At 39.7% G+C, this 443,984-nt stretch carries 413 protein-coding genes, 4 tRNA genes and 6 pseudogenes (1 of these 423 only partly in view); 167 read left to right on the top strand and 256 right to left on the bottom strand.

Translation table 11 applies throughout. The features are described from left to right. Positions 1-81 precede the first annotated feature (81 nt). The 3 genes from CH362_RS07615 to CH362_RS07605 form a co-directional block, all read right to left on the bottom strand. On the bottom strand, positions 82-1,995 hold the full coding sequence (locus CH362_RS07615; RefSeq protein ID WP_100709779.1) for an AMP-dependent synthetase/ligase: 1,914 nt from the start codon (positions 1,993-1,995) through the stop codon (positions 82-84). Between the two features lie 80 nt (positions 1,996-2,075). Beyond that, positions 2,076-3,188, bottom strand: a complete 1,113-nt coding sequence (locus tag CH362_RS07610) for a helix-turn-helix domain-containing protein (protein ID WP_100709744.1) — start codon at positions 3,186-3,188, stop codon at positions 2,076-2,078. A 41-nt stretch (positions 3,189-3,229) separates the two neighbouring features. Further along, on the bottom strand, positions 3,230-4,864 hold the full coding sequence (locus CH362_RS07605) for a glycerol-3-phosphate dehydrogenase/oxidase (RefSeq protein WP_100709743.1): 1,635 nt from the start codon (positions 4,862-4,864) through the stop codon (positions 3,230-3,232). Between the two features lie 157 nt (positions 4,865-5,021). On the opposite strand from CH362_RS07605, the gene CH362_RS07600 reads away from it, so the two are divergent. Then, positions 5,022-7,031, top strand: coding sequence for a SpoIIE family protein phosphatase (locus CH362_RS07600; RefSeq protein ID WP_100709742.1), 2,010 nt, complete (start codon positions 5,022-5,024; stop codon positions 7,029-7,031). 135 nt (positions 7,032-7,166) lie between these two features. Continuing rightward, entirely contained in the window at positions 7,167-8,861 is a 1,695-nt protein-coding gene (locus CH362_RS07595) for an FAD-binding oxidoreductase (protein WP_100709741.1), read from the top strand. Positions 8,862-8,923: 62 nt separating this feature from the next. On the opposite strand, the gene CH362_RS07590 is transcribed toward CH362_RS07595, so the two are convergent. The 3 genes from CH362_RS07590 to CH362_RS07580 are packed head-to-tail and all read right to left on the bottom strand — an operon-like array spanning position 8,924 to position 12,549. Continuing rightward, entirely contained in the window at positions 8,924-9,688 is a 765-nt protein-coding gene (locus CH362_RS07590; RefSeq protein ID WP_100709740.1) for an enoyl-CoA hydratase/isomerase family protein, read from the bottom strand. A 17-nt stretch (positions 9,689-9,705) separates the two neighbouring features. Next, positions 9,706-10,515, bottom strand: coding sequence for a hypothetical protein (locus CH362_RS07585; RefSeq protein WP_100709739.1), 810 nt, complete (start codon positions 10,513-10,515; stop codon positions 9,706-9,708). An 18-nt stretch (positions 10,516-10,533) separates the two neighbouring features. Further along, on the bottom strand, positions 10,534-12,549 hold the full coding sequence (locus CH362_RS07580; RefSeq protein ID WP_100709738.1) for a tetratricopeptide repeat protein: 2,016 nt from the start codon (positions 12,547-12,549) through the stop codon (positions 10,534-10,536). A gap of 214 nt (positions 12,550-12,763) precedes the next feature. On the opposite strand from CH362_RS07580, the gene CH362_RS07575 reads away from it, so the two are divergent. After that, complete coding sequence (locus CH362_RS07575) at positions 12,764-14,113, top strand: hypothetical protein (RefSeq protein WP_244280504.1); 1,350 nt, start codon at positions 12,764-12,766, stop codon at positions 14,111-14,113. Beyond that, a complete protein-coding gene (locus tag CH362_RS07570; protein WP_100709736.1) occupies positions 14,100-15,212 on the top strand; it encodes a cysteine desulfurase family protein in 1,113 nt (370 codons plus the stop codon). The genes CH362_RS07575 and CH362_RS07570 overlap by 14 nt, the downstream gene beginning before the upstream one ends. On the opposite strand, the gene CH362_RS07565 is transcribed toward CH362_RS07570, so the two are convergent. Further along, the gene (locus CH362_RS07565) at positions 15,205-16,347 is read right to left on the bottom strand and encodes a deoxyguanosinetriphosphate triphosphohydrolase (RefSeq protein WP_100709735.1); all 1,143 of its coding nucleotides are present in this window, start codon (positions 16,345-16,347) and stop codon (positions 15,205-15,207) included. The two genes, CH362_RS07570 and CH362_RS07565, sit on opposite strands and share 8 nt — an antisense overlap. 120 nt (positions 16,348-16,467) lie before the next feature. On the opposite strand from CH362_RS07565, the gene CH362_RS07560 reads away from it, so the two are divergent. The 3 genes from CH362_RS07560 to CH362_RS07550 are packed head-to-tail and all read left to right on the top strand — an operon-like array spanning position 16,468 to position 18,212. Next, on the top strand, positions 16,468-17,097 hold the full coding sequence (locus CH362_RS07560) for a DedA family protein (RefSeq protein WP_100709734.1): 630 nt from the start codon (positions 16,468-16,470) through the stop codon (positions 17,095-17,097). Between the two features lie 47 nt (positions 17,098-17,144). Next, entirely contained in the window at positions 17,145-17,696 is a 552-nt protein-coding gene (locus CH362_RS07555) for an HNH endonuclease (protein ID WP_100709733.1), read from the top strand. After that, the gene (locus CH362_RS07550) at positions 17,697-18,212 is read left to right on the top strand and encodes an LIC11661 family lipoprotein (RefSeq protein WP_100709732.1); all 516 of its coding nucleotides are present in this window, start codon (positions 17,697-17,699) and stop codon (positions 18,210-18,212) included. It abuts the gene before it with no gap. On the opposite strand, the gene CH362_RS07545 is transcribed toward CH362_RS07550, so the two are convergent. The 3 genes from CH362_RS07545 to fliS are packed head-to-tail and all read right to left on the bottom strand — an operon-like array spanning position 18,209 to position 19,564. Further along, positions 18,209-18,691, bottom strand: a complete 483-nt coding sequence (locus tag CH362_RS07545; protein WP_100709731.1) for a molecular chaperone DnaJ — start codon at positions 18,689-18,691, stop codon at positions 18,209-18,211. The two genes, CH362_RS07550 and CH362_RS07545, sit on opposite strands and share 4 nt — an antisense overlap. Beyond that, entirely contained in the window at positions 18,670-19,104 is a 435-nt protein-coding gene (locus CH362_RS07540; protein WP_100709730.1) for a hypothetical protein, read from the bottom strand. The genes CH362_RS07545 and CH362_RS07540 overlap by 22 nt, the downstream gene beginning before the upstream one ends. A 7-nt stretch (positions 19,105-19,111) precedes the next feature. Further along, a complete protein-coding gene (fliS, locus tag CH362_RS07535) occupies positions 19,112-19,564 on the bottom strand; it encodes a flagellar export chaperone FliS (RefSeq protein ID WP_100709729.1) in 453 nt (150 codons plus the stop codon). 86 nt (positions 19,565-19,650) lie between these two features. Here fliS and purN point away from each other — a divergent pair, with 86 nt between their 5' ends. The 5 genes from purN (at position 19,651) to fsa (ending at position 23,915) form a co-directional block, all read left to right on the top strand. Next, positions 19,651-20,277, top strand: coding sequence for a phosphoribosylglycinamide formyltransferase (gene purN, locus CH362_RS07530; RefSeq protein WP_100709728.1), 627 nt, complete (start codon positions 19,651-19,653; stop codon positions 20,275-20,277). A 1-nt stretch (position 20,278) separates the two neighbouring features. Next, positions 20,279-21,820, top strand: coding sequence for a bifunctional phosphoribosylaminoimidazolecarboxamide formyltransferase/IMP cyclohydrolase (gene purH / locus CH362_RS07525; protein WP_100709727.1), 1,542 nt, complete (start codon positions 20,279-20,281; stop codon positions 21,818-21,820). A gap of 1 nt (position 21,821) precedes the next feature. Next, positions 21,822-22,454 carry a hypothetical protein gene (locus tag CH362_RS07520; RefSeq protein ID WP_100709726.1) on the top strand — a complete coding sequence of 211 codons (633 nt, stop codon included), beginning with the start codon at positions 21,822-21,824 and terminating at the stop codon, positions 22,452-22,454. Positions 22,455-22,489: 35 nt separating this feature from the next. Beyond that, complete coding sequence (locus tag CH362_RS07515) at positions 22,490-23,200, top strand: hypothetical protein (RefSeq protein WP_100709725.1); 711 nt, start codon at positions 22,490-22,492, stop codon at positions 23,198-23,200. Positions 23,201-23,270: 70 nt separating this feature from the next. Beyond that, the gene (fsa, locus tag CH362_RS07510) at positions 23,271-23,915 is read left to right on the top strand and encodes a fructose-6-phosphate aldolase (protein ID WP_100707267.1); all 645 of its coding nucleotides are present in this window, start codon (positions 23,271-23,273) and stop codon (positions 23,913-23,915) included. A 17-nt stretch (positions 23,916-23,932) separates the two neighbouring features. Here fsa and CH362_RS07505 read toward each other — a convergent pair whose 3' ends face one another. Genes CH362_RS07505 through CH362_RS07495 form a run of 3 tightly spaced genes read right to left on the bottom strand, consistent with a single transcriptional unit; the run spans position 23,933 to position 27,137 of the window. Beyond that, the gene (locus tag CH362_RS07505; RefSeq protein WP_100709724.1) at positions 23,933-24,967 is read right to left on the bottom strand and encodes a DUF1574 domain-containing protein; all 1,035 of its coding nucleotides are present in this window, start codon (positions 24,965-24,967) and stop codon (positions 23,933-23,935) included. An 8-nt stretch (positions 24,968-24,975) separates the two neighbouring features. Continuing rightward, on the bottom strand, positions 24,976-26,385 hold the full coding sequence (locus CH362_RS07500) for an MBOAT family O-acyltransferase (RefSeq protein ID WP_100709723.1): 1,410 nt from the start codon (positions 26,383-26,385) through the stop codon (positions 24,976-24,978). Further along, on the bottom strand, positions 26,382-27,137 hold the full coding sequence (locus tag CH362_RS07495) for a pseudouridine synthase (RefSeq protein ID WP_100709778.1): 756 nt from the start codon (positions 27,135-27,137) through the stop codon (positions 26,382-26,384). The genes CH362_RS07500 and CH362_RS07495 overlap by 4 nt, the downstream gene beginning before the upstream one ends. A gap of 104 nt (positions 27,138-27,241) precedes the next feature. Between CH362_RS07495 and lipA the strand changes: the two genes are divergently transcribed. Beyond that, a complete protein-coding gene (gene lipA / locus CH362_RS07490) occupies positions 27,242-28,147 on the top strand; it encodes a lipoyl synthase (protein WP_100709722.1) in 906 nt (301 codons plus the stop codon). After that, entirely contained in the window at positions 28,132-28,470 is a 339-nt protein-coding gene (locus CH362_RS07485; protein ID WP_100709721.1) for a hypothetical protein, read from the top strand. The genes lipA and CH362_RS07485 overlap by 16 nt, the downstream gene beginning before the upstream one ends. Positions 28,471-28,529: 59 nt before the next feature. Here the strand turns inward: CH362_RS07485 and CH362_RS07480 are convergent, their stop codons facing one another. After that, entirely contained in the window at positions 28,530-29,711 is a 1,182-nt protein-coding gene (locus CH362_RS07480) for a lipoprotein LipL45 (protein WP_100709720.1), read from the bottom strand. Positions 29,712-29,810: 99 nt separating this feature from the next. Further along, positions 29,811-31,007, bottom strand: a complete 1,197-nt coding sequence (locus tag CH362_RS07475; protein ID WP_208859549.1) for a PQQ-dependent sugar dehydrogenase — start codon at positions 31,005-31,007, stop codon at positions 29,811-29,813. A 98-nt stretch (positions 31,008-31,105) separates the two neighbouring features. Between CH362_RS07475 and CH362_RS07470 the strand changes: the two genes are divergently transcribed. Next, positions 31,106-32,437, top strand: coding sequence for a radical SAM protein (locus CH362_RS07470; protein ID WP_100709718.1), 1,332 nt, complete (start codon positions 31,106-31,108; stop codon positions 32,435-32,437). Here the strand turns inward: CH362_RS07470 and CH362_RS07465 are convergent. From CH362_RS07465 to CH362_RS07455, 3 genes are read right to left on the bottom strand one after another with little or no spacing between them, the layout of a single operon-like run. Further along, on the bottom strand, positions 32,434-33,120 hold the full coding sequence (locus CH362_RS07465) for a TIGR00266 family protein (protein WP_100709717.1): 687 nt from the start codon (positions 33,118-33,120) through the stop codon (positions 32,434-32,436). The two genes, CH362_RS07470 and CH362_RS07465, sit on opposite strands and share 4 nt — an antisense overlap. A gap of 3 nt (positions 33,121-33,123) precedes the next feature. Then, a complete protein-coding gene (locus CH362_RS07460; protein ID WP_100709716.1) occupies positions 33,124-33,795 on the bottom strand; it encodes a TIGR00266 family protein in 672 nt (223 codons plus the stop codon). 18 nt (positions 33,796-33,813) lie between these two features. After that, the gene (locus CH362_RS07455; protein WP_100709715.1) at positions 33,814-34,479 is read right to left on the bottom strand and encodes a TIGR00266 family protein; all 666 of its coding nucleotides are present in this window, start codon (positions 34,477-34,479) and stop codon (positions 33,814-33,816) included. An 89-nt stretch (positions 34,480-34,568) separates the two neighbouring features. Here CH362_RS07455 and CH362_RS07450 point away from each other — a divergent pair, with 89 nt between their 5' ends. From CH362_RS07450 to ptsP, 3 genes are all read left to right on the top strand, one after another. Next, the gene (locus CH362_RS07450; protein ID WP_208859557.1) at positions 34,569-35,234 is read left to right on the top strand and encodes an SDR family oxidoreductase; all 666 of its coding nucleotides are present in this window, start codon (positions 34,569-34,571) and stop codon (positions 35,232-35,234) included. Between the two features lie 262 nt (positions 35,235-35,496). Next, entirely contained in the window at positions 35,497-36,402 is a 906-nt protein-coding gene (lpxC, locus tag CH362_RS07445; RefSeq protein ID WP_100709713.1) for a UDP-3-O-acyl-N-acetylglucosamine deacetylase, read from the top strand. Positions 36,403-36,506: 104 nt separating this feature from the next. Continuing rightward, positions 36,507-38,249 (top strand): phosphoenolpyruvate--protein phosphotransferase, encoded by a 1,743-nt coding sequence (gene ptsP, locus CH362_RS07440; protein ID WP_100709712.1) that lies wholly within the window; start codon positions 36,507-36,509, stop codon positions 38,247-38,249. Here ptsP and CH362_RS07435 read toward each other — a convergent pair. The 3 genes from CH362_RS07435 to CH362_RS07425 form a co-directional block, all read right to left on the bottom strand. After that, positions 38,230-38,907, bottom strand: coding sequence for an LIC11631 family protein (locus CH362_RS07435; protein ID WP_100709711.1), 678 nt, complete (start codon positions 38,905-38,907; stop codon positions 38,230-38,232). The two genes, ptsP and CH362_RS07435, sit on opposite strands and share 20 nt — an antisense overlap. A gap of 114 nt (positions 38,908-39,021) precedes the next feature. After that, positions 39,022-41,064, bottom strand: a complete 2,043-nt coding sequence (locus CH362_RS07430; protein ID WP_100709710.1) for an AMP-dependent synthetase/ligase — start codon at positions 41,062-41,064, stop codon at positions 39,022-39,024. Positions 41,065-41,231: 167 nt separating this feature from the next. Continuing rightward, entirely contained in the window at positions 41,232-41,738 is a 507-nt protein-coding gene (locus tag CH362_RS07425; RefSeq protein WP_100709709.1) for a TlpA family protein disulfide reductase, read from the bottom strand. A gap of 103 nt (positions 41,739-41,841) precedes the next feature. On the opposite strand from CH362_RS07425, the gene CH362_RS07420 reads away from it, so the two are divergent. After that, positions 41,842-42,261, top strand: a complete 420-nt coding sequence (locus CH362_RS07420) for a hypothetical protein (protein WP_100709708.1) — start codon at positions 41,842-41,844, stop codon at positions 42,259-42,261. On the opposite strand, the gene CH362_RS07415 is transcribed toward CH362_RS07420, so the two are convergent. From CH362_RS07415 to CH362_RS07375, 9 genes are all read right to left on the bottom strand, one after another. Continuing rightward, complete coding sequence (locus CH362_RS07415; protein ID WP_100709707.1) at positions 42,238-43,374, bottom strand: glycosyltransferase family 4 protein; 1,137 nt, start codon at positions 43,372-43,374, stop codon at positions 42,238-42,240. The two genes, CH362_RS07420 and CH362_RS07415, sit on opposite strands and share 24 nt — an antisense overlap. A 28-nt stretch (positions 43,375-43,402) precedes the next feature. Beyond that, entirely contained in the window at positions 43,403-44,254 is an 852-nt protein-coding gene (locus CH362_RS07410; RefSeq protein WP_100709706.1) for a 3'(2'),5'-bisphosphate nucleotidase CysQ, read from the bottom strand. 9 nt (positions 44,255-44,263) lie between these two features. Then, complete coding sequence (locus tag CH362_RS07405; protein ID WP_100709705.1) at positions 44,264-44,704, bottom strand: LIC11625 family surface-exposed protein; 441 nt, start codon at positions 44,702-44,704, stop codon at positions 44,264-44,266. 58 nt (positions 44,705-44,762) lie between these two features. Next, positions 44,763-46,964 carry an ATP-dependent helicase gene (locus tag CH362_RS07400; RefSeq protein ID WP_100709704.1) on the bottom strand — a complete coding sequence of 734 codons (2,202 nt, stop codon included), beginning with the start codon at positions 46,962-46,964 and terminating at the stop codon, positions 44,763-44,765. 12 nt (positions 46,965-46,976) lie between these two features. Then, entirely contained in the window at positions 46,977-49,874 is a 2,898-nt protein-coding gene (locus tag CH362_RS07395) for a BamA/OMP85 family outer membrane protein (RefSeq protein WP_100709703.1), read from the bottom strand. Positions 49,875-49,962: 88 nt separating this feature from the next. Beyond that, entirely contained in the window at positions 49,963-50,430 is a 468-nt protein-coding gene (locus CH362_RS07390; RefSeq protein WP_100709702.1) for an ExbD/TolR family protein, read from the bottom strand. Position 50,431: 1 nt separating this feature from the next. Next, positions 50,432-51,037 carry a MotA/TolQ/ExbB proton channel family protein gene (locus CH362_RS07385; protein WP_100709701.1) on the bottom strand — a complete coding sequence of 202 codons (606 nt, stop codon included), beginning with the start codon at positions 51,035-51,037 and terminating at the stop codon, positions 50,432-50,434. Positions 51,038-51,168: 131 nt separating this feature from the next. Then, positions 51,169-52,875: a DNA repair protein RecN gene (gene recN / locus CH362_RS07380; RefSeq protein ID WP_100709700.1), complete on the bottom strand. Its 1,707-nt coding sequence runs from the start codon at positions 52,873-52,875 to the stop codon at positions 51,169-51,171. 114 nt (positions 52,876-52,989) lie between these two features. Further along, positions 52,990-53,973, bottom strand: coding sequence for a GDSL-type esterase/lipase family protein (locus CH362_RS07375; RefSeq protein ID WP_208859548.1), 984 nt, complete (start codon positions 53,971-53,973; stop codon positions 52,990-52,992). A 401-nt stretch (positions 53,974-54,374) separates the two neighbouring features. On the opposite strand from CH362_RS07375, the gene CH362_RS07365 reads away from it, so the two are divergent. The 3 genes from CH362_RS07365 (at position 54,375) to CH362_RS07355 (ending at position 56,590) form a co-directional block, all read left to right on the top strand. Continuing rightward, on the top strand, positions 54,375-55,079 hold the full coding sequence (locus tag CH362_RS07365; protein WP_100709698.1) for a histidine kinase: 705 nt from the start codon (positions 54,375-54,377) through the stop codon (positions 55,077-55,079). After that, a complete protein-coding gene (locus tag CH362_RS07360; RefSeq protein WP_100709697.1) occupies positions 55,063-55,833 on the top strand; it encodes an SDR family NAD(P)-dependent oxidoreductase in 771 nt (256 codons plus the stop codon). The genes CH362_RS07365 and CH362_RS07360 overlap by 17 nt, the downstream gene beginning before the upstream one ends. A gap of 454 nt (positions 55,834-56,287) precedes the next feature. Beyond that, on the top strand, positions 56,288-56,590 hold the full coding sequence (locus CH362_RS07355) for an ArsR/SmtB family transcription factor (RefSeq protein WP_020771579.1): 303 nt from the start codon (positions 56,288-56,290) through the stop codon (positions 56,588-56,590). A 36-nt stretch (positions 56,591-56,626) separates the two neighbouring features. On the opposite strand, the gene rfaD is transcribed toward CH362_RS07355, so the two are convergent. From rfaD to CH362_RS07335, 4 genes are all read right to left on the bottom strand, one after another. Continuing rightward, positions 56,627-57,592, bottom strand: coding sequence for an ADP-glyceromanno-heptose 6-epimerase (gene rfaD, locus CH362_RS07350; protein ID WP_165780238.1), 966 nt, complete (start codon positions 57,590-57,592; stop codon positions 56,627-56,629). 12 nt (positions 57,593-57,604) lie between these two features. Then, positions 57,605-59,362: a UbiD family decarboxylase gene (locus CH362_RS07345; RefSeq protein WP_100709696.1), complete on the bottom strand. Its 1,758-nt coding sequence runs from the start codon at positions 59,360-59,362 to the stop codon at positions 57,605-57,607. A 20-nt stretch (positions 59,363-59,382) separates the two neighbouring features. Next, positions 59,383-60,513, bottom strand: coding sequence for an A/G-specific adenine glycosylase (locus tag CH362_RS07340; protein WP_100709695.1), 1,131 nt, complete (start codon positions 60,511-60,513; stop codon positions 59,383-59,385). 296 nt (positions 60,514-60,809) lie between these two features. After that, a complete protein-coding gene (locus tag CH362_RS07335; RefSeq protein ID WP_100709694.1) occupies positions 60,810-61,562 on the bottom strand; it encodes an SDR family NAD(P)-dependent oxidoreductase in 753 nt (250 codons plus the stop codon). A 157-nt stretch (positions 61,563-61,719) separates the two neighbouring features. On the opposite strand from CH362_RS07335, the pseudogene CH362_RS07330 reads away from it, so the two are divergent. After that, positions 61,720-62,610: pseudogene (locus tag CH362_RS07330) on the top strand (AraC family transcriptional regulator). A 49-nt stretch (positions 62,611-62,659) separates the two neighbouring features. Beyond that, positions 62,660-63,355 carry a Pr6Pr family membrane protein gene (locus tag CH362_RS07325; RefSeq protein WP_100709693.1) on the top strand — a complete coding sequence of 232 codons (696 nt, stop codon included), beginning with the start codon at positions 62,660-62,662 and terminating at the stop codon, positions 63,353-63,355. On the opposite strand, the gene queG is transcribed toward CH362_RS07325, so the two are convergent. Beyond that, positions 63,320-64,258, bottom strand: a complete 939-nt coding sequence (gene queG / locus CH362_RS07320; protein WP_100709692.1) for a tRNA epoxyqueuosine(34) reductase QueG — start codon at positions 64,256-64,258, stop codon at positions 63,320-63,322. The genes CH362_RS07325 and queG overlap by 36 nt on opposite strands. Before the next feature lie 16 nt (positions 64,259-64,274). Here queG and CH362_RS07315 point away from each other — a divergent pair, with 16 nt between their 5' ends. Continuing rightward, positions 64,275-64,637, top strand: coding sequence for an LIC_11502 family protein (locus CH362_RS07315; RefSeq protein ID WP_100709691.1), 363 nt, complete (start codon positions 64,275-64,277; stop codon positions 64,635-64,637). Between the two features lies 1 nt (position 64,638). Here the strand turns inward: CH362_RS07315 and CH362_RS07310 are convergent, their stop codons facing one another. From CH362_RS07310 to CH362_RS19530, 6 genes and pseudogenes are all read right to left on the bottom strand, one after another. Continuing rightward, on the bottom strand, positions 64,639-65,562 hold the full coding sequence (locus tag CH362_RS07310) for a DUF350 domain-containing protein (protein WP_100709690.1): 924 nt from the start codon (positions 65,560-65,562) through the stop codon (positions 64,639-64,641). 13 nt (positions 65,563-65,575) lie between these two features. Beyond that, on the bottom strand, positions 65,576-66,331 hold the full coding sequence (map, locus tag CH362_RS07305) for a type I methionyl aminopeptidase (protein ID WP_100709689.1): 756 nt from the start codon (positions 66,329-66,331) through the stop codon (positions 65,576-65,578). A 7-nt stretch (positions 66,332-66,338) separates the two neighbouring features. Then, positions 66,339-66,572, bottom strand: coding sequence for a hypothetical protein (locus tag CH362_RS07300; protein WP_010515511.1), 234 nt, complete (start codon positions 66,570-66,572; stop codon positions 66,339-66,341). A gap of 237 nt (positions 66,573-66,809) precedes the next feature. Next, positions 66,810-67,835: pseudogene (locus tag CH362_RS19535) on the bottom strand (SpiroCoCo family coiled-coil protein); the annotation flags it as partial. 224 nt (positions 67,836-68,059) lie between these two features. Next, positions 68,060-70,391, bottom strand: a pseudogene (locus CH362_RS07295) (SpiroCoCo family coiled-coil protein); the annotation flags it as partial. A gap of 95 nt (positions 70,392-70,486) precedes the next feature. Then, on the bottom strand, positions 70,487-70,630 hold the full coding sequence (locus tag CH362_RS19530; protein ID WP_425269024.1) for a DUF723 domain-containing protein: 144 nt from the start codon (positions 70,628-70,630) through the stop codon (positions 70,487-70,489). On the opposite strand from CH362_RS19530, the gene CH362_RS07290 reads away from it, so the two are divergent. The 7 genes from CH362_RS07290 (at position 70,589) to lmtA (ending at position 76,855) form a co-directional block, all read left to right on the top strand. Further along, entirely contained in the window at positions 70,589-71,239 is a 651-nt protein-coding gene (locus tag CH362_RS07290; protein WP_425269023.1) for a class I SAM-dependent DNA methyltransferase, read from the top strand. The two genes, CH362_RS19530 and CH362_RS07290, sit on opposite strands and share 42 nt — an antisense overlap. Before the next feature lie 96 nt (positions 71,240-71,335). Next, entirely contained in the window at positions 71,336-71,638 is a 303-nt protein-coding gene (locus tag CH362_RS07285; protein WP_100707228.1) for an STAS domain-containing protein, read from the top strand. 51 nt (positions 71,639-71,689) lie between these two features. Then, the gene (locus tag CH362_RS07280) at positions 71,690-72,601 is read left to right on the top strand and encodes an ABC transporter ATP-binding protein (protein WP_100709687.1); all 912 of its coding nucleotides are present in this window, start codon (positions 71,690-71,692) and stop codon (positions 72,599-72,601) included. A 3-nt stretch (positions 72,602-72,604) separates the two neighbouring features. Further along, the gene (locus CH362_RS07275) at positions 72,605-73,351 is read left to right on the top strand and encodes an ABC transporter permease subunit (RefSeq protein WP_100709686.1); all 747 of its coding nucleotides are present in this window, start codon (positions 72,605-72,607) and stop codon (positions 73,349-73,351) included. Then, on the top strand, positions 73,348-75,015 hold the full coding sequence (locus CH362_RS07270) for a GldG family protein (RefSeq protein ID WP_100709685.1): 1,668 nt from the start codon (positions 73,348-73,350) through the stop codon (positions 75,013-75,015). The genes CH362_RS07275 and CH362_RS07270 overlap by 4 nt, the downstream gene beginning before the upstream one ends. After that, the gene (locus CH362_RS07265) at positions 75,012-76,016 is read left to right on the top strand and encodes a DUF4340 domain-containing protein (protein ID WP_100709684.1); all 1,005 of its coding nucleotides are present in this window, start codon (positions 75,012-75,014) and stop codon (positions 76,014-76,016) included. The genes CH362_RS07270 and CH362_RS07265 overlap by 4 nt, the downstream gene beginning before the upstream one ends. Before the next feature lie 80 nt (positions 76,017-76,096). After that, positions 76,097-76,855 (top strand): lipid A Kdo2 1-phosphate O-methyltransferase, encoded by a 759-nt coding sequence (gene lmtA, locus CH362_RS07260; protein ID WP_100709683.1) that lies wholly within the window; start codon positions 76,097-76,099, stop codon positions 76,853-76,855. A 21-nt stretch (positions 76,856-76,876) separates the two neighbouring features. Here the strand turns inward: lmtA and CH362_RS07255 are convergent, their stop codons facing one another. Then, complete coding sequence (locus tag CH362_RS07255) at positions 76,877-77,593, bottom strand: LIC_11490 family protein (protein ID WP_100709682.1); 717 nt, start codon at positions 77,591-77,593, stop codon at positions 76,877-76,879. Positions 77,594-77,697: 104 nt separating this feature from the next. On the opposite strand from CH362_RS07255, the gene CH362_RS07250 reads away from it, so the two are divergent. Both CH362_RS07250 and CH362_RS07245 read left to right on the top strand, forming a co-directional pair. Then, the gene (locus CH362_RS07250) at positions 77,698-78,915 is read left to right on the top strand and encodes a hypothetical protein (RefSeq protein ID WP_100709681.1); all 1,218 of its coding nucleotides are present in this window, start codon (positions 77,698-77,700) and stop codon (positions 78,913-78,915) included. Further along, positions 78,915-79,379 (top strand): chemotaxis protein CheX, encoded by a 465-nt coding sequence (locus CH362_RS07245; protein WP_086446434.1) that lies wholly within the window; start codon positions 78,915-78,917, stop codon positions 79,377-79,379. The genes CH362_RS07250 and CH362_RS07245 overlap by 1 nt, the downstream gene beginning before the upstream one ends. On the opposite strand, the gene CH362_RS07240 is transcribed toward CH362_RS07245, so the two are convergent. After that, positions 79,376-80,359, bottom strand: coding sequence for a tetratricopeptide repeat protein (locus tag CH362_RS07240; protein WP_100709680.1), 984 nt, complete (start codon positions 80,357-80,359; stop codon positions 79,376-79,378). The genes CH362_RS07245 and CH362_RS07240 overlap by 4 nt on opposite strands. A gap of 1 nt (position 80,360) precedes the next feature. Continuing rightward, positions 80,361-80,966: an LIC_11485 family protein gene (locus CH362_RS07235; protein WP_100709679.1), complete on the bottom strand. Its 606-nt coding sequence runs from the start codon at positions 80,964-80,966 to the stop codon at positions 80,361-80,363. Between the two features lie 147 nt (positions 80,967-81,113). On the opposite strand from CH362_RS07235, the gene CH362_RS07230 reads away from it, so the two are divergent. Continuing rightward, positions 81,114-82,832, top strand: a complete 1,719-nt coding sequence (locus CH362_RS07230) for a DUF342 domain-containing protein (protein WP_100709678.1) — start codon at positions 81,114-81,116, stop codon at positions 82,830-82,832. Here CH362_RS07230 and CH362_RS07225 read toward each other — a convergent pair. From CH362_RS07225 to xerD, 3 genes are read right to left on the bottom strand one after another with little or no spacing between them, the layout of a single operon-like run. Beyond that, positions 82,829-83,233 (bottom strand): LA_2478/LA_2722/LA_4182 family protein, encoded by a 405-nt coding sequence (locus tag CH362_RS07225; protein WP_100709677.1) that lies wholly within the window; start codon positions 83,231-83,233, stop codon positions 82,829-82,831. The two genes, CH362_RS07230 and CH362_RS07225, sit on opposite strands and share 4 nt — an antisense overlap. A gap of 60 nt (positions 83,234-83,293) precedes the next feature. Next, the gene (locus tag CH362_RS07220; protein ID WP_100709676.1) at positions 83,294-83,719 is read right to left on the bottom strand and encodes an ATP-binding protein; all 426 of its coding nucleotides are present in this window, start codon (positions 83,717-83,719) and stop codon (positions 83,294-83,296) included. A gap of 17 nt (positions 83,720-83,736) precedes the next feature. Further along, positions 83,737-84,633, bottom strand: a complete 897-nt coding sequence (gene xerD, locus CH362_RS07215) for a site-specific tyrosine recombinase XerD (RefSeq protein ID WP_100709774.1) — start codon at positions 84,631-84,633, stop codon at positions 83,737-83,739. Between the two features lie 173 nt (positions 84,634-84,806). Here xerD and CH362_RS07210 point away from each other — a divergent pair, with 173 nt between their 5' ends. Both CH362_RS07210 and CH362_RS07205 read left to right on the top strand, forming a co-directional pair. After that, positions 84,807-85,355 (top strand): tetratricopeptide repeat protein, encoded by a 549-nt coding sequence (locus CH362_RS07210; RefSeq protein WP_100709675.1) that lies wholly within the window; start codon positions 84,807-84,809, stop codon positions 85,353-85,355. Then, a complete protein-coding gene (locus tag CH362_RS07205) occupies positions 85,352-86,395 on the top strand; it encodes an LA_2486 family SGNH/GDSL-type esterase (RefSeq protein WP_100709674.1) in 1,044 nt (347 codons plus the stop codon). The genes CH362_RS07210 and CH362_RS07205 overlap by 4 nt, the downstream gene beginning before the upstream one ends. Positions 86,396-86,400: 5 nt before the next feature. On the opposite strand, the gene CH362_RS07200 is transcribed toward CH362_RS07205, so the two are convergent. Both CH362_RS07200 and CH362_RS07195 read right to left on the bottom strand, forming a co-directional pair. Then, positions 86,401-87,831 (bottom strand): MBOAT family O-acyltransferase, encoded by a 1,431-nt coding sequence (locus CH362_RS07200; protein WP_100709673.1) that lies wholly within the window; start codon positions 87,829-87,831, stop codon positions 86,401-86,403. Continuing rightward, positions 87,821-89,131, bottom strand: coding sequence for an LA_2490 family SGNH/GDSL-type esterase (locus tag CH362_RS07195; protein ID WP_100709672.1), 1,311 nt, complete (start codon positions 89,129-89,131; stop codon positions 87,821-87,823). Before CH362_RS07195 ends, CH362_RS07200 begins: the two co-directional genes overlap by 11 nt. Before the next feature lie 170 nt (positions 89,132-89,301). Between CH362_RS07195 and trxB the strand changes: the two genes are divergently transcribed. Continuing rightward, a complete protein-coding gene (gene trxB / locus CH362_RS07190; RefSeq protein ID WP_100709671.1) occupies positions 89,302-90,249 on the top strand; it encodes a thioredoxin-disulfide reductase in 948 nt (315 codons plus the stop codon). A 25-nt stretch (positions 90,250-90,274) separates the two neighbouring features. Here trxB and CH362_RS07185 read toward each other — a convergent pair whose 3' ends face one another. Together CH362_RS07185 and CH362_RS07180 are read right to left on the bottom strand one after the other, a co-directional pair. Further along, a complete protein-coding gene (locus CH362_RS07185; protein ID WP_100709670.1) occupies positions 90,275-90,997 on the bottom strand; it encodes a hypothetical protein in 723 nt (240 codons plus the stop codon). A 30-nt stretch (positions 90,998-91,027) separates the two neighbouring features. Further along, positions 91,028-91,906: an early set domain-containing protein gene (locus CH362_RS07180; RefSeq protein WP_100709669.1), complete on the bottom strand. Its 879-nt coding sequence runs from the start codon at positions 91,904-91,906 to the stop codon at positions 91,028-91,030. A 122-nt stretch (positions 91,907-92,028) separates the two neighbouring features. Between CH362_RS07180 and CH362_RS07175 the strand changes: the two genes are divergently transcribed. Continuing rightward, positions 92,029-95,763: a tetratricopeptide repeat protein gene (locus tag CH362_RS07175; protein WP_100709668.1), complete on the top strand. Its 3,735-nt coding sequence runs from the start codon at positions 92,029-92,031 to the stop codon at positions 95,761-95,763. 12 nt (positions 95,764-95,775) lie between these two features. On the opposite strand, the gene CH362_RS07170 is transcribed toward CH362_RS07175, so the two are convergent. The 3 genes from CH362_RS07170 to thiS form a co-directional block, all read right to left on the bottom strand. Further along, complete coding sequence (locus CH362_RS07170; protein WP_100709773.1) at positions 95,776-96,606, bottom strand: WecB/TagA/CpsF family glycosyltransferase; 831 nt, start codon at positions 96,604-96,606, stop codon at positions 95,776-95,778. A gap of 98 nt (positions 96,607-96,704) precedes the next feature. Continuing rightward, a complete protein-coding gene (locus CH362_RS07165) occupies positions 96,705-97,373 on the bottom strand; it encodes a thiamine phosphate synthase (protein WP_100709667.1) in 669 nt (222 codons plus the stop codon). A gap of 7 nt (positions 97,374-97,380) precedes the next feature. Beyond that, a complete protein-coding gene (thiS, locus tag CH362_RS07160; RefSeq protein ID WP_100709666.1) occupies positions 97,381-97,581 on the bottom strand; it encodes a sulfur carrier protein ThiS in 201 nt (66 codons plus the stop codon). Positions 97,582-97,683: 102 nt separating this feature from the next. Here thiS and CH362_RS07155 point away from each other — a divergent pair, with 102 nt between their 5' ends. Beyond that, positions 97,684-98,022: a hypothetical protein gene (locus tag CH362_RS07155; RefSeq protein WP_100709665.1), complete on the top strand. Its 339-nt coding sequence runs from the start codon at positions 97,684-97,686 to the stop codon at positions 98,020-98,022. On the opposite strand, the gene CH362_RS07150 is transcribed toward CH362_RS07155, so the two are convergent. The 3 genes from CH362_RS07150 to guaB all read right to left on the bottom strand — a co-directional run bounded on the left by CH362_RS07150 (position 98,023) and on the right by guaB (position 101,078). Continuing rightward, complete coding sequence (locus tag CH362_RS07150; RefSeq protein ID WP_100709664.1) at positions 98,023-98,721, bottom strand: 16S rRNA (uracil(1498)-N(3))-methyltransferase; 699 nt, start codon at positions 98,719-98,721, stop codon at positions 98,023-98,025. After that, positions 98,721-99,464 carry an outer membrane lipoprotein-sorting protein gene (locus tag CH362_RS07145; RefSeq protein WP_100709663.1) on the bottom strand — a complete coding sequence of 248 codons (744 nt, stop codon included), beginning with the start codon at positions 99,462-99,464 and terminating at the stop codon, positions 98,721-98,723. Before CH362_RS07145 ends, CH362_RS07150 begins: the two co-directional genes overlap by 1 nt. Before the next feature lie 87 nt (positions 99,465-99,551). Continuing rightward, positions 99,552-101,078, bottom strand: coding sequence for an IMP dehydrogenase (gene guaB, locus CH362_RS07140; protein ID WP_100709662.1), 1,527 nt, complete (start codon positions 101,076-101,078; stop codon positions 99,552-99,554). Between the two features lie 88 nt (positions 101,079-101,166). Between guaB and CH362_RS07135 the strand changes: the two genes are divergently transcribed. Both CH362_RS07135 and CH362_RS07130 read left to right on the top strand, forming a co-directional pair. Further along, positions 101,167-102,327, top strand: coding sequence for a DUF1577 domain-containing protein (locus CH362_RS07135; protein WP_100709661.1), 1,161 nt, complete (start codon positions 101,167-101,169; stop codon positions 102,325-102,327). A 123-nt stretch (positions 102,328-102,450) separates the two neighbouring features. Beyond that, positions 102,451-103,311, top strand: coding sequence for a fatty acid desaturase (locus tag CH362_RS07130; protein ID WP_100709660.1), 861 nt, complete (start codon positions 102,451-102,453; stop codon positions 103,309-103,311). On the opposite strand, the gene CH362_RS07125 is transcribed toward CH362_RS07130, so the two are convergent. Beyond that, positions 103,308-104,591: an EAL domain-containing protein gene (locus tag CH362_RS07125; RefSeq protein ID WP_208859547.1), complete on the bottom strand. Its 1,284-nt coding sequence runs from the start codon at positions 104,589-104,591 to the stop codon at positions 103,308-103,310. The two genes, CH362_RS07130 and CH362_RS07125, sit on opposite strands and share 4 nt — an antisense overlap. A 95-nt stretch (positions 104,592-104,686) precedes the next feature. After that, positions 104,687-106,333 (bottom strand): hypothetical protein, encoded by a 1,647-nt coding sequence (locus tag CH362_RS07120; RefSeq protein WP_244280501.1) that lies wholly within the window; start codon positions 106,331-106,333, stop codon positions 104,687-104,689. Positions 106,334-106,454: 121 nt separating this feature from the next. Between CH362_RS07120 and CH362_RS07115 the strand changes: the two genes are divergently transcribed. Beyond that, positions 106,455-107,996 carry an LA_3751/LA_3752 family putative glycosyltransferase gene (locus CH362_RS07115; RefSeq protein ID WP_100709657.1) on the top strand — a complete coding sequence of 514 codons (1,542 nt, stop codon included), beginning with the start codon at positions 106,455-106,457 and terminating at the stop codon, positions 107,994-107,996. A 76-nt stretch (positions 107,997-108,072) separates the two neighbouring features. On the opposite strand, the gene CH362_RS07110 is transcribed toward CH362_RS07115, so the two are convergent. The 3 genes from CH362_RS07110 to CH362_RS07100 all read right to left on the bottom strand — a co-directional run bounded on the left by CH362_RS07110 (position 108,073) and on the right by CH362_RS07100 (position 111,182). Then, entirely contained in the window at positions 108,073-109,566 is a 1,494-nt protein-coding gene (locus tag CH362_RS07110; RefSeq protein ID WP_100709656.1) for an FAD-binding oxidoreductase, read from the bottom strand. Between the two features lie 17 nt (positions 109,567-109,583). Beyond that, positions 109,584-110,309 carry an SDR family NAD(P)-dependent oxidoreductase gene (locus CH362_RS07105; protein ID WP_100709655.1) on the bottom strand — a complete coding sequence of 242 codons (726 nt, stop codon included), beginning with the start codon at positions 110,307-110,309 and terminating at the stop codon, positions 109,584-109,586. A gap of 75 nt (positions 110,310-110,384) precedes the next feature. Next, complete coding sequence (locus CH362_RS07100; protein WP_100709654.1) at positions 110,385-111,182, bottom strand: arginyltransferase; 798 nt, start codon at positions 111,180-111,182, stop codon at positions 110,385-110,387. A 56-nt stretch (positions 111,183-111,238) separates the two neighbouring features. On the opposite strand from CH362_RS07100, the gene CH362_RS07095 reads away from it, so the two are divergent. The 5 genes from CH362_RS07095 (at position 111,239) to CH362_RS07075 (ending at position 115,492) form a co-directional block, all read left to right on the top strand. After that, complete coding sequence (locus CH362_RS07095; RefSeq protein ID WP_100709653.1) at positions 111,239-111,550, top strand: hypothetical protein; 312 nt, start codon at positions 111,239-111,241, stop codon at positions 111,548-111,550. A gap of 5 nt (positions 111,551-111,555) precedes the next feature. Continuing rightward, positions 111,556-111,951, top strand: a complete 396-nt coding sequence (locus CH362_RS07090) for a ribonuclease HI family protein (protein WP_100709652.1) — start codon at positions 111,556-111,558, stop codon at positions 111,949-111,951. Between the two features lie 43 nt (positions 111,952-111,994). Continuing rightward, positions 111,995-112,336 carry a hypothetical protein gene (locus tag CH362_RS07085; RefSeq protein ID WP_100709651.1) on the top strand — a complete coding sequence of 114 codons (342 nt, stop codon included), beginning with the start codon at positions 111,995-111,997 and terminating at the stop codon, positions 112,334-112,336. Continuing rightward, entirely contained in the window at positions 112,333-113,628 is a 1,296-nt protein-coding gene (locus CH362_RS07080; protein WP_100709650.1) for a CCA tRNA nucleotidyltransferase, read from the top strand. Before CH362_RS07085 ends, CH362_RS07080 begins: the two co-directional genes overlap by 4 nt. A gap of 277 nt (positions 113,629-113,905) precedes the next feature. Next, positions 113,906-115,492 carry an outer membrane beta-barrel protein gene (locus CH362_RS07075; protein WP_208859556.1) on the top strand — a complete coding sequence of 529 codons (1,587 nt, stop codon included), beginning with the start codon at positions 113,906-113,908 and terminating at the stop codon, positions 115,490-115,492. Positions 115,493-115,599: 107 nt separating this feature from the next. Here the strand turns inward: CH362_RS07075 and CH362_RS19245 are convergent, their stop codons facing one another. From CH362_RS19245 to CH362_RS07025, 10 genes are all read right to left on the bottom strand, one after another. Beyond that, the gene (locus CH362_RS19245) at positions 115,600-115,743 is read right to left on the bottom strand and encodes a hypothetical protein (protein WP_165780237.1); all 144 of its coding nucleotides are present in this window, start codon (positions 115,741-115,743) and stop codon (positions 115,600-115,602) included. Between the two features lie 207 nt (positions 115,744-115,950). Next, positions 115,951-116,352 carry a hypothetical protein gene (locus CH362_RS07070; protein ID WP_100709648.1) on the bottom strand — a complete coding sequence of 134 codons (402 nt, stop codon included), beginning with the start codon at positions 116,350-116,352 and terminating at the stop codon, positions 115,951-115,953. Positions 116,353-116,389: 37 nt separating this feature from the next. Then, a complete protein-coding gene (locus CH362_RS07065; RefSeq protein WP_100709647.1) occupies positions 116,390-119,683 on the bottom strand; it encodes an efflux RND transporter permease subunit in 3,294 nt (1,097 codons plus the stop codon). After that, a complete protein-coding gene (locus CH362_RS07060; protein ID WP_100709646.1) occupies positions 119,683-120,417 on the bottom strand; it encodes a hypothetical protein in 735 nt (244 codons plus the stop codon). The genes CH362_RS07065 and CH362_RS07060 overlap by 1 nt, the downstream gene beginning before the upstream one ends. 5 nt (positions 120,418-120,422) lie before the next feature. After that, positions 120,423-121,418 (bottom strand): efflux RND transporter periplasmic adaptor subunit, encoded by a 996-nt coding sequence (locus CH362_RS07055; protein ID WP_100709645.1) that lies wholly within the window; start codon positions 121,416-121,418, stop codon positions 120,423-120,425. Next, positions 121,415-122,830, bottom strand: coding sequence for a TolC family protein (locus CH362_RS07050; protein WP_100709644.1), 1,416 nt, complete (start codon positions 122,828-122,830; stop codon positions 121,415-121,417). The genes CH362_RS07055 and CH362_RS07050 overlap by 4 nt, the downstream gene beginning before the upstream one ends. Positions 122,831-123,407: 577 nt before the next feature. Next, positions 123,408-123,896 (bottom strand): hypothetical protein, encoded by a 489-nt coding sequence (locus CH362_RS07040; RefSeq protein WP_100709642.1) that lies wholly within the window; start codon positions 123,894-123,896, stop codon positions 123,408-123,410. Then, positions 123,893-126,613, bottom strand: coding sequence for a preprotein translocase subunit SecA (gene secA / locus CH362_RS07035; RefSeq protein WP_100709641.1), 2,721 nt, complete (start codon positions 126,611-126,613; stop codon positions 123,893-123,895). Before secA ends, CH362_RS07040 begins: the two co-directional genes overlap by 4 nt. 69 nt (positions 126,614-126,682) lie before the next feature. After that, positions 126,683-127,378, bottom strand: a complete 696-nt coding sequence (locus tag CH362_RS07030; RefSeq protein WP_100709640.1) for a type 1 glutamine amidotransferase — start codon at positions 127,376-127,378, stop codon at positions 126,683-126,685. Continuing rightward, the gene (locus CH362_RS07025; RefSeq protein WP_100709639.1) at positions 127,375-128,004 is read right to left on the bottom strand and encodes a TlpA family protein disulfide reductase; all 630 of its coding nucleotides are present in this window, start codon (positions 128,002-128,004) and stop codon (positions 127,375-127,377) included. Before CH362_RS07025 ends, CH362_RS07030 begins: the two co-directional genes overlap by 4 nt. Positions 128,005-128,135: 131 nt before the next feature. On the opposite strand from CH362_RS07025, the gene CH362_RS19240 reads away from it, so the two are divergent. From CH362_RS19240 to CH362_RS06995, 7 genes are all read left to right on the top strand, one after another. After that, on the top strand, positions 128,136-128,639 hold the full coding sequence (locus CH362_RS19240) for a DNA primase (protein WP_165780233.1): 504 nt from the start codon (positions 128,136-128,138) through the stop codon (positions 128,637-128,639). 42 nt (positions 128,640-128,681) lie between these two features. After that, positions 128,682-130,013, top strand: a complete 1,332-nt coding sequence (locus tag CH362_RS07020; RefSeq protein WP_100709772.1) for a 6-hydroxymethylpterin diphosphokinase MptE-like protein — start codon at positions 128,682-128,684, stop codon at positions 130,011-130,013. Positions 130,014-130,122: 109 nt separating this feature from the next. Beyond that, the gene (locus CH362_RS07015; protein WP_100709638.1) at positions 130,123-130,614 is read left to right on the top strand and encodes a response regulator; all 492 of its coding nucleotides are present in this window, start codon (positions 130,123-130,125) and stop codon (positions 130,612-130,614) included. After that, a complete protein-coding gene (locus CH362_RS07010; RefSeq protein WP_425269022.1) occupies positions 130,547-131,932 on the top strand; it encodes a HEAT repeat domain-containing protein in 1,386 nt (461 codons plus the stop codon). The genes CH362_RS07015 and CH362_RS07010 overlap by 68 nt, the downstream gene beginning before the upstream one ends. After that, positions 131,932-132,423: an LIC_11959 family protein gene (locus tag CH362_RS07005; protein WP_100709637.1), complete on the top strand. Its 492-nt coding sequence runs from the start codon at positions 131,932-131,934 to the stop codon at positions 132,421-132,423. Before CH362_RS07010 ends, CH362_RS07005 begins: the two co-directional genes overlap by 1 nt. Next, positions 132,420-132,920 (top strand): hypothetical protein, encoded by a 501-nt coding sequence (locus tag CH362_RS07000; RefSeq protein WP_100709636.1) that lies wholly within the window; start codon positions 132,420-132,422, stop codon positions 132,918-132,920. Before CH362_RS07005 ends, CH362_RS07000 begins: the two co-directional genes overlap by 4 nt. 44 nt (positions 132,921-132,964) lie before the next feature. Next, positions 132,965-133,038: transfer RNA gene (locus tag CH362_RS06995), tRNA-Ile, on the top strand. A 220-nt stretch (positions 133,039-133,258) separates the two neighbouring features. Here the strand turns inward: CH362_RS06995 and vapC are convergent. The 3 genes from vapC to CH362_RS06980 form a co-directional block, all read right to left on the bottom strand. Next, entirely contained in the window at positions 133,259-133,657 is a 399-nt protein-coding gene (gene vapC, locus CH362_RS06990; RefSeq protein ID WP_100709635.1) for a type II toxin-antitoxin system tRNA(fMet)-specific endonuclease VapC, read from the bottom strand. Further along, positions 133,657-133,887, bottom strand: a complete 231-nt coding sequence (vapB, locus tag CH362_RS06985) for a type II toxin-antitoxin system antitoxin VapB (protein WP_100709634.1) — start codon at positions 133,885-133,887, stop codon at positions 133,657-133,659. Before vapB ends, vapC begins: the two co-directional genes overlap by 1 nt. 193 nt (positions 133,888-134,080) lie before the next feature. Further along, positions 134,081-134,410 (bottom strand): hypothetical protein, encoded by a 330-nt coding sequence (locus tag CH362_RS06980; RefSeq protein ID WP_100709633.1) that lies wholly within the window; start codon positions 134,408-134,410, stop codon positions 134,081-134,083. Positions 134,411-134,668: 258 nt separating this feature from the next. Between CH362_RS06980 and CH362_RS06975 the strand changes: the two genes are divergently transcribed. From CH362_RS06975 to CH362_RS06955, 5 genes are all read left to right on the top strand, one after another. After that, the gene (locus CH362_RS06975) at positions 134,669-136,552 is read left to right on the top strand and encodes a PAS domain S-box protein (RefSeq protein WP_100709632.1); all 1,884 of its coding nucleotides are present in this window, start codon (positions 134,669-134,671) and stop codon (positions 136,550-136,552) included. A gap of 89 nt (positions 136,553-136,641) precedes the next feature. Further along, the gene (locus CH362_RS06970; protein ID WP_100709631.1) at positions 136,642-138,519 is read left to right on the top strand and encodes an alpha/beta fold hydrolase; all 1,878 of its coding nucleotides are present in this window, start codon (positions 136,642-136,644) and stop codon (positions 138,517-138,519) included. 60 nt (positions 138,520-138,579) lie between these two features. After that, positions 138,580-139,155: a bifunctional nuclease domain-containing protein gene (locus CH362_RS06965; RefSeq protein WP_008592198.1), complete on the top strand. Its 576-nt coding sequence runs from the start codon at positions 138,580-138,582 to the stop codon at positions 139,153-139,155. Positions 139,156-139,252: 97 nt separating this feature from the next. Beyond that, entirely contained in the window at positions 139,253-139,606 is a 354-nt protein-coding gene (locus CH362_RS06960) for a phasin-related domain-containing protein (RefSeq protein ID WP_100709630.1), read from the top strand. Between the two features lie 97 nt (positions 139,607-139,703). Next, on the top strand, positions 139,704-141,020 hold the full coding sequence (locus tag CH362_RS06955; RefSeq protein WP_100709629.1) for an MFS transporter: 1,317 nt from the start codon (positions 139,704-139,706) through the stop codon (positions 141,018-141,020). On the opposite strand, the gene CH362_RS06950 is transcribed toward CH362_RS06955, so the two are convergent. The 7 genes from CH362_RS06950 to CH362_RS19235 all read right to left on the bottom strand — a co-directional run bounded on the left by CH362_RS06950 (position 141,017) and on the right by CH362_RS19235 (position 147,746). Then, positions 141,017-141,625: a hypothetical protein gene (locus CH362_RS06950; RefSeq protein WP_100709628.1), complete on the bottom strand. Its 609-nt coding sequence runs from the start codon at positions 141,623-141,625 to the stop codon at positions 141,017-141,019. The genes CH362_RS06955 and CH362_RS06950 overlap by 4 nt on opposite strands. A gap of 187 nt (positions 141,626-141,812) precedes the next feature. Then, positions 141,813-143,033, bottom strand: coding sequence for an Lsa36 family surface (lipo)protein (locus CH362_RS06945; protein ID WP_100709627.1), 1,221 nt, complete (start codon positions 143,031-143,033; stop codon positions 141,813-141,815). Between the two features lie 34 nt (positions 143,034-143,067). Further along, positions 143,068-144,198, bottom strand: coding sequence for an acyl-CoA dehydrogenase family protein (locus CH362_RS06940; RefSeq protein ID WP_100709626.1), 1,131 nt, complete (start codon positions 144,196-144,198; stop codon positions 143,068-143,070). Positions 144,199-144,212: 14 nt separating this feature from the next. Further along, on the bottom strand, positions 144,213-146,363 hold the full coding sequence (locus CH362_RS06935) for a cAMP/cGMP-dependent 3',5'-cyclic-AMP/GMP phosphodiesterase (protein ID WP_100709625.1): 2,151 nt from the start codon (positions 146,361-146,363) through the stop codon (positions 144,213-144,215). A gap of 32 nt (positions 146,364-146,395) precedes the next feature. Further along, complete coding sequence (gene trxA, locus CH362_RS06930; RefSeq protein ID WP_086446488.1) at positions 146,396-146,710, bottom strand: thioredoxin; 315 nt, start codon at positions 146,708-146,710, stop codon at positions 146,396-146,398. A 53-nt stretch (positions 146,711-146,763) separates the two neighbouring features. Then, a complete protein-coding gene (locus tag CH362_RS06925; RefSeq protein ID WP_100709624.1) occupies positions 146,764-147,573 on the bottom strand; it encodes a hypothetical protein in 810 nt (269 codons plus the stop codon). Between the two features lie 5 nt (positions 147,574-147,578). Continuing rightward, the gene (locus CH362_RS19235) at positions 147,579-147,746 is read right to left on the bottom strand and encodes a hypothetical protein (protein WP_165780236.1); all 168 of its coding nucleotides are present in this window, start codon (positions 147,744-147,746) and stop codon (positions 147,579-147,581) included. A 117-nt stretch (positions 147,747-147,863) separates the two neighbouring features. On the opposite strand from CH362_RS19235, the gene CH362_RS06920 reads away from it, so the two are divergent. The 4 genes from CH362_RS06920 to CH362_RS06905 all read left to right on the top strand — a co-directional run bounded on the left by CH362_RS06920 (position 147,864) and on the right by CH362_RS06905 (position 151,292). Further along, positions 147,864-148,112 (top strand): Sec-independent protein translocase subunit TatA/TatB, encoded by a 249-nt coding sequence (locus tag CH362_RS06920; protein WP_100709623.1) that lies wholly within the window; start codon positions 147,864-147,866, stop codon positions 148,110-148,112. Between the two features lie 58 nt (positions 148,113-148,170). Further along, the gene (gene tatC / locus CH362_RS06915) at positions 148,171-148,968 is read left to right on the top strand and encodes a twin-arginine translocase subunit TatC (protein WP_100709622.1); all 798 of its coding nucleotides are present in this window, start codon (positions 148,171-148,173) and stop codon (positions 148,966-148,968) included. A 1-nt stretch (position 148,969) separates the two neighbouring features. Beyond that, positions 148,970-150,070 (top strand): Arg-Lys translocation region protein phosphatase RktP, encoded by a 1,101-nt coding sequence (gene rktP, locus CH362_RS06910; RefSeq protein WP_100709621.1) that lies wholly within the window; start codon positions 148,970-148,972, stop codon positions 150,068-150,070. A 175-nt stretch (positions 150,071-150,245) separates the two neighbouring features. Further along, positions 150,246-151,292, top strand: coding sequence for an NAD(P)-dependent alcohol dehydrogenase (locus CH362_RS06905; RefSeq protein ID WP_100709620.1), 1,047 nt, complete (start codon positions 150,246-150,248; stop codon positions 151,290-151,292). 98 nt (positions 151,293-151,390) lie between these two features. Here the strand turns inward: CH362_RS06905 and clpX are convergent, their stop codons facing one another. The 8 genes from clpX to CH362_RS06865 all read right to left on the bottom strand — a co-directional run bounded on the left by clpX (position 151,391) and on the right by CH362_RS06865 (position 157,044). Further along, entirely contained in the window at positions 151,391-152,662 is a 1,272-nt protein-coding gene (clpX, locus tag CH362_RS06900; RefSeq protein ID WP_100709619.1) for an ATP-dependent Clp protease ATP-binding subunit ClpX, read from the bottom strand. A gap of 12 nt (positions 152,663-152,674) precedes the next feature. Continuing rightward, entirely contained in the window at positions 152,675-153,268 is a 594-nt protein-coding gene (clpP, locus tag CH362_RS06895; protein WP_100709618.1) for an ATP-dependent Clp endopeptidase proteolytic subunit ClpP, read from the bottom strand. Beyond that, complete coding sequence (tig, locus tag CH362_RS06890; protein ID WP_100709617.1) at positions 153,259-154,647, bottom strand: trigger factor; 1,389 nt, start codon at positions 154,645-154,647, stop codon at positions 153,259-153,261. The genes clpP and tig overlap by 10 nt, the downstream gene beginning before the upstream one ends. Positions 154,648-154,684: 37 nt before the next feature. Then, positions 154,685-154,756, bottom strand: a tRNA-Gly gene (locus CH362_RS06885). Positions 154,757-154,818: 62 nt separating this feature from the next. Then, a complete protein-coding gene (locus CH362_RS06880; RefSeq protein ID WP_100709616.1) occupies positions 154,819-155,430 on the bottom strand; it encodes a molybdenum cofactor guanylyltransferase in 612 nt (203 codons plus the stop codon). Then, a complete protein-coding gene (locus tag CH362_RS06875; protein ID WP_100709615.1) occupies positions 155,417-155,854 on the bottom strand; it encodes a molybdenum cofactor biosynthesis protein MoaE in 438 nt (145 codons plus the stop codon). Before CH362_RS06875 ends, CH362_RS06880 begins: the two co-directional genes overlap by 14 nt. A gap of 1 nt (position 155,855) precedes the next feature. Further along, positions 155,856-156,098, bottom strand: a complete 243-nt coding sequence (locus tag CH362_RS06870; protein WP_100709614.1) for a MoaD/ThiS family protein — start codon at positions 156,096-156,098, stop codon at positions 155,856-155,858. Between the two features lies 1 nt (position 156,099). Next, the gene (locus CH362_RS06865; RefSeq protein WP_100709613.1) at positions 156,100-157,044 is read right to left on the bottom strand and encodes a radical SAM protein; all 945 of its coding nucleotides are present in this window, start codon (positions 157,042-157,044) and stop codon (positions 156,100-156,102) included. A 79-nt stretch (positions 157,045-157,123) separates the two neighbouring features. On the opposite strand from CH362_RS06865, the gene CH362_RS06860 reads away from it, so the two are divergent. Further along, positions 157,124-158,182 carry a HesA/MoeB/ThiF family protein gene (locus tag CH362_RS06860; RefSeq protein ID WP_100709612.1) on the top strand — a complete coding sequence of 353 codons (1,059 nt, stop codon included), beginning with the start codon at positions 157,124-157,126 and terminating at the stop codon, positions 158,180-158,182. Here CH362_RS06860 and CH362_RS06855 read toward each other — a convergent pair. Then, a complete protein-coding gene (locus tag CH362_RS06855; protein WP_100709611.1) occupies positions 158,179-158,769 on the bottom strand; it encodes a DJ-1/PfpI family protein in 591 nt (196 codons plus the stop codon). The genes CH362_RS06860 and CH362_RS06855 overlap by 4 nt on opposite strands. A 102-nt stretch (positions 158,770-158,871) precedes the next feature. Here CH362_RS06855 and CH362_RS06850 point away from each other — a divergent pair, with 102 nt between their 5' ends. Genes CH362_RS06850 through CH362_RS06835 form a run of 4 tightly spaced genes read left to right on the top strand, consistent with a single transcriptional unit; the run spans position 158,872 to position 160,621 of the window. Then, a complete protein-coding gene (locus CH362_RS06850; RefSeq protein WP_100709610.1) occupies positions 158,872-159,252 on the top strand; it encodes an ArsR/SmtB family transcription factor in 381 nt (126 codons plus the stop codon). A gap of 1 nt (position 159,253) precedes the next feature. After that, entirely contained in the window at positions 159,254-159,766 is a 513-nt protein-coding gene (locus CH362_RS06845) for an SRPBCC family protein (protein ID WP_100709609.1), read from the top strand. A 2-nt stretch (positions 159,767-159,768) separates the two neighbouring features. Beyond that, complete coding sequence (locus tag CH362_RS06840; RefSeq protein WP_100709608.1) at positions 159,769-160,164, top strand: hypothetical protein; 396 nt, start codon at positions 159,769-159,771, stop codon at positions 160,162-160,164. Positions 160,165-160,168: 4 nt separating this feature from the next. Further along, entirely contained in the window at positions 160,169-160,621 is a 453-nt protein-coding gene (locus CH362_RS06835; protein ID WP_100709607.1) for a VOC family protein, read from the top strand. Between the two features lie 41 nt (positions 160,622-160,662). Here the strand turns inward: CH362_RS06835 and CH362_RS06830 are convergent, their stop codons facing one another. Both CH362_RS06830 and CH362_RS06825 read right to left on the bottom strand, forming a co-directional pair. Further along, positions 160,663-162,777, bottom strand: a complete 2,115-nt coding sequence (locus tag CH362_RS06830) for a molybdopterin-dependent oxidoreductase (RefSeq protein ID WP_425269028.1) — start codon at positions 162,775-162,777, stop codon at positions 160,663-160,665. 139 nt (positions 162,778-162,916) lie between these two features. Further along, entirely contained in the window at positions 162,917-163,597 is a 681-nt protein-coding gene (locus tag CH362_RS06825) for an arylesterase (RefSeq protein ID WP_100709770.1), read from the bottom strand. 107 nt (positions 163,598-163,704) lie between these two features. On the opposite strand from CH362_RS06825, the gene CH362_RS06820 reads away from it, so the two are divergent. Together CH362_RS06820 and hemW are read left to right on the top strand one after the other, a co-directional pair. Next, positions 163,705-165,489 (top strand): glycoside hydrolase family 3 protein, encoded by a 1,785-nt coding sequence (locus tag CH362_RS06820; RefSeq protein WP_100709605.1) that lies wholly within the window; start codon positions 163,705-163,707, stop codon positions 165,487-165,489. Position 165,490: 1 nt separating this feature from the next. Beyond that, positions 165,491-166,675, top strand: a complete 1,185-nt coding sequence (gene hemW / locus CH362_RS06815; protein ID WP_100709604.1) for a radical SAM family heme chaperone HemW — start codon at positions 165,491-165,493, stop codon at positions 166,673-166,675. On the opposite strand, the gene CH362_RS06810 is transcribed toward hemW, so the two are convergent. The 4 genes from CH362_RS06810 to ilvB all read right to left on the bottom strand — a co-directional run bounded on the left by CH362_RS06810 (position 166,662) and on the right by ilvB (position 173,347). Further along, on the bottom strand, positions 166,662-168,737 hold the full coding sequence (locus CH362_RS06810; RefSeq protein ID WP_100709603.1) for a methyl-accepting chemotaxis protein: 2,076 nt from the start codon (positions 168,735-168,737) through the stop codon (positions 166,662-166,664). The two genes, hemW and CH362_RS06810, sit on opposite strands and share 14 nt — an antisense overlap. A 122-nt stretch (positions 168,738-168,859) precedes the next feature. Beyond that, positions 168,860-170,935 carry a methyl-accepting chemotaxis protein gene (locus tag CH362_RS06805; RefSeq protein WP_100709602.1) on the bottom strand — a complete coding sequence of 692 codons (2,076 nt, stop codon included), beginning with the start codon at positions 170,933-170,935 and terminating at the stop codon, positions 168,860-168,862. Positions 170,936-171,161: 226 nt separating this feature from the next. Continuing rightward, complete coding sequence (gene ilvN / locus CH362_RS06800) at positions 171,162-171,641, bottom strand: acetolactate synthase small subunit (protein WP_100709601.1); 480 nt, start codon at positions 171,639-171,641, stop codon at positions 171,162-171,164. Then, on the bottom strand, positions 171,638-173,347 hold the full coding sequence (gene ilvB / locus CH362_RS06795; protein ID WP_208859545.1) for a biosynthetic-type acetolactate synthase large subunit: 1,710 nt from the start codon (positions 173,345-173,347) through the stop codon (positions 171,638-171,640). The genes ilvN and ilvB overlap by 4 nt, the downstream gene beginning before the upstream one ends. A 249-nt stretch (positions 173,348-173,596) precedes the next feature. Between ilvB and CH362_RS06790 the strand changes: the two genes are divergently transcribed. Further along, positions 173,597-174,715 carry a tetratricopeptide repeat protein gene (locus CH362_RS06790; RefSeq protein WP_100709599.1) on the top strand — a complete coding sequence of 373 codons (1,119 nt, stop codon included), beginning with the start codon at positions 173,597-173,599 and terminating at the stop codon, positions 174,713-174,715. Between the two features lies 1 nt (position 174,716). Here the strand turns inward: CH362_RS06790 and CH362_RS06785 are convergent, their stop codons facing one another. Beyond that, on the bottom strand, positions 174,717-175,676 hold the full coding sequence (locus CH362_RS06785) for a metallophosphoesterase (protein ID WP_100709598.1): 960 nt from the start codon (positions 175,674-175,676) through the stop codon (positions 174,717-174,719). A gap of 97 nt (positions 175,677-175,773) precedes the next feature. Between CH362_RS06785 and CH362_RS06780 the strand changes: the two genes are divergently transcribed. Further along, positions 175,774-178,320 (top strand): methyl-accepting chemotaxis protein, encoded by a 2,547-nt coding sequence (locus tag CH362_RS06780; RefSeq protein WP_100709597.1) that lies wholly within the window; start codon positions 175,774-175,776, stop codon positions 178,318-178,320. A gap of 83 nt (positions 178,321-178,403) precedes the next feature. Continuing rightward, entirely contained in the window at positions 178,404-178,676 is a 273-nt protein-coding gene (locus CH362_RS06775) for a hypothetical protein (protein WP_010515454.1), read from the top strand. A 144-nt stretch (positions 178,677-178,820) separates the two neighbouring features. Here CH362_RS06775 and CH362_RS06770 read toward each other — a convergent pair whose 3' ends face one another. Beyond that, positions 178,821-180,824 (bottom strand): phenylalanine--tRNA ligase subunit alpha, encoded by a 2,004-nt coding sequence (locus CH362_RS06770; RefSeq protein WP_100709596.1) that lies wholly within the window; start codon positions 180,822-180,824, stop codon positions 178,821-178,823. A 194-nt stretch (positions 180,825-181,018) separates the two neighbouring features. On the opposite strand from CH362_RS06770, the gene CH362_RS06765 reads away from it, so the two are divergent. The 6 genes from CH362_RS06765 (at position 181,019) to CH362_RS06740 (ending at position 188,868) form a co-directional block, all read left to right on the top strand. Next, positions 181,019-182,320 (top strand): ABC1 kinase family protein, encoded by a 1,302-nt coding sequence (locus CH362_RS06765; protein WP_100709595.1) that lies wholly within the window; start codon positions 181,019-181,021, stop codon positions 182,318-182,320. Beyond that, on the top strand, positions 182,317-182,550 hold the full coding sequence (locus CH362_RS06760) for a FeoA family protein (protein WP_100709594.1): 234 nt from the start codon (positions 182,317-182,319) through the stop codon (positions 182,548-182,550). Before CH362_RS06765 ends, CH362_RS06760 begins: the two co-directional genes overlap by 4 nt. A gap of 3 nt (positions 182,551-182,553) precedes the next feature. Then, the gene (feoB, locus tag CH362_RS06755; RefSeq protein ID WP_100709593.1) at positions 182,554-184,695 is read left to right on the top strand and encodes a ferrous iron transport protein B; all 2,142 of its coding nucleotides are present in this window, start codon (positions 182,554-182,556) and stop codon (positions 184,693-184,695) included. Positions 184,696-184,697: 2 nt separating this feature from the next. Then, positions 184,698-186,653, top strand: a complete 1,956-nt coding sequence (locus CH362_RS06750) for an LTA synthase family protein (RefSeq protein WP_100709592.1) — start codon at positions 184,698-184,700, stop codon at positions 186,651-186,653. A 93-nt stretch (positions 186,654-186,746) separates the two neighbouring features. Beyond that, positions 186,747-187,760: an N-acetylneuraminate synthase family protein gene (locus CH362_RS06745; protein ID WP_100709591.1), complete on the top strand. Its 1,014-nt coding sequence runs from the start codon at positions 186,747-186,749 to the stop codon at positions 187,758-187,760. Between the two features lies 1 nt (position 187,761). Next, positions 187,762-188,868: a M23 family metallopeptidase gene (locus CH362_RS06740; RefSeq protein WP_100709590.1), complete on the top strand. Its 1,107-nt coding sequence runs from the start codon at positions 187,762-187,764 to the stop codon at positions 188,866-188,868. On the opposite strand, the gene CH362_RS06735 is transcribed toward CH362_RS06740, so the two are convergent. Together CH362_RS06735 and CH362_RS06730 are read right to left on the bottom strand one after the other, a co-directional pair. Beyond that, positions 188,865-189,746 carry a DUF4349 domain-containing protein gene (locus CH362_RS06735; RefSeq protein WP_100709589.1) on the bottom strand — a complete coding sequence of 294 codons (882 nt, stop codon included), beginning with the start codon at positions 189,744-189,746 and terminating at the stop codon, positions 188,865-188,867. The two genes, CH362_RS06740 and CH362_RS06735, sit on opposite strands and share 4 nt — an antisense overlap. Positions 189,747-189,773: 27 nt before the next feature. Then, entirely contained in the window at positions 189,774-190,514 is a 741-nt protein-coding gene (locus tag CH362_RS06730; RefSeq protein WP_100709588.1) for a TrmH family RNA methyltransferase, read from the bottom strand. 243 nt (positions 190,515-190,757) lie between these two features. On the opposite strand from CH362_RS06730, the gene fliF reads away from it, so the two are divergent. The 7 genes from fliF to CH362_RS06695 all read left to right on the top strand — a co-directional run bounded on the left by fliF (position 190,758) and on the right by CH362_RS06695 (position 197,690). After that, the gene (fliF, locus tag CH362_RS06725; protein WP_100709587.1) at positions 190,758-192,458 is read left to right on the top strand and encodes a flagellar basal-body MS-ring/collar protein FliF; all 1,701 of its coding nucleotides are present in this window, start codon (positions 190,758-190,760) and stop codon (positions 192,456-192,458) included. Next, the gene (locus tag CH362_RS06720) at positions 192,458-193,426 is read left to right on the top strand and encodes a FliG C-terminal domain-containing protein (protein WP_100709586.1); all 969 of its coding nucleotides are present in this window, start codon (positions 192,458-192,460) and stop codon (positions 193,424-193,426) included. Before fliF ends, CH362_RS06720 begins: the two co-directional genes overlap by 1 nt. A 1-nt stretch (position 193,427) precedes the next feature. Continuing rightward, positions 193,428-194,351, top strand: a complete 924-nt coding sequence (gene fliH, locus CH362_RS06715; protein WP_008592071.1) for a flagellar assembly protein FliH — start codon at positions 193,428-193,430, stop codon at positions 194,349-194,351. 199 nt (positions 194,352-194,550) lie between these two features. Further along, a complete protein-coding gene (locus CH362_RS06710) occupies positions 194,551-195,915 on the top strand; it encodes a FliI/YscN family ATPase (protein WP_100709585.1) in 1,365 nt (454 codons plus the stop codon). A 3-nt stretch (positions 195,916-195,918) separates the two neighbouring features. Continuing rightward, complete coding sequence (gene fliJ, locus CH362_RS06705; protein WP_100709584.1) at positions 195,919-196,491, top strand: flagellar export protein FliJ; 573 nt, start codon at positions 195,919-195,921, stop codon at positions 196,489-196,491. A 157-nt stretch (positions 196,492-196,648) separates the two neighbouring features. Then, positions 196,649-197,290 carry a periplasmic-type flagellar collar protein FlbB gene (locus CH362_RS06700; RefSeq protein ID WP_100709583.1) on the top strand — a complete coding sequence of 214 codons (642 nt, stop codon included), beginning with the start codon at positions 196,649-196,651 and terminating at the stop codon, positions 197,288-197,290. Positions 197,291-197,294: 4 nt separating this feature from the next. Beyond that, positions 197,295-197,690 (top strand): TOBE domain-containing protein, encoded by a 396-nt coding sequence (locus CH362_RS06695; RefSeq protein WP_100709582.1) that lies wholly within the window; start codon positions 197,295-197,297, stop codon positions 197,688-197,690. On the opposite strand, the gene CH362_RS06690 is transcribed toward CH362_RS06695, so the two are convergent. The 18 genes from CH362_RS06690 to CH362_RS06605 form a co-directional block, all read right to left on the bottom strand. Beyond that, complete coding sequence (locus tag CH362_RS06690) at positions 197,687-198,721, bottom strand: DUF3089 domain-containing protein (protein WP_100709581.1); 1,035 nt, start codon at positions 198,719-198,721, stop codon at positions 197,687-197,689. The two genes, CH362_RS06695 and CH362_RS06690, sit on opposite strands and share 4 nt — an antisense overlap. 70 nt (positions 198,722-198,791) lie before the next feature. Beyond that, positions 198,792-199,325, bottom strand: a complete 534-nt coding sequence (gmk, locus tag CH362_RS06685) for a guanylate kinase (protein WP_100709580.1) — start codon at positions 199,323-199,325, stop codon at positions 198,792-198,794. Positions 199,326-199,339: 14 nt separating this feature from the next. Beyond that, a complete protein-coding gene (locus CH362_RS06680; protein ID WP_100709579.1) occupies positions 199,340-199,621 on the bottom strand; it encodes a DUF370 domain-containing protein in 282 nt (93 codons plus the stop codon). Next, the gene (locus CH362_RS06675; protein WP_100709578.1) at positions 199,621-200,829 is read right to left on the bottom strand and encodes a hypothetical protein; all 1,209 of its coding nucleotides are present in this window, start codon (positions 200,827-200,829) and stop codon (positions 199,621-199,623) included. The genes CH362_RS06680 and CH362_RS06675 overlap by 1 nt, the downstream gene beginning before the upstream one ends. A 63-nt stretch (positions 200,830-200,892) precedes the next feature. After that, positions 200,893-201,258 (bottom strand): hypothetical protein, encoded by a 366-nt coding sequence (locus CH362_RS06670; RefSeq protein WP_100709577.1) that lies wholly within the window; start codon positions 201,256-201,258, stop codon positions 200,893-200,895. Between the two features lie 5 nt (positions 201,259-201,263). Next, positions 201,264-203,246, bottom strand: coding sequence for a FapA family protein (locus CH362_RS06665; protein WP_100709576.1), 1,983 nt, complete (start codon positions 203,244-203,246; stop codon positions 201,264-201,266). Positions 203,247-203,264: 18 nt separating this feature from the next. Continuing rightward, positions 203,265-204,065: an RNA polymerase sigma factor WhiG gene (gene whiG / locus CH362_RS06660; protein ID WP_100709575.1), complete on the bottom strand. Its 801-nt coding sequence runs from the start codon at positions 204,063-204,065 to the stop codon at positions 203,265-203,267. 187 nt (positions 204,066-204,252) lie between these two features. Continuing rightward, positions 204,253-204,738: a hypothetical protein gene (locus CH362_RS06655; RefSeq protein WP_100709574.1), complete on the bottom strand. Its 486-nt coding sequence runs from the start codon at positions 204,736-204,738 to the stop codon at positions 204,253-204,255. Next, the gene (locus CH362_RS06650) at positions 204,735-205,640 is read right to left on the bottom strand and encodes a MinD/ParA family protein (RefSeq protein ID WP_020770813.1); all 906 of its coding nucleotides are present in this window, start codon (positions 205,638-205,640) and stop codon (positions 204,735-204,737) included. The genes CH362_RS06655 and CH362_RS06650 overlap by 4 nt, the downstream gene beginning before the upstream one ends. A gap of 41 nt (positions 205,641-205,681) precedes the next feature. Continuing rightward, entirely contained in the window at positions 205,682-206,959 is a 1,278-nt protein-coding gene (gene flhF, locus CH362_RS06645) for a flagellar biosynthesis GTPase FlhF (RefSeq protein WP_100709573.1), read from the bottom strand. Positions 206,960-206,998: 39 nt separating this feature from the next. Continuing rightward, a complete protein-coding gene (locus tag CH362_RS06640; RefSeq protein ID WP_100709572.1) occupies positions 206,999-209,116 on the bottom strand; it encodes a flagellar biosynthesis protein FlhA in 2,118 nt (705 codons plus the stop codon). Positions 209,117-209,131: 15 nt separating this feature from the next. Further along, entirely contained in the window at positions 209,132-210,334 is a 1,203-nt protein-coding gene (locus tag CH362_RS06635; protein WP_244280498.1) for an EscU/YscU/HrcU family type III secretion system export apparatus switch protein, read from the bottom strand. Beyond that, positions 210,334-211,113: a flagellar biosynthetic protein FliR gene (gene fliR, locus CH362_RS06630; RefSeq protein ID WP_100709570.1), complete on the bottom strand. Its 780-nt coding sequence runs from the start codon at positions 211,111-211,113 to the stop codon at positions 210,334-210,336. The genes CH362_RS06635 and fliR overlap by 1 nt, the downstream gene beginning before the upstream one ends. A gap of 9 nt (positions 211,114-211,122) precedes the next feature. Next, positions 211,123-211,386: a flagellar biosynthesis protein FliQ gene (gene fliQ, locus CH362_RS06625; RefSeq protein ID WP_100707118.1), complete on the bottom strand. Its 264-nt coding sequence runs from the start codon at positions 211,384-211,386 to the stop codon at positions 211,123-211,125. Then, a complete protein-coding gene (gene fliP / locus CH362_RS06620; protein WP_208859544.1) occupies positions 211,383-212,177 on the bottom strand; it encodes a flagellar type III secretion system pore protein FliP in 795 nt (264 codons plus the stop codon). Before fliP ends, fliQ begins: the two co-directional genes overlap by 4 nt. A 56-nt stretch (positions 212,178-212,233) precedes the next feature. Beyond that, positions 212,234-213,022, bottom strand: coding sequence for a flagellar biosynthetic protein FliO (gene fliO / locus CH362_RS06615; RefSeq protein ID WP_100709569.1), 789 nt, complete (start codon positions 213,020-213,022; stop codon positions 212,234-212,236). Next, the gene (gene fliN, locus CH362_RS06610) at positions 213,019-214,092 is read right to left on the bottom strand and encodes a flagellar motor switch protein FliN (RefSeq protein WP_100709568.1); all 1,074 of its coding nucleotides are present in this window, start codon (positions 214,090-214,092) and stop codon (positions 213,019-213,021) included. The genes fliO and fliN overlap by 4 nt, the downstream gene beginning before the upstream one ends. 161 nt (positions 214,093-214,253) lie before the next feature. Continuing rightward, positions 214,254-214,454, bottom strand: a complete 201-nt coding sequence (locus tag CH362_RS06605; RefSeq protein ID WP_100709567.1) for a DUF2283 domain-containing protein — start codon at positions 214,452-214,454, stop codon at positions 214,254-214,256. Positions 214,455-214,844: 390 nt separating this feature from the next. On the opposite strand from CH362_RS06605, the gene CH362_RS06600 reads away from it, so the two are divergent. The 7 genes and pseudogenes from CH362_RS06600 to ilvA all read left to right on the top strand — a co-directional run bounded on the left by CH362_RS06600 (position 214,845) and on the right by ilvA (position 220,059). After that, complete coding sequence (locus tag CH362_RS06600; RefSeq protein WP_100709566.1) at positions 214,845-215,204, top strand: ArsR/SmtB family transcription factor; 360 nt, start codon at positions 214,845-214,847, stop codon at positions 215,202-215,204. Between the two features lie 62 nt (positions 215,205-215,266). Further along, positions 215,267-216,835 (top strand): MFS transporter, encoded by a 1,569-nt coding sequence (locus tag CH362_RS06595; RefSeq protein WP_100709565.1) that lies wholly within the window; start codon positions 215,267-215,269, stop codon positions 216,833-216,835. 30 nt (positions 216,836-216,865) lie between these two features. Next, on the top strand, positions 216,866-217,321 hold the full coding sequence (locus CH362_RS06590) for an SRPBCC family protein (RefSeq protein ID WP_100709564.1): 456 nt from the start codon (positions 216,866-216,868) through the stop codon (positions 217,319-217,321). Positions 217,322-217,388: 67 nt separating this feature from the next. Further along, positions 217,389-217,859, top strand: coding sequence for an SRPBCC family protein (locus CH362_RS06585; RefSeq protein WP_100709563.1), 471 nt, complete (start codon positions 217,389-217,391; stop codon positions 217,857-217,859). A gap of 21 nt (positions 217,860-217,880) precedes the next feature. Then, positions 217,881-218,009: pseudogene (locus CH362_RS19525) on the top strand (SRPBCC domain-containing protein); the annotation flags it as partial. A 235-nt stretch (positions 218,010-218,244) separates the two neighbouring features. Then, positions 218,245-218,463, top strand: a complete 219-nt coding sequence (locus CH362_RS06575) for a hypothetical protein (RefSeq protein ID WP_100709562.1) — start codon at positions 218,245-218,247, stop codon at positions 218,461-218,463. 78 nt (positions 218,464-218,541) lie between these two features. Further along, positions 218,542-220,059 (top strand): threonine ammonia-lyase, biosynthetic, encoded by a 1,518-nt coding sequence (gene ilvA, locus CH362_RS06570; protein ID WP_100709768.1) that lies wholly within the window; start codon positions 218,542-218,544, stop codon positions 220,057-220,059. A gap of 34 nt (positions 220,060-220,093) precedes the next feature. Here ilvA and CH362_RS06565 read toward each other — a convergent pair whose 3' ends face one another. The 3 genes from CH362_RS06565 to asd all read right to left on the bottom strand — a co-directional run bounded on the left by CH362_RS06565 (position 220,094) and on the right by asd (position 223,240). Beyond that, a complete protein-coding gene (locus CH362_RS06565; protein WP_244280497.1) occupies positions 220,094-220,600 on the bottom strand; it encodes a hypothetical protein in 507 nt (168 codons plus the stop codon). Positions 220,601-220,686: 86 nt separating this feature from the next. Next, positions 220,687-221,016, bottom strand: a complete 330-nt coding sequence (locus CH362_RS06560) for a DUF971 domain-containing protein (RefSeq protein ID WP_100709561.1) — start codon at positions 221,014-221,016, stop codon at positions 220,687-220,689. Between the two features lies 1 nt (position 221,017). Next, a complete protein-coding gene (asd, locus tag CH362_RS06555; protein WP_100709560.1) occupies positions 221,018-223,240 on the bottom strand; it encodes an archaetidylserine decarboxylase in 2,223 nt (740 codons plus the stop codon). A gap of 189 nt (positions 223,241-223,429) precedes the next feature. Between asd and CH362_RS06550 the strand changes: the two genes are divergently transcribed. After that, complete coding sequence (locus CH362_RS06550) at positions 223,430-224,239, top strand: LIC_11366 family protein (RefSeq protein ID WP_100709766.1); 810 nt, start codon at positions 223,430-223,432, stop codon at positions 224,237-224,239. An 11-nt stretch (positions 224,240-224,250) separates the two neighbouring features. Here CH362_RS06550 and CH362_RS06545 read toward each other — a convergent pair whose 3' ends face one another. The 5 genes from CH362_RS06545 to CH362_RS06525 all read right to left on the bottom strand — a co-directional run bounded on the left by CH362_RS06545 (position 224,251) and on the right by CH362_RS06525 (position 230,575). Further along, positions 224,251-224,889 carry an START domain-containing protein gene (locus CH362_RS06545; protein WP_100709559.1) on the bottom strand — a complete coding sequence of 213 codons (639 nt, stop codon included), beginning with the start codon at positions 224,887-224,889 and terminating at the stop codon, positions 224,251-224,253. 106 nt (positions 224,890-224,995) lie between these two features. Continuing rightward, positions 224,996-227,167: a 7TM diverse intracellular signaling domain-containing protein gene (locus CH362_RS06540; RefSeq protein WP_100709558.1), complete on the bottom strand. Its 2,172-nt coding sequence runs from the start codon at positions 227,165-227,167 to the stop codon at positions 224,996-224,998. Between the two features lie 88 nt (positions 227,168-227,255). Further along, positions 227,256-228,437 carry an acyl-CoA dehydrogenase family protein gene (locus CH362_RS06535; protein WP_100709557.1) on the bottom strand — a complete coding sequence of 394 codons (1,182 nt, stop codon included), beginning with the start codon at positions 228,435-228,437 and terminating at the stop codon, positions 227,256-227,258. A 153-nt stretch (positions 228,438-228,590) separates the two neighbouring features. After that, positions 228,591-229,775, bottom strand: coding sequence for a sterol desaturase family protein (locus CH362_RS06530; RefSeq protein WP_100709556.1), 1,185 nt, complete (start codon positions 229,773-229,775; stop codon positions 228,591-228,593). Between the two features lie 17 nt (positions 229,776-229,792). Then, positions 229,793-230,575: an SDR family NAD(P)-dependent oxidoreductase gene (locus CH362_RS06525; RefSeq protein WP_100709555.1), complete on the bottom strand. Its 783-nt coding sequence runs from the start codon at positions 230,573-230,575 to the stop codon at positions 229,793-229,795. Between the two features lie 176 nt (positions 230,576-230,751). Between CH362_RS06525 and CH362_RS06520 the strand changes: the two genes are divergently transcribed. Then, complete coding sequence (locus tag CH362_RS06520; protein WP_100709554.1) at positions 230,752-231,405, top strand: glutathione S-transferase family protein; 654 nt, start codon at positions 230,752-230,754, stop codon at positions 231,403-231,405. Positions 231,406-231,525: 120 nt separating this feature from the next. Then, complete coding sequence (locus tag CH362_RS06515; RefSeq protein WP_100709553.1) at positions 231,526-231,762, top strand: hypothetical protein; 237 nt, start codon at positions 231,526-231,528, stop codon at positions 231,760-231,762. 5 nt (positions 231,763-231,767) lie between these two features. On the opposite strand, the gene CH362_RS06510 is transcribed toward CH362_RS06515, so the two are convergent. Continuing rightward, the gene (locus tag CH362_RS06510; RefSeq protein WP_208859543.1) at positions 231,768-233,732 is read right to left on the bottom strand and encodes a M3 family metallopeptidase; all 1,965 of its coding nucleotides are present in this window, start codon (positions 233,730-233,732) and stop codon (positions 231,768-231,770) included. A gap of 96 nt (positions 233,733-233,828) precedes the next feature. On the opposite strand from CH362_RS06510, the gene lsa23 reads away from it, so the two are divergent. Further along, the gene (gene lsa23, locus CH362_RS06505) at positions 233,829-234,428 is read left to right on the top strand and encodes a surface adhesion protein Lsa23 (protein WP_100709551.1); all 600 of its coding nucleotides are present in this window, start codon (positions 233,829-233,831) and stop codon (positions 234,426-234,428) included. Positions 234,429-234,502: 74 nt separating this feature from the next. Next, a complete protein-coding gene (locus CH362_RS06500) occupies positions 234,503-235,678 on the top strand; it encodes a MaoC family dehydratase (RefSeq protein WP_100709765.1) in 1,176 nt (391 codons plus the stop codon). Between the two features lie 50 nt (positions 235,679-235,728). On the opposite strand, the gene CH362_RS06495 is transcribed toward CH362_RS06500, so the two are convergent. The 3 genes from CH362_RS06495 to metK are packed head-to-tail and all read right to left on the bottom strand — an operon-like array spanning position 235,729 to position 238,205. Continuing rightward, positions 235,729-236,043, bottom strand: coding sequence for an ATP-dependent Clp protease adaptor ClpS (locus CH362_RS06495; protein ID WP_100709550.1), 315 nt, complete (start codon positions 236,041-236,043; stop codon positions 235,729-235,731). 42 nt (positions 236,044-236,085) lie between these two features. Further along, positions 236,086-237,045, bottom strand: a complete 960-nt coding sequence (locus CH362_RS06490) for a transketolase family protein (protein ID WP_100709549.1) — start codon at positions 237,043-237,045, stop codon at positions 236,086-236,088. Then, a complete protein-coding gene (gene metK / locus CH362_RS06485) occupies positions 237,045-238,205 on the bottom strand; it encodes a methionine adenosyltransferase (protein WP_100709548.1) in 1,161 nt (386 codons plus the stop codon). Before metK ends, CH362_RS06490 begins: the two co-directional genes overlap by 1 nt. Before the next feature lie 195 nt (positions 238,206-238,400). Here metK and CH362_RS06480 point away from each other — a divergent pair, with 195 nt between their 5' ends. From CH362_RS06480 to CH362_RS06470, 3 genes are all read left to right on the top strand, one after another. Further along, positions 238,401-238,799, top strand: a complete 399-nt coding sequence (locus tag CH362_RS06480) for a ParB N-terminal domain-containing protein (protein WP_086446566.1) — start codon at positions 238,401-238,403, stop codon at positions 238,797-238,799. Between the two features lie 232 nt (positions 238,800-239,031). Then, positions 239,032-239,838, top strand: coding sequence for a major surface lipoprotein LipL32 (gene lipL32, locus CH362_RS06475; RefSeq protein WP_100709547.1), 807 nt, complete (start codon positions 239,032-239,034; stop codon positions 239,836-239,838). Positions 239,839-240,033: 195 nt separating this feature from the next. Next, a complete protein-coding gene (locus CH362_RS06470; RefSeq protein ID WP_100709546.1) occupies positions 240,034-241,788 on the top strand; it encodes an acyl-CoA dehydrogenase family protein in 1,755 nt (584 codons plus the stop codon). Here CH362_RS06470 and CH362_RS06465 read toward each other — a convergent pair. Then, a complete protein-coding gene (locus tag CH362_RS06465) occupies positions 241,780-242,541 on the bottom strand; it encodes an SDR family NAD(P)-dependent oxidoreductase (RefSeq protein WP_100709545.1) in 762 nt (253 codons plus the stop codon). The two genes, CH362_RS06470 and CH362_RS06465, sit on opposite strands and share 9 nt — an antisense overlap. 286 nt (positions 242,542-242,827) lie before the next feature. On the opposite strand from CH362_RS06465, the gene CH362_RS06460 reads away from it, so the two are divergent. Continuing rightward, positions 242,828-245,116, top strand: a complete 2,289-nt coding sequence (locus CH362_RS06460; protein ID WP_165780235.1) for a PP2C family protein-serine/threonine phosphatase — start codon at positions 242,828-242,830, stop codon at positions 245,114-245,116. Between the two features lie 6 nt (positions 245,117-245,122). Here the strand turns inward: CH362_RS06460 and CH362_RS06455 are convergent, their stop codons facing one another. Beyond that, a complete protein-coding gene (locus CH362_RS06455) occupies positions 245,123-245,812 on the bottom strand; it encodes an oxidoreductase (RefSeq protein WP_100709543.1) in 690 nt (229 codons plus the stop codon). 167 nt (positions 245,813-245,979) lie between these two features. On the opposite strand from CH362_RS06455, the gene CH362_RS06450 reads away from it, so the two are divergent. Beyond that, a complete protein-coding gene (locus tag CH362_RS06450) occupies positions 245,980-247,323 on the top strand; it encodes an adenylate/guanylate cyclase domain-containing protein (RefSeq protein ID WP_244280496.1) in 1,344 nt (447 codons plus the stop codon). A 5-nt stretch (positions 247,324-247,328) separates the two neighbouring features. On the opposite strand, the gene amt is transcribed toward CH362_RS06450, so the two are convergent. The 3 genes from amt to CH362_RS06435 all read right to left on the bottom strand — a co-directional run bounded on the left by amt (position 247,329) and on the right by CH362_RS06435 (position 251,751). Beyond that, on the bottom strand, positions 247,329-249,602 hold the full coding sequence (amt, locus tag CH362_RS06445) for an ammonium transporter (protein WP_100709542.1): 2,274 nt from the start codon (positions 249,600-249,602) through the stop codon (positions 247,329-247,331). Positions 249,603-249,824: 222 nt separating this feature from the next. After that, positions 249,825-250,160, bottom strand: a complete 336-nt coding sequence (locus tag CH362_RS06440; protein WP_086446572.1) for an Mpo1-like protein — start codon at positions 250,158-250,160, stop codon at positions 249,825-249,827. 79 nt (positions 250,161-250,239) lie between these two features. Beyond that, the gene (locus tag CH362_RS06435; protein ID WP_100709541.1) at positions 250,240-251,751 is read right to left on the bottom strand and encodes a cryptochrome/DNA photolyase family protein; all 1,512 of its coding nucleotides are present in this window, start codon (positions 251,749-251,751) and stop codon (positions 250,240-250,242) included. 182 nt (positions 251,752-251,933) lie between these two features. Between CH362_RS06435 and groES the strand changes: the two genes are divergently transcribed. Both groES and groL read left to right on the top strand, forming a co-directional pair. After that, positions 251,934-252,221 (top strand): co-chaperone GroES, encoded by a 288-nt coding sequence (gene groES / locus CH362_RS06430; protein ID WP_100707090.1) that lies wholly within the window; start codon positions 251,934-251,936, stop codon positions 252,219-252,221. 18 nt (positions 252,222-252,239) lie between these two features. Next, on the top strand, positions 252,240-253,880 hold the full coding sequence (groL, locus tag CH362_RS06425) for a chaperonin GroEL (RefSeq protein WP_008592473.1): 1,641 nt from the start codon (positions 252,240-252,242) through the stop codon (positions 253,878-253,880). 58 nt (positions 253,881-253,938) lie between these two features. Here the strand turns inward: groL and CH362_RS06420 are convergent, their stop codons facing one another. The 5 genes from CH362_RS06420 to lipB all read right to left on the bottom strand — a co-directional run bounded on the left by CH362_RS06420 (position 253,939) and on the right by lipB (position 263,051). Continuing rightward, positions 253,939-258,903: an LA_1737 family protein gene (locus CH362_RS06420; RefSeq protein WP_244280495.1), complete on the bottom strand. Its 4,965-nt coding sequence runs from the start codon at positions 258,901-258,903 to the stop codon at positions 253,939-253,941. Between the two features lie 77 nt (positions 258,904-258,980). Beyond that, positions 258,981-260,570, bottom strand: a complete 1,590-nt coding sequence (gene murJ, locus CH362_RS06415) for a murein biosynthesis integral membrane protein MurJ (protein WP_100709540.1) — start codon at positions 260,568-260,570, stop codon at positions 258,981-258,983. Positions 260,571-260,607: 37 nt separating this feature from the next. Further along, entirely contained in the window at positions 260,608-261,309 is a 702-nt protein-coding gene (locus CH362_RS06410) for an STAS domain-containing protein (RefSeq protein WP_100709539.1), read from the bottom strand. Positions 261,310-261,315: 6 nt separating this feature from the next. After that, positions 261,316-262,296, bottom strand: coding sequence for an LIC_12071 family protein (locus tag CH362_RS06405; protein WP_100709538.1), 981 nt, complete (start codon positions 262,294-262,296; stop codon positions 261,316-261,318). A gap of 65 nt (positions 262,297-262,361) precedes the next feature. Continuing rightward, on the bottom strand, positions 262,362-263,051 hold the full coding sequence (gene lipB, locus CH362_RS06400) for a lipoyl(octanoyl) transferase LipB (protein WP_100709537.1): 690 nt from the start codon (positions 263,049-263,051) through the stop codon (positions 262,362-262,364). Here lipB and CH362_RS06395 point away from each other — a divergent pair. The 3 genes from CH362_RS06395 (at position 263,029) to CH362_RS06385 (ending at position 264,960) form a co-directional block, all read left to right on the top strand. Then, on the top strand, positions 263,029-263,562 hold the full coding sequence (locus CH362_RS06395; protein WP_100709536.1) for a type II toxin-antitoxin system antitoxin SocA domain-containing protein: 534 nt from the start codon (positions 263,029-263,031) through the stop codon (positions 263,560-263,562). The two genes, lipB and CH362_RS06395, sit on opposite strands and share 23 nt — an antisense overlap. A gap of 6 nt (positions 263,563-263,568) precedes the next feature. After that, a complete protein-coding gene (panD, locus tag CH362_RS06390) occupies positions 263,569-263,925 on the top strand; it encodes an aspartate 1-decarboxylase (RefSeq protein WP_008592788.1) in 357 nt (118 codons plus the stop codon). 186 nt (positions 263,926-264,111) lie between these two features. Beyond that, positions 264,112-264,960, top strand: coding sequence for a hypothetical protein (locus tag CH362_RS06385; protein WP_100709535.1), 849 nt, complete (start codon positions 264,112-264,114; stop codon positions 264,958-264,960). 68 nt (positions 264,961-265,028) lie between these two features. Here the strand turns inward: CH362_RS06385 and CH362_RS06380 are convergent, their stop codons facing one another. Further along, the gene (locus CH362_RS06380) at positions 265,029-265,271 is read right to left on the bottom strand and encodes a hypothetical protein (RefSeq protein ID WP_100709534.1); all 243 of its coding nucleotides are present in this window, start codon (positions 265,269-265,271) and stop codon (positions 265,029-265,031) included. An 80-nt stretch (positions 265,272-265,351) separates the two neighbouring features. Further along, entirely contained in the window at positions 265,352-265,639 is a 288-nt protein-coding gene (locus CH362_RS06375; RefSeq protein ID WP_100709533.1) for a hypothetical protein, read from the bottom strand. A gap of 114 nt (positions 265,640-265,753) precedes the next feature. Between CH362_RS06375 and CH362_RS06370 the strand changes: the two genes are divergently transcribed. Both CH362_RS06370 and CH362_RS06365 read left to right on the top strand, forming a co-directional pair. Then, a complete protein-coding gene (locus CH362_RS06370) occupies positions 265,754-267,235 on the top strand; it encodes an HDOD domain-containing protein (protein WP_100709532.1) in 1,482 nt (493 codons plus the stop codon). Next, positions 267,222-268,022: an ABC transporter ATP-binding protein gene (locus CH362_RS06365; RefSeq protein ID WP_100709531.1), complete on the top strand. Its 801-nt coding sequence runs from the start codon at positions 267,222-267,224 to the stop codon at positions 268,020-268,022. Before CH362_RS06370 ends, CH362_RS06365 begins: the two co-directional genes overlap by 14 nt. Here CH362_RS06365 and topA read toward each other — a convergent pair whose 3' ends face one another. From topA to CH362_RS06335, 6 genes are all read right to left on the bottom strand, one after another. After that, complete coding sequence (topA, locus tag CH362_RS06360) at positions 268,023-269,867, bottom strand: type I DNA topoisomerase (RefSeq protein WP_100709530.1); 1,845 nt, start codon at positions 269,865-269,867, stop codon at positions 268,023-268,025. A gap of 38 nt (positions 269,868-269,905) precedes the next feature. Further along, positions 269,906-270,754, bottom strand: coding sequence for an oxygenase MpaB family protein (locus CH362_RS06355; protein ID WP_100709529.1), 849 nt, complete (start codon positions 270,752-270,754; stop codon positions 269,906-269,908). A gap of 211 nt (positions 270,755-270,965) precedes the next feature. Continuing rightward, positions 270,966-271,895, bottom strand: coding sequence for a cysteine synthase A (gene cysK / locus CH362_RS06350; protein ID WP_100709528.1), 930 nt, complete (start codon positions 271,893-271,895; stop codon positions 270,966-270,968). Positions 271,896-272,018: 123 nt separating this feature from the next. Next, the gene (locus tag CH362_RS06345) at positions 272,019-273,089 is read right to left on the bottom strand and encodes a hypothetical protein (RefSeq protein WP_100709527.1); all 1,071 of its coding nucleotides are present in this window, start codon (positions 273,087-273,089) and stop codon (positions 272,019-272,021) included. A 51-nt stretch (positions 273,090-273,140) separates the two neighbouring features. Continuing rightward, on the bottom strand, positions 273,141-273,698 hold the full coding sequence (locus tag CH362_RS06340) for a gamma carbonic anhydrase family protein (protein ID WP_100709526.1): 558 nt from the start codon (positions 273,696-273,698) through the stop codon (positions 273,141-273,143). A 101-nt stretch (positions 273,699-273,799) separates the two neighbouring features. Then, positions 273,800-275,386 (bottom strand): LA_3751/LA_3752 family putative glycosyltransferase, encoded by a 1,587-nt coding sequence (locus tag CH362_RS06335; RefSeq protein WP_100709525.1) that lies wholly within the window; start codon positions 275,384-275,386, stop codon positions 273,800-273,802. A 59-nt stretch (positions 275,387-275,445) separates the two neighbouring features. Between CH362_RS06335 and lepB the strand changes: the two genes are divergently transcribed. The 8 genes from lepB to CH362_RS06295 all read left to right on the top strand — a co-directional run bounded on the left by lepB (position 275,446) and on the right by CH362_RS06295 (position 282,522). After that, positions 275,446-276,003: a signal peptidase I gene (gene lepB, locus CH362_RS06330; RefSeq protein ID WP_100709524.1), complete on the top strand. Its 558-nt coding sequence runs from the start codon at positions 275,446-275,448 to the stop codon at positions 276,001-276,003. 197 nt (positions 276,004-276,200) lie between these two features. Further along, on the top strand, positions 276,201-277,208 hold the full coding sequence (gene gap, locus CH362_RS06325; protein ID WP_100709523.1) for a type I glyceraldehyde-3-phosphate dehydrogenase: 1,008 nt from the start codon (positions 276,201-276,203) through the stop codon (positions 277,206-277,208). Positions 277,209-277,211: 3 nt separating this feature from the next. Next, positions 277,212-278,402 carry a phosphoglycerate kinase gene (locus CH362_RS19370; protein ID WP_100709522.1) on the top strand — a complete coding sequence of 397 codons (1,191 nt, stop codon included), beginning with the start codon at positions 277,212-277,214 and terminating at the stop codon, positions 278,400-278,402. Between the two features lie 21 nt (positions 278,403-278,423). Further along, the gene (gene tpiA / locus CH362_RS19365; protein WP_100709521.1) at positions 278,424-279,176 is read left to right on the top strand and encodes a triose-phosphate isomerase; all 753 of its coding nucleotides are present in this window, start codon (positions 278,424-278,426) and stop codon (positions 279,174-279,176) included. A gap of 135 nt (positions 279,177-279,311) precedes the next feature. Further along, positions 279,312-279,692 carry a preprotein translocase subunit SecG gene (secG, locus tag CH362_RS06310; RefSeq protein ID WP_100709520.1) on the top strand — a complete coding sequence of 127 codons (381 nt, stop codon included), beginning with the start codon at positions 279,312-279,314 and terminating at the stop codon, positions 279,690-279,692. A gap of 70 nt (positions 279,693-279,762) precedes the next feature. Next, the gene (lenA, locus tag CH362_RS06305; RefSeq protein WP_100709762.1) at positions 279,763-280,392 is read left to right on the top strand and encodes an endostatin-like outer membrane lipoprotein LenA; all 630 of its coding nucleotides are present in this window, start codon (positions 279,763-279,765) and stop codon (positions 280,390-280,392) included. A 5-nt stretch (positions 280,393-280,397) separates the two neighbouring features. Continuing rightward, positions 280,398-281,522: an LIC_12097 family sensor histidine kinase gene (locus CH362_RS06300; protein ID WP_100709519.1), complete on the top strand. Its 1,125-nt coding sequence runs from the start codon at positions 280,398-280,400 to the stop codon at positions 281,520-281,522. A 1-nt stretch (position 281,523) separates the two neighbouring features. After that, entirely contained in the window at positions 281,524-282,522 is a 999-nt protein-coding gene (locus CH362_RS06295) for a response regulator transcription factor (protein ID WP_100709518.1), read from the top strand. A gap of 43 nt (positions 282,523-282,565) precedes the next feature. Here the strand turns inward: CH362_RS06295 and CH362_RS06290 are convergent, their stop codons facing one another. The 14 genes from CH362_RS06290 to rpsF form a co-directional block, all read right to left on the bottom strand. Beyond that, on the bottom strand, positions 282,566-283,654 hold the full coding sequence (locus CH362_RS06290; RefSeq protein ID WP_100709517.1) for a TolB-like translocation protein: 1,089 nt from the start codon (positions 283,652-283,654) through the stop codon (positions 282,566-282,568). Continuing rightward, positions 283,651-284,907, bottom strand: a complete 1,257-nt coding sequence (locus CH362_RS06285) for a nicotinamide-nucleotide amidohydrolase family protein (protein ID WP_100709516.1) — start codon at positions 284,905-284,907, stop codon at positions 283,651-283,653. Before CH362_RS06285 ends, CH362_RS06290 begins: the two co-directional genes overlap by 4 nt. Further along, positions 284,904-286,670 (bottom strand): arginine--tRNA ligase, encoded by a 1,767-nt coding sequence (gene argS / locus CH362_RS06280; RefSeq protein ID WP_100709515.1) that lies wholly within the window; start codon positions 286,668-286,670, stop codon positions 284,904-284,906. The genes CH362_RS06285 and argS overlap by 4 nt, the downstream gene beginning before the upstream one ends. 20 nt (positions 286,671-286,690) lie before the next feature. Continuing rightward, positions 286,691-286,948 carry a hypothetical protein gene (locus CH362_RS06275; RefSeq protein WP_100709514.1) on the bottom strand — a complete coding sequence of 86 codons (258 nt, stop codon included), beginning with the start codon at positions 286,946-286,948 and terminating at the stop codon, positions 286,691-286,693. Beyond that, complete coding sequence (gene recO, locus CH362_RS06270; protein ID WP_100709513.1) at positions 286,941-287,714, bottom strand: DNA repair protein RecO; 774 nt, start codon at positions 287,712-287,714, stop codon at positions 286,941-286,943. Before recO ends, CH362_RS06275 begins: the two co-directional genes overlap by 8 nt. After that, positions 287,687-288,106: an rRNA maturation RNase YbeY gene (ybeY, locus tag CH362_RS06265; protein WP_425269027.1), complete on the bottom strand. Its 420-nt coding sequence runs from the start codon at positions 288,104-288,106 to the stop codon at positions 287,687-287,689. The genes recO and ybeY overlap by 28 nt, the downstream gene beginning before the upstream one ends. A 64-nt stretch (positions 288,107-288,170) precedes the next feature. Further along, positions 288,171-290,579 (bottom strand): HD family phosphohydrolase, encoded by a 2,409-nt coding sequence (locus CH362_RS06260; RefSeq protein WP_100709511.1) that lies wholly within the window; start codon positions 290,577-290,579, stop codon positions 288,171-288,173. Further along, positions 290,579-291,547 (bottom strand): PhoH family protein, encoded by a 969-nt coding sequence (locus CH362_RS06255; RefSeq protein ID WP_100709510.1) that lies wholly within the window; start codon positions 291,545-291,547, stop codon positions 290,579-290,581. The genes CH362_RS06260 and CH362_RS06255 overlap by 1 nt, the downstream gene beginning before the upstream one ends. Positions 291,548-291,551: 4 nt before the next feature. Next, positions 291,552-293,357, bottom strand: coding sequence for an aspartate--tRNA ligase (gene aspS, locus CH362_RS06250; protein WP_100709509.1), 1,806 nt, complete (start codon positions 293,355-293,357; stop codon positions 291,552-291,554). Positions 293,358-293,417: 60 nt separating this feature from the next. Beyond that, positions 293,418-294,740, bottom strand: a complete 1,323-nt coding sequence (gene dnaB / locus CH362_RS06245) for a replicative DNA helicase (protein WP_100709508.1) — start codon at positions 294,738-294,740, stop codon at positions 293,418-293,420. Positions 294,741-294,752: 12 nt separating this feature from the next. Continuing rightward, entirely contained in the window at positions 294,753-295,217 is a 465-nt protein-coding gene (gene rplI / locus CH362_RS06240) for a 50S ribosomal protein L9 (RefSeq protein ID WP_100709507.1), read from the bottom strand. Positions 295,218-295,227: 10 nt separating this feature from the next. Continuing rightward, positions 295,228-295,542 carry a 30S ribosomal protein S18 gene (gene rpsR, locus CH362_RS06235; protein ID WP_100709506.1) on the bottom strand — a complete coding sequence of 105 codons (315 nt, stop codon included), beginning with the start codon at positions 295,540-295,542 and terminating at the stop codon, positions 295,228-295,230. A 14-nt stretch (positions 295,543-295,556) separates the two neighbouring features. Continuing rightward, positions 295,557-295,997: a single-stranded DNA-binding protein gene (locus CH362_RS06230; protein WP_100709505.1), complete on the bottom strand. Its 441-nt coding sequence runs from the start codon at positions 295,995-295,997 to the stop codon at positions 295,557-295,559. Beyond that, positions 295,990-296,265 (bottom strand): 30S ribosomal protein S6, encoded by a 276-nt coding sequence (rpsF, locus tag CH362_RS06225; protein WP_100709504.1) that lies wholly within the window; start codon positions 296,263-296,265, stop codon positions 295,990-295,992. The genes CH362_RS06230 and rpsF overlap by 8 nt, the downstream gene beginning before the upstream one ends. Before the next feature lie 318 nt (positions 296,266-296,583). Between rpsF and CH362_RS06220 the strand changes: the two genes are divergently transcribed. Together CH362_RS06220 and CH362_RS06215 are read left to right on the top strand one after the other, a co-directional pair. Then, positions 296,584-296,862 (top strand): FitA-like ribbon-helix-helix domain-containing protein, encoded by a 279-nt coding sequence (locus CH362_RS06220; RefSeq protein WP_100709503.1) that lies wholly within the window; start codon positions 296,584-296,586, stop codon positions 296,860-296,862. Next, the gene (locus tag CH362_RS06215; RefSeq protein ID WP_100709502.1) at positions 296,846-297,250 is read left to right on the top strand and encodes a type II toxin-antitoxin system VapC family toxin; all 405 of its coding nucleotides are present in this window, start codon (positions 296,846-296,848) and stop codon (positions 297,248-297,250) included. The genes CH362_RS06220 and CH362_RS06215 overlap by 17 nt, the downstream gene beginning before the upstream one ends. On the opposite strand, the gene CH362_RS06210 is transcribed toward CH362_RS06215, so the two are convergent. From CH362_RS06210 to purU, 4 genes are all read right to left on the bottom strand, one after another. Further along, on the bottom strand, positions 297,247-298,455 hold the full coding sequence (locus CH362_RS06210) for a CapA family protein (protein ID WP_100709501.1): 1,209 nt from the start codon (positions 298,453-298,455) through the stop codon (positions 297,247-297,249). The two genes, CH362_RS06215 and CH362_RS06210, sit on opposite strands and share 4 nt — an antisense overlap. Positions 298,456-298,572: 117 nt before the next feature. Further along, the gene (locus tag CH362_RS06205; protein WP_100709500.1) at positions 298,573-300,033 is read right to left on the bottom strand and encodes an SBBP repeat-containing protein; all 1,461 of its coding nucleotides are present in this window, start codon (positions 300,031-300,033) and stop codon (positions 298,573-298,575) included. Positions 300,034-300,157: 124 nt separating this feature from the next. Beyond that, entirely contained in the window at positions 300,158-301,564 is a 1,407-nt protein-coding gene (locus CH362_RS06200; RefSeq protein ID WP_100709499.1) for an SLC13 family permease, read from the bottom strand. Between the two features lie 38 nt (positions 301,565-301,602). Beyond that, a complete protein-coding gene (purU, locus tag CH362_RS06195) occupies positions 301,603-302,466 on the bottom strand; it encodes a formyltetrahydrofolate deformylase (RefSeq protein WP_100709498.1) in 864 nt (287 codons plus the stop codon). Between the two features lie 263 nt (positions 302,467-302,729). On the opposite strand from purU, the gene CH362_RS06190 reads away from it, so the two are divergent. From CH362_RS06190 to CH362_RS06180, 3 genes are all read left to right on the top strand, one after another. Then, entirely contained in the window at positions 302,730-303,137 is a 408-nt protein-coding gene (locus tag CH362_RS06190; protein WP_100709497.1) for an Hsp20/alpha crystallin family protein, read from the top strand. Between the two features lie 11 nt (positions 303,138-303,148). Next, a complete protein-coding gene (locus CH362_RS06185; RefSeq protein ID WP_100709496.1) occupies positions 303,149-303,544 on the top strand; it encodes an Hsp20/alpha crystallin family protein in 396 nt (131 codons plus the stop codon). Positions 303,545-303,630: 86 nt separating this feature from the next. Next, a complete protein-coding gene (locus CH362_RS06180) occupies positions 303,631-303,972 on the top strand; it encodes a DMT family protein (RefSeq protein WP_100709495.1) in 342 nt (113 codons plus the stop codon). Between the two features lie 44 nt (positions 303,973-304,016). Here CH362_RS06180 and CH362_RS06175 read toward each other — a convergent pair whose 3' ends face one another. The 12 genes from CH362_RS06175 to CH362_RS06120 form a co-directional block, all read right to left on the bottom strand. Next, positions 304,017-304,625, bottom strand: coding sequence for an SCO family protein (locus tag CH362_RS06175; protein WP_100709494.1), 609 nt, complete (start codon positions 304,623-304,625; stop codon positions 304,017-304,019). Then, entirely contained in the window at positions 304,622-305,656 is a 1,035-nt protein-coding gene (locus CH362_RS06170; protein WP_100709493.1) for a multicopper oxidase domain-containing protein, read from the bottom strand. The genes CH362_RS06175 and CH362_RS06170 overlap by 4 nt, the downstream gene beginning before the upstream one ends. A 16-nt stretch (positions 305,657-305,672) precedes the next feature. Next, positions 305,673-305,987, bottom strand: a complete 315-nt coding sequence (locus CH362_RS06165) for a PLDc N-terminal domain-containing protein (protein ID WP_100709492.1) — start codon at positions 305,985-305,987, stop codon at positions 305,673-305,675. A 51-nt stretch (positions 305,988-306,038) separates the two neighbouring features. Further along, positions 306,039-308,045 (bottom strand): right-handed parallel beta-helix repeat-containing protein, encoded by a 2,007-nt coding sequence (locus tag CH362_RS06160; RefSeq protein ID WP_100709761.1) that lies wholly within the window; start codon positions 308,043-308,045, stop codon positions 306,039-306,041. Between the two features lie 187 nt (positions 308,046-308,232). After that, positions 308,233-309,681, bottom strand: a complete 1,449-nt coding sequence (nhaC, locus tag CH362_RS06155) for a Na+/H+ antiporter NhaC (RefSeq protein WP_100709491.1) — start codon at positions 309,679-309,681, stop codon at positions 308,233-308,235. Beyond that, positions 309,678-310,610, bottom strand: a complete 933-nt coding sequence (locus CH362_RS06150) for a pseudouridine synthase (RefSeq protein ID WP_100709760.1) — start codon at positions 310,608-310,610, stop codon at positions 309,678-309,680. The genes nhaC and CH362_RS06150 overlap by 4 nt, the downstream gene beginning before the upstream one ends. A gap of 31 nt (positions 310,611-310,641) precedes the next feature. Continuing rightward, a complete protein-coding gene (locus tag CH362_RS06145) occupies positions 310,642-311,853 on the bottom strand; it encodes a PilZ domain-containing protein (RefSeq protein ID WP_100709490.1) in 1,212 nt (403 codons plus the stop codon). A 206-nt stretch (positions 311,854-312,059) separates the two neighbouring features. Further along, positions 312,060-314,345 carry an alpha-hydroxy-acid oxidizing protein gene (locus CH362_RS06140; RefSeq protein WP_341865076.1) on the bottom strand — a complete coding sequence of 762 codons (2,286 nt, stop codon included), beginning with the start codon at positions 314,343-314,345 and terminating at the stop codon, positions 312,060-312,062. After that, positions 314,321-315,475: a tRNA 2-thiouridine(34) synthase MnmA gene (mnmA, locus tag CH362_RS06135; RefSeq protein WP_100709488.1), complete on the bottom strand. Its 1,155-nt coding sequence runs from the start codon at positions 315,473-315,475 to the stop codon at positions 314,321-314,323. The genes CH362_RS06140 and mnmA overlap by 25 nt, the downstream gene beginning before the upstream one ends. Next, a complete protein-coding gene (locus CH362_RS06130) occupies positions 315,468-316,487 on the bottom strand; it encodes a retropepsin-like aspartic protease (protein ID WP_100709487.1) in 1,020 nt (339 codons plus the stop codon). Before CH362_RS06130 ends, mnmA begins: the two co-directional genes overlap by 8 nt. Positions 316,488-316,595: 108 nt before the next feature. Then, positions 316,596-316,826, bottom strand: a complete 231-nt coding sequence (locus CH362_RS06125) for a hypothetical protein (protein ID WP_100707036.1) — start codon at positions 316,824-316,826, stop codon at positions 316,596-316,598. A 65-nt stretch (positions 316,827-316,891) separates the two neighbouring features. Continuing rightward, positions 316,892-317,956 (bottom strand): sensor domain-containing diguanylate cyclase, encoded by a 1,065-nt coding sequence (locus tag CH362_RS06120; RefSeq protein WP_100709759.1) that lies wholly within the window; start codon positions 317,954-317,956, stop codon positions 316,892-316,894. Between the two features lie 198 nt (positions 317,957-318,154). Here CH362_RS06120 and CH362_RS06115 point away from each other — a divergent pair. Further along, positions 318,155-318,227, top strand: a tRNA-Met gene (locus tag CH362_RS06115). A 118-nt stretch (positions 318,228-318,345) separates the two neighbouring features. Here the strand turns inward: CH362_RS06115 and proC are convergent. The 3 genes from proC to CH362_RS06100 are packed head-to-tail and all read right to left on the bottom strand — an operon-like array spanning position 318,346 to position 320,473. After that, a complete protein-coding gene (gene proC, locus CH362_RS06110; protein ID WP_100709486.1) occupies positions 318,346-319,125 on the bottom strand; it encodes a pyrroline-5-carboxylate reductase in 780 nt (259 codons plus the stop codon). Beyond that, the gene (locus CH362_RS06105; protein WP_100709485.1) at positions 319,122-319,787 is read right to left on the bottom strand and encodes a YggS family pyridoxal phosphate-dependent enzyme; all 666 of its coding nucleotides are present in this window, start codon (positions 319,785-319,787) and stop codon (positions 319,122-319,124) included. The genes proC and CH362_RS06105 overlap by 4 nt, the downstream gene beginning before the upstream one ends. 2 nt (positions 319,788-319,789) lie before the next feature. Then, positions 319,790-320,473, bottom strand: coding sequence for a hypothetical protein (locus CH362_RS06100; protein ID WP_244280494.1), 684 nt, complete (start codon positions 320,471-320,473; stop codon positions 319,790-319,792). 99 nt (positions 320,474-320,572) lie between these two features. Here CH362_RS06100 and CH362_RS06095 point away from each other — a divergent pair, with 99 nt between their 5' ends. Next, entirely contained in the window at positions 320,573-321,313 is a 741-nt protein-coding gene (locus CH362_RS06095) for a flagellar filament outer layer protein FlaA (RefSeq protein WP_100709483.1), read from the top strand. Here CH362_RS06095 and CH362_RS06090 read toward each other — a convergent pair. Continuing rightward, the gene (locus tag CH362_RS06090) at positions 321,285-321,902 is read right to left on the bottom strand and encodes an HAD family hydrolase (RefSeq protein ID WP_100709482.1); all 618 of its coding nucleotides are present in this window, start codon (positions 321,900-321,902) and stop codon (positions 321,285-321,287) included. The genes CH362_RS06095 and CH362_RS06090 overlap by 29 nt on opposite strands. Before the next feature lie 6 nt (positions 321,903-321,908). On the opposite strand from CH362_RS06090, the gene CH362_RS06085 reads away from it, so the two are divergent. Next, a complete protein-coding gene (locus CH362_RS06085) occupies positions 321,909-323,168 on the top strand; it encodes a 3-deoxy-D-manno-octulosonic acid transferase (protein ID WP_100709481.1) in 1,260 nt (419 codons plus the stop codon). A 7-nt stretch (positions 323,169-323,175) separates the two neighbouring features. Further along, positions 323,176-325,065 (top strand): NAD(+) synthase, encoded by a 1,890-nt coding sequence (gene nadE / locus CH362_RS06080; protein WP_100709480.1) that lies wholly within the window; start codon positions 323,176-323,178, stop codon positions 325,063-325,065. Positions 325,066-325,091: 26 nt separating this feature from the next. Here the strand turns inward: nadE and CH362_RS06075 are convergent, their stop codons facing one another. Continuing rightward, a complete protein-coding gene (locus CH362_RS06075; protein ID WP_100709479.1) occupies positions 325,092-325,727 on the bottom strand; it encodes a TetR/AcrR family transcriptional regulator in 636 nt (211 codons plus the stop codon). A gap of 75 nt (positions 325,728-325,802) precedes the next feature. Here CH362_RS06075 and CH362_RS06070 point away from each other — a divergent pair, with 75 nt between their 5' ends. Beyond that, positions 325,803-326,681 carry an alpha/beta hydrolase gene (locus CH362_RS06070; RefSeq protein WP_100709478.1) on the top strand — a complete coding sequence of 293 codons (879 nt, stop codon included), beginning with the start codon at positions 325,803-325,805 and terminating at the stop codon, positions 326,679-326,681. Between the two features lie 135 nt (positions 326,682-326,816). Here CH362_RS06070 and CH362_RS06065 read toward each other — a convergent pair whose 3' ends face one another. Further along, positions 326,817-327,536: an LIC_20245 family lipoprotein gene (locus tag CH362_RS06065; protein WP_425269020.1), complete on the bottom strand. Its 720-nt coding sequence runs from the start codon at positions 327,534-327,536 to the stop codon at positions 326,817-326,819. A gap of 77 nt (positions 327,537-327,613) precedes the next feature. On the opposite strand from CH362_RS06065, the gene CH362_RS06060 reads away from it, so the two are divergent. The 6 genes from CH362_RS06060 (at position 327,614) to recJ (ending at position 332,974) form a co-directional block, all read left to right on the top strand. Then, positions 327,614-328,321 carry an LIC11073 family putative lipoprotein gene (locus CH362_RS06060; RefSeq protein ID WP_425269026.1) on the top strand — a complete coding sequence of 236 codons (708 nt, stop codon included), beginning with the start codon at positions 327,614-327,616 and terminating at the stop codon, positions 328,319-328,321. Beyond that, positions 328,318-329,064: a 16S rRNA (cytidine(1402)-2'-O)-methyltransferase gene (rsmI, locus tag CH362_RS06055; protein ID WP_100709477.1), complete on the top strand. Its 747-nt coding sequence runs from the start codon at positions 328,318-328,320 to the stop codon at positions 329,062-329,064. Before CH362_RS06060 ends, rsmI begins: the two co-directional genes overlap by 4 nt. A gap of 15 nt (positions 329,065-329,079) precedes the next feature. Then, positions 329,080-329,403: a flagellar biosynthesis anti-sigma factor FlgM gene (locus CH362_RS06050; protein WP_100709476.1), complete on the top strand. Its 324-nt coding sequence runs from the start codon at positions 329,080-329,082 to the stop codon at positions 329,401-329,403. Between the two features lie 82 nt (positions 329,404-329,485). Further along, on the top strand, positions 329,486-330,655 hold the full coding sequence (locus CH362_RS06045) for an iron-containing alcohol dehydrogenase (RefSeq protein ID WP_100709475.1): 1,170 nt from the start codon (positions 329,486-329,488) through the stop codon (positions 330,653-330,655). A gap of 73 nt (positions 330,656-330,728) precedes the next feature. Next, complete coding sequence (locus CH362_RS06040) at positions 330,729-331,049, top strand: bactofilin family protein (RefSeq protein WP_010515397.1); 321 nt, start codon at positions 330,729-330,731, stop codon at positions 331,047-331,049. Between the two features lie 2 nt (positions 331,050-331,051). Continuing rightward, positions 331,052-332,974 (top strand): single-stranded-DNA-specific exonuclease RecJ, encoded by a 1,923-nt coding sequence (recJ, locus tag CH362_RS06035; protein WP_100709474.1) that lies wholly within the window; start codon positions 331,052-331,054, stop codon positions 332,972-332,974. Positions 332,975-332,980: 6 nt separating this feature from the next. Here recJ and pcnB read toward each other — a convergent pair whose 3' ends face one another. Continuing rightward, the gene (pcnB, locus tag CH362_RS06030) at positions 332,981-334,456 is read right to left on the bottom strand and encodes a polynucleotide adenylyltransferase PcnB (RefSeq protein ID WP_100709473.1); all 1,476 of its coding nucleotides are present in this window, start codon (positions 334,454-334,456) and stop codon (positions 332,981-332,983) included. Positions 334,457-334,515: 59 nt separating this feature from the next. Between pcnB and CH362_RS06025 the strand changes: the two genes are divergently transcribed. Both CH362_RS06025 and CH362_RS06020 read left to right on the top strand, forming a co-directional pair. Continuing rightward, a complete protein-coding gene (locus tag CH362_RS06025) occupies positions 334,516-335,532 on the top strand; it encodes a M23 family metallopeptidase (protein WP_100709472.1) in 1,017 nt (338 codons plus the stop codon). 71 nt (positions 335,533-335,603) lie between these two features. Further along, on the top strand, positions 335,604-336,566 hold the full coding sequence (locus tag CH362_RS06020) for a prolipoprotein diacylglyceryl transferase (RefSeq protein WP_100709471.1): 963 nt from the start codon (positions 335,604-335,606) through the stop codon (positions 336,564-336,566). Between the two features lie 72 nt (positions 336,567-336,638). On the opposite strand, the gene CH362_RS06015 is transcribed toward CH362_RS06020, so the two are convergent. Beyond that, positions 336,639-338,045 carry a cytochrome c biogenesis protein CcdA gene (locus CH362_RS06015; RefSeq protein ID WP_100709470.1) on the bottom strand — a complete coding sequence of 469 codons (1,407 nt, stop codon included), beginning with the start codon at positions 338,043-338,045 and terminating at the stop codon, positions 336,639-336,641. Between the two features lie 232 nt (positions 338,046-338,277). Continuing rightward, on the bottom strand, positions 338,278-340,134 hold the full coding sequence (locus CH362_RS06010; protein ID WP_244280492.1) for an alginate export family protein: 1,857 nt from the start codon (positions 340,132-340,134) through the stop codon (positions 338,278-338,280). A 309-nt stretch (positions 340,135-340,443) separates the two neighbouring features. Between CH362_RS06010 and CH362_RS06000 the strand changes: the two genes are divergently transcribed. Beyond that, positions 340,444-341,202 carry a hypothetical protein gene (locus CH362_RS06000; RefSeq protein ID WP_100709467.1) on the top strand — a complete coding sequence of 253 codons (759 nt, stop codon included), beginning with the start codon at positions 340,444-340,446 and terminating at the stop codon, positions 341,200-341,202. 51 nt (positions 341,203-341,253) lie between these two features. Here CH362_RS06000 and glnA read toward each other — a convergent pair whose 3' ends face one another. After that, positions 341,254-342,675 carry a type I glutamate--ammonia ligase gene (glnA, locus tag CH362_RS05995; RefSeq protein ID WP_100709466.1) on the bottom strand — a complete coding sequence of 474 codons (1,422 nt, stop codon included), beginning with the start codon at positions 342,673-342,675 and terminating at the stop codon, positions 341,254-341,256. 319 nt (positions 342,676-342,994) lie between these two features. Between glnA and CH362_RS05990 the strand changes: the two genes are divergently transcribed. The 3 genes from CH362_RS05990 to CH362_RS05980 all read left to right on the top strand — a co-directional run bounded on the left by CH362_RS05990 (position 342,995) and on the right by CH362_RS05980 (position 344,750). Further along, on the top strand, positions 342,995-344,242 hold the full coding sequence (locus tag CH362_RS05990) for a hypothetical protein (RefSeq protein WP_100709757.1): 1,248 nt from the start codon (positions 342,995-342,997) through the stop codon (positions 344,240-344,242). A 123-nt stretch (positions 344,243-344,365) separates the two neighbouring features. Beyond that, positions 344,366-344,439, top strand: a tRNA-Met gene (locus tag CH362_RS05985). A 23-nt stretch (positions 344,440-344,462) separates the two neighbouring features. Then, positions 344,463-344,750 (top strand): Cys-rich protein, encoded by a 288-nt coding sequence (locus tag CH362_RS05980; RefSeq protein WP_100709465.1) that lies wholly within the window; start codon positions 344,463-344,465, stop codon positions 344,748-344,750. A gap of 3 nt (positions 344,751-344,753) precedes the next feature. On the opposite strand, the gene thiH is transcribed toward CH362_RS05980, so the two are convergent. The 3 genes from thiH to CH362_RS05965 are packed head-to-tail and all read right to left on the bottom strand — an operon-like array spanning position 344,754 to position 349,476. Continuing rightward, entirely contained in the window at positions 344,754-345,890 is a 1,137-nt protein-coding gene (gene thiH, locus CH362_RS05975) for a 2-iminoacetate synthase ThiH (RefSeq protein ID WP_100709464.1), read from the bottom strand. Beyond that, positions 345,871-346,683, bottom strand: a complete 813-nt coding sequence (locus CH362_RS05970; RefSeq protein WP_100709463.1) for a thiazole synthase — start codon at positions 346,681-346,683, stop codon at positions 345,871-345,873. The genes thiH and CH362_RS05970 overlap by 20 nt, the downstream gene beginning before the upstream one ends. 9 nt (positions 346,684-346,692) lie before the next feature. Further along, entirely contained in the window at positions 346,693-349,476 is a 2,784-nt protein-coding gene (locus CH362_RS05965; protein ID WP_100709462.1) for a chromosome segregation SMC family protein, read from the bottom strand. Positions 349,477-349,553: 77 nt separating this feature from the next. On the opposite strand from CH362_RS05965, the gene CH362_RS05960 reads away from it, so the two are divergent. Next, a complete protein-coding gene (locus CH362_RS05960; protein WP_100709461.1) occupies positions 349,554-351,377 on the top strand; it encodes a motility associated factor glycosyltransferase family protein in 1,824 nt (607 codons plus the stop codon). Positions 351,378-351,408: 31 nt separating this feature from the next. Here the strand turns inward: CH362_RS05960 and CH362_RS05955 are convergent, their stop codons facing one another. Then, positions 351,409-351,981, bottom strand: coding sequence for a TetR/AcrR family transcriptional regulator (locus CH362_RS05955; protein ID WP_100709460.1), 573 nt, complete (start codon positions 351,979-351,981; stop codon positions 351,409-351,411). 101 nt (positions 351,982-352,082) lie between these two features. Here CH362_RS05955 and CH362_RS05950 point away from each other — a divergent pair, with 101 nt between their 5' ends. From CH362_RS05950 to CH362_RS05915, 8 genes are all read left to right on the top strand, one after another. Then, positions 352,083-352,517, top strand: coding sequence for a tautomerase family protein (locus CH362_RS05950; protein WP_208859542.1), 435 nt, complete (start codon positions 352,083-352,085; stop codon positions 352,515-352,517). 45 nt (positions 352,518-352,562) lie between these two features. Continuing rightward, a complete protein-coding gene (locus tag CH362_RS05945; RefSeq protein WP_100709458.1) occupies positions 352,563-353,615 on the top strand; it encodes a serine/threonine protein kinase in 1,053 nt (350 codons plus the stop codon). Positions 353,616-353,723: 108 nt separating this feature from the next. After that, on the top strand, positions 353,724-354,404 hold the full coding sequence (locus CH362_RS05940) for a biliverdin-producing heme oxygenase (protein ID WP_100709457.1): 681 nt from the start codon (positions 353,724-353,726) through the stop codon (positions 354,402-354,404). Positions 354,405-354,407: 3 nt separating this feature from the next. Beyond that, complete coding sequence (locus CH362_RS05935) at positions 354,408-355,658, top strand: MFS transporter (RefSeq protein WP_100709456.1); 1,251 nt, start codon at positions 354,408-354,410, stop codon at positions 355,656-355,658. Between the two features lie 28 nt (positions 355,659-355,686). Then, positions 355,687-356,292 carry a TetR/AcrR family transcriptional regulator gene (locus tag CH362_RS05930; RefSeq protein ID WP_100709455.1) on the top strand — a complete coding sequence of 202 codons (606 nt, stop codon included), beginning with the start codon at positions 355,687-355,689 and terminating at the stop codon, positions 356,290-356,292. A 3-nt stretch (positions 356,293-356,295) separates the two neighbouring features. Continuing rightward, a complete protein-coding gene (locus tag CH362_RS05925) occupies positions 356,296-356,712 on the top strand; it encodes an acyl-CoA thioesterase (RefSeq protein ID WP_100709454.1) in 417 nt (138 codons plus the stop codon). A 105-nt stretch (positions 356,713-356,817) separates the two neighbouring features. Then, positions 356,818-358,029 carry an EAL domain-containing protein gene (locus CH362_RS05920; protein ID WP_100709453.1) on the top strand — a complete coding sequence of 404 codons (1,212 nt, stop codon included), beginning with the start codon at positions 356,818-356,820 and terminating at the stop codon, positions 358,027-358,029. Between the two features lie 12 nt (positions 358,030-358,041). Further along, entirely contained in the window at positions 358,042-358,263 is a 222-nt protein-coding gene (locus tag CH362_RS05915; protein ID WP_100709452.1) for a hypothetical protein, read from the top strand. On the opposite strand, the gene CH362_RS05910 is transcribed toward CH362_RS05915, so the two are convergent. From CH362_RS05910 to CH362_RS05880, 7 genes are all read right to left on the bottom strand, one after another. Then, on the bottom strand, positions 358,260-359,192 hold the full coding sequence (locus tag CH362_RS05910; protein WP_100709756.1) for a DMT family transporter: 933 nt from the start codon (positions 359,190-359,192) through the stop codon (positions 358,260-358,262). The two genes, CH362_RS05915 and CH362_RS05910, sit on opposite strands and share 4 nt — an antisense overlap. Before the next feature lie 111 nt (positions 359,193-359,303). Further along, a complete protein-coding gene (locus CH362_RS05905) occupies positions 359,304-359,516 on the bottom strand; it encodes a hypothetical protein (protein WP_100707304.1) in 213 nt (70 codons plus the stop codon). A gap of 136 nt (positions 359,517-359,652) precedes the next feature. Beyond that, the gene (locus tag CH362_RS05900; protein WP_100709451.1) at positions 359,653-360,345 is read right to left on the bottom strand and encodes a hypothetical protein; all 693 of its coding nucleotides are present in this window, start codon (positions 360,343-360,345) and stop codon (positions 359,653-359,655) included. A 77-nt stretch (positions 360,346-360,422) separates the two neighbouring features. Further along, entirely contained in the window at positions 360,423-361,055 is a 633-nt protein-coding gene (plsY, locus tag CH362_RS05895) for a glycerol-3-phosphate 1-O-acyltransferase PlsY (protein ID WP_208859541.1), read from the bottom strand. After that, a complete protein-coding gene (gene der / locus CH362_RS05890) occupies positions 361,052-362,428 on the bottom strand; it encodes a ribosome biogenesis GTPase Der (protein ID WP_100709450.1) in 1,377 nt (458 codons plus the stop codon). Before der ends, plsY begins: the two co-directional genes overlap by 4 nt. Further along, positions 362,429-362,911 (bottom strand): SsrA-binding protein, encoded by a 483-nt coding sequence (gene smpB, locus CH362_RS05885; RefSeq protein ID WP_100709449.1) that lies wholly within the window; start codon positions 362,909-362,911, stop codon positions 362,429-362,431. Between the two features lie 34 nt (positions 362,912-362,945). Then, a complete protein-coding gene (locus tag CH362_RS05880) occupies positions 362,946-365,975 on the bottom strand; it encodes an AAA family ATPase (RefSeq protein ID WP_100709448.1) in 3,030 nt (1,009 codons plus the stop codon). A gap of 254 nt (positions 365,976-366,229) precedes the next feature. Here CH362_RS05880 and CH362_RS05875 point away from each other — a divergent pair, with 254 nt between their 5' ends. Genes CH362_RS05875 through pdxH form a run of 3 tightly spaced genes read left to right on the top strand, consistent with a single transcriptional unit; the run spans position 366,230 to position 368,847 of the window. After that, positions 366,230-367,345, top strand: a complete 1,116-nt coding sequence (locus tag CH362_RS05875) for a pyridoxal phosphate-dependent aminotransferase (protein WP_100709447.1) — start codon at positions 366,230-366,232, stop codon at positions 367,343-367,345. Positions 367,346-367,354: 9 nt separating this feature from the next. Next, positions 367,355-368,200 (top strand): prepilin peptidase, encoded by an 846-nt coding sequence (locus tag CH362_RS05870; RefSeq protein ID WP_100709446.1) that lies wholly within the window; start codon positions 367,355-367,357, stop codon positions 368,198-368,200. 5 nt (positions 368,201-368,205) lie between these two features. Beyond that, positions 368,206-368,847 carry a pyridoxamine 5'-phosphate oxidase gene (pdxH, locus tag CH362_RS05865; protein WP_100709445.1) on the top strand — a complete coding sequence of 214 codons (642 nt, stop codon included), beginning with the start codon at positions 368,206-368,208 and terminating at the stop codon, positions 368,845-368,847. Here pdxH and CH362_RS05860 read toward each other — a convergent pair. From CH362_RS05860 to rimP, 23 genes and pseudogenes are all read right to left on the bottom strand, one after another. Continuing rightward, positions 368,844-370,049, bottom strand: a complete 1,206-nt coding sequence (locus tag CH362_RS05860) for a bifunctional 3,4-dihydroxy-2-butanone-4-phosphate synthase/GTP cyclohydrolase II (RefSeq protein ID WP_100709444.1) — start codon at positions 370,047-370,049, stop codon at positions 368,844-368,846. The genes pdxH and CH362_RS05860 overlap by 4 nt on opposite strands. A 119-nt stretch (positions 370,050-370,168) precedes the next feature. Then, complete coding sequence (locus tag CH362_RS05855) at positions 370,169-370,774, bottom strand: riboflavin synthase (protein WP_100709443.1); 606 nt, start codon at positions 370,772-370,774, stop codon at positions 370,169-370,171. After that, positions 370,759-372,060, bottom strand: coding sequence for a bifunctional diaminohydroxyphosphoribosylaminopyrimidine deaminase/5-amino-6-(5-phosphoribosylamino)uracil reductase RibD (locus CH362_RS05850; protein ID WP_100709442.1), 1,302 nt, complete (start codon positions 372,058-372,060; stop codon positions 370,759-370,761). The genes CH362_RS05855 and CH362_RS05850 overlap by 16 nt, the downstream gene beginning before the upstream one ends. Next, positions 372,057-372,995, bottom strand: a complete 939-nt coding sequence (secF, locus tag CH362_RS05845) for a protein translocase subunit SecF (RefSeq protein WP_100709441.1) — start codon at positions 372,993-372,995, stop codon at positions 372,057-372,059. The genes CH362_RS05850 and secF overlap by 4 nt, the downstream gene beginning before the upstream one ends. After that, entirely contained in the window at positions 372,988-374,928 is a 1,941-nt protein-coding gene (gene secD / locus CH362_RS05840; protein WP_100709440.1) for a protein translocase subunit SecD, read from the bottom strand. The genes secF and secD overlap by 8 nt, the downstream gene beginning before the upstream one ends. 10 nt (positions 374,929-374,938) lie before the next feature. Continuing rightward, positions 374,939-375,649 (bottom strand): SRP-less Sec system protein, encoded by a 711-nt coding sequence (locus CH362_RS05835; protein WP_100709439.1) that lies wholly within the window; start codon positions 375,647-375,649, stop codon positions 374,939-374,941. A gap of 40 nt (positions 375,650-375,689) precedes the next feature. Continuing rightward, positions 375,690-376,028 (bottom strand): preprotein translocase subunit YajC, encoded by a 339-nt coding sequence (yajC, locus tag CH362_RS05830; RefSeq protein ID WP_100709438.1) that lies wholly within the window; start codon positions 376,026-376,028, stop codon positions 375,690-375,692. 54 nt (positions 376,029-376,082) lie between these two features. Further along, a complete protein-coding gene (gene trpD / locus CH362_RS05825) occupies positions 376,083-377,093 on the bottom strand; it encodes an anthranilate phosphoribosyltransferase (RefSeq protein WP_100709437.1) in 1,011 nt (336 codons plus the stop codon). After that, entirely contained in the window at positions 377,083-377,817 is a 735-nt protein-coding gene (gene pgsA, locus CH362_RS05820; protein WP_100709754.1) for a CDP-diacylglycerol--glycerol-3-phosphate 3-phosphatidyltransferase, read from the bottom strand. The genes trpD and pgsA overlap by 11 nt, the downstream gene beginning before the upstream one ends. Further along, complete coding sequence (rimO, locus tag CH362_RS05815) at positions 377,814-379,139, bottom strand: 30S ribosomal protein S12 methylthiotransferase RimO (protein ID WP_100709436.1); 1,326 nt, start codon at positions 379,137-379,139, stop codon at positions 377,814-377,816. The genes pgsA and rimO overlap by 4 nt, the downstream gene beginning before the upstream one ends. A gap of 8 nt (positions 379,140-379,147) precedes the next feature. Further along, complete coding sequence (locus tag CH362_RS05810; RefSeq protein ID WP_100709435.1) at positions 379,148-380,275, bottom strand: helix-turn-helix domain-containing protein; 1,128 nt, start codon at positions 380,273-380,275, stop codon at positions 379,148-379,150. 25 nt (positions 380,276-380,300) lie between these two features. Further along, positions 380,301-381,032 (bottom strand): LolA family protein, encoded by a 732-nt coding sequence (locus CH362_RS05805; protein WP_100709434.1) that lies wholly within the window; start codon positions 381,030-381,032, stop codon positions 380,301-380,303. A gap of 102 nt (positions 381,033-381,134) precedes the next feature. Next, positions 381,135-382,589: pseudogene (locus CH362_RS19570) on the bottom strand (DNA translocase FtsK); the annotation flags it as partial. A 945-nt stretch (positions 382,590-383,534) separates the two neighbouring features. Continuing rightward, positions 383,535-383,990: pseudogene (locus CH362_RS19565) on the bottom strand (DNA translocase FtsK 4TM domain-containing protein); the annotation flags it as partial. Positions 383,991-384,049: 59 nt separating this feature from the next. Further along, positions 384,050-384,484, bottom strand: a complete 435-nt coding sequence (gene dut / locus CH362_RS05795) for a dUTP diphosphatase (RefSeq protein ID WP_100709432.1) — start codon at positions 384,482-384,484, stop codon at positions 384,050-384,052. 1 nt (position 384,485) lies between these two features. Beyond that, a complete protein-coding gene (locus CH362_RS05790) occupies positions 384,486-385,778 on the bottom strand; it encodes a M16 family metallopeptidase (RefSeq protein ID WP_100709753.1) in 1,293 nt (430 codons plus the stop codon). A 40-nt stretch (positions 385,779-385,818) separates the two neighbouring features. Beyond that, the gene (gene pnp, locus CH362_RS05785) at positions 385,819-387,906 is read right to left on the bottom strand and encodes a polyribonucleotide nucleotidyltransferase (protein WP_100709431.1); all 2,088 of its coding nucleotides are present in this window, start codon (positions 387,904-387,906) and stop codon (positions 385,819-385,821) included. Between the two features lie 12 nt (positions 387,907-387,918). After that, positions 387,919-388,185 carry a 30S ribosomal protein S15 gene (gene rpsO / locus CH362_RS05780; RefSeq protein ID WP_100709430.1) on the bottom strand — a complete coding sequence of 89 codons (267 nt, stop codon included), beginning with the start codon at positions 388,183-388,185 and terminating at the stop codon, positions 387,919-387,921. 51 nt (positions 388,186-388,236) lie between these two features. Continuing rightward, complete coding sequence (gene truB, locus CH362_RS05775) at positions 388,237-389,163, bottom strand: tRNA pseudouridine(55) synthase TruB (protein ID WP_100709429.1); 927 nt, start codon at positions 389,161-389,163, stop codon at positions 388,237-388,239. After that, the gene (gene rbfA / locus CH362_RS05770; protein WP_100709428.1) at positions 389,120-389,473 is read right to left on the bottom strand and encodes a 30S ribosome-binding factor RbfA; all 354 of its coding nucleotides are present in this window, start codon (positions 389,471-389,473) and stop codon (positions 389,120-389,122) included. Before rbfA ends, truB begins: the two co-directional genes overlap by 44 nt. A 7-nt stretch (positions 389,474-389,480) precedes the next feature. Beyond that, positions 389,481-392,162, bottom strand: coding sequence for a translation initiation factor IF-2 (gene infB, locus CH362_RS05765; RefSeq protein WP_100709427.1), 2,682 nt, complete (start codon positions 392,160-392,162; stop codon positions 389,481-389,483). 69 nt (positions 392,163-392,231) lie between these two features. Next, positions 392,232-393,602 (bottom strand): transcription termination factor NusA, encoded by a 1,371-nt coding sequence (nusA, locus tag CH362_RS05760; protein ID WP_100709426.1) that lies wholly within the window; start codon positions 393,600-393,602, stop codon positions 392,232-392,234. A gap of 2 nt (positions 393,603-393,604) precedes the next feature. After that, the gene (gene rimP / locus CH362_RS05755) at positions 393,605-394,030 is read right to left on the bottom strand and encodes a ribosome maturation factor RimP (protein ID WP_244280507.1); all 426 of its coding nucleotides are present in this window, start codon (positions 394,028-394,030) and stop codon (positions 393,605-393,607) included. Positions 394,031-394,345: 315 nt separating this feature from the next. Here rimP and CH362_RS05750 point away from each other — a divergent pair, with 315 nt between their 5' ends. Then, on the top strand, positions 394,346-395,473 hold the full coding sequence (locus CH362_RS05750; RefSeq protein WP_100709424.1) for an LIC_12708 family protein: 1,128 nt from the start codon (positions 394,346-394,348) through the stop codon (positions 395,471-395,473). 1 nt (position 395,474) lies between these two features. Beyond that, on the top strand, positions 395,475-396,941 hold the full coding sequence (locus tag CH362_RS05745) for a bifunctional ADP-dependent NAD(P)H-hydrate dehydratase/NAD(P)H-hydrate epimerase (protein ID WP_100709423.1): 1,467 nt from the start codon (positions 395,475-395,477) through the stop codon (positions 396,939-396,941). A gap of 25 nt (positions 396,942-396,966) precedes the next feature. Here the strand turns inward: CH362_RS05745 and CH362_RS05740 are convergent, their stop codons facing one another. After that, complete coding sequence (locus CH362_RS05740; protein WP_100709422.1) at positions 396,967-397,596, bottom strand: CDGSH iron-sulfur domain-containing protein; 630 nt, start codon at positions 397,594-397,596, stop codon at positions 396,967-396,969. A 390-nt stretch (positions 397,597-397,986) separates the two neighbouring features. Here CH362_RS05740 and CH362_RS05735 point away from each other — a divergent pair, with 390 nt between their 5' ends. Both CH362_RS05735 and CH362_RS05730 read left to right on the top strand, forming a co-directional pair. Further along, positions 397,987-398,580, top strand: coding sequence for a hypothetical protein (locus CH362_RS05735; RefSeq protein WP_100709421.1), 594 nt, complete (start codon positions 397,987-397,989; stop codon positions 398,578-398,580). A gap of 6 nt (positions 398,581-398,586) precedes the next feature. Then, positions 398,587-398,823 carry a hypothetical protein gene (locus CH362_RS05730; RefSeq protein WP_100709420.1) on the top strand — a complete coding sequence of 79 codons (237 nt, stop codon included), beginning with the start codon at positions 398,587-398,589 and terminating at the stop codon, positions 398,821-398,823. 152 nt (positions 398,824-398,975) lie between these two features. Here the strand turns inward: CH362_RS05730 and CH362_RS05725 are convergent, their stop codons facing one another. Further along, positions 398,976-400,112: a DUF1343 domain-containing protein gene (locus CH362_RS05725; protein ID WP_100709419.1), complete on the bottom strand. Its 1,137-nt coding sequence runs from the start codon at positions 400,110-400,112 to the stop codon at positions 398,976-398,978. 174 nt (positions 400,113-400,286) lie between these two features. On the opposite strand from CH362_RS05725, the gene CH362_RS05720 reads away from it, so the two are divergent. Next, the gene (locus tag CH362_RS05720; protein ID WP_100709418.1) at positions 400,287-402,821 is read left to right on the top strand and encodes a Crp/Fnr family transcriptional regulator; all 2,535 of its coding nucleotides are present in this window, start codon (positions 400,287-400,289) and stop codon (positions 402,819-402,821) included. Positions 402,822-402,885: 64 nt separating this feature from the next. Here CH362_RS05720 and CH362_RS05715 read toward each other — a convergent pair whose 3' ends face one another. Both CH362_RS05715 and CH362_RS05710 read right to left on the bottom strand, forming a co-directional pair. Beyond that, the gene (locus CH362_RS05715) at positions 402,886-403,764 is read right to left on the bottom strand and encodes an SDR family oxidoreductase (RefSeq protein WP_100709417.1); all 879 of its coding nucleotides are present in this window, start codon (positions 403,762-403,764) and stop codon (positions 402,886-402,888) included. 87 nt (positions 403,765-403,851) lie between these two features. After that, a complete protein-coding gene (locus tag CH362_RS05710) occupies positions 403,852-404,538 on the bottom strand; it encodes a hypothetical protein (RefSeq protein ID WP_008592254.1) in 687 nt (228 codons plus the stop codon). A 276-nt stretch (positions 404,539-404,814) separates the two neighbouring features. On the opposite strand from CH362_RS05710, the gene CH362_RS05705 reads away from it, so the two are divergent. Continuing rightward, on the top strand, positions 404,815-405,183 hold the full coding sequence (locus tag CH362_RS05705; RefSeq protein ID WP_244280490.1) for a hypothetical protein: 369 nt from the start codon (positions 404,815-404,817) through the stop codon (positions 405,181-405,183). Continuing rightward, positions 405,183-405,677 (top strand): hypothetical protein, encoded by a 495-nt coding sequence (locus CH362_RS05700; protein WP_100709415.1) that lies wholly within the window; start codon positions 405,183-405,185, stop codon positions 405,675-405,677. The genes CH362_RS05705 and CH362_RS05700 overlap by 1 nt, the downstream gene beginning before the upstream one ends. 1 nt (position 405,678) lies before the next feature. Here CH362_RS05700 and CH362_RS05695 read toward each other — a convergent pair whose 3' ends face one another. The 27 genes from CH362_RS05695 to CH362_RS05565 all read right to left on the bottom strand — a co-directional run bounded on the left by CH362_RS05695 (position 405,679) and on the right by CH362_RS05565 (position 434,662). Then, on the bottom strand, positions 405,679-406,740 hold the full coding sequence (locus CH362_RS05695) for an alcohol dehydrogenase (RefSeq protein WP_100709414.1): 1,062 nt from the start codon (positions 406,738-406,740) through the stop codon (positions 405,679-405,681). A 3-nt stretch (positions 406,741-406,743) separates the two neighbouring features. Next, the gene (locus tag CH362_RS05690) at positions 406,744-407,685 is read right to left on the bottom strand and encodes an alpha/beta hydrolase (RefSeq protein ID WP_100709413.1); all 942 of its coding nucleotides are present in this window, start codon (positions 407,683-407,685) and stop codon (positions 406,744-406,746) included. Between the two features lie 95 nt (positions 407,686-407,780). Next, positions 407,781-408,401, bottom strand: coding sequence for a GNAT family N-acetyltransferase (locus tag CH362_RS05685; protein ID WP_100709412.1), 621 nt, complete (start codon positions 408,399-408,401; stop codon positions 407,781-407,783). A gap of 1 nt (position 408,402) precedes the next feature. After that, positions 408,403-408,873 carry a tetratricopeptide repeat protein gene (locus tag CH362_RS05680; protein WP_100709411.1) on the bottom strand — a complete coding sequence of 157 codons (471 nt, stop codon included), beginning with the start codon at positions 408,871-408,873 and terminating at the stop codon, positions 408,403-408,405. 47 nt (positions 408,874-408,920) lie between these two features. Then, a complete protein-coding gene (dxs, locus tag CH362_RS05675) occupies positions 408,921-410,834 on the bottom strand; it encodes a 1-deoxy-D-xylulose-5-phosphate synthase (protein ID WP_100709410.1) in 1,914 nt (637 codons plus the stop codon). 18 nt (positions 410,835-410,852) lie between these two features. Further along, positions 410,853-413,183, bottom strand: a complete 2,331-nt coding sequence (locus tag CH362_RS05670; RefSeq protein ID WP_100709409.1) for an adenylate/guanylate cyclase domain-containing protein — start codon at positions 413,181-413,183, stop codon at positions 410,853-410,855. Positions 413,184-413,278: 95 nt separating this feature from the next. Further along, the gene (trpA, locus tag CH362_RS05665; RefSeq protein WP_100709408.1) at positions 413,279-414,085 is read right to left on the bottom strand and encodes a tryptophan synthase subunit alpha; all 807 of its coding nucleotides are present in this window, start codon (positions 414,083-414,085) and stop codon (positions 413,279-413,281) included. Beyond that, positions 414,082-415,296, bottom strand: a complete 1,215-nt coding sequence (gene trpB / locus CH362_RS05660) for a tryptophan synthase subunit beta (RefSeq protein ID WP_100709407.1) — start codon at positions 415,294-415,296, stop codon at positions 414,082-414,084. Before trpB ends, trpA begins: the two co-directional genes overlap by 4 nt. A 17-nt stretch (positions 415,297-415,313) precedes the next feature. Beyond that, on the bottom strand, positions 415,314-417,050 hold the full coding sequence (locus CH362_RS05655) for a proline--tRNA ligase (RefSeq protein ID WP_100709406.1): 1,737 nt from the start codon (positions 417,048-417,050) through the stop codon (positions 415,314-415,316). Positions 417,051-417,059: 9 nt separating this feature from the next. Then, complete coding sequence (locus CH362_RS05650) at positions 417,060-418,751, bottom strand: site-2 protease family protein (RefSeq protein ID WP_100709405.1); 1,692 nt, start codon at positions 418,749-418,751, stop codon at positions 417,060-417,062. Further along, a complete protein-coding gene (dxr, locus tag CH362_RS05645; protein ID WP_100709404.1) occupies positions 418,745-419,914 on the bottom strand; it encodes a 1-deoxy-D-xylulose-5-phosphate reductoisomerase in 1,170 nt (389 codons plus the stop codon). Before dxr ends, CH362_RS05650 begins: the two co-directional genes overlap by 7 nt. A gap of 8 nt (positions 419,915-419,922) precedes the next feature. Beyond that, positions 419,923-420,837: a phosphatidate cytidylyltransferase gene (locus CH362_RS05640; RefSeq protein ID WP_100709403.1), complete on the bottom strand. Its 915-nt coding sequence runs from the start codon at positions 420,835-420,837 to the stop codon at positions 419,923-419,925. Then, positions 420,830-421,555: an isoprenyl transferase gene (locus CH362_RS05635; protein WP_100709402.1), complete on the bottom strand. Its 726-nt coding sequence runs from the start codon at positions 421,553-421,555 to the stop codon at positions 420,830-420,832. The genes CH362_RS05640 and CH362_RS05635 overlap by 8 nt, the downstream gene beginning before the upstream one ends. A gap of 2 nt (positions 421,556-421,557) precedes the next feature. Further along, positions 421,558-422,112, bottom strand: coding sequence for a ribosome recycling factor (frr, locus tag CH362_RS05630; protein ID WP_100707850.1), 555 nt, complete (start codon positions 422,110-422,112; stop codon positions 421,558-421,560). Continuing rightward, a complete protein-coding gene (pyrH, locus tag CH362_RS05625; RefSeq protein WP_008592152.1) occupies positions 422,102-422,854 on the bottom strand; it encodes a UMP kinase in 753 nt (250 codons plus the stop codon). The genes frr and pyrH overlap by 11 nt, the downstream gene beginning before the upstream one ends. Before the next feature lie 3 nt (positions 422,855-422,857). Further along, positions 422,858-423,457 (bottom strand): translation elongation factor Ts, encoded by a 600-nt coding sequence (tsf, locus tag CH362_RS05620; protein ID WP_100709401.1) that lies wholly within the window; start codon positions 423,455-423,457, stop codon positions 422,858-422,860. 11 nt (positions 423,458-423,468) lie between these two features. Then, the gene (rpsB, locus tag CH362_RS05615) at positions 423,469-424,353 is read right to left on the bottom strand and encodes a 30S ribosomal protein S2 (protein ID WP_100709400.1); all 885 of its coding nucleotides are present in this window, start codon (positions 424,351-424,353) and stop codon (positions 423,469-423,471) included. 7 nt (positions 424,354-424,360) lie between these two features. After that, positions 424,361-424,621, bottom strand: a complete 261-nt coding sequence (locus CH362_RS05610; RefSeq protein WP_199775842.1) for a hypothetical protein — start codon at positions 424,619-424,621, stop codon at positions 424,361-424,363. Between the two features lie 22 nt (positions 424,622-424,643). Further along, on the bottom strand, positions 424,644-425,027 hold the full coding sequence (locus tag CH362_RS05605; RefSeq protein ID WP_100709399.1) for a bactofilin family protein: 384 nt from the start codon (positions 425,025-425,027) through the stop codon (positions 424,644-424,646). Positions 425,028-425,036: 9 nt separating this feature from the next. Beyond that, complete coding sequence (locus tag CH362_RS05600; protein ID WP_008592471.1) at positions 425,037-425,258, bottom strand: tetratricopeptide repeat protein; 222 nt, start codon at positions 425,256-425,258, stop codon at positions 425,037-425,039. Positions 425,259-425,263: 5 nt separating this feature from the next. Continuing rightward, on the bottom strand, positions 425,264-425,644 hold the full coding sequence (acpS, locus tag CH362_RS05595) for a holo-ACP synthase (RefSeq protein ID WP_086446726.1): 381 nt from the start codon (positions 425,642-425,644) through the stop codon (positions 425,264-425,266). After that, entirely contained in the window at positions 425,641-426,705 is a 1,065-nt protein-coding gene (locus tag CH362_RS05590) for a YbbR-like domain-containing protein (protein WP_100709398.1), read from the bottom strand. Before CH362_RS05590 ends, acpS begins: the two co-directional genes overlap by 4 nt. Continuing rightward, positions 426,698-427,537, bottom strand: a complete 840-nt coding sequence (gene cdaA / locus CH362_RS05585) for a diadenylate cyclase CdaA (RefSeq protein ID WP_100709397.1) — start codon at positions 427,535-427,537, stop codon at positions 426,698-426,700. The genes CH362_RS05590 and cdaA overlap by 8 nt, the downstream gene beginning before the upstream one ends. A 10-nt stretch (positions 427,538-427,547) precedes the next feature. Then, positions 427,548-428,354, bottom strand: a complete 807-nt coding sequence (gene dapB, locus CH362_RS05580) for a 4-hydroxy-tetrahydrodipicolinate reductase (protein WP_100709396.1) — start codon at positions 428,352-428,354, stop codon at positions 427,548-427,550. 10 nt (positions 428,355-428,364) lie between these two features. Then, positions 428,365-429,249 (bottom strand): 4-hydroxy-tetrahydrodipicolinate synthase, encoded by an 885-nt coding sequence (gene dapA, locus CH362_RS05575; RefSeq protein ID WP_100709395.1) that lies wholly within the window; start codon positions 429,247-429,249, stop codon positions 428,365-428,367. Positions 429,250-429,289: 40 nt separating this feature from the next. Further along, entirely contained in the window at positions 429,290-430,471 is a 1,182-nt protein-coding gene (locus CH362_RS05570) for an MFS transporter (RefSeq protein ID WP_100709394.1), read from the bottom strand. Between the two features lie 243 nt (positions 430,472-430,714). After that, complete coding sequence (locus tag CH362_RS05565) at positions 430,715-434,662, bottom strand: fibronectin type III domain-containing protein (RefSeq protein ID WP_125169710.1); 3,948 nt, start codon at positions 434,660-434,662, stop codon at positions 430,715-430,717. Between the two features lie 331 nt (positions 434,663-434,993). Between CH362_RS05565 and CH362_RS05560 the strand changes: the two genes are divergently transcribed. The 4 genes from CH362_RS05560 to CH362_RS05545 all read left to right on the top strand — a co-directional run bounded on the left by CH362_RS05560 (position 434,994) and on the right by CH362_RS05545 (position 439,325). After that, positions 434,994-435,341 (top strand): hypothetical protein, encoded by a 348-nt coding sequence (locus CH362_RS05560; RefSeq protein ID WP_125169709.1) that lies wholly within the window; start codon positions 434,994-434,996, stop codon positions 435,339-435,341. 328 nt (positions 435,342-435,669) lie between these two features. Continuing rightward, positions 435,670-436,944, top strand: coding sequence for a hypothetical protein (locus CH362_RS05555; protein ID WP_100709391.1), 1,275 nt, complete (start codon positions 435,670-435,672; stop codon positions 436,942-436,944). A gap of 78 nt (positions 436,945-437,022) precedes the next feature. Next, positions 437,023-437,706: a hypothetical protein gene (locus tag CH362_RS05550; protein ID WP_100709390.1), complete on the top strand. Its 684-nt coding sequence runs from the start codon at positions 437,023-437,025 to the stop codon at positions 437,704-437,706. Further along, entirely contained in the window at positions 437,703-439,325 is a 1,623-nt protein-coding gene (locus CH362_RS05545; RefSeq protein ID WP_100709389.1) for a HEAT repeat domain-containing protein, read from the top strand. The genes CH362_RS05550 and CH362_RS05545 overlap by 4 nt, the downstream gene beginning before the upstream one ends. 92 nt (positions 439,326-439,417) lie before the next feature. Here the strand turns inward: CH362_RS05545 and CH362_RS05540 are convergent, their stop codons facing one another. Then, entirely contained in the window at positions 439,418-439,810 is a 393-nt protein-coding gene (locus tag CH362_RS05540) for a DUF1304 domain-containing protein (RefSeq protein ID WP_100709752.1), read from the bottom strand. A 260-nt stretch (positions 439,811-440,070) separates the two neighbouring features. Here CH362_RS05540 and CH362_RS05535 point away from each other — a divergent pair, with 260 nt between their 5' ends. The 3 genes from CH362_RS05535 (at position 440,071) to CH362_RS05525 (ending at position 443,318) form a co-directional block, all read left to right on the top strand. Then, positions 440,071-441,339, top strand: coding sequence for an ATP-binding response regulator (locus CH362_RS05535; protein WP_100709388.1), 1,269 nt, complete (start codon positions 440,071-440,073; stop codon positions 441,337-441,339). Further along, a complete protein-coding gene (locus CH362_RS05530; RefSeq protein ID WP_100709751.1) occupies positions 441,339-442,391 on the top strand; it encodes an AraC family transcriptional regulator in 1,053 nt (350 codons plus the stop codon). The genes CH362_RS05535 and CH362_RS05530 overlap by 1 nt, the downstream gene beginning before the upstream one ends. Before the next feature lie 105 nt (positions 442,392-442,496). Further along, positions 442,497-443,318, top strand: coding sequence for a sterol desaturase family protein (locus CH362_RS05525; RefSeq protein ID WP_100709750.1), 822 nt, complete (start codon positions 442,497-442,499; stop codon positions 443,316-443,318). A gap of 62 nt (positions 443,319-443,380) precedes the next feature. On the opposite strand, the gene CH362_RS05520 is transcribed toward CH362_RS05525, so the two are convergent. Continuing rightward, positions 443,381-443,984, bottom strand: the 3' end of a protein-coding gene (locus CH362_RS05520) for a circularly permuted ATPgrasp domain protein (RefSeq protein ID WP_100709387.1). It continues 617 nt past the right edge of the window; 604 of the gene's 1,221 nt are visible here — the last part of the coding sequence; its start codon lies off the right edge, out of view; its stop codon occupies positions 443,381-443,383.

Below are 443,984 nucleotides of genomic sequence, written 5' to 3'. Positions count from 1 at the left end.
CGTCCCTATATCATATAATTCTAATTTCCACAATCAATTTTTCAGAGAAAGACTTTTGTTGGAATTCCAACATTCAGTAGCCTATCTCAGAACTTCTTCTTTTTTGCCTGAATAAATATCTCTGATCAGTCCTGAATATTTATCAGTCACTACATGGCGTTTCACTGAAAGTTTCGCAGTAAGTTCATCTCCAGTTTCGAATGGTTTAGGTAATAATCGAAAGTCCACTACCCTTTCAAACGATTTAAATCCATTCGTTGAAGAGATTGCATTTTTGATCACTGCTTGGATCTTGACTGCACATTTTGCTTCTTCTTCCGCTGAACTGAAACCTAATCCCGGTTTGTAATTCGGAAAGAATTCTGGATTTGGAACAATCAAAGCAGAAAGATATTTTTGATCCTGACCAATCACCATACATTGTAGTATGAATTCAGACTGGCTTAAAATATTTTCTATTGGGACGGGTTCCACATTCTCCCCACCCAATAGAACGATTGTTTCTTTTGTTCTACCTACAATTTTCAAACAATCATTATAAGTCATCATTCCCAGGTCTCCAGTGTTGAACCAATCCCCCTGCATCACTTTACGAGTATTCTCCTCGTCATGATAATATCCTGACATGACCTGGTCACCTTTTACGTGGATCTCTCCCTTAATAGCATATCCTTTAGGTCCACCTTCTTCAGTAGTCCAAAGAATTTTAGAAGTATTAGGATCTACAACTCTGAGAGAAGTTTCCTTATACAAAGGACCTACAGTTCCCATCACTGCTTGATCCAAAATACGAACAGAAATTACAGGAGAAGTTTCAGTAAGACCATATCCTTCTAAAACTTGGATGCCTATCGCGTTAAAAAATTTATCTACGTGGATAGGAAGAGTTCCTCCACCTGAAACAGTTCCTTTCAATTTTCCACCGGTAGCCTGGCGGATCTTTTTAAGAACGATCAGATCCAGTAGTGTCGCAGGAAGAATATTCAAAATATATTGTAGAACTTTGACTATTCCGACAAAAGAAGAAACTATTGCACTTCTTCCACTAAGATCCAATTCCCTAAAGCCAATCCAGCGTTTTGCAGATTGAATATTGGAAGCGAAAAATAGTGCCGCATGAAACAGACTTTGTTTTAGACTAGAAGACTTAGCTACAGTAGCATAAATTCCTTGGTAAACACTTTCCCAAAGTCTAGGTGCAGAAGCCATGAAAGTTGGTTTAACTTTTTTAAGATCTTCCTTCAGTGTTCTCACAGAAGAATAATATGTTCCAGCTCCAAAATGGATACATACCATTTCAAACATTCTTTCAAAACTATGCCATACGGGAAGAATAGAAAGTATTCTTTCTCCCGCATCCAGTTTGATAGGAATACGATTGATCTGAGACATTATATTTTTATGAGTTAAAGGAACTCCTTTAGGACGACCGGTTGTTCCAGCTGTATAGATGAGTGTAAAAAGATCCTCCTCCTGGATTTGGGATATCCTCTTCTCCATCTCACGGTTGCCTTTATCTCTTAATTCTTTCCCTCTTTGTATCAAATCCCAAAATCTGAGTTCTTTTTCAGTTCCCTTTGCATTCTTATCTATTAGGATAATTGTATGTACATTCTGAATAGCACTTTGGTTTTGGTAGAGTTTTTTTAATACTGAATCATTCTCTGCAAATACGATCGTTGCACCGCTATGAGGAAGAATATGATTCAAATCTGAATCGGTAACATCTGTCCCTCTCGGAACATCAGCACCACCCGCCATCACAATGGCATAATCAGTAATAATCCATTCCAAACGGTTATCTGCAAGAACGGCAGCATGCCCCTTATACGGAAATTCTAATTCTATAAGTGCAGTCCCGAGCTGTAATCCTAACTCATACAATTCAGAATAGTTTACAGAATCAAATTCTCCTGAGGAATTTTTAGTTAGAAACGCAGGTCTTTCCCCATATTTATTTTTGGACGATTGATATAAATCGGCAAGAGTTTTCATGCCACCTCCTAGGATGGAGGAAAGTATAGGGCTCATTAGGATGTTTGTCGTCCTGGCGTATAACTCAGGACGTGCGAATTTTAAAATTTTAACGAAGCCTTGTATAAGACCGCGGTTTTTCTGAATTCGCTAGGTGTAGAATCTGCAAATTTTTTAAATGCTTCATTAAATGCAGATTTTGAATTGAATCCAACTGATTCTGAGATTGCTAAAATAGAACGATCCGTATCTTCTAAGAGCAGAACTTTGGCTTCTTCTACCCTCCATGAATTGATATAATCTGAAAATTTCATAGATAGACGTTGGTTTAAAAATTCTGAAAGTTGATGATTGGTCAGTCCCAATTCTTCTGCGAGTTGAGAAAGAGTAAGATCCTCGTCTGCATAAACTTTCTCTCTTCTCATCAATGCTTCTAATCGATCTTTGATCTTGGATTCATCCATTCCTTTCAGTCTGGATTTCTTATAACGCACTTCTCTTAAACTTTTTCCTACAAAGCCAAGCCAATTTGGTTCTCTTTGAGAAAGTAAAAATCCGATTACCAACAAAACTGGAAGACTGAAGATACTTTCTTTTACGAATTCAATTCTTCTTAAAATTGAACCAGTGAGTCCCCAGAAGATCACAAAACAGACTAAACAAATGAAGATAAGAAACATTCTTCTGGCTCTTTCTTCATTTTCATCTTGTTCTGAACGGAATAAGTAACTTCTGTACATCCAAAGCAAAGGTAGAAAATAAGAAAGGATCGAAATTTTAGGAGTGATCTGCAAAAACACTAGTATACTTGAATATGGTCTTCCTTGCGAGATCTCTTGTAATGTGCGGATCCTAAATTCTTCTCCGCCTAACCAAAATGGTAAGAGTAAAATTACAGAAAGCAGAATTGGTAAAAAGTGCAGAAGGGTCTCTTTTTTAGAAAGTTCCAGTCCAAGCAAAGTTATCTGAAAATGGATATACAGAATAGGAGCGATTCCCAATGCAAAAGGAATATGGATCGCATACAAGATTGGATAGGTTTTGACAAGTCCTGAAAGGAATGTTGCAGCTCCTACAAGCCAGAAAGAAGAACAAAACATGATCAGGGAGGCTCTGGTCCTTTCTCCCAAAGATGCGGGAGAAAGTAAGATCCCTAAAGACCAGATCCAGCCGAAAGCGATTCCAAAAACTAAGTAAGCAGTTTCTAAATCCATGGTACTTAGTTAGAGATACCAGATTGAAACTAGATTAAAAGTCAAAAATGGTAACGAGAGAGTATCTCCGAACTTTCTGCCTTTTTACGAGAAGGGTTCCAGCCCAGGGTTTTTCCTAATTCTTCTACAATTCTATGCAGAGATTCAGAAGAAGGAGCACCAGGCACCCCTACTCCGGATCTACGGAAGAAGAAGTCTGTTCCTTTTTCAATTTTTTCTTCGGAAGCAATATAACGGATCTCTGCAGTATTAAACTCTTCTCCATTATTTAAGGTGATAGATTCGTCGTTTGCTTTCTGGTATTTTAGGACTTCATAAGCTAAACTTCCGTATCGAGCACCTAAGGTTTCCAGATATTCTCCGGAAAGTTTTGGATATTTTTTAGTAAGCCCTTTGACTAAAGAAGAATGGTCCGAAAATTCTCCGGAAGAAAGTGGTATCTGATCCGTTTCACAAGGCAAAAATTTTCCTGGCAGATACTCGCAGAGTTTGTCTGTGATCTTCTCCGCTAAATGTCTACTGGTTGTATATTTTCCACCAAGTGCAGTATAAAATCCAGGAAGTCCTTTTTCTTTATGATCTAAAATTTCAGTTTTGCGAGAAGCATTGTAAGTGTCAGATTTTTCACCTGGATCTTCTACAAGAGGTCTCATTCCTCCATAATAAAAATCCACATCTGATTCAGTCAGATCAGAATATCCAAATGCATAATTAATTTCCTCTAATAGACCTTGGATGTCTGACTTAGTGACCTTAAATTTATCAGGAGAATCAGAGAATACTGTATCAGTTGTTCCTACGATTGTTTTACCTCTCCAAGGAAGCACAAACATATGAGTCTTATCCCTTTTCTTTAAAACAATTGCCTTAGAAACAGTCAATGCTCTAGTTACAATATGAATTCCTTTGGATCGGACGAGCACCTTGTCCATTCCAACTCCAGCCAAAGATTCTACAAAATCCGCCCAAGGACCTGCAGCATTCACTACAGTTCTCGCAAAGATTGGATAAGTTTTGCCACTTCTTTTATCTTTTAAGATTGCTTGGTAAACTTCTCCTTGTTGAGAAATAGCAACTAGTTCAGTATAATTGAGAGCTGTTCCTCCTTTTTTTTCGGCGGAGAAGATGAACTCACATGTATGTCTTTCAGGGTTCGTGTTTTGGTAATCGTAATATAAAAATCCACCTTTGAGTCCGTTCCTTGGTAGACTAGGTGCTTCCATTACTACTTCTTCTGGTGATAAAAATCTATATTTAGGGATCCAGGAATCAGAACTGATATTTTTATTTCTATCGTATGAAAAATAATCATACATTCCAAGACCGATATTGGTGATCCACTTTTCAGAATTAGAATATACTGGAATAATAAAGCCTAATGTTTTGAGTGCATGAGGACTGATCTTTGCAAGAATCCTTCTTTCTCTTAAAGATTCTCTCACCAACCCAAACTCTGCATTTTTTAAATATCTTAAACCACCGTGAATTAATTTGGAGGTAGCCTGAGTGGTTCCGGAAGCAAAATCATTTTTCTCAACCAAAATAGCCTTTAACCCGCGTAAGGTGGCATCCCACAAAGTAGTGGCACCAGTAATCCCTCCACCTATCACTAAGGTATCGAAAACCTGGGAAGAAATCGGAAAAGAAGAAGTTTTAGCGTCTTTCGTTTTGGCCATAGATTCACAGCTTGGATTTGAGAACTCGGTCGGTCAAGACATTAGAAATTACACAAGTTCTTTACTCCAAATCAGTAGATGATAATTTTTGTTTAGACCCGGTTCTTATTTCCCACTTATTTTAGGGACTTGAACCGAACGGAGTTCGATTCAATAAATGTCATACACTTCCTCCCGGGCAGGTAGTTTTCAAAACAAATGGAATTCAATTCTAGGTTTTTTTAAAAAGGACCCGGATAGAGATGTATATGAAAAAGAATATATCGAAGATCTAAAAAGACAAACTCGTAGCATCCAATATCCGGGTGCAGTGCTCGCTATATTTGTATGGTTGGGTTTCGCTTTCGGAACGGACCAAAAATTACATCCTGAATTTCCTGAACTCTTTTATTTCCGGATCGGATTCTCCTTAGTAGGCATTCTTAGTTTAATTTTTCTTCTATTGGACACTTTGTTCAAGATACCTACTCGCAGATACAGTTTAGAAATGGCGTATGCTTTCATCGCCTATCTACTACTTTGCACCTCCTTTTTTACTGGTAGAATTGCAGATGATCCAAATTACGTATCTGGCCTTCAGATCGCACTTATCACAATCGTATTCGTCCCTCTTCCTAAGAAGTCATATTATGTTTTCCTAATTCTGTCTGCGATTGCTTTTATCGTTTCCGCTTTGATCTATTCGCCAAACTTAAGTACTCCTCAGGCAGCATACTCTATGCAGAATTTGGGGATTGCATTCCTTCTCACCCTAGTATTCTCAGTAATTTTGGAAAGATATAGATTTGTCAGTTTTGTAAGTAGATTTAAGATCCAGGAAAGTAATAGAGAAATTTCCGAAAAAATGCAACAGATCCAGGCTTTGAAAGAAAAGCAGGATGGAGATTATTTCTTAACGGCACTTCTTCTTTCTCCGCTTATCAAATTGGATAATTCCGAAAATTCCGCTGTAAAAGTGGAATTCCTACTGGATCAGTACAAAAAATTCTCCTTCAAAGATAAAGACTACGAACTTGGCGGGGATTTTTTAAGCGCTTATATAATAAAGATCCAAGATAGAGACTATACCGCGTTTATCAACGGAGACGCGATGGGAAAATCCATCCAAGGTGCAGGTGGTGCCTTGGTTTTAGGTTCCGTATTCAATTCAATTATTAGCCGAACTAGACTTTCTCCTGAGATCCAATCCAAATCTCCAGAACGTTGGCTTAAAGAAGCATTCATAGATCTACAAAACGTATTCGAGACATTCGACGGATTTATGTTGATCTCTGCAGTTTTAGGAATTGTAGAACATTCTACAGGAGCAATGTATTATATTAATGCAGAACATCCTTGGCCTGTCCTATATAGAGATGGCAAAGCAATGTTTCTAGGAGCAGAATCCAATATTCGTAAATTAGGGATTTCTGAAATGTTCGGCACCAAGATCCAGGTCCAAACATTCCGTATGCTTCCAGGAGATACAATTTTCTGCGGATCAGACGGAAGGGATGATTTAGTATTAGAAGAGGACTTTTCTGGCAAAAGGGTCATGAACGAGGATGAAACAATCTTCCTTGCCTCTGTGGAAGAAAGTGGCGGCGAATTAAAAACGATCCGCAGATCCCTAATCAGTAGAGGAAAACTTTCAGACGATTTGAGTATATTATCTATTTCTTATAATCCTTCCAGAAATCCTTACATGGAAGACAAAAAATCCATTACGGAAGCTGAGTCTGCTTTCCAAAAAGGAAACACAAAAGACGCTATACGTATCCTGGAAGAAGGTTTAAAAAAGTCAGGCACAGTAGGAGAACGTTACTTTCCTCAAATAGCCAAACTTCTATCCAAATGGTACGATAAAATATCCGAATTCAAAAAAGCAGCGGAATGGGCGGAGAAATCCCTGGCCTGGGATCCTTCTGAAACAGAGATCCTATTCTATTCTTCTATCCTTTGGAAGAAGGCTTATACTCTAAAAAAAGACTCTGAATACTTAAAATCTGCAGCGGAACTCGGAGAGAAGTTAAGAGTACGTTCTCCGAATCATCTGAAAAATTTGATCAACCTGTCGGATATTTATAGGTTACTTGGCAATTCTTTTCGAGCCAAGAAGTTATTGGATGAGGCATCCGTTCTTTCTCCGGATGATCCAAAGATAGCGGAATTAAAAAAACGTCTATAGGTCTTTATCCGAATATCGCATGTAGGACTTCCTACGCTGATATTTGATTTTGTATCAAAAGTCCTTTTTACCTTGCCCTCTGGAAAGATTCGTATTTATTGGAAACGTTTCTAATTAATCGGAGATAAGACTAAAATGTTCTACCACGAGCTCAATTCCAAAATCGACTATTCCAGATCCAATCTTAGATGGAATGCCTGGGGTGCAAATGATCAGGATTTCGGTAGAAAGGCACAAATGCCTGAGATACTCAAACTTCTCCAAAGAGAATTTAAACTAGATTCAATTCGTGAAACTCCCGCGGTTTCCTTGGATAATATCAAACTACCTAATACAAAACTAAGCCCTAATGATATTAAAAACCTAAGTGCTATCGTAGGCAAAAATAATTTCAAAAACGATAGATACGAAAGAGTTTTCCATTCTGCAGGTAGAAGTTACTACGACGTTCTAAGACTTCACTTTAATAATTTGAAGGCATTTGTAGATGGAGTTGTTTATCCCAAAAAAGATGCAGAGATCATTAAAATTTTAGAATATTGTTCTAAAAACAAGATCACAGTCATTCCTTTCGGAGGAGGGTCATCCGTAGTAGGTGGAGTCGAAGTGATCAAGGGCAAAGGACAAAAAGCAGTTCTTTCTTTAGATATGACAGAAATGACTGAACTTGTATCTTTCGATCCGATTAGCATGACTGCAACCTTTCAAGCTGGGATCTATGGACCTAAATTAGAATATGGACTCAACTTAAAAGGATACACCTTAGGACATTTCCCTCAGTCATTCGAATATTCCACCTTGGGCGGATGGGTCGCTGCAAGAAGTGCGGGACAACAATCTAATCGATACGGTAAGATAGAAGAAATATTAAGTTCAGTAAAACTGATCAGTCCGAACGGAACTGTAGAAACTTTAAGAGCGCCTGCTGCTTCTATCGGACCGGATTGGAATCAGATCATCGCAGGTAGCGAAGGTCTTTTAGGAATTATTTCAGAAGTTACTATCAAGATCCATAAAATCCCTGAGACTAGAAAATATTTCGGACTAGTATTTCCGGATCTACTTTCTTCTATCAATTTTATCCGTAAAGCAAACCAAGAAGAGATCAAAACTTCTATGCTTAGACTTTCAGATGCAAACGAGACAAGACTCTACGAGTATCTGGGAGAATTAGGAAAGAAGAATACACCAATTCGCAAATTCAAAAGATTCCTGCAGAATTCATATCTTAAGTCCGTAGGCATCGGAGAGAATAAATGTGTTGTATTAGTTGGACTAGACGGATCTAGACAAGAGGTAGATCGTTCTTTCGAAGGTCTCAAAAGACTTTGGAAAAAAAGCGGAGCGATCTTCGCTGGAGAAAAATTAGGACAGAATTGGATCCACAGTAGATATAATATGCCTTTCTTGCGGAACCATGTAATGCAGTACGGAATGGGAGTTGATACAATGGAAACTTCCAGTACTTACGATAAATTAGAAGATCTTCATAAAGCTGGAATTGAATCCTTACAAAATTCTATCCCTGGTTCAATAGCTATGTGTCATTTATCTCATAGTTATCACGAGGGAGCTTGTTTGTATTACACGATCTTATTCCCGATGGACGCTAAAAAACCGGAAGAACAATGGTTTAAAATGAAAAGATCCGTTTCGGATACATTCACTTCTTTCAAAGCTCCGATCAGCCACCACCATGGAGTTGGTTTCGATCATAAAAAATGGTATGAATCTAGTTTAGGTAAACCTGGAGTAGAAGCTTTAAACGGACTTAAGAAAGTATTGGATCAAAAAGAAATTTTGAATCCAGGAAAATTATTCCATTCTTAATAAATCGCTACGAAGGCGTGGTAACGCAACGTAAGCCTGGGGTTGAATCCCAGGCTTTTTGTTCAGGTAAAGACTGGACGTCTTCTTTCTTGAATGGACTTCATTCCTTCTTGTCCATTGGAAGAAGCAATTGCTTGTGCAAGAAGATCCACATCTCTTTTTTCTAAAGTATCCGCAAGCAAACGTTGAGAATCTCTAAGAGCGATTTTTACTCCTACCACAGATTCCATTGCCATGTCTTGGAATTGAGAGCACCATTTTCTGGCTTTAGTGATAACTTCTTCTGGAGTAGCAGATTCTTCTACGAGTCCGACTTGGACAGCCTCATCTGCTTTTAGGCCTCTTCCACTATAGAGAAGATCTCTCGCTGTTTTCATTCCTACTAGATCTTTCAGAACTGTTCCCGCAGTGGATGGGAAATTGATACCGATTAACGATTCAGGAAAACCTAATCTTCCTTTTTTCTCTACGAGAATTCTGTAATCAGAGAATATAGCGATGACTGCTCCCACTCCCATAGAGTGACCATTCATCGCACAAACCACAGGTTTAGGAGAAAATAAAACTCTTCCGCAAGCACCGAGTGCTTCTCTCAGAACCTCTTTAATTTCTTCCAGGTTTTTACCTACGAAGATATCAGGATCGAATCCATTTGAAAAAAACTTATCATTTCTTCCGGATAGTAGGATAGACTTTACCGATCTGTCGTTTTCTGCTTGTTCGAGCACTTCTCTAAATTTGCGGAAAAACTCTCTTCCTAAAGAATTGGTCTCGTTTGTTTTGATATAAAGTTCTAAAATATGACCGTTTTTTTCTACGTCCAACATATTTACTTTCCTTAATATTAGAATCCAAACACTATTTGATTCAATCTATCAGTGCGGGATACTTTTTTCATTTTAATCTCGATACGATTCTGGTCAGCGCCATCCGTTCTGGAAACAATTCGTGTGATCGTTGTTTTAGGAGGAAATTCTACTTCTCCTTGAACACTTGTAACTGCCTTTACATTCTTACCGCTCGAGTCCCATTCCACTGAACGGATCCCGTTTTCTGCGGTGTAGTAAGTCCATTCTTCTCCTGGTTTTCTGACGAGAACAATTCCATCGTTCGGCTGAACGAGCGTCCATTGTGGTTTGAACAATTCAGCGTTTCTATTAGAGAGAAGATAATAGATGACCGGAAAAGGAACTACTGTTTGTTTCCCAGTGCTCGGATCGGATAACACGATATCGTCCATAGTTTGTTCATGGATCTTATCCACGGAAACAGTTTTGATCCGGATAGTTTGGCCATCGCTAAACACTTTAGAAACACTGATCCCAAAGAGTTTATCCATAAGCTCAATCTGCATTTTACCAGTTGGCTTATCATAAAAGATCTTTCCGGCTAAAGAGAATACATCCTTTTTAGGGAAAAAATTCTGGATACGAATATCGAATTCGCCTGAATAAGAAGTATTCGATTCTTCTAATTTACGAAGACCATCTAGATATTTGGAACCTTCCTTTGATTTGGCGCTCCAAAATTTGATCTTTCCTTTTTGGCGGAAATTGATCTCTTCAATATCTGTTGTTACACAGGATTGGAAGAATAGAATAAAACAAAATAATGATCCGAATACAGAAATTCGAGTGAAATGATTTGTTCTCAAAACAAGCCCTCCCGGTCATTAAGATTTATTTGAGACCGGATTTGTTCTTAACCTCTCCAATTTTTCCCGAATTCGAACTTTGTCTTCCTTCTTTTGAAAAAGAGTTTCCGATTTTTCCCAGAATCTTCTGGCATCTGCAAATTCTCTTCTTTCATGATGAACATCACCTAAATGTTCACAGATTGTAGGATCAAATTCGTTTTTATCCTGTAAAATTTGGAAAGCAAGATTCAAATGTAATAGAGCCTCATCTACTCTACCCTTTTTATAATAGATCCAACCCAAACTATCTTGGTAGGCTTCATTATCGGGAGCGAGTTCAACTGCTTTTCGGATCAGATCAAGAGCTTCATCCAAACGAACTCCCTTTTCAGAATAATGATAGCCTAAATAATTATACGCAATCGGATTTTCAGGATCTAGTTCCATGGACTTACGAAGATCCGCTTCCATCTCAGGAAGCCTTCCTAATTTTTCTAAAGTCGAAGCTCTGTAAAAATGATACACAGAAGATTTCGGTTCCAATCGAATTGCTTGTTCGAATGCTCCCCTACTTGCTTCCAGTTTTTCAGATTGGAATAGTACAATTCCTAAAAGATAATATGCGTAATGATTATTCGGATCATTTTTAAGAATATTTTGGATGATCTCTTCGGATTCTTGGACCTTTCCTGGAGGATTTCCACGAAGTAAGAATGCCAAATGTAATTCATACTTTTTAGAATCTTCTTTAGGAGAAGTGTATTGGATTGCCTTTCGAACTGAAATGATAGATCTAAATACAGAACCAGATTGTTCGTATACTCCAGCTAAAAAGTCGTATTGTTCAGCAAGAATTCTTGGATCCAGTTTTTCTTCTTCCGTTAACTTTATAGATTCAAGAAGTAATGTTTCTGCAAGTGTAGTCAATTGGGACTGGAGTGCAATGGATGCAACTTCTACCAATTCTCGAATATATTCTTTTTTATCAATATTTGGATCTCTTTTCTGGATCTCTAAAACGCCTAGACGAATAGAAAGCCTTTTAGGGAATCTTTCTTTTAAAGGAAAAAGAATACGTCTTGCTTCCGAATATTTAGAATTTAGAACAGAATAAAGTCCGAACAGAACCCCATCCTTATTCAATTTTCCTTTTTTCTTCAGATCTTCAAAATAGCCGGCTGCCATAGATCTACTTTCTATAAAGTACATCTCTCCGAGCATCAATTCCACTGAAGAATTTCCCTGGATCTCTTGTAGTATTCTTTGCAGTTGTTTTTTGGCTTGGGAAAACTTGCCTAGCTGATCCAAAATTTTTGCGAGAAGAAATCGGATTTCCCAGTTTTCAGGTCTCATCTCTAGATAACCTGAAATATAAAAAAGTGCCTTTGTATTTTGGCCTAAAGCGAAGTATGTTTTTCCCAAAGATAAATATACAAATTCAGGATATTTCGGATTAGAATCTTTTTGTTTGATTAGATCTCTAAGAGAACTCAAATACAAGACTGATTTTGCATCATTCTTCAGAGCAAGCTCCGCAGAACTTAATAAATAATAAAAATCAGGATCTTCTGAAAACTTACTCAAATGAGATTCTAAATAAGTCGCAGCCTTTTCATATTCTCCGCTGTTTAAAAGAATGGTTCCTTTTAAAATATAGGTCTCTCTAAAATTCGGATCAGACTTTTCTGCCAAGTCCAGTTCGGAAATTGCATCTTTCCATTGGCCTAAATAATAATGCGCCAATGCCTTGTTCCAACGAAATACTGCAGAAACAGGAACTCCTACAGATTCAGAACATCGAATATAATCCTGGAAGTTTCGAACTGCTTCAATAATCTCTTCTGTTCGTTCTCTTCCTTCAGAATTTCTGGCCTTATTTAAACTCTCTAAACCTAGAGAATAATAATAGGCCGGCCAAACAGACTTGGCTCTCCCGGAAGAATCAATGTCCCTACATACAAAAACGGAGTCAGTATTTTGGGGAGAAGCAAATATGGTACCTACATCCAGAACGGATACCAGAAGGATCGGAATAATGCTTGCGTGTTTCATAATCCCCGGACTTGTATAGGGTTTGGAATCGAAAAAAGCGAAATCTTCACTCTCTCTACTCTCAAGCGAGGGACTCTATTCGTCTAACGAATTTTCCGGAACTTAAGGAAAGAAATTGTTCAGCATTCTAAAAGAAAAGAAAAAGTTATTCTTAACACTTTTGTTGATTTGGACCCTGGCAGCGATCTATATCTATCCCAGGAGATTCCAGATTTTGCGTTCCTTCGCACTTTGGTTGGAACCTCCCGTTTTAAATCCCTCCCTCTCCGCAAAATTGCAGTCCAAGGGAGACGATCTATTATCCGAAAAAGTAGAATACAGACAGGTTGAACATTACCTCAGAACAGACCAATTATCCAGAGCATGTGTCCGCGCTTATAGAATAGGGAAAGAAGGTACAGGAGATATTTTCAGGGTCCCGAGTTGGATGGAAGCAAAACACCAAGGCTGGACAATAGAAAGACTTTCTAATCCGAGTGAGACCAAATTTTCCACGGGAGAAAAACCTGTGGATCCATTCGAATACTGGAAAGAATTCTACCAGATCCCTCTAGAAGCTTTAGATTATTATAAAAGAGCCTTAAACTATAATCCATTTGATGGATATAATTCTCCACCGACTCAGGGCTCCTTGGGAAAAGACAAACCTGAAATCGCAGGTAAAAGTTTATTGGAGAAGATCAGAATTTCTTCTTTCGCTTCTTGCCGTCCAGAAGAAGCAATACTTGCACATTTCCAAGCAATCCAAAGGATAGAAGAATTAGTATTCGAAAAATTGAAAGAAGCAAAACCTCCATCCATTCCTTGGTGGAAGCGTATTTTAAATTTTTTCAGTTTCAGTTGTAATAAGGAAGAAGAAGAAAATGTAACTGAAGATCTTCCGAAAGAGATCCGTATCTGGAAAAAGATCACAGAATCCCAATCTTCTCCCATTGTATTCTCAGAAGATTACCCAGATACAACCACATTAACTTCGAATAAGTATAAGACACTTCTTTTAAAAACATTGGAGTTGCTCAGACTTAGAACGGATGAATCTCATCCTTCTCTTTCACCTGAAGAATCTGTTTCCTTATTCACAAGAGTATTGTATTTTTCCTGTTCTAAAAGAGTAATCCCTGCAGAAGCAAAATATTGGGGAGCAAGTGCAATTGCTGCGATCCCTTGCGAGGCTTCTGATACAGAAGGAGCTAAAGTATTTTATTCTAATCTGAACAGAAATGCCCAGCTATTCTATAAATTGGGAGATAGAGATTCCAATTATAGAAAAAAGGCAAAAGATATGTTTGAAGCGGTTTATCAATCTTCCGCAACAGATTTAGGCGTCAGATTCCAAGCAAAACTAATGAGAGTCAGATGTTTATTGCATGAATCTAATTTTGACCAAGCCCTAAAAGAATTGGATGCTTTGGATACTGAAGTCTATACAGTAGATCCGAATTATCGCAATGATAAGTCCGGTTACGAGGACTTAATCGAAGATAAAAAGAAACTATTGCAGTATACGCTTCGTCGAAAAGGAAGATACGAAGAAGCAGACGATATTTTCGATGAAAAAAATTAAATACTTCGATTATAATGCGACCCATCCTCCTATTCCAGGTTTATTAACAAAGATCTTAGAAGAATACGAGGAAGATTTTTTCAATCCTTCCGGACCCACTCGATTTTCTTTGGCGAGACAAGGTAAGATTGAAGAAGCTAGAAAAGTTTTAGCAAAACTCACAGGAAAAGATCCGAAAGGATTTGTATTCGTATCTTCTGGAACAGAAGCAGATTATTCACTCATACATTTCGCAAAACAATTTGTTAAAACGATAGCGTATCTTTCTCCTTTCGAACATGCTGCTATGTATTCTTCTTTTAGAAGTTTAGGAATTCCTTATAAAGTTTTGAATACTGATAAATCAGGACTTGTTTCAGTTTCAGAATTAGAAACTAATCTGAAAAATGAACCTGGTCCTGTGTTTGTATTACACGCAGGTAATGAAACAGGTGTAATCCAACCAATTCAAGAATTAGCAGAAGTTTCCGCAAAATACGGAATGCCATTCTATTCGGATCTAATACAATCATTCTCCAAAATTCCTGTACCATTTTCTGTTTTAAATGGATTCACATTCTCCGGCCATAAAATTGGAGGAGGTTTAGGTTCTTCCGTTTTATGGTTCGATCCAAAACATCTACCAGAAGGTGGAGTGTTCCAAGGAGGAAATCAAGAGAATGGACATAGAGCAGGTACAGAGAATTCTCCTTCTATCCTAGCATTGGCAGAAGCGGCTAAAATCCAATTTGCTGAAATGGAAACTAAAAACAAAAGACTGGAATATTATAGAAACAAAATAGAATCCAAACTCAAAAGTTTAGGTGCAGAAATAGTGGCGGAGAATTCTCCAAGACTTTTTTCCACAACGTTTGCATTACTCCCTTTGGACGATTTGGACTTCTTTATGATGGGATTGGAAGAAAAAGGATTTGCGGTTTCCACTGGATCTTCTTGCAAATCCAGATCCAGAGAAGCAGCTCCTTCCTTGTTAGCAATGGGATATTCAAATGAAGAAGCTCTGAGAGCGATCCGAATCTCCACCGGCCTATACACAACGGAAGAAGAAGTAAATTCTCTTTTGGTCGCTTTCGAAGAAACAATCCTTTCTATTAAATAGTGGATGCCATTTCTTCTGCGTATCTGTCTGTCATACCGGCTACGTAGTCGCATACACATCTTTCTAAACCTTCTTTTTCTATCCTTCTTTTGTAAGTTTCAGGAATAGAATCAGGCTGTTTTCTAAAATGAAAAAATAATGTTTCTATAATATCTCTTCCTCTATCACTCGTGACTACAACGGAAGGATGTCTGTATAAAGTTTTATATAGAAAAGATTTTAATTCTCTAACCTTCTCCCCATAAGATGGCTCATAGGTTGCGATCCTTTTTCCTTCTTGGTAAACGATATTCAAATCGTTTCTATCTGAAATTTTCCAGTCGAAGATTCTGGATTCAATCGTTCTAATCATATTAGAGACCATACTATTTGTCAGTTCTCTAATGATTGTACGAACAAGGACCTTTCCGTCCAATTTCGGGAACTTACCTTTTACAATTTCAGAAGTTTCGGACCAAAGAGAAAGAGAGTTCAGATCTTCTGCCTTCAGATAACCCATCTCCAAACCATCATCTATATCATGGCTCGTGTATGCGATCTCGTCTGCTACATCCGCACATTGTGCTTCTAAACTTGGGCCTTCATCCTTTCTTTCCTTTCCTAAATTGGAGCCACCATATTCTGCTCCATGTTTCATCATTCCTTTTAAGGTTTCTTTAGAAAGATTTAATCCTGGAAATTCCGGATAACGTGTTTCGAGTATTGTAACAATTCGAACAGATTGTTTATTGTGTTCGAATCCACCAAATTCTCCCATCAGATCAGAAAGCATGTCTTGCCCAGCATGTCCAAAAGGTGTATGTCCCAGGTCATGAGCAAGAGCGATCGTTTCTGCGAGTAAAGAGTTGAGTCCTAAAGCAGAAGCAATTGTTCTAGAAATTCCTGCGACTTCCAGAGTATGAGTGAGACGATTGCGATAATTTTCGCCTACTGAATACACGAATACTTGGGTCTTATATTGTAATCTTTTGAAAGCACTAGAGTGAACTACCCTATCTCTGTCTCTTTGAAATGGGATACGGTACGGGTGTTCTTCTTCTTTATATTCTCTTCCACCCGTTTCGTCTTGTAAAACTGCGTAGCCGGCTAATAGAGAATTTTCGGCTTGGATGATTTGGTTTCTGTTTTTTTGCACCTGAAACCAATTTGGAACCTAAAAAGATCGAAAGCAAGCCAAACAAATCTAGTTTTTCGATTCCAATTTGCCTCGGATAAGTTTCACTGGTGCAATTCTACTCAGTAGATAGAAACATTCATGGATCTAGTTAATATTCCGGATTTAGTCAATTTTTTTTCCCGCTTTGGAAATGAGTTCTCATACTTAGCAATTTTCTCCACGCTTATACTATGCGGTTTTGGCCTTCCAATCCCAGAGGATATTTCCCTGGTTTCCGGAGGAGTTTTAGCAGGTTTAGGATACGCAAATGAACATGTAATGTTCGGTGTCGGAATGGCTGGAGTTTTAGTAGGAGACGGTTCCGTATTTTTACTCGGAAGAGTTTTTGGAGAGAAAGTATTACAAATTCCTTTCATAGCCAAGTTTTTAACCCCAGAAAGATTTTCTAAAGTACAGGAGAAGTTTTCCCAATACGGAAACTGGGTTGTATTCATGGCGAGGTTTATGCCAGGTCTTAGAATGCCAATTTATCTAACGGCTGGGACTTCTGATCGGATCTCTTTTTTTAGATTTTTGTTTTTGGATATGTTTGCTGCTGGCATTTCTGTTCCGATCTGGGTTTATCTAGGCCATTATGGTGCAAAAAATTTGGACCAGCTCAGTCACTTAGTCCACCAAGGGCAAATTACAGTCTTTGCATTATTAGGAATTCTTGTATTAGGCCTAGTTCTATATTTCGCGATCAAAAAGAAACGTTCCGGGAAATAATACTTTTACTCGACATAATTTTATGAATCTATACAGTTTGGTTAGATATGGATGTTCTAACCCAACCTGTGTTGGTGCTGAACGCAACCTATGTCCCGGTTGCGATCCGAACGGTCAAAGACGCCGTTATCCTTCTCGTTCTCCGAAAAGCTGAACTCATTAAAGACGAAAAAGGCCTATTTATCAGGTCTGAAAAACTTAAATTCACAACTCCTAGAATTATCCTACTCACAGACTATTATAAAGTTCCGAAACGTAAGCATAAACTCTCTAGAGAAAATATATTTCTAAGAGATGACCATGAATGTGTGTATTGCAAACGCAAACTTCCTTCTTCCAGACTTACCCTGGATCATGTGATCCCTAAAAGTCGCTGGGAAGAGATCCCTCGGGAAAAAAAACCGAAGGATTATCATACCTGGGAAAATTTAGTCACTGCCTGCAGGGACTGTAATACCAGAAAAGGAAACAAACTTCTGCAAGAACTCAAGTGGGAGATTCCTGAAAATCGGTCGACAAACAAGAGACGTTTTCCACAATTTTCAGTATCCACCCAATTGGTCGAAAAATTCGGCTGGGCGGATTATATACGCACCTAAATGAATCTTTTTTTATCCAGAAGAATATACACATTCTTCTCAATCTTATTACTGATCTTTTCCTTATTCTCTTGTTATAACTACTCCACGAATCGGATCGTAACTACTCCACCTACTTTAGTAGGGATCACTTTGATCGGCACCGGGGTATACGAACTTAGGCTTAGAGCTGGAAACCCAGAAGCATTTTTCAGTGGTTATACTTTATATACCGGAAGTACTGCAGACGCGTCTAGGAACCCTGCTGATTTTTCTTCGGGAAAAGCATGCCAACTTCCTTTGAACATACTTCCAAATCAGCCAAAAGAATATTCTATAGAAGTAAATCCAACTGCGGGCCCTCTTGCAGTTCCAGGTGCTGGAGAAAATACAAATAGAGTCTGCAAAATTGTAGCTACCTTGAATTCAGGGGATTACGTAACTCTTAGATCTTCTGTGATATCTCTGGATTTGAATAGTGGAACAAAAGATATTTATGTGTTCTCAATGCCTTCGAATACATTACAAGTTCCTTAATCTTTAAACCAGACGCTTATTTTTTTAAGAGTAGTTTCAGTATCTTCTTTCCAGATACTTTTTGGAAATTTTTCCAAAAACTCTTCGAGTTCGTTTTTGGCAGTTTCCAATTCTTGTCTTAAACGTAGAAGAGCTGGATTGTCTTCTTTCTTTAAGTATACTGGATTTCCGTCGGTGAACTGAAAATATTTTTCGATAGCCTGGGCTGCTTTCTGCTTAGCTAGTTTATAAAACAGAAATCCTTCTGGATCTTCTTTAGAATTTTCTAAAATTGTAAAAGAATCGTTTTGGAGAGAAGAAAGTAGAACATCCCTTAATTGGACCAATTCCTTAAATAGAAGGTCCGATTCATATTCTCCAGAATCTGGATGATACTTACGGGAGAGTTCCCGGAATCTGCTCCGGACTAGATTTGCGTCGAATTTTTTAGGGAGTCCGTAAAAGTCCAGGGCACGGCTCAGCAGGTCCCCGTCTTCCAACCTAACTTCCTATGAGCTAAGAATTTTTTGAGTTGGATCTTGGACTGAACCATATTCAACTCTTTGCGATATTCCTGCAGAATGATCTCCATCTTTTCCCCTACTTGGGAATTCAAATCCCTGGACTCCTCCAATTTTTGGAAGATTGTATCGGAGAGTCGAATAATTTCTAAGGTTTGAGGAGAAGATTCTTCTAATTGTTCGATCTTGCGGTCTAGTCGTTTCATCTTTTCGACTAGGTCTGAATTTTGGAGTTCCAGTTTGGCAGTGCCTTCTCCGTCTCCAAAACCAAGAATTTGTAATTGGCGTTTTTGGAGGTCGATCAGTTTATCTAAAAAGGAAATTTTCTCCTCATAGAGTGAAGAAAGTTTTTCTTCTTTAGAGTTTAGATTTTTAATAACCCTACCCGCCATCTTAATTTTAACCTTGGAGAGAGAGCCCGGTTCTTGGAGAACCAGCAGAAGGCATTGGGACTACGGAAGAAGATTTTTCCTTTTTCTCAATTTCTTCCCAAGCAAGTTTTAGATCTTCCAAATATTTGATAATTTCAGAAAGGATCTCACTGTCCTTCTTCATGTTAGCTTCTAATAAGCGCTTTTTAATATAAACATAAATACCAAGAAGGTTGTTTGCGACCTCTCCCCCGTTCTCCATATTTAGAGCGAGCATCAGTTCAGTCACAATCTCTTGGGCTTTTAAGATATTATTGTTCACCACGTCGTACTTGCGGGGTGTATTATTCTCGATGGCAACGTTCAGGAAGCGAATAGCCCCTTCATATAACATCACGATAAGCCGGCCCTGGCTCACAGTAGAAATTTCATTGGATTTATACTGTTCGACGGACGCCGTCGATTTTCTAGCAAGTGACATGTGTCTCTCCTGAAATACTTTTCGACAAAATTCCGGACCGCCTTAACGTGGACTGGTAATTCTTAGCGTATCGGATGCGAAAATTCTTGGCAAGCCTGATTCCCAAACCCCGAAAAAAGCTTGTCTTTTTGGCCTCCGGGCGGGGGAGCAACCTAGAAGCTGTCCTTCAGGTAATCCAAAAGGGAAAAATCCCCGGAAATCCGGCTTTTTTAGTCACAGACAACCCCGAAGCCCCGTCTATCCAGATCGCAGCCCGATTTAATGTCCCAGCCAAGGTTTTAGACTTCAAATCTTATTCCAAAAAAGAAGAATATCACCTGGATCTTCTCCGCACCCTAGAGGAAATTTCTCCGGACCTGATCATAGCCTGCGGTTATATGAGGATTTTAAAACCAGAAATCATACGAACCTTCAGAAATAGGATCATCAATATACATCCTTCTCTTCTCCCTTCATTTACAGGTTTACATGCTCAGAAACAGGCATTTGATTATGGGGTGAAATTCTCGGGTTGCACCGCTCATTTTGTAGACGAAGGTGTGGATTCTGGCCCTATCATTTTGCAGGGAGTTGTTAAAATCGAGGAAGGAATGACCGAAAGAGAATTGACTCTTGCCATTCTCAAAGAGGAACATAAAATCCTGCCCCTCGCGGTTAAACATTTCTGCGAAGATCGGCTTCTCATTAAAGACAGGAAGGTCTCAATCCTCTAGCATGATCAAAATCACTCGTGCCCTTATTTCAGTTAGCGACAAAACAGGACTTATCGGATTCGCTAAGTACCTGGAATCCAAAGGAGTGGAAATCATTTCCACTGGCGGAACTCTCAAAACACTTACCGAAAACGGAATCAAAGCAATCGCAATAGACGATTATACCGGGTTTCCAGAAATTTTGGACGGAAGAGTAAAAACTCTCCACCCTAAGGTTCACGGAGGACTTTTAGGTGTGATATCCAAACCGGAACACAGACAGAAGATGGAGGAATTAAAAATTCCAAAGATCGATCTGGTAGTTGTAAACTTATATCCATTCGTGCAGACTGTTTCCAAACCTGGTGTTCATCTGGACGAAGCAATAGAAAATATTGATATTGGCGGACCTTCTATGATCCGTTCCGCTAGTAAGAACTACAGACATACAGTAGTAGTTACAGATCCGAACGATTATAAAACTGTAGAAGAATCCATGAAGGTAAATGATGGTTCCGTGGACGCGGACACTTCTTTCCTTCTAATGAGAAAAGCGTTCTCTCATACTGCAATGTATGATACTGCAATCTCTTCTTGGTTTAATAAGCTTGCTGGGGAAAAGTTCCCAGACATTCTAAATCTTTCCTTCACCAAAAAACAAAAGCTTAGATACGGAGAAAACCCTCATCAGGGAGCCGCATTCTACGAACCTTTGTTTACAAAGAGCGAATTTTCTCCTCTACAAGGAAAAGAATTATCTTTTAATAATATGTTGGATTTTGATGCGGCATTCCATATCTCCGCACTTCTTCCTGATAACACTGTATGTATCATCAAACATTTGAATCCTTGTGGGATCGCTTATGCAGATGATACTTTAGAAGCATTCCGTTTGGCAAAAAGAACGGATCCTATTTCTGCATTCGGCGGGATCATTGGGATCAAGGGGACTGTCACTGGAGAATTAGCAGTTCTAATTGGTGAAACATTTGTAGAAGGTGTAATCGCTCAAAAATTCGAGCCTGCTGCTCTAGAATATTTCTCTAAAAAACCAAATGTTCGTCTGATTGAGATCGCAGATTTCCAAGAAGCATTGGATGAAATGGATTTGAGACCGATTCATCACGGAATTCTTCTACAAGACAGAGACTACGCAACCATCACTGAAAAAGATCTAAAGATCGTTTCTAAAAAACAACCTACTGAAGAAGATATCAGAGGTTTGATGTTTGCTTGGTCTACTGTAAAATTTATCAAATCAAACGCGATTGTTTATACAGAAGAGAACGCAACTTTAGGAATTGGAGCAGGACAAATGTCCAGAGTGGATTCAGTTCAATTAGGTGCGACTAAAGCTTTAAACGTTGGACTTTCAGTTGTAGGTTCTTATGTAGCGAGTGATGCATTCTTCCCTTTTAGAGATGGAATAGATGCAATCGCAAAAGTAGGAGCAAAAGCAATCATCCAACCCGGAGGTTCTATTCGGGACGAAGAAGTGATCAAGGCAGCTGATGAGCATGGATTGATCATGGTGTTCACCGGCATGAGGCATTTTAGGCATTAAGATGGAATTCTTTCTCTACCTGATCTATTTAGTTATTACGTTAGTAGTCGTTTCTTTAGGAGACTATTATTTCCGACTCCTGCATTTGAGTGGAAAGGATACTTTCGAAAAACAGGAACTGACTGATTGGGCGAGAATTATTCCTTCTAAGATCGTTTCCATTTTTGAATCTGCGGGAAGTTTACAATTTGGACTTCTCGCATTCGGACTTTCTGCGTTTTTTGCGTATGTCTGGACTCTGACTGGAGGACTGATCGGTTCTCCTCATTATACGGATTCTTTTGGGAATTATTTCTTTTTATCCTTTTTGATGCCAGTGCTTATGCTCGCATTCTACTCTTTTATCTCTTCTGAAGTTTTAAGAGCGGCCAGGATCTCTCGTAATAGTGGATCCTTTTTAGCGAGACTTCTCAATCAGGAGATTCCACTACTTTCCGGGATCTTCATCTCTGTGATCGCTTCAAATCTAGCGGTATACGGCCTCTACCATGAGATTTCCTTTTTATTCGTATTTCCGAATGTTCTGATCCTAACGGTCCTTCTTATCTTAAGATGGAACGGAAAGGTGAAATTTGGGGGAATTCGTGTGGACAGAGAGGAAGAAGATGGAGAGGATTTGGGGGAAGATTCCTAATTCTTGTTCGGTTTTCTGCCGATAGTTTAAGAAGTATGAAAGGGCAATCCATCTTCCTGTTCTTATTCTCCCTACTCCTTCCTTGGAGTTCTGTATTTTCTCAATTTCCGGGCGATAATTCCAGAAATAACGGTTCTAAACCCACCTTAGACGGATTTGCTGAAGTCTCTTGGGAAGCATCTTATGGGCAAGTCAGAGACAAGTTTTTATCCTTAGCAGCTAATCCTCAGAGTGATGAAAAAATAGAAGTAGTTCATGAAGATAAGGAGAAGTCCCTACTTGTAAGAAGAAATGGGATCTTCTACCTATACCGTTTTTATTCCACTCCTAAATTGGTGCTTGATTCTCGTCCTAAAGATAAGAATCAACCTCGCCCTGAAAAAGAAACTTCTCCAGATGAAGACGAACATTTGGAGCCAGGTAAATTATTTTCTGTTGGAGTTTCCTTCCGTTATCTTCCAGGTAAAGAGGTTCAGTCCAAGCTTGAGAATAAATACGGAAAACCCAAAAAAGAGACATTCGATGATAAGAAAATCGGTGGGGCTGTAATTTGGGAATTAACCGACGAAAGACAGGCACCTCCTGCTGGTGGATTCATTGTCCAGTGGAAGGAAGCTTATAAAAAACAACCTTTTACTAGAAGAGTGGACTATTTCAGCTCCAAGGTAAAGGCCCAGATCGAGAAAGAATACAAAGAGTTCTTCTCTGCTGAAGAAATCAAAACTTTAAGAGATCTGATCCCGTAAGAAATCCTTGACCGAAGGCCCCTAAGGCCGCCACTATCCAGAGAGATTCAAAATCTTTCGGAGCATTTACGTGGAATTATATTTAGATACAGCCAATGTGGACGAGATCAAAGAGATCGCGTCCTACGGTCTTTTGGACGGAGTTACTACAAACCCATCACTGATCGCTAAATCAGGTCGTAGCTTTAAAGAAGTGATCAAAGAGATCTGTGCAATCGTGCCTGGTCCAGTAAGTGCAGAAGTGCTCGCAACCAAACATGAGGACATGTTAAAAGAAGCGGACGAACTAGTAAAGATCGCTCCGAACGTAGTCATCAAAGTTCCTTTAATCCCAGAAGGATTAAAAACTGTAGTAAAGCTGACTGAGAAAGGAATTCCTACAAACGTAACTCTTTGTTTTTCTGCTCCTCAGGCGCTTCTTGCTGCAAAAGCGGGAGCAACTTACATTTCCCCTTTTATCGGCCGTGTAGATGATACTTCTTGGGATGGAATGGAACTTATTTCTGAGATCAGAGAGATCTATGATAACTATGGTTATGAAACTAAGATCTTAGCTGCGTCTATCAGAGGACCGATCCACTTGAAAGAGTCCGCACTTCGTGGAGCTGATTGTGCTACTATGCCAATTTCTGCTTACCAGCAACTATTCAAACATCCGCTGACTGATATCGGTTTGGAAAAATTCTTAGAAGACGCTAAAAAACTTAAGTGGTAATTTGCTCGTGATTTTTCTCAGGGAAGTTTTTTCTTCCCTGTAAAATCATTCATTAAAATTTCAGATTGTTCTAATATACAAAGTACACTTTGGTGAGAACCATCATAATATAAATCACAGGAACTTAGAGTGTTCATATCCGCAGCCGTTGCGCCGTATTTAAAGGCAAGTTCCCTGACTCGCGGCCACCAGGATTTTTCTAATCCTAGTTCATAATACCCTTCTCTATATCCTGGATAGACTTTAGGCCATATCAAATAAGCTTTGATTCCTTCCTTCTCAGCGAGTTTTAAGAATTCTTCTACAAAGAAAAATTCAGTTTCTCCCATTGTGAATCCGGAAAGATAAATACTTTTAAGTCGTAGCGCGTCTTTTTCTAATTTTTTAGGATTATTGCTAGCACTTGCATATGCAAGTTGTTCCCCATTCCCCAGTTCCAAGATCAGATTTTCATGATTTTGATCTGCTCTATATAGTTTAAGTCTTCCACCAGTTAGCCTGGACCAAAAAAGTTTAAAACCTGGTTTGATCTTACGTATGCTAAAAAATTTTTCCTTCCAGATTTCTAATTTATCTAAGAAGGAAAAATTCTCCCAATAGGTATTCTTAAACTCTTCATCGGCACCTAATCTTAAAAAAGGTTCGTAGAATAAACCCTTAGAATCATCAAAACCTTCCGGACTAATCACATAAAAGACTGCCTTAGGTTTAATTCCTGCTTCAATAATTTTACGAAACCAGTAGAAACCATAGGCAGGAACAGCTTGCGGTCCAGAAAAATTATACACTGCCCAATCGTTTGCAAAAGACCCAGGAAGTGTTTTGATAGAATATGGATAAGCTCGAGAGTCTCCGAATGCCAAAAGTAAATTTTTGTCTTTGAGAGATCCATCTTTTTGGAGTTTCTCGAATAGATGTCTTCTTTGTGTATAATAGACAGGATTTCCTTCTTGGTAAAAAGAAGTTTGGAAGAAGTCCAAAAGGAAAATTTTATCCGCAAAGAATAAAACGATCAGAAAGATTAAAGGAAGATAGATATATTTCTTTTTCATGATATTTCTCAGAATTGTCCGTAAAAGAAATCAGCGTTTCCGCTAGGTAAAGCAAGTAAGACCAAGATCCATACGACAGGAAGAAGTGCCGCTTTCCATTTGAATCTAATATTAAATTTATCAGGCCATTCTTCTGCAGAATGGAATAGGATTGCGACTAAAAGTGCAAAAATACAAGGTTCCATATTTGGGAAAGAAACTCCATTAGACCAAACGAATATTCTTTGCACCGCGGCCAGAGCAGAACCAAAATCAGGTGTGAAGAATAATATCCAGGAGATACTGTAAATATTCAGAACGAATAAGTAAGTGATTGTTCTTTTTACATAAGGGATCTCAGGAAGGATCTTAACCTTCCAATCTGTTAATACTCTTTCTATCGAAAGGTATAAACCTGTTAGAACTCCCCAAAGAAGATAATTCAAATTGGCTCCATGCCAAAGTCCACCTAGTCCGAATGCTACTAGATAGTTAAAACAAGTGCGTATTGTTCCACTTCTGGAACCACCGAGTGGGATGTATAAATAATCACGGATCCAAAAGGAGAAGGTTAAATGCCATCTTCTCCAGAAATCTCCAAACCCATTAAAGAAGAATGGAGCTCTAAAGTTTTGGGGAAGAGTGAACCCTAAAAGTTTTCCCATTCCTCTGGCAATATCAGTTAATCCTGAAAAATCTAAGTAAAGATAGATCGCAAAGAAATACACTGTGCTTAAAAGTGCTGCTCCAGAAAAAGCAGATGTCTCTGCAAATACCTGGAAGATTGATCCAGACATCAAAACAGAAACGACTGATTTTTTAAAAAGACCTATGACCACGAGCCATAGTCCGTCCACCATATCTTCTTTTTCCATTTTAGGTGAATCAAATTGGGTTGCTACATCGTTAAATCTTAATATAGGTCCTGCGATCATTACAGGAAATAGGAAAATATAAGAAGCTAATTTAAAAAATCCGATCTCTTCTGTAATTGTTCCTTTCTTCTTATCCACTAATAGGGAAATGAATTGGAATGTATAATAACTGATAGTTAATGGAAGAACTACTTCGAATCCGGCCCAGTCCAATGACTTAGAAAGTATTCCATCTAAGCTGACCTTGTTTTGGAAATCCGGAATTCCTAAAAATATTCCAACTATATCCGCGAAAAAATAGAAATATTTAAAAAAAGCTAAATTAAGAACATTAAATCCAATCGAAACTGGTAAGAACCATTTTTTTGCTAAGAAAAATCGAATGAATGCCCAGTTGATTGCCACCACAAGTATAAGGTGGAATAAAAACTTCCAAGAGGAGAATGCATAAAATAACGCAGAGCTTAAGATTAAAAAATGTTTCTTTAAAGCATCTGGAAGATTCCAATACACCAGAAATACTAGGCAGAAAAAAAATAAAAATTCTAAACTGGTAAAATTCATGGTCTCCAAACTTTAGGATCCAGTAAGACAAACTTACCTTCTCCGATTTTCAATTTTTCCAAGGAAAGTTTTCCGATACGAATTCTTTGTAGATCGATCACTCTTCCGCCGAGTATAGAGAACATCCTACGGATCTGGCGTTTTCTTCCTTGTTTTAAGATAATTCTGAATTTGGAAGATTCTTCTCCTTTTACTAAGGATGTAACCTTCTCCGCTTTTAAAAATTCTCCCTCGTCTATAAATCCCTTAGTAAATCTGTCCTTTACTTCTTTGGCATCCAATTCTTCTTCTAAGATTACTTCATATTCTTTTTCAGAACCTTCAGATGGATGGGTGATCTCTTGGACTAAGTTTCCTTGGTCGGATAAAAGAAGAAGGCCTCTGGAATCCAGGTCCAATCTTCCTGCGATAAAAAGTTTTCCATACTTTTTAGGGAGTAACTCAAAAATCGTATTAGAATGAAAACGGTCACTATGGGAACAAAGAAACCCTTTAGGTTTGTTTAATGCTAGAAACACCGATTCTGTAGGAGGAACTAATTTTTTATTTCCAACCTGGACTATATCTGAATCGACTTTGATCCTAGTGCTTAGATTTTTTTCGACGGCTCCGTTAACTTTCACTTTGCCGGAAAGGATCAATTCTTCTACCTTTCTGCGAGATCCTAGGCCGCAGTCTGCCAAGAATCGGTTGATCCGGATCTCTTTGGAGGAGTCCTCCCCCGATTTTTCATTTGCGATTTTTTCGCTCAAACTTGCCTCAGCCTTGGAAAGGTCCTCTCCAGATTCGGACACCCACCTATTTTCGGCTACCCAAAACACTTGACTCTTTTTGGACTCAGACAGAGGCTTTAAGGGTGAATCCTCTCAAAAAGAAGCCAAGATCCAATGCATACCAGCCCGCTCCCGAAAAACCGGATTGGTTGAAGGTAAGGCTTCCTTTTCGCGAAAAGGAAAATTCGGTCGATTTTGTCCGTAGTTCTGTTGAGGGAGGAAAACTCAATACAGTCTGTGAAAGTGCTTCTTGTCCGAACCTGAATCATTGTTGGTCCAGAAAAACTGCAACATATATGCTCGCAGGAGATATTTGCACAAGACGTTGCTCTTATTGTGATGTTGCATTTGGAAAACCACTCGCATTAGATCCAGAAGAACCGTTAAGAGTGGCAGAATCTGCAAAGGCATTAGGCCTTAAACATGTGGTAATCACATCCGTTAACAGAGATGATCTATCAGATGGAGGAGCGGCTCATTACAAAAAAACTGTAGAGTTAATCCGCGAAAGATTACCCGAATGCAAAATTGAAATTTTAGTACCAGACTTCAAAATGAGAGAAGAAAACTTAGAGATCGTTTATTCTTCCAAGCCAGACATATTCAATCATAACCTAGAAACAGTTGAGAGATTATTCCAGACTGTAGCTCCAGCTAAAAAATACGAAAGATCCTTAGATGTTCTGGAGCATGCATCAAAGAGAGGACTTTTAACTAAAAGTGGGCTCATCCTAGGACTTGGAGAAACATTAGAAGAAATTCACCAAACTCTAAAAGATCTCAGATCCGTTGGAGTGCAGATGATTACACTAGGACAATATCTACAACCAACACCTACCCATCTTCCTGTGAGCGAGTATATTCGTCCGGAAGTATTCAAAGATCTGAAAGAATTCGGAAAAGCCTTAGGATTCAGAACTGTATTCTCAGGACCTTTGGTCAGAAGTTCTTATCACGCGGACGAGCAAGTGCCGTGGTTCGAAAATTAAAAAGAGTCAAAGATAAACTGCCGGATATTCCGGATACTGGAGAGATGAAAAAAATCATCTTCCATTCTATTCTTTCTTATCTTTCCAAACAGAATGGTCATGTTTCCAAAATGGAGATCAAAGATATTCTATTTGATTCAATTAGTTTGATTCCCGGTTTCAGAGTAGAATGGGGAGAAATCCAAAAATTCGGTAAGAGTAAGCTGCTCGTGAATTATAAAGATAAACTTCTAGTCTTAGATTTAGAAGAAATTTCAAACATGATCCTAAAACTATGGGACCATTATCTAGATACTCATCCACACCATAAACCCCATAAATAGAAAAACCCGAGCCGCCTTTAGGGCAACCCGGGATTTTTCCACCTGTTTAAGCCTGTGGATTAGTTTTCGGATTTAGTTTGGAAGTCGTAGATAACTTCTTTTACATCATCCTGGTTGATCTTCTTAATACCGTCTTCGGTATGGACGATCATTGTACTACCTTGCTGGTCTACAATCGCTCCGATGATGGTAGTTTTGCCATCAGCCAATACGATTTTTTCCAGTTTCTCGTAGTAGTTTACAAGATCCTTATTGGTTTTCAGGTTTTTAGGAGCAGAAACAAGTACGTTCTTGAATCTTTTCAACTCGTCTGCCTGACGTTTAGCTAATTCTTCTTCGATTTTCTTTCTCTCAGATTCGTTAGCAGCGTTTGTAGCTTCATCGATTTTTCCAGACTTAGGATCGACATTTAGTTTTACCAATTTGTCAGCAGTGTCTTTGTCCAGAGTAACGATAGTTCTGATCTCTTCTTCTTCGGTTTTAGAAACTCCAGAGCCAGTTAGTTTAGTAACCGCTTTAGGAATGTCTTTTTCCAAAGTAGCGTCTAACTTAGTAAGTTCTTTCTCACCGAATTTTTTATCAGGAGCTTTTACTATAGAAGACTCATCTTTTTCTAAGATAACTTCAGCTTTGTCTAAAGAAGCTTTGATCTTTTGTAATTCTGCATTCGCAGAAATTTCTTCAGCAGTTGCACCTTCCAGAGCGCGAACTCTTGGAGATACTGCAACGGATCCTTCTAATACTTTTACAACAGATCTGTCGTTTTTAGTACGATCCACAACGAAAGAAGTTCCTCTAACTCCCGCGATTGCGGTTGGAGTTACTACAGAGAACTGATCGTCTTTGCTTGCTTTATTTACTTTAGCGAAAACTTTTCCAGAAACTAAAGACAATCTAGTGTCAGTGTTTCCTTGGGTATTCAAAGCGAGAGCGGAGAATTCCAAGCTTGATTTTTCAGCTAAACGAACAGCTGAACCGTCAGAAAATTGGATATCAACTTTTGCTTTTGCCTTGGTTTCAACCTTGTCTCCTTCTTTGAGAACGGTTCCAAGACTAGCTTTGTCTTCAGTTAAATCAGCGTGTTGGATTTTTGCTTCCCCTACGCTAAAGACTACGATTGCCGATGGTTGGCTCTGTTTTGCGTTCGCGGAATCCGCGTTCTCCGCAGGCTTTTTACAAGCTCCGGATGTCAACAGACCGACCACTAGGACGGCTGATGCAACGGAAATGACTTTATTCATACCCCTATCCTTCTTTGATCGAGATTAATCTGGACCACGGTGGAGGCAGTCCGATCTATATTGGGTTAACATCTATGGATCTGAGATTTTCAATTTATTTCAATTTTTTTTTCCTATTTGGAAGATATTTCCTGAACTAAAATCACCAAAATACAGCTCACCTGTGGAATCTTGGCCAAATGTGCTAATTAGGAAGTGGGTATCCCCTAATACAGTTAGTTTCCTTTTACTTTCCGTTTCTGTGGAGAAACCGAGTAGCTTTCCAGAGGTAAAGTCAGCGAAAATATACCATCCATAGTATTTGGAAAGATTTTTCCCTCTGTACACATATCCACCGGTAATGGAACGACCTAAATTATGATCATATTCTAGGATTGGATCGGTTAATCCTGGTTTTTCGCAAGTATCCTTGGGCAAAAAGCAGTGAAATCCTTCCTTTATATTCCATCCGTAGTTTTTACCTTTTAGAACCAGATCTACTTCTTCCCAATCATCCTGTCCTACATCTGCAAGATATAGATCCCCTGTTTTGGTATCGAAAGAAAACTTCCAAGGATTTCTGAAGCCATAGGCCCAAATTTCAGGTAAAAAACCAGGTGAGTTTTTGTAAGGATTATCTTCCGGGATCTTATAAGGAGGAGCATTTGCATCCAGGTTAGGTGTTATTCGGATGAGAGTTCCTAGATAGGTAGAAGTATTTTGTCCATGTTTGTATGGATCTCCACCTGCACCCCCATCTCCAAAACCGATATATAATTTTCCGTCTGGACCAAAACTTAACTGGCCTGCGTTATGATTGGAATAAGGCTGGTCCACTCTAAGTAAGATCCTCTTACGATCCTGCCAGCGAATAACCTTAGAATCATCCCATCGAAATTCTAAAATGAATGTTTGGTCCTTGCCTGCCTCTTTAGAAACTGCATTGATATAGAAGAGCTTATTTTCCGAAAACTTAGGATGAAATGCGAGGCCAAGTAAACCTTCTTCTGATCTGGTCTCTACACTTCCTGTAAAATCTGCGATAAGTTTGGATTCTTTATTTGTAAAATTCCAAAGAAGGATTTTCCCCTTCTTCTCTAAGACAACCATCTCACCAGGTAGGCTTGGATGAAATTGTATATCGGTGATTTCTTTAAATCCGGAAGCCACTTGGGTCCAACCGAAAACATATTCGGTGCCGCTTTCTTTTGTGGGTTTTTGTTTTTTGGTTTTGGCAAGAAGAAGCCCATCTCCGTTAAAAAGGAAGAGTCCCAGAAACAGAGAGAATACTAAGAAACTATTGCGAAATCGTCTCATTCTGGCAGAAAAAAATACAGTTTGAAATCCCTCAGTCAAGGATGAAAAAGCCAAAAACTAGATGCCAAAACTCCCATGTAAACCAGTCTGGAGTTAAGATGAGCACGAGTACCCTTCGCCCCGAATCTTCCATAGCCTTGTTGGAGGAAATGGAAAAAAAATATAAACAGATCCCATTCGAAGCAATTCTGAAACAGGATATTCTGAGGCAAGGGATCCATTTTCTTCCTGAATCTTTTCAGATAGAGGGAGACTATAAGACCAAGGATTATTTCATCTTCTCCTTCGACCATATTCCACTTGCGGATATGAAAGAAGGAACTGACTCCAAGGCGCCGGAAGAGATCAAGATCACTGGCGGTTATTTCAATTTATTGCCTACTATTGTTTCCACTCGTAATAATCCGGAATCACCGTACAAAGTAAAACGTATCCCTCCTGGAGAAAAAGACGAAGGAAGACCTGGTCTTTATCTTAATGAAACATTTCTAGGAAAATTAGAATATCCACCTAAGCCTGCTTGGTACAGACACAAAACCAAATCTGGAAAAATTCCTGGAGAGATCGCACCTGTTATTGAATGGGGGTATCTAATCTACCTAACTGTATTCCGCAACTGCCAGTATTTTGGCAAAGACGAAGAATGCGCGTACTGCGATATCAATCATAACTATAGACAACAAAAGAATGCAGGCAGACCTTATACAGGCGTTAAAGATATAGAAGATATTTTAGAAGTTCTGTCTTGGATAGATGCAGAAGACGAGATCGCGAAAGTTTATACGATCACTGGCGGTTCCGTAATCACTTCTCTCAAGAAAAAAAATGAAATCGATTTTTATTTAGAATACGCGCAAGCCATCGAGCAAAAGTTCCCTGGAAGATGGATGGGCAAGATTGTTTCCCAAGCATGGGAGAATGATGACTGCAAAAAATTCAAAGATGCAGGAATCCAAGTTTACCACCCAAACTACGAAGTCTGGGAACCTGAACTATTCCGGAAAATTTGTCCTGGAAAAGAAGCTTATATCGGTAGAGATACTTGGATCAGAAGGATCGTTGATTCTGCGGAAATTTTTGGGCCTTCTTATGTGATCCCAAACTTTGTAGGTGGCGTAGAACTTTCACAACCTTGGGGATTTTCTACAGTTGCAGAAGCAATTAAATCTACTGGAGAAGGTTTAGACTTCTTCATGTCAAAAGGGATCATGCCTAGATTTACTGCTTGGTGTCCGGAACCTTATACAACTTTAGGAACACAGGCCGGTCCTCCGTTGGAATACTTCTGTGAATTACTCACAGTCTGGAAGTCTACATTCGAAAAATATAATCTTCCAGTACCTCCGGGTTATGGAGAACCAGGACCAGGAAAGGCGGTATTCTCAGTTTCCGCCTTTATGGATGTGATTGGCTACCCAGGAAGGGCTTAATCCCCTCCGCTCGTGGAACGTTGCACTCTTCTCCAAGAATTTGCCCAGGAAGCAAAAGAGTTTTGGTTTCTAGTTTGAAGGTATAGCCTACCTTTACCTGAAAACTTTGCAACAAGTCCTTCACCAGATAAGAAAAGTGATTTTAGTCCACCTACTTTATCTATATGATAATCCAAACTAGGTTCAAAGCCCACAATATGACCTGTGTCTACGATGTACATTCCGTCTACATCTACTGTATGGATTGCTCCAAAACTCGAAAAGAAAAGGTCCCCTGTTCCTGAAACTTTTAGAAAGAATAAACCTTCTCCCGCAAAAAATCCTTTGAAACCTCCCCATTTGCTATCTATCGCAAGCTCTGTTCCACCAGCAACATAGGCTCCTCTACTTAAGATCAATTCTTCGTTTTTGAGAGCTCTATGTTCCAAATCTCCTTGGGTGGCGGATGTTAAAAATAACTCACCATTTCCACTTTCCACCGTGAATGTATTTTGAAAGAAGGACTCACCGCTAAACAAAGCTCTTTTTGCAGAGGCAAAGATCCCACCTTGCGCCTTGGTCTCCATTTTGACCTGAGGAGACATGGCAACCATTGCACCGGATTCTGCACGAATGGATTCTCCGGATATCAGATTCAATTTTAAGATGGGAAAATCAGGTTTTGCTAATATTTCAAATTTCATATATTATTCCTTTCTAGGTGGTAATTCGGATCTGAACCAAGCGCCGAGTGTAGGCACATTTCTGGATTGGAGCCAGAGTCTTCCTCTTCCTTTAAATTTGGCGACGAAACCTTCGCCACCAAGAAAGAAGGATTTCCAACCTCCGAACTTCGTAATCTCATATTGTAGTCCTTCTTCGAATGCAACTATATGGCCCGTATCTACTATAAATTCGCCTTCTACATCTAGGACTTCGATCCCACCGTAACTGGAGATAAGCACTGGGCCATTTCCGGAAAGTTTTAAGAAGAACAAAGACTCTCCACTGAAAAAACCTTTTAATCCTTGGAACTTTGTATCTATATCGATCTCAGGTTTTGAAGCGAGGAAAGAACTGGATTGGATAAAAATTGTTCCATTCAATTCCAGTTTTTCTATATCACCGGGAAGTGTTGGAGCAAGTAAAACTTCTCCTGGTTGTGATGCGGAGAATGTGTTCATCCAAAAAGATTCTCCCCCTAAAAAAGCAGCCTTCAAGGATTTGAGTAAGCCTCCTTGTTGTGCCTTACTTGTTTGCATTTGGATATGAGAGCTCATACTCATAAGAGCCCCCGCTTCCGCCTTAATAGATTCTCCGGAACTTAAGTTTACTTTTGCTACGGAATAAGATGGTTTGTATAAAACTTGGATATTCATTTTGATTCCTGATATTTGTTAAACTGGAAGAAGTTTGGTAAGCCAGCTGATAAATCCGGATGGCACTCTGGATTGAATCCAAAGAGTTCCGTTTCCTGAAAAATTTGCGACTAAACCTTCGCCACCGAGTAGAGTGGATTTCCAATTTCCTCCAGCCTTCCCTACTTTGAATTGTAGAGAATTTTCGAAGGCGACTATATGACCTGTGTCTACAGTATAATTTCCTTCTACTTTAATTGGAACGATAGCTCCATAAGAACTTAAGAATACTTTTCCTGTTCCAGAAATTTCTAATAAGAACAGACCTTCTCCACCGAATAAAGAACGAAGACCACCAAATTTAGAAACTACTTGGATACCAGGATCGGAAGCAAGATAAGATCCAGATTGTACAAAAATACTTTTTCCATTCAAATCCAGATCAATGATATCTCCGGGAAGATCTGGAGCGAGTCCAATCTCTCCACCTACATCAGGAGCAGTGTAAGTATTGAAGAAGAATGATTCTCCTCCAAAAATTTTTCTGGAAAGGGCAGAAAGAAAGCCACTTCCCATTTTAGTTTCTACACCCATTTTGGAACTCATGTACACCATGGCTCCGGCTTCCGATTTAATCGATTGACCAGGGCCTAATCTAAGTTTCAATAAGGAGAAGGAAGGTTTATGAGAGATCTGGAATTGCATACGCGGGAAAGTTTGGAAAGTATTTTCCAAGGCGTCAACTGATTCCCATCTTTAAGTATTTCTTTCTAGACTTCTTCTTTTTTAATTTAATCCGAATGAAACATATTTTAATAACAGGAGCCAATCGAGGAATCGGTCTAGAGCTCGCAAATTTATATTCCGAAAAAGGTTACACAGTTTATGCAGCTTGTAGAAAAAGTTCAGAACCTTTGCGCAGGCTGGGTGTAAAAATTTTTGAAGGCCTGGACCTGACACAAAGCCAAAGTTTCGAAACTCTTTCCGGTTTTTTGACCGGAGTCAAGCTAGACATACTCATCAATAACGCGGGGATCTTGATCCCAGATAATTTAGAAAGTGTGGACTTTACAGAACTCGAAACCCAGATCCTGGTAAATGCAATTGGCCCGATTCGACTGAGTCGTCTACTTCTTCCTAAACTTGGCCCAAACTCAAAATTGATATTTATCACTAGCAGAATGGGATCTATCGCAGACAATACTTCCGGAGCCTATTACGGATATAGAATGTCCAAAGCCGCCTTAAATGCTGGTGCAGTTAGTCTTGCTCGAGACCTTGCACCTAAGAAGATCTCTGTAGGTATTTTCCACCCTGGAATGGTAGCCACCGAAATGACAGGAAGACAAGGAATTCCACCTAGAGAAGCAGCCGAGGGACTAGCCCATTTAGTGGAAAAACTCGGTCCGGAAAGGTCCGGAAGATTCTTTCATCAAAACGGGGAAGAGTTACCATGGTAAATGGATTCTGTCTCCCTAAAACAACACTGTTGTAAAAAAGAGACAAAAGTACAGAAATTTCTTTCAAATTATGTCTAGTTGTCTCTGTACCGGGCTATAATGCCCGTCTAAAATCATCTTTTTGCACTGCACCTGGCATGGATATTGCTTCTATAGTCCTAAAGGGTTAATTTTTGTTGGATCTTGCAAACGTCCAATATTAGTAAGAGCCCAGTGCAAAGCGAATGGATTCCGGAACCGAAAGTTTCCGGGGCAGGAAATGATGAATTTCACAGAACATAGAAAAACTCTTAAAGAAACAGTTAGAATTAAGGGGATCGGATTACATTCCGGCAAGGAAGTAAACCTGATCGGACACCCTGCTCCTGTTGGAACAGGTGTAGTCTTTGAATACAGAAAGGGAGAAGACAAGGCCTCCATTCCTGTAGAATTAAGCAACGTGGTAGATACGAGTAACGCTACCACACTTGGAGATGGACTTCATAGAGTCCAAACCGTAGAGCACCTAATGGCGGCGGTATTCTCCTTAGGAATTACGGACATGATCTTAGAAATCGACTCCGTAGAAGTTCCGATCATGGATGGATCTTCTCTTCCTTTCCTAGAAGCATTCGAAAGCACAGGTTATACTGAATTCGAAGAAAGAATAGAACCTATTTATGTAAAAAACCCAATGTGGGTGGTAGATGGGGACAAATACCTTGTGATCCTTCCAAGCGAAACCTGGAAAGTGACCTACACAATCGACTTCCCTCATCCCCTCTTAAAAGGCCAGAATATCACAATCGATCTGGACCGAGACATCCTCAAAAACGAAATCTTACCAGCAAGAACCTTCGGGTTCCTAAAAGACGTAGAAGCTCTCCAAGCGAGAGGGCTTGCTATGGGAGGTTCCTTAGATAACGCAATCGTTCTTACCCAGGACGGATACTTGAACGAATCTCTTAGATATGAAAACGAATGTGTCCGGCACAAAATTTTAGACCTGGTTGGTGATCTTTCCATCGCAGGAAGACCAATCATCGGACATTATTTGGCTTCCAAGGCGGGCCATGCACTGGACGTTTCCATGGCTAAGTTAGTCATGAGTTCAGTAACTGGAAACGAATTGGGCAAATACAAAAGTCGCCGTATCCCACTTTTCAACAGAAAAGCGGCGATGGTCTAAATTCTTACAAAATTCCCGCCTAGAATTCGGGCGGGATCTCAGAGTTTATAAAAGACTTGTCGATTCACTAAACTACTGTATTTCTACCAGCGGATATTCATTCTATGAATGGCGGCGGGAAAAGAAGTACATATATGGGGATAGTTGCTTTTCCCGGCAGATTTTACGGTCGTTGCGTAAAAGTCGGGACAAAGAGAAGACATCTAGCTCACGGCGCCTATATTCATGAGAGCCAAAAACCAGAAGAGCTCAAAAAACTTTCTACTGCACTTGATTCTTCCAAAATTGAATTAAAATCAATTATCGCGAGCCTCAAAACAAGAGAACAAGATAGAGAACTAAAAGAAATTTTAGAAACCCAGGTCACAATTACAGAAGATCCTGGGCTCCAAGATTCATTTAGAAATCGGATCAAAGAATATAATGAAAACGCATTTTTAGCAGTTCAAAATACGATTAATGAACTTACAGATAAATTCACTCGTATGGACAATCCATTCTTTCGAGAAAGATCGGATCATTTTCAGGATATATCCAATCGAATCTTAGAAAACCTACTAGATAAAAAAGAAGAAGTTTCCTTCTTAGCAGATCAATCGGAGGACGTGATCCTAGTCGCAAGACAATTGACTCCTTCTCAGATGATCTTAATGGACAAGAGCAGAATTCGAGGAATTGCTACTGATCTAGGCGGAAAAACAGGCCATATGGCAATCCTTGCCAGAAACTATGGGATCCCTACCATAGTTGGCTTAAAAGAATTTTATAGAAATATTAACGATTTTGAATATGTTTTCCTAGATGCAGACACAGGCCAGATCGTAAGAAACCCAACAATAGAAGAAGTGAAATATTATGGTGCTTCTTCCCCTTTAAGTTTCGAGACAAAGGTAATAAAACCTAAAAAAGCAGTCACAAAAGACGGGGTCAAGATCCGGTTAAAATGTAATTTGGAATCTGATACTGACTGCGATCTTGCTAAAAAAGCAGATGTGGATGGTGTGGGACTTTTCCGCTCTGAGTCATTATTCTTAAAATACCAGGACAAAAACGTTTCCGGAGAAGAACAATTTTTAGCCTATAAACGTATCGCAGAAGGAATGGATCCAAATCCTGTATATATCCGGACCTTCGATATAGGCGCTGATAAATTTTCGACAGGAGAATTTGAGGAGAATCCTTTTCTAGGAAACAGAGGAATTCGATACAGTCTTCAAAATCCAGATTGGTTCAAAGAACAATTGATCGCAATACTTAGAGCTTCTGCTTATGGAAATTTGAGTATCATGCTTCCTATGGTGACCAACCTTGGAGAGATAAAAAAAACAAAAGAAATATTAGAAGAATGTAAAAGAGAACTTACCGCCAAAAAGGAAAAGTTCAATAAAAAGATCAAACTGGGAGTAATGGTAGAAACTCCTTCTGCGGTTTCTTCCATGGATGTTCTTGCGAGAGAAGTAGATTTTTTCTCAGTTGGGACAAATGATCTATTGCAATATTTAATGGCGGTGGATCGAAATAACGTAAACGTATCTTCCTTATATAATCCATTTCACATTTCTTTTTTAAGAGCTTTGGTCCAAATTGTTGAAACTGCTTGGAAATACGAAAGACCATTAAGTATCTGCGGCGAGCTTGCTTCCGATACTAATTTTACAATTTTACTTTTAGGGATGGGATTCAGAGAACTTTCTATCTCAATTCCATTCATAGGACCTATCCGTAAAATTTTGGGATCAGTCAGTTTGAAACAGGCAAATTTTCTTCTGAAGAAAATATTAGAACTTTCTGAAAATGAAGATTACGAAGCGATCGAAGCGTTTTTATTTAGCAAACACTTGGAGTAACTGAATATTCCAAACTCAAAAATAAAAACGGATCTTGGTCTATTTTCTTCTCTTGTAGGAATAGAGGTCCCAAAGATTCTTTTGGTTTCAGAAAGTTAAGATAAGATTGTTTTTCAGTTCTTAGGAAAAAATTCCCGGATGACTTCTTCTCAGAATGAAAATGGGAAATTTTTTTGATCACTGAAGGAAGATTTCGATCTTCTGAATGGATGTTTGAAAATAATATCAGATAAGTTTTGTCTTTCCAAATTCCCTGAAAGACAAAACCTTCTTGGGAAAAAAATTCTCTAAAAGGAATTTCTTCGGAAACATCTTCCAATCTGGAATATTGAAAAACTTCTTCTCTGCCGTGTATCTTCGGTAAAAATGAATCAATTTTAAGCCCGGGTGCTTCTTCCCAGCCCGAACTTAAACAAATCCCTTTTTTAAAACTTGGGTTAAGATTTTTGATTTCTATTTCTGATTGGAACTTCTTCCAACTAAACTCGGCTCTTGCGAATATGAACCCTAAATTTAAGGCAGAAAATTCTCTCACTCTTGAAAAATCCCAGACTTCTCTTTCTCTTAACGTGGAAAAGTAAAGATTGTCCAAAGCATATAGGTCCGAATGACCATAAGGTTCGAAAATACTGGGTTTGGAGAGGATCGTTTTCGCCATACAGTATAAATATCGGCGGCTAACAAAATTCTCCCCAGGGTAAAAAAAAGCCCCAGTTTGACAACTGAGGCTTCTTCTATCCTTTTTGAGGGCTTAAATCCCTTGTTAAAAGAATTATTTATCTATTGAGTAGACTTTTTTAATCTTATCCGCGTATTTTTCAGTGATTACGTGGCGTTTCATCTTCAACATATTGTTTAACTCATCTCCTACCTCGAAAGGTTTGGAAACGATAAAGAATGGATTCACTTGTTCGAAAGATTTAAATCCGTTCTTAGAGTTGTTAAGAGCTTTGATCTCTTTTTTGAATAGATCCACAACTTTCGCGTTTTCATTCAACCCATCTCTGTTGGAAATATCCACTCCGTTCTCTTTTGCCCATTCTTCTAATTTTTCGAAGTCAGGAACGATGATCGCGCCCAGGTTTTTCTGATCTTGGCCGATGATCATACATTGGCTAATATAAACAGATTCTTGGAGTTTGTTTTCGATAGGAACCGGCTCAACGTTTTCTCCACCTAATAGAACCACGGTGTCTTTCGCTCTTCCGGTAAGTGTTAGGGTATGTTTGAAGTTGATCATCCCCATATCACCTGTGTTCATCCATCCGTCTACAAGAGCCTTAGAAGTAGCTTCTTCATTTTTGAAGTAACCTTTCATAACTTGAGGACCGTTTACGAATACAACACCTTTGCGACCTAGTTTACCTTTGATCACTTTTCCGTTTGCATCGATCTCAGTTAGAACTTCGTTATTATCATTTCTTATCTGAAGATGAGTTTTAGGGACGATAGAACCAACAGAACCGATAATCAGTTTTTGGAAAGTTCTTACAGAAAGTACAGGAGAAGTTTCAGTCATACCGTAACCTTCCAATACATTGATCCCAATATTATTGAAGAACTCATCTACGTGACGAGGAAGAGCTCCTCCTCCGGAGATAGAAGCTTTCAATCTTCCACCAGTTGCAGTTCTGATCTTGGAAAGAACAATCTTATCCAGAGTTGCGCTATTCAAGAATACTCCGAGTCCTGCAAGAATGTACAGAGGCAGACTCAAGAAAGAGAATTCAGTAGGAGCGAGAAGATAAGCAGCAATCGAAGAAGCTACTGTCAAAGTGAAAGGTCCTGTTAATACCAACTGGACCAACATTAAGATCCCGTAAAATAAGGAAACGATCGGATTTCTTCCAGTGTAATCCACTTCTTTGCCTGTAAGAAAACGAACTGCAGCATTTTTCTTATCAGAGAAGAAATAAGCCAGTTTGAACAATCCGCGGCGGAGCGCAGGAGTTTGGCTTGGATCATTAATTCTTGTATAAATACCGTTATAGATATTTTCCCAAAGACGAGGAGCAGAACCCATAAAAGTAGGTTTTACGGTCGCTAAGTCTTGGCGAAGATCTCTTACGTTTGTGTAATAGGTAGCAGCACCGATGCTGATACAAACATATTCCACAACTCGCTCAAATACGTGCCATACAGGAAGAATGGAAAGTAGTTTTGCTTCCGCATTGATCTTTAACATAGGAGTTACGTTCAATACTTGGTGCATCATATTAGAATGTCTTAATTGAACACCTTTAGGAAGACCAGTAGTTCCGGAAGTATAGATCAAAGTGAAAAGATCTTCAGGTTTGATCGCAGAAATTCTATCTTCTACCTTGCGAGAACCAGAAGCTCTAAGACCTTTTCCTTTTTCGATCAGGTCGTACATTTTCAGAACGCCTGGAGCCTCGGATTCTTTATCCATTACGATAATGGTTTTAACTTTTCCGAGCTGAGATTTGTTTCTGTTGAATTTCTCCAACATTTTATCGTTTTCTATAAATACTACTTCGGACTCGGAATGACTAACGATGTATACGATCTCTGAGTCAGTGATATCTGTTCCTCTTGGAACGTCAGCTGCACCAGTCATGATGATACCGTAATCTGCGATGATCCATTCTACACGGTTATCAGCGAGTAACGCGACATGATCTCTAGATTGGATACCTAGTTCGATCAAAGCCTCAGCAAGATTTAAACCTGCTTCGTATAACTCTGAATAGTTGATCGGCAAATAATTCTTTTGCGCGTCTTTGTATAAGAAAGCAGGTTTATTTTTAAATTTTTCTGCAGACTCACGAAATAATTGGGCGAGATTCTCAGCCATGAATGGAAATTCTCCTGAAATGAAATGGAATGATGGGTGATGTCCGGCAGCACCTACCTGGAATCTGATTCCAGATTCAAACTAAATGCTTAAAGATAAATCCTTTTTTTAAAAACCAGTCCGAGTTTGGTTTTTTATTACACGATCGTTATGGATAAAGCTCAATTCTAAGGGGATTCGAGCCAGTTTTTTAGTCTTCCGGTCAATATTGGTAGATCTTTCTCTGAAATTCCGTATTGGGAATGAAGTTTCTTTCCGGATTTGCTAAATACGAATAATGCAGGCTGCCCTTCAATCTTGAGTGGGGTCACAAGTTCCCATTTCGGGTCCAAAAGGCTTGGGTATAACATTCCGAATTCGGAAGCGGCTTTTCTAATTTCTTCCAAACTTAGATCATCTTCTGTATTCACACCTAACACAACCGCAGGAGAATCTTTCAATTTTCCTCTCAGTTTTTCGATCACAGGCACTGCTTTTTTACAAGGTTCACACCAGCTTGCCCAGAAATCCAAGACCACTAACTTACCTTTGTCTTCTGAAAATTTGTGAGAATTCCCATCCCAATCCTGAAGTGTAACCTGGTAGAGCAAGGGTTGCTCGTCAGATTTGCAGTCGTTTAAGAATAAAATGGAAAAAAGAAGAATGTAAACAGGCCAGGCTTTTCTAAAAACCATACTTCCAGATTACAAATTAGAAGCAAAGCTACAAGTCATTTTACTTCCAATTCCACCTTGCTTTAAAGAGTGTAGATCAAAAACTTGTACAAGGTTTTAAGCCTTGGAAGAAACCAGGATCTATAATTACTATTTCCAATTTTCAGAATTCCAATCTTATTTGGAAGGAAGAAGATTCCAAGGAGAAGGTATCCATTTTGATTCTGGATCCCCACAAGGTTCTACAAAGCCTCCAATCCTTTCCGCATTTTTAGATCCAAAAAAAGGATTTATACTAAAATTAAGATCCAGCAAAACTATAGAAAGGGTTTGTACTGACTGGACCGATACATCCTGGGAAAGAAAAGAAGATCTATTTGTTTGGAATCTAAGTCCGACTGAACAAATTTATTTCCAAGCTCTGGATAGAAATCGCATCCATATCCATTGGAAATCTTCCACTGATATTATTTTTTCAGGAACGATAGATATAAAGGCAAAATCCTTTCTCCAAAAGATTTTAGGATTTTTTAGAAGAAACTAGATCTCTGAAAATTTTTTTCACGAGTGCCCCAGACTTCTTTCTATCGAATCTTTCCAAATTAGCCTTTGGAAATTTAAACTTCTTCTTTTGGAAATTCAAGATTGCAGTCTTCCAATCCCCTACCGATTCGGGAGAAATATATACACAGGATTTTTTACCTATTTCCCTAAATACTTCTAGATCGGAAACGATACAAGGAATAGAATATGCAAGAGCCTCTAAAAGTGGGATACCAAATCCTTCATAAATGGAAGGAAAAACAAAAAGGCTTGCTTGAGAGTATAAATATTTTAGCTCTTCTTCATTTACAAAATCAAACCAGTAAAGTTCACCATTTGCAGAAGATTCTTTAAATTTTTCTAAAAACTCAGGTGATTCCCAGCCTTCTTTTCCCGCATGCACCCAAACTAGATCAGACTTTTCTTTTTTGGCTTCCTTATAAGCTTTCAAAAGTGTTCCGAAATTTTTGCGAGGTTCCAAGGTAGAAACCGTTAAGAAAAATTTTTTAGGTAAATTGGAAATCCGTTTTGTAGGAGGAGTTTTGATCTTTTGGATTTCTTTTGGATCGTAACCAGGATATATTATATCTATCTTATCTTTAGGAAAAGAAGAATACTTTAAGATTTCAGAAGATGTAAATTCTGAGTTTGCTAGAATAAAATCAGCTCTTTGGATACTTCTTCTTAGATAAAAAAGCTGCTGGAATCTTGCGATAGGCCTCATTGTTTCCGGAAAACGGTAAGCCACAAAATCGTGATACGTCAGAACTCCAGGAATACTTTTGGATAAGAATAAAGGAAATACCTGTTGAGTTCCCCAAAACAAATCAATCTCGTATTTTCTAAGTTGAAAAGGAAGGTAGAATGCAAAGTAAATACCTCCTTTTTTAGAGAACAGACCTTGTCCGATTACAGGTTTTATATTCGGATTTTTGAATAGATCCGTATAACCTTCATGGATTGGCCTATGTGAAAAAAGATAAAATTCAAAATCAGGATCTTTTTCAAAACCTTTGAGGACAGATTCAATCAGTCTGCCAACTCCTGAAACTGGTGTGGATAAAGGCCTTGCATCCAGGGCTATTTTGTATTTTTTTTTGTTTAGATTGGACAAGTTAAGAATGGCCTTTTCTAAAATTGATTTACCAACGATCTCTAACGGAACCTTGGAGGGAAGTTTTAAACTTTTCCCAAAACTGTGTTACTAGTTCCGAATCTCCAGCAAGTAATCCTATACCTAATTTAGAAGTTAAGAATGGATAATCTTTACCAGAACGAATTTCAAGATCTTTACCTAAAGACGCTCGGAGTATTGCTATCCCACCTGCTACATCCCAATCATTTTTCGGTCTTAGAGAAAGTGTTAATGGATATTTTCCAACTGCAACGAGTGCAAGTTTATATGCAATGGAACCTTTGGGCTCTAATACAAAATCATTTACGTAATCTAATTTTTTGAAAAGTCCAGCTTTTGTTTCAGATATAGAGACTAAAATTTTAGGAAGTTCAGAGGAGTCCACTTTTGGAAGATAGAATGTATTCTCCCAATCGATCTTATTTTCAATATAAGGAGACTTTAAGATTGTATAATATGCACCTTTACCTTCTCTTCCCCAAAAAAACTCCCCAGTTGCGGGATTCATTACGATCCCAAAAACAGGTCTTCCTTCTTCTAAGAGGCCAAGGCTAATTGCAAACTCTGGATTTCTAGCTACAAATTCCCTGGTCCCATCAATAGGGTCTAAGATCCAAACTCTTTCTCCTTGTAGAGCAGAATGAGAGAAGTCTGAATCTTCCTCAGAGTAAACTTTGTCTTTTAGGATTTTGCGAATGCCACCTGCAATGATCTCGTTTGCTTGCAGGTCTGCTTCGGTGAGAGGATCACCTTTGGATTTTTCCATCACATGGAAATTTGTTCCATAGATGGAAAAGATCCGATCTGCGGCTTCCAGAACAAGTTTAGAAACTAATTCCGCTTCTTCCGGAAATCGCATGAAAAGGGATTATTTTCCGGTAGTTGGCTGAGCCGGTTGTTTATCTTCCTTATGAGGTTCTTCTTCCAAACTATCAGGACGAATATAGAACACTTCATTAATAGGAGTTTGAAGATAAATTTCAGGATCCATTAGATAACTGTAAAATACGATATAAGTTTTGTATTTTACATATACTCCAAAAGTTCCCTTTTGAGGTTCATAAGAAATAGAATCCGCTTTTAGATCCTTGGTGTATTCCTTATAATCCAAGTATTTACGATGAAGGCTGTATTTTAAAGCGGAGAGAAGATTTTTTTCCAGTAACGCTTTTTTAGCGGATTCTGAAACTTTTCTATTCTTATTAAATTCTTCTACTTTATTAAATTCTTCTACTAAACCGCTGACTTTTCCAGCAAACAATGGGGTCCCGAGGCAGATAGCCAAGGATAGTATTACGATCCGTTTCATTGTTTCTCCTATTCCTGTGAATAATATCGGTATTTTAGGGGGCGAACTTTCCCCCTTGTTATAATTTCTCTAAGGGGGTATAGGCAAGGAAAAAGTTCTTCTCCAGCCCCCCGAACTTGATTTTTACCTTCCGGTTTTTACCTGTCCCCTGGACAGAAATCACCTGTCCAAGGCCAAATTGGGCATGTTTGACCCTATCGCCTTCCCGGATATCTGACTCTTCTCCTAAAGGTTTGGAGGAATCTTCTCTTTCCCGAGGGGTTTCCGGGATTTTATAAGCTCCAGAAGAAGCAGACGGCGGTCCTACCGGTCGACGAACTCCTTTTTGGGCAAGAATACCTTCTTCTCCAAAACATTCTGTCGGAATTTCTGGAAGGAATCTGGAAGGGATCCTATCTTCTACTTTTCCGAATTTACGAGAGGTTCTGGAATAACTCAGGTATAATTTCACTCTGGCTCGGGTCAATGCTACGTAAAAAAGTCTTCTTTCTTCTTCCTCACCATTTGGTTCCTCAAGGCTCATGGAATGGGGGAAGGTCCCCTCTTCCAAACCTGTCAGAAATACCGTAGGGAATTCCAGTCCTTTTGCATTGTGAACAGTCATAAGATGAACATAGTCCGTAAGCTGAGCGGTATCCTCCTCAGATGTAAGAAGGCTGATCTGGTTCAAATATTCTTCTAGATTAGGAGTTTCTTCTCTGGATTCATATTCTTCGATTGAGTTCACAAATTCTCGGACGTTCTCAACTTTAGAGATCGCTTCTTCATCATGGACGTCTCTTTCCATATAATCGATCCAACCGGATCTTCCTACGATCTCGAGTGCGATCTTAGAAGGTAACTCACCCTTTTCTTTTCGATCGATCAGATCATCGAATAAATGATATAGTTCTTTAGCTTTTCCTAAACTTGCTTTTTTTAAAGGTAGATCGGAATGGCCAATAGCCTCCAGAAAAGAAATTCCTTGGTCCAAGGAGAATTTACGTATCTTTTCTATACTAGCCTCACCTATTCCGCGAGGAGGTGTATTCACAATTCTTAATAAAGAATTGGAATCCATAGGATTTGCGACAACGTTCAAATAAGCGATCATATCCTTGATCTCAGCCCTATCAAAAAATCTGAAACCGCCGAAAATTTTATATGGGATACCGGAAGATCTAAGTCCTTCTTCAAAATATCTGGATTGGGCATTTGTTCTGTAGAAGATCGCAAAATCCTTATATTCGGCGCCTCTCGCGGAACCTGCCCTGATTTTTTTTACTATATCGTAAGATTCTTCCGTTTCATTTTCGAATTGAGAAACACCGATAGGTTCTCCCAATTCATTATTTGTGAATAATTCTTTCTCTTTTCTTCCGCTATTATTTGCGATTACCTTAGATGCAGCGCGGATAATCCTGGAAGTGGAACGGTAATTTTCTTCCAGTTTTACGACATATGCATTTGGAAAATCACTTTCGAAATTTAGAATATTCGTGATATCTGCCCCTCTCCATGAATAGATAGATTGGTCATCATCACCAACCACACAAAGATTCCCTCTTTCTCCGGAAAGAAGACGCACCAATGTATATTGTGCCTTGTTTGTATCCTGATACTCATCTACCATGATATAATTCCATCTATCTTGGTAAGATTTTAGGACTCCAGGATTCTCTCTAAATAATTCTACAGTTTTTTGGATCAGGTCACCGAAATCTAATGCCTGGTTTTTTTTCTTACGTTTTTCATATTCTTCATAGATGTTTGAGATCATCTGAGATCTATGGGAAAAATTTTCTTTCCTGATATAAAAATCTGAATCGGAAAGTCCGTCCTTCCAAGAAGAGAAGATCCCAGTCAAAGAAGAAGGTTTATACTGCTTAGGATCTTCATGCAAATCCTTGATCACCTGTTTAATTAAGGATTCCTGTAATACAGAATCATAAACTGTAAATCCTGAAGGCATTCCAAGATAGGATGTTTCTTTTCTTAATATATATAAACAAAGAGAGTGAAATGTTTTGATCTGCACATTCCAAGGAATAGAAGGTACAAGTTTACCGACTCTTTCCAACATTTCTGCAGCGGCCTTATTGGTAAAAGTGAGTGCGCATATTGAATCAGTTCGTTTGTTCAGGATCAGGTTTGCGATCCTATGAGTGATTACTCTGGTTTTTCCGGAACCCGCACCCGCTAATATTAAAACAGGGCCTTCCAATCTTTCGACTGCGGCTTTTTGTGGATCATTCAAGCCTTGTACTAGATCAACTGACAAAGCAAAAACTCCTTAGAATCTGTAATCGCCGATACCAAATACGAATTGGAATGCGTTGTCCGATTCATATCTTTCGAAAGGTGCCCAGAAATTTCCTGTAGGTTTTAACTTTTGAGCAAAGTAGATACGTAAAGGAAGAACAGGGATCTGAACCCTCAAACCCACACCCCATGAATATCTCATTCTATCCATTGCGACGTTGTCGGCTGATAAGATCAATCTTCCAGGGTTATTCAATTCATCGTAGGTTACGTCTGCTTTACGTCCATTCTGTAAATTGAAATTGTTTTGGATGTACCAGCCGATTGGGTTTGCGGCAATTTGATCGGCCTTATTCTTATCATAAGATTCGAAATAATCTTTTTTCGTTCCTGTAGCGCGGTTTACCTGCTCGTAAAGTGCTCCTCCGTCCAAGAAGACCACAAGCCAGAGTAAGCTTGGCTCTATCGGAATCCGAATCTCAGTATCGAAAAGAATACGATGTTGCGCACCGTCTCTCCATTCTACTGGATACTTTTGGTCGTTATAATACCAACCTCTTAAGGATTCGTAACCACCTATGATGAGCAAATCCTGAGGACGAATATAAGGATCCTGAACAGGGTCTTGGTTACGAGATCCTCCCATAGGAGCTCTTTGGAAAATAAAAGTATCAGAAGTCCTGAATTCTTGAACGACTCTCCATCTACGAAGAGCGTTGTTACGGATCAAACCACCAAATGTAAAGTCAAACCAAGTATGATAATATTCTGCTAAGATCCTATATTGGTCGAAGTGAGAAGATCCCCCCAAATACTGTCCAACGTTATCTACCTGGAAGAGTAGATCATAACCACGAGTAGGAGCAAAGACGTTGTCTCGGATATCATACGCGAGGCCGTTTGTGACCTGAGAACGGAATTGCCATCCTCTTCTTACGTTAGCCAGAACCGCGTCTGATACGAGTGCAGTCGGGTTGGAATAAGAATAAAACGCAGGAGTATATCTATGGAAGTGAGTCCAGTTGGTCCCAAGCCTGTGAGCCACTCCCATGGTGACCCCCAAACCGTTATTATCATAAGTAGCATTCTCAACAGTTGGAGAGGTTGTACTATCTGAAATAGAGATCGTTGAAGTAGAACCTAAGAATATGGTTCTTGAAAAATAGAACATGGAAAGCGAAAGAGACCAAGGAGTATCATACATCCAAGGTTCTGTCCAAGAGATCTGGAAGGATCTACGATACGGTCCAAACTCCAAACGTCCCGAAACTTTTTGTCCTGTTCCGTTCAGGTTGTTTTCACCTATCTCGGTAAAGATCGTAAATCCAGTAATTGTTCCATAACCACCACCCATGGAAACCGTTCCAGTCGGTTGTTCTAATACTTCGATGACTAGGTTCATCTTGGTGTCATCCGAACCAGGTCTCATATTAAAGTTTACTTCTTTGAAGTAACCTAGGTTGAAGATCCTTTCCCTGGAGCGGTTTACTAAAGTAGAATCGAATAAGTCTCCCGATTTAAAGAGTAACTCTCGGCGAATTACCTTATCCTGGGTTTTCTTATTTCCCTTAATGATTACGTTTTCGATCTGAGCCAGGTTATTCTCGCGGATAGTAAAGTCCACATGAACGAATTTACGCCCTCTCAGCTCAGGACTATCTCTATAAATTTCCCTTAATTTACGGATATTTAATTGTTTATATTCCTCTTCGCAGGATTTCTTTTCTACCTCGGTTTTTCTGGAGGCGCAATTTTCATAATATTCTAAACTTTCGGAATCCAAAGAAACGATCTTTCTTCTTGGAATTACCTGAGCAAAAATATGCCCCTTAGAACCGTAAAGTTCGTTTACTGTAGCTCTATCTCTAGAGAAAACGGTCTCGTCGAAAATTTCTCCCGCGTCTTTAGAACTATAATCCAAAGATTTTTCGACTTCTGGGACAGTGAATAGAGGTTTTAATTTATCCTTAGGAGTCTCAGGAGGGTTATTTTCCTTATTTAAGAATATAGGTCTTCCGTCTCCATCTGTCGTCATATCATGAGCAACTGTGTATCCGTTAAAATAATACACCTGCCCTTCATAAAGTTTGATATTGACTATGATTACCCTTCTGTTTTTCTTTTCGGGATTATCCCAATGGATTTCCCAGTTGGTACCTTCTCGGATCAACTCTGAATCTAAGTATCCTTTACTTCTTAAATAAGCTTGGATGACTTCCTTATCTTTCTCGAAGGAACTTTCTTTGAAGTTACCACCTTCGAACAAACCTTCTTCTTTTAACTCCATGAGCCCTAGGATCTCTGAAGTTTCGATGGTTTCGTTTCCGTAAATATTGATCTTAGCGACTGGGATCTCTTCTCCCTCGTCAATGATGAAGCGGACCTTTACTAAGTTTGTTTTTGGGTCAGGCTTTCCAAGCTCCACTTTTACATAGGCAAGGAAGAATCCTTCATCTTTATATTTTTGTAATATAACATCTCTGGATTTGGTGACCTTTTGGGGAGTGATCACCTCGTTATCTTTGAGCGGCATTTTATCTCGGAGATCCGCAGGAAAAACTTCGTCTGCTCCGACAAATTCAACTTCCTTAACTCTAGGTCTTTCTCTCAGATCAAAAATGACCCGGACACCACCTTCCACTTCTTCTGCTTTGATATCTATAAAGTAGAAGAACCCGGAAGCGAATAATGCTTTTAAGTCACGGTCTATGATCCCTTTGGTGAGAAGTTTACCTGTTCTCAATTCCAAAAGGCCACTGATATCCGAGTCGGATGTGTTTTTATTTCCGTTAAATTTTATTTCTCTAACGATCTTTCCGAAATAATCGCTTTTTTTGGAGAAAAGTTGAGAGATCTCGCCGGAGTAAAAAAAGAATCCGCTTACAAAAATAACGGCGAAGGATTTATATATAGATACTTTTCGTTTCAAGAGTCTTTTGAAATCGCCTTAAGGCTTTATTTAAAATCGAGACGGTTTTTCCCTTCTCGAAATAAGTCTTTAGATCCACCTGAGCGGATCACTGACCTCCCGGTTGACGAACCATCGCAAGATTAAATCTTGTTACTCCGGCTTCGTTCACTTTATCGATCACCTTTACGATGGTTTGGTAATTCGCTCCACCATCGCCTCTGATAATCACCCGATTTTTACTCTGTTCTTTTTTGTCTTTGTCGTCGCCCTGGTTTTGGCCATTGAATAATTTTATCTTTTCAGTCAGCTTTTCCAAAGGTACAGGTTCAGTGTCTTTATCTAGGAAAATTTTTCCGTCCTTATTGACAGTGATTACCAATTCATCCTTTTTCTTTTCCTGAGCAGTGCTGGAAGATCTAGGAAGTTCTATTTTTACGACAGTGGATTTTTCCAAGGTCGCGTTCATCAAAAAATAAATTACGATGAAGCAGATAACGTCGATCATAGGAGCAAGCTCAATCTGGCCTGCCCTAAAACTTCCGCTTTCTCCCCGATTCCACTTTTTAAATTTCATTTTATTTTAAAAACCTAAGAGCCTGCTCAGAAAGACTTTCCATTTCGGAAATCGCGTCTTCTTTTTTCTTTTGGAAGAAGTTATGGAAAATATAAGCAGGGATCGCAACCGCGAGTCCCATAGCTGTAGTGATCAATGCCTCACTGATACCTACTTCCGCTCCTCTTGTTCCTGAACCTTCTGCAAAAGAGCGAATGATCCCAAGAACAGTTCCCAATACTCCTAAAAGTGGAGAAATGGTTGCAATTGTAGCTAACGGAGAAAGGAATTTTTCCATCCTTTGGATCTGGTTTAATCCTTGGGTTATAATCTCATCATCTACGGAAGATGCATTTCTCTTAAACTGGGTTATACCTGCTTGTAAAACCTGGGAGACTGGTCCTTGGCTCAAGCTTCTCATTAGGTCGGAAGCAGAGTCATAGTTTTTCTCTCTAAGTAGATCTTTTACCCTTCTCCAATCATCAGGAGTAATCGCTTTCCAACGAGAGAAGAAAATCAACCTTTCTATGATTATTGTAAATCCAACTATAGAAACTAGAAGGATCAGAATAGGTACAGTTTCCGGCGGAATAATGGAAACCAAAGAATCTGTTTTGGCAAGAATCATATCGGCTTGAGGTTCTCCAAGGAGTAGGGTTTACAACTCGGCTGTCCCTGCCAAACGATTTTTAAAAGGAAGTTTTCCTTTTTACCGAAAGCAGATTCTGCCCCGGTAAAAAGCGAAATTGAGAAGACGAATTATACCGCCTTCTTTTTGAGCAATTCCTTTGCGTGATGGAGAGCGCCTTTGGAGATATTTTGACCCGCAATCATTCTCGCAAGTTCCATAGTTCTCTCCTCCATTCCTAAGAATTCAGTTTCGGAGACAGTTCTTCCCTCTTTGAGTCGTTTACTTACGAGAAGATGATGATCTGCAGCTGCAGCAATCTGCTGTAAATGTGTGACCAATATGATTTGGTGAGTTTTAGAAAGGGTTCTGAGTTTTTTTGCTACGTCAGAAGCGATCTCTCCACCCAGACCAGAGTCAATCTCATCAAAAACTAAAACTTTTCCGTCAAAATTGGAACCAAGCACACTTTTGATGGCCAACATTACTCTGGAAATCTCTCCTCCAGAAGCAATTTTGCGCAGAGGTCTTGGCTTTTCTCCAGGGTTCGGACTGAAATAGAATTCCGCCTGGTCCAATCCGAATTCGTTTACCACATATGATTTTCCTTGGGCTTCCACTTCTCCTTCAGGACTTGTTTCCCAACGAAGTACTACCTGTAGTCCGGCGCCCTTCATTCCAAGAACTTCTAGTTCTGATTTGAGTTTGGATTCGAATTTGTTTAATACTTCTCGTCTAGATTTAGAAAGTTGCAAACATGCTTGGGTTAGCTTATCTGCTGCCCTTTTCTTTTCTTTTTCTAGAGAAGTTTTAGAATCTAAGTTCTGTTCTAAGGCAGAAAGTTCATCTTCCGCCTTTTTCTTTGTTTCTAAAATTTCAGAAATTGAATTTCCGTATTTTTTCTTAAGCTTTTGGATCAGGTCTAGTCTGGACTGCACATGAGATAACCTTTCGGGAGAGAAGAATACCTCTTCCTTTTGGTCCTGGGCAGTAGTATTAATCTCGCGGATCGTTACATATGCTTCCTTAAGCGCGGAATCCATTTCGTTTAATGATTCGTTCAAAACTTTAATCTTATCAGAAGCGGCAAGTACCTTGGGGAAAATACCTAAAACAGAAGATTCACTTTCATGCAAGTAACCGGTGATTATATCCAGGTTCTCTGCGAGTTTTTCTCCATGAACGAGTAGGTTCTCTTCTTTACTGAGTTCCTCCTCTTCTCCCAATTTAAAATTAGCAGTATGGATCTCTTCTATCTGGTACTGAAGTATCTCTTTTTTACGGTTTCTGTCTGCATGAGATAATTCTAATTCCTCTAACCTTTTTTTGAGACTTTTATAGGTTAAAAATCCTTCTTTCACTTCTCCTCGAAGTGTATGCAAACCTGCAAAACCATCCAAGATATCCAATTGTTGAGCTTTATCCAAAAGTAGAATTTGATCATTTTGGTTATGAACTTCGGATAGGATCTCTCCTAAACCACGAAGTACCTGAGCGGAAGAAAGTGAATGATTGATCTGGATTTTTGTTTTTCCGTCCCGGGTGAATTCTTTTCGAATCACGATCGCAGAACCGCTTAGAGGAAAGCCATGTTCCCGCATCCAGGTTATGGCGCCTGGATTTTGGGAAATATCGAACTCAGCTTCTAGACAATACTTGTCCGAGCCTGTTCGGATATCCATAGTACTGCTCTTTCCCCCGAGTAAGGAAGAAAGAGCATCTAGTAAGAGAGATTTTCCAGAACCGGTCTCTCCCGTAATCGCAGTTAAGCCCCCTCTTAAGTCGATTTGGGCTGATTCAATTAATGCAAAATCTCGAATACTAATTGTCTGAAGCATGGTTTTTCCTCTTAGCTACAGAATACTATTCGTATGATTATATACTTTTGTAAACTATTTTTTTGTATAGTATTTTATTTTTTTCGCCAAAATGGAAGAGAAGAAAAAGTCATCTCAATTAGATCGCGGCTTTCCTTGAAACAATTTCTGAAACTGTTCTTTTGGAAGAGTCATCTGTTTCGCTTCACTTTTTGATGGGGTCATTTTTTGGACCGCACTTAAATCTGTGATCCCAGAACAAGGTGCTTGAGGGTTAGGTTGTTGTCCTTTAATGGCTTGGATCCATGTGCAAGCTATCTTCATATAACCTAGTCCACTCGGATGGACTCCATCCCCGGAATAATCGGGTCCTTGTTGTAAAACTTGGGACATATCTACAAGCGCCATTCTTGCCCTGTTCGCAGGCGGCACATTAATCCAGTTATTTGAAATGTAATTATTATACTTAAAGATAACTTTATTTACCGTATTATAATCGAATGAATTATATGGAGCCTGAGGCGCCGAAACCTGGATTATTTTGGCAACGAACACGTAAGCCTTTGGATTATTTGCAAGCAACTGATTGAGTAACTGAAAGAGACTCGCTCCTGCCGAAGACGCCACTTGATCGATCTGAGCATCCGTTGGATTCTGGATCTTTAAGATCTGCCACATATCATTCGTACCCGAATGGACTAACGTGATATCCGAAAAGCTAGGTAAACCTGCAATCGGCATCAATTTTTCATTTGTCCAACCCGGATATCCATCATGCGTCTGCGTATTGGAGATCCATTGGCTTGTATTTGATCCTCCCGCTTGGTATCCTTCTGTTGTGAATATGATACCATCTCCTTCAAAAGAAAATAAAGCCATCCATCCCCGATAACCTCCTCCAATTGCAATTGGCGGAGAGCAAATATATTGTCCGATAGCCGGAACTGGGCAAAATGGGAAACCAGCAGCAAATTGAACCCCATATGTAATGGAATCGCCGAATGGCCGTATACGTACCGGATTTACCAATTTATACGGAGCAGGCTGCGCAGTAAGTTCCAAACCGTTAAGGATGAGAAAGAGTGGAAGCAACCGAAGAATTAATTTTGCAAGTTTCATTGTTTTGTTTCCTTTTCGTTTTATTTTAGAAAATCGACAATCTCAAATCTATAATTTTAATTATAAATAATATTCTAATTTTTAAAAATTATAGAGGATAATCTCTTTATAATAACATGATAAAAATTTGATCACATTGAGTAGGGTTGGATCAGTTAGTAAACTTTAAATTTCCTATTACTACCCGCGAAAGATCGAGCCGTAGTCAAAAAATCGCGCATGTGATTTTTTGACTGGAGGTGAGAGCTTGGTCCGAGTCGGCTTTAGTCCGGATCGGACGCGGCCAAACCTTGGAGTTTGTATCCTTTTTGAGATCTGGGATCCTCTGATTTTTGATTGCATGAATCGTCCTAGGGGAAACACTGGGTATCGATTTTACTCCCGCAGAGGACTGAACGAGCATGGCAAAAAGTTTCAAAGATTTAGACGCCCAGCTCTCAGACTACATCCTCAACCGCTCCCGCATCTCCGTTCAATCTTCCAGAATGAATTCCAAATTAGAAAAATACGTTCTGCGTATTCTAACAGAAGTTCTGGAAAAATTGGGCCAAACAAGATACATCGAGATGTTGTATACGATCACCAAAGAAATGGCGATCAACGGGGTAAAGGCCAACCAAAAGAGGGTTTTCTTCGAAGACCTAGGTTTGGATATCCGAAATCTGGATCATTATGACCAGGGTCTGGCCCAATTCAAACAGAACTTCTCCGAAAAAATGGCCGACGAATACGGGAAGCGTTGTCTTGCCAGAGGCGTTTTTGTCAAAATTTCGGTAACTTATGCTCCGGAAGGTTTGGTAGTCGAAGTAGTTAATAATACTCCTGTGATCGAGATCGAAGAATCTCGTATGAGGGAGAAAATGAAAAAGGCGATGGAATATAATGATATCGCCGAGTTCTATATGGATAATATGGACAATACAGAGGGAGCAGGTCTAGGGATCGCTCTTATCATGATCCTTCTCAAAAGTGAGAATATTGATCCAAAACTTTTCAGGATCCAAACAAACGCCGGAGAAACTATCGCTAGGGTAGAAATCCCTTTCACCGACGATTACGTAACCATTAGAAGTAAGGAAATCAACCAAGTTGGAAATCACAAATAAGACTGCCGTAGTCACCGGTTCTGCCGGAGGCTTAGGCAAAGAGATGGCCCTTCATTTTGCGAAATTGGGAGCCAATATCGTTCTGTCGGATATCTCCGAAGAGAAACTTGCAGGAGCCAAAAAAGAGATCGAAGCGCTTGGCGCTAAGGTAATTGCAGTTCCAACAGACGTTTCTAAGGAAAAAGACGCTGAGGAACTCATGGAAAAAGCGGTTTCTGCTTTCGGTTCTGTGGACATCGCAGTTTTGAATGCCGGAATATTAAGAGACGGTCTCTTAATCAAGGCTGATAAACAAACTGGTAAAGTAGCATCCAAGATGTCTTTGGCAGAATGGCAGGCAGTAATCGATGTGAACTTGACAGGAGTATTCTTAACAGGTAGGGAAGCTGCGGTTCAAATGGTAAATAACGGTACCAAAGGGGTAATCATCCCTATCGCTTCCGTTTCTATGCATGGTAACCCAGGCCAAACTAATTATTCCGCAGCAAAAGCGGGTGTCGCAGCAATGACCAAGTTATGGGCGAAGGAACTCAGTCGTTACGGTATCAGAGTCGCAGGTATCGCTCCTGGATTCATCGCTACTGAAATGGTAATGAAAGACATGAATCCGGAAGCTCTCAAAAAATGGGAAGCTCTGATCCCGATCGGTAGATTAGGCAGACCGGATGAAATTGCAAGCACAGCGGTATTCATCGCTCAAAACGATCTGGTAGACGGAGTCGTTTTGGAAATTTCCGGAGGGGTCAAAATTTGACCCCTTTGTTTCTTTTATTCCCTTCTTCAGTCCATTAGTTTTCCTTAATTCTTCCACACTTTTGCCTTTAATAATTTCGTTTCGCCTATCTTGATTAGGCTAAAAGTTTGTTCACTCTTCTAAACGTTTTCTTGAATTAGAATTCTGGCAAATTCGAACTTTATAATAGTACATATTTAGTTTATTGTTAAATTAGAATATTGAGTTTTTGGGATCTTCTAAACGTAAGAGGGTTCTAATATTCGAAGGATTGAAAGTTATAATATTCAAATTATCTAAGCTTTGAGGTTATTATATCTACAATTGGTAATAAATTATTTTCCATTTTATTTACATAATTATATCATAATTTACATGATTTCTAATTTTACAAAAAATAGAGATACTTTTCGGAAATCCTTGTAAATTTCAAAGGTTATGTTAGAGTGGATTCAAATACAACAGAAGGCAGATTATGGCAGCCCAAAAGTTAGACATTAAAAAAACTCATCTGGATTCTACTATCCGCGGACTTAAAGCAGTAGCTCATCCTGATAGATTAAAAATCCTTCTCCATCTTTCTAAAAAAGAGCACAGCGTAGGAGAACTTGTAGACGCACTTGGTATCAGCCAATCAGCTGCTTCCCAACACCTTAGCAAAATGAAAGAAGCAGGATACTTAGGAAGCAAGAAAGTTTCTAACCAAGTATTCTACTCTATCAAAGACGCAAAATTCAAAGCATTCGCAAAATCTTTACTTCAGATCTTTTCTAGGTAATCAATAGCTGTGGGGGGTTCTAAAGGGACCCCTTTATTAATCTTCTTTTCTTAACAGATCCACGTAATCCGCAATCGCGGTCTTCAAATCAGTAAATCCTTCTTTGTAACCACTCGAGATCAGTTTTTGGGTCTCTGCCTTTGTATAATATTGGTATTTTGCCTTTAGGCTTTCAGGCATTTCCATATATTCTATATTTTCCGGCTTTCCTAAAGCTGTAAATAATGCAGAAGCGAGTGAATTCCAGGTTTCTGCTTGCCCTCTTCCCACATTATATAAACCGAATTTACGATTTTCTAAAAGGAATAGGCTGATCTTGGCAGCGTCTTTTACGTACAAGAAGTCCCTTTTTTGTTCCCCATCCTTATAATCTGGACGATAGGACTTGAATAATTTCAGTTTTCCTTCGGAAGAGATCTGTTCGTATCCTTTTAATACTACTGATCTCATGTCTCCCTTATGAGCCTCTCCAAATCCGAATATATTGAAGTATTTTACTCCTGTGATCTTATCTAAGAAACCTTTTCTTAAGGCGTATAGATCAAACATATGTTTAGAATATCCATACATATTCAAAGGTTTGAGTGGATGGATCGGAGCCTTATCATCGTATCCGAATTGCCCCTCTCCGTATGTGGCTGCAGAAGAAGCATATAAGAAATGTATTTTTCTGCGAAGAGACTCTTCTGCTAGGATCTTAGTATATTCATAATTATTTCGGATCAGATAAGAAGCGTCAGTCTCAGTTGTGGAAGAACAAGCTCCCAAATGAAAGATATGAGAATAATCTTTTAGAATATCTGTGGTTTGTATTTTTTCCAGGAATTCTTCTTTTTCTAAATAATCAGAATATTCCAAACCTCTTAGGTTTTTCCATTTAGAAGAAGTACCCAAATGGTCTACCACAAGGATATCTGAAATCCCTTGCTCGTTTAAAAGTCTAACTATATTACTTCCTATCAGTCCGGCTCCGCCGGTAACGATTACTCGTTTCATTCCCATTCTTCCATTTACCTAAATTGAATCCAAAAGTCTACCAAATCTATTCTCCACTTGTTTGGAGATTTTAGGATCTTCTTCCAGAACAGATGGATACCAAGTTTTTAATCTTGCATCCACTAAGATTGGACCTTGGAAAGAAATATGATTACGAATCACTTTCGAATCTCCGTAGATATCTGCGGCGGGCTCAAATCGAGTGAATACATTCCAAATAAAGTCATGATCTGATTTTGTTGCTTCTTCTGAATTATCTACTAAGAATACGAATAAAAATCCTTGGGTAATTGCTTCTTTACGAAGTGTTTCTAAAACTCCGTCTCCTTTTTTATATTTTGGTCCGGAAACTACCAAAACTCCAGGGCAATATACTTTCGGATTTTTGAATTTAGAATTTTTAATATTAGAAGTGATCTTAGGTTTTAGTTTTTGAGTTTTAGGCCCAACTCCTAGTAGAACAGCTTTACTGCCTTCATTTACTTTTGGTCCTGTATAATCCAAAGTGTCTTGAGAAATATTAGAGAATATATGTAAGTCGGTTTCTGGTTGGAATCTTTCCAGAGCTGCAAGGAAAGTAGTTTTAAAATCCATCAAAGGAACATCTTGGTCAGTCACGATCAGAAATTTAGTAAGAGATAATTGTCCTTCTCCCAAAATTCTAAGAGCACCCATGAATGCTTCTTTTTTGTATCTTTCTTTTACTATTGCTGCTGCTAAAGAATGCACTCCGGATTCTTCATATGCCCAAATCCCTTTTACCTGAGGCATTACGATCGTGAACATGGGGGATAGTAGATGTTGTAAATATTCCGCAATCCAATGATCTTCTTGTGGAGGACGTCCTACAACCGTTGCAGGCCAGATTGCATCCTTACGAGCGTAAATTTTATCTATTTCGAATACTGGATAATCATGTTTTAAAGCATAATATCCGTAATGATCTCCGAATGGACCTTCTGGTCTTCTGATCTTAGGTGGAATTTTTCCTATTAATGCAAAATCAGCGTCTGCAACGATCGGAAGCGAACTGATCTTTTTGTTTTTTACTACTTTTAATCTTTCACCTAATAAAAGTGAGGCGAGAAGGAATTCACTTATCTCTTCCGGCAACGGTGCCACTGCAGAAATTGTGAGAGCGGGTGGACCTCCTACATAGATATGTGCAGGCAGTGCATTACCTTCTGCTTCCGCCTCAGAATAATGAAATCCTCCACCTCTATGGATCTGTATATGCATCCCTGTGAGTTTAGGCTCGTGGAATTGGATCCGATACATTCCCAAATTTCCTTTTCCGGTTTTGGGACTTTCTGTATATACCAAAGGTAATGTGATAAATCTTGCTGCATCCTTGGGCCAAGATTTTAAAGCAGGCAACTCTTCAATACTCTGCAACTCCGAATCAAGAATTGGAGCCCTACTTACTTTCTTTAGCCCTACTTTCAAAGCAGTCCAGGCGAGAGATCTTGCTTCCCATACTTTTTTAGGAGTAGGAGGCATTAGATGTTTTGCAGTATATGCGATTTTCTGAATAAACTTTTCCGGATCTTCTCCGAACGCGACCTTGATCCGGGCTTCAGATCCGTATAGATTCGTCGCTACGGAAAATTTGGATCCTTTTACATTCGAAAATAGAAGTGCTGGTCCTCTTTTGGCAACTACCCTTCTCTGGATCTCTGCAATCTCCAAAATAGGATCCACTTCTTCTCTGATCTCCAAAAGTTCTCCTTTTTTAGAAAGTTCTTTTACAAATTCTGAAGTGGATCGAATGCTCATAGTATTCCTTTTATATGTGTTTAATTTTCTAAACCAGGCAGAACAGCTCCGTCTTTTGCCAGGGTTTGTTTGATCTTTTTTGCTATGGAAGAAGGAAACTCGGTCTCCAAGTTTTTCCAATTACAATATTTGATCTCTATAGAAGGGCGAATCTTGCGAAAATTTTCCAGGATCTTCTTTTCTGATTTTGGATCCAATTCAGTTTCAGAAACAAAACCTTGGATCTTATGATGTGTGATTGTATGTTTAAATTTGATCCCAAGGTCAGTTGGTTTTAAACCCCAATCTAAAACAGGATCTGCCTCATAAGGATTTTTGCCTTCGAAGGAAAAAGGCAAAGAATAGATTGTTTTAAAAAATCTTCTCTCAGGATAACGAATAAGGAGTATTCCTTGTTTTGTTTTTAGAATATAAAAACGGATATTTAAAAGGATTTCTTTCTTTTTCTTTTCTATCTCCGGAATACTTTCTTGGACACCATTTTGGTAAGCCAAACAATCATTCTGAAGAGGACATTCTTTACATAAGGGTTTTGGAATACAGATGCGAGCGCCTAATTCCATTACTGCTTCGTTATGGTCTCCAGAAAATTCAAGATTCAAAAATGAATCTGCTATCCTTTGTAACGTTGGATCTGCTTTGGGTCCAGATTCTTTGAATAACACCAAACGAGAGAGGACTCTTTTTGCGTTCCCATCTAAAACAGCAAAAGGTAAATTATAAGAAATTGAAAGAATTGCACGAGCTGTATAAGGACCTACACCAGGAAGAGAAAGAGCATCTTCCAAAGTTTTTGGAAATTTTCCACCAAACTCGTTCACTAATTTTTGAACTCCAGCCAAAAGATTTTTAGCTCTGGAATAGTAACCAAGTCCTTGCCAATAGCGAAATACTTCCTCTTCTTCCGCGATTGCAAGATCTTCCGGTTTTGGAAATCTACGCATAAACTTTTCGTAAAGAGGAAGCATTGCTGCTACTCTCGTTTGTTGCAGCATAATCTCACTCACCCAAGTTGAATAAGGAGTTCTATTTTTTCGAAATGCCAGATCTCTTTTTTCTTGAACGAACCAATTTCTAAGTTTTAAATTCGTTTTAGGATCGAATTCGTAGGTCAGAAGATCGGTTTCCTTTTGTTTCAGACCCGCGCGCATGTATCTGACTATCCAAGCCTTTTACTCCAGGGAGAAAAGGAGTTTTCGAAGTGAATTTGTTGGAATTCCTACAAAATTGAGCGAGGTCTCCCCACCCTTTACTGGGTGGGGGCTGGGCGGTGGTACCCATTGCAAAACTTCGGTCCAATCTCTTCACGCTGTCTTATCTTTACGCTCGGTTGACCTCCGTATGTCGGTCACCGACTTATCACAAAAAACTCAAACCAGCAAGCACATTCTGCCCAGCAACCATGTAGGAGCTCCTACAACGTGATCTTAAAAATCTACTTGTCACTTTAGAGCAAATATCCTCCGGAAACCTCTAAGTCTTGAGCAGTCACCCAGGAGAATTCATCCGATAACAGATTTACAATTACCTTCGCGATATCATCTGGACTTCCAATTCTTCCCAATGCAGTCTGATCCGCTAACGGTTGGATATATTCCGGATATTTATCAAATGCGCCTCCTCCAAGGTTCGTATGGGTTGGGCCAGGAGAAACTGAATTCACTCTGATCTTTCTAGGAGAAAGTTCTTTTGCCAGATACTTGGTCCAAGAAGTTAATGCGGCTTTAGAAGCGCCGTATGCTGAGTATCCTACAAAAGATCCGTGACTGGAAGAACTGGATGTATTTACTATTCTTCCATTATCTTCTATAAATCTAACGAGTTGTTGTGTTAAGAAAAATGGTCCTTTAAAATTCGTATTCAGTATTTGATCGAAATATTCTTCCGTAATCTCTGTGAAAGGCATACCTCCCCCGACACCTCCGTTATTTACCAAGTAATCAAAAGTTTTTCTTTTCCAAATCTCTTCCAGGTTCTTTTTTACAAGCTCAGTGAAACTTTCGAAAGAAGACTTTTGGCTTAGATCCAATTTAAGGCTAACAGCCTTGGATCCATTCTTCCCTATTTCCTTTACAACTTCTTCTGCACCTTCCTTATCCGAATGATAAGTAACGATCACACCAATCCCTCTTTTTCCTAATTCGATCGCGGTGTTTTTACCGATCCCGTTACTTGCTCCTGTGACGATTGCAATTTTCATAACGTCCTCCAATACATTATATAGTAGAAGATTTTATAAATATCGTAAAGATCCGATCATGCCGATTGATTGCCTAATTATACCTCACCATTATTAAATTTAAATATTCTCAGAATTTAGCTTTAGAAAATATGGTTCTGTTGTATTCTTATATAAAATGAAGGAAATCTTAAAAGAGATTGCTGAACTTACAATTCAGGCTACCACAAAACCAACCAAGACGGAACTTCCAAAAGTATTACTCATAAAGGGAGAAGTATCCGAATACCAACTTGCGGCTGTCTATGAGCCCATGATCGGATTAGTTGTGCAAGGTGGTAAGACAATCTCTATAGGAGAGCAAACAATCGAATTAAAAGCGCCTTCTTACTTCATTATTTAAGCAGATATACCTGCCACAGGAAAAGTGCAACAAGGTAAGAACGGACCTTACATTTCGTTAGGTCTTGAATTGGACCAAGACTCCATTCTAAATTTATTAAATGATCTTCCAAAAGATCCTTCCGAAGAAAATGCGGACAACGAGTTCGTTGCATGTGAAGCTTCCATTGAGTTTTTAGAAGCTTGGGTCAGAATGCTTCGTCTTTTAAAAACTCCTGAACATATTCCGGCACTTGCGCCTATATACGAAAGAGAAATCTTATATAGAACTCTTATTGGTCCTCAAGGATGGCGTTTAAGAAAATTCTGCCAGTCCCAAGGAAAAGGCCCGAGCATATATCCTGCGATTAGATGGATCCGAGAAAATTATACAACATCCATGGAAATCAAACGTTTGGCGGCAAAGTCAAGATTAGGCGTTACCACATTTCATAGACAATTCAAACAGATCACTGGACTAAGCCCCATCCAATTCCAAAAACAACTTAGATTACTTGAAGCGAGAAAACTTTTAGTCCATAGTGCTTATTCCGCATCACGCGCCGCATTTGAAGTGGGATACGAAAGTGTAACTCAATTCAATCGAGAATATTCCAGATTTTTCGGCGATTCTCCGATTCGAGACGCTTCTAACGTAAGAGAAAAAATTGCATTGACGAGATACTGAAACTCATAAAAATCCAGCGATCTGTTTTTCTGAACTGAGATATAATCAAATGCAAACTTCTAAACTCAATTTCACTCTGGCCCGCTTAGTATTCGCTTCCACTGCTCTTATTTGTTTTGTAGGAGTTCTATTAGAACTTTGGTATGCCTATCATCATCAATCCTCTCTTCCGCCAAACGCAGGTTTTACTCGTACATTCGGCCCAGGATTTGATAGTTTACTAAATCAATTTTCATTTTTTACAACTCAGTCCAACTTAATCTTAGGGCTTACTACACTCCTTCTAACATTAAATTTAGAGCGCACTTCTTCTAATTTTCATATTTGGCGTTTGATTGGAATAATAGATATTACGATCACTGGGATCGTTTTTAACTTCGTACTTCAAACCGTTCCAAAGAACGATATTATTGCGGACACTGCAAGTCACTTAGAACATGATATCGCTCCCATAATTGCGGTGGTCGGTTGGATCATATTTGGACCTGCAAAAACTGTAACTCTTCGCAGAGTATTATTAGCTGCTATTCTTCCGATAGCTTATGCAATATTCACTTTGGCAAGAGGTGCCATTATGGAATGGTATCCTTATAATATTATGGATGTTCCCCGTTTAGGTTATTCAGGAGTTATGATAAATATTGTAGGGATTTTCGTTTTGTTTTTATTGATCGCAGGATTTTTAGCGTTAATAGATAAACTTCTGTCTTCAAGATTTGGAAGAATCTCTTTCCCAAACACTTAAATTTCTTTTCATCTGTTTGTAAGAGATCCTACTCACTGCAGAGTCCTGAAAATACATTTTGAATTCTTTCTCATCCAGATCCGAGAGATTTTCTTTTTTGAATAGATCTCGGATCTTAAATTCACCTATCTCTGTTTTCCATCCCTTCTTACGTGCTTTGACTCCATTCCAAGGACAGATTTCTTGGCAAATATCACAGCCGTATATCCAGCCATGTAATGAGTCCACATTCTCAGATCTATCTTCTATCGTTTTATAAGAGATACATTTTCGGGCATCAATTTTGTAAGGCTCCAATGCACCGGTTGGACAGGAATCTATACAAGCCCTGCAAGTTCCACATCTGTCTTTTGCTTGGATGGAAACAAAACTGAGAGGAAGGTCCGTAAAAATTAAACTAATAAAGAAAAAGGATCCGTATTCTTCATGGATTAGATTTGTATTTTTTCCGATCCAACCGAGGCCTGCTTCTCTTGCTAAAATTTTTTCAGGTACAGGAAGAGAGTCCACTCCCTGTCTGAATTTTTGATTCGGAAACTTCTTCTTTAAAAATTCTAATAAGCCAGAAGCTTTTTTACGAAGAACAGAATGATAATCTTCTCCCATCGCATATCTGGAAAAACGATACGGTAGATCCAAGTTTTCATATTCAGGATCATTATATAATGCACCCAACGCAATTACAGATTCAGGTTTGAACCCAAGTCCTTCTAACTCGAGTCGGAGATTCATGTTTTTTGGATACCAATCCATATTTCCATGACGACCTTCTCCAACCCAATGAAGAATATTCTCCTTATCTCCAGACGGAACAGATGCCGGGCCCACTCCGAATAATTGGAACCCATTCATCTCTGCGATATCTTTTAGTTCATCCAGAAGTTCTTTACTTTCGAGAAGCATATCTTATTCTTTCTTTATGCAGGAAGGAGAAGAAACATCCTTATATTCTTTATCCGGAGGAATTCCACTCCAGGAACTTTTAGTCGCAGCAAAAGAAGCCGGCTTAGATCTCCCAAAAGAAAGAGCAAGACCGCTCGGTAGGATTTTACTCGCAGGACTTTTAGGAGCGCTACGAGGATTTGAAGAGAGAGGACTTTCTCCCTTCTTACCTACTCATAAATACATTTTTGCTGAGATCGTTTCAGATCTTACTGATGCTTATTCTATCCTATCCCAAGAATCGGATGAAAAAATGATTTTACAAGCAGCTTGTGATTTCGGGATCAAAAAAGTATATCATCTTGAATGGAAATTATACTCTTCTAAAGATTTATTCTAATTCAAACTGCAAAAAATATAATAGCAGAGAAGGACACAAGCACCACTGCTTCCAAAAGTCCTGCCCCGAAATTCTGATCCCTTTCTATTTCTTCCTTTAATGTGGAACCAGGAAGCACGACCCAATCCGCAAAAAAATGTAAAATAGGAATGATTATAAATGCAAGTCCAAGATCTAAGAGTAATAAGATCCCTGTTTGGTATAAGGATTCAAATTCTCTAAACAATGCTCTGGTAAGTAAAATTCCGATTGCAAGTAATGCTCCTGCAAATGCTGTTCCTGCAGCAAGGTTCTGTTTTTCCTCTAACTCTAATCTTAGTTTATAAGGTATCCAAAGTTTATAATAAACTGAGAATAAGATCATCCCTATCTGTCCAATAGAGAAGAAGATCACAGAGATAATAGATCCTACGATTGTTTTTTCAACAAGTGGAGAAACTGCAATTCCTAATCCTTGAGGAAAGACCTTCTCTCCTATATCCCCATTCAATGCAGCTGCAATAAAAAAGGAACTCGCGATTGTTCCTCCGAATAAAACGGAAGCAACCGCTAGATTTCTTTTTTCATAGATCTCTTCGATTGCGTCTATTCCACCCAAAATCAATCCATCGTTTATCTTTTGGGAGAGAAGAAGAAGTACAACTCCTAAGATAGAAAATGAAGATACTTGGAAAAGATCTCCAACCAAGTCTCCTTTTTCTCCAGGGTGAGAAACTATGGTGATAAATAATATTATGACCCCGATATAATAACCAGATAAGCTCAATGCGAGCGCGCTATTATCGGATTTTACTAATTCCTCGTCTAACTTACGAGGTTCCGTCCAGTCCTTGAGTTTTTTGCCGATGTAAAAGACTAAGAAGCCTAAAACGAAAAAGGCGAGATCCTTACCTAGTAAAGAAATATATTTCCAAACGAAATCCATGCACGACAGATTACTATGCTTGGGTTAAAATTTCATAGCCTTTTTCAGTGACTAGAATGGTATGTTCGAACTGAGCGGACCATTTTCCGTCCCTTGTGGTCACAGTCCAACCATCCTTTTTAGAAAAAATCACTTCCCAGGTTCCTAAATTCACCATTGGTTCTATAGTGAATGTCATTCCAGGTTCTAATTTGGCGAGTTTACGGCCGGAACGGTAATGAGGGATTTGAGGTTCTTCATGGAAACCTCTTCCTATTCCGTGGCCCATTAGATCTTTAACGATCCCGTATCCTTTAGGAGTTAGATAGTCATCGATCGCATTTGCAATATCGCTAACACGATTTCCAGGTTTTACCTGCTCTATCCCAATCCACATGGCACGTTCTGCATCTTTTACGAGACGTTCTACTTCCGGAGAAGTTTTACCACCTACGATAAAAGTACGAGAACTATCTCCATGATATCCATCTACGATAGGAGTAACGTCTACGTTGACTATATCTCCTTCTTTCAGAACATCGATTGCCTTTGGTATGCCGTGGCAAACGACTTCATTGATAGAAGTACATACTGATTTCGGAAAACCCTTGTAACCTAATGGAGCCGACTTGCCTCCATTTTTCTTAGTGAACTCTTCGCAGAGATCATTGATCGCAAGAGTACTTATACCTGGTTGAATAAACCCGGATATATAGTCAAGAAGCGCGGCGGCTAATTTGCCCGCCGCCCTCATTTTCTCGATTTCAGTCTTGTTCTTGATGTAGATCAAGAATGGATTAGAAGTCGGTTGGTCTTACCGTAGTGCGTTTGTTCGCCTCGGTACGTTTTAAAGCATCGTCGATCAGTCCGTATAACTTTTCATTCAAGCCATCGACCGCGTCTCCGGAAGTCATAAAGCCTTTAGATTTGATATAAGCTTTTACCTTGCTTGCGACGATGAGGGTATCCTTTTCAGCGCTTTGAGCCATGGAATTCTTCCTCTTAACAGTAGTTTTCTTTTTTTGTACCATACGAACGAGCTTTGGGAGCATCTCCTTATTCCATCCCGAGACTTTGCCGGAACGTGTCAAATTTACTGTGATACGTTTCCAGATGCCTCGAAAAAAGGAATCATTTTCGGAATGCTACCCTACAATTTCAGTTTTTTGTTAAAAACGAAAGGTTCTCCCTATGAAATTTTTTGCATGTCGTATAATACAAGTGGGAACGAGACATATTGGGGGAAAACATTCGGGTCAAGAAAAAAATCATCCCTTTTTCACCGTCTCGTTTTGAATGATAGTTTGGACCAAAGAAGTTTCGAGCCCTAATTTTTCAGCGATGGTCTCTGGTTGCCAATGAAAATTATGAAATAAATTCAACACTGTTGCTTTCTTTCTAGTTACTAAGGGGTCTTGACCTTGGGTCTTACCGGATTTTCCCCCTCCGGTCTTAGACATATTGGTTTGGACCACATCCATGAATGTAGAAAGTTTTTCGAAGGTGTCTTCTGCTTCGGAAAGTAGACCTTCTAGGTCATCCTTAACAGATAATGCACCTTCTTTCATATCATCTAATCTTTGTTGAAGAGTGCTGATCTGTTTATGGCGCTCTCCTAACTCTGACATTAGGTCTTCTATCTTATCAAACTTAGCTTCTACAGAAAGTATCTCTTCTTTTCTGCCAGCAAGACCTTCTAGTCTGTCGTCAGTTTTTCTAAGAGTTTCTGCGACTTCTCTTTCTCTTGCTTCGATTACGGAGATTTCTTTTTCCATCTCGCGTATCTTCTGAGCTAATTTGAATGAATTCTCTTTATGGGTTTGGCTATCTTGATCTAATGATTTGATCTCTTCTCTAACGGATACAACTCTACCCAAACGATCTTCCAGATCCAAGAAACGGGACTCCATTTCGAATGCCCTCTCGCCTGCCTCTACAAGTTTGCGATGAGTATCGTTCCACTGAGAAGATTCTTCCATGATCCTTTCGAATTCTTCTTTTAAAACTTCTGCTTTTTCTTCTATAGAAAGAATTTCTGAACTTCTTTCTTCCGCCTGAGAGATACGTGTCTCCAGTTCTTCTTGTACTTTTTTGATCCGAACTAAATTCTGATCCAGATCTTCATACGTTTTTTCAGTATGGTTTGCATCTTCCAGAGCTTCTCTCATCTCGGAGACAAATTCTTCGGAACGTTCTATAATTTCTTTTACATCCAAAAAGAGTGCAGAACGTTTTTCTGCATCCTGTATCCTTTCAGATATATCATCCACGGAAGAACGCAATTTTTCTGCTTCTTCTTCTAATTCGGAGAATAGAGAACGTTTTGCATCTTGGATCTCTGATAGATCTTTGCGAAGATCGATTTGAAGTACACGATATTCTTTTTGTGCCTTCTGGAATTCTTCTCTTCCTGTTTTTAGGAATTCTTCTGAAGATTCTTCAGTTTCTTTCAGTAGGTATTTTACCTGATTCTGGAATTCCTTCATCTGGCTTTCGCTTTCTTTGATCCCTGAATCTAAAGCTTCTTCCAGATGTCGTTTTACGTCCGCTAAATGTTTTGCGATTCTTTCTTCCAATTGACTTAATTGAATTTGGCCTTTGTCCAAGAGCGCAGACAATTGTCTGTTGATCTTGGAATCGATAGTATCGTTCAGACGATCTATTTTTTCTTCCTGTCTTTCGAAGAAGTCTTGGCCGGATTCTTTCAGTTTATCTAGAACAACTCTTGCCTGCTCTCCAGCTTTTTCGAGTTGGGATTCGGTAGAAGTACGGATCTTCTCCGCTTGCATTTCTAAAAGTTTTTCATTCTTGCGCAGAAGATTTTCAAATCTTTCTCCAGCAGCAGAATATTCCACTTTTACGTTCTCTACATTAGTAATCGCTTCGGCTTTCAGGTCTTTGAAACGAGAAACAAGATCCTCTCTGACCTCTTCTCCCTCTTTCTGGAAGTTAGCCTTATATTTAGATACAAATTCTTCGATCTTATCTTTTTGTTCTGCGTATGATTTGGAAAATTCTTCCAAATATTCTGCGCCTTTAAAATGGATCTGTCCCAGTCTTTCTTCTAATCCACGGATTGCATCCATGGTATGGTTTTTCTGGGATTGTACATCTTCTTCCCAAGAACGAGAGAAATGTTCGAATCTTCTGTCCATTTTACGGAACTCGTCTTCGATAGAAAGACCGATCTCGCTTACCTTAGATTCTGCTTCTGCAAGAATATCCCCTGCGGTTCCTTCTAAGGCTTCTCGGATATCTTTTACATAAGAATCCATTTCTTTCATCCGAGTAGAAACCTGGACGTCGAAAATTTTTACATTTTCTCTAATAGAATCCCATTCAGAACGGAAACGATCCGAATGAGAAGCATGTAATGCCCCTACTTCTTCTTCTAAAGAAACTTTCAGATCTTTAACTGAAACCTCTATCTCTTTCATTCGAGTAGAAATTTGAGAAGAATAATCCTTAACATTTTCTTTAATAGTTTCCCAGTCTGCACGGAATTTTTCTGCCTGAGAAGATTGAAGAACTTTTAGTTCTTCTTCCAAAGACTCTCTGATTTGGTCTAGTTTAAGTTTAGATTTTCTTTCTTCTTCTGAACGAGAAGATTCTAAAGCGGAATGGAATTCTTTCAGTCCGGAAAGAATTTCCTTTCTCAAATCTTCTGCTTCTATTCTTAAACTGCTGGAAATACGATTGAATTCGTCTTCGAAGGAATCTATCTGACGCATCAGATCCGCTTTGCGGGAATCTGCTTGTTTGAGTAATTTGTTCTCTGCTTCCAGATATTTTTCTTGGAAGATATTGATGGAGTCGTTGATCCCTTCTGCTTGGCGTCTAGTCTCGTTTAAGATCTCGTCTCGTCTAGTTAAGGTTTCGAGGCTCATTCCTTCTATTTCTTTACGAATTGCCTCGATCTCTATACGAACTCCGTTTAAGAATGCTTCTTTAGAATGAACTACTTGTTCTAATACTTGATCGTATTTTTGGCGAATGACTGATTCATTGTGGGAGAAGGTCTCTTCTAACTTACGATCCGCAAGTTCTGCCTTCTCATCCACTCTAGTTTCTAATCGATCAATTTTTTCGGATACAGATAAGAATGCAGTCTGCATACGATCTGTTCTCGCATCTATATCTTCTTCTTTTACTTTTACTGATTCAAGAAGAGACTGAACTTCTTCGCGAGCATTATCTACTTTGCCTACGGTTTCATGATATAATGACTTTGTTTGGGCTTCTAATCTTTGGCGGAAAGCTTCTCCCAATTCTTCTAAACCGGATTCAATCCTGTCCGCCTTAACTTCTAATAATCCTTCTAACTCTACAATTTTAGAAGCGAGTGATTGTAGAATATCATCAGAACGGAAATTAAGTTTTTCTTGGAATGCTTCGAGCAGAACTTCTGCCTCGGAACGAAGTTCTTGGATATGATTTCCGATCCCATGCACTTCTTTTTTGCCGATCTCCAATCTTTGTAATCCGTCTTGGATGGATTGAGATTCTTGGCGAATATCAGAAGAAAGATGAACTACTTCTTTTAAATCTAATGTAACTGCGTTTAAAAAATCTCTATTGGAACGAATTGTATCCAGCAATTGTCTGGATTCATCGTTAAGGCCTCTTACCTCTTCCGCAAGTTTTCTAGTTTGTTTTAAACTGATCTCCAGTTCTATTCCAGAATCTTTTACGGATTGGATTTTTTCCAGGGCAATCTCTTGTAATTCTTCCTGGAGTTTGCCAGTATATCTTTTGATTTGGCTGAGCTTATAATTCGACTTGTCCATCCTGCGAAGGAGGATAGTAATGCCTACACTGGCTAAAAAGGGTAAAAGAAGTTCTAGGCCCATACTTAGAGTTTCAAAGAAATTCTCGGAAGGAAATCTCCTCCTTGAGAATTATGTCTCATCAAATGGATAGGAATACTCGTAAGCAGGGGAATAAATCAAGAATTATTTCTCCAATCCCCAAAAAAAGGCCTTATACGGCGTTTGCGAGCATTTACGACGGGGTCATGAAACGGGCACCTTATCGTGACTGGGCGAAGATGATTTTGGAATCTTACCAGATTGGAACCCAAAAAATCCATCCAAAAATCGCATTAGATTTAGGTTGTGGAACCTGCAAAATTTGGAAATTTCTACCTTCTTCCACAGAACTTTGGGGAATCGATAATTCTCCTGAAATGCTCCAAATCGCCGATTCTCAGCAAATTAGAGGGGTCCGTAAATTAGGAGACCTTCTATCCTTTCCTAAATTGAACCAGTCTTTTGATCTAATTTTTTCAGTACATGACACTTTAAATTATTTCCAAAAAGAAGAAGAACTATCTCGGGTATTTGCCCAAGTTTCAGCGGCCTTGGAGAAGAATGGGGTCTTCTTTTTCGATGTAAGCACCTCTGAAAATTTTCGAAAAAATTTTCAGGATAAGGTCCTAAAAGAGACTCATGGGAAGACAAAGCTCGTTTGGAAGAATGAATTTGATCCGGAAACTTCTGTTTTAAAGACTAGTTTGGAATTTTCTGGACCTGGAATTTCAGAGTTGGAGGAGCATTATCATAGGGCTTATCCACTCGAAACTTGGTCGAAGATACTACAAAATTCAGGCCTCGAAATTCTAGGAATTGGGTCTGATTATGAGGCCTGGGAAATTTTTCCCAAGGCGAATTATTGGAATTTTGTGTGCCGAAAAATTTGAGCCGTTTGTTTGGATAATAGGACTGGAGGTTCCTACCCTATTTTATTGTTGGGATGCTCTAGTTTTAGGAGTCTATCCTATTAAACAAAGGGTGCCATGGCCAAATTAACGATACAAAATAAACACGGAATCGTTCGCTTCGAAAATCAACTCCTGGATGGATATGAAAAGGTATTTGATGAGATTTCGGAACAGGCATCCAGGGCACATATCCAAAACTTAACCTTGGATATGACCCCAACCAAAAAAATCACTTCTAGCGGTGTTGCAAAACTACTCACTCTTAGAAACCTTTTGGATCATTTCGGAGTGAAATTAGAGGTGGTGAATCTTCAACCTACTCTAATGGATGTGCTCCGTAAGTTCAAAGTGGATACAATGCTTCGCATCAAAGCGTAACTCTCGGGAAAAGAAGTTGCATAGACCCTAAGCCTCGAAAGAATAACTTTCGTGGCCTCTCTCCAGGTATCCGATCTTTCTAAATCCTATTTCGGGAAGATCGCAATTTCTAATCTAAATTTTACCATTCCAAAAAATAGGATCACAGGTTTACTTGGACCAAACGGTGCCGGTAAAACTACTGCACTCAGAATTCTTACAGGTTTCGTACAACCGGATAAAGGTTCCGTATCACTCGACGGAATCTCTTTGGAAAAAGATCCACAAACTATAAAACAAAGACTAGGTTATCTTCCAGAATCTTCCTCAATTTATCCAGATATGACTGTCGGGGAATATTTGGATTTTATAGGAAATGCGAGAGGAATGGAGACTTCTTTCTTTAAAAAAAGAAAAAAAGAAGTATTAGAAATTTGTGATCTAAGATCTCAAACTTTTTCTTTGGCAGGGATTTTGTCCAAAGGTACAAGACAAAGATTGGCGTTGGCAGGAGCATTACTCCATGATCCTGATTGGATCGTTTTAGATGAGCCTAGTTCAGGATTAGATCCTATCCAAATTTCTCATTTTAGAGATGTACTTCGAAATTTAGGAAAAGATAAAATAATATTATTGTCCACTCATATCCTATCAGAAGTAGAAGAAACCTGTGACCATGCCTTAGTTTTACATAAAGGAAACCTAGTTGCAGATCTTCCCGTTTCAGAATTTAAAAGATCTGATTCAGTTTTTCTAATAGCCAAAATAGATAAAGAGACCTTGGAAAAAAGTTTAGAAGGTAAGAATGTGCAGATCCTATCTGCGGAAAAAGAAAGAGAATATACAAAATTTAGATTAGAATCCTCTTCTCTTAAACCTGAGGAAATTTTCGAGATCATCCGGAAAGAATCCTTTCCAATTTTAGAATATAAGATTTCCCAAAAGTCTTTAGAATCAGTCTTTCAGGACCTGGTTTCCGGTTAAGACATGAAACTTCTCTCTTTATCTCCTGGGCTTATCGCTGTTTTTAAAAAAGAATGGGCTAGTTATTTTAATACGCCAATTGGATATGTTTTCTCTATCCTTTATTTATTCTTATCTTCCTTTTTATTTTTTTATGGTCTAGGACAAGGTTCTTTCTGGGACAGAAAAGTTGCAGGTATGGAAGAATACTTCGTTTGGACTCCCCTTCTATTCGTTGTATTTGTTCCAGCGATCACAATGAGGCTCTGGTCAGAAGAGAAAAGGTCGGGAAGTTTAGAGATCTTATTCACTTTGCCAATTTCCAAATGGGAAATCGCCTGTGCAAAATTTTTAGCTGCTTGGGCATTTTTAGGATTCACTGTTTGTTTAAGCGCTTCTATCCCATTTTTTATCTGGGCTTTTGGTGATTTGGATTTAGGGATCGTATTTGCAGGATACCTAGGTTGTCTCTTACTCGGTGGAGCTTATATCAGCATCGGGATCTTTCTTTCTTCCTTTGGAAGAGACCAAATCAGTTCTTATATTCTAACAGTTCTTGTTTGCCTTTTCTTCTTTTTATTAGGGACTCAACCGGTTCTGAAATTTTTCGGAGGCGGACCTTCCGCATTCGCATATTTATTCGCTCTATCTTCTCATTTTGAATCATTTCGTTTAGGAATATTAGATCTTTCAGATACACTTTACTTTTTTAGTTTTATCGCTATAAATCTTGCGGGGAACGTTTTCTTTCTTAGGAGAAATTATCCATGAGAGAGTTATTTCATCCGCTTTTAGAAATTTCTAAATCTCCTTGGTTTGGATTCGCGAACGGAATATTGTTATTTGTTCTGCTGAATGGGATCTTCTCCTCAATTCCTTGCAAAGCCGATCTTTCTAGATCAGGAAGATTCCAGATCACCACGAGCACCGTAAAAGTATTAAAAGAATTAGATGATCCACTTTATATAGATGCATTTTATTCTTCAGAGATCCCAGGAGAATATAAAGCAAGAGCAGAACTTAGCAAAGAACTCTTAAAAGAGATCTCTAAGATCGGAAAGGAAAATGTTTCTTTGAGATTTTATGATCCTTCTGCTTCGGAAGAAGATGCCAGAAAAGCGATGGAAGTCGGATTAGAACCTCAGATCTTACAGCAAACTTCCAGAGATTCTGCATCCGTTAAACAAGCGTTTATGGGAATCGTCCTAACATTGGGTCACAAAACAGAAGTTTTATCTTTTGCATTTTTTACAGAAGATTTGGAATACCAGATCTTAAATTCGATTCGAAAGATGCAGAGACAGGACAAGGATTCAGGTATTGTTCTTTTAAAATCTCCAGGCAATATATCCTTCCAAGAACAAGGGTCTCCAAAAGATAGGATAGAAATTTTCGCGAGAAGAGTTCTTCGAGGAGAATATGGTCCGATCCTCGAATTGGATCTGGAAACAGAAGATCTTCCGCCTGAAACTGAAGTATTACTTTGGATTGGAGGCGGAACTCTTTCTAAAAATACAGAACATAAATTAGATAAATTCATTCTAGAAGGAGGAAGTTTTATCCTTCTATCCAAAACAATGGAGTTCAAAACAAACTCTGAAAGAGGAAGTTTCGGTCTTCTTTCAGGAGATTTAGGAGCAGGACTCGCCCAGAAAAATCCAGACTCGGAAGAAATGGTTCGTTTTTTAGAACATTATGGAATTCGAATTAACTACGATATCGTTTTAGAGCCGGATCATTCTTTGCCAATGGGCTCTGTGATTGAAATAGAACCTGGAGTTTTAGGAAAATATCCTTATCCACCTTGGATTGTTCCGGATCAAAAATCGAAAAGTTTGGATCCTAATAGCGCATTTACTAAAAACCAAGAAAGTCTTCTCATTCCTTGGTCCTCAAGTTTAAATATTCTTCCTGAGAAACAAAAAGATGTACAATATACTATATTAGCAAAAAGCGGAACAGATGCTGAGTCCAGAACAGAACCGATCTCTTTGGGAGAAAAACAAATTCTTTCTACTCCCATCCAAGCAAATGGTGGACCTTTTCTTTTAGGAGTTTATGCAGAAGGTAAATTTACTTCTTATTTCTCCGATTCCAAGCAAAGTCATCAATCTTCCGCAACTTCTGCAAATAAATCTACAAAAACAGGACGAATTTTAGTATTTGGTTCTCCATATTTAGTTTCTGATCTTTTAGCATTCCCAGAATTTTCAGAAATTCTAAAAAACTCGAATATTCCATTTTTATTAAATGCAATCGATATACTGAAAGGGGAAACAGATCTTTTAGAAGTTCGATCCAAACAATCAGCAGTTCTAAAACTAAAACCCTTGCCGTTCTTCTTAGAAACTGCTATCAGTTTATTTCATTTGTTTTTGGTTCCTGGATTATTAGCTCTGTATGCTTTCCGCAGATTAAAAAGAAGGAACGGATGATTGATCTTTCTAAATATTTCCGCCTTCTCCGTATCTATTACAAAGAATATCCGCAAGGATTTTTATTTTTTGGAAATATACTTTTAGCCATTCTACTTTTGGTCGCAAAAGATCCTTGGGACTGGTTCAAAAAGACTTACCAAAACTCGGATCCATTTTACAAAATCAAATCGGAAGAAATCCAAACAATTACCAGCGGACGCAAAGGACAGGAAAGTATCCTAAACAGAAACTTGGACGGATGGACAGTCCAGTTACCTTCTGAGCTAGTCCTTCCAGGAGATTCCGCAAGAATTGAAGAATTGATCCAAACATGTTTAGATCTACGCAAATTCACTCTACTCTCAGAATCCAATTCAGTTTCTAAGGAAGAATTCGGATTAGGTGGAGATGAACCAGTTATAGAATTAAAAGATGTTTCTGGAAATTCTCTAGGAAAAATTCTAATAGGAGCACCGGTCAGAAAAGGTTCCGGGACTTATATACTGGACGATAAAAACCAAATCTGGTTAGTTAAAGAAAATCTAAAATCAGTTACAGGAGGAGGAAAACTCGACTTTTTCCTAAGTAGATCCTTAGTTCCTCCCTTCCCTAAGAGAGAAATAGTTTCAGAGATCAAGATCTCAGGATTTTCCTCCATAAATTTTAGTTTAAGTAAACAAGGAGAGAATTGGATCTTAGAAACTTCAGGCGGACAGATTGTCGCCTATAGTGAAGAAGTGGAAAATTATTTGGAAGAAATTAAAAAACTTAGTGCAGACGAAGTTCTTTTAGAGAAGTCGGAAGAACTTACTCCAGTTCCCAAAGATAGAAATTTTAAAATAGAGATCATTACGAGTACGGATCGTTATTTAGTTTCTCCCATTGGAATGACCAAGTTAGGAAGTTATGTTTTCCAGAGAGAGGGCTTAAGTTACAGATTGGTCCTGGATCCCTGGAATCTGGAAAGGATCCTACAAAAGGATCTTGCAGACTTTTCTACTAGGTTCCTTTCTCCTTAAACAGCTTAAGAATCAATGGTTGACACTCCGGGGGGATAAAAGTTTCCTTCCTTAAATACTATAACCTATAAGGAATTCGTATGGCATTAATTGAAGAATTGGATCAGCAGGGGAATTTTCTATTTCGCTGGAGATCTTATATACCAGGATTTATTCTTCTTCTTTGTCTATACTCCTTAAGCAGATTTGAATTTTTAGAAGATTCTTACGAGATCAACTTATACTACGCAGCCGCTTGTTTTGCAGTTAGCTTACTCGGTTTAGCAGTTCGTTGTTTTGTGATCGGTTACGCTCCTGCCCGCACTTCCGGCAGAAATACCAAAGAACAAGTAGCTGATGTGGTCAACCAAGAAGGAATTTATTCTCTTGTTCGCCATCCTCTTTATCTCGGAAATTTCCTAATGTATTTAGGACCTGTTCTTTATTTCAGAGATGTTCCTTTACTTATAGTATTTTCCTTATTTTTCGGATTCTATTACGAAAGAATAATGTTCGCAGAAGAAAAATTCTTAAGAGATAAATTCGGCCAAGACTATCTGAATTGGGCAGACAAAATCCCTGCATTCATTCCTAAATTTTCAGGTTATGTAAAACCTAAACTCAGTTTCTCTTTCAGAAATATTCTTAAAAGAGAATATCCGAGCTTATTCGGGATCTTAGTTATCTTCGTAGTATTTGATTATGCAGCAAGTTTTAAGGTCGGATTCGGAGATTGGATGGAACCTTGGACAGTAATCACCGAGCCTCAGATCTGGGCATTTGGCATAGGCGCTGCGTTCTATACAATCGTTAGAGTAATAGTAAAAACCACCAAGTGGTTAGTGGTAGAAGGCAGATAATTTCCTGCCTTCTTCTTATCTTCAAACGCTCGCAGTATATTCCAGATAAGATTTGAACTTCTCCCCGTCCTTGGTCAAAAAGATCGGGGTCGGGTATTCTCTTTTTAGAGGAAGTAACGCGAAACCTTCATCATAAAAAACGATCTTCTCTACTTCATTCAGTTTATAACTAAATTCTGAATTTCTTGCCTGAAAAGTAAATCCACCTGGGATCTCTCTAATACTTCCTTTCCCCATTCTTCTAAAACCTTTTAAAGTTTCAGGACGGATCTTCTCTTGAAGAGCTTCGTAAGGTAATCTTCCAGAAAGATCTAGGAATAATACTCCTTCCATAGACCATTCTTCTTCTTTAGGGATCCTAGGTTGGACTCGTTCAGGCTCTGTTACCATTTCCAAAATTTCTCCCCTTTTTGTTTCATCCCAAATTTCAGTTCCGAATTCTTCCTCTGAAACCTCAGGCTCAGCCCTTTGAGATTCCATTTTTTGTCTTTCGGAAAGAGGACGGATCTTTCTATCTTCTGCAAATGCCAGATCCATTTGGGAATAAGTTTCTGAACGTCCCTGTTTTTTCAGAGAAGCTAACGTATCATGAGAAATTTTTTTCTCTCTTGCTTGCGAAAGATTTCCTTTTGAGAATGAACCAGCACTAAACTCTTTTTTAGAATTTGGCTGGAAGGAAACATAAATAAAGCAGAGGATTCCTACTAAAATGAGTGCTAAGGCAATATAGAGCATCATTATATGTATCTATCCAATTCCGCCGTTTCTGAAGCATTTTTCGGGCGGTTTTTCTCCTTTACAGATTCCAGGCGCGGGCCAGTCTTCCTTGTGAACGTAGTTTTATGACAAATCCAGACGGAATTTCAGTTAAAGATATTTTATTCAAAGTCGGATCAGCAGTTTTTTTGGGAATTCTTGTCCTGATGCTGATCATCATGCTTTTAAAGCCAGATGTGGAACAAGTAGGCATCGACATGCTAGCCGGAAAGGCAAGCATCACCATGGGAAGCATTGACGACCAAAGCGTCCCAATCGATTCATTCAACGCAGCTAAAAGATTTTGTATCCAGATGTACCAAGGACAGGGTTCCGAGGCTCTTTGGGCGGACTGTGCATTCCAATCTCTAAAAGGCCAATATATCTTCCGCAAAATCGGGAATTCAGTAGGTTTTACAATCACTGAAGAATCTGAAAGACAGGCTCTATGGGAAGAAGCTAAAAGAGTTTCTAAAAATTCTCTCCAGGGAGCAGGATATTCCGAGGAAGACCTGAAAAAACCGGAAGAAATTTATCGTCAGTTCCTCCAGCAGGCACCTCTTCGCTTTAGGATTGATTATAAAGTGTCCCAGGCTCTTTTCCAAAACTTCCTACCAACTGAGATCCGACGCACGGATGGAGAGCTAAATATACTCTCTGAAGCTTCTGGAGCAAGAGTGGATCTGGATGCGGTTTTATATACGGAAGAAGACCTAGTCAAAGCATCCGAAAGAAATCTGGAGCCTACAGACGCTCAATTAAAAGAACTGTATGACAAAGAATCTTTAGATCCAAATACATTAAAAGGTAAAGACGGCAAGCCTGTACCGTTTGAGGAAAGAAAAACAGTCCTCAGAAGTAAGTTCTTATTAGAAGCACGTAAAAACTCTTTAGAGTCTTTAAAAGCAAAACTAGTCGCTCTTCAAAACGAGCCGGACGGTTTGCAAAAGATCGCAACACTTTTAGGAAGACAAACTGTTTCCCTTAAAGGTAAATCTCTCTCCGACCTGAAAAAGATCAGTGTTGGTAAAGATGTATTCTCCTTAAGTTCCGACAAAAAATTCTTACAAGATTTGAGCCTTCCAGGTTTGACTCAAAAGAAAAATATCGGACCATATAGAGAAGGAGAAAAATACGCGATTGTTTCTTTCTCAGGAGTCAAATTAGGAACTCCTGATCCGTCATTCTTGAGAACCAGGGACAACGGATCCTTACTCACTGCAATACTTATGGAAATTCCACAGTCCCTAGAGGAAAGTATCAAAGTCGAACGAGCATCCGTTAGATCCGTTTCGGAGGAATAATGCAAATCCGCGCCGAGTTAGTAAACCCATTCCTGGAAGCTGCTACAATTGTCTTTCGGGATATATTACAGACCGACCTGATCCGTGGAAAGATCGGTATCAAAGACACTCCTGAAACGACTCTGGAGCTTGCGATTATTATCGGAGTCCTGGGAACGTTCAACGGAGAAGTTATCTACGGTTTGAACTACGACGCGGCTTATAAAATTTCCAAAAAGCTGATGCCTGGTATGAGCGACGACGATATCAAAAATGAATATAAAGATATCTTAGGTGAGATCGCAAACATGACCACAGGTAATGCGATGAATATTTTCGCAACTGCAGGTCAGTCGATAGAGATCACTGCTCCGAATATCGTGGATGCAAAAAACGAAACAATCAAGATCCCTAAAAAACAAGCTCTTGGGATCAGTCTATTTTCCAAATTCGGAAAATTAGAAGTAAACGTAGCCTTAACTTAAAGATCGCTTTTCGCGAAAGATTCCATTTCCGTTCTCAAGGGGGAATACACTCCTTGGGATTCGGAATGAGACTTATCCAAATATTTTTTCAAGAATCTTTTCGCCCATTCACCTTCTCCTGCCTTATAGCTGGATTTAAAAAGTAAATAAGCACCTAATTCTTTTTCCTCTCTTTGTCTTTTGAATTCTCTAGAACTTGTATCTTCTGCGTTCGGAAAAGTTTTACCGAAACGATTCCAAAAATCCATAAGATAACTGCGAGCATCGGAATATCTTCCCATTCGGAAAAGCATATCACCTAATTGTAATAATGCTCTCGATCTATATTCTCCCTCACCTTCTGTTGCAGTTCTAAGAAGAATGGACTCTGCTTCCGAATTTTTGCCCTGAGCCCTAAGAGATCTTGCAGTTTCCAAAGAAGTTTTCCATCTGGAATCATCTTCTGCTGCCGGAGCTTCCGCATTTGAATCAGGAGCCTTTGCATTTTCTAATTTAGATAATTCTAATTTTGCTTGTGAACTTGCAGTTCCTTCCGTTGATGCAGCCTTACCAAATTCTTCTTTAGCTGCATCTTTTTGTCCATTTCTAAGACGTAAAAGTCCTCTTTCGTAAGCTGCTCTACTTGGATCCGCAGCCGCTTCCTTCTTCTTGCCGCCTTTTTTATCTTTTCTTTCCGCAAGATTTGGAAGTTTTGTTTTTTTCTCTTTTACAGGTTCAGAAACAGTTTGTTTTGTTTCTGAGATCTTTTGCTCTTCTCCAGTAGTCCCGATTACATTTTCTTGAGTTATATCCGATCCAACTTGTTCCGGTTTTTGTTCCGCTACTACAGAACTAGCATCAATAGGAGGAAGAGGCTCATCAGGAGAAGTTCCTCTGGAGGAAATGTCACTCTCGCCTGGCTCCGGGATAGGCAGAGGAAAATCTGCAGCAATCTGGTTCGCGAAAAGTAGAATACTTAAAGAAACTAGAATATATTTCATATCATTCTCCCCTAGGCCTTTGTTCTTTTCTAGGAGGGCGGCTCAACCTGGATTCTTCCTTTTCTGCGGGAATATCTCTGTTAGGTTGTTTTGTGCTTGGTTCCAGTCTAGGAGAATCTGAGCTTTTATCGCTCGGAGCTAAATCTTCGCGAGCAGGTCTTTCATTTTCAGTAGGAAAGAAAACCCGTGAATCCCCATCTTTCATTTTAGAATTGCGGATTGTGTCTGATTCTTCCAACTCAGGTTTTGGGGAAGAAGGGTCCATCTTCGGTTTTTCCAAAGAATATCTTTCGATATCCAAGGAAGAACTTCCGGATTCTGAGTAAGAAGGGTCGCTCCATCTAACATCCTTTCTTTTCCGGTTATATTCTCTTTCTATATCTTCTAAAAATAAAGCCTTACGATCCAGTTCTTTGGCCTGATCTTCTTCTCCCGCCAATGCTAAACCTTTTTGGAAACTGAACCAGCCGAGAACCATCGCTACCAGGACCGCCAAACTGAGTGCTGCGGTTCCGATCGCCTTTACCACTTTTGGAGGGAGATTTCCCAGAACCTGGTCGATCGAGACCCTGATATTAGTTAGGATGGAGAATGGATTGAATGCCATAGGTTTACCCTAGGATCATCGGCCGTTTTCCAGGTTTTTCAAGGACATAATTTTTGAAAAAAGGAAGCAAAATCTATAAAGTCTTTTTACAGGTTTTCGATTGTAAAAAATAGGATGGGACTTACTCTCCAACAACGGCCCCCCAGAATGAGCGATTCGATCCGCAATTTTACAGAATCACTATTAAAAGATCTAGAAGAGAACGAGAACGGATTTTTCAAGGTGGAAAATCTGGACGGACTCGCATATCTCACCATCTTCCCCGCAGGAAAAAAAGGAAAAGAAGTAGAATATCGCGAAATTCTAAAACGACTAGATGTATTTAAAATTTCAGGAATTGCTGAAGATGAAATTAAACGTATTTTAAAGACCAAAGACTCAGAACCACATCTGATCGGAAAATGGCCAGGCAAACCGGAAGCATCTAGCCTGGACCTGAAAATTTCAGAAGATAAAATGACAGTCTATGGAATTCTTCACCCACCTAAATTCGGCGGAAAATTATTAACTAGGGACGAAGTCCTATCTCAACTCCAAACCAATGGGATCGTTTTTGGAATTATAGAAGAATCAGTACTCAAACTTTCTCAAGCAGAAGATTACGGAAAAAGAACCCTAGTCGCTCAAGGAGAATCTCCTATTCCTGGAAAAGATGGAGATATTCGGATCTTATTCCAACACCCTGGCACACCTACTTTAGAAGAAGACGAATTCGGGAGAGTAGACTTCAAAAATATTCAGATCATCCAAAGTGTGAAGAAGAACCAAAAATTGGCTGAAAAAGTTTCACCATCTCCAGGTAAACCAGGCAAAAACGTAAAAGGAGAAGTACTCCCATTCGAAGAAGGTAAATTAGCAGAATGGAAATTAGGTCCTAATGTTAAAATTTCAGAAGATGGGAATTTAGTACAGTCGCTTATAGACGGTCGACCTTTAGTAGATCGTTTCGGAGTCATTCGTGTGGACGAAGTTTGTTTACTGGAGAATGTAGACTTCTCCACCGGAAACATAAACTTTCCTGGCACAATCATTGTAGAAGAATCAATTGCAGATGGTTTTACTCTCGAAACAGACGGCTCCATCATAGTTAAAAAATCAGTAGGTAAAGTTTTCCTAAAAGCAAAAGGAGATATCGTTCTTTCCGGAGGATTTATGGGAAGAAACGGTGGAATGATTGAATCAGGTTCCGATATCTATGCAAAATTTATAGAACAAGGAAAGATGATCGCTAAAAATTCGATCTTCATCGAAGAAGCGGCGATGCACTCAGAACTGATTGCTGGAGAATCCGTGGTAGTCAGAGGTGGAAGAGGAGAAATCATCGGAGGCCAATGTGTCGCAGGTAAAATGATTACCTGCACTAAACTAGGTGCAATCGTAGAGACTCGAACTGTGCTTAGTTGTGGAATGCCACCTGAACTTCTTTCTGAATTAGAAGGCCTAAAATCAGAGATCCGTAAAAATCAGGATATATTAAAAAAAGTTGATACAAGTATCCAAAAACTAAGCGACGATTCCCAAAGAAGAAGTTTGAGCCCTGAAGAAAAAGACAGTTTACCTAAACTTCAAGCAATTCGTCAAAAGTACAGTTCTATCCTGGAAAACCTATTTGCTCAGGAACAATCAGCAATCCTATCTTTCGATCCTGATAAAAATTCATTTATAGAAGTAGAAAGAGAAATTTTCCCAGGTGTAGAAGCAAACCTTGGTAGAAATAAAAAGTTCAGCGTAAAACTAAAAGAAATCCCAGGTCCTTCTTTCTTATACTTAGGAGGAGATGGACAGATCGCTCATTCTAAGGTAAAACCTAAACGACTCGGACTTTTACAGGAAGAATCTTCAGAATCTGAATCTTCCGCAGATTAATTTCCGTCCGGAAACAAATCCCTGCAAGATGGGATCCCGCCCGCCTGCTCCATTTCAGAACAAGGAGTTTTAAGAAGATCGTCCATACAAAGTTTCACTTTTCCAATCTGCTGATCTGTTACTTTTTCATAGTCATCAGGGAGAATGGACTGGTTACTTTGTTCTGTCATACATTGGTCTAGGGACGAAAATCCAGACTTAGCCGCACTCTGCTCTCCGGAAGGAAGTGTTTCAAGATACTGAGCAGAACATTCTAAATTCTTTTTACATAACTCTTTAATATAGTTTTGGCTTAAGCTCTTCACTTCTTCTTTGGACAAGGATGGTCCCTTTCTGCAAGAAAGAATAAAGATCGAAAATACTAGTATGGAAATTAATTTCATTTGGGTTATCGAAAGCATATGCTTGGATTATACAGAATAGACGAACAATTCCATTATTCTGCAAGCCGTTCTTTTTAATTATTTCATTTTTGTGAGAATCAGGCGATTCCCTTTTCCGGATTGGTCTATATAAAAATGATCCGTCAGTTTTCTGACCAGGTAGAGCCCGATCCCTTCTTCCCTATAATCTCCTGGATCATACCCTCTGATCTCGGAAATATTTTTCTGAACTCCAAAATCCCTGATCCGGACTTCCATACGATTTTCGAGTATGGTGACTTCTATAAAAATGGGATAATTCGTTTTTCCAAGATACGCGTGTTTGATCACATTCAAAAGGCATTCCCCCACTGCCAATTTCAGATCGGCAGCATCGTAGAGGGAAAATCCAGATTCTCTTGCTAGATTATAAACGAAGTTCCGCGCTACAGTCACGTAACGCGGATGGGAAGGAACTTGTATTCGAAATTGATTCGAATAGTCGGTTTTTTTAATCTCGGCCAAAATTAGGTCCGGTGAAATTATCCTCTAGGATGGAATTTCTTATGAACTTCCTTTAGAGTTTTATTCGCCATATGAGTGTAGATTTGGGTAGTCGAAATATCGATATGTCCCAAAAGTTCCTGAACCGATTTTAGATCTGCGTGATTTTCTAACAAATGGGTCGCGAAAGAGTGTCTCAAAGTATGAGGAGTTACTTTTTTCTTGATGTTTGTTCTTTTGATATAATGGTTCAGAAGTCTCCAAACAGATTTTCTATTGATGAAAGATCCTTTTTTGGAAACAAAAAGATAATCACAATTTCTGTTTTTCAGAATATAAGGTCTGCTTTGTTTTAAGTAACGATTCAGAATGTCCAAAGACTTTTCACCGAATGGAACTAGTCTTTGTCTTCCACCCTTACCTTCTACAGTAAGAGTCATTCCAGACATATCCATATCAGTCAATCTTAGGTTACATGCTTCCGAAATTCTTAATCCGGAAGAATATAAAAGTTCAAAAATACATTTGTCTCTGAGTTCGTAGAGGTTATCTTCTTTGATCACAGTGAATAATTCTTCGATCTCTTCCTGAGTCAGATAATCAGGGATGGATCTCATCACTTCCGGAGTTTCAATCTTCTCCGTTGGATTTGAATCCAGCTTCTTTTCGTCTTTTAGAAATTTATAAAATTGGCGGATGGCAACCACTTCGCGAGCGATCGTCTTTGCAGAAATTTTACGATTCCTTTCTTCGTTCAAGAAACGAACTATGTCGTTCGCCTGGACTTCAAGGAAGTCGAGATGTTCTTTTTCGAGGAAATTCTTAAACTTGTTTAGATCGTATCCATACGAGTAAATGGAATTGTCGCTCAGACCCTTCTCAACCGAGAGGTATTCTTGAAAATTTTGCAGTAGATTCTTATGAGAAGATGTCACTTTCTTAGTCCCGCTTCCGATTATTACAGTACTAAATCCTTCGGACAAATTCTCCCTCGAGATTGAAACTTTTTTAGGATTGCGACACGAGGCGGCCCGTAAATTGTACAAATTCGACGGGCTGACATAACAAAAAACTGCCCTTTTTCTTATCCCCTAAGGGAAAAAAAACTATGGAAATGAGACAGAAGTTCCGATACGCCATAATTTTGCTTATGTCCCAATTTGCTTTGAATTGCGATTCCTCGGGAGAGTTAGCAAGTAGAGCTAGAGAAAAAGAAGCACAAGGCAACACCGCAGAGGCATTATATTATTACGATTTAGCTCTTAGAGAAAATCCTGAAAATTTTACAGCGAATAAAAATTTAGGAATTCTTTTAGCAGAAAGCGGAGAAGCACCAGGATCCGCAGCGCTCTATCTAGAAAAAGCTCGATCAAAAGATCCTAAAAATCCTGAGATACTACTATATCTTTTGGAAATTTATCTATTAGCTGGGTCCAGAGATGAGACCGAAACCGTTTTGAGAGGATTTTCTGAGAGTTGGGACAAGGACAGGGAGAGTCTCGCCAAATTTTTAAGCTCTTGTATCCTAGATTCTAAGAAGAATGTTTCAGAAAGAAAACGTTTTCAGGAGAATCGGATCCCTGAATCAAATCCGGCTTCCAAAAGATTGTTTGAACTCTGTGGAAAAAAAATCTACGAGGAAACTTTAGGTAAATGAGAGAAATTACCTACGCCCGAAAGATCCGTTTTCAGTTTTTATTATATTCTGTTTTTCTATTTTTTCTTTTAGAAGCCGTATTCAGACTTCCCTATTTTCCTTCCGTTCAATTCAGATTGGCTGATAAAAAACTTCACTGCCTCCAAACTTCCTTAGATCTATATTCGATTCCTTGGATGAGGCTTTGTTCGAATCAAAGTTTGGATTTATATCATCCTGAAAAAAATATTCGATATCATGTTTCTACTGATTTTAAAGGAGAAAGGTTTACCTCTGCAACTTCTGGAAACAATAATCGCAGTTTGAGTTCCGGACCTCCTGAAATTTGGATTTTAGGAGATTCTGTTGCTTTAGGATATTTGGTGAATGATCAGGAAAGCCTTCCCTGGGCTTTAGATTCAATTTTCCAAGAAAAGAAAAATCAGAAAATAATTAGAAATTTAGGAGTGGATGCACTTGGAAGTTTCGGGATACAAGAAAGGTTAGAAGGAATTTTAGAATATTCTCCTCCTCCTATCGTTGCGTATTGGATATATCATATCTCTGATTTTACTGATTCCTATAGAGAACTAGAATTACAAAATTCTGGGAGAAAGAGAATATTCGTCCGAGTTTCCTATTTCCTTTCCAAATACAGTGCTGTATTTAACGCATTGAAAATTATTTATGAAAAGTATAAGCCAGAATCTGCGGACAATTTAGTAATTCCTTCCAGCGGTTCCGTTTTAGGTGCAGATCATCCTCATAGAAAAGCAGCTCTTTCTTTATTTACATTTGTAAAAGAGAAGAAGATTCCTTTGGTTCTGGTTTTTCTTCCCGAACCGAACGAAAAGTATGAACCAGTAGTAGATTCAGCTTTAGTGAAGGAAGTCCGACAGATCGCAATCGATTCTAAAATTCCAGTGTTGGATCTCCAACAACCTATTTATGATTTTTGGAAGGAAGGAAATCAGGAAATTTTTCTTCCTAAAGACGGACATCCGAATCCAACCTTATATCGTTTTATCGCAGAAGAGATAGCGAAATCTATGCGGCAGTGATGCGCTTAAAATTGGAAATACAAGAAAGGCGCGCTAACAGTCACACTATATAAGATAAAACAGATAGAGATCAGAATAGCCGAGATCCCATAAACCCAGACTCGATTCTCGAAAAGTTTTTTGGCCCAAGGAGTTTCCTTTTCCATCAGGTAATCGCCGAGCATTAATATAAATGCTGTAGAAAGTACGGATAACGGTACTGGCAAGAAGTCGCCTTCAACTCCTGAGAACATTCTGCTTACCATTGCCCAACCCACTTGGACACTATTGCCAATACCTTCGACTGGCCTTGCTCGGAAGAAATACATGGAAATTCCGAATATAGTGAATGGATAAGCTACTTTGATAGTGCCTGGGATCTTATCCCAATAATTTTTAATCCGTTCAAAAGAGAATGCGAATCTTTCGATCACCATTAAACTTGCGTGAACAAATCCCCAGACTACGAAATTCCAATCTGCTCCATGCCAGATCCCGCTCACGAATGTTGTAAGGAATAAGTTGATATAAGTTCTGGAGATCCCTTTTTTATTTCCACCTAAGAAGATGTACACATATTCTTTCAACCAAGAGCTGAATGAAATATGCCAACGTCTCCAGAATTCGGAAACTGTTTGAGAAAGAAATGGTTGTCTGAAGTTGATCGGGATATGGAAGCCCATAATCCTTCCGGTTCCGATGGCTACATCTGAATATCCGGAAAAGTCACAATACATTTGGATGATGTATAAGGAACCTGTGACTGCTAAAGAAAACCAACCGTAATGAAGAGGATCTGCAAATACTGGATCGATAACTGCTGCAATTGGATCAGCTACAAATGTTTTTTTGAAAAGTCCCCAGGCCAGTTGTCTGATCCCTGGTAATAAATTTTCTTTTTTGAATGTATATGTGTCCAGGAATTGGTGGAGCATATCCTGGGCACGAATGATCGGACCCGCTACCAATTGTGGGAAGAAACTTAAGAATAATCCAAACTGAAATAAACTCTCAGCTCTTTTTACTTTTTTATGATATACGTCTACTGCATATGCAATCGCCTGCAGAGTAAAAAACGAAATCCCCATCGGCAATAATATCCCGGATGGATAAGCGTAATATGGTTCACATGGAACAAGTCCGAGGATCGTATTCCAAACAGTAAAAGAGAAATCCAAATATTTAAAGAAGTAAAGTAGAGATAAGTTTCCCCAAATGGCTATATTCAGGAAAAATAATTTTCCAAATCTGGATTCAGATTTATCCATCCAAAGCGTACAGAAATACGTGATCGCAATCGAATAGATGAGTAATAAGATGAATGGAACTCTAAAAACTGCGTAAAAATATAAGCTAGTTACGAGTAGCCAAAGTTTTTGAAATCTGGAAGGCACCAGAAAATAAACTAAGATAACTATGGGTGCGAAAAATAAATAATGAAGGGAATTAAAGAGCAAGATCAGTCTCCTTCAATTTGGCCTTGAGAGATTCCGCCGCCCAAATATTTCCTCTTTTAGTAAAATGCCCGTCTTCTGGGATATAATGATCTAATATTCCGAATTTTTTACCATTCTGGTCAAAACCACACATCGACCCAGTTTCCTTTTTAAAACGTAAAACTTTCACTCCTCGCTTTTCAAAAAATGCAGAAGCACGAGTTGCATAATTTTCTAAAGGATGGTATTTTCCATTATTATAACAATAGATCTCTTCTATTTGGATAGGTAGAATAACCGGAACCAGTTTAAATCCTCTTTCCTTGGCAAGATCTATCATCTTTTGATAATATTCTTGAGTGAGGTCAGGTAAAACCGGAAGAGTTTCGAAAGAAGGAGCCGAATCCACACAAGAAACATGAGCCGGCACTGATTCAGGGCACATCGCTCCAAATACTGCTGAAGTTGGAGTTATATCTGAATCACAATTTGGCTTTTTAACTGGTCTAAAAAAGGAAGACTCAAAATAAGAAACTAAATTCCCAGAAGCTTGTTTAGGTTCAGGAGGAATTTGGTCTCCATCCAATAAGCGACATCTATAGAATCCAGCTGAATCCAATTCTTTACAAACGGATAATTTAGTAACCGCAAATGTAACTTGGATCTGCTCGTAAGCAAGTTTGAGTGCTTGGAGTGTATAAGAAATTCTTGTTAAAATAAATTGTAATTTAAAATTTCTGGCGTAGTTCGGATCTTTTTCTCTGATTGCGTCTGTTTGGTCATCAGGTAAGATCCCTTTTTTTGCAAGCGTTTCCGGCATATCGAAATCGTTCGGAGAAATGAAAAATAATACTTCTTTTACATTATCCAATTTTGCCGAGATATCTTTGAGTCTGTAATAAGAACCTCTGGATCCGTAGGCGTCCACTCCTAGATTTAAGGCCTGTCTCGCTTCTCCCTTTAATTCGATCCCATCTAAGAGTTGGCAGAATGTATCAGAATCGCCTACTCCAAATCCCATTACCAAACTATCCCCTAAACATAGAAGTTTTGGTTTTCCTGGGATTGGTTCTTCTTTTCCTCTAAGGCCTAGTGAGTTGATGCTAAATTGGCCTTCCCATTTGCCTGCGAAATGGCTTACATATTTGGATTCGCCTGGCTCTAAGGCTACGTAATAATCCGGATGAAAACTATGGATGAGTTTGAGATCTCTATAATATTGGAGAGAAGGACTGCGTAATAGAACCAAGCCGGCTTCGGTTCCGAGGAAGATTAGTATCAAAAAAACTAGGCCGAAAAACGATTTTTTGGCGAAATCCATGAATACTGGATAGCATTTGGATTCCTACCCGGATGACAAGACAATTCATCTAGGAAAGGGACTGTTGGAATTCCGACTCTTTCTTCTGGAAAAAAAAGATCTACTTTACAATTCCCCAGTCTAAAAATAAAATCATTTTAGAATCATTCTAAATCATTAGAGGAAATGAGATGCCCCATAAAGTAGTCATCATTGGATCCGGTCCTGCGGGTCATACGGCAGCAATTTATGCAGCCAGAGCGAATTTGAACCCTGTTATGTACGAAGGATTTATGGCAGGGGGAATTGCCGCAGGTGGACAGCTCACCACCACCACCGAGGTGGAAAATTTCCCAGGCTTTCCGGAAGGAATTGATGGGACTCAACTTACGAATTTGTTCCGTGCTCAATCTGAAAAATACGGCACTAAAATTATTACACAAACAATCACCAAAGTAGACTTCTCCAAAAGACCTTTCCGAATTTGGTCAGACGATGAATTGATTGAAGCAGAAACTGTAATCATCGCAACAGGCGCCACTGCAAAAAGAATGTTCATCCCTGGTGAAGATTCTTATTGGCAAAAAGGAATTTCTGCATGTGCAGTTTGTGACGGTGCACTTCCAATTTACAGAAACAAAGAATTAGCTGTTGTAGGTGGAGGAGATTCCGCAGTAGAAGAAGCGGCTCACTTAACTAAGTTTGCATCTAAAGTATATTTGATCCACAGAAGAGATTCATTAAGAGCTTCTAAGATCATGCAAAAAAGAGCGACTACTCATCCTAAGATAGAAATTATCTGGAATACTGCAGTAGAAGGTGCACAAGGAAATGGAAACCAACTCACTTCCCTTTCCGTCAAAGAGCTTACCACTGGAAAAACCAAAGACCTTGCTGTGGGCGGTTTGTTCTACGCGATCGGTCATAAGCCTAATACTGAAATTTTCGAAGGTCAATTGGATCTGGATGAAACAGGTTATATCAAAACTGTTCCAGGCACAACTCGCACAAGTGTAGAAGGCGTGTTTGCTGCAGGAGATGTTCAAGACAAAACATATCGCCAAGCGATCACTGCTGCTGGTTCCGGATGTATGGCTGCTTTGGAAGCAGAAAGATGGCTAGAAGCTCAGGAAGGGTAAAACCGAAGAGCCGCCCAAAGTTTATCTATGGGCGCTCGATCATCTGACCTCTTTTTTGAAGAGTATCATAAATATATAATGTAGGAAGATTCGGCTTCTTTTTATTGGGACCCGACTCTTCTTCCCTTTTTACGATCATTACTAGTTTGTTTTCTGGGGTATCCGGTAGGATTTTTTCTAAATAGAATTTTTTGGGAAGAATTGGCAGAAGTTCATCAGAGTTCGGATCGTATACAAAAACCTTTTTGGAATCTTTTTGGTTTAGATAACCGTCTTTATTGGTGTCCTCGGGCATTCCAACGATCACAAATTTTTTTCCAGTTTTCAAACCAGGAAAAACATCCTCAGAAATTTCCTGTGTTTCCGAATCTGAACTCAGCTTTTCAGGTTCAGCTCCGTAAAAATAATCCCAGATATATACACTCTTATTGAATACCTTACGGTTTCTTCCTGTTTGAAGATCTACGAATACGAGGTTTTGGGCATGATTTATAGTTTTACGAGGACCAAAGTTTTCTCTGTCCCGATTCAGCCCGAGTGGATAGTATAAAAATTTTCCCCAAACTACAGATGAATGTTCGACCAGATCATCGTCCGGTTCCACATATACAGTCTGGATGCTGTTAGACGGATGTTTTGCAAGCTCAATCCCTCGATCGTATACAAACCAACTTTTTAGAAGGGTAAATACGATCAGGATAATGATTATCCCGATCACAAAATATACGGAGAGACGAAACTTTTCCATAGAACGGATCTAAAGAATCCGTTTTATGCCTTAGGGGTCAATCTTCTTTCTTTCCAAAACTCCGGTTCTGGTAGGAACTAATAATGCAGAAGAGATCTCTCCTGTGTCTTCTCTTAACACTGTAAGAGGATTATAAGTATCCACAACGATCTTTCCATCGACTAAGAAGTTGTATTGGTATTCGCCTGGCTTTAACTTCTTCACAACCCTGAAGGTTCCATTCCTTTCCTTGATCAAAAAATCGGACTCTGGATCCCAATGGTTAAAATCTCCGATCAAACTCACTGATTCTGCCTGGGGTTGATAAATTCTGAATTCTACAGTTCTAAATTCTTTTTCTTCGTAAGGAGAATCTTCTAAGACCCTGGTACTTGTTTGTTTATTAGGTCCACCTTCTCTGAATGCGATCCTGGAAACTAAGGAACCTTCTCCATCTTCTACAGTGTCTGAGTTTTCAGGATCATGTGTAAATATGCCGTCAACCTTGAACTTGTATTCATAAGCAGGTTTAGCTTCATAGAGTTGGTCTCCGTGGATATCCACTACTCCGTAAAAGATTCCCTTATCATTCTTCTGTAAGGAAACACATTGCCAGTGACTGAATTCTCCACAAACGCTTACCTCGTCGTTTGCAAGACCTTCGTAACTGAATAAAACTCCGCGGTTTAATAATTTTCCGGTCTTTAAAGCAGAGAAAGTATCCACAAATCTGATGAATCTAGGCGGGACAGCCTTTCTCAAATTTTCCAATTGCCAGAAATAATAAATTTTTTCTTCGGGAAGGGCTTCTTCTCCTTCCTCATAATCCACTGATCGAAAGGCTCCGATCCAATCTTCCGCGTCCTCCGCAGCAAGCGCGAAGGTCAATATTAAGGTAAGTAAGGCAACTGCCTTGGCTTTATGCACCATAAACCGATTGTCGTAGGTTTTCCCGGAAATCCTAAGCGTATTTCCGGGGGCAGTTATAGATCCGACATAAGGAAAAAATCTTTGCTCTTTCCGAGACCAGCCGATACTATTGGAAGGACTTTATGGCTGATTATTCAGAACAGGAACTGGATCAGATCCGCTCCATCTTGGAACCGTTGAACAAGAATCCGGAATCCTCCGAAGATTTGAATCCTATGCTTTCCTCGTTTCGAGAGAAAATGGGATACGGTGTTCCTATATCTATTGGGGACGATGATGAGGATCAACCGGAAGAAGGATCCGAAGAAAGTTTTGATCTAGGCGACGACGAAGCTCCTACACCTATCCAAAAACCAAAGCCATTATCTTTCTCTGAAGACGATGATATCGATCTTGATGAATTATTAACTGAGCCCTCTCAAGGGGGCGAGCCGAGCGCTGATGCGGGAGAAGATCCTTTTGGAGGATTTGACGAAGCTCCTACAGCAACCGACGATTTCGGTGATTTTGCAACTCCAGAGGCAGAATCTGATCCATTTGCGGATTCAGGACTCGATGATTTCGGGGCTCCTTCCGAACCAGAAGAACCTTCCGCAGGTTTAGACGATTTCGGAGCTCCTACAAGCGAAGAAGATCCATTTGGTGGATTTGATTCTACACCTGACCTAGATACTCCTTTTGAATCTTCGCCTACAGAAGATTTCGGTTCCACCCCTAGTGCTGATCCATTCGCAGACTCTGATCTTGGAATGGATGATTTCGGAGCTGGAACTTCCGATTCTTCGGAAGATCCGTTTGCAGGTATGGGCGGAGATGAGCCTGGAGACTCAGGTCTCGAAGACTTTGGTGCTCCTGCTTCTTCAGCCTCCGATGATCCATTTGCAGCATTTGATGCTTCCGGAATGGAAGATACTCCTGGAGACGAGTTCGGTTTAGAAGAAGGAGACCCATTTGGCGCCTCCCCTACATCCGGTGATTCTGATTTCGGAGACTTAGGTGGTTTCGATTCGGAACCAGCTGACTCTGGAGATTTTGATGGAAATGATTTTGCCGAAGCTCCTACAGATTCAGACCCATTTGCAGACTTCGCACCAGTTTCTGGCGGAGACCATGACCCATTCTCAGATCTTTCCGGCGCAACTTCTATTCCTGAATCTGATCCATTTGCTGATTTTGCGGCAGAACCTGCTTCCCAAATGGAAATGGAATCTGTACCAGAATCTTCTGATTTTACAAGCTTTTCCCCTGATCTAGATTCAGACTCAGGAGACGAGGATCTTGGATCCGCTGCATTCGAAGAAGATTTACGTTCTTTAGGTGGAGAAGATAAGGATGAGATAGATAAGTCCCTAACAGACGAAGAACTTGCAATCATCCAAAGAGAAATACTTCGTTATCCTCCACTTCTACGAAGAACTGTTATTGAGTCGATTGTCCAAGATCGCCTTTCTAAAAAGGCGCAAAGAGATCTATTAGAACTTATTAAAATAGAAAGTAGCCCTGAGGATATTGCTGCATTCTTATCATCCGCATTAGGAGTCACAGTTGCTCTTACGGATAGAAGTGGCGCTTATTCTGCAGACGGTGTACCTATTATTTCTTCTGATCCTATCTATACAAGAGAAGGTGTATTAGAAAGAAGGAAGAAGATCCGTAGGACATTCTTCGTCGCTGCTGCTGCACTTTTGATCGGATTTGGAAGTTATTTCACTTACAAACATATCATTCTTCCTAGACAAGCTGCTCAAAATTACGAAGCTGGCCTCGAACAGATCCGTGAAATGGGGTCCAAAAGATTCGCAGGGACTTTAGGCGAAGAAGACAGAAAAAAATACCTAATCAGTATAGAAGATTCTTATGATAAAGGATTCGATATTGATCCTTATAATCTGAAATACATGAACCTGTACGGAGTAGAATACAGCCGAGCAGGAGAATACGAATATTCCTTCCAAAAATTATTCGGAAAAATTGAACCGGATCTCGGAATAGGAACATTAGATTCTTGGAATAAAAGAGAACAATCTCCAATGGTTCGATTGGCCCAAGGAGAATCTTGGAATGACAAAAAACTGAAAGCCAGCGCGGTTATAAACAAAGGGATAGAAGGGATCAAATTCCTTTTAGACCAAGAAAAAACCCCAAGAAAGGTGCTGATCGCTGGTGCATTCCTCGCAATGAGACTGAAAGATAAGGCTCATGATAATAATACCTACAGAAATCTTGGCTGGTTCCATTCTCAGATCATGCCTGATTTTGCAGAACCAACCGAAGGTAAAAAAGGAAGATATAAAAACGACGCGTTAGCTGTTGATTATTATTCCAAGGTATTCACTGACGGAGAAAGTCCTTATGATGAGGATTCTACTGCAGGTATCGCTAAAATATATTATAATAGAAGAGAATTTGGAAAAGCAGCGTCCTTTTACAATCGAATTGTAGAAGCGAATCCTAAAAGTATCCCTGGCCAAGCAGGGCTCGTTTCCACTTATCTGGAAATGTGGAAAGAAAGTGGGGATCCTCAATTCGTTTTAAATCATCACCGTCTACTTAGGAACAATCTAGACATGGAGTCAGAACTCCCCTTCTATACTCTTGCAAAGTTAGCGTCTTTCTATGCAGCTATCGATCCGGAAGAGCTTAGGATTAAATATAATATCAATCCAGTAGACCAAGTTTCCGGAATAGAAATAGAAGAAAGTGCGATCCGTCTTTTGGATACTATCTACAGAAAGTCCATGGAAGACGAAAGAACCGGAGTTGAGATAGAAGGAAAAGATTACGCAGAAGGTTATTATCAACGTGGACAATATTTTCTTTCTCAAAAAGAAAATAGCCAAGCAAGAAGGTTCTTCGAAAAGGCAGCTACTTTAGATCCGAAACATTGGCTGGCAGTTCTCGAACTCGCAGAACATTCTATCCGCGTAGGAAATTTTGAAGAAGCAAAAGATCTTTTAAAAGAAGCAGAATCTCGTTATGAAAATAGTGTTCGTTGGTTTGGCTCGAAAAACGAAGACGAAACATTATTCGAAGGAAATCCTGCTCGTATCCATTTCGATTTAGGAAAGATCAGATATTTATTATCCGCAGGACTTTCTGATAAGGATTCTCTGAAAGAATTTCCTGGAAGAAAAATTTATCCATTCCGATCCCGTTCTGAATCTGATGGAAAAAGTCTTTCTGTCTTAAAAGAAGAAGAAGAAAAAAGAAATCGTAGAAACGAACTTAGAAACTCACTCCAAGAATTTGCAAAAGTGGACTCTGAAGAACCTAAGTTCGATCTAATTCGCAAATGGAGAAGAGAACTTCCCGCGTCCATGCTGAGAGAAATGAAATTTTTCAAAGGCTGGGTCGAATATATGGATTCTGATTTCGACAAGTCTTTAGCGGATTGGACAGGATTCGAAGATAAGGACGAATATTATAATCCTACTCTCCTAATGGCAAAAGGAAATGCATTTTTCTATACTGGTCAGACAAAAACAGCTCTTGGATATTTCCTAAGAGTAAAAGATGATATGGAAGAAAAACTTCCTCAAATGAGTTCTCCTAAAACTGAAGATCCATATCACCAAGAAGTGTATCAAACTCTGACTGCCGCTTATAATAATATTGGCGCTTGTTACGAAACTCTTTCTAAAAAAGCAAACGCACAAGAATCAGAAAATTATACTGCTCAGGCTTTACAGAATTATTGGAAGGCAATCGAAACCGCACGTAAGATCAACGAGGCGAGCGAAATCTCACTTGCGAATAAAGATCTTTTATTCAAAAAAGAAGCTCTCAAAAGAGAGCCTCTTTTAGAAGACTGGGTTTCGCCAACTTTAGATTCAATTAAGGATCTAGTTCGTAAGTAAAGCCGCAGAGATCTACTTTTTCTTTTTTACGAAAAGAGATTTGATAGCTACCACTATAAAGAATCCGAACATTCTACTCAGGCGAATTAGTCTCCAAGGACGGACCATAATTCTCCAAAGCCAAGTTAAACCTTTCAATTTGAAAACATTCGGAGCCTTTTTTACTTTTCCGGAAAGAATGTCCATTGCAGGACCGACCCCAATCACAACTGCGTGACCAAAAAATGCTGTATTATTTTCGACCCAGATCTCTTGGTCTGGAAAATCCATTGCAAGAAATATAATATTCGGACTGGTCTTGCGTATAGATTCTTTAACAAGCAACTCACGTTGGGTATTTAAGTAACCAGCATGACGTCCTACAATACGAACTCCAGGAAAATGTCTGGAAAGATTGAAATAAACCTTCTCGACGATCTCTTCCTTTCCACCTAAAAGAAAAATAGAATAATTTCTAAGCTCACAAAGACGGACCAAGTCCATCATGAGTGCGATTGTTGGAATTCTCTCTTTTAATTCTCCACCTAATTTTTTAGCGGCCCATTGAAGACCTGCACCTTCTGCCAAAATTAAGCTAGCTTTTTGCGCGATCCGATGTAATTTCTTTCCTTTACGGACAGCCATTGTCTTGATCGGATCCAAAAGAAGAACATGATGAAATTTATCCTTCTCTTCCATGAGATGATAAATTTTTGCCACTGCCTCATCAAGGCTGGCATTATCAAAAGGTACACCTAAGATGGGAGCCTTTTCTAAATGATCCACATCCAGGGTCTGATAATCTAGTAAGTAGTCGCGATCATCCTTGGCAGATAGATGGCGTATTTCCCCTGGCTGTTTCATAGGGATCATCTTATTGGACATAATTTGTGAGTCAATTGAAACTTGGGATTCTTAGCCGCCAAAAACAAGGAAGAGGCGGCTTACAAGTCTCAGGTCCTTTACGGATTTTTTATCTCCTTAAGGATACGAATGCAATCGTAAAAGGAATCTCTTTCAGAAGCGGAAGCGATCATTGCATAGGATAATGGGCCTAACTCTGATAACTCGCTGATCTGTTTAGGACCAATCCCCCCGATCGGAGTGACAGGTATTTTAGCAATTTGTAAGGCTTCTTTCAGGCCTTCAAGTCCTACGGGAACATCCTCAGTATCCTTGGAGCTTGTTGCATACACAGGTCCAAGCCCAGTATAGTCCCAGACCCCAGGTTCTAAATTGGCAATATCTTCAGAATTATGACAGGAAGTGCCTAGGTATAATCCACTCGAGCGGACCTTCTTCTTATCTTCGAAGGAAAGAGAAGTATAATCTTCTTTTCCGATATGAAGTCCAAAACATCTCCATTCTAAGGCTTCTTTCCAAAAATCATTCAGTATGATCGGAAAATCAGGAAATGCATCTATAAGACTTTTATAAACCTTCTTTAATGTTTCGGGAGTCTCTTTTTTAGCACGGATCTGATAGAATGGGATCCATTCTCTTTGGTAATTCCAAAGTTCCACTATACGGACCGGGTCCTTGGAAAATTTGGAACAATATTCTAGATCTAGGATTGGATAAATGCCTGGCGCTCTCCAGATACTATGTCTGGGTCTAAGTGGAAATTCCAAAAACGATTCAACCCCCTCCAACAAATTTCAGGATCTCTATTTTATCCCCTTCCTCTAAAGAAGAATTCTTCCAAAGGTCTCTTTTTAAGATCTCTCCATTCTTCTGGATCGCTACCGTTTCCGGTTTTAGTTTTAAGGATTCTAATAGGGAAAATAAATCCGGAGAAGAAAGGTCCCGCAGAGAGAATTCTTTACCGTTTACAATCATTCCATGCACCTCGGTCTAGATACTTCATTCCGGTGGATTCTCCGCTAACGTCGAATGTTTTTTAGTTTACCGTTCTGTCCCGGCCGAAAACGATTTACTTATATGACCCGATTTCTCCCTTTTTTACTAGCAATCGCACTCTTAGGTATTTTAGCATGTAATACCGGAGAGAGAGATATCAAGGGAAATGCTTTGGCGACTTTCTATGCAAACTGCACCGGCGGATCTTATCCGGCCTGTAAGAATGCTTGCGAAAATAAATACGGCACCTCTGTTACTACAACTAATTTGGCCGGTTTGAACTCCTGCCTTACTTCTTGTAATACAAGCTGCAATATTTCTACATTTTGCTTCCAGTTATCCCAAAGTTGCAAAAGTGATTGTGATAATTATTTGAACACCTGTGTTCTGGTTTTAGGCGCGAGCGGATTCGGCCAATAATCAGCGCAAGTTTCCTAACCTAAATAAAGAGGCCGCAAAAATTCCAGCGGTCTCGATTCTCAAAATAGATTCTCCCACATTCACAGATAAAACCCCAGACTGAGAGATCAGTTCTAATTCTTCTTTTCTAAATCCACCTTCTGGTCCTATCAAAACTGTTTTGTTTTGTATGTTTTCAGGATTGATCTGTATTTCAGATCTTGGATCAAAAAGTAGGAGATCCTCCCTAGTAGACTTTGACTCTTCTAAAAATTTAGAAAGAGAAAGCGGCCCTTTTATCTCAGGCAAAAAATCTTGGCCGGATTGAGAAGAAGCTTCTGCAGCAACCTTTAGAAGTCTCTCAGGATTTAAATCCTTTCTATCCGATTGAGAAAATACTAAAAATATAAATTCAGTGATCCCAAGCTCTGTTCCCTTTTGGATAAGCCATTCCAATCTATTTCCCTTTGGAATTGCAGTTGCGATCTTTGCTTTGGTTTTAGGTTTTTCTTTTCTTTCAGTACTGACTAGGCTTCCAAGTTTAGAAGAAGAAGGTACATTATATGCAAAACTTGCACCTGCACCGTCCTTGATGATAACGGTTTTCTCTTCCGAAAAAACTCTAAATGCTTTTAGATGAGAGATCTCTTCTCCTTCTAATATTAGTTGAGGAGAAGAAGAAAATCCAGGTCGAAAAAAAACAATTTCTTCCGAGGACATTACAGTCTGTTTAGATTATCCAATTCGAATAAAGAAGGATCCGGTTTTACATCTCGGTCCACTTCAGTATATTCCAATACGCTGATCGCACCAGTATTCAGATCCAACATTTCCAATCTACTAACTATATCTTCTTTGGTAACCTTCTGTTTTGCTTTTACCTTAACAGGACCGTACTTTATGTTCATTGTTTTATAAAGTACCCCGTCCTTATCATGAAAATCCAAACGAGTTGGTCTTAATGTATCCGGTTCCAATAGTAAGATGAGTTTGGAATAAAAATAAGGAACGATTGGTCTTAGTGCCACTCGTTTCATCTTCTTTCCGGCAATATCCAAATCACTTTGTACGATAGGATTATAATTTGCTTGGTAAGAAGTTCCTGCCAGATCCACGAAACTGAATCCAGTATTCAAATGGTTCTCGTATTTTTCTTCGTCGTTCTTTTTAAAAATTTTTCTAGAAAGAGCATTGAAGGCGAAGATCAATTCTCCGTCTTCTTTGAATAAGATCTTATATTCTAAACCACGGCCTTTGCTTTCGAATAGAGAGAGTGAATCTTCTCCCTTTCTGAAAATGCTCATGTCCCAGGTCCAGGAATCTCCTGTCTTTTTGATCAAGATCAGATTTGCTTTTACTAAGCCGTCCGCCTTCAAGAGTGCCTGGTCTAATCTTGCGACTAGTTCCTGAGCGACTCTTGCTTTATCCGGCGGAGCCTGAGCGTGGGAAACATCCCCCGTCATCAAAATCGGGAATATCAGGATTATCGAAATAAGATGAAACTTTTTCAAAACCTTTCCTTCCCGGCAAATCTAAGGGATCTAATTTAATTACTCTGCTCTTAAACTAGGTGCACTATAAGAGTAAAGACTATGAACAGAACCTTGGGCTTGAGCGGATTCACTCCTTCTTTCGAATCTAAGTTTTCCTTCTCGGAGCCCTTTATGTAAATCTTGGACGGAACGGAATCCCATATCCTGAAAAGAAAGTCGTAATCCTAGGCTTAAATATGGAATAAAATTCAGAATTGAACCTCTATCCACTACGGAACCGCTCACACCTTGGGCTACTTTTACTTTTTGGCCCTCGTTGAAATAACGTTTGTCTCCGCCGGCTTTCATTGCCTCAATGCTGGCCATTCCCCGGTATTTCTTGAGACGTATTCCATTTTCGTAAAAATACTCTCCAGGTGCCTCAGATGTTCCAGCGAACATAAATCCCATCATACATGCAGATGCTCCGATTGCCAAAGCATTTGCGATATCTCCAATATTAGAAATTCCACCATCTGCAATAACAGGAACGTCATATTTTGCTGCATGGGCAGCAGTTTGGTAAACCGCAGTTGCCTGAGCTCTTCCCACAGCCATGGTATCTTGGGTGATACAAATGGAACCAGGTCCCATTCCGATCCTAAGTCCGTCTGCTCCAGCGCCGATCAGATTTTCTGCCTGACCGCGAGTGACCACGTTACCACCGATCACTTCAAGGTTTTTAAAATTAGATTTAATGAATTGGAGCATCTCTATCTGATAGATCGAGTTTCCTTGGGCGGAATCGATGATGATCACATCTACTCCGGCCTCATACAATGCAGCGACCCTGTCCTTGGATTCAGGTAAGGTAGAAACTGCAGCTCCACATCTGAGTCTTTTGTTCTCATCCTTGGAAGAATCAGGAAATTCCTTATTCTTTTTCAGATCAGAACGACTAACTAAAGAGACAAGTTTTCCGTCCTTGTCAATGATCGGAAGTTTTCCGATCTTCTCTTTTTTGATAATATCGTTTGCTTCTTTTAAAGTGATCCCTGATTTTCCGGTAATCACTTCTGTAGTCATAACTTTTTCCACAGGAATGGAGCGATCTCTTTCAAAATCGATATCTCTATTGGTTACAATCCCGACCAATTTAGAATTTCTGGTTCCATCTGCAGTGATTGGAATTCCCGTGAATCCTAAAGTTTCTTTGATCCTGTCCAGATCGTGGATTGTATTTTTTGGTCCGAGAACAACTGGATCAGAAATGAAACCGTTTTCAAAACGTTTCACTTTGCTGACTTCAGCAACCTGCTCTTCTACAGTATTATTATAATGGATAATTCCAATCCCTCCCATAAGGGCCTGTGCGATAGCCATTGAGGACTCAGTCACAGTGTCCATTGGGGAACTTACGAATGGTCTTTTGAGTTTGATCTTTTTAGTTAATCTAGTCTCTAGTTCTACATCGGAAGGATTGAAATCGATAAAACCGGGCAGGACTAAAAAGTCCCGATAGGTAAGCCCGATTTGCATGCTGAAAAGTTCTTCGCCGGATAGGCCGTCTAAAAATTGGGAGTCTCGGTAAGATTGGTTTGACATTAGTGTACCTTACCTATTACATCAAAACGAAGCCAAAGGCTGGAATCAAGATAATTTTCCGCCGGAATCCGATCGACCTAGGAATTTAATGGAAAAGGTTCAAAGGAAACAAAGAGACAAAGAGTTCATCACAGATCCTGGTAAAAAACTCCATATCATTGGAAAATTTCTACTCAAAACAGATCTACTCGTAAGGGATACGGAAACTCACGAATCCGTTCAACTCCTCTCCGTCAATAAGGACGCCACAAAAATTTTAGTACAAGGTCGGATGGCCGAACAATTTAAGCTGAATGCTCATATTGTTTTGTACAAATTACTCGCGAGATACGTCGAACTAGAATGCGAGGTACTCGAAGAAAAACCGAATAATCAATTCATCATGCAGGTGGAACATGTGTCCATCGCAAGCAGAGAAAGAAAATTTACTAGGATCAAACCACCGGATGGCAGTGTTTGGATCACTAACCTGCGTACGAGCAAAACGACAATTGATGCGAATTTATTCAATATCCCTACTTCCGTAAAAGTAAATTTTGCAGATACAGAAAGAACTCTCAAGCCTAAGTTTGATATAGTCAAAATAGACGTTTTCAATTCTATCGGAGATAAATTCGATCTAGTCAAAAAGACTGGAAAAATATTATATATTCCGAATACACAAAAACCGGATTCTTTTAAATCTTCAGACCCGAACGGATTTATTGATTACGAACATGAACTAGGCGACGAAGACGATGTTCGTAAGAAGATTATTGAATACGCAAACCAAAAGATCAGATCAGAACTGATCGTTCCGGTTATTTATATCAACCATGACGAGCAAGCAATCCCCATCGGATATATTCATGCCCAGAATAGGACTAGGGAAATAGATATATCCGAAGTAATGGAAATTAAAACCCTTACTTTTGATATGGTGGATCGGATCAGAGAATCGAATACGATCCTAGTAAAGGAAAGATTCTCAGTCATAGATCTTTCCACAGGTGGCTTAAGAGTGAAGATCAATCATCCTGATCTAAATAATGAGCTTCCTAGAAGAAAAGGATTCACATTCGATATATTTTTTAAAATGCAATCTCCGATCACTGCGTATGGAGTAGTACGTTCCATTGCAAGAGATACGGATGGGAACTTATATGTAGGACTTTCTTTGGAAGGAAATTCTGCAAGACCTGGGGAGAAAAAACGTTTTACAGATAACGTAAATCGTATGCTTTCTGACTCGGGTGTAAAAGTTGGCTAAAAAGGAAAAAAATTTCCAAAAGACGATATGAATTTGGCTTCATCGTCTTTCAAAAAGGTATATTATATAGAGTGAAGCGGGTAACGCCTAAATTCTCTTAGAGCCCCGCTTTATGGAGGCTCTATGATATATTCTCCAGAAATCAAAACTTTAGATCCTTGCGAAGGCAAGATTGTCTGGGCACCAACCAAATCACTTCTGTTCATCTTTTCCGTTTCCATTTTTCTAATCTTCGGATATTCAACATATTCAAGTTCGAATGCGTTGATTTCATTTTCATTAACCATTCTTACACTTAGTTTTGGCCATTCTGTAGGAATTCATCGAGGCTTAATCCATGATTCGTTCTCTTCTTCAATAGGATTAAAAAGATTTTTAACATACCTAGGAGTTTTAACAGGTTTAGGGGGCCCATTATCCTTAAGATATCTGCATGATTTACGGGATTGGGCCCAAAGGAGTAAGGCTTGTCACCCATTCTTCTGCCATTATGATAATGTATTTAAAGATTTTTTAATACAGATGAATTGCACCATTCGGCTACAACAACACCAAACATTTCATTACGAAAACAAATACGGACAAGATAAAATCATTCAATTTTTGGAAAAAACCTGGCTATTACAACAAATTCCTCTGATCGCAATTTTTGCTTATGTAGGAGGTTTTGGCCTAGTAGTTTGGGGAATATTTGCAAGAACTTCTACATGTATATTGGGGCATTGGTTAGTAGGACATTATGCTCATAAAAAAGGTGAAATGATCAGAGTCGTGCCGGACGCATGCACCCAGGGTTATAATGTTCCATTCATTTCACTTTTGACAATGGGAGAATCTTTGCATAATAACCATCATGCATTTCCTGAATCTAGTAAGTTTTCTCTTCAAAAGGGAGAATTAGATCCAGGTTGGTGGTGTATTCAATTTTTAAGTTTATTTGGTTGGATTAAAACAGTGAATGTTGCAGAACTAGAAAGGATTTAAGGAAAGTCCCACATTCTTACATCTACGAATAGAACATTTCCTTCTTCCATACTTTTGGAATAAGTAACTAAGAGCAGATTGCTCTCCAGATCGTAATATGGATTACTCGCGATCCAACCGCCGGAAGAATCTTTTGCATTTTTATAAAATTGTTCTAAAAAATAAGGTCTCCAACTCCAATTCCTTCCTACAAAAGAATCATCCTCTAACATTCCTGAATCAGAGATCCCAGAATAATTGGGAGAAAGTTGTCTTCCTTCATGATTTGTTACATACATCCTAAAAACTGACTTTTCAAGTAGATAAGAATTTCTTAATTTAATGGTAACAACACTATCGGAAGTATTCACTTCGATACCGGAAGATTCTAAACGATCTTCCAATTCCTTCTCTTTCTTAATACGCCGAAGTAATTGGTATTTTTTATAATTAAAGAATAGTTCATGAAGTTGGGAGAATCGAATACTCAAGCCATTGATATCCATTAACTCAGGACCTGGTTCCGCAAAATAGAAACCTTGTAAAAACCTTGCTCCATATGTAAGAGCATTGTATAATTCGGTTTCAGTTTCTATACCTTCGAATAAAAGAGAACATCCTAAACTTTCAGCAAGTCTAGACAACGTGAATAAGATCTCTTGGAAATTTCGAGAAGCAACCGAACTGCGGATCAATCCCAGGTCCACTTTGATAATATCTGGATGTAATGCACCGATCCGATCCAGGTTAGAAGATTTAGATCCAAGATCATCTATCGCTACCAAAAATCCTGATCTTTTATATAAATTGATCAATGGTTTTAGCTGATCTATCTCCCCGGAAAAATGTTCTTCTACAATTTCGATCACGATCCTTTTAGGATCCAAACCGGAACTTTTTGCGATTTGTAAAGTATAAGGTTCTTCATCCGTTTTGGAAGAAAGATAATCCTGCATGAAAGAAGGGGATATATTCAGAAAAAGTTTTGCTTTAGTATCTAAGCCTGGAGTATTACTAATTCTCTCCATCGCTTTTTTACGGACGGTTCTATCTATTTCTAATTTAAGATTTTTGAATTCTTCTCTTTCGGAAACGGAAAAAGAATGAGGAATATCGGCTAAGAAGAATGGACCAAGACTATGGACAGTCCCTTCTTTATCTATAAAACGAGCAAGGGCTTCGTAACCGAAGATAGAATCTTTTTCGACAGACAGAATGGGCTGGAAATACGGAACAATCTCACCTTCGGAAAACCATTCCCGCCATTTGGATGCGTTCCAAGAAGTTCTTCCTTCACTCATTCTTAACAATAAAATGGGAACCCTGCATGAAGGATCAAGAATTTAAAATCAAAAGTTCCGATCAAAATATAAAAGAAGAATGAAGACTACTTAAACTAGTAACCGACTCCCAGTCCACAACGGAAACCTTCTGGAATTCCTACCCATGGAGTTCTTGGGTCAGAATTTTGTATTAAATTTCTATTCCCGCCTAAGTTTTCTCGGAGAATTTCCATAAATCTCTCTTTTGTGAAAAGATCTTCTGATTCGGTTAACAATTTCAATCGATCATAGTATACTTTTAGATGCGGATCTTGGATCTGATTTTGTCCTGAAGTAACAGATTCTAAGTATCCTAAAGGAATATTACGCGTAAAATGCCCAATTCTCCAGTTAGAAACTGATTTCAATTTACTTAATAAAGGGTCCGTTAAAGCGTTTGAGTCAATAATCTTACGATCTTCTCCCGCAAAATAGCCATAAAAGCCTACGTTGATCGTAGCACATGCCTTGCCAGGTTCCCTCGGTTCTTTTCTATGCTTCCTACCTACATCTGCCCAGCCATGAGTCGGAAAATCTTGGGATTGGACGGAGCGAATCAAGTTGGTGCTTCTAAAATAAGCACCTTTTTCATCTTGGATCTCTCCATCATTTCTAAGTCTAGTATAGTCTTTTGTAATATACAAATAAGAGTTTTGGTTTAACAAGAATAAGGCGACGAAGAATAGAACGCTCACTCTAGGAAGATAAGTACTAGAATATTCCGAAAACAAAAATATGCAGGCTACAAAAGGAAGAGCAAAAAACCTTCCTGCCATAAAATCCCCGCCTATGGAGCATATATATAGAATATAGAGCCCTACCCCAGCTGACAGAGCCGCTTCCAAAATTCTCTTTTTCCAGAGAAAATAAGGTAAAAGTAAAATTACAGAACTGATCGTTAGTGAAGTAAAAATATCCCAACGAAAACTATTCTCCAAATAGTCCAAACCATACGGCCATAGATGTGAAACAGTAAGACCAGTATTCAATTTTGCATACGCAGTATTCGGAAACAGATATCCGTAATATACTAATGAAAACACCGACCAGAAAAGAATAGCGAGAATTCCTAAAACGGATGCGCTAACAAACTTACCCCAGGAAAGTTTCTCTTTTAAAGGTTTATATAAATATAGAAGGAAAGGAAGTCCTAAAAGAACAGTATCTTGCCTGTTCAGATAAGATAAAGAAAGGTAAAAAAAGAAAAGAAAAATGTCTCGAAAATCTGCCTTTATCTTTAGATCGAATGCCTTCTCTAAAAATAAAACGATCAAAAGAAATGAAAGAGGATTTTCTAAACCGGAACTAGAGAAATCTACAAATGCTCTGGAAGTCAGTAATACTAAGAATATCCAAGAACCTAGAAATAATCCCCCTTCTCTTTTTGCAAAACGAGAAATGAGCAAATAAACTGTCGCTCCTACACAGATCCAAGAAAGAATTAAAGAAGAATAATATACAGGGATTTTCAAAAAGGAAAGAAAGATAAGACCAAATAGCCAAAGTGGATGAGTATAAGCCTGGACTCTTTCATACGTATTCCATCTAAGACCGAAACCATTTAGAAAATTATCCACAGTCCTAAAACTAATATAAGCATCTTCCGTTACCCAGGAATTCAAGACCACCACATAGATAAACAGAATACAAGAGATCGGAAAAAGGAATTTAGGAAGAGGTTTTTGAAAGAAGGAGCGGATCTTTTCTAAGACAGAATTCACAAGCTCCAAAGAAACATTCGGAACCTAAGTGTCATTCAGAATTCAGACTGCAAAGAACGGTCTAAAACTTTCTTTAGGGATTTCTTCTTGACCTTGGATTTTCCCGGGACTTCTTAGCAGAATGTTCAATCGTCTTCTCTCCCGAGTATCTTCCTTTACAGGTAAACCTTTAGGCTTTCTGATCTTTGGAGCAGTGTTTTTATCCTTATTTCTGTCATGGCAGTACCAAACAGGGATTCGGGTAGGAGACGGAGCGATCAAACAACAACAACTTGCGGACCTTCTGCAAAATGGTTTGCCTGATTTTTCCTGCAGATACTCCGGAAAAGAAATAGATCCTGAATTTAGATTTTTACCTTTAGATCTTAAAAAAGGGTCGACAATGACCCATGTTTATAAAGGAAAATGTTATTACGTTTTTCCTTTTTATTACACTGCAATCCAGTATCCATTCGCTCTCTTGATGGGAAGATTCGGAAGTTTCCTCTTATCCTTAGTTTTTGGAATTTTAACTCTAAGAGCATTATTTCAAATTTCAGAATTGTTCCAGTTAAAGGAAAAATCTAAATTTTTCTTTTTAATCTTATTACTCTTGGGATCTGCATTTAGTTTATTCTCTACAGATCTTTCAGAAACAGTTATATCAATCTATGGAGTCACCCAAGGAATTTATTTTTTACTCAAAGAAGACCAATCTTCTAAATCAGTTGATTTAGTATTTGCAGGGGGCTTTTTCGGATTTGCTGCGTTCTTCCGACAAGAAACAATTTTATTAGCAGCGAGTCTTTCCTTAGTTTATGCTTTTAGAATATTCAGAAACCCAAAAACGGCACTATTCCCATTTACATTCGGGACATTTTTGATCATCCAAGCGGTGATCAATTATTCGGTTGTAGGACATCCGCTGGGCTCTAGAGGTTATCTGCAAGAATCATCTACTTATAACTTATTAGCACAGATCTACTATCTAGGCCAATTGGTGTTTTTAGGAAATGGTTCCTTGGGATTATTTGGCGCCTATCCAGCTTTGGCATTTATTGTTTTATGGAGACCAAAATCAGATCCTTTAACTCGGATTTTATATGGATTGGGGATCTTCATACTTCTCTCTGGATTTTTGACTTCTACTAATTTTTGGCAGGGAGTATTATTCGGACCTAGGTTTTTAATCACCATTCTCCCCTTTTTGCTTTTATTCTTATTTTCTATCCTGGAAAAAAATTGGGAAACGCTTAGTAAACCATTTCAGATAACGGCCATACTTCTTCTTTCTTACTCTATTGTAGGTGGAGTGGTATTCGACAGATTATATTATAAATTCACCAAGTCGATCGTGACCGAACAAAAAGAACTTAGCGATCACACTTCCAAAACAGTGATATACAGAAAAGGTTCCGTCTTTTTGCCTTCTAATTCTTTTAGAGAGGAAAGAGAAGTATACGAAATCGATTCTGCTGAATCTTTCGATTCTCTTTTAGAAAAATTGTATGGGATCGGAAAAACCCAAGTCACAATTGTTGGTTTTAAAGATTCTTATCCTAAAGAAGTTTTAGTTCCTAAATCTGAACATTTTGAATTCAAGAATAGAACATTTCACCAAAGTCCGTCAATCAATATGGAAACTTTAGAATTTAGCAAAGTTCACGCGAAGCCGCAAAGATAAAAAGAGATTTGTTCAACTTCTCCAGAAACCTTCTATACTTAGCGACTTGGCGTGAGAAAAAATCAAAAAGAGTTGTTTATTTTCCCCAGACTCTTCTGAACAAATCAGACTCTAAAAGATTTTTAGGATCTAGTTTTTTCTTCATAGTTCTGAACTTCTCAAGATTTTGCTTAGGCATAGATCTTCTGTAAACTTCAGGACGAAGAGTGCTATCTTTTGCAAAATAGAATCTTCCTCCATTCTTCACAACGATCTCATCCATTTCTTTGGCGAGTTCCCAAAGTTTAGTCTTATTTCCTTTGGTTAGAGGGAAATCCATAGCCATAGAATAACCATCTACAGCATGAGTGAGTAAAAATTTATCTGGTCTGTGTTTCTTGAATACACCCAACCAGTTCACGATCCCTCTTTTTTGACAAAGACTTAAGATTTCTTCGAAACCTTTGACTGCGTTCTCTTTCGGAATAAAACTTTGGTACTGGATCATTGCACCAGGCTTGTACATAAATTTCCAATTCGGAACATAGTCCAAAAGAAAAGCATATTCAGCATGTCCTTGTTCGTAAGGTTTATTATTATTTAAAAACCCTGAGATCCATTTCCCGAAGTTCACAAATCTCATTCCAAGTTTATTGCTGAATGGATACATGAATAGCCACATCCAAGACTTAGGAATAATCCCTAAGAATGTGCTTGGCAAAATCTGATTTTCTAATTTGCAATTTTCAGGAAAGCCAGGATCTTCTCCTGCTTTAAGATGAACTGCTTTATGGATCTGGCCACGGCCTAAACCTTTTCCAGAACCAAATCCATCCACCCAACCTACTAAATAATCGGACTGCTTGTATTCTCTTTCGAAATAATCATACATCTCTTGGAGGTTTGCAGTATTGACCGGCCAAACCTTCATCTTACCTGAGTAGATTTTTTTGAGTTTGATCGTTACTGTTAGAAATGCTCCGAGCATTCCAAAACCTGAAATTGCAGAATAAAATAGATCCGAATTCTTTTTAGGAGAACAAGTAGACTCTTTCCCATCAGGACTTAAGAAAGTAAATTCTTGGATATGATCTCCAATCGGCCCAACAGCAAAGTTATTCTTTCCATGAATATTCATAGAAAGTGCGCCACCTAGAGTAGGAAACATTGTACCACTAACAACAGGAGGCCAAAATCCTCTTTCAATCCCAAATTCCCAAAGTTGTTTGATGGTAACGCCGGATTCTGCTACCAAGATGCCAGTTTTAGGATCAAAGGATAAGATCTTATTAAAGTTACGAATATCTACTACGATACCTTGTTCGTTTGTGGCAGCGTCACCGTAACTACAACCACCACCTCTAAATGCAACTTTAGTATTCGTATCTCTTGCATAAGAGAATAGATCCTTAAAGTCTTGGATAGATGTCGGTAAAAAAACCTTACTATTGGAGAAATGGTTCATTCCCCAGGCTTCTACCTTTTGAGCAGAACTTAAACGGGACTCGAACTCTTTAAGATCGAAACCCGCTTTTTTAGTTTTGGAAGATGTCGTTTTTTTAACGGTCTTTTTTTTAGAAGCGGTTGCCATTTTGGATCACCTTTTCCTTAAACGGAAAGTTTTCTGAAAATAAAAGAAGGAATAAGTCGAATGATCAAAGAAACTAAGGCCCAACGCGCCGGCACATAGAAGTTCTCTTTTCCTGCATTCACTTTTGCTAATATAACTTGCGCAGCTTCCTTAGCAGTGATCAACCACATAAGTCCAGATAGACCTTCTGTCATTGGAGTTTCGATCATGCCAGGTTTTACAGTCACTACTTGGATCCCTTTTACTGCTAAACGATTGCGTAAAGCTTCTAAGTAAGTGGACATTCCAGCTTTAGATGCGTTGTAAACTGGGTTTCCTCTGCGGCCTCTATCACCTGCGATAGAAGAGATACCTATAATTTTACCAGCCTTCTTTTCTTGGAAATAAGTAGCTGCCGAGTTTAACCAAGCAACACAACCTAAAAGGTTTACTTCTAACATTTCCAAGTCTTTCTCTACAGAAAATTCTTCTGCGCCAACTCTATGCATCACACCGGATGCGTAATAAATTTCGTCCAAGCCGCCTAATGTTTTAACAGCCTTTGCAAATTCTCCTGGGACCTTGGAGTATTCTGTAACGTCATGTTTAACGAATAAGTTTTTTACTTTGGAAGAAGGAAGTTTTTTCAGTTCCTTCTCTCTTCTTGCAAAAGCCGCAACTTGATGTCCCTCTTCGATCAATTGAGATGCAATTTCTTTTCCGATACCGCTAGAAGCGCCTACTACGATGATCTTTTTAGCCATACCAACCTTTCTGAGACGCAAGGCCAGACTGACAAGCCTGATTTGGGGTGTTTTGGAGAGAAGAATGACCCGAGTTCAAGACGTAATACGTTTGTCTCCATCAGGACCATTCTCTAAAATATAATCAGAAAGAAAAGATTCACTCTTCTTCCAAATACCTTTAGCACGGTCCAAAATTTCTGCCGGCTTCCAGTTCTTTTTATAATCCATCTTAGGATGTCCCGGAAGAAATAGACCTAATTGAAATTCTTTAAATCCGTTCTCCTTAGCCCAAAGAATAGAAGAAAGAATCAAAAAATTTCCCAAACTTCTTTTAGATTCTTCTGGATCAAAAACAGAATACACAGCAGACACAGTTTCAAGTCCCAGATCCAATAAGATCCAACCTAAAAGTGCATCGTTTTTATAAAGAAGAAGTTCCCCAGAATTTTCAGAACCCTCATACATCTGGAACTTCATAGTCTCCAAAATTTCAGATTCAGATTCACCGTAAGATCCTTCGTGACGGGACTTTTGGTACTTCACATATAAATTCTTTTTATCATCATCAATAACCGGCGGAGATATTTTTACGATCAGGTCCTGATTCTTTTTGATCAGTCTTCTATGATTTGAACTAGGAAAAAATTCAGGCAATAGAACTCGATAACTGAGACAATGAGAACATACAGAACAATTGGTCCTATAAAATAAATTGCCAGACCTTCTAAACCCAAAACGAAAAAGATCATCTAAAATTTCAGGCGGAAGTTTTTCCTTAGAAAAGAAACCTTTCACCTTTGAATTTCTTTTCGGATAATAGGCGCATTCTGACTCGGGAGTTTCTGGAAGAGAATTCAGAAATGCAAAATAGTCCAGGCCCATCTTTGCCATGATATATATCTATTTTTACATTGCCAAACCAAAGCCTTCGAAGGATAGGACTATTGATGGTATTTGGTTTAATGATGGATCATCCGGCACGTTGGAACGCTTATAAATTGGCTTTCGGATTAACGATCCTCAGCTATCTGTTTTATTTTCTATCCCTTCCTTTTGTTCTGTTTGCCTTATTAGCAGCCGGACTTCTGTGCTTGATCGGAGGGTTATTCTTCCCTCATACATTCGATCATTTGTATCGAAGCTTACAATTTTTAGTTTTAGGGATAGTCTCCTTTTTCCTTTCCTTACTGATCCTCGTGGGATATTTAATTTTTTGGAGACCTTTCCAATTCATTTTTGGATCTAAAAACCAAGATTAAACCCGGTGAAAAAGTTCAAAATATACTGCGACGGTGCTTCTAAAGGAAATCCGGGACCTTCTTCCATTGGGGTTGCCGTTTATGAAGAAGAAGTCGAGGTGCATTCTATCTCGCGTAGGATCTCCAACGGAACCAATAATGTCGCGGAATGGGCGGCCCTGGAAGCAGGGATAGAATATTGCCTCTCCCAAGACGCTAGCGAAGTTACAGCCTACTTGGATTCAGAACTGGTAGTGAAACAATTCAAGGGAGAATACAAGGTCAAATCCCCTCACCTGCAAGTTGCAAAAGAAAAGGTCAAGGCCCTGACTTCTAAACTGAAACTTTTCTCAATTCACCATGTTCCAAGGGAAAAAAATAAGCGCGCCGATAAGCTCGCAAACCTGGCCTTCGAATCTTAAAAAAAGGTTTTCCTATTAAGAATCCTCTCGAAAAATTCCATGTATGGGCTGTAAGAAGATACTAATTCTTTTCCTACTCTTATTCCAAACCTGCAAAGCCAACATCTTAGATAAAATGAAAGAACTACAAAAAGAAGGAAAGGTTTTGGAACTTGCGATCCTATGTAACGAACATCAGGACCAAGAATACAAAGAGATCTGCAATACCGCCTGGGATGAAACAGGAAGAAGGATTGACCAAATCCTTTCCCAACAAGCAGACCTTCCCTTTTTAAGAGTCTCAGTAGATGAAAAAACCAAAAAGCAAGTAGAGGAAATTTTTTCCAAAAACCCTGCACTTAAAGACCGTTATCTACCAATTTGGAAAAAGATCGTCCAGGAATGATGAATCCGGATCCAAATAAACTTATCTCGCAAATCCCTTCTCCTTTTTTAGAGGATCTATTAGAGATTAGTAATACTATACGAAATCATGAAGGAGAAGCTTATCTTGTCGGCGGAAGCGTCCGAGATTTAATCTTAAATAAAATCCCTCATGAATACGATCTTGCAGTTTCCATATCTCCGGAAAAAATGCAGAAGATTTTCAAAAGAACTGTTCCGACTGGGATCAAGCACGGAACCATCACAGTATTATTCCAAGATAGATCCTATGAATTGACCACATTCAGAAAAGACGAAGATTATATAGATGGAAGAAGGCCCGAAACTGTACAATTCGGAGTAAGCCTAAGCGAAGATCTGAAAAGACGGGATTTCACAATGAACGCCTTGGCTTTGGACCTTCTGAAAAAAACGTTAGTAGACGAACATTCTGGATTAGAAGACATTCAAAATTCTTTAATTAGGACAATCGGAAACCCAGTCTCCAGATTTACGGAAGATGGACTCAGGCCAGTCAGAGCAATTCGATTTGTTTCCACACTCGGATTTACAATCCATCCGGAAACTGCAGAAGCAATCGAAACCTGCAGACAAGTCACTGCAAAAGTTTCCCCAGAAAGAATACACGACGAATTTTTAAAAGTGCTCAAAGGTAAAAACCCGATCGGTGGATTGGATCTATTAAAAAAATATAAAATTCTGGAATTATTCAGCAAAACCAAATTATATTCCGGAGACTGGGAAAAAAATAAAAACGGATTTTCCAAACTTATAGAATCATCCGAAAGATCGAAGATAGCTTACTTCCTAGCGTCCTGCTTTTCAGAACAAAACTGTCTTTCTGACTCTACTGTATTTTTTAAAGAACTCAGATTCTCAAATCAAAGGACAAAAGATTCTCAGTTTCTTGTAAAAACTTTGTATTCTCTCATCCAACATAGAGAAGAATTAAAAACTTCTCCGGGGCTTCGCACTCATTTGCTCCATCCGGTCGCACAATATGCTGGTAAAATGGAATATTGGGATTGTTGCTTAGAACTTTCCCATCTTTGGTCCGCCTTCCTAAACGAAGAGGCATTTTGGCTTGTAAGCGCAGAGCAAGAATGGAAGAAAAATCCCCCACTTCTACTCTCTGATCTGACCATAGATGGAAACCTGATCCGAGAGAAGTTCCCAGAACTCCCAGCTCCCAAACTAGGAGAAGTATTGAGGTCTTCTCTACATGCTGTGCTCCAAGATCCAAATCTAAATTCAGAAGACCTTCTGCTCGATCTAATCCGCAAATCTAACTAACTCGAAGGATTTAGTTTAGGGTTACGACTTGTCGAAGTGCCTACAAATCCTATCAAAACCATAACATCTTCCAAATTGCCCAGTCTTTGAGCATTCTAAGTTATGCTTATTTTTTAAGCACTCTGTTAGTATATAGAAATTAGCCCGAAAAGTTTATAAAATATGAGCACCGAATAATCGATTTAGAATCGTTTTTAAGGCTGATTTAGTCTCTTTGCCTATTTTTAACATGTTGGCACGCTAGTTGCATACTTATCGGCATAGGAGATTTAGGAGAATGATGAGAAAAAAAACAGCCAGCCTCATTGCTACCTTTACTCTGGTGACCGCCTCTTCGATTTTTGCCCAGCCGAAGAAGGAAACACCGGACCCGAAGGCAGCAGGTGCAGTGAAAGCTGCTCCAGCCCCAGAACCTGAAGATACGAAATGGTATGATAAGGTAGATTTTTCTGGATTTGTGGATGTGTACTACATGTACAATAACAACCCACTCCAAGGAAGCGCCGTAGATAGTACCAGAGCGTTCGAGACCAGCAACAAAAACTTTGGTGTTAACGCAGCAGCTCTTGCTGTTCAAAAAACTGCAGAAAAATCCAGCCCTTGGGGATTCCGTGTGGATTTCCAAAACGGACAAAACAACGCGTATCAGGAAGCCCCTTACGTTCAGTACAATGGAATTTACAACTATAATATGCTAAAACAAGCATACATCAGTATGTATTTCCCGGTATTGAAAGGGATGACCTTAGACGTTGGTAAAATGGCAACGCATATTGGTTATGAAGTATTGGAATCGATGAACAACCCTAACTACTCGATAGGGGCCATCTTCCAAAACACAATCCCCTTCATTCACACCGGTGCTCGCTTAACTACTCAATTTACAGACAAATGGGCAGGAACCTTTTATCTGTATAACAGTGGTGGTGGTACTGGTTATAGAACTGGAGTTCCAGACGGAAGCACTACGAATAACTACTTCTACGAAGCAGCTACTCAACATAAAGCGATTGGAACACAGTTAAAAGGAACCTTGATCGAAGACAAACTTTCCATTACTTGGAACACTTTGTATTCTCAAGATGGTGCAACTGGAAGAATCGATCCAACCAAACAATTATTGGCTGATCAATTAGCGGCGCAAACTGGAGATCCAGCTGTATCCGCTCTAACCGCTCCTTCAGCAAAGTATAACAAAGATTATTGGTTCATGAACCATGCAATCTTGTCTATCACTCCTACCGATAGGATCCAAGTCGACTTAGACTATACTTGGAGTGAAAAAGCAGGTGGTGCAGCAGCGGCTAACCTTGCGCAACAACAGTACAACCCAACAGGTGCAGCTACAGTTGAAACTATCCTAGGTGGAACCGTATCTACCGAAAGTACCAAAAGTTCTTATAAGGCTTATGGTATCTTCAGTAAGTTCAAGATCGGTGAGACTTGGGGAGTTAACGTCCGTGTTGAGTATATCGACGATAGCCACAACAATGGTCGTTTGACTACCTTCAACCCGTTTGCAGGATCTCAAGCAGCTAACTCTTGGTATGCTGGAAAATACGCTCAAGATAAAGCGATCGCAGAGCAAATCCTTGCAGTAACTCCTTCATTAGCTGGTTTAACTGCTGATCAACTTCTTGCGGCTTTAGACCCGAAAAACTACAAAGATTACGGTGGATCTTCTAACTACGGACAGTACAAAACATTTACTGTTACTCCAGTTTGGAACTACACTGAAAACCTACTCATCAAATTGGATATGAGAAGAGACTGGGCAACCGGTTATCAATTCGTAACCCAAAGTGGTGAGAAAAGTAAAGACCAATATGGTATAACCTTAGGGGTCGTTGCTAAGTTCGATTAATTCGAATTAAGTAGATTTCTACGAAAAAGAGCGTCCGTTCGGGCGCTCTTTTTTTATCTCCATAGAAACTGGATAGATATTAAATAAGGAAAGAAGAAGGTTAACTCTCAGAAATCCAGATCAGATTGCCCCGACATGGCAACCAACTGTCTTCTAAAAGAATGAGGAAGTGCATTCCAACAGGATCTGAATGTCTTTTTCCAAAAGCCGGTTTCTGCTTTTTTAAGTTTTGCTTTTAATTGCTCGCTCATCGTTCAGACCCTCTTAAGATTTTTAGAACGAAAAAAACGTAAAAAGATTTCGAGTTAACAGTCGTTTCTCGGATCGGAATTTCAAAAATCTACCCAAGAAATTGTAAGATCCTTAGATAGATTTTTAAGATTTATACGTCGGATAGTGGATCGGTTTCGACACCGGCGACCTTCTGATTCTTCTTCCGGCTTAGTGAGAGAAAGCTATTAAGCTACTAAAACCCCATAAACAATAATCGAGATCCCGACCAGATTCGCAGTCACTCCGATTCCACCTAGGATCTTTCCAAGGGGAGGATTTTCCTTAAATTCGTCTTTGATACCTTGGAGCCAATCCACAGTATCTTTTAATGCGATAAATCCGGAAGAAACTGCAAAAGAAATTGCTCCAACAAGAGCTGCTGTTTCAGAAAGAGGTGCAAGCTGAAACGCAAATACCAAACCAAGGATCATAGCACCTTGCATCAATGGTCCGATATGAGCAGCTTGCAAATATCTGGAAGGGAATTCAGCCTTCATTCTCGCGAACGCATACGCAAATCCTGTCAAACTTCCGTATGCTAAATTTAAGACCCCAGTTAGGATCAAAATTTTTTCGGGTAGATTCATAGTCATCACCTGTCTTTATTTAAAACAAGTGCATAAACTAACGTTTCTTTTTAGCGACTACTTTTTTCTTTACCTTTTTACTTCCGTTTCTATGTGCTGGAAGAGCGCCTTCTATATCGTCTTCATCGTATAAGGAAACATATGCTTCCGGATGAAGTTCGAATGTCTCAGGTTCGACTGGATGTTTTCTATCTCCCACCAAAACCAAATAAAGCGAAGGTAATACTGTTAACACCAGGAATAAAGCGGAGAATAGACCGCCTACGATCACCGTAGCCAAAGGTCTTTGGACATCGGAGCCTACTCCAGATGCCAAAGTAGCCGGGATGAGTCCGAGCAATGCAAGTAACATTGTCATTAACATTGGTCGCAACTGTATCACTGCGGCTTGTGTAACCGCTTCCTTCGTGGTCAATGTTGGCTCGTCTCTTAAAAGGTGATTTGTCCTGGAAACGAAAAGAACTCCCGACATGGTAGCAATCCCGAAAAGAGAGATAAACCCTACCCCACTTGATACGTTAAAATAATATCCTCTGAATAGAAGCGCATACATTCCTCCTACCAAGGAAAGAGGGAGACAAGCCAACGCAACGTAAACGTATTTTAGATTTCTATAAAGTAAGAATAATACGCCGAAAATGATCGCAATAGTTACCGGAATAACGATCGCTAACTTCTTACCGACTCGGGCCAGGTTCTCATACTGTCCTCCGTAACGTACTTCGTATCCTTCCGGAAGTTTAATCTTCTGTTGGACTTTTTTACGAAGTTCATTTACGAATCCTCCTTGGTCGCGGCCCCTTACATTTGTTCGGACAGTAATCGTTCTTCTACCTTCCTGACGAAAGATCATAGTAGGTCCGTCTTCCAATGTGATTTTTGCTAATTGAGAAAGTGGAACTCTTTCTCCTTTAGGTGAAATAATAGGCATTGCCTCTATCGCCCTCTTGGAAGCCCTGTAATCCTTGGAGAATCGGACTACTATCCCGAATCGAGCAGGTGTTTTTGGAGGAATATCGGAAGGCCCTTCATACAATGTGCTGATCCTTTGCATTCCGATAGCAGCTTCTACCATCTGCTGTATATCACTTACATTGATGCCATAACGAGCCGCGGCTTCCCTGTCGATCCGGACAGTCAACTGAGGGCTGTCAGCTTCCTGCTCTATACCGAACTCACTTGCTCCTGGCATATCCTTTACAATATCCAAGATCTCTTCTGCAAGCTTACGCATCACTTTTAAGTCTTGTCCGGATACGAATACTGCAAGGTCAGCGATGGTCCCCATGATCGCTTCCGACAAGTTGTCCATAATAGGCTGAGAGAAACTGATCCTCGCTCCAGGAAGAGTAGCCTCTAAATCGTTTTTCATTCTTAGAAGAAGTTCTTGTTTGGTAATCCTTTCTTTCCAGTCGTCGTAATCTTTTAAACTTACAAGCACTTCCAGTCGGTTGGGAGGAAGAGGATCAGTTCCGTCGTCGTTTCTTCCTAACTGAGAAAGTACAACACTTACCTGTTCGTTTTTATAGATCGTTTCCCGGATCTTAGGCATAAATTTACGTGCTTCTGGAAGAGAGATCCCTACAGGGAAAAATATCCTTAGGTTAAAACCACCTTCGTCCATCTCTGGTAGGAACTCGGTTCCAAGTTTGTATCCACCTATTCCTAAAAATATGATCACTAATGTGAAACAATAAAGCACGACCCTCTTAGATCTTTCGACCAGATAAACTATTAGCTTTTTGTAACGCACTTCTATCCATTCATACACTGGGTTGTGCCATGCAATAGGTCCAGGTTTCTCCGATTCGAAATAATTTCGGAACATAAAAGTCATTAAGACCGGAACAACGGTCATAGAGAAAATTAAAGCTCCGAAGATCGCGAAGGAGATAGTGAAAGCCATCGGTTTAAACAAACGACCTTCGATACGTTCGAAGGAGAAGATCGGCAAATAAGCAAGTATGATGATCAAAATGGAAAATAAAATTTCGGTCCCAACCTCAGAGCCAGACTCTGCGGTCAGTTTAATGATTCCCTTACTTTTATCACCAGGAGTAGCATCTCTGTATCTTCTCATGATATTTTCTACCATGATCACAGCACCATCCACTACGATCCCGAAGTCGATAGCTCCTAAAGACAATAAACTTGCAGGAATCCCGGTTACGTTCATGAGAAGGAACGCGAATAATAAAGCAAAAGGAATAGTTGCCACTACCACAAGAGAAGCCTTTGCACTTCCGATGAAGAAGATCAAAACCAAACTTACAACCATCACTCCTTCCAGAAGTGTCCTTCCGATAGTGCGTAATGTATAATTTACAAGGTCACTTCTATCATAAGTGGTCCTAAGTTGTACTCCATCGGGAAGATAATTTTCATTTATCTCTTTTACTTTGGCACGGATACGATCTCCCATTTCATTGGGATCACCCCACCTTCGCATTGCCACAAGACCCTGGACTGAGGAATCTATATCCATTATCTGATTGTCTATGCGCACCGTATAACCTAAGACCCCACTCGGAATAGGGTGAGAAATTTCCACAGTAGCCAGGTCACGAACGAATACAGGGACACCATTCACTGTCTTTACTACGATGTTTTCTATATGTTGGGCTTCTCTGATTGCACCCAAAGAACGGATTGGAAATCCCTGCTCACCTTGTAAAAGTAGGTTTCCACCCGTATTCAAATTATTAACCTGAACTGCTTGGATTACATCGTTTATCGTAAGTTTAAAACGTATTAATTTATCGGGAGAAGTTACTATATGGAATTGTTTTGGCAAACCACCGAATGTGACCACATCTGCAATTCCAGGAATAGAAAGCATTTTTGGCATTACGATCCAGTCTTGGATCGTTCTTAATTCCATTTGAGTGTGATTACCACCGGACTCAACCACATATCTGAAAATTTCTCCTACTGGAGAACTCATTGGTCCTAAAGCTGGTTGAACTTCTTCCGGAATATCAGCATCTGCGACCCTTTCCATAAGTCGCATCCTTGCAAAATAATCGTCTGTCCCATCCTCGAAAACGAATTGGAATACCACAAGACCATTGATGGTTCTGGAACGACGAACTGCAACTTTAGGGATCGCATTCAATACCCTCTCAATTGGAAGAGTTACTCTTTCTTCTACTTCAACGGCTGCTTTTCCCGGAAATTTAGCGATCAAACGGACTTGTGTGTCTGCGATATCCGAATAGGCTTCTTTTCGAATGTCTGTCCAGGCCCAAACTCCTAAAACCGCTACAAAGACAGAAGCGATAATAGTAGGAACTCTAAACTTAAGTACGGATTCTATGAGTTTATCTATCATCAGTATGACCTCGTGTCAAAGAAGTAACCTAATTGGATAAGAAGCTGAGGATTTTTATAATCTCCACTTCCTATTCCTCCACCAACTTGCAGAAAGAAATTTCCAAGAAGGAAATCATAGGTAAGTCCTATATATCTTTGGTTTAAAGTTACCTTCTGTTTATCCCTACTCTCATATTCCAAAAAAGTAGCAAGATTCGGATTCTGTTCAGCTATATAAGAACGAATGATTAGATCTTCAAAGGTAGGATTCCTATGTTGGTAACCTGGAAAATCGCTGCCTGTAGGATAAGAAGTTTGTCCACCTCGTCCTAACTCAGGAGCAAAAGGATCCACTTGGAATTGTCCTATGACTACAGAAACGCTATGTGCAATTACAGAAGTTTTCCAAAAACTAAATCCTAGATCTGCCTGCCATCCCCACCAATGCGGGCCCCAATGACCGCCGGATCCTCGTATTACGATATCCTTATAATAGTATCCCAAATTAAAGTTGATACTTCCAGGAGAACCTATACTCGCTCCGTACACGAAGAAGTTCGTAGATTTAGGAAGAGCCTTCTGGGTAAGCTCGTCTTTCTCTTCCTCTCCGAATTTGGTCTTACGATCAGCATCCGGAGTCCACTCGGGCGAAATGTCCTCGCTCTTATAATCTTTTTTCTTTTCCTCCGAATAAACGGATGAAACAAAAGAAAATAAGAATATTATAATAATAAAACTTAGTATTCTTTTCATATTGATTAAAATCCGAAACTAAGTCCTTTTAATAGAATGGCCCCTTCTACAACCACCTTGTCGCCTTTGGTCAAACCTTCCAGAACGTTAACTCTTTCTCTGGTAGAGATCCCAAGTACAACTTCTCTTCTGAAAAATTCATGAGCAGTTTCTTCTACGAATACGTAATTTTTACCTTCTACAGTAACCACTGAATTGAAAGGAATGACCACGGAGTCACTTCCTGTTTCTTCAGGGAATTTTACCGTAGCAAACATTCCTGGTTTTAATCTATAACCTTCGTTTTTGATCGCGATCCTTACCTTTACGGTTCTTGTATAAGGATCTACGTTATCTCCCAATGCTTCTGCCGTTCCGGTCCATTCTTGGTTCGGGAAGGAGTTAAAGACTACCCTCACTCTTTTTCCTTTTTGCAAATTGGAAAGTTGAGATTCAGGAACATCAGAAATGATCCAAGCAGTTTGGCCTGGAGCTTTTTTGATCATTGCAGGATTTAAACCCACAGCTCTCAGTTTTCCTTCGAACTCAGCGAATTCAGCTTCATCGTTGTTTACTTCAGTCTCTGCTTCGATCAGATCCTTTTCAGTGGCGACCCTATGTTTGAACATGTCCTTGATACGATCCAAATTCTTACGTGATCTATTCAGACTGTTCTTTGCATGAACATAACCAACATATAGATCGTTCAACTCTGCTGATTCGAATAATACGATCTGTTCTGAATCCGAAACGGAAGGAGAAGTAGTAGCAATCAACCTTGCAGGAGCTTCTACGTTTACGAATTCTCCAGGTTTTCCTATTTCCGCACTTTTAACGATCTCTAAGCCGGGACTATTTTCCTTAAATTCGATCCTTTCTCCGTGATCATGGACGATCGCCTTTTGAGGTCGAGGTGGGGTCTTCTTCCCACCCTTGTTCAGAGTAAAAGAAACGATGGAAACGGAAACTGCCGCCACCAGAACGATTAATAAAATTCTAAGTTTGTTAGATGATGGAATCATTTCGAGCCCCCTTCCTGAGTACCGGAATCTCCGTTGGATTTATAACTTGGGACGATCAGCCCCGTTCCGACCGAGTAATTTACTCCTTCGATCGCTTCCATTCTGTCAGTTTGGAGGCGTAACATTTCCACGATGCTGGATCTGTATGTTTCGAAGAAATCTGCAAATTCTAAAATGGATATATAACGTTTTTCGTAACTAAGGATCATATCCTCCGCGAGGTTCGCGTAATCCGAAGTATAAGTGTTTCTGAATTTTTTATAGAGATCGTCTTTTGCTTTTGCAGTAGCCAAAGCAACGCTTACATCGTTTTCCACTTCCAAGATCAAGTTTTTCAATTCTTGTTTTCTGACTTGGATGGATTTTTCGGCAGCCTTGATATTACCTTGGTTCCTATCAAAGATCGGAATATTCAACTGAGCAGTAATCCCCCAATAGTTCTGGAAGGCCGTTCCCCCTCTGTTGTACATTGGGCCGAAGGCAAGATCTGGGATCGCGTTTGCATGTTGCAATTCCAGGTTTGCTTCTTCGTATCTTAATGCTTGTACTGCCTTTTTCAGGTCAGGTCTGTATTCCCGAGCCTTAGCAAGCATATTATCTAATTTTAAACCTTCGATGGTTGCTTTTTCTACAAAGTCCAGATCCAAAACTGGAACGATTGCGACTGATTGGCTTTTATAAGCATCTTCGTTAAGTAAAACTCTTAGATCCGCTTCTCTTTCGAGGACTTTGATCCTAAGATCTTCTCTTTCTTTTCTTAAGAAGAATAGAAGTGCCTTTAAACGTAAAACTTCAGACTGAAGAACTGCTCTTCTTTTATATGCGAGTTCTGCGGAGTTTACTGTTTTATCCAGAGCGATCAAACTTTTATCATAGAAAGCAATCGCATCTCTATAATAATGAATAAAGTAGAAGGTCCTACGAAGTTTAGTAATGAGCGCTCTTGCAAGATCATAAAATTCCTGCTCGCTCATCTTAGCACTTAACTCGGCGACTCTGATCCGTTTGTCTATCTTACCACCAAGTAAGAATACCTGTTGGATCTGAACCACAGTTTGTCCCGATCTGGTAAAATCGAAATAACGTTGTGTAGGCTCTGCGAAAATACTCTGATCCACGAAAATATTCGGGTTCGCATAGAGACCCGCTTGTTCTATGCCAGCTTTTCTCGCGTCTATATTAAACTTGGAAGCAAGTAATAGAAGGTTATTCTTCCAAAGTAATTCTTCTGCCTTAGCAAGTTCCAAACGAACTTGTGTCCGATCCTGATCTCCCGAAGCAGCTGCAATTCTTGCTTCAGAATACAAAGGATCTACTCCAACAGGAGCAGCACCCGGATTCGTATCCGGCTGCGATACGGTCTGATTAGTGGCCCAGGCCAAAATTAGAAACGTCAGTATCTTTTTATTCATAGTTGTACGAAGTTATCCCTGAAGATAGCTTTTTGCTTATGCAAGACTCCCCTATGGAACGATGCCAATATACCTATGGCGCGAAAATCGTTCCGAAGTAATATAAAACCGATTATGCCAGGCTAGGTGGGGGAAGATTTGTTAGGGAAAAGTGTAGAAGTCGGTCCGATCTATATTGGCCGCTTACAAATACGATCTTAGAATCGAATGTGGATGGGGTCCAAGGATAGCAAGATGACTCTTCGGCGATAAAATCGACAAGTCTGCTGTCTCTTTCTCTCGCTTGAGTATAAACTAATCCTTCGGAATCCTTTAGATCCGATTCAAGGGCGGTGGAAATGTTTTTCTTTGTTTGGGATAAAGAAATAGCACGGCTCTCGAGGTCCTTATCTACCCATTCCAAAGTAGATGAGAAGACTACCAGAGCTATCTGTAATAAAATCAGCAGAATGTAAGGTATGCGCCGCACTATTATGCCAAAAGAATATAGGTGTATATTCCGTCAATCCTTACTATATATTACGAAAAAACGGCTAGCTTTCCAATACGTTTTTTGTTGAATTAATTAGAAGATTAACTAACGATTAGGGCTAGGTTGAGTGTAACCCACATGGACTACTGCACCTCGCTGAAAGCGTATCAAAATCTCTCTATCAGGTCTTGAACCTTCTGCAAATTTAGATACTGGTCTATAATATAACCATTCTTCCATTCCCGGGGCCCAATTGTTCACGGTCCTTTTTTCGTCAGGCTCCCCAAGTTTATTTTTTACGAATAACTTATTTTGATAGAGTAGAGATTGGATTAATTGTGCACGAATGAAAACATGAGTAGATGCTTCGAGTTCAGTTTGATTCGCATTCTGTCCCAATAAATTCACGTCCGCATCGGGAATGGATTTGAGAACGAACTCTTTACATTTTGCGTCGTCTGCAAATGTTCCCATACATTCGGAATACAATTGGGAAGGACTTTTGCCCTCTCTCACACCTGCATTATCTCCGGAAAGATAAGTGCATTGAGAGAAAGCTAAAATACAAAAGGGAATTAGGAATTTAAGATTCATTTTCTTTTTCTCCGGCTGGTCTTCCGTTCAGAAGAACCGCCACCACCAGAAGTCACTGGCATTGCTTCTGCAGCAGGATTTTTAGGTTTAGCCCCCTGCAATTCTTGGAAGCCTCCAGTCAGTTCCTGACCTACCTTTTTATACTCTTTTTTCTCTTCAGGCAACTGTGTTTTTTCAGTAACTTCTACACGAACTAAGAAGCTAACGATCTCATATTTCATGTTCTCGATTGCTTGGTCGAATAATCTAAAACCTTGGAGTTTATATTCTACGAGTGGATTCTTTTCTCCGTAACCTACAGTCCAGATACCTTCTCTCAGATGGTCCATGGAATATAGATGTTCTTTCCAACGATGGTCCAAAATATCTAAGAAAATATTTCTTTCTAAAAGTTTCCAAACATCAGCGCCGATTCGATCTGCTTTTTCTTGGTAGAAAGTCTGAGCTGCATTATTCAAAGAATCAAAAATAGCTAATTGAGGGTTTTTGGATTTTTTGATTTCGTCTTGGTCTACTTTCCAAGGAAGTCCTAGGCCTTCGAACCATTCTTTTAAAACATCCCATTCCCAACCGTTAGGATTTCCACCTTCACAGGTAGTAACTACTTGGGCTTCGATCATTTCTTCTAAGAAACTCTTTGCCTGTCCGGTAACATCTCCACCTTCCAGGACTTCGTTTCTCATCTTATAGATAACGATCCTTTGGCGGTTCATTACATCATCGTATTCCAAAAGATGTTTACGAATATCGAAGTTATGACCTTCTACCCTTTTTTGGGCCCTAGCAATTGCGTTAGACACCATTGGGTGTTCGATCTCTTGTCCTTCAGGCATCTTGAGTCTTTCCATGATACCTGCGATCCTATCGGATCCGAAAATCCTCATTAGATCGTCTTGTAAAGAAAGATAGAATCTACTGGAACCTGGATCTCCTTGACGACCGGAACGGCCTCTAAGCTGATTATCGATCCTTCTCGCCTCGTGTCTTTCTGTTCCTAAAATATGAAGACCACCTGCTTCCAGAACCTCATCGTGGTTCTTTCTCCAGATCTTTGCGCTAGTTAAGATATCGTTTGCTTTAGATTTTTTTGTTTGAGAATCTAATCTTTGAGAAATAGATTCTGCTCTTTCGAAATCTGCACGAACTACTGCTTCTTTAAATTCGCTGATCACTGGATCGGATTCTTTCCAAGACTCCAGACTTTCTTTAAATAACTGAGCTCCACCTAAAACGATGTCGGTTCCCCTTCCCGCCATATTGGTAGCGATTGTAACCGCTGCAGGTTTTCCTGCGTTTGCGATGATCTCTGCTTCTTTTTCGTGGAACTTAGCGTTCAGAACGTTATGTGCAATTCCAGCCTGAGCTAAAAGTCTAGCGAGAACCTCTGATTTCTCGATAGAGATCGTACCTACGAGCACAGGTTGTTTTTTATCTCTACAATCCTTGATCTCATTTAAGATAGCAGTGAACTTTTCTTTTTCAGTTCTATAAACTCTATCTGCTGCATCTTTTCTTTGGACAGGAACGTTCGGAGGAATTACGATCACATCCAGATTATAGATCTTATGGAATTCTTCTGCTTCTGTGTCTGCAGTTCCAGTCATACCGGAAAGTTTTTCGTATAATCTAAAATAGTTTTGGAAAGTGATACTTGCGAGAGTTTGGGATTCTCTTGCGATTGGAACTCCTTCCTTTGCTTCCAGAGCTTGGTGAAGTCCGTCTGAATATCTCCTACCAGACATCAAACGACCAGTGAACTCATCTACAATGATCACTTCTCCGTTTTGGACCACATAGTCCACGTCTCTTTGGAATATTTTATGAGCTTTTAATGCTTGGTGAACGTGATGAACTAAATCTACGTTTTGAGGAGCGTATAAGTTCTCAATCCCTAAGATCTCTTCTACATGAGCCACACCCTTTTCGGTCATTAGAGTGTTTTTGGCCTTTTCGTCCTTCTCGTAATCCTCACCTTCGATGAGTTTAGGAATGATCTTGTCTATACGAGTATATTTATCTGTGGATTCGTCAGAAGGACCAGAGATGATGAGCGGAGTTCTTGCTTCGTCGATCAAGATAGAGTCCACCTCATCCACGATCGCAAAATAATGTGCTCTTTGTACTTTATGATCGATATGAGAAACCATATTATCTCTCAGATAATCGAAACCATATTCGTTATTGGTTCCGTATGTGATATCAGCAGAGTATGCCTTCTTGCGATCATCATGCTCCATATCGTGCTGGATGATCCCAACGGATAAATCCAGGAAATCATAGATCGGAGTCATCCACAAAGCGTCCCTTCTTGCCAGATAATCGTTCACTGTAACAACATGAACCCCTTTACCGGCGAGAGCATTCAGATAAATTGCGAGTGTAGAAGTTAGAGTTTTACCTTCTCCGGTTTTCATCTCGGAGATATTTCCCCAATGAAGAGAGATCCCGCCCATCATCTGCACATCGAAATGACGCATCCCTAATTTTCTTAAGGCAGCCTCTCTTACGGTAGCAAATGCTTCCGGAAGAATATCATCCAATGTTTCTCCCTTAGCGAGTCTTTCTTTGAACTTTCTAGTCTGAGAAGAAAGTTCAGGATCGCTTAGAGAGCGCATGGACTCTTCCAAAGAATTGATTTGGACTACAATCGGAGTGAGTCTTTTAAGATCTCTTTCGTATTTACTTCCGAATAGAACCCTGAGTATTTTCTGAATCATGTATGCACCATCAACCGTTTCAATTCAATAGATAATAGTCCCTGAAGCGGGACCATTGGATAAGAAATATTATAAATCCAAAATTCCTTCGAAGAGCGCTCTACCCGCCCTTTCCATCTGAGACCTAAGATCTTCCGTTTCGGGTCCGGGAATCCATCCTGCTTTTTTGATAAACTCAGAATGTATATTCTTCCAAACATTTAACATATTCTCTGTTACTTCCAGATGACATTGGATACCGAATACTCGATTCTCATATCCAAACATTTGGTTAGAATAAAAACTTCCTTGTAACAGATGATCTGCACCCTTAGGGATCTCGAATACATCCTCATGTAGATGGAATGCAGGAAAAGTGGTCATCCCGCTCAATTTAGAAAATGCAGGATTAGAAGGATTCACAACTTTTACATCGGAGAATCCTACTTCTGGTCCCTTCTCCCCTTCGTACACCTTAGCACCTAAAGCAGTAGCTAAGATCTGAGAACCCAAACAGATCCCGATCACCTTTTTATCTTTCATAGATACTAAGTGAGAAGCAAGTTCCAGCCAAGGTTTAAAAAATTTATGCTGATTAGGATCATGAACGGTTTGAGGTCCGCCTAAAAATACAACCAGATCAAACATTTGATGAGCCGCAGGAACAATATGCACTCGTTCGTCATACGCGTTATGATAGGTAATCCTATAATTCCTAGCTTGCAAAGAATCTAATAGAGTTCCAGGACCTTCGCAGTCTTTGAACCGAACAATGAGACATCTCATGATTGGCCGGCCATTCTTTTGAAGAAGATCACTTTCATATTTTTTGGGATTTTATTCGGATCAGATTCTTCGCTGATCGGCCCAATAAAATTATAATATAAGATCAAAGGTTTTGTTTTGAATAGAAGTGTTTCCGGAGTTCCAGTTACTAGTCCTTCGATACGATCCACTTTGAAAGGTGGTTTCATGATCAGGACTGGAAGTTGTATTCCAAATTTTTTAACTTCTTCTTTCATTAGAACCGCAGCTTCTTTCATTTTTTGTTCTGTTGAAAGAGCTTCCGGATTATCAAAAAATATATCCGGGTCCACGATCATGTATAACTTGATATGTGGAGTTTTTTTCAGTTCTGTATTCAGATAATTTAAAACTGGAATTTCCTTAACACAAGGAAGGCAATTCGGTCCATACACGTTAAGAGCAATTCGATCAGCAGCAATATCGCTGATCCGAATAGTCTCTCCTTCCAAACTGATGCCTTCAAAATCTTTGACACCTAGATTAGATTGTTCTGACGGAGCACAAACTGTAAGAAGGCTCGTTATTAGTAAAAGGATTAGGCGGAAGAAAATCCCCTTGGAAAAGGGAACACTAAGCCTGGAATCGGAGTTGGCCTGAGAATCCATGGGCGTTTACCAAAATCGAAGATTCTCCCCAGAATTCAAGGAATAAACGAAAGATATAAGGGATTGACAGACAAGAGAAATTGAGAATGATGGTAGTTTCAAAGGCCTCTATCCCCTCTCAGGAATACAAAATGACCCAGAACCAGAATTCAGAATTCGATATTGTAACTTTGATTGAACTGGCCAAAAAAAACAAGTACGAAAGAGCCGTAGCCGGCTTCCAAATCCTGGATAGAATCGACAGACTCGAATTACCTAAAAAAATCAAAGGACGCAAACTTGCCGTCCAAGCGATGTTTGCACTCGCAAACGAAGAAGTTCAGTATAAATACGTAACTAAAGAAGAAAGAGCGATAACAGAAGCAGAAGCTCAAGGAAACGGAGCTACTTACTCCCAATTCAACGGACTATTCGAAGCTCCTCAAGCACCAATCGCAGAAGAAGATATGGAAGAAGATTTCATTCCAGAAGAAGCTGCGAAACCTCTTATGGATATGGAAGATGGTGAAGAGGGAGAATCCTACGACGAAGAGGAAGATGATTCCGATGACGACGAGGATGAAGACGAAGAAGATGATGATGATTCTGACGACGATGAGGATGAAGACGACAAGGAAAAAGAAGACGAGGATTAATCCATCTTCCAGCTTGTCCGGCAATCTGACGGTTCTCTGAATTTGAAGGAGGAAAATTCCTCCTTCCATCTACATTCCACACAAAATCCAATCAAAGAGGGAGAGAGAATCTCCCTTTCTATTCCTCACTCACTCCAAAAAGACGAATTCCTAGTAATCATTGGGATTGGCTGTGGGTATCATGCGATTTCTTATCTGAAATCTGTCGAAGATACTACAAAAATACTTCTACTCGAACCATTCTCTGAACTAGAAACCCTAGTTGGCACCGAACTTAAGGAAAAATTAGGCGGAGTTCCAGTATATTACGGTTGGGAGAAGTTTGAATTATTAGATAGATCAGAATGGATGCCTTCTTCAACGAAGAACCTGCGAATTTTCATTCATCCAAATTATTCCAGACGTTATCCTGATCTGAGCGAAAGGATGTTCTCCTTCTTCCAGAAAAAAGAATCTGTCTCTCAAAACAAACTCGCGAAGCAGGAATACGGAAGACTCTGGGTCAGAAACTTCTTCAAACATCTGAAAAAATCTTCAGAAAGTCCAGACTCGTATCGCATTTTAGGGAAAACTCTTTCACCAAAGACTGGGAAGATAGGATGTTTTGTAGGAGCTTCGCCAAATTTAGAATCTGAGATCGATTGGATCCGGCAAAATAAAGAAAAATTGTTCTTACTTAGCTCAGACACAGCACTTGGATATTTATTAGAAAACGATATCCAACCTCATGCAGTGCTCTCTATAGATAGCGGGCTTGGAACATTCTACCATTTTCCGGAGCATATTCCCGAGAATATCCCAATCTTCACTTGGTTCGGTGGAGCGAGCAGGATCTTCGACCTCAAAAATCCAAAAATTATCTATCTTTCTACTCATCCGTTGGACCAGATACTGGGAGCAAAATTTTATCCTAAGGCCCCAATACTAGAAAATCCTAGCCTCAATGTAGCAGGCCTTGCAGTTTCAATACTACAATCCTTAGGAGCAGAATCCGTTCTATTGAAAGGATTCGGTTTCGAAAGAGAAAGAGGAAAAACACACTGCAGGTCCACAGGTTACGAAAGATACGACAGGTTTTTCATCGATCGCAAGAGAAGTTTATATAATTCGAGATATACACCTGAATCTCGATGGAGAACAAGAACGAGTGTCCTAGAAATATTACAAAAATGGAGTCCTATTCAGATTCTTTCTGAAATCGACTCCAAGACGCAGGCATTCTCCGGCTGGGAAAATTCTCTGGAGAGTTATCCTTCTTCTTTTCCTGGTTCCGGACAGAACTGGAGAAAACTCTGTTCTGGAATTTCGGAACTTCCGAGTGAGATCCAGATCCTTCTTCCCAGAGAAACTAGACTTTTAGATCCAAGAACCTGATTTTGCGTCGAAGATACTACAAGAAGAAGATTCTACTACTTGACATTCCGAGAGAATTCTCCAAAACTCTCTAGTTCCGGGAAACCGGCCAGCCTTTCGGTCAGGGATTATGAATAAAGGTTATATTATTTGTGTCGATGATGAAGTGTCGGTACTGGAGACTCTCCAGGAACAGCTTCATAATGAGTTCGGAAAGACTCACGAGATCGAAACCGCAAGAAGCGCTGAAGAGGCAATTGCCTTATTGGATGAGATCCAAGCTTCCGGTTATGTGATCGAAGTTATCATTACGGATCAAGTGATGCCCGGTATGAAAGGCGCCGATTTTCTGGAATCGGTCCATAAACGGTCTCCTGATTCGATCAAAATTCTGCTCACCGGTCAGGCCGGTTTGGATTCCGCCATCCACGCGATAAATTTCGGGGGATTGAGCAGATACGTGGAAAAACCATGGAACATAGAGGATCTAACAAAAGACATCCGATCTTTGATAGAAAAGTTCCGGCAGAACCTGGAGAATCAACATTTAGTCAATGAGCTTAACAGAAGAATTAAGGACCTCGAAGAAGAAAACCGCAAGCTGCAGCAGACAGGCGAATAACCAGCTGAAGCATTCCGGTAAAATTTCCCTAGGAAACATTTACTCGTTCTCCCTAGTACTCTGTTTGTTGTCTTTCGGCTCCTTGGCTGCAAAAGAAGCTCCACCTAGGCCTAAATATACAGAAGAACAGATCCGCAAAAAGAAAGAAGTTCTCTATAAGGTTTTAAAATACGGAACCACAAAAGAAAGAGCAAGTGCTCTTAGAGAACTAGAGGATTTTCCAAAAGAAGACGCAGGAGAATTGTATGACCAAGTCGGAGTGATCCTTTCCAAGGATCCTGATTGGTCCATGAAGATCTATGCTCTTAGAATTTCTGGAATTCTAAAACTCACACAATTCGAAGATAAGATCATCGCGTTATTAAAACATGACCAACAAGATGTTCAGAAAGAAGCAGTCTATGTAGTCAAAAAGCTTAAATTCGATTCTGGAATTCCAGTTTTAACCGAATTACTCAAAAGCCAGGATTTCACTAAAAATTCCAATTTCCTGATCGCTCTCATCGAAACTTTGGGAGAATTTCCTCAGGCAAACGAACCTTTCTCTGTATTAGAAGCACGATTCCAGGAAAAGTTTAACGATCCGGAAGTAAGAGCACAGATCGCTCTTTATTTCGGAAAAGTAAAAAAGTCTTCGATAGAGAATGTTCTGATCGCAACTGTAAAAGACGAAAAAGAACCGATCACACTCCGCGCTTATTCAGTAAACGCACTCGGAAAGATCAAATCAGAAGCTGCAATCACTCCACTTAGAGAACTTTTGGAAAAGATCCGCGCCTTAAAATCCAAGAACGATATCCAAGATTACCAAGCACTCAAGATACATACGATCACTGCCCTCGTTTCCTTAGGAGATAAGGAAATTATAGAAGAATTATATTCATTCGCAAGAGACGACGATGCGATGGTCCGACTTCGCGCTATCAAACATTTAGCGGAAACAGAAGATCCTGCAGTTATCGAAATTTTGGAATATAAAGCGCAAAGAGATCCTAGCGAAAAAGTAAAACGTGCCGCCCAAAACGCGTTAGATACCCTTCGTAAAAAGCTAGATCCAAGTTTTGTTCCTGCAAGCTCAGAAACTAAACCTGCAAAAGATACAAGCACTAGAAAAGCTGGCAGCGGATCTAACTCTTCTTCTTCCAGAAGATCCAGACCGAGCGGCGGAGGTGGAGAAGGTTCCAATCCAGTTCCATTAAGTGGAGAAGGTAGCGGATCTTCTTCTGGAGGCAGCGGTGGCGGATCCGGTTCTGGCGGTGGTTCTTCCGGAGGAGGAAAACCGAGCGGCGGAGAATCTGAGGATCTGGAAAACGATTAATGAAACAATTCCTTCTCCTATCCGCGATCCTTTGTTTGATACCTACATCGGATGGGAGAAGATTGGATGCGGAACCCGCAGGAAACACTTATCGTGGGACAATCACCCTAAAAGAGCCTAGAGCCCTCGATATCAAAGAATCCTTAACGGATTCTTCTCCCAATTATCCAGAAACAATTAAACTATATTACCAAGGGCTCAAGGAGAACTACGTAGTATTCTATGATTGGAACGGACATACATTATATTATAAATATAGAGATAATAAATTCGATAGAAGATTAAGAAAATATGTTTCTAAGCTGGCTCCCGGTGCACCTTACGAGGTTACAGGAGAATACCAGGGAATATTCATATTCGAAAACAAAACCATTCGAAAATTCAAAAAAAAGGGAGAAGATACACTCGCCGACAAAAAAGAAAAACAATCTATCCCAGTATTCCAACTAATCAAATACAGAGAATTGATCTTAGAGGAAATCATCTTTTGATCAAACTTCCCTTCTCTAGAATTTTTCCGTTCTTATTCATACTTGTAAGCATATCCATAGATTCTGTTCCTTTGGATCCGGACCAAAAAGTCTATCAACCTGGAGAAACATTTGTAGAAGATTTCATCCGAATTGATTTCCCTGAAAAAGCCCTAGTCCGCACTGAATCCAGAAAACGTTGGAGAGCAGTTCCACTCAAAGACAAGCCCTGGCTTGCAATCTGGCGAAAACTCGACCGAGTCGGAGAAGAAACCCTTGGAACCAAAGTATTAGAAGCGGTGTTTCCAGGCGCCACACCTGAAAAATTTAGTATTTCGAGGACGGAGATCCTACGCTGGTCCAAAGAAGACAATTCTGGCGGAAATCCGCTCCAGCTCTATTTTTTCCTACTCCGCAAAGACGATAAGGCATACACATTCTATATCGCTTTTTACAAAGAACGCCAAGATCTAAAAGAGTGGTTTTCGAATCCGAACCGTTACTTAAACCCACAGTAAAATCGACTTGCTAGGAGGCGCGGTCCTCAAAAAATGGAGCCTCCGGGCCTATAGCTCAGTTGGTTAGAGCAGCAGACTCATAATCTGCGGGTCGAAGGTTCAAGTCCTTCTGGGCCCAAATTCCTTTCTTTTTCCCAATCATACTTCTAAATCAGGCCCAGAAGGACTTGAAGCTTTTGCACGAAAGCATTTGCAGCGCCCCATAGGAAGCGTCGCAAATGCGCCGCGAGCCAGGATGGCGAAGCGAGTGCAAAAGACGCCGTGGAGCCAAGTCGAGCAGGATGCGAGACTGCGTAACGGCAAGTCCTTACCTTGATAGACACTCGAAGAGATTATCTCTACACCGACCAATCTTCTACTTTAAGATCCTTCACTCTATTAAACTCTTTTGTATTATTCGTAACGAATATAAGATTACGAGATAGAGATTGAGCAGCTAACAGTATATCGATGGATCCGATCAAATTTCCCGTCTTTTTTAGATCTGCTCTAATGATCCCGAATGCCCGTGCATCAGATTGTTCAAAAGGAAGGATCTCAAATATTGACAGAAATTCTATTAACGAAACTCTATTTTTTTCTTTATACTCGCTATTCTCTATACCAAATTCTAATTCTGCCAATGTTAAAGAGGATATGAATAAACCCTTATTCATATTTTTCTTAAGTTTATCTAGTATCTTTTGATTTTTCTTTTTTATAATAAAAATGCAAATATTAGTATCGAGAAGATACATTAAAAACTTTCTCTTTCAGATTCCGAAAGTTTCTCCCTTCCTTCGTTCAAAAAATCATCACTAAAACCGTTCAGACCATCAAGGAATACGTTCCACGCTTTATTCTTCGGCACAAGGATTACTGCTTCCCCGACCTTTTGAATAAAAACATCATTCCCCTTGAATTGAAATTCCTTAGGTAATCTTACTGCTTGGCTTCTTCCATTTATGAATAATTTTGCAGTTTGCATTTATATACCTGTAATCAAGGTATATACCATGATATATTACAAGTCAATTCATAATTCACCTGCGGAAAGGATACACAGGGCGTAGTCCGGGCAAAGCCCGGATGAGCGCGAATGCGCGAACCCGAAGTAGCCTGGTCCGAGCTTTGCTCGGATCCGCCCCGCATATTCCATGTAGGATCTCCAACATCCCTACCTACCCACCCACTCCGTGATCCAAATTCGATCTCAAAAACCAATCTACTCCAAAATATAAAAATATACTTCCTGAATAGAACAGAAGGAAGAAGACCCATTTCCATTTGGAGCCGTAGCCTAACCCAAAGTAGATGAACATAAACACATTCAAAATATGTTGAATACCAACGATCAAATAAAGCCACAGAAATGCGTGGTCCAGATTCGTAAGATGTCCGTCTGGAAAACCGATCAAAGATCTTTCATAGAAGAAATACACTGCGAGAAATATTGAGATACATCCAAGATAGATCGCAGTTGGTAAAATTCGTTTTTGGAATGCGTTCATATTCTCTCCGAAATTTGAGATGTAGGCTCTTCGACAAACAGATTCGTAACAAGACATAAACTCTTTAATGCGACAGAATAATGTAAAGAAATCTTAATATTATGTCTTTTGCATTAGATTTTCCGCAGTCCGAAGATATTAGAAGCCAGTCTAAATTTTTCAGTTTTGCTTGCTCTCTTATTTGGGATAACGTAAATTGTGTCATAATAACAAAATTGGTCAAAACTTTGACACAATTTACGTTAGGAGAAACTCGGGATGATCCAGACTGTAGAAAAAATTTTTAGAGAATACTTCCCCATCCCGGAAGAAAGAAAGAAAACCATTCTCCTTGTAGAAGACGAGGCAATCATTGCACTCTCAGAAACCCAAAGATTAAAAAAGAATGGGTTCAGGGTCATCTCCGCTTACACTGCAAATGAAGCTGTCCAGATAGCGACTAACGACTACACCATCGATCTAGTTCTCATGGATATTGATCTAGGAAAGGAAGAAGATGGAACAGATGCAGCGGTTCGTATTCTAAAAACAAGGGACATCCCTATCGTATTTCTCTCTAGTCATATTGAACCCGAGATCGTTGAAAAAACGGAGAAGATCACTTCATACGGTTATGTGGTGAAAGATTCAGGAGAAACTGTTCTAATTGCTTCTATCAAAATGGCTTTCAAGCTGTATGAATCTCATCTTCGTTTAAAAAGAAGTGAAGAGTCCTTAAAAGAAAACCAAGAACTTCTAAAAGCTACATTAAGATCGATTGGTGACGGAGTTATCTCCACGGATGAATTAGGTAATATTACTGAAATGAATTATGTTGCAGAAACTTTGACTGGCTGGTCTAGAACAGAAGCTATCGGTGAACCTATTGAAAGAGTTTTCAAAATTATAAACGCTAAAACCAAAAGAAGAATGAGAAATTCCTTAGATCTACTTACTCCTAAGGAAAAGAATATGGGTTTGGAAAACCAGGTATTACTCATTTCTAAATCCGGTTTAGAACATAGGGTAGCAGAAAATTCCGCTCCTATACGCTCCGAAAAAGGGTATACGATCGGTTCTGTTTTGGTCTTTAGAGATATCTCTAAAGAATATAGTTTGATAGAGAATATTAAAGAAAGTGAATCTAGGTTTAAAACGGTTGCGAATGCGGCTCCAGTAATGATCTGGGTCTCCGGACTGGATAAAAAATGCAATTGGTTTAACCAAACCTGGCTGAATTTTACCGGAAGAACTATGGAGCAAGAGTTTGGAGATGGTTGGGCTGAAGGCGTTCATCCGAACGATTTGGAAGAATGTTTCCAAACCTATTCCAGCCATTTCGACGACAGAGAAGCTTTCAGTATGACCTATCGTTTAAAAAACAAAAACGGTGACTGGAGATGGATCCAAGACAATGGCCTACCGATCACTAACGAATCGGGGGTTTTCACCGGTTTTATTGGTTCCTGCGTCGATATCACAGAAGCAAAAGAAGCTCTGGAAACCCTGGCAAAAGATCTCCATGAAAGAGATTATCTATATAAGGAACTCCAACATAGGGTCAAAAACAGTATGAGTATGATCAGTTCTATCGTGGAGATAGAGGCGGCCAGATCTTCTGATTCTAAGTTAGAAAATACTTTGGAAAATTTAGTAAATCGGATTCATTCCGTTGGGAATTTATATGAGATGTTATATACTTCCAATAATTCTCATTCTGTGAGATTAGATCGTTATATTCAAAAGATCACCGAAAACTTACTGAACGCATTTCAGGAAAAAACAAATGAGATTTCTTTACAACTTGATCTAAAGGATCTGGAGATAGATGTAAAAAGTGCAATCCCTCTCGGACTTATCTTGAATGAGCTTGTAACTAATATTTTCAAATATGCATTTCCGAAAAAGCAGGAAGGTAAAATTTCCATCCGACTTTTTAAAGAAGATTCTTGGGTAACCCTAGTAGTTTCAGACAACGGAGTTCCTTTTCCGAAAGGATTCCGTACTGATTATTCTCCGGGATTAGGACTTCAACTTGTGAATATGTTAGTCGATCAGTTGAAAGGAAAGATCCAATGGAAAGTAAATGGAGAAAAAGAAGTTTCGATCCGTTTCTGCAATAAGGAAGAACATTCAGATCAATTTACATTCATAAAATCTTAGAAATTTCTTCCCGATTTTTCTAAATTTCGGGCCAAAATTAGCCAGAATTCCAGATTGCCAGAGTAAAGGGCGAAATGGAAACTTAAACTATGGACCAGACCCTAGCCCGAAAGGTCAACCCCAAGCCCCGCAGGAAAGGGGGCGCTTATACAGTCGGATCGGAAGATATTTATATCTTTCCACTTTCAGAAAGTACCAATATATTTCTCCAAAAAGTTTGGACTGCATTCGTAAACAAGATGGTCTCGATGACCCTTCCGAATGGAAAACCCGTATTCCAATACGCAATTTTCGAAGCGATCCAAGATAAAAATCTGAAGATAGTAGCTTCTGCCACTCATTTCAGAATGAAACAGGTGACTGATAGGATCGGTATCCAAAGTATCGATGACTTCATCCGTAATACTATTCCAATCTCAATCCAGGATCCAGGAAATCTTTCTGCCAAATATTTGAGAGAAGCAATCCTCTCTGTAGAAAAGAAAGCAAGACCAGAAGTTTATTTCCATAGCTTGGATGATGAGAGGGTCCATCCAAATTTAAAACAACTTCTTACCAAAACAATGAACTATGCAGCAGGCATTCCTTTGTTTGTAAAAGGTTTTCCGATCGGTATGTTATGGGGGATCCGCAGGGACAATATGAGTCCCGAACAGGAAGAAGAAGTCCGTCAGCAATTATACAGTCTCTATGACGTAGTGGATTTTGTGATCTCTAAGGAGATGGGCCTGAAAGGGGATCCTTACTACGCACGTAAGAATATCGAAAAATCGGATCTTCATTCCAGAGCAAAACATCTATTCTATACTAGAGGTTTCGGCCAAGACGAGCCTGTTACTACAATCGTATTCGATTCTCATACCTACCAAAGATCCTATCGACTGGACGCAAGTTTTCTTATTCCATCTGGGGACGGATACTCTGTTAGTTTGAAACGTTTCGAACCTAAGGAAAGGAATGATACAGGTAAGAACCTTCTTCTTATCCCTGGCTTTTTTTGCAGAAGGTCCGTAATGGACAAAGTTGCTAGAGAGTTATCGCTCCGCCATGGTTATAGAGTTTTTTCCATGGATATGCGAGGAAGATCCAGACGGACGCTACCACTTTTTGGTATTCGAGAAGGCTGGACTGTGGATGATTTTATCCAAGAAGATTTTCCAGCAGTTCTGAATTGGATCAAAGAGAATTTTCCAAATGAACAACTTGTAGTAGTCGGACATAGTATGGGAGGAATGATCCCTCGCTTCTATTGTTCCGCTTACGAAGAAATCGTAAAAAGAAAAAAAGATTCTCCCGTTCCACTTACTCGTCCGGATGATTTGATCTCTGGGATTGTTTCTATCACATCTCCAAACTTTGTACGATTACAAGCTCAGATTCCAGGTTTGGACATTCTGAAAATGGGACTAAAACTGGTTCCTTCTAAAACGATTTCAGATTTTCTCTTTGATCTAACTTCTTTTTCTTTGCAAACTACTCTTCCCACTGTGGACCTGAATAAATTTTTTAAATTTCTTTTGGGATTACATTCTTCTTTGAGAGCAGTTTCTTTTGATCTGCATGCAAAAGTTGTAAATCTAAGAGACTTCGTTGGTTATAAACAGATCTCTCCGCCCGAATGGTATTTTTTGATCGAAGATATTTTCTGCGAAGAATCCACAAAAGTAGTTCTTCAGTTCCTAAGATCTCAATTGAGCCAAGACAGATCTTTTCTTTCTTACGACGGAACTTTGGATTATACTGCGCTTCAAAAAAATCTTCAGATACCACTTTTTTCGGTCTTGGGATCCGTTGACAAAGTTGTTCCGAGTGAGACAATCGAGAATGATCTTGCTGCACTTCCTCACAAAAAAAATAAGATTCTTTCGTACGAACAGGGTCACTTAGGTATCGTTTTCCACATGCCGGTGGTGAAAGAAATGTGCTCAGAAATTGACTCCTGGATAAAAGGATTGGACTCGACTTGATCCCCAGGTTTAGAACGCTTGACATTTCGGGAAACGAAAGATAGGTTCAAATATTAGGAAATGGATCTTTTGGAAGCGACCATATATAATATCTCTCTCACGAATGTGGGCTTTGCCGTATTTTTAAAGGCAAAAGACGATTCCGATCAGAGAGTTGTTCCGATTTTTATTGGTCCTTTAGAAACACATTCCATCACTTCGGTTTTAGAAGGTACAAAACCTCCAAGACCAATGACACACGATCTGATGACAATTCTACTCACCACTCTGGGAGTTCAGATCGTAAAAATCGCAATCGAAGAAATCATAGATAATACTTTCTACGCAAAGATCACTCTACGTAAAGACGAGGAACTGATCGTTCTAGACGCAAGACCGAGTGACTCAATTGCACTTGCTCTTCGCGCTAACGCTCCCATCTATCTAGCAAAAAAAGTCATCGAAGAAGCTGGGATCGTAATGAAAGACGATGAGATCCCTGGCGAGACCATCGGAAAAGAAAAAATTTCTCAGCTTCCTAAGTCCCAGTTGGAGATCCTACAGGATTCTTTAGACAATGCTCTAAAAGCTGAGGATTATGAGACTGCAGCAAAGATCAGGGACCAGATCCGTAAACTTCTGGAAAACCCCTCCTAATTTCTTTTCAAATCAGTAAAAAATCGGATTTTTCCCTCGAACATACTGGACCTAAGTCCTTTCCTTCTGTATCCTTGGTCCCCTCGGAGCAACAATCATGGAAAAATCTCTAATGGACATCCTAAACGCCGGAATCGCATTATTTCAATCCGGAGAAGATAAACTAAAACAAAGCCTTTCCGATCTAGATCATGCCTACCAGGATCTGAAAAGTAAGGGAGCACAGAACCAATCGGAACAAGCAAATAGACTTAGGGATCTGATCCAGAAAACTGTAGGAGACGCTCAGGATAAACTTCTGAACGCAAACGAAAGTTCTAAAGCTGTGATAAGCCAACTCAAAGAGAATTTCGAAAAAATTTCCCTACAAATTGACGAGGCCCTTCCAGAAGAATTTAAAACAAAAGCTAAGTCAGCTTTAGAAGAGCTGAAAAAGCTTACTAAAAAGTAAAATTCGGAAAACTTGATAAAAGTTATACCCTAGAAAAATTCGGGACAAACAAACAGGGTCCCGGATACTAGGCCTCATCTTATTCAGGCCACCAATGATGAGGAAACAATCCTTCATATTAATACTTACAGTCTTCATTGACATGATGGGATTTTCCCTCATCTTCCCTATCTTTCCGGAAACTTTAAATCATTTCCTAGCTCAAGCAGGAGATCCAGTCCTGGATCTTTTGGCTGGTTGGACTTCCCGCATTTTGGATGGGAGAACAAGCGACTGGAAACTTTTCGTAGCACTTTTCGGTGGGATCGTAGCCAGTTTATATTCTATCCTTCAATTTTTGTTCTCACCTATCTGGGGAAAACTTTCAGACAGTACTGGCCGTAGACCTGTTTTAGTTTTTACGTGCACAGGTAGTTTTTTAGGATATTTGGTCTGGTTATGCTCAGGAAGTTTTTCCTTATTCGTTCTTTCTAGACTCATCACAGGTCTTATGGGCGGGAATGTATCTGTGGCAACAGCTGCGATGGCTGATTCCACTTCTGAGCAGGATCGTACCAAAGGAATGGGAATGATTGGAGCCGGTATTGGTCTTGGATTTATTGCAGGCCCTTCTATCGGTGGAATTTTAGCTCATACGGATCCTTCTTACATTCTTCCTTTTTTACCTTTGGAGAAGATGACAATCTTCCCTTCTGTAGCGCTGATGGCGACTGCAGCATCTTTCGTAAATTTACTCCTAATACTTTTTAGATTCAGAGAAACACTTCCCCATAATTTACGTAAAAAATCTTCCGGAAGAATTCACCCTGCATTAGGAGTTTTTGATCTTGGCTCCAAAGAGATCATGTATTTAGGTTTTCTAAATTTATATTTCTTGCTGTTCTTCTCTGGATTCGAATTCTCTCTTAACTTTTACTTGGATCAATTTTTAGGATATAAACCGGTAAGTATAGGTTACACTTTTGTTTATATAGGACTTATCATCGTATTCGTACAAGGTGGGATTATTCGTAGGATCAGCGGAAAAGTTCCTGAAAAGAAAGTAGGACTTCTCGCATCCGTATTTTTAATATTAGGATTTTCTTTCTTATATTTTTCGAGCGCATCGGTCATCGCATCAGAACAATCCACATTTCTGTTATTCGTGGCTTTGACATTTTTAGCAATGGGAAGTGCATTCTTAAATCCTACTGTATCTTCTATCGTATCCTTATTCTCTTCTCCAAGCGAGCAGGGAAAAAATCTGGGGATATTAAGAAGTTTAGGATCTTTCGGAAGAGGGATTTCTCCGATTATATTCAGCGTAGTATATTCCCAAAAAGGACCTCAGACTTCCTTTTTGTTATCAGGGATCTTAAGTTTACTTTTCTTAGGGTTATTCCTGTTTGTAAAACAGCCGGTCCCTAAGAATTAAAGAACTGCGTTTAACGCTTCTTTGAGTCTATGGAAATGTAGTTTTTCGTCCAGCTTGGATCCACTTTCTAATCTAAGTAAGAATGTATCTCTTACCTGGCCAGAATCGGTCACTGCTTTAAAGGAAAGAATGTCCACCCCGAACAAGAATAAGATCTGAGAAATCTCGAATAAGATACCTGGTCTATCTTCCATTCTAAGATCCATTACTGTAGAATCGCTGATCTCAGAGTTGAATAAGAAAATTTCAGGAGAAATTTCCACCTTGGCTCTTAAACTTTCCATCTTTTCAGGATGATTCGCCAAATAATTCATTACGGACATTCCGCCGTAAAACAGCTCATGAAGATCTGCATGGATCGCATTCAAGTGCTCATCCGTCATCGGCGCGCCATCTATACGTTTCACTATAAAGATGTCTTGGATATACCCATCCATGGAAGTTTCGGCGATTGCCTCTTCTATATTCCAGCCATGAACATAAAGAACTGCCGTAACCCTATAAATGATCCCTATCTCGTTTTTGGAAATATTGACCTTTAGGGCATAAGCCTCGCCCCTTGGGATACAAGAAAGATGTAGAGGTTTTCCTGGAGTAGTGATCATCGGATACCTTTGACGCTAAATGCTGAATTCCTGAACATTAAATCCAATGAATTTCAGACTTTTGCATTCTACTAACAATATTGCAAAAGGCGTGCCTTTTTTGTATAAGCTTATAATAAAAATAAAAGAAATATAAAGCCCGGTTCCCCGGGCTTACTCGCTACGTTCGTGAAATCGCTGTAAGCGGTTATAAAGCGAACTTAATGCCTAGGTTCGCAGAATAGATCTTATCGTCGGTAGCCATAGCTTCTGCCAATACCTTGAACATTAATATGTTCAATTCGAAACCACCCACGATATAGTTCATTTGTGTTCTAACGTCTGCAGATCCGCCGGTCCTTAAGGAGAGTGTTCCACCTGCGTTACCATTCATCTGTTGGATAACCTGAGGAGGAAGACCTGAAGCATTAGGATCTAAAGCCAAATACAAAGGTCCACTTACTCCCAAATTCAATTTGGTATATCCTGTATTATTCGAGATACCCGCACCTGCAAATAAGGTTAAAATATAGAAGAGCCTAACCCCAGTTCTAATATCGATTGGAACAGATTGCACCTTAGATTGATAAGCGAAGTTAACATCTGCATCCCATCTACCTGTAGCAGGACCGAATGCAACTTTGACTGCATCTGTTCCGCTCGGATGGTAATTCATATTGATCTCTTCCCATTTTCTGTGAAAGCCGATCCCTAAACTAATTCCAGTAAATCCGAAGAAGTCTAGTTTAGTATATCTTTCCCTAGCGATTTGGAATCGGACAGTCATTCCGAAACTATTCACATTCCCTGACATGGACAAGTCTTTAGAAGTTGAATCACTCAGAGATTTAATATCCCCGTTAGCAATATTACCTTGGAAGCCATGAGCGTAGATATTAATCCTATGTAGGAAGGACCTATTAGAATCCTTATTCTTATCATCTTTATCCGGTTGGTCCGCAGGTCCTTGGCCAAGTAACCATCCTAGGTTTACACCGACCATTGCTCCTGGGTTAATCGAAGCTCCTACATTCGGGAACTTGGGAATAGAAATATCGCCATATTGGATATTGATATCGTCCTTTTTGACTCCTGCAACTCCAAGGCCCGCTCCTATTTGGAAACGATTGATAGTTCCAGGCCCCATCATAGAAGAGTTGATGTTTGCAAGAACGGAAGCATCTGCCATAGACTTGGTCAGTTCATTCAGATATTCTTTACGGATGGTTTCTTCCAAACCATTGAACTGAGCCGCTGTGGAGGCAGGAATTAAATTACACACATTGTTTCCAGAAGCAGGAGGAAGACAGGACACCTGAGCCTCTGCAGAAGAAACTGGGATGAAATATAGGGAAGAAGCTAAAATAAGGAAGGCGGCATATCGAACACACCGCCTAACTATACTCTCTAAAGGAGCCATTCGATCCATTTTACCCTTGGACGATAGCTATTACGAGATTATTTCAGAGTCCTAAACTTCCACCAATAATTTCTTTCATGATTTCGGTGGTTCCCGCGTAGATCGTCTGGATCCTTGCATCCAAATACGCTCTTGCGATCGGGTATTCCATCATGTAACCGTATCCTCCGAAGAATTGGAGGCAAAGGTCAGTATGACGTTTTTGCATCTCTGTGGAATAATACTTAGCCATAGATGCCTCTACAGTTAATTTTTTTCCAGCAAGGTGCTCCGAAACCACTTTGTCGACGAAGGTACGGCACATTTCCAGTTCCGTAGCCATCTCCGCCATTTGAAATTTGATGTGTTGAAAACTTCCGATTTTTTTCCCGAAAGCCATCCTCTCTTTAATATATTTTAGAGTCATTCTCTGGACAAGTGCTGTGGCTTCGACCGCTGCAATCGCCAATACGAGACGCTCTTGTGCGAGTTTCATCATCAAATAACGGAAACCTTGTCCGTCTTTTCCGATTACATTCGTTTTAGGAACTACTACGTCGTTGAAGTATAATTCCGAGGTATCCTGAGCTTTAAGCCCGATCTTCTCGAGATTACGGCCTCTTTCGAAACCTTTCATCCCCTCTTCTATCATAACAAGTGAAATCGTGCCGTTTTCATGTTTCACGGCAGTAATTACTAAATTTGCAAGCTGTCCGTTGGAAATAAATGTTTTTTGACCGTTGACCACATAATGATCACCCTTATCCACGGCACTAGTTCTGATGTTTTTGAGATCAGAACCTGCTCCAGGTTCTGTCATAGCGACCGCTAAAATGCTATCCCCGCTGCAACAACCAGGCAACCACCTTTTCTTTTGCTCGTCGTTTGCATAAGCGCTGATATAAGGAGCGATCACATCGTTGTGAAGGGATACAAAAAATCCGCTGTTTCCGGATCTGGAAGATTCTTCTATTACAACAACGTTATATAGAAAGTCCGCGCCTGATCCACCATATTCTTCCGGAACATCTGGGCAAAGCAATCCGCTTGCTCCTGCCTTTTTCCATAGTTCTTTCGGAACCATTCCGACTTTTTCCCATTCATGATGATGAGGAGCGACTTCAGTTTCGAAAAACTTGCGCGCCATATCACGAAAAGCTTCATGCTCTTCGGTAAATTGTAGGACTCTTTCCATTTATATCTCCCGTGTCAGTAGACGGTATTCATTCTCATGTAAACGCCGGGATTCCGTTTAATGTACTGGATGAGCTCGTTCTGAGAAATAGAGAACAATTCCGTTTCTGATTCTGCTTGGAACGTGTAATTAGATGCCAGCTTTTTGGATATAGAATAAATCTCTCCAACGAAATCCCCATCAGTCAACTCGGCTAATTTTTTACCGTGTTGATATACGCTTACTTTTCCATGACGAATAATATATGCCTCGTGGTAAAACGCTTTTTCCGCGATAAGCACTGAACCTTTGTTCACCTTAGAAAGTCTCATGATCATTTCTAATTGAGTGACCTGATGGCTTGTAAGTCCTTTGAAGTGGCGTGAATCTAACAGTGTTTTCCAAGAGTTACTATCACGAATGCTGTTCAGTCGAATCAAGTTTTGTCTTAAATCTGTATTTCTAATAAACTGTAAGAACTTATTCTTCTCTATTGTAAGAGCTACTACATCTGTTTCTGCAAAAACGTCAGCGGCTCTAGGAAGATCTAGAACGAGAGATGCTTCTCCGAAATATTCATACTGCCCATATCGTTTAATCGGTGCTATATCGGCATCTCCGAGAAGTCCTTCAAATTTTACGTTTCCGGATGCGATGATATAAAATTTATCTCCCGGAGTTCCTTTCTTTATGATCTGATCACCACGTTTGTATTTTTCTTCGCGGACAATCAGTAGGAATTCCTTCGCCTTCTCTATCGGGAAACCGCTGAAAATATCAATTTGGCTTAAAATGTCTAGAAGGTTATAAGCCTCCATATGTTTAGGAGGAGTGATCTCTGGATAAACAGTGTTCTCTATTCCAAAAAGAGCCAGTTTCAGTTTGGTGCCAGGAGGCATATCCGTTCTTGCAATATGATATACTGTGATCTTTTCCTGGATCTCAGGAGGTAAACTTGCTAAATAGCTTACTCTTGTATGAAGAGGAGGAATTCCCGCTTCATGATAAATAATCCTTCTGTCCCAAGGGAATTCTTTTAAGAATTTCCAGCGAGATTCAGGAAGAACTCCCTTCTCATACATCTTATCGTGCACTTCTGGCTCGTTCAAATGATCAGAAGTATATACAAAAGATTGGTCTTGGAAGAAGAACTCGAATCCTACAGAAGGAATAGAATGTAATGCATAATGAAAATTGAACTCTCCCCCATTGATCATCGCAGGTCTTCCTATGATGATCTGTTGGAAATTGAAAAGTTCTAGCAATTCTTTACGAGGAATTTTAGTAAGAGCAGAATATTTACGGATAAAACTTTCCATCACAGTTGCGGTTGCGTGTATCGTGATTTTAGTTTCTTCCATAATTTTTTGGAAGGTTCCGGCGTCATGATCCGCATGACAATGAGTAAGAATAACATGGTTGATCAGTTTAGGATTTACGTTAGACATCCTAAGCCACTCTGTTGAGTTCACAGGTGGATCCACCATAATACCTTGGTGATTCAACCAAATAATAAAACCAGAAGTGTTATCCGCAGGATCGAATCCATGAGAAGGTCCTAGACAAGTGATGCCAAGTAAAGGAGCTTGGAAAGGTTCCTCTAATCTATGACCGATCTCATACTTAATATTAAATCCAACTTCGCCCGGAATCTCAGTCTCTTTAGTTCCATCTGTAATCCTAAAATCACCAGAAGGAAGTTTACGAACTAAAACCTTTCCAAGATTGACCATATTATCTCTATCGAATACTTGGAAGTCGACTACATCGTCGAGTCCCTTATATCCTCTGAAATAAGCCATCTCAGCTTTCATATCAGGAAAGCCGAAAGATTCTGCACCGTCTAAATACTCGGATTCTAAATTGATCTCTTCAGGACCCATTAAGGATTCTTTAAGTACGGTGATGAGCTGATCTTTTTGTTCAGCAGTACAAATGATAGTGGTCTTTTTTTGTCTTAAGAAGAAGTTAAAGTAAATTGGGAATTCAAGCTCTGCGGTACTGATTCCCTTTTCGACGTGGAAAAATTTGTTAGGAAGTATGAATACCAGGGGCGTCTTTTTTTCGGCCATCGTATCTTTGATGGTCTCTGGTGGAGAGCCGATCTGAAAGAAGCCCTCGCTTGTTTCTACTAAATAGCCGCCTCTAGGAAGCTCTATGTATCCCCTGGTTTGTTCTTTTAGCATGGAAAATTCCGCCGCAGTTGAGATCGAATTTTTTATTTATGTCTTTCGATGAAACTTTTGATTTGCGCCTTAGGAAGGGCTCCTATGATCTTATCCACCAATTGTCCGTCTTTGAAAAGCAAAAGGGTCGGTAGGGATTGGATATTTAATTTTTGCGCCGTATCCTGGTTGTCGTCTACGTTTAATTTTTTAATTTTTAAGATATCATTCATTTCAGACGAAAGCTCTTCCAGAACCGGGGAAACCATTCTACAAGGACCACACCATTCCGCCCAGCAATCTACTAGAACCATACCCTTGTTGATCTCGGAACTGAAAGTTGAATCGTTTATTTCGGTCAATGCCATGTGCTAGATTTTCTCCTGTTTTTTTCCCACTCTTTATAACAAATTGGACGGGTCTATTTCTTCTTTTTCTTCTTTTCCTTCTCAGCTTCTATCGACTCTACCTTTTCTTTTAAGGATTCTATCAGGGTTTTTGTCTTTCCGAGGTCCTCCGTTTCGCCCGTGGTTTGCAGGATTTTACGGTTTACCTCCAAAAGGGATATGGATTTTTTCAGATCCCCGGCATCTTGGGTGGACAAATCGAATTTAGCCCGGTATTCCTGGGCGGCAAAGTTACAAAGTTCCAGAATTAAATTATAGTGTTCCTGTCTAGGATAGTAAAACGGATTTTCCAAGTCTCTTTCCTTCTCAAAAGCCCGGAAGTCAAAAAGATTCTTACTGAGAATGGCGATTTTGAAATGTATCTCCGGAAAGCTCCATTTCCATTTGGAGTTAGAACCGAATGCCTCAATTGTATTGGTGGTGGATGTCCTGAGTCCCTTTACGTAATTCAGTCTTTGGAGAGGATTAAATTCTATGATCTTAGCGAGAAGGTCCTTATTTTCTGCTAGACCAGACTCGAAGTCGGTTCCGACTACTTTCTCCATAAATGAGATTGCGCTATAAATTTCTTTCCTCCCTTGATTGAGGTAGGTATCCGATTTCAGATCAAGGATAGCAACGGAGATCTCGTTGATTAGAAGACAGGTATTTATGTTTTTAATAGAATTTAAGGAAAGAGCTACATTAAAATAGCCTTCCATTTTAGGATCTTTTCTGGACTGGGCTTTGAGAAGATTTGCTTCCTTCTTCAAATCTTCCAAAAATGCGCGAAAATCCGCCAGTTTCTCCTGGAATTCCTGCTTCTGTTCCTTAGTAAGAGCCATTCTAATTACACCTGCACATTTATCAGACTTCCTACAGAAAGAGCATACATATAATCAGAATTCGGAGCATTCTCTGCTTTTTTCCGATCTTCTTCTTTTTCTTCCTCTCCGCCCGGTTCTCGAACTGGAAGAGGAACGGAGATTGAATCTAAGGAGCTGGATTCTATTCTCATAAACTCGCCCGTTTTGCCTTTCTATCTGAACCGAAGTCCCAATAGAATTATCGGCTTGTTCCTACTAACTATTTGACATATATTACAGAGGCAAAATCCTAACTAAGGAGATAGTATATGTACGCACCACTCGCATTTTTAAATTTAGGCCCTTGGGAAATCTTTTTCATACTAGGTTTAGCTCTCCTGCTTTTCGGGGGCAAGCGACTTCCCTCTTTAGCAAAGGATTTAGGAGACGGAATCCGCCAATTCCGCAAATCTCTTTCCGGAGATGCAGAATCTGAATCCGCTAAAATCCAGGAACCAGAAACAAAACAACCAGCAGCTCCTGCTTCTTCCCCTAAAAAATCTAAAAAATCCGCTTAATAAATTATAAGGGCCTTCGGGCCCTTTTATAACCGGGAAGGAATTACAACCTTTCGATATGCCTTCTAAAAAAAAGAACCTCTCCAGTAATCCTCAACCTATTATCTCGGCTCCAGAGGAAAGTCTTCCTCATGACAGGGAAAAGTTTATGACCCTCGGGGAACATTTAGAAGAACTACGTTCTGTACTAATTCGTTCTATTCTAGTGTTTACAGTTTTCTTTGTGGTAGCTCTGTATTTCGGAGAAGAACTGCATAAATTAGTTATCAAACCGTACAAGAACATTTTGGGAGAATCTGCAACATTCTACCAAATCAAACTCATGGCTCCTTTTATGGTTTATCTGAGAACAGGATTTATGGTATCTATTTTGATTACCTTTCCTTTCGCGTTAGCTTTTTTATGGGGATTTGTTTCTCCCGCATTAGAACCAAGAACCGCAAGACTTGGAAAAGCTCTTATCGCATTTTCTACTGTTCTGTTCTGGTTAGGAGTTTGGTTATGCTGGGCCCAAGCATTCGAAAGTTTTCTAAAAATATTTTTAGTAACTGTTCGACCTTTAGATATTGAAACCAGGCTTCCTATAGATGAATACTATGATGTATTCTTCAATATGCATTTGATCTTTGGATTATCTTTCCAACTCCCAGTGATCATGGTATTATTAGCTGCCGTTGGAATATTAAAACTTTCTTTTTTACTCAAACATTGGAGAGAAGCATTCATAGGGATCGCATTTGCTGCAGCGGTATTATCTCCCGGACCCGATGTGATTTCCATGTTAATGTTATTTGTTCCATTATTGGTCTTATTTGGGATCTCACTCGTATTAATTGCAATTATAGAGAGGAAATGATTTGTTTCCGAATCTTCAGTCCAAGCATAAATTAGCATTCGCTTCTTTTACTGCTTCTTTCGTATTATTTTTATCTTATCTACTTTTAGATGATTTTCTATTTGGTGAAGAGATCAGAAAAGAATTAAGGGCATTTGTTTGGATCCGGTTAGGCGTTGGACTTCTCTTTTCAGTAATACTTGGAATACTGACCTACTTTCTTTTAAATTTAAGTTTTAAATCCCTCAAATCTATTTCTCAGCTATTACAAAACTGGTCCCAGGACGTATACGAAGATTCTGGAGAAGCGGAAAGAACAGACGAGCTGGGAGAACTTGCCAGACATTTCCGAATCGCTCTATATCAGAAAAAGACAAAAGAAGAAACTGTTTCCCAAGAATCCTTAAACAAAAAGGAAAGAGAACTTTCGGACAAGATCCAAAAGTTTTTTCATAAGATCAGACTTCATAAGATCAAAAACTTAGATATCACTGTATTTCCTCGCACTTCCGACAGTGGAGAAGCCGATTACGCAAATATCATTCCGACTGCAGATGGTTGTTTTGGAGTATTAGCAGGGTTTCCGAACCACGGAGCAATTGAATCTTCTCTCAAGGCAAGGATAGAAGGTATGATCTCTCTCGCTCAGGAAACCACTGGCTTAAGGGGAGAAGATTTACTCTATAAAATAGATAGGGCTCTCAGATCAACACCAATCTCTTATCTGAACCTCACATTATTTTATTTAGAAACTAGAAATGGAGAAGCTGGGATCTTACAGTTCCAAAAACTTCCTGCGATCGTTCACAAAAGTGGAAAAACGAATATATTACCGATCTCTAAACAAGTATTCTACGATTTTAGAAGCAACACAAGAGAAGTAAAAAAGATACAAGTCAGACCTGGAGAATATTTGATTTTCTTAAGCGATAGACTGACTGAACTCACTAGTTCTGCAGGTGTTGCTCCACTTCTGATCCAACTCCAAAACTGGAGCGCCGGAAGAGATTATAAAAACTCAAGAGAACTTACACTTGATTTTGGAAGATTTTTAGAAATGGAATCCGGCAAAAAAGGCCTTTCTAAGGCGGCAATCCTGACAGTCGGCAGGGTTAGAGATTAATTCTTTTGCGCGGGTAATGGTCGACCGCGGGCTAGTATTAATTTTTCAGAATAGAAGAAAATAAAAAACAAAGTTTGCCCTTTCATGTCTAACTAGGGAAATTTTCAGACTGAAAATTTTCGAATTTCTCACCACTTGAAATTCATCCAATATTCCAAAACAAACGAGGAAGAAAATGATCCAAGCAAAAGGTTATGCCGCCGCTATTGCAAAGGCTCCTTTAGCACCTTTTCAATTCGATAGAAGAGATGCAAAGGAAGAAGATGTAGTCATCGATATTCAATACTGTGGTATCTGTCATTCGGACATTCACCAAGCAAGAGATGAATGGGGAGGATCCATCTTTCCTATGGTCCCAGGTCACGAAATCACGGGTGTGGTTTCTAAGGTAGGGTCTAAGGTTACAAAGTTTAAAGTAGGAGATAAGGTAGGAGTCGGATGTTTTGTAGACTCTTGCAGAGAATGTGAACATTGCAAAGCAGGTTTAGAACAATTCTGCGAAACAGGAATGAGTGCCACCTATAACGGACGAGAGCAGGACAGAAAAACCCCAACTTATGGTGGATATTCCAATAAGATCGTAGTAGATCAAAATTATGTATTAAGAATTCCTGATAATCTTCCTTTGGATGCAGCAGCTCCTCTACTTTGTGCTGGAATCACCCTATATTCTCCACTTGCTCATTGGAAAGCTGGTCCTGGCAAAAAAGTAGCGATTATTGGCCTGGGCGGACTTGGTCATATGGGAGTAAAGATCGCACACGCGCTCGGTGCGGAAGTTACAGTACTCAGCCAATCCAATAAAAAAGAAGCCGATGCGAAACGTTTAGGCGCAGATCATTTCTACGCTACTTCTGAAAAGAGCACATTCAGTAAGTTAAGAGGAAGTTTTGACCTGATCATCAACACTGTATCTATGCCTTTGGATTGGAATGCTTATCTTAGCTTACTAAGAGTAGATGGTTCTATGGTAGTGGTCGGTGTTCCAGAAGAGCAAGTGCCTATCGGAGCATTTTCCTTGATTGGCGGTCGCAAAAGCCTTGCAGGTTCTCTAATCGGTGGGATCGCCGAAACACAAGAGATGTTGGATTTCTGCGGAAAGCATAATATTACCAGTGATATAGAACTGATCCCCATTCAAAAAGTAAACGATGCATATGAAAGGGTCGTTAAAAGTGATGTACGTTACAGATTTGTGATAGATATCGCGACTCTGAATTAAGAGATAATTTCGCACGGAGTTCACGGAGAACACAGAGGTCTAATAAATCACGAATCCTCTCTGTGGCCTCGGTGTTCTCTGTGCGAACCCTAATTGTATTAAGCGATTTTAGGTTCTTTTTTCAGAATTAGTTTTGGAGGTTTGGTTCCGCTTACTGCATCTTCCGTAATGATTACTTCCTCTACGTCTTTGCGAGAAGGAATCTCATACATCAGATCCAACATTAGATTTTCTACGATGGCACGTAGTCCTCTGGCACCAGAAGCCCTCTCGATAGCAAGCTGAGCGATCTTGTCGATAGCAGGTTCCTCGAAGGAAAGTTTTACATTTTCCATTTCTAGGATCTTAGTGTATTGGCGTAAGATTGCGTTTTTAGGCTCTTTGAAAATACGTTTGAGCATTTCTACACTCAAATCTTGCAGAGTCGCGATCACAGGCATACGGCCAATAAATTCAGGGATAAGTCCAAACTTCATTAAATCTTCAGGGATCACTCGAGCTAAAATTTCACCTTTGCTCTCATCCCTTAAAATTTTGCCGTCTTTCTCATCGCTACCGAATCCGATTGTTTTTACACCGGTTCTGGTTTTGATGATATTGTCTAGGTCAACGAATGCTCCACCTAGAATGAATAGAATATTTTTAGTATCTACTTGCAGATATTCTTGGTGAGGATGTTTTCTTCCACCCTGAGGAGGAACGTTTGCAACAGTTCCTTCTATAATTTTTAAAAGTGCTTGTTGAACGCCTTCTCCGCTCACGTCTCTTGTGATAGATGCGCTATCAGACTTACGAGCGATCTTATCTACTTCGTCTATGTAGATGATGCCGATCTCCGCTTTTTTGATATCATTATCAGCGTTTTGGATCAGCTTGAGGATGATGTTCTCAACATCTTCTCCAACATAGCCAGCCTCAGTAAGTGCAGTAGCATCTACGATCGCAAATGGGACCTTGATGATCTTTGCAAGAGTTTGAGCGAGCAAAGTTTTCCCGGAACCAGTAGGTCCGATCAGAAGAATATTCGATTTTTCTAATTCGATATCTGCTTTTTTGTCTTTGAGATAAATTCGTTTGTAGTGATTATAAACCGCAACGGACAAAGCTTTTTTAGCATGATCTTGTCCGATTACGTATTGGTCTAGGATCGCTTTGATAGCGGCAGGATTAGGGACTTCTCCCAAAAGTTCTGTGCGCTCTTTTTCCTGCTCAGGCTCTTCTGCAATGATCTCATTACAAAGAGAGATACATTCGTCGCAAATATAAACACCTGGACCGGCAACCAGTCGTTTTACGGAGTCTTGTTCCTTTCCGCAGAACGAACAAAATAATTTTTGTTTATTATTGGTTCCGGTTGGTTTTTTTGCCACGGGATCCCCCTATCAGTTCTTTTGACGCTCTATAGAAATTACAGAATCAATGATCCCGTATTTTTGGGCTTCTTCTGGAGTCATGTAAAGGTCCCTTTCGGTATCCTTTTGCACTTCTTCCACAGACTTGCCCGTATGTTTAGCGTACAGACTGTTTAACACCTGCTTTAATTTCAGAACTTCCTTAGCTTGGATAGCGATATCGGAAGCCTGACCGGTAGCTCCTCCGGTTGGTTGGTGCATCATAATTCTGGAATGAGGAAGAGCAGATCTTTTGCCCTTTGCCCCGCCTGCCAGAAGAAGTGCCGCCATAGAAGAAGCCTGACCAATACAAAGTGTACGAACGTCGGCCTTAATATACTGCATAGTATCGTAAATGGCAAGCCCGGAAGATACATATCCGCCTGGGGAATTCAGATATAAATAGATGTCCCTGTCCGGATTTTCCGCGTCCAGGAACAGTAGTTGTGCGATGATTACGTTCGCGTAATCGTCAGAAATTGCGTCACCTAGAAAGATAATTCTATCCTTTAAGAGGCGGGAAAATACGTCATACCGCATTTCCCCGCGACCGGTTTGCTCTATAACTGTAGGAATTATTGCCATACTTCTCCAGTTTCCTTATTAGAAAGGAATTCCTTTAGCTGACGGATACTCATCTTCTCGTTGTATTTCTTTTCTACAAGCTGGAAGAGGGTATCGTCTATCTTTTTTGCTAAAAAATTGTCCCGGTAAGTTTCCAGAAGTTTACCTTTTTCCAATTCTTTTTTAAAATCGGCGTCAGGCATACCATATCTTGAGGCAAGGGTCGAGATTTCGCGGTCGAAATCCTCGTCCGTCAAAACAATATTTTCCGCAGAAGCAAGCTTCTGTCTGGAGAAATATCCTTTGAGTCGGTTTTCCGCGATGGTTTTGAAGGAATCCCTTACTTCTTCTAAAGGTTTTCCTACCATTTCCGCGTATTTTTCGATACTTGGGATCTGTTCTTTAGGAATTCTGGCCTGGCCTCTTCCTAAAACATCCTGCATCATATTTTGATACACATGTTCTGATTCTTCAGTAAGATAGGACTCAGGGAATATAAACTTAGAATCTGCAACCAGTTCCTTGTAAATATCCTCCATCTTCTTATTTTTTACAGCATCAGTATAATTCTTTTGTAGATCAGTTTTGATCTTATCTTTCAAAACTTGAAGAGAAGTAGAACCATCATACTCGCTTGCAAGATCATCGTCCAATTCAGGAAGAACTTCCTTATAGATCGCCTTTAAGGTCATGGCGAATTCCATTTTTTTACCCGCCAGATCTTCTCTTGGATAATCACTAGGATAAGTATAGGTGAAGTTTTTGGTTTCTCCCGTTTTGATACCGTAGAGATTGTCATCAAAACCAGGAAGATTATTAGCTTCTCCTAATTTATAATCACTTGAACCATTTTTAGCGTTTTTAGGTTCCTGTCCGTCTTCCTTCACCTCGAATTCCATATCCACGATATCGCCTTTCTCGGCTCCTTCGCTTGGCTCTCTCAGAAGTTTTCTGGCAAGTTGTTTACGAACGAACTGAAGTTCTTCAGTGATATCTTCGTCGGTAACTTGTACTTCAGGAAGTTTGATCTTGATCTTTTTGTATTTCCCTAAGGAAACTTCTGGATCAGTATCATAGACCGCAGTTGCCACTAAACTTTTTTCAGGAACATAGTCCTCTACAGTAAATTTAGGGAAACGTACAATCTTGTGTTCCAGCTTCCCGGAAAGGTCACTGACAGTTTCTAATAATAGAAGATTGATTGCGTCGTTTGCTACCGAGTCTCCCAAATGGCGTTTTACCATTTCGATCGGTGCTTTTCCAGGGCGGAAGCCCGGGATCTTGAGATCCTTTTGTTTTTCTTTATAAGTCTTTTCGAACGCCTTTTCTAGATCGTTCTTATCAAAGGTTAACTTAAGGTCTACGGATGCGTTTTGATTTTTCTTAGTCTTGAATTCCATGGTCTCAGAAGACAGAAGGCGGAGGACGACTTCTGTAAGCGGGAAACGGGATTCGAACCCGCGACCCCCTCCTTGGCAAGGAGGTGCTCTACCACTGAGCTATTCCCGCATGGTTGGTAGAACCATTTTTTCTCTCGGGGACCCCATGTAAATCGGTTTTTGATCAGAAACTTAGGACTTTGTGAGATTTAGGTCCTCGGGAGAATTCAGGTTGATAAAGGAAGATTTTTCCATTTCCGGAATATCCAAAAGATTAGGATTTCCACTTTCGATTAGAGTTTTAGGCGAAACTGAATTTAAGCTTCCTTTTTCGAATTCTTGGAATAAATACCGCAGATACTCAGAAGAGTAAAGACCGCATAACGGTTCGATGCCTTCTTTTGTTTTATAGAAAACGCCAGAACCGATTATCTCATTTTTGGAATATAGCCTAGCCAAGGTTTTGATCCTCATATACGGGATATCCACTGCTAAAACCAAAAAGTTTTTAATATTAAGATCGTTTTGAAAAAGAAGAAATGAACTGAAAATTCCTTGGAGAGGACCTGCTAAATTTGGAATTGAGTCTGATACCAGAAATTCATTCGGCACATGTTTGGAATATTCTTCTCTTTGTTCTTCTCTGATAGAAACTCTTACATTCTTGCATAAGAATTTTAGTTTTTTATAAGATTCTATAAGAAAAAATTTTTGGCTTTTTAAAGATAAGAAGGATTTATCCCTTCCCATTCTGGAACTTTTTCCACCGGCAAGTACAATACCTACCGAATCAATGGCTCTCATGGACGCAGCCCTTAGACCACTGAGAAGAACCATCAAAATAAAATTCCTTTTTCCAGATCGGGACCTCGTGTTTGACTCGGTCTATGATATAACGATTGGATTCGTAAGCTTCTGCCCTATGTATGGATCCTGTTTCCACGATCACCGCTATCTCGGAAATTTCTAATTTTCCAACTCTATGTATACAGTTTGCATGAAGAAGGTCCCATTTTTTGCAAGCATCTGCAAGAATTGCGCGGATCATTTCATCTGCCATTGGAGCATATGCTTCGTATTCCAGATGTGTGACCTTCTTACCTTCGTTTAGATTTCGAACGATTCCAGAAAAAACTACAAAGCCGCCCATTTCAGGAATATCTGGCAACTCGGAAGATACAAAAAGTGGAGAAGAAGAAATATGTGAAGAAGTTTCTAATACTGACATATCAACCGCCGCTAGAAGGAGGAAGTACTGCTACTACAGAACCTTCCCTTAAAACAAAATCGTCACTTACGATTACTTGGTTCACTGCAAATCTACTAACTTTTAAAATAGATTCTGAGCTTGGACTTTTATGAGTAAGCATTTCGCGAAGATGGATAATAGAATCTCCCTCTGAGACTTCTATTTTTTTTAGATCCGGAAAATGATCTTTAATAGCAGCGAAAAACAAAAGTTGAATATCCATCTTATCCGCCTATATATTTCATAGAAAGTTCACTTCCGGTAAACTCGTTTTTTTTGGTTTTCATTGCGAGGTCTAAGGAATTCTGTAATTCTGATTCATCTTCCGAAACCGGGAAAGATCGGAAATCACTTAAACAGCCATAAATTTTTCCGAGATGATCCATCCTAAGACGATTACAACCATCGCAGAAAGGTTCCGTATGATTTGCAATGATCCCGAATCTATAATTTTCTGCAGTGCGATAATATTTTGCAGTGGATTCAATGGGAGTGACCTCAGATTCAAAATCAAATTCCTGGCTCAACTCTTCTTTCATTTTTGCAGCGGAGAAAAATAACTCTGAATGTTTTTCTCTCAGGGGTCCCATCTTCATTAATTCTAAATAGCGGATCGGAAGATTTCTTTCACCAGCCCAACGAAGAATAGGTCGGATCTGCTCTTCATTATAACCTTTTAATACAGTACAATTTAGTTTAACTTCGAGTCCTTCTTGGATGGCTTCTTCTATCCTATTTAATAAACGAATTACTGGAAGATTTTTTCCAGAGATCAAAGAAAAGGATTCTTGGGAAAGTGAATCCAAAGAGAAGTTCATTCTATCCAGACCAGCGAGTTTTAGATCTCGGATAAGACCATCTCTAAAAAATCCATTTGAGGTAAGTGCGATGTTCGGGACCTTCTCCTCTTTAGCAACCTGAACGAGCCGAGGAAGATCTTTATGAAGAGTTGGTTCCCCACCTGTTAAATGAACTTCTTTGATAAAAATCTTACGAGAAAGAAGATATATATTTTTGCGAAGAAGTTCCGCGCTTAAGAAAGAACCATTTGTTCCTTCTCCATTTAGCGCAGTACCAGGGGCACAGTAAACACAGCCGAATCCGCAAGAGGAGGTAACACTCACTCTAAGCACTTCGAATTTTCGACCGTACGCATCCACGATGTCCAAGCTTATCATACCCGAACACTTATGAAAGCCAATTAAAAAGTCTTGTCGGGCACAAGAAAATATAAGATGCTTTCCTAAGATGAGTCCGGAACAGAAAAAGTATTTTTCCAGACAAACTAAACTACCGTTTTTAGGAGAATCGGGTCAAAATGGACTTCTCCAAAAATCAGCATTGGTGATCGGTCTCGGAGGTTTAGGCTCCCCTGCTTCTTTACATTTAGCAACTGCAGGAGTAGGAAGGATTGGCCTTTGGGATTTTGATACTGTTGAATTAAGTAACATTCATAGACAAACTGCTTTCACCCTTTCTGATATCGGTAGAAAAAAGACAGATAGTACCAAAGAATATATACAAGCCAGAGTTCCAGGAATTCAATTAGAAACATTCACCGAAATTTTCTCCGAAAGAATAGATCCAAGTATATTCAAAAATTGGGATATAGTTTTGGATTGTACAGACCAGATCCAAGCTAAATACACGATCAACCGATTCTGTATCCAAAATTTTAGGCCACTTGTTACCGCTTCCGTTTTTAGGACAAGCGCACAAATTGCGATCTTCTCCCCTCATGGAAAGCCTTGTTATAAATGTTTGTATCCAAATTTAGAAGGTTCCGAACTTCTCTCCTGCGAAGATGGAGGAGTTTTAGGAGTACAAACTGCAATTGCAGGCTTATACCAAGCATCATTTGCGATCCAATACCTTCTCTTTCCTGAAAAATCCCCTACCCACTCTACATTCCAATTAGAATGGGAATCTCCTCTTCTTTATGAAACTTTTCTGGAAGCAGACCCAAATTGTACTGAATGCGGTTCAGGTAAAATAGAAGAAATTTTTAAAGATGAGATTGATCTAAAAGATTGGAAAGAATGGAAGAAAGATCCAAAATACATTCTATTAGATGTAAGAGAATCGGAAGAAAGAAAAGAAACTCCAATTGGTAATTCCATATTTTCCCCCCTTTCTGAACTTTCTATCGATACGGCGCTCAGTCTTTCGAAAGAAAAAATCTATATTACGATTTGTGAATCTGGTATCCGCTCCAAAAAAGCTGCAAAAATTTTAAAAGAAGCGGGACTCACTGCATATTCTCTGCAAGGCGGAAGAAAAATTTTGGCATTACAAGAAATTCTTTAAGAGTAAGAATCGAATTCCATTCTTCTCGCAGTAAACTCAGCGATCTTTCTACCTACTAACTTTTCTACCAGATGTAAGGACATTAAAATCCCTCTGGAAACTCCGCCGGAAGTTAGAATATGTCCATGATCTATAAATTTTTCATGAACGACACTTTTGATCTTAGGATAATTTTTGCGTAAAGTTTCTTGGTCCATCCAATGAGTGGTGACTTCCATATCATCTAGGATTCCTGCCTCTGCAAGTAAGAACGCACCAGTGCAGATAGAAGCTAAAATTTTTACCTTAGGTTCCATTTCTTTGATCCAATTAAGAAGTTTCTTATTATGGATCTCGATCTCTTCTGCTCCGTATCCTCCAGGGATAATTAAAATATCCGGAACGCCTGCCTCTTCCAAAGTAAGATGGGGAAAAACCGGAAATCTATTTCTTGCGTGTAGGAGCTCCTTCTTCTCCGCAACGATTGAAACTTTGAATAATTTCTCCTTATTTTCATTTTCAGTGATTGAAAATACTTCGTAAGGACCAGAAAGATCCAAAACTTCTACTTCGTTAAATGCTAAGATATGAACTGAGATCTGCTCCATAATTCCTCTTTGTCACATTCTTAACTACAAACAGCTTAGGAAATAATTTCTTAAAAAAGTGCTTGCTTATTTCAAATATATAACCATATGGTTATATAAAATATGAATCATGCACTTAATCAGTCTGCTCGATTGGATGCAACATTTGCAGCCCTCTCAGACCCCACCAGAAGGGCAATCCTGGCACGTTTAGCGAATGGAGAGGTTTCCGTAATGGATTTGGCAAAACCATTTTCCATGAGCCAACCAGCAATTTCTAAACATTTAAAGGTTTTGGAAAGAGCAGGTTTAATTTCAGGCATCAAGGATGCTCAGAAAAGATTACGCAAATTAGAAGCCAAACCATTGGAAGAAGCTACTGAATGGCTGGAAAATTATAAAAAATTCTGGGAAGGAAGATTCAATCAATTGGATTCACTTATTGAAGAATTAAAACTTTCTAAACAACCTTCCCCCAAACGTAAGAATAAAAAAGGAGAATAGAATGAGCAGCTTTGTTGGAACCTTAAAGGTAGAAGCTAAAGGAGACAGGGAAATCGTAATGACCCGTGAGTTTAATGCGGGGAAGGATTTGGTATTCGACTGTTTTACAAAACCTGAATTAATCAAACGTTGGTTATATGGCCCTGATGGATGGAGCCTAGATGTTTGCACTGTAGATTTGAAAGTCGGCGGAAAATATAGATATGTTTGGAAATATCTAAAAGACGGATCTACAATGGGAGCAGGAGGAACTTATAAAGAAATTTCAGGACCAGACAAATTAGTTCAGACTGAATCTTTTGACGAAGCTTGGTATCCTGGAGAAGCTTTACTCACGACTACATTTGCAGAAGTTTCTGGAAAAACATTTATTACGATCAATATTCTGTACGAAACCAAAGAAGGAAGAGATACGGTGGTCAAATCTCCAATGGAAGGTGGAGCTTCTCAAAGTTATAATCGTCTGGAAACTTTACTGAATACTCTTGCTGAAACAGCAAAAGGGAAAAATTAATCATGAATACAAAAACAAAATCGATTTTAAAAAGTATTGGAGCCGTATTTACCGGTATCTTGATCAATGTTATACCTGCTTTAGCTATAGACGCAGTATTACATATTACTAATTGTTATCCACCAATGGGAGAAAGAATGTCTGATAGTTTATTCATTCTCGCAATCTCCTACCGATTAGCTCTTGCGATCTTAGGAGGATTTTTCACTGCAAAACTTTCTCCACATAGTCCGATTGGACACGTGATCACATTAGGTGTAATCGGCACGATCGCAAGCACTTTGGGCCATATTCAAATGGGAGACCAAGGTCCAGCTTGGTATTCGATTGGACTGATCGTAATTTCCATCCCTCTTTCTTGGCTGGGTGGAATCATCTTACTAAAACGTAAAGGGTAGTAATATGCAAAAGGCAATTCCATTCTTAATGTTCGATCAGGGTTTAGAAGAAGCTCTTCAATTCTATTCTAGTATATTCAAAAATATGAAAATAGAAAATCTTACAAAATTAGGTGGGGGAATGGCTTCCGCCAAATTTGAGATAGAAGGTCAAAAGTTTTTGGCCTTCACAGGAGGACCTCATTTCAAATTTACTGAGGCGTTCTCTATTTATATCAGTGCAGAAACCCAGGCAGAGATAGATGATCTGTATGAAAAACTTTCTGCGGGTGGGAGCAAACAACCTTGTGGTTGGGTAAAAGATAAGTTTGGCCTATCCTGGCAGATCATTCCCCCTATCCTGGAAAAATATCTATATGATAAAAACCAAGAGAAGGCACAGAGAGTAACTCAGGCAATGTTACAAATGTATAAGATAGAAATATCTAAACTGCAAGAAGCTTACGACAAAAACTAATTTTAAATCCGCCTAGATTCCCGGGCGGATTTACTCAAAATTTAAGCGGATTTTTTACTTAAGAAAACCGGAATACCGCTAAATGCTGCATTTCCGGAAAGTTCATCCAAAACTTGATCATCAGTAAGATCGTTAATACTGGAACCAGCAAACTTGGAGGCGACTTGGAGAGAAACTCCTTCTTTTGCATGACCAAATCCGTGAGGAATACTCACCACTCCCCTCATTATCTCATCTGTAATTTCAGCAGGTAATCCGATCTTACCTACTCTGGATTCTACAAAAACTTCTTCTTCTTCTTTGATACCAAGAGCGATTGCATCTTCTGGATGGATCATGAGTGTACATCTATCTTTTCCAGTCATAAGTTTTGGAAGATTATGCATCCATGAATTATTATTTCTCAAATGTCTTCTTCCTATCAATAAGAAGGAACCATTCCCCTGTTTATCTGATAGAAGTTTCTGTCCGTATTTTGCCAATCGATCTAGATCTGAAACTACTTCCTTTGGCACGAGTGTGATCATCTTATCTTCCGTCCAAAGTCTATCCGGAAAGCAAGGTTTCAACGCTCCAAGATCTACTCCATGCGGACTGTTTTTTAGAAGTTCTAAACTCATCCCAAAGGAAGATCCTGATTTTTCTCCATAAGGTCCCGATTTCAAAGCATGATCGATAATGGCAGAAGGAGTGATCTTAGTTTTAATCAAATCTTTAGGAAGAGGTTTTTCAGATTTCAAAAGTTCTATTCTTTTGGTTAGGTCCGAAAAAATTTCCCAATCGTGCAACATTCCTGCTTCAGGTTCAAATGCAGGCTGGTTATATCTGACAGTATTTCTTACAGCAAAAACATTAAACACTAAATCATAATGATCATGTTCCAAAGCAGAACTTGGAGGAAGAATATAATGTGCATGTTTCGTAGTCTCATTCAGATAAAAGTCCACGCTTACCATAAATTCCAAACTAGAAACCGCTTTCTCCAATTGAGAACCGTTTGGAGTCGATAATAAAGGATTTCCTGCAGAAGTAACAAGCGCCTTAACCTGACCTTGCCCTGGAGTTAAAATTTCTTCTGCAAGTGCAGCGACCGGTAATTCTTCATTAAATTCCGGTAAGTCCCTAACTCTTGATCCATACGTATGAAAACTTCCAGGAGAACTTTTCATCACTCCTTTTGGATCGATCATGTCTACTGCAGGAAGTGTGAACATTGCACCTCCTACTGAATCCATATTTCCAGTAATACAATTGATAGAATTGATAAGCCATTGGCAAAGCGCACCGAATGCTTGGGTAGAAACTCCTACACGACCATAACATACTGCACCATTCGCTTTAGAAAATTCCAATGCAATTCTCTCAACGATTTCAGTAGAGATGCCAGTCAGTTTTTCTGTTTCATTTGCAGGATACTGAGCAGCAATAGATTTCAATTTTAGTAATTCTTCTTCTTTAATTAAAGAATTCTTCTTTGTTAAGTTTTTCTTAAATAATACATCTATAATAGAGAGCAAGAAGAATGCATCCGTTCCCGGCAGAATGAAATGATGCTCATCAGCATGAACTGCAGTCTCAGTCTTTCTTGGATCGATTACTACGTATTTTCCTCCCCTTTCCTGGATCTCTTTTAATCTCTTTTTCACATCCGGAACAGTCATTAAACTTCCGTTAGATGCAAATGGGTTTCCGCCTAGGATCAAAAAGAAATTCGTTCTATCTATATCAGGAATTGGGACAAGTAGTTGGTGACCGAACATCCAATAAGAAAGTAATTGATGAGGAAGTTGGTCTACAGAAGTTGCAGAATAATTATTTTTAGTTCTTAATCTTCCTATAAATCTTTGGCCGAATAACATGGAACCGTAATTATGAACACTTGGGTTTCCACTATAAACTGCGATTGAATCGTTTCCGTATTTATTTTGTATCTCTACAAGTTTTGTAGCGATATCGCTGAGAGCGGTGACCCAGTCTACCTTCTCCCAACCATTCTCGGTGCGTTTTAAAGGAAATTTAAGTCTATCCGGATCTTCGTATAAATTTTTAAGTTCAGGACCTTTGGCACATAGATGGCCTCTACTAAACTTATCGTCCTTATCCCCTCTTACTGCGACGACGACTTCGTCCTCAATCTCTAGTCTGAGTCCGCACATAGCTTCGCATAAAGTACATGATCTATAATGTTGGCGTACCATTTCCTGCCCCTGTCCCAGGAAGGAGTTATCTCCTATCTGAAATTAGAAAGCAAGCATTTACGATATTAGAAGCAGTTTATATAATTGGATGATCGAACTATTTCAATAGTTTGTTCAAGTAAGGGACCAGATGTTTGGAGAGTATCTTATGGCCTTCTGCAGTAGGATGGATCCCATCGTCTTGGTTTAACCTTCTGTCTCCAGCAACTCCTTCCAGCAAGAATGGCATAAACTCTGTCTTTTCTTTCTTAGCAACCCGAGGAAAGAGAGCCGCGAATTCTTTTGCGTATTGGGGACCCATATTCGGGAGTGTTCTCATCCCAATTAATAGAATTTTAATAGAAGGATATTTAACCCGTGCCTCTCGGATGATCCTTGTTAGATTTTCCTCTGTCATCTTTGTAGGAAGTCCTCTCAAAGAATCGTTTGCCCCAAGTTCCAAAACAAATACATCATATTTTGTATTTAAAACCCAATCTAGTCTTGCAAGCCCGCCAGAAGTAGTATCTCCGCTCACACCTGCGTTTACATATCCTAGATCCGGATATTTTTTTTGGAGTTCTAAAAAGGCTAAATGAGCAAAAGATTCTTCAGGTCCATTCAATCCGTAACCAGCAGTTAAACTGTCTCCGAAGAATAAGATCTTTTTGCCGTTTGTTTTTGTTTCCATCTTAGGAGAGCCCTTTGGTTCTTGTTCGGATCCTTCTTTATTACAAGAGGCAATAAAAGAAAAGAGTACTATAATACTAAAAAATCCATAATACGCTAAACGGCTCATTTTTTCTCCTATCTTCAATCCGACCCCACTCATCCAAGCAAGGTCCCAAAAACTGGGCGCTTCAAGTTCTGCTTTACGAATACGCAACCGATTGGGATCTAGTAAGTATGTTCAAACGGTTTTTAGTCGCAGGCATTACCGCCGCTTTCTTACTCTTCTTATACTTTTGGTTGGGCCAATTCAGAAGTGAACTCCAAGCCCAGGAAATCCAAGAAGGAATGCTTCGTCAAGCTGAGGAGATTACTTCTAAACTCAGTCCGGAAGAATTAGTAGGACAGGTAATCCATGTTGCAATCCCTGGAACTGTTTTAGATCCGATCGCTAAAAAAGAAATTGAGACGATCAAACCAGGTGGAGTCATCTTATTCGGAAGAAACCTAGGCTCCAAATCAGAGATCAAATCTTTGAACCAAAACCTGCAAACAAGTGCATTAGAAAATACTGGATTACCATTACTCATCTCTGTAGACCAGGAAGGTGGAAGAGTGATCCGAGTCAAAGATGGAGTAACTCAATTTCCTGGAGCAATGGCACTCGGCCAAACCAAGGATAAGGACATGGCTAAAAAAGTTGGCTTTGTCACTTCTTACCAACTGAGAAAACTTGGACTGAACTTTTTATTCGCTCCTGATATGGATATAAACAATAATCCATTCAATCCGGTTATCAATACAAGATCTCTAGGAAGTAATCTAGAAACTGTATTAAACGCAGGAGTTTCCTATGAAGAAGGAGCAAGACTTGGCGGTTCCATTCCCGTAATCAAACATTTTCCGGGACATGGAGACACCAATGTAGATAGCCATTTAGGTCTTCCCAAAATAGAAAAAACATTGGAAGAGCTAAAAAGTTTCGAGCTCATTCCATTCCAAACTGCAATCCAAAATGGTGCCGATGCGATCATGAGTGCTCATATTGTGTATCCAAAGATTGATCCGAATTTTCCAGCTACACTCTCTTCTAGAATTTTAGGAGATCTACTTCGTAAAGAATTCCAATACCAAGGATTGATCATTACTGATGCAATGGAAATGGACGCAATAGACGAACACTACCAAAAAGAAGATCCGGGAGTTTTAGCTTTAATTGCAGGTGCTGATATTATTCTTATGACTAGCTGGGGTCCGACCACTCAATCTATGAGAGACCAGATCTTAAATGCTTACAAAAAAGGAACTTTAGTCAGAGAAGGAAAAGATCTTTTAAAAGAAGCAGTCAAAAGACAAATTTATTATAAACTAAAATACGGGATCATTACCGAGTTTGCAGAAGGTCCTAAAAACGGCAGAGCAAATTCTATTTTTCCCAAAGAGCTTCCTGAAGTATTAAAAAATCATTTTGCAGAACAGGATCAGAATAGAGAAAATTTATTCTCTCAATATTACCAAGACACTCTTAATAGAGATGTAAGCAGAAAGGCAATTGTTTCTTTTCCTAAAACTTTCCTTCCTGAAAGCGCAAACATTGAGAACACAGTGTTTTATTTAAAAGGAGAAGAATTTCTCTCCGAACTAAGATCTCGTTCCATTTCTAATTCCGATTTAGCAAGTCTGCGCAAAAAATTAGAAAAGAAAGAAGCAAAACGCGCAGTCCTAAATTCATTCACTCAAACTGAATTGGATTTAGCGGCGTCTCTTGCTCAAAAATTTCCGGAAGCAGAAATTGTATGCCTGCATTACGGAACTCCATTCTTGGATTTACCGGATTCTCCAAATCTCAAAATCTTATTTTCTTTCTCCCCGACTCCTGAATCCAAAAAAGCATTATTGTATTCTGTGTTGGACAGAAAAAATGAAGTTCCTCTTGTAGATCTGATCTTAAAACCGAATCCTAAAAAATCTTCTGCGTCTACAGAAACGGAAGAAAATTCGGTAGGCAAGAATACAAAATAAATTGGAAACAAGACTCCCGGTCATACAAAAAACAAACAGACCGGGAATCTATGTACATTATCCATTTTGTGTTCACAAATGTAGCTATTGTGATTTTTATTCGGAAGGTATTGGACTAGAACCTTCTCCCTTGGAAGAAAATCTATTTTCCAAATATAAAGAAGAAGTTTTACTAAGGCTCAAAAATTTCCCAAATTATCGCGACCTTGTTTTTGATAGTTTGTTTTTCGGAGGAGGGACTCCTTCCAAAGCCTCCTACTCACGATACGCGGATTTTATAAAATTTTTAAAGGAGAATCTAAATCTTTCTCCGGATTCGGAGATCACATTAGAATGTAATCCTGAAGATGTAACCCCAGAATATCTGCAAGGATTGTATGATGCGGGGATCAATAGAATTCATGTTGGGATTCAATCCTTTCTACCCAAAAATCTAAAATTTTTAGACAGATATTTTGATCCAGAAACTTATACGAGGACCTTGGAAGCATTACAAACTTCTAAAATAAAAAACTATGGAGCGGATCTAATGTTCGGGGTTCCAGGACAAACGGAAAAAGAATTTTATGAAGATGCAAATTCTGTTTTAGCCTCCGGAGTTTCTCATATTAGCATTTATGCACTCACTGTAGAAAAAGGAACAGAATATAGTAGAAAAGTTTCTGCGGGAACTGCCCCACCACCTTCCGAAGAAGTTCAGGAGAAAATTTTAGAAGATCTACCTGGGTTTTTAAGATCCAAGGGTTTTATACAGTATGAAGTTTCCAATTATTCTAAACCTGGACTTTACTCTCGTCATAATATGAAATATTGGACCTACGAATATTATTTGGGGATAGGTCCTGGAGCCCATGGATTTTTACCATCAGGAAGATATTCTAATCCTAGAAATACTTCTGCTTATATTGGCGGTACAGGAAAAAATCCTTACTCCTACGAAACCTCAGATCCATTTGAAGAGATCTTAATTTCTCTTTTTAGAGTATTTCTTCCTATAGATCTAAAAGATTTTTGGAATTATTTCCCAGATAAAAAGGACAACATACTCTCTAAATTGAAACAAAAAGTTTCCGAAGGAAAATGTACCTTGGATGGCACAATCTTCCAATGGGATCCCCGTTCGGTTTTATTTTTGGATTCAGAAATTTTAGATCTGGCTGATCAGGAAGAAATCAATCCACTTTAAACTTTTCGATCAATTTAGAAAGTTGTTCCGCTAACATTTGGGTTTCACCGGAGAATGTAGTAAGATCATCCGCTCCACCGGCAATCTCCTGAGTTCCTTCCGAAATACTGATAATTGTTTTAGTGATCTCATTCGTAGCGTTTTTCTGTTCGATAACTGCTTCTTCTATCTGCATACTGAAAGAAGTCAAAGTATTGGAACTAGTTTGGATACGACTTGTATTTGATTCTTGGTCTTTCACAGAAGCCAAAACCTTATTCGCAGAAATCTCAAACTCATTCACACTTTGTTTCAATTTTTTTAATATTTGAGAAGCTTCTTCCACTTTAGAGTTACCATTCATCACAGCATCATTTGTGGATTCTACAAGTTCACCTATCTCTTGTACTGAACTAGATGTTTGAGAAGCAAGTTTTCCGATCTCTTCTGCAACTACTGCGAAACCTTTTCCCGCTTCTCCGGCTCTAGCCGCTTCAATAGCAGCATTTAATGCGAGAAGATTTGTTTTTTCAGAAATTTCAGTGATGATAGATAAGATTTCTGTAATTCGAGAAGCACTTTCTCCTATTTCACCCATCGCATTTGTGGAAGCAAACATTGCGTTTTCACCCGTCACTGCTTGCCTTTTGGATTCTACAGCAAGATTAACGAGACCCTGCATCTCTTGATTAATGCTTATGATCTGCTCTTTTAAACGCATTGAGTTGCCATCAATCTCTTTGGTATTATCCACAGCTTTTTCCATGGACTTACCCACGTTTTGAGCAGAAGCAGCCAATTCCTCCACAGCCGCGGAAGATTCTTCTGCTGCAGAAGCTTGGGTCTGGGCAATATCCGCGAAGTTTCTGGAAGAAATAGCCATTTCTTCCGATTTAGAACTCAATTTTTCAGAAGAAGATCGCATCTCCTTGACCACGTTTAGAAGATTTTCTCTCATCTGGTCCATGGAGACAAATAAAGTACCTATCTCATCTTTTACAGGATAATCATTCTTAACTGTCAGATTTCCTTTAGCGATCTCATCCGAGAAACCAATCGCTTTCAAAAGACCGGAACTTACGAGTCGATCAAATATTAAATTTAAAGAAAGTAGCACTACAATCAAGATCAAAAAAGAAGATAGAGCTGCTTTTAGAATAATCTCTCCAATACTTTTATAATATACTGAATTTGGAATACTTACCATCAGGGTCCAAAATTTAGGATCTTTACCTATATGGAATGGAAAATAATAAGCAGTGTTTCCGCCTGACTCGTATACGAATCTTTTTCCTTCTTTTACATTTTCTAAATATTGTTTTAATTCATTCTCATCTGTGATCTTTTTGCCTAATAATTCAGGATTTTCCCCATTGATCGCATACAAACCTGCAGGAGAGATAAGAGCAATATGTCCAGTGTTCCTAAAAGGTTTTTTATTCCCTATTCTCTCTTGTAGATTTTTTAAGTCTATGTCCATACCTGCCGCACCATAAAAATGGCCAGGCACACTGATAGGAACTACAAGAGAGATCATTAAAATACTTTTACCACTCACTGTATAATGGTAAGGACCAACGACTGTAGGTTTATCGGTCTTCTTAGTTACTTGATAAAAGTCCCCAGTCCCATCCGTATTATTATAATCTCTTAAAGCTTCTAGATCTATAACGTCCTTGGCACGAGCACGATTCAAATATGGAATAAAACGACCAGATCCGTCATGCCCAGGTCTATTTTTATATAAAACATCCTTACCGTCGTACGCATTCGGTTCATAACAAAGCCACATACCGAAATAGTCTTGGTTACGTTTCATAATTTCCTGCAAGGTTTGGATCACCTGCTCTCTCTGAGGAGAAGCGTAGATCAAAGGAAAACGAAAACCACGGATCAAACCCATGAGAGTATTCAACTCTTCCATAATTTCGTAGGTCCATCTTTCCGCTGTGACATCGGAACTTTGTTCCACTTCTTCCCTCAGGTTCTGGTAAGAAGAATAAGAATTATATGCCGCAAGCAGGGAAAATGCGATAAATAGAACGATGGAAATATATAAAGAAATTCGGAGCCGAATACTCATAAGTGCTCCATTTTGTAATTGGAAAGAAATTTTGGAACGCTTTTTTACAAATTAAAACAGCTCATTCAGAAAGCCGCGATTCAAAATTGCGACTTTCTCACAGTGAGACATATCTAGCAAGATTAGCTAACTTTGAATTTTCCAATCAGATTGGACAATTGCTCAGACTGGCCATGCATATCTCCGGAGAATGAAGTGAGATCATCCGCACCACTCGCAATCTCCTGTGTCCCTTCAGAGATATTTACGATGGTTTTAGTGATCTCTTCTGTAGCTCTCCTTTGTTCAGACACTGCTTCTTCTATTTGTAAGCTGAAGGTCATCAAAGAATTCGCACTTTCTGCGATCTCTTTTGTATTGGATTCCTGGGTTTTAACAGAACTCAAAACTGCTTTTGCGGATTTATCGAATTCATCCACCCTTTCTTTGATCCTTTGTAGTATCTGAGACGCTTCTCCCATTTTTTTGTTTCCGTCTAAAACTGCGGTATTGGTAGAATTTACGAGTCCACCAATCTCCTGGACAGAGCTGGAAGTTTGGGAGGCTAGTTTTCCGATCTCTTCTGCGACTACCGCAAATCCTTTTCCTGCTTCTCCCGCTCTTGCTGCTTCAATCGCTGCATTTAATGCGAGAAGGTTCGTTTTTTCAGAAATTTCGGTGATCAAAGAAAGTATCTCGTTAATCCGAGATGCACTATCACCGATCGCGCCCATCGCTCGGTTAGAAGTGCTCATAGCAGATTCTCCAGTCACAGCCTCGTCTTTGGAAGAAGCGGCCAAGCTTACAAGACTTTGCATCTCAGCATTGATACTTGCAATCTGCTCTTTTAATAAAATTACGTTACCGTCAATCTCTCTCATACTGGAGACTGCCCTTTGCATTGACTTACCAACGTTTTGGGCAGAAGCAGCCAATTCCTCTACTGCCGCAGAACATTCTTCTGCAGCAGAAGCTTGAGTTTGTGCAACGTCTGAGAAATTCCGAGAAGAAACAGCCATCTTCTCAGCTGTTCCCGCTAACTTGTTGGTAGAAGATCCAATCTCTTTTACAACTCCGAATAGATGTTCTCTCATCGTATTCATCGCAGCTAATAATGCACCTATCTCGTCCTGACGATGATAGTCCGAAGAAGCGAGTAAATTTCCCTTTGCAATTTCTTCTGAAAATCCAATCGCCTTTAATAATCCGGCAGAGATCAATTTTTGGAATATAAAATGAAGAACTACAACTATCATGCTCACTATGAGTAAGGAAGAGATAGCATTCTGTAGAAGTACGGTAAGCAGTTCTTTTACAAAAATTGAATTCGGAATGCTAATTTGCATTACCCACTGTTTCTGTCCTTTACCAATCTTGAATGGAAAGAAATGATGAGTATTGCCATCAGACTCATACGTAAAACGTTCATGTTCTTCCGATTTTGACTGGACCAGTTTTAATTCTTCTGCGTCAGGAATAACTTTACCTACCAAACTAGGATCACCACCATTCGCAGCATAAATTCCTTTAGGAGAAATAAGAGCAAGATATCCTAAACCACGAAACGGTTTTATACTTCCCATGGTCTCTTGTAATTGAGCAGTAGTGATGTCCATTCCAAGTACTCCCCAAAATTTTCCTGCATTACTTACAGGAACACAAAGAGAGATCATCTGTACTTGTTTTCCACCTGCACTATAAGAATAAGGATCCGTTACGAAAGGCTCCATTGTCTTTTTAGGGATCTGATAAAAATCACCACTTCCATCCGTGGCTTCATAATTTGTGGAAGGTTCTATAACTGCGTCTGTTACTGATTTTACTGAATGAACATAAGTGACAAATCTTCCGGTTGAATCGTGGCCTTTCTTATTTTTGTACTGAGCATCCTGACCATCAAATGCATTCGGCTCATAGACCACCCACATTCCAAACCATTTCGGATTTCGATGTAGGATCTCCAATAACGTATTGGTCACTTCTTCTCTTTTAGGATTGGAGAAGATGAGAAGCATACGGAAACCTCTGGTCATTCCCATAGCAGAATCCAGATAATCCTTCACTTCAAAAGTGTATCGTTCTGCACTTAACGCAGAACCTGACTCGATCTCAGTATGCAAACTGCGATAAGAGATCACCGAATTGATCGCAGTTAGCACTGCAAAACCTAAAAATAAAACTAAGGAAAGATATAATGAAATTCGGGCCCTGATACTCATAGGAGGGAATTAGAATAGGGAAACCGCAAATATGGAACAAAAAAAATTCTTCTCGATACGAAATTGTAAAAAAGAAAAACAATCCGAAGACTGGACTGTTTTATTTCGAATAATCGTTCGCTTTTACTTGGAAATTAATTTCCAAAGTCAATTTTATCTGTAACCTAATTGTAATAATTTTGTAACAATAGATCCAGTCATGAAAATTCGCTATTTCTATGTAGGATCAGGTAGATCTGTATTTTAAAGCGATCTGGCCAGTACGGGCGATCTCTTGGATTCCATACTTCTGCATCATTTCCATAAAATGTTCCACCTGTCTGGTATTTCCGGAAAATTCTATGGTCATTGTGGTCTTGGTCAGGTCCGCAATCTTTGCTTGGAAAACTTCGCAGATAGATATGATCTCAGTACGATTTGAATCTTCTACCTTAACCACAACTAGCACTAGCTCTCTGCTGATACAGTCATGATACGCAAGATCTTCTACATCGATCACATCAGGTAATTTCAGAAGTTGGCGTTTTACTTGCTCTACTACGGAATCATCTCCCTTTACAACGATTACCATATTCGAAATTTCAGAATCCTGGGTAACACCTACCGCGATGGAATCTATATTATAACTTCTTCTAGTAAATAGACCGGACACATGGCTCATTACACCCGGATGATTGTTTACTAAAATTTTCAGTATATGTTTCATTTTTTACCGGCCCGAACTGTGTCGGAAAATTCGATCATGTCTTTTTGGGATTTGCCCGCAGGGATCATAGGGAATACTTTTTCTTCTGCAGGGATCATAACTTCTAGGATCCTTGCATCATCATCTTCTAAGAAAAACTCCAGAGCCTTATCGATCTCAGATTTATTAGCAATTCTTAATCCTTTTATGGAATAAGCCTCTCCTAATTTTACAAAATCCGGATTATAATTCCATTCAGACTCAGAGAATCTTTCTTCATAGAATAGTTCCTGCCATTGGCGGACCATTCCCAAGAAGTTATTATTAAAGATCAGGATCTTAACCCCTTTCTTATACATCGCGATGGTCGCCAATTCCTGGATATTCATCTGGATGGAGCCGTCGCCTGAAACGCAGATCACTGTTTTATTAGGATTTCCGAATTTAGCTCCTATGGCTGCAGGAAGACCATAACCCATGGTGCCAAGTCCTCCGGAAGTAAGCCAGCGGTTCGCTTCTTCAAAAAGATAGTACTGAGCGGCCCACATCTGGTGTTGCCCCACGTCTGTGGAAACAATTGCCTTTCCCTTACTTTTTTCGTACAATTTCTGTAGGAACCCTTGCGGTTTGATGGTATCTGTAGAATCATCAAATTCTAATGGATGGTTTTTCTTTAATGTATCTAAGAATCCAACCCATTCTGGGCGATCTACCTTATTCACTTTTGGGATAAGAGCCTTTAGGACTTCTTTCAGGTCTCCGTGCAGAAGATAATCTACAGAAACCCTTTTATTAAATTCTGCAGTGTCTATATCGATATGAGCACGTACAGCATTCTCCGCAAATTCACCTGGCTTAGCAACTCGGTCATCAAACCTAGCTCCTAAGTTTAGAATATAATCACATTCTAATACAGCCTTGTTTGCATAAGCAGTTCCGTGCATCCCGAGCATTCCAACTGAAAGTTGGTGAGTACCAGGAAAAGCTCCGATCCCCATAAGAGTTGTGGTAACCGGGATATTTCCCTTCTCCGCCAACTCCCTGATCTCCTTAGAAGCATTTGCATTGATCGCTCCTCCTCCCACATAAAGAAGAGGGCGTTTTGCTTTATTCAATGCTGCCGCGAAAGAATCCAGATCTCCACCGATCGGAGGTTTTTGATAATGTCTAGAATCTATTTTAAGTTTATCTACTTTACGAATAGATGTTAGCTCAGTTTGAACATCCTTAGGAAAATCCAAAAGAACAGGACCAGGTCTTCCGCCTAAAGCGACTAAGGTCGCCTCTTGGAAATGTCTAGCGATATCATCTGCAGACTTGATGAGTGCATTGTACTTTGTGATCGGGATAGTGATCCCATAAATATCAGCTTCTTGGAAAGCATCTGTTCCAATTGCATTGGTTGCCACCTGTCCTGTGATTGCAAGAATAGGAACCGAGTCTAATTTTGCATCCGTAAGTCCTGTCACAAGGTTCGTTGCACCAGGACCAGAAGTAGCGATACATACTCCAAGCTTACCAGTAGAACGAGCGTACCCTTCTGCCATATGGATCGCACCTTGTTCATGGCGGACTAGGATATGTTTTATTTTAGTACTTTTATATAATTCGTCGTAAAATGGCAGAATTGCTCCGCCAGGATATCCGAAGACGATATCCACTCCGTATTCTTCCAGGAGTTCGACCATCAAGCGGGCACCGGAGATTTTTGCTTCGGTTTTCGGCATCTTTCCCTCGTCTGAATCCATTCCATGTGAAGTAAGGACCCTGTCAAGAAGGAAGAATGGACTATAACTTTCGTATTATTTTATGCACTGCAAACCCGGATTTCTCTCTTTTTTTCTAATTTCAAATTTTCTTTACGGATTTAGTACCAAGGAAAACCTTTACTCATCCGTCAAAGTAATATTAAATAAAAAATTGAATGAAGAATCTCCCTGATCTTCTTTCTAAATTTAAAAAGGAACTTCGGTCCTATGAACGAGCCTATTGAAAAACCCCAAGCAGGAAAGGAAGAAGAAGATTCACATTTTGCTCAAATCAAAAGTTTAGCGAAAGAAGCCTACCGTTTTCTGGATAGCAGACAATGGGACAAGGCCGAATCTAAATTGAAGGAACTTCTGGCTAAAGAACCGAGTAATACTTACGGTTTAGTCGGAATGGGAGACCTTCATTTTAAACGAAAGGAATTCAGACAGGCTCTGGATTTTTATACCAGATGTATCAAAGAAGATTCATCCAATAAGTTCTCCCTAATGGGACTTATGAACTGCTATCGAGAAATGAACCTACTCAATCGGGTCATCGAAGTAGCAGAAGAATACAGACATATTACCATCACCGACGCATCCATCTTAAGTAGAGTTGCGGACGCTCATAGAAAACTCAAAAACTTCAAAGAATCCGAAGTATATTATATGCAGGCATTACAAATCAATCCTAAAGATCAGTATGTGATCGTAGGTTTGGGCCATTTATTCTTTGCCTGCCAAAGATACAAAGACGCGATCAGCTGGTGGGAAAAACTTTTAGTTATCCAACCGGATAATATCAAGATCCTAACTGAGATCGGTAATAGCTATCGTAAGATCAAAGACTTTGATGAAGCGATCCGTTATTATCGTAGAGCAGCGGACTTGGATCCAAGGAACTTCTTCGCGTTATACGGTTTGGCAGAATCTTATCGTGGTAAAAAAGATTTCCGCAAAGCAAATGAGTTCTGGGAAAGAATTTTGGAATTCGATCCTGACAACAAACTTATCATTAATAGATATGCAGATAGTTTAAGAGGTATGGGAGAATTTGATAAAGCATTAGAATGTTTTAATAGAATTCTTTCAGAAGGTGAGGATTATTTTGCACTTCTTGGAAAAGCTTCTTCTTTGAAGATGAAGGGTGCAAGAGACAAGGCAGAGGAAATTTATGTGGATCTTCACAAAAAGTTCCCTATGGACCCTCGCCCTGTGGTAGAACTTTCGGAACTCTATTCCGATATGGGAAAAAGAGACGAGGCTCTCAAGTTATTAAACGACTTCCACAGAAAGCAACCTTTAAACGAAGAAGTAAAACAAAAGCTAGATTCTTTCTCAGAATAATTCAGTCTTTTAGCTCTACCCGATTTTTCTCCCTCTCTATAAATTCAGGGAGGGAGAAAATTTCCTCCACTCCATTCTTCAAATATTTCGCTTCCGCATCCCAAACCCCATTCTTTCTAGTCAACTCCACATGATGATGCCATATATTTCCTTCCTTATCTGAGAAGATACGAGGGACCCTGGCTGGATTTAAATAAAGTATACCTTCTTCCTTTCTTTTCCAGATCCTAGTCTTTACTCTTAATTTTCGAGAAGAATGGTGCATATGCCCTGCAATCACTACCTTTGGTTTTTTACCTTGCTTCGATATCGTTCTGATAAAATTACCTAGGTCCTTATCTCCAAAGTCCCCTTCTTCCTTTTTGAAATCGCAACCCCAAATATCATAAGCTTTGTCTCCAAGACCAGAAGGACCATTATGTGCAAGAATGATCAGATCTTGTTTTTGAAAGTCAATGCCCTGGATCAATTCATGAAGCTTTTTCTCTGATTCTTCATAAGAAGAAATTCCAAACAAAGATTTAATAAATAACTGAAAATTAAATCTGCCTCCCATAGAAAGAGGTCTAGATCCTAAAATTGAAATCCCCTGCCCGGCCTCTGAAAGATTGTACTGACAGATGTGAGTATCCCCAAGATCCTTAAGTAACTTTTTGTATCTAAGTAGATGGAATATATGACTTAAGTAACCTATGTTAGGTGAGGCGTTCGTGATCTCCATTAGTAATTGAGGGATAGAAGTAGTATCATGATTTCCTAAAATGATATACTTTGGTTTCCGAACTTTAGAGATCAACTGAGCGATCTTATTTGCGCTTCCAGGTCGAACATTTCCAAGATCTCCAGTGAATATCACAGAATCATAATTACTTTTGGAGAAGTATTCTGTATCGACCCAAGTCCAGAATCCGTGTATATCGCCTACTACAGCGATCCGCTTTTCAGAAGAATCAAATATCAATTTTGTATTCCTAAATTTTAGGTTTCGTTCTCTTGGCTTTTTAAAAGAAACTTTTTTAGATCATACTAGGTCGAAAAAAAATCAACCAGGATCACGCATGAAAAACATAAACAAAGAAATTTCCGTATTCTCCGCAAGGTTTCTGTTCCTAACAGAAGGTTTAGGTTATCTGATCGGAACCCCATTCGCGATCGTATTTCTCATCCATTTTATGGACTTGGATCTGACAGGAGTGGATTCTCTTTGGTTTGTCATGGGAGTGATCTTTGTTCTAGGGCTTATCACCAGTTCACTTTCTTCTTTTTATAAATTAAAACCATTACGAAAATATTCCAAACAATTTGCAGAAGGTGCAGTGACTAGAGAAACAGTCATGGGCGCTCAAAAGGCTGTGTTCCGTCTTCCCGTTATACATGCGCTAGACATTTTAGTCAGGATCTGGATAGGAGGAGGGATCTTTGTAGTTTCACTCGGGATCTTTTTGCCGATCAGCAAAACGGATTATTCCATCCTACTAGGTTTAATCGTATTCGGAGGACTCGCGAGTGCGGTGTATTTTTATCTGATCACAGACTGGTTAAAAGACAATTTAACTAGAACGGATCTATTCGGCTCTATTTCCTTAGAATCTTTGGTTAAACTCAATCTAACCAGAACCTTGGCATTGATCTTCTTTTCTATCGTTCTCGTTCTGGCGATCGGAGTTTCTTTAGTAGTTTACAAACTCAATTATGAATCTCTAAAAAATGCATATACCAACCAAATGTTGAATGTGGCCCAAACCTTGGACCTTCTCACCCAAGGTATTTATGAGGACACGGAAGAAGAAGCAGAACTTATTATTCGAAACAAAACCCTAGGAATCTTAGTCTCTCAGAAAAGATGGAAAGAAGCTGAGAATTTCCTGGCTAATTTTTTAGGATCCAGCCAAAGGTTCGAAGGGATAGCAGTCTGGAAAGAAGCTGGAGATTGGTTCTCTCATTCTGTAGGAACTGGAAGTTTAGCAAGTAGTGCAATAGTCCCCTTAACTTCTGCATTTCAACTCCCAGGTGCAGATGAAATACGAAATACAAATAAGGAGAAGGCATTCTTTTTCAGCGAACCTTCTAATTCTACCCAAAATGGTTCTCCTGTAATTTTGTATATTAGAGAATTTGAATTAAATGATGGTTCCAAGGCATTTCTGGTGTTCTCTGTTCGGATAGGAGATCTTACTAATAATATCGTTCAATCTATCAAAATTGGAAAAACAGGTTATCCAGGGCTTCTGACTCCTAAGATGACCTTCTTAAATCATATCAGCGAAAATATGAGATTAAAAAAAATGGAAGATCTTCCTTTCGCTAAATCATTCGCAAATGCGCAAGATGGAGTTCCGATCAAGTATGTGATGGACGGAGCTTATAAATCCATGATAGTCCACACAAATAAAAAATATGGGTTTAGATCCTTTGTAGCAATCGTAAATGAAGAAGTTTCTAAAGAAGCAATCTCCACTATCTTTTATATGTTAGGCATTTCATTTAGTGGATTATTCGTGATTGGGTTTATCATTTATTTCATTCTATCCAAAAGTCTAAAACCTTTAAGAGATAGCCAAAATTTGATCGAAAAAATGTCAGAAGGAGATCTGACACATAAACTCACTGTTCTTTCCAGAGATGAGATCGGAGAAATGGCAATCAGCATTAACGAGTTCAGTCGTAAGGTAAAAGCCGTACTATATAAAATTTTCGACGCTTCTCATAGTCTTGCAAATTCTTCGGAAGAAATGTCAGCCACCTTAAAGACTATCTCTGATAATGCACAAAACCAAGCGGCAGCCTCCGAGGAAATTTCAGCTTCTATCGAGGAGATCTCTGCAGGAATGGATGCGATCTCTTATAGAACAAAAGAACAAGTTAGTCTTTTGAATTCTTTGGATTCCGAGATGGTAGAATTTTCTTCTTCTATCCAAGCCACTTCTGAAAATTTGGAAAACACTCTTTCTCATGTAAAAGAGATCACTGACGAGGCGAGAAGAGGCGGAAAATCTTTGGAGCTAACTGACCAAAGTATCCGTAAAATTTCCCAAAGTTCCGACCAGATCACAGGTGTGATCGAAATTATCACAACAATCTCTGAGCAAATCCATCTTCTCGCGTTAAATGCCGCTATCGAAGCTGCAAGAGCTGGAGCCGCAGGCAAAGGATTCGCAGTAGTCGCAGACGAAATCTCAAAACTCGCGGACAAAACTTCTGCCAGCATGAAGGAAATAGAAAATATCATCCAAGCAAACGAAACTGAAATTGGGATCGGAGTCAATAATATCCAGGACACGGTAAGTGTGATTGGTGGGATTATCCAGCGAATAGAAACAATCTATGTCCGGATGAACGAGGTATCTTCCGTGATGGGAGAACAACTGGTCCGAAATAAGGTGGTAAACAAAAAAGGCCAGGAAGTGAAGGAAAGATCAGAAGGTATCCAAACTGCGATCCAAGAGCAAAAACTGGCTATCGAAGAAATTTCGAAAACAATTTCGAGTATCAACGACCTGACCCAATCGAACGCGTCTTCTACAGAAGAATTGAGTTCTGGTTCTGTGGGTCTCGCCCATTTATCCGAGGATCTGAAAAACCAAGCGGAGTATTTTCATTTTTGAAAATGCTCCTCCGGAATTTCATAGATAAAGAAGATTCCGAAACTTAGTTGCATTTTAGAGAATTTATTCTAATTTGCGCTTATATGGAATGGGAAAAGATCTTAAGGGACTCTGTAAGGGATGGTTCAATCAAGGAATTGTATCTCAGGAGAGTTCCCACCCTGAAAACCTGCGATGACTGGAATAAGGTAAAAGAAATAGGTCTGATCGATCATAAAACCAAATACGCCCATTATAAGGGTGGATTGGTTAAATTTGGGGAAGGTCTTTTTTTCGTGAGCGAAGAAAGGCTCCAAGCCCTGGCTCCATTCCGCAAATGGGAATTCAAAACCAAAATCAAAGTCACTCCGGACTGAAATAAAACCCCTTTAAATATCTCTTTCACGCCAAGGCACAAAGGAAAGAAGGTCGGGGCCGAAAATCTCGAGACCAAATAAGTATTCTCAATAATAATCAAAAAGGAATCTTTTATTCTTCGCGGCTTCGCGTGAGAAAAAGAATTATCTAGTAAGGTTGATGATCAGGTTCAGTTTTTCTGCAACTGTGATCACGTCTTGGACTCGTGTTTTATCCACAAGCACTGCGGTTGGTCCAATCTCGTCCAGAACGATCTTCTTCCCTTTGATCTGACCAAGTAGAAGTTCCATCACGTTCTGGTCTTTAGTGCGAACCAGTACACAATCCTCTGCAACTTCTACCACAGGCAGGTTTCCGCCCCAATCCTCTAATAAGAATAGAAGGTTTTGGGCAAGTTCCGCTCTGCTAGAAGCTTTCAAGAAGTCTACGAACTCATTCGTTTTGTATCCTAAAAGTATTCCCAATTGGTATGCTTCTTTGGTTAGAACGAAGGTATAAACTCTGTCGTAGTCTTTGAGTTCTGTGAACGCTTTTAAAAGATGAATTCCATAAATAGAAACTTTTTCCGGGAACGCGATCACCGAGAAGTCCGGGTTGATCGTGATTCCACCCTTCTCCGTAACTCCTGCAAGCTCTCCAGTTTGGAAGAAATATTCTCCCAGTTTGGAAAGAGTTAGGAAACGGTTCGGATATTCTACTTCTAATAATCCAAATAAATGCAGATAGAAGATCGCACTCATGATCTCTTTACGAAGATCTGCCAGATCAGTCTGGAAATTTTTAGTCCGGAAACCAGGGCTGAAGATCAGATGTTCCCTGATAATATTAGAGAAAATAACAGAAAGATGGATACGTTTGGACTTGATGATCAAGTTCACACATTTGTCCAAGATCATCTTATCATAAAAAGGCATTTCCGTAGGTTGGAACACTTCCGGAGGATTGACTCTTTTCATTCTAGCCTCGTTCACCTCATGGATGACGAGTTTCATGATCTCGAAAATATCCTTACTTAAGAAACCGTCTAGGTCCCCTCTCAGAATAATATTTTCCCCTTTGATATCTGCCAGATTCAGAAGTTTCAAGATAGGAAGTATAAGTTCCATCTGATAGATCTGGCTTTTTTCAGGGAAAATGCTGATGTCCGGATTTAATAATTCTTGTTCTGTTCTTTTATGATCCGCCTGTTTTACCTTGCCGGATTTTGCCAGAACCAAGCCCTTTCTGCTAATATAAGAAAGAAGCTTTTTGGTATTTAAGAAGAAGTCCAACTCGTTAGTAGCGAGTTTTTCCTGTCTTTGGCGTGTTCCTTTTTTAACGGAAGGAAGGATCGGATTATTTTGGATATATTTTAAAAGTTCTTCTGGAAGAGCAAAAATTCTTACGAACTTCTCCTCTACGAAACAAACATCAGCGATCATTCCCTTTTCAACTAATGCAGGAATGATTGTCTCGTATTTGCCTCTGCTCATTACGATAAAACTTCTGATATCGTCTGCGTCAGCAGCACCGCCGCTCAGATAGATCCTAACTACAGTATCTCTTTCCAATTCGGATAAAGAAACGATAGCTGCCTCATACGCCTCATCAGAGGTTGCGTGAGTGATAAACTTGCGGATACTGTCGATCTTTGCAGGAGCCTTGACTGCTTTTTTCCATTCATTGGAAATATCAGTCAGTTTCTTGCGATCTAGAAGTTTTTCGACGGAGACCTTGTATTTGTCCCCTTTCAGGTTTTGGTCTAAAGATACAAGTTCTGCCAGCTCGTCATAAGCATGATACTTATCCAGGTTATTGGTAAGTCTTTCTCTGTTTTTTCTTTGGTATACGAGTTGGTATTTGCGGAGAAGGTTAAGTTCCATCTCCACGTTGATTGGAGGAATGTTTACTTTACGAGAGATCTCTCCCAGAGTCAGAACATTCTTATTTTTTAAGATAGAAGTATAGATATTAACTTGGAGAACAGTGAGCTTTTCCAGCACACCTTTGAGATAGAACTCGTCCAGAAAACTATCGAAAAGAAACTTAACGTTCTTATTCTTTTCTTTGAACGGAAGCTTTGGAATGTTCCAGAGAGATGCGGTCTTCTTTAGGTCGTTCAGTTCGAGTTTTTCTAATTCTTGCAATAATACTGATTCGCCACTCATACTACTGACCGAAATTCTCGTTCGAAAGCCATACTCTAATTCTCGCCGCTCCCGTAAACCAAAATACAGTTTTCTCGACGGAACATGCTCAGGTAGACCCAAGTACCTTTCTTCAGGTTCCTTTATCCTGATTAGGTTCTTTCCTCCCTGATTTGGATTGTGTTCCTTTCAAGTTCTCTTAATCTGGAGCTGAAATGCCAGGATTCTTAGACCAACTTCTGCAAGGGGTAAACAGCGCTAGTCGTATAGTGACCAGTAGTTATGTTTTTTCCACCAAAACCATCCTACTTTTAAAGGATTTGGCTACAGGGGGAAGTGGATCCCGTAATATTCCAGTTCGATTGAGAGAAGCGTTTGAAGAATTAGGCGCAACGTATATTAAATTAGGCCAGTTTATCGCTTCTGCCCCTTCTCTCTTCCCAGAAGAGATCGTAACAGAGATGCAAAAATGTTTGGATTCCGTACGACCTCTTCCTTTCTCCGATATCCAAAAAGTATTAAAAAAAGAACTGGGTAGAGATTACCAAAAATTATTCCAGAGTATAGATCAAGTCCCAATGGCATCAGCTTCTATTGCACAAGTCCATTCTGCAGTGACTAAAGATGGCCTTGATGTTGTAATAAAAGTGCAAAGACCTGATATAGAAGGCGCGTTAGGAGCCGATCTCAATCTTCTATTCTTAGCCTCCAAGTTGTTCGAAATATTTGTGCCTGGTTTGAATAAATCAGGACTATCGGAAATGGTAGGAATGTTCCAATCTTCCATCTTGGAAGAAATAGATTTTATAAAAGAAGCAAACAATTGTGAAGAATTCGAAAGATATCTTCTATCTTCCGGAGAAACAAGAGCAAGAGTCCCTAAAATTTACAGAAAACTCAGCACCAAAAAGGTTCTGGTCATGGAAAAATTCTACGGAGCTCCTATTACCGACGAAGTTTCTCTTCGAAAATTCAGCAAGGATCCTTCTAAAACACTTTCAGATGCACTTGAGATCTGGTTTTCTACACTTTCTAAATCAGGATTTTTTCATGCAGACGTACATGCAGGAAATCTAATGATCCTGAGAGATGGAACAGTAGGTTTTATTGATTTCGGGATCGTTGGAAAAATTTCCTCCAAAGTCTGGGAAGGTCTAATGATCTTTTTAGAAGGTCTTGCATTGAATAGAACAGATAGGATCGCAAATGGCCTGGTCCGAATGGATGGAACTGCCTCCGGTATAGACGAGAAAAAATTAGCCAAGGATCTCGAGACAGTCTTTGACCAAATGAGTAAGATGGTCCTGGACATACAAATGGGAGAGTTAGACGCTTTTGATGAGAAGAAGATGAATACAATCCTTTTCGAGTTCAGAGACATTTCAGATCGAAATGGATTAAAGATCCCAAAAGAATTTGGACTTCTTATTAAACAAATCTTATACTTTGACAGATATATCAAATCTTTCGCACCTGAATTAGATCTGATCCGGGACAGGGAAAAATTTATAAAATGAAATCCAAACTTTTCGAATTAGAAGAGGGAGAATCCGGAAAAATTACCGGAATTAAAAACGAATCTGGAAAAACGGGACTAGTCCGAAACCTTTTAGATATGGGTTTTCTTCCAGGAACAAAAATCACTGTGGTCCGAAAATTCCAGGACCAAGATAAAATGATCGTAAAATTGGGCCTTGTCCAATTGGCCATTCGAAAATTGGAAGCGGACCTTTTGGAATTGAACTAGTTTATGAAATTATTAAATACTAAAATAGAAACTCCCGATCACAAAACAGAGAAATTCCGAGTATTACTCACTGGAAATCCAAACTGCGGCAAATCCACATTATTCAATAGACTTACGGGCCTAAGACAAAAAACAGGAAACTATCATGGTGTCACTGTAGAAAAAGCAGAAGGGACCATTCATACAGAAGATAGAACCGTCCATATAGTAGATCTTCCAGGCGCTTATAGCCTAGGCGGAGAATCAGAAGATAAACAAGTAACGACCCGCATCTTGCTCTCTAAAGAAACAGAAGACAAATTAATTTTTGTATTAGATGCAGTTGCAATTGAAAGAGGACTTCAATTTCTATTACAGGTATCTTCTCTCAAGATCCCAATGATAGTTGCAGTCACGATGAATGATACCTTGGAAAAGAAGGGAGTTCATTTGGATCTCAAAGCCTTATCCAAGGCATTCGGAATTTCTTTTTATTTTGTAAATCCAAGATCAGGCGAAGGTGTAGAAGTTTTAGAAAAAGTTTTGACCGACCCTTCTTCTTATAAAACGCCTGATCCAAATTTTTCTTGGGACAAAAAAAGAACCGCACTTATTGAATCTGTACTTTCTAAACTTTCAGTAGACGATCAGGATTCTGTTCGATTCGTCTTAGAAAATAGTTTTAAAGAATTTAGCGGAGAAAGTTTACAAACAGGACTTCCTTCTTCCAACTTTTTTCCTGAAAAAACTCGCAATTTTATCCGTTCGGAATGGGAAAAATATAAATTAGAATTTTCTTATGGAGAAGAGCTAGTCCAAAGGTCTATCTGGATCAAAAAACTTTTATCTAAAGCAGTCTCCGGTTCAGAAATTACCGAAAAAGGCATTTTAGGATTTGCGGATAAGATACTTCTGCATCCTATTTGGGGACTTACGATCTTTTTAGGGATCATGGCTTTAGTATTCCAATTTTTATTCACCTGGTCAGAAGTTCCAATGGATTGGATAGAAGGAAGGATCGGTGACCTTGCGGATTGGACAGGAAATTATTTGCCCGAAGGACCGGTGCGTTCTCTAATTCAAGAAGGCATGATAGGTGGAGTTGGTGCAGTTTTAGTATTCATTCCTCAGATCAGTTTGCTTTTTTTATTCATTGGGATCATGGAAGAAAGCGGTTATATCGCAAGAGCTTCCTTTCTTATGGACAGATTTATGGGAAGATTCGGGCTTTCCGGAAAATCATTCATCCCATTACTTTCCAGTGCTGCATGCGCCGTCCCAGCAATCATGGGAACAAGAACCATCGAAAATAAATCGGATAGGCTCACCACAATCTTAGTATCCCCTCTTATCACCTGCTCCGCAAGATATCCAGTCTATATTTTAGTAATTGGAACGGTTTTCTCCGCAGAACCAGTTTTTGGAATCTTCTCCCCTAAAGTTCTAGCGTTATTCGGTCTTTTCTTATTAGGAATGTTCGCATCCATGGGAGCTGCTTTCTTATTTAAAAAAACTTTTTTCAGATCCGAACCTGCTTACTTTTTGATGGAACTTCCGAGATACCAATGGCCTTCTCTCAAAAGTTTATTTTTTACAGTTTATAAAAAAATCAAAGCATTCATTGAAAACGCAGGAAAGGTAATCTTATTCATCTCTATCATACTTTGGTTCTTAGCAAATTATCCGAGGATAGAAGGTTCTAAAACCGAAAACTTAAGTGCCCCCCAAGCAAAGTCCTTACAAATCTCTGAATCCTATGCGGGAAGAATGGGAAAAATGATGGAGCCAGTTTTAGAACCAATCGGTTTTGGTTGGAAGATGGGGCTCGGGATCATCACTTCATTCGCAGCGAGAGAAGTAATGGTATCTACATTATCAATCGTATACGGAGTTCAGGGAGAAGATTCGGAAGATGAAAATTTAAGGTCTGCACTCAGGAAAGATAAGGATCCTGATACTGGAAAACCTGTTTGGACAATTGCAAGCGCTCTAAGTTTACTCGTATTCTTCGCATTCGCATGCCAATGTATGTCCACTCTTGCGGTCGTAAAAAAAGAGACAAACTCTCTATTCTGGCCGGTTTTTATGTTCACTTACATGACAGTTCTTGCATATACTTCTTCTTTCTTAGTTTTCCATTTTTCTAAATTTTTAGGCTGGAATTGATAATGATTAAAAGGCTACCTCCAAACCTTAGGATAATTTTATTTTACTCTTTTTGTTTTTTGATCCTTTTAACCATATTTAGATTTGCACTTCTATTTATCTATTTTTCCAAATTAGGACATTCCTCATTGGGCGAAGTGATCCTATCCTTTCTGATCGGAATACGTTTCGACCTATGCGTGATCTCCATAGTGATAGGATTATCTTGGATCTTATCTTCTTTTCACTATCCAAACCGTTGGGTTACATACAGATACATTTGGGGGATCCTACCCATTCCATTATTCTTATGGATGACGGGGCATTTAATAGGAGACACAATTTATTTCGGAGAAGCAGACAAACATTTAGGTTACGAAGGTTTTGTCTTTTTAGGAAAAGATCTGTTAATACTGATCGAAGCAGCGGTCAAAAATGACACTTTAAAAGTTGTCCTCGGACTGATCGGAATATTCACAGGACTCCCTGCCCTAATTTATCTTTTTATAAAGTATAATGGATACCAATATTCTTCTGAAAACAAGACTAAAGAATTGGTACAAATACCAATTGCTATTATTTTATTACTACTTCTGTTCCGAGGTGGGGTCCAACCAAGGCCATTAAGATCCACAGAAGCAATTCATTCAGAAAATCCTTTCTTAAACCAACTTCCTTTGAATGGTGTATTCACCACAATTATGGATCTAAAATCAAAATCCATTCTTCCTGAATTACAAATGTCAAAAGAAGAATCAATTCGGATCGTACAAAAAGAAATCGATTATCCAGGTGCAAAATTTATAGATCCAGAATATCCACTTTTAAGAGAAACCTTAGAAACCAGAAAAGAAACTCCTCCAAATATAGTTCTTATTCTTCTGGAAAGTTGGACCGGAAAATTCCTGAAACCAAATGGAGACGGGATCGTAGGTGGAAAAGAACTCGCTCCTAATTTTAATTCTCTCGTAAAAGAAGGCAGATATTTTTCCAGATTTTTTGCAACAGGTGGAAGAACTGTAAACGGACTGATGTCTGTTCTCACGGGAATCCCGGATCGCCCTGGTATCACAGTGGTAAGAACCCATCAAGTATTGGGAAATTTCGGCGGCCTCGGATCTTTACTGAAAAACTTGGGATATTCTACATATTTCGTGCATGGTGGAGATGTAGGATTTGATAATATGAGTTTTCTTTTTCCTCATTGGGGTTTCGACACAATTATAGGAAAAGAGGAAATCGAAAAAACTAAAAAATATAAATCTGGCGCCTGGGGCTTTTATGATGGGGATGTATTAGAAGAACTTCATACAACCATCTCAAAAGCAAAACAACCTTTCGCGGCAGTTAGCCTGACCCTAACTACCCATTATCCTTACCAAGTTCCAGAAACAGGAAAAAATCCTTATCCAGAAACTATGAAGGATTCTGATTATTTTAACACTTACGCATATTCAGATGAGTCCATCGGCAAATTTATGGAGAAGGCAAAAAAGTCTCCTTACTTCCACAATACTATTTTTATTTTTGTAGCTGATCATACTCATCATAGAGATCTAAACCCATTCGAAGATCGTAATATTCCACTTTTGATCTATTCTCCTAAATATATAAAACCTGGAGTGGACCAAAAAATTTCTTCTCAATTGGATATGATCCCGACTATCTTAGGACTTGTAGGTAAGAAAGTAAAATTTTCTTCCTTCGGTAAGGATCTACTTTCTAATTCGATCCAACCTAAAACCGAAGGTTCTTATTTTGCGTTTTCAAGCGTGATCGGTTGGATTGAGAAGGAATATGCTCTATATAGATCCACGGAAGGTGAACTCAGAGAAGCTTATCCAATGCCTTGGAGCGAGTACAAATCCAAATGTGTTTCTATCAAGGAGACCTGTGACGAATATGAAAAGAAGGCAAAAGCTTTCCTAAATCTGAGTTATGAACTTCTGAACACGAATCGGATCTTTCCAGAGAAGTGAAGACGACACTGCCCTCATCAAAAATCCTTCCCTTTCCGGCCAGGTATTCCGATCTTAGTCTTAAGGGTTTACCCTTTCATTTCAGGAGAAAGAATGTCTTTTTCGAAAAGTTTTCGTTTGGAAGAAAAATGGGAAATTGGTCCGGATTCTTCCCCATTTATAATCGCAGAGATTGGATTGAATCATAACGCGGATCTGGAATTAGGTAAAAAAACTATCCAAGCTGCTAAAAATGCGGGAGCAGACGCGGTAAAATTCCAAACGTACAAGACCGAAAATTTTTTAGACATTAAAAATCCTAAAGCGAAAGTCCTCGTAGATATTTTCCAAACTTACGAACTTTCAGAAAAACTTCATACTGAATTCCAAAAAACTGCAAAAGAAGAAGGCCTCTTTTTCTTTTCCACTCCTCTAGATCCAGGTAGTGTAGATCTTTTAGTAAACTTAGGAGTGAAAGCCCTTAAGATCGCGAGTGGAGATATAGTAAATAAACAACTTTTACAAAAATGCGCAAGCACAGGACTTCCATTATTTTTATCCAGCGGTGCGGCAGAAGGTTTTGAAGTCATTCGTGCATTAGAATTTCTGGAATCTGAAAAAGTAAAAGATCTAGTATTATTCCATTGTGTTTCTCTCTACCCTACTCCTCCAGAAAAAGCAAATTTACAAACCTTAGAATATTATAAAAATATATTCAATGGCCCTTTAGGTTTTTCGGATCATACAGCTGGAAGTATCGCAGGTGCATTGGCGGTATCACTCGGCGCGAGCGTTTTAGAAAAACATTTTACCTTAGACAAAGCTCTTCCAGGTCCGGATCATACAATTTCGGTAGATCCTTCTGAACTGAAATCTTATGTAGAAAATGCAAGACTTGCATTTCAAATGAGAGGAGAAAAGAAGAAGGTTGTACAACCTCAGGAATCAGGAGGAAGATTTTTCGGGAGAAGAGGATTATACGCAGACCAAAACGGAAATCCTATCTCACTTCGTCCGGATCTAAGCCAAGAAGACAAAAGATATTTTGATTCTTGGAAGTTAGATGAGGCAAATTCTCTCGTCAAACAAGGTAAAGGACCAAAACCGGGAGAATCTTTCTTATCTTAATATGATCCGAAAAATCTGTCTTTTATTTACGGCTCTTTCTTTCGGTATATCTGCAGCTCCTAGGTCCTATGGATCCCTGGGTTCCGAAGTAGATTTTTTAGATTTCGGAAAAGTGACAGTGGCGCCCTTTTCTTATTCTGTATCTTCTTCTTACGACGAAGAATATGGTGCATTCAATCTATTCGATTCCAATCCTAAATCTTATTGGTATTCTTCCGGAGAGAATAAACCCGAATGGATTATTGTAGATTTCGGTTCTAAAAGACTGATAAATTCGATCGAAGTTTTGGTACCTATGTTCCGAGGGAAAAGAGCAACGGATGAATATGAGATCCAAGTTCTTCACCAAGAAAACTGGAAAACTATTTTCAAAAATGATAAAGTAGATCTAGTCAATCAGCATAATCTTCCTCCGATTGATGCATCCATTCTTAGATTGTATTTTCCTAAAAAAGAAGAAAAGAGTATAGTGATCGGTGAATTTAAGATTCTGCTAAATGGTACTGTATTAAATTCAGTTTCCAATAGATTCACAGGATACCAATACCCAGTTCCAGATGGACTTCTTCCTGAAAAAGATTACCAACTTCCAGGAGCTCCCAGAGAATACAGGAATGGAATCCACAAAGGATTAGATATTTATTATAAAAGAGAAAAAGTCGGACCACCTAGACGTTTAACTTTCGAAGATGTTTTGGTATCTCCTGCTGACGGAACGATAATCCGTGCGGATCTAGATTATTCTCCTATGACACTTTCTGAATTCCAAAGATATTCTGCATTAGCCCAAAAAAACGGGGTCACTTATGTAGAAAAGGATTTTGGAGGCAGACAAGTTTGGATCGATCATGGGAACGGGGTTATGACCTCTTTCAACCATCTTTCTTCTATCAAGAGAGGGATCAAACCCGGTGCAAAAGTAAAATCAGGCGAAGAGATAGGTAACGTAGGAAACTCAGGCCTAATGGGCGAAGCAAAAGGAAATGATGATAATATCCATTTACATTTCGAGATCTGGGTAGACGGAGAATATCTAGGCGCCGGAGTTCCGACTAGCCAGATCCGAAAACTTTTGCAGTTTTTCTTTTCTAAATCAAATCTGAATTAAAGAATTCCTTTAGATCTTAAGTAGGCCAGGATTTTCACACCAAAGAACCAAGTGATCCATCCTCCTACGGATGCAAAAGCGTAGAGGAAAGAGAATAATAATCCGTATTTGATGGTCCACTCCAAGGATATTTTACACTTCTTTAAAAAAGTAATAAATCCGCCGGAGACTGCACCTGTTTCTTTTAATGTAAATTTGATTGTGCAGAATTCATTCTCTTGATCGAATTCTCCTAACTTTACTCCTAAGTCTTGGATCTTACCTTCTATCTCTAAAATTTCTTTTTCTAAAGAAATCAATTCTTCGATTTTACCGTTTCTTCCTTTTAAACTTAAAAGTCCTGCTTTGGATTTTTCTAAGGAGATTCGAGTGGCGGTGATGTTTTTATATTCATTTGTTTTGTCTGTTTTATTCACAGAAATTGAATCTATCATGCCAATTGTCTGGATGGAATCTACCACAGAATCGAATTTATCTGGATTTACTCCTATACCCAACTGCAATGTTCTTTTGCCAGCAAGCCCAGATCTTTGTTCATACTGGATTACACCTTTTACATCTTCTACTATCTTGCGGGTTTTCTTTTCGTTTTCATCAAACTCAGAAGTTTTGGAAGAAACTGCAGCTACCTTCTCATACTTTTGGGAAGAACTAGAAACAGTGATCTTATCCTGAGGCGCATAAAATTTTTCAGAAGCGTAGTTCTTACGTCCATAATCGAAATTGATAGTAGAACCTTGTTCTTGGTTTACAATATTTGTTTCAGGGCCGACTGCATAACTGTAGATGAGCCTGATTATAAATAGAAATACAAAAATTCCCGCAAATACGAGAGAAAACTTTTTTATAAATTTAGATAAACCGCTTAATTGTTCCATCCTACCCTACTTTTTAGCTGAAGTGAATTATTGGACCCTTGCTGCTTCGGATCTGATCCTTTGGAGTAGATCCGATTCTACTAAATTTCCTTTATATAGAACTTTTTTATAATAGGAATTTCGGATATGAATCTGTTCCTCTTCCGTTAAAGCCCAGTTTGGAACTTCTTTTCTTAAACGAAACGCTAGGTGAGAAAGTACAATTGCCACTGTTACAGAAATATTATAACTTTCGGTAAAACCGTACATAGGAAGTTTTAGGAATACGTCTGCTTCTCCCATTGAATAAGAAGATAATCCTTTTTCTTCTGATCCGAATAAGATAGCGCTAGGTTTATCCAAAGGCAAGGTATCCAATTCGTAAGAATTTTCTAATGAATGTGGAGAAGTTGCGATAATCCTATAACCCTTCTCCTTTAAACCGCTTATACAATGTCTAGTATTATCGAAATCTGGCTTTTGGTATCTGTGGATCTGTATCCATTTTTGAGCGCCTAAAGAAATTCCTTCATTGGGTTTATAAGAGTTTTTATTTTCTATGACATGGAGCTCTGTTAAGCCCAAACATTCAGAAGTTCGCACTGGAGCACTAGCATTATAAGGTTGGAATATATCCTCCATTACAATTGTTAAGTACTTTGTACGAAAAGAAGCAACTTCTTGGATCTTTGAGACCTTCTCCGCTGATATTAAAGTTTTAAAATATTCTTCTAACTGCTTCGCTTCTTCTAGATTTATAAAATTTGAATGTTCCCCGTTAAGTTTCATGTTCAAAATGTTTTATTTCCTAGACAATTCCTGAGTAAAAATTGGAAGCAGCAAAAATTTCACTAAACATAAGAATAGCAATTATGTACAACAAGATTTATTTTTCGCTTCAAAGCAGTTCTTAAAAGAGTTAATATAAAAAATCCGGAGAAAATAAAAAAATTCTAAAGTTTTTTTAAAAAGGGATTGTACTTTGTTTCCGAAAATCTATTATGTCCCCTATCTTGTCGGTGGTGAAGGAAAATGCCCGAGCAATTACAAAAGATTCTGAATAATATCAAAGAGTTCTTCAACTCTTTAGATACGACAAAGAAACTGATTTTAGGTGGAGTGGCGATCACTGTGGTCGTTGCCTTAGGGCTTCTGACAACCGTTTCCTCTCAAAAGAACAAGACTATCTTGTTCCAAAACATGACTGCGAAGGATTTCGCAGAGGTTACCAAAAAATTGGACTCCATGGGCTATTCATATAGCACTGGGGACACCAGTATTGTGAGCGTGGATCCCGAGCAAAGGCAGGAGATTATCACAAAACTTGCCCAAGAGAACCTGATCCCTGCAGGCGTGCAAGGATGGGAACTCTTCAACGTGGAGAAATTCACCGAGACCCAGTTCGACAAGGACATCAAAAAATACAGAGCCTTAAAAGGAGCCATCGAGCAATCCTTGATGACACTAAGACCTGTAGACAAAGCATTCGTGAACATCGCAATACCGGAAGATGAACTGTTCAATTCGAATGCTTCTCCGGTAAAAGCCTCAGTCATTTTACATTTTATCCCTGGAGTCGAAGGGATTTCCAAAAAAGAAGTTAAAGGTATCGTAAACTTGGTTTCCCGAGCGGTCCCTAAACTCAAACCGGAAAACGTAGTAGTCGCAGATGCAGACGGCAAGATCATCTCCGACTTCGAAGAAGATTTAGAAAAAGAAAGATTAGAACTCAGAGTTGTCCAAGAGAAATTGAGGATCCAAGAAGAACAAAGGATTCAAAGATTAATCGACGTAAGAAACACTCTTCGTTGGTTTTTAGGCGGAGAAGACAGAGTAGATATCACTCGCTTTGAGTACATGTTAAATTGGGACAAGGAATCTTATAAAGATAACCAAGTTTCCCCAGTAATCGAAAGACCGGATGATCCGAATACTCCTTACTCTGAATTAAAGATCGTAGATGGTTATAGCTTAAAAGTTTCCTCCAAAGAAACCAGCGAACAATTCACAGGAAGAGGGTTCACTCCAGACGGACCTGCAGGAACAGAACCTAACCTTCCTCCTGGTTATAAAGACACCGACTATCAAAAAGCGGATTATAAGAAAACCGAGAATATCAATAACTTCGAATTCAACAGAAGAGTTAGCGAAGTCCAAAAACAACCTTGGAAGATCGAAAAAGTAAATCTCTCCGTGGTAGTAGACGGCCAGTGGACTAAAAAAGAAAACGCGGATGGAACTGGTTACGACAGAACTTATATCCCAGTTTCTGACGAAGACATTAGAACTGTTCGTAAAAACTTAGAAGCAGCAGTAGGTATAGACAAAGCAAGAGGAGACCAGATCTCCGTAATCAGCATTGCTAAAGACCGCTCCGCACAGTTCGCTGCAGAAGACGAAGAATTAAGAAAACAGAAAGCGATCCGCCAAATGGTAATCGCATCGTTAGTCATAGTATTATTCTTAATACTCACTATCCTCATCTACAGAGCGATCAAAAAAGAAATCGCAAGACGCCGCAGACTACGCGAAGAAGAACTCGCAGCAATGCAGCAGATGATGAGAGAAGCAGCTCTCCGAGTCATGGACGATGGAAGCGCAGAAGTCGAACTCTCTCTGGACGAAAAACTCAGAAGAGAACTTCTCGAAAACGCAATCAATCTCGCCAGGGAAAAACCGGAAGAAGTGGCACAACTTCTACGCACCTGGTTATCTGAAGAGGAAGCAACCTAATGAGTATCCTGTCCGGAAAAAGAAACCGGGCGGGACAGCTCCTCCGAATCCTGGGGGAGCATCTTCCCCCGGAAGTGTTTCGTCACCTTGGGCCTCAGGACACATCGAAACTTTTAGAAAGTTTTCACAAGTCCACCAAAGTAGAAGCGAAACAAGAAAGAGAACTTTTAGGTTCCTTTTTAGAAGGACTCTCAAGCGTCCCGAAAGAAGGAATCGATCGAGACACCTTGGCCCTAATCCAAGAACTCGAAACGATCTTAAAAGAAGATTTGGTTACCGAGCCAGAATGGTCGGAGGAACTCAAATCTTATACCAAGGAAGAACTTTCCAAGATTGTAGCCGGAGAATCCGCAGACAGGATCGCACTCATATTCTGCTACGCGGATCCGGATACTTCTGCCAGAGTATTGGAAGAATTCCCGGAAGAAACCCAGGAGGAGATCCTACTTTCTATACGGAATTTGGACCTTTCTTCTGCGGGACTTATGGACTCTTTGGAGAGGTTTTTGCGCTTCAAGAAGGAAGTCCTGAAATCTCCCCAGTCTGGAGTTCCTACCAGGGATAAGGGTGGCAAAAGAGCCGCAGAACTCTTGGGCAAATTAGACCCCCAAGATTCCCAGAAATTATTCTCCAGGATACGCGAAAAGAGCCAGTCGTTTGCCGAAAATATAAATAAGCATTTCTTCCGAATGGAAGACCTGATGGATCTAAGCCGAGAAGCCCTAAACAAGTTTATGGGAGAGATCCATCCAATCGTGACCGCGACCGCCTTTAAAGGCACTGAACCGGAAACGAAACAGGTCTTACTGGAAAGGTTAGATCCAACGCTAGCCTCCTCCATCCGATTGGAAGAAGATTCTATGGGTCCGGTTTCCCTCGCAGAGATTGAAACCGCTCAAAACGGACTACTTGAAATTTTTAAGGAATCCGTAGAATCAGGAAGAATCAAGTTCCGGAGAAAGAACTAATATGGCAAAACTAGTCTTCAAACCTATCCAAATCGCGGACATGCAGGATCAGGTAGAGCTGCAAATTCCGGATAAATATAAAAAATTCCATAGGGACGAAGACGCCGAAGAGTTCGAAGTCGACCAAGAAGGAAATATTATAGAGCAATACCAAGGTCCTTCCATCGAAGAGATCGAGGCGGAGCTAAACCGTTATAAAGAAGAAACAGAAGAAAATATAAAAACAATGCTCGAGGACTCCCGTCGTAAGTCGGAGGAAATCGAGGAAGAAGGTCGTAAAAAAGCCTTCCAAATGATCCAGGATTCCAAAGAGAAGATCAAACTAGAAGAGGATTCAGGTAAAGCCAAAGCGGAACAGATCTTGGAAAGAGCCAAGATGGAAGCCGAAAGAATGATCAAAGAAGCCGAGATGAAAACGGCAGAGATCGAACATGAGGCTTACTTAAAAGGATTTGAAGCTGGACGAGAAGTTGGTTTCAGAAAAGGACAAGGAGAAGTCCGACGCCTAATCGACCGCCTCGGAACCATCGTAGGTAAGGCAATCGATATCCGTGCAGAACTTATTCAAGCTTCTGAAAAACAGATGGTGGAGATGATCCTTATCATCGCTCGTAAGATCATCAAAGATGAGATCATTGAACGTAAAGAAATCGTACTCAATAATATTAGAGAAGCCCTGAAACGTATCAAAGACAGAGATCGTGTGGATATCCGAGTCAACTTTGCGGACTTGGAGATCACCACTGCTCACAAAGACGAACTTATCAAACTTATGGAGTCTCTTCGCAAGGTCAATATCTACGAAGACTCTCGCGTCGACAGAGGCGGGGTCATCATCGAAACAGATGTTGGTGCCATCGATGCAAGGATCTCCACCCAGCTCAAAGAAATCGAAGAAGCAATTCGAAATGCGGAGCCGATCTAATCTAACATTCACGTCCAAACTTAGTCTCCTACCCGGCCGCCGAAATCATAGGCGGTCGGGTCAGGGGGGTTTTCTTTGTAGTATCTTCGACGGGTTTTGTATTACCTCCGTAAGCGACATAATTCAGTTATATTCTCATTATCACTTGACTCCGGGCAAAATCCCAGGGACAGTATCCGGTATCTAAGAGCCTAAGAACATGATAGAGAAGAAGTTTCACGAAAAGGTAGACGTCATCTCCAAGTATTTCCTGATCTTGGACCGCACAGAAACCATCCGCAAATCGGGACGAGTTGTTCGCGTCTCCGGAAACGTAATTTATTCAGAAGGACCTCCAGACTCCAAGATCGGAGAGATCATGGAAGTCCAAAAAGCAGGAACAGAAGGTTACCTGCAATGCGAGATCGTTGGTTTCGAAAATCATGTATATACACTAATGCCTCTCGGTCCTGTAGAAGGTGTATACCCTGATGCTTTTGTGTTTTCTTCAGGAAGAAGTTTAAATGTTCCAGTAGGAAGAGAACTACTCGGTCGTGTATTGAATGGAGTAGGACGTCCTATCGACAAAAAAGGACTCATCATCACTTCTGAAGAAAAATCTCCAGAAGGAGAAAGTATCAATCCACTAGATAGACCTGTGATCCGGGACATTCTTCTTACAGGAGTAAGAGCGATAGATGGAATTTTAACAGTAGGTAGAGGACAAAGATTAGGGATATTCTCCGGATCCGGTGTAGGAAAATCCAGTTTACTCGGTATGATCGCAAGGTTCACTAATGCGGACGTAAACGTGATCGCACTCGTGGGAGAACGAGGCAGAGAGGTGAATGAATTTTTAGAGAGAGACTTAGGGAAAGAAGGTCTCGCAAGATCTGTAGTATTTGCCGCAACCTCCGACGCACCTAAGATGGAACAGGTAAACTGCGCTCTACTCGCCACTTCCGTTGCGGAATATTTTAGAGAACAAGGACTTCATGTAAATTTAATGATGGATTCCTTGACCAGGTTTGCACATGCAAATAGAGAGATCTCTGTTTCTAACCATGAACCTCCAATCACAAGAGGTTTTAGTTCATCTGTTTTTACTAAATTAGCAAAACTTGTAGAACGTTCAGGTACTTCTAAATCAGGAGGAAGTATCACAGGGTTTTACACTGTCCTAACCGATACCGATGAGATGGAAGATCCGATCGCAGACGCAGTCCGTGGTTATATAGACGGTCACATCATTCTTTCGCGCAAAATGGCCGAAAGAAACCATTATCCTGCAATCGATGTCCCTGCCTCCCTTTCCAGGGTAATGCAATCTATAGTTGACGAAGACCAGTTCATGAGAGCTGGTATGATCAGAGAACTTATCTCCACTTATAATTCAGTGGAAGAATTGATCTTATTGAATGCATACGTAAGAGGATCAGATCCTAAAGTGGATCTTGCCATTCGCAAAAAAGATAAGATAGATTCTTATCTAAAACAAAGACTTATGGACAGAAGTCTTTTTCCACAAACAGTCAGCGGCTTAAGAGATATCTTAAAAGAAGAAAGAGAAGAAGAGGAATTTTAATCAATGAAAAGATTCCAATTCAGGCTCGAACCTGTACTTCGTTTAAAGAAGATCAAAGAGGACCAAAAACTCAAAGAACTTTCTGAACTTGTGGCCGAAGTCAACCAAAGACAATCAGAAATAGATTCCAATGATACAAGGATACATTCTTTATCTGCTACAACACTTTCAGGAAGTACAGACTTAAGAGAATATTCTTATTTGCAAACTTATATGAGACAACTCTTAACTCGGAATTCCGAGTTAGAAAATGAGATACGTTCTTTTGATGAACCGGTTGAGAAAAAAAGAACAGAAGTCTCAGAGGCAAGAAAAGAAAAGAAGGTACTGGAACTTCTAAAAGAAAACCGCTTCAAGGAGTATATGCGCTCCTATAGAAAGGCGGAAAAAATCCAGGCAGAAGAGCAATTTTTAGCTGATCTTTATAGGAAAACTAGGGAGGAAATATATGGGGATGATAGATCTAAACGGGATCCGAAAGTATTTACCTATGACACGGGAGGCGCTGAGCGCACCGGTACAGAAGATGCGGGACTTTCTGAGCTCAGAAAACTTTACGAGCGTTATAAAAAGTGACCTCCCCTTTTTAGAAGTACGTAAAACAGTAGAATCTTCCGATCCTTTAATCGGAAGCATGGTAAATCTCCAAGATAAAATCTCTCATTTAGAAAATAAGGCGGGAGATTTGGAAAAAAGAATTTCAGGCTCCAGGCTGGACATCCGGGTATAAAAAGTGGCAAGTTTAAGCGATAAAGCAAGAGCAGTATATCTAGTACTTCTGATCTTCTTCCTAGTGTTGATCGGATTTTTTGCGTTCCATTATTTTCAGATCATAGACGCTGCTGAAATTTTTCCTTTCTTAAGAACAGAACCAGGACTCGTAAATGCGGACTCAGAGTCCCCTTCTGAATTAGAGAAGTTAGAGTTTCGTAAAGAGATGGAAAGACTCGCTAAAGACAGAGACGATATCTCTCAGAAAGAAGAGGAATTAAAAAAAGAAAAAGAGCGCCTGGAAGCAGAACTCGAGAAAATTGAGGAACTCAAACGAGGTCTTACTTCTAAGGAGAATGAGCTCAAATCTTCTGAATCTGAAAAAAATAGTAGAGGTAAATTGGTTAAGGTTATGGCGGAGAAGGTTGCAAATATGCCTCCTGATAACGCAGTGCAAATGCTTACCAATTGGCCGGACAAAGACATTATAGATGTATTCATCCAAATGGACAAGGACGCAGAACAGGACGGTAGACAAACAATCACTACTTACCTTCTTACCTTGTTCCCGGCAGAACGCAGGGCGAATATTACAAATAAATGGTTGTCCAGATCAGACGTGATCAAGGCTCCTGAATCCAATTCTGAGTCGGAAGAACTTTAAAAATATGAAAAAGAAAACGATCCTATTTCTTTCACTATTAGTAATTTCTACAGGAGCTATTTACTCTAAGAGCAAAAAAAATTCTGCTCCTCCAAAACCTAAATACGTTTCTGGCGAAGAGTTAGTAAATAATCCTGGAAAGGCTGTAGGAGAAACTGTCCGAGTCGCAGGAACAGTAACTCATGTATTATACAAAGGAAATTCCATCCGATTTGTAGTCCATTTTTCCGGTAAACCAGTAGTTTTAGATTCCGACGATTATAGCTTAATGAATCGAGTATCTGTTGGTTCTTATGTAGAAGTCTGCGGATTTTATCTAAAAAATAAAAAACTGGATCTAGATGGAAAAAGAACAGATATGCCTTCTATCGTAGTCGAGCAAACTTACTGTACGAATTAACGTTTCTTTAGAAAAGCTTCTAATCTTTCCTTTGCGTTTTTTCTAATATTCGCGTAGAAGAAATGAAAATCTCCAGTATGTAAATTTCCATCTTTTCCTAGGTTTGGGGTCCGGCTTATCTCAGGTTCGTGGATCCATAAAACTCCAGAATTACATTTTGCATCTGCAACACCTGGGATCAATTGATCAAAACTTCGATTCACACTCCCCAAATTTTCAGATTTAGGAGACACCTCTTCATCATGTTTCCAACTGAGAGGATTTACGCAAACAGTATCTTTTCCATATCTATCCAATAATCTACCTGGAGAATTTCCCCAAATATAGGAATTCCAACCTACAACACATCCAGTATCTTTCGGACTGGAACAAACAGGTAAACCCGTCTCTTCTTGTTTAAATGGAAATCCAATTGAATAACTCACTACCAGGTTTTTCTTATATTCCGGATTAGTAGCAATCACCTCTTTTAGTAAACGGACAGAATGCCTTGTGCCTTGGCTATGAGAAGCAATGATATAAGGACGGCCCTTATTCCAATTTTTCATATAATATAAAAAGGAAGCTTTCACATCTTGGAATGCAAAATCTAATGCTGCTTCACTTTCTGGAACATCCTTTGTAAAAACAAAAAATGCAGCCTGTCTATATCTGGGAGCATAGACCTTACAACATTCATTGAATGCACTTGCTTGGGTTTTGATAGGATGTTTATCAGTTCTGTCATTCAAGTCCTCGTCCTTTAGATCTCCATTCCAATATTTAGGTCGAAGAAGTAAGGTTGTCGGATGAATATAAAAAGTATCCACCTCTGCTAAGGATTGATTTTCTTTTAAGCCTGAATTTCCAGGAACAAGATCTGCATTATCTTTTTTATCAGGAAGAGCAGCCCAAAACTCAGACTTAGAATAATCAGGAGAAATTAAATTTTTACTCTCTTCAAAATTCTTTCTGGGTTTGATGAGATATATACATTGAAAACTAAAAATAGAAATTATAGAAATAAAAAGAGAATTGTATAAAAATTTCATATTACCTAATCCTTGGTACAGATATAAGAAAGTGGTAATCAGTTTCGGTTTCCGAATTTAGCAGAAATTCTTAAAATAAAATTTCTTCCAAACGAGATAAGGCGTGTTCCAACGTATCATTCACTATAATATGATCGAACTCGTCTTTATGAGCCAATTCTTCTTTTCCGTTCTTAATACGTTTTAGGATACTTTCTTCCGAATCAGTTCCTCTACCACGTAACCTTTTTTCCCATTCTTCTTCATTTGGAGGAAGTATAAAGATCGTGATCGCTTCTTTTCCAAGCTTTTGTTTTACCTGAGCCGCTCCTTGCACGTCCAGATCCATGATCACCGATTTACCTGCAGACATACATTGGTTTACGAATATTACGGGAGTTCCGTAATAATTATCGTGGACCTTGGCCCATTCTAAAAATTCTCCCTTATCAATTCCGGATTCGAATTTTTCTTTGCTTAAGAAAAAATACGTTACCCCTTCCTTGTCACCGGGGCGTGGAGCTCTCGTAGTACACGAAACTGAAAAAGCCAAATCTGGATGTTTGGCTCGGATCATTTGGATAAGTGTGGATTTGCCTCCTCCTGCTACAGAGGATAGAACGATTAGTTTGGGAGATTTCAGTCCTTTTCTTCCTCTTCTTCTGCGATAGAATTATCCCTGCTTTCTATCCTTCTTGTGAGGGCTTCCACTCTTAAGTTGGAAAGGATCAGATGATTGGAGTCAGTGATTATAATGGACCTGGTCTTTTTTCCCTGGGTCGCGTCTACCAAATTGTTATTACTTTTGGCTTCGTTTCGGATCCTTTTTGCAGAAGCTGAATCCGAATGAATGATACCTACAATTTTGGAAACCATAACTATATTTCCAAAACCAACGTTCAAGACGCTAAATTGGGACATTAGGTCCTCCTATTTCTCTCCAACCTAAATCTTTCAATAATATCCACTTCACCGGTGGCGAGATCCAAGGCTTCTGAGATTTCTTCATGAGAATAGCCTTTTTTCAAGAGGAAAACGACCTTCTCGATCTTACTCGCACCTTCTCCCAGGTCTTTTAGCGCCATTTCAGAAGAAATTTTTACGGAATCCTGTTTTTGAGGAGTATACCCCGTTATTTTCCTTTCCAGGATTTTTCCGAAGTTCTCTTCCACAGGAATTTTATTATCCGTTCTTCTAGATTTAGAGCTCATTTTTTTAGGATCCAATTCAGGAGTATAATCAGGCCCTGCTTTTAAAGAACCTCCGCTAATATCTTCCGGAAATTCTATTTTATTTTCTTCGAATGGATCCCCATCCAAAGAAATATCGAATGTAGAACTTGGATTGTACATTGGCTGAGGAGTCCTAGTCGGAGAAATTTCAGACATTAATTCCTGAGAATCTTTCCAACCCATCACATTCTTAATCGTCTTGCCAAAGTTTTTCAGAATTCCCAAAGTTCCAGATTCTTCTTCCGAACTAGTTGCAGTTTCTTTTTTGAGATTTTTTCTTTCAGGGTCCAAGAATGGTTTTGGATTTTCTGGAGAATAATTTTCTCTCAGATTTTGTTTATAAAGTCTTCCTACACCTTCTCCTGCTTTTGCAGCAAGTTCTTGTTTTCTACTCTCTAATGATTCTGTTGGAAAAGTTTTAAGTTCTTTTTGTTTTTCCCGAATTAGGGTAAGATATTCGTTCTTAAATTTTTCCTCATCGGAAATTTGAACTGTTTCCTTGTGAGTAAGGATAGAAGGAACGCTTGTCTCTAATTCTTCTTCTACCGTTTCGAATTCCAATATTGGTTCAGGAGAAATATCCTGTTTTTCTAATGTTTTTCCTTCATTAGAAAATATTCTTTCCGGAAGTGATTCCAGTTTTTGGAGAATAGACTTGTATTTATCCTCCAAAGAATCAGAACGTTGGACCAAAATTTTATAAGCTTGGATCTTAGAATTTAAGAGTTCTATCTGGCTTTCTGTTTCAGTTTGGATCTCGTCTACCAATGTTCGAATTTCTTCGTTGATACGACGGATCATATGAGAGCGGATCCTCTTAGTTACCTGAGCGGACACACCTACATACAAGCCTATGGCTATGACAATATTTAAGAATAGGACTGTGAATAATTCCATCGCACAAGCGTCCTTTTCGAGGATATTTCCAACAACATCCCTCGGAAAGCCCGAGCGTTTTTATTAAGCTATATAGTCCACAGTAGAACGAGTAGGTGTCCGAATTTCGGTTTTTCTACCGCTCTTATCATAGGAGAAAATTCTCTCCTTTCCACCCTCGGGTTTTGGCCCTTTAAAAGATCGGATCTCTTTTTCTATTTCTCCGATCCTTTGGGTGTATGAGTTACGAAGTCTTTCTCTATATTCAGGAGATAATGAAAAAGTCTCGGTGTACATCTGCACCGCATACTTTTTATCTATAGAATACTCTCGGATCGATTTTTCGTTCTGGGCGATTACGTTCGAAAGAGTATGTGGGTTCTCCACCATAGTCCTTCGGACCAGATCGTTCGCAGCACCGTATCCGGAAAGAGGTTCGTTCAGCCTCATATCCTTTATTTTCCTCTAGATCTGTTTTTTCTCCAGTCTTTTTTATCCGGTTCAGGATCTTGGTACGGCAATTGTCGGATAACCCCGTTCTCTTCCACGAAGGTCTTATGTTTGATCTCGTTACGGGTCTTGAAGTCTGCACTCTTGATCTTGATAGTCACCCCACCAAATAGGGTCTTTTCGACGCTGATCTTACCGTTTGCGGCTCTTTCTTCAATATAAGATTTAAGGTTCTGGATCTCGTTTTCGTATTCCCTGACCCTTACCTCCAGCTTTTCTGTAGCCTTACTGGTTTTGACCAGCTGTTGCTCATGGTCTTGGGTGAAAGAAGCAGGATCATTCTCCTTTCTTGCCTTGAGAGTTTTAAGACTTTTGGAGATCTGCTCGAACTTGTCCTGATTTTCAGCCAGTTTCTCTTCGTATTCAGAGATCTGTTTTAATACTTTAGGATCAGTTCCTACTATAAGTTCTGTTGCAGGGTTGGCAGAAGATCCTATGACCTTTGCTGCAATCGTATCAGAAGCACGAATTGTACCTCCTACAATCTGTCCCCGCTTACCGTTAGAGATTACTTTTCCACCAGCACTCACAAAGCAGTGAAGAATTCCTTCTTGTACAACCACGTCTTTTTCTGTGACTACCGTTGCGTTCTGTATAAACTTAGCGATTACGTTTCCACCAGTGGACTCGATACGTGCCTCGTCTCTTCCGGAAACCCCTTGGCGAATGATGATATCTCCGTCTGCTTCCACATTTGCTTTTTGGACAGTACCGTAGATTTCGATATTTCCAGCGGCCTTGACAGAGTAATTATCCTCTACGTTTCCAGTGATAATCACTGATCCTAAGAATGTAACGTTACCAGTTTTAATACCGACATCACCGTTGACTCTATAAACTGTTTCTACAGAGAGCCTACCGCTCGCATAGACTACTTGTCCGTTCACCTCTGCAGTGAGTTTGGTCCTGTCTTCGGAAAGGATAGTTCCTTTTCCTTGTTTGAGTTCTGTATCTAATCCGTCTTTTGCAGGTAGAAGTTCGTTAAATAATGTACGACCGTACTTCCCTCTTTCAGCAGGTATTTTTTCTGCGAGAAGTTGTCCTACCACAACGTTCTCTATCAGGTCCATGTCCTTATAATCTACTTTTCCGGACTCATCTTCTCTGAAGACTACCTTCTTGCTGATACGAACATGATAAATTACCTGTGCATTTTTTCCGTTAACAGGAGGATCTCCTTCTGCTGCAGTGAAAGGTTGGTTATAGAATTCGTCCTCCAACCTTCTTTGGATCTCTTCTTCTTTTACTCCGTATTTAATTCCTGCGTTTTTGAGATAATTGACTACGTCTTTTACTTCTAGATCTCTTCCTGCAGGTTTTGGGGGGATGAAAGTGATCTTTGCTTTCATCTTATCAGGAGCAATATCCAATACCATTTTAGCCTCGGCACCCTGCCTTGGTTTCATATTGGAAATATAGATTGGTTCTCCCTTGGTCTCTTTTACAATCTTACGGATCTGATTATCATCTACTTCATTAATTCCTCTAACTGAAAGTCTTCGAGAAACTTCTGAAAGTTCGATTGCTTTTCCTTCGCCGGAAGGTGGATAAATTGTGAGATAAGTTCCGTTCCTAAAAATTTGAACGACTGCTCTTCCGTCTCTGTCCTTAGGTTGTAAAAACTCCTTCAGATCTTTGGAAACTAATTTGCCTGATCCACCTGTGAGTTTTTTATCCAGTTCTGAAAGTTCATCTAGGAACGTATCTTCCGGAAGAATGGATGCTCTGATATGCCAAGGTTCTGAACCGAAAAGTTTTTTCTTTCCGCGTTTAATTACAATATAATCCAGCTCATGAGATTTTCTTTTGAGATGGGATGCTGCTAGTTGCAGACATTTTTCCAATGTAGGGGCTATGACTTCGACCTGCTCGTTTTGGAGCTTGTCTAGTTCTTTAGATTGGTCTTTCAGAAAGGATGTAAGACTCAAAAGAAACTCCTCTCTAAATTACTTTTTGCTAATAACCGATTTCACTTTTCCTAATTTACTACGAAGTCTTGCTACAGCTCTCGTATGAAGTTGGGAAATCCTGGATTCGGTTACTTCCAATACTTCTCCGATCTCTTTTAATGTTAGATCTTCGTAATAATAGAGAACGATTACTTTTTTTTCTTTGTCCGGAAGTGTCTTGATCGCTTCCACGATCACGTTTTTGATCTCTTCTTTTTCGATGATCGTATCCGGGTTCATGTTCATCGGAGATTCTAATGTCTCCATGAAAGAAACCTCGTCGTTCTCATCGCCGAGAAACCAAATATCATTTAAAGAGACGAGTGACGTGCCGCTGATCTTAGTAAGAAGTGAGTTGAACTCCTCGACGGAGATTCCCATTTCTTTTGCGATCGCCTCATCTTCTACATGAGCGCCCTCTTTGTTCTCCAGCATTCCGATGATTTGCTCCAACTGTTTCGCTTTTTGTCGAATAGAGCGAGGAATCCAGTCGATGGAGCGAAGTTCGTCGAAGATAGAACCTCTGATACGAGTCATCGCATAGGTTTTAAATTTGATCTGTCTATCTGGATCGAATTTTTCGATCGCATCTAGAAGACCAAACACACCGTATGAAACAAGATCATCAAACTCAACGTTCTGCGGCATACCAATTGCGATACGACCGGCCACGTGTTTGACTAGAGGAGAATATTTTTCTACAAGATAACTGCGAATATTCTGGTCTTTAGTAGCCCTGTAAGACTTCCAAAGTTCGGTTTCATCCGTATTATTGTATTTATCGAAAAGTTTGGACATAACTACGGAATGGGCTGGTCCTCTGCTTAAGAATGTCGTGGACCAAACCGATTTGCAATAGCATTTTTTGTCTCAAAAACGGGAAATCAAGCAGTTTTTTGTCTCATTGGGTTTCTGGGCAGAAAACAGACATTTCACGCGTGCTTGTGTTCCAACAATTCCAGAATCCAGTCTGGAAAGATTTTTACTATTTTTCCTGACTGCCGTCGTCTTTAGCGAGCATGGTCCGGATCGCTTCCGCCATCAACTTAGGCTCATTTTTGATCGCGATATTTTCCACGATGATATGATCTCCGAATTTATCCGCTTTTTTGCGAGGGATCCCACTTGCAGCTGCTCGCATTTCGCCCGCACTAGCTGGAGAATCAAAATGAGGGGAAGAAGTATCCATATCAGAATGTTCTGAATGAGAATGGCTAGCTCCACCTTCGAGACCGTCTTCATCTCCCCCAGAATAAGCACCTGTGAAATTACCCAGAAGTTCTAAAAACTCAGGGACCTTAGAAGCTAAAACGGAATATACCCCGAATCCAAAAACAGCCATACCGACCGTGGACAAAAAGGTGACGAATGCTATATGGCCGAAATAATTTCCGACCATGATGCCGCAGACCAGACTTATGATGAGCCCTAAAAGGGAAAAAAAAGCGAGGAAACCAATTTGTAGGTTCACTCTTCCTCGCTCTGTTGTTTTTCTCTAACGTCCACGAAATTGAAGAATTTTTTGAAGAAGCCGGTGATCCCGGAATCATCTCCACCATCCATTTCTTGATTGAGTAGAGAATATGTGATCCGATTCAAACAAGCTGCTGCCTTGCTCTTAGGTGAATGGATGATATACGGTTTTTGTTCCCGGATACTTTTTTCCACCTCGTCGTCTTGGAAGATGAATCCTAAATTTTCGACTCTTACTTCTAAGAACTGACCAGAGATATCGATCACACGATCTGCAACCTTCTTCCCTTCGATAGCGGAACGTACACGGTTCACTACCATCTTTAGATTTTTATCTCTACTTTGGGAAACAATCGCTTTGATGAGTCCATAAGAGTCAGTGATTGCAGTAGGTTCTGGTGTAGTAACTACGATCACATCATCCGCTGGAAGTGTGAGCCCGATCACGTTTGAGCTGATCCCTGCTCCGGTATCTATGATCATATAATCATATGAATCCAGATCAGCGAATCCTTTGATCAAATTATTTCTTTGTGTATCGTTCAAGTTAGCAAGCTGAGAATAACCACTTGCACCTGCAATGATATCTACTCCCTCAGGAGCTTGGATAATTATATCCTTTAAACTTTTATGTCCTTTGACTACGTGATACAAATTATATTTAGGGATGATCCCTAAGATCACATTCACGTTAGCAAGTCCTAGATCTCCGTCAAATACTAGGACCTTCTGTCCTGCCTTAGCCATAGAGATGGCCAAGTTTACTGAGATAGTACTTTTGCCGACCCCACCCTTTCCGGAAGCGATCGCTATAATCTTAGTCATAGGTTTGGTTGAAGACACGAGTTTTAAACTCGTATTACCCTCGGTAAGTTTCCGCAACTGAGTCGCTTGGTCCATCCTAACCTCTTTCTCTGGGACTTAGGTTTTCTACCGAAACCTTAAGCGGAGAATACTTCTCCACGGATCTCGATGATTTTTTCCGGATTTACTGCGCATTCGGCGAGTTGGTGTTTTTCCGCTGGGATCATATCGAAGGGAACTTCTTGGCCAACACTTAAATGGGTAAAACCCTTATTAAGTGTATCGGCTAGTTCCAGAAATCCACCCAAAAATTCCGCTTCGTCCAGTTTAGTTAATAAAATTCTACGGAAACCAAGGGGTTCGTAGGCTTTCATTACGGAGTGGGTGTGATGATACGAAGATGTGGCGGATAATACAAGGATATTTTCAACGTTGTCCCTTTCTCCGAAAGCGGAAAGGTATCCATACATTTTGCTAAGCTGGTCCACATTACGATGGCTATAACCCGCAGTATCTATAAGGATTAGTTCCGATCCGTCTCGTGCCAGGGTCTCTTGAAAACGTTTCAGATCTTTTACCGCATAAAAAGGCATTTCCATGGTATCTGCGTAGCGTTTTAACTGCTCGATTGCAGCGATCCTGTAGTTGTCGGTTGTGTACAAAGAAACTGATTTTCCCATATGAAGATGGTACTTAGCGGCTAGTTTTGCGATACTAGTTGTCTTTCCGCTGCCTGTAGGTCCCACAAAGAAGACTACTTTTCTCTGTCCTCTTCTGGTTCCTTTGAAAATGTCCGGCTCCACTTGTACTCTTTCGGAAAGAACTTCAGCAATTTTTTCCTGAACTGCAACGGTACGAGAACGATCCAAAGGAGAAAGTCTCTGCTCCACTTGGGAAATAATTTCTTCCGCGTAAGCCTCGCTCATTCCATCTTTAACAAGTTTATCCCTCATTTTAAGGATATTGGAATCCTGCTCTTTACGGATTGGTCTAGAAATTTTAGGCTCAAACTCTTTTGAAAAAGAAAGCCCCAGATTTTCTTCGGACTCTATTTCTTCAGAAGTGACTTCTATCAATTCCTTCGGTAAAGAAGAAGCTCTGCTTGGGCGAGAAGTTCTTTCTTCCCAACTAGGCAATTCTTCCAGGCTTCTTCTTTTTTCAGAACCAAGAGTCGACTTTTGTTTGAGTAATTCTTTTAGGTCTTGGAGTTTTTTCTCCACCTTCTCTCTGGAACTTGCCTTTTCAGGAATTCCAACTTGGATCTCCACGACCTTGCGAGCCATGAGTCCTGTTCCGAACACACCACCCTCGGTCAAAATTCTATGTTCGATGACATGGGCTTCTGGGCCATATTTCATCTTCATCTGCATTAGGCAATCCTGTAGATCCTTGCCCCTAATCTTTGCGAAATCCATGCTATCCTCCTGTTTTTTCGATTAAAATATTACGTTTTCTTAAACCACTTCTGCGGGTTCCGCCGCCTGGGCTTGTGCAATTCTTAGTTCACCTGCAATTACAGTAGGAACGGAAGAATGAACTTCTTCTAATGCAAGAACTGCGAAGTTTCTAGGTGGGAATTCTTTCGCTAAAAAATAAGCAAAAGGCATTCTCACTTCTCTATTCACCACATAAATCGGGAATCCTCTTCCTTCTTGGACCCTGCGATTCATATCCGCTACAGATTCGAGAAGTCTTCTTTGGAAATCTGGAGGAAGTACCAAAATATCTCTTCCTTCCAAACGATCCTGTGCCAGAGATTTGTTCAATCTGTCGAGCACCCGACCTTCTACCACGATAACCTGTAATTTTCCATCCACCATATAATCTTTTACGATAGTATTGGATATGGATTGCCTTACGAATTCTGTAAGAACATATGGATTCGGATACTTGCCCATTTTGTTTGCAACTGTTTCCAAAATTGGAACAAGATTGCGGATTCCCAAACCTTCTCTGAGAAGATTTTGAAGGACTTGCTGCAACATTCCCAAATTCCCTGGTTTGTCCGCTTCCAATTCTTGGATAAGTGTTGGGTATTGAGATCTGTAATGATCCAGAAGTTTTTTGACTTCTTCTCTTCCGAGCAGACTGGAAGCATGAGTCGCAAGTAATTCTCTTAAATATGTGATAATTACTGTAGAAGAGTCCACTACGATAAAACCTTTGGACTCCGCATCTCCTTTCGAATCGGCAGAGATCCATTTTGCAGTTCTTCCATAAGCAGGTTCCATGAAAGATTCTCCCTCGATAGAAGAAAGATCCTGGCTTTCTGCAGAAGGCATCGCCATTAATTTTTCAGGACGGATCGTACTGGAACCGACTTCCACACCATTGATCTTGATAGTGAATTGATCAGGAGGAATTTCCAAATTATCTAATATACGAATTGGAGGAATAACGATCCCACTTTCACGTGCAAACTTTCCTCTTAAATTGGAAATTTGGTCCATCAATGTCCCACCTTGAGAAGCATCTACCAATGGCACCAAATGATATCCGAATTCGATCTCGATAGGTTCGATCCTAAGTTCGTCGTAATAATCCCGAGGTTTGCGATCTCCAACTGCTTCTTTTTCTTTCTTCTCCAAAACCTCGAGCTGTTCTTGTACAGTTCTTTCAAGAGAGTAAGCAAGATACGCAAGTCCACCTGATAGAAGCACCATCGGAATAAAAGGTAAACCTGGGATAAATGCACCAAGACCCATGGATGCCGCGACTACATACAAAACTTTTGAGTTTGCAAATAGTTGTGTTTTGAATTGTTTTGCAAGATCCGATTCTGATCCGGAACGAGTAACGATAATACCTGTAGCAACAGTGGTAAGAAGTGCCGGGATCTGGGAAACCAGTCCGTCACCGATAGTGAACTTTCCGTAAGTTTCAACTGCAGATATAAAAGATTCACCTCGGATACTTGCACCGATGATAACTCCACCAATCAGGTTGATCGCAGTAATGATTAATCCTGCTCGTACGTCCCCTTGTACGAACTTACTCGCTCCATCCATGGAACCGTAAAAATCCACTTCGTCTTCAATCTTCTTTCTTCTTTTACGAGCTTCTGCCTCGTTGATATTCCCGGTAGAAAGTTCCATATCGATTGCCATTTGTTTACCAGGCAATGCATCCAATGTGAACCTTGCTGCCACTTCCGAGATACGGGTCGCACCTTTAGTGATCACGAGCACCTGAACGATCACTAAGATTAAGAAGATAATAAATCCAACTACATACTTACTTAAACCGGATTCACTTCCTACGATAAAGGATCCGAATGCATCTATGATCGCACTGTTTACCGCAGGACCCTTGGACAAAATTTGTCTAGTAGTAGAAACGTTCAGTGCTAATCGATAGATCGTAGTGATAAGCAATAAGCTAGGAAAAATAGAAAACTCAGAAGGCTCCTTGATAGATAAAGAGGTCAAAACAATGAGTAAACTCAAAGCTAAACTGAATAAGATCAGAAGATCTAAAATAAATCCAGGCAGAGGAACTACGAGCATCCCTACGACTGCAACTGCCCCCGCACCCAGGATAAAGTCGGATTGTGTATACCATTTCTTATCCATAATATTCTCCTAGGTCTAAGAAGCGTTTCGGAACGCTTTCCGGAAAGATTCGAGTTTTGTAAAGATCACGCTAAGTGCGGTATAGAATTTGGCAGGAACTTCCTGGCCAATTTCCACCTCATCATAAAGTGTCCTTGCCATTGGGCGGTCTTCCACTGTGACGATATCATTCGCCTTTGCCACCCGGATAATACGTAATGCGAAATCGTCCACACCCTTTGCGATCACAACAGGTGCTCTGTGTTTATTAGGTTTATACTCTAATGCCACTGCAAAGTGAGTCGGATTTGTAATGACCACATCTGCTTTGGGAACTTCTGCCAGCATCTTGCTTTTTTTGATCTGGTCTCTGGCCATTTGTCTTCTTCTGGCCTGTAAAGAAGGGTCCCCATCTTGTTCCTTCATCTCTCTTTTGGATTCAGAAGGAGTCATTTTGAGTGCTTCTTCGTATTCATATCTTTGGAAGAAGTAATCCCCAACACTGATCGCAAGAAGGAGTATCCCCACTACCATAAAAATTTTAAATGCTGTGTAAGTGATTAAAGCTACTGATTCTTCAAGCCCCATATTTCCGAGCATTAGTATCTTGAAGAAGTCCTTCTCTATTACAAAATAAGAAACCCAAGCGATTGCAGCCACTTTGACTAATGATTTTGCTAAGCCGAATAATGTCTGACGATTCGGAAGTACCTTTTTGAAATTAGGACGTATCCGGCCGAAATTGAATGCAAGTGCTCTAGGTGCGAATAAAAATCCTGTTTGGACAACATTACCTACGATCGCAGCGACCACTGTGATTCCCATTAAAGGAAGAAGCAGCTGAGTAATATCCACAAGAGCATTATTCAAAAGTGCACTTACAGTTTCAGAACTAATCACATTCGCAGAACGTATTCCGAAAAAATATTTTCTCAAAAGATAATAAGATCTCATGAAAAAATATTCTCCCATAAGATACATTAGTACAATACCCGCTAATAGAACGATCGCAGAAGCGACCTCAGGGCTTTTAGGAACATTTCCTTTTTCTCTTTCTTCCCTTCTTCTTCTTTCGCTGGCTGGTTGTGTACGTCCCTCGTCCTCTGCTGCGAATAATTGCAGATCAATTCGGAAAGGAGCAGCAGCAGGAATTGGCTGAGTGTGCGCAATCGTATGTTGGAATTCCAACAAGACAGTCTTAGAGAAAAATTCCTGTATCTTCTTCCAAAAGGATCCCATTAGTTTGGCCATCCTTTCAGCATTAGATTCATTTTCTCGAAAGAGAGCTGGAATGCATTATCCATCTGAGTAATCAAAAACGGAACAATTAGGATCATGACCACAAGGCCAATCGCGATCTTGATCGGAAAGCTAAGCTGAAGAATATTTAATTGAGGAGCTGCTTTCCCCATCAACGCTTCTGAAACAGTAACTAAGAATAAAACTCCAAGTATAGGCAGAGAAATTTTGAAAGCGACTAGGAACATAGCACCAATCGCTTCTTCCATAGCCTTATAAAAACCGTCTTGGATCTCAGGAACAAGTTTCAGAACTTGCACCTTCTCAAAAGAATATACCAAACTTTCGAATAGAAAACGGTAAGCTCCCAATGAAAGAAACAGGAGCATGCCCAACATATTTTTAAGAGTACTGATCACAGGAAGGCTTGTTTGGGAAATTGGATCCAAGATCTCAGCGTAACCGAAACCAAGTTGGACGTTAAAAAATTCTCCAGCCATCTGGAAGGATGAAAATACCAAGCTCACTAAAAATCCCATGAGGATACCGATCAGAACCTCGGCCATCACAACTAAACCATAATCAGCCATATTACCTGGGATCGGAGGAACAAAGGATGCACTTACAGGAAATAAAATTACAGCGATTAGAAAACCAAGAGTCATCCTTTGAGCAAAAGTGATTGAGGCAAAGGAAAACACAGGAGCCACAGATAGAAGCCCCACGATCCTCGCCAGGATCAGAAGAAACACTTGGAAATTTCCAATAAAGTATTCCATTTTTCTAATCTAAAACTTCTCTATCATCAGGAAAAGATCCCTGGTATAATCTGTCATTGTCTGAAGCATCCAACCCGCAAAGATCACGATCACTGCAAAAATGGATAATAACTTAGGAACAAAAGCAATTGTAGGCTCTTGTATTGAAGTTGTGGTTTGTAAAATACCTATGATCAGACCCACTACCATTGCAGTTAGCAAGATAGGAGAAGAAAGTTTCAGAGTCACAAACAATGCGTCTCTGATCAGAGTGATTGCATCTACTTCCGTCATTTATAACTCCTTACGAGCTCGTAGACGATTAAATTCCAACCATCCACAAGAACGAATAAGATCAATTTAAACGGCAAACTCACCATCACAGGAGGAAGCATATTCAAACCCATGGAAAGAAGTGCAGAAGCAACCACAAGATCCACTACGATAAACGGAATAAATATGATGATCCCGATCCAAAAGGCCTTCTTTATCTCCGAAAGCATAAATGCGGGAATCAGAACGTAATTCGGAACATCATCGAATGATTCTACATTCTCTACTTTTCCGATTTTTAAAAATAGAGCCACATCCTTGGCTCCACTTGTCCCAATCTGCCTCATCATAAATTCTCTGAGAGGGATCATGGACTTATCAAAAAATTCGTTTGTATCAATCTTACCTTCCATGTACGGATTCAAACCTTTCTCGTACACGATATTTAAGGTAGGCGCCATAATGAAGAAGGTCATAAATAACGCGAGCCCCACCATTACCTGATTAGGCGGAAGGTTCTGGATAGAAAGTGCCCTTCTCACAAAATCTAAAACGATTACTATTTTAGTGAAAGAAGTCAAAGACATCACGATGGCAGGAGCCAAAGAAAGAATTGTGACCAAAAACAAGATCATCAAAGAGAGACTTGTTTCTCTAGGACCTTTTGCTTCATTCACATTGATATTCAGATTTGGGATAGGAATCCTAGGTGTATTTGCTTGGGAGAATATATCTTCCGGGATTGCAATGATCAAAACGGCAAAAAGAAGGACTCCTGAAAGTATCTTCCACATAACCGATTTATGTCTCATACTCTCGGAAAACTTTTTCCCTGCCTTTGTAGCGAACCCCTCTCCCACTTTTCCCCCTAGTTCAAATCGAATAATCCGTTCTCCAGATTATTCCTTTCCTTCTTAATTTCGTCTAACTTCTCTTTGAGTTTTCTCTGTTTCTCTTTTCTTTCACCCGGAGTTTGGCGAAGAGTCTGTTCTTCATCTTCCGATTTTCCTGTCAGACGAATATTCAAATCCTTTAATTGTTCCAAAGCAGTGACCAAAAAACCACCTTCAGGAGGTTTAAATTCGTCTCTCATTCTCTGGAGCCTCGACTTAGTCTCCGTATCCGTAATTTCGGAGATTAAATTAATACCGTTATCCGCCACACCCAACACGAAAATTTGCCCAGTCACTTCTACAATCTGGAGCTGTTTGTTCGTGCCCAAGTTCAAACTTCCCAGAAGATTCATTTCTCCCCTAACTGGAAGAGAACCCTCTCTGGATTTTGCGAGAGTTCTTAAAACCCAATACGCAGCCCCACAAAGAATTCCGAGTACAAGAACGATCCTGAATAAAATCCCTGCGAGACTTGGCCCATCTGAAATAGGCTTATATCTTTCTTCCACAGGATTCGGTGCTGAGTCAGTTGCCGTTTCCTTCTTCTCTTCTTGTTTAGGAGTAGAAGGTGCCGAAGACTCGGTAGTTTTTTTATCAACAGTGCCCAGTTCTCTTTTAAGAACTTCGTCCATTTGTTCTCTTTCGGAACCTTGGGAGTATAATCCTCCAGCGATACCCGATAAAATACAAAAGACTCCGAACGCCAAAGCGAAGGAGCCGAATCCTGAAAAAAACGAATGGATCGTTTGAAAAATTCGGCTCATCCGCCTCCCGACTCCGGCTTGATCCTATCGGCCGGACTTACGATATCCGTTACACGCACACCGAAGTTTTCGTCGATGACCACGACCTCTCCCTTCGCAATCAGCTTGCCGTTCACCAAAAGGTCCACAGGTTCACCCGCAAGTTTATCCAACTCGATAATGGAACCTTCTCCCAAGCCTAAGATATCTTTAATATACATCTTAGTTCTTCCGAGTTCCACAGTCACAGACATCTGAACGTCCATGAGAAGATTTAAATTCGGAGTACCTTGAGAGCCACTTGCAGTAGCAAGGTTCGGGAAAGAAACTCCCTTCATTCCTACTTGGGAAATTCCGCCGCCGCCCATTCCGCCTTGGTAGCCACCGCCACCATAGTCGCCTCCCCCTCCTCCTCCGGACCTTTTGGAAAGAGAGAGAATATCATTTGCCATCGATAAAGAAAGAAGGAACTGAATCCTAAAAGAAGGAAGTCCTTCGATTGCTAAGTTAAAGAATGTCCTTACAAGTGGATCACCTTCAGGAAGCACGAGTGCAGCAGGAGAAGTTACATGTCTAGTTTCTGCAGGAGAACCATTTACTCCGCCGCCAGTCTTAGCAGCGATCTGAGATTGAAGAGCCCCCATAATAGGAGTCAAACTATCTCTTAAAGTTTGGAGCTGGCCCTCGTCCAGACCACCCGAATCGAAGCCGCCCATCATCATATTTGCAATACGAGCCGCATTATCCGCGCCCATCGCAAGAACCACCCTACCATTCAAATTTCCTGAATAGGTAGAATATAATAAAAACGTATTGGACTTAAGTTCCGCTTCTACATCTTTCCGAGATTTTGCCTCGGAAGTTGGATTCATGAAGTTAGAAGTTTTGGAAAGAATGGCTGCTAAGGTATTTCCCGCAGTCATAAAACAATGAGAGAGAAAATCAGACAGAAGGTCCCTATCTACCGGAGATAAACCGGCAGCTTCCTTGGACCCGCCTCCGGCAGCCATGCTACTGCCTGGATCAAATGAATCGTTTGCACCCGCTAAAAGGGCGTCTATTTCTTCCTGGGAAAGGGATCCTTCACCCATCTTGGGCACTCTCTCTTAGTTTTGGATTAGGAGACATAATAAAAAGAATTTTGTCGACCCTTTTTTTTCTTGCTCAGAAAATAGGTGGGAAAAGGCCGGAGAACATATAGATAAGAACCCGATTCAGGAGTAAAAACAAGTCTATTTTGCGAAGAAGGGACTTAGGTTTCCAAGGTCTCGATATGAAAAGAAGAAAGGTCTACGTATTGAGATGCATTTCCATGAATATCGATCCCAACAAGCTTCCCTTCTGCATCTAAATCGATATTTAGATCCGTATTCACTTCCCTCGTTTCAGCAGAAGGACGATTAGCCAAATCGATATAGATAGAATCAGTTTCAGGGTAATGGGTAATTTTCATTTTTTAAACCTCCTGTCAAAAAAGGCGTTATGGACGGTTTCTCTGTCCTCTAAGGTAATAACACGAAGATATTTTTCAGCTTCGTCAAACCATTTCCAATAGCGAAATCTTTTGTCAATTTGGATGACCATATAGTCCGGATTGGAAATAGTTTCTATCACCCATTCCAATCGGATTTCTGGCCGCCGACGTAATACCTTAGCAAAATAGCGTGTATATTTCACGCCATTCCGTTTCCAAATTCTCTAAATGTGCGCACGGAAAATTCATTCCCTCTGGCCTTCTTAGTCCCAGACCAGACTTCGAGGGTATTTTTTCGAAATTTTTACGTAGATTGGGCTTGACGGGCGATTGGAAGTCCTGTATTTTACCAAATGGTAAATTAACTAGATGGTTAAATACGACACACAATCCGATCGACTGAGTAATACTTTTGCAGCTCTGGCAGACCCAACAAGAAGGGAGATCCTTCTCTATTTGGTCTCCGGAGAAGCAACTGTTAAGGAATTGGCGGAACCTTTCAATATGAGTCTGCCCGGTATTTCTAAACACCTAAAGGTTTTGGAAAAAGCTGGGCTGATTGAAAGGGGAAGAGAGGCGCAATGGAGGCCTTGTAAGATTCGACCGGACGGTCTAAAAGAAGCTTCCGGTTGGTTAGATCATTACCGTCATTTCTGGGAAGAAAGTTTGGATCGTTTGGATGCATATCTACAACAACTCCAAGCCAAAAACAAAGAGTCGGAAAAATAGATCGGTTATTCGGGAATTTGTCCCGGTGCTATATTAGAATTATATAAAAAGGTAAATTCAGAATGTCTGAAACTAAAACTGAAAACACACCAAAAGCCACTAAAAAAGAGTGGATCGGCTTAGCAGTAATTGCACTGCCTTGCTTGTTATATGCAATGGATTTAACGGTTCTTTATCTGGCGGCTCCTCAATTGTCCGCAGACCTAAATCCTACTCCTTCTCAACAATTATGGATCATGGATATCTATGGATTTTTAGTCGCAGGATTTCTTGTGATCATGGGAAATCTTGGAGATAGAATTGGTCGTCGTAAACTTCTTCTTTATGGAGCAGCAGCATTCGGAGTAGCATCCGTTCTTGCGGCATTTTCTCCTAGTTCCGAAATTTTGATTCTGACCCGTGCGATTTTAGGGATCACGGCAGCAACTTTGGCTCCTTCTACTTTATCATTAATTCGTAATATGTTTTTGGATCCTGCGGAAAGGACATTTGCGATCGGTATTTGGGGAATGAGCTTTTCTTTAGGCGGAGCGATCGGTCCCCTTGCAGGCGGGGTTCTATTGGAATATTTCTGGTGGGGTTCTGTTTTTTTGATGAGCGTTCCGGTTATGATCCTTCTTCTTATCGTTGGACCTAAACTTCTTCCTGAATTCAAAGATCCTAATGCTGGCAAGATGGATCTGCCTAGCGCAATCCTATCCCTAATATCTGTGCTCTCTATCATCTATGGTTTAAAACAAATAGCAGAGAATGGTTGGGGAGTCGTCCCTACTCTTACGATACTTGCCGGACTTTTGATTGGGACAATCTTCATCAAAAGACAAACTACTCTTGCAGATCCGATGATAGATCTTCAATTATTCAAACTTCCCGCGTTCACCGCTGCAGTTGTAGGAAATACCATGACAATTTTTGTTGGTTTGGGAGCTTTCTTGTTCATTTCCCAATATTTACAATTGGTTCTAGGGCTTTCTCCTTTAGAAGCAGGGCTCTGGACTCTCCCGGGAGCATTAGGTAATATTGTCGGATCTCTTACCATCCATATGATCGTTCGTATTATGCGCCCGTTATATGTATTGTTAGGCGGTTTAGTATTACTCGCGATCGGAATGTATTTGTATACTCTGATCAATGCCGAAAACGGGATCTGGATGATCATCGCAGGATCTCTCATCATGTCTTTTGGGATCTGTACCGTTGTAATTTTAGGAACTGATATCATCGTTAGCTCTGCACCTCCAGAAAGAGCAGGAGCTGCAGCTTCTATTTCGGAAACAGCCGCTGAATTCGGTGGGGTTTTAGGAATCGCAGTACTTGGAAGTATAGGCGTTGCTATCTTCAAATCCAGGATCAATTCAATTGAGCTTCCTGGACTTACTCCCCAACAATGGGAAAGTTCTCATAATACTTTAGCTTCTGCGGTAGCCGTGGCAAAAGAACTCCCGGAACCAAGTAGACAAATACTACTTAGCACTGCCCAAGGTGCATTCACTGATTCATTACATTTCATATCTCTCTTGGGCGTGGGGATCTCTATCGCTTTGGCATTCGTGATCTTCTTCATCTTAAAGGATAGAAAAGAACCGGAAGCGAATGCAGAAACAGCAGAATTAGAAAAAGCAGCAAGATAATATTAATAGAATATAAATAAGGAAAATAGAATGAAAGCAGAAGTTTCAGTCGTTGGAAAAGAAATTATAGGAATTAAAACTTTTGATGCCCCAAGAGAATTAGTTTGGGATGCTTGGACTGACCCAAAACACGTGGCGATCTGGTGGGGACCAAACGGTTTTACGAATACAATTCATGAAATGAGCGTAAAACCCGGAGGGATCTGGAGATTTATAATGCATGGTCCGGATGGAGTAGATTACCCAAACCGTATCGAATTTATAGAAGTAGTAAAACCTGAAAAATTGGTCTATGATCATGGCGACGATTCTAATCCAAAACAATTCCATGTGACTGTTCTTTTCGAAGAAGAAGGTTCCAAAACCAAACTTACAATGAGATCCAGATTCCCGAGCGAAGAAGATGTTAAAAATGTTGCAGATTTCGCGCTGGATGGACTTAGGGAAACTCTTGGCCGTCTAGAAAATTTCTTGGGAAAGAAGTAAACTAATTCGGAGCGATTCCGAATTAGTTTAGAATATAATAATTTTTTAAAAAGCGGAGAAGAAGTTTGTGAACGAGATCAAACAACCTGAATTTAAGGAAATGATACTGACCAGAACTCTGAATGCACCAAGAGATCTGGTTTGGAAGGCTTGGACAGATCCAAATATGGTATCTCAATGGTGGGGTCCTCATGGGTTTACTGCTCCTCTCTGTCAATTGGATCTTCGTCCAGGCGGAGAGATACTTATCCACATGAAAGATCCGGATGGTGGGATCAATCCTATGAACGGGACATACAAGGAGATAGTCGCTTTAGAAAAGATCGTATTCTCCTCTTATATCGCTTTCGAGATGGACGGCAAAAAACCTGCGGCTGAAATCCAGATCACCATTTTATTTGCGGACAAAGGTTCTCAGACAGAACTGCAAGTGCGAGCACTCCCTATCAAGGTCGATCCGGAATTGTATCCTGCAGTTGAAGGTATGGAAGAAGGTTGGACCCAAACCCTCGATAAACTTACTGCGATTTTCGCTTAATTCAATCAGAGAGAAAAAATTATGAACGAAGATAATCCTAAAGAAATCGTAAGCACAAGAGTCGTAAATTTTCCAAGAGAGAAAGTTTTCAAAGCATGGACTGACCCTGAACAATTGAAGAATTGGTGGGGACCAAAAGGTTTTCAGAATGTTATTCGAAACTGCTGAGGAATGTGAGCAGATCAAAGTTTATGCCGTGGATGGGAATGAACAGAATTTTGATCGTTTAGAAGAACTTCTGGCAAAGGTTTAATTACCCTGGATGGGAAACAAAACACAAAACAAATATTAAGGAAATAGAATATGAAAGTAAATCCGATGCAAATACTGAGTTTTTGGATCATCATTTTTCCTTTCCAAAAAAGGAAAAGAGCCGGAGCTTAAGATGGACTCAAAAGTGGGAGGCTACTCCCACTATTTTCATAAACCTTCCGATAAAAAAGAGATTCCAACTAAAGAAATTCCGCAGGATATCTTTCGTAAGAAAAAGATCTTTTTTACGGCCCTCTTTTCTGTTCCAGAAGAAAAACAAGAGATAAGCCGATTCTGGGAGGAAGCCTTGGAAAGATTAGCGGAACTTCTCCGCAGGATCCAAGGATCTTAATATCAAAAAATCTTTGGAGTAAATCCTAGTATATTAAATTCTATCCCTAAGAGCACTTTGCTATTGGGGAATCCTTTCGTGATAGATTATATCCGCAAAATTTTAGACGCGAGAGTGTACGACGTCGCCGTCCATACTCCCTTGGACCCAATGATCCGAATGAGCCAAAGATTAAATTCTACGGTTCTTTTAAAAAGGGAGGATCTCCAACCAATCTTCTCCTTTAAGATCAGAGGAGCATACAATCTAATCTCCAGACTTTCTTCAGAGGAAAAAAAATCTGGAGTGATCTGTGCTTCCGCAGGAAATCATGCACAAGGAGTTGCTCTCTCCTCTCAAAAATTAGGGATCAAGGCAGTCATTGTGATGCCTATCACTACCCCATCTATTAAAATAGAAGCAGTACAATATTTCGGAGCAGAAATCGTTCTTCACGGAGATACTTTCGATGAAGCATATTCTCATGCTAGAAAATTAGAAAAGGAGAAGGGACTAAAATTTATTCATCCTTATGACGATCCGGATGTGATCGCAGGACAAGGGACTGTAGGTCTTGAAATTTTACAGCAGTATCCAGAACCTATCGAAGCAATTTTTATTCCAATTGGAGGCGGAGGTTTAGCAGCAGGTGTTGCTTCTTATATTAAATTTTTAAGACCAGAGATCAAGGTCATTGGAGTAGAACCTTCTGATGCAGCCTCTATGAAAGAAGCAATTTCTGCAGGTAAAAGGGTAATCTTAGATAGAGTCGGATTATTTGCGGACGGTGTCGCAGTCAGACAAGCTGGAGAAGAAACATTCAATATATGTAAAGAACTATTGGATGATGTATTAGTAGCAAACACAGACGAGATCTGTGCAGCCGTTAAAGATATTTTCGAAGACATGAGAGTGATCGCAGAACCAGCAGGTGCTCTATCTCTCGCAGGACTAAAATCCTATGCTAATCAAAATCCGAATCGAACAGGAGCGCTTATCGCAATCAATAGCGGCGCAAATATGAATTTTGATAGGCTTAGGCATGTGGCAGAAAGAGCAGAAATTGGAGAATCCAGAGAAATTTTGCTCGGAGTTACTATCCCCGAAAAAACTGGAAGTTATTTAAAATTCGTCCAGACTTTGGGAAATAAGATCATTACTGAATTCAATTACAGATATGCGACAGACAAACAAGCACATGTATTCGTAGGTTTAAAATTGAAAGGCGCTCACTCTGAAAAAGAAAAGGTAATTTCTGAATTAGAATCCTTAGGTTACCAAGTTTTGGATATCAGCGCAAATGAAACAGCTAAGATCCATATCCGTTATATGGTAGGCGGAAGAGTTTCCGAACTCAGAGACGAGATCATTTTAAGATGTGAATTCCCGGAACGTCCTGGGGCTTTATTGAAATTTCTGGAATCATTAGGAACCAATTGGAATATTACATTATTCCATTATAGAAATCACGGGGCAGATTACGGAAGAGTATTAGTTGGATTTCAGGTTCCTTCTTCCGATAGAGAAGGTTTTAGAGAAAGGCTGAAAAGTTTAGGTTATCCTTATGAAGAAGAGACGGATAATCCAGCTTATAAAATGTTTTTACACAGTGTTTGATTGAAGTCTGGCTCATCCGGCCTATGTAAAATTCTTAGGTATCTACTCTGAAATAAGCCTTCTTCACCATTTTTTGGACGTCATATCTTTGGCCAGGATCTTCTCCTAAACAGAAAAACATAATTCCATACATTACATTCTCTTTAAATAAAGTGATATGTAGAACATGAAGATTACTTCCCTTATCTTTATAATACACTCTAAATGCAGGACGGCTTGCTACCTCCAATTCTCCGAATTCAAGTATCCTGCCATTTCCCTTTTTGATGGAATCGATTACACCCATCTGGAAATCCCGATTCAAAGCGCCATGATCCACAGGCTCTGTTAATTCTTTTCGAGTGATGAGAACACTTGCTGACTCATTATAATCTTTTGCTGCAAAAATTCCCCCTGCAAATGGTTCCATAGGAAACCAATCGAAAGGAATGGTCAGGTTGAGAGGAGAATTCGGCTCCTTCTTCTTTTCCGGAGAGAGGGATGCAAATACAGAAAATATCAGAAAGACAAAAAGGACCCGATTCAAGAATTTTAAGATCACCCTTTTGTCTCCCTCCATTAGGCCTTTTATTAATTTCGGCTTTGGAAGGGGCATATTTTAGTTAGAAAGAGAAGCCAAAGGCAGAATCAAGGAATTCCTAGATCCCCAGGTTCTCCCTGTGCATATAATCTAAGAGAATCGAAGCTATAAATGCCTGTATTATGGTAATCTCCCCAGACCAAATTGATTGCGTATCTTCCCACCTTGGAAAAAGACAATAATTTGGCCTCTTTGATCCCACCGGTCGTAGCACCTACTTTTCCGCCATGACCTCCCTTGCAGACCACGCAAGGGCATCTTTTTCTGAGTTCTAATAGAGGAAATTCGGAGATCACTCCGTCTTTCCATTCTATTTTTAGAATATTCTCATCGAATTCTATGGTTTCTGGTGTAGTCGCTTTTAAACTAAGGCTCATATTATCTTGGAAGTTTTAAGACCTGTTTTCTGAAAGTTCCGATTGTGGTTCCGTAAGTTACCTTTTCGTTCAAAGGAAGTTCCGCAAAATCGAAAGTATCTCTTTCTAAGATCAAGATCACGGTTGAACCCATTTCGAACCTGCCTAGTTCCGCACCTTTATCGATCATGATAGAAACGTCTTTATAATCTTCTTCTTTAGTGGTTCTAATCAAAGTATTTGTGATAATCTTTTTATCATAGGTCACACGTATACGACCTACGTTGGAAGCTCCTACTTTGATCACTGCTACAAGTCCAAATTCGGTCTGTAAGAATGTGATCAATCTTTCATTTTTAGGGAAAAGCCCTCTGATCCCAAAAACTGCTAATTCATTTACAGGAAAAAGTTTTCCAGGTTCATAATAATATCCTAATATTCTTCCATATGCAGGAGAATGGATCCTATGATAGTCCTGAGGAGAAAGATAGAATGTGATATATTTTCCGTTCTGGAATTTAGAAAGGTATTTGTCCCCTCCAATCAATTCTTTCAGGTTATAATCCACACCTTTAGCTTGCAGGATTACTTGATCGTTGATATCCCCAAAACCTGTGATCCTTGCATCCACAGGAGAAACAAGTGCATTCTCAGCAGAGTCTGTGATCCTGGCACCAGCTTTTAATGCTCTGGTGAAAAATTGATTTAAAGAATTATACTCTTGGATCTCCAACTCTGCTTCATTCAAATTGATCTTATAAGCTTTTGCAAATGCCTTTAAAATCGGGATCATGATAAACCTAGGCAATCTTAAAGAAGCCAAGATCCCGAATAATAAAGAAACCAAGTTTTTAGGAAGGATAGAAAGAAGAAGAAGATAGAAGTCCTTAAAGATTTCGTAATGCGCCCCACCCTCTAAGAATTTCCGAAGTTCCCCTTGAGCTACCTTAGCTAGAAGAACTAAGCTAATCAAGACTGGAACAGCAGTAATAAGTGCGAGCCCATATCCAATACCGAATACTTGTAATAAGAATTCTTCTCCATATTGAACGTAAGCATATGCAGAGCCAAGTAGAGAAGCTACAAAAAGGATTCGATACGCATTTGCGAATTTTTCCCCAAAGATATATCTGGCGTTTTGTTCTCCAGTATAGAACCATCCAGAGATTGCAACTATGGAGAATAATAAGAAGGACGCCATCAAAGCCAGTCTTGCAGGATCTGTAGGACCGTTTATCAATACGGATAAGAAGTTTTTAACAGACTCAAGATCTTTTACCCCGAAGGAAAATAATGCATAGATCACTAATGTAGAGATCACAAATCCTTCGAAGAATGTGGCAAGCATGCTCACAATTCCCTGTTTTGCAGCGGAATCTGTACGAACCACTCCTGCTACCCCGGCACTTTTCCCGATCCCAGTCTCTGTGGATAAGAAGAACATTCCTGTTCCAGTACTGAATATTCTTGCGAGAGAAAATCCTCCTCCAAGTAAAAGAGAGAAAGGTTGCATCGCATCTTTGAATACAGATTCTAAGAAGGAGTAAAAGTTTCCTAAATGATCCCTAAACAATAGAACATAACTTAAGAAAAATAGAATGAGACCTATTGGAGCGATATAAGCAGAAACTCTTCCGATCCTTCTGATCCCACCTAATACTACAAACACTACAATGATAGAAACTAAAAACGGAACTGTCATCCCTTGGATGTCCAATCCATTCTGAGCTAAGAAGGAAGCCCCTAAAATTGGCATAGCACTTCCCATAGAAAGTACTGTTAACAAGCAGGCCAAAGAAAAAGCGATAGCAAGCCATCTAGCTCTAAGTGCTTTTTCTATAAAATACATTGGACCTGAAAGATATCTTCCACTTTCCAATTTGATCCTGAATCGGATCGCGAGTGTAGAAGATACAAAACGAAGCGGCATGATTAGAAAACTGGAAAGCCAGATCCAGACTAAAACTCCTGGACCTGCTAATACCAACGCAAGTGCGGAACCAAGTACTGCTCCTGGAAGTAGAGAGGAACCTGTTCCGGCATAGAATGCCTGAGAATGTACCAAACGTCCTCGGGAACCTTTGTAGTCCATGTTCCCGGAAAAAATTTTAATCGCTAAAAATAGGAACCGGACCTGAGGAAACTTCAAACGGAAGGTAAGGTACAACCCAATAAAAACTAAAAAGTAGAAATAAGGTTTTAGAAGATCCAAATCCAGGAACGGAAATAGTTTAGTAGTCAGCATCCCAATCAATCTTTCCTTAAAATAAAGGCTTTTACAATTCTAGGCCCGGAAAATTCTGCTAGCATGCCGGGCTCCTACACAGTTTTCACGCATCCAGTCCCAAAACCACTCCTTTTTAAAAAGCGGTCGGGGCTCAAAGGAAGAAGAGCAAGTTTCTATTCTATCATCCTGACCGGAATCCTTTTCGGGATGATTTCCTTAGGCGCAGAAGAAAGTGTCACAACCACGCCTAAACTGAAGGAAATGCCTGAAAACAGAGCTTCTGAGCCGGCGGATAAATGGGAATTTGGAGCCAGATTCGGTTTTGGAATGAGAGGACCGAATAGATTCGATCAGAATTTAAACGGTTTTAGTTCCAATTTGAACCCTCTAGTTGCCAGCCAAACAAAACAGGAAAATACAAGAGGGAGTATCCAAGGAGAATTTTTAGCCAGGACCAGATTAAGCGAAAATTTTAAGGTCGGAATGATTGCTGGCTACAGATACTTCGATCCATTCCATCTCACAAATCTAACATCTGAACCTTTTTATACGAATCTGAATTTCCAAATGGAAAGTTTTTATATTTTAGGAATGGTCTGGCAAGAAGGTAGACTGAACAGATACTTCCGTTGGGAGACTGGGTTAGGGCTCGGGATCACAAGGGCTTTATGGGTGACAGATGGTTATGCCACAAACGGCAAAGAATATTACCAACAAAATGGAAACATGAGAGGAAGCGGGTTAGAATTTAGATTAGAAGGTTCCTTAATCCATCCAATCAATGAAAGAGTCAGCTTAAGTTTCGGAACTTATTTAGCCTGGATCAATATCACTTCTTTTGATGGTTCTTTTAATGGAGATACCGCTTCCTTTTATGTAAGACAGGACGGAAGACTTTCTCCTCTTACCGAATCTGCAAACCAAGACAATATACTTCTCTCCAATCAATATTCCAGAAAATTGGACATGCAGTCCGCGTATGGCGGACTGTTTTTTGGCGTGAATTATAAATTATAAAATCCTAATCCTTATTTAGAAACTGGAAGAACCAAATCAGGGTGTTTAGGAGAATTAATATACTTAGACTCAGTCACCTTCTCTTTCATTTTTTTTAATGTTTCGTAGGGAATATCCACCACTACAAAATTTGCAATAGAGCTTGGGATACTTCCACCTGGATCGCTTAAGATCTGGTAGGTAACCTCTATTTCATCTCCGGCTGGTACCAATTTCCAAAATCCTTTGAGTATTCCTCTTATGAGTCCTTTTTTTTCCGCGACTATATTTGGAATAGATCGAATTGTATAAGTCACTGTTCCAGTAGTCTTATCTTGGCTGAAAACTGTATGGACCACAAAGTCCCTATCATTCACCGGCCAAGGAGCACCATTTTGGATATAAATGTATTTCTCTTTTGTATTCAAAACTTTAACTGCTTCTGCATGTTTGCAGTCCTTGAACCAAGTTACGTAATTTGGATTGTCTTCTATTAAAGAAACCACGGTATTCAGATCCGCTTTCAATTTTGTTTTACCACGGAATTCTTTTAATTCGGAACCTTCTACTTCTCTGGTATGGACAGTGATCCCGTTTTTCTCCTTCTCCAAATCCCAAGAAAATAACTGCATAGGGATCAAAAGAAATACAATCAGATATAAATGTTTCATAAGAATGATCAAACCTCTCGATGGCTCCGAATCGAACCAATGATTTAATCGGATCTAAGATCAGATCAACCCTAAAATTGGATTAAACTTTATAAATTAGTAAATATTAATCAATATCTAAAGAACTGGGTTCTCTTTTGTATTTAAGAGGTTTTTGGAGGTATTTGATTAGAAGCACCTTATTCCCCTTTTCATTAAATTTTACTACATCAAAAACTTTTCGAGTCATCATGATCCCACGACCATGAGTATAACTTTCCTCATTCAGTTTTTCTCCATCCAAATTTAACATCTTCTTAAAATCGAAACCATCACCCTCATCTTCTATCTCGAAGCCGATCCGTTTAGAGTTCAGGGAATAAGCCACTTTTACATTTCTCGCCCCGTAAAAAGCCTCTCTTTGCCTTTTCTGGATGAACTCCATATAATTTCCGGATTTCATCGCATCCGTTTTTTCATCAAAGCTGATCCCCAAGTTTCCGTGCTCAATTGCATTGATCAAAACTTCTCTCAGACAAGTTCGGATCGCGGTAATCACTTCCGAACCTGCAAACTGGCTTAAATTAGAAGTAAGCTGTCTACTTAAGATATCCGCATTTCTAAGATAATTATTCACTGTGAAATGCATACTTTCTGAGATTAGAAAGCGAGAAAGAATATCCTCAGAGATCTCCGAAACTTTACCTAAAACTTTTCTTCCCGCCTCACTTTCAAAAGATTGGAGACGGATCTTTACAGGTTTAGGCTCCATTACATATTTCTGTTTGAACTCAGAATGGAATTCAACAGTCTTTCTGGTCCTTAAATGTTCTTCTAATTTTTCTTTTGCAAGAAGAAGGACGATAAAACCTTCCTGGGTATCCAGAGTATAGATCAGATCTAAGAAATTTTTACCTTCCACTTCTGCAGGTTTATATCCTGTGAGCCTGGAAAGAGTGCGGTTTGCATCTTTGATATTGCCCTCTTGGTCCAATGTAAGAAGAAGTTCTTCTGCACCTTCAAACAAATTCCTAAATCTGAGCTCGGACTGTTCTATCGCTTGTTTTGCTTCATTCAGGTCTTCTACCTTGGAAGAAAGATCTTTGGATAGATCATTAACTCTATCCGCGAGTGCCAATGCCAAAAGAAGAATATGCATTGCAGTCCCAATCTCCACGCCCCAATAAGCTAAAGAGATAGTATGAGGAATGATTCCCGCAAATCTTAAAACAAATACAAATGCACCCGCGACGAGTGCAAGCCAAGCTCCTAAAAAGAAAAGTGCAGGTCTTAAATTCCTGGAAAATCCTTGGAAGCCCAAAAACAAGATTGCAGCCAAGGTAATCGTAGATAAGAAAACATAAAGTGCTAATGCAAATCCGAATGGTAAAAAATATCCGACTACTATTAGAACATAAGATAAAATTGATATTCCCTTTAGAACACGATTAGAATTCGGATAATAATGAGGAGCATCAAAATAAAGTCTGATAAAATCAGCAGTGGTTGCAGAAACTAAAAATGTAAAAGAAGTTATGATATGGCTTGCCCAAACTACAGAGTTCGGCCAGAAAAATTGGAAAGAATATCCGTGAAGTGACCATTGAGCGAGCACTCCAGCACCAACATATCCGAAAAATGCTAAGTATGTTCTTTCTTTAGTGGATAAGAATAAAAACAGATTGTATAAGGCCATTACCAAAAGAGATCCGAAATAGATCCCAAGTAATATTTGTTCATTACTTATATTAGAAAAAAAGTCCCCGGACTTATATGCAAAGGCGGCAAAGTTCACAGAACTTTTAGTTTGGATCTTTAGATAAACTGTATCCTTCTCCCCTGCTTTTAACTCTAAGGGAAAACTTGGAAATCTATATTGGATAGGCCTTTCGCTAAAAGGGATCCTGTCCCCCCCACGAAACAATACCTTGTCTCCTTTGGAAGCTAGGTATAATTCTGCCTTGTCCAATTGGCTATAATGGATTTCCAAAATCCAGGAAACTGAATGAGAGGATTTATTCTCTACAGGGACCTTGAACCAATGAGCCTGGTCCGAATATCCTAAACTCGCCGAAGTGAGTGGATAAAATTCCTTCTTTTGCATTTTTTCGAAGTTGGTATCACCTTCTTCGTCCGCCCAAACCTCCGCGTGAGGCACAAGCGAAATCCCGTCATAAGGAAGAGAAGAAGGATCGAATGCAAAAATTGGGCTAAAAAGTGCAAAGGTAAAAAAAGTGAACGAGAGTTTACAAAAAACTCTCCAAGCTAAAAAATTCTGGATGTCCAAAAACCCTTTCACTCTTTCTAAAAAACCGGAGGGAAAAGTTTGACTTCTGGCTGATCGGCAAGCAAGTCAAAATTCTCCCCTCGGAGACTAAAAGAGGATTTTAACCTTTTTTGGTTTTAGATGCCGCATCTTTTATGAGTCCTGCAGCAATTTCGTTCCTCTGGATCTGGCTTGTGCCTTCGTAGATCTGAAGGATTTTAGCGTCCCTGTAAAATTTTTCCACAGGATATTCTTTGGTGTATCCGTAACCGCCAAAAATTTGTACCGCATCGGAAGCAACTTGGACAGAAGAATCAGATGCATAACATTTTGCCATTGCGGAAAATTTTGCTGCGTCTTTATGGAAAGTCTCTGCGTAAACTCCTGCCTTGTAAGTCAGAAGTCTGGAACCTTCTATCTTGATGGCCATATCAGCAAGCATATGTTGGATTGCTTGAAAAGAAGCGATGGTAGTGCCAAACTGTTCCCTTTCTCTAGCATATTCAATTGCAGCATCGAATGCACCTTGCATCAAACCAACTGCACCTGCTGCAACTGCAGGTCTGGAAAGAATAAGAGTCTTGAATGCATGCAAGAATCCCATATTCTCTTTTCCACCCAAAAGATTTTCTTCAGGGATCTCACAGTCTTCCATGATAAGTTGTCTTGTTTCAGAACATCTGATCCCTAACTTATCTTCCTTCTTTCCGAAAGAAAAACCTTTGGTGTCTTTTTCTATGATAAAACAAGAAATCCCTCTTGGACCTCTACCTTTATCAGTCATTGCAAACACAGTATAAATATCAGCTTGGCCTGCACTACTGATCCATTGTTTGGTTCCGTTCAGAACATAACGGTCCCCTTTTTTCACAGCGGTAGTTGCCATCGCAGGAACATCTGAACCTGCTCCTGGCTCTGATAAACCAAATGCAGCAGTTTTTTCTCCAGAAGCAAGAAGAGGAAGCCATTTGTCTTTTTGAGCTTTGGTTCCACCCACATCGATTGGCAGAGCTCCTAGTTTAGTCGAAGTGAATGCAGTGTTTACTCCTAAACATCCCCAGGAAACTTCTTCAGCGAGGACAATTCCTCCCATCATTCCATAACCTAGTCCGCCATGTTCTTCGTCGAACAATGCTTGGTACAATCCAGCTTCTTTAAATTTTTGTAAAATAGCTTTTGGATACTCGTTATTTTCGTCGTAATGCATTCTGTTCGGAACGACTTCTTTTCTGACTACGTCCCTGACCAGTTCCCTGAGTTGTTGTAATTCCTCTGGTAATTCGAATTGAAGCGGTGAATTCAAGCTTGCCTCCCAATGATATTCTTTTTCAAATTCGGATTTTGATTCCTAGGCAATCTTTAGAAGAAGGTATAGAATGATCAAGCGAAGCTTTTCACTCCGCTTGTTAGAATGTGGATTGTTTGTTACACGAACTAAAGAAGAAGTTCTAAAATATTATTTTAGATTCCAAACTAGAACGCCCAGTAATACAAACTTTAGGACTTCCCATTTTTCCATCTTAGCCCTTCCGTTCCATACAAGACCTAAACTTAAAAATGCAAAGAAGAACCAAACTCCAAAGCCTGAATACAATACAAAAGACATCTTTCCTAGTTTTATTAGCTTCAATAGATATACAGAAAGTCCCGCAAGGACTATAAACTGCAAAACTCCATACATCTTTCTGGAATTAGAAATGGTCGGATCGAATTTAGTATAAGTGGACCTGTTTATTTCAGGGACCTTCTTCTCTCCTCCCAATGAATCTGGTCTCCAGTCAGGCTTTTTAACGAGAAGAAGAAGTTTATCTTTCCAACTAGGAGTGGCCTTCACTAAATTCCAAAGAGAAATATATACATGCAGATTTGCCCAGATAGGATTGAATGTTGGAAGTGGTTCAGTTAACCCGTAGATCGGTTCCTTCTTCTCTTCTGCGTACGTTCCAAACCAACGATCCCAGAGTATCAGTATCCCGCCATGATTCTTATCCAAATATTCAGGATCTCTTCCGTGATGGACTCTATGGTGAGAAGGAGTCAAAAGTATTTTTTCCATCCAACCTAATTTTCCGATCAATCTAGTATGGACCCAGAATTGGTAGATCTTTAAGATCCCATGACAGATAAAAAACATCCACCAAGGAATTCCGAATAAAGCTAATGGAAGATTGAAAGCATATTCAAAAATCCTTTGGAACATAGATTGTCTAAGTGCAACAGTCAGATTAAATTCTTCGCTGGAATGATGAGTTACATGGCAGGCCCATAAAAAATGGATCTCATGAGTTGCCCTATGAAACCAATAATAAATAAAATCCACAGCAAGTAGGACAAATGTCCATGCAAGAAACGACTCTAGGTTAAATTGCCAACCTTCTGCAGTTTTTATTAAAGGAGAAGAAGACGGAAATTCCCCTAAATGAAAAAGACTTTGGACAGAATAATAAATTCTGATTTTATCATATAGAAGAATAGCTCCTAAAGTGATTATAACTCCAGTAAAAGAGTATAAAATCCCTGTCGCCAGATCAGAAACAGAATCATTCCATCTATAGACTGATTTCCTTCTTCCCCATATAAATTCTATCAAGGCAAGTCCTAAGAAAAAAGGAACCGCCTTGTCCAAAATCGTTTCTTGCATATCCCACACTCTTCTTTTTAATTTACTGTATTTAGAAATTTTGCCAATTTACGGACCAAAAATCTAGGAGAGATCCTGACTGATTGTGCCATTACTTTGTTTGCCACTCCAGAGATCACAACTGCCTTACCAGCCTTAACTCCTTGGTAGCCTACCTTTGCCACGTAAGCCGCATCTGCCTTAGGAACAAGGCCGCTATTTAAGATCGCAGACTTATCCATTTCTGCTCTTTTGAAAAATTCAGTTTTAGTTGGTCCTGGACAAAGACAGGTAACATTCACACCATCTTTACGAACTTCTTCTGCTATACCTTCTGAGAAGAATAGAACGTACGCCTTAGATGCATAATAGTTTGTCATCATAGGACCTGGTTGGAAAGCAGCGGTAGAGGCTACATTCAAAATTTTTCCAGAATGTCTTTCTCTCATATCTTTCAAAAACAGATGAGTTAACTCTACAAGAGAAGTTACATTGACTTGGATAAGATCCAACTCTTCTTTCAGATCCAAAGAATGGAATTTTCCGTTTGTCCCGAAGCCAGCGTTATTCACTAAAAGATCCACGATGGCTTTTTTCTTTTTAGCAAAGTCGTAAATTTTTTTAGGAGTTTTTGGATCGGATAGATCTGCGGAAAGGACTTCTACGTTCGCTCCCAAACTTTCCATTTCTTTTTTTACTGAGTTTAAGGTTTTAAGATTTCTTGCTACGAGTATTAGATCGTAACCATCTTTTGCGGCTAATTTTGAAATTTCATAACCGATGCCTACACTTGCTCCGGTAATTAATGCTGTTTTTTTCATGATCTTGAAGATTCCTTTTCGAAAGAGTATAATCGCTTTTTCGCAGCCAATTTTAGATTTAGATTTCCTTTCAGGAAAGTAGAAATTGGAAATACAGCTAAGTTCCCATTCTTTCTTATCTAATACTTGAAAAAGACTTTACCATCCTGCTTCCAATCGGATGATCCTAAGCTCTTATGATAAAATTACACGGTTATCCGATCAGCAATTATACGAATAAGGTCAAATTGGCACTTTTAGAAAAAGGTTTGGAGTTCGAAGAAATTCGCACACCCTTCTCCCAAGACGAGGAATTCTTACAAAAAAGCCCTATGGGAAAAATTCCCTATCTTGAAGTGGATGGAAAATACCTGGTGGAGTCTCAAGCAATCCTAGAATTCTTAGATGATGCTTATCCTAACACCAAACGTTTGATCCCAGAAGAACCATTTGCTGCTGCGGAAGTTAGAACGATTATATCCTTCATCGAAAATTATATAGATATTCCTGCACGCAGATTGTACGAATCAATCGTAGAAGGAAAAGCGATCTCACCTGAAACTGTGGAACTGACAAAAGTATCCATCCAAAAAGGAGCGAAAGCTCTTTCAAGAATGGCAAAATTTTCTCCTTATATTGCAGGTAAAGAATTCACTGCGGCGGATTGTTCTGCATTTGCCACCTTTCAAATCATAAACGATCATATTGCAGATTGGATCTCTCCAAATCCACTTTTCGAAATTCCAGGACTACAAGCGTATTTGGATATGATGATGCAAAATCCGAACGCTGCAAAAGTGGACAAACCAAAGTCAGTCTTAATGAAAGCTTTAAAAAGACTCCGCAAATAGAGTGGATCTAAACTTAGATTTTGTGCGCCGCGTTTTTATTTGAGAAAAATTCGGATCAAACCTAGTTGCAAAAAATCTGGTTGACTGGTTCGGTTCGCAAATTAACCTGCAGGTGTCTTTATGGAAGCAGAGAAAGTCATTTCGGTCCCTATCAAAGAACTTCCTCACTTAAAAGTGATCCTAGCCGGATGGTACAATTTTTTAAAGGATAGTTACGATCAGAAAGCGATAGATGCAAACGCCTTTAAAGACTCTTTAAAGACGAATGTGGTCTATAATATTGATTCCGATCAGATAGAATTACTACTTTCAGGTACGGAACAATTACTTCAAAACTTCCGCAAAAAACTTTCTTAGTTTCGTTAGGCTACTAAATCATAGAGTTTTAATAAAGCATCTGGCTCTGGATCTCTTCCTAGAAAACGTTTAAATAATACCATCGCGTTTTCGGAACCTCCCTTTTCCAAAACTTCAGTTTTGTATTTTGCCGCAAGATCCGTGTCAAAAATTCCCTTGGATCTGAACGCAAAAAAAGCATCCGCTGCTAAAAGTTCTGCCCATTTATAACTATAATAACCAGCAGCGTACCCACCTGAGAAAATATGACCAAATCCATTCTGGAACTTGTTATATCCAGGTGGAAAAAGAACACTTACCTCTTTTCGAACAGTATCCAGAATATTCTGAACTTCTGTTTCCGAATATTTTTGGAGATGGATCCTTATATCAAAAATTCCGAATTCTAGCTGTCGAACCACTCCCATAGCAGCCAAAAAGTTTTTAGTATCTTTTAATTTTTGAGCCAATTCTTTAGGGATTGGTTTTCCAGTTTCATAATGGAATGCGAAGAAGTCCAAGACCTCTGGTTCGTAAGCGAAATTTTCCAAAAACTGAGAAGGAAATTCTACCGCGTCCCATTCCACTCCATTGATGCCGCTCACAGGAGGTTCTTCTATTTTTGCACATAGATGATGAAGTGCATGTCCCATTTCATGGAAAAATGTTACTACATCCGAATGATTTAAAAGAGAAGGAGCAGAATCCTTAGAAGGAGGAAAATTACAAACCACGAATGCAGAAGGCAGGATTGTTTTACCAGAAAGTCGATTTCTAGTTTCCCAATGATTCATCCAGGCCCCACCCTGTTTGTCTTTTCTGGCTTCTAGATCCAAGTACAATCTTGAGATAATTTCGGAGCCGTTTTTTACATGATAAACTTCTGTTTTTGGATCCCAGATAGGAGCATTCGTCTTCTCGAATTTTAATCCTAAAAGTTTTTCTAAAAAGGAGAAGGTCCCTTTAACCACAGTATTTTTTTCGAAATAAGGACGGGTAAGCTCTTCGTCGAAATCGTAGTCTCTCTTCTTTAACTTCTCTGAAACATAAGCACTATCAAATGCCTGGAAATCCGAAATGCCAAGTGTTCCTGCAAATTTTTTCAGTTCTGAAATTTCCTTCTCCGCTACTGGTTTTGCAAGTTTTCCAATTTTCTGCAGGAAGTCCAATACCTGTTCAGAAGAATCTGCTACCTTAGTTGCCAAAGAAGATTCTGCATAATTTTTATATCCAAGCAATTTTGCAGATTCATCTCTTAGAGCCAGGATCTCTTCTAAAATTTTTCCATTTCCTGGGGCACGAGTTACGTAAGCTTTATATAATTCTTCTCTTTTAGAACGATTACTTCCGTAAGTCATATAACAATTATAGCTTGGAAACTGAAGAGTAAAGGTGTAAGTCCCATCTTCATTTTTGTACAATGTTTTGTCGGACTCGGGAATTTCTTTTACGTCTTCTTCAGATTCGATTTTCATTTCGAAAGAATTTGTAGAATCCAAAAGATTTTGAGAGAATTGATTGGAAAGATCTGAAAGCTTGAGTTGTATTTCTTGGAGACGATTTTTTTTATCTTCAGGAAGTCCTACTCCTCCCAGTTTGAATTGTAGGATTGCGTCTTCCAAAACCTTGTTCTTAGGTCTGTCTAAGGAAGTTTTTTCTTTCTCATATATTTGAGTGTATAATTTGAACAGTTCTTCGTTCTGTCCTAGTTCAGTATAAAATTCAGTAATCTCTGGAAGGATCTCAGTATAATGCTCTTGGGTTTCTTCACTATTCTTAACACTATTTAGGTGAGAAAGTACGGTGAACTCTTCCTGTAATTCTTCCATTGAATCATTCAGTGGTCGTATTACAGACTCGTAATTTACATCCTTCTTCTGAATAACGTCTTCCAAAACCTTTTTAGTGTTCTGAATCTTTTCTCTCACCTTCTCCTTTTGAGCAGAAAGTGCAATTTGGGGAAATTCTTTGAATAGAACTGAGGAACTCATCGGTTCCAGACTTTCTCTTCCCGAATGGAAAAGCACCTATTTTCCATCTTGACAAGATTGAAAAACTGATTCGAATTCCCCCATTCTGGCCTTCTCATGAAATCTTATCTTCTCATCCCTCTATTCTTTCTTTATTTGGGCTGTACTAGTCCCCCTTTGCCTGTATTCCCAACAACGGAAGGTATCTGTCCCAAGTCGGATCTATTCGTTTTATCCCAACCTGAGATAGATGTTCAGACTGGAAATGATCTGGTCGGGATCTATTGTAAGGCGAATATCACTCCTATTGGATTTGAATGGGAGGTTAGTCTAGTATTTAGAGATGAGATTCATCCAAGCACCTGGAAGGATTTTTTCTATAGGATCTACAGAAGGATACGTTATGGTAGGACTTACGACATTGAATCCTTTTTAGTCCGACTAGAACCTGATGGTAAAACTTTTCAATTGGATTTGAAGAATGTTTACTCAGGAGATCAAATCTTCCAAGAAGACCCGGTCGTTCATAAGGATAAAATACTTTCTTCTTCCCTTTTGGAAAATCGGAACTCACTGCCAATTCTCTACGTAAACACTTGGAATCATATGTTTGGGGAGAAGGATAATAATCCGGGGCTTTCCAAACAAGAGATCCAAATTTCCGAGTTTCGTTTCGGATCCAGAACCCAATTGGATGGGTATTTCGACACTAATTGATAGGAAAAAGCCTTTTCCGACCGGAGGATCTCAAAATCCTGGAAGAAACTAAAAACGAAGCAGGAGTTCTCAATATGGCTAAAATCCCTACTTCCCCCTTTGCGGAACTAGGTCCCAAAACTCCGGTGGAAACCGGAACCGTAAAACGGGGTATTTACGGTAGATACCTGGAAGAATTTACAGAAGGTGCAATTTTTGAACATCCAAGAGAACTGACAATCGATCGTTCTTTTGCACAAGAGTTTGCTACCACTTTTATGGAAGCAAATCCACTTTATCTTTCTGCTCCTTACGCACAAGCTCACGGATTTAAGGATCTATTAGTTTCTCCTTTGATGGTGTTCAATATAGCACTTTCTTTGGGAGTTCAAAACGATTCCGAAAAAGCACTCGCGAACCTTGGATACTATGACGTTCAATTCCTGAAACCTGTATATCCAGGAGATACTCTTTCTGCTAAAACCAAAATTATCAAAATTGATGATAAGGGAGCGGATAAACCAGGAATCGTTCATGTTCGTACGATCTGTTTGAATCAAAACAAGGAACTAGTACTTCAATACGAAAGAAAGATCATGATCTATCACTCAAATGGAAAACCGAAAGGAACTCCAAAACCAGTGATTAAAGAAGCTTTCTTCCCTGAAACTGATAGCCCAGTGATCGAACTTCCTGAGTTAAAATTTCCAAAAGGTTTCGAAACAGCCACCTGGACAGATACTTATTTCGAAAATTTCGCAGCCGGTCAGATTTATATCCACCAAAATGGAAGAACTATCACTGACGAACATTTCCCTTGGACTTACAGAGTTGGGAACACTCACCCACTTCATTACGACAAACTTTATTCTTCCGGAATTTCTGGACCAATGGGTGGAGAACCTGTCGTTTACGGAGGACTCGTATTTGCATGGTTATGCGGACTTTCTTCCAGAGATGTGACTGAGAATGTTATCTGGGATCTTGGATTCACTGAGGGATATCATACTCAACCTTCTTTCAGTGGAGACACTGTGACTGCGATCACTAGAGTTCTTTCAGTAAAAGATAGAGGAACAGAATTTGGAATCCCTGCGGGAGAAGTTCATCTTCAATTCATCGGTCTGAAAAACATCAAGGCAAACGATGCCTTCGAAAAATTCGGAGCGGATCTATTCTTAAAAGAGAACGATAAGAAAAAACACGGTAAGGAAAAACTTCCTGAGAAAATTTTCGAAATCGAAAGAAAGATCTTAATTAAGAAGAAGTAAAACTTACTTTAAGAAAAAAACCCGGCACTCTGCCGGGTTTTTTATTGGCCTTACCCTTCGAGGGTTGCGCTCATTGAGCCTTTAGATGCGGGAAGAAGTGGATCCGGCCCGTAATTTAAGATTAAGTCTTGGATATGTTCCGCGTGTTCTAATTCACCTGCAAACACCACTGTTTTTTTCTGAGCGTCTACTTCTACAGCGTGACTGAACGCTTGCTCCGGAGTCATTTTACATACATCCATAAGCATCATGATTACGTATTCGTAAGTATGTTCATTATCATCCCATAAAACCACTCTCCAGGGTCCCCCGATTTGCACCGGATCTTCTGTGGTGGTTTCTTCTATTGAGGGAGAGTTAGGCATGGCACGAAAAACTTACACCCGGCAAAAGCACCGGGTTATTTATTATTTGGATTGGACTGCTTTTTTCGCTAGTTCCACTATGTTTTTGGATCTGAGTCCGAAATAATCCAGAAGTCCAGACCAAGTACCGGATTTACCGAAACTGTCTTTCATTCCTAATTTCAGAACTCTAACTGGATGTTCTTCAGATAAAAATTCACTTACTGCAGAACCGAGTCCACCAATCACATTATGTTCTTCGCAAGTAACAACTGTACCGCAAAGTTTAGCATATTTCAATATAGCTTCTTTATCGATAGGTTTGATGGTTGCCATGTTCAAAAGAGTAGCTTGGATACCTTCTGCTTCCAACTCTTTTACTGCGATCATTGCTTCGTTGACCAGAACTCCGTTTGCGATGATAAGAACGTCTTTACCTTCTCTCATCACTTCTGCTTTTCCGATCTCGAATTTATAATTTTCTCTTTCGATTAAAGGAAGATTAGGACGACCAACTCTTACGTAAACAGGTCCTTTATAATCTGCGATTGCATGAATGATCTGTTTAGTTTCGTTATAGTCAGAAGGACAGATCACTACCATTTCAGGAATTGCTCTCATTGTGGCAAAATCTTCGATACATTGGTGAGAAGCTCCGTCCTCACCGACGGTAATTCCACCATGAGAAGCTACTAATTTTACATTTAAGAAAGGATAAACTACGCTATTACGAACCACTTCCCATGCTCTTCCGGATAAAAACATCGCGAAAGAAGAAGCAAATGGAACGTAACCTGCAAGAGCAAGTCCGGCTGCATGTCCCACTAAATTCTGCTCAGCGACTCCTACGTTGAAAAAACGGTCAGGAAATGCTTTTGAGAACTTATTGGTTTTAGTAGAACCGGAAAGATCCGCGTCTAGTACTACGATATCGGAACGTTTTGCACCTAATTCGTGCAATGCGTCTCCATAACCGTCTCTGGTTGCTTTTTGGTCTGCGCTAGATGCGGATACTGCTCCCATTAACCTTTCAATGCTCCTGCTTTATCAGTTCTTTCCCAGGTAAATGTTTCTCCACTTCTTCCGAAATGTCCGTAAGCAGCGGTTTCCCTGTATTTTCTTCCTTTCTCCAATAATTGTAAGGACTCAGTGATCCCTCTTGGAGTCAGTTTGAAGTTTGCTTTAATTCTTTTTACGATCTCTTCTTCGGAAAGTTTACCAGTTCCGAAAGTGTCAACGTGAACCGAAACAGGCTCAGCAACACCGATCGCATATGCCAACTGCACCTCACACTGAGAAGCAAGTCCTGCAGCTACCACGTTTTTCGCGATATATCTACCCATGTATGCTGCGGAACGGTCCACTTTGGATGGATCTTTTCCGGAGAATGCTCCACCACCATGTCTTCCGTAACCACCATAAGTATCCACGATGATCTTACGTCCTGTTAGACCAGTATCTCCGTGTGGTCCACCGATGATGAACTGTCCAGTTGGGTTGATAAAATATTTCGTATCTTTCAAGAAGTTAGCTGGGATCACTTTCTTGATACATTCTTCAATTACAGATTCTTCAAGCTGTTTGTGAGAAACATCTGGAGAATGTTGGGTAGAAATTACAACGGTATCAATACGAGTAGGTTTTCCGTTTTTGTATTCTACAGTTACTTGAGACTTAGCGTCTGGGCGTAACCATTTCAATTTACCGTCATGACGTAATCCAGACAAATATCTAACTAACTCATGAGAGTAATAGATTGGCATAGGCATAAGTTCAGGAGTTTCGTCGATCGCGAACCCGAACATCAAACCTTGGTCTCCTGCTCCTTGCTCTTTAAAAAGACCTTCTCCCTCAGTAACACCTTGAGAAATATCAGGACTTTGAGCATGAATATGAGAAGAAACTACAGCGAACTCAGCGTCAAAACCTAAGGAAACATCGTTGTATCCGATATCCTTGATTACGTTTCTTGCGATCTCAACTGCGTCGATTTTTCCCTTGCTAGTTACTTCTCCGGCAACTACCACGAGGTTAGTAGTTACTAAAGTTTCGCAGGCTACCCTGGATTTTGGATCCTGAGCTAAATAAGCGTCCAGAATTGCGTCGGATATTTGGTCACAAACCTTGTCCGGGTGTCCTTCCGATACGGATTCCGAGGTAAAGATGAAGTCTTGAAGGGACATTCGATTGTAATTCCTGTTAAAATTAATTCGAAGGGGAGAATCTTCCCCGCCTAAAACTATAAACCTATGCAAGTCGTCACTGTCAAGTGAATCCGACCCAACCTTTTCCAATCCCAGAAGGGTTCTTTAGGAAATTTAGTCAAAACTTGTGAAATTGGTTTGTAGGATTTATACGGTGAAAAAAGCATTTCTTAGATGAAAATTCGGGTCTCCGATATTAAGGTAAAGAACCGCATTCGTAAAGATTTAGGTGACTTACATGGTCTCAAATCTTCCATTCAAAACTTAGGGCTTTTGCATCCGATCATTATCGACCTGGACAATAAATTAGTCTCTGGCGAAAGACGCCTGGAATGTGTAAAACTTCTGGGCTGGGAATATGTTGATGTTCGAATCGTAGATGTACGAAGTAAAAAAGAAAGAGTTTTGATCGAAGCCGAAGAAAACAATGTACGGCTACCGTTTACCCCAGAAGAACAAGAAAGGGCTCAAAAGCTATTAAGAAGATATTCCCATACTGGGATCCTTGGTAGATTGTTTGCCTGGTTATTGGATCTTTGGGAATGGTTTTGGTCCTGGCTTTTCAAAAACTAAACTAACCACCTATCCATCATTCCCTCATTCAAAACGTTTCTGTTAAGAGACCTGGAAATTTTTTTACTTACCAAATGGAACTTGTTATATGATCCAGGTGAGACGTAAAATTACCACTTTGTAAAAATTTTGCACCGCAAAAGAAGGGTAGGAAACAAAAATTTATTAATTAGATTTACAAAAAGGAAACTCTTCTCTATCTTGAGCAATCCATACCAAGGAGATCTCTCGAATGAAAAAATCTTCGATCCTAATAATCTCCGCCGCTATAATGGTCAGCTTTGCTGCATGTATCGGTGGACTTCCCGGCCTAAAAAGTAATTTCTCGGTCGGTGAACAAGACATTCCAGGAGTAGGAGTTAAGAAGCTTTTCGCACCTTATTCTGAAACTGTGAACTATTGGGGATACATCAAACCAGGACAAGCCGCTGACGCAGTAGTAAACGGAAAGAAATCATATTTCCTTTATATTTGGGTTCCAGCAGCTATCGTTGAATTAGGAGTTCGTCTAATTTCCCCTACCGGAGAAATTGGTGAGCCATCTAGCGACGACTTCGTGAGTGAGGCTTTCAAAGCTGCAACTCCTGAAGAAAAAAGCATGCCGAACTGGTTCGATACTTGGATTCGCGTAGAGCGCTTAGCAGCTATTATGCCGAACCAAATCGAAGGAGCAGCTAAAGGAAAAGCACTTCAAAATCTTGGCGACAATGATGATGGAGACGATACTTACACTGAAGAGCGTCACAACAAGTACAACTCTTTACTACGTATCCAAATTCCTAATATTCCAAAAAGCTTAGATGAACTTAAAAACATCGACACTAAAAAACTTTTAGTTCGCGGTTTATACAGAATTACCTTCACTACTTACAAAGTAGGCGAAGTTAAAGGTTCTTTCGTAGCTACTGTTGGAGTACTTGGCCCTCCAGGTGTTCCAGGTCTTTCTCCTATTCTTCACGCAAACCCAGCTGAATTGCAAAAATTGGCTGTTGATGCAGAAGAAAAATTGAAAGCTGCAATCGCTGGAGACAAGAAGTAATCCTTCTTTTTCCTGCTTTGCTTAAAGCCGAAAGCCGTCGGGTCAAACCGGCGGCTTTTTTATTACCTTTCCATTTTTAAAAAAGATAGCAATCTTCATATTTTTCCCTTTCCAGATAAAAATCATAAATTAAGGCTTCCTTAAGAAACTTAATCACATTGAACAAAAGTTCATTTTTATTCGGAGAATATCCACATGCTCGAAAATAATTATTTCTTAGAGAATGAAGACTTAAAGCAATATTTTGAATCCTTAATAGACTGGGAAGAAGTGGTAGAAGCATTCGAACAAGGATTTTCAGACAAGAAAGAATACGAAAAAACCGGAAAAGAAGAATTCGCATTAGCACCCGGAAGCAAAGAAGAAGCCATCGAATTTTATAGATCCGTTTTAGAATCTGCGGGCGAGATCGCAGGAAAGGAAATAGCTCCTTTCGTCCAAAAAATGGATGCAGAAGGTTTAATATACAAAAAAGGTAAAGTAACATTTCCTAAGGAAATGATAGACGCTGTCAACCAAGTCAAGGAAGCAGGAATCCTTCCCTATTCTATCGGACGTAAACATGGTGGTTTAGGTTTACCTTGCACAGTTCAAGCAATGCTTATGGAAATATTCTCCAGAGCAGACGGATCGGTTGCGATTGCTTTAGGATGTATGAACCTTGCAGAAACCATAGAAAGATTCGGTACAGAAGAAATGGTAGAAACTTACGTACCTAAAATGGCTGCCGGAGAGTTATGCGGGGCAATGGCACTCACGGAACCGAATTACGGATCAGACCTTCCTAACTTACAAACAAAAGCTATCAAAGGAGAAGATGGAATCTGGAGAATCACCGGAGCCAAAAGATTTATCACGCATGCTTGCGGATTCGATGATAAACCTTCTATCATTCTTACATTAGCTAGAACAGGAAGCCCAACAAGTGGTGCAAGAGGACTCTCCTTCTTTATCGTTAAAAGTGAAGATGTGGAGATCGCAGGAATAGAGAAAAAAATGGGACTACATTGTTCTCCAACCTGCGAGGTAGTTTATGAAAACTCTCCCGGTATATTAATCGGAGAAGAAGGTTACGGACTCGTAAAATATTCAATGGCAATGATGAACGGCGCAAGACTTTCTATCGCTGGACAGGCAATGGGAATTGGAGCCGCAGCTTATTATGAAGCCAAAAAATATGCAGATGAACGAGAACAATTCGGCAAGAAGATCAGGAATATCCCAGCAGTGAAAAAAATGTTGGATCTTATGGATAGAGAGATCTTAGCAATGCGTTCCATTTTACAAGAAGCCTCCAGATCTATTGACCTATATCATTGGAAATCTGAAAAGATGAAAGAGTCCGGTGTAGATGAAAGAGAGATCAAAAAGGACGAAAATATCAAAAAATGGGAAAAACTTGCCAACCTATTCACTCCATTATCTAAATATTATATTACAGAACAGGCAAATAAGATCGCATTCGACGCACTCCAAATTCACGGAGGAGCAGGATACACTTACGATTATGATATTTCCAGGATCTATAGAGATGTAAGGATCACAAACATCTATGAAGGAACCACACAATTACAGGTTGTAGCTGCGATCGGAGGAATAGTCACTGGACTCGGAACCAAAGGGATCTTAAGACAATATTTGGATGAAGAAATGTCCAGCTTCTCCCCTTCTAGAGAGCTTACAGAAAATCGCCAAAAATTAGAAGATTCTCATTCTATTTACACCTCTTTAGAAAATGGAACATCCAAAGACGAAGTTGCATTCGAATTAGTAGAATCTGCAACCAGAGTCATCATTGGACTGGTTTTAGAAAGAGGTCTGAAAAAGTTAGATGGAGATTCCAAAAAAGAAAGAGCTGCTCTGATTCACTCTTATAATCTGGATAGCTCAGCTTTATTAGAATATAATAAAATCCGTATCGAGAATAAAAAGAGCCCTGCCTTAGTTTAGGGCTCTTTTACGTTTCCAATTTTCGATGATCTGATAAATTCGCAGTGGGTAGATAAGAAATCTATCCAGGAACATCATCAAAGTAAATATTTTAGAAGGTAATACTTTCTTTTTATTCCAGCGAATCCCGGATACAACCGCCGAGGCAACTTGTTTAGGCGTTTGAGAAGGAAAAGGTACCGGAACCTTCTTACCAGCAGCATCAAAAAAATTTGTTCGAGTAGCAATTGGATAAACGATCATAAGTCTATGAGGTTTTTTCAATTCGAATTGAAATGCTTCTGCAAAGGAATGTACTGCTGCTTTGGTTGCGGAATACAAGGCATAACCTGGAATCGAAAGAAAGCTCATAGCAGAAGCAGTGATGATATAATAGACAGGATTCGAATATTCTGCCTGGACTTTCTGTAGGCCATAGATAGCAGAGAAAACATTTGTCTGGAAAATTTTTTCGATACGTTTCCAATCTGGCTTTTTGATCTCTTCATAGTACGCAAAACCTGCATTTGCATAAAAGATATCAATACCACCTAAAACCTTTTTAGCTTCTTTGAAAATTTTATCTACGTTCTCGGAAGAGGAAACATCACATTTAAATTTTTTAACTCTATCGTCCGAAACTTCTAATCTAGAAGGATCCAGATCCACCGCTAAAATGCTAACACCTTCAAATTGGAGAAGTTTGAGTAGAGTTTCTTTGCCGATCCCTGAGGCAGCTCCGGTGATCACGATACGTTTTCCTTTAATATCCATCTTCCCTTCCTATTTATATCTTGGAGAAATTATTTTGATCAGACTATTTGGAAAGCAAAATTACTTTTTCCAATATCAAAGTAAACATTTGTTCACAAATTAAAATCCATTCAATTTTTATCGACGTAATACCATTTACGATAACCACATCTTTCTATAAATTATTCTGCTTTAGATAAAGAGTGGTAGGAAAAAATTTCTTTCATTACAAAATATGTTCAGAAGGATCATTACGTCTTATTCTTCTGTATTCCATAAAGATCCGGAACATTCCAGGATAATCAAGATGACTCAGAGATATTTTTATCGCCTTTTCGAGACGATTCATAAAAAGATTTCCTATACCTTTTCCATCGTAGCATTCTCTTTAGCAGGTGGTTGGTTTGGAGCGGTTTACGCGTTTTTTTTCGGATCCGCTACCATTCCGATGTTTTCTCTTCAAACCCATTATTTAATCGTTCTTTGTTTTGTATTCGCTACTCTACTTGTTACTATATTGCATAGTGTCCAATATGGATTGCTTGCTCCAATAGGCATTTCAGGAATTGAAGCACATATTACAAGAATCAACAAAACACTAAATCCAACTCATTCTATACGCAGGAACTCCTCAGAAGAGCTGGATGTAATTTTATCTGATCTGATACGCCTTCCTTTGCACAACATGATATCGGCATTCTGCTATGGAAGTTTTGTCCTTCTCTCCTGTGTTATTCCCTATTTGCTATTTGATTATAATTTAAAAGAACTTTTGTATATATTCTTAGGATGGCTCGCTGCGGTTTTTGTATATTGTGGATTTAGTTATATAATCACTGACTATATAACCGGTCCCAAAAGGGTTATGCTAAAGAAAGTTCTGCTAAGTAGATCTTATTCCTCTAATTTCCCGTCCGGATTCTTAGGTCTTAAAGGAAAATTCGGATTCTTACTTTCTTTAGTATTATTATCTCTTACAATCTTAGCGGTCTACGTAGGCTTAAGACCAGATTCTTATTTAGAAATAGCATTCTTTATCGGATTAACTTTTTTTGCGGCCACCACACTGATCATTCTGTATTTCCAATCTATCTCTACCACTTTGGAGCAGATTGGAAAATCTGCGAATGATCTTGCTGCCGGAGGCCCCGGAAAACTTCCTTTAGTTTCGATTGATCGAGAATTTTTAGGTTTTGCGAAAGATTTTGCGAAGGCCACGGGAGAGATAGGAAGGATAAGAGAACATCTACAATCTTTGGTGGAAGAAAAAACCTCTGAGCTCAGAGAAACATTACGCACTGTAGAAGAACTTAAACAACAACAAGATGGAGATTATTTTCTTACTTCCCTTTTGATCAAACCTCTAGGTATCAATAAAACTACAGGAAGAAAGGCAAAGGTTGATTTTCTAATTAAACAAAAGAAGAACTTTGTATTTAAAGGAAAAGAAAGTGAGATCGGTGGAGATATCTGTATCGCACAAGAAATCCTTTTAAGAGGAAAGGAATACACTGTATTCTTAAATGCGGATGCTATGGGAAAATCTCTCCAAGGAGCTGGAGGAGTTTTAGTTCTTGGAGCGGCATTCCACTCCATTCTACAAAGAACTTTAACGAATGAAAACACCTACTCTCTTTACGCTGAAAAATGGATCAAAAACGCATTTACTGAATTGCATAAATTATTCCAGGGATTCGATGGAAGCATGTTAGTTTCCATGGTCTTAGGTGTTTTAGATGAAGAAGCAGGTATATTATACTATATCAATGCAGAACATCCTTGGTCAGTTCTATATAGAGATGGAAAAGCTTCTTTTTTAGAAGAAAGTTTACAATACAGAAAATTAGGAACTCCAGGCATGGAAGGAAGTTTAAGTGTAAAAATTTTCAGACTCCAGCCAGCCGATATTTTAGTGATAGGTTCCGACGGAAGAGACGATCTAGAGATTCCTACAAGATCAGGGGAAAAAACAATGAACGAGGACGAATCCTTGTTTATGAAAATAGTAGAATCTTCTGAAGGTAATCTTCAAACTATTTTATCCAATTTGGAATCAAGAGGAAGGATTACAGACGATCTTTCTCTTTTACGGATAGAATATGATCCAGGCAAATCCTTAAATAAAACAAAGGCTGGAAAAGGAGTTCATAATCTAAGTAAGAAAGCAAGAGAGTTCTTAAGAAATAAAAATATTCCGGAAGCAATTCTTACAATAGAAGAAGCTTTAAACCTTTCTCCAGAAAACCAAATATTAAAGAGAGATTTGATCAGGCTCCATTATAGAAATGGAAATTACCAAGAGGCTTGTTCTCTTATGGATTCCTATGTTGAAGAAAATCCAGGTGATACGGATATAATCTATACCGCTTCTTTTTGCTTCAAAAAGATCGGAAATTTCAATCGTTCCTTAGAACTTGCAGAAAGGATCCAACTTAGAAATCCGGGGATCCCTGCAAACCTAGCTCATATAGCCGACTTAAATCTAAAATTAGGAAGATCCGAAAAAGCTTCTAATTACGCAAAACTGAGTCTCGAATTAGATCCTGAAAACGAAAACGCTTCCGAGATCTTAAAAAGATTAAACGGAAATCCTTAATCAAAATTATATTAAGTTTTCTAGATTCCCTCGAGCAGAAGAAGATCCCAAAGCTGCGATCTTATCCGATTCTATAATATGATTTCCTTTTTTTCCAGACCAAGCCAAGTTCAACATAGACTTAGCTACAGTCTTAACATGAATAGATCTGTATTTTTTGAATGGACCTAAAAGCAAAGGATTGATCAAGAAAGCAAGTTTAGACCCGATCTTCTCCCCTAATCTGAATTCTTTTCTATCACCTTCCAAAAGAGAAGGTCTGAAAATTCCGAAAGTCTCAAAACCAAGCTTGGAAATTTCGGTTTCTACTTCACCTTTTACCTGATTATAGAATACGATAGAATTTGGATCTGCTCCCAGTGCTGTCACTATAAAGAAAGATTTTACACCCTTCTCTTTTGCTGCTTTTGCAAATCGTATCGGATAATCTAAATCTACTTTTTTAAAATTCTCTTTAGAGCCCGCTTTGCCGATCGTAGTGCCCAAAGTGCAGAATGCATCTGTTACACCTTGAGGAAACTCGGTTAGTTTTTCCCAATCAGTAAGGATCAATTCCAATTTGGAATGAGTCCATTCCAGAGGTTTTCGGACCAGAAGATAAACCTTATCCCAGGATGGATCTATCAATAATTCTTGTACAAGTTCTCCGCCGACGAGGCCAGTTCCGCCCGCAATGATTGCAACTCTATTGTTCATTCTTCCATCCTGTTCTATCCATGATCTGATCGATCTTGGTTTTATGTAAAAGTTCCACTGATTCTGATATTTATTTCGGAATTATAACATTCCTTTTGTTATTCGATTCAGTCGAAAACAATAAGAAACGATTGAAGCAAAAATGGAAAGGAGTATTTTAGGAAGCTATGCCTATCAAAGATTATCTACCTAAGTTTCTTTGTAATATTCTGGAAATTACAGATCGAAGTAAAATGGACGATTCCGTCCGTAAGGTTCTAGAAAACGAAGAAATCATAGGAGCCTATGTATCCAACGCCTTTAGATATCTGCTTCTAATATTTTTTGCAGCTCAGTTGGCCTTAAATTGGAAAAGTGGAGATGCACTGGTTAACGGGATCGCATTTTCTATTTTCACTGCGGTTACAATTGGACACACATATGTGATACGGACCTGCACTCATTGGGCTATTAAAGGATTTTCTTATTTAGCACTCGTCTCTGATTTTTTTGTGATCAGTTCTTTATTATTATATTATACTCTTCACCAAAATTCATTCGATCTTGGATTCGCTATCAAAAATCCAATTATGAATTTTCTATTCTTTCCTCTAGCATTTTCGTTGATCCAATTCAGATTAAGATACGTAGTCTTAAGTGTTATCTTATTCTATCTGGTTTATTTCGGGATCTTCTCCTACGCGCTAATATACGACAAGATGGTATTCGCGAAAGATTGGGGAGATTATGTAATGGGACCGAATGTCCTCGTCACAGACGCATTATTCGGAAGGCCTATGGTCTATTTGATCTTAGCATTCTTTTTTGCTTTTGGGATCCTGAGAACTTTGATCATGATCAGACGAATTGGAGAAGGAGAAGCACAAAGATCCTTACTTTCTCGTTATTTCTCCCCAGGAATGGTAGAAGAAATGATGACCAACCCAAATGTATTGGAGGGAAGAAGACAAACTGCCACCATACTCTTTACTGATATCCGCAATTTCACAGCACTTTCAGAAAATATGGATCCATTAGAATTAAGCAGATTCCTCTCTTCCATTAGAGAAACATTAACTGATTGTGTTTTTGAATTCGGCGGGACTTTGGATAAGTATATGGGAGATGCTGTCATGGCTACCTTCGGAACACCTTATCCATCCGCAGACCCTGCATCTGACGCGATTCGCGCCTTACAAAGCGGGCAAAGGATGTTAGAAAAATTAGGAGAATTTAATAAGGAGAGAGAATCCAGAGGACTGGAGCCTGTAAGGATCGGAATAGGAATTCATACAGGAGAAGTATTCTCCGGAAATATAGAAACAAGTAAAAGTTCTGAATTCACAGTTATCGGAGACGCAGTTAACACTGCTTCCAGAATTGAATCTCTTACCAAAAACTTCGGAAAAGAATTGTTGGTCTCCGAAGAAACTTGGAAACTTGCAGGTGCAAATTTTAGAGGAGAAACTCTTCCTCCAGTCCAAGTAAAAGGAAGAGAAAAACTAGTGACTGTAGTTGCAGTCGGAGCCTGAAAAATTTAACCCGCCGTAGGTTCTATTCTGAAAATATCCACAACTCGATGCATTCGGATCGTTTGACCACTTAACATAAGGCTCATTTTCTGTAAGTCTTCTAACAAGGATCCGATCCGAACTGCACCCTCTTCGATTTCACAAAAGAAATCTCTCATTCGATTCAATTCAGAATAACGTTTTTCCATATCTGCAGCAACTGATTCACTCATTTCAGCCACTCCTTGGATAGAAGTTTCTAAATCATCCGATCTAGAAGAATAATCCCGGACCGAATCAAAAGCACCTTTCATAGTTTTAGAGAGTTCTGGAATTTTGACCAAGATCAATTTAAATGATTCCACAGTTTCGGATAACGATTGTAAAGACCCATTTACAGTTTCCCAAATCTCTCTCAGATACATATTTGCTTGTTTTGCATTAGAAGCAGTTTTTTCAGAAAGAACTGAGATCTGATGTGCAACCACTGCAAATCCTTTGTCACCTCCTCTTGCGGACTCGATCGATGCATTGATAGATAACATTCCGAGTTGTTCTGCTATTTTCTGGAGAATTCCGACGAGCTCTTCTACCTTTTTAGCGGAACCGTTCAGGCCTTGCATACTTTTGACGGTCCTTTCTAAAGTTTTTTCTCCGGCAAATGCAATGGACTGTATAGAATCACTGATTTGGTCGGATGCCAAAATATCGGTTTGGAGCTCCTTCATTCCTTGAGACATCTCTTCCGACATTCTTCTCATTTCGGATGATCTTCTTCTTTCTTCCCTTACCAGATCTAAAACTGCTTTTAAAGAAGTTTCTAATATGTCTGAAGTTTCTCTTATCAAGATCGTTTTTTCTTTTTGTTTTTCGATCTCTTTAGTAATAGCAAGTGTAGAGTTCTCTAAAAGCCCGGATTCATTTTCGATCTTATCAGAGTTTTCTTTCACAACTCCTATGATCTGGGTTAAACTCAAAAGTAAACGGTTGAATAATTCTGCAACAGCTCCAGATTCTACTCCCGGATCCACATCTATTCTCTTTCTCAAATCTTTAGAATCAGCAACATATTTCATTGCGTTCATCAGATCCAACCAGACTGTCTTGGCACCATGTTCAGATTCGTTTAGACCTCTGTCTTCTTCTTCCGAAGACACACGAATTGATATAGTAAACTTCATTAGAAAGAATAGAATGAGCCCCATACTAAAAGCCCATATGGCACAAACAGCAATTCCTATAAGTTGTGCCTGCCATTGATTCCAACTGCGCAATGACTCTTCTTGTGCAAATATACTTACAGCTAAGGTTCCCCAGATTCCTCCAACTCCATGCACAGGGAATGCACTCACTACATCGTCTAATTTTAAATAATTCTCCATAATCCAGACGGCAACTTCTGCAAGTATACCTGCAATCAATCCAATGATTAAAGAAGAAGCTGGACTCACTACATCACAACCTGCAGTAATTGCGACTAACCCAGCAAGGACTCCGTTGATTGCACCTCCTACATGAGGAACACCTTTCGTAATATAATCAAATATGATAGCTGCACTACATCCAGCGCAAGCCGCAAGACTGGTATTTACTATGATCTTAGGAACTGAGTCAGTAAGAGAAAGTGTACTTCCTCCATTGAATCCGAACCAACCAAACCATAAAATGAAAGTTCCTAAAACGGAAAAGGGAAGATTATGGCCGTACAATTCTCTTGGTTTTCCCTCCGAATCAAAACGATCTTTTCTGGGTCCAAGAACAACTACTCCGGCCAAAGATACCCAAGCTCCAACAGAATGTACGACCGAACTTCCTGCAAAATCATGAAAGCCTGATTGGCTTAACCAACCTCCTCCCCATGCCCAATGACCAAAGACAGGATATATGAATAAAGAAACAAAAAGTGAACAGACTAAATATGCTTGGAACCGAATTCTCTCCGCAACTGCACCAGACACGATAGTCGCCGCTGTTCCCATAAAAGTAACTTGAAAAAGAAAGAAGGCGAATTCTTTACCGGTACTAAGACCTTCTAAAAGAAATAGATCCTTACCGAACCAACCATTGAAGCTAGTCCCATACATCAAACCATAACCGATCAAAAAGAAACAAATTGTTCCTACAACATAATCGAGTAGGTTTTTGATGGCTACATTGATAGAGTTTTTAGATCGTACTAATCCGGATTCTAAGAGAAGAAAACCGGCTTGCATAAAAAATACAAGTGCTGAGGCGAAAATCACCCATAAGGTGTCTACATTCTTTGCTAATTCTTTGGCGGCTGGAAGAACGGGATCCAATGAGAGAACCTCTCTTCGTTCTAAGAATGAGCATATGTATCGATTAACTCAGGATTGAGAAAGAAAAAAACGCAGGTCCACAATAATTTATAACGTTACTTAATAAACGAACTAACTTTATGGCGCTCCAGTAACAAGTGAGTATCCCTCAAATGGGGTAATGGTTACGAAATCGCAGGTAACGTGAAAATTCCAATCCTGCGATATCGTAACGTGGGGAAATTATTTAACTCCCGCTTTTTGTAATTCCTTACCGAGTTGCCCGGTGATCGTGCAAAAATACATTCTCCAATCGCTCACGAAAGATTTAAACGGATAGATAAATGTTGCAGGACGGTTTTTTTCTAAGAAGAAATGCCCAATCCAAGCGAAAAAATATCCGCTAAACAATGCTCCCAGTAAGTACCAAGCGTTTAGATAGAAGATTGCAGAAACGATAAACACCAAAGCACATGTCGTTCCTATAAAATGGAATATCCGATTCATTTTATTCGAATGTTCTCTCAAGTAGAATGGCCAGAATTCCTGTAGGGTTTCGTATTTTTTGTTTTCAGTCATCTTTGTCCCTCCGGAACTACATAATACGGCATGGAAAAAGAATTCGCAACAACTTCTCTCTCCCTTATAATAACACCTGTTATTTAAAAAGTTGGGGTTCCGACAAGTCTTCCAAGGATCGGATATATTCCAGATAAGGTTTTATTTTGAATTTCTTAGAAGTAGAATCCGAGGACATATAACGGATATTTCCAAACACTGCTCTTTCTGGTGACCAAGGTCGGTCAAACGCACCGAAACACCAGAGGATACCTGTATAAGAATTCGGATCCCTTCCATCATACGCATATTTATGATTCAAATCTTCTAATATACGAAATGCTTCTTCAGGTGAAGAAGACCATTCTATTACTTTTTTACCCCAAAGCATTCTGAGATAATTTTGGATAGTTCCAGTGAGAACTAATTCTTTTTGAGCTGCATTCCAGATCGGATCATGGGTTATCGCTTTCTCAAATTCTTCCTTGGAATATATGTATTCTCTTTTATCTCCTCTATGAGCCTCCAGAGAAAGTTGAGCCCAATTCGGAAGAATAGAGAGATCTTTTCTAAAACTTGGCTCCTTATAAAACAAAAGATAACCAAGTTCTCTCCAGGTTAGAAGTTCATCTAAAAAAGAATTTATATTTGGATTTGGATGAAAGAAACCCTCATTCTTACCTCTATAAGAATGATTTAATATATCAGGACTCCAATCGATTTGAGGATCCGATCCTAAAACTGCAGTAACGATCTCATCTACAGAGATCATTCCAAAATGTAAATATGGAGACAAATAAGAAGATTTTGTTCTTTCAGGTGGCCTTGGTTCACTTCTTTCTTCTGAATAAAAAGGAAGTCCCTCTTTTAGGAATTTTTTCAGAAGTTTGAGACCTTCTTTTCTTCCTCCAATCTTACCAGAAACAGGAAGGACATTCGGGAACCTAGAACTCATCCTTTGTAAATAGGAAGAAATGTCCTCCTTCTTCCCAGAAAATAGAAATTTCGGTTTTTTCAAAGATTCAGAACTTGGAATTCCTTTTGGATTTGGTTTAGGATTGGATCTATGAACATAAGATTCTACAAATCTATCATGAAGTTTCGGTCTTAAAACTCGAGCATATCCAAAGGATTTTTCGTAAGAAGCTAATGGAGTGATAGAATTAGAATCTACGAGTAACAGTTTGCAATTTAGGATTTCGGAAATCTTCTCCGCATGTTCCGGAAGAAAAAAACAAGGGAAATCATCCGTAATCACTATAGAAGCTTTTTCTAAAATACCCGGAACTATCTCTGAAAGAGAATGTTCTTTAGTTTCTACAAAAGGCCAATATATAAGACCGATACGGGCTGCGTCTTCTGCAGTATCACAAATTCCTTCTAAAAGAAATTGTTGGAGCCTAGGTGAACTCCACTCGAAATCCATCATGACGGATTCAAAGATGACCAAAGGTTTCCCAAATTTTTTAGAAAGATGAATGGAATAATCCAAAGAATGATTCCAGGCCATTCTTCTATTCGCTCGAAGCCAATAGAGAATATATTCTCCTTCTTCTAAGATGGGCTTTTTATTCCCTTCTCTTACTCTGATTAAATTTCTTTCTGAAAACAAGATTCTCCCTTAGACGGTCTTCCCCAAAAAACGGGAAATGAAAAATTTGGGGGTTTAAACGGAATTTGGGCAATATTTTAGCACTCTATGACCGAAAGTGCTTGACCGCCTACCCCTGTTTCGGATTTCCTGGAATTTATATTCAAGCACTCATTTATTTCAAGTGCTAAAAGGAGAAAGTCATGGCGATTAAACCGCTAGGTGACCGTGTTCTGGTCGAGCCTAAACAAGACGCTGAAGAAAAAATCGGCAGCATCTTCGTACCTGATACGGCTAAAGAAAAACCGCAAGAGGGAAAAGTTGTAGAAGTAGGAAGCGGACGTTATGAAGACGGAAAGCTTATACCACTAGAAGTTAAAGCTGGTGATGTCGTTCTATACGGCAAATATTCCGGAACTGAAATTAAATCCGAAGGTAAAGAATACTTAATTATCCGCGAAAGCGACATTCTTGCCATCGTGAAAAAGTAATAGGCTGAGGAAAAAAAAATGGCAAAAATTATCGAGTATGATGAAACAGCTAGACGTAAACTTTTAGAAGGCGTCAACAAACTAGCGAACGCTGTAAAAGTTACCCTTGGTCCTAAGGGAAGAAACGTAGTAATCGACAAAAAATTCGGATCTCCTACCATCACTAAGGACGGAGTTACCGTAGCAAAAGAAATCGAACTAGAAGATTCCATCGAGAATATGGGCGCTCAGATGGTAAAAGAAGTTTCCACAAAGACGAATGACGTTGCTGGAGACGGAACTACCACTGCTACTATTCTTGCTCAATCTATCGTTAACGAAGGATTGAAAAACGTTACCGCTGGTGCAAACCCTATGGCACTTAAACACGGTATCGACAAAGCAGTTAATGCAGCAGTAGAAAGTATCAAAAAACGTTCAGTTAAGATCGAAAACAAAAAAGATATCGCTAACGTTGCGACTATCTCCGCAAACAACGATAAGGATATAGGAAATCTGATCGCAGATGCTATGGACAAAGTCGGAAAAGACGGAGTTATCACTGTAGAAGAAGCAAAATCTATCGAAACCACTTTAGATGTGGTAGAAGGTATGCAATTCGACCGTGGATACGTTTCTCCTTATATGGTAACTGATCCTGAAGCAATGATCGCTACATTAAGCGATCCTTATATTCTAATCTACGACAAAAAGATCTCTTCTATGAGAGACCTTCTTCCAGTATTGGAAAAAGTTGCTCAAGCAGGAAGACCTTTAGTAATCATCGCAGAAGAAGTAGAAGGAGAAGCATTAGCTACTATCGTAGTAAACACTCTTCGTAAAACTATCTCTTGTGTGGCTGTTAAAGCTCCTGGATTCGGAGATCGTCGTAAAGCGATGTTGGAAGATATCGCAATCCTTACCGGTGGACAAGTGATTTCCGAAGATCTCGGAATGAAACTGGAAAACGCAACAGTTCAACAACTTGGACGTGCTAAAAAAGTTACCGTGGATAAAGAAAACACCACCATCATCGAAGGACAAGGTGCTTCTAAAGATATCCAAGGCCGCGTAGGTCAGATCAAAAAACAAATCGAAGATACTACTTCTGAGTACGATCGTGAAAAACTCCAAGAGCGTTTAGCTAAATTAGCTGGCGGTGTTGCAGTAATTCATGTTGGTGCAGCTACTGAAGTAGAAATGAAAGAGAAAAAACACCGTGTGGAAGATGCACTTTCAGCTACTCGCGCAGCAGTAGAAGAAGGAATCGTTCCTGGTGGTGGATTAACTCTTCTAAAAGCTCAAGAAGCAGTTGCCGCTCTTAAATTAGAAGGCGACGAAGCTACTGGAGCAAAAATTATCTTCCGCGCATTAGAAGAGCCGATCCGTATGATCACTTCTAACGCTGGTCTGGAAGGATCCGTAATCGTAGAGCAAGCAAAAGGTAAGAAAGGAAACGAAGGTTTCAACGCTCTTACTATGGTTTGGGAAGATCTACTACAAGCTGGAGTCGTTGACCCTGCGAAAGTAGTTCGTTCCGCACTCCAAAACGCTGCTTCTATCGGATCAATGTTGTTAACTACAGAAGTTACAATCACCGACAAACCTGAAAAAGACGGTGGCGGAATGCCTCCTATGGGTGGAATGGGCGGTATGGGAGGAATGGGCGGCATGATGTAATGTCTGCTCTTCCTTTCGGAAAGTTAAAAAGCCGGGGAGAAATCCTCGGCTTTTTTTATTATAACTTAATTCCGAGCACTCTATCGATCTCATTCCCGTCCTTGGTGATCGTGTGACTATATAATAAATTTAGAATAGAGTATTTGCTATATTTAGTCTTGGTCTCGTATTCCCAATCCCAGAGAAGGCCTCCCATTCCAGGAATCGCCAAAATTCCCATCGCGTGTAAGCCGTTCATATTATTCCCATATTGTTTATAATAGAATAATCCAGGACCTACAAGCATCAGATCTTCTTCTTTAGAAATTTTTTGGTTTCGATAATACAATAATCCTAAACCAAGCATATCGAATCTTCCGTCTTTTTCGGAAGAGAAGTAGCCTAATACAGGTGGGATCAAAGTCGCCGTTCCGGACGGATCCGAATGATAATAAAGAACAGGAAGGAAATTCGCGAGAGTCTCTCCCGGAACAGATTTCCAACGTAACCAAAGGAAATTGGTATCCGAATAATCAGGACTTCTTTCGTACCCGCCGAGTAATCCGCCAAGGATAGCTACTCTAGTCCTTTGTTCTTCCAATTCAGTATGGATCAAACCTAAGAAGAAATTTAGATTTCTTCTTTTCTGATAAGTTTCATAGTTCGTATCAAAAATTCCCGCAAATCCCCAGCGATCCCAATCATTATCCTTATAATTATAAAAACCGAATGCAAACCAGAATCTGGATTCTTTACTTTTCCGATAAAATGCAAGAGGAGCTAGACCATAAGCAGTGCGTTCCGAATTATCCAAATAGAAAGCTGGACCGACTACTAATCTTTCTAAACCGGAATTCCCAGATTTATAGTCAGTAATTAACAAAAAGTTTAAGTGTTTTTCTTTTTTGAAAGGATCGTTCTCTGATTCAAATCTATATATCGGGAAAAGATATGATTTAAAATACATACTAGTCGTTTCTTCTTTTTTAAGATCTTTAACTGTATGTAAGGTATTCGAAAAAAGGAAAAATGCCGTAAAATCTCTCCATTGATCAACGACCTTGTCTGTGCTCCCCTCTTTAAGGGAAACAGATTCATATTTGGAATAATCGATCAATTTCAGAAAGGTCACGTCTCTTTTGGAATATTCCCTATCTTCCAAAGTCTGTTTCTCAGAATAAGTATACAAAAGTGGGATTGGTAGAAAGTAAAACGAAGAACTAGTTTCTAAACTTTTACTTCCAGAAGAGGAAAAAAATCCGAAAGGGTTCGCGTTGAATGAATTCCAACTTCCTGCTTGGAATTCAGTTCTATCCGAATAATATAAAAGTCCCCAAGTAACTCTTTCTTTGTAAACATTAGGGACGTTTTTCTCTTTATTGGAATAGAAAGGATAAATTGCAAAAGAACTCTCTTGATCAGAGCCGGATCCATTCAATATTCCTAATATATTCCATCCTGATCCATTTCCTTTTTTATAACCGTAATAGAAGATTGGAACAGTAGTATAAGATTCCACAACCTTATCCCCCTCCTTCTCCGAGCCGGAAAAATAAAAAGGAAATATATGAAAACGAGTAGATGTCCTCTCTCCAGTTTTCTCTTGTGAGGAAGAAACCAGACCCAGAAAATTCCCCTTAGAAACAGAAGGAGAAGATTCACTATAATACCCTAAGACAAAAAAAGTGCTCTGAGACGAGTTTCGTTTGGAATAGACCGTAGGAAAAAACAAAAAGTCTACCTTAGTTGTTTGCTCCTGAGTCTCTGAGGCACCCTTGGATCTAGAGTAATAATAAAATGGAGTGAGTAGAGAAGAAGATTCTTCCCCGTTCAATTCTTTCCTACTGGAATAAGAGGATAATAAAGTATAAAAATTAGATTCGTAAGAATCTCCGGACGAGGATTGCACCTTAGACCCGTAGCTTAAGTATAACGGTATTAAAAGATTATAAGACTTCTCTTGGAATAAATCCTGGTTTTGGCTAGTTTCAGATCCGGAATGGAACAGAGGTAAAAGTAAAGAATGAAAAGATCTGCTGGTAATAGTTCCTTCCACGATCCGTTTTCTGTAATATAGAGGAGAAATCGTCCGAGAATAATCCTTTGATTGATCATGAGCAACCAAAGGAAAGATCCTAAATCCCCAAACTTCCGGAGAAGTATAAAATCTAGTGATCGGCCATAGGATCGAATAATCCTTAAGTTCTCCTTGCTTTCCTCGTAGGAAACCGAATAGTAAATAAGATTCTTGGAAATTTTCTTTTTGTTCCTGCCTACCATAGAAAGGAAACAGAACGAAATAAGATTCGTCTCCGATCCTACTCCAAAAAAATAAAGGAGCAGCATATACTTTATCAGCAGTTTTATCTGACCAAGAAAACCAACTCAAAGGAAGAAGTCGGAAATGTCGCCTATCATCCCCTCTTTCATAACTAAAAATCCCAAATAACGCACTGACACCCCAGAAAGAACGGACCTTCTCTCTAGTTAATCGATTGTATTGCCCCAAACCTTCCTTTTCTTCCTGAGAATTTTTAACAGGAATATTCTCAACGCCTGAGTTGGATGTGGATAATTCAGTAGGGTGATTCTCTTTCCAAAATTGCAATTCCTCTTTGTTAACGGAAGTTCTTGTGGAAATGCTAAATAAACTGTAGAATAGAGAAACATCGGCATCCAAGTAATAATCTTTTTCCGTAGATCCAACTCCGGCAGTTCCTGAAAAACTTCCCAATGTCTTAGAAGAAGAATAGGCCAATTTTAATTCTAAAGTTTTGTCCGCCTCGTAATAGTTTAGCCAAAGAGGAAGAAACATATCTCCTTTGCTTCTAGAATTATTCCAATTCCAATATAAAGGAAACCAAGTGGAGAATTCTTCCTTACGAACCTTGTCTACATTCGAAAACCATAATAAAGGCCAGATCCAAGTATTATCCTTTTCTGCAGAACGATTCCAGTAGTGAAAAAGACCAAAATGAGTATATATATCGTTGTCTTTTCCGAAACGGAAATAAAAAGGTAGAACTAGACGAAAGCTATCTCGTTTATAAAAATAAAATGGGAACGCATAACTATATTTTGCATCTCCTGCCTTATCGAATCCTCTACCCGTCAAACCCAGCACATTCCAATAGGAATATTCGTTTGTAGTGTTAGAAAAATAGATCGGATAGAATCTTCTTCTAGATTCCTGATCCGTATCGTATTTTTCATATAAGGTAACTAAGGAATATTTTTCAAACTTAGTCTTATATTCTTTAGAATAAGATAGAGGAGTTATAAGTTCTTTGTATTCAGAAGTGTCGTTCCATTGGAAAATTGGAAGAAGAGTATAACTTTCCGACTTATTCCCCTGCCAAGAGTCCCTATAATAATACCAAAACGGAAATAAGATCCATCTATCGTATTGATCTCTTATCTCACTTTTTCTGGAATAAAACGGACCTACCCAAGTTCGAGTCTTATTCCAATAAGTGAATAACGGAATGATCCAAGTATATTCATTCCCTACTTGATTCCCCTTTGCCAATAATGGCAGAAAATGAAAATACTCCTGTGGCTTATAAAACCAAAGAGGAAAGAAAATCCCTCGTTTAAATTCTCCCTTTTCATCCCAAGAAAGATAAGTATTGATCAAATAATTTTGAGAGGAGACTTTTTCCTTATTTCTATAATATAAAAACCAAGGAAGCAAGGTAGTTGTTTCAGAAGCATTCGAAGAATAATAAGAAAGAGGAGTGATTACCTTAGATTGATTTGGCGTAAATGAATGATAATAGAGAGGAAAAAATAAAAATTTAGAATTTCCTTGCCAATCATTAGAATAGTAAGAATTTACTGCATAAAAATTGATCTCAGTCGCAGTACGTTTATGATAAAATGGAATAGGCAATAGACCGAATTTTTCCGTGCCATTATCGAAATAAGCAGGGAACAAATAAAAATATTCATTCTTTTTGTGGAACATGAAGGGAAACAGATAAGAAGAAGAATAATCTCCCTTTTCGTTGGAGCTCCAACCACTAATCAGAGCTACATTTGTATCCGATTTACCTCCCTTCTCCCATTTTCTACTAAATACGATCGGGATATTTGCATTATAGTTTTGTAATTCATCATTATGATAGTTTCGATTTAAGAATAATAGCAAGTAATAGGAAAATTTTTCTTCGTTCTTTCCTCCTCCACCCAATTGAGGCGTTTCTTTCCATGTCTGACCGAAAAGTGGAGTAAAGAAGGAACCTTCTTCGCCGCCGTCCCAAGAATTATAAGAGAATAACGGAAAAATGGTAAAATGAAAATTTTCTTTATCAGAATAAGAATTATAGAATGTATTATAGAAGAAGATTGGGAAAAAACTAAAATGGAATTTTCTCTTTCCAGAACCCCAATACACCAATGGAAGAATAGAACCATAAGAAGATTCTCTGTCTTCTCCCCAATGAAAGATCAGAAAATGGTTCCAATCATCATTTAAGTTCCTATTTCGGAAAAATAAAAAAGGAACCGCAAAGTAAAAGGATTCTTCTTTGCCACTTTCAATTGTCTTACTTCTACCAAATAATGGAAGAAATGAAGGGAAGGACACCCAACTCTCTGAAAATTTTTCACCCCTTGATTCGTAAGAATTATAATGAAATAATGAAAAGTTTACGCCTGAATCAGATGTAGTACCCTGGATACGTTGTGCATAATAAAGAGGGAAAAAATAAGATCGAAATGATTCATTTTCTTTAGCTGATAAATGATCAATGAGAGGGAAAAAACTAGTTTGAGTAAATTTAGGATAATTAGTCCGAGTATAAAGAACTAAAATATTCAGGGAATAATGTGGTCCCCAATATTCTTCACTGGCAAAAGGAGGAAGTCTAAATCTATATTTATCTTCTTTATCACTTCCTAATATAGGCTTTTTTTCGGACGTTAAAGTATCAAAATAATCAGTTGCTGCAATCTCAGAAGAAAAACAAACAAGAAGGATCGGAAAACATAGAATGATAGACCCGATTTTTGAATAAAAAATTTTCAGAAAATTTCTAATCATAAACTTATAGAAGTTTTAACTTACTCTTTTTCCCCTCTGAGAATTTTTACCGAGAACCGCGGATATTCCGGGCAAAATTACTTCTTACGAAATATTTTTCCAGCTATTAACCTTATCTCTTCTAACCCCAAAAGCAGACTGATTAGGAAAAAAATTGCCATACCGGGAAGAATAGCAGCGCAAAGCGAGATTCTGGAAGAATTCGCATAACTTAGTCCTTTTTCGGAGAGAAAAGTTAATGCTTGAGAATGGACCATTTCTTTATAAAAAAATAAAAATGCAGCCATTGCTAAAAGTGGCAGGACCAATTTTGCAATTTTAGAAAGAAAACCTTCCCAAGGAAAAGCGACTTCATGCTTTTTTAAATAATTAGAAAGCAATGTCCAAGTTACTACAGTTGATACAGCAGAAGACAATGCAATCGCAGAATGTTTTAAGAAAAATATTAAAGAAAAGTTCAATATCAGGTTCAGAGAAAAAGTGAATGCTTGTACTCTTAAAGGAGTTTTTGTGTCTTGGAATGCATAATACGTAGAGATCAAAACCTTATTCATACTATAGAATGGAACTGCTAATGAATAAAAAACTAAAGGTAAGATCGTGGTCTCCGTAGCTAAATGATCCCATCTTCCTCCATAATAAATGGAGTCCAAGATCGGCCCGGCCAAGATCCCAATGCCGAGAGCAGCAGGTGCAGTTAAAAATCCCGCAAATCCCAAAACTCCTAACATTTCCTTAGGAACCTCAGAATGTTTATTTTGTTTTAAGGAAGAAAGTAACGCAGGCAAAGTTGTAGTCGCAAGTGCAACACCTATAATACCTGTAGGAAGTTGCACTAGTCTCTGAGCATAATCCAAACTAACGACAGCGCCTAAGCCTGGATTTGTATTCTGCACATAATTTGCTAAAAATATATCCACCAAAAGCCCAAGCTGGTAAAATCCACCTCCGACTGCCGCCGGTAACATCAGTTTAAATATTTTTGAAATAGCTGGATGTTTATAATTCAGGGAGAATATAGGGCCTTCTCCATTTCTGGAAACATACCAGGCTTGGACACCTAATTGTATGATCCCTCCTCCAACAATCGCAAAACAAAGAACTCTTACCTTCGTCAAAAGTTCCCAATCAACAAAAGGGAAAATCCCTAAGAAAACAGTAAGGTAACTTAAGTTCAGAATGATTGGAGAAAGAGAAGGAACAAAAAATCTATTTTTGACGTTTGAGATCGCCATATAGATAGAGGACAAACTCGCAGTGACGATTAAGAAAAATAGAATATAGGTCAGCTCTACTACAAGCCCCGAATATTCAGGTGTTCCTCCAACAAGGATAGGAAGTGCAAATGGAGAAAATGTAAATACGATTACTACGAAGCTTAGAAGGATTACAAAAAGAAAACTTAATACAGCCCCACTCATCTTCCGAGCGGCGACTACTCCGTCCTTCTCCGCATCAGAATATAATGGCATAAAGGATTGAGAAAGAGTTCCTTCTGCCAATAGGTTTCGGAACATATTTGGTAATCTATAAGCGACTGAAAATGCAGAGGCCACTGTGCCTGTCCCGAAAGACACGGCCATAAAATGGTCCCGGAACACTCCTAAAATTCTAGAAATGAGGGTGTAAAAAGAAAGAGCGAAACTTCTTCTGGCTGCTTGGGACAAGAGATCCTACGTGGTCGGTGTTTCCGTCATACTGAAACTAACCTAATAGTTTCTCCAAGTATCGAACTCCACCGGTGCGACTCACGTCAAACTGAATTCCGCAATTAGGGCATTGATGACGACCAAGAGTTTTTATCCTAAGTCTTGCTCTACAAGACTCGCAGTATAGGATCCTTTCTTGGATATTACGTGCTTGCTCCAAAGTATTATCCAGATCTTTTCCGATCTTAGTCTTCTCAACTGGCTCTTGTCCAGGGATCGGAACAGTGCTAATCTCAGGAACATATACGTCAGACTTACTGATACTAGAAGAACTTGAATAAAATTGAATAGGTTTAGTTTGTCTGAGAGAAGAAATACTTTCCGACTTTTCTGACAAAGTTCTTCTATCTTCAATTTTCAAAGAAGAAAGCCAAATCTCTGCGTCTTTCTCATGTTTAAAGAAGTTCGAATTCTTGCTCAGACCGAATAATCCCAAAACAAGTAAACCTTCTTCATTCCAATCGCTGAACGCAATATTGCCGCCGAATTTTTCGAAAAAGTTTTTCAATTCCACAAGCGCAGAAATTCCGTCTTCTTCTATATATTCTACAAAACGGGAATTGACTAGTACAAGTCTTTCCCCTTCTTCCCAGCGAGTTTTGATAAAGCGCACCAGGTCAAATGCAGAATAGGAATCAAGAACCCCTTTCGGAGTTACCTTTAATATATGTCCCAGTTTTGTAGTATGAATTTCCAAAAAAGTTTATCCTAGATAAATAGCGTCTATAATTTCCGCTTTCTCACGATTGACTGCTTGCGCAGTAGAAGGAGCCGATGCCACAGGAGCCGCTGGAACATGGCTCTGAGAAACTGGCGCTGGGTTTTGGCTTTGGTAAGAAGGAGAAGAAACATTTTCTCTCCAACGAATAGGCCCTTGGGTTTGTGCAAAGTCAACCTTCTCCCATAAAGGAGGAGCCGATGGATATTCTGCAATATACTTTCCATCCTGAGTAAAAGAACTGCGAACACTCTTAATAAGTAGGTGAGAAAATCCTAATATAAGGGCACAGATCAAAGCGATAATCGCATTATTCTGTAAGGTCCACCAAAATAGTTCAGTTTGTATCTTCACAAAATGTGCAAAATTCCCTCTTTCATATTTCATATGAAGAGAAGCTACTCTTTCCAATTTTTCAGGATGATACACTGCCATGGAAAGAAGAACGCTCGGTTCAGAAATTTCAGGAAAATAAGGAGAAACGATCTGCATCAGTTTATCATCCTGGAATGTATTCTTTTCTCCCAAAAGGATTGGAGTTCCTATTTGCCATTTTCTTAAATGATGAGCAGCAGTATAATTAGTAGATAAAAACTTAGGCTCTGGTTTTCTTTTTGCTCTCGGATCAGACACATAATCTTCGTTAGATGATGCAAGAACTACCCCTGAATCATCGGTCATGCTGATCTCAGAAATAATAAATCCTTCTTTATCTCCCGAAGTCACTTTCACAAGTCTTGTGAATGCAAAATTCAGATCTTCTAATCTATCTTTGCTTAATTTTCCTTCGCTAGATTTAGAGATGGCGCCGATTGTATCTCTGGCTCTTTGGTCCGAAAGATTTTTGATCTGCTCAAAAGAAGCAAGAGAAGATTCCAGAAAGGACCATGCAGAGGCTCCGGCAGCGATCCCTTCGCAAACCAAAAGTGCTAAAATGAAAAATAGAATATGTTTGAAAATTTGCACCTGAGAACCTCTCTTCTATTAAAAATCGGCCGATTTCGGCTTTTTTCTAAAGAATAAAAATCAATTTAGGCGCGAATACTGTCTCTGATTGGCTTTAAATTTTCCAGGAATTTGGACTGAAAAGTGCGGATCCATTCCTTCTTTTTATCTTCTCCGCTTGGAAGTCCAAGCTGAGAAACTGAAATCATTGATTTCCAGTCCTGCCCGCACGGGTGGATGCACTGAAAGGCGGAAAAATCGTTAGAAACATTGAGCGCAATCCCGTAACTGGTAAACCAGGACTTAAATAGAACTCCCATAGAAAGAATTTTGCGATTGGGAGAAGTAGACAGATAAAGCCCTGGTGCATTCGGATTTTTTACAAGATCCAAATCCCAAACTTTCTTAGTGGAATAAATTGCGGATTCAAGGACCCCGTCCAAAAATTCCGAGATGGAAATTTCTCTTTTTTTTAAGTCCAAATGTACATAGGCAACGATCTGTCCTGGCTCATGAGCGGTATAATCCCCTCCTCTTTTTATGTATTGGAGAGAGATACCGTGCTCAGAAAGGAAGTCCTCATTTCGGAGAAGATTGTCGATATTATAATTGATCCCCCCGGTAATCGTAAGAGGGTGTTCCAAAAATAGAATCGATTCCCTTCTATTTTCCCGGGACTTTTCCTGGAAGAGGACGTAATCTTCGTATGGAAGGGGATTTTTCAGGGAAAAAGCCTGCACACTCGTATTATTTATGGAAAAGCTGCTCGAAGTCATCTCCTTTATACTCCAAAGATCTCCGCGAGGAAGAAACCGTCAGGAACTAGCAAAACTGGTTTATCTTTCTGATGGGGTATTCTTTCAAAAATACGCCAAAGTGATTACGGAGCAAAAATATATCCATCTGGAAGATTCTCCGTATCCGATGGAATTGAATCAGGCACTTCTTCACCTGAAAGAAAATCGTCTAATAGATGTGACCCCAAAATTGACCGAGACCGGGATCTCGGGTTATTTATTAACCTGGGTCGGAACCGAGCATGAGGACGAGATAGACCTGAACCGCCAAGAAAAAAGAATTCTTCGTAAGGTTCTGGAAAATTTCAAAGGAAGTGTTTACGACGAAAATAGAGTGTATCCGAATTTATATGAGAATTACGTGATTACTCCCCTTTTCTCGGAAATTAAGTTTAGCAAAGAAACTATTAACACTAAAATCCATTTCTTTAAGAGAAAAACGCTTTTGAATATCTCGGGCAAAATATTTAAGGTACTTTTTAGCGAGTAAACACGAATGCTCATCACTGTTTGTAAAGGTAAAATCCATAGAGCCACTGTAACCGACGCGGACCTCAATTACGAGGGAAGCCTGACGGTAGATATGGATTTGGTAGATGCCGCTGGAATGTTTCCTTACGAAAAAGTTTCTGTTGTGAATGTAAACAACGGATCCAGATTCGAGACATATCTGATCGAAGGCAAAAGAGGTTCTGGAGAGATCTGTTTGAACGGCGCTGCTGCCCGTCTCGGAATGAAAGGAGACAAGGTAATTATCATTTCCTACGGCTCCTTGGAAGAAAAGGACCTGCCAAAAGGTTATAAACCCCAAGTCGTTCTCGTAGACGACAAAAATCATATCAAAAAAGCCTAATCCCTTAGGCTTTTCTTAAACTTTTAATCCGCTGGACTAAATTTCCTAGTTTAGATAGAATCGATCCATTCTCCGCCCGAGGCAGAATTCTTCTCATTTTTTTAAGGAAAACGAGAAGAACGGCTAAGTTTCGGGGCTTGTAAGTCGATATTCAATATGAAGAACCGTACTGGGACAATAAATCGCATGAAATCCGTCGCAAAATTTTCTTTTATCCTTTTATTCTTAATTTTGGGAAATGGCGTTTCCGGCCAAAACAATGCAGAGAAGGAAAGTAAAGGTTCCGAAGGAGTGGAATATTATCCACTCGCGTATTACGATGATAGACTCTTAGTCAAAGAAGTTTCCTTCTTCCGTAGACATGCGGATAACGGAAAAGGCGAGTTCATGGACGTAATGGTTGAACTCGAGAACAGAGACTTTGACCCAGCAAACTTCTCCATTTATATTTTAGCAGTAAATGAAACTCCTCTTTCCAGAGTAGATGATCGCAGAGAGCTTGTGCCTTTTCCTAAATGGAGACAATACGATGTGGAAGAAGAAACTAAGGTTGTAAACTTCCAGAACCTTGTTCCAGTTAAACTAGACAGTAAAAATGTTTGGGGAGAGAAGAAATACGGAGAAGTGAAGAAGAACTACGACGAAAAGATCGCGAGAGGAGAAAAAGTAAAATTCCCTAACCCGAATCTGGACACTCTAGTTCATTATCTTACTAACAATCCTAAGGATGCACTTCCTATCGTTCTTTATGGAGAAGAAGGTCCTGCAAAAGACAAAGTTCTAATCAGTAACTTTGTCCCTCAGACTGCAGAAGATCTTCAAAAACAAAAGCATGATACTTTGAGCAAACACACTTATACCGTATACAATGCTAAATATAAATCTACGATATTCTCTCACCACTACACTGAGTATCGCCCTGGATATTTTACTTTTAATAAGGTTGTAGTTTTGATCTTCAATCCTCAAAAAGAGAAGAATAAACTAGTCTATCGTAAGATTATAGACATTAACGGTTTGAAATTAGTGAACTAAGCTTAAAGTCGCGGCTTCAAGCCTGGCTAATAAAAAAGGACCCTAAATTTGGGTCCTTTTTTTTGTTCTCAGGGACTTTGACCAGATCCTGGTCTACGGTATCGATCTATACTGCCCGGAACGAATCTTGTGGTCCATTGTCCTCGGTCGATGTTTTTCTCCACCCAACCTTTTCCATGATCCCATCTTCCATCCGATATAAAATCGAAAAAGTAAGAGGAGTTCATGTACCGATAGGAGTCCATGATATCTAAGATATCCCGACTCTCCGAGTCCTCAGGAGCCTCTTCGAAGAAGAAGTTGCTATCCATTCGTCTCTACCATGAATCGTTTCATCCAAATGTCCATCTTTATTTAGCTAATGAGAAAATAATCTGGGGTTGGTCTCATTTCAAGATTCATCCCCTGAAACTTTAGACTCCGGCTCCTCGCTGTTCCCCTCCCTCTGATTGGAAATGGAATAGAGAAAAGGCAAAAATCCCTGGTTTTTTTCTGGATTAGGCTCCTTTCTCAAAAACTTGGACCTTGTCTTTCTGTAGGATTGTTTGGTTTGCCTGAACTTCTCCGCCTCGTCCAAAAGCCCATCCAATCGATTTTCCAGAAAAAATCTGAGTTCTTCCTGTAAATCCTCTCCGAATTTTTCGGATGCTTGTTCTGATTTTTTTGGCTCCTTCTCCATTTCCGGCCCCCATATGATATTTTAGGTTTTCCCCGGACAAACAGGTGCCCAATTCGAAAAATGGAGCGCATTTTTTTTCTTGCGACAAGGGAGTTTAGACCCAAATTTGAGGGAATGCTAAATCCGACGGAACTTACGGAAACCCTGGTCTCTGGAAAAGATATCGAACTGGAATATAGATTTATTTCGGACGAGGATCATCAGCAGATCTATCTTCTGCTACTTCAGGTTTTGGGAAACCTGGACAGATTATTTCTTACGGAAGTGGTTTCTACCATTCTGAAAGAACTTTTGATGAACGCGAATAAAGCGAACGCCAAGAGGCTTTTCTTCCTTAGTGAGGGGCTGAATATTAACGAGGCATCTCATTATAATAAAGGGATGAAACGTTTTCTAGAAGATATCATTCATAAATGGGATGAGCAGGAGAAGATACTCAAAGGTTCTAATCTATCTGTCCGTCTTCGCGCAAAGATCATGAACCAGAATCTGATTTTTTTGATTGAGAATGATTCGGCACTTCTTCCACAAGAATCAGAAAGGATCAAAGCAAGATTAGAATCCGCAAGTAAGTTCAATGATCTATCAGATGCATTTCTTTCCATGGCGGATAGCCAAGAGAGCGCGGGCCTCGGACTTGTTCTCATACAATTATTATTAAAAAACTCAGGAATAGGTTCTGATAAATTTAAGATAGAAACTGATGGTAAGATCACAAGAGCTACCTTAGTGATCCCTAAACAAATCGTTCCATTGGATGTGGCTACTAAACTAAAGGACAGAATTTTGTCAGAAGTAGATGGACTTCCCCCTCTTCCTCATACTCTGACACGAATAATAAATCTTTGTAATAATCCTGATTCCGATTTAGGAGTTATTGCTAACGAGATAGAAAGAAACCCTGCGATCAGTGCGGATCTTCTAAAACTTTCTAACTCGGCAGGTTTCGCGAGTAGGAATAAGGTGAATACGATCGTCCAAGCTGTTAAGGTTGTGGGGCTGAAGAACGTCCGAAATCTTTTGTATGTATCAGGTGTACGAAAGATCATGGAAGGAAGATATTCCAAACTTCAGGAAGTATGGAACCATTCCAACCTTGCGAGTTTTTTCGCGAGGCAGGTTTCTCAAAGAGCAGGACTCGGAAAACTTTCCGATATCGCAGCAGTCGGTGCCTTACTCCATGATTTAGGAAAATTCATTTTGCTTTCATTAGATCCAACATTATTCAAACGTTTGGCATCTTACCAAAAGAATAGGGATCTTTCCAATTCCACGATCTTAGAAGAAATTTCTACAGGTATTTCTCATCCAACTCTAGGAGCTATGCTCGCTAGAAAATGGGACTTCCCTCCAGACCTTGTTCATATGATCGAATTTCATCATAGAGCCTTCATGGCGACTAACACGATTTATACGGATTTAGTTGATTCTGTATACGTCGCAAATATGATGTGCGATTATCTGGATAAAAAAACCAGTTACTATGCAGCTGACTCGAGTATACTAAAAAAATTCCAGTTAGATGATAAGGCAAAATTCGAAGAGACCTGCGAAAAATTAGCTAAGGCCTACGAGATCGCGAATGAAGAAAACTGAATCCAATAATCTGCTCAATTTACACGGAATTAAGTTTTATAGATCCGGAACTCCAATTCTGGATGGAATCGATTTTCAGATCAATTCCGGAGAACATTGGGTTCTATTAGGCCGTAACGGTGCCGGAAAAACTACACTTGTAAATTTGATCTATGGTTCTGTTTGGCCGACTGCGGGTAGGATCAATCTATTCGGAGAAACTTTTGGAGAAACTCCTCTTCAGATCTTACGAAATAAGATTGGTATCTTAGATTCTTCCCAACAAGAAAGTGCACTCCAAAAAAGTCTTACTGTTTATGATGTTCTTCTCACTGGATTTTTTCACACCATAGGTTTTTATAGAGAATCAAATGCCTGGGAAGAAAAAGAAGCAGAACGAATTTTAGAAGAGAACGGTTTCGGCGCTAAAAGAAATCAATTATTCCGCACTTTATCATCAGGAGAAAAGAAGAAGGTACTTTTCTTAAGAGCAATGTGCACTTCTCCAGAATTTGTGATCTTAGATGAGCCTTGCTCTGGATTAGATCTAACTGCCAGGGAAGAATTCATAGACTTCTTAGATGAATATAAAAAGAATCGCAACTTCACTTCCATCTATATCACTCACAGGATCGACGAGATCCCTCCATTTTACGAAAATGCAGCTCTCCTAAAATCAGGCAAAATTCTATTTTCAGGCGATATCAAGGAAGCATTCACTTCTGCGAGACTTTCTGATCTATACGATCGTAAGGTAGAAGCAGAAAATAAAAATGGCACCTGGGTCGCAGTTACAGAAAGAAAATAATCAGAGATATTCCGCATAATCGCAGGCGGGGAATCGAGAGCAGATATAATATTCTTTTTTCTTTGCGGACTTTTTCCTAACTCTCTCTCCCTCTTTACATACAGGGCAAATTCCGTATTTAGGAGTTTTAAGCTTTTCTTTTAACTGCTTATTGATCGCAATTATATTCGTTTTCTTTAATTGAGAATCTAAGATAGAATAAAATTCTGAGAGTACCTTGGATCTACTTTCTTCTCCAGAAGCAATAGAATCCAATTTTTGTTCCATTTCAGATGTGAATTTTTCCCTGAATAGATCTGCAAAAGCAGCCTGCAAGAATGCATTTACCCTTTCTCCAAGAGTTTCCGAATATAATTTTCCTTTTTCAGAGTATACGTATTTTCTTTTGTATAATGTTTCCAAGATAGAAGCAAATGTAGAAGGCCTGCCAATTCCTTCTTTTTCTAATTTGGAAACGAGACTTGCTTCTGTATATCTGGGAGGAGGTTCCGTTGTTTTTTCCTGGATCTCCCAAGGGTCAGGAGTCAAAGTTTCTCCCTTTTTCCAGGTAGGAAGAATGTCTGAACTTACATTATAGATCTTCTTATAACCAGGATCGATTGTAAAAAGTTTTTCTCCTTCCCAATGTTCTCCTCCTCCGCTTGCCTCGAATCTTAATCTTTTCCAAGTTTCAGGTTTCATTTGAGAAGCAATGGCTCGTTTCCAAATCAGTTCGTATAATTTTTTGGAATCTCTACTTAGATTACGATCGGCAACTTCAAATACAAAAGAAGGTTCTAAAAATACATCCACTGGTCGGATCGCTTCATGAGCATCCTGGGATTTCCCCTTTGTTTTTTTCAGCCTGTAAGTTTGGGCCTTCTCTGATACGAATTCTTTTCCAAATTTAGAAGAAATCTTTCCGCGGATAGAATCAATAGCGTTTTCTCCCATCCGAACTGAATCAGTTCTCATATAAGTGATCAGTCCTTGGGATCTTCCTTTCCCTAGATCTGTTCCTTCATATAATTCCTGGGCCAGTTTCATTGTTTTGGAAGCGGGAAATTTTAAGATCCTGAATGCTTCCTGTTGTAAGGTTGCAGTAGTAAAAGGAGGTGGAGGTAAAGTTTCTCCTAACTTCTCTTTTTCTTCTGTAATTTTCAATACTTTCGTTTTTTTTAATATAGAATCTAAGAATTGAGAAGCTTCTTTTTGAGTAGAAAATACATCTCTTTTAGGATAAAAAATGATCTTATCATTTTCTCCAGATCCAAAGAATACTGTCGCAGAAACAAGCCAAGTGGTGACTGGAATAAAACTCCGGATCTCTTCTTCTCTTTCACAAATCCATTTTAGAGCGACTGACTGCACTCTTCCTGCTGACAGACCTTCTCCGCTTACTGCTCTCCATAAAAATGGACTGACTTTATATCCAATCAATCTATCCAAGATCCTTCTGGCTTTTTGAGAATCGACTAGATCCAGATCGATCTTGTCCGGTTCTGAGATTGCCTGTAAAATTTTGTCCTTCTGGATTTCTTGGAAACGAATTCGGGAGATGTTTGCCTTCTTCCCTAATTTTTGGGCCAGGATATATCCTATAAACTCTCCTTCTCTATCCGGGTCAGTTGCTATAAGTATAGAAGAATGAGACTTTGCTTCTTTTAAAATAGAAGACAGTATTTTTTTTTTGCCTTTGAGAGGAACATACTCTGGCTCGAAATCTTTTTCTATCTTGATCCCGATCCGGTCAGCAGGAAGATCTAAAATATGTCCGAAGGTCGCGAGTACCTTATAATCTTTTCCCAAATAGGAAGAGATTGTTTTAACTTTGGTTGGAGATTCTACAAGTACTAGGACGGACATTTCGGAACGGGCAATAAACCGAGCCCTTCCGTATTTTTCTAATGTGGTCCTAACTCTTCAATCAAATATCCATTTGGATATGTAGGGTTATTTCTTTTGGTCACGTAATAAGGAGTTTTTCTAGGTGGCCAAAAATATCTAAGAAAGAATGCTCTAAGTTTCAAAACTGTGTAGGTCAAACCAGCTACGATCGGATTTGCTTTCGGAAATCCCATTGCTTCTCTAAGAGGATTGTCCATAAGAGAATACACTGCATTATAAACCAAATATTCCAAACCGGGAATTTTTGGAATTCTAGCAGAAGCGATCTTCATCGTTGCGAGCGCGACTTGTTCTGAGTCTTTAGTTCGGTAGAAGTTTTCCTTTTCGAATTTTAGATTGAACTCCAACATTTCTTCGTAAGTTTCCGGAATATTTTTGATATTCATCATTTTTCCGATCCTTTTCCAAAGATAGAAGTTGGCTAACCTTTCTTTTTCTGTACTTTTTCTCCAACCGAACTTTTGGTTCCAACGATCCGGCTCAAATATGAAAGTTGTAAGAGTATAGAGAAAATCTTCATTCTTGATATTATATTCTTTATGAATCTGGTTTAGCCTTCTCATGGCCTCTCTTCCTCTTTCACTATCCAGTCCATTCTCTATAAATTCTGCCAGGATCAACGCGGTATCATCGTATCTTTTTTGTCCTGCAACTTCGAATCGTTTGGTTGTATTTAATATTTTAGAAATAGAAGGAATTGCAAAAGTCCTGAAGAAGGAAATAGCAAGTGAGATCTCCACATCCTGAGGGAAATCATAACTTCCAGAAAGAAACACTATCTTCTGTGCATCCTTCTCCGCATCTAATTCATTAATTTGTTTTAATATTTTCAAACGGTTGAACATCTGTTTACTTTTTCCTTTGATACCGAATTGTTTATTTTCCCACTTTTTCGCACAGATGTTCGATTTAATTTGAAAGGCAAGTAATTTATTACAATACTTTTATGACAAACAATGAAGATTCGCACGAAGAACATTGTGCGAAAAGTTCGTACATAAAAAATCCCGACGTTTTACGGCCGGGATCTTAAAAACGATAGATTGTATTCTAATCTTAGCCGTTAGAAGGAACTGGGAAAAGTCCTTCGATAGAAAGGTATCTTTCTCCAGTATCATAGTTGAATGTAAGAACTGTAGATCCTTCTGGTAGTTCAGGAAGTTTTTTAGCAACCGCTGCAAGAGATGCACCGGAAGATACTCCTAAGAAAATTCCTTCTTCTTTTGCTGCACGAAGTGCATATTGAAAAGCCTCATCCTTAGAAACTTGGATTACTCCGTCTAGTAGATCAGTGTGTAAGTTTTTAGGAATGAATCCAGCTCCAATTCCTTGGATTGGGTGTGGTCCAGGTTTTCCTCCGGAAATTACAGGAGAAGCTTCTGGCTCAACTGCGAATACTTTAGTTTTAGGGAACTTCTCCTTTAAAACTTTAGCAACTCCAGTGATATGTCCACCTGTTCCTACTCCAGTGATTAGAACATCTACTCCGTTAGGGAAATCTTTTAGGATCTCTGCTGCAGTGGTTTCAACGTGTACTTTAATATTTGCTTCGTTCTCGAACTGTTGAGGCATCCAAGCTTTTGGATTTTCAGAAACAAGTTGTTTTGCTCTTTCGATTGCTCCAGGCATTCCTTTTTCACGAGGAGTAAGATCGAATTCCGCGCCGTAAGCAGCCATAATTCTTCTTCTTTCCACACTCATAGACTCAGGCATAACCAGGATCAAACGGTATCCTTTTACTGCCGCAACAAGAGCTAAACCAATTCCAGTGTTTCCGGAAGTTGGCTCGATGATTACTGTATCCTTAGTGAGTTTTCCGCTTTTTTCAGCGTCCTCGATCATAGAAAGCGCGATACGATCCTTGATAGAACCGCCTGGATTGCTACGCTCTAATTTAGAATATACATTGTATTTGGATCCAAAAAGTCGGTTGATTTTTACGTGTGGAGTATTACCGATCGTCTCTAAGATATTATTTGCTTTCATTAGGAATTCCTACCTCTGCAGCTGGATTTTTGTGAACTTGTCAATATATTAAACATCTTTTTCAATATATCAAATGCGATCAATGAAAAAAGATCAAAACTGTCTGGATATTTCTATGAAGTTCTAAACTTCTTTCAAGACAATTCCGGCTAAAAAGGCTTCTGTTTCTGGACCCCAAGAAAGTCCCAATCCTTTATAAACCGCATAGATACTTGAAATATGCACGTTCGAATCCCCAGGTGTCGCAGCATATCCTCGCACTTCTTTTCCATTCACTTCCAATGCGGAGAGAGGAAATACTGCATGAGAGAAAATTCTGCCATATAATCCGCGATCTCTTCCGGAGGAGAAGATTGAGTTTGTAGAAACAAGTTCAGTTATACTTAAGAAAGGATCATTATTGATCTTAGAAACCAACCATTCCTTACTGATCTCTCTTTTTAATCTGAGATGGAAACGGATCAAGTGCATATAAGGTGAATTTATCGTTACGGAAGAAGATCCCAATTTAATACTAAATCCCAAATCAGAATATACTTCGTTCAATAATCTTCCATGATGGGTGCCCGTTGGCGATTCAGGAAGAACAAGTAAAGGTCCTGTCACGTGAGGATCATTTTTTGCCATGTCCGCATCTCGACGAATCACAAAAAAGTCAGCCTCTTCTAATATATTTGTTAGCTCTTGTGGTCTTTCGGAGTAGAAGGGCCTAAGTATTCCGGCTAACGTATGAGTATTACATGTAGAGACATGTATGAATTTAGGCGGATTTTTTTCTAAAAGTGGAGAACTTTCCGGATACAAAAACTGAGGCCCGAAAGAATGTTCACTTCCCTGAGCGATAAAAATTTTGATCTGATCGTAAATTGGTTCTGAGTATTCAGATTTTCTTTTGTCTGCAACTCCAGGCGGAGAAGAATCACATACCACAAGAGACCCGGACAATGCATCTTGTTTAGAGATCCATTCTGGGAAAAAGTTCCGGACCCCATTGGAACCATCGTCTACTATGACCCCACCTTTTTCGAGTAAAGAGAGTATCTGAGGTATTTCTGATTTTTGTAATTTGTACGGTTCTACAAATACTTGGAAGCCGCCAAATTTATTCTTTAATAATAATAACAAAGAAGCCAGAGGCCAACCAATGACCCCTGTCCCTCTTAGATATACTCCCGGAAATTTTGATTCGCCCACATAGTAAAGTATTCTGCATATTCCCTAAACGTATAGGAAAATTTTGGAAAATTAAACTATACTGATCCTATAGGAAAAATCTTCCAAATAATTGTTCTTATAGTTAACGTAATTTACAGCCGTTCTCTCGATCAGATTCCTTTCTTCTTCCGTAATATCTCTTACAATTTTTGCAGGAGATCCCATTACCATCACTCCAGGAGGGATGATTTTACCTGGGGTAATCATTGCACCTGCAGCCACGAACGAGTATTCTCCGAGCTCCACTCCGTCCATGATGATCGCGCCCATTCCTACGAATGAATTATTTTTAAGTTTGCATCCGTGAAGAACAGCTCTATGACCTACAGAGACGTTGTCTCCAATCTCTACTGGATGAGTGTTTCTGGAAACATGGACAACTGTCATGTCCTGTATATTTACATTGTCTCCAATACGAATATAATTCACATCTCCACGAATCAATGTTTGGAACCAGATAGAGGAATCTTTCCCGATCACTACATCCCCTACTACCAAAGAACCTGGAGCTAAAAACACCCCATCTTTAAAGATAGGACGTTTACCCATGTATTCTAATATATTTCCGGACAGATGTACTTCTTGCATATATTTTCCCTCAATAGCAGCTCAATCTTACAACATTCCTTGAACTACACAAGTCCAAAATATGGATGATTTCTTGAGTGTGGTTACTCTTGTATCTAAATTTAATTACGTACAAATTTAAGAATTTCTATCTTTTCTAAAGTTTGCTTGGATTCTAATGTCCATCTTGATTCTAAAAACCAATCTTCCATTTCAGTTCCTAATCTTTCAGAATCATTTTTTTCTAAGGTCTCGATTAGAGATAATGTGATCGGCTCGTAACGCACCAAGGATATAGATCCTTTTTTAGGAGCAAGAAGTCTTGTTAATCTAGGCAGATCTTCTATATCTTCTATCCTCAATACTTTTTTACGTAAAATCTCCTGCCCAAATAATGCAGATATCCTTGAATCCGTTGTCACATATATATCCGGATTCGAATCCAATAAGAACTTATTATATTTTATATACTCATGAGAAAGTTTTTCCTGAGTCAAAAAGTAAATCTTAGAGAAGAATAAGGTAACTAAGAATAAGATCACTGTCAAAATCCAGATAACCTTTGGGACATTTTCGGATTTTTTTTGGGAGAAGAACAAAACGACTACTGGAACGATTAGCCAAGAAAGATATCTTGTTCCCCAATCTATATTGGAATCATTAGGAGCAAGATAGGCACCTAAAAATAAGGAAATCAAAATTGCTAAATAAAGCTTTCTTTCAAATTTTTCGAATTCTTTCCAGCGAATGAAAAAGTATACCAACCAAAGCAAAATCCAAGGACAGAAGAGCAAAAATCCAACTCTCCCATTTCCGAAGATGAGTAGAGAAGTATATTTTTCAAATCCAGTATCCCAGCCAATTTCTGCATTGGTCTCAATTCTCGTTCCTAAAGCGGAACCATATAAATAATAGTTTAAAATTCCGTAAAATAATACTCCTATGCCTGTTCCAATGAGTAAAACAAACCTGTCCTTATCTCTGGTAGAAACTTCAGATCCACCTTTATAAATGAATTCGATCAGGTGAAATACTCCCAATAAGAAGTATAAAATTGTATTCTCTGGCCGAAAGAAGAACCCGAGTCCTACAAAAAGTCCTATAAAAAGTCCGAGTGGTCTAGTCTTTACTGGGCAGGCATAAAATGTAATTCCTATGCAGGTTAAAAGGAATGTAATCGAATAATCTGGGAATAATGCGGAATGAAAAAAAGCGGGTCCAAAACTTAAGAAAAGAATTGAAGACCATTTCAAGTCCAATTCGAATTTTAGGAAGAATACTCCGATCCAAAAGAATAAAATAGAAACGTAAAATAGAAAACTATAATTTCCTAATAAACCGAATATGGAAGCATATAAAGAGAATGCTACGGGAAATGGACCGGAAATCCCATTTTGTAAATGGACCTGCCAGCTTGGAAAAAATTTGCATCCACCTAGATCTTCTAATATTTTACAGCTAAGATATTGGCTTTTGAATCCCGAGTCTATGAATGCTTGGGCCTGAACGATCTTATTTTGGTTATCTGAGACTAAGACAGAATTTGCATCTACCTTAAATAAGAATAATGCTGTGAATACAATACAACTAAGCGGAATTAATAACTGAAGTTTAGAATTTAGACTTTTTCTGCCGTTTGTTTCCAAGGAGAAGAAGATTCCCTTATTTTCGAATCCGAATATATGACCCTCGAAAATCTGATATTTCAACTTTTTTTTAAATAAAATCTACTTTGCCCATTTTCTATACATTCATACCTTAGCCTATAATGTTCTCATTGAAAAAAGAGTTCGGAGAGAAGGAAAAAAAATTTGATCGAAAGAAATTCGCTCAGATAATTTCGATCTCACTTGCAGTCGGATTTTTATTCGCGACCGCAGTTCGAATTTGGTTTGTATTTCCTTTCGTTCCAGAAACGGAAGAGATGTCTCCGGCATTCCCAAAGGGAAAAAGAATTTATATCTCTCGATTCGTTCGAGATTCTTCCTTGTTTTTAGGTGATGTGGTTTTAGTTGAACATCCTACACAAAAAGGAAAAGTAACACTTGTCCGCATCATGGGAAAATCGGGAGACCAGATCTTCATCAAGGACAAGGTCCTTTTTAGGAACGGAATCTCTGAGGCTCAGGAAAAATCAGACTTCTCCTTACAATTCAAGGATGCAAGACCTGCATTCTCTGGGACCTATTCTAATAGAGACAATCTTTCCAACCTAACGGTAGAAGATCGAAATTACTTTCTACTATGCGATAACCGAGATGACTGCATAGATTCCAGAGATTTCGGTCCTCTCCCTTTCGAAAAGATCCTAGGCAAGGTGCTGTAGATCTTTAACCAGCCAACTTCCTTCTTTTTTCATCGTAGCGCTCTTTTAAGCCTTTTGATCGCTCAAAAACCATTAGAATCCGTACCAAAATTCTTCAAAAAACGGATTTTCAGGATGGTTTTGTTATAAAAACATGTATTTGAAGAGCCAAAGGCTCCTGTTTTATCAAATAACATTAAGGAAATAAAGGGAAGAAAATGACAAGAATCGCTATCAACGGTTTTGGCCGAATCGGTCGCTTGGTATTCCGTTCAGGGATCAAAGACCCAAATATTGAATTTGTAGCAATTAACGACCTAGTAACTCCGGACAACCTAGGATATCTTTTAAAATACGATTCTACTCATGGACGTTTTAACGGCACCGTTGAGCATACTGAAGACGCACTTATCGTAGACGGCAAAAAAGTTCTTTGTGTATCCGAAAGAGATCCAGAAAAACTCCCTTGGAAAGATCTGAAAGTTGACTATGTGATCGAATCTACTGGTCTATTCACTGATAGAGTCGGCGCTGAAAAACACATCAAAGCCGGAGCTAAAAAAGTAGTGATCTCTGCTCCTGCAAAAGACAAGGACATCCCTACTTTTGTAATGGGAGTGAATAATGAAAAATATGACCCAAGCAAGGATCATGTTGTTTCAAACGCTTCCTGTACTACTAACTGTCTTGCACCGATCACTAAAGTGGTTCTAGACAATTTTGGAATCGAAGAAGGTCTGATGACCACTATCCACGCTACTACTGCAACTCAACCTACTGTTGACGGTCCTTCTAAAAAAGACTGGAGAGGTGGAAGAGGCGCAATGCAAAACATTATCCCAGCTTCTACTGGCGCTGCAAAAGCTGTTGGTCTTTGTATTCCTGAAGTAAACGGAAAACTTACCGGTATGTCTTTCAGAGTTCCAACTCCAGACGTTTCCGTTGTGGATTTAACTGTTAGAACTACCAAAGAAACCAGCCTAAAAGAAATTTCTGCAAAAATGAAAGAAGCTTCTGAAGGCGCGATGAAAGGAATTTTAGGTTATACTGACGAGATGGTTGTTTCTAACGACTTCTTAAGTTCTACACTTTCTTCTATCTTTGATGCGGACGCTTGTATCGAGTTGAATTCCAGATTCTTTAAATTGGTTTCCTGGTATGATAACGAGATGGGTTACTCTAACAGAGTTTTAGACCTGATCCGTTACATGGCTAAAAAAGGTTAATCGATGCAGCAATTACCCAGACTCGAAAACGAGGACTTCAAGGGGAAACGAGTTTTTCTGAGGGTCGATTTTAACGTCCCTCTGGAAAACGGTAAAGTTTCCGACAAGACTAGAATTGAAAAGACACTTCCTACCATTGAACTTTTGGTAAAAAAAGGTGCCAGGGTGGTGATCGCAAGTCACCTTGGCCGCCCTAAAGGTAAACCGGATCCTCAATATTCTATGGAGCCTGTTTACGAAGTTTTTAAAGATTTAGTTAAAACTTCCGTAATATTCTCCAAAGACGTGATCGGAGAAAATGCAGTTAAACTTTCTAAAGAACTAAAAGATGGAGAGATCCTAGTTCTTGAAAATTTACGTTTCCATAAAGAAGAAGAAGAGAATAATGCAGCCTTTTCCAAAAGCCTAGCTGCTCTTGCTGATGTTTATGTAAACGATGCATTCGGTGCGGCTCACAGAGCTCATGCATCTACGGAAGGAATTGCACATCTTCTGCCTTCTTTTGCAGGTTTGTTGATGTACAAAGAGATCACCGAACTTTCTTCCCTACTTTCCCGCCCTGCAAAACCTTTCGTTGCAATCATCGGAGGTTCTAAGGTTTCTTCTAAGATCAGTGTGATCAAAAACCTGATCGAAAAAGTGGATCATATTTTGATCGGCGGAGGAATGGCTTATACCTTTCTTAAATCCAGAGCGATCCCTGTTGGAAATTCCTTAGTAGAAAGAGATTTCGAAGTAGAAGCTTTCCAACTTATCGAAAGAGCCGGAGTCGCAGGTGTGGATTTTCAACTTCCTGTGGATCATGTAATCGGTGATAAATTCGATGCGAATGCTAAGACTAAAACCGTAGACAAGATGGGAATTTTGGACGGTTGGATGGGAATGGATATCGGTCCTAAGACAATTTCAAATTACGAAAAAGTAATTAAGAATGCGGCTACGATCGTTTGGAATGGTCCTATGGGAGTTTTCGAATTCGATAAATTCGCACCTGGAACCATGGCAATCGCGAAAGCGGTTTCTAAGTCCAAAGCCAGAACTGTCGTAGGCGGAGGAGATTCCATCGCAGCTATCAATAAGGCTAAAGTGGAAGATAAGATCACTCACGTTTCTACTGGAGGAGGAGCCTCCTTAGAATTTTTAGAAGGGAAAAAACTTCCCGGAGTTGTTGCTCTTCTGAAAGAAAAAACCTAAAACGAATCAAAGGAAATATATATGCGCCCTAAAATTATCGCTGGTAACTGGAAAATGAATCTTTCCGAAAAGGAAGCATTGGCTCTCGCAAGCGGCCTAAAAGAAAAGTCTTCTTCTCTTCCAGATAATAAAAAGGCGGTTGTATTTCCTTCTTCCATTCATCTGGCTGCTATTGCTCGAATATTAGAAAATTCGAAAATTGCAGTCGGAGCCCAGAATATCTACCCTGCTCCTCTCACTGCTATGACTGGAGAAACCGGTCCTGATCAACTATCAGAAATAGGTATTAAATTTGCACTCGTTGGCCACTCTGAAAGAAGACAATTCTTAGGGGAAACAAGTGTATTCTGTAACCAAAAGATCTCTTATCTTACAAAACATGGTTTTACTGCTGTGTATTGTGTGGGAGAAACTCTGGCTGAAAGAGAATCAGGTAATACCTTCGAGGTTCTGAAAAAACAAATCCAAGAGGGTTTAGGTTCTATTGAAAGCGACCAGTTTTCTCGTATCTGGGTAGCTTACGAACCTGTTTGGGCAATCGGAACAGGTAAAGTTGCAACCCCTGCTCAAGCACAAGAAGCACACGCATTTATCAGAAAAGAAATTTCCGGATTATTCCAAAATGGAAAAACAATCGCTGATGTGACGCCTATCCTTTATGGAGGTTCAGTAAAAGCTGATAACGTAAAGGAACTTTTATCCCAAGCGGATATAGATGGAGGGCTCGTAGGCGGGGCCAGCCAGAAGCTTGCAAGCTTCTTAGCTTTATTCTAATTTATTACTACCGTCATAGGCATATGTTTAGGAATATACTAAACGGCTTGTCAGCCTAGGGCTTGGCGGTAGTTTGGATTTAAAGCGGATTATTTCGCCAAAAAACAAACCTTTATACCTTTAGGAATTCGACTCATGGGCTTTATCACCGGAACCATCCTTGTTCTTTTCGTATTCGTCAGTCTATTTCTGATCCTTCTTGTTATGATCCAAACCGGCAAAGGTGGAATGGGTGGAGTTCTTGGTGGAGGAGCAAGCCAATCTGTTTTTGGTTCCTCTACTGCGGATGTTTTGACTAAGGCAACCAGAGTTGCTGGACTCACTTTTTTGGCACTTTCTCTGATTCTTTCTTTCCTTTTTGCAAAGACTAGTGGATACAATACCACTCCAACACCTGAGATCCTTCCTCCACCTGCAGCGGAAGAGGCCCAGGGCAACCAAGGAGGGACAAATGCCCAAGAATCCGCGCCTACTACCGCTCCAAGTACAGAAGCACCAGCGCAACCTAAGCCTTAATTTTTATTCTTCCCCGAAGGCGGCCTCTAAGGCCGTCTTCCTTCTACTCCTTCTTCTTTCCTTTCTTTCCATTAACGCTCAGAACCAGGATGGGACAAAATCCCAGAACAATTCCTCGTCTTCTTCTACCCAAATGTTGAACCAACGTATCTTACGTGCTTATGAAAGCCTAAGTGTTGCAAGAGAACTTTTGAAATTTGAAAGAATGGATGCTCTTCCTATTGGGACCTTGGTAACTTGGGTGGGGAATTATCCAAACCGTAAAGGTGTAAAGATCACTAAGTTTTCAGTGACCCAATCTTCTACTCCAGGCGGGATAGAAAGAGCAGAAGAAAAGTCCATTCTTCTGGAATTTAATGGATCCACTCTTTCCAAGGTGGTTTCTGAAATTAAAACTGCGAATTATTCTGCGGAAGATACGATCATGATCCGGATGACGGACACTACTCCTTTGGATAATAATGTGGATGATCTGGTGATTTACGCGGATAAGAACGGTAAAGAGGCAGAATATCCTCTGAATTACCTACCTGATGAGGGGGTAAACCGGGATAGATCTGAGTTTAAGAAAGAATTCTACTTAAAGCTGATCGAGGATTTTTTTGTGCATGTTCTAAGACTCCAAGAAATGCAGTCTCAACATTCTTCCAGAAATCAAAAAAAATTACTGCAAAGTTATAAAGAATCCCTAGAATATTGATCCGGATGTCATCCCTAATGGAAAACCTCCACGAAAGAGCGGAGGAACTCCAAGCAATTCTGGACGGAATCACAGAGCCCCTAGTTTTAATAGACTCGGGCTTCAGGGTCCGTCGTGTAAACAAGGCCACTCTTGAATTTTCGAGTGAGCCTGACTTCCCGTCTACCTTGGGCCGAAAATGTTATGAGGTTCTGTACAACCGTTCTGCTGTTTGTCCTTACTGTCCAATGAAGGATCATCACGAAGATGAACCAGACTTCGATGCGGGGTTCGAAGGAAAGGGAGAAGTTGGGCGCGAAGTTTTTCATGTGGCCAATGATCAAAAGGAAACATTATATTTAGATTTTTTCCCGATTCGTAAAGATGGAAGTATCGTCTCCATAGTAGAGAAGATCAGCAATATCACTCGTATCAAAGAGAAAGAAGAAGAGAACCTTAGAATACGTAACCTTGCTTCTCTTGGAATTTTTATCTCCGGTGTTGCTCATGAGTTAAATAACCCACTCACAGGCATGAGCCTCACACTTCAAAATTTGATGAATAATTTATCCACTATGGATCCAACTTTTTTCCGTAAAAGATTGGAGATGATCAAAGAAGATCTCACCCGCGCTGCAATGATCGTTTTAGATGTCATCAGTTTTGCTAAACCGGACAAACTAGTTACTACAAACGCGGATATTCATGAAACCATAATGAAAGCAAAAGATTCGGTCATTTGGGTCTACCCTGTTCTTTCCAAAAATACTGAATGGGAAATTTTAAGTGAACCTGGTATGACCTTCCAATTTAATCCGGTCAAAATGGAGAGATTATTTATTAATCTTTTTAAAAACTCTCTGCAAGCTTACGATTATGGAGAAGGTAAGATCAAAGTCGAAGTAAGACGCACTCGTAATATGATGCATATTTTTGTAGAAGATACCGCAGGAGGAATTCCAGAAGATATGCTGGATAAAATTTTCTCTCCTTTCTTTTCCAAAAATAAGTCTGGGATCGGAACTGGGCTCGGACTTTCCATCTGTCACTCCATCGTAAGAGAACATTCTGGGGAATTGACTGTTCGTTCTTATGACAGAAGGACCAGATTTAAAATTTCTCTTCCATTAGTACAACCCAAAGGAAACTAAATTGTCCAATCATCGTATCTTAGTAGTAGAAGATATACACTCCATCCGGGAGGCAGTAAAAGATATCCTGGTTAGAGATTACGAAGTTTTCGATGCAGAAAATTACGATGAAGCAGTCAAAATTCTTTCTAACGAACATGTGGATCTGGTCATCACTGATATTCGTATGCCAGGAAAATCAGGACTGGATTTGATCAAAACAATCCAAAAGGAATATCCTACAGTTCAGTATTCCTTGATGACCGCTTATAATATTAACGATTATATCAATTTTGCTTACCAACATGACATATGGAATATCATTCCTAAATATTCCTTCTTGGATATTAATCTGATCACAGTCATGGTCAAAAAACTTCTGTACAAAGAAATCTTCGGAGTGGAAAAATATTTCGGTCCTGATTTTAAGATCTTAGAAGGTGACGGCGGAGAAGAAGTATTCCTAGTTCCGCCGGAAAATGGGATCGTGTTCCGCAAGATCAGTTCCGACAAGGATCGAAATTATATTTGTAATCGTGTTGGTAAATTCCTGATCGAAAAAGGAGCTCCTAACGCGGTCCAACAAATCTTGGAAGAGCTGACTTCTAATGCAATGATCCGTGCTCCGAGAGACTCCAAAGGAAATTCAAAATACCAATATGAACTTCCTTCCCGTGATCTTCTTGTTCCTTTAGAACATATACAACTAGCTGAAACTGATTATTTTGAGATTGGCTACGGGATCGCAGAAAATTCTTATATTGTAGTAGTCCGAGATCATTTCGGCTCTCTGAACAAAAAGGAAATCTTAAAACGTCTAGATAGACATATCACTGTGGACAGTCCTACAGGTTTGCCTGCGGGTCTTGCAGATTCTCATGGTCGTGGTTTGTATATCTGTAGAGAGATCTCTGATCAGTTAATCTTTAATATAGAGAAGGACACAAGAACTGAGATTATCGCACTATTGGACAAGCAGACGAATAAGGGCTACAAATCTCTTTCAATTTATGAAGTTTGATTCACTGTAGAGCCTGCGTGTTGGAGTTCCTACATCAAAATTCCTATCTTGCAAGCTCTCGATAAAGCACGATATCGCTTCCACCTTCTAAGAAGGCTTCTCCGTTACGGCCAGAAGAATAAAAACGAAATGGTTTTTCTCCGGTTCGGATCTTTTCTTCTTTAAGAATATAACCTTCTTCATCTAAGAAGAATAAATTGCCTTCCCATTCACCTGCAAACCAAGTTCCTGAATGAAATACAGTTTGATAAACTGACTGTGCCTTGTTTCGAGTCTTTTCGAAGATCACTTTTCCAGATTTAGAATATAAGGTCAGTTTATCAGAGAAGCCAGCAAGCACTCCCCCATCATTCGAAACTGCAAGATTCACTTTATAAGGGATCACTCTACCAAGATTCCATTCTTCCGATTCTGATCCGTCTCTATCATATACTCGGATAAAGTCTCTATTGTTTTTTAGAAAATGAACTGCGATCTTCTGTCCATTAGCGGAGATAGAAAGACTTTTTGCAAAGACCGGTTCCTTCTCCCCTAATTTAGCTTCAAAAAGTTTGTCTCCCTTTCCATCTAAAAGAAATAATTCTCCGCCGGAAAATAAGACTGCAGTTTCTCCATTAGAAATTCCTTTTGGAGCAAATGAGATGTCTGTTAAAAATCTACCGTCAAGTTTTTTGGCGCCTAAAGAATTTCCGTTAATATCAGAAACTAAAACTTGGTTATTATCCCCTGATAAAAATAGAACCAGATTACCATCAGGATGGATACGAGGATAACTTTTATAATCCTTGGTCCAAAGAAGTTCTCCTGCTTCTGAAAAAAACTCCACAGAACTTCCTATCTTTTTATAAGCTAAATATCCTTTGGCTCTAAGTGGATATTCTATTCTAAGTGAATCATCAGTCGGGATGGATTCCCCCCAAGGAATTCTAATATAAGAAGTTTTAGTTTTGTATCCATTGATTATCCTTTCCGGATCGAAATCGCTCCGAGGATCGGGAAAACTTGCTAGCTTAGATTCTTTATTCCAATACCAAGTTTTTTGTACGGTTCTTGCGGACTCGTATGGATTCCCTAAAAAATAATAAAATCCTAAAAAGAATACTAAACTTAGGGCCAAAATCCTATAGATCATACGAGTTTCCTCAATCGATTGTACATTAGATAAAGAGAAGTAGCTGCCACCACTTCTCGAAAAAGCTCTCTCTTGAATGGAAGAAAGAGTTCTTTCACTTCTGTTTTTTCACCCTTGATATGGGTTCCTATAAATACGGTTCCTACTTTTTTTGTGGGAGTTCCACCACCGGGGCCTGCGATACCAGTAATACTGATCGCCAAATCTGTTCCGAGTAGCTTGGCACCGTTATCTGCCATCTCTATTGCGGTTTCTTCACTCACTGCACCGTGAGCTTCCAGGGTTTCTATTTTAACCCCTACTACATTTTCTTTAATAAGATTAGAATAACTAACCACGGATCCTAAAAAATAATCAGAAGAACCTGCGCGGTCAGTAAGTATCTTAGCAGCCAGCCCCCCTGTACAACTTTCAATCGTTCCTATTGTGAGTTTTCTTTCTGCGAGAAGTTTTGGAAATTCTTCGAATAAATCTCCGGTGCAAAGTCCGCGGTATTTCTCTTTTGTCTTTTGGATAAGTTCTTCGACTAAGTTTTTGTCCTCAGATTGATAAGTGACTCGGATAAATCCTTTTTTAGCAGCCACTCCCCAAACTGCTTTGCCATTCTTTAATGGTTCGATCCCTTCTATAAATTCCTGTTGGAATAGAGACTCACTCATTCCCCATATAAATATAAAATCTGAGTGTAGTTCTCCAGAATGAAATTGTTTCTGGATAAGAGGGACTAATTCCTCTTTGAACATAGTCACCATTTCAGAAGGAACACCAGGCATACATGCTAAGTACGCACCAGGTTGGAGTTCCGACCAGAACCCAGGAGCTATTCCTACCGAGTTATTCAAAGCAGTAGAATTAGATGGAATAGAAACTTGTCTCAATGCCGTGGTCAATGCTTCTTGGAAACCTTTTCCACGAAGACGATATAACGCTTGGAGCCTATCATGAGCTTTTTCATTCAGAACTGCTTTCGAAGAAGTAAGTTCGCACACAACTTCTAGAGTATAATCGTCTTCGGTTGGTCCAAGACCACCAGTCATCACAAGAAGGACTGGATTTTCTTTACTAGCTACGGCTGCTAATTTTTTTAGTTCGTCTCTTATTAACTTAGGATCATCAGGTAATACCAGGAACTTTTGAGTAGAATAGCCTAATCCAAAAAGTTCATTTGCTATCCAGGAAGAATTTGTGTCTTGGCTTCTTCCTGCAGTCAGTTCTGAACCTGTGGAAATGACTGTGACCCTAGGCGAATTCAATCTTCTTTCTCCAATCTTTCTGGAGCAGAAACTCCAAGCAATGCCAGACCTTCTGCGAGCACAACACGCGTTGCTTGGCAAATTCTTGCAAGCCCCAGTCTTGTAGACTCATCTGAATCTTTTAGTCGATTATTCTTAGCTATATAAAACTGAGTAAACGCTCTTGCAAGATTTTGAAGATAGTTCGCAATTCTATGAGGTTCTAAAGTTGCCGCAGCATCCAAAACTTCTTCCGGAAAACGAGAGATCCAGAAAAGGAGTCTTTTCCTTTCCTCAGTCATTTCAAGATTCTCTAATGCCTTTGCATCGGAGTTAGTTCCTACTTCTCTGAATATGGAACAAACTCTCGCATGAGCATATTGTAGATAGAATACAGGGTTTTTATCGGATTCATCCTTTGCAAGATCCAGATCAAAATCCAGAGGAGAATCCAAAGACCTCATTGTGAAAAAATAACGAGCAACATCCTTAGCATGTTTTCCCAAATAGCCCAGAAGATCTTCCATGGTTTGGAATTCTCCAGCACGTTTACTCATCTTCATCTTCTGGCCGGCCATAAGAAGATTCACCTGTTGAGCGATAATCACTTGGAAATTTTCTTTAGGATAACCTAATGCCTGGACTGCACCAGCGAGTCTTGCTATATACCCATGATGGTCTGGGCCCCAGATATCTATGATCTTCTCATAACCTCTGGAAATTTTATCATTATGATAAGCTATATCTGCGAGAAGGTATGTAGGACGTCCATCATCCCGAACTACTACACGATTTTTATCGTCTCCGTAATCTTCGGATTTAAAGATCTGTTTACCTTCTTCTTCAAAAACCTTTCCTGATTTTTTTAGATTTTCGAGTACTCCCAAAACTTTTCCGGATTCATGAAGTGTAGTTTCAGAAAAGAATCTATCAAAACCTACCCCGAATAGATCTAAATCCTTTTTTTGCCAGATCAAGTTGGATTCTACAGTCCAACGGGAACATTTTTCAGCGAGTGCAGAATATTCCTTTTTCTCCAAATGGGATTTGATCTCTTTTTCAGTATTCGGATTTTCTAATAATTGTTTAGCAATGATATTTAGGTAATCTCCTCTATATCCTTCTGCTGGGATTACATTCCCGGAAAGTAGATCTTCGATGGATCTTCCGTCTTCTGCATTCTCTTGGATAGAGTAGGATTCGCCCAGAGCCTCTCTGATCCTTACCATTGTGGAAACACCAAGTAAAAATACCTGATTTCCGTAATCGTTTACATAAAATTCCTTATCTACTGAATGGCCTACTGCTTTGAGTAAGTTTGCAAATGCTTCTCCAGTAGCTGCGGCTCTTGCAGACACAATATTCAAAGGTCCAGTTGGATTCGCACTTACGAATTCCAAATTTATTTTTTTAGGATTTTCTAATTTAGGAAAAATATCTTTTTTCTGAACTGTGTTTTCTAAGAACCGGATCAAAAAAGAAGGAGAGATCCTAAAATTCACAAAACCTGGAGGAGTAAAATCTACCTTCTCGAATAAATCGATTTTAGTCTGAAGATAGCTCACAAGAAGTGCAGCCGAATCCAAGGGTTTTTTGCCCAGAAGTTTAGAATTTTCTAAAGCAAAAGAAGTCGAATAATCTCCGAAGGATTCCTCTCTGGAATATTCTATTCGGATCCTGAGATCAGCAAAAGAAACGTTAGGCGCTTCTTTTTCGCAATAGAGTTTTACTCCTTCCTTTAAAGCTTCCAAAACGAGTTGTTTAAGAGTTTCCGTTTCTTTCATTCTGTCTTTTGTAGTAATTCCTATTTTTTAAGGGAGTTATCATCCCAGTCAGGAAACAGCCTTTTGTTTCCGATCAGTTTCCAACTTTTATCCAGGGCCCCAAGGACCAGATTTTTCTCCCTGAGGATACATTCAAGATATTGGCAATTCCTGGAAGCCTCAGAGATAACGGGACGAGGTGGGATATCCTTCTTCCCCCATCTTTCCTGAAGAATGATCAGAAAAATCAGACCTATAGTATAGATAAGTAAAAATGCAGTTTTAAAAAGTTTATCCAAGATTTTCCCCTAAGGATTCGTAGAGCATAGGTTCCGATTTAAGTCTTTTTCCAAGAAGAGGTTTTAAGGCCCGGTTGCTTAAGCTATCCGCCTCCTTCAGGAGTTCAAGGGAAATCTTTTTGTCCTTTAGGTCCCTGTATCTCAATGCCAAACAATCTTGGACGAATAATACAAGTCCATACTTGTCCGGTTTAGGATTTCCACAATCTCCGCAGACTATTTCGAAATGGGTTTCGTCCAAACTGCAGGCCTCGATCTCCGAGAGATTTTTTCCACAGCTTGCACATTCTATTTCCTTGGATAAAAAGCCGCCCACATATAATAACTTCAGTTTGAAAAAGGGCAAGAATACAGGTTTGTATCCGTCTTCATCCAATTCTTTTAAGGCGCCGAGAAGAAGTTTATACTCCATTGGATGGGAGCCTCCTTCTGTTAAAAAAGAGGAAACAAGTTCGACTAGATAAGAAACCAAAACGGTTCCCGAATATCCTGTCTTTGCCTTATCGAATCTTCTGATTAATCCAATTTCTTTTACGTTAAACGTTTCTCTTCCTTGGGTGAAATAATAATCCAATACGGTAAGAGATCCCGGCTCGACTGCTGCAATAGGTCTTGTTTTACTTTTTTTGATCCCTTTTACTCGGAAACTTCCTACTTCTCCTTCTTCTGGTAGAAGTCGCAAGAATGCATCTCCTTCCGGAAGGATGCGGCTTTCCATTACAATTCCGGTGGTTTTCTTTAAGGCCCCAGGACTAGATCCAGACATAGATCCTCCTTCTCCTTCATTAGAGCCTCGTCTTCTTCTCCACGTTCATGATCATAACCGATTAAATGTAAAAAACCATGCACGAATAATCTGAAAAATTCATCTTCTTCACTATGACCTATACTTTTTGCCTGAGCTTTGCATGTATCCCAGGAGATCACAATCTCTCCTAAACTCAGGATAGGTCCGAAATTTTCTTTTTTGTTGGGGGGAAGTTCCCAAGGAGTCAGATCAAAACTTAAAGGAAAGGAAAGCACGTCAGTTGGATAATCTTTCCCTCTTCGCACACGATTCAATTCTTGGATCGATTCATCGTCAGTTAGAACCAAAGAAATATGAGTATTTATATTAGGAAAAGAGAATGTACTTAAAATTTTCCAACGAGATTCCAGAGAAGATTCGGATAACCAATTAGGAAGAGAATTCGGATCGAAATCCGAAGAGAACTCGAACAAGTCAGTGACTCTTAGGGGCGTGTTTCCCCAAAATATTTTTGTTCTTCTCTTCTAAAGCTTTTGTATCCTCAGGTTTAGGATATTTAGGTCTAGAGTGAAGACTAGAGAGAAGAACTTCTTTAAAGGAGAATTTTACAACTTCAAGATCTCCTAATGTGAGTCCACATTCGTCCAATTGGTTTTCCGCCAATTTTCCGTTCACAATTTTAGTGATAAGAGCATCCAAAGATTCGGGAGTTACTTCTTCCAAGGACCTACTTGCAGCTTCCAAACTATCCGCAATCATGACGATTGCAGTTTCTTTTCTTTGAGGTTTAGGACCTGGATATTGAAAGTCTGCTTTTTTGAGTTTTTTCTTTTGAGAAGGAGAAAGTTCTGCAAGCGCCTTATGATAGAAGAACGCCATGGTAGAAGTCCCATGATGTTCCGGAATAAAATCGATTACTTCTCTTGGAAGCCTAGCCTTCTTAGCCATTTCAATTCCGTCTAAAACGTGATCGATTACGATCTTAGCGGCTTTAGCTGGGTTATTCTTATCGATATTTTCCTTTTTAGGGATCAAGTGTTGATTCTCTACAAAGAAACCAGCATTCGGGATTTTACCAATATCATGGAAATATACACCCACTCTTGTCAAAAGCCAATCCAGCTCCAAATTTTGAGCGGCTCTTTCAGACATAGCGGCAACTAGAAAGGTATGAGTATAAGTAGAAGGTGCCTTGGTTAGCAGATCCTGCAGCAACGGGTGGCCAGTATCTGCAAGTTCCATCAACTTAAATCTGGTAGGTATATTAAACACATACTCATAAATTGGAAGAAGTAGCTGAGTCAAAGTGGAACAGACAAATCCATTCACTAAACATAATAAATATAATCTGAATATATTCGATTCCCAAAGGTCCCTCAAATAAGAACCAGACGGAACTGCCACCCAATAATTCCTGGAATCAAACAAATACCCGGAAGAAGAGATCAATATCTGGACCAGGGCCATATAGAAACCGGCCTTGATAAAATCGATCCTCTTCCTCATCTTTCTTCCATATGTAGCCGCGACCACAGTCATCACAAAAGCTAAAATGAAAGAAGTTGGATTATATCTCGAAGCCGCGAACACAAAGAAGGAAAGAAAAAATCCAATCGCAATCGATAATTGTTCATCATAGATCATAGACAAGATCAAACAAACCATTCCGGTCGGGATCACAAGTGCAAAGTAAAAGACAGAATCGTAACTATTCTCAAAACTAAAGAATGCTTTAGATGCAAGATAAGCCCATAATACCAAGGACCAGATCAAAGTGAATACGATCACGTTACTGGACACGTCATTCAAACGTTTTGGATTATACTTCTTTAAAAACGCATAAACTATAATTACAAAAATAGATTGGATAAGAAGAATAGATGTGATGGAGGCAATATTCGCACGAGTCGCGTATCTATTTACTATCAGTAATTTCTGATAGATATCAGGAGTAATTGTCTCGCCCGCTTTTACTATAGTCTCTCCTGCATTGATCCTGCTACTAACAGGTTCCGTCCTATCCATAACAGATTGTTTTTGATTTTTGGTTTCTTCTGCATTATAAGTACAGGCCGGATTAGAATACACGTAAGTGAGTGCAAGTTTTTGGATCACAGAAAGAAGCTGAGGATCCGTGGCCTGTAATTTCTCCGCAGCCAAACGGTTCAAAGTATCGATAGTAGCACTATCTCTATACAAATACATACGAGGGATCACAAGTGTACCCTCAACAGAAGAGATCTGTTCTTTGTTTCCGCTCGCACCAGAGTTACGAATTCTTGCTTCTGCAGAACGGATCGCAGTATAATCTGCAGGTTGATCTCTCAAGATGCAAAAATTAGAAAAAACCAAATTACTATATTGTTGGACAAGATCGCGAACTCTGGATTTTCCAGGAGTTTTAAGTAAAAGTTCTAACTCTTCTTTGGATCTATTCTTCCATCTCGGAACTGCAGCCAGCAATTCTGCGGAAGTTTTTACTTCTCCAGTAGGCTTAGGCTCCCTATATTTCTCCATATCTTCTAGGATAGCAGGACGAATTATATCTATTAGAACTCTATAATCTCTGTCGAAAAAATTCGGAGCAGATTGAAATGCCTTTAGTCTTTTGGCTTTTGTTTTTTCTTCGTCTTCGTAAACTATATCTTTGGTGGAGACAACTTTTTCTAAAGCATTCTTGCCTTCTGAATAAGGACCGTCTTGAGAAAGATTAATTTTATCCTGACCAAAAAATGGGATGGCAAGCATCCAAGTCACGATGATCAACGTGATCGCAGTGAGAATCACTTGGAATTTTCTCACGAAAGAAATCGGACGGATCTTGGTCAGAGTATCCGTGATCCAAGCCATCCCTCTTTCTAATAGTGATCCCAAAGGAAACATTACAATTCCTCGAACTTCCTCACGATGGTTTCTACCAGTGGGTGTCTTGTGATATCTTCTTTTCCGAAAAACACCTGGCCGATTCCTTCAGTTTGTCTGAACAAGTTTACCACACGATCGAAACCAGATCTACCATGTTCTAAGTCAATTTGGGTCACATCTCCAGAGATACACATCCTGGAATTACGGCCCAAACGGGTCATAATCATTTTAAGCTGAGCAAGAGTACAGTTTTGAGCCTCATCCAAAATGATAAAACTTTTGGAAAGAGTCCTTCCTCTCATAAATGCAACTGGTGCGATCTCAATTTTAGTAAGTGCAATATATTCTTGGGTTTTTTCAAAACCAATACATTCGTTCAAGGCATCATAGACTGGACGAAGATATGGATCCACCTTTTGGTTCAGATCTCCGGGTAAAAATCCAAGATTCTCCCCTGCTTCTACTGCTGGTCTTGTTAAAACGATCTTATCTACGATCCCATTTTGCAAAAATCTACAAGCCATTGCAACAGACAGGAATGTTTTTCCTGTTCCTGCGGGACCAATCCCGAAAGTGATCAGATTATTTAAGAAAGATTGAATATACTTTTCCTGGTTTTTTGTCCTGGAATAAAGATGTTTTCCCTTGTATGTTGTGAGAATTTTTTCGTTAGGTTTGAAGGGCTCGTCATCCGACTTACGCTCTTCCTTCTTCTTTTCACGAGTGGCTTGTTTAAGAAGATAACCGAAATCAAAGGAATCAGTAAAATCCCTATCCGGTCTATCCCGGTAATTGGTTTCCAATAATCTGAAAAAATCTAAGGCAAATTCTACCTTTGTTGGAATTCCTTCCACCTGGAAACCGTTCCCTCTAGGGATTAGATCGATCTCCAATTGTTTTTCCAAATTTTTGACACCCGTATCGTTGATCCCACAGATCTTACGATACAGGTCCTGGTTTTCGAAAGTAAATTGTTCTTTCCTGATACGATTAAACCTTTATCAACCTAAGCTTCAATTCTTGGAGCTGTTTCTCTTCCACTTCAGACGGACATTCACTCATCAAACAAACACCCTTCTGTGTTTTAGGGAATGCGATCACATCTCTGATGGATTTTCCGCCAGTCAACAGCATCATGATCCTATCAATACCAAATGCGATCCCTCCATGAGGAGGTGCCCCATATTCCAAGGCCTCCAATAAGAAGCCGAATTTCTCTTTAGCTTCCTCTGGTCCGATCCCTAAAGTGGAGAAGACTCGAGTCTGCACATCTTTGGAATGGATACGAATGGAACCTCCACCGATCTCCACACCGTTCAGCACCAGATCATAGGCTTTTGCGAGAGCATTTCCCGCTTCTTTTTGGAGTCTTTCCTCGGAAGAAAAAATTTCCAAACTGGAATCTCCAGGAGAAGTGAACGGGTGGTGTAAGGAATCCCAGCGTTTGCTGTCCTTGTTCCACTCGAACATCGGAAAGTCCACGATCCAGGAAATATGAAAGCTTCCTTCTGCAGGTTTGTCAAATCTTTCCGAAAGTTTCAGACGCAATGCGCCCAGAGAATGATTTACGATTTCTCTTTCATCCGCTCCGAAAAAGACCATGTCTCCTTCTTTTGAGCCGACTAAGCTTGCAATTTTAGAAAGAGCTTCCGGAGTGAATCGTTTTGTAATAGTAGATTCTAATCCTTCTGCCCCGTGTTTCATGTATGCGAGGCCTTTTGCTTTATAATCTCTGTTCAACCAAGCAGTCAGATCTTCGATTTCCTTTCTGGAAATTATAGAACCGCCAGGAACACAGACCGCCTTTACAACTCCACCATTTGCAACTGCACCGGCAAATACTTGGAAATCTGAATCTTTTACGATTTCGGAAACATCTACAAGTTTCATTCCAAAACGAAGGTCAGGTTTATCAGAACCATATTCTTCCATCGCTTGTTTATAAGGCATTCTAGAGAATGGACCCTTGAAATCCAGACTGAACACGTCCTTCATGATTTTAGAGAATAAACCTTCGATCTCTGAGAGAATTTCTTCTTGTGATACGAAGGAGAATTCCATATCCAACTGAGTGAACTCAGGCTGTCTGTCCGCTCGTAAGTCCTCGTCTCTGAAACATTTTACGATCTGGAAATATCTCTCCATTCCGCCTACCATCAGGATCTGCTTGAAGATCTGAGGAGATTGAGGAAGTGCATAAAATGAATTCGGGTTAAGGCGAGAAGGTACCAAAAAGTCACGTGCTCCCTCTGGAGTGGACTTATTCAGGATTGGAGTTTCAATCTCTACGAACTTACGAGAATTTAGATAATTACGAATTGCGAATACGAACTCATGACGTTTGATCATTCTGTTCTTAAGTTCGTCTCTTCTGAAATCCAAGTATCTGTATTTAAGCCTGTTCTCTTCAGAAATCTCCTCGAACTCATCCAAGGAGAATGGAGGAGTTTTTGCAGAGTTAAGAATGATGAGTTGGTCTACGACAAGTTCAATTGTCCCAGTTTTCATCTTGGGGTTGATACTTTCTGCATCCCTTTTCTTGAGTTTTCCTTGGACTGCGATCACATACTCAGAACGGATCTTTTCCGCAGCAGCAAAGTTTTCTCCCAAGATTTCTTTACGTAATACTACTTGCAGGATCCCTGTTCTGTCGCGTAGATCCACAAAAATAACTCCGCCTTGGTCGCGGAATCGAAAAGACCAACCGAATAGAGTGAGAGTTTTTCCTTCTTGGGCATCAGTTACTTCTCCTGCCCAGGCTCTTGATTTATAACCTTCTAAAATCCAATCTTCCAAAGAAATTCCAGTTCCTTATTTTGTATTATAAAAACGGCTCGTAGATTCCCGCAATCGGGACTACACGTTATCAAATCTGGAAAGTTCAGGTCGGAAGGCAAGTGGAAAAGAACCGGTTGGTCCGGACCTGTTTTTGGCGATGATGATTTCCGCCATCCCCTTCATTCTAGGATCTTCCTCTTCGTCCTTTCCTTTCTCTCCGCGGTAAATGAATGTAACTATATCCGCGTCCTGCTCGATTGCTCCCGATTCTCTTAAGTCTGCAAGTTGAGGTCTCTGGTCCTTAGATCTCTGTTCAATGGAGCGGTTCATCTGAGAAAGTGCGATAACTGGACATCTTGCTTCCTTGGCCATCTGTTTGAGTGCCCTGGAAATCGAGGAAACCTCTTGTTGTCTTCCCCCGTCCCTGTTTTTGGGATCATTCATGAGCTGGAGATAGTCCACGATGATGAGTCCAAGTGTTTCGTTTGTGAGAAGTTTACGAACCCTTCCTTTAAAATCGTCCACACTCAGTGCGCCAGAGTCATCAATATAAATAGGAGAAGAAGTTACCTTAATGATTGCATCGATCAGCTTGGGGGCATCCGACTTAGTCACTTCAGAACGTTTTAATTTGTTGGATTCGACCTGAGCATAAGAGCATACAAGTTTGAGCAGAAGTTCCATTCTACTCATCTCTAAGGAGAATATCACCACTGGTCGATTATGGATTAGTGCAACATTGGATGCAATATTCAGAGCTAAGGTGGTCTTACCGTTACCAGGTCTTGCTGCCAGAACCATCATCTCGTATTCTTTTAGACCAGAAGTCATCTCATCGAACTGAGTAAAATTGGTTCTAAGACCTTTGATCTGGCCTCTACTCTCCATAATATCTTTGATATATTCGGAAAGTGCCGCCTTATCCCCGGAAACAGGAAGAAGTCCTTTAACATCTGCAGATCTAGAAACATCTGTAAGACTTTGTTCGATCTGATTGAATACTGATTCGTTTTCGCCCGGTTCTTTCTGGATCAGCTCCAGAGCGTTCATTAATAATTTAGAATATTTTCTTCTTTCGGAAAGACGTTTGATCCTTTCCGCATAATAACCCAGTGGATGGGAAACTACAGAATCCTTATAGAGAGAATAAATATATTCGTATTCTCTTTCTGGATCTTTGAGTAGAGAGTTTTCTTTTAAGAAGTTTAGGACGGAGACCGGATCTACTGCGATCCTTTTGTCCACAAGGTCCAGGATTGCCTTGTAAATTCTTCTGTTTGTATCTTGGTAAAAGTCCTCAGGAACGAGGGGGATATCGATTAGATTATCCGCTCCTTTAAGAAGCAGAAATCCGAGAAAAGATTTCTCGGATTCCAATTCAAACAAGGAGTCGGATTGCATTCTTGTTCCGGACTACGCTTCGGTAGAAACGACTTCCTCTTTCTTCACATGAACTGTGATAGTCGGGAGGATACCTTCTGCAAGACGCACTTTCAATTTATAGGAACCTAGGTTACGGATAGGCTCTGGGAATTCGATTTTGCGCTTGTCTACTTCGAATCCTGCGGTTTTTAACAAAGCTGCTACATCAGCAGGAGTTACCGCTCCAAAAAGTTTATCCCCACCTCCGGTTTTAACGGAAATTTCGAATTCTTTTCCGTTCAATCCAGAAGATATGGATTCCATATCTTTCTTGCGTTTTTCTTTTTTAAGATCTGCAAGTTTTCTTTGGTGAAGAGCCATTTTGGTCTTACCTTCAGAAGCTCTTACAGCGAGTCTTTGAGGGAAAAGAAAATTACGAGCGAAACCGTCCGCAACTTCCTTTACATCTCCAGCATCTCCTAAGTTAGAAACATCTTTTTGTAATATTACTCTCATTAGTTTCTCCTTAGTTTACTTTGAACGGTAGAAGACCGATACTGCGTGCTTTGCGGATCTCTCTCGCAAGGATCCTTTGATACTTTGCAGAAGTTCCAGTAATTCTTCTTGGAATGATCTTACCACGGTTAGTGATGAATCTTTCCAAAAGTTCGGTGTTCTTATAATTAATTTGTTTAGCAAGTTCAGGATCTGCAGTGAAACGGCAAACTTTCTTCTTATACTTGTTTTGTTTTTTAGGGGGGCGTCCTCCTTCTTGATCTAAAGGCATGCCCTCAGCAGTCATTTCCTGCTTTAATTCTTCTTGTATTTCATTATCTGACATGAATGTTGTCCTCTTTAAAAAGGTATATCGTCGTCGGTTCCGGAACTTCCCATATCATCTTGAGCAGACGAATAAGAAGAAGATCCGCTATTAGCAGAAGAGCCGTACTCTCCGCTTCCATTCTCCCTTGCACCACCTATCATCTGGAAATTTTCCACAACGATACGAATGCGGGAGGCCTTCTTGCCTTCCATGGTTTCCCAGGTATCCTGCTTAAGGCGTCCCTCGATCACGAGTTGTTTGCCTTTCTTGCAGTATTGCTGGATGATATCCGCGCCTTTTCCCCATGCCTCGCAGTCGAAAAAATGAGTTTCCTCTTTTTTCTCTCCGCCGGTTACGTATGTGCGACCGTTAGCTAAGGAAAAATTCACAAGAGAAGTCCCGTTCACGGTTTTGAATTCCGGATCACGGGTCAGGCGCCCAACAAGGGTCACCCGATTGATATCGTTAGCCATTGAGGCGGACGATCATAGAGCGCAGTAAATTTTGGTTAAGACCAAAGTCACGCTCTACCTTTTCTAAGGCGGATTGTTCTGCATTCACTTTGAAGTGAGTGAATATTCCGTAGTCTTGGTGTTGGATTGGATGCCAAAGTTTCTTTTGACCCCATTCTTCTTCTGCGGTCACGTTGATGGAATGCTTTTTGAAGATCTCTAGGACCTCAGTTTTAGCTACTTCCTTCGCGGTTGAACGCGTGATTGTAGTAATCTCGTAGTTTCTCAAAAGTTTCTCCTATGGGAAAATGCCCGTCTGCGCAAATGCGGCGAGCAGAAGAACCGAATTTTGTCCTATTTTCGGCTTTAGGGGCAAGGGGTCAAGTGGAATAGATTTGGGCGTCTTAGACACCAAAAAAGGTTCTAAGGCGTAATTAGAATGAGTATTCCGGGACCTTCTTCATTTCTTAATTTTCATTTTCCAAGTCCATCCTTTGGCTCTCCAAAATGCGAAGGAATCCATTTTCTACCCTGTAACCTAATTTTTCATGAATTGTGCTTTCAATTTCATGAAATTAAAAGCACAATATTCTGAGAGGTTCAGAATATGGCGAACTTACAAGTAAGGGACATAGACGATAGACTTTACGAAGCATTAAAAAGGAGGGCCGAAATGGAACATAGATCCATAAGCCAAGAAGTAGTTCTTCTAATTGAGAACTATCTAGCTCACGACAATAAAGAATCCGAACGTAAGACCCTAGGTTTCTTAGAATTATCAGGCTCCTGGGTAGATGACAGAAGTCCAGACAAGATCGTAAAAGATATACGCTCTTCTCGAACCAAGAACACGCTAGGGAAGGATGCTGATGAGCTATTTGATTGATACTGATATCATCATCTATAGCTTAAAAGAAGATCCAATTGTTCGGCAAAATTTTTTGGATCGTAAGAACTCCATCAAATCAGTTTCCGTAATCACCTATGGAGAATTGATCTTTGGAGCCCAAAAATCTTCTTACAAAGAAAGAAATCTGGCAACGGTCCGAAGAATTGCCGAACTTTTTCCTGTGATAGAGTTGACCGAAGGAATTATGGAAACGTTTGGAGAACTCAAAGCGAACCAACAGAAAAAAGGTAATACTGTAGAGGACTTTGATTTACTCATCGGCTCTACGGCTTTGTATTTGAACTATACTTTAGTTACGAATAATGAAAAACATTTCCAAAAAATTCCAGGATTGAGAATAGAAAACTGGGCTAACGTAGCCTAATCCAATTCGACCCAAGCCCTGTCCCCATCGATCCGAATCTTAGTGCCCAAGTCTTGGGAAAGGACTGCGACTTCTTTTAAAAAATTCTCTGCTTCCTTTCCTTCAAGAGGTCTGACCAAATGATCCTCGTTTTGGAATTTTCCGAAAATAGGAACAAGTTCAATATTGATCAATTTGCTTTTTTTAATATGAAGTATTACAATTAAGTTATGATTTAAGTAGGCGTTCCTACTTCCGAAGATCAGATTCCCCAAAGAATAAAATACAATCGTATTTCCTAGCTTCTCAATACCTTGGGGAATATGAGGATGATGCCCTACTATAATATCCAATCCACTGTCAGCTAAAGTTTTTGCGATTTTTCTCTGCTCAATTGTTGGAAAAGGAGAATATTCCACTCCCCAATGAAGAGAAAGTATTCTGAATTGTTTTCCCGGAGGAAGCGCTTTAGATTTTTTATCTCTTTTAGAAGTTTTAGATGAATTCAGTTGGAATTTTTCTATCTGGAATTTTTTCAGAATCAACTCCGGATCCAAAGGCATGACACCTGGAGTTTGTCCGGCATAATGAGATCTACCTTCTGCTACATTAGTTGCAGAATAAACTCTAAGAGTTGTATCCTTCCCTTCCCAGATCCATGGACGAAAAGCGAATTCTATATTTTTTCCCGCGCCAATAGAAGAGATCTTTCTATTTTCTAAAAATTTAAGAGTTTCTTCTAATCCTTCCGGACCATGATCCATTGCGTGATTATTCCCAAGAGAAACAAGATCCACTCCTAAAAAGCTCATAGTTTCTAGATCAGATTCTTTTGCTTGGAATACGTAAGCCTTACCGTGATCCCAACTTTTTTCGGATACTACTGGAGTTTCTAAATTTAATACTCTTAGGTCTGCACTTTCAAAAAGGGATTTGAGACCTTTAACTGGGGCTAATTCTCCTTTGGACTTGATTGTGTCCCGGATTCCCCAATTAAACATGACGTCCCCGCCCAACAGGACTTTTACTACTTCTGGATCTTCTTCTTTTCCAAATAACTTTTCTATTTGGGTTTCGATCTTATCTACTATACTTGCCTGTACTTCCGCAGGTTTTTCTGGAATAGAAGAATTTCCGGGGACTCCAGCACATGCAAACGTGAGTAAAATCGGTAAATAAAGAAGGACCGAAATCGAGGAAATGAAGTGTTTTCGAAAAAACCGCATCTATCCGGACAGTTTAGAATCGGTTTCGAATTAGGAAATAAATAATAAAGAAAGAAAAGAAACTTTCAAGGTATCCCTAAAGGCAGGAGGCAAAGAAATACCTTGATATATTGCTATCTAGATACCGTTCCCAATCATTTCTTTAGAAATAAAGAGGCTATTGATACCATTAACTGGATCTATAATATTTAAAAGACAGGAAGTATAACCTACTACAAAAAAGGAATCATTCAAACCTAGGACTACATCTTGGGCGTGAACCTCACACTTTGTGACCTCTTCCATGTATTTCAAATTCGACCAAACTAAATTTCCATCCGTGTCGAATTTTGCTGCGAAAGCATTATCTATAGAATTAGTAAAAGGTATTTTTACCGCAGAAATCGCTCCTGCGATATATGAATTCCCATTTGGATCCACAGTAATTCCGAAACCTTGGGTTTCCGATCTGAAAAAACCGGAATAGTCAGGATTGCCAATAAGTCTGGTCCATAGTTTGTTTCCATCCGAATCATATTTTACTACAAACGTATCAGAAGTTCCGATCGGAGTTTGGCCATCCAGCTCACCTGATGTAATACCTACTATGTAAATGTTTTTATCTGCATCTAAGCTTACATCATTCGCAACTGAAATTTGATCGGGAACACCTAATAAGCGGACCCAAAGTTTATTTCCATCCGAATCATATTTAATTAAAAGTGCATCCTCTATTCCAATCTGAGTTTGATCATCAAAGCCACCTTGAGCAGCTCCTACAAAATAAATCTCTCCATTCGAATCAATTGTTAGATCGCCCGCGATCGATTCAATATTATCCGGCCCGGTATTACGCGCTGTTCTCGCCCATATCTGGTTTCCATCCGGATCGTATTTAACCATAAATAAACCGTCATGTTCGGCCGTGTTCTTTTCACCAAAAAAAGTACCAGCATTCGTAGTTCCTATTACGTAAATATTCCCAAGTTGATCGGATGCAACACCTCTTCCCGCAGAAGTACCCTGATGAAAATCAGTATTACTCCCTCCACCGATCATTCTGGTCCATTTTTTATTCCCATCCTTGTCGTATTTTGATAGATAGGCGTCCTGGTATCCAATTTTGTTTTGCCCATCTAATATCTCTACGACAGTCATTCCTGTACTTAAAACGTTTCCATCTTTGTCGGAATTTACTGCAAGACCATAGGTACTTCCTTTAGAGAAGTTTTTAGGGCCTCCACCTAAATGTTTAAGCCAAAGCCTTTTACCCTCTTCATCATATTTTGTAATATAGGAATCCAATTTACCAAGCAAAGGCTGACCACCCAGATTCCCCTCCGTAAATCCGGTAGTGACTATATTCCCATCTGGATCTAAACTTGCTGAAGTTGCGAAAGTTATCTTACCGAAAACACCTAAAAATGTAGGCCAAGGTTTTTGGGGGCCAGAAGGGATCTTAGTAGGAGGCTCTTCAGAATTACTGAACGCAAGAGCCAAGGCAGATATAATATCCGGTTGCTCAGATCCTGCGCAGGAAACAGAAAGGAAAGAAACTAACGAAATTAGGAATAGAATTCTTCCAAAAGCTGGATACATGCACGAAACAACAAGCGACTAACTTGTCTTTTCGTAATTTTCATATAATATGCGTTAGGTTCATTCCCGTATTTTTAGCGCTTATGCCTGAAACTTACCCATTCAAGGCGATTTCAGGATCCAATTACTGAAAGATCAGAAATCCCAAAAGAACAAGTATTAAACCGAAGATCCCGATCTTCACACCTACTTTAGCCATATCCTTGATCTCAAAACCTCCAACCGCATAAGCAACTGCATTTGGAGGAGTAGACACAGGCAAAGACATCGCAAGAGAAGCGCCTAACGCAGATCCTAAAACTAACTGGATCGCGTAAGATTCATTTCCGGGAAGCAAAAGTGCGGCAACAGGTAGCGCCAAAGGAACCAGAAGATTTGCGGTCGCAGTATTAGATAAGAATGTAGAAAGAAAAAGTCCAATCGAGAAGAAGATCCCAAGCACCCAAAGACTTTCCCCCGGACCTGCTTGTTTGCCGATCAATTCTCCAAACCAAGCCCCTGCCCCACTTTTTTCTATCCCTGTTCCTAGAGCGATCCCTCCCGCAACTAAGATCAGAACATCCCATTCCAAAGAACGTAAATCATTGGATTCCAATATTCCAAACGAAGTAAAAAGAAGAAGTGGAAATAATGCCACAACACCTGCGGGGATCCCATGAAAGGATTCAGTAAACCATAGAAGAACTGTAGCCAAAAACCCGAACAAAACAAATTTCAACTTTTTCTCAGAGCCATCTTCAGAAATAGTTTCATAACGAAGAGAAAGAGTTAAACCTTCGCTAGCTGGAAATGCACGAAGAAGCCAAAACCATGCAGTAAAAAGCAGAATGACCAAGAGAGGAACTGCAACAAGCATCCAGCTTCCGAAAGAAATAAAATCTCCATAGCCCTGATTTTTCAAATTTGCAAAGGCAATCACATTCGGAGGAGAACCAATCGGAGTTCCAATCCCTCCTAAATTCGCAGCAAATGGAATTCCGATCAAAACAGCTTTTCTAAATTTTTCACCCTTGTCCAAAACCATGAGTAATGGAAATACCAACGCGATCATCAACGATGCTGTAGCAGTATTACTCATCCAAAGAGAGATTGTAGCAGTGATACTCATAAGCCCGAGTAAAACATATTTGGGAGAAGTTCCAAAATAAGGTAGAACTCGATTCGCAAGCCAGCGATCCACTCCTACTTTTACACAAGATTTAGCTAAAGCAAAACTTCCCAAAAATAAAACCACCGCTGAATCTGCAAGCGATGCTAAAAATACTGCAGGAGGAGTCGCCTTTCCTGGTCCTGCATATTGTTTTAAAAATTCCCATTTACCAGGATTAGAAAATAGAATGATCTCTGAAAATATGATCAGGATAGAAGTAGCATGACCTGGAATAATTTCAAAAATCCATAATCCTGCAGCGATCAGAAATATAAAGAACATCCCTCCCACAGAAGCAGGAACATATCCGTAAAAGGAAAATACCGGAGGAACACAAGCAAGTACTATAGAAAAAATGAAGCCGACGTATTTTAATTTCATGTATTATCTAAAAACCTAATATTATTTTCGCTTTTAATTTATTCAAAAATGATAGTTCTATTTTGAAAGATCATCACCCTATCTTCCAAAAGTAGGCGAAGAGCCTTGGATAAGACGACCTTCTCCAGATCTCTTCCATACAAAACCAAACGTTCAGGAGAATACCCGTGATCCACATGACAAACATCTTGTACTAAGATTGGCCCCTCGTCTAGATTTTCTGTCACTATATGGGCTGTTCCACCTATAATCTTAACTCCACGTTTATATGCTTGCTCGTATGGTTTTGCTCCTACGAACGCAGGTAAAAACGAATGATGGATATTCAATATACGATGTTCCCATTTTTTCACGAATTCAGGAGTGAGTATCCTCATATATTTCGCGAGAACGATCCAATCTGGTTGGAGCTCCTTCAGGTAAGAGTCCAATTGGATTTCATGTTCTTCTCTACTCATCCCTTCGCTTGAAATACAATGAAAAGGAAGTTTAAAATCTCGGACTAGATCTCCTAAAATTTCGTGATTGGAAACCACACCCAAAAGTTCCATGGGTAATTCTCCATATCTCCAGCGAAGAAGAATATCTCCCAAACAGTGAGGCTCTTTCGTAACAAGCAAAACTACCTTAGGAAGTTCAGGATTGGATAAAGTAAGCTCTGCATCCTTCGGAAGAATTTTTGCAAGTTCGGAGATAAGACCTTCTTCTTTTGAACTATTCTCTAAAGAGTATTCAGTTCTCATAAAGAACACTTTCTCTAATGGCTCCACGAACTCTTGGTTCCCAACTATATTAGCACCTATATTTGCTAAAAATCCTGTGATCCTATGGATCAGGCCCGCCTCGTCTTTACAGCGGATCAAAAGTATTCTGTTCTTTTTCAGATTGGATTCCGAATTCAAAATTTCTCCTTTCTGGTCCTAAGAATCGCCTAAGATGTCTAAAATTTCGGCTAATCTTCCTCTTGAACCAGAAAAGGAATATCTTCTTTTTTCTTCTAAAATCCGGTTTTAGGCCAGAATCGGGCGGATCCAGGGAAAATTTGGGCCCTTTCGCATTTTAGCACTCTAATTAAAAAAGTGCTAATTTTCATAAAATTGGGTGGAACTTTTTTTAATATTTAGCACTCTAAGTATTAAATTGCTAAATAGCCCAGGAGGCAATAATGAGAACCCCAAATTTTTTTAGCGAAGTCAGAAGAATTCAAAATAGATTTCATAATTTATTCGATCCAGTCTGGGAAGGCGGACAGGCATACCCTGCGCTAAATGTTTATACAGACCAAGACAGGATCACAGTAACCGCAGAGATTCCTGGTCTTTCTCCAGAAGATTTGGACATTACAGTGGCTCACAACCTTCTCACCATCTCAGGCGAATGGAAGGACTATGCACAAGACAAACCTCGTAGGATAGAAAGAGCCAGAGGAAAATTCCAACGAAGACTAGAACTACCAGTAGCAGTAGATTCAGAAAAAGTAGAAGCAACCGTAAAAGACGGAATTTTAACCTTAGAGCTTCCAATTCTTGAAAGCGAAAAACCAAGAAAGATCCGTATCGAAGCAAAGGCATAAGGAGAAAAAAAATGAGCGTATCAGAATTACTTAAAACAGAAGAAAGAACCGCAACAGAACAAGAGAAGACTCAAAGACCAAGACCGACTTATACTCCTTCTACGGATCTTTATTCGAATGAAGAAGAACATCTTCTTGTCTTAGATCTTCCTGGCGTAAAAGAATCCGATCTTGAAATTTCTCTGGAGAAGGATGAACTCAGGATCTCTGCTAAAACCAACGTTTCTGAACCGAAAGGAAACTTAAGATATTCGGAATATGGAACTGGAGATTATAAAAGGACATTCCTTGTATCCGAACCCGTGGAAGAAGATAAAATTTCCGCAGTACTCCAAAATGGGGTTCTGCAACTCAGACTTCCTAGAAAAAAACCTTTGAGCAAAAAGATAGAGGTCAAAACTAACTAATTGTTTTTCAGCAAATCCTTACTTGATAACCGGGTTCTGCCCGGTTTTTTTTTGCTTCTATTCTTCCAGTCGGTTTTCCTGGATTTATGAGAACTTTTATATTACTCACTCTTTCCAATTTATTCATGACTTTTGCCTGGTATGGTCACTTAAAGTTCTTCAAAGACTTTCCAATTTGGAAAACTATCCTGATCTCTTGGGGAATAGCATTTTTTGAATATTGCCTGATGGTCCCTGCAAATCGTATCGGATATGCGGAAGACGGATTAAGTGGTTTCCAACTCAAAATTTTACAAGAAGTGATCACGATCACTATTTTTGTTGGATTTGCGATTCTGGTATTAAAAGAAAAAATGAAATGGAATCACGCGGTTAGTTTTTTCCTTGTGATCCTTGCAGTTGTATTCGCTTTTTATGATAAAGAATGAATGTTTCCTACAGGGTACTTAAGCTCACAGAGAGATTTAGTTAATTACAATAATTCTCTGATTTCTTTTGCCAGTTCTTCTCCCTTGATCCCTGTAGGATAAGCTCTTAGTATATTTCCAGCTCTATCTACTAGATATATAAAAAGAGTATGATCCATTCCATATTCTCCATTTCCTTGAGGGAGCTGGGTCTTTTGAGAGAATACTCCAAATCCTTTCTGCAACTCGCTGATCTGATCCTTTCCACCAGTTAAGGCTACGAGTTCTTTTCCAGGAAAATGAGAAATATATTTTCTTAATACTTCCGGAGTATCTCTTTCCGGATCGATTGTAATAAACACAGGAGTAATATCTTTGGAATCATCTTTTAAAGAAATGAATGCGTTCTCTATATCATTCAAAGCCATTGGACACATATCAGGGCAATGGGAAAAACCAAAATAAACTACGAACAAATTCCCAGGTAATTCTGCCGGGCGAATAGACTTCCCTTCTGTATCTTTTAAGATTGCAGTTCTCCATTCTGCTACAGGAGTTTCAGATGCGAATTGAGAAGAAGGTTTCTTTTTCATATAAAAACCTACACCGAAACCAACTCCAAGGATCAAAAGAGAATAAATTATATTTTTATAATTTGATTTTAAAAAATTCATACTGCTACGATCCAGCCCATTGCTCCCCTATCCGCCATATGGGTCTGGTGAGGATGGAACATATATCTTCCTCTTTTAGTAAGTGTAAATTCTACAATTGCTCGTTCTGTTTGTCCCAGAGTGATTACATCTGTATGTTCATCTGGCACAAGTTTGGTTCCAGTTCTATACACATCGAATGTCTGGGAATGAAGATGAAAAGAAGCAACAGGATCATGTTCAGTCATATTCGCAATGTATAATCTTACTTTTTTGCCAACAGGGACCTTGATCGGAAAACGATCATAATATCCAGCGATACCATTCCAGGCATAAATATCATTTCGACCGGTTTCATTCAAATCCCATCCTGCAAGTATCAGCATGAATTCTAATGCAGGAGGCCTCCCTCCAGGAGGATCTACTATAAATCCACCATACAAACCTTTGGACATATGACTCGCCAAAGGAGGAACATGACAATGGTATGGGTGAAACCCGATCGGGCCCGCAGTGATCTTATAAATTCTTTCTGCACCAGGAGCAATTGGTTCCCAACCATCCTGCTGAGGATCATGAGTTCCATGAAAATGAACAGAGTGAGGATGATTGGAATGATTTCTAAAAAGAAGTTCCATCTCCTGGCCAAGTCTTGCGCGTATCACTTTTCCAGGAACAACACCATCGAAGGTCCAAGCGTCCACGACAGTATTATGAGCCACAGTCAATGGCATTTCTATAATATTGACTTCAGAACGAAATTTAGAACCGGTAGGAGCCTGGGGAATCGTACTATGTAACTCCATCCTAGACAAGAACGCGGCGTCCGCGAACATAGGAGGATGGATCATACTTCCGTAGGAATTCCCACCTATAGAGCCAGGCAATCGAATAGAAGGATTCGGAGTAGAAGAAATCTGTCCTGGAACAGAAGACCCCGTCCTACAGAGTGGATCTTCTTTTTTGCCTGTGGTAATTCCGGCGATTCCGGTACCCGCTGCGAGCCCGGCACCACCTATTCCTAACCAACGAAGGAAATCCTTCCGATTCATATTACCTTACCGTTTATTAGAATCTTGCGATCGTAGAGATCAGAAGTGTTAAAACCAAAAGGCCGATCCCGCCATACACAAGACTGTTCTTTGCCCAAGATGGGATCTTAGAACCGCCAACTATATGATAGGCTCCTGCCCCGAATAATGGGACAAGAATAATCGCTGCAGTCCATAAACTTCCTTTTTTAGGATCCACATCTTCTCTTTTAGACAAATCGATCAGAGCCAACGGCGCCCATAGAGCGAATAAAATGTAAAAAATGTAGTATCCGTAAAAGTTGAAAAGTAAGGTAAAAAATCCTGGATCGTAAAATTGAGTAGTTTCCATAAATAACTCCTTAGTATATTCTAAAATATTAATGTATTAAGTTTCCCGAGATCAACCCGCTCCGACGTTCCCTACAATGGTAAACCCAAGGTAGAAAATGAAGGCCAGAGAAGCTCCAAATCCGGCAAACACAAGAGTGAATCTCAAGTATTTAGGATAAGAAGATTTGCCTGAAAGAAGATAAGCTCCTCCCCCGATGTACGGCACCAAGGAAACAAACGCCAACCATACGTATTTGCCAATGCTTGTTCCTGATTTAGAAATCAGATCATAAACACTTAAGCTGACCAAACATACGTAAAGAAGTAGCGGAAGCAAATATCCGAACCAACGGAAGATCACTATTTGGATATCCAAAGGTTTAGGCACAGAGAATCCACCCAGAACGTCTCCGAATTTAGGTTTTCTTTCTGCTAGGATTTTAGCTGCTTCTTCTGGAAGTTTTACTTTATCCAAATCTAAACCGAAATCTTCGAAAGGATGAATAGCAGGTTTAACCAGGGCTGCAACACCGCCTGGAATATTTGCTTGAGGAGAAGGAACCGGTTGGTTCTTCCAATCTCCGCTTGGATAAATTCCATGAGTCGCATCCACCATTAAAGAAAGCGCATTATACGCAGTGAAAATTTCTCCGCCCATTGGGATTCTGATCCCTGAAGCGCAAGAATTCGTTTTTTCCAATAAAGGAGGAACTGAAGTTTGGAATTTATTATTTGAGAAACAGTTTCCAATACTGATCGGTCCTGCAAGCGTCAAGTCTCCAAAACCGGAAGAATGTACAATGTTTCCTTCCACAATATTTCTATGAGAGAACCAAAAATTCTCATCCAGATTCGGGAAGATTGCAATCCCGTGATTATCATGTCCGATCACAACGTTATTTTTGATCACGTTATGTAAACCGCCTGCGATCAAGATCCCTGTTCCGTAAGTAGGGTATTCCAGAGGTTTGATTGGAGCGGTCAGGTTATTATTATCATAGATTAAATTCCCAATAATATAAGTTTCTCTTTCCGGAGGAAGAAGTTCTCTATCCAAGGAATTTGGTCCCAAACCTACGATATTATTTCTCCAGATGGAACTGAGGATATATAATTCTCCCCCAGCGTTCGTACCGGAATAACCCAAGGCACTGTTCTCGGAGATCACATTATAAAGAATTGCCTTACAAGGATAACATTGGCCTACGTAAATCCCCGCGTCGGGAGATCCAGAAGCATAAGAATGTTCTAATACTCCGTTCACTGAATCGAAAGCATAGATTCCATAGTCTCCGTTATTATAAGCGGTTAGATAAGAACCTCTATATCCTTTTACACCTGTCCAAAAGAATCCGTTTAAGGTGGCGTTCCTTGCAGTCATATTCTCTACTGCAACACCGTTTGCTCCAACTACGATGACACCATTTGCTCTTTGGAACTGACCATCTAAGATTACTTTGTTTCTATCCGTTCCTCTTAATGTAAGAGAAGGAGTAGTGACCACCACTTCTTCGTAATATACACCTTCGCTGATCAGGATAAGATCTCCAGGAGAAGCAGCGTCCACCGCATTTTGGATGGTAGGATACATTTGTGGAACCTTACGAGTGGTTCCTGAAAATTTTTCAGCGACCTTCCAATCTTTACCAGCTCTTGCAGCTGGGTTATAAGCAGCATTTCCAACTACGATATCCGCAACCATTCCGCTTTTTCCATCTGGAGAAGCGTGGAAGCTACAGTAATAAGGAAAAACTCCTTCCTTAGGATAGCTGATCTTTATCTTGGCGCCTCTTGGCATCACGATATTACCGAAACTTTTTTCGGTAGACCAAGACTTATCCACTGCGATCGCATTATGAGGGTTAGCCCCAGAATTTATAAATTCGATCTGACCGCCGATTGGGATCTTTTGCATAGGGGGAGAAAATGCATTATCCACCATTACCACATGGGCAAAACCTTCTACTGCCTCTCCTTCATTGCTACTGCAAGAAGAAGCGAAGGCTCCCATCAAAATTCCCAGGACCAATAGTCCTAAAACGGGAATGTACCTTTCTTTTAAATGGAATTTAGGCATCGGAACCCCTCTCCTCATATCGAAGTATCTCGGAATTTCACCCGAGACATGCCTTTTTTAAAATGTGAGCTTTTGCTCACTTTTTCAGTATTTTCGCATATCGCTGTGGCGACACAAGCATTTTTCTAAGATTTATAATCGAGCAGATGTTATAGAAACCTTCTTCCACTTAAAAGCTAAAAAGAGTTCAGGAAATCTCTTTTTTAGCTTCCGGATCTTTTCCAGCCAGGCCCCAACCGGTCCATCCAGTAACTAAGGAAAACAAAGGAGAAAGTAAATTTAAGAATGCGTAAGGAAGATACACAAGGGTAGGAACTCCTAAGGCGGTAGCCATAAAGGAACCGCAGGAATTCCAAGGAACTAAAGCAGAAGTCATTGTTCCTGAATCCTCTAAACATCTAGAAAGATTTCTAGGATCCAACCCTTTCCTGGAATAAGCTTCTTTGAACATTTTGCCTGGAACTACTATCGCAAGATATTGATCCGCGCAGAATAAATTGGTTCCCATACAAGTAAATACTGTAGCAGCAAATAATGAACCTCTTGCCTTTGCCCAGTTTAGAACCTTCTCCGCCAAAACTTGGGTCATTCCGCCACCTTCCATGATCCCTGCGTAAAACATGGCCGAGATAATCAGCCAAACTGTGGAAAGCATAGAAGACATTCCGCCTCTGGATAATAACCCGTCTACGACCACATGTCCTGTTTTTACTTTTGTTCCTTCGGAAGCGGCAGATACCAAATTTTTAAAAGCGGCAGAGGCAGCATCTTGAAAGTTTAAAGAATTTGCATATATATTTGACTGGGTCAGAAGAAAACAAACTCCTCCGCTCAAAATCCCAATAAAGATAGAAGGTATTGCAGAAACTCTAAAATAGATGAGAAAGAATGTGAGAAGCGGCGGAAAAAGTAAAACCCAAGAAATTTGGAATTCTGCTTTCAAAGCTGAGATCACAGGACCTATTGCGGCTTCTGTTCCTCCTTGGCTTCCTCCCCAGCCTAAAAACCCGAATGCCAAAAGGCAAATCCCAAAAGCTGGCAAAGTGGTCCTGGCCATATTACGTATATGTGATAGAATTGAAACTCCAGTGATGGAAGATGCAAGATTAGTAGTTTCGGAAAAAGGAGAAAGTTTGTCTCCGAAATATGCTCCTGAGACTACTGCTCCCGCTACCATTCCCAAAGGTTTTCCGAGTCCTGCACCAACTCCAATCAATGCGACACCAATAGTTCCTGCGGTAGACCAAGAACTTCCTGTAGCTAAAGAAACAACAGAAGATAAGATGAGTGCAGAAGGTAAAAATATCTCAGGTTTTAATAATTCCAATCCCCAGACTATTAGCGCAGGAACAATTCCGGAACGTATCCAGATCCCGATCAATGTACCTATCAAAAGCAAAATGAGTATTGGCTGAAGAACATTTCGTAGGGAATCCAGAACCGTATTTTCTATCTTCTCCCAAGAAATTCCTCTAAGTCTAGAAATTCCTGCGGAGATTGCGCCCGCGCTAAATAATAAAATTTGAGCAGGACCTTCTGCGATACCACTCCCGAATAAATATCCTGCGATACTTAAAGAAAGGATCAAAAATCCAAGAGGGAATAAAGAGATCCAAAATCCTGGTTTTTCGTTCATTCCGGAAAATCCTCCGGCAAATTAGATCTAATCTTTATTTTGATCCCAGTAAATGGATGAATAAATTTTAGAGAACTGGAATGTAATGCCTGTCTATTCATTCCAAGTTTAGAGATCAAATCCGGGTCTTTTCCTTCTATAAATTCCAGAAATGCACCCTCGTCCTTTCCATAAATTTTATCTCCAATTAAAGGAAACCCTAATGAATATAATGTGGCTCTGATTTGATGAAGTCTTCCGGTTTTCGGAAAACAGTACACTTTAGAAAAAGGTAAACCTTGAAACGTACCTTCTCCAATTTTTCTAAAATTAGTTTCTGAAGTCTCAAAATCTTCTTCTGGAGTTTCTAATTTTTGAAAAGAGTTCTCAAAGATAAATTTTCTTTTTTTACGGATCAAAGAAGAAGGGTCCGAAATCAAATATCCTTTTGCGCTAACGGATATCGGGAAATTTCCCCAAACATAAGAAATATAGGTTTTATTTATTTTCCTTTTAGAAAACAGCTCTGCCAATTTAGAAGCTGCTTCTGAATCTTTTCCAAAAACAACTACTCCAGAAGTTTCTCTGTCCAATCTGTGGATGGTGTAAATTTTTTCGAAACGAGGATCTTCTTGGATTAGATCTGTGAGATTATTCTTTCTATATCTTCCGGCACTATGGATCGGTATATCTCCTGATTTTTCTACTGCAATGTAGCGAGAATCTTCATATAGAATTTTAAAGTCAGTAATGACAGGAGGTTCAAAACTTTCTCCAGGAAGATAAAGTATCTCGTCTCCATCTTTGATCGAGTAAGAAGGTTTTGCAGGTTTTCCTTGTACTAGTATTTTACCTTCTTCTAATATTTTTCTCCAATTGGACCTGGATTGGTATGTGAATCTGGAAGCAAGAAATACATCGAGTCGAGTACCTGCCTCTTCTTTTCCAATCTTTGTTTTAAGACCTTCTTGTGTAGAAGAATTAGACAGACTCTTCTTCTCCTTCAAAACCCATATCAGGAACTTCTTCTGAAATTGTTTCCATCTCAGGAGTAGATTCCGCTCCGTTAGGAGGGCCTGGATCTTGCACGCTTGATTCAGGAGCCTGGGAACCTTCTCCCGGCCCTAGTCTTGAATCTACGAATTGGTTCAGGATCTCTTCTTCCTTAGAATTCAAATTGAAAAATTGTAAACCTATACGAAACATTTTATCAGTGTTCGTGATATTTCGGATAACTGCTCTATAGGTTCCTCTTAACTCTTGGTTCAGCTGTAGATCACAAAGTAGTATTTCCCCAACTGCAAAACTTCTGGAAAAGAAAATAGATTGTGGATGGAAAAATCCGAGTCCACTTCTACTGATGTCTTCTGCCATACATCTTTCTTTGGATTCCTGGAAGAATCCTGAAGCAATCACATCTCTTGAAATTGCAGCAGCGAATAATGTGATCTTATTATAATCTTCCGTATCCATTGGTTTATCCGAGAGAACCTGCACATAACCAAGTGGAGTATAATTTTTATAACGTATTAAAACTGAAATTTCGGAAATAAATCTGGATTCAATCTTATTCAACGCCAGAAGTTTCAGATATTCTTCGATTGGGACAAAGTCTTGTCCGGCTCCACCCGAACTTCTTTCCAAACGATTGGTAACAAAGATGGATTGTTCAAAGTTATACATGATCCTAAGACGGTTATCCATTCTATCTGAAAAATAGATCACAGAATCAGGATAGGTTTCCTTCATCTTTTTGGAATGTTTCTGCAGGATACCCTCTACAACCTTATCAATAAAACCTAATGAACGTCTTAAGTGAAGTTGATTGATAATATTGGTGAGAATTATAGGCTCCCCTCCTCCGCCTTCCAGCTCTACCCTACCTTGAGCACGTTTTGCCTCGCTGACTTTTACCGCTTGGATACGAAGTAATTCTAAACCGTTGCCAGCATTTCTTTGGACAACGGTAAACACACCATGGAAAAAATGATTATTATGAGTGAGAAATAGGATCCGAGTCTTTTCCCCTTCCGATTTTCCTGGAAGAGAAGCCAAAAGATAGAGACCATCTTTGATCCCTACAATTTTTGCTGGATAAGACCTGCCTTTAATTTCCACAGAAACAGGCAGTCTCGCAAACAATGTTTGGAGGATTTTAGTCAGAGCATCTGTTTCTTTGACTGTCCTATCCAAACTTTCCTCCTAAAGGATCGCTTACCCTCTAACAAGGTATCCGAGTTTAACGACTCCCTCGTTTAGGGAAAGGAAATTACTAGTTCTAAGGAATTTTCCGGATCAACCTTTTTGCATTATATTCTACTAATACGTTAAGGTGATCCCGGACACCTTCTGTGGAATTGTATCAAAACTCTGGCAAAAAGAAAAATCTAAGTACGAATTTAAGAAGAAGTTTCTTCTTTTTTTCTGAAAATAAATTCTTTCCTAATCTCGGAAATTTTGGAAACCCCTACAGTATTCATTGCCTGTGCCAAACCTTCTGTGTATTGACCCACCAAAAATCTGACTCCTGCCACGCCGCCCCCGACTGCGGAAATCGCCATGGGTCTTCCAACAAGGACATTGTTTGCGCCTAATGCATGCATTTTAAAAACGTCTGCGCCACTTCTCACCCCTCCGTCCACGGAGATAGGAAAATCAGGACCTAATGCCTCACGGATCAAAGGAAGAACTCTGGCAGTCCCAGGCATATCGTCCAAAACCCTGCCTCCATGATTGGAAACAACGATTGCATCTGCTCCCGCCTCTTTCGCAAGGATCGCATCTTCTGGGCTCATCACACCTTTTAAGATAAAAGGTAGTTTTGTATAAGAACGTATTTTAGAAAGAGCATCGACTCCTCTTGTAACAGAAGGAATTTTTTTCTGGACCAGTGTTTTGAAATTCACCGCATCTATGTCCATACCAAGTGCAAGAACACCTTGCGCCTCCGCTTCTTGGAATCTTTCCTTAATTAGTCCTTCGTCTTCACGAGGTTTGCAGATAAGGATCCCTTTTCCTTCTACTTTTTTGAGAGCTTCCAGAATGATCAGATATTTTTCGGGACTTGCACCGTCGCCTAACCATGCTAAGCTGCCAGAAGCTAAACACCCTTCCAATAAGACCGCAGCCAAAGTATACTCATCCATGGCACCGCTCATATTTGTGATCGCACCTGTCATAGGAGCGCACATGAAAGAAGTAGATAATTTCTGTCCTAAAAATAGGCTCTCAGTGCTTGCTTGCACATTGTCTCGGATATATCTGGGAAGAATTGAATATTCTTCTAAAGCCTTTGTATTGTCCTGGAAGCTGAGCATTCTTCCAACACCGCCCATTCCGGGAACTCCCGAAGCACAGTCTGTTCCATCACAAACCTTGCAGACCCAACAAATCTCTTTTCCGAAACGGATCCTTGCATTAGCTGCTATTTCTTTTTCAGAAATAGAATATAATTCATCACAAGTAAATTTAATAGTTTCTAATACTTTGGAGAATACACTCTCTGCTTGGGTTAAATTCTCTGCGGAGATGATTACATGCCCGGTTTTTTCAATATTATTCGTGGGTTCAGGGATAATATCTCCCACTTTGTGTAAGAGATAAATATCAGTTACACCTTCTATCTTCTTAGCTTCTTCCAATCCATCGATTGCGAGAAGTTTCCCCTTAGGAGCAAGTAACGCTCTCTCAATAGAAACTCTATGAAATAATGGCTCTAAATTATCCGGCTCTTCGCCAAGAGCGATTAAGATTGCGGCTCTGTTTAAATTGATACCACTGGATAGAGGAAAAGTAAATGCAGACATGAATCCACCGGACAGTCTTGCAGCGATCTCTCCCACTTTTACACCGGTAGGAGTTACTTTGATATCTCCCTTCCCCGCACCTCTTCTGATCCCAAGAGCTTGCATTCCTCTGAACATCACATCTTCTATTTCTTTTTGGATCTCAGGAGAAAGAGCGGAAGGCATATTATGGCCCATCTCTATAAAATAAGGCTCTCTTTCTATGATACGGTCAGCAAGACCAGTGATCATATATTTTCCGTCCCAAGCAAGTGCATCCACAGAAACTTCGGGACCAGGCATATATTCTTCTAGGATCATCTCTCCAGTAGGAGAATATTTTTTTGCATGTTTGAATGCGGCCTGTAGTTCTTCTCTATTATTTACTTTTACAACTCCGCGAGCGCCCATATTGTCTGCGGGTTTCATTACCAATGGGAATTGTAGGAATTCCAACGCGTCACGAGTATCTTGGATACTCCAAACAGGAGCAAATCCAGGAATAGGAACACCTGCTTTTTTCAGGCGTTCTCTCATTTTTACTTTATTGGAAGCAGCCTCTGCATCCACAAAACGGATCCCAGGAAGATCCAAAGCGTTAGCCACTGCGGCAACAGTCATACTCGCATCTGTTCCAGCAGTAATAACTCCATCTATTTTAGTAGTAGCGGATAATTTTTTCGCCTCTCTTACCATTCCTTCTATGTCCTTAGTGGACATGATAAGAGGAAGATCACAAATTTTCAGACCAGGTGCCTCCGGATTCATATCCGCCACCACTGTCCTAAGAAGCATCGTTTTTGCTGTTTGGATGATTGGGACTTGTAAAAGTCCTCCGCCTATAATTAGGATCGTCTTACCTGCGATTTTTTTACTCACGGAAGAACGCTTACTCCTAATTCCGAATTTTCTAAAATAGTAAGATCTGATTTTTCGTAAGTGGTCACACTTCCTTTTCGGATGATCCCACCTGCGAGTAAATAATCAGAATCATTTGGATAGAAGACTGCGGATTGGCCTGGAGCCACACCTTTTACTTCTTCCAACGGAAATACTTCTATAAAGTTTTCGTTACGTACTACTTTAGCTTTGATAGGACGAGAACGGTATCGTACTTGAACTCTACATTCAGAACTTTCAGTTTCGAGAACAGGAGCCCAAGCTTGCAGATTTAGATCTTCAACAATAAAAGATCCTACGAAGGTTTGTTTTTCTTCTGCCAAAACAACTGTTCCATCGTCTTGGATAGAGATCACATATAGAGGAGCCTTCCAAGCAATACCAAGACCTTTTCTTTGTCCTATGGTAAAGTTTTCTTTTCCGGAATGTTCTCCGATTACTTGTCCATCCTGTAATTTGAAAACTCCAGGAGTGAAATCAATATTTTTCTTAGCTAAAAACTTTCTATAATCGTTTTCAGGAATAAAACAAATCTCTTGGGATTCTGCTTTTTCAGCAACTGGAAGTCCCATTCTTCTTGCGATCTCACGCACTTCAGGTTTGGTCATTCCACCCAAAGGAAAAACTGTATTTTTAAGATTCTCTTGGGACAAACCATAAAGATAATATGCTTGGTTCTTATTCATGTCCTGAGCATTGGACACAGCATATCTTCCATCTATCTCTACGATATTTGCATAATGCCCCGTAGCAATTTTATCAATTCCTAATGCTTGCGCCTTTTCGAATAAGGCACCGAACTTCACGAAAGTATTACATTCCACACAAGGATTCGGGGTCTTCCCTTCCTTGTAGTCATTTACAAATCTGTCTATGACCTTCTCTTGGAAAAGTTTCTCCATCTTGATCACATAAAAAGGTATGTTTAAAGAGAGACCAACATCTCTCGCGTCTCTAATATCTTCTGGAGAACAGCAGGATTTTTTAGTGGTATCGCAGGCAGGTGCCTCATATTCCCAAGTACGTAGGTTGACCCCGATCACTTCGTAACCTTCTTCCATGAGTAGGCCTGCAGTGACAGCACTGTCTACCCCTCCACTCATCGCTACTATGATCTTACCCTTATTCATTCCTTAAGACCGATTCCTTTCCTACTATACCAATAAGACTCCTTTTTGTGTCCAAAAGAATTCGATAGTTTTCCATCCAATTCCGGCCTAAGATCCCTACGATCCCTCGTCTATGGTCCGAATGTAAAGCATCAGGAGGAATTCCCCCAGGAAATACCTCTAATTCAGGAGTGCAGAAGCCTATTCCTTCAGAATCATTTTTCACAAAAACGGGACAAAAAGGCCTAAGAGTTCTGATCTTTGCCTTTAGTCTACCTCCGCCAAAGTTGAATACTGTGGCTTCTTTTCCCTCTACATATTCTGTAGAATGATCTGACTTGATTGTGTCCCAGTCTAGGACGCTGTATTCTGCTCCAGTATCCAAGATCCAAGATTCTTTCCTGGTTCCTGGCGGACGAAGAAGGACCGCAGAAGGTTGACCTGATTTTAAAAACATAGGAAATAAATTTTCTTCCAAAAAACCGGGTGCTGGACTTGCGGTAGAAGATCTCCAAATTGAAATTCTATCCGGCAAATCCAAAACAATCACTGAACCTAAGAATGCATTCATTCCTAAAATCCCATCTACCCTAAGTTCTTTAGGGAATACATGAGAATAAAATTCCACAGACTCAAATGGCCGAATTCCACCGATGAACAGATCATTCCTGATTGTCCTTCGTACGGACTGAACAGAACCTCCAGGAAAACTAGCGCTCAAAACTCTTTTAGGAGAATTTTCAGGAACATGATCTTCCGAAAGAAACGAAACAAATGCGCCTGTATCGATCAGGAATCTAAGAGGTTCTCTGTCCTTGTCCAAGGATAGATAAATTACAGGAAGATGATCTACTTCTTTTAGAGGAAGTCTGACCCAAATTCCTCCTGCCTCTTTTTCGTAACGAATATAACCTGAGAATAAATTCCGAAAATCAAAAGTAGTACATCCTGCTACATAAAAGAAGAATATCCCAAGGATGATCTTGGATAGAATAGTCTGTTTTTTGAATGTACGATTCGGAAGAAAAAACATCGGAATAATTTGAAAACCCGATTAGGATTTCAAATTTCAGTAAAAAATCGATTCTTTTTTATTTGGAAGGAAATTGGAAAAGCGAACTCCTACGAGTTCGCTTTAGAATTACAGCAGTTTTTTGATACAACGGGAATTTGGGCAGCGAGTGTAATCGATTACGCAATCCCTATACTCTATTCCAGTCTGGACATCCTTTGCTTTATATTCTATAAAGCAGGAATAAGGAGAAAAATCGAACTCTTCTCTTCCTAAAGCACGGTTACGGATACGTTTTCCGAGCTCCGCCTCTTCGATCTGGCTGATATAATAATGGTCCAGCTCAAGTTGTTTTTCCATGATAGAGGTTTCGGTCGAATTTTAGAATTCGATAAGTCCGAAATCCCTGAGAAAATGGGAAAAAACTAGTTCTGGACCGGGATTTGGAAGGAAATGGTCTTGTTTTTACCGGAGTGTTTTGCTTCGTAAAGTGCCTTATCCGCCCTTTCTATCAGGTCCTTATTGTTTCGGTCGCTTGTCCAAAACTCGGAAACTCCTATAGAAAGAGTAACTTGGAAATCAGGGCCTCCGTTTGGATTCGGAATAGAAGCAGTTTCCACCGCCTTTCTCAAACGTTCTCCCATTTCGAAACCACGTTTTAAGTCCGCTCCAGGCATAACTAAACAGAATTCCTCTCCACCATATCTGGCAGCAATATCATGTTTACCCGCACATTGGATCAACCTTGCTGCAACTTCTATCAAGACTTGGTCACCTGCCTGGTGTCCATGAGTATCATTGAACTTTTTGAAGTTGTCCACATCAGTGAATAGAAGAGCAAGATTCGTTCTCTTTTTACGACAACGTTCCATCTCTTCTTTGAGTTTAGTTTGGAAGTAGTGATGTACTTTCAAACCGGTCATCATGTCTACGGTAGCAAGTTCGTACAGTCTAGAGTTCTCTACCGCAATTCCTGCAAGAGTGGAAAGAGTTGTGAGGAAGTCTCTATCCTCTTCCATCCACTCTCCCATGGTGATCTTTTCACCCAAGAGTAGAAGTCCGTTCACTTTTCCTTTTGCATTCAAAGGAATGATGAGGTCTCCGCCGATTCTTCTTAAAAATTCCAGTTCAGGACTTAAGCCCATGGACTCTTCGACTTGATCAGGAGTCATAGCCTTAAGTTTGGTCTCTAAAAAAGTAACTAAAGGTGCATCTGTTTTGATCTTAAACCCTGCATCATCTTCTGCAAGATCGAATCCTTTAAAGCTCGGCTCCAATTCAAAATAATTAGAGTCAGCTTCTGGAGCTAAAAAGATAGCCGCGCTCAAAGTTTGAAGTTGAGCTAAACAAATATTTAAAATAGCATCAATTAGATACTTATAATCCAGTGTGGAATTAAGAGCCTTACTGATCTCGAGAAGTTGTTTCTGATCATAGATCTTCTTCTCATAATATTCGATCATCAATGGATCATTGTCTTTTCCGATCAACTGTGGAATCTCCCAATACAAAATTGAAAAGATAATTTATTTCGCTAATCCGTTTCTTCGCCTACGGACTTTGAACATTTTCCGTGAAGTCGATCCGCGAGAGGTAGTAGCATCAAAAAGCTTTCCTCGGGGAAATCAAACTCTTTTTCTTTTTCAATTGACTTTCAGCCTGGGGTACGGAAACATGGTTTTAGACGCCGCGCGGTGGAGCAGCCGGTAGCTCGTTGGGCTCATAACCCAAAGGTCACAGGTTCGAATCCTGTCCGCGCTAGAGCGTTTTACATCAAATCATTATCCCCAAAAGTAGACAAAGAGACGTTTAATTTCTACCTTTTCTACTCTTTCCTTATAAAAAAGAAACAAATCTCTTATATAATAATCCTTTCTATTTAGTTTCCTAACTCTTTAGAACGTTCTGTTGCTCTTTTCACTGCAGAGATAATAGCAAACGGGAACTTATTCTTCTCCAACTCTTCTAAACCTGCAATGGTTGTTCCGCCTGGAGAAGTTACTTTGTTTTTCAAAACTTCCGGATGAGTATCAGGATTCTTTTCCAATTCTTTTGCAAGTAATTCAGCGCCGCCTATCACAGTTTGTATGGAGAGTTCTAATGCTTGAGAGTATGTCAAACCAGAGGCAACTCCACCTTCTGCCAAACTTTGTATAAACCTAAGTACGTATGCAGGCCCCGAACCAGAGAGTCCAGTTACAGCATCCACTAGTTCTTCTTTGGAAAGTTCTAAACAATAAGAGATAGGTGAGAATATCTCTTTCAAACTTTCATATAATTCCTTATCTCCATAATAGCCCAAAGCGCCCTTTCCTACAAGAATAGGAAGATTCGGCATAATACGGACCACCTTAGATCCAGAAGGCGCAGAAGAAGAAAGTATCTTCGTATCAATTCCGGCAGCAACAGATAGGATCGCTTTGGGAGCCTCTAAGGATCTAAGCGTTTTAGAGACCTCAGCAGGTTTTACTGCTAAGATAATAAGGTCCGCTTTCTTCTGGAAGTTGGACCAATCAGATTCCAAGATCATTCCTTCTGCCTTTTTTGGATCAAGATAAGGATCGAAACCGATCACATCTATTTTTCTGGATTGGAGAGAACGGTAGATCGCTCCTCCCATATTCCCGCAGCCTACGATACCAATTTTATTATATTTCATGTTCTTTCTCCGAATATTGCGGTCCCAATCCTAAGATAATCACTACCTTCTTCCAATGCAATTTTGTAATCGCCTGACATTCCCATGGATAATTTTCCTTGGGGTAAAAATTCTTTTCGTATATCAGAGATCTCTCTAAACACTTTGCGGGTTTCTTCAAGATCTCCTGAGCTTGGGCCCATGGTCATAAAACCTTCTAATACACAAAACTCTGAACTGAGAGTTTCTTTTTTGAGTAGAAGTTCCATAATATCTTCTTTAGAAAATCCTGATTTTGAATCTTCGTGAGTTAGATTGACTTGTAGGAAGTAACGTATCTTCCAGCGATCCTGATCCATTCTTTTTTTCAATTCTTCCAGGATCTTTTGGGAACCTACTCCATGCACAAATGAATATAGACCTGAGTATTTTCTAATATGAGAAGATTGAACAGGACCTATATGATGTAGTATAAAATCTTTTTCCGGTTTTCCCAAGTCGGAAAATTTTTCTATCCCTTCTTGGACCCTATTTTCTCCAAAATGGATCACTCCGCCTGAAATTGCTTCTTGGACTTTTTCTTTGGGTTGGAATTTGGAAACTGCGATGAGTGTTGGAGTTCCTTCAGGTTTCAAGGACTCCAGTTCTTGTACTATAGATCTATAATTCTCAGAAACACCCACGCCTAATCGGCCTTGGACTTTTTTTTCAGACCTGAGACTTCTTGTTCTAGAATTTCCACACGTTTACGTAAAGAAACTTTGCTCTTCTTCTTAGGAGATCCGTTTTTCATTCCTAATTTTTTTTCTAAACGCCCTACTCTTTTTTCCAAAGAGCTGATCTTTGCATTTACAGAAGAATGAGCCATTCTTCTTTTCTTGTACTTTTTAAAATGACGTTTTTCTTTTTTGAGTTTAGGGCCGTCATCGTATTCTACTAAACTTTCATCCCTTTGTTTTGTTCTAGGGCGATCCATTTCTTCCCTTTTAGGAAGATCAGAAGTTTCAGTAATTTTTGTCTCAGGCTTCTCAGAAGTTTTTGTGGAGAGTGAGTCCTTCTTCTCCTTTCCTAAACCTGGAACCTCATAGTCTTTTGGCAAAGGTTGAGATGAAGGTTCAGTAACTGAATCCTTAGGTTTGGAAAAATCAGAGTCAAAGTTTTGATTTGGAGAAGACAGATCTTTTCCGTCAGGCACTTCTTCCGGAGTAAGAATGGTCCGTTCTGGTTGGGACTTCTCCTCAACTTGGACATTTTTGTCCTTATACCAAGCGGCAATACGATCTCTCTCCACATATAAATAAAATGCAAGAGATCCAAGTAGCAGGATTAAAAGTCCGCTCAGTAGGATTTTGAGAATATCCCGGTTCATAAAATACCTTTTAGAATTATCGGCTGGGAAAACCCGAGAATTGGGCAAAAAACCCGGCTTCTTATTAGGAGATCCACAAAATCTACCGAAAGATCTAGAGTGATCCGGACCGTTCTATTCTGTTTTTGCCTAAGTTTATGGATACTTCCTAAACCTACCTGGGCACCTCCGCTTAAAAGAGACCAAGATGAGGCAAACAGAGTCCTTCAATTAGAAAAAGTACTAATCGATTGGAAGCATTACAATCTTTTTCTAGTAGATTCATTCGAAGGAGAAAGACCTTGGGAAGTTTATAGAGGAGTTTCCTTCTTAAATAGGATAGACTATGTTTCTCAGGTCCCCGACTCTCAAGCATTCCTAAAAGAAAGAGAATTATACAAGGCATCTCCTAAAGAAGAATACAGATCAATGATGGTCCAAACGTTCTTCGAAAACCCTAAACATGAACATTTGGAGATAAGACCAAAGGAACCAATCCGACTTCCAATTGGAATTCCGACAAGAGTGTTTTTCTGGGCTTACTCCAATAATCATAACGTGGTCTTGGAGTTAGTATTTCACCAGAAAAAATCTAAAGAGATCGTTTTGGAATTAGGAGATCTAAAGTTTGATGGTTGGAAAAGAATAGAGACCCAAATTGCTGTCCCTGCAAAAAATATCCGGCTGAATCAATCTCTTAGATTTCCTTTGGAGTTAGTTTCTATCCGGATCAAACCGAATCCTTTCCAACCCAAAGGTGAATTTTATTTTTATATGGATCGTTTAGGAATACTGATTGATAGCAGAGAAGAATCGTATCCTGGAGCAGAGGTCAAAGACAATTGGGGTACTGCTCTGTAAGGAACTCCTTCAATTCTCCCGGTTTTTTGGGATTAAACTTAAAAGCATTCCAGTTCATATAACCCGCGACTTCCACATTGGTTGGGTTATCATCTACAAACACATACTCTTTTCCGGGAAAATCAGTCTCTATCCATTGGAAATATTCTTGGGCTGGTTTTCTAACACCCATCTCACAAGAAAAATACAAAGCATCCAAAGAATGAAGAAGTTCCCCTATCTCTGGAAATTTCATAACTTCTTTGTACCAGATCGAATAATTACTGGCAAGGATCACAGAAAAACCTTTGGACCTTAAACTTTTTACGATCTCTAAAGTTTCAGTTATAGGAGTTATCTTGGAAAACATCTTTTCCTTTAGATCTTTTGGATGAGGAAGTCCCTTATCCTTATAAGAATCTAAATAAAATCTCTGGAAAAAATCCTCTTCTTCGATTCTTCCCATTTCGAAATCTAAGAAGGCTTGCTTTTCCCGACCGTTCTTAAAATCTTCCCAATGTTCTCTGGGCAAAAGTTCTTTTAAGGCCAAATGGAAAGGGTCCTGGATCAGGGTATCCATTAGGTCGAATACAAAAAGAGGAGATCTCATACCACTATGCTAATAACGTATCGGATTTTGACGATCCTTCTTTGGCCCTGGATTTTCGTTTTCTCACTGCTCATTCCCGGCGCAAAAAATTTTCTTAGGAACCGAAAGGAAGATAAGCGCAGAATACTCTCCTACCCTTTTGCACCCAAAGCGCAAAAAGTAGTATGGTTGCACGCATCATCCGTTGGAGAACTGGACCAATGTAAGGCACTCGCTTTAGTATATAAGAAGAAGGAGCCGGAAACTTTTATTCTCCAAAGTGTATTCTCTGATTCAGTCAGAGATTCTAGCCTCGAAGCATTTCCGGCGGATTTAAAATTTCGTCTTCCTTTAGATTTTCCTTGGAGTTATGATTTTATACTAGATAAATTTTCTCCCCAAGTTTTAGTATGTATGGCCTGGGATCGTTGGCCTAATTTACTTCAGGCTGCTAAAAGAAGAAGGATCCAAACCGTACTTGCCTCCGCAGTCATCACTTCTCCAAAAGGATTTGTCCAAAAGAAGTTTTATAAAGCAGCGTTTTCCTTATTCGATAAAATCCTCACTTCTCATTCTTCCGGAGAAGAAAAGTTCAGAGAATTGCTTGGAGATAAAAAGGTCATAAAAACTCTAGGAGATTCCAGATTTGATTCTGTGATCCAAAAAATAGAAACAAGCCAAAGAGAATTTAAAAGACCCAAAAATTATCCATTCTCTCAAGTGTTTCTACTCGCTTCTACTTATGAGCCTTGCGAAAAATTACTTCTTCCACTTCTGCAAGAACCTTCTCTCAAAAATACTGCATTCTGGATCTTCCCCCATAAAACAGATCCTTCAAGAATTACTCAGTTAGAATCTGAGATCAAATCGTTCACTTCCGATTATACTTTATATTCTCGAACTGAGTTTGATTCACTTTCTTCCAGAGTGATCTTATTTGACGTGCTTGGGATTTTGGCACATGCGTATAGAGCAGCAGACTTTGCATACGTAGGTGGAGCGCTACATAATAGAGTGCATAATGTTCTGGAGCCAGCGTATTTTGGGCTTCCACTTTTAAGCGGCCCAAGGATTACGCATGCACCTGAAGCAATCGAACTAAATCATAGAGGTGGGCTATTCATTATCCGCACAAAAGAAGAAGTTTTAGAAATTCTGCAATTAAGCTCCGAAAGAAAAGAGGCCATCCGTTTTTCCAATCGCCAATTTGTGGAAACAGGCAGAGGAGCAGCAGAAAGGATCTACTCTGAAATATCCTTGTCTCCCATTCCTAATAGAGGATACTAGGAGGGAAATGTCCGTCTACCGTTGTACAGCAGTAAGTTTAAAAACCACCGCTTTGGATTTTAAAGGAAATCGAGAGAAGATCCTGGCCGCAATCCAAGCCAACGAAAATTCTTCTCTGATACTTTTTCCAGAACTCTGTATTTCAGGTTATGGTTGTGAGGACACTTTCTATTTTCCTTGGGTTTGGGAACAATCCTGGAAAAGTCTTTTAGAGATCGCAAAAGTTACATCCGGCAAAACAGTCATTGTTGGACTTCCATTCTTCCAAAGCCCTTATCTATTCAATGTAACCGCAGTTTTGCAAAACGGCAAAATATTAGGACTCGTCCCGAAACAAAACCTGGCACAAACAGGTGTGCATTATGAAAACAGGTGGTTTACAAAAGGAGAAGAATCCAGAAATTACGCGATCACTCCTGATGGATCAGAACTTCCTTTTGGTTCTCTACTTTTTGAAAGTGCAGATTTTAATTTTGGAATAGAGATCTGCGAAGACTCCTGGGTCCAAGTTCGACCGGGTCAATACCTGGTCGAAGCAGGAGCGGATCTCATCCTTTCTCCTGGAGCTTCTCATTTCGCTTTGGGAAAACAAGATATACGTAAAAAAATGTTCTCTGAGTCTTCAAGAAATTCTTCTACAGCAATTCTTTATGCAAACTTAGATGGGAATGAATCTGGCCGTTTGATCTTTGAAGGCGGATGTATGGGGATCGTAGACGGAAACGTTAAACAAGAAGGTCCCAAACTTCACTTTACTAATTTTGAAAGTACTCATTTAGATCTGGATTCCACAGAACTCAGATCCAATCGTGCAAGAAACTTCAGATCTTCAGGTACAAGGGAATTTAGATCCAGAGGGAAAGGTCTGCAAAGAATAGAGATACTTCCTCTCAAAGTCCAAAAGGATTTTAATAATTCAGTCCAAGTTTCCAAATCAGATCTATTCCAAGATTTTACGAGAGCTACTTCTCTTGGTTTATTTGATTATCTGATTAAATCCAAAACAAAAGGTTATACATTATCTCTTTCAGGTGGAGCAGATAGTGCAGCATGTGCTCTTCTTGTAAAAGCAGGAATTCTATTCTCGGAGAAAGAATTAGGACCTAAATATTTGGATTCCTTAGGTTTAGATCCTAAAAATCTATTATTCACACTTTTCCAAGGAACTGAAAACAATTCCGAACAAACCAAAAATTCTGCAAAACAACTTTCTGAAGAGTTAGGTTTTACTCATGCAGAGATCACAGTAGATTCTGAAGTAAAATCCATGTTGGAAAAAATTTCCTCGGTGAAAGGTCTTATTCCAAACTGGAAAGATCATAATCTTGCACTCCAAAATATACAAGCTAGAGTCAGATCTCCTCTCATCTGGTTACTCGCTAACTTAAACGGGCATCTTCTTCTTTCTACAGGAAACAGAAGTGAGGCAAGTGTAGGATATACCACAATGGACGGGGACTCTTCCGGTTCTGTTGCTCCTCTCACAGGTGTAAGCAAAGAATTTGTACTTTCTTGGCTCAAGAATGTGCATGAAGGAAAAGATATTATTCTTCCTAAAATAAATGCTCTAGAAGGAATTTTAAATTCTAAACCAACCGCTGAACTAAAACCACTTTCTGAAAAACAAGAGGATGAGAAGGATCTAATGCCTTATCCACTTCTCCAAAAATTAGAAAGGAATTTTGTATATTTAGGAAAATCTCCTGATAATCTTTTAGAGTCTCAGGAATGGTCCAACGCAAAAGAGGCGGAAGAAGGTAAAAAGAAATTTTTGAAATTATTCTCTGCAAGCCAATGGAAAAGAGAAAGGCTCCCACCTTCTTTTCATTTGGATGAATACGGTCTGGATCCTAAATCCAGTTTCCGTTTTCCGATCCTGAGTGAGATTTCGTTTTAAGTTTTTCTCGCACATAGATCACGGCTTTAACTTAAGTCCAATCCCTTCAAAATAATATTCAATCCGGAGATAAACTCCTCTTCCGGGCTGCTGGATTTTGCAGAATTTGCGATCTCAGTCAAACGAGGATAACGTTCCTTAGGCAAGGACTGGAATCTATGAATCGTTTCTTCTGAACTTTCCCCTTGGGAAGAAGATAATGGCCCTGCAAGTTCTGCCTGAGCGATTCCCATGGAAAATCCGGAGACTGTCCGGAATGCTACTAAGAGATCCTGTCCGGATCTGCCGCTTTTTACGAGAGCCTGTAAAAGAGCTTCAGACGGATCTAAAAATGCAGGAGAAAAACTTCTTCTAGTTAAGATCAAAGGTATCACATTGGGATGCAAACGAGCTGCTCTCCAAAATGCCAAAGCGATTTCTCTTACTTCTTCCTTCCAATCCGACTTCTCAGATCTATCCCATGAAGACTTAGACATCACCGCTTCAATAAGAAGTGCCTCTAGTTCCGCCCTGTCCGAAACATAATTATAGATCGTCATCGCTCCGGTTCCAAGAGAAGAAGCCAGGGTTCTCATGGACAATGCCCCTAATCCTTCCTGATCCACGATTTCTAAGGCTGCTGCCTGCAATTGTTCTCTAGTAAATTTAGAAGGTCTTGGCATTTTTTTGCTTGATATACGTACATCGTACGTATATATTCCATCCTATTACGTACACCATACGTATTGGAGATCTATATGACAACCAAAACAAAATTCAATTCGGGAGATAGCTTCTGCACCTCCTGGCTCACTCTACCCGCAGGAAAAAAACCTTTTCCGGTGATCATTTTAGTCCACGGAGGAGGAGCCACACATGATATGAAACTGGAACAGTATGAAAGGGAATTTTCAACTGCAGGATATGCAGTTCTTTCTTTTGATTTCAGGCATTTAGGAGAATCTGGAGGAAGCCCAAGACAATATCTGAGCATTTCTCGTTATTTAGAAGATATAGATTCCGCGATTCGATTTGTGAAAGAACATCCTGAATTGGACTCCTCAAAGATCGCATTATGGGGAACCTCATTAGGCTCTAGTCATGTAGTAGCGTCGTCGGCAAAACATCCTGAATTAGCGGCAGCAATCATTCAATGCCCTGTATTACAAGGAAGAGCACCTGCTCTTAAATCAGGGATTACCAATCTAGTTCGTCTGACTTTCCCAATTTTATCAGATACTTTCCGTTCTTTCTTTCAATTGGAAAGAAGATACGTTCCGATCGTAGGACTTCCTGGAGATAGAGCATTCGTAACCGTTCCTGGCGCTTTAGAAGGATGGAGATCTGTGATGCCAGACGGATACAAATTTGATAATAGGATTACCGCAGGCTCGGCTATCGGTATGTTATTTTACGATGCATATAAATATGCAAAAAAAGTAAAATGTCCTTTGCTTGTATGCGTGAGCGATAAGGAAACTTTAATGGACCCAAAAATTGCAGTCCGATGCGCAAATGAAGCTCCGTTAGGTAAAGCAATACATTACCCAGCGGATCATTTCGACGTATATCATTCTCCCTTATTCGAAAAACTAGTTCGCGACCAGATAGAATTCTTGGATCAGCATATGAAATAATCTCAGGAAAATTTAACTCGCACTAAGGCGCAAAGTCCGCTGAGTTTTTTGTAGGAATTCCTACATCGCACTTAAATACTCTGCGACTTCGCGTCTCTGTGTGAGAAACCTTTGCGACTCTTTAAACTCTGTGTCTCACAATCCAGCTTGTTCGTAAGCTCTTTGTTTATCCTTCTGTACTTGATCCAATTGTTGGATCATAGTTTGTTGGATAGTTTCTAACTTCTTTTCTTGTTCTGGATCTCCGGATCCTTTTTGCAGATCCACCAAATATTTTACGATCTCCAATCTGTCCTTGGATTGTTTTTCCATATAATCGTAATATGTTACTGTTTGGTCCTTGGATGCAGTGCGACTTAAAACCGCTCTTGTAGCTTCGGATACTCTTTGTTCAAAAACTTTCCTTTGTTCTTTTTCCGCAGGAGTCATGCGGCTGGGAAGAAGTGAGTTATTCGGAAACTTTTCTTTCAGTTGGGCAAACCTTTCCATCTCTTCATTCGTGTAAGGTTTTCCAGTCTGAGGATTTACTGGGTTATTCGAATCTGCTGCAGGTGCCCCAGGTTTATTTTCGGAAGAAGGTTCTCCTACTTCAGGTTCACGGTATTCTGCTTTTCCAGCCTTATAGAAATCTGAATTGGAATCGAATAAAGAAGGATCTGCCCCAGTTTTCCCATAACCAGAACGTCCCGCAGTAGATCCGGATCCACCCCCGAAAATACTGGCGAGTGCCTCTGCTTCACTTTGTTTATTTTTGGAGTCAGAACCCTCATCGTCAGTCCAAAATGAGACTACCAATAAGAAGATGAAGAATACTATAAAAACTACTGAAATTAATAATGTCCGAACTCTAGTCACGATGAGGAAGCCCCATATTTTTTAGTTGTAAGACCACTCCAAGGTCGAATTCTATCCTTGTGGGTTGTAAATTTAGAATCCAACAGGCGCCAAAGGCGGGCAACCTAAAAACTCCTGCCGTTCAGGCGGTTTTATTCTCGCTTTTTTTATTTTTCGCCTCTTGCGGAACGAATACAGAAGTGACTCAATCCCCTTTTGTATTCCTGACTCCTGTTGGAGTTCCTCAAATTTTTTCAATTACTGCTAAGTACGATAATATAGATACTCATAGGCCTGAGTATGATCTGAAATATTATATTACCAACATGGAGCCTCAGTTTGTAGGTTATAATCTTTATATCACTTTTGCTATCCCTTCTGCGGGAGAAACTCTCAATAATGCAAATCTGTATTTAGAAAATGGGGTCCAACCTTCTTTCCCTCAGTTGGCGATCCAAGCTTCTACTTCTAATGTAGTAACAAACACGATCGAAAATTACCAACCATTCTCTCCAGTGCAGATGTTCCAAAAATGTGAGGTTTACACTTTCACATTAAGAGCATTATTGAATACTGGGATCACTTCTAATATGTCCACACCGGTAACAAGATGTAGTTCCATCTATCCGGACCATTGTGGAACCAATACAAGTTGTAATCCTACTGCATGTACAGTGGCAAGCTGTTCTACTTCTACTCAATCTCTTTGCCCTGTCGGAACCGCTTGTAACCCTTGTACCAAGGGAGTTGCGGCAACTGGTTGCGCTTGCCCTGCGGGAGCATCTCCGCCGGGTTGCAATCTATGAGCGAAGCTCCTAACTCTAAATTTACTGTTCAACCAGGTGCTGCTTACGTTGTAGCCACTCCCATTGGAAACTTAGAAGATATTACTTTTAGAGCGGTGCAAGTCCTCAAACAAGTGGATGTAATCTATTGCGAAAATTCTTCTCATAGCAGAAGACTTCTTCAAACCTACGATATTTCTACTCAAGCCAGAACATTATATAAAGACCAAGGCGCTGAACCTTATAAAGGTATCATAGAAGATCTGAAATCCGGAAAAACTTTGGCATTGGTTTCAGATGCAGGAACTCCTGGAGTTTCAGATCCAGGTTCTCAATTGGTTCGGATTTTGAGAGAAGAGAATATTCTAATCGTTCCTATCCCTGGAGCAAGCGCACTTACCTCCATGCTTTCTATTTCAGGATGGCAGGTACAACCTTCTCTATTCTTAGGTTTTTTATCTGAGAAGAAGGGCAAAAAAAGAAACCAACTTAAAGAATGGGAAAATTTCGAAGGGGTCCTTACTATCTTCGAATCTGTTCATAGGATCAAAGATACACTCTCCGCGATCAGAGAAATTTTTCCAAATTCTCCTATTCTTATGGGGAGGGAATTGACCAAAATTCATGAGGAAATCCTGAAAATAGAACCCGTTCAGTCCCTCGAATCCCTGAAATTCCCAGAAAAGGGCGAATTTGTAGTATTAATCTATACAAATCCTAAAAAAATGCTTAACGGACGTGTCGGAGATGCCGATACTTTGTAGTGAGAGGGAAAACCCATGACTATCGATAAAATAGGCGGCATTGGCGGAGGATCTTACGAGCCACGTAAGTCGACTCCTGTACAGAAATCCGAATCTAAAGAATCATTTGATAATATTTCTATTTCCGACACTGCTAAACAAAAAGCTTCGGAAGCTCGTATCCAAGCAGAAGTGCAAACGATCGCACAAAAGATCGTAGCAAGTCCGGTGGATTCTGAACGCTCTACAAAGCTGAAAGAAGTTAAGGAAAAACTTAAGAACGGAGATTACGATAATCTCAGCCCTGAGATCTTAAACGCAGTTGCTGATCGTATCGCAGAATCTTTCTTAGGCCGTTAATCCAAATTTAAATCCGGAATTGTTTCCCTTGGATTCCGGATTTTACATACTTCCTCTCAATTAAAAGGGAGAACGACACACAATGCCGATACTCCCCGACTGGATCAATTTTAGTTTTCCCACCAAAATCCATTTTGAAGTCGATTGTGGCTTTAAAATGGGAAACTTCGTTAAGAACGTAGGCAATCGTGCTGTCATTCTTTCCACTCAAAGTGAGTTGGAAAATATGGACGAGTTCTCCATCATCAAAACTTCTTTAGAGAAACATATAGATGGTGTTATTCTTTATGATAATATAGAGAAAGAACCTACATTAAAAGAACTGGATACAGCCGCCTACTTTGCGAGAATCTCAAATGCAAATTGTATCATAGGTTACGGTTCTTACGAAAGTTTGAATACTGCGAAGTTAGTTGCACTTCTTGCGAATAACGATGCTTTTGCAGAAGATGTTTTTATACTGAAAAAAAATCTTAGGCTTAAAAAACCTATCCCTCTTATTTTGATCCCCACTCATCCAGTCATGGGATTAGAATGTTCTCCTACTGCCACAGTTTATATGGATGATGATAGGACTGTTCGTTATTTTTCTAATGAGTTACTTTTTCCTGAGATGGTGATCGCTGACGCTAAGATCAGTAGTTTTATGACTTCTGCAGACGTTGCAAAAGTTGGAGTGGGGATTTTAGCAGCTGCTGTAGATAGTATTCTTTCTAAATATTCGAATGAACTTACAAACTCTTCTTCCTTAAGAGCGATTGAGATCATTTACAAAAACCTGGTACCTGCTATCAGAGATCCTAAGAACCTGCAGTATAAAAACGCGATCTTTGGTGCGAGTCTGCTCGTGGGAATGTCCCATTCTTCCAGTTCATTAGGACTTTGTTATGCACTTTCTTTAGCTGCTTCTAACCTAACGAACCTGGATGTTTTCCAGGCAATGTCTATTCTTCTTCCACACGTGATGGAATATAACCTCACCTCCTCCGCAGGTAAATACGTGATGATTGCAAAAGCACTCGATGAGGACATCACCAATATTTCGGTAATCGAGGCGGCCATCAAAGCAGTAGAAGGTATCCGTAAAATTTATATAGAACTCAAAATCCCACAAAGACTTTCTGAATATGAAGTTCGTAAGATAGATCTGCCTGGGATCGCAAGTCTTGCTTCTTCTTTTCCTTTCTTAGATTCTCTTCCTCGGGAACTTCCTAAAAACGAGATCGAGACCATTTTAGTCGCCGCATTCTAATTTCGCAAAAAAACAGATTTATGTCTTCGAAAAACATTTGAAAGGCCTGGTTAGGGTCCAAGAATGGAGACTCATGAGCGAAGAATCCATAGACACGATTATCGGGGAAGACATCCAATTCCGAGGCAAACTACGTTTCAATAACGCACTGAAGATCAAGGGCCAGTTCAAGGGCACCATTGAGACCACAGGCTCATTGATCGTGGGAGAAACCGGAAGAGTCGAGGCCGATATCGAAACGGGGACCCTGGAAATCGAGGGAGACCTAAAAGGAAATATAAGCGCTGCCTCTAAAGTTTCCGTTCGCAAGACCGGAAAATTAGTCGGAGACGTTCGCACTCCGGATCTTGAAATAGAATCAGGAGCAAAATTCAGCGGAAATTGCATCATGTAATTATGCCCCAACATGGACCGGATTTTCAAAACCTACCAAATTCTTCCATCCAAGGCCTAACTCCCCTCCAGTCTCATGTGTTCGGGACAAAATTCGGAGGGGTCTCCAATCCCGGAGGGACCTCTGATCCTTCTAAGGTACTTACCCAAAATATCTCAGATCTTCCTTCTCCGTTTTTATTACCGGATATGGATGAATCTATCCGCATTCTTAAAACTGCAGTTAAAGAAAATAAATCCATCTTACTTTATGGAGATAGAGATAGTGATGGTGTTTGTTCTACAAGTTTACTCGCCAATTTTTTAAAAGGAATTCATCCCGGGAAACTCACAGTCAAAACTTCGAGTGAAGAAGATTACGGACTATGTGAACCAGCGATGAAATATGTAAGAGAGGTCAAACCTGACCTACTCGTGACTCTTGACTTCGGAACAAGCAATAGTACGGAAATAGAAGAATTAAATGGGGAAGGAATGCAGGTCATAGTCCTGGATCACCACGAAATTCCGGAAAGGATACCTTCTGCCTGTAAATTGATTTCTCCTAAAAGAGGAGATTCTCTTTATCCTACTGAAAAGATTTGCACTTCTGTTATTTCCTGGAAATTGATCACTGCATGGCTTTATTCTACATTAGAAAATTATAATTCTTTGGTCTGGATCCCTGATGGAGAAACATTCTTCAGTGGTTCTCTCATAAAAAACGGGATCAAACTTTTCCAGGGAGATAAGGCTGAGGCAGAAAAACGTTTTTCTGGGAATTTTATAGATTGGCCTACCATATCCAAAACTCAGTATCCTGAAAGAGAAGTTTTTTATTCTCAAATTTCTTCTTCCCCAGCTATCTGGGAACAAGTTTTAAAAAATCTGGATCTTGCTTCTATTGGAACGATCACAGATATGATGCCTCTTGTTGGAGAAAATCGGATCATAGTTAAGGAAGGTTGTTTTACTCTTCAAAAGATCAAAACAGGAGAATTTTCACATCGCCCTGGTTTGGAAAAACTTTTCTCCCAATTAGATCTAGATAAGAAGAAGGTACTCTCCAGAGATTTGGGATGGAGCATTGGTCCTGCATTAAATGCTGCAGGTAGAATGCAAAAAACGGAAGCAGCACTTGCTCTTCTTCTTTCTAACTCGGACAAGGAAGCGGAATCACTTGCAACGGACCTTCTCAAATTAAACGAAGAAAGAAGAGAAAGAACCAAAAGAAATTTATTCAGGGTAGAAGGTTTTCTAAAAAGAAAAAGAGAAAGAACAGAAAGGCCAATCCTTTTCTGTTATGAACCTGATTTCGAACCTGGAGTTTCTGGAATTGTAGCCACAAGACTTGTGGAACAATACAAAAGGCCTGTGGTATTTATAGCTCCAGATCATGGACATGCAAAAGGAAGTGTTAGAGCTTACGGAACTGAGAATGTCTTAAACCTTCTCAAAAAAGCGGAAAATGTTTTTCACCAATTTGGTGGCCACAAAGAAGCCGGAGGATTTTCTCTTTCAATCGATCAGATCCCAAAACTGGCAGAAATTCTTTTCCAAGAAGCAGGAAGTTGGTTAGAATCGGAAAAAGTTTCAGGCTTACAAGAAGAGACCAAAAGTTTAGTGAGCCTCAGGCCTCAGGAGTTAAGAGAAAATTTATATACAGAGCTCGGATTATTCGAACCTTTCGGTATGGAAAATCCTGCTCCGTTACTTTCTGTAAAAGGAGCAAAAATACTTTCTTATCGTCCTTTGTCAGATGGTAAACATGCAAGATTCAAAATTTTAGCTTCTTCCGAATCTATCCAATGTATCATCTGGAATAAGGCGGAAGAATTCTCTCAAGCGTTAAGAGATAAAGGCGAGTTAGATCTTTGGGGTTCTTTAGAGGAGAACACTTTTAGAGGCAAGACAAGCCTTCAGTTCGTGATCCAATCCTTCGAATAATCAATATCAATCGGATTCGTTAAAATCTGAATCTTCTGAACTTGCTTCAGGTTGTGGCTTAGATTGTTCTCCGTTTTGACGACCACCCTTTCGGTTACGATCTTTAAATCGGCCACCGCCACCTTCTCTTTCTTTACGGTTTCGGTTCGGACGAGGGCCCTGTTGCCCGCTTTCTCTCTTGCCTCCGCCGCCACCGATACTATTTGGTAGCACAGGTCTTTTGCGAAGGGAGATTTCCCAGAAAAATGCAGACTGTAGAGCCTTATCATTATTATCTGCGATCGCATTGATCTTATAAACGTAAAATGCATCGTAGAAGAAATCTTTCTTACGGAAGAAATTATTTTGGGAAGCTTTATCGTCTTCGATATGAGTAAATCTTTCTTGAGACGCAAATACCTTGATCAGTCTTTCCTTATCTTTTTTAGGAGTTCCTAATCTTTGGAAAATAGGCTCCAAAGCTAGTTTTAAGGAAGCAACTAAATGGCCCCCGCTCTTCTTAGTTAAAGACTCTTCTGCAAGGTCGGAAAATAAAAGTGCATAAAAGATCTGAGGAGTAAGCTCTTCTCTTTCGGAAAGAAGTTTATCTGCAATCGCCAAACGTTTTCCAACTCTGGTTTCTAAAAACTTTTCGCCAAAGTCAGGATTTTTTCTACGTTCTCTTTCGAATGCTTCTTTGAGAAGAACTTCTAAAAGAGAATTTTGAGCCATTCCTTGGAATATAAGGGAAGTTCTCCAAGTACGGAAAATTTTATTATATTCTTCCAACATACGGGAAGAAGAAGCTTTTTCCAACTCGTGAACATTCTTCTTAATAGATTTGGAAGTTCCCTTATCAATCTTAAGACCGAGTAGAACCGCAAACTTTACTGCACGCAACATTCTGACCGGATCTTCTCTAAAAGAAATATCCGGATTTCCAATCACTCTGAGTTGTCTGCTTTGGATATCTTCGTATCCACCCACATAATCCACGATGGAATCATTACGGATATCATAGTATAACGCGTTGATGGTGAAGTCTCTTCTGGCAGCGTCTTCTTGCGGGGTTCCGAATTTATTGTCCCGTTTGATCAGATAATCCTGATCTTCTACAGGTTTTTCGAAACGATGTTCTGGAAGAGAACGAAAAGTACTGACCTCGATCACCTTTCCCTTGAAGAGAATATGAACAATTTTAAATCTGCGACCGATGATACGGCAGTTATTAAAGATTTTCTTAATTTGATTCGGAGTCGCGTTGGTGACCACGTCAAAATCTTTTGGCTTACGTCCCAAAAGAAGGTCACGAACTCCCCCACCCACGATATAGGCCTTGTATCCAAATTTGTGGAGACGGTGGATGATCTTTACCGCATCCTCGTCGATCATGGTCTTGCGGACCGGGTGAGAATCCCGATAGAACCTCCGTCCCTCCGGATAAATAAGAATGTCGTCGACGGATCCTATTTTTTTCTTGAAGAGATTGGACAGAAATTTCATATGATGGGATAGTTAAGTCCTATAATCCCCGTCGGACCCCTACCTGCAAGTAAAAATCTATGAACAACGAGGCAAAGTTCGAAGACCGCCCCCGAGCCGCAGAAAGGCTGAAGATTAAGTATCTTCGCCTTCGTTCTTCCTGGCTAAAAATCAAAGAAAAAGGCTCTCGCAAAATTTCTTTCCTACTCGTACCTCACGATCACGAAGCTGTGCTGAATGTGGAGCTAAGTGTTTTTATGGCCGCGTTTTTAGGAGTGCTTTCGGTCCTACTTTTTCTGCTCGCGAGTGCATTCGTAGTCTATATGAACTTCTTCTTCGTACCAAATCGAGAGTTGATCAGAGAAACTGACAATAATGTTGGACTATTTCTTTATTATAACTCTCTTCTCAAAGATGCTAAGAAAGAAATTTCCGGATTAGAAAAAAAGACTGAACAATTAAACCTAGTCGCTTGGGAAGAAGTTCCCTGGAAAAGAATTCTCACCTTCGATTATGTACCTGAATTCAGTTTAAAGAAGAATGTTCCAGAATCATCAACTAACATGGATTTATATTCTGATACGGTTGAAGGTTTTGCGGAAAGAAATATTGAATTATACAAGATCAAACATGCTTTCCAAAACGCATTTGATTATCTGGAAGAAAGAGAATCCATTCTGTATGCTATGCCAAGAGGTAGACCTTTAAAACCTGGAGTAGGATTTGTGACTTCTACTTTTGGAGGAAGAGTGGATCCATTCGGCCTAGTAGAGATGGGAGAGTTTCACTCAGGTATAGACTTTGCTGCCGGCGAAGGAATTCCTATCTACGCAACAGCTCCAGGTGTGATAGAAGATAATGGACAATCTGCGGGTGGACTCGGAAAAAGTATTCGTATCAATCATTTGAATGGATTTTATACAGTGTACGGACATTGCTCCGTAGTCTTTGTAGAAAAAGGACAATTAGTCACCAGAGGCCAACATATAGGCAATGTAGGCTCCACAGGAAAGGCTACAGGACCTCACGTACATTACGAAGTCCATATAGGTTATGATCCTCCTATGGATCCTGCCGAATTTGTGAATATGGAATAAATTTTAATCTCTCCGAAACTTTCCCGATTCGGGGAACGAATATAAGGGAAAAAAGATCCAAAGAAGGAACCATGTATAAAGTCATAGATATTCCCGGACTAGTACCTTTCGTCCAGAAATACATCAGCAGCGGTTGGGAAGGAATTTCCACATTCAGCATTTTAGTAGTCATCGCCTTTTTAGCGGCTTCCTATCTTCTACCAAAAGAACTAGAAAGAAGAAATTTAGAACCAACTCATGCAGATTGGCTTTTGATCTTAGGAGTTTTCGGAACATTCGTAGGCGCTAAGATATTTTTTATCTTTGAGATCTGGGACCAAGTATTCGTAGATACTCCAGGTTTTGACGGAAAATATCTGTATCCACTCACCCATTTTGATGGTTTCCCTGGTCGCCCAGGACTTTGGTCCAGTTTATTCTCCGGAAGTGGATTAGTATTTTATGGCGGATTCCTATTCGGGATCTTATTCATCAGCTTATACATGATCCAAAACAAATTGGATGTAAAAGCTTACCTGGACGCTACAATTCCAAGCATGGCATTGGGTTATGCAATCGGTAGATTAGGATGTTTTGTTTCAGGAGATGGTTGTTACGGATTTGCAACTCATTCACATATTCCGATTTTAACATTCACCTATTGGCCAACGAGTGCTGTTCCAAGTGGTGTTCCAGTTTGGAATACTCCAGTCATGGAAGCATTCGTATCTTTTCTATTCTTCATCTACTTCCAAAAATGGGCGAGATTTCAAAACTTCAAAAAGTTCAGCTTAGGTGCTCAGTATCTGATCCTACATGGGCTTGCAAGATTAGCGATCGAGTTCTTAAGAGTAAACAAAGCAGTGATCCCATTCTTTGATCCTCCTGTTCAATCAAATATTCCAGGAGCGAATGGAGAAACTACTACCTTCTTAAATGGATACTACTGGCATGGATTTTCTCAATCTCAGTATGTATCAATCGCGATCATACTCGTTGGTTTATATTTCTTAGTGAAATGGAAACTCTGGGAAAAGGAACCAGTCCCAGCTTAAAAAATCTCTGAGGCTCCGCGTCTCTGTGTGAAAATATCTCTGTGGCTCTCAACCACTCCGCGTCTCACAGTCTCATTCACCTGAGGCGTGGATATTCTCACCTTTGATAGTACGGATCATATCCGCCGTATTTAAATAATTTGTAGTTTTAAAAAGAACCTTCCCATCTGCGGAGAAGATCACAAAGAATGGAAGTCCAATTTTCAATTCAGGAAATCTAGGATCATTCTCATATATTAGAAAATCCTTATCATCATCCTTAATCTTCAAAAGAATAGTTTTACCTAATGCCTGGTTCAAATTCGGATCGGAGATGGTTAACTCTTCAAAAGCCTTACAATTAGAGCACCAATCTGCATAAAAATCCGCAAATACTAAACGATCTTCTGTTCGAGCAGTCTCAAATGCAGTATCAGAAATTCGATGCCACTCTAGATTTCCATGCTCTTCTACAAGATCCTTTTTGATCCCACCAGGAGCAACTCCCCAACCAGCAAGTCTGATTAAGATCGCGCTAGAACAGATCAGTCCAGTAAGGAGTAATGCCTTCTTCATTCTTTCAGTGCGGAGAAGGGATACTGGTTGGTAAAAATATGCTGCGGCCAAAATGCCAAGAGCAGCGGCCAAGATCCCAAGACTCAAATCAGTAGGAACAGACCATAATTGCATTGCCTTATTATAATAAGACCAAGCAAAATAGAAGACCACAAATCCTAAAACGATCTGTATCCATCTAGTCCATTTACCCCCGCGGGGAAGAGAAAGACCAAATACTCCTAAAAATAAAAACGGTAATCCAAGTCCGAGCCCAAATAGTGCCATCTTAAATGCAGAGACTGCTAAAGAATAAACACTAATACTTTGGACCCCAGCGGTCACTTGGATCAAGATCGCAACTACGATCGGACCAACACATGGAGAAGATAAAAATCCTGCTCCCATTCCTAACAGGAAGGTTCCCTTCCAACCTTGGCATCCTTTCCATTCTTTCACAGGGAAAATTGGTAGATGCAAAATTCCTAATGAAGCAAGTCCCAATAAGAAAATAATTACGGCTAAGAATAAGTTCGTTCCTGGGAATCTTAGAACAGTATTAAATGCTCCACCTGAAACTCCTGCCACAAGACCGAAGCAAAAATACATGGACGCTAATCCTGCATAATACACCAAGGGGTGGAACATTTTGTTCGTGGCAGTTTCTCCCCTTGCTTTAATGATCCCAACTGTGATTGGATACAAAGGATAAACACAAGGAAGAAGGCTTGCGCACAATCCTCCCAAAACCAGAAAGATCGCGGAATGAAATCCGAACTCTGAACCGGAAATTCCTGTTTCCAACCATCTGTTTAGAGAAGACATCCAGGATTCAGAAACGACCTGGGACTGGGCTTGCAAGGAGCTAGTTAGGGAAAAGAAGAATATTAGAAGTCCGGCTCTTTGGCCAAACGTTGAGGAGAGAAGGATCCGAATTTTCTTCATGAGATGGACGATTAGACCCAAACAGGATTTGTCTTTCTCCTAAGATTCATTATCGACTCCATAACCTCGAAACCAAGATGCGATTTCTAAAAGTATGGTCAATCCTGAATTCCCGGATCGGTGACACCCCTAGATTTGGTCCGTACTTGTTTGGACGAAGTGGAAAGGTAGAAAGGACAGAAAAAGCCCGATCCTTTTCAAAAAAAGACCGGGCATAAGCTGGACTACTGCTTCAGATGGCGAACTGAAGAGTGAGTGAGAAATAGGTACTATTTCGGTCGAAATTGAATTGTTTTTGGTTTTTGATCGCGTCTCCCGCGTAAAGAACAGTGGCTCCTGCCCAGACCGAGAAGTAATCATTGATCTTCTTGATATAAATCAGATCATATTCCAACAAAAGTCTATGTCCAGGTTGCCAATTTTTCAGGAAAGGATTGTTGGCATAGTTTTCAGTACTTCCTGAAACAGCCTTATTCGCAAGGAAGTCTCCATTCGCGTCATATCCAGTGCTTCCTGTAACTGCGTTCCTATTACCGTCATACCAAGCATCTTGGACTTTATCCTTGCGAATATCATAAACTGCGAAAATGAATCTTCCCCAGGTATCATCATAGTATTGGATATGAACGGAAGAAGTTCTTACGTTCGCCCAGAATGCAGCATTCGCAATACCATTCCCTGAATCGAAATAAGGGAATCCACCCGATCTTGTAGCAAATAATGGATCCCAGGTTCCGGATTTTCCATCAGCTCTATTCGGGTCACCGGAAGCTCTTGCGAATTGAACTCCCACACGGAAACCTTTATAGTTATAACCAGTTTGAGCCAAGAAGAAGGAAGCGTCATGCTGAACTGTTTCCTTGTAAGCTGCATGTTTGTTTGTTCCGGATCCGATAGTAGTGTTTAGAGTATCCCAAGAAGCGTCTATTGTTTGGCCTGTGCTTCCTGTTTGAGCTGCGTATTCCAAACCCCAGTCCCAAGATTTTCCTGCAGGAAGACTTCTACCTGAAGCAGTTCTATTGCTGAGACGAATACCGGTAGTGAACAAATTATCTCTACCGTTTGTTCTTTGGTTCGGATCTACAAGAGGGCCAGTAGCTGTAGTAGTATTATACTTTTTGATAACACCGATCTCATAAAGATCTACCACTAACTCTTCAGAAGGTTTCCATGTATTGTATAAGAATGCAAGATAAGTATCATTAAGAGCTTTTGCTCCACCAACTTTCTGGCTGTTTGCAGTCACAAATCCGTTCGGACCATTACTTTCTTCTGCAAGAACAGTATAACCAGCATGTGTGGACCAAGTCTTAGTATCGAATGCAACTCTTACCCCATCGAAAGAGTTACCGATCTGGCTATCATTACGAGCTCCTATAATTCTGGAATCTCCGTAAGAGAAAGTCTGACGACCTAAATACACTTTTGTATAAGGAAGAAAGTCCTTCCAAATCAAGTAAGCTTCTCTGATATCCGTATTATTTTTTACCGGGACCTGGCTTCCAGGAGCGTATGCAGTTCCGATAGAATTCGTAAAAGAAGTTGGACCATATCCTGTTCCACTTGGGTCTTTATATTGCCCATACAAACGAGTATCTTGGATGGTCAATTTCACCGCGAATGATTCGTTAATATCCAAAAGAGTCCAGAACTGGCTATTTTGGGTAACGTAGTTTTTAGAATCACTTGTGGATTTATCAAAATCTTGATTATTAAAATTTTCGAATCTAGGACGGATCTGTATACCGAAACGAAGGTTATCAGTGAGCCAAAGATTGGGACTTTTCTTAACTACGTCTTGGTGTTCCGGAGTTAATAGTAAAGTTCCAAGTAATTCCCCATCTAACTTACCTCTCCAAGGGCTTTTGTAAGGAACTGCAGGAGCTTTATCCTTCTCCTTATCTTTGTCCTTTGCGTCCCCAGAACTAGTCGCGGTTGCAGCAGGAGTTTGGGTAGAAGGAGCAGTAGTTTTCTCTTCCGCAGCCGCAGGTTTCACAGGAGTTGTCTCAGCCTGAGTAACTGTTTCTTGTTTAGGAGGTTCTACCGCCTGGGCCCAAAGAGTTCCTAGTCCTAAAAGTCCGAAAGACAAAAGAAGTCTAACCGGCAAAAGTATATATTTTTTGTTCCGACTCGGTCGGCTCGTAATTGTATTTTTTAACATATGGGGAGTCCCTTATTTTGGATTAAAATCCAATATAGCGGATATAACTCAGAGTTTAGCAGATTTTGTAAACAATTTATTCAATATTTTGGAACATTTTTTAGGACGTGGTCGCTTTTTTTCTCAAAACTTGATCCCCAATAATGCCAAATTGGCATCTCCCCTACTAAAGTAGAATGTTTCGACGTTTCTTTTCCCTTCCAGGATTGGAAAGAAAGGCCGATAGAATAAAATAGAATGCAGAGAAGAATAAGACACATAACGCGGGCCTGGATCCTAGTTTTTCTGCTCTTCTCCCCTACATTACAAAATTTGAATCCAATTCCAGTATCGATCAGCACTGAACCTGATCTGGATTATAATTACGAATACGAGAAGCATGGTGTATACACCAAGTTTTCAGACTGGGTTCCTTATAAACTCCATAAATGGGAGCCAAAGTTTTTAGAAGATTATTATGAGATGTATGGTCTCAAACTTCATTATAAAGAGAATGAACTCAGAAGAAATATATTCTTCTTAAAAGCAGGTTTACAAAAAAGATTCCGCCATCCAAGGAATGCACTCTGCAGAGTAACAAACGAAGAAGAATATCATAAATACAGACTTCTGATCTTTATGCATATGAATCTGCAAATCATGAGATCCTATATGAGGATCGCTTCTCAATTTGATAAAAGACATTTATATTTTTATAATTTAGATTTTGCCCACGAGCTCAAACAATCCTTTGAAGTAGCAGATTCATTCTATAAAGAAGCGATTCCTTATTGGGAAGCGTCCAGAAAATACGCAGACCAGGCTTCTGAAATAGATTACGATCTGGATCTAGGAACGATTGAAACAGAAAGATATGAGATCATCACAGGCAAGTTAGACTTCGGACAGATCATTTCAGATCATAGAGAAAGGCTGACTAAAAAAAGAGAAACCGTTGGCGCTTATTTGGCAAAATATCCAGAAGCGGATAAGCCGAACTTAGATCAGATCCCATAAAAAAACCCCGGAATGTTCCGGGGTTTTTTAATCCATACTGAATTCTTACGATTAGCAAGAATAAGTAGTAAGGAACTCGAATGGGTGAGGACGTCCTTCCCAAGGCCAAATTTCGGTTTCGAATTTGTAAGCTTTGTAGGTTTGGATGAACTCTTCGGTAAATACATTTCCTTTTTTGAAAATTTCTTTACCAGCCAACATATGCTCAATTGCTTCTCTAAGAGTGTGAGGCATTTGTTGGATTCCTTTCTCACGGATCTCATCCAGAGAAAGTTCGAACAAGTCTTCTTCCCGAGGTGGTCCCGGATCGATCTTGTTCTGAATCCCGTCAAGTCCTGCCATAAGCAATGCAGCAAATGCAAGATAAGGGTTCGCAGAAGAATCTGGGAAGCGGAACTCAACACGTTTAGCTTTTTCGCCGCTAACGAACGGAATTCTCGCGCAAGCAGAACGGTTCTGAGCAGAATAAGCTAAAATCGCAGGAGCTTCGAATCCTGGAAGAAGTCTCTTATAAGAGTTAGTAGAAGCATTAGTGAAAGCAGCTACGGTTTTTCCGTGCTTCAATACACCACCAGTATAGTTAAGAGCAAGCTCGCTCAAACCTTGGTATCCGTTTCCTGCAAATAGGTTTTTGCCGTCTTTCCAAATGGATTGGTGGCAGTGCATACCGTTACCGTTGTCTCCGTAAAGAGGTTTAGGCATGAAGGTTGCAGTTTTTCCCCATTTATGAGCTACGTTCTTAACAACATATTTCAGTTTTTGAACGTTATCAGCTGCTTCAATAAGAGTTCCGAATTTAACTCCGATCTCTCCTTGGGCTTGAGCAACCTCGTGGTGAACCACGAAAGTTTCCATTCCAATCTTATGAAGAGTTTTAACGATATCAGCACGAAGATCCACTTGAGAATCCACAGGAGCTACTGGGAAGTAACCACCTTTGGTTCCTGGACGGTGTCCAGTGTTGATGGAACCTGGCATGTCAGTGTGAGAGTTCCAGATACCTTCGGAAGATTCCAATTCATAGTATTGGATATTGATCGCGTCTCTTACTTTCAAACCGTCGAAAAGGAAGAACTCATTTTCTGGTCCGAAATAAACAGTATCGCCGATCCCGGTTTCTTTCAGGTATTTCACCGCATTTTTAGCGATGGAACGAGGGCATTTTTCGTAAGCTTGGTTCTTATAGATGTCCCAAACATCACAGAATACTACAAGAGTAGGATCTGCAGTGAATGGATCCAAAAAGATGGAAGTTGGGTCAGGGATCAACTGCATGTCCGATTTATGAATCGGCTGCCAAGCAGGGATGGAAGAACCGTCGAAAGGAAGTCCTTTTAGAGTGTCTTCTTCTACTGAATCTACGTGGTAAGAAACGTGGTGCCAAGCTCCTTTAATATCCGTAAAACGGAAATCGTAGAAAAGAATCTTGTTCGCTTTTGCGAAAGCGATCACTTCTGCGGCATTTTTCGCCATTGATACTTATCTCCTATATCTTTGTACTAGGGGTCTCTAATTCGCACGCAAAAAGCGTGTCCTGCTTAAGCATATGCAAGAGATGTGCCAAATCCTAATACCCATCTTGCAAGTATCTTCCTTCCCAATAAAAAAAGGATGAGCCCCTTGAAAAGCAGTCCATGTTCAGGCTAAAAATCCTTGAACCTGAGGCAATCAGTAAAAAACTCCGATTGAATGGATTCGATAGAATTTTCAAGGCCAAGATCTTGGATCTATCTGTCCTTTGTCTTGCGCTAGTTTGGTACACTACGCTCAAAATATAATCATGGGAGAAACCATGCAGACCCTTGCCAAATGGCCTAGTCCATCCGAGCTTTCTTTTTCAGGCGGGAGAGATACCCATACAGGAATTCCAAACTCCAAAGAATATTTTGAATCAGTATTGGCATGGGCAAAGGAGAATGGAGCAGAAGAATACCTTCTAGTTTCCTTAGAAGAATGGGTTCCTTCTTCTGAATTGCTTTCTACACTTCCCTCTTATCCTGTCCGCGCAAATATGGGCATTCCTGATTCAGTTACCTTCTCCTATTTAATCCCTCCTGTATTATTTGGAAAAAAACTCTGCTTCTGGATCTCCGAAGGAACAAGTTTAACTGACTCTTATATTCATGTTTTAGGAAAAATGGAAAGATCTGAAGAACAATTCAGCAGAATTTTAGAAACAGAGATCCATTCAATTCCTGAGATCGTTTGGAAAGAAGAAGAGAAACATTCAAATTCTCTACTATTAGAAAGAAAACTATGGGGAAGAAGAGAGAATGGAAAAAGATATTCTTCCTCCTTCTCCTTGGCGAAGGCTTTTTTTGTAGGATCTTTGACAGATATCAGAGAGATCAACGAATACGAATTAGTATCTCAAGGCTCCTCCGAATTAGAAGAAGCGATCCAAAAGTTTCTGTATAAAAGAGCAGATTCCAAATACTTCTCCCTATTATCTGCACTCGGAAAAATTGAATCTGAGAATGAATTTGTTTTTAAACCGAAAATCCATTTTTCTTTCGGCTTACAACTTTTGATACTCTCTTCTGTTCTTGCAGAAGCTTATGAAGAATTAGTTTCCCGCTGGATAGAAGAAAGACCTGGACACAAAGACGCATTGAATAAGTTGAAAGAATGGACTGAAAAAGAATTTCATCCCAAAACGGAAGCCGGGATGGAAGCGATCTTTGAAGAAAAAGTCATTCATTTATTGGATAAATATTCAGACAGAACTGACAGATTCCTTCTCAAAAGATTAGAACAAGAATATTCACATTCTCAAAAAGACTTATCAGAACATTTTCAACTCAGGAAGAAGGAGCTAGAAGAAAAACTGATCCCTGACCTTCTCTCCCAAGTGGAATCTCATTCTAAACTTTCCTTTCCAGAAGAGCTAAAATCAGAGTGGGAAAATTTAGGGAAAACATTACAGACTCGTCTCGAAATTCTTCTCTTAGAAAGAAAAAATTTACCAAATCCGGAACAAAAAGGGAACGGAAAAACGGCCGAAAGCTGGAACATTCTAATCGGGCAAAGGTCTGATTAAAGAATATTAGGCCAGTTTATCCTAGGAAAGGTTTCGAATCTCCCGGAGAGAAATCTTTGACAAGGCCGGTATTTCAAAAAAAATGACCGGTAAATACCTTTTAAGGTATTTCCTAGGAATAACGGCGACGTAGCTCAGCTGGTTAGAGCAACGGAATCATAATCCGCAGGTCCGGGGTTCGAATCCCTGCGTCGCTAGGTCCTTTGGAGAAAACACACCCATGAAAAAAACAATCCTCGCAACCCTAATCTTGCTCGCTACGGTTTTCACCGGAATCTCCTCCGTTTCCGCTCAAAGCCAAGCATGCAACCAGATCTGTGATTTTTATACAACTTGTGTAGAAGGCCAAAAAAAACTTAGCAGCGCAGACAAACAGAAAGTGGGAGCTGGATGTTTAAATACATGCCGCAAAAATTATTCAGCAGTGACTGCTTGTTACGAAACTCATTCAGGTCAATGTACAGCTTTTAATAGCTGCTTGATGGACAGTTATAAAGGTAAAAAATAATCCTTAAACAATTCGATCGGGTACTTGCAAAAATGCCCGGTCGAAATCCTTAAAGACTGGATCCAGTCCCTTCTTCCTTAACATTTCCGTAAATTCTTCGATCTTTCTAGAATCTTCTATCTCGAATTGTTTTAATTCTTCTCCTCCTGAATAACCTCCAGGATCTGTTCTAGATTCTACAGACATATGAGTGATTGGCATTCCTGCTAAATGATTTCTCATATGTATAGATTCTCTTGTGGATTGAACAAGCCCGCTATCCGGTAGAAAAAGTCGAAGTGCAAATAAGAATCGAACATACTCTCTGTCAGAAACGAAAATAGTCTTATCAAACTCACCTTCTGCAGGCCTCATGCGAGGAAGAGAGATTTGGATCGTTGTTCTCCAATATTTTTTAGAAAGATAATGTGCATGTTCTCCTAAACGGAACATTTCTCCATACGGATCAGAAAGTCCAAGTAGCGCACCAACTCCTATACGCCTGAATCCGGCAAGGCCTCCTCTATCGGGAGCATCCAATCTATACCTCATATTCTTTTTCATCCCACGTAGATGATACTTGGAATATGTTTCTGGGTCATAGGTCTCTTGGTAAACGACGAGACCTTCTACTCCTTCTCCAATCAATATCTCGTATTTTTCCTGATCCATAGGATAAATTTCTATGGAGATAGAATCAAAATAAGATTTTAAGATACGAACTGCAGATCTTAAATATTCTAAATTTGTGATAGAGTAATCTTCTCCAGTTAAGATGAGAAGATGTCTGATCCCTTTGGAATATAGGACTTCCGACTCGGCCCGGATCTCAGACTCGTTTAATGTTTTTCTGGGAATTTTATTTTCAAAACTGAATCCACAATAAACACAGGAAGATCTGCATTCATTCGAAAGATACATTGGCATATAGAGAGAAATAGTATTTCCAAATCTCTTTTTAGTCCAGTTCAGTGCACGCTCAGCCATTTCCTCTAAATAAGAATCAGCTAAAGGATGTAATAAGGAGAGATACTCTTCGAAATTAAGTGGTTTTCCGGAATAAGAACTATGGAGCGAAGACTCTATATCTATTTTAGATTTAGATAATACTTTTTCCTTCGCTTCTGAGAAGGAGATTTTATCAAATAACTCCGTGTACATTTCTAGATTCTTCTTCTAAAAATCCTGTGAGAGGACTGGAGGCGGAGGCTTTTTTGGATGTGGATATTCCTGAATTAGAATATAATCTGGAGATCCTTCCTGCTTCCGTTGCAAGTTTGAATGCGTATGCTATTTTTGCAGGATCTTTTGCGATCGCTATTGCAGTGTTTACAAGAACTGCGTCTGCTCCTAATTCCATAGCCTGTGCTGCATGAGAAGGTAGTCCAAGTCCTGCATCTACCACCACCGGAATGTTGGATTGTTCTATTATAATCTCTAAATTTGCTAAGGTGCGAATCCCTTGGTTTGTTCCGATCGGAGAACCTAAAGGCATCACAGTGGCACATCCTGCTTCTTCTAAATGTTTACATAGAATTGGATCTGCGTTGATATAAGGTAAAACGTTAAATCCCTCTTTGACCAGGATCTTTGCTGCCTTCAAAGTTTCGATAGGATCCGGAAGAAGGTAAACTGGATCAGGAGTTACTTCTAGTTTCACCCAGTCGCCACCGCCCAGCTCTCTGGACAATCTAGCAAGTCTTACAGCTTCTTCTGCGTCTCTTGCGCCGCTTGTATTCGGCAAAAGTAATATTCTTTCCCGATCAATCTTGGTAAGAATATCATCTTCGGTCGAAGACAGATCCACTCTGCGTAGAGCAACAGTTACTACTTCTGTTTCAGAAGAATGGATCGCTTGTTCTAAAGAAGCACCAGAAGAGAACTTACCAGTTCCTAAAAACAGTCTGGATTTGAACCTTCTGCCTGCGATGATTAGATCGTCTGATTGCGCCACGAATCCAGATTATACTGCTTCGGTCGCTCTTCCAGCAAAATCTCTGGCTTCGTCCAGTCTTAAGCTGATAATTTTGGAAATTCCAGGTTCTTCGTTTGTGACCCCAAAAATGGAATTTGCCCTATGTATCGTAGACTGAGCGTGAGTGATTACCACGAACTGAGATTTGTCTTTAAACTTATCCAAGATCTGACAGAAACGAAGTTTATTTGCTTCGTCGAGGGCCGCATCTATCTCATCCAAGAAACAGAATGGAGAAGGTTTCACCATATAGATCGCAAATAGTAGTGCGATTGCAGTTAGTGATTTTTCTCCACCAGAAAGTAGTCTCAAGTTTTGGACATGTTTGCCAGGAGGCTCTGCCATAATCTCGATACCAGCGTTTAGGCTGTCTTCTCCATCAACAAGTTCAAGCATCGCTCTTCCCCCATTGAATAAAGTAGAGAATGTTTCCTGGAAATTCGTTCTGATCCTTTCGAATGTTTCTCTGAAAAGTTTTTCTGACTCTTCATTGATGTTTTTCAGGATCTCTGTGATATCATTTTTGGATCTTTCGATATCTTCTTTTTGAGTGCGATGATGTTCGTAGATCTCTTTTACGTTTCTATATTCTTCGATAGAAAGTGGATTGATAGATCCCAACATTTGGATATCAGATTTCAAACGTTTGAGTTTTGTCTCACTTTCCCCTTTTTCAGGCTTCTTGTCTTTGAATTCGTCAGCAAGTTCCTGCTCGGAGATAGAATAATCGTTGTACAATTCTTCTGAGAAAGATTCCAGTTGGACCTTATAAACTGAAACTGCCTTTTCCTTTTCAGTCAGGATAGGGAATAAGTTCTTATAGTCTTCTTGGTTTTTCTGGATCTCGTTTTTAAGACCTTGGATCTCTTTTACAATATTTCGAAGTGCTTCTTTTTCAGAATCTAAAGCACGGCTCATTTCCAAAAATTCGTTATATCTGTTCTCGATCTGCTGTTCCAGTTCGATCACTTCTTTTTCGAATTCTGTTTTTTTAACGCCTAAAGTTTTGATGGACTCTTGAGCCGCCAAAATTCTTTTTTCAGTCTCTTCTATCCTTACGGAAAGAGACTTAGCGGATTCTAATTTAGCATTTTTTTCAGAATTTAATTCTAAGATCCGTTTTTCTAAATAAACGATCTTTTCACGGATATTCTCTGCTTCTTCTCTCAAAGCTTCGATTGCCAATCCGGATTCTTTGATAGATCTGGTAAGGTTTTCATTTTCCAAGATCAGATCTTCTATCTCTTGGTCTAAACCTTCTTTCTGGGATAAAAATCCGTCTCTATCAAATAATAAACTGCGGATGCTGTCTTCTAAGGAGAAATATTCTCCCAGTTGAGATCTGAACTTTTCAGTTTCTAGTTTTCCAGCCAGATAAGAGATCTTGTTTTTAGTCTCTTCTCCTGTATAAGAATCCAAAGCGGTTTTAAGTTCTGTTTCGACAGAATGAATACGATCAGCCTCTCCCAGTAGGAGTTCCTTCAGACGGTTTCTTTCTTGTTCGGTTGATTGTGCTTCTTTTTTACGGGATTCCAATTGAGAAATTAGATCGAATATAACTTCTTTCAGTCTTTCTCTCAGTTCCACATGTCGTTTATCATTGGACTGGATCCGAGCTTCCTTCTCTTGGATGGAAGTATTTTCCGCCTCTATCTTGGCTTCGATATCTGTTTTATTTTTACGAAGTTCTTCAATCCCCAATTCCAGAGATTTACTTTCCCCTTCCAGATCAATTGCTTCTTTTTCTAATTTCTCTTTATCGATCTGAAGAAGGCTTTGGGCAGATTCTTCCTTAGTTAAGGATTCTCTAATATCTGAAATACGATCAGAATAATCTAGGATAATACCTTTATTGCTCTCAACTTTATCTTTTTGGATCTGGGTTTGGGTGAGATGATCCAAAAGTTTTTTGTCAATCTCTGCAACCTTCTTTTCCAAGTCAGACTTAAGATGATCTAACTCTTCAATCCTGCCAGTCTCCACAGAAATTCTTTCCAGTAGAACTCTGTTCTTTTCTTTAATTTCTTTTAATTCGTTCTCAGAAGTTTCATGTTTCTTGGTTAAGGTAGAAAATTTGATATAACGAATGATCTTATCAGTCTCATCCAATTCTTGTTTGAGCCTGAAATATTCTTCCGCCTTCTCCGCTTGTTTTTCCTTAACTTCCATCTCCTTCTTCATCGTATTCATAATGTCTTGGATACGAAGAAGGTTCTGGTTCGTGTCTGAAAGTTTTTTAAGAGCCTCTTGTCTTTCCATCTTAAATCTGGAAATACCTGCAGCCTCTTCGAAGATCAACCTTCTCTCTTCCGGTTTGGAATGAAGGATACGATCCACCTTTCCTTGTTCCATGATAGAGTAACTTGATTTTCCGATACCAGTATCGAGTAAGATCTTTTCGATTTCCTTACGTTGAACACGAGAATCGTTTATTAGATATTCGTTATTTCCATCCGCGTATAATCTGCGGGTCAATTTGATGGTTGGATAATCCATCTTGATCAGTTTGGAAGAATTATCGAAAACTACGCTGACTTCTGCGAAACCCGCAGGCTTACGAGCTTCCGAACCGTGAAAGATGACATCGTCCATCTTATCACCGCGAAGACCCTTGGCGGATTTTTCACCGAAGACCCATTTTAAAGCGTCGACTATATTCGATTTTCCGGAACCGTTAGGTCCTACAACTGCGGTAAATCCCGGATCGAGAAGAACTTCTGTCTCGTCCGCAAAGGTCTTGAATCCAACAATATTCAGGCTTTTGAGATACATATGTATTTTTGTGTTTCTTTGGGAAATTGATTGCAAGTGACCAGAATCGGGCGGACTCTGGAATGCTTAGGAGTATTATGTCTCACGATCTCCCGGAAAAAACAAGAGAAATATTCGGGAAAAAACCGTATCTTAGCCTGTATTTCCAAAATCCTCCTACTGAAATGTTGGAGTTCCGACTGGAAGCGGCCAAAAACCAAAATGAGTTCTTTCTCTCTAAAAAAGGAAGAGCATTAGCAAGTTCAGTTTCTCCTTTTACCCAAGCAAAACGACAATTAGATTCGGTCTCCATTCAATCCACGGATCTAGTCGCTATTTTAGGACTTGGAAATCCACATTTGATCAGAGAGGTAGAATCCAAATTAGAACCAGGACAAATTTTATTACTCATAGACAAGGATAGAGATCTACTCTTTTCACTTTGGGAAGAATGGTTGGAACCTGTGATGGAAGTCCCAGGAAGACATTTATTCTTAGGAGAAAATTCACTTTCTCTTCTTTGGAATTATTTAGAGTCACTTCCTGTAGAAAGAGTTTCCGGGATCAGAATACTTAGGAACGCAGCAAGTGTTTCCTTGGAAGAAATGTTTTATGCGGAAACAGATATAAGACTTCGAAAAATTTTATCTTCCAAGATGAGTGATCTACTCACCAAATTTGAATTCGAAAGAATTTGGGTGAGAAATTCTCTCGTAAATACCGCAAACTTTTTATCCCCCCCAAGTCCCAGGACCAAAATAGAATCCTTAAAGGAAAAATTTAACGGAGTACCGTCCCTACTTGTATCTGCGGGACCAAACTTACGCAGACAATGTGAATGGATCAAAAGTATACGAGATAAAGTTTTTGTAATGTCCTGTGATACTTCTCTCAAAGTACTTCTCAAATATGGGATCATACCTGATGGAGTGATGACATTAGATGCACAAACTCATTCAGTATTCCATTTTTTGGGGGAAGATACGTCGGAAATTCCTCTTTTTGCTGATTTGGTTAGCTCTCCTCCTATATTAAGAAATTTGAAATTTAAATCAGTAGTCCATAGCATCACTGCAAAATATTTGGTAGATGCTTCCGGAGAATTAAAAAGAGAAGCAACTGCAGGAAGTTCCAGCGCGGAATCTTTGCTTGGCCCAATTGGAGATGTTCAATCTGGGGGAAGTGTTGCTACAACTGCATTTGATTTGTTGAGAAGTCTCGGATGCCAACCCTGCTTTTTAGTGGGCCAGGATTTGGCTTATTCAGGCAGAGAGATCCATTCTACTGGGACTCATCATAATGAAAAATGGCTTACCTTACTTACTAGAAAAACAAGTTTAGAAAAAATCAATGAAGCAGTAGTCCGAAAAAGAGACACAAGATACGTTCCATCCGTAACAGGCGGAGAAGTATTAACGGATTATGTATTGGACTTGTATAGACATTGGTTTGAAGAATCATCCAAATCCTTGGACTTTCCAGTTTATAACGTAAACACGCAAGGTGCCAATATTGAAAATGCGAGAAATATAGGACCGGAAGAAGCCACTCAAATCCTAAAGGGATTTCAAAATCACGAATACTTCTGGAAAGAATTTCCTGCCTGGAAACCTGAATTGATCCAAGAAACCTTGGTTGGATCTCCTACAGAATTCAAAAAAGAATTATTAGAAACAATAGATAAGATCAAAAACGAATTTTCTAAACCGGAAAAAAAAGAAGAAGCTTATTCGGATCTACTCTCTCTTTTCAAAGATACATTAGGTACTTGGGAAGACTTAAGATATTTAATCCGAAAAACGGAAGTATATATTCTTCGCCATAAAGATAAGCTAGACGAGACACGCAAAAAAGAATTATTTTTAGGCGCGATCCTGAAAGAATTTACAATGCTCCGCAGAAAACTTCTGGCTGGGGATTAGATTGTCCGCACAAAGTCGCAGGGCCCATTTATCACGATTGCAAATAGGATTTTAATTCTTTTGCCGTAGTTTTTAAAATTTCTCTGGAAAGTTTCGGATCATTCACCGCTCTCGAAATAGACAAAGCACCTACTAATGTAGATAAAGCTAATACAACTTTCTCCTCGGAACCTTCTTTCTTTTCGATGAGCCCATTCAACAAATCTAGATAAGCTTTCACTTGGCGGGTGTATGCCGATCTTCCATGTTCATTACTTCGGATCGTATCTGCGGAAAGTGAAGTTACTGCGCAACTGCTTGCTAAATTATCCCGATGGCGTTTACTCAAATAAGCATCGACCAAACCTTCTAAAGAAAGTTCCTTTCCTCTTGAAACAGTATCCTGCACATTTCGACTTCCGTCCTGGAGAGCTTTTTCGATAGCTTCCCCTACTAGTTCTTCTCGCGAGGAAAAATGACGATAAAAGCCGCCGTGAGTCAGACCGGCTTCTTTCATAAGTGCGTCCAAACCGATACCGTTGACTCCGAATTCCCGAAAACGGTCAGCTGCGGCTCTCAGGATCTTCTCCCTACTTTCTGATTTATTCGTTTGTGAATGGCCCATTATTCAATACTCCAGTTTTTACAGTTGACACGATTGTCAAAAGACTTTCATCCTTATTCTGGATGACGATTATAATCCAGAATAATTTTAGGAGCCATTTTATGCCAATGATCGACGTTTATGCACCAAATGATCTTTTTCCTGCGGAGAAGGATCGCCAACTCGGGGAAAAACTAACCCGAGCAGTTTTACGTGCGGAAGGAGTAACGGAACCTGGCCCACTTCATTTACAAAATACCGCCGCTTATATCCATAAAATGCAAGCCTCTGCCGTCCAAACAGCAGCAGATGCTCTAGCGAAAACGGTCCGTGTCCAAGTCATCACTCCCCCAGGTGTATTGAATCGAAACGGACAAAAACAACTTGTGAAAGAAATCACTGAGATCGTTACAGAGATCTCTGGAGATCCAAGCCAGGCCTCTCGGACTTGGGTACTTCTAACTGAGGCTGCAGAAGGTGGATGGGGAATTGCAGGAACTGCTTTCGGTAGGGAAGAATTTGCAGCTCTCGCGGCGAAAGCAGCAGTCGCAAAATAATAAAAAATCCTATGATTGCTAGTTTCTATACGGATACTAGCAATCATGGAAATCCCAGGGAAAGAATTCTACAACCGGCTCGATATAGATTCCGTTTTATCAGCAGTAGAAGATGCTGGATTTTCAGTTTCCGGACATTGCCTCGCATTAAACAGTTTAGAAAATAGAGTCTATGATGTTGGCTTAGAAGAAGGTGGAAGACTCGTAGTAAAATTCTACCGCCCTGCACGCTGGACTCTTAATCAAATATTAGAAGAACATTCATTTCTAAAAGAGTTAGAAGAAGGAGAGATCCCTGTAGTTGCTCCTTTACCTTTAGAAAACGGAGTCACTGTCCGAGAAACAAAAGGAATTTATTATACGATCTGGCCTCTCCAAAAAGGAAGATTAGTAGAAGAGTTGGACAAAAACAATTTAGTCCAAACAGGAAGACTACTTGCGAGGATCCACAATATCGGGGCCTCTAAACCGTCAAAACATAGGATAGAATATAATCTCAAAAATTTCGGAGAGGAACCGCTACGTTTCCTAAAGGAGAATGAGTTCCTACCAACTCATCTCTGGAAAAGATACGAAGAAGCTGCCAATCGAATTTTTAGCTCATTCTCCGAAGCATCTAAAGACATGCCATTTCATCGTATTCATGGAGATTGTCATAAAGGAAATTTAATACAAACCGCAGACGGACTTTGTTTTATAGACTTTGATGATTTTGTGACCGGGCCCGCAGTCCAAGATTTTTGGATGCTTCTTCCCTTTGGCGATTCGGCGTCGGAGTATGAAAGAGAGATCTTTTTAGAAGGTTATAGAGAGTTCCGTGAATTTCGCCAATCTTGGTTCGATTTGGTCGAACCGCTGCGAGGCTTACGTTATATTCATTATTCTGCATGGATTGCAAAACGTTGGGAAGATCCGTCTTTCCCGAATGCATTTCCTCATTTCGGAACCGAAGAATATTGGGAAAAAGAGACCCAGGACCTGGAACGACTTGGTTCGGATCTTCCTGTATCTTCTGAGCCAGATGCTAGGAACTCCATTGCAAAAACGGAAGAGTCAGAACTAACGAATAAGGACTTTTTCTGGGATATGGAGGATTAAATTCCAAGCTCCTTTCTTGATACAAATCCCTCTTCTTTTTCTCATTTTTGAGATTGACTCTCAAACCTAAAATTGAACATTTGTCACAGTATTGTCAGGAGAAACCCCATGAGCCTAGCCCAAGCATTAAGAGACGGAACCTCCGAATCTCATACCATTGCGGAAAACAACGCATTCATTCGCTGCTTTATGAAAGGAGTATTAGAGCCAAAAAGTTACGCTAAACATTTGGAATCTTTTTATTTCGTTTATGCAGCGATGGAAGAAGAGTTGGAAAATAAAAAAGACCATCCAATCGTAGGAAAGATCAGATTCCCGGAATTATATAGAAAAGGGATGATCGAAAAAGACCTGGCACATTTTTTCCAACCGGGACATTCTCCAAAAATTACTCCAGCTACAGAAGCTTACGTAAAACATATTAGAGAAACTGCAAATACTTCTCCGGAATTATTAGTAGCCCATAGTTATGTTCGTTATTTAGGAGATCTTTCTGGCGGACAGATTTTAAAAAGAGTAGCCGCTAAAGCTTTAGGAATAGAAGGAACATCAGGTCTGGATTTTTACGAGTTTCCTGAGATCTCCAGCCCGAAAGATTTTAAAGATAAATATAGAACTGCTTTAGACTCCCTTTCTCTCTCCGATTCCGAAAAAGAAAAAATAGTACAAGAAGCTAACGAAGTTTTTAAATTGAACGGAAAAATTTTCGACGAGTTGGAAGAAACATTGATCTCTTCTATAGGCAAAGCCAAATTCGATGAAGTTTTAGCGAGTCCTGCGAGGCACTGATCTTTGTTAAAAGTATCTGCCAAAAAAGGATCCTCCTCCTTGGGGGCGGATTCTTTTCCCTGGATTACATTATCCTTCATCTTTTTAGCAATGCTACCGGTTACGATGATCGTGCCGGTATATAAAGAGATCATAAAAGATAGATTGGGTGGAACCGGATACGGAGTAGCCTGGTTCCAGAGTTCCGCGATGCTTGGTTCTTTTTTATTCTCACCGTTAGCTGGATGGCTATCGGATAAATTAGGAACCAGAAAAAAATTAATCGGAACTTTTGCTATATTGGACGCGTTTTTGCTAGCCCTTCTCCCATTTATGCCAAATATCTCTTCTCTTTTTGTTTTGAGATTTTTGGAAGGAGGGGCGCATATTTTTGTGATAGGTCTACTTCTCACCTGTATTTCAGATAAAGAGAAGGACCAAACATCTAGTTTTTATAATAAAGGAATTTTATTCGGATTAGGCGGAACACTTCTTACATTAGGAGGCGGTGTTGGTCAATCTCTTGGATTTTTAGGGAATAAAAACCCACTTCTTCCATTTTTTGTAGGAGGATTCATTCTTCTGTTTTTGGGGATTTTGGCTTTTTTCTTTTTAGAAGAAGGTAATCTCAAAAAATTAGAATGGGAAGGCTGGCAAAAAACAAAAACGGCCTTGGCACTTTCTCCATTATTACTCGTCCCTATTGCTTTCCATTTTGTGGATCGTTTCACTGTAGGTTATTTTTTAAGTTCTTTAAATTTACATTTAAGAGAAGATCTAGGATTTTCCCCAGGACAAGTAGGTGGACTTTTCGGAGTCATGTTCCTACTCATGAGTGTATTATCTCTTCCTGCTGCGCTACTTTCCAGAAGATGGAATTCCATCTCTTTAGTTTGGATCGGTTCTTTCATTTATGGGATCGCACAGGCAAGCACTGGATTTTTGAATACTTCTTCAGGACTATACCTGTCCATGATCGCATGCGGAATTGGTGCTGGGATCATGTATGTGCCTGCGATGAGACTTGCTTCTTCACTTGCGCCCAGCGGTTTTAATGCAAGCGTAATGACTGTGTTTACAGGACTCGGTTCCTTGGGATTTCTCCTAGGGCCATTAGTCTCAATCTCCGCCCAAGAAACTTTCAGTAATATATATGATAGGGCCTCCGGCCTCGAATTTACAGGAATTCTATATGGTGCCTTGGAAGTTTTACTGGTTTTAGTTACCCTTCCCCTATTATCTAAAATTTTAGAAAAAGAAAAAAGACTTGATTAATGCGACCAATCGGTCGTATTAATTTTGTATGAGAATTAGTGCAGAATCTGCAAAGGAGAAGAGGCATACTCTTATCCTAAAAGGGATTGATCGTTTTCGTAAATTCGGATATTCAGCAACAGGTATCCAAGAAATCGCAGACGAGGCCGAAATCCCCAAGGCTTCCTTTTATAATTATTTTCCCACTAAACAGGACTTTGCGTCAGAGGTTTTAGAATACTATTCTGAAAATGCAATCTTATGGAATGAAAAGATCCTTCAAAAAACAAAAGAAGATCCGATATCTTCTCTTTTGAATTTATATAAAGAAAGGATCAAACTGGAGAAAAAAAACCTAAAAGAAGGTGTCTCCTGCTTAGTCAATGTATTCGGCCAGGAGCTAGGCCATTCTGAAACTTCTCTACAAAAACCTCTCAAAAACTATTTCGATTCCGCCTTGGACCAACTGGCAGTTGTCAGCCAGAAAGCGAGATCGTTCAAAAAATTGAATATTTCCGGCACTGATAGAGAATTCGCTCTGTTTCTGGAATCCTCATGGAGAGGAGCCCTTCTTGTAGGTAGAGCAAGCGGTTCATTGGGACCAACAGAAAACTTTTACAAATTTCTAATACACATTTTGGACCATAAGGAATAAAAAATGGAAACTGCAGAAACACAAAAAATCAGAGAAGGCCATAAACATTCTTTAAATGTAAGATGGGACGAGTTGGACGCAAACAGACATGTAAATAATAAGAACTACCAAGGTTATTTGGATGAGGCCAGAATGAGAGCCATGAGAGAATGGGGTGCTCCAATGGAAGAATTCGCAGACAAAGGTTTTGGTCCGGTGATCTTAAATTTAAATCTGAAATTTATAAAAGAGATCTCTTATCCAGAAGAGATCACAATCGAGTCTGATCTGGTTTTGACTTCTCCTACAAGAGCGGTCTTCGAGCAAAAAATACTTTTGTCGAATGGTAAGGTCGCCTGCCAAGCGAGCACAGAATGGGCCTTATTAGATCTGAATCGCAAACGTCCTGCGAAGTTTTTAGAGGTTCTTCCTACGGTTTAAATTATATTAAACTAAATTAATAATATTAACGTATTTGGATTCAAAACTCATTCGATTCTGGATTTAAGTTTGCTATAACGATAACAATATCCAAGATAACGAACAATGATCCTCCAGGAACAAGAAACGGAAATTATACCATTCTTCCAACCGATCTTGTCTGTTGAAGATGGGCAAATTTTCGCTCATGAGGTTTTGGCACGTAAGAAAACTGGAGACGATATTGTTTCTGCAGGTTATTTATTCTCCGCTGAGGCAGGGCTATCCGATTCTGAACTGGGAGAATTAGAAGAAGGCCTCTGGACGAAAGCATTAGAAAAACTTAAAGTACATCCGGACCAATCTAAATTATTCCTGAATATTTCTCCCAATCGTCTTTATAGAGAATTGGAAAATGAAAGGATTGATTCCTTTCGATTATTACGGTTAGCCAGAGAATATGGAATAGAACCGAATCGTATCATCTTAGAAGTTACTGAAGAAGAATTTTCTGGAAGCCTGGACTCATTAAGGATCGCAGTGGACCTTCTCCGCGCTTACGGATTCAAGATCGCTCTGGACGATTTAGGATCGGAGGCTTCTGGTATAGAAAGAGTGGGACTTCTCCGCCCGGACTTTTTAAAATTAGATCTTAGATTAATAAGAGCATCTTCTCGTTCTCCTTCTGTCAGAAAAGTATTAGAACATATACGTGACTTGGCGTTCTCCTTAGGAGCTTCTGTTCTATATGAGGGCTTAGAAACCCAGGAAGAATTGTATTTTGCATTGGAAGGAGGAGCAAGATTCCTACAGGGATTTTTACTTTTGAGACCGGGAGCAGAACTTTCTACGGGCAAGGAACCTTCTTTATCTATCAAAGAAATGGTGAAATTTTTTCATCAGAAAAAAATGGAAGCACTTCGTCAGGAATTGAATTTTGAGAATAAGATCCGGCTGACTTTAGGGGAATTTCTAAGTCCTTTTCCTATATTAAAAATAGCTAATAGATATTTGATCGATGCTTATACAGTTTTTCAATCTTCTAAAGAGATCCATAGGGTATATATTACTGATTCTAAGGGAACTCAATTGTCTCCTTATTATATGAGAACAGGAGAAGATTCTTTTAGAGAAACAAGCCACGGGATCGGTAAAAACTGGTCTTACCTCCCCTATTTTTACAGACAGCTTAGAGATTCTATGAGAAAGCCAGATGATTGGGGAATGAGTGAGCGTTACTTTGATAGCGACGCGGTGAAAGATCTGATTGTTTTTAGCAGAGAAGTAGAATCGGGTGCCTATGTATTTTTGGACGTGACCGCTCCTCGCCTATACTAAAAAACGGTTTCAATGAGTAGCGTTGAAAATCAAATCCTGCAAGATATTTATAGGGCGTCCTCCGAAGGAGGATTTCTTACAATGAGGGATTTAGAATTGAATACTTCTCTTACCGAATGGAATTTAAGGCCTCATTTAGAAGATCTAAAAGAAGCCAGTCTAATCGTGGAGCACCCGGAAGGTTTCCAGGTAGCTCCTAAGGGTAAACATTTTTATAAAAGTAATTGGGGTTAATTCGGAACTTCTAGCTCTTCTTCCGTTGCAGAAACTTCTTCTTTTTTACCTTGCGTTCTATTTAATATAATCACTGAAGAAATAGCAAATAATCCGCCAAGTAATGTGCTTAATTTAGGCTCTTCTCCCAAAAAGATCCAACTTCCGAAGAGGGCCGTGACTGGAACTAAGAATATAAACGAACTCGCCGTCCTGGATCCCAATCTACTGGATGCATAAAAATACACTGTAGTCCCGAAAGTTGTAGATATTACGGAAAGATAAAGTAACTGAACCCAGAAATTCCAATCATTATCCATCACTCCGCCTAGATCATATGGAAATGCAAGAAATAGATCCAGAACTGTTCCAATGCTGAATACATAAAAGCTATAAACCATAGGAGACATTCTTTGTCCCGTGCTATGGCTATTCATACTTAAAATCGCCCAACTAAATGCGCAAAGTAAAAAGTAAACGTTTCCTGATTGGAATAGTAACGTCCAATCTCCTTCCCAAATTTTTAAGAGTAAGAATCCGCCGGTTAATCCTATGAATAAACCTATGAATTCTTTCCCGGAAGGAAGTTTTCTTTGGAATGTGTGGACCAAAATATACGTAAAGATCGGATTCATTGTGGTAACGAGTACTCCACCTGCTCCGGCCAAACCTTGGCTAAGTCCTAATAAGAAGAATTGATTGTATATCGTGTATAATACTGCGCCTATTACAACCTGTAGTAATCCTTTTTTATCAGGTAAGGCGATTGATTCTTTTCTGATGATCAGAACTGGAACTAAAGAAAGCGCCGTTGCTAAGAACCTCCAGAATACGATTACGATCGGAGGTTCCGTGCCCACGATTGATTTTGCCGAAGGCCAGGCGAATCCCCAACTCACCATGGCGATCACGAGTAGGATAAAGAATTTTATAGATTGATTTTGGAACATCCCTAGTTCTGCCTCATTACCAGTTTTTTTGTTCACCTCTTGAAGAGGAGTATAATAAAAAACCCGGCCTTGGGCCGGGTTTTCCTCTCGATTTAGTCTGTATCTGAAAGATCATGCATTTAGATCGATTAGATAACCCCTGCGTGTCATTTGATCGTCGGTATTTACGCCTACCTTGGCGAGACTCTTCGGCGCTGTAACAACTGTGTCCATATTGCTAAGCGGGTGAAGACGATCCGGCATATTACGGATAGTGAATTCGGATTGGGAGAATTGTTGGGCCGCTCGGTTATTACTTCCGGCTGCATTGATTTCTTGTAACATAACTGCGAATCCTATTTTTACAAAATTTAGACTATTCGGGAAGTTTTGTAAAGAAAGAAATTTCGAGGAAAAAAGGCAAGTTTTGCACCGTTTGTAGGAACTCCAACAAGCGAATCAGAGTAGGTTGCAGGGGCTCTTACAATGCCTCTCCTTCTCCTTCCCAACGAGTATAAACCATCTCTTCTTCCTCTTCTGGAATGGAAGAACCTGCTTCATCCTCGAGTAAGGTAAACCCTCTTGGTTCACCTATGAATTCTGGAAAATATTCGAAGAATAATTTGCCTGCGATAATTCTTTTAGCGGCCGGATAATTTTGTTTAAATGTATCTGAAAAATCCAATTCAGGCAATTGATGGAATTGGATCCTGTCTTCGAAATTGATAAAGTCTTGTTTGGAAAATCCAATATTTCTAGAAACGATTTCGTCTTTGAGTAAGATCCAATCCAATTTAAATCTCATTCGATAACCTTGGAATGCAGAGGATCTTTGGATCAGATTTACAACTCTCATCAATGGATATTCCATATTATAATAAGGTGTAAGATAGATCATCAGGTATCTTTGCGAAAAACCAAGTGGTTCCCAAACATTTTCAGGAGAAATATTATTATCTCCGTCAAATCTTAACTCTTCGAGCATGGAATGAAGAGCAGGAGCATTTTTCTTTTCAGTATAAAATTCCTGGATGGCGATCTCGCCAAATTCTCCGTAATAGAGCCATTTGTATAGATCTTGGATCTCCGCCAAAGGATGAGCTTGCAAGAATCGATTTAGACTATCGATCTTCTCTTCTCTGGTACGGTTTTCGTCTATCTCCTTGTGAATCATACCTTAAGGAAGATTTCTAAATCCGATCCCTTCCAAATTCAAGCCTAAAACTGAGCTTGGGAAATTTTAGAAAAACTTTATTCTTGGTCTTTATACTTCTCTTTATCAGAAGCAAACTCTTGGCCTTTGATCAATCGGATCAGATTGGTTCTATGTAAAACCAAGATTGTAGAACTGATACATATTATGGCCCAAAAGATAGGTGTATTAAAACTTTTTCCTTCTATTAAAGAAAGCAGATAATACGAAATGGGTAGAGTGATTGCTCCTCCGATAGAACCGATGGACACAAATCCATAGATCTTTTTCAAACTTAAGAATACAATCAATGTGATTAGTATTGGTCCTGGAGCAAGCACTGCAAATACTCCGAAGCTAGTCGCCACTCCCTTCCCCCCTTTAAACTTTAAGAAGGGAGAAAACATATGACCAAGGACAGCAACAACTCCGCAAAAAAGAGAAAGTAACTCTTGGGATTCTCCGTAGATCAATCGGATGGTGAGTGGAAAAACTGCTCCCTTAACTATATCTAAAAGTAAAACTGGAAGTCCAATCTTCCAACCAAGCATACGGGTTACATTTGTGGCACCGATATTCCCGCTTCCTTTTTTCCTGATATCTATGCCTTTATATTTAGCGGCCAAAAATCCAAAAGGAATAGAGCCTAAAAGAAAAGATGCCGGTAAAAAATATGAATACAGTTCGTTCATTTTCTATCAGATCTCAATTCTAAACGGATCGGTATCCCTTTCAAATTATATTTCTCAGTTAACTTCTTCTTAATGAATGCCAATAAATTGGATTTAAAATAATCTATATGGTTTACGAATAAGATAAGATGAAATGGAGAAACAGAAACTTGAGTACAATACAACATCTTAGGAGGTTTGTTTGCGGAGAAGGACCTACCTGCTTCCGCCATCCAAGCTCTAAGCGATTGGTTCAATTCAGAAGTGGAGATTTTTTTCTTAGAACGAGCCGCTAGATCAATGGTCATCTCCATCATCTTATGAATTCTTTGTTTTTCCTTAGCGCTTAGAGTGATAATTTGTATCTCTCTTAAGAGAGGAAATCTGGAGTATAAACGTTCTTGGTAGTTTTTAAAGGAATCATTATCCTTATCTTCTATTGCATCCCATTTATTTACAGCGAGTAAGAATGGTTTTCCTTCTTCTTGGAGCATTCCTACGATCTTTTTATCGAATTCTCCAAATCCTTTGAGCGCATCTAAAAGATGAATGACCACATCCGAATTTTCGATGGTTCTTTTTGTTCTTTGGTAAGAGTAAAATTCCAAGGCTTCTGCCTTATCAGATTTTCTACGGATACCTGCAGTGTCTGTGATACGGATCTTTTTACCGTCAAATGTAACGGTGGTATCCACAGAGTCTCTAGTTGTTCCTGCAACTTCGCTCACAACTGCTCTATCATATCCACAAAGTGCATTTAATAAACTGGATTTTCCAGCGTTTGGTTTACCTACGATTGCAAGACTGAAATCTTCCGTAGAAGTAGAAGGTGTTTCTCCTTCTTCCGTGGTTTGGTTTTTTCTTTTCGCAGTTGGAAGTAAGAATGCAATTTTTTCCAAAAGAAGAGGCAGGTTCCTTCTTCCTATGGCAGAAATTGGTAGGATCTCAGACAAACCCATCTTATAAAAAGAATCTAGATCTTCTTCGTCTTCCGGATGATCCACTTTGTTTACGCAGTACAATACTGGTATCTGATTTAGTTCCGGATCTTTTCTGAATTTATCAATGAGTCTGGAATCATAAGAAGTAACTTCATGTAGATCTAAAAGAAAAACTACAAGGTCTGATTCAGCAACTTGTCTGAAAGCATTTTCGAGAACTGCTTCTTCTAAACTTTCTGGTCTTTCTATATCCAGACCCGGAGTATCGGCGAGAATAAAATCAAGCCCCCTCTCCGGATTTAAAACACGAGCACGAAGAACATCACGCGTCACACCAGGATAATCTTCGGTGATCGCTAATTTCTTTTTAAGAAGTGCGTTGAATAATGTGGACTTGCCAACGTTCTGGCGTCCTACAATGCTAATAATTGGAACTCTTTTTTTAGAGGACATTTAGGAGTAATTCTTGGTCTTCATCGCTCTCGCGATTTCCAGTTTTGCGTCGCTTTTTTTCATATCTTCCCGTTTATCGTAGAGTTTTTTAGGTTTTCCTAATGCTAACTCCACTTTCGCCCAACGGTTGTCTTTAAAATATACTTTAGTAGCGACGAGCACCAATCCCTTTTCTTTGATCTGTTTATCTAGTTTATCTATCTCTTTTCTATTCAATAGAAGTTTACGTGGGCGAATATCAGGATGGTTTGTATATCCTCCGTTCTTGTACGGAGTAATGGAAAAACTATCCAGGTAAACTTCTCCATTCTTAATCTTAGCAAATGCATCAGTCAGGTTTGCTTTTTTTTCTCTGAGACTTTTAACTTCGGATCCAGACAAAACGATGCCTGCTTCGATGAATGAGATCAATTCGAAGTTAAACTTGGCTTTTTTATTTACCAGAGGTTGAGGGCTATTGTCTTTTTCCTTCTTCGTTGCCATAGTTCCCAGGCGCGGGATTAACCCGCGCTTACCGTTATCGGGAAGAATGGTGAGTGAGGATCAATCTTCCCAGTTCTGCTCCGATTAAATTCGGCATATTATAAAAGTTTTCAGAAGTGATTTGGATAGAATCCGGAAATAAATGCTCCGCAATATATCTGCGTCCGAGTCCCACACCCAAAAACACGTAATTTTTATTCGAATGTTTAAGGATCTCTGCCTTTAGACGTTTATTGTCTCGGGATTGGATCTCGTGTTCGATCTCCGTTTTACCCCTTTGTCCCCTAAAGTCCGAAATCATAACCAGTATTTTCGTCTGGGCCTCCGGGGAAAAGTAGGATTCTATCTGTTCTAAGAGCTGGTATTCTTCGATTGAATCCCCTTGCCAGTCGGATCGGATAGAATCAAACATCTCTTCTTCCTTCTTAGAATCGAAGTATTCGTCCATTCGTTTCACTTGGACTAGATCGATCCTGTCTTTTCGGTTCATTCTATCCGAATAAGCTGTTACGGAGAAGTTTACATCATGTTCATCCAAGATATGAGCGCTGGAGAGCATAGCGGATAATGTAGCGACTGAATATTCGAAGTTGAAGATCCTACGGGACTTGGAAACCAGAAAGGCAACTTCTACACCTTTTAGTTTTTCCTCGTCCTTATCGATTGTAGTCTTATCGAATACTTTAGAGTCCCCTTTTCCGGAGAGAAAGGATATATATTTTCGAGTGTCAATGCGAGAACCTTCGCTTCTATACATCCGGTTGATATCTATCTCCGGATCAAAAAGTCTTTCAAGATTCAGTTCTACCTCTTCCAAACTGCGTCCGAATACTTCCTTAAATTCTTTGATGCTTGTTTGGATTGTGTATTCCCAAAGTATTCTACGTTTTGCTAAGAATGCTTTGTATAATTCTTCAGTGCGATAACCCCAGGCTCCACCTCCGCCTGCAGGTTCACCTTGGCCCATGTTTCCTCTGGTCTCTTGTCCGTACCAGGCATCAGGTCCTTCTTTTCTTTGGCCACCTGTTTCAGGAGTATTGATCTCCAGGCCTTCCCTTAATTCTCTTCCCGAGTTTTTGAGTTCCGCTTTTCCAGTAAGAGGTTCTCTCTTATGAAGTTCTGGATCCCACCAACGTTTCTTTTCTATTTCGGTAGAAGGGGTCAGAGTTTTTTTTTTCTTATCCTCCAAAGTTTGGAAGAAGTCCGATACAATCTCGATTCCTGATAAGGAGAATTCTAAAATTCTCTCCAACTCTTTTCTCTCTCCAGGATCTGAAACTTGGTTAGAGTAAGCGATCTTTCCGCCTCTAAGTGCAATTTCACGTAGTCCCTCTTTTCCGAGAGACTCATCTGCATAACGAAGAATATGATCCTTCCATTGTAGAAGATTAGAAAGTCCGAATGTATAAGGCATCAAATTTGCAGAACCAATGGTTCTCTTTTTGGCAAGATCCTTAATCTTGGTATGAAACTCCGCCATTTTAGAGACAAGATCTCCTTCCGGCAGATAGAAGTTTAAGATTTCTTTAAGTGTTGCAATATCTTCCAGCTCAGGGAATAGAACAGAAGTAAATCTGTTACGGAATGCTCTGGAAATAGTAGGAGTAGACTTAGTCTTTCTGAATAATTTAAGTGCAAAGATACGAGAATCTTCCTTTAAAGAAAGAGGTTTATCTTCGGAACTTTCAGGAGGAAGAACAAGCGCTCTTGCATCATCCGTAAGCATATTCAATTTTTCTACTAATTCTGCACCCGCAGCTTCCAGGTTTGTGATCAGGATATTTCCACCTTCTCTAATCCCTTTAGTAAGAGGACCATCAACCCAACCTACTTGAGATCCTGCGATCGGCTTTAATGCACCAATAATATCTGCAGTATGGATGCCTTTACAAAGATGAACCGCTTCCAAAGGAACCCCGCTGATCTCAGTAAATAAAGGTAGAATGAGCTGAGGATCTTGCTCTTCAGAATATTCTATCAGAACGTTTTCTTTAAATTGAACTGCAGAGTAAACCTTCTCCGCAAACTCTCTTAGTTTTAAAGGCATTGGAACAGAAGATAGAATTTCTTTTGCAGTATTTTCGTTGGTAATATGGATTTCCTTATCGTTACAGAATAAAGATCCCTTATGCACTTCGAATTTAGGCTCAGGAAGATTCGGCTTGGATTTTAATCCAGTTTCTTTGAGTAGAAGTTCAATTTGAGAATTGCGATCATCTTCCTTGCGGAATGGTTCTACGTAAAAATTCCAGAGTTCTCTGAATCTAAGCTCAGGTTGATCTGCTTTTAAAGCCAGGATACGATTACAAAGTTTTTTAAGATTTCGGATATTGAAGTGATATTTTTCTAAATCACCTTTTCCTAAACTACCTGAAACTACTTTTGTCTCGGTCTCTAAAGAAATACGGATACATGATTTGAGAATATCAGTGTCCATATTCGGATATAATTTTCCTAAGATGAACAAGATCTCGTCAGGAGTATGAGGATCTATAAATACTGTAGAATAATATCTTGTGATATCGAAAGGAAGTGGTTTACGTCCTTCAAATCCTTCGGAAGGGTTCTGGGTTCCTATAAAATTAAAACCTTCTGCACCATGGATACGAGTTCCATCACCTTCGATCAGCTCTAGATAATTGGATTCATAGACTGTAGAAAAACGTTTGATGATATGAGGTGGACAAAGGTTCATTTCATCCGCCACAAAACTTGCACCACTTCTAACTGCAGAAGTTAATGGCCCATCTCCCCAAGCGAAACCTTTTCCATCCAAGAGTAAACGATAAGAACCGATCAGATCTTCTGGAAGAGTATCTTCGTTAAAACTAAATCTTGCAGTTGGATGATTTCTTTTGAAATTAATATAATAGATAAGTGCGTTTTTACCTACCCCAGCATCTCCAACAAGAAGTACAGGGCGAGATTCCAGAAGAGGATACAGAATATTTTGCAAATTCCTAATCGTGGAATCTGTTTCCACCAGATCGGAACCTAAAGAGCCGGAGTTATTTCCTAATTTAGACTTAGGTACTTTGATGCCGGCGATTGAAATTGTATCCATGTCCCCAAGATCCGGAAAGTGGAATTCCGAGGCAATCTCATTTCAGTATTTCTGAGAACGATTGGTTGGGAACTCCAACTGATCTTTGGAGACACTAACGAATTTCGCACAGAGAACACGGAGAACACAGAGGGTATGTTGTAGGAATTCCAACATCGCAACTCTTTGCGACTTCGCGACTCTGCGTGAAAAAAACATTAGGCAGATGTAATTTCCGTTTGTTCGTCAAACGGCTTTCACATTAGCGTATTTATATGAGCCAGAGTACCCTTGATTATGTACTAGCGCAAAGAATCCAAGGTTTGGATTCCTCAGCCATCCGAAAAGCATTCGAACTTGCCGGGACATTAAAAGACCCGATCAATCTTTCCATTGGACAACCTCATTTTCCTTGTCCTCCTAATATTGTAGAAGCTGGAGTCAAAGCCTTACGTGACGGAAAAACTGCTTATACTTTAACCGCAGGAATTCCAGAACTAAAAGAAGCTCTTTCTCAAAAATACAAACAGGAAAACGGGATCGATTACGCAAGCCCAGATCGCCTTTTAGTTACTTCAGGTATCAGCTCCGCGTTTTTATTACTTTTCAATTCTCTTTTAAACGAAGGAGATGAGTGTCTTGTAGTAACTCCTCACTTCTTAATGTATCCTGCTTATATCAAAATTTACGGCGGGAAGATGAATACGATCTCTGAAGATTTCCAACCTGAAGATCTGAATGTATTCAAGGATAAGAAGTTAAAGATCATTATCTTCTCCACTCCTTCTAACCCTACCGGAACTGTTTTAACTAAAAAACAATTAACTGCACTTGCTGAACTTGCAGAAAAAACGGGAGCTTATCTGATCTCAGACGAGATTTATGAAAAGTTCGATTATGATAAGTCTTTCTTATCTGTTGGATCTTTTTATGAAAGAGCAATCACTCTTTCCGGATTTTCTAAAACATATAGTATGACTGGACTTAGACTTGCATCCATAGTCGCTCCTGCTCCTATTATAAAAACATTAACAACTTTGCAGCAATATACTTTGGTTTGTGCACCTTCTGTAACCCAATGGATGGGAATAGAAGCTCTCAAAACTGAGATGCAACCTTATATAGATGATTATAAGGAAAAAAGGGATTATGTTTACGAAAATTTAAAGGATCATTACCAGCTGAAAAAAAGCGGGGGTGCATTCTACTTCTTCTTAAAAATAAAGGAGAAGGACGATGATTTTGTTGTAAGAGCTGTAAAAGAAAAAGGCCTGATCTTAGTTCCTGGTTATATATTCGTAGATTCCAAAGAATATATTCGTATCAGTTTCGCTTCCGAATGGGAGAATCTGAAACGAGGCATAACTGCACTAAAAGAACTGGCTTCTTAAGAGAAAATTTTGGCGGAGTACTATTCCGAATTCCCATATTTAATCTTTTTCATATGGATTGGAGGCGTTTTAGTCTCCTTCTCCATGGGAAGTTTTTATTCTACCTTAGCTTATAGGATCCTTAGATTCTATTATGGAAAAGAAAGAAAGATTGGTTCTAAACTTTTCAGACTTAAGAAAATCCTAATAGAACCTTCTGCCTGCGAATCCTGTGGAACACAGATCAAAGGTGCTGCAATCATTCCAGTATTCGGATATTGGATCTCTAAAAAAGAATGCAGCAGTTGCAAAACTCCAATCAATCCCTTATATTCTTTATGCGAGGCAATATTCGGATTATTGTTTGTAGCCTCCTTTCTTCTTTCCGGAAAATTATTGGGTAGTTTTGCATTTGTAGCTTTATGCGGACATCTATTAGTCGCGGCAAGCACAGACTTCAAAAAGTTTTCTTTGGATTATGAAAATTTGCCGTTTATCGTTCTGTTTGGAGCATTAGCAAATTATCTATTATTCGATTCTGTTCCGGGCAAAGCAGAATTGATCTTGTACGTTTCCTTCTCCGCCGTATTCTTCTTAATATATTTTATATTTCCAGCGAGTATGGGATTTGCGGATGCGATATTTGCTCCGGCATTTGCATTTTTGAGCATGCATCCTTGGTGGATCTTCTTCTTAAATTCTTCCTATGGGATCGCGATCATTATCACTGTCCTGAAAAGAAAAAAAGGCGAAAGTCTCAGACAAGTTCCGATCCCGATGGGAGTGTATTTTTCGATCGGCCTAGTATTGACATTTCTGGGTAGAATGCTTTCAAATTCAGGTTTACTTCCCAACTGGGCAGATCTCATTCTATAAGAAATATGGAAAATAAGATCTCTGATATCCGTAACGAATACAGTAAAGCTTCTCTGGACGAAAAAGATATCGGAGATTCTCCCATCGATTTTTTCAAAACTTGGTTCGACCAAGCTGTCCATTCAGAAGTAAGAGAACCAACTGCTATGACATTGGCAACTGTTCGAAAAGATGGAATGCCTGATGCAAGGATCGTTTTACTAAAAGGGATCGAAAAAGAAGGATTCCAATTTTATACAAATTACCAAAGCGCCAAGGGAAAAGAATTAGAATCGAATCCAAATGCTTGTTTGGTATTTTTTTGGGCAGAATTAGAAAGACAGGTCCGTATCAGAGGAAAGATCTCTAAAGTTTCCAGAGAAAATTCAGAAAACTATTTTCATTCCAGACCATTTGCGAGCCAAATAGGAGCACTCGCTTCTTCTCAGAGTGACCCTGTTAATGATAGATCTATTTTAGATAAACATTATGAAGAGCTCAAACTAAAGTATGAAGGCAAAACTGTTCCTTTACCAGAAAACTGGGGAGGATATATATTAGAAGCTTCTGAAATAGAATTTTGGCAGGGACGAAGAAGCCGCTTACATGATCGGATCTTATTCCAAAAAGAAAGCGGCTCTTGGGCAAAAATCAGACTACAACCTTAGTTCAGTCCGAGTAAATGCCCCATTCTCATTTTTTTCGTGAATAGATAGTGGTGATTATTTCCTGTAGGTTTAATCTCTATAGGAATTCGATCCGTAACTTCCAGACCATAACCTTCCAAACCAACAATCTTACGAGGATTATTAGTAAGAAGTTTCATCTTACCAACTCCAATTTCTTTTAGGATCTGAGCGCCCACTCCATATTCACGGAGGTCAGGAGCAAATCCTAATTTCTCGTTAGCTTCTACAGTATCCAAACCTTGGTCCTGCATATTATAAGCTTTGAGTTTGTTAATAAGACCGATCCCTCTACCTTCTTGTCTCATATAGAGAAGAATTCCCTTCCCTTCCTGAGCGATCATAGAAAGTGCAGAATGGAGTTGAGGTCCACAATCACAACGTCCGCTTCCGAAAATATCCCCGGTAAAACACTCGGAATGTACGCGGACCATTATAGGTTCGTTCTTATCAATTTTACCTTTTACTAATGCAACATGGACCTTATCGTCTATGATGGTAGAATAAGCTCTGACAGAAAAATCTCCATATTCAGTAGGAAGAGTTGTCTCCACTTCCAAATGAATTAGATTTTCTTTTTTCCTTCTGTAACGGATCAGATCTTCGATTGTGTAAATATTCAGTCCGTGCTTTTCGGCGAATTTTTCCAAATCAGGAAGACGGGACATTGTTCCATCATCATTCATAATCTCGCAGATCACAGCCGCAGGATAAAGTCCCGCAAGTTTTGAAAGATCTACAGATGCCTCGGTGTGGCCCGCTCTTCTGAGCACTCCTCCCGAAACCGCTTGTAAAGGAAATAAATGGCCAGGTTTCATCAAGTCGCCTGGAGTGGTTTTAGGATCTATAAGTACTTGGATTGTAGTCGCTCTATCCTGGGCAGAAATCCCAGTAGTAGTTCCATTCTTTGCATCTACGGAAACTGTGAATGCTGTCCCGTGTTTGTCGCCCAAACTCAGGTCGTCCACCATTCTGTTCAGACCGAGTTGTCTGAGTCTGTCTCCCTCCATAGGAAAACAAATTAAGCCCCTTCCGTAGGTGGCCATAAAATTCACCTTTTCTTTATCAGTGAATTCGGCGGCGCAAACCAGATCCCCCTCGTTTTCCCGATCTTCGGAATCCACGAGAATGATCATCTTCCCCGCTTTTATATCTTCGATTGCCTGTTCAATGGAGCCGATCATGATTCCACCTCATTTCTTGGACTGTTTTTTTTCCATGATAAATCCTGGCCGGCCCGGAAAAGTGAGACTGATAGTTGGTAATTCGAACCAAGGATACAGTTTTGGGAACGACTCCCGGTCTATTTATAATTACCGAGTTGCTCTAAATATCTCGCGATCAGGTCTACCTCTAAGTTTACCTTGGCCCTGACTTTCCATGCTTCCGAGGCATTGGTGACAATAAGAGTCTCTGGGATCAAAACTAGTTCAAACTCTCCCGGTTTAGAATCCACTATGGTGAGAGAAATTCCGTCTACAGTTACGCTACCCCGGACCGCAAAATATTTGGTGAAAGAAGGATCATGAGAAATTACGAACCTTCTGACTTTGCCTGAATCTTTTTCTTCGGAAAGAAGAATAGTACCTGTTAGATCCACATGGCCAGTCACAAAATGTCCACCCATTCTGGTATGAGGCTGGACTGATCTTTCTAAATTGATTTTTGTTCCTACTTGAAAAGATCCGAAATTGGTGAGCTCTAAAGTTTTATAAGAAGAATAAAACTCGAATTTGTTTCCTGCGTCTTGGAAAGAAGTTACAGTATGGCAGGCGCCGTTGACCGAAATAGAGTCACCGTTTTTAAGATCAGGATCTTTCCAGGTAGTTATTACCTTAAATATTTTACCATCTCCAGTGTCTTGGACGGATTCAATTTTTCCGGTAGTCTCTATTAGTCCAGTGAACATCTTCCCAACTCCCAAAGATCAGAACCAAGTTCTGCCTTCCATTCCATGGAAAATTTTCCCTTCCATTCAGGCAAGATTCCTTTTGGAAAAGAAACAGTATTCGATCTGATTTGTAAGATTGCATCATCTTCCGAAAGTATGGGAGAAAATAGTTTGTACAGAAAATTTCCACCTTCTACGAGTGCAGTGTTGATCTCCCAAGAATGTAAAACTTCTAAAATTCTTGTGATATCGGAGAAAGAAACCTTCTCTAACGGAAACTTAGAAAGGTTTTCTAATACACTTAAGAATTTCGGATCGTAAGATTTTTTCTCATCCAAGAAGAATGCAGCGTTCTTCTTTCCGACACGATCGTTTATCTGATTTTGCTTTTCTAAAAAGTTTTGGCTGATAAAATTTTGATCCGGCAAAAAGAAAACCCTAAGTGGTTGATAATCTTTTTCTTTTTCTTTATGGATCTGGAGTATATCTGGATTAGAAGAATATTTTAAAACGGCAGAGACGAGTCCGGAAAATCCTTTGCAGGAGTTCCTACCTATATTTAGATTAACACTTGCATTTTGATTCACACTGGCATTCTCAGACACACTCAAAATCTGTGGTGAGAATTTCGGCAAAGAAGAAGGTATTCTAAAATCCAAACCCGGATCGTCTACTCTCACAGTATTCGGCCCGACCAAGATCGTATCCACTTTAGCTCTTAGCATAGAAAGAAATACATCTGACTCGGAAGAAGATATTTTCTCCCTGAGACCTTCTCCTGAACTGAAATAACCTTCTTTGCTGAGAGAAGTTTTGAGTAAAAATGCGGGCCTTCTTCTTTCAATCCTGGATCTGAAACCAAATAGAAATTTAGAAGAGATTTCGGCTAACTCAGTATTTTCAATAATATCAACACCGATCTCAGTTAGTTTACTCAAACCAGAACGCGAAGAGACCAAAGGATTCGGATCCTTCCATCCGTATTCCAAACGAACAGGTTTTTCTTCCAGAAATAGATCAATACAAGGAGGGGTTTTGCCATAATGAGAGCAAGGTTCTAAGGTTACGTATGCATTATGAGAAGGTAATATTCCATTCGGAAATTTTTCTCGAAGCAAACGATATGCTTCTCTTTCTGCATGGTTTTGTCCGTTTTTTTGTGTGGAAGCAGAGGCGAGGATCTCACCTGTATTTGCGTCTTCTAAAACGCAGGCCACCGGAGGATTCGGGCTAGAATATCCGGTGGAGATAAAGGAATAGCGAGTCAATTCCTCCCGAATAGAATCCGGGAGGAGAGCGCTCAAGAGCGTTTCCACCTCTTACTCAGAGTATCGTAGATATCTACGAGAGGTGCTGCAATGAATACTGAGGAGAATGTTCCAAGAATGATCCCGAAGGTAAGAACATAAGCGAAGTCATACAACTCTACTGCTCCACCGATAATGATCGCAACCACGGAAATCAAAGTCGCTACTGAAGTATTGAAAGTTCTGGAAAGTGTTTGGTTAATCGAAAGATTGATTACCTGAGAGAAAGTATCTCTTAAGTTCCCAGCATTTTCACGGATCCTGTCGAATACCACGATAGTATCGTTGATAGAATATCCGAGTAATGTCAAAAGAGCCGCGATGATAGGAACGCTCGGCTTAATCTGGAAAAATCCGATAAACGCGATTGTGATCACCAAGTCATGAATTAGAGCTAAGATTGCTCCCAATGCAAACTTGAATTGGAAACGGAAGCTCAAATAGATCATGATGAAGAAAAGAGTTAAGGCTAATAGAGAGACCCCTGTGGAAGTCAACTCGGCCCCTACTACGGAACCAACTTGGTTCGCAGATAGGATTTTCTTTTTTTCTAATTTAAAGTCTTCTTGTAAAAGACCGATCAATGCATCGATCGCAGAAGCTTGTTTGGCTTCGATACTATCTTTACCTTTTCTTTCTATATAAAGTTGTTTGATCTGGTCAACCGATCCCAAACCGATATCGATTTGATAATCGTTTTTATCCTTATCCATTAGGACCAAAACAGCTTCTAAGTTTTTAGTGGAGAAATATTCCTCCAAGTTTTTACGTTCTACATTCTCAGGGAATTCAACAACGGCTCTTAAACCTCCATCAAAATCCAAAGAAGTAGCGAACCCACCATATTTTCCGAAAGTAACTCCAAACCCGACCGCGATCAGGATAGTAGAGAAAGTAATGGATACGTATTTATATTTTATAAAATCAAACATTTTTGGACTCCAGTTTTTTGAATCCTATCTGGAGTTTACGAACTCCAAATTTGTTTACCAATAGATCCATGATCATTCTACTCAAGAACAAGGAGGTAAACAGGGAAGTGATGATACCCCAACAAAGAGTGATCGCAAATCCTTTGATTGGACCGTTTCCAAGTTTGATCATCAAAATACCTGAGATCAAAGTTGTAACGTTACTGTCCATGATCGTCCAGAAAGCGTTCTCAAAACCTTGAGCAACTGCTGCAGAAACATGTTTTCCTGCTGCGAGTTCTTCTTTGATCCTTTCATAGATAATAACGTTAGCATCCACAGCCATACCCACTGTGAGGATAATCCCCGCAAAACCAGGCAAGGTCAGAGTGAATCCCATCAAAGAAAGAAGTGCCATCAGCACGATCACGTTCACAAGAAGTGCAATATCAGCAACCAAGCCGGACAATCTATAGATAATCAGCATGAATATGATCACTAGAGCAAATCCTAAAAGAACCGCCTTTAATCCAACTTCGATAGATTCGATCCCTAAAGTAGGACCGATAAATCTCATTTCTAAAACGTTCAATGGGATTGGAAGCGCACCCTCACTGATCACGTTTGCAAGGTCAGTTGCTTCTTTTTGACCAAACTCTCCGTCGATCTGAGCGTTACCACCTGCGATAGGACTACGAATTACTGGATCAGAGATAACTTTGTCTCCCCAAACGATCGCAAGTTGTCTTCCTACGTTTTTGGAAGTGATATCAAAAAATTTCTCTGCACCTTGAGAAGTTAAGGAGAAGGAAACGTAATAGGAAAGTCTGTTTTGGTCGTAACTTTCACGTGCATTTCTCATGTCCTTTCCATCCAGAGAGATAGCTCTTTCCAGAACTACGAATTCTCTAGGAAGAAGAGATGCCTTAGGGTTATTTGCCCTGGACCATTTTACGTACAATTTATATTTTTCAGGGATATTGTACTTCTTCTCCATAGCTGCAAGGAATCTATCCTGCTCGTCTTTTCCCAGTTTTTGTTTAACAATATTCTGGAATTTAACGATCTCGGTTTCTTCCTTTTTACCTTGATTCATGAGTGTCATTTCTTCCAACTCAATCGCGTCGTGGTAAGTTCCTCTAGAGTTTGCATTGGAATCAGAAGGTTCTCGCAATCTGTATTCCACTGTTTCAGTGTTTCTAATAATATCTAAAATTTGAGAAGAGTTGCTAACACCAGGTAAAGAAACCTCGATAGAATCTTGGTCCTTCTGGATACGCACCTGAGGCTCAGTCAAGTTTTGGTTGGTCAAACGGTTGTCGATGATCAACTTCGCTTTTTCCAACTCAGCAAGCTTTCTGCTAGGAGTTAATTCGAAATAACTTTCGATCTCTTTTAGTTTGTCCTGAGCTTCTTTTCTTTCTTTTTCGGAAAGATTAGTATCAGCTTTTTTACGAGTAAGTTCTTCGATCTCTTTTGTATAAGAATCTTTTAATTTAGAAGTATAGTCGTCGAAATCACCTTTCAGAACGACTCTCATTCCACCTTGTAAGTCCAATCCCAAACGGATCGCCAAAGGTCTTCCACCGAAAATATATTCTTCTACCAAAGTAGGTCTAAGTTTGTTCTTAGGTTCTAAGATCAGTTCCTGGTTTTCTTGAGAAAGCTGGTTGATCTTTGCGGAAGTGATAAATCTTCCTTTGACTAAATAATAATCCTGCTCTGGGAAAATGTTAGGATCAGGTTCTATTTGCCAATCGCCTTTCGGGTTATAATCGGTTTTCCATCTTTCCGCAAAATTGGAAAGTATGTCTTTGCGGGTTTCTTCCGGTAATTGTTTAAATTCTTTTCTTACTGCGAGTTCCAATTCCCTTTCGGCGAAGTTTGGATAAAGAAGCGTCAATGAAGACGCTACTACCAGTATTGGAACAAAAATCCATTGGACAGATTTCAAATTCGGACTCCTAGTCTCTTCTCACTTTATTGATGGTCACAGGCGAACGCCTAGTGACTCGTGCACCTTTGGCTCTGAATTGGTATAAAGCAAAAGCAAGTATGATTGCTATGATTATGATCCCTTTTTTATGTTCAGAGAAAAATCCGGCGATAGCACCTTGTTCTTTTTGCTCAGCAGCCTTTCTTTTCTCTTCTTCTTTTTTCTTATCGTCTCCGAGTTTTAGGATCTCTCCCAACTTCTCTCTGATAGAAATATCTTCTTTAGGTAAAGAAGAGGCGCTAGCATTAAACCCAGGCAAATTTTTCGGACTTAAATTTGTTTCTTCATTTAACCAGTACGGCTTTTGGATTTCAGCCGAAACTTCAGGATTAGAAACTTCTTTGTTTAGATTTCTCTCAGTAGTTTCATTCGGTCCATTAGGATCTCCTGAATTTTTTCCCTGAGTAGGATCTTCCGGTGCGATTTCCGGATCTACTTTTTTCTTGGACTCAGATTCTTTCTGCTCTGTCTCTTTGGACTCGACAGCCTTCTTCTTTTTACCTGCATTCTTCTTTACTTTTTTCTTTCTAGAAGCTTTTGCAAGAGGAGTCTTTTTGGAAGAAGTAGTTGTCTTCTTAGGTTCGGAAACCTTATCCAAAAAGTCGATTTCTTCTCCGTCCTGTCCAAAAATTGGAAGGGTTAAAGAGAAACAAAGAAGGAAGCATAGGATCTTATTCATGAGTCGCACCGGTTATACTGATACTATCGGAAAAAGGGAATTACGCCTCTTTCTCTTTTTCCTTCTTTCTTAAAATCGTGCTGGAATTGAAGGTAACGTTGGTGTCCTTAGCGATTGCCAAAACAACAGATTCGTTATTGTCCTTAAATTCTACCACCTTACCATGGATCCCGGAAGAAGTGATGACTACGTCCCCTTTTTGTAGGCTCTCAATCATCGATTTTCTTTTCTTTTCCTCGTTTCTTTGAGGGCGGATCACTATAAAATACAGAATGATAAATAGGATCGGGATGAATAATAGAGTATTAAATCCGCCACCTTGTGCTCCAGCTGGATCAGCTTGGGCTAATATTAGTAAATTTTGAAAATTGCTAAGCATGATGAAACCTGTGTTTCCTTATTTGGTCCTTTTTGAGACCAGTATTTTCCTTTATTATCCCTTGGTAATTAAATTTTGAAAGAAGGCGCCTGTTTTTCCGGAAGCCAACTGTTCCAACGCTGTTTTGTATCCATCTAGGATAGAACTAGCTTTACCCAGGGTGAAAAGTCCAGCTCCCGCATTCAAAGCGACCGCGTGGGTGCCTGCAATCTTCTCTCCTGCCAGGATCTTTCGAGCCAAAGACTCTGCTTGGTCCGGCCCGCTTGTGAATACTTCTGCAGGATTTAGATCTTTTACACCCAGATCTTTAGGATCGAAGTCTTTTCTGGAGATGACCCCGTCTTCTAATAAAGTATAATCCGTCTTTTCGAAAATGGAGAATTCATCCAGTCCGTCTCTAGAATGACATACTAGAGCTCTTCTCAAACCTAAACCTTGTAAAACTCGGATAAAAGTTTCAGTCAACTCAGGCTCGTATACTCCAATGATCTGGTACTGAGGTGAGAATGGATTACTTAGAGGTCCAATCATATTGAATAAAGTCCTAAAACCTAATTCTTTACGAACAGGACCCGCAAACTTCATAGATGGGTGCCACATGGGAGCGAATAAGAATGCAAATCCGTTATCAACTAAGTGTGACTCAACTTCTTCTTGGGTTTTTTCAGTATTATAACCAAGTCTTCCTAGAATATCACTGGAACCAGTATGAGAAGAAACAGAACGGTTTCCATGTTTTGCAACTTTGATCCCAAGAGAAGAAATCACAATCGCTGAAAGTGTGGAAATGTTTACAGTACCTTTTCCATCACCTCCGGTTCCGCAAGTATCCAGCATATCAAAAGGAAAAACTGTTTTAGGTTTGAGCGCGTTACGGCGAAGAGCCAAACAGAAACCCAATAGTTCATCTACTGTTTCTCCTTTTGCTCTCATTGCGGTCAAAAAAGAAGAAAGTAGGATCTCGGATACTTCTCCCTTCATTACGGAATTGATAGTAGTTTCCGCTTCTGAAACTGTAAGATGTTTTTTTTCTAAAACTTTGATGATAGCTTGTCTAATTTCCATTTTTACCGAAGGCCCTCCGTATAGAGCTGTAACGGATCACTTCCCTATTTGAGAGCAAATAACGAATTCCTGAAAGTACGGTGATCAGAGTGGTCAAAAGCATTCCGAAATACGGAACAAATCCTCCCAATCCGAATACTAACTCATTCCAGCCAGGGGCACCGTTTTCCTGCCAAACCTTAACGAATGCAACTGCGTTTTCAGAAGCGATCCCAAAAACGGTCATTCCTGCAAGTTTGCCACTTTGGTAAACCTCGTTGATCAGAATTCTTTTATTCGAAGAAACTAATATAAAGAAGATCAGAATTAGAATAATTGCTCCCATCTGGAAGGCAGTCTTTACCTTTCCAAGCATGGTGGTCCGGATTGATTTTCCCAAACGGATCGCGAGATAACGCAAAGTTGTAATAAGCATATCTCTTCCGATGATGAGTATTACCATCCAAAGTTCGATTTGCTCATGAAGAAATATGAATGTGGTAAAACAACCTACTACAATGATCTTATCTGCAAGTGGATCCAAAAATTTTCCGAACTCGGTCTCTTGTTTCCATTTTCTAGCCAGGTAACCATCAATAAAATCTGTGAGAGATGCGAGAGAAAATAAAACCAGAGCGGCGATATGGTAAGCCTGCTCCTTCTGGTACAAGAACCAGATGAAAAAAGGAAGAGAAGCTACTCTCAGTACGGTAAGAGCGTTGGGTAAGTTAATATTCGGATTCAAGATTCCAACCAAGTTCCCATCATGTCGTATTCGTAAAAAGATTCGATTTTCACTTTCCCGATTGTTCCTGGTTTTAAGGAAGGATCTTCTACATAAACCACTTCGTCTATTTCAGGAGCATCTTGCAAACGTCTGACAATTGCTGTGTTACCTTCCAGTCCATCTACGATCGCAGTATAAGTTTTACCTATTCTGGATTCGTGGATCTCTTGTAGGATTTTCAAATGGGCATCTCGGATCAGATTGATCCTTTTCGCCTTCTCCTTATCAGAAACTGTTTGAGTAAGATCTGCACCTTTAGTTCCTTCCTGAGGAGAATAAGAGAATAAATTCAGTTTTTCAGGACGAGTTTCTTCTACAAAACGTAGGATCTCATCCACATCTTCTCCTGTTTCTCCAGGAAAACCTAAGATGAAAGAAGTTCTGATCTCAAGATCAGGTCTCATTTCTCTTGCAAGAGAATATAAATCCCTGAATTGGGAATATCCCCCACTTCTATTCATGTTTTTTAATACTCTTTCGGAAACATGTTGGAGAGGAGATTCTAGATAAGGAGCGATCTTAGGGGTTTCGCCCATGAGTCTTAGGATTTTTTCAGTCTTCTTATCAGGGTATAAATATAATAATCTTAAAATTTCAAGATTTTCGATATCCGAAACAGCTTTGATCATATCCAAAAGTTTGTCTGAATCTTTTCCGTAATACACTGTATCTTGGGAAACTAAACAGATCTCTTTTGCACCTGCAGCGATCGCTCTTTTAGTATCTTTTAGGATTTCTTCTAAAGGAGAATCTACGAATTTTCCACGAAGAGATGGAATGATACAGAATGCACAACCCCTGTTACAACCATCCGAAACTTTTACATATGCATAAGGTTTGGAATAATTTTCTATCTCAGGAGAAAGTTTCATCCTCTCTACGATATCTAAATTGAATTCGGTTTTTGCAGGAGAAGAAATATCTCTACGGAAAGCCTCTTTGATGATCTTTCCAGCTTGGGAATATTTTCCGGTTCCAAAAACCAGATCCACTTCCGGGATCTCTGCTGAGATATCTTTAGGATATCTTTCAGCAAAACATCCTACTACGACTAACTTCTGGCCTTCTTGTTTTTTGGCGTGGGCAGCACCAAGTATTGTTTGGATGGTTTCTTCCGTAGCAGAGCGGATAAAAGTACAGGTATTGATCAGATGGAAGTCAGACTCTTCCGGTTTTGTAGCCGGAAGAAAACCTTCTTCCAAAAGGGAGTGGTGCATGCTCATGGAGTCCACGGTATTTTTGGGACATCCAAGAGTGGTAATGTAGAACTTTTTATCCAAACGAAGCCTTACTCGCCCAACTCCTTAATGATAAACTGAGTGCTATCGTAAGGGTTTGGTGTTTTTATATAAACTTTCTTAACTAATTTTCCGGGGCGTCCTAAAACCACTTTAGGTTTTCCGTTTTGGATCATCTCCACTGCGGAACCATCACCTACTTTGATCTCCAGACGATCTTTCGCTTCTAGAGTTTTATTTTCTCCACCTTGTACAAGACCTCTAAATCCCATTTGACCATCGATCATGAACTCAGCGTAACTTGGCTTAGAGAAAAATAATGTAACTTGGATCGGAACGTCACCTAAAGTTTTGGTGGAATCCTCTCCTTGAGGATTAGACTGTACAGTAGTACCTTGTTTTTCTTCTTCACTTAAAGAAACTAAAACTTTTGCAGAACTTCCAGTCACACTTTGAGCGGCGATTCGGATACTTCTACGCAAGGAAGAAATTTCAGGAATAGAATAGCTAAGAACCTTTTCTTGTCCTTCGGACAATCTGAATTTATAAACAGTCAATTCAGGATACACATTAAAAGCAAGAACTGCAGTGTTCGTATCAGATCCTTGTTCTACGGAAGAAATGAAAAGTTTACACTGTTGGTTAGAAGCACTGAAGCTCACACCTTGGTTCGCTGTTAAGATAAAACTTTCAGGTCTTGTTTCCGGAACAGAACGATTGATAAAATCTATGTTTTCAGGGATCTCTAACCTTCTTCCACTTTCTTCCGCGACATCGTCACCAGAAGAAGAGCTATCGATAAAGGTATAAAGTAGAACTGCAGCAATTGCCACCATCAGAACAGAGATAGCAGTGATTAGTTTGTTCTTATCGAAATTTAGATCATAATAAAAATTAGAAGTAGGTTTGGTGAGTTCTTCCAGAGGAGCTTGAGATTCTTCTATCTTCTCACCTCTGTATAAATTGATCAGCATCCCCGTATCTAACTTTAAATAACTACCGTAGTTTTTTAGGAAACCTATGGTAAAAGTTTCTCCGGGGAACTGAGCATAGTCCTCAGTCTCCAATGCGAGAATATACTTAACGGAAATATTCGTATCCTTAGATACGTCCTTTACAGTGAGCTTTTTTTCTTCCCTAGCCTCTCTAAGGATTTGCCCTACTCGTTTCTGATTCAATTTCGCTCTCCTTTCCTAGGAAGATTTATTCTTCCGACACCAAGGGGTTATTTACGATTTTAGAATTACCGTCAGGGCGGAAATTAAATACTCCGTCCTCGATATCAGCATTCGGATCTAATCCGAAAAATTCTACAGTAGTAGTCTTGCCTCTTCCGTCACTTGCAACTGCCTTTTTAATAAAGGAAGTTTGAGCATCTACATAGAGGGTCATAGTTTCATAACCGCCGATCTTCTCTCTTTGTTCCAAAGCCAATACGAAATATTGACGATTGTCTTTAGGAGAGATCTGAGGTTGTTCTATGGACTCGAATTTATAATGATACTTTCTGAAAATCCTGGAAAGACCCTCTTCCGTCATTGGAGAAAAAATAGGTCCAGATTTATTAGATTTATTTAATGTAAGATCTTGCTTTCCTGCAGCATTCAATCTTTTGATAAAGATCCAAAGAGTTTTGCCATCAGAAACGATCTCATCACCGGAAGGATCTGAAAATTCATATTTGATCTTTCCACCCTTCTTATAATAGCAGACACCTTTTTTAGTGACCACTTTTTTGTTCGATTCCGTTTGGATCACGAAATCAGCCTTGTAAGATTTTAGGTCCGAAAAAGTTTTTCTGACTTTTTTAACCACTTCGGAAGGTGAATTCCAATGGTGTTTTGCGGATGACTGAGCGCCTAGAGAGAAGCTGCCGAATAATACGGTCAGGCATAAGGCGATAAATATAGAACGATTGCTTAAGGTATCTTTCATTCTCAGGTAATGCAGGGATTTTTTTCCAGGATGGCGAGTATCCGCCTCACTGTCACTTGGTTTCTTTTCCCGGCCTGGAAATTCCTAGACCGGGTCGAATTTTCAAGCGGACCTTAAAATTTCCCGTCCCTTAGATCCCAGAATCGGAGAAACGTATCCCCTTTCTTCCATTAATTCCATGATCCGGGCGGCCCTGTTATAGCCGATTTTCAAACGTCTTTGTAAGTAGCTTGCGCTTGCCTTTCTATCCGTTCTTACGATTTCCCAAGCCTTATCAAATAGTTCCTCATCCATCTCTTCTGCGGATTCAGATTCGGTTTCTTCTTCCAAATCGAATTCTACATAGGTAGGAGCTCCGTATTTTTTGGCCTCTTCTACGATCTTCTCGATCTCTTCTTCGGAGATAAATGGAGCCTGGATCCTTGCCAGGTCCGCAGAAGTAGGAGACTTGTACAACATATCTCCTTTTCCAAGAAGTGACTCTGCGCCATTCATATCCAGGATGATCTTAGAGTCAGTTTTTTGGGCCACATGGAATGCAATCCTTGCAGGACAGTTCGCTTTGATAAGACCAGTGATCACATCCACAGAAGGTCTTTGGGTCGCCATCACCAAATGGATCCCAACCGCTCTGGACTTCTGGCTGATACGAGTGATCGCATCTTCCAAATCTTTTCCGGAAACCATCATTAAGTCAGCAAGCTCGTCAATGAACACCACAAGATAAGGCATTTTATTATAACCTTCTTTGTGATAATGTTCCTCTACCTTCTCATTATAAGAACGGAAGTCCCTACATTTCAATTGGGATACTGCCTCATAACGTGCCTCCATCTCTTGGATCACCCAAGAAAGAGATTTGGTTGCCTTACGAGCATCTTTGATCACAGGCATAAGAAGATGAGGAATATCTTCGAACAGAGTAAGTTCCACCATCTTAGGGTCTATCATGATAAAACGAACTTCTTCTGGAGAAAGATTTAAGACCAGAGAAGCTATCATCGCATTCAAACAAACAGATTTACCTGAACCTGTAGTTCCTGCCACAAGCAAGTGAGGAAGTTTGTTCAGATCTATGGATACAAGTTTACCCGAGATATCCTTCCCGATTACAATATTTAGATCTTTTTTAGGTTTAGGCGCTAAAGAAGAACGTAATATATCTCCTAAGAAAACATCTTCTCTATGTTTGTTAGGAACCTCGATACCAATCGTGGATTTACCTGGAATAGGAGCAACGATACGAATATTCTTAACTGCAAGATACATTCTAAGCTCGTCAGTCAAAGAAGTGATCCTTCCCAGTTTCACGCCAGGAGGAGGAGTAAGTTCATAACGAGTGATGATTGGACCTCTTTCCCAACCTACTACCTTAGCCTCATATCCGTACACTTTTAGAGCGTTCTCAATCTCGAAAGCAACCTTTTCAGATTCAACTTTGAAAAGTGCATCTTGCACTTTTGTAGGATTACTCTTTAAACGATTCAGAGGAATATGATACACAGAACGTTTAGAACGGAATACTGGCACCATAGAAACTGGAGTAAATGGAAGTTCAGACTGTTTCGGTTTCTTTTCTGCAACCGGAGTAGGAGCTACAACAGGAGAAGGTAACGTACTTGGAATTACCACCTCCGGTTCGATAACCGCCTTAGGTTCCTCTACTTCTGCAATTTCTTCCAACTCGTCAGAGTCTTCTGTTTCTTCCTCGTATTCTTCTTCCGAATCTTCTAACTCCTCGTCTTCCTCTTCGGTCCATTCTTCAAGCTCTTCGCCTTCTTCTTGGAAGTATTCTTCTTCGCCGGAGATTTCTTCTATAATTTCTGTATTAGAAACAAATGGTTGGGTTTCTTCTTCCAATTCTTGTGTTTCAGGAGCAGTATGCAAAACTTCTTCTTTAACATAAGTAGCTTGAGTAGAAGTTTCACTTCTAAGATCCAAGATCTCCCAGGCTTTTTTAGATGTGGCTGTAATATCTTCTTTTCTTTCCTGAACTCCATATACTTTTTCTACAAGGCGAGAAGAAGCAGTTTGGAATTGGAAAATCTTTCGATCATCTTCAAAAAATCCCTGGAGAAGACCAGAGTTTCTATATTGCACATTAGATTCTTTTAACTCTGCAGGTTTAGAATTACCTTTTGCTTTTTGAATATATGATTCTAAATTTGTAGGAGTTTTCACTGGATTTTGTTTCTCCGAAGGAGGACCCGAAACTTCCCTGCGAAACCAAGGAGGTACGTTTTCTTCTGAAACTTCAGTGTTTGTTTCTTTCCATGAACTAACTGAATTCATCATACCTGCAAGACCTTTGGACCAATCAGCCGATTTGGTTTTTGAAAATGTTGGTTCGTAATTTTCGAACTCTTCTTCTTTTTTGGTTCTTCCACTCATATAACCGGAAAGCCATTGCTCCTTCCAGTCCCGGCCACTTTGCGCAAGAAGCCTTCCTAAAAAATGGACCGGAGATTCGTTCAAATAAACAAGTATGCCGTAAAAATAGACCACGAAATGGATCAGAAGTCTTCCTGTAGAACCAAGAAGATATTCCAAGGCCACAGCTAATGCTTGGCCAAGAACTCCACCGTTAGATGCAAATGGAACTGTAGAAACATTTCCGAAAACGTTCAGGCTCACTGCAACCGCGAGTAAGAACAAAGGAATAGTAAGAAGTTTGTTAGTCACATCCTGACTAGGTTTTGCGAGAAGGATCCCACCAGTCAGAATAAGCATGATCCCGGGAACAAAGGATGCATTCCCGAATAAATATAAAAATCCCCAGGAAAGATAATGGCCGAGCCTACCAAAAAGGTTAGCTTCCACTCCATTTTCGGCGATGGTAAAAGAACCCAGAGATAGGGTGAGAAAAATCCCTGTGAAAAGTAGAAGATACGGCAATGCCGCCCGCCCCTTTTCCCAAATCGCTATATTTTGTCCGATAATTTGGTCCCTTCTATCCATACCTCCTAAGAATCGGCAGAAATCAGGAATCTGAAAAGAGACAAAATACTGAAAAAAGGTTAGAAACCGGTGCTACCGAAACCGCCCTCTCCTCTTTCTGATTCAGGAAGTTCATTCACAAGTTCCCAATCAGTATGCCAGGTGCGGCGGATCAAAAGTTGAGCAATCCTAGTTTTATCTTCCAGAAGATAAGGCTCTTTTCCCAGATTCAGCAGAGGAACCATCAATTCTCCTCTATAATCGGAGTCGATTGTGCCAGGAGTATTCGGGATAAGAATTTTGAATTTAGTAGAAAATCCGGAGCGAGGTCTGATCTCAAAATGAAATCCTTCCGGGATCGCAAAAGAAAGTCCTGTAGGAACTAAAACTACTTCTCCAACAGGTAATGTCAGAGTCGATTCCAAACAAGCAGCAATATCATAACCTGCGGAACCTGAAGTTTTGATCTCCGGAAGAAGAGCCTTCTCTTTTAATTTTCTAATTGGGATTTTCATATTAGTACGAATAGGATCCGAAAATAGATTTTATTTTTTGCTCTTCTTTCGGCTTTAATTTTGCCAAAACGGAAAGATGTAACTCAGGAAGTGCAAATATTTTTCGAACAGTTTGATTGATCTCTTCTTTAGTTACTGAATGGATCTCTTTGATCCTATTTTCTAAAGAATTGTATTTTCCATAATAGAGCTCTTGGAAAGCGATATTATTCATTCTACTTTCTGTATGCTCGTAACCTATGGAAAGACTACCTTCATGATTGGTCTTGGCATCTTTCAATTCTTGGGAAGTAACTCCCTTATCTACAAAAAGTTTAACTTCTTCTAAGATTAATTCCAGACTTTCTGCAAATCTTTCTTTGGAAGTGGAACATACGATCGAATTGATCCCTACATCACGATAAGAAGAAGGATAACTTGTAATATGATAACAGAGCCCTTTTTCTTCTCTGACTTTTTGGAATAAACGAGAAGACATTCCCCCACCTAAAACATGCGTAAGAAGAGAGAGCCTAGTAGCATCATGAAAATTACGAGGAAAACCTTCTCCGCCTAAAATAAAATAAGCCTGTTCTGTTTCCTTATTACCTTTGCGGAAATATCCGAATTCTTTTTTAGGAGTTTCGAATGTTCCTTCTTTTCCCTTTTTAACGGAACGGGCGAAATATTTGGAAATCAGATCAAATACAAATTCCGGTTCATAATTTCCAGAAAGAGAAAGTATCATATTCTCCGGATGATAATAGGTTTCGTAAAAGTTCCTAAGACTAGAAGAAGTTACTCCTCTGATCGAGGCTTCAGTCCCTATAATATCTCTTCCTAGAGAATTTTCTCTGAATAAATTATTATAATAAAAATCGTGGATTGCGTCTTCTGGAGAATCTTCATAACCTTTCATTTCTTCCAAGACAACTTCCGCTTCTGTGCGAATATCTTGGTCTCTAAACAAAGGTTGGAACATCATCTCTGAAAGTAATTCCAATCCGAGTTCCAGATCTCTGGAAGCTAAGGTTGCATGAAAGTAAGTGTATTCTCTAGAAGTGGCCGCGTTGGAGTAAGCTCCTACTCTTTCCCAATCTTCCGCTTGTTGTTTTGCAGTTCGCTTTTCAGTGTCTTTGAAAAGCATATGCTCTAGGAAATGACAGTAACCAGCGTTTTCCAAAGTTTCAGACCTGGAACCCACTTTTACATACACTCCCATAGACACGCTTACTGAATAAGGAGCTCTTTGGAACAAGACTACAAGTCCGTTCCCTAATGTTATTTTATGATTTTTTTCTTCTAGAAAAACCAATGTACTACCCGGCGAAAAAATTTCGCCGGTCTTATTCACTTTAAACTTCGAGAGCGTCTCTTCTGGAAAGATCGATCTTACCTGTTTTATCCACGTTCAATACGCGGACACGGATGATCTCACCTTCTTTCACTACGTCTTTCACTGAATTCACACGTTTGGAATCCAATTTGGAAATATGGCAAAGCCCTTCTTTACCTGGTAGGATCTCCACAAAGGCACCGAAATCGGTGATACGTTTTACTTTGCCTTCGTAAATTTTACCTACTTCCACTTCTGCGAAGAAACCTTCTACCATGCCTGCAGCTTTTTCTGCCTGCTCTTGGTTAGCCCCAGCAATAGTCACTTTTCCATCGTCGTCAATATTGATATCCGCACCAGATGCTTCGATGATCGCGCGGATATTTTTACCACCTGGACCGATCAGTTCCCCGATACGATCTTTAGGTATATATTTTACGATAATTTTAGGAGCTGTGCGAGAAACTGAATCCGCTGCTTTGGAGATGGATTTTTCCATTACGTCCAAAATATGGAAACGAGCTTTTTCTGCCTGAGCAAATACTGCCTCAAGAACGTTAAACGCAACACCAGTTACTTTTAAGTCCATTTGGAAAGCGGTAATTCCTTTTCTGGTTCCTGCAATCTTACAGTCCATATCACCGAAATGATCTTCTAATCCTGCGATATCAGATAATACTGCAAATCTTCCGCTCTCATCTGAGAATAATCCCATTGCAATTCCAGAAACTGCGGACTTGATCGGAACACCCGCTGCCATTAGAGCCAATGATCCGGAACATACAGAAGCCATGGAAGAAGATCCATTGGATTCTAAAATTTCGGACACAACTCTGATCACATAAGGGAAATCATCCGGCTTAGGAAGAACTAGTTTAAGAGCTCTTTCTGCCAAGTTTCCGTGACCGATCTCTCTACGACCTGGTCCAGAAGATCTTCTTACTTCTCCTACTGAGAATGCAGGGAAGTTATAATGAAGCATGAAGTTCTTTTCTTTCTGACCTTCCAATGTTTCATAACGTTGGTTGTCAGATGCAGTTCCAAGAGTAACTGTTCCCAAAGACTGGGTTTGGCCTCTTGTAAATACTGCAGAACCGTGAACTCCTGGAAGAGGGCTCATCTCTACGCTGATATTTCGGATCTCGTCCAACTTTCTTCCGTCGAAACGAACTCCTTCTTTTAATACCTGCTCTCTTACGATCTCATACTCGAGTTCATGTAAGAAGTTTTTGATGTCCTTGATCTTTTCAGACTCGGTTACGGTTTCTTTGAAGTGTTCTACAACTTCTTTGTTTGCATTAGAAATTTCTTTATTACGAGAAGCTTTATCTGCAGTTTTATTTGCAGCAGAAACCTTATCGAATGCATATTTGCGAACTTCGCCTAAAAGAGTTTCATCTTTTACTCTGAGTTTAACTTCTTTTTTAACTACAGCGAGTTCTTTCGCCCAAGATTCTTGAAGTTCTACAAATTTAGCGATATGTTGGTGAGCAAACTTTAATGCTTCCAACATTTCAGAGTTAGATAATTCTTTTGCCTCTCCCTCTATCATTACGATATGGGTTTTAGTTCCTGCAACTACCAGATCCAGATCAGAATTCAGGATCTCTTTGTTACTAGGGTTGATCACGAGTTCTCCGTTAATTCTTCCTACTCTTGCTCCAGCGATTGGACCATTAAAAGGAATATTAGAGATCGTTAATGCAGCAGAAGCAGCATTAAGCGCGTGACCAGCTGTAGAAATTTCGTTATCCGCAGAAAGAACAGTTACCTGCAATTGAACTTCGCAGAAATATCCTTCCGGGAAAAGAGGACGGATCGGTCTGTCGATGATCCTTGAATTTAAAACCTCATGCTCATAAGGTTTTGCTTCTCTTTTGAAATATCCGCCTGGGAATCTACCTACTGAATAAACTTTTTCAGAATATTCGCAAGTAAGTGGGAAGAAGTCTTGGCCTTCTTTAGGTTCGTCTGCGGCACAAACAGTTGCTAATAAAACTAGATTTCCGGTTTTATATACTACGGACCCGTGGGCTTGCTTCGCCCAATCTCCCGTTTCGAGAGTGATTGAATCACGGCCAAATTGGCCATTAATAGTTTTAGCCATAAGTGGACCCGGTTACTTGCGGAGTCCGAGAGCTTCGATTAGTTTTTTATAACGTTCTAGATCAGTACGTTTTAAGTATTCTTGTAATCTTTTACGCTTGCTGATAAGTTTAAGAAGACCGGTTTTAGAATGAAAATCTTTCTTATGAGTTTTAAAATGCTCGTTAAGATCTTTGATTTGAGCGTCTAGAAGAGCGATTTGGACTTCTGTTGAACCAGTGTCCGCTTGCCCTTTTGCAAATGTGGAAATAATTTGCTTCTTTTGTTCCGTAGTTACCATAGTTTGATTGTACCTGTTGCCAATTTTCGGGTGCCTAGCCCCCTGTCCAAGCTAAATTTTAGAAAAGACCTTCAAATATTTATACGAAAGGCTGCCAGGAAGTCCCTCCCTCCTACAATATGCCAAAATCTCTCCTTCCGGAGAGGTAAGTAGGAACTCCTGAGCTGGGATCCAGTCCAATTTGATCTTTTTCCCGTGAAAAACGTCTTTTACCTCGGTACTTGGGATCTCAACAGAGGGAATATCCAGGATCTCTTCCGGAGGATGAATGATTGCTTTGCCGAGTAGCAGTGCCTCGTAGGTATCAGCTTGTTCCAGCTTGAGTTTGCCCACCTTTGTCCTATTCAAGGACTTAAGACACATTGGGATCCCCGCTTCTTCAGCTATATCCATGACTAGCTTACGGATATAAGTCCCGCCAGAAACTCTGGTCTTTAATTTGAAACCTTCTGGGCAGAAGTCTCCCGCCGCGAATTCAAATATTTTGATTTTACGAATGCTTGGTGGAACAGAGATTCCTTCTCTAAATAATTTGGCTCTTCTCTGTCCTTGCACTTTTAGTGCAGAAACTTCTGGTGCGATCTGTTCTTCCCAACTAGAAACCTTGGAAAGAATTTCTTCCAATTTGGGTAAGGATTCCTCATACCATTTTTGGATTTTAGAAGTTTCCCAATCTTCTACAACTAAACCTTCTCTGTCTCCAGAGTCAGTGGAGAAGCCGAACTGTACGTCAGCCTCATACTCTTTGTCTTTTCCTAAAAATACTTGGGAGAAACTTGTAGAAGTGCCTACAGGTAGGACCATCAAACCGGAAGCAGCCTTGTCCAAGGTGCCAGTGTGACCTACTTTCCTTAGTCCAAGAGTTTTTTTGGCTTTTAAAACCAGATCGGAAGAAGTCATTCCAATCGGTTTATCCAAGAGCAAAAATCCGAATTCAGTCCGGATTTGTTGGTTTTCTCGTAAGTCGGAGGGATTCATCTAAACCTTGGATATATTCTTCGTCCCAAACAAAACTCATTTTGGGAGTGGCCCTAAGATTGAGTTTTGTGGAAAGAGTCGCGGCAAATTTACCCGCGGCACTATTTAATCCAGCGAGTAATTTTTCCTTTTTTTTGTCCGTTACGATAGCCGTTACGTACACCTTTAGATTTTTGGAATCGTCCGAGAGTTCCGATCTGTGAACGGAAACCATATGAACCCGAGGGTCCTTGACTTTTCCGGCCAGGATCATCATGGCGACGGTTCGAACCGTCTCCGCTTCGATTTTCCTTTTACGGATCGGATTCACTCTAACACTACTCCAGCTTCCGTTTTACTACAGTGACTGTATAAGCTTCGATCGTATCGCCTACTTTGAAGTCGTTATAGTTTTCTAACTGGATACCACATTCGAAATTGTTCACTACTTCGTTGACTTCGTCTTTGAATCTTCGAAGAGATTTGAGTTTTCCGTCGAACACTTGGACTCCATCGCTGATCACACGGATACCGGAAGCTTTTGTGACCTTTCCGGAAGTAACCATACAACCTGCGATATTTCCGATCTTGGAAACTTTGAAAACTTCTCTGATCTCTGCAGTTCCGATAACTTCTTCGATTCTTTCTGGTTCGAGAAGTCCTTCCATCGCCATCTTGATCTCATCCACAACCTGATAAATGATGTTGTAGTATTTGATCTGAACGCCTTCTTTCTCGGCGAGTGCAATGGTTTTAGGATTCGCACGAACATGGAAACCGATCACGATCGCGTTAGAAGCGGATGCAAGCATCACGTCCATATCCACGATAGCTCCCGCTCCGGACTGAATCACGTTCAGTTTTACATCCGAAGTGGAAAGTTTTTCCAGGGCTTCCTTGATCGCTTCTGCAGAACCACGAACGTCTGCTTTGATAATTACTTTTAGTTCTTTTAGTGCACCCTGTTTGATGAACTCGTTCATATTTTCCAGAGTGACTTTGGAACCTGCAGCTCCTGCGTTTCCAATTCTTTCGAATTCGATACGGTGTTGAGAGATGTTTCTTGCTTCCTTCTCGTCTTCCAGAGCGTCGAAAGGTGCTCCTGCATCAGGAACTCCGTCGAGTCCAGTTACCTGAACAGGGAACGCAGGTCCTGCTTCCTTGATCAGATGACCGTAATCATCATACATCGCACGAACTCTACCGGAGAATACACCGGCAACAAACGGATCTCCAACTCTAAGGGTTCCGTTTTGGATAAGAACTGTCGCTACTGCTCCGCGGCCCGGATCCAGTTTCGCTTCTACGATTGTACCTTTTGCTCTACGTTTAGGGTTCGCTTTCAGATCCAGAACTTCTGCTTGTAGAAGTACTGATTCTAAAAGTTTATCGATCCCGATATTTTCTTTCGCAGAGATCTTGCAATACATAGTGTCTCCGCCCCATTCTTCAGATTGAAGCCCATGGTTAGCGAGTTCCTGCATGATCTTATCAGGATTTGCAGCAGGTAGATCCACTTTGTTGATCGCAACTATGATAGGAACTTTTGCATCTTTCGCATGAGATAATGCTTCTAAAGTTTGAGGCATTACTCCGTCGTCAGCAGCAACCACTAAGATCACGATATCCGTAACCTTGGCTCCCCTTGCTCTCATAGAGGTAAATGCTTCGTGACCAGGAGTATCCAGGAAGGTGATTTCCCCTCTGGAAGTTTTTACCTGGTAAGCACCAATATGTTGTGTAATTCCACCTGACTCTGTATCGATGACGGAAGATTTACGGATAGTATCCAATAGTCTTGTCTTACCATGGTCAACGTGACCCATGATGGTAACGACTGGAGGCCTATGGAAATAATCTTCAGGACTATCTTTTTCTTCGTCGATTAGAGTTTCTTCATATAGAGAAACTACTTTTACCTTACAGCCATATTCATCAGCGAGAATGGATGCAGTTTCTGCATCGATGATATTATTGATGGTCACCATCATTCCCATTTTCATGAGTTTTCCGATGACATCTCCCGGCTTAAGATTCATTTTCTTAGCCAGTTCTCCTACTTGGACATTTTCCAAAAGAGTGATCTCTTTCGGTACGGAAACTCCAGTAGGCCCGCTTACTTTCTGTTTTCTATAATTCTGTCTGAAGAATCTAGAGTTTTCAGAACCTTCTGATCCCTCTGGTCTTCCGCCTCTATCTTTATCATTACGTTTTTTGCCGGAAGGAACTCCTCTTCCGCCTTCAACAGGTCCTAAACCTGGAGGTGGAGCTCCTGTTCCAGGGCCGCCTCTAAATCCGCCACCCTGACCGCCTGGACCACCACGGAAACCACCGCCTTGGCCGCCACCTGGGCCACGGAATCCTCCGCCCTGTCCACCTTGACCTCCGCGATATCCGCCACCGCCTTGGCCACCCTGGCCTCCACGATAACCGCCGCCGCCTTGACCGCCTTGGTATCCACCGCCCTGACCACCTTGGCCTCCGCGATATCCGCCGCCGCCTTGACCACCTTGGCCTCCGCGATATCCGCCGCCGCCTTGACCACCTTGGTAACCACCACCTTCACGATTTTGGTAACCTTGGTTTCCGTCTGAACGATTTCCACGGTAATTGCCGCCGCCGGATTCACCAGACTCTCTGTTCTGGTTGGAATAAGTCGGCCTTTGATTTGGACGAGATACTATAATATTATTGTCTTCTCTCTGGAATGGAGGTCTACCTTCTCCCAATATATGTTCAGGAGGAGCAGATCTTGGAACCGGAGGCTCTTGGCGAGTGCTTGGTTCCGGAAAGAGAGGTTCTTTTTTAGGAGGAGCAGAACTTTTAGGAGTGCTTGGAGAGGAGGAAGCTGCAGCAGCTGGTTTGTTTGGAGCTGGATCTGTAGAGGCCTCTTTCTTTGCAGAAGTAGAAGGCGTTTTGTCGTCCGGCTTCTTTTTGATAACCAGCTTCTTCTTCTTGCTTGCGTCAGCAGAAGCAGAGCCCTGGAGCTTTTCCTTGATTGATTTATTCTTTTCTTCCATATAATGTCCTGGTCAAGTACGCGATGTACTGAAAACGGGTCCTAAGCCCAACCCCTCAAAATTGAGAGATTAGCTCTCCTCCACCCACTCTACTGATTCTGCCAATATTCTAAGAATTTGTGCAGCAGTAGTCTGCCCGATACCGGAGAGTTTTGCCAAGTCATCTTGGCTGATCTCGATCAACGTCTCGACGTTATTGATCCCTGCGCTCCTTAATAGGCCAATCAAGCGTGTAGAAAGTCCAGGTAAATCTTCTAGAGCGGTTGCTCCATCATCATCTTCCTCTTCAGCAACTTCAGCTGGAGGACTGAATAATTTATCCAATCTCTCTCTCGCTTCTGGAGAAGAAAACTCTTCGTTATACTGGGCTATTGTTTTGATATCGATCCTAAATCCGGTTAACTGTGAAGCCAATTTTACATTGGAACCATTAATCCCGATTGCAAGAGATAATTGTTCCTCTGGAACGATTACCATTGCTTCTCTACCTGTCGAATCCGCCTTTACATCATAAGGTTTTGCCGGAGAAATCGCGTTTGCGATAAACTCTGTCGGGTCCGAAGAGTATTGAACGATATCTATTCTTTCGTTTCCTAATTCCCTAACGATGGACTGGATGCGAACCCCTTTCATACCAACGCAAGCTCCCACAGGATCAATATCTCCTCTGGTAGCATAAACTACTACTTTGGTACGAATGGAAGGTTGACGAGCCACGTTTACGATCTCTACGAGTCCATCGTAGATTTCTGGGATTTCCATTTCGAAAAGTTTACGAACAAAGTCCGCAGAAGCTCGAGAAAGAGTGATCACTGGGATCGGTTCTCTTGGACGAAGTTCAACTTTTTGTATGATTGCTTTTAGACGATCCCCGCTATGATATTTTTCTCCGGGGTTTTGCTCACGCTTAGGCATTACACCCTCGACCTTACCAAGATCGATGGACATAGCATCTTTTTTCCAACGTTGGAAATATCCGTGAGTCAGTTCGCCTTCTTTTGCTTTGTATTCCTGATACAGAAGTTCTTTTTCCATATCTCTCAAACGTTGGAATACCATTTGTTTTGCTTGAGATGAAATGATCCTGGAAAGCTCCATCGGCTTTTCTCTAAAATCCAGGACTTCTCCCACAGCTGCGTTAGGATAAACAGCCTTAGCGTCTTCTAAGGAAATTTCCAAACCGTTAGCAGGTGAAGACTCCACAACTTTGCGAGATACAATTATAACTACATTTTCTCCGTCTCCGGAGGAAGCAAATTCTACCTTGATCGGACTTTCCTCTTCTTCAAGAGTTTCGATGCCCGACTTCTTTTTGTACGCGGTAATCAAAGAGTCACGAATGACTCCCATCACGGCTTCCCTGTCTAGGGACTTGTCGGCACAAAATTGCTGGATTGCTTCCAACAGATTGACTTCGACTTCTTTTTTCTTAACTGCCATAATCAAATACTTACGTACAAATTTCCTTTCAGTATATCCTTCAATTCCAGAATGACTTCCTTTTTTTTAGAACCTTTTGTTTTCCTTTTGGAAAACAGTTCTAAAAAGATCTTGTCTTCTTTCCTATCCAGAATCTTAAAGATTCCTTCTTTATCGCCCGAACCTTCTAACTTATAGACGAGTCGGACCGGTATTCCACGGAATCTATCCAGATCCTCGGGAATCACCAGTTTTCTTTCCGCACCAGCGGAAGAAACCTTGAGAGTGTAGTTCAGATCCGGTGAGATCTGCTCCAACTCTTCATTCAGTTTTCTGGAAACTTGCTCACATTCCAGAAGGCTGACGGAACCGTACGGGTGTTCGAGGTGATCCAACTCTACCTCGATCAGCGTATGGTTTGGCCTTTGGCTAACCATGAGTGCATACAGCTTGACGGGAGTGAGAAGGATTCGATCTAAGATCGTTTCGATAACTTCTTTACTGACTGTCAATGCCGGCCTTACAGAGAGTCTCTGAACCGCTTCGTTTTGCCTCAAAAAAGAGGAAAAAACAACCTACAAAAACGGATTATCTCCGAAATTTTTAGGATTTCCCATACATTCAATGGGTGGTTCCCGATATTCATTCAAAATATTTTTGGCTGACCCTAGTGTAAAGTAAAAAATACGCCCAGTTCCGAGCCATCCCCTTGATACGAGCGAAATTGCTTGTTTTCATATAGTAAAAAGAAGGATGGTAACGAAATGTCCCGGGCAAACCAAAAATACCTTCCTTTTTTCTTATGTTTTATATTGGCGATAGGAGCTTGTTCCAAGTTCCGAGTGGATGATTATAATCCCTATTTATACGGAAGAGTTAAATTAGGAAAAGATTTAAAAGAATTACAAGTGAGCATAGTCAATCGGGTTCCGACAAATGTTCCGAACCAAGTTGCAGTTGCTTCCGGAGTGATTTACGTTCCTGACTTCGAACAATCATTGATTAAAGCATTCAATTCCGATGGAGATCTGAAGTTTGTGATCGGAAACTCCAAAGAAAAACAAGATAAGATCAAAGCTTATAATATCAAATTAGGAAGAATAGGACTCGTCACTGTTTCAGACGGAGATGATATTTACGTTCAATCCAGAGTTTCTAGAGAAGATGCTAAAGCAGATAAAGTAGCAGAAAATATTTACACAAAAAAATCCGGAGAATTCCGCACAGAAGTGGAAGAAGCAGTTCCTTCCGTAATTTTAAAAATAAATGATTCTGGAAAACTTTCCCAAACAATCTATGCTGATGGCGTAGGTGGCTCTGCTCCATTCGGCTATATAGAAAGAATGGAAGCAGGTAATAACGATCTATTATTCGTTTTTCATAGGCATAACGGCGCGATGAGACTCAGCATTTTTGACGAGTCTGGAAAATTAAAACAAAAGGTAGAAGGTTCCGATTTCAAAGATTCCTTGAACCAAGGAGAGGCCTACACTTGGTATGTTGATACTTTCATCTCTCATCCTGATGGAGATTATATACTCGGATCTTTTAGTTTTTACGAAACCAAATCCGGAAGATTCAAAAACAGAAAAATCTTAAAATACGAACTCAAAGACAAAAGGATCACTCCGATCAAAGAGATCCAAGACCCTTCAGAAACATTATATTGGGTCCTTAATAATGATAATTTTTTCATCTGGGAAACAGAAGTAGAAGAAGGTAATTCTATCAGACTCCAGGTTCACGATGAAGACGGAAATCATGTGAATAATATCCGTCTCAACTACCCTCCTCCTCGCGGACTTTGGAGAGAAACGTGGATGGATACAAATGACGAAATTTATTCCATGAAGATCAGATCTGGTTATTTAGAGATCCATAAATGGAAATAAAATGAACGGGTCTCCTCTTCATTTCCAGGTTTTATTTAGCGAAGAAGAAGCAAAATCTTTAGACGAGCAAACTATCCGAGACAGAAAAATTTCGGGGAATATGCTCATGGGATTTGCTGCACTCTCTATCTTCAAAACCTGGGAAGATATTTTCAAATCTGCAAAAAAAGTCATCATACTCTGCGGGTCTGGAAATAACGGAGGAGATGGATATGCCTTAGCTCAATTTTTAAGCGCAGAAGGTAATCTGGTAGAAATCTATTCCAAAGAAGGAAATCTCTCCGAAGAAACAAAATATTATAAAAACCTAACAGAAGAATTGAAGATCCCGAATTTTCCTTTGGAAAAATTTAAGGAGGATCTTGTAAATCCTGGAGAAGTATTAGTAGATTCTCTTTTAGGAACTGGATTTAAAAATCCATTATCAGTAGAAATTTCAAAAGTAGTTTCGGAGATCCGTGCGGCCAAAGAAAGATTAAAAAATTCTTTGTTGGCTTTGAGTATTGATGCGGTTTCAGGATATTCTCCCGACGATAAGATACCATTTGCCGCGGATATTTTGGCAGAAATTGGATCTCCCAAAGTCAAAAATGTATTCTACCCTTTATCTAAAGACAGAAAATCATTTCATCCTATCGGATTTTTGCGCCAAGAATTCAAAACTTCTAAATATCTATTATCGAAAGCAAATAAAGAAGTATTAGTTTCTAAACTCACCAGAGAAAAAGATTCTCACAAATATAAAAATGGTTCCGCAGTATTCATAGGTGGATCAGAAGGAATGTCCGGCGCAATACTATCTTCTGCACTTGCATTCCAAGAATTAGGAGGAGGAATTTCACAAATACTCACACCTTCTGCAAACACACTCATAAAGGTCCTCAAAAAAGATCCTTCTTTCATGGTTTCCCAATTGGAAACTTCTAAAAAACCTTCCGATTATCCATTTGCCCAAAAGGCAAGTGTGATATGTGTGGGGCCTGGACTTGCTTCTTCTGATCTTCCCTCTCTATCATTTTCCAAAGAAACAACTCTGATCTTTGACGCGGGCGCACTCAAATATTTAGATGAAAAACATCTAGGCCCCCGCACAATACTCACTCCTCATTTAGGAGAATGGTCTTCTATCATAGGTAAAAAGGTCCAAAGCCAATATTCCGCATTAGAAGATGCGAATATTTGGGCAAAAGAAAAACAAACATACTTACTTTTAAAAGGACCTGTTTCCATTCTATTTGCTCCAGATGGAAATTCTTATTTCTGGGAATTCCAAGAACCTAAACTTGCTGTAATGGGAACAGGTGATCTACTTGTAGGAATTCTAACATTCTTCTTATCCAGAGGAGAAGAAATAATCGAATCAGTCAGGCTTTCTCAAAGTGTTCTTCTTTATTGTGCGGAACTATGTAAAGGATATCCTACAGCAGGTAGAATTCGTAAAAAAATCAGAACACTGATCGAGTCTTGAGAATTTCTAAGATTCGCTTAATAAGTCATTCAGATTTAAATTTGATCTTGCGATGAGTTCCATCACAATACGGTTTATTTGAAGAACCACCACAACGACATAGATAAGTTTCGGTGGTTCTATTTGTTACCTTCCCAGTCCCGGAACAAATTTCTAAATTCCCACTCACCTTCAAAGGACCGTTTTTAGTAGGATCTATTTTTAGAATTCCATTTCGAACAGGTAAAGGTAGCGATTCTTGGACAGGTGGTTCTCCAGTTGCAGTAAACGTAATACTCGTATGAGTTGCATCACAAAAAGGTTTATGAGTAGAAGCTCCACATCTACAAAGTGTAAGTCGATATTGTTTCTCCACACCTTCTAACTCAATATCCGCATGGATTGCAAGAGGCCCATTCTCTCTCACTCTCAAAACATTGACCGGTGGAGCAGTTTCTTTAAAAGAAGGATCATTCGATTCGAAACGGATCGCGCCAGAAGGACAATTCAAAGCTAAAGATTTAATCTCTTCTACACTTGCTTTGTCAGGATAGATCCATTCTCCTTCCACATTCGGAACGAATACATCGGGTCTACTTAACACACAATTCCTAGAATGAATACACTTCTTTCCATCGAAAAGAATGGTGGCATCTTTTCCTTTTACGATTTCCATGATTTGGCCTCGTATAGACTTTCTATTAAAAATGGCTGAACAGCAAGCTTTTTAAAGAATCCTTCTGTTCCTTTTGCTTAGAAGCTGAGAGTGAACTTGGGCGACTCCTGACTTTGTCAGGACCGCGCTCTACGCTCAATCAGCGAAGCACCATAATGTTTTTATAAAAATAAATACTCTAAGCGACATTCTTTATCCGAATGTCTAAACAAATTTTTCAGCAAAATTATGGACGAGCAGTACTAACCTGGGCTTTTCCGTTAATTTTCTTCTTTTCAATCATTTGGATCAGCGGTTGATTTAGAACGAAAATACTACATCTCTTAGGAATGCTTGCAATCTTTTCTAGGAGAAAGTAATATATGGAAAAAGGACCTAGGAATATCAAAAATGAGTAAAGGTTACCATTCCCGCTCTCCCGATGAATTCCAGGATTTCCTGCGCAAAAGTAAGGATGCAGGCAAATCAAATAACCGTTCCAAGTTGATCCTGTTCTTTGATGTTATATTATTACTTTTTATATTTTCTGTGGTTGCCAAACTGTTAAATCCTCTGGCTTTTTCAGGGCAGACTGAATCGAAAGAAATTTCCTCTGGTTTTGTTAGCTATCGTCTTTCTTCCAGCAAAGAGAATTCCAAGGATTTTCCGACCTTCTTTCTTTTTTTAAAAAATAGAGGAACTGAAAGTCTGTCTTTTCCGAATACAGAAGATAAGATCCGAGTTTTTATAAAAAGTGGAGATCTGAATTGTCTGGAAGATTCTTGGACCTTGGCTTCTAAAAATTTAGAACCAGGAAGTACGAATTTTTTCAGATATGAAATTCCTTCTCAACTTCTTTTAAATCTTCCCCCAGAATGTAAAACTCAGGAAAAATCAATTTTGAATAATATTACGAATGTTTTCCAAGGCGGAAAAAAAAGATCCTTTCATGCAGAAATTCTCCATAAAGCTGAAAACATTTCTTTAGAAATTCCTAATTTTTGAGATGTTATGAACGAAGAGATCCAAGCATTAAACAAGATAGTCGCAATCGTAGATGAAAAAGCCTCCTTATTCAAAAAGGATTGGAGCCATATGCCTAAGATCAGAGCCATCACTGAGAAAAAACTGATCTTAGATCTGATTGAAAACGCTCTTCAATTGGCGAAAAATATTCGCCCGGCACCGAACGATCTTCTGGGTGATTTGCAAAAATTGAAGGCAGAGTTTTCTAGGCTCCCGCTGTAGGAATTCCAACAAATATAAGATGTAAAATTCTGTTGTAGAGATTTGAATTTTATGATATAGCGACAGGGCTCTCCCACGGGCCACTCCCCCCACCCGAACCTGGGCGGGGGCGATCTCAACCCCCATGTAGGAACTCCTACAAAATCCTTCTTTCACCTATAATTCTTCGTTACCTTCTTCCATTTCTTTTCTGTATCTTCCAGATAATCTCGGATCTCTGAGTAGGATCTTTTTCCATCCAGATAATCCAATAGAAACTGATCTCCCACCAAAAGTTGGATCGCCGGAAGATCTGATCTGAATTCATAAGGTCCTTGTAAGAATTCAAACTTGTCCGGATAAAATTCTCTCAGTGTGCGAATAAGTAATAATCCGAATAATAAGCTATGGAATTTTTTAGGGTTATCTAATAAAATTTGATAACCTCCACACACTTTTCCTGCATGTTTATGAAAGGTTGGAATAAACTTTAATGGTCTGAGTCTAAAAATCCCTTTTTGTTTCTCTTGTAGTTTCTCTAGAAGAGATCTATCCAGATCATTGATATATGGCGCACCAAATGTTTCGAATGGTCGAGTAGTTCCTCTTCCTTCGGAAAGATTTGTCCCTTCTAAAAGACAAAGCCCAGTGTATACATAACAAGTTGTTTGCGCAGGAATATTTGGAGAAGGTGGAACCCATAAAAACTCGGAACTTTTTTTGGGATATAGATCCAACTGATAAAGCTCCAAATCTAAATTGAATTTGTCTTTATAATATTCAAGAAGGCCCGCTGCAGAGAGACCATGCCGATGTAGTGTACCTTCTACCCCGACAAATGATGAAAATTTTTTATCTAACGGGGATCCTTCAATCTTTGTGCCTGCCGGATTTTTTGCATTCGATACTAAAATTTTAGGTCTCGGTTTTCCTTTTTTAGCAAGTCGATCCGCAGCCTGCATCGCATATAAAGCTGTGGTCAAAAATGTGTAATAACGAGCGCCTACATCTCTGATATCTACAATCAGAGTATCCAGGTCGGATAGAATATCTTCTGCGGGAGCGAGACTTTCCTCATTATCCCCATACAAATTTAAAACTTCTGTTTCTCCCAGATCATAGATGAGTCCACTTCCTGAGACCTGATCTTGCAGTTCTGCAAAAAGTCCATGCTCAGGCAAAAATAGTTTTTTAAGTCCGTACTCTCTTTGAATGGTCCGGAAATGATAGTCGCCTTTCCAACCATATGCGCTCTGGTTGGTAAGCATTCCGATGGATTTTGCATCGGAGAGAATTCTGCTTTTTTTCATTTTCTAAAGAGGTTATTTCCGGGAAACTACAGGAGTCAAGCAGGACTATGAGCGCCTTAGTCTTGGAAATCTTTTGCCTTATCCCCAAGGTCCTTTTTAGAGAATCCTTTAAAAAAGAGTTTCCATTCTTAGGGAAGGATAGTTTTCTTCTTAATTTGCCCCAACAGCGATCGTATGGCATTAGATACAAGCGTACCAAATCAAAAAGTAACAATAAAAGCCGGGACGGTTTTATTTCCGGAAGGAAGTGCCGCAAATTCTCTCAACGTATTGCATAGTGGAGCTTTACGTTATTTGGTAGAAGCTCCCGGTGGCAGAAAACTGGAGTTATTCAAAATTTCAGGAGCTAATTTAACTCCTGGTGCATCCGCTCTTTTCGGCAGCGGGCGTTATCCTTTTACTATTGTTGCAGAACAAGATTGCGTGCTATCCACATATGTTATGTCCCCGTCTACTGTGGGACGTTCTCTTGCTGCCAGAAGTTCTCTAGGGATCATGGTAGGTCGTTCTCTTTTAAGAGAGATCACTGAATCTTTCAAAAAAGTAAACCAACTCAGAAAGATCGCTTCTGATATGGGAAAGACAAACGATAATCTTTCCCTTCTGTATTATCAATTCAATCCAAGTGTTTTTCCAGATATCAAACCAGGACAACCGATTGCAGATCCAAGTTCTGAAATTGTGGATCCAGTCTTAAGACTTGCTCGTGAAAATTTGAAACATTATTTCGATAATGGTGGGATTCTTCCGGAAAGACCAACTGCAAATTATGTAGAAGAAGATCATTCGCAACTTCTGGTTAAATATTATCCGGAAGAAATTGAATTCCAAGATGGAGAATTCAATTTTGTTCGTAAGGTAATTTTAGCAGATCCAAATCTTCTCGCACAATTATTCGCTCCTGATCCAAGCATGGTTTCCTATGTCTGCGACAAACTCGGAAGAGTGCAGAACAATATTACGGAAAATGCAAAAGGTATATTAGAAGAATTAGATGAAAACTTCTCTCTTCTTTTAGGCGGAGTAGAAAGCCTTACAGAAAAATACTTCCTAATCCTGGACATGGCGGCAAATGGTTATGCGACTGCACCTCCAGAGTTCGTGGTTCCTATCTTACAAGTGGTCTCTCAAAAGATAGAAAGAGCGCTTGCAGGCCATCAGGCAATTTTTGGATCAGCGATCCCAAGCCCTTCTCCTAATATTAAATCCTTTTTGGAAAAGACTGCGGGTCTTGCTAAAAAATTCGAAGCTTCTAATCCAACTGCAAAAGTCGCATCAAATGGAAGTGGGATTTCTGTGGATGGTTCTGCAGACGCGACTGCAATCCGAAAAGAATTGGCAAATTCTGCATCTAGTATCATTCAATTCTCCGGTTTAGGTGGGGACGCAATCAAAGAGTTTTCCGCGATGATGGTAAAGCTCAAGTCCTTAAAGAACCCATTAGATTCGGACAATGACACTCGTAAATTAAGAAGGTCTATTACAAAAACCTACTTTGATATTTACGCAGCATGTTTCCAAAAATACGTCAACTCAGGTAAGAATGTTCCTAAACCTGTAGACCTGATGTTAAAATACGGTTTCTTCGATGAAACGATGCTGGATGATTCTCAGTTAGTGTTCATGTCCACATTCAAGGACGCGATCACTTCTGTTTCCGATATTCCGATCCATTATGGAACAGAATGGTTGGAAAAAATTTACAAAAGGGAATGCCCTACTTCCTTAGATGAACTCGGCCAGAACTTCTTCGACAAAGTCAAGATGGACAACCGAAATGCTGTTTTCAAAAAAGAATCGGATCTTCCTCCAGATATAGATAATCCGGAAGCAAGATTAAAATTCGAATTTGGTGCAATGTATGAGGCGAACGTTCGACTCACTACAGGTTCCTTGGCGACTTATCTCCCAATCTTAACCAAATATCATTCTCAGATCCCTCTTGGTAAAGCATACGTTACCAAAAAAATGCTTACAGATACGATCCATGATATCATGGCAGTCGACTTCTCTGTGTTCAACAGAGAGGTGATCTATAATAACCCTGAGATGGGGATCAATAAGGAATTCATTCAAAGAGCTATCATTCCTGATTTCGTAATTGTTCCTTCTATAGGTAGCAAGATCATGATGTGGCAGGAACTCTCCATCCACAGGGGTTCTGGTTCTAAAGAAAGTAGAGGTAGGATCGTTCTTCCTATTTTTGTGCAAGGAGATCTTAAATCTCTTTTGATAGATGCATTTGCAGCGTTCCGTTGGGAACTTTGTAAAACGATCTTAGGGCCTGAATGGAATAACGTAGGAAATCCATCGATCACTGCTGATTATATGGACTATGTTCAGTTCTATAAAAAGAACAAAGACCTTTCCATAGAGATCAAAGAAAAGTTAGCAGCAGAATTCAAACGTTTCCGGAACGAAAGAGATATTTTTGCAAATGATTACCAGCTTTGGATCAAATACGAAGCGGAGGGTGTGCAAAGACTGAACCGCGTGGTCCGTGGAATTTTCTATCGCCATATTCCTTTCGCAAGAACGATCCGAGAGAAGGTCGCCAAAATGCCTGCTTTCGGTGAGATCAATAACAGATTTGTAAACATTCGCACTCGTAAATTTACAGAGTTAGAAAACAGATACAAAAAATATATAAACGCGTTAGGAAGCCTTCCGGATCAACTTCGGGAGAATATGGAATTCTACCGAGTATAATTGCTGGTCGATTCCTCGCTTCGCGAAGACCGGGCAACTACAGCCCGGGCATTCGCCATCGTGACTACGAAATCAAAGCAGATTTATTATCTTTCAGTAATGCCGTTACGTCTTGAAGTGTTTCCCCAATAAGATCTTTTGCAGACGAGTTCACTTCTTTCAAATAACCTTCTCGTATAGACACATCAAAAGAAGCCAAAGCATCTGCCATTGGTTTTGGAACGCCAGCTCCTACCAAAGCTTTAGAATATTCTTCTGCAGGAAGGTCCACATACGAGATCCTTATGTTCACCAGTTCGGAAGTGAATTTTGCAAGTTCTGCATAAGTCCAAGCCTTTGGCCCACTAATCTCTAAAATTTTATTTCCTGATTCTGTAGAAAGTAAAGCTGCAGCTGCCGCCTTAGCACAATCGATTCTGGAGACGTAAGCACAAGCCCCATCTCCACCGGAACCGTAAATGGAACCGCTTGCAATTGCATGTTGCAATTTAGGTATTAAATAATCTGAATACATATTATTGCGAAGGATTGTGTATGCAAGGCCACTTTGTTTGATCTTTTCCTCTGTTTCTTCGTGCTCGAAAGCGAATGTAACTGGAATTTCGTCTGCTTTTGTAAGAGAAGTATAAAGAATTCGTTTTGCTCCTACTTTAACTGCTGCGTCAATTGCGGCGCTATGTCCAGGGATCCTGCTTCCTATATTATCAGTACTAATGATCAAGATCCTATCTGCGCCTTGGAATGCTGTGACAAGACTTGCGGGTTCGTCAAAACTTGCCTTTCTTACTGTAACTCCTCTTTTCGCAAAGTCCTCTAAACTTTCCGGCTTACGAGTTGTAGCGATGATCTTATTATGACCTTTTTTTAATAATTCTTCTAGGACAATTTTTCCTAGATGGCCGGAAGCTCCGGTCACGAGTACTGTTTCGGAAAGTGCGCTCATTTGGATCCTTAAACCTATATCGGTGTTACATTAGATTTATATTTTTAGACTACTTGAAACAATAAAAGTTACAAGTTAAATATAAAATTAAACTTCTTCTAATAGATAAGGGCGAGTATATTCTCTTACGATCTCTACGACAAAACGTCCCCAAGATTTTGGATCTTCTTGGGAAATTTCGATTTGGCGGATCTTGGGAAAATAAGCCTGAGGTTTGAATGCAGTGTGAGTAAGCTCCATGGCTCTTAGATAATTATCTACTCGTTTCACTCGAACGAAGTTCAATAACTCGCCTTGGATCTTATCTTGAGGCATATAGCCGATGATGATGAGACGCGGAAATAATGACTTTTTGAGAAGATTGATAAAGTCCCCAAAACTATCAACTCGGTCTATAAATCCTTCGTAAGCACCGCCACCCAAGTTCATGATCTGAGTAACAATGTCCATTGTGAAAGAAACACCTTCGGCGGAAGTCATATCGGAGATGATAACTATACCTTCGTCAGGTTGGAAAGTTTTGAATTCGCTGGTTGGCTTAAAATGACGTCTAAGTAATTTTGCAGTGGAGATATCTATCTCTGCTGCTTTCGGAACTAAAATTTTTCCGGAGGAATCGGAGATAGGTTCTCTAGTAATAAGGTATCTTTTCTTGGCGGCGTTCTGGTTCATCACTCGGAAGGCTTTCACCTTCTCTTCCAGCTCGTCCAGAGTACAATACCCTATTTTTAAAACGTTTTCTCTCGCGCGTTTTTTGAGATCTATATCTTCCATACGAGGTTTCGGTGGCCCGGAGGAACCAGCTTAAACGAGGTTCCGAATTTCGCGAGAATTTACCGGGTATCCGGGAAGAGTATATAAAAAAAATCCAAGTCTGAAAAGCCCCTTTTGGCTATGCAAAAAAACCGCTTGTCCCCGGAATGTGCGCTCCTTGAATGGGGTGGAATGGCTATTCTACCCATTTTAACCAGCTTTAGGACCGGAATAAATGTTCAGTTTCGGAAGGGAATCCTAACGCTGTCTTGCCTGACCTTGGCTTCCTGCTTTTCTGTGGAATTTATCCAGGAAGGAGTCCAAAAGGAAACTGTGCTCGCTTCTCATAAACCTGGTTGGGAGCAAATAGAGATCTTGAAACAGCCCCCTAAGCGCAGAAATTACAAAACATACGGAAGAGTGATCGTTAGGAACTTCGGAGATGGAAGGATAGAAAAATTCTATTACGAAAAGATTAAGAAAGAACTTTTTGACAGAGGTATGGACGGAATGTACCTCGCAAATGTTGGAATGGTCCCTGTTCCTCCTACCATTTTTCAAACAGGCACTACTGAAGGTTATACTACAAGTATGGCCGAGATTGTAAAGGACGCAAAAGTTATAGAAGGAGTCGCATTCCGTTACAGAGAAAGGGAAGAAGAATAATGGCAAGACGTCTAGATAGTGAAATCAAGGTTTTGCCTAACGGAGATTGGATCTTTAGAGAGGCCAAGATCGAACAAAAAGATATTCTAGAATATTTCCGCAAAAATCTAAAAGAAGCAGAAGACGGGATCTATATAGATAATCAGTACGGAGAATTTTCAGAAAACGGTTATTTGGAATTATTCGGTTATCCTTTAAACCTTATAAGGTTTTGGGAGAAGGATGGAGAATTTTATTTTTTAAGCGATTCAGGAGAAGAATTGCCACTCTTCTCTTTACAGATCGCAGCAGACTCCGAAGGCGAATTATTCGCTCGGAAAAAGGATCATCTTTTTCTAAAGTATAAGATAGCCAGAAATGTTTCTTCTATATTAAGTGAATATTTTTCTGAATCTAAAGATGGACTAAAATTGGTAATTCAAAATAAAGAGATCCCAATCTTAGAAACTGGAGAAAATCCAAATGTTTCTCTTCCTAAAGAATTTCAGAAATAGATCAGGCTGATTTTCCGGACAATACCAACCTTCCCAATACTTTCCCAGAAGATAGATCATTCAAAGCAGAATCCGCTTCTCTTAAATTCCTGATCTGAACCGGAACAGGACGTATTTTTTTCTCGGAGACAAGTCTCAGAAGTTCCTTTAACTCTCCTGGAGAACCAGTATAACTTCCTCGAATTGTTAAACTTCTGAGAGAAAGAATAGGAGTAGGGATTTTTAATTCTCCACCAAAAAGTCCAACACCGATCAGAGTCCCATTCTTTTTCAAAAGAGAAAATCCCAAGGAAGAAGTGGCACTATTATTCACAAAATCGATTACGGCGGACACTCCAAGTGGGCCCGAGATCTTTTTTACTTCAGACGCTGGATCAGGATGAGAAGAAGGAACAGTATAAAACCCAATCTCTTTAAGTTTTTCCAAACGAGACTCATCCAGATCTAAAAAAATCACTTTTGCCTCCGTAAGAAGTGGGACCAATTGAGATGCAAACATCCCAAGTCCCCCTGCTCCTATGATCACCAAAGAATCTGATTTTTTTAGCGGAAGTGCTTTTTTCAAAGCTCCATAGGCAGTAAGTCCTGCACATGCATAAGAACAAGCATACTCAGGAGAAAGATCATAAATATCTAAAAGCCATTTTTCATCCGGAACTAAGATCCTATCCGAATAACCTCCATCTTGGTAAATACCTAAAGATTTAGGAGCAGAGCAAAGTTGAGGATTTCCGGATTCACATTCTTCGCAGGTTCCACAACCGATCCAGGGATATACTAATTTTGTTTCTCCAACAGAAACAGAACTAACCTTAGATCCGATTTTTAAGATCCTTCCTACAACTTCATGACCGGGAGTCAGAGGAAGTTTAACACCTCTGTCTTTTACGAATAGTTTTTCTTCTCCGCCAATTTTATAATAACCATCTCTTAAATGAAGATCCGAATGACAGACCCCACAAGAGATCACTTCTAATAATACTTCAGAATCTTTTGGTTCTGGATCTTGTTTTTCTTCCCATTGTAAAGAGGATCCGAATTCTACTAATCTAACACTTTTCATTTTTTAAAGATAAACCTCTTTTCTTTTAAAAACACGATCCATTTCTTCTGAGATCATTTTTAGTCCTTCTTCAGGAGCTTTGAGAAGATTTACTTTTGTAAAAAATCCATGTGTATAACCCTTGAACTCTTTGAACAAAACGGAAACTCCTGCTTCCTTTAATTTTTCTGCATATAGTTTTCCATCATCTCTAAGAGGATCGATGTCAGCTATAAATACAATCGCAGGAGGAAGATCCTTCCAATCAGTTTGATATAAAGGAGAAGCTTTCGGATCAGATCTTGTGTGGCGATCAGGAAGATATTGAGAAATAAACCATTCCATATCTTTTTTAGTAAGACCAGGACCTAATTCGAATTCTTTATAAGAATTCGTATCACAGATCGCTTCCGTAACTGGATAGATCAGAATTTGCAGATCAATCTTCGGGCCGAATGTTTCTTTAGCTCTTAGAATGGTAGAAGCGGCTAAATTTCCTCCGGCACTATCACCTGCCACAACCAAAGGAAGATTTTTCCAGATATTCTCATTTTGAGAAGAGATCCATTCTAAGGAAGAATATGCATCTTCCAAAGGTGCAGGAAATGGGAACTCTGGAGCTAATTTATAATCTACTAAAGATACAATGCTTGAGGTGATCTCTGCAAGTTTACGTGCGAACGGATCGAAATCTTTTAATCTTCCTACGACCCATCCCCCACCATGAAAGTAGAGAATTTTGGATTTAGGTTCCGTTTTTGGAATATAATTTTTTATGAATACATTTCCACTTTTGGAAGGGATAGAAATGTCCAGGATTTCCCGCACGAGCGGACCTTCTCCCAAAAGTTCCCCGATTGCTGAATAACCATCTCTTCTTTCCTGGATACTTCCCTGGGTAAAACCTGTGAGTCCCTTAGAGGAAATCAGATTTGCGTATTCCAACATCTCCGGAGCAAATTCCATTCTTTTCTCCCTACAGAATAAGTTAGGAAGAAAAGTATATTATGAAAGCGACAATTTGTCGTTCCAGTTTATAGATCGGGAAAGGATAAAAAGTTTTAGAAAGAGGAGCGATTTGCTTCCATATAATAGTGGTTAGGAACTAAACCTTTAGGTCCGGAAAAATTCCTGGATTCAATGATCTCAAATCCCAATTTTTTATATAAACCTTGTGCATTTGGATTCTCTTGTGAAACATCCAAAGAAATTTTGTCGTAACCCGGATAAGTCGAAATAGCAAATCGGATCAGCTTCTCCGCTATTCCTTGCCTTCTTTCTTTCCCCGGAACAGCGATATGGCCCAAGTATAATCTGCCTGATTTAGGAGGTTGGATCATCCCTTCCATACTTAATCCGCGGACCGCAACCTTAGGTGCTTTGATTCCATAAATTCTGAAAATATTCCCAGCAGTAGCGGCATTTTGAAAGAAGAAGTTCTCAGAACGGAATATAACTATACTTCCGACTACTTCGCCCTTCTTCTCAGCCAAATAATGATTCTTATAACTGAATGTATTCTTGGTTCCTTGGAAAGATTTGATCAAAAAATCCTGAGAGGAAATTTTCCCTTCATTGAACACATAGTCCCAAGCAGCAGGCCCGGAACTATAGATCAAAGGAACAGCAGCGGCCGCATCTTCCGGCCTGGCAGGGCGAATAGTAATTGATTCGTTAGACATCTTAGATAGCCGAGTTCAATTCTTCTCTCAGGCGTTTTGCTTCTTCAAAATCGGGCTTCATTACGATTGCCTTATGCAAATATTGCAAAGATCTTTCTGGGCGATTCCAGATCTTGTAAAGTGTGGCCAGATTGAAAAGAGAAATATGAGGTGCGTCGTTTAAAGTGCAACGAAGTGATTTTTTCAGCCAGAAAACGGATTCTCTTTCTCTTCCCATACGAAGAAGAAGAATCCCGATCTCGTTGCAAGGATTCCCATATTCGGAATTCACTTCTACGGAGCGGTAGAAATAGTACAGGCCTTTTTGCCAATTGCTTCTTTGGTTTTCGATTAGACCCAGAAAAAAGTAGGTCTCATGGCTTTCGGTATCTTCTAAAGATGATTTTAGTAGGAATTCCGCACGATCCAAATCGCCGGTTCTGTAAAAAAATTTAGATGCTTCTAGCTTGTCTTCAGGCGTCAGGTTTTCCAATTATCTACCCGTTTTTATTTTTATTTTCGGACGCCTCTTGAAATAGCTTAATTCCGTTTTCCGTGTAGGACTTCCTTCTTTACATTTTCCCGAAGAAACTTGGAGATACTCTGAGCATCCAAACCGTACTCGGTGAAAATTTCCTTTCTTTCCCCGTGATGGATTACCTCAGATGGGAAAGCGAATGTTTTGATAAAACGTCCCAAATACTCTGGAGAAATCCGGTTCAGAAGATAACCTGAAGCTCCTCCGTCTAGATAACTCTCATCCAGGATCGCAAAATGACGTACATGAGAAAGTTCTTCGTCCAAAGCCTCTTTCCCTAAAGGTCGAAGCCATACCAGGTCAATCAATGTAACTGAATATCCCTCTTGTTCCAGCAAGGTAGTCGCTTTTTTAGCTTCTTCTAACATGGATCCAATGGAAAGAAGAGCGATATCCGTTCCTCTTTGCAGCACTCTAAAACTTCCAGGTTTTAGATCCTTCTCCGCTCCAAAATTTAGACCAGAAAGTTCTACACTCGCCTTAGGGAATCGGATCGCAATCGGAGACTTATCGTAATTCTCCATGTATTTAAGTGAATCCACCAGATCCTGTCCGGAAGAAGGCACAAACACATCCATATTTGGTAAGGATAGAAGGTAACTTAGATCGAATAATCCTTGGTGAGTCTCTCCATCCGGCCCAACACAACCTGCCCTATCTATCACGAATCGAACAGGTAGATTCATTAGAGAAACATCTTCTACTAATTGGTCCATCCCTCTGGTCAAAAAGGTAGAATATATACACATATAAGGGATTACATCCCCATTCGTCATAGCTCCCGCAAAAGCAACAGAATGTTGTTCTGCGATACCCACGTCGTACACATGGTCCGGGAATTTAGAAACATATTCTCCGAGCCCGGAACCTTCTATCATTGCCGGTGTGATTGCCGCGATTCTTGGATTTTTTTCGGTTAGATCGGAAAGCACCTTACCTACGATCTTAGAATAAGAAATTTTAGAAGAATCGCCTGAATCCATGGCCCCATCTTCCTTGCGGAATGGTGTTACTCCATGGTATTTGATCGGGTCTTTCTCTGCGGGAACGTAACCTTTTCCTTTTTGGGTGATTGTATGGAAAAGTACAGGTCCTTTCATTGTTTTGATCTTTTTGAGCATCTTAACTAGACGGACCACATCGTGACCGTCTTCAGGTCCTATATAAATAAAACCTAAATCCTCGAATAGACCGCCAGGAGTGAAAACGTCTTTGAATCCTTTTTCTACTCTTTTGAAAAAGCTCTCCATAGCAGGTCCAACAATCGGAAGCCATTTTAGAAAAGTATAAAATACCCTTTTCCAATTCAGATAAAAATGAGAGCTGATAATATTATTCAGATAATTGGAGATAGATCCAACGTTCTTAGAGATAGACATATAATTGTCGTTCAGAACAACTAACAGATCTTTTTTAAGATGACCAGCATGGTTCATAGCTTCCAAGGCCATTCCGGTAGCGATGGATGCATCTCCGATAATTGCTGCGACTGAGTAATCTTTTCCTGTCAGATCTCTTGCTACAGCTTCTCCCAGGGCTTGGGAGATAGAAGTGCCCGCGTGACCTGTATTATATAGATCGTAAACTGATTCTTCTCTTTTAGGAAATCCTGAAAGTCCTTTGAATTTACGAACTGTAGAAAGTTTTTCTTTTCTGCCTGTCAGGATCTTATGAGGATATGTTTGATGTCCTACATCCCAGATCAGTCTATCTTTTGGAGTATCAAAAACGTAATGTAAAGCGACTGTGAGTTCAACAACTCCCAGGTTACTTGCGAAATGCCCTCCGATCCCGGAGAGAGTATCAATGATATAATTTCGGATCTCGGAACAGAGTTTAGGCAGTTCCTCGAGAGGCAATTTTCTGAGATCCGCCGGAAGGCGGATCCCGTTCAATAACGAATCTTCCTGTTGCATGTATTCCGTCTTTGACGGTCATCGGGACTGCTCTACTGAATGCAAAGGTCTCCTCAGAAGTTTTAGGTCTTCTTCGTTCACTAAGTCGATCAGTTCATAGATCCGGACAGGTTTGGTTTTACCCTTTACCTTGACTAGGTCCAGTTCTCTGGCGATTATACGGTCCTTGACCTTTTCGTATGTATATTCCGAAATAATAATATTTGTGGCATATTCCTTGTTGGATCCTTCCAGACGAGATCCCAAGTTAATGGTATCTCCCATACAAGTATAGTCCATCCGGTGAGAACTTCCCATATTCCCCACGACAGCAGGTCCGGAATTTAATCCGATACCAATGTCCATCACAGGAAGATCTCTTGCTTTCCATTCTTCCTTCAGGACTGCGAGTCTTCTCATCTGAGCGAGAGAAGCCGCGCAAGCGTAGTAAGCATGGTCTTCTAGAGGAACCGGAGCCCCCCAGAAAGCCATGATCGCATCCCCCATGTATTTATCAATCGTTCCCTTGAACTCGATAATGATCTCGGTCATTTCCGAAAGGTACTGATTTAGGAATTGGACCAGTTCTTCCGGACCCATTTTTTCAGACATGGTGGTAAATCCGCGGATATCCGAGAAGAAAATGGTAATGTCCTTCTTGGATCCTCCCAAGTTTAGGTTTTCCGGATTCTTAAGAAGTTCGTCCACAACGTCTTTTGAAACGAATTTGGAGAATGTGGTGCGGATATATTTTACGTTCTCTTCTTCCGTTAAGATCTTATAAACTATGATCCCCACGAATATGAAAAATTGCTCCATAATCACAGCAGGGAATACGTGAACTATATTGAATTCAGAGAAATCGTATAATGTGACAATGCTATATAATAGCGCGATGCCTATGATGAATAAAAATCCCCAAGAGGTTTTCATTCTAGGTAAGATCAATCCTACGATAAACGCCATGGAGAAGAAGATCAGGAAGTTTCCTGCCAATGGCATGTCCCAGAGAAAGTCCTGGTTCAAGATCGTATTGATAGCGTGTGCGTGGTGTTCGATCCCAGACATATCTCCGAATGGAGACAAGTGAGTATCTTTTGCAGCTCCTCTTCCTGTAGCATAGAACATCGCTACTAAGAAGATATTATTATTTACCTGGGTAGCAGTTTCGTTATCCCAACCTTCCGAAACTTCAAAAAATTCTGTAGTATTATAAGAATATAATCCACCTGGGAAGTTGATCTCCATTTGGCCGTACTCGTCGATCGGAATGGTGACCTCACGAGTATTATTCGGCTTGGCCATGATATCTTCAGTGACCATTTTCAAAGTTTTGCGGTCGAAGTAGCTAATATTCTTTTGAGGAATATTTTTGATCTTCACATATTCGCCCATGACCACTTCTACATCTTTTTTGACATCCACTCCGTAATAATTACAAGCGATTACAAGATCGATAGAAGGATAATATTCGTCCGCTCTACCTGCACCTGATCCTAAGATCTTTGCAACGATAGGCATTTTACGGTTCAGACCGGATTCATCTTTTTTAATATTCGCGAATCCTAAACCAGAAGATTTTTCGGCAATTGGCTCGATAGGAGCTTGTGGGAATTTCAACCAGGAAAGTCCTGTTTGTTCGTCCTTTACATTCTCTAATTTAAATTTGCGAAGAATTTCAGTTCTTTTCTCGAGATTGATGATTGTGCTCTTGGATTCCAAACTGGTTTCCATCGGATAGTCAAACATTACCCTTGGGTTTCCAGCAACAGCTTTAGCCATTTCATCAGTTTGTCCTGGCTTATAGTCCAGGAAGAACACGTCGAACATAAGATGGTTGGTAGAAGAAGAAAACTTATCTATTATCTTTGCGTAATATTTCCAAGGAAGAGGCCATACACCACCCAACTGATCTAAAGTTTTAGTAGTGATCCCGATAATATTGATGTCCCTTCTTGCTTTTTCAGGGGGTTTCAATTGGATCTGTTCCAGATCTCCCTTATCTGATTCCTTCTCCACTCTTGCGTCAGTTTGGTTACGAAGAACGTTAAATCTCCAAGAGATCGAATTTTCTTCTAATTCGGAAACTGGAGTGAATGCAACGTATAGATCAAACCAAACTAAGGATACTACGATCGCTAACCAAAGACTTCCTACTAGCTGAGGATTTTTGGCTACCTTGGTGATGGCTTTATAAAAAAAGTAAGAGGAAGAAAATACAAAAAGTGCGCCTAATAGTAGAAGTTGAAGTGAATATTCCGCTTCGGAAAAAAACGCGTAATAAAAATGTGCCAGGATCCCGAGGGATGTAGTGACCCCGAAAATAATATCCACTAAGGTAAATTTCTGGGCTGATTTGGACTCGCTCATTCTTTCCTCCGATCCGGAAGATTCTCTCTACCGGGACGGTTTCGTCAATTTTCTTCCCAATTCAGGAAAGAAAATATCGACTATGAAAAAGAGTTTTAGAGGTTTTTTCCTCTCAAAGAACCAGAAATCGATTGTGCGTATTCTTCCAGTTTTTTTCTACAAAGGCTAGGATTAGAACCATTCTCTTCTATAATCCTTTGTACGGCGGAACCAATGATGATCCCGTCAGCGTACCCAGAAATTTCCTTTGCCTGATCTGGAGCCGAAATCCCAAATCCAGCACTCACAGGGAGGGAAAAAACTTCCTTAGTAGTTTTGATCCTATCTTCTAGATCTGCAGAGATGGATTTTCTTTCTCCAGTTACTCCGTAAGAAGTTACGTAATAAATAAATCCAGAAGCAAAATCTCTAATTCCTTTCATACGATTTAAAGGAGTCGCTGGAGTTACCAGATGGATCAGATCCACTCCTCTTCTTTTCAAGGACTTAAATAACTCATCAGTCTCAGGGGTATCATATGGAAGATCGGGGATGATCATACCTTGGATACCTGCGATTTTTGCCTTCTCCGCAAACCTTTCAAAACCGTAATGAAAGATAGGATTAAAATACGTTAGATACACTAGAGGAATATGAGGATGTAAAGAATGTATCTTCTCAGTAGTTTCCAAAATTGTATCCATGGAGAATGGATTTGCAAGAGCACGTTTGAATGCTTTTTGTATTACTGGTCCATCAGCAACTGGATCTGAAAATGGGATCCCAAGTTCTAAAATATCAGCGCCACCTCTGATAAGAGCATCCGCCCAATCTACACATAGTTCGTAGTTTGGATCTCCTAAAGAAATATAAGGAATGAATGCGCTTTTTGAATCTGAAAAAACGCTCTTAATTGCGCTCAAATCAAATCTCCTTGAGAAAGACCAACAAGTCTTGCTACTTCTGCCACGTCCTTGTCTCCTCTTCCAGAAAGACAGATCAGAATGTCTTTTTTCTTTCCGAGTTCTTTTGCAAGATCTTTGGCAAATCGGAAAGCATGAGCAGTTTCTAATGCAGGAATGATACCTTCTATCCTACATACTTCCATGAATGCGTCCAAGGCTCCCTGGTCGGAAACAGTTTCGTATTTTACTCTTCCGGAAGAATGTAGATAAGCATGTTCTGGCCCAACACCAGGATAATCCAATCCAGCTGAAACAGAGTGTGCAGGAACTACTTGGCCACCATCATCTTGGATCACCAAAGTTTTGGTTCCATGTAAAAATCCAGTCTTACCAAAAAGCATTGTAGCAGAATGTTCTCCAGGAGAAGATCCCCTCCCACCAGCTTCCACTCCGTATAGTTTTACTTTTTTATCATTTAGAAATGCATAATACATTCCCATTGCATTGGAGCCGCCACCTACACAAGCAACGACAGCATCAGGAAGTTTATCGTTTTCTTTTTTGAACTGCTTTTTAGATTCATCGCCCACAACTTTTTGAAAATCACGAACGATAGTTGGAAATGGGTGAGGCCCAATCACAGAACCTACTATATAATGAGTATTAGAAACATTTAATGCCCAATCTCTCATCGCTTCAGAGGTCGCGTCTTTTAAAGTTGCGGTTCCAGAAGAAACTCCAATCACTTTTGCGCCAAGCATCTGCATACGGATCGCATTCAATTTTTGGCGACGGAGATCTTCTTCTCCCATAAAGATAGCAGTTTCAAATTCGAATAATGCACCTACTGTTGCAGTTGCCACACCATGTTGGCCCGCCCCTGTTTCTGCAATGATCCTACGTTTGCCCATTGCTTTTGCAATAAGCGCCTGGCCGATCGTATTATTGATCTTATGAGCGCCTGTATGATTCAGATCTTCGCGCTTTAGCCAAATCTTAGCGCCACCCCAGGCCTTGGTAAGTTTCTCTGCATAAGTCAGAGGAGAAGGTCTTCCGATATAATTCCTTCTATAAAACTCCAGATCCTTTTGGAATTTTTTATCCTTACGGAGTTTATTGTAAGTATTTTCCAACTCGATCAATGCTTCGGTCAGAATTTCAGGGGAATATCTTCCTCCAAAATCTCCGAAGTAACCTTCTTTTTCAGTGAAGCTGCGTTCTTTAGCCATGACAGTTTTTGAAGGGATTAATCTCCCAACAACTCCTGGTATAATTCCTGACGTAAATTTTCTACTCTTGTATTCAGATCATCAAAGTCCGTAAATTTGAAAGTTTCATCCTTATCGAGCTTGCGATTATAGATGGAAATTTCTCCAGATTCGAAAAACTTTTTACCAACAGTGATCCTGATCGGGAAACCGATCAGTTCAGAATCCTTGAATTTAAATCCAGGTCCGAGATCTCTTTCGTCCCAGAAAACCTCAAAACCTTCATTCTTTAGATTTTCGTAAAATTCTAATGCTTTTGCGTCTTGCTCTTCTCCCTTCGTGAGGGTCACAAGGCCGATCTCGAAAGGTGCAATACTGATTGGCCAGTAAATACCCTTATCATCATTACATTGTTCTATAACTGTTGCCATGGTGCGATTTACACCAATACCATAACATCCCATGGTAAGAGTTTTTGCCTTACCTTGTTGATCCAATACTTGGATCTGGAAAGACTTGGTATATTTATCTCCAAGTTTGAAGATATGACCTACTTCTATTCCCTTCTCTGCTTTTAAGGTTTTTGCACAGGTAGGACAAGGGTCCCCTTCTCTTGCTAAAGCCACATCTGCAGTTTCGTATGGAATTTTGATCTCGGAAGAAGGAACATATCCTTGGATATGGAAATCTTCTTTTCCTCCACCGACCACATAAGCTCCGTCTTTCTGGATAGAAGAATCTAAAATCACTTTAAACCCAGCACCCACATCGGAAGGACCGATAAACCCAGGAACTAAATTAGAACTTTTTAATTCTGGTTCCGGGATCATGTCCAGGTCAGACCATTTTAAATAAGACTTAAGTTTGTGTTCATTTAATTCTAAATCTCCACGTAGGAATACCAACAGTTTCTCTTTTCCGTTATGAAAAGCAACCGCCTTGATAGTATCTTGAGGGCGAACATTTAAGAAAGAAGCAACATCTTCGATAGACTTTTTGCCTGGAGTCGCCACTTCCTTTTTGTCCTTAGGACCCTTTGGAGAATCTTCAACCTTTGCAATAAAAGGAGTTTTTTCGCTATTAGAATTATAACCGCAGTCTCCGCAAAGAAGAAGTGTCTCTTCTCCAATAGGAGAAACTACCATAAATTCTTCGGAAGCGGAACCACCCATAGTTCCAGAATCTGCCTGGACAGGAATAGTTTTCAAACCGCAACGTTGGAAAATTTTGCGATAAGCAGTTCTCATATCCTGATAAGTTGCATCCAAAGAAGCCTCATCCAAATGATATGAATATGCATCTTTCATAATGAACTCTCTAGAACGGATTACTCCGAATCTAGGGCGGATCTCATCTCTGAACTTGGTGTGGATCTGATATACATTAATTGGCAGATCCTTATATGATTTCAGTAAAGGTTTTACTAAATAAGAAAAAGATTCTTCATGAGTGGGGCCAAGTGCATACCATTGGTCATGACGATCTTTTACTCTCATCATCTCCGGACCCATAACACTCCATCTTCCTGATTGTTCCCAAAACTCGGAAGGTGTCATGATCGGAAGTTCGAATTCCAATGCGCCGGTTGAGTCCATTTCTTCACGGACTATATTCTCAATTTTTTTAAGAATGCGAAGTCCTAATGGTAGGAAAAAATAAAACCCTGAACCTGATTTTCTGACCAGGCCAGCTCGTATCATCAGCCTATGGGAAGCGACTACCGCGTCCGAAGGATTTTCTTTTTCCGTAGGTACTAAATATTTAGATGCTCTCATGACTCTCGATTATCTTAAGAAATCGTGATAAGTCACATAGAGGCCTAAGGATAAAAGGAAGAAGAATCCTAATCTCAAAACCTGTTCTTGAACAGCCATCGGCAAAGGTCTACCGGCAATCGCCTCGTATGTGAAAAAAACGATATGTCCACCGTCGGCTACAGGAATCGGAAGTAAATTCATTATCATTAAGGCGATCGAAATAAATGCCACGAACTGAAAGTAAGAATAAAAACCGTCTTCTAAGAATTGAACAGAAACTTTAGCAAGTCCCACTGGGCCGGAAACACTGTCTTTTACCTTCAATCTTCCGGAAAAGATCATCCCGAGTCCTCTCAGGTTATCGCTGATCATCTTTCCTACGTCTTTGCCGGATTGTAAAAATGCTTCGCCGAAGGAAAGTTTTCGGTCCATACTTTCCTCTTTTACATGCATCTTAGCAGTAAAACCTAAAAGACCGATTTGATAGAATCCGAGTGTTGTGTCCCAGACCTGACCTTGGACTTCTAACTGAACTCTTTTACCGATTTGAGATTGGACTGTTTTTTTGAAATCTTCTATATCTGCAAAAGACTTACCATCTATCTTCAAGCTTAGAAGTTTGAGTTTAATTTCAGGATCATGACTTCTGAGACTGATTGTGCTGATTGGTATATCAGGATATTTTCTGTCTCGAACATCTTTTAATTCTACAACGAATGCTCCAAGAGGTATCATTTCCACTTCTGCTTTTTCGCGAGTCCATGGATTGAGTAGTGGATACGTTTTACGGTCCACTTCCAATTTTACTTTTTCGTTTTGGAATTTTCCAAGAGTTTTCTGTAATTCCGGAACAGTATGAACTTCTATCCCGTTTACGGATAAGATCCTATCTCCATCGTTCAGATAATCCAAGGCTCTGGATTCAATTGCTTCTTTGTTCAGTCTTGCTTCTTGTAAAGCTAGTTCACGCGGAGAAAGTTTTGGATCTAATGCAGCCTTTCTTTCTCTTTGTTTTCTATATTCCGCTGCTTCTCCATTTGGGTCCAAGAAAGAAAGTTTTTTCAAGAACCAATGACTGAGTGTGGATCCGTATCCGAAATCCACTTGTACGAGTCTTTCTCCTGCAAAGTCGACTCCGATCTGAGGATCAGAAAAATGAAATTCTAATTCTTTTCCTTCTCTTTCAACTTTGAGTTGGATATTTTTTCCACGAGCAAGTCCAAGCTCGGACAATAATTCATATTTGGATTCTGTTTTGGTCCCATTTACGGAAACAATCTTGTCCCCACTTCTTAAACCTGCTTGGTATCCTGAAGAATATTCATTTATCGCAGGTTCTATGTAAATTTTAGTTCCTGCAGGAGAATAACCGATCGCATATAAACCGAAGATGATAAAAAATCCGAGGATTAAATTGAATAACGGCCCACCAAAAACTGGGATCATTCTTTTAAGAGGAGGAGTGGATAAAAATTCTCCCTTCTCTCCTTTTAAGGCTCCACCTTCGTCTCCCTTGAATAGAACATAACCGCCTAACGGGATTCCAGTGACTTGAAAAGTGGTCTCACCAATTTTCTTTTTCCAAATCCCTTTTCCATAACCAATAGAGAAGATCCTGGCCTTTACACCAACAACCCAACCCATGATCAAATGACCTAACTCATGTATAAATATACAAAGAGCCAGCATGAATACGATGCCTAAAATATCTGCTAACATAAATGCTCTACCTTATCTTTAGAGAAATGGAAGGCCAATTCTCTGGCCTTTCTATCCGCTTCTTCATATCCTTCTAAATCGTTTGGAAATGAATTTGGGATTTTTTCCAAAACATTTCGAATGAGAGAAGGTATATCGGTAAAAAGAATTTTACCTTGTAAGAATAATTCAACGGCTACTTCGTTTGAAGCATTAAAGATAGAAGGAGCGGTGCCTCCCGCTCTTCCAGCCTCATATGCCAACGCCAAACCTGGATATCTTTCCATATCAGGTTCTAAAAATTCCAGAGTTCCCCAAGAAGTAGCAGGATGAGATTTTAAAACTGTAGGAACTATTTTAGGATAATATAATGAATGTGCCACAGGAAAGATCATATCTGGATAAGAAGCATATACAAAACTTGCTCCGTCCTTGGTCTCGACCAAACCATGGGCAACACTTTGAGGATGAATAACAACGCCAATCTTATCATAAGAAAACCCAAAAAGAAAATGAGCCTCTATGACTTCTAATCCTTTATTGATCATTCCTGCGGAATCGATCGTGATCTTAGGCCCCATATTCCATGTAGGATGTTTTAGTGCCTGTTCAATCGTTACTTTTGGAAGATCTTCGACAGGAAGTTTACGAAAAGGTCCGCCAGAAGCAGTCAGGACTATCCTTTCGAGTGAGTCCTTCTTCATATTTTCTAAAAGTTGGAAGAGTGCATTATGTTCTGAGTCAACAGGGACCAGAGACGATTTAGAATTTTCTAATAAACTTTTGATATAGGGTCCGCAGCTTACCAAGGTTTCCTTGTTTGCGATCCCAATTTTTTTGCCTGCGCGAATTGCAGCAATAGTAGGACGAATCCCACTTGCACCAACAACTGCTGTGACAACGGTTTCTATTTCCGGATCTGAAACGATCTCTTCTAAACTTTTAGATCCGTATAATACTTTAGTATTTCCGATCTTGCTTCCGAGTATTGTTCTATCCGCAGTGTCGGAACTAATACATAGAACATCCGGTTGGAATTCTTTCGCGATAGATTCCGCTTTTTGCAAATTGGAATGTACGCTGAAGGATATTAGCCGAAACTCTTCCGGAAATTGGCGGAGTATTTTGAGAGTAGACTCCCCTACCGATCCGGAGGCACCCAGTATAGAGACGCCTCTTTTCATATTGTTAGTTAGACCGGAAATCCCAGAGCAACCTTGATCTGAAGATAAAAATATAGAATAGGAACTGTTAAAAGTAACGCATCAGCTCTATCCAAAATTCCACCATGACCAGGAATCAAATTCCCAGAATCTTTTACCTTAGCGTCCCTTTTCATTGCAGATTCCAAAAGGTCCCCGATGATTCCTACGAAAGATAAAATTAAAGAAGTTAAAAATACTTCTGCACCTGAAACTAATGGTGCAACTCCTGTGCTTCTTTCCCAAAGGATATTAAGAAGGAATACAGAACCGATCGCTACTACGATCCCGGAAGCATAACCTTCCCAGGTTTTTTTAGGAGAAATTGCAAGTCCTGCTGGATTTCTTCCGAACCAACGTCCTCCGAAATATCCCCCCACATCAGTCATGAATGTGGCGACGGAAACTAAGAACACATAATAGATACCTTGGTTCATTCCCAAAAGAAGAAGTAAATGTCCAAGCGGAAGTGCCGCGTAAACTACTCCCAAAATTGTGGAACTTACAGAGAAAATTGCTCCATCCAGTGGCCTTCTCAAAATTTGAAGTAGGAAGCTGAATAAGAAAAGTAATACAAAGGAGAAGGTTACCGCATCAAAACTAGGTACAAACAGTTTAAAATGTGTTTGGAAGAATATTGGCGGCTCGAACTTATTCTGAGAAGCTACGAATCTAAAATAATAAATTAATAATATTATAATAAAGAAGAATATCCCGGTTCCCTTGAAGGGCCTTCCGTCCTGGCCTCTATCAGAAAGCCTATAAAATTCTGTCAGACCTATCACTCCTGCGACCAGAAGTATAACCAGGGTTTGTAAATAATAAAAATCCCTGTAAAAGATCATGAACAGGTATAAGGCTACGAGCACAGCCGCGGAAAGGATCCTTTTTGTAGTTTCACCCATTCTCTAAACCTCCGAATTTTCGGGTCCTTCCCCGGAACCAATCCAGCGCTTCTCTCAGATCCTTGTCTCCGAATTCAGGCCAAAGATTTTCAGTAAAAAAAAGCTCCGCATAGGCGGATTGCCATAGAAGGAAATTGGATAATCTCCTCTCCCCAGCAGTTCTAATCAATAAATCTACCGCCGGAAGGGGGTACGTATACAAATATTTTTCGAGTTCTTTTGTGCTGATCGGTTTTTGGATGGAGATGGACTTCTTCTTTCTTTCTTCCGCTAATCTGGAAAACGCGTTTAAAATCTCTTCCTGGGACCCGTAATTTAAACAAAAGTTCACAGTTAATTTGCGGTTTTTGCGGGTGATCTCCGCCGCATGATCGATTTTAGATAAAACCAAAGAGCTTAGCTTTTTTCTAGAACCTGAATGTAATATTCTGATCCCTTTGGAGTTGATCTTATCCAATCGGGAATCTATAAATTCTACTAATAGATTGAATATAGATCTGATCTCTGTAATAGGCCGTTTCCAGTTTTCTGTGGAGAATGCATAAAGAGAAACTACTTCGAGACCCAATTCTAAACTGGAGTCCATGAGACGATCAATTGCGTCTGCGCCTGCTCTATGTCCTGCGGATCTGGAAAGTCCTTTAGATGTTGCCCATCTTCCGTTCCCGTCCATGATGACCGCCACGTGACGGGGGATTTTTTTTTTGGAAGAAGCCAAACTTAGACCGTAGTGATTTCTTTCTCTTTTTCAGCCGTAATTGCGGAAACTTTATCTATATAAGAATCCGTAATTTTTTGCACCTGGTCTTGCAGAGTTTTTAATTCGTCTTGGGAAATTCCTTCGGAATGTTTTTTAAGATCTTCCATCGCATCACGGCGGATGTTTCTGACAGCGACCTTCTTCTCTTCCGATTTGGATTTTACCACTTTTGCCAATTCTTTACGTCTTTCGCCCGTAAGTTCTGGAATGATGATACGAATTACAACCCCGTCGTTCGTAGGTTGTAGCCCTAGTCCTGAAGCTTGGATTGCCTTTTCGATATCTTTCATAGTTCCCTTATCATAAGGGGAAACTACCAGAAGTCTAGGCTCAGGAGCAGAGATATTTCCCAACTGATTGATGGGAGTAGGAGTTCCATAATATTCTACCCTAAGATCTTCGATCAATGCAGGGTTTGCCCTGCCCGTCCGGACTCCCGCAAAATCCTTTTTCAGGAGTTCTACGGTTTTATCCATCTTGGACTTCATTGCGTTGATTACTTCTTCATTCGCCATCGATCCGAATATCCTCCGAGTTAGAAATCAGGGTACCTATTTTTTTGTCCCCGAGAACCAAATCTTTTAAATTGCCCCGCTTGAAAATGTCAAATACGATTATTGACATATTGTTTTCCATGCAGAGGCTGAGGGCAGTAGAATCCATCACTTTCAATCTACGTTTGATGGATTCCATAAAGGAGATATGAGTATATCTTTTAGCGCTTGGATCTTTTTTAGGATCCGCTTCGTAAACCCCGTCCACCTTAGTGGCTTTTAGGATTACTTCGCATCCCACTTCTACCGCTCTTAAACTTGCTGCAGTATCAGTAGTAAAATAAGGGTTACCTATCCCACCTGCAAAGATCACGATCCTTTTCTTTTCCAAGTGTCGGACCGCTCTGCGGCGAATGTAACTTTCTGCGATTGAATGAATATCGATTGCTGATTGAACTCTAGTGTAGAGTCCTTTTTTCTCGCAGGCATCTTGAAGTGCCAATGCGTTTTGGATGGTAGCAAGCATCCCCATATAATCTGCGGTTGCTTGGTCCATTCCGACCTTAGCGAGATTTGCTCCTCGGATCAAGTTTCCCCCTCCGACTACCAGAGCAATCTCTACTCCTAAAGAATGAACTTCTTTGATCTCTTCTGCAAGTGAATGGGCTTTATTACTATCAATCCCAAACTCTCCCTCTCCGGCAAGTGCCTCACCGGAGAGTTTTATTAAGATCCGCTTATACTTAGAAGTTTCTTCCGCCAAGGTTTAAGCGCCGCCTACCTGGAAACGAGCAAAACGAGCTACGATGATATTTTCACCGAATTTCGCGATGGATTCCTTAACCAGATCGTCAACGGTCTTAGTATTATCCTTGATGAAGGCTTGGTTCAAAAGGCATACTTCAGAGTAATACTTTTTGATTTTTCCCGGAATGATCTTTTCGATCTGTTCTGGTTTTTTACCTTCTTCTTTTAACTGAGCTTCCAAAACCTTAGTTTCACGCTCGATATCTTCTGCAGGAACTTGCTCTTCGCTTACGTATAGTGGAGCCATAGCTGCGATTTGCAGACATATCTCTTTTCCGAGAGCTTCGAAAGCCTCGTTACGTGCAACGAAGTCAGTCTCAGAGTTAAGCTCGAGTAGAACTCCGATCTTTCCGTCTCCGTGGATATAGGAAATATTTCTTCCTTCTTTGGTCACGCGTCCTGCTTTTTTAGAAGCCTTAGCGATCCCTTTTTCACGCAACCAATCTGCAGATTTGTCTAGATCGTTATTATTCTCTAGAAGAGCTTTTTTACAATCCATCAATCCCGCACCGGTGCGGTCTCTTAGTTCCTTAATAAGGTCGGTAGTAGATGCTGACATGATCTTCCCTCTTACTCGGCTTTATCAATTTCAATAGCTGCAGGAGCTTCAGCCGCTGGAGCAGGAGCCGCCGCCGCTGGATCTTCTTTCTTAGCTCCGACCGGATCCTCGTCCATAATGAACTTACCACTTTCGTCGTATTCACCTTGGTATTCAAGAGCAAGTGCTTCTGAATCAAGATCTTCGCTGAAGCGAGGTTGTTCAACAACTCCACCTGTTCCTTCGATTACCGCGTTAGACATGGTTTCGAGGAATAAGGAGATCGCGCGAATCGCGTCATCATTACCTGGGATTGGATAGTCGATCAATTCAGGATCACAGTTAGTATCAACCACTGCGAAAATTTTCAAACCAAGTTTACGAGCTTCTTTTACTGCGATCTCTTCTTTCTTAGGATCGATCACGAAAAGAATTTCAGGAATGCTAGTCATGTCCTTGATCCCGCCCAGAGTTTTGCGGAGTTTGTCCAACTCTCTGCGAAGAGATAAAACTTCTTTTTTAGTTTTTACTTCTTTTTCGAAGGTATTGTCTGTTTCCATTCCCTCTAGTTTTTTCAAACGAGCGATGGATTTTTTAACTGTATTCCAGTTAGTTAAAAGTCCGCCCGGCCAGCGGTTATTGATGAAGAACATGCTACAACGGAGTGCTTCTCTTTCGATAGCTCCTCTCGCTTGTTTTTTAGTTCCTACAAATAGGACTTTTTTTCCTTCGGAAGTAATCTTCTTCAACGCGTCATAAGCTTCTTTAGCTTTTTGAACGGTCTTTTGAAGGTCGATGATATGGATTCCGTTTCTTGCTGTGAAGACATACGGAGCCATTTTCGGATTCCATTTTCTTGTCTGGTGACCGAAGTGAACTCCGGTTTCCAGAAGGTTTTTCATGGAAATTACTGACATGAGCTGTTTACCCCTTTTTTAGTACGAAGAACAATGTCGCCACAAGTCCCAAGAGACTTGCAGGGGTAACTTGTGCTTCGACTTTAATTACGTAAAGTTCCAGCCGAACCGGTTCTTGTAAGAGGTAGACGGAGAGGATATGGACCCCAAAAACGTTGTCGATGATTACTCCGACTACGGCTCCGGCCAAGGTTCCTAATAAGATGGCTAATGCGATTTTGGCCGCTTTTCCGCCGTCCATAGGTCGTTTCGGGCTAGCAGATACCAATTTTTCAGGTTGGACCGAAGGGTCAATCCTTATTAGGTAGGATCATTTCGCAGTTGCCTTCGAAGATCACTCCATCCGCGATTTGCAACTTTGCAGTCTTGATGTTTCCGTTTACTTTTCCGCTAGGAAGCATTTCTAATCTTTGGGTAGCGATCACATTGCCAGTGATCTCTCCACCGACGATTACAGTCCCGGCCTTGATATTGGCTCTGACCTTTGCTCCTTCGCTGACTAATAGAAATCCTTCGGATTCTATTTCTCCTTGGAATTCACCTGAGATTTCCAAGGGTTTTTTGAAGTTCAGAATTCCTGAAAAATGGGTTTCTCTTCCTAAAACAGTAGAGATAGTCCCGAATTCGGTTACAGTGCGGCTTGGTTTGGATGCGGTTGCGGCTTTTTTTGACATGATACCAGATTATTTCGTTTTCATCTCGAAAACCCCATCCCAATCTTCAGGAGGAGGATTCGCGATAAATGCTTCGCAGCGTCCTATATATTTTTTAGAAGGCCCGTCGTTCGGAGTGATCTCAACTGCTTTTTTGAATAGTTCCCAAGCTTCCTTGAACTTTCTATTCTTGTACAGTGCGAGACCTTCGTCGTACAATTTAAGAGTTTGTTTAAAAGACTCGGTGACCATTTAGCTCACTCCTTATAGAGAACGACAACTGCAGTGGAATAATTTTCCGCATGGCTGATGGATACGGAAACACCGCTATAGCCTTTCTCGAGGAACAATTCTTTCGATTTTCCGTGAAGTACCAATTCTTTTTTTCCAAAATCTTTCCCGAAAAGTTCGATTTCTCTCATATCGAGAATCACCTTGTCTCCGGGTTCTATGGCCTTGATGAATGCTTCCTTCACGCAGAATCTTCCGCTAAGATGAGGAACTGGATCTTTTCTGCCGGAGCAATAAGCGATCTCAGTTTCGGAAAATACTCTTTTCAGAAATCTTTCTCCATGTTTATCGAGCAAGTCTCTGATCCTGGAATTTTCTACTATATCATTCCCGATGGTGATTTTCATTCTTCCTCAGGCTCCGGCAAAGGTTCTTCCGAACCCGGATCCGAGTTTCCATCTCCCCCATCTTCACTTCCAGTTCCACCTGATCCAATATCGGGACGGACACGATACAGGATAGAAATTCGATCTGGGAAAACTCCCTGGATCTCTACGGATTTTAAACTAGGCGCTTTTTCCAAACGGACTTTTGCGACTACAGGTTTACCATCCGGAAGTATCTTTTTGATTTTGGGATCGTATTTATGAGAACATACCACACTTGCATTCAGACCTTTGATGATCTGGATACTTCGCAACGGAGTTTTGGATTGTAGTTTTACAGAAACTTCCTGTTCTGAAAATTCTGCTTCCAGATTTTTATCCAGATTCTGGCATTTTACAGGAACACCTAAAACTATACTTTCTCCAGGAGTAGAAGAATCAGCTACGATATTTACTGTTACTGAAACTTCTTTAATATTATCCCTGTATCTTAAACCTGCAGGAAGATCTGGGACCTTAAATTTCTGAGTGAATGTTTTCGTTTTATCTTTCAGGGAGATAGAAGGTAGACTGACTATTCGCCCAACCTTATCAAACTCTGAAGGATTTCCTACAACAACGAGGCTCGTAGGAGAAACAAAATGAGAAGATTTAATATAATCCTTAGGAGGATCTCCTGCAAGTTTAGGCTCTACTATAAGAGTCCTACTTACATTTGATTCCACTATGATCTTAACTTTTTCTTTCCCAGGAATTTTAGAAATTCTTAAACCTGGAGTTGTGCCCCCAAAACGGACCACATTTACAATATTCTCCCCAGGATGAAGATCAGCAGGAGAAATATATGCCTTTAAAGAAGGAGTATAGAAATTCACATAGTCGCGAACGCCTTCTACCTTAACAGGAAAAGTAGTATCAGATCCTTTAGCGATGATAAGTCCACCGCTTAGTTTAGGATATTCTATCTTTATATTTACTTCTCTTACTAGAATTTTAGAATTTTGTAAATTGATATAGAATAACGTGGCTAAAATGATAGAGCCAAGTTTTGCCTGCCAGTTGTTCAGAAGGGCCTTAATCATGTGATTCCCCTGCTTCTTCCGATTCAAACTTTTTGTCTGTGGCCGGATTTCCTGGTCCTGCTTTTTTCTCCTGGAGGATTGTATTCAAAAGATTTTTTAATTCGATCGGTTTTACCGGATGGATCATTTCTCCGTCATGACAAACCGAAATTTCTCCAGTCTCTTCAGAAGTTACTACGATGACTGCATCAGATTCTTCTGCAATTCCAAGTGCAGCCCTATGCCTTGCGCCCATACGAGCATCGTCCAAATTTGTAGCCATTGGTAAGAATGCGCCTGCACACGCAATTCGGTTCTGCTCTATAATAACAGCCCCATCATGAAGTGCAGTATTCTTCTTGAATATTGTAAGAAGAAGGCTTGTGGAAAGAATTGCATCCAACTGAACCGCTTGCTCTGCGATATCTTTGAGACTATGCTCTCGGACGATCGCTATTAAAGATCCGGTTTTGTTTTTAGCCATAATCTTAGATGCTTCTACAATCTCATCCAGGTCAGTGGCAGTTTTTAAAAGGAAAGGACGGAATAATCGAAGCCTTGCCATATCACCAGTAATTTTACGAAGTTCCGGTTGGAGTAAAACTATGATCGCAAATACAAGTGCTGGACGAATATTATCAATGATCCAATCCAAAAGTTCAAAATTCAAAGTTTGTGCAAAAATTCCAAGCACCCAAATAAGTCCAATCCCCAAAAGAAGCTGAACCCCTCTCGTCCTACGGATCGTAGAATAAAATTGATAGATTAGAAAACTAACAATCAGAATATCCAGGATCATTACGATCCCGAACTTATCACTTTGGAATAAACTGATGTTTTTTAAAAAATCCATTCTAGGAACCTTATAACCCTAATACGGAAAACATATCGTAGAGGCCTTTTTCTCTTCCGATCAAAAATTCGGCGGCTTTTACGGAACCAACTGCAAATGTTTTTCTGTCCTGTGCCTTATGGGAAATTTCGACTCTTTCCTCTGGAGTGAAAAAATAGACAGTATGATCTCCGATCACTTCTCCCGCTCTAAGAGTATGGATCGCTATTTCTTTAGGATCTCTTTCAGGAAGAATTCCGTGGCGACCATGTACAATATTTGACTCTGTCCTAGAAAGAGTTTCCAAAAGGATTGCTTTCAATTTTTCAGCAGTGCCGGAAGGGGCATCTTTTTTATGACGATGATGAATATCCTGGATCTCGATATCCGCCAGATCTCCCATCACTTTTGCGGCGATCTCAGTCAGTTTAAAAAGAAGATTCACCCCGATAGACATATTAGGAGAATACACGATCGGAATATATTTAGAAGTTTCTTTTAATAAATCTTTATGAGTTTCCACAAGACCGGTTGTTCCAACCACAACAGGTTTTTTGAATTCCTTGCAGATAGACAGAACATCCGACAAAACTTCTCTGATAGAAAAATCGATTACGGTATCAGATTCGGAAATTGATTTAGAAAGATCATCCGAAAATAAAATTTCATTTTGTTTGAGTCCGGAATGTAAACCGGAATCCAAACCTAAATAAACGGAACCCTTACCTACTACCGCAGCCGAAAGTTCAGAAATTTTAGATTGGGAAAGGACTTGTATAATAGCCTTCCCCATTCTTCCAGAAGCACCAATGACTGCGACACGATTCTTGCGGGCCAAATCGAATTCCTTATTTATAACCTTTTGCTAAAAGATCGGAAACCGTTTTTTTCAAACGATCCGCTCCAGGACCTGCACTTAGAGAAGTCATAGGAAGACGTATCTCACCGGAACAGAATCCATGCCAGCTCATCACTGCTTTGATCGGAATAGGATTCGTTTCTATAAATGCTAATGCGAATAATTCTATAAAATCATAATGGATCTTTTGAGCCGCAACCACGTCCCCTTTTTGAAAAGACTCCACTAAATTTACCAGACTTTCTGGGAATAAATTCGAGATCACAGACACTACACCTTTTCCACCTAAGGAAAGAAGAGGAAGAGTCAAGTTATCATCTCCAGAAAGAACAGTCATCTTGTCTCCGACAAGAGAGATCAATTTTGACATTTGTCCAAGATCCCCAGTAGCCTCTTTCATGGATCTGATCTTAGGATGTTCTGAAAGTCTAAGAACAGTTTCTGGTAATAAATTTACGGAAGTTCTACCAGGAATATTATACAACATCACAGGAACGGAAGAATGATCCGCTATCTCTTTGAAGTGAAGATATAATCCTTCTTGGGTTGGCTTATTATAATACGGATTAACTTGAAGTATCCCGTCCACTCCGTCCTTACAAGCGGCTTCAGTCAGTTCCACAGCTTCTCTAGTAGAGTTGGAACCAGTACCTGCCACTACCAAAATCCGCTTTTTGACATGTTTCACAGTTTCGCGGATCAGTTCCGCGTGTTCTTCATGAGAAAGAGTAGGAGATTCGCCAGTGGTACCGCAAGGCACCACTCCGCTTACCCTTGCCTGGATCTGTTTGTCCAAAATAGAAAAATAGGAATCATAGTCTATTTTCCCGTTCCGGAATGGAGTAATAATGGCAGTAAATACGCCTTGAAACATAATATATAAATTCCTGATCCCTGGGCGATTTGGCAACCGTTTAATAATGATTACGGACCTGGTCCATTCTCCAACTGAGATAGATCAATGCTCCCATTTCCAAAAACCCGGACCAAACGAATGTGGAAGGAATTCCAATCCGATCCGAAAAAAATCCGGATAAAATCCCGGAGAATGCAGGCACCAAAAGAAAGACCAGGCTATAAAGAGAAAGTATCCTTCCCCTGATATGATTTTCAGTATTTTGTTGGATACCCGCTGGGATAAGAGTAATGATCACGCCAGTCATAAACCCAAATACAAAAAAACAAACCGATGTGAGCACCAAACTTTCCGCAAGAAAAGGGATAAGTGAAAATAGAAAACAACTGAAGAGTGCAGATCCAAAAAGAATATGGCCCTTCTTCTTTAAACCGTGAAGAAGAAAGGTAGCTCCACCTCCGATCACAAGCCCCACTCCTAATGCCGAAAGTAAGGCGCCTCTTTCACCTTCTCCTAATCCCAAAATTTCCTTGGCGTATTTTGGAAGAAGGACCTGGACTGGCCCGACTAACAGAACTACAGCGCCCATAAGCAATAGGAACTGAGAAACCAGAGGGGAATTTTTCAAATACGCAACTAACTCTGAGATACCAGGTCCAGAGGAAGCCTGGCTTCTCTCCCTCATCTGTACTGGGATCAAGATCAAAAAGAATACGCTCAGAACATAAGCGGAACCAATACTTATAAAAACATATTTAAAGGAGAAATATTCCTTAAAATACCCGGCCACTAAAGGAGCAAGACCATATCCAAAAAGTACAAGAGTATTTAACCAAACACTATGTTTTCCTATTTTAGAATGTTCTAATAGATCTCCAAGTATTGCAAATCTTCCAGGCATTACAAAAGAAAGTCCGATCCCGGAAAGAACGGAAGACACAAGAAGAAGATAAGGTTTTCCGGGAGAGATCCATTCCAAATGTAATGCAAGAGCGGCAAATCCAGAACCACATGCCATTGAAATTTGTGCAGCAGCAAGAAGCCATTTCCTAGAATATTTATCCAGCAATCTTCCCGCAGTGAAACTTAAAAACAAAAGAGGAAAACATACAAAGAAGAATACCCAACCCGAAAATGTATCCGAATTAGAAATACTTTGGGAAAGAATAATGGCGGTATAATTGAACATATTTCCCGCAAGTAAACCCAGGATAGAAGATAGATAATAAAAAAGGATCACATAGAAAGAATGGAAAAATCTTCCACTCAGGCAAGCTGAATTCGGAAGAAGAATTTGTAGTTTTAATAATTGCAGTTTGTTTCGAAGCCAAACGAAATGATCGATAATATGAATCCGTTAGACCCGCTCTCTCAAGGAAAACTCATTTTAGGAACTCGTTTTGTTCGTCCTTTGACAATTTAGAAAAAATTACAATGCGGAGAATCTCATGAAATAATTTCGGAGATTCTCCGCGTTTCATTTTTAAGGTGCAGGTATCAGTTTATCTCCGGAATATACAAACTGGCTTGTAAATGTATATCGATCATATTGATTCACATAATCTTCCACAAACGCAGGATATCCCCCGAAATTATTATGACAAATTGCTCTACCATCCTCCATGGTCACATCCGTAATGATACATGGATTCCATTCGTCGATAATCGCATAAGGCCACCAGAAAAGAATATTCTTACGAACATAAGTCCCGAGTCTTTGGGGAGAAGATTTACTCAAAGGTTCCCATTTTTTAAATTCTGCAGCATCATATCCTGAAGGCGAAGGAGCTGTATTATAAGTCGCAGGAACATTCGCCGGATTCAAACTGAAGTCATGGTAATAGCTAGTTGTAGATACTACGAACTTTTTCCGAACAGGAAGCGTTGCAGTATCTCTTGCAATCAAACTTGTACGACAAGGACTTGTGGCTTGGGTAAAACTTGATTCCAAAACAAGATTTGCCGCGGAACTAGGAGCTTTTATTCTTTTGGTATTCTGAACAGGAACAGCGGCAGGCTGGACTGCAATTGCCAAAGGTGGAACTCCATAATTTCCGGTCGCAGTTGCAATAATATCCTCTGTTCCGGCAGGAGTAGGAGAAGATCCACATTCGTTCGCTTTCCAGTCATATGCATGATGTCGAACTATGATATCCGAATCAGCAGGAACGAATCCGTATCTCTGATAATCGGAATAACCGGAACTAGGAAGAATTCGAATTTTAGAATACCCTCCTATATTCCCCACCTGATTTGTTGCAGTAGGAACAAATGAAAATTGAGTTTTACCTCCTGGAGAAGCAAAGTCAGTAGTTGAAAGTAATACAGGACCTTCTTCCTTATTTAAGTATGTATGATACTTCCAATTTCCTAAATTTCCGATGATGTATCTGCCCGAATTATCTATATAAATTTCCCTGTAATTATTCAGAACAGTTTGATTTTCCAAGACCGCAGTAGGAATTCCGGAAACACTCGAAACTTTATATCTCAATAACAAAGACTCAGTCGCATAAGGATTAGAACTTACGATCCTTATTCCATATACAAACAATTGATATACTGGATTTCCTACAAAATCGTAGAATGAAATAAATTTTACCTGCACCCCATTAAAATTACTTGGTAGCCCAGTAAGATTTACTGATGAAAAATTCAAATATCCCGATTTTCTATAGAGTAATTTTATATCTGCCTGAGAGGATATATTCCTCATTGTGACAAATACTTCCGGCTCATTTTGAGGATTATATGAATTCAAACGATCGCTCGAAATGACTCCTGAAAGATTCGTATCCGTAGTCCCGGTTCCGAAAGGTTGGTAAATCGGAGATGAAAACGAATCCAAGGTATAATCCAAAAATTTTGATCCTATAATTACTCCAAGCCCTGCCCCTCTATCATATGATAAAACGGAAGAAGGTAAAGGATAACTTCCCCCAGGGATTTCAGGCATTAGATAAGAATTGGCGGAAAGTAAACCATTCTCAATTTTGAATATACTCGCTTGAACATTCGATGCATTAGAGTACAAAGCCCCCACAGCCGAATCAGCTCCGAGCTGGATCTGAAAATGTGAAGCAAGGGGACGAGAAGCCGAATATTCGTAATTGATCGGCACTTCATTCTTTTTTAAAATATTATTTCCGGAAGGTTCGTAGTAGGCAGCCTTATTTTGTGAGAAAGCGATAAAGCTTGGAAAACGAAATGAGGATTGTGTCAAATTTTCAGGATCCTTTACGGGGATAATATGAGAAATTCCTGAAATATCTATATTCGGATTCACATAAAAGCCCGCCACATTTACCCCACTCGGATAATCCCAAAATGGATCAGGTAAGAGAGATGCAAACGCAATTCTTCTATTAGCATTTGGGACTTGTGCAGGGTCAAATTGATTGATAACGAAAGAATGTTCTCCTTTCGATTCTCTCATTTGAAACTCTATGATTGTTGGTTCGGAAATATTTCCATAACGGTCTTTTCCCCAAATTGCAAAACGATCCGGAAGATTCGGTCCGGATTTTCCCAACCTATGACTAGAAATTCGGCTATTATATTTGTATGCTTGTGACCAATAATCCAACGATTCGGAAAGCGCTAATGTTTGGTCACCAAACGTCGAGCTACCGAAAGGTTTTCTTAAAAACTCCTCTTCCGTCATGCTTGGATCGTATCTACGAACATAACAAAGAAACATGTCGAGTTCATAGTATGAATCATCACTGACATCTATCTTTAGATCAACAATCCCGGAACTTGCATTTTGGGTATAAGGAGAGGCCTGTACTATCGGGGGATTTTTTTCAACCGAATACGGAGCCTGTCCATTCGCCAACTCCATTAAATCGTTTATGCCATTCCCATTCGAATCAGCATGAGTTAGCATATAATATCGCATTGCATTTGTATCGTTGGCGTTAAAACCGAAATAACTGCCTATGTCCATGATCGCCTCGGTATAATCCGAGAGCCCATCCCCATCCGTATCCATACCTGTGTTTGCAGTCCCAATAGTGATCCCGTTATAAAGACCGTCTTCGTTTAATGCAAAGATAGAATAATAGTATGTATGCCCTTCCACTAGGCCACTATCTATATAAGAGTAAGGAGTAATTTCCAAACCTGTAGGTTCTTCTCCCATAGCAGGAGTCATTGGAGGAGAGATCTCACTTCTTCGAACAATTATTTTTTTAGGAGAATTTAAACTAGGATAGAATAACCAAAGTAAAACCTTATCCGAGCCTGGAAAAATATATCCTTTTACAGGGTTCGGAACATTCGGGTCAGGACCGGAAGCGCATAACATCGCAGAGGATTGCACACTTCCCTGTGTCCCTGCAGGTTTTACTACAACCCAATAGTTGGAGGAAATTCCGGAAGCGCTTGTTCCTTTTATATTTCCGCCTAAACTTACTCGGGAGCCTTGAGTATAAGTTTTTTTATATACTTTATATCCGGAAGCTCCAGGCGTCTGTGCGGGATCTAACCCAGGCTCGGTTGTATATATAAACTTACCGGATAGCAAAGTAAAATCCGCTTGAAGCCAATCAGCGTCTTGAGAAGTATCTGAAGGAGAAGAACCTCCTCTAGTATCATACATTACATAAACATCAATATCTTGTACCGCATTAAAAGCGATGTATTCCGGAGAAGTAGAAGCAGAATGTAGAAGAGAATTTCCGCAAATGCCCGTGCCTCCTTGGCAAGTAGGAAATAATAAAGAAAGTTCAAGACCTAACTCTCTGAATGCACCTTCGTTTTCCTTTACAAAGTAAGGTCTATCTTGATAATATTGATATCCTTCACCGATTATCCCGAATTTCGCCTGGGATGCAGAAGAATCATCCAATACACCCTGTAAATTCCAAGATGCGGATTCGTTCGTAAAACAGGAAGCTGCAGGTGCAACTCCTGTTCCGGGAAGATTAGGAAGAGCGGTTAAAATAAATGGCGTAAAATGATTTGTCTCCACTTTGACAGAAGAATTTTCTATATCCAATTTACCCTTTTGTAATACTCTCCATTCTTTTGAAGAAAAATCTTTGTACCATACGTAAAACTCTTGGGTGAATCCTTTGGACTTCAATTCCCCTAAGTCTACGGGAAATTCCAACTGAACCGGTTTTTGGAAAAAAAGACTTTTATACGGTATCTTACCTTTTCCATTTTTATCATTTAGATCCAATGTCAGATTATAAACATTTCCAATGGGAACCTGGGATCTCCCCAATAACCTTGGTACATTTTGGTCTTCTTCCATTCGAAGAGATTGAGAAGGGATCGATTCAGGTAAAGTAACCTTAGGGGCACCACTCAGAATCGCAGGAAGAGGAAAACTGGTTTTATTTCGGTTAAAAAGATCATGAAAGAAACCGTTTGAGCAATTCCAAGTGAAAGAAATAGCAAAGAGGAATAATATTTTTCGCACGCAAATCATCCTTTTATGGTTAGGTGGGATCTCCCACACGTTATACACCTTATCCGGATTGGATAAAAAACGGACAATTAGGACAAATTTTTGGATCGTTTCACAATAAATTCGGTCTTTTTTTGAAAAAATTTTATCTCCCAAATTGGATATATAAAAAGAGCACAAACATCTAATTCTTGGTTTGTTATTTCCTAAAATGAAATTTTTAAAAACTCTACTTATAGTCCCCGTTTTAGTTCTCTTTACATGTAGTGAGGAAAAGAAGGATATTCCGAGTTCATTCCTTTTTCCTTTATTACAAAATATTGACATAACGCCTGGAACAAATTTGGCTCAAGTGAGCTTCGACACATTTACAGCAGATAATCAATTTATAACTTCATGCGATGTGGACAATTCGTCGGGGCAAGGGATCGTAGTGGATCTTCCGGATATGTTTCCTTCGAACTACGTAGTTAAGATTGAAACAGTTCCTTCTACTTCTCCTTTTACATTTCCTGTAGGCGGGGACTTGGATCTTTACTTGGGTTCTTCTCATAAACCGGATGATCCGACAAATTGTGTTTTAACCAGAACTTCAAATTCCATCTTTCGATATTCAGCAACTTTATCGACTAACTGCACTGTGATGAATCATACATTCAGTCGTTTAGAAATAGACTGCATCCCGAACTAAAGCGTCGAGCGTTCACATAAACTTACTTTAAGTCCTTAAGTGGCATAGCCCCAAAACGAACAGTGTTTAAGATCAGATAGACTGCCATCCGGTCACTCATTCGAGGGATCAAATAGTATATTATAAAAATTTAATTATATATCAAACATTAAATTCTAACAGTGTTCAGTGAGAGGCCACGCATTGTAATATTACGAATGTTCAATATAGATAAAATTATTTTATAAGTAAAATATAATTGGAAGTGACTTCGAACTTCCGCCTCTCATGCTTTGTCTCGAAGAGAATATAGAAATCTCCTTCAATAGAGAGTGGAGTTAATTTAAAAATGAGCATTCGAAACTTTTGGAAAATCCTAAGTGGGACTTTCCTAATCGTGGGAGCTTCGACGCTATCGGCTCAAAGCCAAGCGCAAATGTTTTCCAGACCCGGAGTAATTGGTGATTCCTTAAGCCAGGGTTTTTATGGCGCAACTGTAGAAGAGAAAACTCAGAACTGGGCTTATCCAGTTTTAGTTTCTAAACAAGCAGGTTCTAACGTTTCGTATAACGTGCTAAAGGGACCTTACTTAAATTTTGAAGACGTTCTTAAAGGTGATTGCGGAGTATTCTGCATCGCAGCTTCCATCATCGGTGGAAACGGATCTACTGTTGGACTTCCAACACATGCAGGGATCACCGGAGCAGATTACACTACCGTTCTTCAAACTTCAGGTCAGTGTGAGAACATTAATGCAACTACTTGGGCCAAACAATGGTATTGGGAAACTTGGTACTGGTATACGTATCGTTGGATACAAGTTCCAGATTGCCAATCTCCGGATAAATTCCATCAATTCGGTTTAAGAAGTTCAGGAACTCAAATTCAAGTAATGCAGGCAGTGAAGCCTAGCTTTCTGTTCGGAACTGCTGCTGCGAACCATGTTCTTTGTACTGCATTGAGCACTTCTACAGATTGTTTAGACCAAGCAAGATTTTTGAGAGATATCCGTTCCACAATGTCTAAAATGGCTGCGATCGGATCCATCAAAGGTGGAGTTCTATTTACTGTTCCAAACGTAACTTCTATCGCGTTTTTGGAAAACTATAACGATCCTCAAGGAAGAGTAAACTACTCTGGTTTGAAAGCGTTCTTCCGTTCTTCTGTTTCAGATCCTTCTCAAGTTTTGGATAAGAACGAAGTAGCTACCATCACAAACTTCTTAACTTCCATAAACAATGAAGTGAAAGCTCAGGCTGTGGCTATGGGATTTGCATTAGCAGATCTTAAAGTTCTTTTTGACGATTTAAAAGAGAACGGCCGCTTAATCAAAAGTCCTTCCGGATATAGCCCAGGTTATGCAAAAGCGAACTGGCCTCTTCCTGGCCAACCTGGTATTTTTGGCTTGGACGGAGTGCATCCGAATATGTATGGACATTCTGTTTTTGCAAACGAGCTAATCAAAGCGATTAATTCCAAATACGGTTATTCTATTCCGCAAGTGAGCGAATACACCGCTTGGTACTACGATTCCTTAAATCGTAACCCGGTTGACTTGAAAAAATTCCTGACAGACACTTTGTTCGGTCAGTTTATTTCTTGGGTCATCGGAATTTTCGTTTAAAATTTCGAAAACATTTCCCGCTCGTATAGGGCGGGAAATAGTTTAAATTCAATCCTAACTCAAATTTCCTTTATCATTATGCAATTTTTTCGTTCCTATTGGCCATGGATCTCAGGCGCAGCTATTCTTATTATTTGTATTTTATTTATATTTTGGCCGGAAAGAAAATCCAATTCTCCCAGCTTAGGTGAAGAAGCTTCCGAAATTGCAAATCGCAAATACGGCAGCGGCGGCACCTTAGAATTTCCGGATGCCCCTCATCCTTTCGAAGAAGATCCTGATTTAGAAGGTCCGGCTAAAAGACTTTGGCCTGCAGCTTTTAGAGAAAAGAAGTCAGAGGAAGAAAGAGAGAAGATCAGGGAAGAATGGATCGATTTTGCTGCAAGATATCCTAAAAATATTTATATTCCAAGCGAATTCCGTCCAGGACTCACATCTGAAGATGAGAAAAAAGCAAGAGAACAATTGGATAAGGTCACTTCTGCAGAATCCAAGTTTGCTTTATCAAGAAATGAAGGTAGATATGCGCAAACTGGATCTGTTCCGACTCGCCCAAGTGATCTGAATGTAACTCCAGAAGAACAAAAGGCTTATTTCTCTTATAAAATATCCGAATTAGAATCCAGAATACAATTGGTACAATACGCAATCCAACAAGGCAGAATGGATTCTTCTCAAATTCCTCAGGCAAATTCTGATATCGCTTCTTGGCAGAAGGAATTATTACAGTTAAGGCAAGCTTCTGAATCGGTGCCTAGATAATGTTTATGAAATTCAAAGTATATTCTATTTTTATAATGTTAAAATTCATTTCAATATTTATGATACTCGGCACTATGCTCATTTGTTTTACTTTAGGATGTTTTGGTCCTCCTCGCCCTGACCTTCTACCCGAAGTCCAAGAAGAAGAAATTCCTAGCCTAGAACAAGTTGCCTCTGATCTAAAAAGCCAGAATCCAAGAACAAGGGCCCAAGCAATTTTAGAATTGGCCTCCAGAAACGAAAGAAAATTCATCCCTATCGCTCGTGAATGGATGAGATCTTCGGAAGAAATTACAAAAGGCCCGGCAATCTTAGCTTTAGGGATTTGGAAAGATAGATCTTCTCTTCCTGAAATTCTAAACTTTTTAGATCCTAAATCGGGAATTGATGTGGCTACGGTTTTGGAATCCATAGCAAGAATGGAAGATCCTCAGGCAGGAAACCGTATAGCAAATCTGCTAAACCAAGAAGATTCGAATATTCGATTATTAGCTGTAGATACTTTGGTCCGAATCAATGCGAGACAATCAGGAAATATCATTTTAGCTTCCGCTAGATCAAACAAAAATCCCGATAAGGCCAAAACATTCGCAATGGCATTAGGAAAATTGAATATTCCAGAAGCCGAGGATTATCTTATAGATCTATCTTTACATTCTGAACCAGGACCCACTTTGGCTGCCGTTTACTTGGCCCTTGGAAAGATCAGAAGTAAAAAATCTATTCCACTTTTAGTAAAAGCAATACAGGCAGATTTTGATAAAGGAAGAGAAAATTCCACCATTGCACTTATAGATATCAAAGATCCTAAAATTTTACCTTTGGTTCTCCCTGTTATAGAGAACCAAGATAAAGAGATCCGATACAGAGCAGCGGATGTTCTAATTGGAGTTCCTGATCCTGGGTTCACTACTCGAATTTTAGAAGTTTTGGTTAAGGGAAAAGCTTTAGCAAAGGCTCCGGCAGCCCATGTTTTAGGTCGTATCAAATTTTCAAAAGCGAGAGAAGAGATAGAAAAAGCATTATTAGATCCTAATATTCCAGATAGAGAGATCATTGCTCAGTCCTTAGGATACTTAGGCGATAAAAGAAGTATCCCAGTACTTGTTAAAGTATTAAAAGAAGACCAAACAGAGGCAAGATACGGAGCAGTTTGGGCATTAGGAGCAATCGGCTCAGAAGATGGCCTTCCGTATGTAGAAGAAGCTTGCAAATCTAAAGATCAGAAATTGGCAAAGATTGCTTCCGAAAGTTTGGGGATGATCGCTTCTCCTAAATCTCTTTCTCTTTTAGATAAAAAAACAGAAGATTTTCCTGATTTGGCCCCTATCACTCTCGCTGCAATCACTTCAATTCCGGGAGAAGAGTCCCGTAAAATTTTGGAAAAATATGCGGAGAGTGAGAATATCAATCTTCACCAGGTTGCAGTTTCTCAATTAGGAGCTAAAAAAGATCCTGCAAGTGTGCCGATCTTAATTCGATTGCTACAAGAAGATTCAAGATCTCGAAATAGAAAGTTGCTGATTGCAGCATTAAAATCGGTTACCGGATTGAAATTCGCTTCAAAGAACGAATGGATCAATTGGTACATCCTAAATTTTTCTAAAAAACATCCGTAAGTTTTAAAAGAAAGATTACAACTCTGTGTTTTAGTAATAGTTTCGCCCGAAAAACCCCAAGAGCTAGTTGGGGTCTTTGAGACGAATATATTCTAATTTTGTCCGTTACAGGAAATGAAATATAGAATAACTGCAATCAAAGGAGGAAGTCCTTGGATGATTGCGGCTCTTGCCATCGCTGGTCTAGAAACTAATAATACAAGCCCTGCTCCAAAAACGGAAAGACAAGAGAATGCTAAGATTGCCGGAGCAAAACCTGGATGTATCTCGAAAAAGATCGCACCATATAATGCACCGATCGCGAGGAATAAATTATAGAAACCTTGGTTCAAAAAGACACCCTTCATCGCTTCTGCTAATTTTGTATCCGTGACTCCGAATCTTCTGTGAATACGAGGGCGCATCCATAATACACTTTCCATGATGAAGATCCAAACATGCAATAAGCCGACGATAGTCGCTAAAATTCTTGCTGCTAATATCATTCCATTCTCTCCCCGGATATAAATCCCCGGGAGTTTTAATTCAGTATTCTTTTTTGTAAAGAGGAATAAAACAGGCGGATAACGCATTCATTGGTATATTGTCAATTATTCATTTGTGGTTTATGAAAAAATGCTTTACATTTTCATCTTTACAAATTTATACAAATTCAATGAAATTGGTTCCGCATAACGAAAATTTAAAGTTCTTATTTTAAAACCTTTCTATATGCAAAATATTTAAAACACGCTCTGTTTTAATAATGATACATAGATTAAACCTACATAATCCAATTTTAATTGTAGAAGACCAGAGAGAAACCAGAGATCTTATCGCAAGATTAGCCAAAAGTTTCGGCGTAGACGCGGATACCGCCTCGGACGGAAAAATCGCCTGCGAAATGGCAGAGTTAAAAGAATATTCCCTATTTTTGGTGGATCTAGAAATGCCCGTCATGAACGGGTTCGATTTTATCAAAACGATAAAAGAAAAAAAGCCTGAGTCACTTTTTATTGTAATTTCTGGTAATGACGTGCCGGAGATCATCATCAAGGTAATGAAATTAGGTATATTCGATTATATTATCAAACCGATAGACAGAGATAGATTATACCAAATCCTGGAAAGGATTTCTGAATTTATACGTTTAAAAGAAAGTGAAAGAATTCTGACGCAGGAAAATGAAGAACGTCTTAAGGCTCAACTTAATTGGATCTTATACAAACAATCCTGGCTTACTGATCTAGAAAAGAATATAGATCTTTCCAAGAGTACACTCAATAATCTAAAACAAAGTTTTTTTAGCGGAGGAGGTTTTGGAGCAATTGTAAGTATTGTAGAAATACTTCAAGCAACCGCTAAAAAGGAAGAAACATCTTATAATTTCTCTTCTGATGTAGTCGAATTACTTTTTGAAAATATTCATTACACCAAAAAAGGACTTCGTTCTCTCGAAAAAAGTTTAGAGATACTCAACAAAAATTTCCTAAATTCTTTCCAAAAAACAAATAGCGGACAGATTCATGATCTATTAGAAAAATCCAGACTAAAATTAGAAAGTTCTAATAAACAATATAGCAAAAAGAAGAATGTACTAATCCCCCAGATTTCCCTTCCTACTAACGGATACGATATAGATGCTGATCCAAATTCGCTCAGCAGAATATTTACAGAACTATTGATCAATGCTTTGAAATATTCTTCTAATAATTCAGTCATAAACATATACATCTCCGCTTCAGGAGGGTATTTGAATATCAACCTGAAAAATGAATTTGATCCGCAATCAATCCCGGGCATTCCTAAAAATAAGGAGTTATTGGTTAAACAACCATTCTATAGACTCGCAGGTTTTGTGGATGAAAATTTAGAAGAAGAGGAATATTTTACCGGTTTAGGATTGACGATTGTGGACTTCGTAATAAAAAAACACGGCGGGATTTTCTCAATACATAATGTTATCGATCATTCTCTTGGGGAAAAACCTGTAGAAGTGGTACTCGCCACAGTTTCTTTGCCTATCGTAGATTGATGTTCGAAACCACAAATCTGATCCATTATTTAAAAGCTGCTACGATCGCTCAGTTGGGCTTTCTAATCTTAAACTTTCTAATCCGAGTAAAACTAAGCACTCAGAGCTTACTTGGAAGTTTATTCATATCTTCTTTGATCGCTTATTTTATTTGTCCATGGTTGGACCATTCTACAAATATATTCTTACTAATACTGGTCCATTCCGGCTGTTTTTCTGTTTCTATCTTTTTTTATTTATTTGTATCCAGCCTTTTCGAAGACGGATTCAAACTGAAAGTCTGGCATGGTGTATTATTTCTTTCTCTAAATACATTCTGTTTTTATGTTTTTCTTGCTTCAGATATCAGAAGCCAAGGTTCTGTTTTAGCTAAAGTATTATTCAGCATGCCCCAGGTATTCTATCTAGGACTTATTTTACTTACTTTGGGAAGAGTTTTAAAAGATAAGAATATAGATTTATTAGAATCCAGAAGAGAATTCAGGGTTATCTTCTCTTGGGTAACAGGGCTTTATAGCATGTCAGTCGTATTGATGGAAGTAATCACCAAAGACGCTGGATATTCTGCACAATTAGATCTGATCAATTCTTCTTTCATATTTGTATTGGTATTTTTCATTTCATTTAAAATTTTCCAATTTAGAGAGAATGTATTTCCAAATGGAGAAGTTCAAAAAGAAGAAGCAACCGATGAACCTTTAGACGAAGCCCTGCTCAAAAAACTGGATTCCCTATTAAAAGACCAAAAGGTATTCTTACAAGAAAACCTGACGATCTTAGCTTTGGCAAAACAGTTAAACGTTCCGGAGAAGAAGGTCCGTAGGCTTATTAATAAAGGACTGGGATACAGGAACTTCAACGAATTCCTAAACCATTACAGAATACAAGAAGCAAAGTTTATATTCTCAGATCCGAGCAAAAATGATTTTCAGGTGCTTCGGATCGCGATGGATTTGGGTTACGGTTCCCTTGCCCCATTCAATAGAGCCTTTAAAGAAATAGTGGGAATGACCCCCAGCGATTTCAGAAAACAAAACAGTTCTGCAAAATAGCCGATCAAATCCGGAATCGATCAGCGATTATCCGAAATCAATCGGATTCAAATCTGAAAAAATGCTCTAATGATCCATCAAGCCCTTCAGGCAAAAGGATCGAACATGAATTTTCACAAACAATTATTTCAATATATGATGGATTTGGTTCCCAAAATCCCAATTATATTCCTAATAGATTTCTTAAGATACTTTATATTCGCAGGTATCGTATTTTTGATCTTCTATATTTGGAAACATCCATTTCAATACAGAAAGATCCAAGAAAAGAATGCTAAACCCTCTCAGTTCAGAAAAGAATTTTTATATTCTGTTTCTTCCGTAATCGTTTATACATCAGTAACTCTGATCGTATTTCTATTTAGAAAATATGGGTACTTCAAATTTTACGAACGTATAGATGAGTATGGCTGGGGATATCTGATCTTAAGCACGGTAATGATCTTGGGTATCCAGGACTTTTACTTTTATTGGACGCATAGGCTAATGCATACTCGTTTGTTCTATAAAAGATTTCATAAGGTGCATCATGATTCGATCACACCTTCTCCTTGGACTGCATACTCTTTTAGTCCTTGGGAGGCATTGGTCCATTCTCTTATAATGCCAATCGTGGCTTTATTATTCCCTGTCCATCCTTTGGCTTTAATGATCTTTATGACTTTCCAAATTATACGAAATGTTTTAGGTCATAGCGGTTATGAAATTTTTCCAAGTTGGATGGGAACAAATAAGATCTTAAAATTAGTGAATTCAAACACCAACCATGATATGCACCACCAAAGTTTCCGTTATAATTACGGACTTTATACAACTGTTTGGGATTATCTATTTGGGACAGTTCATCCAGAATACGAAAAAACTTTCGCAGAAATAACTTCTAAAAAACCGGAACAAAAAAGAAGAGAACTGCAAAAAAGTATCTGACAAAAACAAACTTAAGGTATAAATCGATTCGCACCGAAACCGGGTGCGAATCCGATCTTAATCTACACTATTTCAGGTAATGTATACAAAGGAGAAAATCCTCCTCCTGGAGTCCTGAAATTCGTGGTCTGCCCTTGGTACAAACGGCTGGCTAAAAGTAAGACCTCATCATTATAGATATAAGCCCTTATATCCATCTTTAATTCTCTTTCTTCGCCAGAGATAGATGTGACCCGAACAGAAGGAGGAACGAATTCCTGACTTATGTATTCCCCATTTAGGATCTCAGAAAACTTATTCTTAGTAAGTTTTCCTCCGTAATAGGCCGCCTTACTACCGAAACCTTCTTTAGGTTTAAAGAATATATTCTTTCTTCTCTCCCAGAGTTCTTTTGCATTTCCCAAGGTTACAATTTTGGTATCCGGAATAGCTGATATTAGGATTTCTGAATCCTTCTTATCCAGCCCTGATTTTATTAGAAAATCAATGTCCGAAAGAACTTGCAAATTCGTTTTTCGAGCGTATAGGTCGTAATCTAATGGGCTTGGTGTAATGATTACTTTTTTCTTCAACCAAGTTTCTCGAATTTTAGAATTCTGATCTTCAGATAAATGAAAATCGGTCAATCTATTATAGATCAAATCGATTTTCTTTCCCTCGAAATAG

Source organism: Leptospira saintgironsiae (genome assembly GCF_002811765.1).
Lineage (GTDB): Bacteria > Spirochaetota > Leptospiria > Leptospirales > Leptospiraceae > Leptospira_B > Leptospira_B saintgironsiae.
Note: the sequence above shows the minus strand (reverse complement) of the source record. Positions and strands in the feature narration are given on the sequence as shown.

Bases quoted from the DNA above. Each gene is read 5' to 3' on its own strand.
- CH362_RS06480 (WP_086446566.1), top strand. From the start codon at position 238,401: ATGAAAATTCGGGTCTCCGATATTAAGGTAAAGAACCGCATTCGTAAA.
- CH362_RS06365 (WP_100709531.1), top strand. From the start codon at position 267,222: ATGAAGAAAACTGAATCCAATAATCTGCTCAATTTACACGGAATTAAG.
- CH362_RS07410 (WP_100709706.1), bottom strand. From the start codon at position 44,254: ATGCGATTTCCGGAAGAAGCGGAATTAGTTTCTAAACTTGTTCTGGAA.
- CH362_RS05715 (WP_100709417.1), bottom strand. From the start codon at position 403,764: ATGAGCGCACTTTCCGAAACAGTACTCGTGACCGGAGCTTCCGGCCAT.
- CH362_RS06375 (WP_100709533.1), bottom strand. From the start codon at position 265,639: ATGGAGAAGGAGCCAAAAAAATCAGAACAAGCATCCGAAAAATTCGGA.
- fliS (WP_100709729.1), bottom strand. From the start codon at position 19,564: ATGTCACTTGCTAGAAAATCGACGGCGTCCGTCGAACAGTATAAATCC.
- CH362_RS06590 (WP_100709564.1), top strand. From the start codon at position 216,866: ATGAAAGCAGAAGTTTCAGTCGTTGGAAAAGAAATTATAGGAATTAAA.
- tig (WP_100709617.1), bottom strand. From the start codon at position 154,647: ATGGAATTCAAGACTAAGAAAAATCAAAACGCATCCGTAGACCTTAAG.
- dut (WP_100709432.1), bottom strand. From the start codon at position 384,484: ATGAAAATCCCAATTAGAAAATTAAAAGAGAAGGCTCTTCTTCCGGAG.
- CH362_RS06970 (WP_100709631.1), top strand. From the start codon at position 136,642: ATGGACCAGACCCTAGCCCGAAAGGTCAACCCCAAGCCCCGCAGGAAA.
- CH362_RS07080 (WP_100709650.1), top strand. From the start codon at position 112,333: ATGATGAATCCGGATCCAAATAAACTTATCTCGCAAATCCCTTCTCCT.
- CH362_RS07145 (WP_100709663.1), bottom strand. From the start codon at position 99,464: ATGACGGGGGATGTTTCCCACGCTCAGGCTCCGCCGGATAAAGCAAGA.
- rpsR (WP_100709506.1), bottom strand. From the start codon at position 295,542: ATGTCAGATAATGAAATACAAGAAGAATTAAAGCAGGAAATGACTGCT.
- CH362_RS05530 (WP_100709751.1), top strand. From the start codon at position 441,339: ATGTTCGAAACCACAAATCTGATCCATTATTTAAAAGCTGCTACGATC.
- pcnB (WP_100709473.1), bottom strand. From the start codon at position 334,456: ATGAAATTTCTGTCCAATCTCTTCAAGAAAAAAATAGGATCCGTCGAC.
- lipB (WP_100709537.1), bottom strand. From the start codon at position 263,051: ATGACTTCGAGCAGCTTTTCCATAAATAATACGAGTGTGCAGGCTTTT.
- CH362_RS06820 (WP_100709605.1), top strand. From the start codon at position 163,705: ATGTTCAAACGGTTTTTAGTCGCAGGCATTACCGCCGCTTTCTTACTC.
- CH362_RS07345 (WP_100709696.1), bottom strand. From the start codon at position 59,362: ATGAGCATTCGATCCACTTCAGAATTTGTAAAAGAACTTTCTAAAAAA.
- ilvN (WP_100709601.1), bottom strand. From the start codon at position 171,641: ATGAAACATATACTGAAAATTTTAGTAAACAATCATCCGGGTGTAATG.
- CH362_RS07355 (WP_020771579.1), top strand. From the start codon at position 56,288: ATGGCAGCCCAAAAGTTAGACATTAAAAAAACTCATCTGGATTCTACT.
- CH362_RS06640 (WP_100709572.1), bottom strand. From the start codon at position 209,116: ATGGATAAGAAATGGTATACACAATCCGACTTTATCCTGGGTGCGGGG.
- CH362_RS06510 (WP_208859543.1), bottom strand. From the start codon at position 233,732: ATGAGTTCCTCAGTTCTATTCAAAGAATTTCCCCAAATTGCACTTTCT.
- fliF (WP_100709587.1), top strand. From the start codon at position 190,758: ATGCCCGAGCAATTACAAAAGATTCTGAATAATATCAAAGAGTTCTTC.
- lpxC (WP_100709713.1), top strand. From the start codon at position 35,497: ATGAATTTCACAGAACATAGAAAAACTCTTAAAGAAACAGTTAGAATT.
- CH362_RS05805 (WP_100709434.1), bottom strand. From the start codon at position 381,032: ATGAAAGATACCTTAAGCAATCGTTCTATATTTATCGCCTTATGCCTG.
- CH362_RS07555 (WP_100709733.1), top strand. From the start codon at position 17,145: ATGGATGTTCTAACCCAACCTGTGTTGGTGCTGAACGCAACCTATGTC.
- CH362_RS06735 (WP_100709589.1), bottom strand. From the start codon at position 189,746: ATGGAACAATTAAGCGGTTTATCTAAATTTATAAAAAAGTTTTCTCTC.
- guaB (WP_100709662.1), bottom strand. From the start codon at position 101,078: ATGTCAAACCAATCTTACCGAGACTCCCAATTTTTAGACGGCCTATCC.
- CH362_RS07570 (WP_100709736.1), top strand. From the start codon at position 14,100: ATGAAAAAAATTAAATACTTCGATTATAATGCGACCCATCCTCCTATT.
- CH362_RS05875 (WP_100709447.1), top strand. From the start codon at position 366,230: ATGAGCCAGAGTACCCTTGATTATGTACTAGCGCAAAGAATCCAAGGT.
- fliO (WP_100709569.1), bottom strand. From the start codon at position 213,022: ATGAGCCGAATTTTTCAAACGATCCATTCGTTTTTTTCAGGATTCGGC.
- CH362_RS05740 (WP_100709422.1), bottom strand. From the start codon at position 397,596: ATGGAAATCGTAAAAGGAAAAGATGCCACCATTCTTTTCGATGGAAAG.
- CH362_RS07225 (WP_100709677.1), bottom strand. From the start codon at position 83,233: ATGCTTTCGATAACCCAAATGAAATTAATTTCCATACTAGTATTTTCG.
- CH362_RS07100 (WP_100709654.1), bottom strand. From the start codon at position 111,182: ATGGCAAAGATGGGCCTGGACTATTTTGCATTTCTGAATTCTCTTCCA.
- CH362_RS06810 (WP_100709603.1), bottom strand. From the start codon at position 168,737: ATGAGTATTCGGCTCCGAATTTCTTTATATATTTCCATCGTTCTATTT.
- CH362_RS06770 (WP_100709596.1), bottom strand. From the start codon at position 180,824: ATGAGTGGCGAATCAGTATTATTGCAAGAATTAGAAAAACTCGAACTG.
- CH362_RS07590 (WP_100709740.1), bottom strand. From the start codon at position 9,688: ATGTTGGACGTAGAAAAAAACGGTCATATTTTAGAACTTTATATCAAA.
- dxr (WP_100709404.1), bottom strand. From the start codon at position 419,914: ATGAAAAGAGGCGTCTCTATACTGGGTGCCTCCGGATCGGTAGGGGAG.
- CH362_RS06515 (WP_100709553.1), top strand. From the start codon at position 231,526: ATGGAAGCAGAGAAAGTCATTTCGGTCCCTATCAAAGAACTTCCTCAC.
- nusA (WP_100709426.1), bottom strand. From the start codon at position 393,602: ATGGCAGTTAAGAAAAAAGAAGTCGAAGTCAATCTGTTGGAAGCAATC.
- CH362_RS07010 (WP_425269022.1), top strand. From the start codon at position 130,547: ATGAGCTTAACAGAAGAATTAAGGACCTCGAAGAAGAAAACCGCAAGC.
- CH362_RS05960 (WP_100709461.1), top strand. From the start codon at position 349,554: ATGTCTCACGATCTCCCGGAAAAAACAAGAGAAATATTCGGGAAAAAA.
- vapB (WP_100709634.1), bottom strand. From the start codon at position 133,887: ATGCAAACTGCAAAATTATTCATAAATGGAAGAAGCCAAGCAGTAAGA.
- CH362_RS06780 (WP_100709597.1), top strand. From the start codon at position 175,774: ATGAAAAACATAAACAAAGAAATTTCCGTATTCTCCGCAAGGTTTCTG.
- rsmI (WP_100709477.1), top strand. From the start codon at position 328,318: ATGAGCGAAGCTCCTAACTCTAAATTTACTGTTCAACCAGGTGCTGCT.
- CH362_RS07255 (WP_100709682.1), bottom strand. From the start codon at position 77,593: ATGATGCTCTATATTGCCTTAGCACTCATTTTAGTAGGAATCCTCTGC.
- der (WP_100709450.1), bottom strand. From the start codon at position 362,428: ATGTCCTCTAAAAAAAGAGTTCCAATTATTAGCATTGTAGGACGCCAG.
- CH362_RS06210 (WP_100709501.1), bottom strand. From the start codon at position 298,455: ATGCGGTTTTTTCGAAAACACTTCATTTCCTCGATTTCGGTCCTTCTT.
- CH362_RS06980 (WP_100709633.1), bottom strand. From the start codon at position 134,410: ATGAACGCATTCCAAAAACGAATTTTACCAACTGCGATCTATCTTGGA.
- CH362_RS07085 (WP_100709651.1), top strand. From the start codon at position 111,995: ATGGGCTGTAAGAAGATACTAATTCTTTTCCTACTCTTATTCCAAACC.
- dnaB (WP_100709508.1), bottom strand. From the start codon at position 294,740: ATGCAATCCGACTCCTTGTTTGAATTGGAATCCGAGAAATCTTTTCTC.
- CH362_RS07465 (WP_100709717.1), bottom strand. From the start codon at position 33,120: ATGAAATTTGAAATATTAGCAAAACCTGATTTTCCCATCTTAAAATTG.
- CH362_RS05750 (WP_100709424.1), top strand. From the start codon at position 394,346: ATGTCCCGGGCAAACCAAAAATACCTTCCTTTTTTCTTATGTTTTATA.
- CH362_RS07110 (WP_100709656.1), bottom strand. From the start codon at position 109,566: ATGGCAACCGCTTCTAAAAAAAAGACCGTTAAAAAAACGACATCTTCC.
- CH362_RS07595 (WP_100709741.1), top strand. From the start codon at position 7,167: ATGTTCTACCACGAGCTCAATTCCAAAATCGACTATTCCAGATCCAAT.
- recN (WP_100709700.1), bottom strand. From the start codon at position 52,875: ATGCTTCAGACAATTAGTATTCGAGATTTTGCATTAATTGAATCAGCC.
- CH362_RS07015 (WP_100709638.1), top strand. From the start codon at position 130,123: ATGAATAAAGGTTATATTATTTGTGTCGATGATGAAGTGTCGGTACTG.
- thiS (WP_100709666.1), bottom strand. From the start codon at position 97,581: ATGATTGTAAACGGTAAAGAATTCTCTCTGCGGGACCTTTCTTCTCCG.
- CH362_RS06750 (WP_100709592.1), top strand. From the start codon at position 184,698: ATGATTAAAAGGCTACCTCCAAACCTTAGGATAATTTTATTTTACTCT.
- CH362_RS07325 (WP_100709693.1), top strand. From the start codon at position 62,660: ATGCAAACTTCTAAACTCAATTTCACTCTGGCCCGCTTAGTATTCGCT.
- CH362_RS06460 (WP_165780235.1), top strand. From the start codon at position 242,828: ATGACTCAGAGATATTTTTATCGCCTTTTCGAGACGATTCATAAAAAG.
- CH362_RS06965 (WP_008592198.1), top strand. From the start codon at position 138,580: ATGGATCTTTTGGAAGCGACCATATATAATATCTCTCTCACGAATGTG.
- CH362_RS06380 (WP_100709534.1), bottom strand. From the start codon at position 265,271: ATGGATAGCAACTTCTTCTTCGAAGAGGCTCCTGAGGACTCGGAGAGT.
- CH362_RS06200 (WP_100709499.1), bottom strand. From the start codon at position 301,564: ATGAAATTAAAATACGTCGGCTTCATTTTTTCTATAGTACTTGCTTGT.
- CH362_RS06720 (WP_100709586.1), top strand. From the start codon at position 192,458: ATGAGTATCCTGTCCGGAAAAAGAAACCGGGCGGGACAGCTCCTCCGA.
- infB (WP_100709427.1), bottom strand. From the start codon at position 392,162: ATGGAAGAAAAGAATAAATCAATCAAGGAAAAGCTCCAGGGCTCTGCT.
- CH362_RS07025 (WP_100709639.1), bottom strand. From the start codon at position 128,004: ATGGATTCTCAGGCCAACTCCGATTCCAGGCTTAGTGTTCCCTTTTCC.
- CH362_RS05920 (WP_100709453.1), top strand. From the start codon at position 356,818: ATGATCCTCCAGGAACAAGAAACGGAAATTATACCATTCTTCCAACCG.
- CH362_RS07310 (WP_100709690.1), bottom strand. From the start codon at position 65,562: ATGGATTTCGTTTGGAAATATATTTCTTTACTAGGTAAGGATCTCGCC.
- CH362_RS05670 (WP_100709409.1), bottom strand. From the start codon at position 413,183: ATGAGCGAGTCCAAATCAGCCCAGAAATTTACCTTAGTGGATATTATT.
- CH362_RS06975 (WP_100709632.1), top strand. From the start codon at position 134,669: ATGATCCAGACTGTAGAAAAAATTTTTAGAGAATACTTCCCCATCCCG.
- smpB (WP_100709449.1), bottom strand. From the start codon at position 362,911: ATGGCAACGAAGAAGGAAAAAGACAATAGCCCTCAACCTCTGGTAAAT.
- CH362_RS06045 (WP_100709475.1), top strand. From the start codon at position 329,486: ATGCCGATACTCCCCGACTGGATCAATTTTAGTTTTCCCACCAAAATC.
- CH362_RS07580 (WP_100709738.1), bottom strand. From the start codon at position 12,549: ATGAAACACGCAAGCATTATTCCGATCCTTCTGGTATCCGTTCTGGAT.
- CH362_RS07250 (WP_100709681.1), top strand. From the start codon at position 77,698: ATGACAAATCCAGACGGAATTTCAGTTAAAGATATTTTATTCAAAGTC.
- CH362_RS06525 (WP_100709555.1), bottom strand. From the start codon at position 230,575: ATGAAAAAAACAGCATTAATTACCGGAGCAAGTGTAGGCATCGGTTAT.
- CH362_RS06575 (WP_100709562.1), top strand. From the start codon at position 218,245: ATGGACTCAAAAGTGGGAGGCTACTCCCACTATTTTCATAAACCTTCC.
- CH362_RS05655 (WP_100709406.1), bottom strand. From the start codon at position 417,050: ATGAGAGCATCTAAATATTTAGTACCTACGGAAAAAGAAAATCCTTCG.
- CH362_RS06765 (WP_100709595.1), top strand. From the start codon at position 181,019: ATGCCAGGATTCTTAGACCAACTTCTGCAAGGGGTAAACAGCGCTAGT.
- CH362_RS06230 (WP_100709505.1), bottom strand. From the start codon at position 295,997: ATGGCTAACGATATCAATCGGGTGACCCTTGTTGGGCGCCTGACCCGT.
- groES (WP_100707090.1), top strand. From the start codon at position 251,934: ATGGCGATTAAACCGCTAGGTGACCGTGTTCTGGTCGAGCCTAAACAA.
- CH362_RS05990 (WP_100709757.1), top strand. From the start codon at position 342,995: ATGCAGACCCTTGCCAAATGGCCTAGTCCATCCGAGCTTTCTTTTTCA.
- secF (WP_100709441.1), bottom strand. From the start codon at position 372,995: ATGTTTGATTTTATAAAATATAAATACGTATCCATTACTTTCTCTACT.
- mnmA (WP_100709488.1), bottom strand. From the start codon at position 315,475: ATGAATAAGGGTAAGATCATAGTAGCGATGAGTGGAGGGGTAGACAGT.
- CH362_RS05735 (WP_100709421.1), top strand. From the start codon at position 397,987: ATGAGTAAAGGTTACCATTCCCGCTCTCCCGATGAATTCCAGGATTTC.
- CH362_RS06855 (WP_100709611.1), bottom strand. From the start codon at position 158,769: ATGGAGCAGATCTCAGTTCATATCTTAGCATTTAACGAAGTAGAAGTT.
- CH362_RS07300 (WP_010515511.1), bottom strand. From the start codon at position 66,572: ATGGTACAAAAAAAGAAAACTACTGTTAAGAGGAAGAATTCCATGGCT.
- CH362_RS19240 (WP_165780233.1), top strand. From the start codon at position 128,136: ATGACCCAGAACCAGAATTCAGAATTCGATATTGTAACTTTGATTGAA.
- frr (WP_100707850.1), bottom strand. From the start codon at position 422,112: ATGGCGAATGAAGAAGTAATCAACGCAATGAAGTCCAAGATGGATAAA.
- acpS (WP_086446726.1), bottom strand. From the start codon at position 425,644: ATGAAAATCACCATCGGGAATGATATAGTAGAAAATTCCAGGATCAGA.
- CH362_RS05720 (WP_100709418.1), top strand. From the start codon at position 400,287: ATGGCATTAGATACAAGCGTACCAAATCAAAAAGTAACAATAAAAGCC.
- CH362_RS06875 (WP_100709615.1), bottom strand. From the start codon at position 155,854: ATGTCAGTATTAGAAACTTCTTCACATATTTCTTCTTCTCCACTTTTT.
- CH362_RS05965 (WP_100709462.1), bottom strand. From the start codon at position 349,476: ATGTATCTCAAAAGCCTGAATATTGTTGGATTCAAGACCTTTGCGGAC.
- CH362_RS05880 (WP_100709448.1), bottom strand. From the start codon at position 365,975: ATGGATACAATTTCAATCGCCGGCATCAAAGTACCTAAGTCTAAATTA.
- CH362_RS06340 (WP_100709526.1), bottom strand. From the start codon at position 273,698: ATGCAAGAAGTACATCTGTCCGGAAATATATTAGAATACATGGGTAAA.
- vapC (WP_100709635.1), bottom strand. From the start codon at position 133,657: ATGTATCTTCTCGATACTAATATTTGCATTTTTATTATAAAAAAGAAA.
- CH362_RS06950 (WP_100709628.1), bottom strand. From the start codon at position 141,625: ATGATCACTACTCCAGGAAAACCTCTACATCTTTCTTGTATCCCAAGG.
- CH362_RS07170 (WP_100709773.1), bottom strand. From the start codon at position 96,606: ATGAAACAGCCAGGGGAAATACGCCATCTATCTGCCAAGGATGATCGC.
- CH362_RS19235 (WP_165780236.1), bottom strand. From the start codon at position 147,746: ATGAGAATAGAATCCAGCTCCTTAGATTCAATCTCCGTTCCTCTTCCA.
- CH362_RS07605 (WP_100709743.1), bottom strand. From the start codon at position 4,864: ATGGCCAAAACGAAAGACGCTAAAACTTCTTCTTTTCCGATTTCTTCC.
- CH362_RS06300 (WP_100709519.1), top strand. From the start codon at position 280,398: ATGTCATCCCTAATGGAAAACCTCCACGAAAGAGCGGAGGAACTCCAA.
- CH362_RS07245 (WP_086446434.1), top strand. From the start codon at position 78,915: ATGCAAATCCGCGCCGAGTTAGTAAACCCATTCCTGGAAGCTGCTACA.
- CH362_RS07520 (WP_100709726.1), top strand. From the start codon at position 21,822: ATGGAATTCTTTCTCTACCTGATCTATTTAGTTATTACGTTAGTAGTC.
- CH362_RS05700 (WP_100709415.1), top strand. From the start codon at position 405,183: ATGGCAAGACGTCTAGATAGTGAAATCAAGGTTTTGCCTAACGGAGAT.
- CH362_RS05855 (WP_100709443.1), bottom strand. From the start codon at position 370,774: ATGTTCACTGGACTAATAGAGACTACCGGAAAAATTGAATCCGTCCAA.
- CH362_RS06925 (WP_100709624.1), bottom strand. From the start codon at position 147,573: ATGGCTCTTACTAAGGAACAGAAGCAGGAATTCCAGGAGAAACTGGCG.
- panD (WP_008592788.1), top strand. From the start codon at position 263,569: ATGCTCATCACTGTTTGTAAAGGTAAAATCCATAGAGCCACTGTAACC.
- nhaC (WP_100709491.1), bottom strand. From the start codon at position 309,681: ATGAACGAAAAACCAGGATTTTGGATCTCTTTATTCCCTCTTGGATTT.
- CH362_RS07105 (WP_100709655.1), bottom strand. From the start codon at position 110,309: ATGGCTAAAAAGATCATCGTAGTAGGCGCTTCTAGCGGTATCGGAAAA.
- whiG (WP_100709575.1), bottom strand. From the start codon at position 204,065: ATGTCCAAACTTTTCGATAAATACAATAATACGGATGAAACCGAACTT.
- CH362_RS06290 (WP_100709517.1), bottom strand. From the start codon at position 283,654: ATGATCTATAGGATTTTGGCCCTAAGTTTAGTATTCTTTTTAGGATTT.
- thiH (WP_100709464.1), bottom strand. From the start codon at position 345,890: ATGTACACGGAGTTATTTGATAAAATCTCCTTCTCAGAAGCGAAGGAA.
- ilvB (WP_208859545.1), bottom strand. From the start codon at position 173,347: ATGCCGAAAACCGAAGCAAAAATCTCCGGTGCCCGCTTGATGGTCGAA.
- fliP (WP_208859544.1), bottom strand. From the start codon at position 212,177: ATGAGACATAAATCGGTTATGTGGAAGATACTTTCAGGAGTCCTTCTT.
- CH362_RS06495 (WP_100709550.1), bottom strand. From the start codon at position 236,043: ATGCCTAACTCTCCCTCAATAGAAGAAACCACCACAGAAGATCCGGTG.
- CH362_RS07455 (WP_100709715.1), bottom strand. From the start codon at position 34,479: ATGCAATTCCAGATCTCTCATAAACCTTCCTTCTCCTTATTGAAACTT.
- CH362_RS07060 (WP_100709646.1), bottom strand. From the start codon at position 120,417: ATGAAAAGAATACTAAGTTTTATTATTATAATATTCTTATTTTCTTTT.
- CH362_RS05540 (WP_100709752.1), bottom strand. From the start codon at position 439,810: ATGATATTAGCAGCAAGAATTTTAGCGACTATCGTCGGCTTATTGCAT.
- CH362_RS06945 (WP_100709627.1), bottom strand. From the start codon at position 143,033: ATGGATCGAATGGCTCCTTTAGAGAGTATAGTTAGGCGGTGTGTTCGA.
- CH362_RS06170 (WP_100709493.1), bottom strand. From the start codon at position 305,656: ATGAATCGGAAGGATTTCCTTCGTTGGTTAGGAATAGGTGGTGCCGGG.
- CH362_RS05930 (WP_100709455.1), top strand. From the start codon at position 355,687: ATGAGAATTAGTGCAGAATCTGCAAAGGAGAAGAGGCATACTCTTATC.
- CH362_RS07290 (WP_425269023.1), top strand. From the start codon at position 70,589: ATGATTTTGGAATCTTACCAGATTGGAACCCAAAAAATCCATCCAAAA.
- CH362_RS06490 (WP_100709549.1), bottom strand. From the start codon at position 237,045: ATGGGAGCAGTATCCGCATCTAGCGCAGACCAAAAAGCAACCAGAGAC.
- CH362_RS06085 (WP_100709481.1), top strand. From the start codon at position 321,909: ATGCTAATAACGTATCGGATTTTGACGATCCTTCTTTGGCCCTGGATT.
- CH362_RS06845 (WP_100709609.1), top strand. From the start codon at position 159,254: ATGAGCAGCTTTGTTGGAACCTTAAAGGTAGAAGCTAAAGGAGACAGG.
- groL (WP_008592473.1), top strand. From the start codon at position 252,240: ATGGCAAAAATTATCGAGTATGATGAAACAGCTAGACGTAAACTTTTA.
- CH362_RS06860 (WP_100709612.1), top strand. From the start codon at position 157,124: ATGAGTCCGGAACAGAAAAAGTATTTTTCCAGACAAACTAAACTACCG.
- CH362_RS07235 (WP_100709679.1), bottom strand. From the start codon at position 80,966: ATGGCATTCAATCCATTCTCCATCCTAACTAATATCAGGGTCTCGATC.
- CH362_RS06935 (WP_100709625.1), bottom strand. From the start codon at position 146,363: ATGCTAAAAGAACAAACCAGGGGATACATAGAGCTTCCTAGAGGCGGC.
- CH362_RS06545 (WP_100709559.1), bottom strand. From the start codon at position 224,889: ATGAAACATTTATATCTGATTGTATTTCTTTTGATCCCTATGCAGTTA.
- CH362_RS05910 (WP_100709756.1), bottom strand. From the start codon at position 359,192: ATGTTCCAAAATCAATCTATAAAATTCTTTATCCTACTCGTGATCGCC.
- feoB (WP_100709593.1), top strand. From the start codon at position 182,554: ATGAAATTATTAAATACTAAAATAGAAACTCCCGATCACAAAACAGAG.
- CH362_RS07095 (WP_100709653.1), top strand. From the start codon at position 111,239: ATGGTATTTGGTTTAATGATGGATCATCCGGCACGTTGGAACGCTTAT.
- CH362_RS05535 (WP_100709388.1), top strand. From the start codon at position 440,071: ATGATACATAGATTAAACCTACATAATCCAATTTTAATTGTAGAAGAC.
- fliR (WP_100709570.1), bottom strand. From the start codon at position 211,113: ATGGAATACTTTATTGGAAATTTCCAAGTGTTTCTTCTGATCCTGGCG.
- CH362_RS06595 (WP_100709565.1), top strand. From the start codon at position 215,267: ATGTCTGAAACTAAAACTGAAAACACACCAAAAGCCACTAAAAAAGAG.
- CH362_RS06385 (WP_100709535.1), top strand. From the start codon at position 264,112: ATGAAATCCGTCGCAAAATTTTCTTTTATCCTTTTATTCTTAATTTTG.
- CH362_RS06450 (WP_244280496.1), top strand. From the start codon at position 245,980: ATGCCTATCAAAGATTATCTACCTAAGTTTCTTTGTAATATTCTGGAA.
- CH362_RS07540 (WP_100709730.1), bottom strand. From the start codon at position 19,104: ATGGCGGGTAGGGTTATTAAAAATCTAAACTCTAAAGAAGAAAAACTT.
- CH362_RS06670 (WP_100709577.1), bottom strand. From the start codon at position 201,258: ATGAGGCTGAACGAACCTCTTTCCGGATACGGTGCTGCGAACGATCTG.
- CH362_RS06695 (WP_100709582.1), top strand. From the start codon at position 197,295: ATGAAAAAGAAAACGATCCTATTTCTTTCACTATTAGTAATTTCTACA.
- CH362_RS06190 (WP_100709497.1), top strand. From the start codon at position 302,730: ATGAGAACCCCAAATTTTTTTAGCGAAGTCAGAAGAATTCAAAATAGA.
- CH362_RS07265 (WP_100709684.1), top strand. From the start codon at position 75,012: ATGATTGATCTTTCTAAATATTTCCGCCTTCTCCGTATCTATTACAAA.
- CH362_RS07550 (WP_100709732.1), top strand. From the start codon at position 17,697: ATGAATCTTTTTTTATCCAGAAGAATATACACATTCTTCTCAATCTTA.
- CH362_RS07275 (WP_100709686.1), top strand. From the start codon at position 72,605: ATGAAACTTCTCTCTTTATCTCCTGGGCTTATCGCTGTTTTTAAAAAA.
- CH362_RS06825 (WP_100709770.1), bottom strand. From the start codon at position 163,597: ATGAGCCGTTTAGCGTATTATGGATTTTTTAGTATTATAGTACTCTTT.
- rfaD (WP_165780238.1), bottom strand. From the start codon at position 57,592: ATGGGAATGAAACGAGTAATCGTTACCGGCGGAGCCGGACTGATAGGA.
- CH362_RS06020 (WP_100709471.1), top strand. From the start codon at position 335,604: ATGTATAAAGTCATAGATATTCCCGGACTAGTACCTTTCGTCCAGAAA.
- flhF (WP_100709573.1), bottom strand. From the start codon at position 206,959: ATGGATTTCGCAAAGATTAGGGGCAAGGATCTACAGGATTGCCTAATG.
- CH362_RS06420 (WP_244280495.1), bottom strand. From the start codon at position 258,903: ATGATTAGAAATTTTCTGAAAATTTTTTATTCAAAAATCGGGTCTATC.
- CH362_RS07040 (WP_100709642.1), bottom strand. From the start codon at position 123,896: ATGAATCTTAAATTCCTAATTCCCTTTTGTATTTTAGCTTTCTCTCAA.
- CH362_RS07180 (WP_100709669.1), bottom strand. From the start codon at position 91,906: ATGGTGCATAAAGCCAAGGCAGTTGCCTTACTTACCTTAATATTGACC.
- CH362_RS07610 (WP_100709744.1), bottom strand. From the start codon at position 3,188: ATGGATTTAGAAACTGCTTACTTAGTTTTTGGAATCGCTTTCGGCTGG.
- CH362_RS19245 (WP_165780237.1), bottom strand. From the start codon at position 115,743: ATGAGCGAGCAATTAAAAGCAAAACTTAAAAAAGCAGAAACCGGCTTT.
- CH362_RS07600 (WP_100709742.1), top strand. From the start codon at position 5,022: ATGTCATACACTTCCTCCCGGGCAGGTAGTTTTCAAAACAAATGGAAT.
- tpiA (WP_100709521.1), top strand. From the start codon at position 278,424: ATGCGCCCTAAAATTATCGCTGGTAACTGGAAAATGAATCTTTCCGAA.
- ptsP (WP_100709712.1), top strand. From the start codon at position 36,507: ATGAATGGCGGCGGGAAAAGAAGTACATATATGGGGATAGTTGCTTTT.
- CH362_RS06465 (WP_100709545.1), bottom strand. From the start codon at position 242,541: ATGGATATTAAAGGAAAACGTATCGTGATCACCGGAGCTGCCTCAGGG.
- CH362_RS06070 (WP_100709478.1), top strand. From the start codon at position 325,803: ATGACAACCAAAACAAAATTCAATTCGGGAGATAGCTTCTGCACCTCC.
- CH362_RS06960 (WP_100709630.1), top strand. From the start codon at position 139,253: ATGGAAAAATCTCTAATGGACATCCTAAACGCCGGAATCGCATTATTT.
- CH362_RS07195 (WP_100709672.1), bottom strand. From the start codon at position 89,131: ATGGATTTCGCCAAAAAATCGTTTTTCGGCCTAGTTTTTTTGATACTA.
- secA (WP_100709641.1), bottom strand. From the start codon at position 126,613: ATGATTCAGAAAATACTCAGGGTTCTATTCGGAAGTAAATACGAAAGA.
- CH362_RS05945 (WP_100709458.1), top strand. From the start codon at position 352,563: ATGGAAATCCCAGGGAAAGAATTCTACAACCGGCTCGATATAGATTCC.
- truB (WP_100709429.1), bottom strand. From the start codon at position 389,163: ATGAATCCCTCCGACTTACGAGAAAACCAACAAATCCGGACTGAATTC.
- CH362_RS06550 (WP_100709766.1), top strand. From the start codon at position 223,430: ATGATTTCCTTAGGCGCAGAAGAAAGTGTCACAACCACGCCTAAACTG.
- CH362_RS06690 (WP_100709581.1), bottom strand. From the start codon at position 198,721: ATGAAATTTTTATACAATTCTCTTTTTATTTCTATAATTTCTATTTTT.
- CH362_RS06730 (WP_100709588.1), bottom strand. From the start codon at position 190,514: ATGAAACTTAACGGGGAACATTCAAATTTTATAAATCTAGAAGAAGCG.
- CH362_RS19530 (WP_425269024.1), bottom strand. From the start codon at position 70,630: ATGGATTTTTTGGGTTCCAATCTGGTAAGATTCCAAAATCATCTTCGC.
- CH362_RS07155 (WP_100709665.1), top strand. From the start codon at position 97,684: ATGACCCGATTTCTCCCTTTTTTACTAGCAATCGCACTCTTAGGTATT.
- CH362_RS06395 (WP_100709536.1), top strand. From the start codon at position 263,029: ATGGAAAAGCTGCTCGAAGTCATCTCCTTTATACTCCAAAGATCTCCG.
- argS (WP_100709515.1), bottom strand. From the start codon at position 286,670: ATGAAAGAAACGGAAACTCTTAAACAACTCGTTTTGGAAGCTTTAAAG.
- CH362_RS06760 (WP_100709594.1), top strand. From the start codon at position 182,317: ATGAAATCCAAACTTTTCGAATTAGAAGAGGGAGAATCCGGAAAAATT.
- CH362_RS06805 (WP_100709602.1), bottom strand. From the start codon at position 170,935: ATGAGTATCAGGGCCCGAATTTCATTATATCTTTCCTTAGTTTTATTT.
- CH362_RS06260 (WP_100709511.1), bottom strand. From the start codon at position 290,579: ATGTTTCCTTTGGGATCACTATTAGAAAGAGGGATGGCTTGGATCACG.
- CH362_RS06500 (WP_100709765.1), top strand. From the start codon at position 234,503: ATGGCTAAAATCCCTACTTCCCCCTTTGCGGAACTAGGTCCCAAAACT.
- CH362_RS06215 (WP_100709502.1), top strand. From the start codon at position 296,846: ATGAGCTATTTGATTGATACTGATATCATCATCTATAGCTTAAAAGAA.
- CH362_RS05905 (WP_100707304.1), bottom strand. From the start codon at position 359,516: ATGTTACAAGAAATCAATGCAGCCGGAAGTAATAACCGAGCGGCCCAA.
- CH362_RS07055 (WP_100709645.1), bottom strand. From the start codon at position 121,418: ATGATTCCATCATCTAACAAACTTAGAATTTTATTAATCGTTCTGGTG.
- CH362_RS07375 (WP_208859548.1), bottom strand. From the start codon at position 53,973: ATGAAACTTGCAAAATTAATTCTTCGGTTGCTTCCACTCTTTCTCATC.
- CH362_RS07125 (WP_208859547.1), bottom strand. From the start codon at position 104,591: ATGAGTGAAGGAAGAACTTCTTGGAACGCATCCAAATGGCGGGAATGG.
- CH362_RS05955 (WP_100709460.1), bottom strand. From the start codon at position 351,981: ATGGGCCATTCACAAACGAATAAATCAGAAAGTAGGGAGAAGATCCTG.
- CH362_RS06015 (WP_100709470.1), bottom strand. From the start codon at position 338,045: ATGAAGAAAATTCGGATCCTTCTCTCCTCAACGTTTGGCCAAAGAGCC.
- CH362_RS07150 (WP_100709664.1), bottom strand. From the start codon at position 98,721: ATGTCCTCGGAAGAAATTGTTTTTTTTCGACCTGGATTTTCTTCTTCT.
- CH362_RS06635 (WP_244280498.1), bottom strand. From the start codon at position 210,334: ATGGGATCCTTTTGGAAGAAGATACAGGAATTTTTCTCTAAGACTGTC.
- CH362_RS07430 (WP_100709710.1), bottom strand. From the start codon at position 41,064: ATGGCTGAGAATCTCGCCCAATTATTTCGTGAGTCTGCAGAAAAATTT.
- asd (WP_100709560.1), bottom strand. From the start codon at position 223,240: ATGCTGACTACTAAACTATTTCCGTTCCTGGATTTGGATCTTCTAAAA.
- CH362_RS06075 (WP_100709479.1), bottom strand. From the start codon at position 325,727: ATGCCAAGACCTTCTAAATTTACTAGAGAACAATTGCAGGCAGCAGCC.
- CH362_RS07230 (WP_100709678.1), top strand. From the start codon at position 81,114: ATGAGCGATTCGATCCGCAATTTTACAGAATCACTATTAAAAGATCTA.
- CH362_RS05730 (WP_100709420.1), top strand. From the start codon at position 398,587: ATGAACGAAGAGATCCAAGCATTAAACAAGATAGTCGCAATCGTAGAT.
- CH362_RS07070 (WP_100709648.1), bottom strand. From the start codon at position 116,352: ATGAATCTACCCGAAAAAATTTTGATCCTAACTGGGGTCTTAAATTTA.
- CH362_RS05650 (WP_100709405.1), bottom strand. From the start codon at position 418,751: ATGTTAGCAGATATTTTAGGCATCGTATTCATGCTGGCTCTTTGTATA.
- CH362_RS06605 (WP_100709567.1), bottom strand. From the start codon at position 214,454: ATGAAAATTACCCATTACCCTGAAACTGATTCTATCTATATCGATTTG.
- CH362_RS05940 (WP_100709457.1), top strand. From the start codon at position 353,724: ATGAGCCTAGCCCAAGCATTAAGAGACGGAACCTCCGAATCTCATACC.
- CH362_RS06710 (WP_100709585.1), top strand. From the start codon at position 194,551: ATGATAGAGAAGAAGTTTCACGAAAAGGTAGACGTCATCTCCAAGTAT.
- fliN (WP_100709568.1), bottom strand. From the start codon at position 214,092: ATGGGTGAAGGATCCCTTTCCCAGGAAGAAATAGACGCCCTTTTAGCG.
- CH362_RS05690 (WP_100709413.1), bottom strand. From the start codon at position 407,685: ATGGAATTTGCTCCGGAGATGTTGGAATACGCAAATCTGATTTCCTCT.
- CH362_RS07365 (WP_100709698.1), top strand. From the start codon at position 54,375: ATGGCAAAAAGTTTCAAAGATTTAGACGCCCAGCTCTCAGACTACATC.
- rpsB (WP_100709400.1), bottom strand. From the start codon at position 424,353: ATGTCAGTAATTTCCATGAAAAACCTTCTGGAAACCGGAGTTCACTTC.
- CH362_RS06850 (WP_100709610.1), top strand. From the start codon at position 158,872: ATGAATCATGCACTTAATCAGTCTGCTCGATTGGATGCAACATTTGCA.
- CH362_RS06205 (WP_100709500.1), bottom strand. From the start codon at position 300,033: ATGTATCCAGCTTTTGGAAGAATTCTATTCCTAATTTCGTTAGTTTCT.
- CH362_RS07470 (WP_100709718.1), top strand. From the start codon at position 31,106: ATGAGCACGAGTACCCTTCGCCCCGAATCTTCCATAGCCTTGTTGGAG.
- CH362_RS06090 (WP_100709482.1), bottom strand. From the start codon at position 321,902: ATGAGATCTCCTCTTTTTGTATTCGACCTAATGGATACCCTGATCCAG.
- CH362_RS07175 (WP_100709668.1), top strand. From the start codon at position 92,029: ATGGCTGATTATTCAGAACAGGAACTGGATCAGATCCGCTCCATCTTG.
- CH362_RS07270 (WP_100709685.1), top strand. From the start codon at position 73,348: ATGAGAGAGTTATTTCATCCGCTTTTAGAAATTTCTAAATCTCCTTGG.
- CH362_RS07065 (WP_100709647.1), bottom strand. From the start codon at position 119,683: ATGATAGATAAACTCATAGAATCCGTACTTAAGTTTAGAGTTCCTACT.
- CH362_RS06025 (WP_100709472.1), top strand. From the start codon at position 334,516: ATGAACAACGAGGCAAAGTTCGAAGACCGCCCCCGAGCCGCAGAAAGG.
- CH362_RS06870 (WP_100709614.1), bottom strand. From the start codon at position 156,098: ATGGATATTCAACTTTTGTTTTTCGCTGCTATTAAAGATCATTTTCCG.
- CH362_RS06775 (WP_010515454.1), top strand. From the start codon at position 178,404: ATGGAATGGGAAAAGATCTTAAGGGACTCTGTAAGGGATGGTTCAATC.
- fliQ (WP_100707118.1), bottom strand. From the start codon at position 211,386: ATGACGGAAGTAGATGCAATCACTCTGATCAGAGACGCATTGTTTGTG.
- CH362_RS05605 (WP_100709399.1), bottom strand. From the start codon at position 425,027: ATGTCAAAAAAAGCCGCAACCGCATCCAAACCAAGCCGCACTGTAACC.
- fliH (WP_008592071.1), top strand. From the start codon at position 193,428: ATGGCAAAACTAGTCTTCAAACCTATCCAAATCGCGGACATGCAGGAT.
- CH362_RS06370 (WP_100709532.1), top strand. From the start codon at position 265,754: ATGCTAAATCCGACGGAACTTACGGAAACCCTGGTCTCTGGAAAAGAT.
- CH362_RS06000 (WP_100709467.1), top strand. From the start codon at position 340,444: ATGCAGAGAAGAATAAGACACATAACGCGGGCCTGGATCCTAGTTTTT.
- CH362_RS06560 (WP_100709561.1), bottom strand. From the start codon at position 221,016: ATGAGCCTTAGTTTAAAAGCGACTACACCAGAAACCATAGAATTCGAT.
- CH362_RS06455 (WP_100709543.1), bottom strand. From the start codon at position 245,812: ATGAACAATAGAGTTGCAATCATTGCGGGCGGAACTGGCCTCGTCGGC.
- CH362_RS07385 (WP_100709701.1), bottom strand. From the start codon at position 51,037: ATGATTCTTGCCAAAACAGATTCTTTGGTTTCCATTATTCCGCCGGAA.
- trxA (WP_086446488.1), bottom strand. From the start codon at position 146,710: ATGGCATTGACCGAAATAAACGATTCAACTTTCAGTTCCGAGATCAAC.
- CH362_RS07340 (WP_100709695.1), bottom strand. From the start codon at position 60,513: ATGCGCGCGGGTCTGAAACAAAAGGAAACCGATCTTCTGACCTACGAA.
- CH362_RS06940 (WP_100709626.1), bottom strand. From the start codon at position 144,198: ATGGAAAGAGTCCTACAATTTACCGAAGAGCATGAAGCTTTTCGTGAT.
- rpsO (WP_100709430.1), bottom strand. From the start codon at position 388,185: ATGGTAACTACGGAACAAAAGAAGCAAATTATTTCCACATTTGCAAAA.
- CH362_RS07005 (WP_100709637.1), top strand. From the start codon at position 131,932: ATGAAACAATTCCTTCTCCTATCCGCGATCCTTTGTTTGATACCTACA.
- gap (WP_100709523.1), top strand. From the start codon at position 276,201: ATGACAAGAATCGCTATCAACGGTTTTGGCCGAATCGGTCGCTTGGTA.
- plsY (WP_208859541.1), bottom strand. From the start codon at position 361,055: ATGAACGAACTGTATTCATATTTTTTACCGGCATCTTTTCTTTTAGGC.
- CH362_RS07405 (WP_100709705.1), bottom strand. From the start codon at position 44,704: ATGAAACGGATCGTAATACTATCCTTGGCTATCTGCCTCGGGACCCCA.
- CH362_RS07560 (WP_100709734.1), top strand. From the start codon at position 16,468: ATGGATCTAGTTAATATTCCGGATTTAGTCAATTTTTTTTCCCGCTTT.
- cysK (WP_100709528.1), bottom strand. From the start codon at position 271,895: ATGAAAGCAAATAATATCTTAGAGACGATCGGTAATACTCCACACGTA.
- CH362_RS07505 (WP_100709724.1), bottom strand. From the start codon at position 24,967: ATGAAAAAGAAATATATCTATCTTCCTTTAATCTTTCTGATCGTTTTA.
- CH362_RS06600 (WP_100709566.1), top strand. From the start codon at position 214,845: ATGGTTAAATACGACACACAATCCGATCGACTGAGTAATACTTTTGCA.
- CH362_RS07185 (WP_100709670.1), bottom strand. From the start codon at position 90,997: ATGGAAAAGTTTCGTCTCTCCGTATATTTTGTGATCGGGATAATCATT.
- CH362_RS05685 (WP_100709412.1), bottom strand. From the start codon at position 408,401: ATGTCTAACGAATCAATTACTATTCGCCCTGCCAGGCCGGAAGATGCG.
- CH362_RS07030 (WP_100709640.1), bottom strand. From the start codon at position 127,378: ATGAGATGTCTCATTGTTCGGTTCAAAGACTGCGAAGGTCCTGGAACT.
- CH362_RS05900 (WP_100709451.1), bottom strand. From the start codon at position 360,345: ATGATTCACAAGGAGATAGACGAAAACCGTACCAGAGAAGAGAAGATC.
- CH362_RS07390 (WP_100709702.1), bottom strand. From the start codon at position 50,430: ATGAAATTTAAAAAGTGGAATCGGGGAGAAAGCGGAAGTTTTAGGGCA.
- CH362_RS05525 (WP_100709750.1), top strand. From the start codon at position 442,497: ATGAATTTTCACAAACAATTATTTCAATATATGATGGATTTGGTTCCC.
- CH362_RS06130 (WP_100709487.1), bottom strand. From the start codon at position 316,487: ATGTTTTTTCTTCCGAATCGTACATTCAAAAAACAGACTATTCTATCC.
- CH362_RS05695 (WP_100709414.1), bottom strand. From the start codon at position 406,740: ATGAAAAGTGTTAGATTAGTAGAATTCGGATCCTCTTTACAATGGGAA.
- CH362_RS06220 (WP_100709503.1), top strand. From the start codon at position 296,584: ATGGCGAACTTACAAGTAAGGGACATAGACGATAGACTTTACGAAGCA.
- CH362_RS06530 (WP_100709556.1), bottom strand. From the start codon at position 229,775: ATGCAAGAAACGATTTTGGACAAGGCGGTTCCTTTTTTCTTAGGACTT.
- CH362_RS06840 (WP_100709608.1), top strand. From the start codon at position 159,769: ATGAATACAAAAACAAAATCGATTTTAAAAAGTATTGGAGCCGTATTT.
- CH362_RS07460 (WP_100709716.1), bottom strand. From the start codon at position 33,795: ATGAATATCCAAGTTTTATACAAACCATCTTATTCCGTAGCAAAAGTA.
- CH362_RS06790 (WP_100709599.1), top strand. From the start codon at position 173,597: ATGAACGAGCCTATTGAAAAACCCCAAGCAGGAAAGGAAGAAGAAGAT.
- CH362_RS07210 (WP_100709675.1), top strand. From the start codon at position 84,807: ATGGAAATGAGACAGAAGTTCCGATACGCCATAATTTTGCTTATGTCC.
- CH362_RS07615 (WP_100709779.1), bottom strand. From the start codon at position 1,995: ATGAAAACTCTTGCCGATTTATATCAATCGTCCAAAAATAAATATGGG.
- trxB (WP_100709671.1), top strand. From the start codon at position 89,302: ATGCCCCATAAAGTAGTCATCATTGGATCCGGTCCTGCGGGTCATACG.
- rplI (WP_100709507.1), bottom strand. From the start codon at position 295,217: ATGAGAGTAATATTACAAAAAGATGTTTCTAACTTAGGAGATGCTGGA.
- purH (WP_100709727.1), top strand. From the start codon at position 20,279: ATGATCAAAATCACTCGTGCCCTTATTTCAGTTAGCGACAAAACAGGA.
- trpB (WP_100709407.1), bottom strand. From the start codon at position 415,296: ATGGCTAAAGAACGCAGCTTCACTGAAAAAGAAGGTTACTTCGGAGAT.
- CH362_RS05640 (WP_100709403.1), bottom strand. From the start codon at position 420,837: ATGGGTGAAACTACAAAAAGGATCCTTTCCGCGGCTGTGCTCGTAGCC.
- CH362_RS07500 (WP_100709723.1), bottom strand. From the start codon at position 26,385: ATGAATTTTACCAGTTTAGAATTTTTATTTTTTTTCTGCCTAGTATTT.
- queG (WP_100709692.1), bottom strand. From the start codon at position 64,258: ATGCTTCTCGAAAGTAAAGAACTTCTGGATGAACTAAAAGATATCGCA.
- CH362_RS06355 (WP_100709529.1), bottom strand. From the start codon at position 270,754: ATGTTCAACCGTTTGAAAATATTAAAACAAATTAATGAATTAGATGCG.
- CH362_RS05725 (WP_100709419.1), bottom strand. From the start codon at position 400,112: ATGAAAAAAAGCAGAATTCTCTCCGATGCAAAATCCATCGGAATGCTT.
- CH362_RS07135 (WP_100709661.1), top strand. From the start codon at position 101,167: ATGGAAAAGGTTCAAAGGAAACAAAGAGACAAAGAGTTCATCACAGAT.
- topA (WP_100709530.1), bottom strand. From the start codon at position 269,867: ATGTCCGTCCTAGTACTTGTAGAATCTCCAACCAAAGTTAAAACAATC.
- nadE (WP_100709480.1), top strand. From the start codon at position 323,176: ATGTCCGTCTACCGTTGTACAGCAGTAAGTTTAAAAACCACCGCTTTG.
- CH362_RS07435 (WP_100709711.1), bottom strand. From the start codon at position 38,907: ATGGCGAAAACGATCCTCTCCAAACCCAGTATTTTCGAACCTTATGGT.
- CH362_RS06745 (WP_100709591.1), top strand. From the start codon at position 186,747: ATGTCTTTTTCGAAAAGTTTTCGTTTGGAAGAAAAATGGGAAATTGGT.
- CH362_RS07075 (WP_208859556.1), top strand. From the start codon at position 113,906: ATGATGAGAAAAAAAACAGCCAGCCTCATTGCTACCTTTACTCTGGTG.
- pdxH (WP_100709445.1), top strand. From the start codon at position 368,206: ATGGAAAATAAGATCTCTGATATCCGTAACGAATACAGTAAAGCTTCT.
- glnA (WP_100709466.1), bottom strand. From the start codon at position 342,675: ATGGCGAAAAATGCCGCAGAAGTGATCGCTTTCGCAAAAGCGAACAAG.
- CH362_RS06905 (WP_100709620.1), top strand. From the start codon at position 150,246: ATGATCCAAGCAAAAGGTTATGCCGCCGCTATTGCAAAGGCTCCTTTA.
- pnp (WP_100709431.1), bottom strand. From the start codon at position 387,906: ATGGCTAAAACTATTAATGGCCAATTTGGCCGTGATTCAATCACTCTC.
- CH362_RS06520 (WP_100709554.1), top strand. From the start codon at position 230,752: ATGATAAAATTACACGGTTATCCGATCAGCAATTATACGAATAAGGTC.
- CH362_RS05590 (WP_100709398.1), bottom strand. From the start codon at position 426,705: ATGATTAAGGCCCTTCTGAACAACTGGCAGGCAAAACTTGGCTCTATC.
- lmtA (WP_100709683.1), top strand. From the start codon at position 76,097: ATGGCATTAATTGAAGAATTGGATCAGCAGGGGAATTTTCTATTTCGC.
- tatC (WP_100709622.1), top strand. From the start codon at position 148,171: ATGCCTTCTAAAAAAAAGAACCTCTCCAGTAATCCTCAACCTATTATC.
- CH362_RS06830 (WP_425269028.1), bottom strand. From the start codon at position 162,777: ATGTGCGGACTCAGACTAGAGATTGAGGACGAAGTCGTCGTCGCAGTA.
- CH362_RS06125 (WP_100707036.1), bottom strand. From the start codon at position 316,826: ATGGAAAAACAACTTGAGCTGGACCATTATTATATCAGCCAGATCGAA.
- CH362_RS07115 (WP_100709657.1), top strand. From the start codon at position 106,455: ATGTTCAATCGTCTTCTCTCCCGAGTATCTTCCTTTACAGGTAAACCT.
- CH362_RS07515 (WP_100709725.1), top strand. From the start codon at position 22,490: ATGAAAGGGCAATCCATCTTCCTGTTCTTATTCTCCCTACTCCTTCCT.
- lepB (WP_100709524.1), top strand. From the start codon at position 275,446: ATGTTCTCATTGAAAAAAGAGTTCGGAGAGAAGGAAAAAAAATTTGAT.
- CH362_RS06040 (WP_010515397.1), top strand. From the start codon at position 330,729: ATGAGCGAAGAATCCATAGACACGATTATCGGGGAAGACATCCAATTC.
- fliJ (WP_100709584.1), top strand. From the start codon at position 195,919: ATGAAAAGATTCCAATTCAGGCTCGAACCTGTACTTCGTTTAAAGAAG.
- CH362_RS07240 (WP_100709680.1), bottom strand. From the start codon at position 80,359: ATGAAATATATTCTAGTTTCTTTAAGTATTCTACTTTTCGCGAACCAG.
- CH362_RS06675 (WP_100709578.1), bottom strand. From the start codon at position 200,829: ATGGAATTATTCACAGTCCTATTCTTAAATATTGTCATAGCCATAGGC.
- CH362_RS05860 (WP_100709444.1), bottom strand. From the start codon at position 370,049: ATGATCGGCTCCATTGAACAGGCAATCGAAGATATAAAAGCGGGGAAG.
- CH362_RS06880 (WP_100709616.1), bottom strand. From the start codon at position 155,430: ATGAGAGCCATTGATTCGGTAGGTATTGTACTTGCCGGTGGAAAAAGT.
- cdaA (WP_100709397.1), bottom strand. From the start codon at position 427,537: ATGGATTTTTTAAAAAACATCAGTTTATTCCAAAGTGATAAGTTCGGG.
- CH362_RS05550 (WP_100709390.1), top strand. From the start codon at position 437,023: ATGCAATTTTTTCGTTCCTATTGGCCATGGATCTCAGGCGCAGCTATT.
- CH362_RS07050 (WP_100709644.1), bottom strand. From the start codon at position 122,830: ATGAATAAAAAGATACTGACGTTTCTAATTTTGGCCTGGGCCACTAAT.
- dapA (WP_100709395.1), bottom strand. From the start codon at position 429,249: ATGTTTCAAGGCGTATTTACTGCCATTATTACTCCATTCCGGAACGGG.
- recJ (WP_100709474.1), top strand. From the start codon at position 331,052: ATGCCCCAACATGGACCGGATTTTCAAAACCTACCAAATTCTTCCATC.
- metK (WP_100709548.1), bottom strand. From the start codon at position 238,205: ATGTCCCTTCAAGACTTCATCTTTACCTCGGAATCCGTATCGGAAGGA.
- CH362_RS05555 (WP_100709391.1), top strand. From the start codon at position 435,670: ATGAGCATTCGAAACTTTTGGAAAATCCTAAGTGGGACTTTCCTAATC.
- CH362_RS06160 (WP_100709761.1), bottom strand. From the start codon at position 308,045: ATGCCTAAATTCCATTTAAAAGAAAGGTACATTCCCGTTTTAGGACTA.
- CH362_RS06835 (WP_100709607.1), top strand. From the start codon at position 160,169: ATGCAAAAGGCAATTCCATTCTTAATGTTCGATCAGGGTTTAGAAGAA.
- CH362_RS05980 (WP_100709465.1), top strand. From the start codon at position 344,463: ATGAAAAAAACAATCCTCGCAACCCTAATCTTGCTCGCTACGGTTTTC.
- CH362_RS06185 (WP_100709496.1), top strand. From the start codon at position 303,149: ATGAGCGTATCAGAATTACTTAAAACAGAAGAAAGAACCGCAACAGAA.
- lsa23 (WP_100709551.1), top strand. From the start codon at position 233,829: ATGAAATCTTATCTTCTCATCCCTCTATTCTTTCTTTATTTGGGCTGT.
- CH362_RS07205 (WP_100709674.1), top strand. From the start codon at position 85,352: ATGAGAGAAATTACCTACGCCCGAAAGATCCGTTTTCAGTTTTTATTA.
- CH362_RS05835 (WP_100709439.1), bottom strand. From the start codon at position 375,649: ATGAATAAGATCCTATGCTTCCTTCTTTGTTTCTCTTTAACCCTTCCA.
- CH362_RS06680 (WP_100709579.1), bottom strand. From the start codon at position 199,621: ATGTCCCAATTTAGCGTCTTGAACGTTGGTTTTGGAAATATAGTTATG.
- CH362_RS05915 (WP_100709452.1), top strand. From the start codon at position 358,042: ATGAGTAGCGTTGAAAATCAAATCCTGCAAGATATTTATAGGGCGTCC.
- tsf (WP_100709401.1), bottom strand. From the start codon at position 423,457: ATGTCAGCATCTACTACCGACCTTATTAAGGAACTAAGAGACCGCACC.
- CH362_RS06650 (WP_020770813.1), bottom strand. From the start codon at position 205,640: ATGGACCAAGCGACTCAGTTGCGGAAACTTACCGAGGGTAATACGAGT.
- CH362_RS06470 (WP_100709546.1), top strand. From the start codon at position 240,034: ATGCTCGAAAATAATTATTTCTTAGAGAATGAAGACTTAAAGCAATAT.
- CH362_RS06920 (WP_100709623.1), top strand. From the start codon at position 147,864: ATGTACGCACCACTCGCATTTTTAAATTTAGGCCCTTGGGAAATCTTT.
- CH362_RS06180 (WP_100709495.1), top strand. From the start codon at position 303,631: ATGAGAACTTTTATATTACTCACTCTTTCCAATTTATTCATGACTTTT.
- CH362_RS06165 (WP_100709492.1), bottom strand. From the start codon at position 305,987: ATGGAAACTACTCAATTTTACGATCCAGGATTTTTTACCTTACTTTTC.
- recO (WP_100709513.1), bottom strand. From the start codon at position 287,714: ATGTCTGGATCTAGTCCTGGGGCCTTAAAGAAAACCACCGGAATTGTA.
- clpP (WP_100709618.1), bottom strand. From the start codon at position 153,268: ATGGCAATAATTCCTACAGTTATAGAGCAAACCGGTCGCGGGGAAATG.
- CH362_RS05745 (WP_100709423.1), top strand. From the start codon at position 395,475: ATGAACGGGTCTCCTCTTCATTTCCAGGTTTTATTTAGCGAAGAAGAA.
- CH362_RS07285 (WP_100707228.1), top strand. From the start codon at position 71,336: ATGGCCAAATTAACGATACAAAATAAACACGGAATCGTTCGCTTCGAA.
- CH362_RS07315 (WP_100709691.1), top strand. From the start codon at position 64,275: ATGCAGGAAGGAGAAGAAACATCCTTATATTCTTTATCCGGAGGAATT.
- CH362_RS06100 (WP_244280494.1), bottom strand. From the start codon at position 320,473: ATGAACCGGGATATTCTCAAAATCCTACTGAGCGGACTTTTAATCCTG.
- dxs (WP_100709410.1), bottom strand. From the start codon at position 410,834: ATGCAACAGGAAGATTCGTTATTGAACGGGATCCGCCTTCCGGCGGAT.
- CH362_RS06175 (WP_100709494.1), bottom strand. From the start codon at position 304,625: ATGAATTTTTTAAAATCAAATTATAAAAATATAATTTATTCTCTTTTG.
- CH362_RS07335 (WP_100709694.1), bottom strand. From the start codon at position 61,562: ATGAAAATTGCAATCGTCACAGGAGCAAGTAACGGGATCGGTAAAAAC.
- CH362_RS06955 (WP_100709629.1), top strand. From the start codon at position 139,704: ATGAGGAAACAATCCTTCATATTAATACTTACAGTCTTCATTGACATG.
- CH362_RS19370 (WP_100709522.1), top strand. From the start codon at position 277,212: ATGCAGCAATTACCCAGACTCGAAAACGAGGACTTCAAGGGGAAACGA.
- CH362_RS07130 (WP_100709660.1), top strand. From the start codon at position 102,451: ATGATATATTCTCCAGAAATCAAAACTTTAGATCCTTGCGAAGGCAAG.
- CH362_RS06740 (WP_100709590.1), top strand. From the start codon at position 187,762: ATGATCCGAAAAATCTGTCTTTTATTTACGGCTCTTTCTTTCGGTATA.
- yajC (WP_100709438.1), bottom strand. From the start codon at position 376,028: ATGCTTAGCAATTTTCAAAATTTACTAATATTAGCCCAAGCTGATCCA.
- CH362_RS07480 (WP_100709720.1), bottom strand. From the start codon at position 29,711: ATGAATAAAGTCATTTCCGTTGCATCAGCCGTCCTAGTGGTCGGTCTG.
- CH362_RS06440 (WP_086446572.1), bottom strand. From the start codon at position 250,160: ATGACTGAAAACAAAAAATACGAAACCCTACAGGAATTCTGGCCATTC.
- secG (WP_100709520.1), top strand. From the start codon at position 279,312: ATGGGCTTTATCACCGGAACCATCCTTGTTCTTTTCGTATTCGTCAGT.
- CH362_RS05710 (WP_008592254.1), bottom strand. From the start codon at position 404,538: ATGGAAGATATAGATCTCAAAAAACGCGCGAGAGAAAACGTTTTAAAA.
- lipL32 (WP_100709547.1), top strand. From the start codon at position 239,032: ATGAAAAAATCTTCGATCCTAATAATCTCCGCCGCTATAATGGTCAGC.
- CH362_RS05600 (WP_008592471.1), bottom strand. From the start codon at position 425,258: ATGGTCACCGAGTCTTTTAAACAAACTCTTAAATTGTACGACGAAGGT.
- CH362_RS05950 (WP_208859542.1), top strand. From the start codon at position 352,083: ATGCCAATGATCGACGTTTATGCACCAAATGATCTTTTTCCTGCGGAG.
- proC (WP_100709486.1), bottom strand. From the start codon at position 319,125: ATGAAATATAATAAAATTGGTATCGTAGGCTGCGGGAATATGGGAGGA.
- CH362_RS07475 (WP_208859549.1), bottom strand. From the start codon at position 31,007: ATGAGACGATTTCGCAATAGTTTCTTAGTATTCTCTCTGTTTCTGGGA.
- CH362_RS07425 (WP_100709709.1), bottom strand. From the start codon at position 41,738: ATGGTTTTTAGAAAAGCCTGGCCTGTTTACATTCTTCTTTTTTCCATT.
- CH362_RS06050 (WP_100709476.1), top strand. From the start codon at position 329,080: ATGACTATCGATAAAATAGGCGGCATTGGCGGAGGATCTTACGAGCCA.
- trpD (WP_100709437.1), bottom strand. From the start codon at position 377,093: ATGGAAATTAGACAAGCTATCATCAAAGTTTTAGAAAAAAAACATCTT.
- CH362_RS05925 (WP_100709454.1), top strand. From the start codon at position 356,296: ATGGAAACTGCAGAAACACAAAAAATCAGAGAAGGCCATAAACATTCT.